The sequence below is a fragment of the Devosia chinhatensis genome, from assembly GCF_000969445.1.
GTDB lineage: Bacteria > Pseudomonadota > Alphaproteobacteria > Rhizobiales > Devosiaceae > Devosia > Devosia chinhatensis.
Genome location: NZ_JZEY01000054.1, coordinates 854,963 through 1,309,185, shown reverse-complemented (window position 1 = coordinate 1,309,185; position 454,223 = coordinate 854,963). Strand labels below are relative to the sequence as shown.

Here is a 454,223-nt window from a genome sequence, read left to right as displayed (position 1 = left end):
ACCCCCGGCTTCAAATAAGTGAGAGTGAGGCGGGTGGCGGCGCGGCCATTTGCCGTTACCGGCTGTTCGGTCACCGCGCCGAGCAGGGCGAATTCCTGAACGAGCCGCTGGGCATTGGCGGGATCGGCATAGACGCCAAGGCCGATCTCGACCTGACGGCTATCGGCATCGATCGAGGCCGCCCAGGCCGCCAGATCGGCATTGCCGGTCGCCATGGCATTGGCCGCGGCATGGGCCGAACCGATGGCGGCATCGGCCTGCTGCGCGGTGTCGGCATAAGAAAAGAGACCGGTGATGAAATTGGTGGTCATGCCGACAAGGCTGCGATCGCTCTGCCCGCCGGCGCTGGCGACGCTGGTGCGGCCGGTGTCATAGGCCGGGCCATTGTAGCTGGCGACAAGGGTGCGGGTATCGTCGCCATTGAGCGGGGCTTCGCCGACATATTCGACCGTCACATTGGCCGAACCATTGTTGACGTAGCCCAACATGGAGGCTGCGCGGTAGCTGAGATCGATGATGCGGCCCGCCACGTAAGGCCCGCGATCATTGACGCGCACGACCAGGGAGCGGCCATTGTCCTTGTTGGTCACCCGGACATAGGACGGCAGCGGCAAGGTGGGATGGGCGGCAGTGATGTGATTGGCCGAGAAGATCTCGCCATTGGCCGTCTGGCGGCCGTGAAAATCGGAGCCGTACCAAGAGGCCGTGCCGGACGCGGAATAGCTCGGATTGTGCTGGGGCACATAGGTCTTGCCGCGCACCGTATAGGGCTTGCCGACCTGGTAGCGCCCGCCGCCGCGGGGCGGATTGGGATTGGAGGTGACGCGCGGCGAGACGGCGACGCCATATTCGCTGGTGGTGAAGGCACCCCGCTTGACGGTGGCGCCGAGGCCGCCGCCGGTCGCGCAGGCAGCGATCATGGGAACGATGAGGGCCGAAAGGGCCAGGACACGGACGGCGCTGCGCCAGGAGGTCGTCACGGTACGCAATACTCTACAAAAATCAGAACTATTCGCGCGAAAGGGTAACCCAGCCATCGCACTGTTCACAGAAAGGAACAATTTTACGGTTTAGAGGAGGTTAAGGTGATCGAACCGTTACCAATGGCTTGGGCATTATCCGCATCCAGGCCGAACAGGCCCTAAGGGGACATTGTTCGGCCTTGGCGCTTGACTGATATAAAGATATCTTTATGTGATGCATGTGCGTTGCGCGTGCCTGCCCACCAATGAAAGAGAGGACGGCGATGAGCCCCTCCCCCGTATCGAACCCGGACCGTTCCAAAACCGATTGGCGCGAGGTGCGCTCGGCGCTGAGCGCGGCGATGCAGGAGCGCATCCTGGTGCTGGACGGCGCCATGGGCACGATGATCCAGCGGCTGGGGCTGGAGGAAGAGAATTTCCGCGGTGCGCGCTTCAAGGACTGGAGCCACCCGCTCAAGGGGAACAATGACCTCCTCGTCATTACCGAACCGCAGCGGATCGAGAATATCCACTTCGCCTATTTCATGGCCGGGGCGGATATCGTGGAGACCAATACATTCTCGGCCACATCGGTGGCGCAGGCCGATTACGGCTGCGAGGACGCGGTCTACGATATCAATTTCCAGGGTGTGGTCGTGGCGCGGCGGGCGGCGATCCGGGCCGAGCGTGAGGATGGAAGGCGGCGCTTCGTGGCCGGCGCGCTGGGGCCGACCAACAAGACGGCGTCGATGTCCACAGACGTCAATTCGCCCGGCCATCGCGCGATCACATTCGACGCGCTGGTCGAGGCCTATGGCGAGGCGATCCGTGGTCTGGTCGATGCCGGCGCGGACATGCTGCTGTTCGAGACCATCACCGATACGCTGAACACCAAGGCGGGCATCTTTGCCGCGCAGAAGCTGTTCGACGAGCGCGGCATCGACGTGCCGATCATGATTTCGGGGACCATCACTGATCTTTCGGGCCGTACATTGTCCGGGCAGACGCCGACGGCGTTCTGGTATTCGATCCGCCATGCCAAGCCGATCACGATCGGGCTCAATTGCGCGCTGGGCGCGGACCTGATGCGCGACCATATCGCCGAGCTGTCGGGCGTCGCCGACACGTTCGTGTGCGCCTATCCCAATGCGGGCCTGCCCAACGAAATGGGGGCCTATGACGAAACCCCAGAGCAGATGGCAAGCCAGTTGCGCGCCTTTGCCAGCGACGGCCTGCTCAACATCGTGGGCGGCTGCTGCGGCTCGACGCCGGACCATATCCGGGCCATTGCCGACATGGCAGCGCAATACCAGCCGCGCCAGGTGCCCGAGGCGGACAAGCTGCTGCGCCTGGCCGGGCTCGAGCCGTTCACGCTCACGCAGGACATTCCCTTCGTCAATATCGGCGAGCGCACCAATGTCACCGGTTCGGCTCGCTTCCGCAAGCTCATTACCGCGGGCGACTACACCGCGGCGCTCGACGTGGCACGCGACCAGGTGGCCAATGGCGCCCAGGTCATCGACATCAACATGGATGAAGGCCTGATCGACAGCCAGCAGGTGATGGTGGACTACCTCAACCTGCTCGCGGCCGAGCCGGACATCGCCAAGGTGCCGTTGATGATCGACAGTTCCAAGTGGGACGTGATCGAGGCGGGGCTCAAATGCGTGCAGGGCAAGGCCCTGGTGAACTCGATTTCGCTGAAGGAAGGTGAAGAGGCGTTCATCCATCATGCACGGCTGGTCAAGGCCTATGGTGCCGCCGTGGTGGTGATGGCGTTCGACGAGACCGGGCAGGCCGACACCAAGCAGCGCAAGGTCGAGATCTGTGCGCGGGCCTACAAGATCCTCGTCGACGACGTCGGTTTCCCGCCTGAGGACATCATCTTCGACCCCAACGTGTTCGCCGTTGCGACCGGCATCGAGGAGCACAACAATTACGGCGTCGATTTTATCGAGGCCACCAAGGAAATCACCGAAACCCTGCCGCATGTGCATATCTCGGGCGGCATTTCCAACCTTTCCTTCTCGTTCCGTGGCAACGAGCCGGTGCGCGAGGCCATGCACGCGGTGTTCCTCTACCATGCCATCCGCAACGGCATGGACATGGGCATCGTCAATGCGGGGCAATTGGCCGTCTATGAAAGCATCGACACGGAATTGCGCGATGCCTGCGAGGACGTGATCCTCAATCGGCGGGCGGATTCCACCGACCGCATGCTGGACCTGGCGGAGCGCTACAAGGGCCAGGGCGGTGGCGCGGGCAAGGCAAAGGACCTGTCCTGGCGGCAATTGCCAGTGGGCGAGCGCATCACCCATGCCCTGGTGAACGGCGTGACGGAATATATCGAGGCCGATACCGAGGAGGCGCGCCTGGCCTATGACAGGCCCTTGCACGTGATCGAAGGTCCGCTGATGACCGGCATGAACGTGGTGGGCGACCTGTTCGGCGCGGGCAAGATGTTCCTGCCGCAGGTGGTGAAATCGGCGCGGGTGATGAAGCAGGCCGTGGCCTATCTCATGCCCTTCATGGAGGCCGAGAAAGATGCCAATGGCGACGCTGCCGGTCGTCAGAGCGCGGGCAAGGTGCTGATGGCGACCGTCAAGGGCGACGTGCACGATATCGGCAAGAACATCGTGGGCGTCGTGCTGGCCTGCAACAATTACGAGATCATCGATCTCGGCGTCATGGTGCCGACCCAGAAGATCCTGGAAACGGCCAAGGCGGAACATGTCGACATCATCGGCCTTTCGGGACTGATCACGCCCTCGCTCGACGAGATGGTGCATGTGGCCTCGGAAATGGAGCGCGAAGGATTCGATATTCCGCTGCTGATCGGCGGCGCTACGACGAGCCGCGTGCACACGGCGGTCAAGATCCATCCGCGCTATGCGCGCGGCCAGGCGGTGCATGTGAACGATGCGAGCCGTGCCGTGGGCGTAGTGTCGAGCTTGCTGTCGGACGATACCAAGGTCAGCTTCATCGAGCAGGTTCGGGCCGAATATGCCAAGGCAGCGGCGGCCCACGAACGGGCCGAGCACGAAAAGAAGCGCCTGAGCCTGGAGGCGGCACGCGCCAATGCGTTCCGGCCGGACTGGATGGGCTATGCGCCCCCTGCCCCAGCATTCACCGGTACCCGAACCTTTACCGATTTCGACCTTGCGGAGCTGGCCGGTTACATCGACTGGACCCCCTTCTTCCAGACCTGGGAGCTGAAGGGACGCTATCCTGCCATTCTGGAGGACGAGAAGCAGGGCGAAGCAGCCCGGGCGCTCTGGGCAGACGCCCAGGCCATGCTGGCCCAGATCATCGCGGAGAAGTGGTTCGCGCCCAAAGCGGTGATCGGGTTCTGGCCAGCCAATGCGGCGGGCGACGATATCCGCCTGTTCACCGGTGAGGATCGCAAGGACGAGCTTGCCACCCTCTTCACCCTGCGCCAGCAATTGTCCAAGCGCGATGGCAAGCCGAATATGGCGCTCAGCGATTTCGTGGCGCCGCAGGACAGCGACAAGCCCGACTATATCGGCGGCTTTGTGGTGACGGCCGGGATCGAGGAGGTGGCAATCGCCGAGCGGTTCGAGCGGGCAAACGACGATTATTCCTCGATCCTGGTCAAGGCGCTGGCCGACCGCTTTGCCGAGGCCATGGCCGAATACATGCATAGACGCGTGCGCCGCGAGTTCTGGGCCTATGCCACGGATGAAGCGCTGTCTCCCGAAGAGCTGATCGCGGAGCGCTATCGCGGCATTCGCCCGGCACCGGGCTATCCGGCCCAGCCGGACCACACCGAAAAAACCACGCTGTTCCGCCTGCTGGACGCCGAAAAGAGCGTGGGCGTCAGCCTGACGGAAAGCTATGCCATGTGGCCAGGCTCGTCAGTGTCCGGGCTCTATTTCGCGCACCCCGATGCCTATTATTTCGGGGTTGCCAAGGTGGAGCGCGACCAGGTGATCGATTATGCGCAGCGCAAGGGCATGGCCGTGGAAGAGGTCGAGCGCTGGCTGGCACCGATCCTCAATTACATTCCAGCAAAGGTCGCGGCGGAGTAAAATCGCCTTCCGTTTGCGGCTCGACCATTACCGGCTTGTTGGGGTGGTCAGGCCGGGCAATGACGCTAAACGAGAGATTTGAGCGAACCCGCCATCAAAATCATGACCCGCATCGAAACCATTCCCGTTACCCTCATCACCCGACCCGGCCATACCGTTGGCCTTGATGCCGATACCGCGTTCATTCGGCTGCCCGCCAATTCGGGACATGGGCATGGCGACGGCGAGGTGTGCATTGCCTGTGCCGGCCGGACGGATGTGCGGGCCCTGCTGCATAACCTCCTGGAAGAGCAGAAGCGCGGCATGCGGCCGGCATTTCGGCACGTCGTGGTGGATGCGAGCGCCCTGGACGATCCTCAGCAGGTGGTGCTGGCGCTGACGGGCAGATTGCCGGCGCAGGCGTTGCGCGACCACAGCGTGGCCAGGCTGTTCCGCCTGGTGGAGACGGTCTAAAGCCAGTTGAGGCCATCTCGCTAGGCCTAGCTCTCAAGAGGACACGGACCACAGAGCGAAGGCGCCCCTGCCCTCGCCCTTGGCGGCAAGGATGGTTAGGGTCAGCGCTTCAGCAAAGGCGATTCCATGACTATTCCCTTTTTCGACGGCCATAACGACACCCTGCTTCGTCTGCTCGAAAAGCCGCGCGACCAACAGGTTGCCGCATTCGTCGACGGCACGGCCGACGGCCATATCGACCTGCCCCGCGCCCGTACCGCCGGCATGGCAGGCGGCTTTTTTGCGATGTTTCCACCACCAGTGAAAACGGACCTCGCAGGGGTTGCAGCCTCCCCCAATTATGCCAAGGGCGAATTGCCGCCGGAACTGAGCCTTGCCGACGCGCAATATTCGACCCATGGCATGGCCGCCCTGTTGCTCGACCTCGACCGGGCCGGGGCGCTCAGCATCTGCTGCAGCGCCGCAGAGCTGCGCGCTGCCATGGCAGCGGACAGGCTGGCCGCCATTTTTCATATCGAGGGCGCCGAGGCCATCGACACCGAATTCAGGTCCTTCGAAGTGCTCTATGCGGCGGGTTTGCGCTCCATCGGCATCACCTGGAGCCGCGCCAATGCCTTCGGCACCGGCGTGCCGTTTCGGTTCGACGCCGATCCCGATATCGGCCCAGGGCTGAGCGATGTCGGCAAGGAACTGGTCCGGCTGTGCGACCAGCGCGGCGTGATGATCGATCTCAGCCATCTCAACGCCGCAGGCTTCCGCGACGTGGCGGCGATTTCGAGCAAGCCGCTGGTGGCGACCCATTCCAATGTGCATGCCATCTGTGCCTCAACGCGCAATCTGGTCGACTGGCAGCTGGCCGCCATTCGCGAGAGCGGCGGCATGGTGGGTCTCAATTACGCCACAGGGTTCCTGCGTCCGGACGGCAAGTTCGAGGCCGACACACCTATCGAGCTCATGGTCCGCCATGTCGATGCGCTTGTGGAGGCGCTGGGTGAGGACGGGGTGGCGCTTGGCTCGGATTTCGACGGGGCGATGATGCCCAAGGATGTCGGCGACGTGACCGGCGTGCCGAAATTGCTCCAGGCGCTGCTGGACAAGGGCTATGGCCAGGAGCTGGTGCGCAAGATCGCGCTGGAGAACTGGGTGAATATGGTTGAGCGCGTCATGGGGTAGCGAGCCTGGCTCGCTCGACGCATGGGCCCGCGCTTTCGCGGGCCCGCCGAATAGCGAGGTCGGGCACCGCGTGCCGCGACCTCGGCTCTGATCAGAACGGCACGTCTTCGGAATCGACGATCTTCTTGGCGGCGGCCTTCTTGGGGGCAGCTTTTTTGGCGGGCGTCTTTTTGGCGGCCGGCTTCTTGGCTGCGGCCTTCTTGGGCGCCGCGGCTTTCTTCTTGCCGCCGCCGGCCTCGGCCTTGGCCGCGATCATGGCGATGGCCTGTTCGAGCGTCACCTCTTCGGGCTTCACATCCTTGGGCAGCGTGGCGTTCACCTTGCCCTGGTTGACATAGGGCCCGTAGCGGCCGGCACGCACGGTGATGGGGCCGCCATCGTGCTCAAACGTCTGGATCGCGGCGACGGCGGCACCGCGTCCGCCCCGGCCGCCACCCGCTGCCTTCTGGGCGATCAGGTCCACGGCGCGGTTGATGCCGACGGTGAACACCTCCTCCACATCGGGAAGATTGGCATATTTGCCATCGTGCAGGATGAAGGGTCCATAGCGGCCCAGGCCGGCGCTGATGGGCAGGCCGGTTTCCGGATGGAGGCCCACTTCGCGCGGCAGCGACAGCAATTGCAGCGCTTTTTCCAGCGTCAGTGCGGCCGGTTCCCAGCCCTTGGGCAGCGAGGAGCGCTTGGGCTCCTTGCCGTCGCCGAGCTGTACATAGGGGCCGAAGCGACCGGTCTTGAGGTGCACTTCCTCGCCCGATTCCGGATCGGTGCCGAGGACGCCGTCACCGGCAGCCGCATCCGAGGACTGGCCGGAGGCCGCATCGGACAGCTGCATGGTGTGCTTGCATTCGGGGTAGTTCGAGCAACCGATAAAAGCGCCGAACTTGCCCAGTTTCAGCGACAGGGTGCCGGTGCCGCAAGTGGGGCACTTGCGTGGGTCCGAGCCATCTTCCTTGGCCGGGAAGATGTGATCGGCCAACAGATCGTTGAGCGCGTCCAGCACTTCGGAGACGCGCAGGTCCTTGATCTCCTCGGTGGCGGCGGTGAAATCCTTCCAGAAGTCGCGCAGCAGCACCTTGTAGTCGAGTTCGCCGGCCGAAACATGGTCCAGTTGCTCTTCAAGGCCGGCAGTGAAGCCGTATTCGACATAGCGGGTGAAGAAGCTTTCGAGGAAGGCGGTGACGATGCGGCCGCGATCCTCGGGATGCAGAGCCTTACCCTCAAGGCGCACATAATTGCGGTCCTTGAGAGTGGTCAGCGTGGCCGCATAGGTGGACGGCCGGCCGATGCCGAGCTCTTCCATCTTCTTGATCAGGCTGGCTTCGGTATAGCGGCCGGGCGGCTGGGTGAAATGCTGTTCGATCTCGACCTTCTCAAGGCTCGGCTTGTCGCCAACCTTGAGGGGCGGCAATTCGCGGCTGTCGCTGTCATCGTCCTCGCCATCACTCCGGGCCTCGACGCCATAAAGCGTGAGGAAACCCGGGAAAGTGACGACCGAACCGGTGGCGCGCAAGGCGACGGCGCGGCCCGGGACATTGACGGCGATGTCGACGCTGGTGCGATCGATCTCGGCCGAGGCCATCTGGCTGGCCAGAGTGCGCTTCCAGATCAGCCCGTAGAGCTTTTGCTGGTCGGCATCGAGGCTGAGGCTCTCGGGCCGCTTGAACATGTCGGTGGGGCGGATGGCCTCGTGCGCTTCCTGCGCGTTCTTGGCCTTGGTCTGGTAGATGCGGGCCTTCTCGGGCAGGTATTCGGCGCCGAAATATTTGCCGATCACCGAACGGGCCATGGCGATGCCCTCGGGGGCCATCTGCACGGCGTCGGTTCGCATATAGGTGATGAGGCCGTCCTCATAGAGGCGCTGAGCGATCTGCATGGTACGGCTGGGCGAAAGGCCGAGGCGCGAGGAGGCATCCTGCTGGAGCGAGGAGGTCGTAAAGGGCGCGTAGGGGTTACGCTTTGTCGGCTTCTTCTCGACATTGGCGACGTTGAACTGGCCGCCTTCGATCAAAGCCTTGAGCGCGGCGGCGTCTTCGCCCGTCTTGACGTCGAGCTTGTCGGTCTTCTTGCCATCGACCGAGAAGAGGCGGGCGACAAAGGACTTGCCCGACTGGGCCAGCTGGGCTTCTACGGACCAGTATTCATCGGGCCGGAAGCGCTCGATCTCGCTTTCGCGCTCGGAGACGAGACGCAGGGCCACAGACTGCACGCGGCCGGCCGAGCGGGAGCCCGGCAGCTTGCGCCAGAGAATGGGCGAAAGGGTGAAGCCGACGAGATAATCGAGGGCGCGGCGGGCGAGATAGGCGTCCACCAGCGGCATGTCGATATCGCGCGGCTTGGCCATGGCTGCGGTGACCGCATCCTTGGTAATGGCGTTGAAGACCACACGCTGGACGGGCGTATCCTTCTTCAATGCCTTCTTGGCGCGCAGCACGTCGAGAATGTGCCAGGAAATAGCCTCGCCTTCGCGATCCGGGTCGGTGGCGAGGATCAGGCCATCGGCCCCCTTGAGCGCGCCGGCAATGTCGGCAATGCGCTTTTTTGATTGCGTGTCCACTTCCCAGGACATGGCAAAATCTTCATCGGGACGAACCGAACCGTCCTTGGCCGGCAGATCGCGGATATGACCGAAGCTGGCCAGGACCTCGTAGTCCTTGCCCAAATATTTGTTGATTGTCTTGGCTTTAGCCGGACTTTCAACGACGACGACCTTCATTCGGCGATCCGATCCGCAACAGTCTTTGGAGAGGGCGCAACATGGTGAAGGCCGATGCCGGTGTCAACGGGGACCCCGTGCCCGACCTCAAAGGCCGTGATCCAATGGGTTGCGCTGGCTCTTCCATACATGCCAGACTTGCAGCAGGCGCCTTCCGCGCCGCAGCCATTCGAAAATCGTCATGCCGTCCAGACCGCCCCACCGGCAGGGCCTGGCCTGACCGACTTCTGGAGGAAGAAGATGGACTATCGCAAGCTCGGCAATTCCGGCGCTGTCGTTTCCAATCTGTGCCTGGGCACGATGACGTTCGGCGACGAGGCCGATGAGGCCACGTCCTTTGTGCTGATGGACCAATATGTCGAAGCGGGTGGCAATTTCCTCGATACGGCGGACGTCTATTCGGCGGGCCTTTCGGAGGAGATCGTCGGGCGCTGGCTCAAGGGCAAGAAATTGCGGGATCTGGTGATCGCCACCAAGGGACGTTTTCCCATGGGCCAGGGCCCCAATCACCTAGGGCTGTCGCGCAAGCATCTCGGCGAGGCGCTGGACGCGTCACTGCAGCGGCTGGGCGTCGAGCAGATCGACCTCTACCAGATGCATGCCTGGGACGCGCTGACCCCGCTGGAAGAAACCCTGCGGTTTCTCGACGACGCGGTGCGCTCCGGCAAGATCGCCTATTACGGGTTCTCCAATTTTCTCGGCTGGCATATCACCAAGGCCGTCTGGATGGCTCGTGCGCAGGGCTATGCCGCGCCGGTGACGCTGCAGCCGCAATATAATCTGCTGGTGCGCGACATCGAGCACGAAGTCGTGCCGGCCTGCGAGGATGCGGGAATGGGCCTCCTGCCCTGGTCGCCGCTGGGTGGCGGCTGGCTCTCGGGCAAATACAAGCGCGACCAGATGCCCGAAGGCGCGACCCGCCTGGGCGAGAACCCCAAGCGCGGCATGGAAGCCTATGAAGGGCGCAACGCGCAGGAGCGGACCTGGGCGATCATCGGGGCCGTGGAGGACATTGCCAAGGCACAGGACGTGACCATGGCGCAGGTGGCGCTGGCCTGGACGGCGGCACGGCCGGCAGTGACCTCGGTGATCCTGGGCGCGCGAACTGCCGAGCAGCTCAAGGACAATCTCGGCGCCGCCGATCTGGTGCTGAGCGAGGCTGACATGGAGCGGCTCAACGCGGTCAGTGCGCCGCAAATGGCGGACTACCCCTATGGCACCGGTGGCATCGGGCAGCGCAATCGCAAGATCGAAGGCGGGCGCTGAGCGCTCCAATTCGGCCCCAATCGTTTGGCACTTGCCCCTGGACCTGCAACAATGGTGTCTAGGGGCAAATGACCCACCTGCCCGTATCGCTGATTCCCGATTTCGATCTTTCCGCCCGCAACACGTTGGCATTGCGGGCGCAATCGCGCTTTGCCGTCGAGATCAGCGACGCGGGCATGCTGGCCGGCCTGTTCGAGACCGCGAGCAACATGGGATTGCCTGTTCGGGTCCTCGGCGGGGGCAGCAATGTGGTGCTGGCCCCCCAGTTCGACGGCATCACGGCACTGATCTCGACCAAGGGCAAGCGCATCGTCAGCACCGATGACGAGGCGACGCTCATCGAAGCTGCGGCCGGCGAGAGCTGGCACGACCTCGTGGCCTGGACGGTGGAGAACGGTCTTGGCGGGATCGAGAACCTGGCCCTGATCCCCGGCACGGTCGGTGCTGCGCCAGTGCAGAATATCGGTGCCTACGGAGCCGAGCTGGCCGATTGTTTTGCGGAGCTGACGGCATATGATTGCCGGACCGGGGCGGACCGTCTCTTCGACGGCAAGGATTGTGCCTTTGCCTATCGCGACAGCGTCTTCAAGCATGAGCCGGATCGCTTCGTGGTCACGACCGTCCGTCTGTGCCTGCCCAAGGCGTGGAAGCCCAACCTCAATTTTGCGGGGCTATCCGACCTTGCCGGCGGTGAGCTGACACCAAAGTCCGTCATGGAGCGGGTGATTGCCTTGCGCACGAGCAAGCTGCCGGACTGGCGCGTTCATCCCAATGCCGGATCGTTCTTCCAGAACCCGATCGTGACACTGGATGCGGCGCAACGCGTACTGGCCGAAACGCCGACCGCGCCCAATTATCCGCAGGCCGACGGCCGCACGAAACTCTCTGCCGGCTGGCTGATCGAACAGAGCGGGCTCAAGGGTTTTCGTATGGGACCGGTGGGCATGTCGGATCGGCACGCTCTCGTGGTAGTCAATCATGGGGGTGGCCAGCAGGCCGACGTGGCGGCGCTGGCCGCGTATGTGAAAGACAGCGTGCGCGCCCGGTTCGGCGTCAGCCTGCACGAAGAGCCGGTCTTTCTCTAGCCGCTAGGTGTGACGCAATCCGACCAGCTGACCGCTGGACCATTCGATCTGGCCGGCAAGGTCGAGTTCGAGCAGAACGATCTGCATGGCGGTCGGGGCAATCCCGGTCTGGGCCAGGAGTTCATCGACTTCCACAGGGGTCGTGGACAGGGCTTCGAGAACCCGAGCCTTGTCGGTCTCGGCCAGGGGGGCAGCATCGGCCATCAACGCCTCGGGCGGACGCCATTCTGGATCGAACAGGGCGGTGCGCGACGGATCGGCATTGCCCAGGCCCTCGATGATGTCCTCGGCGCAGGTGATGAGGCGCGCGCCCTGCTGGATGAGCGCATTGCCTCCCTCGGCGCGCGGGTCCAAAGGCGAGCCGGGCACGGCGAAGACCTCGCGGTTCTGCTCGAGCGCCAGGCGCGCGGTGATGAGCGAACCCGACCTTTTGGCGGCCTCGACGACGACGATCCCCAGGGACAGACCTGAAACCAGCCGGTTACGCCTCGGGAAATCCCTGGCGCGCGGCTCCCAGCCGAGAGGCATTTCGGTGAGTAGCGCGCCGCCATTGTCGAGGATGTCATGGGCCAGCGGGATGTTCTCGTCGGGATAGATGCGGTCGAAGCCCCCGGCCAGAACCGCGATGGTGCCGGTTTCGAGCGCGGCGCGATGGGCGGCGGTATCGATGCCCCGCGCGAGACCCGAGACGACGACGTATCCCTTGGCGCCCAGGTCGGTGGCGAGGATGCGCGTCATCTTGACCCCGGCCGAAGAGGCGGTGCGTGCGCCCACGATGCCGATGCTGCGCTGCCAGTCGAGCCTTTCGCCACCGGCCATGGTGATCAGCGGTGGCGCCCCGGAAATGTAATTGAGATGGGAGGGGTAATCGGGCTCGCCTTGGGCCACGAGGCGCGCGCCATAGCGCGACAGGCCGGCAATCTCATCCTCGGCGCGGGCCTGACTGATGACGTTGAGCGGGCGGCCAGCGCGCTTGCTGAGATCGGGCAAGGCGGCGATCGCTTCTTCGGCCGAGCCGAAACGGTTGAGCAATTGGCGGAAGGTGACCGGGCCGACATTGTCGGTGCGGACCAGCCGCAACCAGGCGAGGCGCTGGGCGGGCGTGAGTGTCGTGGTCCCCCGCCCCGGCATCGTCACCCGGCCTTCTTGCTGCCGCCGATGGTCGGCTCGGTGCCCTTGAGCAGGCGGGCAATGTTTTCACGGTGCTGGAAAAAGAGCAGCAGAGCCAGACCCAGCACAACGATCGCGAGGCGCTCGCTGCCCAGCACATAGGCAAAGATCGGGGCCGTGGCCGCAGCGGTAAGGGCAGCCAGCGAGGACATCTTGCGGGCAAAGGCGATGAGCAGCCACACCGCGCAGAAGATGAGCCCCACGGGCCAGGCCAGGGCGAGGAGCGAACCGATCATCACTGCCACACCCTTGCCGCCCTTGAAGCCGAGCCAGACGGGGAAACAATGGCCGAGAAAAGCGCCGAGCGCCGCCAGGCGGGCCGCATCCTCGCCCCAGAAATAGCGGGCCAGAAGGATAGGCACCACGGCCTTGAGCGCATCGAGCACAAGAGTGGCGGCGGCAACCTTGCGATTGCCGGTGCGCAGGACATTGGTGGCGCCGATATTGCCCGAGCCGATCTTGCGGATATCCCCCAGGCCGGCGGCGCGGGTGAGAATAAGGCCGAACGGAATGGAGCCGGATAGGTAGCCCAGCACCAGGGCAAGCAGGAGCGACAGGAACTCGACGGGCATGGTCTACGGCCTCCCTTTTCGAGCAGGAGTAGCGTCAAGGGCGCCCATGCCACAAGGAAAAAGCGGAACGTGCACACAGGGATCGCGTTCTGGCCGGCATAAGCCAGGGCCGCGAGCCGATTTGGCAAAGACGGTCCGATCCCCTACATAGGGTGGAATTTCCCAAAGCCGCGACACATGGCCAAGACACCCAAAACAAAAAATACTTCCGGGCCCAAGCGGCCGCGCCTGCCCGTTGCCGACCGCCTGCCGACGCGCGAGCAATTGCTCGAGGCACTAGCCGAGCAGGACGACATCAAGGGTAAGCGCGACCTGGCCAAGGTCTTCGGCATTCGCGGCGATCTGCGCCGGCCGTTCAAGGCCATGCTGAACGAGCTCGAAGGCGAAGGCGTCATTACGCGGACCCGCAAGGCCCTGCGCCGCACGGCCGCCCTGCCCCACGTGACGGTGCTCGACGTTCCCGGCGATGCCGACCCCGACAACCTGCACGCCTTTCCGGCGCAATGGAACGACGAGGAAGGCGAGCGTCCCCGCGTCCGTGTGATCGTGGATAGCAAATCCCGCGTGGTGCCAGCGCCCGGCGACCGCATCCTGGCGCGGATCGATGCGGGCGAAGAGGTCGTTCCCGATTATTCGGCCAAGCCGATGAAGGTGCTGGACAAGCCGCGCCGCGCCCATATCGGCATCGTGCGGCTGGACGACGATGGCGCCCGCCTCATTCCGGTCGATCGCAAGCAAAAGGAAATGCGTATCCCGACGGGCGACCTGGGCAAGGCGAACGACGGCGATCTAGTCGAGGTGGAGGTGAAGCTTTCGGGCCGGCTGATGATTCCCCGGGCGCGGGTGACCAATGTCATCGGCAATCCGAAATCGGAAGGCGCGGTCTCGCTCATCGCCATCCATAACCTGGAAATCCCGCACGTCTTCCCCGCCAGCGTCATTCGCGAGGCGGAAGAGGCCAAGGAAGCTACGCTCAAGGGGCGCGAAGACTGGCGCGACCTTCCGCTTATCACCATCGATCCGGCCGATGCGAAGGATCATGACGACGCGGTGCATGCGACTGTAGACGACGATCCCGCCAATGCGGGGGGCTTTGTGGTCACCGTGGCGATCGCCGACGTCTCGGCTTATGTGCTGCATGGCACCGCGCTGGATCGGGAGGCGTATCTGCGCGGCAATTCGGTCTATTTCCCGGACCGCGTCGTGCCGATGCTGCCCGAGCGCATTTCGAACGAGCTGTGTTCGCTCAAGGAAGGCGTGGCGCGGGCCGCACTGGCCGTGCGCATGGTGCTGGGCGCCGATGGTCGCAAGAAGAGCCATTCGTTCCATCGCATCCTGATGCGGTCGGCAGCCAAGCTCAGCTATCAGCAGGCCCAAGCGGCCATAGACGGCAAGCCGGACGACCAGACCGGGCCGCTGTTCGAGCCGATCCTGAGGCCGCTCTGGGCCGCCTATGCCGCCATGGCCAAGGCGCGCGACCAGAGGGGGCCGCTCGACCTCGACCTGCCCGAGCGCAAGATCCTGCTCGATGACAAGGGCATGGTGCGCGACATCCACATTCCCGAACGCCTCGACGCCCATCGGCTGATCGAGGAAATGATGATTGCCGCCAATGTCGCGGCAGCAGAAACGCTGGAACAGAAGCGCAGCGAACTGCTCTATCGGGTCCATGACGAGCCGAGCTCGGAAAAACTGCAAGCGCTGCGCGATTTCCTCGGCTCGCTCGACATTGCGGTGAAAAAATCAGACAGCGTGCGGGCCTCCGATTTCAACGGCATTCTCGGGCAGGCGCGAAAGGCCGGCAATATCGAGCAGGTCAGCGAGATGGTGCTGCGCAGCCAGGCGCAGGCGGAGTATTCGGCAGAGAATTACGGACATTTCGGGCTTAACCTCGACCGCTATGCGCATTTCACCTCGCCCATCCGGCGCTATGCCGACCTGATCGTGCATCGGGCGCTGGTGCGTGCGCTGGGCCTGGGCGCGGACGGTTTGACCGAACAGGAGGCGACCAAGCTGGCCGGGATCGCCCAGCATATTTCGGCGACGGAGCGCCGGGCGATGCTGGCGGAACGCGAGACGTCGGACCGGCTTTTGGCGCAGTACCTGGCCGAGCGGATCGGCGCCAAGTTCGACGGGCGTGTTTCGGGCGTCACCAAATCGGGCCTCTTCATCCGACTGGCGGAAACCGGCGCGGACGGTTTCGTGCCCGCATCCACGCTGGGGCAGGATTTCTATCGATATGTGCCTGAGCGCCAAGCCATGATCGGCGAGCGGTCCGGAGAGACGTTCACCCTGGGCGACAAGGTGCAGGTGCGGCTCCTCGAGGCAGCACCGGTCGCGGGGGCGTTACGCTTCGAGCTTTTGTCCGAGGGGACACGCGGCAATCCGCCCTCTGGAAAACGGCTGCGCAAAGGACCATCTAGGAGCTTCGGTCCCAAGGGCCGGAGAAAGAGGTAACTGATGACCGATCAGGCCAAAACTCTCGAGGAACGCAGCGTCGGCCGCGCCATGTGGCGAGGCACGCTCTGCCGGTGTCCGCATTGTGGCCAGGGCAAGATGTTTCGCGCCTATCTCAAGGTGGCGGACCAGTGCGATGTGTGCGGCGAAGAGCTGAACCATCATCGCGCGGACGACTTTCCGCCCTATATCGCCATTACCATCGTGGGGCACATCATCGTGTTCCTGATGCTGCACATGGACATGTCCTACCGGGTGGAGCCGATCACCTATATCTGGACGATGGTGCCGCTGGCGATCGTATTGCCGCTGGCTATCCTGCCCTCGATCAAGGGTGCGATTGTCGGGCTGCAATGGGCCAACCGCATGTATGGCTTCGGCAGCGGCCAGAAGGACTGACCAGAGCCCTTTAGTCAGGCGGGGCCTTGCTCGCTTCGGTCCTCAAGGACGAAATGGTGCGCCGACCATTCCGCGTCGATGGCGACCTCGCTGACAGGCCGCCATCCGGCGCGCTCGAGCACCGACAGGTCACCCTTCGGGCCCAGCGGAGCGGCGCTTTTGCGATAGGCGATCCAGAGCAGGCCGTCGGGGGGCATTTCGGCGAGAATCCTGTCGGCCATAGAATCCATCTCGGAGGCGGACTCGAAAAAGGCCAGGACGCCGTCATAAGCGTCCTTTTCATGAACCGGCTCGACCTCGGCTCCGGCACTGATTTCCTCGGCAATGTGCTGGGGCACATTGATCAGCCAAAGCCTTGTGCCAGAGCGGACCTGCAGTTTCCGGAGCAATTCGGTTGGTGGGGTCATCAAAGCCTCCTCGGTGCCGCGCTATCGACTTGACAACGGGCCGCAAATCCGTAGGTTGCGCCCAAATTCCGGCGCTGCCCCGTAGCGGCGCCTTTCGCTTTGTGAAGGACCACTATCATGGCCAAGGCCGCCACCATCAAGATCAAGCTCGTCTCGACGGCCGATACCGGCTTTTTCTACGTGACGAAGAAGAACGCCCGTACCCAGACCGAAAAGCTGGCCTTCAAAAAGTACGACCCGGTCGTGCGCAAGCATGTTGAATTCAAGGAAGCCAAGATCAAGTAATCTGGCTGTTCCTTTCTGGAATGAAGGAAACCCCGCAAGCGATTGCGGGGTTTTCGTTTTCAGGAAAGCGCGGCCTCTCCCGACACCGTCGCTGCCAATGGACCACGGACCCGCCCGGTAGGGACAGAAAGGGGCAGTCAGACCCCATTGCCGTCGACACCGTCGCGCTTTTGGCCAAGCCGGGTGGCGCAACAACCATTCAGGTGCAAGAAGAGTGGCTGGTCCGGAGCGGCATGTTGAAGAGGCCACTCTGTCCGCGTCCGGACCAACCGCCCTACGGGAAGCTCAGGAGTTGCGGCGGACCTGAGGATTAGCCGTAGGGATTGACTGGCACCTGAGTATTTGTCCCGATGCCCATGTCCGCGAAAATACGCCTGCGGCCCGGAAACGCCAAGCATTTCCGGGCTCTCAGGACTGACAAGCCATTATTAATTATAACGAATAACCCTAATGCATCCGATTTGACGGATTGCTCAGGCGGCGTCGAAGATGACCCGATTGCGGCCTTCACGCTTGGCGCGGTAGAGCGCGACGTCCGCCCGCTTGACCAGGCTTTCAGGCGTATCAGCGCGGGTTTCGTTGAGGGAAACGCCCACCGAAACGGTGACGCTTAGCGGGCGGCCGTTGCCGACTTCGAAGCCCTTTTCAGCGATGGACTGGCGGACGCGCTCCGCCACGGCATCGGCCTGGGCAAAATCGGTATCGGGCATGAGCACCACGAATTCCTCGCCGCCGAAGCGACAGGCGAGGTCCACCCCGCGGATATTGCGGCGCAGGCGGGCGGAAAATTCGCGGATCACGGCGTCGCCGATATCGTGGCCGTGAGTGTCGTTGACGGCCTTGAAATGGTCGATGTCGAGGATCATCAGCGCCAGATCGCGTTCCTGCTCCTGGGCCTTGCCAAGCATAATATTGAGGTGGCGCTCGAAGTAGCGACGATTGTAAAGGCCGGTCAGCTCGTCTGTGACGGCCATGGCCAGCGTGTTGTTGACGCTCTGGCGCAGTTCGAGAGCATAGCGGTGGCGACGAATTTGGGTGCGCACGCGTGCCACCAGCTCGTTGCGCTCCAGCGGACGATGGATGAAATCGTTGATGCCGAGATCGAGCGCCCGCACGACGCGCGGCTTGTCGGCTGGATCGGCCATGAGAATGATGGGAAGATTGCGGGCCTGTTCGACGGTGCGAATCTGCGAGCAGACACGCAACGGATCGAATTCGTCGAGGCTCATGCTGACCAAGGCCAGCTCGTAATGGGCGCCGCTGACCTGAAATACGGCATCGGCCGGCTGGGTCAGGATATCGACGCGGTGTTCGGGCTCGAGATAGGCGCGGATGCGCTCGGCGTGGCGGGCATCGGTATCGACGATCAGGACCGAACCGCCGCTGGCCGAGATCTGGTCCATGGCGCGCAGGGCGTCTTCAATGGCGATCTGCTGGCCGGTGAGCGCGCGGGCGCGCAATTCGTCGGTGAGCGACTTGAGGCGGACGAGGCTTTTGACGCGCGCCATGAGCTGGGTGTCGTCGACTGGCTTGGTGAGGAAGTCATCGGCGCCGGCATCCAGACCCTGCACCCGGTCGGATGGCTGGTCGAGGGCGGTGATCATCAGCACCGGAATGTGGTGTGTCCTTGGGTCGGCCTTGAGCCGGCGACAGACTTCGAAGCCATCCATTTCGGGCATCATCACGTCGAGCAGGATGATGTCGACATCCTGGCTCTGGCAAATGGCCAGCGCCTCGCGGCCGGAACTGGCGCTGACGACATCATAATATTCGGCAGTCAGCCTGGCTTCGAGCAGCCGAACATTGGTCGGAATATCGTCGACAATAAGAACGCGCGCAGTCACACACACTACCCTGGAAATACTCACCGGCCCGCCGGCACGTCCCTGCCGGCGTCGAACCCGCCTCAACCGCGCCGCTGGACGCGGCGCCTATTCAGGCTGGCCCAATGTAATGGGCAATGGTTTCCAGAAAGTGAGATACAGAGATCGGCTTGGAGATATAGCCCTCGCATCCACCCTGCAAAATGCGCTCCTCGTCACCTTTCATGGCAAACGCGGTGACGGCAATGACCGGGATATGGGCGAGCTGGTCGTCGTCCTTGAGCCATTTGGTGACGACGAGGCCGGACACTTCGGGCAATTGAATGTCCATCAGGATCAGATCGGGCATGTGCGCCCGGGCCAGATCCAGTGCCTCCATGCCGTTGCGCGTCTGGATAACGGTATATCCGCGCGATTCCAGCAGATCGTTGAAGAGCTTCATGTTGAGCTCGTTGTCTTCGACGATCATAACAGTCTTGGGCATGTTCCCTCGCTTGGCGCTGACCGCCCTGTGTGCGGATCTTCGCTTTTCCGGCCATTTGGGCTAGCATTGAAACCGTTACAAAACATCAAATGAGGCCCGACTTGCCCGTTTCCGATCGCTCCGAGCCGGACGTCTCCGCGCTGGCCGATGGCTGCCTTGGCTATCTGGCGGACCATCCAGAAGAGCTTCTGGCCTTCATGCAGCATGCCGGGCTCGACCCGCAGAGCCTGCGCGCCGCCGTGGGAACGGTTCGCCTGCAGCACGGGCTCATAGACTACTTTGCCTCAAACGAAGCGATTCTGCTCGCCTTGTGCGCCAATGGTGGCTTTTCACCGGAATCGTTCATGCGCGTCTGGCATCGGCTCAACCGGGTGGAGTGAATGGCTGCGGACTGGCTGTGTCGGGATTGCCTGAACCACGGGAAGAGCGATGCGGCGCCCAGCCGCTGCCCGGCCTGTGGCTCGCCGCGCCTGCGCAGCCATGACGAATTGTTCTCGCTGTCCATCGCCCATGTGGATTGCGACGCCTTCTATGCCTCGGTGGAGAAACGGGATGATCCCAGCCTGCGCGACAAGCCGCTGATCATCGGCGGTGGGGTGCGCGGTGTGGTTTCGACCTGTTGCTATATCGCCCGGCAGTCGGGCGTGCGCTCGGCGATGCCGATGTTCAAGGCGCGGGACCTGTGCCCCGAAGCGGTGATCATCAAGCCCAACATGGCCAAATATGTCGAAGTCAGCCGGCAGATCCGCGCGCTGATGGATGGCCTGACGCCGCTGGTCGAGCCCATTTCGATCGACGAGGCCTTTCTCGACCTGACCGGCACCGAAAAGGTGCACAAGGCGCCCCCTGCCCTGACTCTGGCCCGCTTCGCGCGGCAGGTGGCGCAAGAAATCGGCGTCACCATCTCTGTGGGCCTCAGCCACAACAAATTCCTCGCCAAGGTGGCCTCCGATCTCGACAAGCCGCGTGGATTTGCGGTGATCGGGGCCGAGGAAACGCTCGCGTTTCTGGCGCCGAGGCCGATCAGCCTGATCTTCGGCGTCGGCAAGGTGTTCTCCGAAACGCTCAAGAAGGACGGCTACCTGACAATCGGACAGTTGCAGCAGGAAGATCCGGTGCGGCTGATGAAGCTCTATGGCGAATCCGGCGCCCGCCTGGCGCGCCTGGCTCAGGGGCTGGACAGCCGGCGCGTGTCGATCGACGGGGAAATGAAGACCATTTCGTCCGAGACCACGTTTAACTCGGACATCGCCAGCCTCGATGCGCTCTCGACACAATTGCTCCAGTGCTGCGAACGCCTGTCCGAACGGCTCAAGGCCAAGAATGTGGTGGGCGACACGGTGACGCTCAAGCTCAAGACCGCCGGATTTAAGTTGCGCACGCGGGCCCGACAGCTGATGATGCCCACGCAGCTTGCCAATGTTCTTTACGAAACCGGCATGAGCCTGTTGCGGCGCGAAGCCGACGGGACGCCGTTCCGCCTTATCGGCATCGGCGTGTCCGGGATCGAAGCGGCCGATGGCGCCGATCCGGTGGACCTGCTGGAGCCGCTGGTGGCCCGCAAGGCTGCTGCCGAACGGGCCATGGATCGCGTTCGCACCCGTTTCGGCCGTACCGCCCTGGTGCGTGGCAAGCTCTATACCGCCCGGTCCGACATTCCGTCGACTCCGGCATCCGAAGAAGAAGCAGAAGACCTCGAAGGCAAGACCAGATGACCGACCCGATCGAAAAGCTCCGTGAATATGGCTACGAACTGCCCGCTCCCAAGGCGCCGGTGGCCAGCTATGTCCCCGTCACCCGTTCCGGCAATCTGATCTATGTGTCGGGGCAGATTTCCAGCAACGAAGCCGGCGTGGTGCAGGGCCGGCTGGGCGATAACATGAACGTGGTGCAGGGTGGCAATGCCGCAGAATTGTGCGCGGTCAATATCATGGCGCAGGTGGTGCATATGGCCGGCGTGCCGCTGCACGAGATCAAGAAAGTGCTCAAGCTGACGGTGCTCGTGGCCTCGGCGCCCGACTTCACCGAGCAGCATCTGGTCGCCAATGGTGCGTCCAACCTGTTCGTCGGTGTTCTGGGTGACAAGGGCAAGCATGCCCGCGCCGCCTTCGGCGTCGTATCGCTGCCGCTGGGCGCAGCAGTGGAAATCGATGCGGTGATCGAGGTCTGAGCGGACACTTCATCATGGTGGCGGCGGCAAACATCTCGGTGAGGCCCCGCCCCCACGCTTACAAGTGCGCGCAAAGCGTCCTATATTGGAGAGCCCGCTGATCCGTTTCCGGTATCACCTTGCCTTCCGACACCACTTTCCGCGCCACTATCCATCCCAGTACCGCCTCGATCCCGGCCGAGGTCTGGAACGGGCTCGTGCCATCGAGCGCGGGCCAACCGGATAATCCGTTTCTCGATCATGCCTTCTTCTGGGCGCTGGAAGAAGCCGGATGCGCCACCGGCAAGACCGGCTGGCAGGCGCAGCATATCCTGCTCAGCGACGAACGCGACCGGCCCGTCGGGCTGATGCCGCTGTTCCTCAAGTCGCATTCCATGGGCGAATATGTGTTCGACCATGGTTGGGCCAATGCCCTGGAGCGAGCGGGCGGGCATTATTATCCCAAGCTACAGGGCTCTGTGCCCTTTACGCCTGCGACGGCGCCGAAGCTGCTCGTGCCGGACGGATCACTCGAGGCACAGGCGGCGCTATTGCAGACGGCCCAGGAGCTGGCAGGCCGTCTCGACGCGTCGTCCGTCCACATGACCTTCGTGCCCGAAAGCGAAGCACAGCTGGCAGAATCGGTGAATTGGCTGCGGCGGGTGGATACCCAGTTCCACTGGCGTAACCAGGGCTATTCCAGCTTCGAGGATTTTCTCGAGACGCTCTCCTCGCGCAAGCGCAAGACCATCCGCCGCGAGCGGCGCGATGCGCTGGCCGACGGGATCAGCGTCAAATGGCTCAGCGGAGCGGAGATCGAGGAGCAGCACTGGGATGCATTCTTCGATTTTTACGAGGATACCGGCGCGCGCAAGTGGGGTAGGCCCTATCTCAACCGCACCTTCTTTTCGCTGCTCGGGCAATACATGGCGGACCGCGTGGTGCTGATGCTCGCCTATGACGGTCACACCCCGATTGCCGGCGCCATCAATTTCCGCGGCAGGGACCGGCTCTACGGGCGCAATTGGGGCGCCATCCGCGACGTGCCGTTCCTGCATTTCGAGGTGTGCTATTACCAGGCCATCGACTATGCCATTGCCCACAAGCTTGAAGTGGTCGAAGCCGGCGCACAGGGCGAGCACAAGCTGGCACGGGGCTATGAACCGGTGCTGACCCATTCGGTGCACTGGATCGCCCATCCCGGGCTGCGCCGGGCGGTGGCGGATTATCTGGAGGAAGAGCGGCCGGCCATCGAACAGCAGCAGGATATGCTGGAAAGCTTCACGCCGTTCCGCAAAGGCGAGCGACAGCCGCGCTGACGGTCTTTCGCCTCGCGGCAAGCTCCGCTAGGGTTTGCGCAAAACCAGAAGGCGGCTGCCCATGAGCTACGATTCCACCAATGTGTTTGCCAAAATCCTCAAGGGCGACCTGCCCTGCCACAAGGTCTACGAGGATGAGACGGCGCTGGTGATGATGGACATCTTTCCGCAATCGCGCGGCCATGTTCTGGTTATTCCCAAGGCGGCGTCGCGTAACCTTCTCGATGCCGATCCGGCGACGCTGAGTGCGCTGATGCCGCTGGTGCAGCGCGTGGCCAAGGCGGTGCAGGCCGCAACAAGCGCCGATGGCATCCGCCTTGCCCAGTTTAACGAGGCACCAGCGGGACAGACAGTGTTCCACCTGCATCTCCACGTCATTCCGGCCTATGAGGGTCAATCGCTGGGCGCGCATGGCGGCGGCAAGGCCGATGATGCGGAACTGGCCGGGCTTGCCAAAGACATCGCCGCCAGACTCTAGGATATGCGATGACGCCGCTTCGTCATTTGACCCTGGGGATGATCCTGACCGGGGCTGCGGGTTTTCTCGACGCGATCGGCTTTATCGAGCTGGGCGGCTATTTCGTGTCGTTCATGAGCGGCAATACCACCCAGGGCGGCACGGCGCTGATCGAGGGCGCCTGGCCGGTGGCGGCCATGTCGCTGGCGCTGGTCGTGCTGTTCTTCATGGGCGGGCTCATCGCCAATTTGCTGGCCCTGGCCCATCTCCGATGGGGGCAGACACTGGTGAGCCTTGCCGTGCTCGCAGGCGTGGCGGCGACACTGAGCCTGACGCTGGCCGGGCTTCCGGCAAGCCAGACCATGCTGGTGCTGGCCGCGACGGCCGGGGCACAAAATGGCGTGCTGGCCGCGCATGGGAATGTGCGGCTGGGCGCCACCTTCGTGACCGGCACGCTCTATACCGCCGCACAGGACCTGGCCTTTGCCCTGCGCGGCAAGGCGCCACGATGGCGCTGGCTGCATCACCTGATGATTTGGCTGGGCCTTCTGGCGGGAGCCATATTGGGCGCCCTGGCCTATCGCGACCTGGGCATTGCGGCGCTCGGCGCGCCGCTCTTGGTCTATGCGGCCTTCACCATCGGGCACCTTGTCGACGGCATGCGGCAGGGCCCAGTCGGAGCCGGAACCCGGAGCAAGTGCCCCACAAGCAAGTCGGCGTCCTCGCGCTGATGCACGCCCAGATTGTCGACGATGGTGGAACTGGCAGCGTTGAGGCCGGTCAATGTGACCTCCGTGCCGGCGTTGCGGAACTTGATGACGGCCTTGTCGACGCTGGCCACGCTGGAAATATCCCAGATATGGGCGTGCGTAAGATCGATGACCACGCGTTCCACCCGCTCGGCGAAATCGAACGCCGCCAGGAAGCGCTCGGTCGAGGCGAAGAACAACTGTCCCTGCACTTGATAAGTGCGCGTCGTGCCATCAGCGCTCAGTTCACTCCGCACCGCAAAGATCTGCGCGATCTTCCAGGCAAAGAAGACGCCGGACAGCAGGACGCCCACGAGAACGCCGATCGCCAGATTGTGGGTATAGACCACGAAAGCGACGGTGGAGAGCATGACGAGCGAGGACGAGCGCGGATGGCTGCGCAGATTTGCCAGCGAGCGCCAATCGAAGGTGCCGATGGACACCATGATCATGATGGCCACAAGCGCTGGCATGGGGATGTTGCGCAGGAGATCGCCCAGCGCGACGAGCAGTACGAGCAGATAGGCACCGGCAAGGAAGGTCGAGAGCCGCCCGCGTCCGCCGGAGCGGACATTGATGCCCGACTGACCGATCATGGCGCAGCCCGCCATGCCGCCGAAAAAGCCCGACGCGATATTGGCGAGGCCCTGCCCTATGCTCTCCTGGCGCTTGTCGCTGCCGGTATCGGTAAAGTCATCGATGATCTGGGCGGTCATCAGCGATTCCAAAAGCCCCACGGCGGCCACTGCGAGCGAATAGGGCAAAATGATCAGCAAGGTATCCAGCGTCAGTGGCACATTGGGGAGGAGGAGCATGGGCAAGGCATTGGGCAATTCGCCGATGTCCCCCACGAGACGTACATCGAGGCCGCCGAAGAAGACCACAAGGCCCACGACGATGATGGCCACGAGCGGCGACGGCACGAGCGTGGTGAGGCGCGGGAAGAGGTAGATAATGGCCAGCGAGAGCGCCACCAGCGGATAGGTCAGCACTGGCACGCCGATCAACTCGGGCAGTTGCGCCATGAAGATCAGGATGGCCAGCGCGTTGACGAAGCCGGTCATTACCGATTTCGACACGAATTGCATGACCTGATGCAGCTTCAAATAGCCCGCTGCGATCTGCAGCAGACCGGCGAGTATGGTCGCGGCGAGCAGGTAATTGAGACCGTGCTCGCGGACCAGGGAGCCGAAGAGGACGGCGGTGGCGGCGGTCGCGGCCGAAATCATGGCGGGCCGCCCGCCGAAGATGGCGATGACTATGGCGATCACCACCGATGCGTAAAGGCCAACTCTGGGATCGACCCCGGCAATGATGGAAAAGGCGATGGCCTCGGGCACAAGCGCCAGAGCGACGACGAGGCCGGAGAGCAGGTCTCCCCGCACATTCCGCACCCATTCGGCGCGGTAATCAGCAATGTTGAACATGAACAAGACCTTGGGCGCAGGGGCCGTGCCGCATCTGCGCAATCTTGTGACCGGGGGATAGGCGCCCGGAGAAGCCACCCGGGGAAATACCATCCCCGAGTCCGACGAACGCGCCCTTACTGCACGTTCGGGCCGCCTGTGGCAAGCGCCGGAATGGCGCCTGCCGCGCTGCCGGTCGCCCCTAGATGTTCACGCCACCGGCAATCTCGCGCAGTTCCAGCACCACATCGGGCATGGAATTGTCGATATGAAGCTGCAGGAATTCGCCGGCGATCCGCGCCGCCGCGTCCATGTCCGGCGCTTCCAGCACGGCATAGCCGCCAATGACCTCCTTGGCCTCGGCAAATGGGCCATCGGTCACAACGACCGCTCCACTCCCGCCCTGCAGCCGCCGGCCGCTACTGGCCGGATGCAAGCCGCCCGTCGAGACCAGCGCACCCGAAGCCAGGCTCTTCTCCATCCACGGCCCCATCGCCTCCATGAGACCCGCCGGCACATCCTCGGGCTTCAGATCAGCCGGCGGAAGAATGGACATGAAATAACGCATCGAAAATCTCCGTTGGGCCCGCTCCACGGGCGCTATGGGAATACGACGAGTGAGATGGGCGAGATTCGACGATCGGAGAGCGTTTGAGTTCGGATAGGGGGTGGTAAGCTGAATGGCGGCTTTTGGAGGAAAGGCGCCGAAAGCTGACATCCTCTATCTCAATCTCTATTTTGGAAGTCGTCTTGAGCAAGCGGCCTTGGACTCTGCCCATCGATGTCCAAGATGCCATATTCCCGCGCTAATGCCGCCACCACGTGAGGTCGGCCCGACTTTTTCAGCAGGCTTCCATCTCGCCAGAGGCCGGCAATCACACGGCCAACAAACCGTGGCGATTCCGAGTTGGACAAATCCATGAATTCTGCCGCCCGCAGCACCGCTTCGGTGCGCACCAGCCCCGGATAGAGTGCAACAGCCGACACGCCGTATGGCATCAGATCATGCGCGCAATCAGCGGCAAGCTTGTTTGCCCCGGCCTTGGCGACGCCATAAATTGCGTTCCCTTCGAAAAGTTCAGCCGCCCAGAACGAGATATTGACGATAAGGCCTTTTCTTTTGGCGATCATAGCAGGAGCAACTGCCCGAGACGTCACGAAGGCCGAACGCAGCCCAACGTCAATCATAGCGTTCCACCGCCACATCGGCTGTTCCCAAAACGGCTTTGGCCAGGTGAAGGTTGTGCCCTCGACCATATGTTCGTAGCCCGGCCATGCATTATTGACCAAGAGGTCTATACCACCGTGTACCTCTTCAATTTTGGCGACTACTTCGACCGTCTGCTTGTCGTCGGCGTGATCGCACCGATGTATTATGAGCCGACCCGGTAGGCTCGATGCCTCCTCGGCAAGGCTCTCAAGCGACCCAGAACCTTGTGGGTGCGTAAGCGCATCTGCCTCTGTGAGCGTGCGGGCCGTCACGTGCACAATGGCTCCTTCCTCGAGCAGGGCCAAGGCGATGCCCCGCCCGACGCCGCGGCTTCCGCCAGTAACGAGCGCAATAGCCTGCATGTCGCCTCCCAAACCGATGCGAACATAAAAGGAACGGCTGCAAAATGCAAAGGCCAATAGGTCAACTTCTACATGTACGAAGACGGCTTTCGGTAAGCCAGCGCGTGAGCTTCAACGTCTGAAATGGGGTCGAGAACCGACACTGTGGTTGGCATAAGCCCAAGTCGACAAGCGGGCGTCCCTTTTGGGTCGGAACGAGGGCATTGTACTTGGTACTTTTGGTGCAGCGGCTCGAGCGGGTCGCCTTTCTCGCGGCATGGCATCATGGCTGGGACGAGGCGGATCGTGTGAGCCTCCAGAACAAAAAGGCCGGGATTGCTCCCGGCCTTCTTGGTTTTCCATCGACAAAGCTCAGTTCTTGTCGGCTGTCGCTTTGGGCTTTTTCGGCTTGGGCAGGGCCTTGGGCTTGGCGGGGCGCGGGGGCGTCGCCACCAGTTCCAGCTTGGCCTCGCTGCCCTCGCCGACGACGGCCACGGTGACATTGCCGCCATTGACCAGTTCGCCGAACAGGACCTGGTCGGCCAGCGGCTTCTTGACGTGCTCCTGGATCACGCGGCCCAGCGGGCGCGCGCCCATGCGTTCGTCGTAGCCGTGTTCGGCCAGCCAATCGGCCGCTTCCGGCGTGAGGTTGATCGTGACGCCGCGCTCGGCCAGCTGGCCTTCGAGCTGCAGCACGAACTTCTCGACGACGCGGCGCACCACTTCGCGCGGCAGCGGACCGAAGGAGATGATGGCATCCAGCCGGTTGCGGAATTCCGGGCTGAAGGTGCGGTTGATCGCCTCTTCGTCGTCGCCCTTTTCGCGCTTGCGGCCAAAGCCGATCGGCGCACGGGCGAGCTCGGATGCGCCCACATTGGACGTCATGATCAGGATGACATTGCGGAAATCGACCGCCTTGCCGTTGTGATCGGTCAGCTTGCCGTGGTCCATCACCTGCAACAGGATGTTGTAGAGATCGGGATGGGCCTTTTCGATTTCGTCCAGAAGCACCACGCAGTGCGGATGCTGGTCGACGCCATCTGTGAGCAGACCACCCTGGTCGAAGCCGACATAGCCCGGAGGCGCACCGATCAGGCGGCTGATCGTGTGGCGCTCCATATATTCGGACATGTCGAAGCGCAGCAGCTCGACGCCAAGCGTGTCCGCAAGCTGTTTTGCCACCTCGGTCTTGCCGACACCGGTCGGGCCGGTGAACAGGTACGAACCGATCGGCTTTTCGGGCTCACGCAGGCCGGCACGGGCGAGCTTGATGGCCGAGGAAAGAGCCGTGATCGCATCGTCCTGGCCGAACACCACGGTACGCAGGCTCTTTTCGAGCCCGGACAGCAGCTCGGCGTCGGACTTGGACACCGATTTGGGCGGGATGCGCGCGATCGAAGCGATGGTGGCCTCGATGTCCTCGACGTCGATCAGCTTCTTGCGCTGATCTTCCGGCACAAGCATCTGGCTGGCGCCGGTCTCGTCGATGACGTCGATGGCCTTGTCCGGCAGCTTGCGGTCGGTGATGTAGCGCGCGCTGAGCTCGACCGCCGCCTTGAGGGCATCATCGGTATATTTGAGCTTGTGGAAGTCTTCGAAATAGGGCCGCAGACCCTTCACGATCTCCACCGCATCGGGGACGGACGGCTCGTTGACGTCGATCTTCTGGAAGCGACGGACCAAAGCCCGGTCTTTTTCGAAGAACTGGCGATATTCCTTGTAAGTGGTCGAACCGATGCAGCGGATCGCTCCCGAAGCCAAGGCGGGCTTGAGAAGGTTGGAGGCATCGAGCGCGCCGCCGGACGTAGCCCCCGCGCCGATCATGGTGTGAATCTCGTCGATGAACAGCACGGCGTCGGGCTGCTTTTCGAGCTCCTTCATCACCTGCTTGAGCCGTTCCTCGAAGTCACCGCGATAGCGGGTTCCGGCCAGAAGTGAGCCCATGTCGAGCGAATAGATCACCGCATCCTTGAGCACTTCGGGCACGTCACCTTCGACGATCTTGCGCGCAAGGCCTTCCGCAATGGCGGTCTTGCCGACGCCGGCGTCACCCACATAAAGCGGATTGTTCTTGGAGCGGCGGCACAGCACCTGAATGGTGCGGCGCAATTCGCTGTCGCGGCCGATCAGCGGATCGACCTTGCCGGCCTTGGCCTTGTCGTTGAGGTTGACGCAGAAGTCAGCCAGCGCAGAGCTCTTCTTGCCATCCGCACCACCTTCGGAACCACCCTCCCCGTCCTCGGCGCCGCGCACCTTGCGCTCCTCGCTGGGACCGGACTTGGTGATGCCATGGGAAATGAAGTTGACCGCGTCGAGCCGGCTCATGTCCTGCTGTTCGAGGAAATAGGCGGCGTGGCTTTCCCGCTCTGCAAAGATGGCCACGAGCACATTGGCGCCCGTGACTTCCTCGCGTCCGGAGGACTGTACGTGAATGACGGCGCGCTGGATGACGCGCTGGAACGCGGCGGTGGGACGCGCATCCTGGCCATTCTGGACGATAAGGCTGTCCAGCTCTTCATTGATGAAATCTTCGAGGTCGCTCTTGAGGGCGTCGATATCCACGTCGCAGCCGGTGAGCACGGCGATCGTCTCGCGGTCGTCGGTCAGCGCCAGCAGGAGGTGCTCGAGCGTGGCGAACTCATGGTTGCGCTCACGGGCCAGGTTCATCGCCTGGTGCAGGGCCTTTTCGAGTCCGCGCGAAAATGAGGGCATATGATGTTCCTACTGTTTTTCCATCACGCATTGCAGCGGATGCTGGTTCTTGCGTGCCGTATCCATGACGCGGGTCACCTTGGTTTCAGCGACCTCGTAAGGATATACGCCGCACTCACCCACCCCCTTCTGGTGCACGTGCAGCATGATCTGCATGGCGTCTTCTCGTGACTTGTTGAAGACGTCCTGCAGGACCAGAACGACGAATTCCATCGGCGTGTAGTCGTCGTTGAGCAGCAGAACCCGGTAGAGGTTCGGCCGCTTGGTTTTGGGACGCGTCTTGGTCACCGTCCCGGTTTCGAAATTGGCATCGTCGCCGCCCTTGCGGCCGCCGTCGTCGTCCTTCGGCCCGGCCACGTGAACAAAGGGCAAGGGCTGGGTCAGCGTCGGAACGAGCGGAGCGGTCAGATCGGGAGTCTTGGTCATGGCATGGGCCGCCTGGGAGAAAACGAAGCAGCAAGGCTGGACCCATTATGTAGGCAAAATCGGGCCGGTGTTAAGGGCCATCCCATCCCGAAAGTGTGAGCGCGCAAAATGACCCTCGGCTGACGGGATTTTGACCGCATGCCGGGCGCCAGAAAGGTCAGCTGTCACATGATTGCCCCTTTGCGCCACAAATCGATGGCATTTTACGGAATGGTAACGGCGGCGCGATAGATTTTCAGAAGATGATCTTCCGGGTTCGAGGGCGCCCTGGCGGATTGCCGCGTCAAACACGTTGCGTACGGGCAGGATGCCCGAGTTAGTAATTGGAGTACCGGGTGACTTCTTTCCTGGCAAAGACCCCCTTGCGCGCTATTTTTCTACGCGCAGCAGCCGCTTTCCTGGTCGTGGTCGGCATCAGCCTTTCGGCTGCGGCGCCGGCTCATTCGATCGAAAACCTGCGCAAATATGCCGGTATCGTCGTCGACGCCAAATCCGGCAAAATCCTCTACGAGGATCAGGCGGATTCCCGTCGTTACCCGGCCTCCGTCGCCAAGGTGATGACGCTTTACGTTCTGTTCCAGGAATTGCAGGCGGGCAATCTCAGCCTTTCCACCAAGATGACGGTGTCGCGCCATGCCGCCGCAGCAGTGCCGACAAAGCTGGGCCTGCGCGCCGGGTCGACCATTTCGGTCGAGGACGCGATCAAGGCGCTGGTGACACTGTCAGCCAATGACATGGCCCGGGTGATTGCCGAACACATTTCGGGCACCGAGAGCAAGTTCGCCGAGCGCATGACCGCCACGGCCCGTGCCATGGGTATGCGCAACACCACCTATCGCAACGCCTCGGGCCTGCCCGATGGTGGCCAGGTGACCACAGTTCGCGACCAGGCGATCCTTGGCATCGCGATCTACCAGCACTTTTCCCAGTATTACGGCTACTTCCAGACAACCGCGTTCAAGTATGGTGGCAAGACCTATGGCAACCACAATCGGGTGCTGGGCTATATGGGCGCCGTGGACGGCATCAAGACCGGCTACATCAATGCGGCCGGCTCGAACCTGCTGACCGCTGCCCGCAAGGATAACCGCCACATCGTGATCGTGGCTTTCGGCTTCAACTCGGCCGCGTCGCGCGACGAGAAGGTGCGCCAGCTGGTTTCCACCTATTTGACCAAGGGCCGCCAGGGCGACTACCTGCAGACCGCCATGGTTCCAGTGCCGGGCCGCCAGGGCAATACCCAGTTCGCCCTCGCCCAGCCGCGCAAGCCGACCTTCGCCATGCCCACGCCGATGCCAGACTTCCGCCTGGCCCAGCTCGTGGCAGCCAATGGCGCGCAGCCACAAGTGGCCGTCGCTGCCGCCGCGGCAGCGCCTGTCCTGCCAACGCCGGTGCCGACCGATCTCGGCCTTGCTCCGGCCGTGCAGGCTGCCAATGTGCTGGCTGCGCCCACGCAGGCACAACCCACCTACCCCAACCAGGACGTCATCGGCGCCTGGCTGAGCGAGACCTACAATCTGGGCGCCCCGCCTTCCGCACTCGGCTCGACCGCGCCCTCCGCGCCGCTCTTGCCGCCCGGCGAGGTCAATGCCAATGCCGGCGACCAGCCGGTGGACCTGATGCATTCCGGCTCTGTGACGCAGACGGCCGAGGCCGTTCCGGCAGGTGCATGGATCGTGCAGATCGGTGCCGGCCCGTCCGAGGACAGCGCCCGCGCCATGCTCTCCGACGCCGCGGGCAAGGTGGGTTCGCTGGGTGACTTCCGCTCCTATGTCGAGCGGTTCGAAAAGAACGGCCAGACTTTCTTCCGTGCCCGGTTCGTGGGCTTCGGCGACCGCAACGCAGCGACGGCCATGTGTGACCGCCTCAAGGACCAGGACCTGGCCTGCCTGGCGATGCAGGGCTGATACGACTTCCCGGTACGGCATGGAAAATGCCGGCCGGACATAGGGACGCCACCTGCGTATTGGGCGGCGTTTCCGGGGATGCAGCGATTTGGTGCTTGTGTATGGAGTAGCCCAATGAGTGAGCGTAGTGCTCTTGTCGAACTGGCCAATTTTATCGGCCGTTCACCCCTCTCCTCTGCCGATATGAAGGTGCGCAACCGTGCACTGTCGGGCATGAGCGAGAGGATGCTGCCGCGACAGCGCCGAAGCGTCGGGGATCTGCTGGGCGTGGTGATGACGCTTTCGGCGCGCACGCGGCGCATGTCGCAGGATCCGGTGCGGGTCGAGGTCGATGTGTTCGCTCCGGGCGGGAAGCGCGCCATCAAGCTGATGTTCGGCGCCTGAAACCGAACCGAATGAACCAACCTCCGGAGCGTTGCCATGGCCGCGCTCCGGAGGTTTTTCTATGCGCAGGCGTCCACGCCCGGCCTAGACGAGCGCCACGATCCTCTTGCGCTTCCAGACAAAGTGGTACCAGGCGGCCTGCATCACCATCATGCCGGTGAAGCTGGCCGCATAGGCAATCCAGATGCCGGCAAGTCCGAGACTGGTCTGGCTGAGCCAGATGGCCAGCGGGATCTCGATCAGCAAAATACCGGCCAGGGCCAGCAGCATCGGCGCATAGACCATGCCGCTGGCGCGCATCATGCCCGAGAACACCACGCCCCAGCCGAAGGGGAGGATGGCCCAGAGCACGATGTGCAGCAGGTATTCGGTGAGGTCCACCACTTCGGGATCGGTGATGAACAGCCCAACCAGATGCTGGCTGAACAGATAGGCCAGAACGATGAGACTGCCTGTGATCAGCAGGTTCATCAACAAGGCTGTGCGCGTGATTTCCCCCAACTGCTCCTGACGCCGGGCGCCGATGGCCTGGGCGCCGAAGATCGAGGTGGCGATGCCGATCGACATGGCAGGAAACTGCACGTAGTTGAGCACCTGGTTGAGCGCGCCATAGGCGGCGGTGGCGTTGGAGCCGAAACGATTGACCAGCCCGACCACCACGATGCCGGCGACGGACGCTACGACCATCTGCAGGCCCGCAGGAATACCGAGCTTGAGGATCAGCCCAAGCAGACGGAAATCGGGCACCAGGGAGCGCACCATCGCCCGGTCGGGTGCCAAGGGCATCTTGCGCGCCCGCATGTAGACAAACAGGAAGAGCAGCACCACCACGAAGCCGGCGATAAAGGCCCAGGCGGCCGAATTGACGCCAAGCTGGGGCAGACCCCACCAGCCCTGGATCAGCGCAGGCGTGAGAATGACGCCGACGATCATCGACAAGATCAGCGAAAAGAGCGGCGTGATGGTGTCTCCGACACCGCGCAGGATCGAGGTGATGACGAGGAAGATGAAAAATCCCGGCATGCCGATGAACATGATGCGCCCGTATTCGATCGCCATCTGCCGGATATTGTCCGGGGCGCCGAGCAGGCCCATGATGTCCTCGATCCAGATGCCGCCGACGAGCGCGACAACCATGCCCAGCGCGAAGGCAGCGGTCATCGTCGTACCGCCCACCGCCTTGACGCGATCGATATTGCGCGCGCCCCAGGCCTGGCCGATGAGGATGGTGGAACCGGCAGACAGGCCGATGATGAAGCTGATCAGGAAGAACAGGATCGGGAAGAAGGTGGCGAGCGCCGCCAGGGCCTCCACCCCGATCATCTGGCCGATGAAAATCGAATTGAAGGTGCCCGACAAGGCCTGAAGAATATTCGAGGCCATAAGGGGGATGAGGAAGATGCTGAACCGCTGCCAAAGCGGGCGGGTCGAAAGGGGATTCATAAGGCGCTCCAGAGCAAGCGTTAGACGCGGGCGTCATGGCGAAAAGTCCCCAAGGGCGGCGGGCTGGTCTTAAAGCAGCGGCCGGAGGGACCTTTTCACACCCCTGGAACGAGATGCTGGCTGGACGGGCGCGGGAGGCTTGGCAATGACATGGCGCTTGTCTATCCCCCGGTTAACGAAGCGTCAATCTGCCCGATTCCGCGTGATCGCAAGTCCTTGGACCGAGCGGGCGTGCTAAGCAGCTGCCACCATGAGCCATGCCGTCGATTCTCATAAAACCCAATTCCTGGCCGGCGCCCGGGCCTGCGTTCCGGTCGCCATTTCGGTTGCGGCCTACGGCCTTGTCTGGGGCGTGCTGGCGCGCGGCACAGGGCTCAGCCTGCTCGAAGCCATAATGATGAGCGGGCTGGTCTTTGCAGGGGCGGCGCAGTTCGTGGCGCTGGATTTGTGGACAGCCAGCCCGGCCTCGCTGCCTATCGGGGCGCTTGTGCTGGCAGCGCTTATCGTCAACCTGCGATATCTGCTGCTGACAGCGACGCTGCGACCGCTCTACAGGCGCGACCAGCTCGGCCGTGGCGCGCTCAGCATGTATCTGGTCACCGACGAGAACTGGGCCATGACCGTTGCCGCGATGGCGCGCGGTGGTGGTTCCGTCGCCTTTCTCATGGGCGGCGGCGTGCTGGCCTGGGTTTCGTGGATGAGCACCAACCTGATCGGTTACGGTCTCGGCTCCACTATCGATGATCCATCGCGCTGGGGGCTCGATTTTGCCTTCACCGCAACCTTCCTGGCGCTGCTGCTGGGCATGTGGCGGGGCAAGGGCGACATCTTGCCCTGGCTTGTCGCTGCATTGGCCGCCATCGCGACGGCTCAACATGTCGAAGGCAACTGGCACATCCTGGTTGGCGGACTGGCGGGAAGCCTCGCCGGCGCCGTTCTGGAGGTGCGCAAGCATGCACACGTCTCCTGAAGCTTTGATGGCCATCATCGGCATGGCCCTGGCGACCATCGCCATCAAGGCCGGCGGATTGCTGCTCGCCGATCGCCTGCCCCGCTACGGCTTCGCTGCCGCCTGGCTCCGGCACATTCCGGGCGCCGTGCTGGCGGCGCTGGTGGCTCCGGCATTGGTAACCGGCAGCATGGCCGAAGTGTTTGCCGCCGCTGCCACCGGCCTTGTCTTCGTCCTATCGAGAAATCTCTTCGCCTCGATGGCGACGGGGGTGCTGACCGTCTATCTGATGCGGATCTGGCTCGGGTGAATGCCGGGCGTCCGACGCGGATACGGCACTGCTATGCGCTCAGGAGAGAATGGTACGGGTGGTCGGGATCGAACCGACACTCCTTACGGAACAGGATTTTGAGTCCAGCGCGTCTACCAATTCCGCCACACCCGCACTGGCGCCCCTTATACCTGCCTTGTTCCGACCCGCAAGTGGGTAGATGTGGAATATCGCAGCCAAATCAAGGCCGGACGCTGCCCATTGGCGCCGTCCGGCCCCGATCTCAGTCTGCGCCTTGCGTCATAGAGGCAATGAAGCCTTCCGGGTCGTCGACTTCCCTCAGCCTGCGGCCATCGATGAGCAGGTAGCGTGTGCCGATGGTCCTGAGAAAGGCCCGGTCGTGGGTGACGAGAATGGTCGTCGCCCCCTGCTCCCGGATATCGGCTTCCAGCTGCTCCTGGCCGGGAATATCGAGGTGGTTTGTCGGCTCGTCGAGCAGGTAGAAATTGGGCCGTGCAAGCCGCAAGGCGAGCAAAGCCACGCGCGCCCTTTGCCCCAAGGACAGCGTCCGGATGGGGCGGGACTGGCGATCCGGTGGGAAGCCGGCGCCCGCCAGAAGGGCTATGGTGCGCCGATCTCCCTCGTCGAAGCGGTGCAACAGGTAATCGAGCGGTGACGGATCGAGCGGCAGCCAGCCCAGGGACTGGTCAAGGTAGCCGGGCACGAGCTGCGGACTGATGCGCAGGCCCGCTGGCACGAGACCATCCAGCCCTTCGGTCAGAAGGCGCATGAACTGGGACTTGCCCGCCCCGTTACGCCCCAGGAGGACGATACGGTCACCCTGGAAGACATGCAGCTTGTCGATGGAAAAGAGCAGCCGATCGTCGGGCGTGGTCACCGGCACATTTTCGAACGCCAGCATGACGCGAGCCTCGGCACCGGAATTGCCCAGCCGGACAAGGCCAGTCCGGTCGCGATGGACGTCCTGGACCTCGGCCTCGATCTTTTCAGCCCGGTCTCGCAATTGCCTGGACTTGACCACCAGAAGATCGCTGCCCGAATTGATTCCGATATTGGTGAGCTTGGCGGCCTGCTTGCGCAATTGCTGGGCCTGCTTGAGGTCGCGGTCGCGCTGCGCTTCCGCGGCTGCATCAATCTGGTCCAATTCGGCGCGCGCGGCCGAATAGGGCAGCGGCAGATAGACCTGCTCGCTCGGGCGCAGGAAAAGCGTGCGATTGGTGGTTGCGTCCAGAAAGGCCCTGTCGTGGCTGGCGATGACGACCGGCATATTGCGGGCAGCATAAGCCAGCCATTGCTCAAGCGCCCCGATGCGGCCGAGGTCGAGATGGTTGGTCGGCTCGTCCATGAGCAGGACATCGGGCTGGGCAACCCATGCCCGCGCCAACAGCGCCATACGCTGCCAGCCGCCACTGAAGGCGCGCAGCGGCCTCTCGCGCAGGTCTAAAGGAATGGAAAACTCTTCCATGACCACGTCGACGCGCCAGGACTCGCTCTCGAGCAGAACCGGATCGAGGGCGGAGGCGATGAACTGCGCAGGAGTCTGGGCCAGGGCGTCGGCAGGTATGTCCTGTGGCACATAGCCAATGGTAACGCCGCGCGAGCGCGTAAGCTCGCCTTCGCTCAGCTCGACATGCCCAGCCATGGCGCGCAAAAGTGTGGACTTGCCTCGGCCATTGGGCGCCACGAGACCGACATGATCGCCGGCAGCGATGACGAGATTGAGATTGGAAAACAGGAGGTCACCAGCGCGGTGGCCGGCATTGCGAAGGCTGATCATGCCCATGAATCGAACTCACTGGATCGGCGCAGCTGTGTCATGCGCCATTGCCATCAGGATTGGCGGCCGGAAAACAGCGCGCCATGATGGGCAAACCAGGAGGGGGAAACTTATCAGAAAAGCACCCGGACCGTCTGGTCAGCCCTGCAGCGAAAACCGCAGGGCATGAACGGGTCCGCGCGTGCGATGCGTCTGGAATACAGTCATGCAAGCCTCCCCGTTCCTGTGTTGAAGAATGGCAAAGTCTTACTTGGCACCGTCAATCAAAGCAAGCCTCGTTCAGACAAGGTAGAAAAGCAGGCTGACACCAACAAGCGCAAGCAAACGGGGAACACGAAAATTGGCCAGCCGGTACGCAATACCAGATCCGGTGCCCGGCCAATATCCGAGTGTGTTCGAGGCAGAAGCCACCTTTGAATACGCAATACCAGGCGGTTCCACTCGCATACGGCAACTCCATACAAACCGTATGCCCCTGTTCTAGCAGCAGGCCTTTAAGAAAATGCTTTCAAAGAACAAACGAGACGTAAATCCGGCGGCTTATCTTGGGACGCAACTTTAGCGGAAGCGCAAATCGTCAGTTCCTAAAGCGTTCTCCTTGACGGGCGCTTCGTGCGCATGGGCTGTGGGAATTGCGCGCAGAGCCAGACCGGCAGAAAAGGCTCGGTTATGCTAGGGAAAGTCCCGCCCTGATTCGGGCAGAACAAGATGGAACGTGCATGTCTGATCTCTTCGGTAGCGCCGCGCCTCAGCCAGAACCGGAAAAGCGCGAGGACAAGGCCAAGCCTGCCTCGCGTTCGGCGTCGGCCACCCCGGAAGCCTATGGCGCAGCCGATATCGAAATCCTCGAAGGACTGGAGCCGGTTCGGCGACGTCCTGGCATGTATATCGGCGGCACCGACATCAATGCCTATCATCACCTCTTTGCCGAGGTGATCGACAATTCCATGGACGAGGCCATTGCCGGCCACGCCACGCGCATCGAGGTGCATCTGGGTGCGGACGGATACATCACGGTTACCGATAATGGCCGTGGCATTCCCGTCGAAAAGCACCCCAAGTTTCCCAATCGCTCGACGCTCGAGATCGTGCATACCGTGCTCCATGCCGGTGGCAAGTTCGACTCCAAGGCCTATGAAACCTCTGGCGGCCTGCACGGGGTGGGCGTGTCAGTGGTCAATGCCCTTTCTGACGACATGATCGTGGAAGTGGCGCGCGACCAGCAATTGCATCGCATCATCTTTTCGCGCGGCAAGGTGGTGCAGGACGTCGAGAATGTCGGTCGGGTCCAGAACCGCCGTGGCACCTCGACCCGCTTTCATCCCGATCCGGAAATCTTCGGGCCAACGGCGCATTTCTCCGCCGGGCGCATTTTCCGGATGACGCGGGCAAAAGCCTATCTGTTCGGCGGGGTGGAACTACGCTGGAGCTGTGACGAAAGTCTGGCCAGCGACGAGGTTCCGGCCAAGGCGGTGTTTCACTATCCGGACGGGCTCAAGGACTTCATGTCCGCCCGAATCGACGGCGAAACCCGGATCACGGACGAAATCTTTTCCGGCAAGAGCGGGCGACCCGGCAGCCATGGTTCGGTGGAATGGGCCATTGCCTGGACACTGGGCGACGGCGGCACGCAATCTTATTGCAATACCGTTCCGACGCCCGATGGCGGCACTCATGAAGCGGGCATGCGGCTGGCATTGCTGCGCGGGCTGAAGAATTACGCCGAGCTGACCAAGCACAAGGGCGCCGCCAACCTTACGGCCGAAGACGTGCTGACCTCCTGTTCGGTGATGCTTTCGGTCTTCGTGCGTGAACCGGAGTTTGTCGGCCAGACCAAGGACAAGCTGGCCTCGGGCGAAGCGACCCGGATCGTGGATAATGCGCTGCGCGATGCGTTCGACCACTGGCTGGCGGCCTCGCCCAACCAGGCTGGAAAGCTGCTCGACTGGGCAGTGGAGCGCGCCGAGGAGCGCCTGCGCCGCCGCAAGGAAAAGGAAATCGACCGGGCCAGCGCCACGCGCAAGCTGCGGCTGCCGGGCAAGCTCGCAGATTGTACGCAGAACGCAGCCCAAGGCGCCGAACTCTTCATCGTCGAGGGCGACTCAGCCGGCGGTTCGGCCAAGCAGGCGCGCAGCCGCGCCAACCAGGCGGTGCTGCCGCTGCGGGGCAAGATCCTCAACGTCGCCGGCGCGAGCCGCGACAAGCTGGCAGCCAACCAGCTTATTGCCGACCTGATCCAGGCGCTCGGTTGCGGGACTCGTGACCGTTATTCCGAAGATGATCTGCGCTATGACAAGATCATCATCATGACCGACGCCGACGTGGACGGCGCCCATATCGCATCGCTGCTGATAACGTTCTTTTTCCAGGAAATGCCGCGGCTGATCGAAGGCGGTCACCTCTACCTCGCCCTGCCCCCGCTTTACCGGATCAGCCAAGGCGGCAAGACGCTCTATGCCCGTGACGACGCACACAAGACCGAGTTGATGGCGAGCGAATTCACCGGCAAGGGCAAGGTGGACATCACGCGCTTCAAGGGCCTCGGCGAAATGCCCTTCGCCCACCTGCGCGAAACCACGATGTCTCCAAAGACACGCACGCTGCTTCAGGTGAAGGTGCTCGACGATCGGGAGGCGACCAAATTGACCGTGGACCGGCTTATGGGCACCAAGCCGGAGGCCCGCTTCGACTTCATCCAGGAAAACGCAGCCTTCGTCACCGATCTCGATATCTAAGCCGAAATACCGGGAATTTTCGAGGCGGTGCGGCGAATATCGCCGGTGTCGGGTGCGTCGAGAATGCGGTATCGCGCCTGGATGACGCTATAGGCACCGAAGGCGATGAGGCCACCGGCTGCAAACGCGTAAAGATAGACGCCGAAGGGCAGCGCATGGACCCAATCAAGGGCGGCCGAAATGCCACCGGCCTGATCGGGATCAAAGGTCATGGCCGCATAGGCGAAGAAGCCGCCTGTGATGGCGAGGAGCAAGCCGCGCGCCGCCAGCCCGACGACGCAGATCGGATGCAGCAGGTTTTCATGAGCCGCCGGCAGCTTGATGCGCTCCTGATACTTTCGGGAAATTCCACGCCAGGCCTGTACGGCACCGGCACAGATCAGCACCAGCCCGACAAGGCCCACCAAAAATTCGCCGAAGGGCTGGCCAAGCAACATGGCCGCAGCGCCCTGTTCGCCGCCCGAGCCGGAATCCGATCCGCCTGTGCCAAGCGCCAGGCTAGCCGCAGTCATGGCGAGAATGCCGTTGACGATGGCGCTGGAAAAACTGGCGATGCGCGCGACAATGCCCTTGATGTCATTGTCCACATGATCGGCGTTCAGGATCGACTGGGCGAGACGCCATAGAACATGACCGATCAATCCGATCGCCACCAGCCCGAGAAGAATGCGCCCGAACGGCTGGCTGAGGACCGTCGAGAGGGCGCCGTCAGTCGAGGCCTCCGCACCGGCCCCGAAGAGAGCGAGACTGCCGAGAATGGCATAAACAATGCCGCGGGCCGCATAGCCCCAGCGCGCCAGAAGTTCGAACTTGTTGTGCATATGACCCTCCGTACACGCCGCCCGACCAACGCGAAGCACTTGCGCGCGTTCCAAACTGTATCGCGTTTACGCTTTTGCGCTTCGGCAGGGCCAAGCCCGTTGACAGTCAAGGGGTTTGCGTTATGGTCCGCGCCGCTGGCCGATGCTTTGTGCCGCCAAGACTTACTTGGCCATTTTGCACCGCCGGTGGGACATCGGCACCTCGGTTCCAATGTCCGACTACGGATGCGTGGCCTACTTTTCCGTCCGTAATCTTGCAAGGGCTTCGCGCCCGCCGCGCGGAACTTGCAGCCAAAAACACCGAAGCACCGGCCACGAATAATTCGGACCGGCATGGCATCGGTATCAAAGTTGAGTGGAACGACCGACTTGACCGACGACTTTTCCGGACTGGGACTCTCCACCAAGGTCACCGATGCCGTGACCGCAGCCGGCTATTCCAAGCCGACCGAAATCCAGGCCCAAGCCATTCCGCACCTTCTGCAGAAGAAGGATCTCATCGGCATTGCCCAGACCGGCACTGGCAAGACTGCCTCGTTTGTGCTGCCGATGCTGACGCTGCTCGAAAATGGGCGCGCCCGCGCCCGCATGCCGCGCACCCTCATTCTCGAGCCGACGCGTGAACTGGCCGCTCAGGTTTCCGAGAATTTCGAAAAATATGGCAAGAACCACCGTCTTTCGATGGCGCTGATCATCGGCGGGGTTTCATTCGAAGACCAGAACAAGAAACTCGACCGCGGCGTGGACGTGTTGATCGCGACCCCGGGGCGGCTGCTCGACCAGTTCGACCGCGGCAAGATCTTGCTGACCGGCGTCGAAATTCTCGTCATCGACGAAGCCGACCGCATGCTGGACATGGGCTTTATCGACGATATCGAGAAAATCTGTTCGCGCCTGCCGCCCCGTCGCCAGACCATGCTGTTCTCTGCGACCATGGACCCGCAGATCGAGCGCCTGACGAAGCGGTTCCTCAAGGATCCCGTACATGTCCAGGTGTCCCGCACCGCCTCGACGGCCGAAACCATCGACCAGAAGCTGGTCAAGGTTTCCTCCAAGCCCGACGAGAAGCGCGCCGCCCTCAGAGCGCGGATCGATGCATCGGAAGGCCTGACCAACGCGATCATCTTCTGCAATCGCAAGCGCGACGTGGCGACGCTTGCCCGCTCCCTTCAGCGCCATGGCTATTCCGCCGGGTCGCTGCATGGCGACATGGATCAGAAGAGCCGCATGGAGACACTGGACGCTTTCAAGACCAACAAGCTGACGCTACTCGTCGCGAGCGACGTTGCCGCGCGCGGGCTCGATATTCCGGCCGTGAGCCATGTGTTCAATTTCGACGTGCCCGTGCATGCCGAAGACTATGTGCATCGCATTGGCCGGACAGGTCGAGCCGGCCGCAAGGGCGTCGCCTATACATTCGTGGCGCCTGCCGACGGCAAGCACCTCGATGCGATCCTGAACCTCATCCAGAAGCCCATCGAATGGCTCGATGTCGGCAAGACCGCCGCTGTGGACGAAGATGACGCGGCCGACGAAAAGCCGAGTGTGAAGCGCCCGACAAGACGCACGCGCGGCTCGAAACCCAAGCCCGATGTCGAGACCGAGAACGTTGCAGCGGCTGCGGAACCGGCCGAGAAAAGCCAATCGCGGCAGAGGCCGGAGCAGGACAAGCCGAAGTCCGACAATCGTCGTCGTGCAAAGCGGCGCGAAGACGAGATCGAGGACGCGCCGGGCGATGGCCCCTTCGGTTCAGCAGGGCCGGTTCCCGCGTTTCTTCTTCGTCCAACCCGGCTTTCCTAAGACGACGCACAAGTAAAACGGTCTCTGGTCTATCGAATCTCACTAAGCTGTGATTGTGTTCGATGCATCATCAGGGGCAAGATAACGTCGTTTCGAAGCGAATGTTTTGCCGGGGGCGGCGCAGAGAGCGCGGGGTGAGCAGTGTCGAACCAGGAATTCACGCGAGCGCTGGGCTATGCCAATGCTGCGTTTGACTTGCTCAAGCGCAGTGCCATTCCGCCTTACCCGCAATTTTACGAATTGCTCTACACCTATGCGACTGGCGTCAACCCTTCGCTGAACAATCGCATCAACGCGGTGTTCCGCAGTGGCGTGTCGCCTTCCACGGACCTGGCAGAAGCGCTCTATAACGAATTTCTGAGATCCGACCTCAACGAGCGCATGTCGAGCGTTTCCGAGCGCATGCATGCGCGTATCGAGTCGGTCCACGACGCGATTGATGCGGCCATGACGACGGCCAATGCCTATTCTGGTTCGCTCCAGTCAGCGACCGGCGACCTGGAGCGCGATCTGGGTGGCGATGCCATGCGTGAGCTGGCCAGCCGGCTGCTGTTCGAAACTCGTCGCATGCAGGACACCAATCGCGAACTCGAGCGCAAGCTCGAGGCATCGCGCGACGACATTTCCGCCCTGCAACGGGATCTGGATGACGTTCGGCGCGAATCCATGCTCGACCCGCTGACCAAGATCGCCAATCGCAAGAGCTTTGACGACGGACTGGCGGATGCCATCGAGGAAGCGCGCCAGAGCGGGGTGCCACTCTGCCTGATGCTGGTGGATATCGACCACTTCAAGAGCTTCAACGACAGTTATGGCCACCAGACCGGCGACCAGGTGTTGCGCCTCGTGGCGATGACGCTGAAATCGAACATCAAGGGCAAGGACCTTGCAGCGCGCTATGGCGGGGAGGAGTTCGTGGCCATCCTGCCATCGACCGACCTCAAGGGGGCGATGATCGTTGCCGAAAATATCCGCAAGGCTATCCAGGCCAAGGAATTGCTCAAGCGCTCCACGAACGAAAAACTGGGCCGCATCACTGCCTCGTTCGGCGTGGCCGGCTTCAAGCCGAGCGATAATGCCAGTTCGCTGATCGAACGCGCCGACCAGTGCATGTATGCGGCCAAGCGCGCCGGCCGGAACCGCGTGGTCAGCGAAGATGAGCTGATCGAGATTACCGAGATGCCGGCTGCCGACGTTTCGGCAGCCTGACATTCCCATTCAGTCGGTCGGGGTGAGTTCCACGCCGAGGTCAGACAGCATGTCCCAATAGTCCGGATAGGTCTTGCCCGTGCAGGCGGGATCCAGAATCACGACATTTGGGACCAGCAACCCTGCGAGCGCAAAGCTCATGGCAATGCGGTGATCGTGATACGTTTCGATCCTGATGTCGGAATCGGCATTAAAGGAATCTGAAGCCAGCAGGGGATCGGAGTGCACGACGAGGTCGTCCCCCTCCTCCACCGCCAGTCCGGGGCGAATGCGGTTGAGTTCGTTGGCCACGGCGCGAATACGGTCGGTTTCCTTCACACGCAGATTGGCGATACCTACAAAACGAACCGGCCGAGCGTTGAAGGCAGCAACGACGGCCATGGTCGGCACGGCATCCTGCATCTGCGAACCGTCGACAATCGCCGGCATGTTCGGGTACGCGGCGATAATCGTCTGTGCCGCCGCGTCCGGCTGGGTGAAGGCATCAGTTGCAACCCCGAGATCGATATCCCCGCCGGTCAGCGCCGCGATGCCCCAAAGGTAGGTTGCGGCGGAGGCGTCCGGCTCGATGTGGAAATCGGTCGCTCGATAGCCAGTCGGCTGCACCACCCAGGAACCATCGTCGCGGGCTTCCACTTCGGCGCCGAAGGCGCGCATGGCGGCCAGCGTCAGGTCGACATAGCCGCGGGCGCCGATCTCCTTGCCCGTCAGGGCGACCTCAATCGGGCCCTGCCCGAAGGGCGCGGCCATGAGCAGAGCGGAAACATATTGGCTGGACAAAGAGGCGTCGATTTCCACCTTACCCTGTCCAAAGCGCCCATTGCCGTGGACGGTGACCGGCGGGCACCCGGTCGGGCTTCTTGCATCAATGCCAAGCGACACAAGGGCATCGACAAGCGGCTTGATGGGTCGAATGCGCATATCCTCGTCGCCGTCGACGACGACCGTGCCGTCGATGGTTGCAACAGCGGCCGTAAGGAAGCGCGTGGCGGTGCCGGCATTGCCGAGAAAAAGGGGCTTCTGCGGCACGCCAAGACGCCCGGAACTGGTCACGCGGAAACTGGTGGCGTCCGGCTCCTCGATCGTGACCCCCATGTCGCGCAAGGCGCGCGCCATCAGCACCGTATCCTTGCTTTTCAGCGCCCCGGTGAGCGTGCTGGTCCCGTTCGCCAACGCGGCCAGCAGCAAGGCGCGATTGGTGATCGACTTACTGCCGGGCGGAGAAACGCGCCCAGTCAATGGGCGATTGGGCGGAGTGATGGCATAGGCGGGAGGAAGAGCGTTCGGCATGATGGGCGATCAATGCCTCAGCAAGGTCAAATCCGCAACGTCTTCTTGACTGGTCACGAACAAATGCCACGCTGTTTTCAGCCCAGAACGCGTGGCATGCCCGTGGCAGGACAAAAGTTAGGCTAAACCGCCCCTGCTCGCGCTTCTGCCAGAGCCTTCAGGTCGGCCGGGGCTAATGTGACGCTTTCGCCGCAGCCACAAGCGCCAGTCTGGTTCGGATTCTTGAAGGTGAAGCTCGAGCCCATTTTGGAGGCTTCGAAGTCCATTATCGTACCGAGCAAATACATCGTCGCCTTGGGATCGACCCACACGTTGACGCCCCTGTCCTCGACATGATCGTCACCAGCAATCGGCGCGTCGACATAGTCCATGGTGTATGAAACGCCAGCGCAGCCGGCATTCTTGATACCGACGCGCAGACCGATAACGGGCTTGTCGCTATCTTCGATGATCTCGGTGATGCGCTCGGCAGCGGCATCGGTCAGCGACATGATCTTGAACGGCATGGCTAGCGACCCTTTATCGGCGTTTCACGATATATAGGCTGAAACGCGTCAGATTACCACCAGTTCAACGCGACTTGAGCCTCTTCGCTCATGCGTGTAGCATCCCAAGGCGGATCAAAAACCATGTTCACCGTCACATCCTGGATGCCCTCGACGCTGCGCGCCGCGTTCTCCACCCAGCCGGGCATTTCCCCAGCGACAGGGCAACCCGGCGCGGTCAGGGTCATGTCGATGGTCAGATTTCGGTTGTCATCCAGGTCGACCCGGTAAATGAGGCCCAGCTCGTAGATGTCGACCGGAATTTCGGGGTCATAGACAGTCTTGAGCGCCCCGATCAGATCGGTGGTGATCCGCTCCACTTCGCCTTCCGGCAGGGTGTCTGACATCGTCGGAACGATGCGCGTATCGATTGCTTCTTCGGTCATGATGCCTTCCTCAGGCGAAAAATTTCTGTGCGCGCTCGATGCCGTCCACCAGCGCGTCCACGTCATCCTTGCCGTTATATAGGGCGAAGGAGGCCCGACAGGTAGAGGTCACACCAAAGCGTTTCAGCAAGGGTTGGGCGCAATGAGTGCCGGCACGCACGGCAATGCCGTAGCGGTCGAGAATGGTGGCGACGTCATGGGCGTGGGCCCCGGCTATCTCGAAGGAGAAAATGCCACCCTTCCCGGGCGCGGTGCCGATCATGCGCAGGGAGTTGATGCGCGAGAGGCGCTCATGGGCATATTCGGCGACCTCGTGCTCGTGAGCCGCTATGGCGTCACGGTCGAGGCTTTCCATGTAATCGAGCGCAGCCCCGAGGCCCATGGCCTGGACAATGGGGGGCGTGCCGGCCTCAAAGCGATGCGGCGGCTCGTTGTAGGTAATACCCTCGGTCGTGACGGTCTCGATCATCTCGCCGCCGCCCTGATAGGGCTGCATTTCGGCCAGCAGATCATATTTCCCGTAGAGAATGCCGATGCCGGTGGGGCCATAGAGCTTGTGGCCGGTCATGATGTAGAAATCGGCACCGAGGTCCTGGACGTCCACCTTGGTGTGCACGGCGCCCTGGCTGCCATCGACCAGCACGGGAATACCGCGCGCATGGGCCATGGCGACCATGTCCTTGATCGGATTGATGGTTCCGAGGACGTTGGACATATGCGTAACGGCGACGATACGAGTCTTGTCGGTCAGCGAGGCCTCGAAGGCGTCGAGGTCGAGCGAGCCATCATCGCGGACGTCGATCCACTTGATGACCGCGCCCTTGCGCTCGCGGTGAAAATGCCAGGGCACGATATTGGAATGGTGTTCCATGATCGTGGTGACGATCTCGTCGCCCTCGCCGATGCGCGGGCCGGCAAAGGAGGACGCCACCAGATTGATGGCTTCGGTAGCCGACTTGGTGAAAATGATTTCTTCGATCCGACCGGCATTGAGGAAGCGGCGGACGCTTTCGCGGCCGGCCTCATAGCCTTCGGTGGCGCGGTTGGCGAGGGTATGGAGGCCGCGATGCACATTGGCATATTCGTGCCGGAAGGCGTGGTCCATGCGCTCGAGAACCTGCACTGGCTTCTGTGCCGACGCGCCGCTGTCGAGATAGACCAGGCGCTTGCCATGGATCTCTTCGGACAGGATCGGGAAATCGGCGCGGATTTTTTGAAGGTCGAAGGTCATGGGCGTTCCGTTCTTCACCTCTCCCTCTGGAGGGAGAGGTCGACCGTCTTCGGTCGGGTGAGGGGGCTGTCCTCCGCACCGTGCTTGTATAAGGGCCCCTCACCCGGCGTTATGCGCCGACCTCTCCCGATAGGGAGAGATAAAGGGGCCCTGCACTCTATTGGTCCTGCAACCAGCCGTCGACGACGCCCTGAAGGGCTTCATTGAGCGCCAAATCCTCAACAGGATCAAGCAGTTCAGCGATGAAACCGCGCACCAGCATGGTTTCGGCTTCGGCCTTGGGAATGCCGCGGCTGAGCAGGTAGAAGAGACTGTCTTCGTCCAGCTTGCCGCAGGTAGAGCCGTGGCCGCAGACGACGTCGTCGGCGTAGATTTCGAGCTCGGGCTTGGAAAGAATTTCCGCTTCGTCGCTCAGCATCAGGCCCTGATGCATAAATTTTGCGTCGGTCTTCTGGGCGTCGCGGGCGACGATCAGTTTGCCCTGGATGATGGATTTCGAACGGCCACGGGCGATGGATTTGAACAGCGGCTGGGACGATGTATGCGCCACCGCATGGGTGGTTTCCATTGTAATATCAGCATGTTGGCCGTCGGAGACGAGGTTGAGCCCGGTGACGTCGGCATGCGATCCGGCGCCGCCCAGGGTCGGGTAGAGCTGGGTGCGGGCGAGGTTGGAACCGGCGTGAATCACCAGCGTCCGGAGCTTGGCGCCGTCGGCGAGATGGTATTCGTTGGTAGCAAAATGGCTGACACCAGAAGCACTTAGGTCAATGGTGATGTGGGTGAGCACAGCATCCTTTCCCAAGGCGATGTAGGAGGCGTGGTTACCGACATGGAGGGCGTCGGAACCGGAAAAGGTTTCCAGGATGGTGGCGGAAGCCCCATCGGCGACGAAAACCTTAACGGCATCAGCCACATGGGCGGCTTCGCCCTCGATGCGGCGCTCGATCTGGATGACCGGGTCGACACTGTTCTCAAGTGTTAGCGTCAGGGCCTCTGTTGTCAGACCATTGTTGACGCTGACCATGACATCGTCGCGCTTGGTGAGAACACCGCCATGAGTTTTGCCAACAATGACGCCGGCGGGCGCCGTGGAGGCATTCTGGATGACGCCATTGGCGATCATCAGGGTGAAGGCGCCGGGGACGCGCAGCGCGGGAGCGCTGGCTTCATTGGCGGGCCGGCCGAGCGCCGGGACGGCGCGCAGCAGGGTCTTGAGGTCGGTATAGTGATAGGCCTCGACGCGACGGGTCGGCAGTCCGGCCACGCTGATGCGCTCGGCAACCTGGTCGGCGCCGACGGACTTGAGCTGGGCAATGAGGGTCTCTTCGGCTGCACCGAGCCTTACGGGAAAGTTTGGACGCATCAGGCCGCCTCACCACCGTAATTGGCATAGCCTTCGGCTTCGAGCTTGAGGGCAAGATCCTTGCCGCCGCTCTCAACGATCCGCCCATCGGAGAAGACGTGAACCACGTCCGGCACGATGTGGTTGAGGAGGCGCTGGTAGTGGGTGATGACCAGCATGGAGCGCTGGCCGTCGCGAAGCGAATTGACGCCCTTGGACACAACCTGGAGCGCGTCGATGTCGAGACCGGAATCGGTTTCGTCGAGTACGGCAAGCGAGGGCTTGAGCAGCGCCATCTGCATGATCTCGGCGCGTTTCTTCTCACCGCCGGAGAAACCGACATTGAGCGGACGCTTGAGCATGTCAGAATCGACATTGAGCTGTGCGCCGGCCTCCTTGACCATGCGCATGAAGTCGGGGGTCTTGAGCTCTTCTTCGCCACGCGCCTTGCGCTGGGCGTTGAGCGCCGCCTTGAGGAAGGTCATGGTCGCAACGCCCGGGATTTCGATCGGGTATTGGAAGGCGAGGAACAGGCCGGCAGCGGCGCGCTCATCGGGCTCCATCTCAAGAATGTTTTCGCCGTTGAGCAGAATCTCGCCTGCAGTAATCTCATAGTCTTCCTTGCCGGCGAGCACGTAGCTCAGCGTCGACTTGCCCGAGCCGTTACGGCCCATGATGGCGTGAACTTCGCCAGGCGGGATGATGAGGTTCACACCCTTAAGGATTTCACGCTCCTCGATGCGGGCATGCAGATTGCGGATTTCGAGAACGGGAGTGGTCATTTTGTGTCTCCAAGGCGCCAGTCAGTCGCCGATAATTTTTAAGGCCCCTCACCCGTTCGGGTGACCTCTCCCCTGGGAGGGAGCGGTGAGGCCAGCCAAGCTCTCAGTGTCTAGCCGACGCTGCCTTCGAGGCTGATCGAGATCAGCTTCTGGGTTTCGACCATGAATTCCATGGGCAGGTGCTGAAGGACGTCGCGGACGAAACCGTTGACGATCAGCGCCACGGCTTCCTCTTCATTGAGGCCGCGCTGCATACAGTAGAACATCTGGTCGTCGGAAATTTTCGAGGTCGTGGCTTCGTGCTCGAAGACCGCCGTGCCGTTACGGCTCTCGATATAGGGAACCGTATGGGCGCCGCACTTGTCGCCGATCAACAGCGAGTCGCACTGGGTGAAGTTGCGGGCATTCCTGGCCTTGGCGTGCGCCGAAACCTGACCACGATAGGTGTTGTCCGAGAAGCCGGCAGCGATGCCCTTGGAGATGATGCGGCTGGACGTGTTCTTGCCCAGGTGGATCATCTTGGTGCCGCTATCGACCTGCTGAAAGCCGTTCGAAATGGCGATGGAATAGAATTCGCCGCGCGAACCGTCGCCGCGCAGAATGCAGCTGGGATATTTCCAGGTGATGGCCGAGCCGGTCTCAACCTGGGTCCAGGAAATGTGCGAATTGACGCCACGGCAATCGCCGCGCTTGGTGACGAAATTATAGATGCCGCCCTTGCCGTCCTTGTCGCCCGGATACCAGTTCTGGACGGTGGAATACTTGATCTCGGCATTGTCGAGCGCGACCAGTTCCACGACGGCCGCGTGAAGCTGGTTTTCGTCGCGCATGGGCGCGGTGCAGCCTTCGAGGTAGGAGACGTAGCTGTCATCGTCGGCGATGATCAACGTGCGCTCGAACTGGCCGGTGTTCTTCTCGTTGATGCGGAAATAGGTCGACAGCTCCATGGGGCAACGGACGCCCTTGGGGATATAGACGAAGGACCCATCGGTGAAGACCGCCGAGTTGAGCGTGGCGTAGTAATTGTCGGAAACCGGGACGACGGAGCCGAGATACTTCTTCACCAGCTCGGGATGCTCGCGCACAGCTTCGGAGATCGAGCAGAAGATGATGCCGACCTTGGCCAGCTCTTCGCGGAAGGTGGTGACGACGGAGACCGAGTCGAAGACGGCATCGACGGCAACATTGGCGCCGAATGGGGTGCCGACCGATTCAGCCGCGCCTTCGACACCGGCGAGGATGGCCTGTTCCTTGAGTGGGATGCCCAGCTTGGCATAGGTCTTGAGCAGCTCGGGATCGACTTCATCGAGGCTCTTGGGGCCCTTGAAGCTCTTGGGCGCAGCGTAATAGCTGATCGCCTGCAGGTCGATCTTGGGATAGTGCAGCTTGGCCCAGTTGGGTTCTTCCAGCGTCTGGAAGCGGCGGAATGCCTCGAGACGCCATTCCAGCATCCATTCGGGCTCTTCCTTCCTGGCGGAGATAAAGCGGACCGTTTCCTCGGTAAGGCCGGGTGGCAGGACATCGGATTCAATTTCGGTCTCGAAGCCGTATTTGTACTTGTCCACGTCGAGCGCAAGGACCTGCTCGACGGTTTCCCGGTCAATTTCTTCCTTGAGCGTTGGAATATCGTAGTCCGCCATCAGGCTCTCCTTCTCAGTCCCTCGCCGGTTCAAGGCCGGCGCGAACGCATAAACCGACAGCTACGCTGCCTCTCCCGACCGCCGCTGGCGGCCGAGAACCGTTCCAAATCCCGCGAGGAAGGCTTGCGCATCCTCGCCCGTCGAATTCCAGCCGAAACTCACGCGCAGCGCGCTTTCGGCAAGTGTCCTGTCGACACCCATGGCAGCCAGCACGTGACTGGGCCCAACCTTGCCGGACGAACAGGCCGACCCGGACGAGACAGAAAGGCCCATCAGATCGAGCGCCATCATCGCCGTGGCATTGCCCAGGCCGGGCACGGCAAAATCAACCACATTGCCAATACGGTGCGCACCTGCCCCGAAGATCACGACATCGGGCGCCAAAGTGCGAAGGCCCTGCTCTACACTAGTGGTCAGGCCGTTCATGGTTTCGGCATCATAGGCGCTTGCCTGGGCCGCAGCGCCGAACGCCGCGATCAGGGCCGCGGATTCGGTGCCACCGCGACGCCCCTGCTCCTGCCCGCCGCCGGGAATGAGGCGGACAGTGTCGGCATGGCCCTTGACCAGCAAGGCGCCGATACCGGCAGGCGCCCCAATCTTGTGGCCGCTTATCGCCATCATATCGGGTGCCGAGGCCGCAAAATCCAGTGGCAGCTTGCCCAGGGCCTGCACCGCGTCGATGAAAAGCGTGTGCCGCGTGGGGCCCACAAGGGCGTTGATCCGCGCCATGGGCTGGACGACGCCGGTTTCGTTATTCACCCAATGCAGCGCAAAGAGCAAAGTCAGATTCTCTGCATCAGCGCGCAAAAGGCACTCGGCCACTTGATCAAGATCAATGCGCCCCTGCCCGTCCAGGCCGATGGTCCAGACTGGCAGGCCCGTCGCTTCTGCGGCCTTGATGGCGGCAGCGTGCTCCCCCGCGCCAAGAGCTATGGCGCCTGCCTGAAACGCCCGGGAACCGCCAACGATGGCCTGCGTAATGGCTTCGGTCGCCGAACCGGTAAAGACCAGTTGACGCGGCTCGGCGCCGGCGAGATGCGCTACCTGGCGGCGACCGGTATCGATGAGGTTGCGCAGGTGCCGTCCATGGCCATGGACGGACGAAGGATTGCCCACGTGCTCGAGCGCAGCGACCAAAGCAGCGCGCGCTTCGGGCCGAAGCGGGGACGCAGCATTATGATCGAGATAAACCGCCTGTCTCGTCATCGTGCCTTCGGGCCGCTGTCGCGCCCCTCATACCTCATATGCGCCATGCAAGGAGTTCAGACCCCTCGCAAACCAAACACTTCTTGAAATTTCGCGCCCAATTTCATTACAAGGGGCGCTCCAACTGGCCGTTCACCGGCCAGAAACCCGTTTTTGAACAATTCTAAACTGGTTTTCGGACCCATGTTTTAGGGAGAGCCCGGCGCTTAGTCAAGCGGCGCGGGGCTGTTTCCATAGGGTTCGAGGCCGTTGCGACAGAGCCGGAAAGGCCGGAACAAACCTATGCCTGAAGTGATCTTCAACGGCCCGGAAGGGCGCCTCGAAGGCCGGTACCAGCCGGGCAAGGAACCCAACGCGCCCGTGGCGATCGTGCTTCATCCGCATCCGCAGTTCGGCGGGACGATGAACAACCAGATCGTCTACAACCTGTTCTACATGTTCGCCGAGCGCGGCTTTTCGGTGCTGCGGTTCAATTCGCGCGGCGTTGGCCGCAGCCAGGGCGTGTTCGACCACGGGATCGGTGAATTGTCGGACGCGGCTTCGGCGCTGGACTGGCTGCAGACCATCAACCGCGAGTCGCGCGGCTGCTGGATCGCCGGATTCTCGTTCGGCGCCTGGATCGGCATGCAGCTTTTGATGCGCCGCCCGGAAGTGGAAGGCTTCATTTCGGTGTCGCCGCCGGAAAATCTCTACGACTTCTCGTTCCTGGCCCCCTGCCCGTCCTCGGGCCTGATCATCCATGGCGACAAGGACCGCGTTGCCCCCCCGACCTCGGTGCAGAAGCTGGTGGACAAGCTCAAGACGCAGAAGGGCATCACCATCGAGCAGCAGATCGTGGAGGGCGCCAACCACTTCTATGAAGGCAAGATCGACGAACTGACCACGCGGTGTGCCGAATATCTCGACCGTCGTCGTCAGGAGATCGCGGACGGCGGCGGGCGCTAAGGGGCGCATTGAAGCGATTGTTGGAAGGGACCTCATCCTGAGCCTGTCGAGGGTTGGGGTCCTGTTTGCACCGATCTCGGGGTTCGACACGCTCACCACGAGGTCTCATAGGCTTCAGTGATTCAACATGACCGAATTCAAATCCGAGTTTCTCCGCACGCTGCATGAGCGCGGCTTCATCCATCAGCTTTCCGACGAAACCGGGCTCGACGAGCTGTTCGCCACCGAGACGGTGACGGCCTATATCGGCTTCGACCCGACGGCATCTTCGCTGCATGTAGGCAGCCTGATCCAGATCATGATGCTGCACTGGCTGGAAAAGACCGGCCACCGCGCCGTTGCCCTGATGGGCGGCGGCACCGGCATGGTCGGCGACCCCTCGTTCAAGGACGAGGCGCGCAAGCTGATGGGCACCGAAACCATCCAGGCCAATATCGAGGGCATCAAGCAGGTCTTTGCCAATTACCTCGACTTCAGCGACGGCAAGTCGCTGATGCTCAACAATGCCGAATGGCTGCTGCCGCTCAATTACCTCGAATTCCTGCGCGATGTCGGCCAGCATTTCTCGGTCAACCGCATGCTCAGCTTCGATTCGGTGAAGCAGCGGCTGGACCGCGAGCAATCGCTCTCGTTTCTCGAATTCAACTACATGATCCTGCAGGCCTATGACTTCGTGGAGCTCAACAAGCGCTACGGGGTGCGCCTGCAGATGGGCGGCTCGGACCAGTGGGGCAATATCGTCAACGGCATTGATCTCGGCCACCGCATGGGCACGCCGCAGCTTTATGCGCTGACCTCGCCGCTCCTGACCACGGCGTCGGGCCAGAAGATGGGCAAGTCGATGAATGGGGCCATCTGGCTCAATCCCGACATGCTCTCGGCCTATGATTTCTGGCAGTACTGGCGCAATACCGAGGACGCTGACGTGGAGCGCTTCCTCAAGCTCTACACGACGCTGCCGCTCGACGAGGTCGCCCGCATCGCGCAAGGCGATATCAACGAGGCCAAGAAGCGCCTTGCCACCGAAGTGACCGCCATGATCCGCGGGCGTGCGGCGGCCGAGGAAGCCGCCGAGACGGCGCGCGCGACCTTCGAGACGGGCAAGCTCGACCTGTCGCTGCCGACGGCCGAAGTGACCCATGCCGAGCTGACCGAGGGGATCGGCGTGCTCAATGCGCTGGTCAAGGCGGGGCTGGCGGCCTCGAACGGGGAAGCGCGGCGGCATGTGCAATCGGGCGCGGTGCGCATCAACGATGCGGTAATCGACGACGAGAAGCTCAGCCTGGGCGAGAATGCGCTCCTGCCCGAGGGTGTGATCAAGCTTTCGGTGGGCAAGAAGCGGCATGCGCTGATCAAGCCGATCTGAGGCGCATCGGCATAGAAGATGGTAGACAGGGGCGCTTGCGGGCGCCCCTTTTTCATTGCGCGCCGGGCACCTCGCGGGAGCGGAACTCGAAGAATTCGCGCAGGAAGCCGGGAGCGAGGACGGACAGCGGGTTGACGAGGAATTCCGGCCGGTCGAGCGCGCCGCGGACCGCGAAGGTCACGCCCACCAGCCCCTCGCCGTTGCGACCGCCCAGCAGCGGGCCGAGAATGGGGATCTGCGAGAAGGCATTGTTGAGGCCGAACAGGGGCACATATGTGCCGGTGAGATCATATTGCCGGCGATCGGTATAGATGAAGCCACGCAGCGAGCCGCCGACGGCATCGCCGGCGAGCACGGCATTGGTGACTTCCACCCGATCGCTGCGGCGGATGAAGTCGACCTGGCCGGCATCGAAATCCAGCCGGTTGCTGGCGGCGATGGCAGCGCGCGAATCGGAGTGATTGCCCAACACCTGGATGACATTGGCCTCATCGACGATGGCGAAATCGCGCAGGATGAGCTGGCCGGTCTCGAGGTCCTGATTGCGGTCGGTGGTCATCACCAGGCTGCCCGAACCGCCCGCCAGCTGGGAATAAACGCCCAGAAGCCGCAGGATGGTGCCGGCATCGTTGAAGGCCATGACCAGCGAGCGACCATTGGGAGCCGGATTGGTGGTGATGGAGACGGCATTGCCCTCGCCGAATTGCGCCGAGAGCGTCGCGCGGCTGAGCTGGGTGCCGCGCAGCAGCAGGTTGAGATCGAGATTGAAGGCTGTCGTGGCATAAAAGCCAACGGCCCGATCGAGCTCGACATCGAGCGCGATGGCGGCATTGAGCTGGGTGTTCTGCAGGCCGCCACTGCCCTGGTCGAGGCTGAAAAAGCGCCCCAGGACGGGTTTGAGGTCAAGCTGGCGGCCGCGCACACGCACGCTGTAGCCGCCCTCCATGGGCGCGAGGGTGACACTGGCGTTATCGCCGGCGCTGATGGCCACCGTGCCGAAATCGGCGGCGACGAGGCCATCTGTGGCATGGAAATCGAGCTTACCCTCGAGACGCACGTCCCCGAACGCGAGGTTGATGTCCTCGAGCCGGGTGATCTCGCCGTCGAAGCGGGCAACGGCGCTGAGCGTACCTGCGGTGCCGCGCGATTTGGTGATGCCGAGATCGCGGATGGTGAGACCGGCCTGGGCCAGGTCGATGGAGACGTCGATGGCGCCATCGGTGCGGGGCTGTGCCATGAAGCTCACGGCACCGGTGGCGAACTGGGACAGATCGAAGCCCATGTCCTTAAGAGCGGCGATCTCGATGGTGGAAGCGACGCGGAAATTGGGATCGGTGTCGGCATTGCCGTCGACCGAGAGTTCTGCTGCGACGCCGTCGATGTCGGCGGTGCCGCCCAGCTGGTAACCGAGCTGGGACGCCGAGAACGCCAATTGGCCATTGGCGATGCGCCGGCCCTCGATGGGCTGGCTGCTGGCGAAGTCGCTGACCGTGCCGTTGACGACATAATCGACCTTGGGGAGCTGTTCGGCATTGTCGGCCAGCCCGAACGAGGCCACGAGATCCATGTCGACGCTGCCCGAAAGACTATCGAGCGAGACGGGCAGATCGAGCGCCGCAAGGGCTTCGGGCTGCTGTTCCTGGACAAGGGCAACAAGCGCGGGGATGGGCGCGCCGAGCTTGCCGGACACTTCCACAAGCGATTGCTCGGGGTCGGAATTGTCCATGACGAGAGCCGGATTGGTAACGGTGACGATACCCGATGAGGTCGCGAGGCTGCCGCCGCCACCAGCGACCGAGAGCTTCTCGTCGTCAACACGCAGCCGCGTTTCGCCATCTATGACGATGGGCGCCAATGTGGCGGAGGGTTTGACGGCCACGCCCTCCCCCACGATCTCGATGCTCATGCTATCGGGCGGGATGGGCAGGTTTTCGCCGCGCCGCCCTAAAGAGCCAACCGGGAAGCGGAAGGTCATCCGTCCCTCCTTGACCCGTCCGTCCGTTACATTGGCCACAAACCAGTCCCGGCTTTCCTCGCCCATGACGTAAGGCCACAGGCGCTTGACGTCGTCGGCGCTGAGACCATTGCCCGCCATGGTGAGATCGACGCCCATGCCGGCGCGCAGCAGGTCGAAGCGGCCCCTGGCCTCGACCAGCCCATCATCCTTGCGAGCCAAGAAACGGTCGACGCCGACGGCCCCGTAGAGCGGCGCGGACCAGCCGGAAAACTCGATCAGGTCCATCGGCGCCTCAGGAGCGGCCATGTCATTGGGATGGATGGACACTTCCCGCGCCGAAAGCGAGATGGCGATGGTTGGGCCGAAGCGCTCGTCAAGGCCCATGGCAAACAGACCCGAGACCCGAGCCGAACTCTGCCCAATCTGGAGCACGCCTTCATTGAGGGTGAACTGGCCCTCGAACGGGTTCCAGTCCACATCGAGAATGGAGCTGGCGACGGGAAAGAGGTCTTCCCCGATACGCAGGTCGGTTCCGGTGAGGTCGAGCTTGAAATCGCCGCCCAGAAGCTTGCCGTCCCCGGCGCCGAAGGCGACGTTGATGGACACGGCGCCGGCGCCACGCATGGCGGCAAGGCTTTCCCCATCGTCGATGAAGGGCAGGAGCGCCGAAAAATCGAGATTGGTGATGTCAGCAAGGAGGCGGCGCGTCCCGTCCTCGTCTATGGTGCGCTCGAGCGTGCCGAAAATAGTACGCCCGCCGATCCGGGCGGAAAAGCTGCCCTCTACCCGCTCCTGCCGGGGTACCGGACCGACATCGAGCGCTACGTCGCTGAACTGGCGGAAAAGGCCGTAGACCGGGTCGGCCATGTCGATCCGTCCGTCGCGGACGACCAACCGCGAGAAGCGACCCTGTGCGGTCTGGTCGACGAGATCGACCAGTGCGGCCTCGCTGGCCTCGAGATTATAAACGAGCCAGTCATTGTCCGAACGCATGGGCACGTGGGGCCCGGACTGGAAGTCGATGCCTTCGTTGGAAATGGCGATGGCCGGAAAAGCATCGTCACCCTCGATGACGCGAAGCGTAGTGGGGCCGCCATCGACCCCTTCGTCGAGCTGAAAATTGGCTGGGCGCGGCCCATAGAGATCCTGGATCATCTGCACATGCGGCGCGACGACGGTGATGGTCGTTCCGGGCTGGCCGAACAGGGCGCGGGCCGGAGAAAAGCCGATTTCCAGCGCTTCCATGGCGATGCGAGCGCCGGATTTCCGATCGAGATATTGGACAGGTTCGAAGCGCAAGACCGGCCACACCCCGTCTTCAAGCGCCAAGGCCAGATCGCCCATGGTCAGCTCGGCCGTCTCCGGGAGAAATGACTGAACGAGGCTGCGCACGGCCGGCCCGCTGAACGGCATGCGCAGGGGCGTGACGAGCAGAACCAGATAGAGCAGCAAAAGGACGACGGACGGAATGCCGAGCAGCCAGACGCCCATCTTGGCGAAACGGCGCGCCTGCGAGCGACCCGGCGGCTTGGGCGAGGATTCCGGCTGCTGTGTGGAAATGGTCGCTTCGCTCACTTGTTGCCACGCCGGAGGCGGATTGGTCATCCTGCCGCAAGAATCGTCCGCTCACAGCGGTCCATTGTTCGATGATACCGGCTGGAATATGGCACCGACACCCTCTAAGGCATCGGCAATCGAACTTGACCAACTATCCCCAGGCAAGGAGAACCAGAACGTGACCCATCTTGCGCCCGGCGACATATCGCCAGACTTTTCGATTGAGCGCGACGACGGCACTGTGGTGACCCGCGACGGCCTTTCGGGAAAGCCGGCAGTGCTGTTTTTCTATCCCGAGGACGATTCGGGGGGCTGCACCGACGAGAACCAGGAATTTTCCGCCCTCGCCCAGGCCTTCGCAGCGCGGGGCGCTGTGCTGGTGGGGATTTCTCCCGACGACGTGGCTACGCACCGCAAGTTCAGGGCCAAGTACGGGCTGACCATTCCGCTGGGGGCCGACCCCGAGCGTCAGACGATCGAAGCCTTTGGGCTGTGGCAGCTCAAAAAACTCTATGGCCGGGAATTCATGGGCCTAGTGCGCACCAGTGTCATCATCGATGCCGAGGGGCGGATCGCCCGCATCATTCGCGCCACGCGGATCAAGGGGCATGCCGAGAAGGTCCTGACGGCGCTGGACGACGTCCTGGCGGGCAGCTGAACGCCGGTTTTCGCCTTTCTTAACCAAACTCATCCACACTCGGCTAACCATGTCAGTGATGGAGTGAGCCGTGCGTCAGTCAGCCCGTTTCGGAAGCCGGGATCATGATGACGTTCGCGCCTCGCGGCGCGGCGTGCCGGCGGGCCTGTTCTACGGCATGTTTGCCCTGTTGCTTGCAGGCAATGCGATTACCGGAACGGCCCTGCTGATGGCGCCCGACATCGCACGGCTGATGGGTGGGCAGAACGAGCTCGTCGTTGCCGCCTACGAGGATCGACTGGCGCAGATGCGCGTGGAAATCGACCGGCTGCATTCGCGCAGCTATGCGCAGGCCGGCGACATCAACCTGCAATTGCAGGAATTGTCGCAGCAACAGGATATTCTTCTGGAGCAGCATCAGCTGGTGCGGGCGCTGGTGGACAAGGCCGACGGCATGGGCCTGGCCGATCTCGACATCAGCATGAGCGCACCGCACGAACTGGCGCTGGCGCGGACGCCCGATGGCAATCCCGACATTGCGGCCACGGCGGAAAGCGTCGCGCGGATGATGGACGAAACCCAACAGGCCATGACGGGCATTTCCGTGGCGGCGACCGAGCGCACCGATACGATCGTGTCCGAACTGGGCAGGCTGGGCATTGAAACGCGCATGCCGGACACAAGTCTTACGGGCATGGGCGGCCCCCTGCTTGCCGCCAGTGGCAGCGTGGAAAGCGGCGGATTGGTGGAGGATGCCAATGCGGTGATGGACGCCCTGCTCCGCTACAAGGCCGCGCGGGACAGCCTGACCCTGGCGCCCGTGCACATGCCCATTTCCGGCAACTTTCGCACCAGCTCGGGCTTCGGCAATCGGCGCGATCCGTTTACCGGTGGACGCGCTTTCCATTCCGGGCTCGACTTTGCCGCCGTCACCGGCACCAGCGTCTATAGCGCGGGCGAAGGAGTGGTCAGTTTCGTCGGCGAGCGCTCGGGCTATGGCAAGGTGGTCGAGGTCAGCCACCAGAATGGGCTTGTGACGCGCTACGCCCATCTCAACCGGCAATTGGCCAATGTCGGCCAGAAGGTGAGCACCGGCACGCCCATCGCCCAGGTGGGATCGACGGGGCGTTCCACCGGACCGCACCTGCATTTCGAAGTGCGACGCGGCGACCAGGCGCTGGACCCCAAGCCATTTCTCGATGCCGGCAAGCGGCTCAACGCCATTCTCTAAAACGAAAAAGCCACCCGGCGTACCGGATGGCTTGATGGGGAAGCGTTAGTCTTCCGAGACGTCCGTCGCGACGCCGACGCGCTGAGCGAGCGCGGCTTCCATGAACTGATCGAGGTCGCCGTCCAGCACCACGGAGGGCTGGCCGCTTTCGACGCCGGTGCGCAGATCCTTGACCATCTGATAGGGCTGCAGCACGTAAGAACGGATCTGGTGCCCCCAGCCGATATCGGTCTTGGTCGCCGCCTGGGCGTTGGCCGCCTCTTCGCGCTTTTGCAGCTCGGCCTCGTAGAGGCGCGATTTCAGCATGGCCATGGCCGTGGCGCGGTTCTTGTGCTGGCTGCGCTCCTGCTGACAGGCCACGATGATGCCCGAAGGAATGTGGGTGATGCGGATGGCCGAGTCCGTGGTGTTCACGTGCTGGCCGCCAGCGCCCGAGGCGCGATAGGTATCGACCTTCAGATCGGCTTCGCGGATCTCGATGTCGATGCTGTCATCGACCACCGGATAGACCCAGCAGCTGGAAAAGCTGGTGTGGCGGCGCGCGGCAGAATCATAGGGCGAGATCCGCACGAGGCGATGCACGCCGCTTTCGGTCTTGAGCCAGCCATAGGCATTGTGACCGGAGACCTGGATGGTTGCGGACTTGATGCCGGCTTCTTCGCCGTCATGCATTTCCAGCACCTGAACCTTCATCTTCCGGCGTTCGGCCCAGCGGGTATACATGCGCAGCAGCATGTTGGCCCAATCCTGGCTCTCGGTGCCGCCGGCACCGGAGTGGATTTCGACGTAGCAGTCGTTGCTGTCGACTTCGCCCGAAAGCAGGGTTTCGATCTGGGTCCGGCGTGCTGTCTGCTTGAGCTCGATCAGCGCGTTCTCGGCATCGCGGACGATCTCTGCATCGCCTTCGGCTTCGCCGAGTTCGATCAGTTCCACATTGTCGCGAATGCCGGCTTCGAGCTCGTTGACCGTCCTCACGGCAACATCGAGCTCGTCGCGTTCCCGCATGGTGACGCGCGCCTTTTCCGGATCATTCCAGAATTCGGGGGATTCGGTTTGCGCGTTCAGCGCGTCGAGACGGAGTTGAGCTGTATCCCAGTCAAAGATGCCTCCTCAGCAGGGTCAGAACCTGCTCGATTTCGGCGACGGTCTTTTCGATTTCCGTGCGCATGGTCGTTCCTTGTTTCGATGCGCACCCGTTTAACGGAGGGCCGCGGGGGGATCAACCGCCCCGGGCAAATTCAATCAGCGCGACAGCTTGCGGAAACGCCGCAGCGCCGCGTCGCGCTTGAGCCGGGAGAGCCGATCGAGGAAGAAAACGCCGTTCATCTGGTCGATTTCATGCTGGGCGACGCGGGCGGGAAAGCCCTCCAGCGTCATTGCCTGGCGCGTGCCATCGGCATCGTCGAAAACGAGATCGATGCTGGTGGCGCGCTGAATATCGACCTCGATGCCGGGCATGGCGACGGAGCCCTCGGGGCCAGCGGCCAGTATAGCGCTGAACGAGACGATCTCGGGATTGAACAGGAGGCGATAATCGCGCTGGTCGAGCGGACCGACGCTGACCACGACCAGCGGCTCTATCGCCCCGATATGGGTCGCGGCCTGGCCATAGGCCTTATGGTGGCTGGCCGTGGCGAGAAGCGCCGCCCCGACGTCCTGCATCGCCGCATCAACCGGGCGCGGCTCGGCACGGCGCGAAAAGAGCGGATCGGGATAGGCGAGAATGGGCGCTGGGCGGGTCATGGATCTCGTGCTAACGCAGCCGGGCCGTGCGGCATAGCTTGAAAATCCGCGCATCCGCTGCTAGGTCGGCATTGGCTGGTCCCGTAGCTCAGCAGGATAGAGCGCAGGATTCCTAATCCTGAGGCCACGCGTTCGAATCGCGTCGGGATCACCAGCCTGCCCTCCCGCGAAATTGCTGTTGAAACGGATACCGATGTTCCCAATTTGTGGTCGAACTTCGTAATTTCCGTAACATATACATGTGCTTATAGGAATTCACGGTCACTCTCAGTGCGATGACCGAGTTTCCAGTTTTCCACTTCTCACCATCGGCGCTTTGGCGCTGCCGAATGTGAGAAGTAGAGTATGGCCACGTAGCTCAGCTGGATAGAGTGCTAAAATCCGAAGGCGGGGGATTCAAGTTCCTCCGCGACCACCATATACAGCGGACGCTCCGGGCAATGCTGTCGGTCCAAACTCAATATGTGGCAATTCCAAAGAATTCTGAGGCGAAGCATCGGCTCCCGGCTATCCGAAGGTGTAGCACGACGGCATCCTGCCCCAAAACTGCGGTTAGCGCCCTGCATGGCCGTTACCACGGGCAGGCCATCTTCGCAAAATGAGCCCGCCGTTCGAAGCCGCAACGTGGCAAGACCGTGATAGCCTGGCTCAAGGCTCGCGCCATCAAGCCCTTGCATGAGTTCAAAACAATTGTGGCGCCATCCATGACCGGCAGCAGGTGGAGCCGTGGCTAATGATGCCCGGACACTTCTGAACTCGACCTGGGGCACTTGCCGGGACACGAATCCCCGGAACTATCCAGTAGCCCAGTGGAGCGTGGTGGAAAGCAATCCATGCCTCGTTCTCTCGTCAATCCTTTGGTTGTGCTTTGCTGTCATAAGGCGATACTCAGCCATCGATAGGGGGAATCGATGCCACTAACGTTCAGCATCACCAAGGCGTATCCGCTCGATATCGCTAGCGACTGTTGGCGCGGCGTGATGATCGACGACCCGGTGGAGTTCGACATCTATCTGCGTGGGCCAGTGTGGAAGCGCGTTACCGATAGTGCCTTCGAAGACGATTTCGCCGCCGACCTGAATGCTCTGACCACTGCTGAAATGGACACCAGCGTCCTGACCGCCCTGCTCCAGGCAGCTAATCCACCCTTGGACTGGGAGGTCGGCGAGGCGATGGCTGAGTGCCTTCTTGAGGATGAGCTGAATGCGGTTTGGCCTTGGAACGAGAACCGGGACAAGAAGACCCCGAAGGCCTCGTTGCCTGGCGCCGACATAGTTGGATTTCTTGGTGACGGCGATGAGACCATCTTTCTCTTCGGTGAAGTGAAGACTTCCTCGCATGCGGATAACCCACCTGGTGTCATGAGCGGACGCAGCGGGCTTGCCCATCAGATTGACACATTGGCTGACGATCGTGAAATCCATCGAACGTTGATCCAGTGGCTGTTTGCACGCTGCAGAAGCGTTCCTCATTTCAAGGCGCGTTATGATATGGCGCTGAAACGGTACCTGCAGTCTGACGGTACCGACTTCGCAATCGTTGGTGTACTGTTGCGCGACACAGCACCGCATGCAGACGATTTGCGGACGCGCGGCACGAAGCTGGACGGGCTCCCTGTTGGTCCACGTCGTCGGCTGGATGCCTGGTACACGCCAAGGGCTATCTCAGACTGGGTCAGAATAGCCGAGGCGGCATCATGACTTCGTGGATTATTGACACGATCAGTGACGATCTGCGTGGGTCTGCCCGAAACACCATCGGGGAGCACCTCCTCGCTGATATCGGATTCGAACCAGCGCCGCGCCCCGCCGAGTTCGACTTCACATCCAATGCGTTTGCTCTGGCAGCACATAACCTGCTGGATCGATCCGAGGACGCTGACGGAGGCCATACGGGGTCGGGAAACGATCTCCGTGAGGCGGCGGAGATGGCATTTGAGGCGCTTCGCGCCAGCGCATTGCCTCGCGAATCCGAGGCCGCGACGCTCCACGTGCTTCACACCGCATGTTACGGCATCTTGGGGGATCGTACCCCCGATGTCAGGAGATATATTCGCGGCCACGGCATTCCAGCCGTCCTCGGTGAAGAAGTAGATTGGGGCGCCCGGGTCAGAAATGGAGTCTACCGGCTCTGGCTTCTGCTCATTCGAAAGGATGGGTGGTCGGATCTCGACGCCGTCCAGCACGAAGTCGTTGCACTTCGTCAAGCGCAACGTGGCGCGGAGGAGGATTTTCTCACAAGGTCTGATCGTCCTCGCGCTGACGCGTGGCACTTGATCGCGTCCTATCACCTTTCAAAGGCTGCAGAACTGCTCGCCATATACACCTCGCAAGGCGTTGTTGGCGATGTATTCGATATCCGATCGCAGCTCGAGGCTCAGTTCGATCGCAGCATCATTGCTTGCGAACGAGCTGAACTCGTTGGATTTCATGGGACCGTCAAGCTGCTGGCTGCCGCCGCTGAGCGTATGGTGGCCAACAGCATCTGGTGGGTGGGCCGTTCTGCAAGCGGCAGGGTTGTCCAGTTCGTCCAGAGCATGGCGGACCGATCCAAGGATCGACCCGTCTTCGAGATGCTTCCTCCCCAACGCATGGCGCTTCGGGATCAAGGGTTGTTGAACTCAGGCGCGCGATCGGTGGTGGTCAGCTTGCCGACTTCAGGCGGGAAGACCTTCATCGCTCAATTTCGCATCCTGCAGGCGCTTGCCGCGTTCGAAAGCGACCGCGGCTGGGTGGCATACATAGCGCCAACCAGAGCCTTGGTGAATCAGGTCTGCGCGAAACTGAGACGTGATTTTGCCCCGCTGGGCATCGTTGTAGAGCGTGTCAGCCCTGCCCTCGATATTGATGGCGTTGAGGCTGATTTGCTGGTTGATCGCGATCCGAACTCCGCGTTCCGGGTTCTCGTTGGCACGCCGGAGAAGATCGACCTGTTGCTTCGCGGCGGTTGGGAGAAAAAGATTGGCCGCCCGCTCACCCTGGTCGTCGTTGATGAGGCCCACAACCTTGGCAGCGATGCTCGAGGGCTTCGTCTCGAACTGATGCTGGCGACCATCAACCGGGAATGCAGATTTTCCCAGTTCTTGCTCTTGACGCCATTCATTGAGAATCGTGCCGAAGTCGCGAGGTGGCTCTCACCAGACAGTCATGACGACATGTCGATTGAATTCAATTGGCGGCCAAACGACCGCGCGATCGTGCTTGCCCAACCCTCCAAGGGCGGAAAGGCAGGCGACTTCGTGCTGACCTTAAACACCTTGCACACTTCTCGTTCCACCATCGAAATCAACGACACGATCCCGCTTTGCTCAGGGCGTGAGCTGGGTCTCACGTGGTCAAAGATGAATGGAAAGCTGTCGAACATTGCTGCAGTCACCGCAAGTTGCCTCAATCGGCGAGGGCCTGTGATTGTCGTCGCTCAAAAGGTCAAAGATGCTTGGGGGCTGGCAAGAACTCTCTCGAAAGATCCAGAGCTAGACCAAAAGTTGGCCGCGCGTGGATCTAGCACTACCAATGTCGATTTCGTTGCTGATTTCATTGCCGAGGAATTTGGACCGAATTTCGAGCTTAGATCGCTAATCAAGAAGCGCATAGGACTGCATCACTCTGGATTGTCGGACGACACCAAGGTGTTGATGGAGTGGCTCATGGAGAACGGCGAGCTCGATACGCTCGTTGCGACGACCACCATCGCGCAAGGGCTCAATTTTCCCGTCACAGCGGTCGTGCTGGCATCTCACCAATATCCACGCGGAATTGATATGTCTGCGTCTGACTTCTGGAATCTCGCGGGTCGGGCGGGGCGCGCAGACCAGGCTGGCACCGGCATAGTTGCGCTGGCCGCATCTGATCCTGACAGGACTCGCACACTCACTGAGTATGTCGGCCGGAACGTATCGCAGCTCAATTCGACCTTGGTCGATATGGTTCGAAAGGCGCTGAGCACTGGAACGCGGCTAGACCTGCCTGCGCTGTTTCACATCAAGGAATGGTCCTCATTCCTCCAATATCTGGCGCACTCCTACCGGCAGATAGGAGATCACGCAGAGTTCGCCACTCAGATCGAACAGGTACTCAGAGGCAGCTTTGGCTTCCAGAAACTCCGCCGTGAGGATCAGGCCTCGGCAAACCGCCTGGTTGCTGCGGTCAACGAGTACGCCGCCATCATTCGTAACAAGCCGCTTGCGCTTGTCGATACCACTGGTTTCTCGTGGGAGAGCGTCAGTATCGCATTGGCCGCAGCTCGGGACGTTGGCATCAGGGCATCCTCTTGGGACGCGTCCACCTTGTTCAGCGCCAATAATACAACTCTGAAGGACGCTTTTGGCGTGCTCCTGCAGGTACCAGAATTGCGGACAGAGCTAGCTGAAGTTATTGGCGGCGATCGAGGCAACGGCGATCTACTCGCGAGGATCGTGAAAGACTGGGTGAATGGTGCATCGCTCCTGGATTTGGCGAATGAGTATTTTCGCAGCTCTAAGGACGATGAGACCAAGGCCATGTCGAAAGCATGCAAGCTTGTCTATGGGCGCCTGACGTCCACGGCATCGTGGGGACTTTCGGCCATTCAGAGCCTGACGATTGGCAACGCCATGGACAGTATGACTGAGGAAGAGCAGCGCACGTTCAGAAATCTGCCCTCGCGCATCTATTACGGCGTGAACTCCGACGCTGCCATCGACCTCAGGCTCATGGGTGTACCCCGCAACGCCGCGCAACCCCTGTCGAATTATCTAGCCGCTAAGGCGCCATCTCGCGGTCTTGCCCCCATGCGTGCGGCTCTGTCCGGCCTGACCGCCGCAGACTGGGGAGACGCTGTGGGTCCAGCAGGTCCCACCTATCATCGGGCATGGCGCATCCTCGAGGGCCTTGAGTAAGGGTCGGTCTGGTGGCTTCCATCTATGCAGACTGGGCGAGAGCTCGCTGCAGCACCTGCAGGCTGGTGCCCACCGCTGACCAGGCTGTCGCCGAGCCGACCACATAAAGGTTCTGCTTCGCTCTTGAGACCGCGACATTGATGATGTTCGGAGGACTGGCGGCCCACTGGCGAGCTCGGTGCTGACTGGCCTTTGGCGCGCCAAGTAGAAGTATGACGGTGTCGGCCTCCCTCCCCTGGAAGGTGTGAATGGTGCCAACGCGATCTCGAGACCATTCATCGGCCTTCACGCCGAGTGTTCGGAGCAAGCCGGCCTCCCTGTCCAACCGCCGGCGCATCTCCTGCTCGATCACCTTGAAAGGGGTGATGATGAAGACATCCGGATCTTGAACGCCTGCAGAAGCAAGGGCGGCGAGCATGCCAACGACAGCCTCGCCTTCGGCCGGGCACCATTTGCTCTCGGCATCGCCGTTAACATCCACCCATCGGGATTGGCCCAGAGCAGCTCCAATGGGGCCAGGCCTGCGAGGGCCGACCGCGTGAACCATCTGGCCTGCATAGGCGATGGTATTGGACACGTCGAACATCGGGTTCTGACACCGCCTGTGCACCAGCAACGGCAGGCCGACCTCTCGATCGCCTATGTCGGTGACGAATGTGGACTTGAAGCGCGAGGCCTGATCTGCGAGCGTCTGGGTGGACGCCGCGGGGGCCGACCATTCGGCTTGGTCGATGTCGAAGAACTTGCAGATTTCGGTGTTGAGCTTCTCGGGCAGGGACACCACTGGTGGGATCTGAAGGGGGTCGCCTACGACGATGGTGCGCTTGGCGCGCATGATGGCGCCGACCGCCGCCTGCGGCACCGCCTGCCCCGCTTCGTCGACCAGTAGCCATCCAATGCTCTCTGGCGGAAGATCCCCAAACATGGTGCGGACCGATGCAAAGGTCGTAGACACCGCTGGCACTACCATGAACAGGCTCGACCACAGGTCGGGAAGCAGATCGCGGTGCGCTGGCGACTGGAATGCCCCGGCTGTCATGCCCGACATCAACAGACCGAGGTTGTGCTGCAGCCGGTTGGCCGAAGCATCGATGAAAGCCTTGTGAACTGCCAATGCGGCAGCGAACAGATCCTCGCGCATTCGATGCACGTCGTCGGGCAGCCACGGTGCCGTCAGTTGGATGGTTTCGTGATCCTTCTGGAAGAAGATGTCGTCGATGACGCGATCGCCAAGGCGGCTTCGCGCCGCAGACGAAGCAGTGTCGAGCCGCATGACATCCTGCTGCTTGCCCGCCACTGCTCGATCAAGCTGCTGGAGTTGACCTTGGGCCTTGCTCCACTCGGCGCGCGCCGCCTCGAGGGCATTGCTGGCCTCTTGGGCACGCTGCACGGACTGCCGCATCGCACCGGCCAGACGCTGCTGGCTGGCACTCCAGGCTTTCCACGACGCAGTGCCGAACAATCTGGCAAAGAATCCTGGGCGGCCGGCCAGATGGCTGTCGAACATTGTGTTGTCGCGCTCGGCCTGAGCATTCGCGGTGGCGTGCTCCTGCCGCCTTGCTTCACCCGCCTGCCGGGCATTGGCGACCGCCTGGTCGAACCGCGGACGCAATTCGTTCAGCCGCTGCAATTCGGAGATCGCTTCCTTCCGGGCGTGAATGTCGCGACGCATCCCTTCGATAGCAGCGAGCTCGGCATCGACGGCCTTCTTCTGTTTCAGGAAGGCCGAGCGAGCCTTCCGCCATTGGGCCGCCGCATCGGCCTCATTGGTTGTCGGCTTCTCATTGATCACCACGCTCGGCATCTCGCGCCTGATGACCTCGCCCGTGCGCTCGTCCTTGATCTCGCGCATGACGTTGTTGCCGCGCGCGGCCTTCAGATAGGTTAGGAAGCCGCCGTCCTCGTTCCACCAAAAGCCTTGCTGGAAAGCGCCACGATTGCGGCCATTGCCGAGAACCGCGGCGATCAGCCCCCATGTCTCCACCGTGACGGCATTCGCTTCCTCCTCGGCCTCGAAATATCCAGCCCGCTTGGGATTGGCGATGAGATCGCTGATCGATCGGAAATAGGCCATCTCGCCGTTTTGGCCATTGGCTTCCTTGAGAGGCAGTTCCTTGCTGACGTTCTCGACGGCCTTGTTGTTGGACGAAGCCACGACGATCTCATGGCCCTTGAGCGAGGCGTCGAGTCGATAGAAGTGGAGGAAGGCATTGGAACCAAACGCCAGCTTCTCTCCAGTCGTCGAGAACGCATCCTGTGGATTCTGGAATCCCGCCATGGCGGTGGCTCGGTCGAGCACGCACCCAACCACCACATCCCTGAGCAAAGTCGTCTTCCCGGTGCCGGGCGGTCCATTGACCCCCATGATGCCAGCGTCGTCGCCCAGCTCTTCGCGCGCGGCATTGACTGCCGCCTGCTGTAGCAGGACGAGCGGATGACCGCCGGCCGATGGCCAACGCGCCTGCGGCATCAGCGAAGGCGCCACGAACGGTTCCACCGCAGAGGCTGGCGACAGGACGTCCACTCGATCTTCGGGCCTGCCGATGCCGAGATAGCGCTGCAGCCCGACCCCTGCCCCGTTCGCTCCGATCATCTCCGAGGCCTTGGCAAGATCCTCGAGGTAGAAGGAGTTCAACAGCGATGGCTCGGGTGGCGTCTTCGCCTTGAAGTGGTGAAACACCTTCAATGCGAACGTTGGCGGTTCGACGAGATGCACCGGCACCTCGAACTGCGAAACCAGCCAGCTATGCGCCGAATGGACGACATCGAGGTCGATGGCGATCGGATTTCCGTCTTCGTCGTGGCGCCTGACCATGCGATCCAGGCGCTCTAGAATGCGTTGCTCGACCTTGGGCCAGGCCCCCAGGCTGCCCAGCTTCAACTCCAGTGCCGGCTTCAAGGCCCACGCGAAGCTCGAGACAGCGACGCCATTCTCCTCGAGGACGAAGCCCTCCTTGTCGATCAGGATCGAGGCGATGGCCGCGCGCTTGCCATCGGGCCGCGACCGCTCCTCGTCCTCGCCGAAGACTTTCACCAGCTCGTCTGTGGCCTTGTCGAGAGCGATCGCGCCAAGGACGACCTCGAAGTAGAGCCGGTGATTGGGCTTGCTGCGGGCGTCTGGCCCCCAAGGTATTCCGCGCTCGAGCAGCGTGACCCGAGATCTGTCTCCCGAGGCCATGTCTTCAGGGCGCTTGTAGCCCTGTGGCGAGAGCGCCTCCAAGGCGGTCCAAGCAGCCAATATGGCCTGAGGATCATTGGTCCTGCCCGTGGGCTCGAAGGTGGGCAGCGGGCCGAGATCTATGCGATTACCTGCCGGCGCAACCTGCTTTGTTTCCGCGGGTTGGGCTGGGGGCACGACCTTCAATTGTGGCGCGCTTGGCTTTGCTGATGGAGGGTTGGGAGCAGCCGGCGGTGGAGATGCGTGTTTTGCGGCAGCGCCTGAGCCGGTGATTAGCACGACCTTCTGCTTGGCAAGCACGGCCAGCGCTTCGTCAATCTTCATGGCCAAGGACCGTGCCTTCGCCGTGTTGCGGAACGCCAATTCGTTGGCAAGCCGTCCGAGTTCATTGGCATCGTTGGCCGAACGCTCGAAGATCGCTTCCAGGTCGAAGACCGACTTCTGCGAATATGGTCTTGTTGCCATATGGATGGTCGCCCCCACGACGTTCTGATCCAGAGAATTTGTCCGTTGATCCATCGAAAAGCAAGCGATCAATACCGCTGATCCGTCCGGAGCTTAGTCGGCGTTCCTGAGGTCTTGCTTTCGGAATGGATCCCCGGGATCTTCGTGGGTGGGCGATTGAGGAGTTGTATTCGGATGTCGCAACCAACGGAAATGTTTATTGAAGGCCGCCATGATTGTGAGAAACAAATTCAGAGTGCCGTTTCACTCTCTGAACAGGCGATAGGTCAACTATCGAACTGGCAGGGCATATGGGGATCAATTCTCCACGCTCGCGTGATTATGAACAGTGGCTCCATGATCAAAGTCATAGAGGCGGCAACAGATTCAGGTTCGGGAGCGCAACTTCTAGATCACTTCTCAGTAGCGTCAATCGCGCGAACTGCGGTCGAGGCAGGTGTGATGATGCTTTACGTAAGCGATCCCAACTTGAGCGAAGCTGAGTTCGATATGCGCAGGAAGGTGTTTCAGCTCCACGATACCTGTCACCGCTCTAGAATGTTCAAACACCATGAGGCTCACGCACCAGACGTCAAGGAAATGCGTGACCTTTATCGGCAAAAGATCGCCGAGCTTCGAACGGAACTCGATTCGATGCCCGCGTTCGCAGCACTAGCTACAGAGGTGCGCTCGCGCCTTCTAGAGGGCCGCGACTTCTATGTTGGTGGCGTTCGGGGAGCCTTAAAGCTTATCGGCTGGGACAAGGCGGAATACGATTTTTACGAGGCCTATTTTTCAGGGTACGTGCACTCGATGCCGATGAGCTTTCTGCGAGCCGAGATGCATGGCATCGATTTCGCGACAATTTCTGAGTTCCAATATGATCTATGCGGATTCGCGCTCAATGCTGTGGCAGAGACGTTGGAAAGAACGACGGCCCGGATGACACAACTGCTTGAAGCGCGTACTTCTCAACATGGCCAAACTTAGGCCCACCCGGATTACCGGAAATCGACAAAACCGACCTCGAATTCTTTGGATGAGACACCCAAGAAAATTTGGTGTGTTGAGCAAGATCACAGACTTGGTCGACATGGAAAAGTCATCGGTTCCGACATGTCAGACAAAACTGTCCATGAGTCAATTTCATAGAATTGGGAGGCGACCGCCAATCCGGTTATGTACTCAAACCGATGAGTCGGCGAGCTACGCCGGCGAGCCTCGATGACTGTGCGACGTGAGCATTCGCCCAAAGTCGACGCAGCATTTCCTCTGGGATAAGTTCGTCGAACTTATCCGTCCGAAGATTTTCGACAAAATCGGCGATGTCCTGGATCGGGGGTGATGCGTGCCCGATCTGCTCAAGGAAGGCCGCCACGGTATCAGGCGTGGTTTCCAGCACCGTTAACCCGATATCCAGCACCTCGCAGTCCAAGCCAGCAGCGGTTAGGGCGAACGCCAGCACCGAGTTCATCTCGGTTCCGGTCCATGTCAACACGTGCGTGTTGCGGCCATCGGCCAGGAGGCTTGCATCGCGCAGACCGAGTTGCTGAAAAGTCTCCCGAGCCGAGAACAGGTATTCTGCTGCCTGCGCATCCAAGTATGAAGGTGCATCGCCGTCGACCAAAACGCTCCGCATCATCACAGCAAGCCTGTCATGGACGGGCTCGTTGGCGAGGCTATCGAACTTTGGGATTTTTCCTGAGGCGTGTCGCGCCACCTCGAGCACTTTGGCCGGATCATCAACTGTGGTGATCTTCCAGCGCTGACCGGCGAACGAAACAATTCCGCCCACCCCCACTGGGTTCGAGATCGGAATTGTACCCAGCGTCCGGCCACCGGCAATCAGCTTCCACTCTTGGTCGGTCGCGAAAATGGCGTAGAAATCTCGGCCGGCCGTCAACCGTTCGCCCTGCTCGCCCAGCATGATAGTGCCATCCGGGGCCTGTTCGATCAGAGCAAGCTCTGGCGTCGCCATGGCGCGTAGCAGGCCGGCATAGTCGGACCTCGAGAATGCCGAGAGCGGGCCACTGCCGCATACCATCGCATAGAGTCGGTCCGCTCGCGAGCCACCGAGTTGGGTAATGACCGAAAGCGTCTGGTGTAGAACGACCGTAGCTACAGCCGTCTCGGCGACTGGCGGCTCCACGAACTTTTCGATCATCAGACGTACGGCAGCCACGGCCCGCACGACCTCAAGGCGCAAATGGTCCAGCGGAGACGAATCCAACCCCAGGTTGCGCTCCCGAACGTAGATGCGCAGGATCGCAGGAACGCCACGGCGGCGGCCGCTGCGACCAAGCCGCTGCCGAAGCGAAGCGATCGAGCGGGGCGCGCCGATCTGAGCCACGGATGTGACGGACCCTATGTCGATGCCCAGCTCCAAGGTGGTAGTGGCTACGCCGGTAGTTGGAAGTTCGGCTTTCTTGAGCCTGGCCTCAAGCTCCTCTCGCAGCTCTTTGGACAGGCTGCCATGGTGCGGAAAGAACTCGTTGGGCACGTCGGCATTCTCGGATCGAGTGCGAAGCCGGTCGGCAACCGCTTCGACCCGTCTGCGGGATCCAGCGAATACAAGGTTGTTGGAGCCACGCAGGTTCTTGAAGATGTGGTCGGCTATGTAATCGAGCGCGATCGGCTTGCCGTCGACTTCCAGGCCATCAATATCATCCGTATCGACTGGGTCGGAATATGCCCGGATCTGCAATCGCAGTTCGGGAGCATCCGATGCGGACTCCACTATGCTGACGGTGTCCGGCTGCTCCGGGTTGATCCAGGCGGCCGCCAACTTGAGGTCCCCGATGGTCGCAGACAGGCCCACCCGTCTCGCTCGCTTGCCGGTGAGCGCGTCCAACCGCCGGAGCAGGCTTGCCAGATGCAGCCCACGCGGCCCCTTCATGAAGGCATGCAGTTCGTCGATGACGACGAAGTCCAGCGTTCCGAGCATCTTGAGCGCATCGCCTGGACGCCGGATCAGCATGGCTTCGATGGATTCCGGGGTGATCAGGATAGCCCCGCGCGGGATTTTTCGAGCGCGATCTTTCGCGGACTGCGGCGCATCGCCGTGCCAGCGCACCGTCTCGATCTCAAGGCGCTCGCACAGCTGATCGAGTCGCCGAAACTGGTCGTTGATCAGTGCCTTGAGAGGGCTGACGTAAAGCACGGAGAACCCGCGTTCCTTTCGATCGGCCACGGCGGTCAGCACCGGCAGAAACGCGGCCTCGGTCTTCCCGGCTGCAGTAGCGGCGGCGATCAGGACATCGCCATCCCCACCCAGCACTGCGGAGATGGCGCGATCTTGAACGTCCCGAAGCTCCTCCCACTTCTGCTCCCATATCCAGCGACGGATTTCGGGATGCAGCCGGTCGAAGCTGGTCAGGGTATCAGAGACGGATGGAGGCGAGTTCGTCATCCCCGGCCCCCTGTTCGCCTTCATCCGCGACGTCGTTTGCGGCCTCGATGTCGGCGCCGATCTCGATGGCGTTGATCAGATCTGTCCACTGCGTCCCGGGGTTCTGCTCCAGCACCGCCAGGAACTGCACGAAGGCCTTGATGGTGTTGCGCGGCGTGCGGAAATACGCTTCGCCAACGTGACGATTGCAATGCTCCATAAACGCGGGAAGCGCCTCGTCGGGAACCAGATGCCTTTGGGCATCTCCGGAAGCGAAAACGGTTCGAATGTTGGACAAGAGGATCAACAGGTCCTCGGGTGTTAGGCTCTGCAGGCGCAGAACCGGGCCCGATAGATCGACCAGGCCGTTCCGGGCAAATGAGTTCTCAGCAAGGCGAGACTGCAACGCGGCATAGCTGTAGAGCCCCCGGCGCGTGTCCATGAGGAATTCCGGTGTCCCGCCGAACACGAACCCGATTCCACCAAAGTTGCCCTGCAGAACGTCGTTGACCATGCGCAGGATCTGTTCGTAGTTCTGGTTGCGGGCCTGGCTGCTCTGGAGCTTGTAGATGTTCACCATCTCGTCGAACACGATCAGCAGGCCGGAGTACCCGACCAGCTTCACGAACGCCGCCATGAGTTTGAGGGCATCGTAGACGTCGCCGTCGTCGATGATGTTCCGAACGCCGAGCGCCTGCCGAGCTTCGGTCTTGGTCGAGTACTCACCGCGCAACCAACGCAGAGCGGCGGCCTTCAGCACCTCGTCGCCGGCCTCGCTACCGCGCCAGTAGGCCTTGAGCACCGTGGCATAGTCGTAGCCGCCAACGTGCTCCTGAAGCCCAGCCAGGCGCTCGTCGATGACGGTTTCCACCGGCACCGAGCGTTGAGCGGAATCGTTCATGCAGTCGGTGACAAAGCGTTCGACCACGCTGCCCAAGGCACCGCCATCCGGTTTGGTCCTGGTCGCCATATTCCGTATCGCCTCGGCGTAGAGGCCGCGGGCCTGACCGGCAGACGCATGCACGCGGCGGTCGGGGGCAAGGTCCGCGTGGATAGTGACGAACTTGCGCTCGAGTGCGATCAGGCGCACCAGATTTAGGAAGAAGGTTTTGCCGGCGCCGTATTCACCGATGACGAAGCGAATGGCGGAGCCACTGTCGCCAATGCGGTCGATGTCGCGGACCATGGCGCCGATCTCGGCGGCGCGACCGACCTGGACATGTCGAAGACCCGCGCGCGGAACGACGCCAGCAGACAGCGCCTGGAGAATTACGTCGCGCTCACGCGGCTTGATAGGTGTCGAGGTGCTCATGCTGCAACTTCCGCTTCGCTGAGTTCGGACAAGATATGAGAGGCGATAGTAAGTTCTTCGTCGCCTTCGATGATCGGCTCTTCGAACTGGTCAAAGCCCCAATCATTTATTCGCTCGATGGCACCATCGGGCAGTAGGCGCAGGGTACGTGCTGCAGTGTCGAACTGATCCCTGCTCAGCTTCCCATCCCGCAGCACTTCCTCCAGGAGGCCGGCATGGGCAGCGTCAAGCCCGGTGAACCGGCTGGCCGCTGTTTGCGCTGCAGCCACGACGACGGTCGACGGTGCTGAGGCGGCTTCCTCTTCGACGAAAATGCCGGCAAGCAGTTCGGACACTGCCGAGGTCTCCGATCGCAGGCGCTCCAGCCGGAAGTGGTCGATCTGGATGGAGCTCGACGATCTTGCTGCGGAAGGCTCTTGAGGAATGGCGATGCCCGGCGTCCGCTGCTCCTGGGCCACGGTAACCGGTTCATCGAGCACAACCGCTCCACGATGCAGCATCGAGTAGACGTCGTCCACCGGAAGCCCCATGGACTTGTACAAGCGCTCGAGGAATTTGACCTCGGCGGGACTGGCGTGACCATCGGCCATGATAGCCGCGGTGGCAGATCGGACGACGGACTGTTTGGCCGCAGCGTCAAGCGTCTTGAGCTTGTTCAGAGCGAAACGGTGAGAGGAGGTATCCTTGAGCAAGGTGCTGGCGTACGCAATCAAACGTGCGCGTTCCACCTTTCCTAGACCGGGTACATTCCGGATTTCCGTAGTGATCGCTTCAATTTCGCTGCCATCGATCTTCTCGTCAGCGCTTGCTGCCAGTGCGGCGACGTCAACCATAGCCCTCGCAGATACAAAAGCTGCCGCCTCTCCGTCCACCTGCCCACCACCGGCGGCCCTGAACATGACAACCTGCCCGTCTGAACGAAGAGGACTTGACCCATACCGGCGATCTGGCTCGTATCCGATGCCCAAGTGATCTAGATACCCGCCGATCTGATTGCTGATCGTAGTGGGGATTTTGTCCAACCCCTCAATGTCCAGCGCCAGCGCGCTGGAAAGCTCCGCGACGGTCACGCTGATGACATTCCGGCCGCCAAGCATATGCTCGACGCGCCGACCCACTTCTGTCTCAGCGAAGGTAACTGCAAGCTCCTTCGGAAGGAGCAGCGCCGCATCTAATGTCCCAAGAGCATCCGGTTTTCTGCCCAACAACCTGCTGTACGGCGCCAGTTCCTCGGTCGTAGCACTTAACAAGTCGCGTAATCTGCTGATGGGTGCGGAAATGGCCGCGATGTCGGGCAAAGGCCCCGAGGTATCGGACACATCGATCTGTGCCGTGAAACCGCCGCTGGCTGCTCGGTATTCGAACTTCAAGCGGGTCTTCGGAGGATTTACCTTTAGTCCATCGGGGTATTTTTCGGCGAACCGATATTCCCAAAGCTGTACCAGTTCCGCGAAACACCTCGTCGCAGCGGTTCTGAGGTTGGTGTCCGGTAGACTAAGCACCCACATCAAAGCGTCGCCGGCGTCGAGAGGCGTCTTGGCCGCGATCTTCCTGCCCAGATGCACCCTGACCGCCATAGGGATTTCGTATCCGCTCTTCAGTTCCGGAGACAGATCCGGCTTAACGGGTGCAGCTGAAGCCCACAGTGCTGCGGCATCGAGGAATCTCGTGGCGTACAGCTTAAAGGATCCGTTGTGCCCGTGCAGGTGCAGGAGGCGCTGAACCTCCGCGATCAACTCTGGTGCCTCCGCGACAGCGCGGTCATGGAATAGTCGTTGCTCCAAACCATAGAAGAACAAGAAGACGTAGCCGATTCCGATTTCGGCTTCGTCGCGCCCGCCTGCCAACCATTCCAAGTAGGTCCGCCGTGAAGCGGGAGAGGCATTGAAGTATGAAGGCCAGTACGAAAGCGATGCGCCGGTTGGATCCCCCCCAACCGAGGCTACTTTCAAGGTTGGATCGACAACGCAATTTCCACTTCGCCCTTCAGCCTGGCCCGGAAGGACGCCGCCAACATAGAACATGCCGGCTTCAATATCGCAGTTTCCAACCTTGACCGCTTCCCCAGACTTGACCCACCGTGCCGGGGTTGGCGCTTTGCGGCGGCCACGATCGTAACCTTGTCGAGCGGCCGAAGCGACGTCCGATATGAAGATGGGTTCCCGCTTCGCCTTCTTCGACGATGCGGCCTTCTGCTTATTTTTCTTGCCGAACTTGGACAGTAGAAAAAGGACGACGCCAGCGATCAGTACCCACTCCAAACTTCGCCCTCCAAGATCATCTATCGATAACTCAAGTTCCTGCCGCCAAGGTCATCGGGAAATCGCAAGGAGCGGAGCCTGTTTGGAAAAGTCTAACATCGTCGGTTTTGTATTGCTGGACTTTTTTTGCCTTTGGATTTTCGGCTAAGAATCTAGATGATGTTGTCAGGGCTTTTCGTAAGCGACATCCAATCTGGTGGACGGGCTGCCGACACAATGGGCCATCCAGGCCTCGAGGTAGCCTACCTCGGGGTTACCCATTCTTGACGCTTGGGTAGATTTCAGTTTTTCGGCGTGTTGACACGAACCATCTCGTTCACTATCTGTTCAGCATACCAAGAGAGAACGCCTATGTCCCGCCACGCGCACATCGCCGGCATGACACCCGCCCCCATCGGGGCGGCAGATCGCGTTCGCACGAACTGCCATCTCCTATCCGGTCTCATACGCTCGAACTGAGCGACCGAACCGACATCCCTAAATCTGCCCGGAACGGGCATTGAGGACCGGCATCGAGCTGAGCGCGTTCGCGTTTGGCCGCCGGATGATAGGACATGGCTAAATCCGACGACTTCCTGGTGGGGCTGGAAGACAGCAAGCCCGCAAGAAACAGGAACAAATTCAAAAAGGCGGCCGCGCAGGCCCACGACATCCTGCCGCGAACTTTGATCGAAACCATCATCGGTGCCGAGGGGATCGCGAAGATCTCGGCCCATAAAACGTTGTGTCTGGTGGTGGAAGCGCCGGCCGCAGACTGGGTGGTGCCTCTTTGGAAATCGATCAACGAAATGGGCGAATGGGACTTCAGCATCTGCAGAAGTGTCGCCAGCCGCGGTAAGGCCCAGGACGAATCCACCGTAGAAGGCTTGGTCAAGGCGCTGGGTTCCGGTGGACGGGCCGTCGCTATTTCTCAATCGCCCAAAGCGGTACTGCCCCCGGCGCTGATTTCGGCCGCGGACATGATCGTGTCGCTCCCGGCCCCCACCGCCAACGTCATCGGTAAGACGATCGAGGCGGTGACGGGTAAACTGCCGGAGAGCTTGCCTCCTACGCTCGCCGCCGGCTTGGGCTTCGACGAGATCGCGACATGCATCCGCCAGAACTCGACGCCGGCGGAATGCGTCGAGCGTCTCCAGAGGGCGTCGGCATCGAAGCGCCGCGTCGAGCACATGGGGCAGGACGTTCCCTACGTTCATGAGCTTCACGGTTACGGAGAGGCGCAGACCTGGGCGCTGAACTTGGTTGAAGACCTCGATGCTTGGCGTCGGGGCGAAATCTCGCTGCATGACATCGACCGCAACGTGGTGCTGGCTTCAGCTCCCGGCTTGGGAAAGACCACGTTCGCCCGCTCGCTTGCACGCAGCACCGGATTGCCTTTGATCACCACGTCGGTGGGTGCCTGGTTTGCGAATTCGCCGGGATATCTCGACAGCATCATCAAGCAGATCGATGAGGTCTTCGCTTCGGCACGCGCCGTAGCTCCGGCGATCTTATTTTTAGACGAGTGCGACGGTATTCCTTCAAGAGAGACTATCTCTCCTAGAGGCGCCGATTGGTGGTTGCCGGTGATTGGCCACCTGCTCACCGTTCTGGACGGCGCCACCTCCGACACGAGCAATCTCGTCGTTGTCGGCGCTACCAACTACGCTGAAAAATTAGACCCAGCCATCGTAAGGCCTGGGCGTCTCAACCGGGTGATCACGATCCCTGCACCTGATAGCGAGGCCCTTGCGGGCATCTTCCGTCAGCATCTTGGTGACGATCTTGCGGGCGAAGATCTCTCGCAGATCGCGCGCCTGGCTGTCGGAAATTCCGGAGCGCAGGTTGCCGCCTGGGTCAAGGCTGCTCGTAGGGCAGCTCGATCCGCCAAGCGCGGCATGCTTCTCCGGGACCTGATGCAAGCCGTGGTGCCGGACGACAACCGAAATCCGGAACTGCTTCACCGCATCGCCGTACATGAAGCGGGCCATGCCGTCGTTGGCACCTCGGTCAAACTGGGCACGGTGACCAGCTTGACGGTTATTGAGAGGGGTATCACGGGCGGGCTGACGCGGATGGACAGCGAAGAATGGTCCATCACTCTTGCCTCGATCGAACGCTACGTGTGTCACGTCCTGGGCGGACGCGCGGCGGAGGAAGCCGTTCTCGGCAGCGTCGGCAGCGGATCCGGCGGAGACGCGCGCAGCGATCTCGCTCGAGCTACGCAGGTGTTGGGACTCGTCCATCTCGGCATCGGGATGGGCGCAACGCTCCGCTACCATGGCAACGCGGAAGAGGTGCCTCAACTGCTGGCGTTGAATCCTGCCGTGGCCGCAAAGGTCGAGGCCGATCTTCAGCGTCTCTACGCTCGGGCCCTGGAAATCTGCCATGGCGAGATTCCGGTCATCAAAGCGGTTGCCAAAGAGCTGGCCGAACGTAGGTACCTCGATGGCGAGCGGTATCTCGAGATCGTCGCCGAAACCCGATCAGGCGCGAAGTCGGGAGTGGCCAGCCATGGATGATCTTCTGATCCGCATTATCACTAGGCTCGTTCGCGTACACGACGAAATGGGGCAGAAGTGTTTCGAAGACGCGGCACAACGATCCCTGGTCGCCATCGCTCGGACCGTCCAGGTGGAGGCTGGAAGAAAGGCCGGGCTGGAGCAGCCGAGCCTCGGAGACGGCGTACTGCCGTTTCCTCTGCCAAACGAACGAAAGAACGCCCACCAGCTCGAAAAACTGTGACCGTTGGGTGGGTTAGGCATTTTAAGAAAAATTGCACGTGGGCTTTCAACGTTTCACAGGACCCTGAAAGCAGGATGGTGAGCATGAGCTCTTTGGAAACCATATCGCTAGGCGGCGCACGGAATGACCGTGGGGTTACGACCGTCGTACAGGCGATGTTCCTGGCGATTTAGCTCACCTCCATTCCGTGCTGCCCATGCACTCGCCGCTGGCCACAATTGGACGGCGGCCACGTCATGCCTCACTCAAGCGCACGCAGTCGGAATGGAGTTACTGATGAACGCCACGCGTAATTATCCCAAGGTCAAAATTTCGGTCCCCGTCACCAGGCTCACCGACGTTGTGGTGATCACCGCTGCCGTCAACGGACGGAGCTTGTCGATACGGGTTCGTCCGGAAGCGTTTTAAGGCATGCGGGAGCGGATCTGCGATCCGCTGCCCCGACAATCCATGACCGAGTGCCCTGCCATCCTTCAGGGAGGCGGTCATGAACGTCTACCTCCTTCCGGGAAACACCCGCGGCAGTAAGAAGGTCACGCGTTCGGGTACGACCGACACCCACGTATGGGATCCGGCACTCGGACCGGACAGATCGACCATTACGATGGCGACGCCCCCTTTGCATACCCGCACGGAAACACCAGTGTCTTATGCGCCGGCGCGTGACATCCCCATCGCGCCGGAAAAGTCAACCGGGCGGTCGACCTGTTATTACCTGGATCCGATCGATGGCCTGATCAAGGTCGCCGAGAGCCAGCTCGAATTCAATGCTTCGCTCCGCTTCATGGCGGACCGATCCGTGACCCGTCTCGAACCGCAGTTCGGGCCGGTCCACTACGTGAATGCCGAAGGTCTTCTCACTTACAAGGTGTTCGATCAGCGCGCGTCTTTCGATGATCACACGAAAAGCGTGGTCTCCGTGAAGCCGTTAGGTCGAGCCGCGAAACAAGGAACGGAAGCCCTCAATCGTTTGATCCTCGATCAGATGCCGGTCGAGGACGCCGATCGGGTCCAGCTGGTCACCGAACAGGATCTTCCCCAATGGGCAAACGCCAATAACCGCCTGATCCAGTCGGTGAGGAACGACCACCATTGGCGGTGCTACGCCGAGATGGCTGGGGCTGCGGCAGCAATGAAGGAGCCGGCATCGATCGATGAGTTCGCCAAGCCTTGGGGCGGCTCGAAGACCGTCTTCAGGACAGTGGTCATGCTCATTTTCGAGGGCGTCCTACAACAAGTCGAGCCCGGAGAAATCGACGACGCCACCATCATCGCCAATGCCCTGACAGAAGAGATCGAGAATGAAGGCCAGCAAGTTCAACCCGATCCGTTTCCGCGAGATCACCCCTTACGTCGACGTGGTCATCGATGGAGTGCCGTGGCGGGCTGCTAACCCCCTGCCCGACATTGGATGGGAGCTGCGGAGCAAGGGCAGGCCACATCAGACGCGCATCCTCACGACTGAAGAGTATGAGACGCTCAAGGACGCCAACCGCGTGGTTCTCATCGCCGAAGTCCAGTCCTTCGCGGCGCTTGCGTCGTTGACGCCCAGCCAGCGGGATACCGCCTTCATCAGGTCTTTTTGGATGGAGGTGGTCGATGAGGGTCTCGAGCAGGGCACGATCTCGAAGGTTTCCCGCGGCCAGTTTGACACGTTAATCGAAAGCAAGCACGCCAAGGTAGTCGAACGCTGGAAGCAGTACCGCGAAGAAAGCGGCTTTGACCACGGCCAAACGCGCAAGAAAAAGAAATTCGGAAGCGTGGCGCCGGGCAAGAAAGCCGAAAGCGGTGACGTTGACCCGGATCGTCTGCGCCCCTGCGCGAAAACGCTGATGAAGCTTTACGACAAGTGGGTGGCGTCAGGTCGCGACTTCTGGAAGTTGGTGCCGCACAGCAACTGCCATGCCGAAGGCGGCAAGCCTATCCACGAACGCACTTGGGCGGTGATCAAGTCGAGAGTGGAGGAGTATGCCAGCGAAAAGCAGCCGACCCTTCGGGGGATCTGCGAGCGGATCAACATCGATATCCTCGGGCTCAACTCAGCCTTGGGAGAAGAGCAGCAGATCCCGGACGCGACCGTCTACGGCGTCGCGAAGGCCATCGCTGAACTGCCGGCAGCCGTCGTCATCGGCGGTCGCCTCGGCAAGAAGCGAATGATCCAGGAACTCAAGCATGTGGGAAAAGGTCCGAGCTACAAACGCGTCGGGGAGATGACCCTGCACGATTGCTGGAGCACGCACGTCTTCACCCTGCTCAACGAGAAGGCCAAGAAGCTCTTCAACGTGAAGGAGCTTCAGGTACGTCTGACGTTGGCCGTCGTCATGGATGCGGCCAGCGGGGCGATCGTCGGCATCAAGCAAGGCCTTTCCGAAAATTCCGAGCTGACCCGCAGTGCCCTGCGCATGGCCATGTCGGACAAGTCCGCCATCGCCAAGGCTGCCGGCTGCCAGGACAACTGGGACATGCGCATCGGTGTCGAGGAGGTGAAGTCGGACTCCGGCGGCGCCTATCGGAATTCGGCCTTCATGAGCACTGCATATGCGCTCGTCGATCGCCTCACCTACACGGCGGCCGGTCGAGCGAACCTTCGCGGCCAGATCGAGCGCCTGTTACGGACCATGGACGTGGGCTTCATCACGCAGGTGACCGGCCGGACAGGCAGCAATGTACATTCCAGGGGACGCGACGAGCAGGATCCGGAACAGAGGGCGAGCCTTTTCGTCGAGCAGTTCATGAAGCTTCTGATCCGCTACATCGTCGATGTCTATCACTTCCGTGCGCGGCAGAAGGGGCAGATGTCCCCTGCCCGCAAATTCCAGGAGATCCAGAGCCGTATCCAAACCAAGGCGGCGCCGACACCTGACGAGATGCGCGTGGCTTTCGGAACGGTGCTCCTGCGCGACCTCAACCGGTCCGGCATCCGGTTCATGAACCTCATCTACCATTCCGGTTGGCTCGACATCTATATGGCGGCGAACGGTCCGCAAAAGGATCTGCCGATCAAGGTAGACGAACAGGATCTCGGCCATATCAGCGTACTGCTCGGCCAAGACTGGACCACCGTTCCCGGTCCGCGCGAGATGGCGGGCGTAACGCTCGACGAATGGGTCGAAAAGAACCATGAGCTCGCTCGCCGGCACGGCGACCAGGCCCGGCTCGATTTCCGCACCTATATCGCGCCGGCGATGCTGGACATCGAGCGCGAAGCCAAGCAGGCCGAAGAGTTCTTCAAACTCGAGGACGTCAATTGGACGGCCGACATGATCGACAAACTCGAAGTCGATCTGCGGATGTTCGTGCTTTACGACCGCGACCCCGTTGGGGATGAGGCAGCGCTGACCCGCAACTCGGCCGTGCTTGGCTCCGTCTACACCCGCTCGACAGCGGCCTCTAGCCCGACATCCGGCTTGGCCCTCAGCCCGCCCGCGGCCGATCCTCAGCCGCCGACCTCCGAGGCGGTGGAGGTGATCACCCCCCTCAAACGTAATCGCCCGAAGAAGGACCGCAAGTGATGACGCACGACCGCAATTCCGACCTCGCTGTCCTCGAAGCTATGGGCCAGCACTTCTTTCCCACACCCGAACTTACGGCGGCAGCGGACGCCGTGAGCGAAATCACGCGTAACGTAGCTGTGCGACAGGACGCGGACGAGCCTTGGGATGAAGGCAACCGGGCCAAGTGCCGAGCAGTCATGCTCACCGGGCTCACGCGCCACGGCAAGACCGAACTGGCGCAGCAAGTGGCTAACGGATTGGAAGACGTTCAAACCGTAGATGGCCAGGTCATCCGCCCGAAACCGATCTATGTCGAATGCCCTTCCGTCTTCAACAACGGCCTCCTGTTCAACTCCATTCTCAAGGCGATGATGGGTGGCCAAGGCACCAAGCGCCTTCTTCCGGTGGCTGCGGCGTACAATCGCGTGGACACCCAGCTGCCGGTGCACAGGCCGACCCTGATCATCTTGGACGAGTTCCAATACGCTTTCGCGCCCAGCGGGGTATCCGCCGCGCGAAGTTCCGAAGTGGTGATCTCGACGCTGGGGTTTGTCCGTCATCTCCTTGATCACGTTGCCTGGCCGGTACCGATCCTCCTGATGGGCTTGCCCGAGCTTGACCGACGTATGAACGAACCAGCCCACGCTTTCCTCAACGAGAAAATCACGCCCGTGCACATCGCTCCCATGGTGCAGGGAAGTCCCGGCGAGATCGAGCGGTTGAAAACTGCCGTGAATTCATACTGCGCCGACGCCGGCATCGATAACGCCATCACCGGCGACGACTTCTACAAGAGGCTGATCCATGCCACCGATCACGCGAGGGGCCTTGCCTTCGAGTTGTGCCAGGCCAGCGTCATGCGCGCTTGGTACGACGGACGCCGTCCTGTGGCAGAGGCAGACTTCGCAGCACGCTACCGATTGGCCACCAAGGCCGTCGACGACCAGAACCCATTTATCATCGGGAGTTGGCACACGACCGATCGGACACGGTTGATGCAGGAGACGCTCTCGATGGATTTGGCCAGCTGGAAGGCGGCGAACCGATGAGCATCTTTCGAAGCCATAACGCTCCGCGGTTGCGGCACATGGAGATTCCGGCCAGCTTCGTTTCGAGGCTCGCCGCATGGTTGCGGTACACCAATGCCAAACTGTTCTGCACCGATTTCGGTCTTGAATTCGAGGGTATCTCGGCGGGCCGGCCGGATCAGCTGCAGGGGCTGGCCGATCTGACCGGCCAGGTCGTCGAGGACTTAGGGCACGGGCCGGTACGCTCAGGTCGACGCTTCCTCATCGACGGACAGTTGTTGTCCACGGCCTTTCTGGACCGCGTCGACCTTTGGGTTTGCCCCGAATGCGTTGCAGAAGACATGGCGGCAGCACCGCATCTGCCACCAGAGGCGACGATCGCAGTTCGACGCGATAATGTCGTAACGGCGATCGGTAGCTGTCACATTCATGGTCGCAGCTTTGTCCATGCCGGGCGCAGCCCCTGGCGCGCCGGCAACCACGACACCTCACTGACTACCATCGATATCCCGGCCCGCTTGCCCGAGTTGACGGCGATGTCGCTGCAGACAGGCGCCTCGCCGTTCGATGCATTCGTACGCCTCCGGATGGAAGGTGGCGGCACCGATCATCCTCTGCTCGGAGCCATCCCCTTGATGCCCGCGATCCAGTTATGCGGGCGTGTCGGGAACGCCGTCCTGAACCATGGCCTCCCTAACCAGCGCAGATTGCTGCGCCCTGAACTTAATCGCCTCTATAACGCCGGCCTGACCGTGCTCGATGGCGGCGAGGATGCCTTGGCCGCGTTGATGGAGGAGCTTGGCGCGCGCATCCCGGCGGGGAGCACCGTTTCGCCCAAGGTCTTGATGCCCAAGGTATGGGGCCTTCTGGAGCGCTGCACCCATGACGACGCATACGGCCCCATCCGCGATGCGATGTCCGGGGCGGCATCGCGGAGTCTCTTTGGCCAGTATCCATGGCGCATGCTCGGTGGATCGGCCAAGTCGCGTCGCTGGCAGTCCCTCCTCACCATTCAACAGCAGCATGGCATCGGTCGGTCAACGGCGCGAACCTTTGCTCGGCTGGCTGGCGCCTTCCATCCCCAGCATGGCACGTGGGTCGACGCGGACGTCTTTGAGCGTTGGATGGCATTGGACGCCGGCTTGGTGCCGTCTTGGCAGGCCGGGCGCGATGTTGGCGCATCTCCCCAGGCGATGGCATCGTTGATCGCCGGCGGGCACCTGGTGCCTGTTGGAGAAGTGCGTCCGAGGCAAGGTGCCTTCCCCTGGCTCAGACGTCAGCAAGTTAAGGACCTGTTCTCCAGCATGCTGGCGTCGGCCCAGCCGTGCAACGCCACTGATGAGGGCAGATTGTCCATCGTTGACATTCCAAGCCGCGTCCCGGGCGCTCTCCCTGCCTTGCACGATGCCATCGTTCAAGGTCGCATCAAAGTCTGGCGCCTGATCAACGAGAAACCCTATCCCTCCATCGTGGTCGAACTCGATGCTGTCTTTGGGCTGTTGTCTCCGGGCGAGAGCAACTCGATGGAGTTCCTTTCACCTGCCCAGTTCGCACGGCGCTGCGGCATCGGATCCAGTGCTGGTCATGCGCTGGTAGAGATGGGAATGTTCCGGTCCGAAACTCGGCTCAACCGCGAAACAGGACTGAGGCGCAGGTCCATTCCCGCATCCGAGGTCGATCGCTTCGAGGCCGAATACATCACCGGAACCAAGCTGGCCCGGACCTTACGCGTACAACCGCGCGACGTCATTGCCGTACTCGCCGAACGAGGCGTCCACCCGCAGGACACCGGTGACGCGCCGATCACCCTGTTCCTCAGGTCCGATCTGGCCGCAGCGGTGTAGTCTAAAATCTAACCTTCATGAGCGATTACAGGCCACCTTTCCGGTGGTCTTTTTTTTTATGGCTAGATGCGCGAAAAAAGGGAAAAGTGATCCGCAGGATGGGAAAATCGGACATCAAACCGATCCAGATTTCTCAATGATTTCAGTGAAAACTGGAACATCGGACCTCAGTTCAACAATTGCCGGATGCTGTCGCTGGTCAGGGGCCCGCTCGTGCCGATCTTGTGGCGGGCGAGGTCAAAGGCGAAGCGCGCGGCCTCCAGCGGGTCGGGATCATCGGCCAGCAGGCGCCAGAGAAAGGCGCCGCAAAACGTATCTCCTGCACCGTTGGAATCGACGACCGTTGCCGGCAAGGCGCGATCCGGCAAGGTCCGACTGAGCTGGGCCTCGTGGATGGCAATAGTGGAATGATTGCGCGCGACGATCATTGCAGCCGAGCCATGCAGCTTTTCGGCGAGCGCCCCGATTGCCTCGGCGTCGGCGCCGCAGAGATGGGCGCTTTCCTCGGCATTGAGGTGGAGAATGTCGGCCTCGGCGAAGAGCCGCGGCAGGTCGGGGCTGCCAGAGGCGATCCAGGCCATGCCCGGATCGAGCGAGACCAGAAGCGCCGGATTGAGGCGACGGGCGCGCTGGAGCAGGTCGGCCACAAGGCCCGGCGCGGACGGATCGAGATAGGATGTGACGTGGACAAGAGTGCAGCGGGCCAGGTCCGCCGCGAGGTTGCCTGCTTCGTCGCGCAGATAATCGGCAATGTCGGCATTGGCGCCGATGGCGGTGAGGAGGGTGCGGCCGGCCGGCTCCACCATGGCAAGACAGGTTGCGGGCGAGAGCAGGCTTTGCGTGATGCCGGCGCCGGCGACGTTCCAAGCCGCGAGAGCGTCGAGATGGGGCCTGGACGCCCCCACCTGCCCGGCTATGCCAAAGAAGACGAGGTCGAGTTTGCGCTCGTCTCCATTCAGAAGGGCGGCGACGCGGGCGGCGTTGAACGCGGAACCGCCGAGGTAGTCGTGCGCGCCCAAGCCGGCGAGCAGGCGAGCGCCGGCGGCGGCGATGGCATCGGAAACGGGCGTTTCGACGAGCGGGCGCGCGTCGAGATCGAGCTTTTGCAGCACGATGTCGCCGGAAATTTCCGCGACGAGGTCACGGTTCATGGCGCCGAGAAAGGCCAGTCTTTTCATGAGGCAGTGGTAGCGGGCGGCGCAATTGGCGGCAAGCGGGGCAGCACCAGGAGGCACAGCTCGCTCGGGCTTAAAGGCCGTATTTCTCGAGCGTGGCGTAATATTCGTCGCGCAGGTCCTCAATGTCGCGGCCGGACGACCAGGAGGCGTCAAGGGCGGCCTTGATCTCGTCGGGAATTTCCGCCCAGCGCGCCTTCCAGGCTTCGCCATCCTCGGTCCAATAGCCCACAAGCTCGTAGCGTTCGGGCGGCAGGCGCAGGTCCTGGCGAACATATTTGCGGATGGCGCGAACCACCCTCTGCTCCCCGGCAACCCAGATATAGCCGGGCGTGGGCGGCAGGGGCATGGCACGGACCACGTCGGCCATGCGGCTGGGCGCAACGCCGTTGCCGCTGCGATGCAGCCAGGTCGCGGTGGCAAAATCGTGGTGGGGCAAAGCCTGTTCGTGATCGGGCGCGGCCACTTCGATAAAAATGCGCGACTGCACGTTCTGCGGGGTCTGCTCGAGAATGCGTGACAGCGCCGGCAGGCCAGTGGCATCGCAGACAAGAAGCTGCCAGGCGATGTCGGAAGGGGGCGCGTAGAGGCCGCGCGGGCGATTGATGGTGATGGTCTCGCCAGGCCTGGCATTCTGGGCCCATTCGCTGGCCCTGCCGCCTTCATGCACGACGAAATCGATGTCGATCTCGCCTGTCTCCACCCGATGCTGGCGCACGGTATAGGTGGAATAGCGAATGGCGTCCTGTCCGTCGGGATAGGTCCAGCGACCATCCTCGGTGATCACGGGCAGATGCAGGCGACCGGTCTGTTCGTTGGGGAAGAAGAGACGCAGATATTCGTCGGGCATCTGCGAGCCGACGAAGCCGGCAAGGCCTTCACCGCCGAGGGTGAGGCGGATCATGCCCGGGGTGAGGGACTGGCGATGCAGCACACTGGCTTGAAAGAACATCTGGCTCATGCCCGCGCCCCGGGACTGGCGAGGCCCCCGAACTGGGCGGCGTGAAGATGGGCGTATGCTCCCTTGCGGTCGAGCAGCTCGGCATGCGGGCCCTGCTCGACAATGCCGGTTTCGTCCACCACGACGATGCGATCGGCATGCTGGATGGTAGCGAGGCGATGGGCAATGACCAGGGTGGTGCGCCCGCGCGACAGCTCGGTTAGGGATTGCTGGATGGCCAGTTCGGTCGCGGTATCGAGGGCGGAGGTGGCCTCGTCGAGCACCAGGATCGGCGGGTTCTTGAGGAAGATGCGGGCAATGGCGACACGCTGCTTCTGTCCGCCGGAGAGCTTGACGCCGCGTTCGCCCACCATGGTGTCGAGACCATCGGGGAGCCGATCGATGACCGATTCCAGCCGTGCCTGGCGTGCGGCCGCCCAGATATCCTCTTCAGATGCATCGAGCCGGCCATAGGCGATGTTTTCGCGCAAGGTGCCGCCGAACAGAAACACGTCCTGCTGCACGATGCCGATCTGGCTGCGAAGGCTCGCCTGGGTCATGTCGCGGATGTCGATGCCATCGATGGAAATCGAGCCCGAGCCGATTTCGTAGAAGCGCGGCAGTAGTGCGCAAAGCGTGGTCTTGCCGGCGCCAGAGGGGCCGACAATGGCAATTGTCTCCCCTGCCCTGACGCTGAGGTCCAGACCGGAAAGGATCGGTCGGTCGCTGTCATAGGCGAAGCTGACGTCGCGGAACTCGATATCGCCGCGCAGGCCGGAAACGGTCCTGGAATTGGGGCGATCGGCAATATCGGGCGCGGTATCGATCAGCGTAGTGAAGCGGCGAAAGCCGGCAATGCCCTTAGGATAGCTTTCGAGCACGCTGGTGATCTTGTCGATTGGCCGCATGAACACATCGACAAGCAGCAGGAAGCTGACGAAGCCGCCATAGGTCATCTCGCCACCGACGACGAGCCAGGCTCCGGCCAGCATGACCACAAGCTGCACAAGCCTGGTGCTGAGATAGGTGATGGTGATGCTGGCGGTCATGATGGCATAGGCCTGCAACTTGGTGCGCCGATAGGCCTGGTTATTGCCCTCGAAGAGACGGGATTCATGGCCTTCATTGGCGAAGGCCTTCACCACGCGGATGCCACCGATGGAATCCTCGACGCGCGTGTTGAATTCCCCGACGCGGCCGAACAATTCCTGCCAGTTCAGCGTCATGCGCGATCCGTAGCGGCTGACCAGCCAGGTCATGATCGGCACCAGGACGACGGTGATCGCGGCCAATTGCCAATTGGTGAGGAACATGAGGATGAAGGCGCCGATAAAGGTCATCACCGCCAGGAACATGTCCTCAGGACCGTGATGGGCCACTTCCCCCACATCCTCGAGATCCTTGGTCACATGCGTGATGAGGTGCCCGGTCTTATGGTTGTCGAAGAACCGGAAGCTCAGCTTCTGCAGGTGATCGAAGACCTGTCGGCGCATGTCGGTCTCGATGGAAACGCCCAGCACATGACCGAAATAATTGACGATGGCATGCAGCACCGAATTGATGGCGTAGATGGCCAGCAAGACCAGCCCCGCCAGCACGATGATGTTGAAATTGCCCTGGGGCAGCAGGCTGTCGATGAAATAGGCGACGGCCAGCGGAAAGGCGAGTTCAAGCAGGCCTGCGACGACCGCGCTGCCGAAATCGAGGGCGAAGAGCCCTTTGTAGGGCGCGTAATATGAGAAAAACCGTCTGATCATTCGCAAAGCTGACTAGATATGTCCGCTTTACCCAATGCCCGATTGACCTTTCGGCCACAAGCCCTGTTTGCCCTCAATATGCAGAAACGGCGGTCACCCGGGCCGGCGAGTCAGCTTCGTCTGCGTCATGGCGATGCCAGGTTGGCGCCTGAGACCGCGCGCGTGACGCAGCCATGACCTGGCGCAGCCGGCGGGTTTGTCGCCCACAATACTGCCCCTTTTCGGCGCTCTCTTGCCGTCAACCGACGCAAGGGCTCTCCGGAAAACGCTACAATCACGAAGGCGGGATCGTCGGCGTCGTTAACGCGCAATAAGATGTCCGATGCTATGGAGCCGCATGGACGTCGCCCCCTGGAAGGAATGACATGACTCTTCGCCCGCTTCTGTTGACCGCCGCGCTGGCCTCGGCACTCGTTGTCGCCGGCTGTTCTTCGTTCGGCGGCGGAACGGCTTCGCCCGGCGCGCTCGCACCTGCCCTCTCGGCGCGAATGGACCAGCCGAACGCTTCGCTGGACAGCGTGCAGGCGGTGAACCTGATCAACGCCTATCGCGCGACCCGTAACATGCCGCCGCTGACCGCCGATGCGGGGCTGAACGGCACGGCGCAGGCATTGGCCAGCCAATATGCCCAGACCAATATCGCGCCCACCAAGCCGCAGGCCCTGGTGCAGATGAAGCTGTCCGCCGGCTATTCGACCTTTGCCGAAACCTTTTCGGGCTGGCGCAACAATGCGGCGGACGCGGTGGCGCTGACGGCGCAGGCGACGAAGGCCGGCGTCGCCGTGGCCTATAATCCCTCGTCGAGCTACGGCACCTATTGGGTCCTGGTGATTGGCAACTGAGCCGGACATCATCGACGCCAGGGGGCTCAAATGCCCCCTGCCCGTCCTCAAGCTCGAAAAGCAGCTGAGCCAAGCACGACCGGGCCAGGTGCTGGTCGTGCTGGCCACCGATCCTATGGCGAAGGTGGATATTCCGCTCTATTGCCGGCAGCGCGGACATGAATGCCGGATGGACGAGCTGGACGGAACGCTGCGCTTCACCGTTACAGGCGGCGCAGCCTGATCTCAGAGGTCGGCCGGTCGGGGCCGTGGCATTGGGACCGAGCCACTGGCCGCCGTGGCCAGCCCGGGCCGCAGCACATCGCCAATCGCCGCACTCTCGACGTTGACGGCCTGGGATGGGAACATCGGCACATGCGCCGGACGCGGCCGCGGCAAGGCAATGTTGTTGCGCACGCGCCCCAGATCGACAGCGGTATATTCCCGAACGGCGACCTTATCGGTCAGATAACTCGGCTGGTCCTTGAGGCCCATGGGGAACAAGGCTTCCTGCGCCTTCACATAGGCAGCGGCGTTCGGGCCGCAGATATTGGGGCGCATGTCGGTCGGCGCGCCGCCGCTATTGGCCATGGCCAGCAGGGTCTGGCCCGTGGGATTGACGCGACCGTTGAGGCCATTGAGGAAAAGCTCGGCCGCACGCTCATTGCGCTCGCGGCCCGAGGAGCCGCCCAGGACGACGGCCAGAAGCTGACGCCCGCCGCGATCCACCGTCGCCACGATGTTGAGGCCGGAGGCGCAGACATAGCCCGTCTTCATGCCGGTGGCGCCGGCAAAGCCTTCCAGCAGGCCGTTATTGGATTCCATGCGCGCCTTGCCCAGCGTCACCACGCCGGTGGAGAACATGGGCATGTATTGGGGAAAGCTCTGCTCGATATAGAGCGCAAGGACAGCCAGATCGCGGGCCGTCGTCACCTGGGCGGGATCGTGCAGGCCATGCGGATTGACGAAATGGCTGCCGGTGAGACCCATGCGGGAGGCGACGTCGTTCATCTTGGCAACGAAATTGGCCTCGGAACCGCCGACGGTTTCGGCGATGGCGACAGCGATGTCGTTGGCCGACTTGACGATGAGGATATACAGCGCGTCCTTGAGCGACACGGAGCTGTCTACGGCAAGGCCGGATTTGCTGGGCGCCTGATTGAAGGCGTTGCGCGAAATCGTCACCGGCGTGTCGAGCGTCACGGTGCCCTTGGCGAGCTCCTCGAAGACGACATAGGCGGTCATCAGCTTGGTCAGCGACGCCGGGTGCCAGGGCTTGCCGGCATCCTCCGCATAAAGGACCTGCAGGTTGGTGCGATCCACCAGCAGCAGCGGCTGCGCCCAGGCGGGCAGCAGGCTGGCAAGGGACACGAGCAAGACCAACACGACACGGCGAGCAAAGATCAAACCGAAAGACTCCGTTTGAGAACGATCTGCGCCCTCTTAACAGCGGGTTAAGGCAAGCTCAAGGAAGGGCGCGGCCGCTGACAGGCATGTGAAACCGCCAAGCCGTCGCCGGCGCGGCACCCCCTAGTCACAAGAAGTAACTGTCACTATATTTGTGCCTGAGTTACAGCCAAGGAGGTCTCCATGTCCCTGACCGACACGTCGCAGCAATCGAATTGTTCGGCCATGTCCGACGTTCTCAATCGCATCGGCGACAAGTGGAGCGTCATGGTGGTGGGTATGCTGGGCCGCAATGGAACGCTGCGCTTCAATGAACTGAAGCGGCTGATCAACGGGGTGTCGCAGCGCATGCTGACGCTGACGCTGCGCAATCTCGAGCGCGATGGTCTCGTGACCCGCACGATCTATCCCGAGGTGCCGCCGCGCGTCGAATACAGCCTGACCGAGCTGGGCAAGACCCTGCAGGAGCCGATCAGCGCACTGTGGGACTGGTCGGCGGAAAATCACCACGCCATCGTCGAGGCGCGGGCGATCTACGATAGCCGTGAAAGCGCGATGACAGCAGCCGAACCGCGCAAGATCGCCTACGCACGCGGCTGAGCCGCGTCAGGTCTCGCTGCGGGCCATGTGAGCGAAGCGGTTGACGTCCGTGGGCTGCGCGGCGAGCACGGCGCGGCGGGCTTCGGTGCGGGAATTGTCCGGCAGATTGAGTGCGGTGACGAGCGCCCGATATTCCTGGCGCGCGCTCATATGGGACATGGAGGGCACGCCCCCCAGCAGGTCTTCGTCGAGCGGATCGAACACGGTCATGCCAGACGCGAACAGCGAGCGGAAGATCACCCGCTCGGCGATGCCGTCGGCAACGCGACAGCCCAGACGCATGGCGATGCGCTCCAGCATGGACTGGACCTGGCGCATATTGCGCGAGGACAGCATCGAGATGCGGTTGCGCACCAGAACCCAATCGATGTTGCGGCCATCGATGGCGAGGCGCTCGGAACGTGCGCGCTGAACCAGCCGGGCATAATGGCTGAGGTCGCGTGGCTCGCCGGTCACCGCATCGACCTGCGCCATGACGCTGAGATCGATGAGGCTGTCATTGACCGGCGTAATCAGCGTGTCGGCCAGCGAATGGGCAAGGCGACTGAGATTGGTATCGAAGCCCGGCGTGTCGATGACGATGAAATCGACCTTGGACTCGACTTCACCAATGGCCTGGCGAAAGAGGTCGAACTCGATGCGATGATTTTCGCGCATCGAATCCCCGCGCGCCAGCGGCAGATGGAAATGCGTCGTATGCGGTACATTGAGGCCGTGGCTACGGGCCCAGTCGCGCCGGTTGCGGACATAATGCGTGAGCGTCTGCTGGCGGCTGTCCACATCGATCGAGGCGACCTTGTGTCCCTGATAAAGCAGGAAAATAGCCAAGTGGAAGGCCGTGGTCGATTTCCCCGAGCCACCCTTCTCATTGCCAACAACGATGACGTGCGCGCCTTGCCGCAAGTCGATTCCCCAAATCAGTTGGCCGGAGTTTCTTTCGTCCCGCTTCGGCACACAAGGGAAAACATCGTGAATGCAGGGGAATGCGCAAAATGCGACAGATCGATGAAACTGCCATGCAGGAGACGCATGCAAAGCCTGTCGGATCGGCCATGGCGAGCCTGGTCAAATCGGTTCATCCTCTCACTCGTTCTGCAATGAAACACAGGGGATCTGCCCATGTTCGTGCGTGCCGTCTGGCGCTTCCGGCGCCTGGTCGACATCAAGCAGACTTTGCGGGAAATGGAAGTTCCCACCTCGCGAGATGCCGACACTCTGGGGATTTCAGGCCCAGACTTTTCGAAAATGACCCGCTCGCTGTTCGACCGGTAAGCCTTAAGATGTCGCTAACCAAATTCGCGGGCCGCCGGCTTTGCCACCGGCGGCCCAAATCTTGCCCGATGCATGAATGCACAATGAACGGGCACTGCCTCAGTCTTGCACAGAATGCATAGCTTGTTTGACCAATCTCCATCTGCTCAATCCCGAGTGCCTCACCTATCTTCATCCTCGTAAGCAAAGGAGATTTCCGATGGACATTCGCAAGACTTTCAAGAAGTGGGCCGCATACCAGCAGACCGTCCGTGAGCTCGCCGCTCTCGACAATCGTCAGCTCAACGACCTGGGCATCGCACGCACCGACATCAGCCGTGTTGCTCGCGATCATGCCAACACGCTCTAAGATCGACGGCATCAATACTTCGAACCGAACGCTCGCTTCTCTCTGAGACGCGGGCGTTTTGTTTTCCGGCGGTTGTGATGAGCCCGGCCGGAACGATCATGGCCCCCTGCCGTTGCCAGCCCAAATGCAACAGCAAGGAGAAAGACCATGCAGGACCTCAATGGAAAATCGATCGCCATTCTGGCCACCAATGGGTTTGAACAATCCGAACTCGAAGTGCCGCTGAACACGCTGCGCGAGGCTGGTGCCAAAGTGCATGTGGTGTCGCTCGAAGGCGGCGCGATCAAGGGCTGGGACAAGGACGACTGGGGCAATTCAGTGCCCGTCGACAAGGTTCTTTCCAGCACCTCTGCCAATGATTACGACGCGCTGGTGCTTCCCGGCGGGCAGATCAACCCCGACCTTCTGCGCGTCGAGACCGATGCTCTCGATTTCATCAAGGCCTTCTGGGAACAGAAGAAGGTGGTCGCAGCCATCTGTCACGCGCCCTGGCTTCTGGTGGAAACCGGCATCGTCAAGGGCCGCAAGGTCACGTCCTATCCTTCGGTCAAGACCGACGTCATCAATGCCGGCGGTCTCTGGGAAGACAGCAAGGTCGTCACCGACCAGGGTTTGATCACCAGCCGCAACCCCGATGACCTCGATGCCTTCTGCGAGAAAATCGCCGAAGAAATCAATGAAGGGCGTCACGAACGCCGGGCCGCATAACAAAGCATTTGCGACGGCATGGCGGGCTTGGTATCTCGCTCGCCATGTCAAACGAAGTCATTCACATCATCGGAGGCGGCCTCGCCGGCTCCGAAGCCGCATGGCAGGCCGCCGAAGCCGGCGTCAAGGTCGTGCTGCACGAAATGCGGGGCGTCAAGGAGACCGACGCTCATCACACCACGGACTTTGCCGAACTGGTCTGTTCCAACTCGTTCCGCTCGGACGATCACGAACAGAACGCGGTCGGGTTGCTGCACGAGGAAATGCGGCGATGCAATTCCCTGATCATGCGGGCGGCCGACCAGCACAAGCTGCCCGCCGGCGGCGCGCTGGCCGTGGACCGCAATGGATTTTCCGCTGCGGTGACGGAAGCGATTTGCAATCATCCCAATATCACAGTGGTGCGCGAGGAAATCGCCGGCTGGCCACCGGGCGACTGGAAGCACGTGATCATCGCTACGGGGCCCCTGACCTCCCCAGCCCTGGCCGAGGCGGTGCTGGAAAAGACCGGCGAGGATTCGCTGGCCTTTTTCGATGCCATCGCGCCCATCGTGCATTATGACAGCATCGATCACGACATCGCCTGGAAACAGTCGCGCTACGACAAGGCGGGGCCCGGCGGCACGGGGGCCGACTACCTTAACCTGCCGATGGACCGCGACCAGTATTATGCCTTTGTCGAGGCACTGAAGACCGCACCACTGCACGAATTCAAAGACTGGGAAAAGGTCCCCTATTTCGACGGCTGCCTGCCCATCGAAGTGATGGCCGAGCGCGGCCCCGAAACGCTGCGGCATGGACCGATGAAGCCGGTGGGGCTGACAAATCCGCGCGACCCGACCGTCAAGCCCTATGCCATCGTGCAGTTGCGGCAGGACAACGCCCTGGGCACGCTGTGGAACATGGTCGGGTTCCAGACCAAGATGCGCTATGGCATCCAGACCGATATCTTCCGCATGATCCCCGGGCTGGAGAACGCCCAGTTCGCGCGCCTGGGCGGTCTGCACCGAAACACGTTCATCAACTCTCCCAAAGTGCTCACGGGCGATCTTAAACTGAAGGTCGATCCGCGCATCCGCTTTGCCGGACAGGTGACCGGGGTGGAGGGCTATGTGGAAAGCGCCGCTTGCGGGCTGATCACCGGGCGCATGACAGCTGCCGAGGCGCTCGGCGGATCGCTGGCCATTCCCCCCGCCACGACGGCCTTTGGCGCCCTGATCGGTCACATCACCGGGGGGCATCTCGAGGCCGAAAGCTATAGCGGGGCACGCAGCTTCCAGCCGATGAACGTCAATTTCGGCCTCTTCCCGGAAGTGAGCATCAGCAAGCCCGAAGGCGTCAAGCGCTGGCGTGGGCCGGAAAAGACCATTGCCAAGCGCAAGGCCATAACCAGCCGGGCGCTCGAGGACCTCAAGGCCTGGGCATGAATCCGGTGACGCTGGCAGCTTATCTGCACGAGCATATCCCGATTTCGAGGGGGATGGCCGTGTCGGTGCTGCGGGCCAGTGCCGCAGAAGTGGCGCTTGAAGCGCCGCTTGGCCCCAACATCAACGTGCATGGGACCATGTTTGGCGGCAGCGTCTCCACGCTGGGCCTCTTGGCCGCCTGGTCGGTTCTGCATCTCCGACTGGAGGCCGAGGGCATCGCCAATCGACTGGTGATCCACAAGACCGATGTGGAATACCTGCTGCCGGTGACCGGCACGGCACAGGCGCTTTCCAGCCTCGACGCGACAGATTGGGACAGTTTCCGGCACATGCTGGAGCGGCGGAGCAAGGCGCGGCTCACGGTCGTGGCCGAAATCATCTGCGACGGGCTGGTGGTCGCGCGGCTCACTGGCGAATTTGTCGCCATTGCAGAGCGGCAAAACGAGGACAAGAGCAGGCAATAGGCCTAGCGGTTTCGCCAGGTCCACATTGTGAGACGGGCAATCTTGCGCCAATCAGGATCGTCTGCCGGTGGCGTGAACGGATTGGCTGCGTGCTGCCGCCAGCCCGGCAATTGCTTTTCAAGAAGCGCGCGTGCGGCAAAGGCGGGCCGCAGCCTGACCGGCAACTGTGCGATTGCGGTGCGGGCCTTTTTCAGGTGAGCGTCCGCCAGTTCGGCAATCTGGCCCAAGGCAGACTGAAGCCCCTCGCTGTCCTGGCCGCGGAACAATTCGGTTTCGCGCACGCCATTGGCCTCAAGAATGCTCCAGGGCAGCATGATGCGCCCCTGTGCAGAGACATAGCCCAGGGCCCGCAAGTGGCCGATCATCGCCTGAGCCACCCCGAGATGACCGGCAGCGTCGCCTGGCTCGACGGGATTGCCTTCGTTCAAGATCATGGCGCTGAGCTGGAACAGCGTCGAGGCGGTTTCCCCGGCGTAGCCCTCGAAGCTTTCGAGATCGGGCATGGGGTCATCATAAAGATCGAAGCGGCGCGCACCGAGAAGGCGCAGCAGCGTGCCCGCGGGAAGCGCATAGCGCTCCAGAGTGTCGAGCAGTGCATCGGCCAGCGGGTTCTGGCGGACCTCGCCGTGGCCTTCGCCACTCAGTGCGTCATTCCACCATTGCAGACGGATTTCGCCGGGCTGCGGACCCGATACCCGCTCGCGAATGGCGGCGATGTCGGCGCCGAAGGCGAGGATGGCGGTTACGTGAGGCCGTTTATCCGCCGGGAGCACGAGCGTCGAAAGGTACCGATCCCGATCCAGCTCGCGCAATGTCGCAGCGGCGATATCGTAGCTGGAACCAGCCATCAGCGGGCGTGCTCGACCGCGATCAAGGCGGCGGCGACAGCGCGATCCTCGGCCAAGAGGACATTATAGGTACGGATGGCGCCACCGGTCTGGGTGGCTTCAACGATGACATTGCGTTCGCGAAATGCAGCGCGAATGGCGGGGTCGATCAGGACGATGTCAGACCCCAGGCCGATCAGCAGAACATCGATCTGACTGGACGCGTCGAGCACGGATTCTAGACTTGCAAGCGTCAGCTCAGCGGGGCTCGATACGGGCCAGGCCTGCATGCGTCCCGGCAGGCAGAGCAGCGAGCCGCGATGCGAGAGCTCGGCGAACCGAAACCCGCCATTGCCATAAGCATCGATGCCGACCTGTTGGGGCAGATGGCGGAATGTCTGCGGGGTTTCGGTGGGTGGAAGTTCAGCCACGGCGTCATTCCCGCAGAGCGGGAACCTCCGTATCAAGAGCAAAGGGAGAAGTCTGGGCTCCCCGCTTGCGCGGGAAACCCGGTGGCAAGGCCGATCCCCGTCAGACCGAAGCGCCGTCTATCTGCTTTTTCTTCTTGTCGCTCTCGGCCTTTTCCTCCTCGTCGGATTTCTGCTTGAGGCCAAAATTGATGAGGATGGGGCCGTTGATGATGACCGAGGAATACATGCCTACGAGCGAGCCGAAGGTCATGGCAATGGTGAAGCTGCGCAGCGCTTCGCCGCCGAAGAAGACCAGGGGCAAGAGGGCCAGAAGCAGGGTGAACTGCGTCAAGGACGTGCGCACGATGGTCTGGTTGATCGAGAGGTCGATCAGTTCGGGTAGCGGCATCTTGCGGTGTTTCCGCAGGTTTTCGCGAATACGGTCGGACACCACCACTGTTTCGTTGAGCGAAATACCCACCAGCGTCAGCACTGCGGCGATGGAACTGAGATTGAACTCCATTCCGGTGAGCGAGAACAGGCCGATGGTCATGATGATGTCGTGAGACGTCGTCGTGACCGCCGCGAGGGCGAACTGCCATTCGAAGCGGAACCAGATGTAGACCAGGATACAGAGCATCGCGATGATGACCGCGATGGTGCCCGTCAGCGCCAGTTCGCCCGACACCGTGCCGCTGACGGCCTCGACGCGCCGGACCTCGTAGCTGGCTTCGGCAAGCGCCTCCTGCACCTGCTGGACGGCCACCTGGTCGGCAGATTGACCGCCCTCCTGAGCCTGGACGCGGACCAGCACGTCCTGCGGCGTGCCGAAGCCCTGGACCTGGATTTCGCCGAGGTCGAGATCGCTCAGCAATTCGCGGACCTGGCCCACATCGGCGGGGCCGCCAACATGCTGGATTTCGATGGCGGTACCGCCGACGAAGTCGATGCCCAGATTGAAGCCCTTGGTGAAGGCCGCGCCGATAGAGACCAGCGACATGATGATCGAGAGCGCGATAACATAGCGCGAGATCTTCATGAACGGGATCTTGGTACCGTCAGGAATGAAGCGGAACTTCTGGATTTTCAGGGTCTTGGGACGGGTGCGCTTGTACCAGAGGTTCACCTGGAACGAGGTGACCGTATAGGAGGTGAAAAGCGAGGTCAGGATGCCCAGGCCCAGCGTCACGGCGAAGCCCTGGATGGGACCCGAGCCCATGAAATAGAGCACCACGGCCGCGACGAGCTGGGTCAGGTGCGAGTCGATGATGGTGCCCCAGGCGCGCTGGAAACCCGCATTGATGGCCTGGAGCGGCGATTTGCCAGAGGCCTGCTCTTCGCGCATTCGCTCGTAGATAAGCACGTTGGCGTCGACCGCCATACCGATCGTCAGCACGATGCCGGCAATGCCGGGCAAGGTCAGTGTCGCCCCGAGCGTGGAAAGCGCGGCAAAGATCAGGACGATGTTGAGGACCAGCGAGACATTGGCGAAGACACCCCAGAGGCCATAAGCGACGACCATGAAGGTCAGCACCAGCACGGCAGCAATGACACCGGCGGTGAAGCCGGCCTGGATCGAGTCGGCGCCCAGGCTCGCGTCCACCGTGCGCTCCTCGATGACGTCGAGGCTGGCCGGCAGCGCGCCGGCACGCAGGAGGACGGCGAGGTCGTTGGCGGTAGCAGTGGTGAAGGAACCGCTGATCTGCCCCGAGCCGCCGGTAATCGGCTGCTGGATGACGGGCGCGGTGATGACGGTATCGTCGAGGACGATGGCGAAGCGCTGGCCGACATTGCGCGAGGTCAGCTCGCCGAACGTGATGGCGCCGCGCGTATCGAAGCGGAAGCTGACCACCGGGATACCGCGCTGCTGGTCATAGGCCGGCTGCGCGTCGATAAGGGATTCTCCGCCGATCGAGACGTCTTCGTAAAGCAGCTCGCGGCCACCGTCCTGGCTGGGCAGGATCATGGTGCCCACGGGCAGCCCCTGGGCCTCGGCCTGGTCGGCGGTCAGGCCGGGATAGACCATGTGGAAGGTCAGGCGCGCGGTCTGGGAAATGATGTTCTTGAGGCGCTCGCTGTCGCCGAAGCCGGGGACCTGCACCATCACGCGGGTGTCGCCCTGACGCTGGATGGTCGGCTCGGTGGTGCCGAGTTCGTCGATGCGCGAACGGATGACTTCCATGGACTGAGCGACCAGCGAGCTCATGCGCTGGTTGATGCCCTCGGGCGTCAGGGTGATGGTCAGCCGGCCATCGGCAGTCTCGCCGAAGCTCAGCTCGTCAACGCCGGCACCGGCGAACATGAAGTCGCTGAGAGTGTTCTGGAGGCCGCGAATGGCGGTCTCGGCCTGCGCCTTCTGGGCCGGGTCGGTCAGCTCGATCGAAATCGAATTGCGCGCCGCATCGGTGGTGATGATGTTGCCGATGCCATTCTGCGTGGCCAGGACGTTGCGGGCATCGCGGCGGACATCGCTGAGGCGCTGGGTGACGATGCCCTCGCGATTGACCTCGAGCAGCAGATGGGAGCCGCCCTGCAAATCCAGACCCAGAACCAGCCCCGGCTGCGGCAACCAGCCAGGAAGCGCTTCCTGAACGGACCTGGGCAGGAAATTGGGAGCTGCAAGCAGGATACCCGCGATCGCGACAAAGAGAATGACGAATACGCGGAACGGCGACTGGTTCATAAAAGACGTCCTGAAAAGGCGGAAGGCCGGAGCATCGGGGCCCCGGCCAGTTCATGCCCCGCTTAGGCGGGCTTGTTGTCGTTTACGGGTTCAGACTTGGAGCGCACATCGGCAACCATGCCGCGCACGAGCTTCACCTTGACGCCCTGGGCAATCTCGACTTCGAGATCTTCGCCGTCGACGGCCTTGGTGACCTTGCCGACGATGCCACCCGTGGTCACCACGGTGTCGCCACGACGGATAGCGGACAGCATGGCCTGCTGGGCCTTGAGGCGCTTCTGCTGCGGACGGAAGATCAGCAGCCAGAAAATGAGCACCAGAAGGGCGATCGGCATGAGCTGAATGAAAATGTCAGCCATGCCGCCAGGGGCCCCAACCGCATCCTGTGCATAGGCGGGCGTTACAAACATCAAGCGATCTCCTAAGTGTTTTTGTTTTTTGTTTCTGGTGGAATGGGGCGGCCCGGCGCTGACATCTCAGGCGGTGGACGCTAATGGGCTTGCCTGCACTTGCGCCCCGGCCAAAATCGCGCGGACTATACATTTGGGTATCCATGATTGCAAAGCCAATCGGGGTGCGGCAATCGCGACCGAATACACAAGGACGAGACCGGTGAAGACCAAGGACTATCTGGGCAGGATTGCCGACGCGCTCGAAACGATCGCGCATGCACTGGGCACCAACCCGAAGGCGCACCCCTTCAGCCTGGGCTCGGAAAATGCCTATCACTGGCAAGGCGACACGGGCACCCTCCTCCCCGTGCCCAAGGTCAGCCGCGTTCCGCTGTCCATGCTTCGGGGCATCGATCATGTCCGCGACCTGCTGCTGGCCAATAGCGAACAATTCGCGCGTGGTCACGGCGCCAACAATGCCCTGCTCTGGGGCGCGCGGGGCATGGGCAAGTCGTCCCTGGTCAAGGCGATCCACGCCGATATCGAATCGCGGCCGGGTTTCAAACGCCTGGTGCTGATCGAAATTGCCCGCGAGGATCTCGAGACCCTGCCCCAGCTGATGCGCGCCATTTCCGGCCAGGATGCGCGGTTTATCGTATTCTGCGACGACCTCAGCTTCGATGCGGGGGAGACCAGCTACAAATCGCTCAAGACGATTCTCGATGGTGGCCTCGAAGGGCGGCCCGACAACGTGCTGTTCTACGCGACGTCGAACCGGCGCCACCTGATGCCGCGCGACATGATCGAAAACGAACGCTCGACCGCCATTAATCCGGGAGAGGCCGTGGAGGAAAAGGTGTCCCTGTCGGATCGCTTCGGCCTGTGGCTGGGCTTTCACAATTCGGACCAGGACACATATCTGTCGATGGTCCAGGGGTATGCCGATTTCTACGGCCTGTCGCTGGATGCCGACACCTTGCGGGCCCGAGCCATCGAATGGGCCGCCACGCGCGGGTCGCGCTCGGGCCGGGTTGCCATCCAGCTGGTGCGCTCGCTGGCGGGCGAGGAAGGCAAGACGGTCTAGGCAGGGCTTGAACGGAGACCCATCTTCGCCGGCATGACGTCGGGCTCAGCCACCCATCGCGCTATCCAAGAAACAAAAAAGGCCGGGGCACCACACCCGGCCTTTTCGATTCTGGAGGTTAGACGACCTAGCTGGCGAGCAGCGGCATCGGATCGACCGGGGTGGCACCCTTGCGCAGTTCGAAATGCAGCTGGGGACGCGAGACCGAGCCGGTCTGGCCGACCGTACCGAGCGCATCGCCGCGGCTGACCACGGCGCCCTTGGCCACGCTCATGTCCTTGAGGTGGGCATAGGCGGAAACATAGCCATTGGGGTGGCGCACCAGGATCAGGTTGCCATAGCCCTCCACGCCCGAGCCCACATAGATAACCGTGCCGTTTTCCGCCGACTTGACGGTGGAGCCTTCCGGCACATCGATATTGATGCCGGTGCCGCGCGAGGCGGCGAAGTCGGTGATGACGCGGCCCGAGACGGGCCAGCGGAACTTGTCGCTGCCAGACATCGCAGGTTCAGCGGCCGGCTGGACGGCGGCCTGCTGCACGGGGGCAGCCTGGGTCGGCTGGGCGGCGGGAGCAGGCGTTGCAGCCGGAGCCGGCGTCGCGGCAAGATTGGCGGGCGCTGGAGCGGTGGCCGCAGGAGCCGAGAGCGTTTCCGGGCGGGTTGCCGGGAGCACATTGGTGCCGGACACCGGGGCAGCGCTGGCGACGGCAACCGGCGCGGCAGTGTTGAGATCACCGCGACCCGGAATGGTGATGCGCTGACCCACCACGATCTTGTCAGGCGAGGACAGACCATTGGCCTGAACGATGGCCTGGGTGGTCACATCGTATTTGCGGGCGATGGTGTAGAGCGATTCCCCGGCGGCGATGGTATGGGCATAGCCGTTGGAATTGGCCGCTGCCTGAACCGGCACGGCGGAATTGACCGGCAGGGCGGCATTGGCGGGGGTGCCCATGGCAATTGCCGGCGGGGTAGCCGGAAGCGGGGCAAGGGTCTGCTGAGCGGGCATGGCTTGAGTGGCTCCCATGGAAGGCGACGAATTCAGCGGCGGAAGGGCCTGGGTTTGAACTGCAGGGGCAGACGCCCCCATTCCGATCGGGGATACGCCGCCGGGCTGCGCAAAGCCGTTATTGACCGGCGCAGGCGGGAGGCTGGAGCCGCCACCGGCCCAACCGCCACCGATGGGCGCGGGCGGCAGATATTGCGAGGCGGCAACCTGTGTGGGAGGCGCGCCCAGGCTGGGCGGCATTTGCTGATTCATGGTCGCCGGAGGCGACTGGGCCACCGAACCGGTGACGGTCGAGTCACCGAACGAGCGGCTACCAAGGCTATTGCAACCGGAGAGGCCGACAGCAGCCACGATAATTCCGGCAATGGCGACCGCTTTGCGGGGCCGCGGATAGACGCGAATACTCATCGGCTTACTCTTACGCAGATACTCAACAACTGATTGTGAGACTAGGCGAGTAAGGTAAAGACGAGTTTAAAGCCGATGCGATTTGCGTGAATTCGTCACGACTCGATTCAGAGACGGGTAAGGTTAAGATCGAGGCAGACGGACAGGCAGCGCAGGTGCGCGAGAGGCGCCTAGCCCAGCTTGAGACCGCTTTCGACCAGGCGCGCCAAGGCGGCACGATGGGTCTGCTGCAGGGCGAAGGGCGTGACTGTGATGGACTTGCCGCGTCGCAGAACTTCGAAATCGGCTTGAGGATCGAGCGGGAGCGGTGTTTCGGGAATCGCCATGAAAAACTCGCCCTCGTTGTCGCTGGGGTAATAGCGGATGGGCGAGCGGGAAAAGCGCTGCTGCGGAACGGCAGACAAGCCGGCGACATCGTCCGGACGGCAATAAGGGAAATTGACGTTATAAAAAACGTCTTCCTCGCCCCGTGCCGCCAGAATGGCCCGGACAACTTCGGCGCCGAAGCGGCTGGCGTTGGACCAGTCCGGGGTCCGGGTGACTTCATAATCCATGGACTGGCTCATGGCGATGCCGATGGCGCCCTGGAGGGCTCCTTCCCGCGCGCCGGCCGCCGTGCCCGAGCAATTGACGATGTCGCCCAGATTCTGGCCGGCATTGACGCCGGACAGGACGAGGTCTGCGGGCTTGCCGCCCAGAATATGAGTCATGCCGGCAACCACGCAATCGGCCGGGGAACCGCCGCGCACCGCAAAGCGGCGCGGGCCGTGCTCGACCAGCGAGAGTTCCCGGCCGAAACTGAACCGGTGCCCTGCCCCGGACTGGTTTCCGTCGGGGGCTACGATCCATACGTCGTCGGAAATTTCGTGGGCGATTTCGGCAAGCACGGCCAGGCCCGGCGCATCCACGCCATCGTCATTGGTGAGGAGGATGCGCAGGGCCATGTCAGCGCCCGCCGATCGAGGTGAGGCCACCCATATAGGGCTGGAGCGCCTCTGGAATCAGCACCGAGCCATCTTCCTGCTGGTAGTTTTCCAGCACCGCGATGAGGCAGCGACCGACGGCCGTGCCCGAACCATTGAGGGTGTGGACGTAACGCGGCGCCTGCTTTTCGCCGGCGGGACGATAGCGCGCTTCCATGCGGCGGGCCTGGAAATCGCCGCAGACCGAGACGGAGGAAATTTCGCGATAGGTGTCCTGCCCCGGCAGCCAGACTTCGATGTCATAGGTCTTGCGCGCGCCGAAGCCGAGATCGCCGGTACACAGGTTCATCACGCGGTAATGCAGGCCGAGCCTTTGCATCACGGCCTCTGCGCAGGACAGCATGCGCTCATGCTCGGTCACCGCCTCTTCGGGAGTGACGATGGACACCATCTCGACCTTATTGAACTGATGCTGGCGCAGCATGCCGCGCGTATCCCGGCCAGCCGAACCGGCTTCGGACCGGAAGCAGGGCGTGAGCGCGGTCAGGCGCAGGGGAAGTTCCTCCTCGGCGAGGATGGTCTCGCGGACGAAATTGGTCATCGGAACTTCCGCGGTGGGAATCAGCGCCAGACGGTTGTCACCATGGGCGGTGAAGAAGAAATCGCCGTCGAACTTGGGCAATTGGCCTGTGCCGAACATGGCCTCGTCCCGAACCAGATAAGGTGGCTGGACTTCGAGATAGCCGTGCTCGGTGGTGTGCAAATCGAGCATGAACTGGCCGAGGGCGCGTTCAAGGCGGGCGATCTGGCCCTTGAGGACGACGAAGCGGCTGCCCGACAGCTTGGCGGCGACTTCGAAGTCCATGTCCTTTTCGGCGACGCCGATGTCGAAATGCTCCTTAGGCGCAAAGGAAAAGCTAGGCTTGGGCGGACGGGCCCTGGCAGCCGTTTCCGGCGAACCGTTTGGACCGAAATATTCGACATTACCGCTTTCGTCTTCGCCCATCGGCACATCGTCGAAGGCCATGTTGGGGATGGACGAGAGGATGTCGCGCAATTGCTTTTCGACGGCACGCTCTTCGGCTTCGCCGCCGGGAATGAATTCCTTGAGGCGCGCGACTTCGGCCATCAGCGCGCCGGCCTTGGCCTCGTCCTTTTGCGCCTTGGCCTGACCGATCTGCTTGGACAGGGCATTGCGCTTTTCCTGCGCTTCATTGAGGCGCACGATGATCTGACGGCGGCGCTCGTCGATGGCGATGAGATCGGAGGAGCGGACGGACACGTTCTTGCGCTGCGACATGGCCTTGTCGAAGGCGTCAGGATTGTCTCTGATCCACTTGATATCGAACATCGTTGCTACGGGGCGCGCCCGCCTCTTTGAACATGCAGGCTGGACAGGTCCCGGACGCGCCTGCATGGCCCGGGCACGCTAATCGCGCCCGGAGGGAGCGCGGCTATTCGGACGATGAGCTGGAGAGGTCAGCCTGTTGGGCGGCCAGGGCGTCTTCGCGACGCTTTTGCACCATGCGCACCGAGATGATGGCGAGTTCGTAGAGAGCATACATCGGGATGGCAAGGCCGATCTGCGAGATCGGATCGGGCGGCGACACGAAGGCGGCCACGGCGAGAATGCCCACGATGGCGTAGCGGCGACCCTTCTTGAGCTGGTCGACATTGATCAGGTCGATCTGCGCCAGGAGCGTCAGCACGACCGGAAGCTGGAAGCAGATGCCGAAGGCCAGGATCAGGGTGGTGGCAAGGCCCAGATATTCCGAGACGCGCGGCAGGAGCTTGATTTCCTCGGTCTGCATGCCGCTGAAAAAGCCAAGGGCCAGAGGCAGGACGACGAAGTAGACCATACCGGCGCCGAGGAGGAAGAAGACCGGCGTCGCTACGAGATAGGGCACGAGAGCACGGCGCTCATGCTTATATAAGCCCGGCGCGACGAAACGATAGATTTGCGTCGCCAGATAGGGAAAGCCGAGGAAAATCGCGCCGAAGAAGGCGAGGTTCAGCTGAGTGAAGAAGAATTCCTGCGGCGCGGTATAGATCAGCTCCATGTCGCCCGGATTGGGGTAGAGCGTGCGATAGGGATTGAGCAGGATATCGAAGATCTGCCCCGCGAACAGGAAACAGAAGATCATCAGCACGACGATGGCGATGGCGCTGTTGATGAGCCGCTTGCGCAGCTCGATCAGGTGTTCCATCAGCGGGGCTTCGCTGCCGGCCAGCTCGTCCTCGACCTTGGTCTTATCGTCAATCTGCTTGGTATCGTCGGCCATGGATCAGCTCTCCCCGGCCGTGTCGGCGGGCTTTTTGCGGGGGGCGCGGGGCTTTTTCGGCGCTGGCTCGACAGGCGTTTCAGCGGCAGCGGGCCCGGCGGAAGCCTTCTTGCGCGGCTTTGGCGCAGGCTTGGCGGGGATTGCGCCCGTCACCTCGAGTGGGGGCGATGCCGTCTTGCGGGGCGCCCGTGGCCGCTTGGCCTTGACCGGCTCGACCGGGACCATGACGGGCGCCGCCTCTTCGAGCGTGGTCGGTGGCGTCACCGCGATCTGGCTCGACAGATCCGTGGATGCCTTGGCGGCCTTGGCGGCCGCAGTGTCCTCGAAGGTCGGAGGCGTTGTGCGTGTGCCGGCAACAGGCTTGGCGGCAGTCGGCTTGAAGCCATATTCGCCCGCCAGTTCGGTGCTGGACTTGGCGGGAGCCATGCCGGCCTGTTCCTTGATAGCGTCGGCCACGCTCTCGACCTTTGGATCGGTCGGCTTGAGAGCGCCGGTCGGGGATTGCTGACCATCCTTGCCGATGGCGTTGAATTCGCGACGAATTTCGTCGGCGGTCTTGCGCAGGGGATCGGTAATGGAGCTGCGCAGGTTGCGCACTTCATCTAGGCCGGTGGTCTTGTTGATTTCGCGCTGAAACTCGCGGCCCATGCGCTGGATCTGCCCCACGAACTTGCCGATGCGCCCCATCACCACCGGCAGGTCTTTCGGACCGATGACGATCAGCGCAACCACGCCAACCACCATTAACTCTGTCCAGCTTAGGCCGAGCATCGCATTCGTCTCCGCAGGGCGGCGTCGCCACCCTTAATTATGCAGGAAGGGTCGAGAGGGCGCGCGATCAGGCGTCCTTGCTCTTGTCGACTTCGCGCGCTTCGACTTCAGCACTGGTCTGGATGCGCTCAGCCGGCTTGTCGTCGTCCTTCATGCCTTTCTGGAAGGCTTTGATGCCGGATGCCACTTCACCCATCATACCGGAAATCTTCCCGCGGCCGAAGAGCAGGATAACGACGACGGCGACAACGAGAATGCCCCAAATAGACGGCGCGTGCATGATGGTCTCCCTACAATTCCAGATACGCTTTACGCGCTATAGATAGACCGAGAAATAGGTTTAATCGCGCCCAAACACAAGAACGTGTTCCATATTCAGCGAAACGAAGACGTCCTTTCCGGGGACAAGGCCTGCATTGGCAGATTGGCGGACGGCAAGGGGCGCCTCAAGCCCTTCGACCTTGACCTCGAACAGATCGACACCGATAGCCTCGCGACGCGCGACAATACGCCCCGGCGTCCCCTGCCCCGCGACCCGTATCTCGGCGCCGCCGACGGGCCTGATTGCTATCGTGACGGGGGCACCATCGACAAAGCCCGGCGCAGGTACTGCCCCGAACGGCGTCGACGCCGCGCCAGATCGCACTTCGGTCTCGATCTCACCCAGCGGAGACAGAAAGCGGGCTGCGGCCAGGTCGACCGGCCGGCGGTAGATTTCCGCAGCGCTGCCGATCTGGGCGATGCGGCCCTGTCGGAGCAGAGCGACACGGTCCCCCATTATCATGGCCTCTTCGGGATCGTGGGTGACGATGAGGCTCGTGGCATTGGTTTCCCGCAGGACGGCCAAAGTTTCATCTCGCACGGTCTCGCGCAGGCGCGCATCAAGGCTCGAAAACGGCTCATCGAGCAGCAGGAGACCCGGCCGCGGCGCAACGCTGCGGGCCAGGGCCAGGCGTTGCTGCTGCCCCCCCGACAATTGGTGCGGGTAGTCGTTTTCCCGTCCCGCCAGACCCACCCGGCGGAGGGCCGCACGCGCCTGCTCAAGCGCTGCGGCACGGCCAAGATTGGTCAGGCCGAACAGCACGTTCTTCAGGACCGAAAGATGGGGAAAAAGCGCGTAGTCCTGAAACATGAGGCCAATACCGCGCCGATTGGGCGGCGTGGTCAGCCCCGCGGCCGACATCAGTTCGCCATTGATGCGCAGTGCGCCTGACTGGATGGGCTGGATCCCTGCAGCAACGCGCAGGGCGGTGGATTTGCCAGACCCCGATTCGCCCAGCAGGCAGACGATCTCGCCAGGCCGCAAAGTCAGTTCAAAACGATCAAGAACCGGACGCCCGCCCAACTCGACCTCGACGCTGTCAAATTCAAGCGAGGCGGCAAAGGAAACACCCGCGGTGCCGCGGGGTCCCCAGTTCTGCGATTCGCTCGCCTTCAATGCTGCGTTCATCGGCCGTCCTCATCTTCGTCTTCGCCCTGATCGGAGGGGTGAAGGGGGTCTTCATCCTCCCGGAGAGCGCCGGAGAAGGGCAGCGGGATCTGCATGTCGGCCGGCAATTGACCGGATAACAGGCCCGCGCCTTTCAGTTCATCAAGGCCCGGCAAGTCGGTCAGCGCTTCGAGCCCAAAATGGTCGAGAAAAGCCTCGGTCGTACCATAGGTCACCGGACGACCCGGGCTCCGGCGCCGGCCGCGCATGCGGACCCAACCGGCTTCCATAAGCAAATCCAGCGTGCCCTTGCCTGTGGCAACGCCGCGCACATCCTCGATTTCTGCACGTGTGCAGGGCTGGTGATAGGCGATGATCGACAGGGTCTCAAGCGCTGCCCGGGACAGAGGCCGGGATTCCTGTTCCTCGCGGCGCAGGAGGAAGGCGAGGTCCTCTGCCGTGCGGAAGGCCCAGCCATCGCCGCGGCGCACCAGGTTGACGCCCCGGCCGGCATACTGGGCGCGCAGCTGTTCCAGAACAGCGCGCACATCCGCACCTTCGCCCAGATAGGGCGCGATATCGGTCTGTCGGAGCGGATTGGCGGAGGCAAAAAGCAGCGCCTCCACGATCCGGACGTGTCGGGCGAACACTTCTCCGGTCTGGTCGTCGCTTTGCTGGTTCATCAGGTTTCGTCCCGCTGCCTGCGGCGGACGAGCAAGGGCCCGAAGGTCTGGCCCTGGCGCATGTCGATCTCACCCTGCCGCACCAATTCCAGGCTCGAAGCGAAGGTGGAGGCCCGAACGGTGGCCCGATCGGCAGGGCTGGCCAGGTATTGCGCCAGGTAAGCATCAAGGGAAACCCAGTCAGCGCTGTCGCCGATCAGCCTTTGCAGAATGTCGCGCGCATCCTGAAGCGACCAGACCTTGCGCACGAACGGGGCGTAATCGGTAGCGATGCCGCGCTCGCGCTGGCTGGAATAGGCCTTGAGCACGTCATAGAGGCTGGCGTCCCAGATAGAGCGCCTGGCAATTTCGAGCGGTTCCGGAGCGCCGCGTCCAAATATGTGGATGCCGAGCCGGGAGCGGGCCATCAACCTCGCGGCTGCGCCGCGCATGGCCTCGAGCCGCTGCAAACGGAATTGCAGCATTGCAGCGAGCATTTCCCCGCTCGGCTCATCATCGTCAGCCGCCTGCGGCACCATGAGCCGGCTTTTGAGATAGGCCAGCCAAGCCGCCATCACCAGGTAATCGGCAGCAACCTCGATCCGGCCCTCGCGCACCCGATCTATGAAGGCGAGATATTGCCGCGCCAGCGACAGAACGGAAATTCCGGCCAGATCAACCTTCTGGCGCCGGGCCAAGTCCAAGAGAAGATCCAGTGGCCCTTCATAGCCGTCCACGTCCACATGCAGCACATCGGCGGCAAGCGCTGGCTGCGGCACGTCGAACCACTCGGTCTGGGCGCTCGTCATCTGTGATCCGGGGCAGTCGGCAACATAAGTCATCCTTGGACGCTGGCCAGCCAAGCGTCAAGCAAGACCACCCCGGGCAGGATCAGGGCAAGAGGCAGTCGCCGCCGGCAGCGCGGATATTGGTGCAAATGTTAGCGGCCGCCTCGCGGGACGGGGCACCGACGAGTACGCGATAATAGATGCCGCGCTCGCCAAGATCGACCCGCTGGATTTCGGGCGCGACGCCGGCGAAGAGCACGCCATAGCGGGTGTTCATCGCCTGAGCGGATTGACGGGCAGCATCCTCGCTGCGCTGGGAGGCCAGCTGGACATAGGCAGCAGCGCCACTCGTTGTATCACTGATGGGCGTGGCTGCGGCAGGGGTTGTCGTGGCAGCTTGAGCCGGTGGGGTTGCGGGAACGGACGAGGCCGCCAGAGCACCTGCCGCCGTCTGAGCAAAATCGGCCGGACGTGTCGATGGAATGGTGACGGTGCGGCCCGAAATGGCGGCCCCTGTGGCATCGACCACGGGCACGACGGAGCCCGGCGTTACAGGTGTGGTCGCAGGAGTGGCAGCAGGCGTCGGCGTAGCCTCGGCGGCGGGCAATGCGGCTGTTGCCGCCGCATCTTCGGTCGCTGCGATAGTATCGGCAATGAGATCGGGCGCAGTTGAAGTGGCGCCCGGAACCTCGGGAACATTGGGGCGCTCGACGGGCAGGATGGCGGAGCCTGCCATACCGCTGGTGCCGCTGATGATGGTGCCATCCGGGCGAACGGTGACGGTACGCACCTTGCGGTTGACCAAGCCTTCCTGGTTCGGGTCGACACCACCGGTATCGCCGGACGAAATCACATTGCCCGCGGACGTGCCGGAAACGGCCTCATCCAGAGCGGCCTGATCGGCCTGATCGCGCGGCACGAGCTGTTCGTCAGCGGGATTGTTGGCGCCCGAGATTTCGTTGAATACCACCGATTGCTGCGTGGTGGGCTCGGTCGGCTCCGGCACGTCCTTGACCGGAGTGGTATCGGCGACCAGAAGCGGCGCAGGGCCAGAGGGCGCACCACCCTGCCCCAGCAGCCAGTAGAGGCCGAAACCGGCAATGCCCAGAAGGCTAACGGCGACGAGCGGCCCGGCAACGGAGCGCGACAGACGGAAGCCGCGGCGGCGCGGCGCAACCGGGACCTCGGCAGTCTCAACGTCCTGCTGATCGATTTCGGGGTTCACCCATTCGACCCGCGCGCCGCTGGCAGCTGCGGCAGCCAGTATTGCATCGTCGACGGAACCCACTTCGGATGATTTGCGCGGACGCACGGGTTCGGTCTTACCGACAACCGGCAGGGTCGGGGTGGCAAGGCTGCGCAGCGCGGGGCTTGGCGCACGATTGGTTTCAGCGTCCTTTTGCGCCTTCTGAACGACAGGGGCAATCAATTGCTCGATGTCGCGCAGGGCGTCGCTGGAGGGCGGCGTGTCGCGCAATTGCGGCTCGACCGGCGTCTCGATGAGCGGTTCGGACACCGGCTGCACTTCTGCGACCGGATCGTGTTGAACCGGGACAACCGGCGCAGCGGGCTGAATGGCGACCGGCGCCGGCTGTTGCGGCAGTTCGGGCGCCGGGCTCGGCGTGGGCGGTGGCGCACCGAGGCCAAAGACCGGCGGCGTGCCAAAATTGTCTTCGGTGCGCGAAGTCGTGGGCGGCGCCGGTTCAGCGGTCAGCTCGTTTGCCAGCTCGGCGGCGATGAGGTCGGCGAGACCGTCATGGTCGAGGCCGTCATCGGCCGGTACGGGTGCGGCCGCGGAAGGCTTGGGCTCTTCGCGTGCAAAGCTTGGTTCGACCTGGGCAGGCGCGGGGCGCTTCGGCGCTACGCCGAAATCAAAATTGAACGGTCCCGGCTCGGCTGCGTTTGCGGCACCCGGGATACGGATCTTGTTGATACCAGTCGACTGGACGGAAGGCGCATCGCCGCCCGGAATACGGATCAGCGGCGCTTTTTCAGCTTCAGGCGGGCGCTGCGGGCGCGGTGCCTGATCCGAACGGGCATCGTCGGCCATGAGCCGAGCCAGTTCGGCAATGAGATCGTCCTGTGCGTCGCTCTGTGCGGCCATCGGTTGCGGTTTCGCTGACGTCAGCCGACAGCGCCCCTTTGATACGGAAAGGCCCCAGAGGCCTGCCCGCGAGTGTTCACATTATTGCGCCCGAATTATGAAAGCTCCTCGGGCGCGCTCACTCCCAGGATGCCTAGGCCGTTGCGGATGACTTGCCGTACAGCGTCCACAAGTGCGAGTCGAGCCAGCGTCAAAGTCGGGTCAGATGCGTTAACAAATCGTAAATCGACGTCATCCTTACCCTTGGCCCAGAAGCCGTGGAAGGCTGCGGCCAGGTCATGAACATAGAAGGCGATGCGATGCGGCTCGTGGGCCAGCGCCGCAGCAGCGACGGTGCGGGGCCAGGCGCCGATGAGGCGGATGAGCTCGATATCGGCGGCGCTCGACAGACGTTCGACCTCTGCTGCGCTTAATGCCGCAGGGGAAATGTCGAGGCCGGCCATGTCGCGCTCGGCTGTACGGAAGATCGAACAGGCTCGGGCATAGGCATATTGCACGTAAAAGACCGGGTTATCGCGGGTCTGTTCCTTGACCAGCGCGAAGTCGAAATCCATCGAAGCGTCGTTGCGGCGGAACAGCAGCATGAAGCGCGTTGCGTCGGAACCGACTTCCTCGACCACGTCGGAAAGCGTGACCAGGTCGCCAGAGCGCTTGGACATCTTGAACGGCTCGCCGTTCTTGAGCAGGCGCACGAGCTGGCAGATGCGCACGTCGATCTCGGCTTCGCCATGGGACACAGCCTTGACGGCAGCCTGCAGGCGCTTGACGTAGCCGGAGTGATCAGCGCCCAGCACATTGACCATGTGTTTGAAGCCGCGCAGATATTTGTTGCGGTGATAGGCGATGTCGGCGGCGAAATAGGTGTAGGAGCCATCGGACTTGATCAGCGCCCTGTCGGTGTCATCACCGTAGTCCTTGGCGCGGAACAGGGTCTGTTCGCGATCTTCCCAGTCCTCGGGGGTCTTGCCCTTGGGGGCATCGAGCCGCCCCTCATAGACCATGCCCTCCTCGCGCAGCCAGGCGAGCGTCTTTTCGATGTCGCCGCCGGCGCCATGAAGCTGGCGCTCGGAGAAGAAGACGTCGTGATGGATATTGAGCTGGGCCAGATCGGCCTTGATCAGCACCATCATGGCGCCCAGAGCAGCTTCGCGCGCAATCAGCACGGCCTCTTCCTCGGGCTTATCGAGCAGCGAGGCTCCCCACTCGGCCTTGAGCGCTTCACCGACCGGGATCAGATAATCGCCCGGGTAGAAGCCCGATGGAATTTCGATGGTTTCGCCCAGGGCCTCGCGATAACGCAAGAGGGCGGAGCGTCCGAGGATGAGTGTCTGCCCGCCAGTGTCGTTGATGTAATATTCGCGCGTGACGTCATAGCCGGACCAGGCCATGAGCGACGCCAGCGCATCGCCGAACACCGCGCCACGCGTATGGCCCACATGCATCGGACCGGTGGGATTGGCCGAAACATATTCGACATTGACCCGCTCACCCTGGCCCACATCGCTGCGGCCATAGCTTTCGCCCTGAGCGCCGACGGCCTTGAGCACCTGATGCCAGATGGCGTTGGAGAGACGGAAATTGATGAAGCCGGGGCCCGCCACTTCCACCGATTCGACGTCCGGAGCCTGGGCGAAGCGGCCAGCCAACGCGGTGGCCAGCTCACGAGGATTCTTGCCGAGAGGCTTGGCCACGACCATGGCCGCATTGGTGGAGAGATCGCCGTGGGACGCATCTCGCGGGGGCTCGACCACGACGCGCGCGAGCAGGCTGTCCTCCAGCTCCGGATGGTCGGCACGCAGGGCTTCGATGACCCGGGTGGTGAAGAGGGCGAAGATATCCATGGCAAACCTATGGGAAGAGCGCCAGTCGTCGCTGACCGACGAACGACGCTGCAAACAGTCTATGGCGGCATGTCGGGCGGCGAGAATATCGCCTTTTTTGCCCGAAACGCTCCAGTCGGGCCGGGTTAACGGAAATCCGGACGAGCGTCAAACAGGCGCTGATGCTCGTCGAGCGCGTAAGGATCGGTCATGCCGGCGATGAAATCGGCAATGATGCGGGCGCGTCGCTCCCCCTCCACCGCCCTGCCCGCTTTGCCCCAGCGTCCCGGCATGTCCGGATCGGCCATGTAACGGGCAAAGAGGCGTTCGACGACAGCCTCGCTTTCGAGCACCGGTTCCATGACCGAGCCATGGCGATAGACACGGGTGAAGAGAAAGTGCTTGAGCCCCTTTTCGGCCTCGCCGACGGGCTGGGAAAACGTCACGAGGCTCCGGCCCGCCAGCCGCACATCTTCGGCACTTTGCACGCCGGAGGCGGCGATATTGTCCGCGCTGGTGCGGATGACGTCTTCCACCGAGCGGGTGATCATGCGGCGCTGGACTTCGTGCGTCTGCCGGTTGACGGCGATCGAAGGATAGAGCGCCTGCACCTCTGCGACGATCGGCCCGACCATGGGGACGCCGAGAAAATCATCAAGTGTGACCAGTTCGGCGCGCAGTGCGTCGTCGATGTCATGGGCATTGTAGGCGATATCGTCGGCGATGGCGGCGACCTGGGCCTCAAGGCTCGCGTAAGTGGACAGCCGAAGGTCGGCCGGGATGGCGATGAGGTCGAGGCCGGCGGGCAGCCCCTCCTCCACATATCGGCCCGCCGGACGCCCCTCGGCATCGAGCAGCGGACCATTATGCTTGAGGATGCCCTCAAGTGTTTCCCAGGTGAGGTTCAGGCCATCATGCTCGGCATAGCGATTCTCGAGCAGGGTGACGACACGAAGCGCCTGCACATTGTGATCGAAGCCGCCATAGGCATGCATGGCGCGATGCAGGGCCCGCTCGCCCGCATGTCCGAAGGGCGTATGGCCGAGATCATGACTGAGCGCCAAGGCCTCGGCGAGGTCTTCGTTGAGCTGCAGTGACCGCGCGATGGACCGGGCGATCTGGCTGACTTCGAGCGTGTGGGTCAGCCGATTGCGGAAATGGCGCCCCTCATGGGCAAGAAACACCTGGGTCTTGTGCTGCAGGCGGCGAAAAGCCGTCGAATGAATAATGCGGTCGCGGTCGCGCTGGAATTCGTTGCGCGTCGGGCTCGGGCCGGTGTCGTAAAGACGCCCGAGGGACATTTCGGGCTTGCTGGCGTAGGAGGCGGTCTCGCTCATGTGTGCTTGCGGGCCTTTGCAACGGCGCTTGGAGCGCCTATCTTAGCGACAGTGTTATGACATTACGACCGTCCGGACCTTTCCATGACAGACGCTGCCCTCGCCGATCGCCCCGCCGTAACCCTTTCGGACCGCGCCGCCAAGCGTGTCGCGCGCATCATCGGCAAAGAAGCCCCCGGCACCGTGCTTCGGGTGTCAGTGGCCGGCGGCGGGTGCTCGGGGTTCCAGTACGAATATAACCTCGTGCAGGAGACGCCGAACGCGGATGACCTCGTTTTGCAAAAGGGGGAGGCAATCGTGCTGATCGATTCCCTTAGCCTCGAATTCATGGGCGGATCGGAGATCGATTTCGTCGATGACCTGATCGGCCAGTCGTTCCAGATCAAGAATCCGAACGCCGTCGCGTCCTGCGGTTGCGGCACGAGTTTCGCCGTTTAGCTTTATCCGCCTTCCCGGGAACGCTAAGGTCTTCGCTCTCAGGGAGGAATCGACATGTCGAACGTCGAGGCGGTGATGGATGCCGCAATCGAAAAGCAATCGATCGTAGGCGCGGAACTGGTAGTCGTGCGACATGGCGACATCGTCTGCCGGCGTACGGCGGGCTGGTTCGATCGAGAGGCGGGCGTGCCGATGATCGACAATGCGATCTATCGGCTGGCGTCCGTGACCAAGCCAATCGTTGCTGCGACGGCGCTGGCCATGGTCGACAAGGATTTGATCGGGCTCGACGATCCGGTGTCACGTCATCTCCCCTGGTTTGCACCACGCGGCGCCGACGGCCAGCCGGCCGAGATCACCATCCACCATTTGCTGACGCACACGGCAGGACTGGCCTATACCTATCCTGACGATCCTGAAATCACGACAGGGCTCGGCCGTACCGACAAGAGCCTTGAAGAAAACTTCTCGCGCGTGGCGCAGCAGCCCCTGCTCTATGCGCCGGGAACGGCATGGCTCTATTCGGTGGCCATCGATGTCTTGGGCGCGGTGCTGGCAGAGGTGCATGGTGGCACGCTGGAAGAGGCAGTGCGCACCCATATTACCGGGCCGCTAGGCATGAACGAGACGGGATTTTTCGTGGCCGACACCAGCCGTCTGGCCAAGCCCTATGCGGATGGTACGCCAGCCATGCCGATGGGCGATCCACAAATGGTGCCCAACGAAACGGGCACGGGCCCGACTTTTTCACCATCGCGAATCTTCAACGAGAACGCCTTTCAATCCGGCGGCGCCGGCATGGCCGGGACGCCGGGAGACATCGCACGGTTTCTCGAAGCGCTGCGGAACGGCGGCGGTGGCGCCATTCACAAGGACAGCGTGGCCCTGGCCTTTTCCAATCGCATCGGCAAAGTGCATCGCGAGGATGCGGGGCAGCGCTTCGGCTATCTCGGCGCCGTGATCGAGGATCCCGCCGCAGCCAATTCGCCATCGGCTGTGGGCACGGTGAATTGGGGCGGGGTCTATGGCCATTCCTGGCTTGTCGATCCGGCGAACGGGCTTACGATAGTGTCGATGAGCAATACGGCGCTCGAGGGGTGCACGGGACGGTATCCCAAGGACCTCATCCGTGCCGTCTATGCCGATTTCACCTGAGGAGCCGAGCATGGCCCTGCGCATTGCAACCTGGAACATCAACGGCATAAAGGCTCGCATCGAGCTGTTGCTGCGCTGGCTCGAGGAGGAAAAGCCCGACATCGTGGGCCTGCAGGAAATCAAGACCGTGGACGAAGGCTTTCCGCGCAGCGAGATCGAGGCGCTGGGCTATAATATCGAAACCCATGGCCAGAAAAGCTGGAACGGTGTGGCGCTGCTGTCAAAGCTTCCCTTCGACGAAGTGCATCGCGGATTGCCCGGCGAGGATGCGGACGAGCAGGCGCGGCTGATCGAAGGCGTCTTCTCTGTCGAAGGCGGCGTGGTGCGCGTCTGCAATATCTACTTGCCGAACGGTAACCCGGTGGATACGGAAAAATTCCCGTACAAGCTGCGCTGGATGGACCGGCTCAACCGCTTCGTGGAAGGCCGGCTGCAGTTCGAAGAACCCTTCGTGCTCATGGGCGATTTCAACCTGATCCCTGCCCCGCTCGATGCGCATGATCCCGATGCATGGTGGGGCGACGCACTTTATCGGCCCGAGAGTCTCGAGCGCTTCCGTATCCTGCGCAATATGGGGATGACCGACGCCTTGCGGGCGGTCAATTCGGAAGAGGCCTATACGTTCTGGGATTTCCAGGCGGGGGCGTGGCGGCGCAATGCGGGCATCCGCATCGACCACCTCATGTTATCGCCGCTGGCGGCAGACCGACTGGACGATGTCTCGGTGCACAAGGACGTGCGCGGGTGGGACAAGCCCAGCGATCACGTGCCGGTAGAAGGCGTGTTCAGCTTCTGATCGCTAATCAGAACTCGATGCCGATCTCGATGCTGCTGTTGGTGGCCATGGCCTGAGCGGCGGCTCGATCGTCTGGCGATGCGATGGACATGGCGCGACCCAGCATCTCGTCGGCGGCCGCCTGGTCGGAGGTGCCGAGGCAGGTGTCGTGCGCCTGTTCCAGCCACATCAGACCTTCAGCGGGACGGGGCGGATAATTGTCCATGCCATTGAACAGCAGGTCGCCGAGACCGGCCTGGGCGAGGCAATGGCCCTTGCTGGCAGCAGCCTGAAGCCAACGAGCACTGAGCGTGGGGCTCAGCCCAAGGCCGTCTTCCTGCTGATAGAGCATACCGACACGATATTGCGCCTCGGCATCGCCGAAATAACTGGCGGCATGCATGAGCATGCGATGGGACTCGCCGGGGTCCTGCTTGAGGCCGACTTCGGGCGCGCCCTCCAGAAAATAGTCGCCCAGCTTGACGAATGAACGGGCGACAATATCAGCCTCGAGCCCGCGCGGCGCGGTATCAGCATGCTGGATGGCGATCTGCGAGAAATAGCCGAAGGCCTTGACGGGGTCCTTGTCGACGCCTTCGCCATTCTCATACATCGTGCCCAGCTGCCAGAGCGCCAGCGGCCGTCCCGCCTCCGCGTCGCTTTCGAGTGCTGAAATGAAGGTGTCGTTTGGCAGGCCAACATTATCCATGGAGGTGATGCCGTCCATGGAGCGTGCAAAATCGGAGGCAGCGTCCACAGCGGTTTGGGCCTGAGCGGGCACAATGGCGCAGAAGGCCAGAATAAACGTCGTCGCTGCATGGGACAAAGTCCGCATGATACTCCTTTCGCCCATGACGAGATGGGCGGACACACCAGTCGGGCGCCAGCGTTCCGGCCCCGCATCGACGCTCGAAAAATCGTAGGCGCCGCAGAAATTTCCAAGGACATCTGCCTCAGCCCGAGGCCGGGGCAAACTCAAATCTGAACAACAGGTAAACGGGATTTGTGGCCGCATTCGGCCAAAGTTCCGGCGCAGCATCACACGCGGTGTCGTCGTGGCTCTTTTGCCACACACGCTTGCCTCCGCCCGAAGGATATCTGCGTCCATCGTCACCTCAGGCGAAGTTCTTTCGCCGTTTTTTTTCAGGGGTGCGTGAAGATAAGCTGGCTCCGCGAGCGTGCCCGCAGCCCCAATGCCCGACATCCGCCCCCGAATGTCTCGTCTCGACGCCGGCCGACCAATGGAACGCCCATTTGCCAATCATCGTCAGTCGGCGATTGTTTAGAGCGAGAATGTGGCAGGAAACATCGCCAAATCGTTGCCATGCCAAGGCATCCGCGCAAATCCGGCGCCTTGTTGCGGAATCGTCACAGACTTGCCAGAGACCCCGGCGCAAGAAAAAGCCCGACTCGCGCCGGGCTTTGTGGACTATTTCAGTCGTTCGAGCGCGTCACCGATCCGCGTTCGCCTGTCGATGGCGGCGTCGCGTCGGGATTTCTGCTCCTCGATCACCTCTTCGGGCGCCTTGGCGACGAATTGCTCGTTGCCCAGCTTCTTGTCGATCTGGACGACCTCTGCATCGAGCTTGCCGATTTCCTTTTCGAGACGGGCTTTTTCGACCGCAAGATCGATAACACCAGCCAGAGGCAGCGCGTAGGTTGCGTCACCCACCACGAATTGCGCCGATTCTCCCGGGACTTCGTTGCGCGGCGAGATTTCCTCGAGACGCGCAAGGCGCGTGATGAGGGAGGTTCCGGCCACCAGACGCGCGAGTGTCCTTTCATCGGCGCCGGATACCACCAATTGCAGCTTGGCGCTGGCCGGCACGTTCATTTCGGCCCGAACAGAGCGGACGTTGGAAATGACGTCGACAAGCCAGGCAAGCTCGGCATCCGCATCGGCGTCTTCGAGGCCGGCCAGATCCGGCCATTCGGTCAGGATCAGCAGGCTTTCGCGCTTGGGGCCGAATTCGCCGGTCTTTTCCCAGAGCTCTTCGGTGACAAAGGGCATCATCGGATGCAGCATGATCAGGATCTGGTCGAGCGCCCATGCCGCGGTGGCGCGGGTCTCGGCCTTCGCTGCTTCGTCAGCGCCCATGAAGACGGGCTTGGCGAACTCGACATACCAGTCGCAGAACGTGCCCCAGACGAAATCGTAGGCGCTGTTGGCGGCCTCGTTGAACTTATAATCCTCGATACCGGCGCGCACGGCTGCCAGAGCCCGCGCCGTCGAGCCGACGATCCAGCGGTTGAGCGGCAAGCTGTTGGCGCGCGGGTCATAGCCATCGACGCGACGCGCTTCGTTCATTTCGAGGAAGCGCGCGGCATTCCAGATCTTGGTGACGAAGTTGCGATAACCTTCGACGCGCGAAATCGCCAGCTTGAGGTCGCGGCCCTGTGCCGCCATGGCGGCAAGGGTGAAGCGCGTGGCGTCAGCGCCGTATTCGTCGATGAGCTTGAGGGGGTCGATCACGTTCCCCTTGGTCTTGCTCATCTTCTGGCCCTTTTCGTCACGGACCAGGGCGTGCATGTAGACGGTGTGGAACGGTTCCTTGTCTAGGAATTCGAGGCCCATCATCATCATGCGGGCGACCCAGAAGAAGATGATGTCGAAGCCGGTGACCAGCACCTGGGTGGGGTAGTAGCGCTTGAGCTCCGGCGTATCGTCGGGCCAGCCCAGGGTAGAGAACGGCCAGAGGGCCGACGAGAACCAGGTGTCGAGCACGTCCGGATCGCGGGTCAGCTGGGTCGGCTGCATATAATGCGCATCCGCCATTTTCTGCGCTTCGGCCTCGTCATAGGCGACGAAGGCGTGGTTGTCCGGGCCGTACCAGGCCGGGATCTGATGGCCCCACCACAGCTGGCGCGAAATGCACCAGGGCTTGATGTTTTCGAGCCAGGCGAAATAGGTGTTCTCGTATTGCTGCGGCACGAATTTGGTGCGCCCTTCGCGCACGGAGGCGAGCGCGGGCTGGGCCAGCACGTCGGCCTTGACCCACCATTGATCGGTCAGGAAGGGCTCGATGACGACGAGTTTGCTCTTCTCGTCATGCGGCACCATGATTTTCTTGTCTTCGATATGGCTGAGGCCACGGATGGGGTTTTCCTCGGCCAGGGCCGTCAGGTCCGCCACGATCGCCTTGCGCGCTTCGAACCTGTCCAGCCCACGATATTTGGCGGGGACGAAATCGTCGTCGACGATGGCGCCGCGCGTCGTAAAGACATTGATCGGCTCGACACCGGCACGGACGCCGACCTCGAAGTCGTTGAAGTCGTGGGCCGGGGTGATCTTGACCGCGCCGGTTCCCAGAGCCGGATCGGCGTATTCGTCGGCAACCACGGGAATGCGGCGGCCGACCAGCGGCAGCTCTATGAACTTGCCGACGAGGCCCGCATAGCGCTCGTCCTCCGGATGCACGGCAACGGCGACGTCGCCCAGCATGGTTTCCGGGCGGGTCGTGGCGACGATTATGTAGTCGCGCGTTTCGGTCCCGGCGACATTGCCGTCTTCGTCCAGAACCGGAAACTCGTAGGTTACGCCATCGGCCAGCGGATAGCGCAGGTGCCACATGTGGCCCTTGACCTCGATATTCTCGACCTCGAGGTCCGAGATGGCGGTTTCGAGACCCGGATGCCAGTTCACCAGCCGCTTGGCGCGGTAGATGAGCCCGCGCTTGTGCAGTTCCACAAAGACCTTGATGACGGCACGGACCATCTGGTCGTCCGGCTCACCGGCCGCGCCCATGGTGAAGCGCTCGCGGGAAAAGTCCGCCGAAGCGCCGAGGCGCTTGAGCTGGTTCATGATGGTGCCGCCACTCTCGGCCTTCCATTCCCAGACGCGCTCGATGAATGCCTCGCGGCCCATGTCGCGGCGGTTGAGCTGCTTTTCGGCCAGCTGGCGCTCGACGATCATCTGGGTGGCAATGCCGGCATGGTCGGTGCCGGGCTGCCAGAGCACGTCCTTTTTCAGCATACGGTTGAAGCGGACCAGAATATCCTGAACCGTATTGTTGAGGGCATGGCCGATATGGAGCGACCCGGTGACGTTGGGCGGCGGAATGACAATGGTGAACGGCTCGGCGCCGGGCTTGGCCCCTGCCCCCGCCGCGAATGCCTGCGCTTCCAGCCAGGCATCATAGATGCGGCTCTCGACGGCGGCGGGTTCATAGGTCTTTTCAAGCATCACGTCACTCGCAACAGCAGCGACCCGCCCGGTGAGACCGTGGCGGGTCGAAATAGGTTGGCAGACTTCAAGCAAATGCGATGGGCGGGGTCAACAGGGCTGGATGGCCCGCAGCCCCAAAAGGTCACTCGCCGCGCGAAATGCGGGAGAGCTCCTTTTCCACCATGCGCTCGACGACGGATGGCAGATTTTCATCCAGCCATTCCTTGAGCATGGGGCGCAGCATATCGCGCATCATGGCCTCGATGGTGAGGCCGGGATTGCCGATACCCAAGGCGTTGAGCTTGCCGATCGAGCCACGGACGGCAGCTCTGGTGGCGGGTTCAAGCAATTCTTCGGTCATATCGGCTGTCAATGTCGGATCAGGGAGCGGCGAGGGCCTGGCCATCACCGGCTCTGGAGCCACAGGTTCCGGCTCGGGTTTTGGCGCGGGCCGGAACTCGGCCACGGGCTCCGGCTCGACCACCGGCGCAGATGCGCGGGCCGTCGGGGCGGGGTCGAAGCTGGGCAAATCGTCGTCCATATCGAAAGCCACGTCTTCAGCTTCAACAAGGCTCGGGCCATCGTCCTTGGTTTCGGTGTCCGCGAGGATGGAATCGAAGCTCAGGCCTTCCACCACATCGTCCTCGTCCTCGACAATCTGCGAGGGCGACAGCGCCAAAGGTTCGATATCGTCCAGCATGTCGGAAAGGTCACGCTCGGCCTGATCGCTGAGCGCCTTGGCGGGCGCGGCCTGCATGGGCGGAGCAGCCTGGAAAGCCGGGCGGCGCGGAGTGGCGGCCGCATCGTCGTCGGCTATGATCTGTCGAATGGACGACAAGATTTCGTCCATGGACGGTTCTTTTGGTGCCGGCTTGTTCATCAGTGCCTCTTACTCATGCGCCCGATCGAGCCAAAGCGTCCGCAGCCGCCACGCCCTGATTCGTAAATAACAGCTTAGCGCCAAGGCTTGCGATAAGGAATCATCCCAAGGCCGATCAATCGCGTCTTCCACTAAAAGTTGTGGCCGGGAGCTACCCAGCCACAAGGGATGACACCAATCTCCGGATTATTCCGGTATCGTGCGCAATTCCTGCCAGACGTCCTCGACGGCCTGGGTATAGGGCACGGCCGTCTTGACCTGAACAGGCAGGGCCAGCTCGGCGGCGGTCAGGCGCCCGGTTGCGCTGAGCAGCGCGAAGGTCGCCAGAACCTTGTTGCTCGACGCGTTAATGAGGCTCTCGCGCGCCGTGGTCAGGTCGGCCTGGGCATTGAGCACGTCAAGCGTGGTCCGGGTGCCCAGGTCGCGCTCCTGGATGACACCTTCAAGCACGGTATTGCTGGAAGAAACGCCGGCCTGAGCGGCATTGATCTGGGCGTCAGCGCTCTGAATGCCGGTCCAGGCTGCAATGACGGCTTCACGAATCTGATCATAGGCAGAGAGCGCATCGACCTCGGAGCGAATCTGACCAAGATTGGCCTGGCGCACAGCCGAACCGGTACGCCCGCCGGAATAGATCGGAACCGAAATGCGGAACCCCACCTGCGCCGTGATACCGTCACGCGCACCACCGGCAGGGCCGGTCCAGGACGTTCCGAGCGAGCCGGAAATGCCGGCCGTGGGCCCAAAGCCAGCCGATGCCTGATCGACACCGGCCTGGGCGGCACGAATGGCGGCCTTGGCCAGCAGGATGCCCGGATGGTCGACCTCGGCTTCAGAAATTGCGACGTCAAGATTGCCCGGGATCAACCGTCCATAATTGTGGCTGGTGGACAATGCCTGCGGCCTGCGACCGACGAGCCGTTCAAAAGTTGCCTCGGCGCTCTGCACGCTGCCGCTCGATGCCTGGAATGCAGCCTGCACCTGTGCCAGACGCGCCTGGGCCTGGGCCACATCAATACGAGTGCCCTCGCCCACATCGAGCCGATCCTGTGCGGACTGCAGCTGCGCGCGGAAGAAGTTGATGTTTTCCTGGCGCAGAGCCAGTAGCTGGCGACCAGTGAGCACGTTCATATAGGCCTGAACGACCTGGTAGAGCACGCTCTGCTCCGCCGTCCGGATCTGAAGCTCGGCAACTTCGGCGCCGGCACGGGCCGCCTCAATCTGCGCAGCCGTCGCGCCGCTGTCAAAAATGTTCTGGGCGTAATCTAGGCTGGTGCTGAGCGAGGACGCGCCGGGCGTCCAGCTGCCGCCGATCAGGCTGCTGCCATAGCCGCCACTGACCGAAGCGGAAATGTTGGGCAACATGCCGGACTTGGCCTGTACGATCCGCTCGGCGGACACCTTGGCATCCAGCACTGCCGCCTGCAGGTCCGGTGAATGATCATAAGCTGCCGCAAGGGCTTCGGAGATGGACTGGGCATGGACCTGTGCCGTTCCACCCCAAGACAGGGCAACGGCAAGAACACTTGCCCCCAACAATGCGCCAAACTTCATACGCCGCCTCCAGAGCCCAAATACTAACGCCACGCCGATGGGCTGCACAATCAAACTCACCCATCCCTACCAAACTTTAATTGCTTCTTCATGTACAAGCGTCACCGCTTCGCAACAGAAGGTGGACAATGGTTCGGTTATCCTGCGCGGACAGCCTGGGAGGCGTCAGCGCAGGACGATGACGGCCGGGCCTATCGGATGCCGGCCATATGCTGGACGTGAATATGCTCCGCGACTGCCGTTGGCAATGGCGGAGCACATGAGCGCACGAATTTGTCGCGAAGAACGCTATTTGCGCTTTGTATCGTTCCGATCGTCGGGCCGCCCAGCACCGGGCTGGTCCTGCTCGCTGCCATCGGGACGTCGCCCCATATCGTCGAGATTATCGTCGCGCTGCTGACCGGGCTCGGTTTCGGTGGGCGCGGGACGGGATTCCTGCTTGCTCGGGCTCATGACGGCTCCTCTCTCGTGAGAGGGAGCAACTTGCCGGCGCCGCGGATGTTCCACGCGATGCCAGGCTTATATCGGGGAGCAATTGGAGGCCGCGTCCGGAATCGAACCGGAATACACGGATTTGCAATCCGCTGCGTAACCATTCCGCCACGCGGCCTCTGGCCCGGCTTATCTGGGGTTTCGAGTTTTCCGTCAAGACCAAGTTGCACACACCATTCGTTGTGTGTGCAAAATTGGTTCACGAGGCGTTCCGACTGACAGGATTGGCAGAACTCGAGTGCCGTCCGCTGGTTACGCTTATCCCCGCTTCTTACGAAAGCTCTGAATGGCTCGCGGCTTATGAGGCTGCACTTGGCGGCTTGGCCCTGACCGCACCAACAGCGAACGGCACATTTGCCTGGCTGGTGGAGCGCTATAAGGCGAGCGCCAAGTGGGCGTCTCTGGCGCTAGAAATCCAGAGGTGTCGCGCAGGCGAGATCCCGACGGGATCACTAGAAATGCATAAAGCGTGATGATTCTAGTGATGGGCGCCCGCACCAAGTTGTCTTTCGGGCCTTTAATTTTAGTTGTCGATTCGCGCCCTGCCCCGCACCTGTTTACGGCTTTAGCCGCTTCTGCAATGGAGATGGCTGTGGCTTGGGCGTCCGATGCGAAGCTACGTCCTATAGCCGAACCGACCTTCATCTCCGCCGCTTCGACCGCCAGGTTGCCGAGTTGGAAAGAAAGCGGGCATAAGGGCAATCTGAGCCAGCTTTAAGAAGGACGACGATGCGACCGCATGAAACGTCTGCTTTCGATTATCCTAATTACTGCCCTAATAGCCCCTGTGCCATCAATTGCAGCCGACTGGCGCCTATGCCGTGATAACGAGCGCAATGGCCCTGAAAAACGCTGCGTAGTGGATGGCGACACACTATGGGCCGGTGGGCTGGATAAGTCCGTCCGCCTTGAAACCATTGACGCGCCGGAAACGCGTGGCAACCTCTGCGGTGGTCAGGCTGAGGCCAGTCTTGGCCGGCAGGCGGCAAACCGTCTCGTTCAACTGCTGAACGAAAATGTCGCCACGCTGACGCTCAACGGTAAAGACCGCTACGGCCGGAACCTAGGCACGCTTTGGATCGCTGGCCGAGACGTAGGTGATATCCTCATTTCCGAAGGCTTAGCCCGCCGTTGGCCCAACGGCCATGAGTTTTGGTGCTAACGTTAGGACTTAATGCGATTGGCAGCTTAGCGCCCCATTGCGGTCGTCCATGTCGCTCTTTTCATTTCCCGAAAGCGGTCGTCTATCAGCCATTTCACTGGCACACATCGATGAAGGCCCGAAGAGGTGGTCCGGCGAAGCGACTGGGATAGTAAAGGCGCGGGCCGTCGAGTGTTACCCAGAAGGGCTCGAGGATAGGCACCAGGGTGCCGGCCGCGAAGTCAGCTTCGCACCAGTTGCGAAAGGCGCCGATGATCCCGGTTCCGGCGCGGGCATAGGCAAGACCGCCGCTGAAGGCGTTGACGCTGATGACGAGCGCGGACCGTGGCTCCACCGTCACTATGTCAACGTCCTGCTGCAATCGCCACGCCAGCATCGGGCCTGAGGGGAGCCGGTAGCGTATCGCAGCATGACCATAGCCGATCTGCATCAACCAGCGTGATGGCGGCCATAGGAACACGGAGCGCAGCTGATACAATTCTTATAATTCGCTCAAAGCTCTCATCGGGCTCGGTACCGAGTATGCGGTACCCCCTGAGAGTTTTGAGCCGAGCTTCCTCACCTATCTGCACAGGGTTGTCTTTCGCCGTCTAAAGTGTACAGGCGAGACCTTTCGTGGCGTGCTCCGAAATGGATCTCTGGTGCCGCTCAACGGTTGTCATCCACGAAATTGCAGTTTCTATTTAACTTGCCGACGTCACGGCCAAGCGCCCCGACAATGCTCAGCGGACTGGGGCCATCAGATGGCTGGATCGAGAAGGGGCTCTCAGTAAGGCTTTGCCGGACGATGCGCGCGACAGCATCGCCAGACCCACAGCCGCACGCAAGGATTCGATGGCACTGACTTCAGCTCAGCGCCGGGCGATCACATCAATGATTTCTACCGGCATTGCTGTTGCCATTGTTGCCGTCGGCATTGCTGTTGCCATTGTTGCCGCCAGCATTGCCGTTGCCGTTGTTGCCACCAGCATTGCCGTTGCCGTTGTTGCCACTGGCATTGCCGTTGCCGTTGTTGCCGCCGGCATTGCCGTTGCCGTTGTTGCCACTGGCATTGCCGTTGCCGTTGTTGCCGCCGGCATTGCTGTTGCCGCTGTTGCCACCGGCATTGCCGTTGCCGTTGTTGCCACCGGCATTGCCGTTGCCATTGTTGCCGCCGGCATTGCCGTTGCCGTTGTTGCCGCCGGCATTGCTTGCAGCGTCATTCCTATTGGAGGCAGTGTTTCGGGAATTGCCATTGCCCAAAGCGCCTAGCGCCTCTGCTGCGGCCAGATCTCCCTTCAGCACGGCGCTGCGCGCCGCCGCAGGGACCACATTGCCTTCGATCAGAAACACAGTCTTGTCTGATCCGGGGCCGGTCACGTCGACAGGGCGGCTTTGACTTGCCTCCGCGGACTGACCCGCACTGACATCAACGACCATTTCATGGCCACGATCCTGCACCTGAACTATTCCACGCTCGACATCAACGCGTGCTCTGCCGTTGCTGTAAGTAACGGTGAAGCTGGTCCCCTTGACCACTGCGGCCAAGACGGGTGTCTGGACCGAAAAATGTTGCACATTGCGGCGCTCTGCTTCGATGGTCACACTACCAAGGGTCTGCAGAACTGTGGTCATTTTCTGCCCGGCACTATCGCGTATTGAGATTTGCGTATTGCCGGCAAGGGAAATGCGTTCTTGTCCACGCACCAGTTCTGCACGTCCATCTGCTGCAGTCTTGATTGTCTGCCCGTCCGGAACGATCGCGCCTCGCTCCATGGACGTCCACTCGCCCCCTTCGAGTTGCAGCACCGTGCCGCGAAGGCGTTCTGCGACCCAGTCCTGGGCAAGTGTCGATGTGCTGATTGCTGCCAGCATCACCGCCAGTATCGCCGATTTGCCCATCCGCATGCTCTTTATTCCTCAATTGCCGGCCGATGCCCGCTCTACGTGGACACTAGGAGCGCAACCCCTTAACTGGGCCTTACCGGATGGCGCTTTGGCGGAGGCTGAGTGTCACAACGGTCGCAAGGGTTAATCGCTCGTGTCGAAGCTGGTACAATTGCTGAAGATACAGATGACCAACCGCTGCGCTAGCCAGATTTCAGCCGCTCTCGGGGGAGCATGAGGGCGACGAGATCGGCTCCGGAGATTGGTCGGCTGAAATGATATCCCTGGCCGAACGAACACCCAAGACTGGCCAGGCGCAAGGCCGTGGCTTCGTCCTCGATGCCCTCGGCAATCGTAAGCTTTCCCATGCGCGTCGCCAGAGAGACGATTGCAGCAAGCAACGCCTGGTCCGCAGGCGCCAACATAATTGGCTTTTTCATGAAACAGGTTCTCCGTCCGAAGGACTGGCGGCTACTCGGTGACCGTCACATTGGGCAGGTCGACATTGACCGAGCTACCGTTGCTCGAAGTGCCCCCGTTGACGAGCCAGAAGATCAGCAACACGGCGACAACAGCAACAATGATGCCGCCGATGATGCCAAAGGGGCTACCGCCCGTTACGACTGTTTCCGTTGTCGCTGGACGTTCCACGATAGTTTCACGTTCGATGGGCATTATTGCCTCCGTTGTTAACGTGAAGACATAACCGAGAGAAGCGCCTCACGTTCCAATAAGTGATTGAAAACATTGTAATATTTAAGTTACGCCGTGTGTAATGGAAATGTAAGTTTATGGATGGGAGAAGGGCGGCATAAGCCGCCCTTGAAAGCAGTTACTGGTTAGTTTCAGGGGCCAGAGGCGGACACTTGCCATCTACCCGCACTTCGATGGGACAAGGCAGTTCGTCGGCTGGGACCTCGTCTTGTGCTGTGGCAGCGTCGCCATCTGGCACATCGGGGGCGCCCGGAGTCGGCTCTGCGTCAGCCGCAGGAACAGGCTCGGGCACCGATCCTTCCGCAGGCGGCTCTTCAACCGGGGTGGCAGTTTCAGCCGGCGCTGCATCGACTGCATCAGGCTGCTTGCGGTCCGCGGGGATTATGGGGCAGACACCGTCTTGCATGGTTTCCGGCGGGCAAGGCGGCTCCGCCGCTTCGGTCGTCTGGCCTTTCGCTGCAGGTTTGTCGGAGGACGCAGAACCGCTGGGCGTAGCCTCAGCGGCCGGCGCCTCAGAGCTCTGCGCCGCCTGGCCTTCATCGACAGGGGTTTCGACTTCCGCCGCGGCGCCGGCATTGACGTGACTGTCGTCTTCGGCTGGCATAGCCCCGGCGTCTTCCTCTGGCATAGCCCCGGCGTCCACGCCAGGCGCTTCTACTCCCACCGCCTCGCCTTCCGCTGCGATTTCCGCCGTTGCGCCGGCTGTGCCGCCCTCGGCTTCGATGGTTTCGAGCGCCTGCTCCTCTTCAACCGCCTCTGACGGCATCACTTCGGCGGCAGCCTCGGCCACGTCCTGATCGAAGACGATGATCTGATTGTCTGCCGTCACTGACTGCTCGTCCGGGCTGGACGCCGTCTCCGGCTGATAGACGATCACCTCCTGATTGATGGTCTGTTCGATATAGGTGACGTCAATGACATTGTTGACCACGACGTCGCCTTCGACGACAACGGGGCCAAGGAAGCGGGTCTCGGTGTAGTATTGCGGCTGGGTATTGCCGATTACGACACTGAGGCGCAGATCTGGCTCGACGAATTGGGCGGTGGGTACATAGACCCAGTAGCCTGCGGGCAGATCGCGGTTGCTGACTTCCAGCGAGACCGCCACGCCATTTCGTTCGGGCGGGAGCGGGGCCCATCCGACAACATTGTCGCTGCGGCGCCAACTCACCCATGCCGGTGCCCATTTCGTGCCCGGGACCCAGCACCAGCCCAGCCGGCTATCGGGGAACCAGCGACCGTAATGATATGTCGCCCAGGCATGTGGTTCGTCAGAGGCGAAATACCAGCCGCGGCCTTCCATATAGAGCCACCGGCCATCGGTGTAAGGGCGCCAGTCAGCATCAATGCCGGTGGGGCAGAATACGTACTGGTAACGGGAATGGTGCACCCACACGCCATGGGGCTCCAGCTGCTCGAAAAATAGCTGAAAGCTGACATTGACAGTTTGCGCTTGTACGGGCGCCGCCCCGAAGGGGTTCACTGGTGCAAGCGCGGCAACGGGCAGGCACAGCGCGGCGAGCGCCACACCGGCCAGAAGGCGGGATCTGGACATGATCGTTCTCGATGATGAATGGAAACAAAAAGGCAGCCGCTTGAACGGCTGCCTTGAGGTATTTACTGCGCTTCGGCGGCAACGACGATGCCGGGTGAATAGACCACTGCGCGGTTGCTGAGGTCGACGAAATACACGCGGTCATTGGTGTAGAAATAGCCGTGGGTGGCATCCCCCTCGATGGGATGGATTACGATTTCTGCTGGTACGACATAACCGACTTCAATCGTACTATCGATCACGACAGGCTCCGTCGGATTCAGCCGAACATATTCCACCGAGGTGGCTTCAACGCCGCCTGCCGCACCAATGGTGGCACCGGTAAACCCGCCGATCACAGCACCGATTGGTCCAAAGACCAGGCCACCAACGACGGCGCCCGTCGCACCACCCGCAGCGCCTCCAACAGCCGCATTGGCCTCTACGTCACCTTTTATAATCTGGGCATGGGCAGCAACCGGCAAGAGCAAGGCCACTGCAGATACAGAACTTACAAAAAACTTGTTCATTTTTTCCTCGCACGTGTTGTGTTAGTGCAAAATGAACACGCGCATAATTCAATGGTTCCCGAATTTTATCGAAATAAAATTTACATTATTACTGCATTACATTGCCTGTAAGCAAAATGTAATCTTACAATTCTGGGAACCGCCGGGCTTCTCACGCGTCTTGCATGAAAGGAGAATACACATGATTGCTCTCATCGTGCTCGCCGCCGCAGCGCCAATCTGCCTTCTGGCAGGTATCTTCCTCAGTCTGGGAACTGACAATCCGCTATCGGCCAGCGAGGAGACGCCGTGCTAGGGCTCGGACAGAGCAAGGCGCATTTCCACGCGCAGGCCGCCTTGCCGGCCTTCGCTATAGGTAATGGTACCGCTGTTGAGGTCCATGATCTCGGTTGCAATTGCCAAGCCGAGCCCCGTGCCAGGCATGCTCTCATCCAACCGCATGCCGCGACTGCCGATCCTGTCGCGCAAATCCGAAGTGATTCCAGGACCGTCGTCCTCGATGGCGAGCATTCCTAGGTCACCGTGACGGGCGCTCTCGATCAACACGCGCGTATCTGCCCATTTGCAGGCATTTTCCAGCATCACGCCGACCAATTCCATAAGGTCCTGTCGATGGATGTCGACCTGCAGGTCATCGCCAAGCTGAGCGAGCCAGTTCAGGGATTCCCCCCGCTCGGTCTTGCGAAGGACTGCCATGGTGCGCAGGACGGCGGTATTGAGAGAGCTGCTCTCGCGATGCTGCTCAGCCCGTGTCCGAAGTGCGGCAAGGCGCATCTGGTAGTCTATACGCTCCGACATTTCGGTGGCCAGTTCATTAAGAGCAAAGGCTTCTGCGTCTTCCCCCCTTTCGCGAAGGCGCATGGCTATGCCCTGAAGCGCTGCAAGTGGCGTCTTTAGGCCATGAGCGAGATCGGACGCGCGCCGTCTCGCCCGCTCCGCCATCTTCTCCCGCTCGACTAGGAGCGCGTTGACCTCATCGACAAGCGGGCTGATCTCGCTGGGATAACGCCCACTTAAATGCTGGACCTCTCCACTCCGAATAGCGTCGACACCACTTCGTAACGTCATCAGCGGGCTAAGGCCGAGCCGCAGCTGCATCCAGGAGGCGATGATGATGCCAATGCCCAGAAGCCCAAAGAGCTGTGCGATCTCGCTGGCGTAGCGTTCGCCGGCGCGATGGATGGGGTCGTGATCCTGCCCGACGGTGACCTGGTAGCGGCGCTCACCGATCTCGACATCGCGGTTGATCAGAATGAGATGATGGCCCGCCGCATCTTCATAATGAAGTGTGGTTTGGCCGTCGCCCTCCACTGGATCGAGCTGCTGTTCGAACAGTGACCGGGAGCTGAGGATCGCTCCGCTGTCCAGCGAGCGGACCTGCCAATACCGACCGCCAAGTGGCGTTTCGTATCGGGGGTCGGGCAATGTGCCGAGCAGGGCGGGCTCTGGCGCCTGAGGGTCAATCAGCGCAATGATGCGCGACATGGCGCCCTCTAGATCGGCTTGAACACTTCTCTCGAGATTGGTGACAAACAGGGCATGAAGAATAATGCCCGAGCCGACCAGCGCACAGACGACAATGAGGGTCGCCAGCGCCATGAGCCGAAAGCGGATGGAATCCCGCATCAATAGGCGTCACCCAAAGTGTAACCAAAACCGCGCCGGGTTTTGACGACGTCGTGGCCAAGGCGCTTTCGCAAACGCGCGACCAGCACCTCGACTGCGTTGGAATCGCGCTCGAAATTCTCGCGGTATATGTGCTCGGTAATTTCAAGCTGGGAGACGACGCGGCCACGATTGTGCAGCAGATAAGCTATGAGCTTATATTCCTGCGGCGTCAGCTCCATTGAGATGCCGTCCTGGGTCACCTGTAGGGCGCGCATGTCAATTTCATACTTTCCAAACGCGATTTTGGAGGATGCCAGCCCCTTGGAGCGGCGAATGAGCGCGCGAATACGCGCCACCACCTCCAAAGCGTGAAAAGGCTTGGCGACATAGTCGTCGGCGCCAGCCTCGATGCCCTCGACGCGTTCCTCCCACTGGCCTCGGGCAGTGAGGATGAGCACGGGCGTATCAAGTCCCTTGCGTCGCCACCGCTTGAGCACCGTAAGCCCGTCCATCTGTGGCAGACCAAGATCGAGAACGATCGCGTCAAAGTCCTCGGTGTCGGCGCGAAACCAAGTGGTCTCGCCATCGCGCTCACGATGCACTTCAAAGCCGGACTGCCCCAGCGCCGACTTGAGCACATCAGCGATACGGTCATCGTCCTCGCCAACCAGAACCTTCATGCCTATTCACTTCCAATATAGATGCCGGACCGGGCGTAGTAGAATTCGCTGGTCACCCGTCCACTGGGTTGCAAAACTCGCACGGCATAAACCAGCATGCCTCGGACATTGAGCATTTCCGCGTCGATGATTTCCCCGGAGGTGCGCGCCTGTATGTCGGGAACAAGACTGATCAGGCTTACCGCCTGACCCGCGTTGACAGCCTTACGGGCAAAATCCTGGCCAAGGTATTCTACAGGCGTATTTTCGGCCTGCTGCTGCGCGCCTGCGGCCTGCGGCGCGCGCCCTGGAGCTGGACTGGCAGGATTAGGGGCTATTGAGGCCGTGGGCCGCGCATGGGCAGGACGCCCGGCATTTGCAGAAGGGGCGGCGCCCTGGCCGCCATTGCCGGCCGATCCGCTCCCGATTCCCGGGCCACCGGAATTGCCAGCGTTGCCGGCACTGCCATTGTTGCCGGCACTTCCGTCAGGTCCGTTGTTTACTCCGCTTCCGGCATTGCCATTTCCTGAACCGAGGCCGTTGCCTGCACTGGCGCCGGGCCGCTCAGCAGGCGGCCCGCTGCCATTGCCCTGCGCCAAGGCGGGGACGACCAGGAGGAAAAACAAGAGTGACAGGCGCAGCCGCATGAGCCCATCATAACCGCCCCAAGCTGACAAAATGCTTACAGCGCCGCTCACGGCCTGGTCATGACACTTGTGCGACACTGCATTGTGAGGCCGATTCCATGCCCACCCCAGCTTCGTCACCTAACAGCGGCTGCCGCCCTTGCCTTCCTACTTGCCCTGACCGCAGCCGCTGACATTTTCTGGCAATCACGGACGCAAGAATATTGTTGTCGACCCGATTCCTTCAGGAGTCGCCCATGACAATGGCAAACCTTCGTCCGCCGCCAATCGATGCGACACCGACCAAACGTTGGACGTTGATATCCGACCCTGGCTTCACCAACAGCGTCGCCTGCCCATTGTCCGCTATTACCACGTGGCTATCAAAAGCGGACAGGCAGCTTACGGCCCGTACTCGGTCGGTATCTGTTGGTGTTCTGAATCTTGAAACTGGTCATTCCTCTGAGAGGCCAGGCAGTTCATGCACAATCTAGCCATCCTGACTTGGGCGTTCCTGAAGCATCCGCAGCCAGGCGAACTTCATGATCAGCGCAGCGGTCGTCGGCCTCGCCCCGTCGGTCGACACAGCAGACAACAAGGTGCTCCTGTTCCGGCCTGGCTCTAAGCGCGAAGTCCAGGCTGAGTCGCTCGATTGCGCGATAAAGCCATGCTGATCCGACCGGTTAGAAATTTGGGACGAAGGAGATCCCGCCCGAAACTTAGCGCTGCAGCAACGCTGCGCTCACCGCTCTCCGCCTGGTCCGCCAGCCACCGTCATCACCTCCACACTCTGGTGAACTGCGGGTCGATACCCCGCGCATAAGGCTGCTACGGTGGGCTGCGGCGTCAGCACCTCGACTTCGGTGTGATCGAGGGGCTGGCTGTCGCCATAGCCGATGAAGCTCCAGCGATGCCTCTGCCCGCGCCAGACGAGCCAGGCCTCGGTCGCCAAAGCGATAATTGTGCCATCTGGCAGTGTGTCGCCAGGCGCGCGGTACGTCACGCGCTGGCCATTTCGGGTCACGCGATGGCAATGCAGGTCGGAATCGAGGGTTGGTGCCGCTGGGCGCGTGGCCATCCGGTTGCCTTCGACCCAGGCCATCACGAACCGCTCGTAGTCTGCGCGGCGACATTCCGCGCAGGGGCGATGGCCTGCCGCCAGCGCTGTAGCTTCGTCGAGAAAGAAGAGCTCGGTGTAGTGGCCAAGGGCCATCAGAGCACGCTTGCGCCCTTTGAAGGATAGGACGCATGTCACCCAGTTGTGGTGTTTCCAGCGGCTTGTGCCGAGCTGTTGGTTATCATCATGCAAGATGCCGCGATTGCCCATCAGGGCCCCCCGGCTAGGGTCGCTGACAATATCGCCGAAAGGCGTCACGCGGTTCTGGAGGGGCATAGGTCTTTCCGCAATTTGGCCGTGTCGCAGGGTCCAATTTTAGCCGTCCGCCATTTTATCCGATTGGTCAAAAGCCGCCATTCCCTTTCCAGCCCTTATCTGACAAACGGCAATTCAGCCCAACGCGTAGTATAGCGAGGCGACCGACGCTCGAACTTTGTGAGAAATGCGCTTTTCATGGCCACGCCAACCGCCGCTGGCACAACCGTCGCCCTGCCCCATCTGCGGTTCGCCTCATCCATTGCCGCCATTACTTTCGCGGCACGTTCGTGGTCCAGATTATCGAATAGTGCGCGTTGCGGGACTGGCGGCGGCACCAGGTCGTCTGTGATAATGCCAGCCTTGGAGTATCTGAAGCCACTGCGCCAGAGACCATCCACTGCCCGTCGAGCAACACGGATCAGTTCGAGGCTATCATTGGTCGCCTCGGGAATGTCGATCGTCATTGAGACGCTGCGCTGCGGTCCCTCTTCATCAAAAGGAGAGGTGTGCATGAAGACCGTTACATGATCAGTTGCTAAACCGTGCCGGCGCAGTTTTTCGCCGAGCCGCGTGGCATATCCAGCCACGGCCTGCTCCATGTCGATCTTGGCCGTTACACGTGTCCCGAACGATCGTGTCACCGCGCACCCCTTGCGGGTCGGCGCCACAGCTTCGAGCTCGATGCAAGCGCGGCCGTTCAGTTCATGCACAATCCGCTCGCCGACGACCGTCATGAGATGACGGGCCAGCTTTGGGTCCATGTCTCGCACTTGGGCAGCCGTGGTGATCCCAACGCTCGCTAGCTTAGCCTGGCTTGCTCGGCCGAGGCCCCAGACATCGGCTGCGGGAAACGAAGCCATGACCTCCCGCCGCACTTGCTCATCGCTCAAATCAAGCACGCCGGCCGGCAGCCGTTTGGCCGCCTTGTTGGCCAGCTTGGCAAGTGTTTTGGTCGGGCCAATGCCCACACAAGTTGGAATTCCGGTCCATTGCCTCGTTGTGGCGCGCAGGTCGGCAGCCCATTCCGTTCGTTGGGTTGCAGGCAGTGGGGACACGTCGAGGAAGCTCTCATCAATCGAATAGATTTCGATCTCGGGAGAGAACTGCTGATAAAGCTGGTTCATGCGACGGGACATGTCGCCGTAAAGGGCATAGTTGCTGGAAAAGGCAACGACGCCCTCTCGTTCGCAGAGGGCGCGGATCTTGAAGTATGGAGCACCCATGCCGATGCCCAGCGCCTTGGCCTCCGCGGTCCTGGCCACTGCGCAGCCATCATTGTTCGACAGCACGATAACGGGCCGTCTTTCAAGCCTGGGATCGAAGACGCGCTCGCAGGAACAGTAGAAGCTGTTGCCGTCGATCAGCGCTAGAGCTCGCGTCATTTCTTGAGGTCGCGGATGGTGGCGGTGACGATGCCCCAGATCGATACTTCCATACCGTCGGCAATTGTGAACGCTGGCAGCTTGGCGTTCTCGTTGTGCAGGAACATCATCCCGCCCCGCCGATTGAGGCGCTTGAGGGTTGGTTCCCCATCGATAATGGCCAAGACTATATTGCGATGCTTAGGATTAAGGCTGCGATCGACGACCACGACATCGCCCGGAAAGATTTTGATGTCGATCATGCAATCGCCGACCACGCGCCAGAGAAAAGTGGCGGTCGGATTTTGGACCAGCACCTGGTTGAGATCGATCATCTCCTCGATGAAGTCGTCAGCCGGAGACGGAAAGCCTGCATGCACGGACTGGCCGACGAGCGGCACGCGCAGGCTCGAAAAGGCGGTGACCGGCACCGGCATCTTGGAGTGCAGAAGGTCGATCATCCGAACGCTTTCCGCCGGATGGCTGATTGCTTGCTGGTAGGGTTTCGCAGGCATAATGCTGACGGCGACTTCATTTCTGGACTGCATGGCCTTTTCGACCAGCTGCCAGCGCTTCTTTCACGATCGCAGGTGCGTATCCCGTGAGGGTGATGATGTCTTTTTCACTCAGACCGGTATCGTAGAGGCGACGGATATTCACCGCCCTTGGTACCTTGATCGCTATGCCCATTTTGTCACCTCGCTGTGTGCAAGGGCTCGACTCGTACACCGAGAACAAAAAAGGAACAACGTAGGAAATTCGATTGTTGGGGATGAGCAGCCACCGTTGGCTCTAGCGGTTACTGCATCCTCATGGCACGCTGCCGTAATGCCTCGCGTGCCGAACACCGACCCAAAGCGCGACAAAGAGATCGCGCGCCTCGGCCGCCTGCTGAGGGAGCTGCAGCGCATCCCTCAGCACTTGCGCGAGGCGGAGTGCGCCGATGAAAGGGAACGTTCAATCCTGGCCATGATCGCCGATTTACGGCGGCCAATCTATCGGTGGACAACAAGCGACGACGAAGTCGCGGATGATGCCATTATGGTTGGGATTGGCGGAACTAGCGCCGACATGTTGATGTTGGGCATGGGCTATGTTGAGCCGACTGCCGCGATATATTGGTGCGCTCGGGTGACGCCTCGGGGTATCTTTGACGCCGGCGGCGAAATGCAGCCACGATCCGTGCCGGACGCTTTATGCCGAGCAGAGCAACTTAGAGAGAAGATGGGCTATGACAGGGTGGTGGTCACCTTGGCGGAGGCCGGCCTGTGGCAGCCGAAATGGGGCCGATTGGCGATTAGAGAGGGGTTCTGATGTGCGGCCGCTTCACCAATGAGATGACTTGGGCCGAGTTGCACGCCCTCTACTCGATCCACGATGCGCCACCGGCAAAAACCAATTCGCAGCCGCGGTTCAACATCGCGCCGACCCAGGATGTTGATTTCGCGCATCTGGATAAGGCCGGAAACATTGAGCTGAACAGGGGGCGTTGGTGGCTGGTGCCGTTCTTTGCGAAAGAGATCAGCAAGAACGCCATGTTCAATGCCCGGATCGAGACCGTCGACACCAGCGGAGCCTTTCGAGAGGGGTTCAAATCCAGGCGGTGCCTCGTCCCGGCCGATGGCTATTTCGAGTGGACCAAGGCCGAGGACGGCGGCAAGGATCCTTGGCTGCTGCAGCTGCCCGGCGGCAAGGGCTTTAGCTTCGCCGGGATCTGGGCGCACAATGACAATCTGGGCGTGACGAGTTGCACGATCATCACCGCTCCGGCCGTGCCCGAGATCGCGCACATTCACACACGAATGCCGGTTATCCTGCCTCAAGAGGCGTACAGCGCCTGGCTGGACACGCGCATTCAAGGATCAGACGCCAAGGCTCTTCTGCTCGACGCCCAGATCGATAGCCAGCTGGAGTTTCACCGGGTTGACCGCTCAGTGAATAACAGCCGCTACGAAGGCACTGACACCAAGAAGCCGCTCATAAACACGCTTTGATCATTCAGTGCGTTTCGACCAGATGCCCCCAACTGCAGTCCCACACTGAGCGATCTCCAGTAATGCTCAGCTGCAATGCGTTCTGACCGGCCAGCACAACCGCATAGCCCAACGCCGAGAAAATCGGGAGTTCACCGGGTTCAGGAATACTTTCGCGCGTGATGGCCTCACCGACATCCGGAGGCACTAGGATATGACCCATTCGGCGGCCACACTTCCAGAACAGCCGAATGATGACTTGATCGTTCGACGGAGAAACGTTGTATCGAAAGTCTGCAATCATAAACGTGGCCGCTCCTTCAACTGCCCCCGCAGCCAGATAAAAGCATTGTCCAGTGAAACGATTAAGCAGTGGCCTGCATGAGGCCAATCCGCTTTAGAGTTGTGTCGCGATTTTGCTAACAGCAATTTTGCTGTGCGCCAAATGAACTGTTCTCTTGTCCTGATGTTTTTCCAATTGGTAAAAACGTCACGGGTGGAGGCACGAGGGCAGCATGCAAGAGCTGGTCTACGTAGCAATGGCGTTCATTGAACGCTGTGACAACCAGGATAGCTTACGAACGCTGATCGAAGATCTCAGCCAAACTCTGGCTCGATTTGGTTTTCGATACTTCATGATGACGCGCCTTCCGAACCTTGGGGAGGATGCCGAGCCGTATATCATCGCTCACACTTGGCCGCCTGAGTGGTTAGTCCGATATCGGGAGGGTCGCTTCTTTTGGAATGACCCAGTCAGCTTAGTGTCATTGACCAGTCCGAGGCCCTTTTCTTGGAGCGAAGCGCGAAAGGCCTCACGCCGGACACGAATAGCCCAGCAGATTGCCTCGGAGGCGCGCTCAATAGGCTTGGTCGATGGCGTAGGCTTTCCAATGGGCGACCCTTCAAGTGTGCAGGCGGTCGTCTCACTAGCAGCTGATCAGCCTGTGCAGCTTGATCTCCTCGAGAGAGAAATGCTGCACCTGGTCTGCCTGCATGCTGAAATGAGAGCGGCAGAACTATATGACCGGACTCGATCCGCGATCGGCCGCATTAGTGAGCGCGAGCGAGAAGTCCTGCGCTGGATTGCTAATGGCAAGTCCGCATTCGACGTCGGAACAATCCTGACAATAAGCGAACGGACAGTGAAGGAGCATCTGCAGAAAGCTCGCGAGAAACTCAACGCCAGCACCACCACTCACGCCGTTGCCAAGGCGATTAAATCGCGGCAAATCATTCTTTGATGATCCGGTTGTAACCGCTCGGTCCGCAATCGAAATTGTCGCCGAATCTGCGGATCAACCGGCCTTTCGGCCGGTAGTTAAACCCCTGACCTGCATGAAATCTCATCCCATCACAACGGGATGGTTATCATGCAATTTCACTTCGTGACCAAGGCAAATGAACACCTGTTCCAGCTTGAGTTGGACCAGTTTTTTAGGGCGAGGCATGCGGTTTATGCCGAGGAGCTCGGTTGGGTTCCGAGGTCGCCTGACGGCCTCGAGATTGATCAATTCGACACCGCGTCGGCCGCTTACCTGATCATGATGGACGGCAATGAATTCGTGGCGGGCTCTCGTCTGATCCCAACCCACCTCCCGCACATGCTTAGCGAGGTTTTTCCTGCAAGCTGCGATCTACTACCGATGCCCCGCAACCCGCGTGTTATGGAGTGGACCCGTGGATTCATTGTACCGCACCGGAGAGACAAATCCTCGGTGCGGATATTGGCGCAGGCTTGCGCGGCGGTCATGGAATACTGTCTGCACCATGGCTACACACAAGTGGGTGGCATCCAAGATCAGAAGTGGGTGCCGCTTTGGACGAAAATGGGCTGGTCCATCCATAAACATGGGAGCCCAATCGATATCGACGGCAGTCCGTGGCTGCCGATCTATTTCGATGTCAGCGAGCAAGCAATGCTTGCTGCCAGGAAGTTGGGCCGGATTGAGGGGGCGGTGTTTAGTACGCTTCCGGATCAGCAGGCCGCTTAATCATGAGAACTCGCGCCGGATTTGACGAGGCTTCTGCATCATTTGCAGATGGTGCGACAGTGCAAAAGTGGCCGCTGGAGCGACAAAGCCAGTTGTTGGCGCAGCTGCTGCTCCAATCTTTAGGCGCGAAGCGAGCGAAAGAAGTTTCGCTTGCCTTGATCGCTCGCTTTGGTTCCCTTCCCGCCGCAATCGCCGCGCCGGTAAACCTACTTGTGGAAACACCAGGTGTCGGTCGCGCGTCCGCGGAACTGTTTGGCGCGATACGCGAGGTCGCCATTGGAATGGCACGCCTGAGCATTGACGATTGCCGCCCCATAATTGCCTCGTGGTCGCAGCTAGTCGACTATTGTCGCATCACCATGGCATTCGAACAGCGCGAACAGACGCGATTGATCTTTCTCGATAAAAAAAATCGCCTCATCGCCGACGAAGTTCAACAGATGGGGACGGTAGACCAATCACCTGTCTATCCGCGCGAGGTTATCGGACGAACGCTGGAGCTTTCGGCCAGCGCCCTGATTTTGGTCCACAATCATCCCTCCGGAGACCCTAGCCCATCGGCGCAAGATGTACGGACAACCAAAGAAATTGCCGAAATCGCGAGCCTTATAGGTATCACGGTGCACGATCACATCATTATCGGGAAGGCCGGATACAAGTCGCTGCGCCAGTTGAAACTTATCTGAGTGACAAATGGATCTGCTGTCTCATTCGCACGGGCACCAATAACCCGCTGACCAACTCCCTTTCGGTCCGCATCCGACCACACAGCGGACACAGCATCCTGACGACATCGGACTGGCCGATCTCGTCAGGCGGTGCGGGGGGGGGGGACTAAGGGGCGGAACGGCGCGCTTTGACCGCACTTTGGAAACGAGGATAGACGTTGAGCCTCTCAAGCGCCCAGTGCTGTTGGAGCCATTCTCCCTTGCCCGTCCACCCGCGCTGCACGAGGCGCTCGACGGCGATCACGGCCTTGCAGGGCTCGTCAGCCAAAGTCCATGCAACCGCCGCGTGAAAATCGAGCCACACGATTTCTGAGGCGCCGGTTTCGAAATATTCAGCCAGTTCGCGACAATATGAGATTTCGAGGTCACCGTCATTTTCGGCAGGGATACTAGCGCTAAATGCCTGGTAGCGATCCGCAACGTCGAAGCCCAAAGCTGCAGCGACTTTCTGGGAACGAGTGTTTGAAGCATGACAATGCCAAGCAAAGGCAGTGACGCCCTGCTCGCCAGCTTGGTGAATGCTGGCGCTGGCTGCAATCTTCGCCAAGCCGCGCCCTCGATAGGCCGGGTGTGTCCAAACGCCGAACTCTGCGTACCCATCGACGTTCATGTCAACGGAACAGCGAGAGACTATCTCATCCGCATGACTGATTGACACATCCATAGACTGGCCACTGACGATAAGTTCGAAGCTGCTGGGTACGGCAAAGGAACGAGCATGGTTTGCCTTTCGGGTGAACCTCACTCGGTCGTGCGCAATCATAAAGCGGTTGGGCAGAGCGTCGCGGATGACCGGAAACCAAGATTCATCGGGATAGACATAGTCCCAATCTGCAATCGCTCCCGCCAAGCTGCCGAGGTCTTGGATGGGTTGACCAGCGAGATACACTCCCTCTGGTCCACGCAGAATGGCTTGGCTAGGTGACGCTAGATCATCCACAAAAATCTGGCCAAGAGAAGGATCACGGAGAACCGCCCTAACGCTGCCGTGTCGAAGATAAAGTTTGCTAAAAAGGGGTTCGATGGCTGCAAAGCCAGGTGGTTTGAGTTCGAACATGAAAGGAAGTCCTGAGCTCAGCCCCAAAAGGAGCCGTAAGTAATGGAAGTTGCGACGGCACCGTCGCGCGAGACACGCCAGATGAACGGCGGATTGCACCTGTGTTGTGCATGCGTGCCTCCTTCTACTCAGAATTTCTGATGACCCTAGCTGAGTGCGACTTCTCAGGTCAACGAGGACAGCGCAGTCCTCCCAATCCATCCAGACACGGATGGTGCAATCCTGCTCCCGCCCCATTGAGCGAACTAGCTTGCTTCACTTCCAGATCAGCAGCGTCGGCTTTCGAGGCTTATAGTCAGAAAGCGGACAGTCTCACTCGCGCCACCAATATGCCGTTGGTTGGCGCCAAGATCGTTCAGGCTGTTGCCGACCCCCTTTCGGCCGTGCAAGTCGCGATGGCGCTTCCCCGAAAGCTGCCGTCCGTTGCAGTTGAGCGTTGTCAGCGTTATCGTTGGAACCGTTCGGGCAGTCATTCATGAGCGTCGGTCTGCTCGTGAGAAAAAAGGGCGGTGGGCCGGAAAAGTGCTTGACGGGTTTAGGCGACGGGCCCCGACTCGCGTATATTGACTTGATCATGGCCAACAACGCGTCGCACGATCACCACTTCACGCCGGTCTTCTACTTGAAGAACTGGATAGTCGCGCCCGAGCAGAAGCTCATCGAATATCGCCGGCGCGGTGATGGCATCATTCGCCCGCGGTGGACCGGTCCGAAGGGGACCGGCTACGACAAAGACATCTATGCGGCGGCCGATGCCTCGGTTGCGAGCCTCGAAGAGAGCTTCATGGCGCCCGCCGATACCCATGCTGCGGCCGCCATGGCCGTGTTCTTCTCGCCTGGCAAGGAATTGAAGTGGACGCGGAAAGAGCGCAGTTCGTGGTCGCGCTTCATCATGAGCATGCTGATGCGCCATCCGGACGACATTGCCGAACTGCGGAAATTGGTCGACGACGACTGGACGAACCTGACCGACGAGATGCGGGAACAATATCACCAGCGCTGGCAGGAGGGCATGCCCGAGAAGCCGGAGGACTGGTGGGAGCAGAACCGCGAGACGTATCGCGAGGCGGCTCGGCTGCAGTGGCTGCAGGGTATGATCGACAACGAGGGCATCGGCAGCAGGCTCAACGCCATGAGCTGGAACGTCGCCAATGTCGGCAAGGGCAAGCACAAGCTGCTGACGTCCGATCGGCCGATCTGCATGACCAAATCCCTCGACGAGCTCGATGCGTTCGTCATGATGCCGCTGTCGCCGTCGAAGGTTTTCATCGGTGTGCGCCGCATGGAGACGCTGGCCAAGATCCAAGAGCTGACGACCGACGAGCTGGTCGCCGAGGTCAATCTCGAAGTCGTTCAGAACGCGCGCCGCTTCGTGTTCGCCGCCGATACCTCGCAGGACCGGTTTGTGCTCAACCATTTCGGCCGCAGCAATCAGCCGACGTGGATGATGCGACTTGCCGAGAAGCGAGCACGCGATCGAGCCAGGCGGTCGGTGGCGTAGTTGAACCTCGCATATTGGGTCCGGCAGCGCACCGACATCATCAGGCTGTTCTACGACAAGGGCCGAGTGCCATTCGAGCAGATTAAGCGCGACATCGAAGAAGAGGTGAAGCCCTGGGAGCCACCTCCCTTCAACCCCGATACCGATTCTCCGGAACCGGCATTCCTCGACGAATGGCTGCAGGCCGAACAGACCCGCGAGCTAGTCGGCATGTTGGCTGTCTCGCTCCTCGCCGATACCCTCGGCGTCTACTTCGCCGAGCTGGAGCGCAAGATCGGAATCGTCCTGTCGCAAGCCGATCGCAAGGCAGTTTTCAGGGACGGCAAGGTCGAAGGCTATCGCCAGATACTCGAGTACGTCATGGGCGGGAAGTTTGCCGACTGCCCCGTGCGTTTCGACGTGATCGAGCAAGTGATCCTGGCGCGGAACGACTTCGCCCATGGCGACAACATCCTGTCGTTCCAGACGGACCACAACAAGAAGACGCTGGAGAAGCACCCCAATCCGTTTTTCGCCGCTGATCCAACCGAAGAGGACGACGGTTCTTGGCGTCTTCGTACAATCGAAGTCAGCCGAGAGAAGCTCATGGCCGCCATCAACGAGGTGGAACGCCTTGCTGACTGGGTGCAAGAGAACGAGAACGCAATATGGGAATGGCGGGCGCGTACGCCCGTCGCAACCTAGCGCTTTCTGTCGGCCCGCCGATCCGATCGCGGGATCGGCTGCGTCGGAGCACGGAGGCCAGCAGCATGCGCCGGTCGCGAGCGCAGCCTTACCCCGTATTACTGAGGAAGGTGAGGGTGTCCGACGTAGTCATTTGTCGGGTTCATTGGTGGAACTGTGCCCCCAATGACTGCTTTCCATGATGCGGTGGTAAATAGTTGCCAGTCTGCATTCCACCCCAAACCAGTCACTTATTGTACAACGGGCAGCTTCCCTGCCTCCTCAATGATGACCTCGACCGAGAGACGGCTGTCTATGCTGTGCATTAGCTCGGGCCTGCGCTTGCCGATCCCACTGAGCAGTTCGGTAATTTCGGCCAGGGTCATCGATCACGCATCTTGTCAGTGAGTGCTCGCACTTCTCGGCGAAGCTCCTCAATTTCCCGAACAAGTCCCCTCACCACGATGGTCATGTCTTCCCCAACCTTGTTCTGCTTAATCAGAGTAATGTTCAGCGCCTCGATGGCGGCTGCCACCTGCTTGACCGAACTGGCGTCAATGGTCAGCGCAGCGATCTCGGCCTTGCCGCCACCGGCCTTAAGATTGTTGACGATGGCCACGGCCACGCCGGCAAGGGCAGCGATCAAGGCCGTGACGACGCCGATGATGGCAACCTGTGTGGGCGCCTCTAATGAAGTGAACCAATCCACGCCCGGCTCCTGATGGCTTGATAGGTATCCATCCCGGCTCGGCCGGAGTTGAACAGATCGCTGGCCATGAAAGTGAGGGCGAAGAGCATGGCCATGGGCGGGCCGTGCTCATTCGTGGCCATGGAATATCCCGCAGCGATCGAGGAAAAGAGCCCGACGCCCATTACAGCGACAAAGCAGCGGATCGGCGCGGAGACCTCCGGCTTGTGGCCATTGAGTACCAAGGCCCCTACCCTTGCCGCGCCAAGGATCAGGCTTGCGCCAACCCAAATGCCGACCGGAGCGATAGCGGAGAACCCGGCCAGACCCGCCCTCGAGAACGCGTCCGGCCAGATGACTAGGTAGAGGCCGATTCCCACCATCATGATGGCGCCGAGCCATTCGGCTATGCGCAGCGGGATCTTTTCTCGAAAACGAAGAATGATCACGGCGTCACTGGCCCAGCGGCTTCTTTGCGACCCATCGGCCATAGATGGTGCCGACACCGCCGGCCACGCTGCCCAACGCAGCCACCCAAAGGTTGGGCGTCCAGTCCCCAGCCGCCACCAGCCCAGCCATGGTGCCAAGGCCGCTCAAAATGGCAGCAATGGCGCCCCAGGTGACGCGGGACTGATACCAGGGCTCATTGTTGGTCTGGTTGACGATGACCTTCGCCGCTTCAGTAACGGCGGCCGGCGTGCCGGGCTGGGCAGTGAATTTGCCCGTGACGTCGCGGACCGCATCAATAATGAGACCTTCGACAATACGACTGCGGTTCATGGCTATGCCTTTCGATTGCGCATGAAAAAGCCGCCCTCAGGCGGCGGATCACGAGTGGAGATGAACGACAGATTAGATAGCTGCGGCTTCGCGGGCGTAGGCTTCGGCCTGCTGCTGGTTGATACGAGACCGAGAGGCGAGAATGAACATGACCACGACGGCCAGCACCACCAGCCCGACAACGATCCAGCCATTGGCAAACAGTGACGGGTCGACCTGATCGGCGCCGACCGCGCCAGCCCCGCCCGCGCCAGCAGTGCCAGCGACACCGGTCTGCGTTTTCGCAGTAGCCTTGGACTTGTCCGCCTCATCCTCGAGCTGCTGCTTGACCACATGCGGGTCATTATGGGCAGCCAGCGCCCACGCAACGCCCTTGGCCTGAATATCAGCAATGCGGTTGCCCCAGCCCTTCCCGAAGACCTTCCACGTGTTGAGGGACTGGACAAAGCCGAGCCGCTGCCGGCAGATGTTCTTGACGGTCTGAGCGTGGTTATTTTTGGGGTCGAGCCCGGCCAGCAGCCACTTGCGGCCACGAGAGACGCCAGAATTGACACCAGCGTCATAAGCCGCGAGATCGACGCCCACGGCCAGTGTGGGGCCACCTACGGCCTTCCAGTAGCGCTCGAAGTAGATTTCCTCGGCCTCGGCGCGGCTTATGTTGCGAACCGGCTTTGCGCCCTGCCCCTTGCTCTTGAGCCAGGAGTGATAGACGGCCTCGGTGATACCGTACATTGTCTTTCCGCCGGGATCGGCAGCATGATTCGACCAGCCGCCCTCCCAATTCGCGGTGACGGCATGGCACCGCGCGAACTTTGCATCGGCCATGACAGCCTCCTATCGATGATGGAAAAGAAAAGCCCCGCAGAAGCGGGGCCAATAAATTCAGAATTTCATATCGGGCCTGTACCAAGGGATCGGCTCCAGCCGCCAAACAGCCCTTTCGGAAAGGGGGCCGCCCAGCATGTAGATGGACCCCTTATGCTCCACGACTGATGCAGCGTGACGCGGGGGCCAAGGAACATCGCGAACGCTGCACCAACCCTCTGGACAGGTGTACCAAGTGTCGGCGTACTCTTTTTCGTCGTCAATGCCTCCCAGCACCCATAGACGCCCATCGTAGACGAATGTGTTGTGATATTGACGATCCCCCCAAGGCAGGTGGTCACCGTCCGCCTCGCGGTTCCATTTGATACCATCAGTCGATGACCAATGGTCAGAATGGTAGCTTCGGTCAAAGCCGCCAGTATCGTATGTGCCGCCGCCGAGAATGTGCATCTTGCCATCAAGGACAGCAGAGCCAATGCCCATGCCTCGCGGGGCCCAAGGATTGCCGTCTGAAACTTTCTCCCAGACCTTCCCATCTTTGGTGCGCCACACGTCCGAATAAAATATCGGCTCTCGCGAACCTGCTTGACCAGCCATTTCATCAAGGGTTTGGCCACCAAGTAACCAGATATAGCCGTCAAAGACATAGGTCTGGAAAAGCACGCGATCGAGGCCATCAGGGAGATCGCCGACACGCTGCCAGTTGATCCCGTCTCCGGAAACCCACACGCCAAGCTGATAACGACCCTGGAGCGCATCACCGCCGATGACCCACATGTATTCGTTGAAAACGACGTAGCCGGAAGAGTGCCGGCCTTGCCATGGCGCTATTGCATGCTGCTCCCAGTCACGACCGTCAAGCGAACGCCAGACGCCGCTGATCGTGTGAGGCGGCGGAGACCCGCCCGGGGCCCATCCGCCCAGCAAATACATATAGTCGCCATAAGAGAGGAGCCCTGCCCCATCACGGGGCAGCCACGGTGCCTTTTCCGTAACGGCCACCCAACGATACTGCGAACTGCTGAAGAGCGTCGATGCTAGACCAGCGTTGCATATTAGCAGAATGGCCGTCGCCAAAACGCTGGCAACTGCGATAACGAAGCCCTTGAACATTGCCGGTTGATACACCCCGCAAGGATTTCGTGTCCAGTCAGGGATTTAGCTCAGTGCCCAGACTGTCGTTTCATCCAGAGGTCCGCCGAGCATTACTATCTCGCCGTTGTAAGAGCACACAGATGCGGCGTGACGCGCGACCCAAGGAACTGTCGCCAGTTGCCGCCAAGCAATACCATCTCCGGAACACCAAGCGTCGGCAATGTTCTCATCATCGTAGCCCGCGATGAGCACCAAATCGCCGTTGAGCACAGCTACGCTGTTGTACTGACGCGCAAGGAAGCCGCCGTCAGGCGTCACCTGCGCCCAACTCACGCCGTCGGCCGACCTCCAGACATCATGATGATAAACCCGAGTGTTGCCATCTGTGTCGTACGCGCCGCCGCCCACCAGCCACATGTATCCATCCTTTACCGCATTGCCGATAATGGAACCTCTAGGTGACCACCCATGCCCGTCCGAAACGAAAGTCCAGGTTGAGCCATCCTCGGAAGACCAGACGTCATCGTAATAGGGGCCGTCTGCCCGGCCGGCAGGATCAGAGACGGCGAACTCGTCGAGCGTTTGCCCTCCGACGATCCACATTTTACCTGCGTGAGAGAATACCTGATGCAGAACACGGCCAACTGTCAGGGGCTCAGCTTCAGAGACTACCTCCGCCCACGTCGTTCCGTCGAACGACCACACGTCCCGCTGATAGACGCCAGAATTGGCGTCGCCGCCGATGACCCAGATCTTATTATCATGCACCAGCCATCCAGCGGAGTGACGAGGCGTCCACGGCGCGTTTGCCAAGCGAGACCAACCGGCACCGCCGTCTGTGGATTTCCAAACTTGGTTGGAGGTGTGCGGAGCGGGTATTGTGCCCGGAGACCACCCGCCAAGCAGATAGAGATCTCCATTGAGTTCGAGCAGCCCAGCACCGTCGAGTGGCGCCCACGGTGAAGTAACGCTAATCTGCCGCCAGAGGCCAACTAAGCTAAGGGGAGCTCCCGGTCGGCCAGAGGAAATGCACCCCATACAGTTCGATATTCTTGTTGTTCAGAGTGCTGAATCGCCACCGCGGGTTGTTGGCGGAAGGCTGGGCCGTCACGTCTAACGCCGCGGCTTCAACAACTGTGATCCCATTCTGGAGGGTGAATTTTTCTGTCAGGGTTGCTTCATTGAAGGTGGCGCCGCCATCGCGAGAGAGCTCCAATTTGTAGTCAGTGCCAGCCACCGACGACCCTCCCACCTGCTTGACCATCAGGACCGCTCGAAGGGTTTGCGGGATAACCGGCGCAGTGAAACTGTTTGAGCGAACCGTCATGTTGTTGGCGGCAGCCGCTGCAGTCCGCACCTCAATCAAATCAAGAACTGCCAAGAAGTCAGCATTAGGCGTGTATCCGGAAACAACAGTAGATCCGCCGTCCCCAGATGTCACAGCCTTCTGATAGGAATTATACCCTGACGCCGCAGAATTCCGGCGAACGTCGGCTGTTGCACCGAAATCAAAGGACACGACTAGGTCCTTGGTTTCATCGAGGGCGTAGTCTATTGCGTCTGAAACTACCGATGCGCCACCCGCCACCAACGTTACACCCGTAGCGCCGCCGGCGAAAGTTACCCGAACTTGGGTGCCGTCGAAGTTCGGCGCAGTGCCGCCCACGTGCCCGATCCAGACATCATCAATCGGTGTATTGGCACCAGAGGTCGGAGGGGTCAAAGTGAGGCGCACCTTATCGCCGCTGACCGTGAGTGCAGATGCAGGCACTAACTCACGGGTTGAATACCCGCCATAGCCGGTAGAGTTCGCCGTAAGGGCGGGGTTTGCCGACGTGGCATAGGTGTCAGTCCCCGTAGTCGGCTTAAGAACCCCGGTGGTGGCCGAATTCAGGTTGCTGGCGCCCGCGACATCCACATAAGTCAGGGTGTCGAACGCATCCGCAACGCCATCGCCCATAAACAGCGCAGCATTGCTGTTGTCTGCGATCTGGATGGCCATGATAGAAAGTGTGGTATTCTCCTGCACCGCAGAGACAACTGGTGCCGCTGGGTCACTGCTGTCGACCGAAATGCCAGTGCCAGCCACAATGCTAGAGACTGTTCCGGCACCATCCGTTCCCGCTCGAGCGATAAGCGACCAATAGGTGTTGCTCGTCGTCGGCAGCGTCGGCGGTGCATTGCCAGTCGTGCTGCCAAGGGCACGCCAGGACGAGCCATTGTGGAGCACACCGTCGTTGAGAACATACGCCGTCGCTCCGCTATAAGTGCCCTTCCAAGCTACGCCGATAGGGCCGGTAGGGCCCGGCACGGTGCTCGCAGCACCCTGTGGGCCGGTATAAATGGCCACAAGCTCCCAATCGGGGCCTGCGATGAGCCGCACGACGCCCGAGCGCCCGGCATAGGCTCCGAAGTCTGTTTCAAGATCAGTGACGAAGACGAGGAAGCCCGCCGTTTCGCTTTCGTAGGCTGTCAGCTCGGATGGATCGGCCACAGTCGCATCGGTGACGTAGGAATCGCCCCGGTCTCCTGTCGGGGCAAAGGCCACCATGATTTCTTCGCTTGCCGAGAAGCTGCCAGAGCCGCCGATGTGCTCGACAGTCAGCTTCCGGTATCCAGTGCCATCCACCACGCTGCCGGTGACGACAAAGGCGTGGAAGGCAGAGGGATCTGCAATAGAGCGAAGCCAGAGCCGCCCCTTGGTCAGCGAGGTGCTGTCGTCCCAGCTGTCGATCTCTCCCGCTGCCGAGGCCCCATTGGCGTCCAGAACGTCGATGAACACCACCGTTACCGACGCAATCGTGGCATTGTTCAGCCGGATGAAGCCGGCACCAGGATCACCATCAGTCGTCGTGTCGCTGAAGCGGTAGAATAGCCCCCGACCGTTCGCCTCGATCACAGACATATCGGCAAGCAGTTCGCGCAACCGAGCCGTGTTGCTGGTGGAGTCCCCGGCCGGGATGATCTTGTATTCGCCGTCGACAATGTCGACGCCAGGCCAGGCATCGATGGTCAGTTCGTTATTGTCTGTGGCGTCAGCCGTGATCAAGGCGATAAGGCCTTGGGCCGGATCGAGCAGCATGTCGTTCTTGCGCACTGAACCGATCCAGAACGTGTTCGTTCCAACCACGACGGTATCGCCGTTCGAGACCGTTATGGTCCCGACACTGTAGGGCTCTGCCATTGATGCCTCTGAGTTAGCTGCGGCGCCCGAAGGAGCCGGTCAGAACCGCCTGATAGGTCGATCCGTAATTGTATGATGCCGGGTTGGGGATGGTGCAGACATTGGCACCCACGCCCGTGTAGCCTCGCCGGCTCCGCTCACTATATTGGTCAGCAAAAAGCCCGGCCGTTTCCTGATAGGGCGCGCTGACCCGGCTATCGATCTGCAGCACCGGCATGCCTGGCGTCCCGCCATTGACGTTCTCGCCGCCGCTTCCGCTTGCCGCCGCAGTGTAGATGAACTCCGTCCCGTAGATGCCCCAGCCGCTTGGTGGTTCGCTGACCGATTGCTGCCGGTGAAGTTTGAGCGCCCCGCCCGACACATAGATCGAGCAGGCCCGGGCCATTCCGAACTTGGCCTCCATCAGCAGCGACCCGCTGATGAAAGGGATGCTGACCCCCATCGGCTGAAGTGGGTCGATGTTCTCGCCGTTCCATTGGTTCGACGGGGCTGACGTCCTGGTGAGCTGAATGCGCCCGACGAAAATGTCGGCATCAGCCGGCGCTGCGACGATCGTGGTTTCCTGAGCAAAATCCTGCTTGGGGATGGTCAACGCCGTGGCGCAACCACTCTGATAGCCCACGGCGTTTGCCAGCGAGCTGTAGCTGAAGACGTGCCGCCAGTTGTAAACGTAATCCTTGCTGAAGTCTGGAAAGACCACGTTGAAGGTCTCTGAGATGTCCATCGACTGCGGCAACAGATTGATCAGCGTACCGTCTGTGGTGAACACGGTGCGGGCGCCATAGGTGATCCGTATCTTGGTATCGCCGTCGAACAGCTCGAGCCCGCTCATGGCGCCTGCACCTGGATCTGCCCGGGCCCGGTGAATGAACCGGTATAGTTCATCCCGCTGCCATAGATGAAACCCCAATCCGTCCCGGTATAGCCAAGCCTAGACAGTGCCGCCCCAAGGCTGGCTGGGATTGGATCAAAGGCCGTACCATCAGCCCTGACAGCCCTTGGCGCACCATTGGCGAGATCAATCGTCCTGCCTCCATAGGAGATGCCGAAGGGCGATCCACCCGGAACCACTTGTAAATACCGGCGATCCGATTTGAACTTCCGCCGACCCATCTCCACGATGCCTGTCACCGGGTCGAAGTCGAATAGCACGTTCCCGGTCGGACTAGGCTGGTTTGCGAAGATCAGCAGCGTGTAAGTCAGGCTTGCTGCCGCCAAAGTGCTCGGCCCAGTCGTCCCGAACTCTTTCATCCGCACTTCGGTGCTCGTGGCGTAGATCGTGGCGAAGCGAACGCCACCGTCTCCTTGGGACTGCACCGGCATCCCTGGCCAGACCATGTTATTTCCCAAGACGGCCATGACCAGCGGCACGTAGCCCAGACTGTGGGTGAACAGCAGGCGATCCACCGAGGCGCCGCCGTTCCAGCCGAATTGCACCGTCGCACCGATCGGCGGGGACACCACCGATACGGCACTGTGGTTGACGGTGACATTGGTCGGCCCGAACGCGACCTCGAGATAGTTGAAGTCAGAATGGAAGTAGATATTCGCCAGCCAGTTCAGCGGATCGTTCAGCGGACGGTTGCGGAGCGAGTTCGGATTATCGACGGCACCGCCCCCAGGCGCCTCATCGAAAAGTGCAAAGCGCCCGGTTGCCGGGTCATTCATGAAGACTGTTGCCATCAGCTTGTCGAAATCCTGAATCCGCCAGTCGAGAGGTTCCAGAAGCTGCTGCCAGACGCGCTTTGAATAAGCGCGGCCGTGATGTCGCGAACCATGAGACCGTCCTCATCGAACAGGGCAAAGACCGAAGAACCATCCCCAGAGCTCACCACCGTCTGATCGGCAGCCAACACAATTCGTGTCGATCCATCCGGCAACAGGTCCAGATACATGCCGGCCGAAGCGAAGGTTGATCCATCACTTGACACCTGCACCGCCCAGCGCGCCTCCACACCGGCCGGAGTTGCCTGCGCCGCAAACCGCACCAGCACTTGAGCGCTATCGCCGCCCATTGCCGCGTATAGCGTTGTGAGGGACTGCGCGATTGCGCCGCCTGGCCCCAATGCGACTTCGATGAACTCCACAAAGCCTGCTTCGAGATCACCCACCTTCTTGCGCAGGTCGCGCTTGATGCTTTCCTGCTCGTTGAAGTTGGCCAGATCCTGCTCGGAAAGAAGGGAGCCCAGCTGCTCGATCTGCTGCGCCGCCTTACGGGCGTCGATGCTGATCGAATTGATCTTCGCAGTGATCTCAGCGGCCAGAGCCTCGAAGGTGACATCGATATCGTCGGCACCGAGCTTGACGTTCGGCGTGGTGACGGTGCCCCATAGCCCATCTGTCCCGTCAACATCCTGGTTTGACCAGCGCGTGATCCGACCCGAAAAGGGGATATAGATGCCGCGCCACTCATAGGTTGCATTGGGCAAGATGGCAGGATTGTCCGCCACATGCGAAGGCGCCGGATCATCGATGTCGTAATCGCGGGTGACGTCCGAAATGACCTTCTTGGCGTTCCAGCTTTCGCGCACCTGAATGCGGACATGGCTAGTGTCGGCGAGGCCGTTGTCCCAGAAGACCTCGATTGCTGGACGTCGCGACTTGCCAGCGGCGTCTGTCACCGTGAAGGGCGCAGCACTCCACCCGGTGCTGACCTGCGGTGCCGGCCGCTGAATGACCAACGGAACAACGTCCCAGGGCAGCTCGTAATCGCTGATCCAATCATAGTCAGCCGGGTCGACTTCTTGACCGGCGACGAACTGATTGCCGTTCGGCAGGTCTTCCATCGCAGTGATGATGAACTGCTTGTTCGCAAACCCGTCGCGCGTGCTGGTGACGAGATACGAATCCAGCGGCTCATATTCCCACCATTCAGGCGGTCGGGTCTTCGTTTCGCGGCGGAAGCGCCTGATTTCCTCGATCGCGGCACGCATCAGCTCCTGAACCTGCAGGGGATACGGAACTGCCTTGTACGATGTCGTGAACGGCAGCCGGCGATTATCGTCCAGCACCTCGAGGTCGCTGCGATAGCGCGGCGGTGCCTCTTTGTTTTCCCAAGCCTCTGCGGGCTCGGGGTAGGTCGCACCGATGCCGTTGAACAGGCTCTCAAAGCCTGGGAACGGCTCGTAAGTCTGGCCCTCGGTAATGACGACGTCTTCGTCGGTCACCGAAACGACAGGCGCATCAGGCTCTCCGACCAGGAACTTGTAGGTGCCGCCGATTTCAGCGATGCGGCCCTCACAGGCCTTTAGCAGCTCGCCAATGATGGCATGGGGCTCTGCGTCGACATTGATCTCGATCCCGAACCGGAAACGCCGTTCACTGGTGCCGTCGCGCAGCGTGTCGCACTTGTCCATCTGCGCTTCGAGGTTCGCATAGGAGAAGTTTGCATCGGTGATGTTCTGCGGGCCATAGACCCACTTCCCATCGTAGTAGATGCCCTTCGTCAGAGTGTAGGCGCCGACAATAGGGTTGTCATGCCGGCCGTCACCGCGCGGGTCATCCAGCGCGAGGCCATTCACCTCTGCCAGATATTCCGGAAAGCTCGTGAAGAGCTCCCGGTTGACCAGCGCAGTCGCAACGAAATAGGCGACGCCGCGACCGATCATGTCGGCTGTATAAGGGCGATCCGGATCACTGCCGAACTGCGCCCGCATCAGCGGGTCAGCAGCGGCCTGGCTGCCGTCGTAAAACTTGACCCATAGGTGGTCTTTGCCGCCCACACGATATTCGAGGACCGGGTAGCCAAGATCGCCAGCCACCGAGCCGGCCAGTGTTACCTTCTCGCCGTTGACGAAAAAGCCAGAGAACCCGCGCACCGGCAGATCTGAGACAGAGACGACCTTCGAATAATAGGCATTCGGCGCATCGCCATCATTGCCCCAGGTGCCAGCATATTTCAGGTGCCCGGCCGTGGCGTACCATCCCATGATGAACGACATGGGAGCATCGCCGCCGGTCTGGATAGACCCGCGAACGCCGGGAACCTTGGGCTTCTGATCTTGCTGGAAGATCGACTTGATGAGTGTCGAGGCAAGGCTGAGAACCAGACCGACAACGATCTGAATGATTATGCTGAAAGGGTCGAACATCAGGAAGTCGCGCCTTTCACTTCACCCCACCACAATTCCCACTTGCCAGCTGTGCCGCTGTACTGGCCGAAGCGGTCGCCAGAGCGCAGCTTGTAGGTTTCGTCGCTCTTTTTGGCAGGGCTGGTGCGGGTCATTTCATGCGTATGCGATCGCACATTGATGGTCCTCACACTCTGCCCGCCCACCGCCGCCACACGCTCGGGCGCCGTGTTGACCTGGCCGAGAAACCGGCTGCGAGGGTTGGCCACCAGCAGCATCGAGGCCGGATCGAGGTAGCCGCGGAAGATCTGGACGCGCGCCGTGCGAAGCGCCTGCTCATTGCCGCGCGCCATGATCTGGACGATTGGGTGAAGGGGGTTCATCACCACCTGAATAGTGTCGACCTCCAGACCGATCTTCAGCGGGATGGCATCGATCGACTGGAGCGGCGCATTGTCCCCGTAGAAGGCGTAATTTCCGACGTCGCCGGCCCCATTGAGCACCACATTGACCGAGACATCTTCCCCAAAATTGGTGAAGCCATAGCTCGTGAATGTCTCGTCATCTGTCAGTGAGAACAGCACGAAATCGCGCGGGATGATGCGCGAGCGGTCGCGCACCGCCCCTTGCGTGGCGGCGTCGAGAAGTCGGACCATTTGGAATGAGCCTTAGGTTAGTACCACCGGATCGGGCTGCTCGACCTGGCCAGCGCCGCCAGCGGCAAGCGTCTGCAGGGCTGAGAAGCGAAGGCGCGATGTCAGCGCGCCTGTCGTCTCCACACGCATCGAGTTCGCCTTGAGCTTCACCTTGGCAGCTGGCTTGACCAGCGCAGCGCCCAAGCCGGTCGTAATGCCTGGCCGAAGGTGCGGCCTCATCTCAATGCCCAATGCCCGCCCTTCCCCGTTTGCCGTGGCGCCAGTTACCACTTTGAGCAGGGCCCGGCGGCTTGGGCTGCCATAGTCGACGGCAATATAGGCATCATCTGGCACCACAAAGCCCGCAGGGAGCCCTGCCAGAGCGATGACTTTCCGGTCGCCGTCTATGGCGAACAGATACGCCACAAAGCCGTCCAGCGCCTCGCCCCGAGGATCTGTCGATGGGTATTCTGCAGCAGGATTATAGAGCATGAACGTTTCATTCGATCCGTTTAGCGCCATGAACTTTCCGCGCCAGCCCTCGACCTCGGCATGATAGCCTTGAATGGTCTGGCATTCGGCTTCCCAGAGCATCGGCCCGAGATCGTGAGACAGCCCCTCGCCAGAACCAAGACCGGAATATTCCTGCTGATAGACCGGGTTCCATGATACGGACTCGATCTTGAGCAGATCGACCAGATCGGCCAATGGTAAGGGGAAAGTCAGTGCCATCAGCCGTTCACCACCATTGAGTTGCCCTTCATGTCGTTGATCATTCGGGGCATGACCTTGCGGTTGTTATAGTCGACGCGCATGTCGGCCACTTGCCCGGCGACCTGGCGCATCAGCGGCACGATGTTCCCGCTTTCGTCGACAGACAGTGACACCTCCAGCTGCACGCGCTGCGGGCCAGGGTTCTGGTTTGCGGCCATGCTCAGCGACGGGCCATTGGGGATGACTTCCGCGCCTCGTGGAAGGCGGAGAAGCTCCGGCCCGTTCTCGCCTACCCAAGACAGCCCTGCCCGGCCTACAGTGCCTCCTGTGGCCATTCCAGGGATGCCGAAGATGCCCGGCTTACCGAAGCCGCCAGCAACACCCCATCCGCCGCCCAGCGAGTTACCTCCGATACCACCCATTGCGGCTCCGAAGATCATGTCAAAGATGCCGTTAGCGGCCATGGACAGAGCGCGATCAGCGATCTTGTCGAGAGCGTTGGCGCCGGCATTGCCAAGAGCCTCCCAGAAGGACTGGCCCTCCTTCAGACCACGCTTGAGATCACCGGAGAAGCCAGAGAAAGTGGCGCGATAAAACTCCCACTCCTGAGATGCCGAGCGAGCAGCATCGGTCAGCGTGGTTCCGAGCGTCTTGACGTTGTCGTTTGCGGCGGCGGCGGCCGTACCGACGCCCTCAAGCATCGGGACAATCGGGCTGTCGATTATGTTCGCGTCAATAGTGGCCAGCTGACTCTGTAGCTTTGCAAGCGCCTCATCCATGACGCGGATATTCATGCTCTTCACGTTCGCATCAAAATCCAGTGGCTCGAAGCCGAACCCAAAGAACTTGCGGAAAGCCTGCGCGCGGGAGGCTGCGGCGGCCCACTCTGCCTCCGCCAACGTGATGGCCGATTTGGCAGCTTCTACCTGCATAGCAACCTGGTTGCGCAGCGCGGCCGTATAGCCGCCACTGGCGTTCATCGAGGCTTCCATTGCTGTAGCATTGGACGCATAGGCGTCGTTGGCGCTCCGGATCGCACCCTCTGCCTCGCGTACTGCGGAGGTCAGGAAGAGATAGGCAGCGACAGCGCCACCGGCAGCCAGCGCGACCCATATAAAGGGGTTCGCGAGCAGAGCCGCAGTAAGCGCCGCTACGGCCATCGTCGTGGAGCCCAGCGCAGGCAAGAGTGAGACGGCTATGACGGTAGCCAAACCGGCGACAACAGGAACGGCATTCTCGATATTTCCAGCGAGAAACATGATCGCTTCTGAGACACGGGCAGAGACGCCATAAGTCTTGTCCATCGTGCCGATAAAGGCCGTCAAGTTCGTCTGCAGCCGAGTGAATGCGTCTCCAATCGTGGCGGGCATCTCTGCAGCTTCAGCACGCAGTTCACCCAACCGGTCGATCATCGCCGATGAAATTACATCGCCAGTGATCTTCCCCTGTGAGGCCAGGCTGCGAAGTCCTGAAACAGTCGTGTTGAGCTCGGCCGCCAGCGCTTCTGCGACCCGTCCACCATTCGCCAAAACAGTTTCCAGGCCGTCGGCCTGCAGCTTCCCGACAGCCATAGCCTTTGAAAGCGCATTCTGCACCGACGCGGCGCGTTCCCCGCGCGTTGCTGTAACGACCAGGGCGTGATTGAGCGCTTCAGTGAAGTCGGCAGCCTCTGCTGCGTTCCGCCCTAAGTCGCGCAGCACACCGACGTTGCGGGAATAGACCGCGACTGTCTGATCGAGGGGTGAATAGGACGCGTTGGCCAGGTCGACCATGCGCTGCATCATGGCGGGAGCTGCGTCCATATCCTTGATGGCGGCGCCAACTCGGGACTGCATGTCGGACCAGGCATCGGCATACCCCGCCAGTTCGCGTACGCTCAGCGCAGCACCAATAACCCCGAGGGCCCGGCCAACGACAGCGCCCATTGCAGCCGCGCGCTTTTCGGTCCGATCCGCCTGACCTTCGAATTCCTTCAAGCGAGTGGTGGCGCGAGGAACGTCATCACTGACAATCCGCAAACCCAGCGTGGCGATCTCAGTCATGTTGCGGTGTTCCTCGGTAGGCGATAGCTTCGAGCCGTTTGGAGGGGCCGATGGGCTACGTCTTCTACGTATTTGGTGTGCTTGGACTGCTTTTGGCGCTGTACATGGGCACTATCGGTGCTCCGGTTGATCCGATGGCGCGGGCTTTCGCATGGACCTACACAGCGTCTCTAGTAGGTGCATCGATCGGCCTTTTTGCCATTGGCCGCGTCCTGGACCTTCTTGCTCAGATAGCGCGCAACACCGAAAGCCTGCGGTCGTTTGGAAAGAGCAGACGCGAAGGCCGTGACGACCGAGTTGAGCCGAAGCCCTAAAACAGCGCGTCGAACAGTTCCGGACTCAGCGGGCGCCCCTTAGGGGCGTTTGGGCTTTTCCGGCGCCATTCCTCGTCCAGAACGCTCAATGCCGCTAGAAGGCCCGCAAAGTCGTCCTGCGAGGCCAGCCCATTGCGCTCCGCCCATCTCTCGATTGACAGGAACATGATAGGCCCGCCCATTTGACGATCTCCAGAGAGCTCGTTGAAGGCCCGCAGATATTCTTCATGGCCGGGAAGAATTTCCGGCGGCCATTCCGCAGGGGGATCTTCGCTCTCCCCCGCGATCCACGCGCGATAAGCAGCGCCGTGCGCTATTTGCCAGCGGACGGCGCTTCGGAGTTTCCCCCAGTCGCCTCTGCATCCTCAGCGCGGCCCTTGTCCACGATCTGAGCGGCCCACACCACAGCATCGCCAAAGAATGCAAAATCCGGGTCGGTCAGCCACTGGTGCGCAAGAGCCTTGTCATATGGCACAGCCTTGCCGCCGTCCGTCAGGCCATCCCAGTCGAGCAAGACGACTTCGTGCAGGACCTGGCCGAAGACGTCCAGTGCCACGTCGGCCTTCAGCGAGCCGTCCCGCTCCCGCTGATCGCGCGGGACCTTCCGCTCCAGACGGCTGCGGGTCTGGACGACGATGGGACTGGAGAGGCCGCGGACGCGCAGACGCACATCGCCCATGCCGGGAATATCTCCCACCCATTGGCCGGCGGTGATCGATGCGCTGTCACGCTTCAGAGCGCTGATATCCATGGATTATGCGCCTCCCACGGGGCCGCCAGTCGCCGCAGCGGCAACGCGAACCGTGTTCTTGAACTTGACCAGTTCGACGGTCATCATGCCCATCGTGTTGGCTTCGCCGCCTTGCTCTACCGGCTCTTTTACATAGGCTGCGAAGAGGCGGATGGTGCCATGCGCGGATGCACCGGTCGGGGCGTCTGGGAACTCGACCAGGAAGGCGCGCAGGGCCTTGTCGCCAGCTGCCGCATAAAGGGCGATCTGGCCGGCATCGGCTGGCACGACGCCAAAGGTATTCGACATGACGCCGGGGTTCTTGGTCCCCATCTGAACGTCGTCGTATTCCTCGTTGAGGTAGCTTGAGGTGATGGTGGCTTGGTCGCCGCCGAGGTTGCCCATGGTCTGCCACTTGCCGATCCCGCCCCAATCGGCATCATCAATGTCTGGGAAGTCAGCTGCATCGAGAAGCCCGGAAACCGGTGGCACGAGCACTACGGCGTGCATGTAGATTTTCCGGCCAGCGACCGGGAACGACTGGGACATAATGGTCTCCATGAAAAAGCCCGCCGATCAGGGCGGGCGGTCAACCGGGAAGTCCGGAATGGCTAGGCGTAGGCTTCCAGCTCGATGACGACTGGCACCTGGATATGGGTGTCGATGAATGGCGCAAGGGCAGACGGTGCCTTCGTGACGCGCGTCTCGATGCCTTGGAAGGCCATGCGAAGATCGGCCGGGAAATGCAGAGCCACCTGCCCCGCCACTTCTCGAGCAACTGGGCTGGCCTGTGTCTTGAGGCCCATCACATCGATCTGGAGCATGCTGGGGCGACGATGCGGATCCTTGCTGCCGATGAACTGGCGCTGTGTCTGGTTCGGCGTCCATGTGCAGCGAAGATACCTTTGTGCCGGGCTGGGTGTGTAGGTATTCTGCCCGGCGGGCAGCGGACCATCGGTCCAGACGATGGTGTACTGCTCGACCATGGGCAGTGTTGCCACACGCGCTTTGATCGCCTCGGCGATCTTCGTTTCGATGCTCGGGACTGACATGCAATCTCCGTGAATTATAGTTCACACTTGTATTGATACTGGCGCAACAGTGAACTATAGATTACACATAATCGAAGTTCGCCAAACCGCTGTCTTCGCCAAATGGCACAAGTCCCTCAAGGACAAGAAGGCTGCGGAAATTATTGCCCGCCGCATCGTTCGAGTTCAGTCCGGCCTTATGGGCGACGTGAAGGTGTTCGATGGGATTGGTGAGCTTCGGGTGGATTACGGTCCCGGCTATCGGGTTTATTTCGTTCAGCGGGGCAACGTTCTTATCGTCCTGCTCTGTGGTGGCGACAAGGGTTCTCAGGACCGGGACATCGCCAAGGCCAAACAGATGGCAAAGGAGATTTGATATGGCCCTCGAAACCGTTCCCTTCGACGCTGCCGAATTCATTGACAGCGCTGAAGGACAAGCCGAATTCTTGGCGGAAGCCTTTGAAACCGGCGATGCGACCTTCATTGCTAATGCTCTTGGAGTGGTTGCCCGCGCCCGAGGTATGACGAGCATTGCCAGGGATGCTGGCGTGACCCGCGAAGCGCTTTACAAGGCCCTCAGCGAGAAGGGCGATCCAAGGCTTTCTACCCTGCTTGGGGTGATGAAGGCGCTCGGGGTGCGATTGACCACTACGCCAGTTGTTCCCGCCGAATAGGTTACAGTCCGAACCGCTGTTTGACCTTCGCCGCCTCCTCGCGGACGATTTGAGGCCAGCGCTGCGCTGCCAGTGTCACCCAAGGGCGCGGCGCAGCACCTCCAGCACCGAAGTGGACATATGCGCCATACTTGGCCGTGTAGCCGAGATAGAGCGTTCCGCCGCCGTCCCAGCCATTGATGACCAGCACAATCGGCCCCACGGCATCGGCATTGATCTCTGCCCCGGGATTGTCCCGAATGAGTTGCGGCATTGCCGAGGTCGATGCCACGAAGGATGCGCGCAGGAAGCCGGTGCGCTTATAGCCAGAGGGCGAAGGCGGCGCCTGATAGACTTGGCGATCCAGTTCAGCGTCTATTTCCTTAGCCAAGCGCTGCGCGCTGTTCTTCAGTACCGCGTCGATGGCTTCTGGCACCCTGCGGCACCAGTCGCCAATGGTCGCCGCAAAGTTACTCACCGACGCGAGCCTGATACCGGCGCAACGCCTGGGCCGTGAAATCGATCGTTACGTCGGGCGGAGGGCATTTGCAGCCCACGAGATGATGCGCCGGCAGGTTTGGATCATGGGGCCCGGTGCACTGCGTCCCATCCGGCAGCGTGAAGAGCTGGTTGAACGGTACGGTCTGCCCGACCATCGCGAGGTGATCGGCGCGGTTTTCCTTTGAGATGGAGCGGCCCCAGGTCTTCACCACATAGCCTGCTTCAAGCTTGCCTGCATCGATCTGCTGCTGGAACGCATCGTTCTTGGCCTGCGTCAGCGCTATGTTGGTTTCAGTCAAAGCCAGATTGTCGGCTCGGTATTTCAGCGCCCGGTTGCTGTAGGCGGTGACGATCCGGTCGACGGCATCGGCCGGCACTGAACCGCCCTGCTCCAGCGCGCGGCGGACATGGCCATCGAAGCGCTTGTCGCGCAGGGCGTAGCCCAGATAGTCCCGCATGGCCTGAGCAGCACCAGCCCGCAGCCCTGCATAAATCTTGTCGAGCGTCTGTGCCTGGGACGGAGTGAGCCCGATCAGTCCGCCCTCACGGAAGCCGGTGCGGCGGTTAATCTTGCCCACTAGGTCCAAGGCCGTCTGGCGCGGGTTCTGGCCGCGTGCCAGCCCTTCCGCCATCACATTTCGCACCGAGGCAAGCTGTTCATCCACAATCCCGTCTACGAGGCCCACAGCGTGTTGCCGCATCACCGCTTCGGCGGGCAGGTTGCGAACGCCCCAAGAGAACGTCACGCGGTTGCCTGAGGGGTCGCGCAACGCGGGCATGCCATTGACCGTCGCCACGCCACCGCTGTGATAGGCTTGAACGATCCCGGCCTCAAAGCGCGCGAAGCGTTCGGGGCTAATGTCGAGCATCCGCGTTGCCGCTTCGAGATTGCCGCGCTCAAGCTCAGCGATCAGATCCTTGAGCACGACTGCCGAAGTGATCGATCGGATCGCTTCCAACCACTCCCGGGCAAGAGTAGTTTCCCACTCATTGGAGAGGTTCTCGAGGACCTGGCGCTGTGAAAGCCTTCTGAGCATCAGCGCCTCGCCACAACGTCATACATGACCATGATCCCAGCCGGGGCCAGCATGTCGAGCTTGGCAATGGTCCATTCCTCGCCGGCATAGACACCAGCCGAGAAAGCACCGTTGAACATGATCACGTCGCCGACCGCAGGGCCGACAGGGAGCCCATTAAGGGCGATCAGCACCTGGCGGTCGCCGGTCAATATCAGCGTGCCATCGATGCGCTTTTCGTCCATCGGCAGCACGACCAGCGTGACCGCGTGATAGACCGTTGTTTCTGTGCCCTCTTCCCATGGATGGGCAGGAGGCGTGACAACGGTGCGACGGATTGCGCCGTTCTGCCCAAACTCGGCGATGAGTTCGTTGGCGTCTTGCCGGCTTTCTTCGTAATCGAACGATTCAGCCATCGTTTGCCGCTCCGTTCTGAAGGAAGTCGGCCGCATCGCGCAGGTGCTCAGCGATAAAAATGCGGCCCTGACGCCCACCGACATCCGGCGCTTTGACCCCAACTACGCCACCCTTGGCGTCAAGCTCAATTGTGATCTCGTATTTTGCCGCCGGCTCTTCGGCTTTGCAGGGAAAGTCGATGACCGGCATCAGAACCTCGCCAAGGTCGTCACTGTTGTGCCGCCCGGCGCTGCAATGATCAGTTCGGCCAGAATGCCATCAATCAGCGAGAACACAGGTCGAGCCGCCGCGGCAGTCAATGGCACGGCATATTCGGTTTCTTTCTGGAGCGGCCCGACGCCCTTTTTCAGGCGCTTGATCGAACCCGCCGGCACATAGTCTGGTGATGTCGAGCCGGGCGCAGCCAGTTCGCGTAAAGCCAATTCATAAGCTGCGCGGATGATCGGCAGGGGGACAACATCATCATTGAAAACCTGTCCGCGGAAGATAACGCCTTGCCGCGGCCAGAGCAGCGATTGTGCCGCGTCGGTGATAGTGCCGGGGTATCGGGCGCCATAGAGGCCGTCGAGGCTCTGGGAGCCACGCACAAGGGCGGCGTCACGAGCTCCCGTTGTTGCAGCAGCCCAAGACGCGTTGCCGCGCGCCGCGTGATAAGTGTTGGCGTCTTCGCGCGTTCCGTAGTGATCGGACATGAATGCCTCGCATTTTAACTATTTGGAACGCGGCAGTTCGGGCGGCGTTATTGAGGCGCAGTAGTCTCCCAACTGCACCCTCCAAAGTCAGTCCCCGGCTCATGCACACAGGCCGGGGACTGTTATTTTGCCTTAGCCCCGTCGCTTCAGCTCGGCCTCGATGGCTGTATTTGCTTCTTCGCCATTGGCAATTGGAGTGTCCGAAACCTTGGAGGCGATAGAGCGTCGCTCCTGCCAAGACAGGTCTTTCCAGCCTTCGGGGATGACGACCGCAGCGCGGGTTTCATCGGTTTCAGCAGTGCGGCTAGTGGCGGCGCCGCCGACCGGCTGATCACCGATGATCTTCTGGGCGTCAGAGGTCACCGCTTCACCGGCCTGTTCTGCTGTCTGCGCAGGCTGACCGGAGGTCACAGCGGTGTTGCTTGCTTTGATGCCGATGCCACCCGTTGCAGCAACCTCGGCATTGGAAGCAAAATTGCCCTCGCTGTCGGCAAGTTGGCGCTCGGTGCCTTCCGGATCGAGCGGAGCGGGTTCAATGAGGTCGAGGGCAGTGGCCGACTGGCGCGAAGCCTTCTCTGCCTGGTCAGCCAACTTCTCAAAAGCATTCGCCAGACGGTCGGTAGAGCTGCCGCCGGCAGCATTGGCCTTGGAGCGCAGAATCTGAGCGCGGCTTTCGTCCCGGCGAGCGATTGCTTCGGCCAGGGCGGGATCGTCATGGTGCTTATCCATGTCGTTACCTCGTAATTATGATGAAGGGGTGTGGACGGGGCCTTGGCCCCCTGCCCTTAGCCGTTGGTGGTGACAGCGACCATGCGGACGAGCTTGGGGTCGTAAACGCGCGACCAGTTGGTGCCGGTGGCGAGCTCTGTATCGGTCACGCCCGAAGCCGACGCCGGGGTGCCGCTGAAAGCCACGCCGCGCGGATGCATGACCCAATGGCGGCGATACCAGACGGTTTCGACGCCCTCACCGTTACCGGCCGACGCCACACTAGCGAGCTCGACGGGCTTCTTGGGGCCGCCGTCACCGGTAGCCTCGGCGTAACCGATTGCACCGTTGCCGAAGAGGTAGCTGGTGTACTTGAACCCGCTGTCTTCGCCGGCCACGCGCGGGCACTGATCGGACACATAGACGATCTTGTCGTCCCACATATTGAAGTCGAGGCCAGTGGCGGGATCCTTGAACTTGTCGATCGCACGGGCAGCGCGCAGGTTATAAAACACGCGGGAGTGCATCAGCACTGCCGACAGCGTGGTGCCGTATTCACCCAACAGGGCGTAAGCATTGGCGGCAATCTCGGCATCGAGATTGATGGGCGTCACCGCGCCATCTTCGGACGCCACATCGAGCACATTGCCCGCCATGCCAGCTGACGCGAAGACGCCGGCCATCTGCTGGCCCATGATGCGCTGCTCTTCACGCACCCAATACTCAGCAATGAGCTGTGCGACGGCGTCGAGCGGGTCTTCGGCCAGCATCGAGGCAACCAGGTTGGCGCTCTGCCAGCCATTGTTGCGCCGGATCTTACGAGCCATGTCCTGACCTTGGGTCAGCTTGTTCGGCGTGGCGTTCTGGCCCGGATCGTCGGTCGAGACGTTAGAATTGCCGGTCAGGTCATTCCAGAACGGCATCTGGACGAGATCACCCGGGCCATTGGCAAAGTTCTGCAGTTCGGCATCGGTGGAAACGATTGGGGAATTGCGGATACGCGAAAGCTGCGCAATGCGCTGGATCGTGGTGGGGAGAAAGAGCGGGCCATAGATGACGTCGCTCAGGCGAGTGGTAGCCATGAGGTCAATCCTTCAATGAGGGGATGGTGATGTCGGGAGTGGATCAGCCATCCCATCGGGCCCGGCTGCTTGGGATGCGCCATCGGCGCGGTAGTCGAGGTAGGCTTTACGCCTACCAGGTCACGGTTGCGCCGGCAGCCTGCGCCATCAGGCGCGCCTTGGCCGGGTTTTCCGAAATGAGTTGCTGCTGCTTGGTCAGGTTGGGGCGCTTGCCGTTGCCGCTGTCCCAGGGATTGTCGGCGAACTGCTGACCCTTGCCGCCGCCGGCGTCGCCACCGCTGGGTTTGGCGATAAAGACGCGACCTTCATCGGACTGAGCCCAGTTGGTCACGTACTTGCCGATCTCTTCTTCGCCCAGGTCGGTCTCGACAATGGCGCGGCGGGCGCCGTCATCATCACGAACGACCTTTACCGAGGGTTTGAGCATGGCACGGGCTGCCTTGAGAAAGTCCTTGGACACGCCGGCATCAACAAGGGCCTTGGTGAGGCCGTCTTCGACCAGCACCGAGGCAATCACATCGTCGCGCTCGGCGATTTCGGTTTCCTTGGACTTCAGTTCGTTGGCGTGCTTGGTCTCGAGATTTGCAATGCGTTGCTCGAAGACTTTCTTCTGGCTTTGAAGGTGCTCATCCTTCTTAGCCTTGTTCTCGGGGTCATTGGGATCGCCAGCTTCCGCCTTGAGCCGCACCCATTCTTCGGCATCGAAGTCTTCGGGCAGCTCGGCCAACTTGGCGTTCGCGCCGTCAAGATCAGTCGTGAGCTTCTTCTTGTCGCCCTTCACCCGCTCGAAAGCAGTCTTGAGATTGACCACGGTAGGGTGAGCGTCAATGCCGTCGAGCTGAAGGACGAACTTGCCGTCGATCTCCTTGTATTCGGCCTTCAGAGCCTCTGGCACATCGTCCAGGTTTTCGAGGATCGTCTTGAGTGCCATCGGCCATCTCCTTGTTGAGCCACGGCCTCGCCGGGCATGAAAAAGCCGCCTGGAGGCGGCTCAAATTGGAATTCAGGAACGTCACATTTACCGGGGCGCGCCATGATCGCCGCTGACTAGAGGGGCGATCATGAAAACAAAGATTATGCTTGGAGCACTCATCACGCTCATAGCGCCATCGGCAATGGCGCAGCAGTACACCTACGAACAGTGGCCTATTCAGCAGTCAGAATGGCTCTATTTCGACCCACCGGTAAATGTGGAGAACATCTGGCGGGCCGAGTTCGATGAAGCCGATATGACCTTCAAAACTGGCTTGAAAATGACTGATGCCCAAGACACCTATTTCATCACCTGCAGAGAATGGGACGAAGCTGGCAATCGCCTCAGTGGGACCATCCTGTACTGGAGTGACGAGACGCTCGAGGAAACAAAGTTCGCGGCAGCTTGGTACTTGGTGAACGAAAGGGGCTCGCCTTATAGCATGCTTCAATGGGCGGAGGCCTGTGCGCGTCACGACATGACCGACTAAACCCTAAGTGGCGCCGGCAGCACGTCCCGGCGATCCTCCTCACTGCCAAATCGTTCCTCGTCCACCAATGCAAGCTCATCCTCGGCAGACCGCTCTGCGCTCGCGATCTCGCCGCGTTGCAACCGCTCATAAAGCGTCTCGTAGCTGATAGCGCCTTCCTGCCAGACACGGACCAGCGACTCCGCTTCTGCGGGCGAAAGCGAGGTATCGATGAAGCTCAGGTTTGGCTTGACCGTAACCTCTTCCGGATCGTGGCCGATCATCACGGCTATGTGCCGCAATGCCCGCTCAAGGCCCTGGGCGCTTGATTGAGCAATGGTCGTGAGCGTTGCCGTCTCTGCGGCAAACCGAATGCGCAGCGCGTCGCCGCTCTCTGCTGACTTCTGCTCGCTGCTGAATAGCCTGGCGCCAGCCTGGGCTGCTGCGGCACGCTCGTCCTGGATAGCGGTACGGTGTGCGCCAATGCCGGTGCCTGCCGGTCCCACATACTTCACATCAGGCGTTCCGACATTGTCGCCTTGCTGAATGGCAATGACGGCCCCTGCCCCAACGGCGGTCGGCGCATCGCCATTGATGACCACCAGTGTCTCTTGGCCAGTCATGAAGAGCTGCCAGCGATAGTCTGCGCTGAGCTGGTAGAGCGCGATAGCGGATCGCCCCACACCCATCAGCGGCGGCAGTTCGGGCGGCAAAGACAAGTCGCGAGCGCCGATTACCACGAATGGGATTTCGGTAAGCCGTGCGTTACCCTTGCCAGTAGGTTCGATTATCTCGCCTGCCGTCCGCTCAGTGCCAGTATAGGTCTGGACCTGATAACGACCATCGCGCAACTCCAGCACGCGGAAGCGCTGCTCTTGTTCCCAACGGAAGCCTTCGCGCTTGAGGCCGCTTTCATCGAGCACAAACAGGGAGCGGTCATGGGCCCAATTAATCAATGCCTCGCCTGAATAGCCGGCCAACCATGGCAAGTCGCTGCCCTCGGTGGCCGCGTCAGCCAGCAAGGCATAACGGCCAGTGGTCAGCAGCTCGGCGGTGATCCTTCGATGCAGGGCTTCGAGAGGCAGACCATCCTTGGTTGCTCGCTCCCAAAGAGGCATCATCGCCTCGGGCATTTCAATCTGGGCTTCGGTCCGATGAATGACGCCAACCATACCGTGGATCGTCGGGTGGACGATCTCGGGGAACTGTGCTCGCTTCTGATAGGCAGCATAAAGGGCCCGGCCGCCATCTGCCTGGGCTTTGAATCCCGAAGGCTGGGGCAGATACTCTTCGCCCGCCGCTTTCACTTCGCCTTCACCGCCCGAAGTGTTGCGCATAAGCTGCCACTGGTCAGCTCGCGCGATATAATCAGGATGCTTTGTCGAGACGTCATCGGCCATCAAATCAGTCCCGTAACCGTAGTGGATTTCGTCTCGCTCGAACGTGGCTTCACGATCGGGAACTTGTAGGCAATGAAATAGCCAGCTGCGTCGATGACGTGATCCAGGCCCGCCGTTTTGTCCGGCTCGCCGTTCTTGTCGTAAGCCTGCTTTTCGAGGCCCTCTACCAATGCCGGGCACATATCGACATTGATGCCGATGCCCTCGACCTTCAGCAGCTTGTTGACCGAGAGCACTCTGTCTTTGACTGCTGGGTTTGCCGGGTTCACGCAAACGGTGAAACCCGCCTGTTTGAGCAATGCAATGTCGCTCTGGCTGGCGCCGTTGGACCTGCGATTATTGCCCGAGGCGTCGGGGTAGACAAAAATCTTGTATCCAGGATGGCGCGACTTGAGTAGCGCGACCATTGCCGGCGTGTCGAGCACGTCCGTGTATTCCAGCACGGCATGCGGCGCACCGTCTCGCATGACAAAGACCACGGCCGCCATGTGCTGGACGTTGAAGTCCATGCCAATGTGAAGCGCGTCGTCGGCCCCAATGGCTTCTGTGGTGTGGTGCCGGCGCCGATCATAGGCCGGATAGACAGAGCCGCTCGTCAGGTTGACGAACTCACCGTCGAGGTAGGCCGAGAGGAGGTTCGACGGGTAGCTGTCCCTCAGGCTTTCGATATAACCGACTGGCAAATTCTTGGCGTTCGAGTAGGTGGACGCCTTTATGATGCGATAACCGTTGGCAGGGCTGCGCTGCCAGCGCTCGTAGACGAACCGGAAGCCCTCGGGCGTCGTCGCGACAGCAACTGTATTCAATGACCCGTCCGGCTTCTTCTGCCGGTTTCGGCCAAGGATTTTGTTCCAGACTTCCCGGGCCTTTTCAGTCGGCAGCGTGTCGAGCTCGTCGACGATGCTATCCGCAACCTCATACGCGATGATGCGCTCCGGCGTGTCCATCGTTCGGAAGATGATGTTGCCGTAGGTGCCAACCTCAATCACTGCATCGGTCTTGTTGAGCGTGAAGCTCAGACGCATGGTGCCCAGCATTTCCTCAAAGCGGGGAAAGGCCATGCGCCGGACCAGGTCATACGTCGGCAGGTAGTATGCAACGTCCTGGCCAGGGTACTGCAGCTTGCGCGCTAGGGCACGGTTGATGCCGGCGTGGGTCTTTCCAGATCCGAAGCCCGCCACGAATGCGGGAAACTGCTCCTCTGCCGTTACAAATTCAAACTGTGGTCGGCTCAGAGCTATCTTCATCGACCACGAACTGGATTACGGGGGGCTGCAATGGTGCGCCGCCCTTCCCTGTCAGCTCCCTCCGGTTCGTGTAACTGTCGCCCACTTCCTTGGCGGCCTGTTCCATGAAATTAGCGGCCAAGACCATGTTGCCTTGCGTCTCGGCCTTCTCTGCCATGCGCTGCAATGCCCGGAGGCGAACCGCGCGGTGGCTGATAGCTATCTGGGAAGTGTCCTCGAGGAAGGCTTTGCGGGTTTCCTCGAACAGGGCCTTCCACTTCGCGCCGAGCTTAGAGCCAGCCTTCTTTGTCGGGTCGTGACTTTCGGCCAGCTGGCGGCTGATCTCGACGCCATGATCCTTCTTGACTGCCGCGACGACGACAGCGAGACCATCGAAGCAGGCGAGGCTTTGAACGATGAAGGCTTTCACCTCATCAGTGAGCTTGGGAGATGCCATTGCTGTGTCAAATCTCGTCTAGAACTTCACGCCACCCGTAACCGGCATGTTCCGCATGCCTGGGCGATCTTCACGTCTGCAATCTCTGGCTTCGCGTTTGCCGCATCGACCATAGCCTGAATGCCCGCCGCGCCCGCGCCATACCGGCGCACGACACCCACGAACTCTTCCACGTCATGTCCGCGAATGGCGAATGCAGGCGTCCCGTTCTTTCGGAACTTCGGTGCGCCGAATGGATCGCGTTCTTGGCCGGCGTGGTAAAGCTCGTGCTCGACCAGCGCCATGAACTCCGCATCGCCACAGTCACGGGCGTACTCTGCATCGAATGTCAGCAGGAAGATTGGCAGATCACCGAACCAGTCGAGTAGTTGGCGCTCCGCCCTTGCCCTGCCCCACTTGTTCATTGGTGGCAGGCCCATTTCACATTGACCTATGACACGGCGACCAGCGCGGCCATTTGGAACATTTGTCCACAGCGCGCCAAGTGATGCCCAAGCTAGGTGCTTGTGGTCCTCGTTCTGCAGCGGAGCGCCATCGGCAATGAACGTCTGCTGCAACCACTCGATTAGATCAGGCGCAGGGATAAATACCGGGGCTGCGGGATTATCGAAGATCTCCGCTGGCGGCATTGGCCTGTTCATGCCACGCTCACATGTCTTTGGGTGGGAAGAATAGGCATGGTGGAAAAACACTTCTTAACGGGACAAGCTTGCCTCAATGGCCATATCGTCACTGGAAACATCAACGATAGGGACAGCACTCCGTTCTGCGCCGAATGCGGCGAAGCGACCATCAATGCGTGTCTGTCATGCACTAAGCCACTGAGGGGCGCCTACGAGACAGAGTACGGTTACTATCCAATGAAACTGCCGGCATTCTGTTATGCATGCGGCAGGCCTTTTCCGTGGACCGAGCGCCGTGTTCAGACAGCAAAGGATCTAGCGGACGAAGTCGAAGGGCTAGATGGCGCCGAACTCACCAAGGCAAAGGACAGCTTTATCGTCCTCGTGTCGGACACGCCTCAAACACCTGTTGCCGCTGCACGAGTGACAAAATTGCTTCAGAAGGCCGGCCCAGTAATCGGCGGAGGCATACGGGATATAGTTGTTTCCATCGCCACTGACGCCGCGAAGAGGATGATGGGTCTCTGAGTGTACCGGCGCGATACCTGCTCATCGAGCAATCAGCAGATCATGCAATTTGCCGGAAGAATAGGCCAAGCGCCGGAGCGCCCGACCGAAACTATGGATTAGACTAGACATCGGCCAGGGTCTTCGTGCTGGCGATAACCGGCAAGGTCGAGCGCATTCATCTGGGTGATCGAACACAGGGCCGGATCGGCTTCGCCCTGAGCGCCGCCGGTACTGGCGGGATCAAGGCGGACATCTGCGATATTGACGGCAGCACAGCTTGCCTTGTCGGTGAACAGCGCATGTTCCAGCGCAACAGGCTCAGAGAGATTCAGGACACAGATTTCCGGCGGCGGATCGTCCAGAGCCATTACCGCCGGCGCCATGGCCAGAGAGCAAAGAGCGAGGACAGCCGCCCCAATGAACGCAGTGATGCGCATGGGCAGTCCTTTCGATGGAAGGGATTGGGCAATAAAAAAGCCCGCACTTGGCGGGCCTTGATTTGGGGGCGTTACGCTCCCGAGCGTAAAAACTCATCCCTGATTTGCTGATTTGTGTCAAGCGGCTTTGCGCTTGTCCCCAATCTTGAAGTGCCTCGCCAGTGCATTGAGCCCTTCGCGGAGCCAGCCCAGCATGTGCATGTGCTCACCGTCGCGGATCACACAATAGTCGAGTGCCGCATAGATTGCCCCCTGCCCGCGCAATTCGTTCTGGCGGTATTGGATGGCCTTTTCAGCCGCCCGCCAGTCTGCCAGCGCTTTTGCGGATCGTTCGACGTTCTCTGGCCCCGGCAGGCCCTTCGTGGCATTGAGGTTGACCGCTCCGGATGGCTTAGGGCCGCCGACCGCGATCTGCATCTCGTGATAGACGTCAAGATACAGCACCGCTGCCTGATACTGCTGATCGGTGATTTCGCCGCCCATGCGCAGCCGACCGACGAATGACCCGGCCATCTGGTCCTTGGCGGTCTTGGCGTCATAGCCGTAGTGACGGTGACGCGCTTCGATTGCTGGCCGCATTGTTTCTCGCTCCTCTTTGTCGTGTTCGCCAATCAGCCGGTTCATGATGTCCGGCTTTTTCCGAGAGAGGCGTCCATTCGGAAGCCGCGCGCCGCTCTTTGGTTTTGGACCGCGTTTGCCCATTGTGTTCTGCCTCTTGGGTTAGGATGCGAGTGAAATTGGAGCGTCAGCCTCGACGCATTCACGCCGGCGAAGCGCGGCGCAAATGCCCTTGGTCAGCTCTCGGCCGTTACAGTGCCAGCGAAGCGTGGCGACCATTTCGGGCATGGTAGAGCGTCGGCCTGCGGCTATCCCAAGCGAACCGCAGAGCCACGCCAACTCGTCGCGCCAAAGCAAGTCGATTGCTCCGGCCGGCAAAGCTGCCTCGAATTGCTGAGATGGCAGTTGCCACTTTTCAAGAGAATCGTGGCTGGCAGAGCCCAGGGCTCGGCGCACTTCGGGAAACACCCAATAGCTCAGGCGCGAGCTGTAGAGGCTCATGCCGTCCGGCAATGTCTTGAGGTAGAATTTGCCGTCGCGCTCGAAATGCGCAGCGTGGGGGCCAGTCTCTTTCTCGACTAGGAACTTGTCGTGCAGCGCCGCGATAACGTGATGAGCGCAGCCTTTCATGCTCTCGATCTGCTTCGGGAGGCGGTCGAGCTTGTCCTTCGCGGACTTGATCTCAACCGCGATAATCTCAACAGGAGACACAGCCAGGACATCAATGCGGTTCGGGCCATAAGTGCTGACGTTGATTTCGTGGATGATCCTGGCTTCGGGGCGGCGCTGACGGAGGCGGTCAACAACCGCGCCACGAACATCGGCCTCTGCGCTGCTACGATATGCGGGCATTACCCTTCCCTCTTCTTCGGCTGGTCCCCTGCCCTTGCCTGTTCTGTGGGTACGTGGTCACGGCACCAGTAGAGCCGCTTGCCCTGTTCATCGGCGGTGCCGTGGGGCGCATGCTCGAAGCCACAGACCTCGCATTGGCCTATGACGGCGCGCGGGGTAAACACAGCGCCGTTGCGCATGTATTTCGGACCAGACTGGCGGAGGACGGCGGGCATCATGCGGCTGCCCTTGCTTGCTCAATTTCTTCAATGCGAAATGTGGATGTGCCGGCCCTACCAACGATGACAGGACGACCACGCATCTTCTGAACTGCGATGAAGTCCGGATGATCTGGCGGAAGGACGACCAAGCCATTGGCAGCCGGCGGAACAGGGTCGGATTTCAGAGTGATATGAAGTGCATCGACCCAGGCGCCGGTTCGGATCCACTTGCCCATACCGGGTCGGAACTGCAGCTGCGCGTCGGGATCAATCTTCCTAGCCTCGGCATCCTCGAGATGCCACTGGGCAAAGCGCTTGGCCGCGATGTGGCAGCGAACGGTCTCTCCGTCGCTAAGCCGGGCGAATTCTCGCTTGGCCTCTGTCCGGTTCGCACCAGGCCGCTGAGGGAATTCGTCCCAAACTTCATCAAACGATACGCGCTCGGCATCCGAGCGAAGCGAAGGATGGTCGTTGGAAGAAAGGTCGTTATGTTGTGACGTAGCTTCGTCACAGGGGTTGTGATCTTCAGGCGTCACAGCCCCTTGTGAAGTTTGCGTCACAGGGGGGGCTGAATGTGGTGCAGGGTCGGGACGATCCATCAAGACACGGTACTGGCTGATGGTGCGTCCGCCGGCTTTGGTGGCCTGTTCACGTTTCATTACGTAGCCCATCTCACAGAGGTCACGAATGGCGCGATTGACCGTTTCTCGGGTCTTGCCAATGGCCTCGCCAAGCTTCTTCTGGTTGACCTCGCACCACCCGCGATTGTTGGTGTGACTGCCGAGCTTGAGCAGGACGCGCAAGTGCACATCCTTGAAGCGTGGGTCTTCCAGGCAATCTGCAGGTACGATGGCATAGCGGGGACCACTCATCGATCCTTGCCTTCAGGCAGCGCCGCCAGAGTCTGGCGATGCACCGCCACCCCATGCCGGATGGTTGACCTGTCCTGCCCTAAAATCAGGCCGGCGGCGATGAGGCTGAAGCCGAGCAATTCGCAGGCGATGTAGCTGAATTCCTGCCGGGCTTTGACGACCGATGGACGTCTACCGCGAGCCAGGATTGCTTTGACCGAGACCTTATGCCGTTCCGCGACCTCGAGCAGCACAGGACGCAGCTTAAGGCTCTCTTCGACGCGCTGCTCCGCAGCCCTCAGCTCCTTAGCGTTGGGCGGCCAATTTGGCATGAGGCCGGCATGCCGGCGACGGGTGCTGAGCCATTTGTCCGCACCCGTCGCATAAAGGTCAATGAAACTCCTTTTGCGAGGTGACTTTACCTGCGCAGGAGGCTTGGCGATCGGCACCACGCTGACGATGCGCACGTTCGCACGCACTGATGGCGGCTCCTTGCCTGACATCAATCGGCGGCGGGCGATGACAGCGCGCTTTATCATCTCTGAACGGCTATTCGGCAGGCTGCCGGTCTTGGCATCCAGCATTGTTGGCCTCCGCTGGGCCTTCATGAGGTTTATGTAGGAGACAGTCATGCTGGCTCCATCTGCTTTGCCCCGGCGACAAGGTCATTGGCCTTGGCACGGGAATAGCCCATGGCCTTTCGGCGAAAGGCGCGTTGGCGTTTCATGCGGTTGAATGCCGGGCGGTCTGGATGGCCGTATGGCGGATCGACCGGGAAGCGGCGATCTTCGGCGGTTCGAAGGTCCAATTCGGCTAGTGCCCATTCTTGGCGGGTCATTGCTTGTCACCCCAGAGCATGCGGGCATGGGTGTATTCCCTTGGGCCCCAGACATACCAAGCATGGTCCTCGGTGCCGGTCTCGCCGTTCCCAGCCCAGCTGATGCGGTTGAGGAGCGCGATCTTCGCCATGAAGCGGCGATTGTCCTGGAAGAGGTGCCGGCGGGTCTTGCCAAAGTCGAATTTGGCGGTGAGCAGCAAAGCCACCATGCCATCGCAGCGCTCGATAGCCAGCTCGGCGAAGCGGACAGCGTCACGGTTGCCCTTGCCGTATGGCGGATTGGTTATGATCGCGTCGCACCGGTATTGCCAGATGTTTGAAGCGTTCAGAAAGTCGAAGTCGACATCATGCTCACGGTCATAGGTGGCTATGTCCGAGGTGTAGACCCTGGCACCAGCCGCGCTAAGTACGTCGGCCATGAGATGGTTGCCAGCTGCGGGCTCCCAGACGAGCAGCCCAGCCACAGGGAAGTGCCGTAGCAGCACTTCCGTCGCCCATGGCTCGGTCTGGTAAAGTTCGTTCTCGGCCCTCGCGTAGTTTGATGCTCTGATGGTCATGCGACTGCTCCAAACATGCCGACATCGTCTTGGATGCGGTTTCGCGCCAGGTCGGCATAGGCTGGGTTCAACTCGATGAGTGTGGCGTTGCGGCCAAGCCTGTCAGCGACAAGACCAGTTGTGCCGGCGCCTCCGAATGGATCGAGCACAGTGCCGCCTACCGGGCAGCCTGCAAGGATGCACGGCTCCACAAGAGCGGGCGGAAACGTAGCGAAATGGGCCTCTTTGAAAGGCTGCGTAGCTATCGACCAAACTGAACGCTTGTTCCGCGTGCCGCGCTCGTTCGGTTCATTGCCAACGCTGTCATTGCAGGCCGCGGCCCCATTGTCGAAGCTGCGACCCTGAGTGTAGACGCCACCACCCCGAAAGGTTTTGCGGTTGCCCTTGGCGACAGCCTTCATGCGTCCGTTGGTTTTGCCAGGAACGCGGTCGCTGCCCGCCTGCCCTTCGACATCCTGAGCCAAGCGCGCAATGCTGGCGTCCGCAAGCGGCTCCGCAATTGCCTCAGCGTCAAAATGATAGCGCTCCGACTTGCTGAGCAGAAACAGATACTCGTGCGACTTCGTGCAACGATCGGTGACGCTTTCCGGCATAGGGTTGGGCTTGGCCCAGATGATGTCCTGGCGCAGATACCAACCGTCTGCCTGGAGCGCCAACGCAACGCGCCACGGTATACCGATCAGGTCTTTCGGCTTCAGGCCGGAGCCTTCGGGAATCGCACCGGTGCGACTTGCCTTCTGGGGGTGAGCATCGATGCTGCGAGCCTGCACTACACAGCGCTCAGCCATTTGGCCGTTGCGTCCTTGCGCTCCCCAGCTGCCGGCGTAGCTGTCTCCAAGGTTAAGCCACAGGGTGCCGTTGTTACAAAGCACGCGGCGAACATCGCGGAACAAGTCAACTATGCCTTGCACAAACTCGGCAGGCGTGGGCTCAAGGCCCATCTGCCCGTCGACCCCATAGTCGCGCAATCCGAAATATGGCGGACTCGTCACGACGCAATGCACGGATTGGTCGGGCAGCGTCTTAAGCACCTCGCGGCAATCACCAATCAGGATCGAGACGGTCATGCCAGCCCCGCAATGCTGTCTATGGCGTTCTGGCGGAACTTGGCCGGGACATAGAGGCCAGCTGCCGACATGTCTTTCACAAGCTTGTCCGTGATATCGGGCTTATCTTGATTGCAAAATCGCCCGCACTCGCATCGTGGCTGAGACGTGAGCGTTGGCTTGCTGGTGATCAGTCGATTGAGCCAGTTTGGAAGCGTCGGTGCGTAATGTGAATTCATGGCGTCAGTCCTCCACACGTGAGGTTTGCTTACCGGCCCCAATGGGACTGGTCTGATTGTTCGTCGGCGTCGGTGAAGCCAGTTCCGGGCAAATCCAGTCCGCCAGGTCGCCCGCTATCGAGCTCACCTTCTTCGCCAGCCAAGCTCTCCGTTTGAGAGGCAAGAAACGCCTCCAACCGGAGCTCGCGGGCCCTAAGCCGTTGTCTTTCAATCCGGGCCTCCTCCACGGCAATCGCCGTCAGGTCTTGAATTTCGTAGTGATCGACGCGCCGCGCTTCCCGATGCCAAAGGGCGCGAACGCGCCGCTCCGTCCATTGCCGGGGCCGCTCGCGCAGCACGTCTCGAGGTAATTGTCGTTCGCGCTTCTTCAGCGCCTCGAACGCCTCTCCGATTGCTGCCTTGGCATTTCGGCCAGGGCGAATGGGATAGGTTTCGTGAATGAGTTCGGCGGCGTGGTGGGCATCAGTCACAGCGCCCTCCGGCTTGGACGATTTGTCCAAGTCCTTGGATGATCTTTCCAAGCTCTTGTCTCCACTTGCTGGCAAACATTGAACCAGCAGTTGAGGCACGAATGGAAAGGACGCTGACGAGATGGAATACCCACCGACCACACAGGAGCTTCAGGACCGGGTGCGTCGGCAAATGTTGGACGAGGCCCGCCGGCAAGCGGACCGCGTGAATGAAAATGCCGGGCGCGTCTGCGAAGGCGCGACCCGGCAGGTTACCGCTGCGACCCCGGGAGTTCAGGGCGCCCCTAAATGCAGCGGAGTGCGATTGGCCTGGGTAAATCCCGCGGCCATTGAGAAGCGCGCCAACAAGCGGACGCCCTTTCCAATGATCAAGGGCGGCAAGCGATGACTGAGATACGCAGAGCGATGCCGTGGACCAAAATCCGCCAGTCACAGCCCGCCTGGTTGAGGGGGATACGGGTGCCATCACGCAAACCCGCCACTCGCGTTCAACACCGCTGCGGTGCAAAGGACCAGCGCAAGCGCGCAGACCAATGACCAGAGGGTTGGTGCTGGGTTTATACGGCCGGGGCGCATCAGAATGCACCGTCGGCTGGATTGTTTGGCGGCAAGGGTCTAGCCGCCTCTCCCTCTCGGGTCGCTTGTTGCTGCAAACCTTTAGCCAAGCCGCCAGGGACCGATACGCAGCTCCGGTCGTCGTTCGCCGTTTCCGGCTGAATAGGATTGGACGGCGACGGTTCAACGCCAACGGCGTTCTCCAGTCGGGCCTTGGCCCCCGTGGCTGCAGAGAATGCGCCGCCGTCCTGCTTGCGGGGGCTCTCGCCTGCCACCTCCGCCGCCTTGCGCGGGGATTCCTGAATGGATGCGACCTGACCTTTAGGGATCTTGGGGGAAGCAGTCAGGTCGCTGGCAAGCTGGGGGGCAGCCTGCTGTTCGGTTATTGGTTCGGAAATGCTCTCATTGCAGTCAGTCGCAAGCGGGGCGGAACGCCCAGAAACACCACGGCGCAGAGCGCGGTCCATGTCCGCTTCATGCGCCTGCTGCATGCCCAGAGCATTCATATAGAGCTCAAGCAGGGCTTCCTGCTCCATGCGCTCATTGGCGTCCTGCTTGCGGATCGTTACGACCTTACGCAGGATCTTGGTGTCGAAGCCTGTGCCCTTTGCCTCCGCGTAGATTTCCTTGATGTCGGCTGCGATTGCCGCCTTTTCTTCCTCCATCCGCTCGATGCGTTCGATGAAAGCGCGGAGCTGGTCCTGTGCGACGGAGTCTTCAACGGCCATATCTCAAGCCTCCTCGGCAAGCACTGTGGGAATGATGGAATTTACGGGAACAGCCCGGCAGCCTGCGGCGGCGTCGAAGGACCGGCGGCAGGAACGGGCCTGCTCAATCGAGCCTTTCCATGCCTCTCTGCGCTTGTCCGTCAGCTTAGTGCCAGACCAGTGCAGCCACCGGGCGCCGGAGCGCAGGTAGTATTTGCGCTCGGTCTTGGATTGATGCTCGGAGAAGGAAGAGCGGACAGGACCGGTGATGGCCATTACGCTACCTCTTCGGAAGAAGGTGTGGCCGGGGTGCGGGCTCGCAGCTTTTCGAGCGCCATTGCAACAAGCCCCTTCTGCGGTGGGCCTTCAGTCTCCCAGCGCGAAACAGCGGTTTGTGTCAGGCCAAACCGCGAAGCGAACTTCTGCTGGCTTTCGTTGAGGTCGCCGCGCAGGGCGAGAATGTCGTCTTTTGTGAGCATGCCGACAGTCTATGACTTACTCATAATATCAAGTCAATGAGTTTCTCATAATGTTTTCTGGCAAACTCATAGTCATGAGCGAAATGTCAGATCGATTGATGAAGGCCCGTATTCATGCGGGCTACCGAAACGCCCAAGAGGCTGCCGACGCCATGGAAGGGCTCGGCGTTAAATACCCGACATATGCAGGACACGAGAACGGGTCATCCGGCTTCAGAGCACCGACTGGCGAGATTTATGCTAAGAAGTTCAAGGTCTCATTTGAGTGGCTCATGCGAGGCAAAGGGCCGATGCTGCCGGACGGGGAGCGGACGGTTCCCATTGTCGGCTATGCTGGCGCGGGTCCGGACGGGTCGGTATTGTTTGCTCAGGGTGATGGCAACTACGGTGAGGCCACCGCGCCCATCGACGCTGCGGAAACAGCCGAGGCGCTTGAAGTTCGGGGGGACTCCATGCACGGCCTGGCTAACGACGGTTGGCTTATTTTCTACGAGGACAAAGCCGTGCCGGGGCCGGAGCACATGGGCGAACCTTGCGTGTGCTGGCTGGCGTCTGGCCGAGTACTGATCAAGGAACCGCAGCCGGGGAGCGCTCCCGGCCTATTCCATCTTACCAGCGTCAATGCCCGCACCATGGCCGATGTGTCCGTGGAAGCCATGGCACTGGTGACTGACATAAAAACGCGTGCGGCGGCAAAGAAGTACATTAGGCGCCATCCAAATGTGCCCATCACTGATCTGGTGGTTGAAAAGGCATGACGGATAAAGCGCCCACGCCAACAAAACTGATCGTCTATCTGGCATTCATCAGCGGCGAAGATGGTGAGATCCAACCAGCTTTCGAAGCTCGCGAAGCTCAGTCGGAGGATCAGGCAAAGCAGCAGGCAAGAATACTGTGGTCATCCGGCAAGTATGCCGGCGCTATCGCCTGGTGGCGTTCTGCCGATCTGATCAATGGAGAATTTGGCGATCCCGTCGTGCTGTTTTCAGAGGGTGAGGTCCCGGAGATGGAATGAGAAAACCTTTCCTGACGAGCTCTGGGAAGAATTTGGACGACTTACAAACTGGCAGGGTTCGCTGATCGCTCGACCGAAGTATTGGGGCAAGCTGGTCATTGAGCTTTTTTAAGACACCCTGGATGCTGATGTCGCCAAGTACCTACGCGACAACCGTCCACCCCCCGGAGTCCGCTGGCACAGGCAGCTTACGGAAGACACCGGCGTACGCGCTTTGGTTTCGAGGTGCTATGAAATTGTCGGCCTTGCTAAATCCTGCACCAGCATGAAAGAGCTTCGAAAGAAGGTTGCCCATCACTACGGCAAGCAGGAGATGCTCTGCAACGTTTACGACGACAAGAGCGCCTGATCGTTTACTACGCACGCGGAGAAACCCCGGCAACCGCCGGGGCTTTTTCTTTGCCCTCACCAACTGACTTGCAAACATTTGCAAGCACCCTGCCCTAGCCCGCTCCGGCGGGCTTTTTTGTGCCTGCGATTCTGGCGCGACCTTATCAGGCTCGCTCGCATTATGATTTTGTCATAATTTTACTTGCGTTTGCATTATGAGTTTGTCATAACTCAATCCATGTCGAGGACGAACAAGCTCCCCCTGAGGGCAGGGCCGATCTCCTCAAGGAATGGAGAGACAGATGGACAAGTTCTGGACCCAGGCGCGCAAGCAGATCAATGACCTGATCGACGTGACCAGCACCTTTGGCGTTGAAGACAGCGCGATTGAGAACCTGTCGAATGGCAAGCCTGCCTTCTGGTCTTTCTGCGGCAACAGCAATGGCTCTGCCGGCACCTTCTTCCTCACCATCAACAGCATGGGCGGCATTGAGGCTGGCAAGGAAGACATTCGCGCTCACTTTGCCCGCAATGGCCGTGATGTCGATGCCGAGGAATGGTTGCACCATCTGATCCCGCTCAATCGCGCTGCCGTCACTGATCTAATGCGCGCTTATCAGGACTGCGGATCGTGGCGGACGCCGGAAGAGCTGGCCAAGCGCGCTGCTGCTCGCGGCTGGCCGCAGTATCGGGTTCGCGGCGCGCTCTCGGCCCCCGTCGAAACCATCTATCCGGTGGCGGCAGAATGACCGCCCCCACACCCCACGACATAGCGCAGCTTGCTTGGACCCGTCGCCAAGACCCTATCCTTGCCCTGCGCATAGCAACTGCCTCTGGCCAGCAATCAGACGCTGAGAAGGCCGAAAGTCCCCAAACACTCGACCAGGCGGGCAGGAGATAGATGATGGAAAACATCCTCCCCTACCCCATCCGCCGCCAGATAGCAGACGCTCTAGGGCTGCTGCTTCTGATGGTCCTGATCTTTCCACCCATTTTTATTGTGGCCGATTGGGCCAGGTATGGAGCCTAGCATGTCCGCGCTTGCAGAACGTCTTGAAGTCCCGAAGGATGTCGCCGAGGCGATGCAACCCGCCAGCCAGCTCACCCCGATCCAGATGGCCTATCAGCTGCTGTCTAACGGGCACGACCTGGGGGCGGTCAAGGAAATGATTGCCTTTGGCAAAGAGCTTGAAGCAGACGCTGCTGAGAAAGCCTTCAACGAGGCAATGGCTGCGGCGCAGAAGGAAATGGGCGTCGTGGCCACCAATATGGCCAATACCCAGACCAAAAGCCGCTATGCCGACTATGCGCAGCTGGATAAGGCGTTGCGCCCGATCTACACGAAGCACGGCTTTGCGCTCAGCTTCAACGATGGTGTTGGCGCACCGGCGGATTGGGTCCGCATCGTTTGCCACGTTACCAACTCTGGCCACACCCGCACCTATCACAAGGACATGCCGGCAGACGGCAAAGGTGCTCGTGGCAATGATGTGATGACGAAAACACACGCGGTTGGTGCGGCTCAGTCTTATGCCATGCGCTACCTCCTGCGGATGATTTTCAACGTGGCTGTGGGTGAAGGCGACACCGACGGCAACATGCCTGCCGAGCTGATCACAGAACAACAGGTTCTCGATCTCAATGACCTGATCGACACGGTTGTTGAGCGCCTTGGCGCCAAGCGACCCGGCTATGTCACCACCTTCCTCAAGTTCATGAAGGTTGATTGCATCGAGGACATTGCCGCCCGCGATTATCAGAAGGCCGTAACTGCCATCAATTCGACGGGGGCAGCACGATGATCCAAGTGTTCGATTGCGATCAGGGCACGCCCGAATGGTTTGAAGCCCGCAAGGGTATCCCGACCGCATCCGAGTTCTCGACCGTCTTGGCCGAGGGCAGAGAAGGGCTGCTTCCCGCGACGATCATGGATGCCATGGTCAAGAACGGTTGCACTGCAGAGCAACTTGCCGCCGCGGTGAAAGCTGCACGCGCTCGTGGCGCAAGCCCTTCGCAGGCGCGCCTCAAGTACCTGCGCACCCTTGCTGGGGAGATTATCCGCGGCACGCCAGAAGATGAAGGCTACAGCAGTCCAGCCATGGAGCGCGGTAGGGTAATGGAGGCCGAGGCCCGCGACCTCTACGCCTTCGCACGCGGGGTCGAACCGCTGCAGATTGGTTTCGTCCGCCGCCGCGATGCCGGTGCCAGTCCTGACAGTTTGATCGCTGATGATGGCGGCCTAGAAATCAAAACCGCTCTGGCTCATATCCAGATCGAGCGGCTTCAGAAAAACGAACTTCCGACCGAGCATAAAGCGCAGGTTCACGGCAACCTTTGGATCACCGAGCGGGCATGGTGGGACTTTGTCTCCTATTCCCCCGGCCTTCCGCCGCTGATCGTCCGTGTCGAGCGCGATGAAGGCTATATCGCCAAACTCGCCACCGCGATCGACGCCTTCAATTCCGAACTGGCGGAAGTGGTCGAGAAGGTCCGCAAGTACGGGCTTCCCGACGCCATGGCCGTTTAACCCCTTCCCATGCAGGGCGGGCGCGTCAGCTTAACAAGCGGCGCCCGGAAATTCTGATGACCCTAGAAGCCCAAGCCTGCTTGATTACCGATGTGCAGGCGATCTTGCGTCAGGCCCGCGATGAACGTGACACTGATAAGCTTAGAAAAGGTAATGAGCTGATGCTGTCAGCAGCGTTCATGCGCTTGCCGTTGGATGCACAGACCGATTGCCGGGCGCTTTATCGCGATGCATTTGTGGCTTGCAGTGGGGCTCTCGTTCCATGAGCCGCGCAACCGTCATCATCAATGGCAAAGCCGACCGCGAGAAGGTCCAGCGTTGGGCGCAAGGCGTTCCCTTTGGAACTCGCGTCGAGTTCAAGGAGGTCAAACGCTCCCTACCTCAGAATGACCGCATGTGGGCAATGCTCACTGATGTTTCGCAGCAGGCAGCGCTTGGGGGGAAGAAGTTCACTCCCGACCAGTGGAAGGTGATCTTCCTCCACGCGCTTGGTCAGGAAATCCAGTTGCTTCCCAGCCTCGATGGCCACGGCTTTGTGCCTTGGGGCCAGTCGTCATCTGACCTCTCGAAGGACGAGATGACCGGACTTATAGAACTCATCTTCAAGTTCGGCGCGGAACACGGCGTTCAGTTTCAAGACGAAGGGAACGCGGCATGACCAGGTGCAATGAGCAGATCCAATTCAAGCATGAGTGGCGGAAGAGCTTCGAGCTTTCTGACGGGGCTGTTGAATCGAGAAAGGCAGCGTGATGGCCCTCTATCTATCGCTTCTTTTCCAGGCCAGGCATGCGAGCAAGCAGTGTCGCGTTGTACTCGGTGCCGTCCACGCCAGCGTGAACGCGTCGGTGGCAATTCGGGCAAAGCCCTATTACGAACGCGGGATGATCCGGCCCGCCATCGCTGACGCGTCTGATATGATGGGGCTCCAGATAGTGGCTGCCGTCACGACGCACAAATGGGGCCGGAGCGCTACAACCCTCGCAGACGCCCCGGGCGCGGGCCAACACATAATTTCGAACGTCGGCGCTTCGCTCGTAAATCGTTCGAGGTTTGCCGCCCACCTTTGCATCGCGAATACCTGCGGCTGCGTAAGCCAGGTCTCGGAGACCGTCCAGGTCATCAACGATCGGCGCTGTCGCTTCCATCTGCTCGACAACTTTTTCGATGTGTCGGAGGCGGAACACGATGACCTGTCGCGTATTGCCGTCGGCATCTCGGCCTTGTCGCCACTCGAAGCTCTCGCAAACCATCTCTCCAACGAAGAGGATATCCCGCTGTGGATAGCGTTTGTGGAACAGCAACAGCGACCGACCATCGGCCGCATGATCTCCGATGGCCCTATTCCCACGGACGTACAGCTGATCGCCGCGCTGCCCTTCGCCGAAGTAGAGCACGGTCCCGTCTTCGAGCACTTCGTCGTCGTAGCCATACTCAGGTCCACGGGCACCGGACATTATGAAGATGACGTTATGAGCTGGGACCGGAATGATCCCCGACTGCTGGCTTCCCCCAAAACGAGCGTGAATATCCTGGCGTCGGTTATACGATCGCCCTTTCTCGAAGCCGTAGCTCATCAAAGCTCCCCCAAGCTTGTGCCCGTAAACGATACCGGCGGCATAGGGGATTCGCCACCCACGAGGGCAGCAGTATGAGCTTTCAGCCTACCCTGTTTGGCGGCACCCAGCGCCTTAGCTACGATGATGCCATGGAGATGACGCTCACCTCGATGCGTGCCTATGGTTCGTCGCACGACCATTGGGCTATCGCATACTCTGGTGGTAAAGACAGCTCTGCCACGCTAACTGTCATCGCGCATTTGCTTGATGTTGGCCTGCTTGAACGGCCAAAAACGTTGTCTGTGTTCTACGCTGACACCCGGCAGGAGCTCCCGCCGCTCGCGATAGCAGCCGAGCGGGTAATGCAGCAGCTCCGAGACCGCGGGATCCATGTTGAAGTCGTGCGGGCGCCCCTCGATAAGCGTTTCATGGTCTACATTCTTGGCCGCGGTGTACCGCCCCCCAATAACAATACTCTCCGCTGGTGTACTCGGCAGATCAAGGTCGACCCCATGACGGAGGCGCTCGCCGCCCGCATTGACGCGCTCGACGGCAATGTTCTGATGATCACCGGCGTCCGCCAGGGCGAAAGCGCGATCCGCGATCAGCGCATAGTCATGAGCTGCTCGAAAGACGGCGCCGAGTGCGGCCAAGGCTGGTATCAGCAAGTCTTGCCGAACTCGAAAGGCATTCGCGGCAGAGTTGCCACGTTGGCGCCGCTCCTACATTGGCGGGTTTGCAACGTATGGGATTGGCTTCGCATCTTTGCGCCCACCGAGGCCTATGGCGCCTGGGCCACTGCGGACGTCGCAGATGCATATGGTGGTGAAGAAGCGGCTGAGATCAACACCCGCACCGGATGCATCGGCTGTCCACTGACCGATCAGGACAAAGCTCTGGATACAGTTATCGCCACTCCGGCCTGGGCATACCTTGCGCCGTTGAAAGGGCTCAAGCCGCTCTATCGTGAACTTCGCGAGCCGCGGCATCGCATCCGCAAGGAGGGCGCTGAGCGCCTTAAGGACGGTTCGATCGCAGCGAACCCGCAGCGCATGGGCCCACTGACCTTCAAAGCCCGCCTGATGGGATTAAGCCGCGTTCTTTCGATCCAAGCGGAATGTAACGCATCCGCACATCGTCTCGGCCGACCGCCGATCGACCTTATTAACGAACAGGAAGAAGCGCGTATCCGAGAGCTTATTACCAACCATACCTGGCCAAAAGGGTGGGACGGAAATGAGCCATCTGCAGAAGAATGGCTAGACACTGTATTTCAGGATGGATCGATCCAGCCGCTGCTTTTTGGAGGTGCAGCATGAGAAAGCTCACCGGCCAAGAGCGCCAGTTATTGCAGCTCATCTCCAGCGCCGGCGGCAGCGTGTGCCCTGGCGTCGACGTCCAGATACCGCGCGAGGGGCATAGGTCGCTTCGCAGGATGGAGCGGGCTGGGCTGCTGCGCGTCGAAGAAACCGATGACGGGCCACGCTTCCACCTTTCTGACCTTGGAAATCAGGAGGCTGAACATGGCTGACAAATCGATACTATTCAGCGGCCCGATGGTCAGGGCGCTCCTCGCCGGGACCAAGACCCAAACGCGGCGCATTCTAAAGCCGCAGCCTGAGTTGCAGGGCAACGGCCTCTACCATGTCAGCGGCGCAGGCGGCGGGATAGTGAACGTCGCTGAGAGCGATATCGGCGCGACAGCCGTCGACTACCTCCGCATAGGGGTTGGCGACTGGCTGTGGGTCCGAGAGACGTGGTCCGCTCGCATGGTTCATGGCTGGACCATCGCCGATGCGCGATCGGGCATGTATCAGACCGAGCTTATCTATCAGGCTGATGGCGACAAAAGCATCGACGGCTGGTGGCCCTCGATCCACATGCCTCGTGAGTTCTCGCGCCTGACACTCACCGTCACTGAAGTGCGGGTTGAAGGGCTCAACGAATGCACGGCCGATGACGCATTGGGTGAAGGCGTTTCTTCCACCAGCCACTGGCGCCCCAAAGACGTAGAGGGCAAGCGGTTCGAAGACAAATGGTGGGACGACTTTACCTTCTGGTCTGAATACCCGCAGATCGCCTATCGCGAGCTTTGGGACACCATTAATGGCCCCGGCTCATGGGACGCTAACCCTTGGGTTGCCGCTTACACCTTCACCGTTGAGCGCCGGAACATTGATCAGTTAGCGAGCGAGTCCAATGGCTAGATCCCGACGCTACGAGTTCAACAAACAGACTAAGCGCGAGGCCCTACAGCGGTCGGGGAAGCTCTGCGAGGCCGAAGGGTCTGTCTATGGCCTCCAGGCCGGCCAGCGCTGCAATGCGCCGCTGGATAGTGGCGTCGAGTTCGATCACTACCCCGCCCCGGCAACGGACAAGGGCAGCGACACGCTGGAGAACTGTGTTGCTGCCTGCAAGACCTGCCACGGGTTCAAGACCCGGACCTATGACACGCCAATGCAGGCGAAGGGAAAGCGGGTTTCGGACAAGCACCAGGGCATCAGCCGTCCCAAGTATAAATGGTTTTCCCAGCGCCTGGGCAAAGGAAACCAGCAGCGTTCTGCCACCCGCCCGATCCAGAAGTGGAGCCTACTTCCATGAGCTCAGTGCAGCTTGCCTCGCACAGCATCAGCCAGCGCGCCCCAGGATTCTGCCAACCGATAGATCTTCTCCGCTTTGACCGGATGCACTACGGCTATCTGCTCGAGCAGCGCAATTTCGTCGGCAATGATCTGGATATCAGCCATAGGCCACTGCCCTGCCCGCGTCATATCGGCATATCGGTGCAGGGTCTGGCGGGACAGGATGATGCGCTGGTCGGCTTCGGCTGGGGTCATGGGGGCAATGTGCCATGACGAAAGGCCTTGCACCATCCCAGATGCCGGGCTGGCCGGCCGCAATGAACCAGCAGATGGCGGCAGCTTATTGCGGTGTGTCTGTCGACACATTCACTGCCACCTGCCCGGTCTTACCCGTATCGATCACAAGCTCGAAGACCGGCCGCCGCTATTTGAAAACCCGGCTGGACGAATGGCTAACTTCCCTCGACAATCCACGCCCGCAGCGTCGACTAGGCGTGGGAGAAAGACTGCGTGCCAAAGGTGAAGCTCAAAGGGCTTAATATCCGCAAGAACAGCGCTGGCACCTGGTATGTGTCCCTGCGCTCGACTGGCAAACTCCTGGCCAAGGCGAAAAGCCGCGACGAGCTGGACGCCATCCTCGAAGGTCCTGACTTTCTTCATGCCTATTCAACGGCAGAGAGAAAGCGCCGCAAGGTTTACTCCGCCGGGACGCTCGGTGCGCTTGTGGAGCGGTACAAGGCTGGGCGCCGGTGGGCGAAGCTGGCAACCCGCACCAAGGCCGACTACGACAAGGTGCTGCTCTATCTTGACCCACTGTTCGAGGACAATGCCGCCGAATATGAGACGGTCGATATCGTAGAGGCGCGCGATAGCGCTGCCGCAGATAAGGGCGACAAGTTCTCCGACTTCGTGCTGGCAGTTCTCTCCGCCGTTTTCAGCGATGCGCTGGAAGCCGGCCTCATCAAAGCCAACCCCGTCCTTGGCGTGGCGAGGCTCTACAAGGCCAATAAGGATGCCAACCGACGTTGGAGCGCTGATGAGTGGGAAAAGGCTTTCATGGCTTCACCTGACCATCTGCGCCCGGTCCTAGCTATAGCCAAGCACTGCGGGCTGCGCGGCCAAGACATAGCACGACTGAGGTGGGAGAATTATCGCACTGACCCCGACATGGGGAAGGTGCTGGCGTTCATTCCGAGGAAGAACGGCGACAAGGTGGGGGAGATTACCATCGGGGTGCCAGCCGAATTGCGGAAATTGCTCGACGCGATGAAGGCCGGCGATGGCGTGGTGCAGCCGGCAAGCAATGCGCCGATCTGCCGGAACAGCCTCGGGAAGGCATACCCATCTGAGAACGCGATGCGCCAGGTGTGGCAACAGGTGAAGCTATCGGACGCTTTCAGGAAGGCATTGCCTAATAGCCATGACCTGACGCTGCACGGCCTTCGGGTCACGTTCAGCAGCGAGCTGCGGGAATCGGGCTTCACCGACCGAGAAGTGGCCGACATGCTTGGCGATCTATCGGAGGGTATGGGCAAGCGCTACAGCCGCGGCGCCGAGATGCGGAAGACCAGCATACGGGTTCACAAAAAGCGTGTGCAAAACGGCTCGTAAAGGGCCGTTTTCAACCGTGCAATTCTCGTGGTGTGTGCAGGAAAGTTCAGCGATTCCGCGGGTATAAGCAGATTTGCAATCCGCTGCGTAACCATTCCGCCACGCGGCCTCTGGGCGCCGTTCCTATTTGAGCCACATCGCTTATGCAATAGGCTGATTGCCAAGTCGTGAACAATCCACGGACCCAATGCAGTTCAAGGTCATCTCAGCCTATTATGTCGAGGCCAGCCGCTATCTGGTTTACACCGCAAGCGGCGAGCGGGACGGTGCGCGCTACACGGTTTCCTCGCGGGTAAAGTGCCTCAAGGAACCCACGACGCCCGAGCGGGTGCATATGGTGGTGCTGCTGGCTTTGACCGATCAGTTCAAGCGCCCGAGCCCGTCCGGCAGAGCCCGGTAGCCTTGCCGATGGCAAAGCATTAGCTTCCCGCAACCGACGCAGCGGGAATCGTGCAATGACCGAGCTTTCCAAGAATCGCGATCTGGCGCAGCCGATCATTGCGGGCGTGCTGGCCGCCATTGTCGGCTATGCCAGTACCTTCACCCTGATGCTGGCGGCGCTCGCGGCGGCGGGCGCCTCGCCGCAGCAGGCGGGCTCGGGCCTCTTCTCCACCTGCATTGCCATCGGCATTCTCAATATCGCGGTGGCCTGGCGGGTTCGCACCCCGACGAGCTTTGCCTGGACGACGCCGGGGCTCGCCTTCCTGCTCACTGTGGGCGAGCCGGCGGGAGGGTTTGGGGCGGTGATCGGCGCATTTCTGGTTTGTGCGGCGCTGATCGTGCTCACCGGCATCATCCGGCCGCTGGCACAGCTAATTGCAGCTATTCCTGCGGCCATCGCCAATGCCATGCTGGCCGGGATGCTGCTCGTTCTGTGCCTGGCACCCATCAACGCAGTCGCAGAGATGCCCTGGCAGGCGCTGCCGATCCTGGCGGCATGGGCGCTGGGCCTGCGTTTCGCCCGGCGCTATGCCGTCCCCATCGCAGTCGCCACCACCGGCATCGTGCTGGGGATGACAACGCATTTGCCGCCCGGTACCCTGGATGGCACCTGGCCGGCGCTGGTGCCGACCATGCCCGAATTCACTCTCGACGCCACGATCCGTATCGCTCTGCCGCTCTATATCGTGACCATGGCCTCACAAAACCTGCCCGGTGTGGCCGTGATGAAGGCCAATGGCTTCACGCTCAAGCCGGCACCGATCTTTGTCCTGACGGGCATTTTCAGTGGCATCGCGGCCTTTTTCGGGGGCGTGACCAACAATCTCGCAGCGATCACTGCGGCCATCTGCGCAGGCCCAGAGGCCCATGCCGACCCGAACCGGCGCTGGCCGGCCCCGGTCGCGGCAGGGTTTACCTATTTGGCGCTCGGCCTGCTCGCCAGCCTGGCAGCCGCATTCATTGCAGCCTCGCCGCCCCTGCTGATCCAGGCCGTGGCCGGACTGGCGCTGTTTTCCAGCCTTGCCTCGTCGCTCTCGGCGGCGTTGGCCGACGAGAATTCCCGCCTGCCTGCGATCCTGACTTTTGCGACCACAGCCTCGGGCATCACCATTGTCGGTGTCGGAGCACCGTTCTGGGGCCTGGTGGGGGGCATTCTGATGCTGCTCCTGCTGCGCAAGGAAAAAAGCGCGTGACGCTCTACACCCTGATTCTGGCTGGCGGCCGCGGCAGCCGGCTCGGCGGTGTGCGCAAGGCCGCGCTTCGCATCAATGGCCGAACGGTGTTCGACCGCGTCGCGAGTGTCCTGCCGGCCGAAGGCCTTCTGGTCTCGACAGGTCCGTCCGGCATGCAGCACCTTCCCCGAGGCATGGCAATCGCCGATGAGGATGATTCCTACAAAGGCCCGATTGCCGGAATCAGAGCCGCGACGCGCTACCTGGCGACAATGGGAAAGCTCGAAGCCAGGCTCCTGACCGTTGCCGTCGATACACCCTTGCTGCCAGCCGACTTCGTATCGCGGATGGAGGCCGCAATGGGTGCGGCAGACCAAGCAGTCTTTGCTGCCTGGAGGGACCAAGCCTATCCAACCCATGCCATCTATGAGCTGCCGAGCCTCATCGCAGCGCTCGCGGACCCTGGACTGCAAAGCCCCAAGGCCTTGTTGCAGGCTCTATCTGCAACGCCCCTGGACTGGAGCCACTTTCTGCCAGACGATCCGTTCGCGGGCCTCAACACGTTGAACGATCTCCTGAGCCTCGGCAGCCGTGCCCGCGCGACGGACAAATGACAAGTTATTCACAAGCGATTGCATTCTGGGCTTGGCAAACCGGATCAGTTTGGTTACACGGACCTCGCTCTCGGAATGAGGGCGCAAGAAGTGTTCCGCGATAGCTCAGTTGGTAGAGCGTTCGACTGTTAATCGAATGGTCGCTGGTTCGAGTCCAGCTCGCGGAGCCATCTTCTTTTTCCCCTCAAATTGCTAAGCTTGCGCAATTGAGATTGCTCTTGTCCCTCGCCGGGGATAGGAGCGGCTGAACCTTTCGCAAGTTTTTTCCTATGACCAGCATGTCCTCAGTTTCAGCGCCCAGTGCGCCGCGCACGACCCTGACCATTATCCTGGCAGTGAGCGGCGCACATCTGCTGAACGACCTGCTTCAATTCCTGCTGCCAGCGCTCTATCCGCTGCTCAAGGACACTTATAACCTGTCCTATCTGCAGATCGGGCTGCTGACCCTGGGGCAACAGATTACTGCCTGCCTGCTGCAACCCATATTCGGGCTTTCCGGTGATCTGCGGCCCAAGCCTTACTGGCTCGCGCTTTCCATGGGCATCATTGCCGCAGGCGTGGCGCTGCTTGCAGCTGCAAATGGATTCTGGCTGCTGTTTTTCGCGTCGGTCATCCTGGGGACGGGGTCGGCTATCTTTCACCCCGAAGCCTCCCGCGTCGCCCGCATGGCATCGGGCGGGCGCCTGGGCTTTGCCCAGTCGCTGTTCCAGGTCGGCGGCAATGCCGGCACCGCGCTCGGTCCGCTGGCGGCTGCGCTGATCCTGCTGCCGCTCGGACAGCACAGCGTCGCTTATTTTCTCGGCGTGGCAGCCATAGGCCTGGCCCTTCTGACCTATGTCGGTCGCTGGTTCGTGGAACACGAACGGCAGGCCGCCACGCGTCCCCGGCCCGTGGTGCAGAAGCCAGCCCTCAGCCGGCAGCGACTCATCCTCGCCTTCGCGATCATCGGCGCTCTGCTGTTCAGCAAATTCATCTATATCGAAGGGCTGAAGAGCTATTACGCCTTCTTCCTGATCGAAAAATTCGCGCTGACGGCTCAGGAGGCCCAGTTCTACCTGTTCGCCTTCCTGGGTGCAGTTGCGGCGGGCACTTTTTTCGGCGGCCCCATCGGCGACCGCTATGGACGCCTCGCGGTGATATGGGTGTCCATTCTGGGTGCTCTGCCGTTCACGCTGGCCCTGCCCTATCTGGATCTCTTCTGGACAGCTGTGATGAGCATCATGGTGGGGCTGATCCTGTCGTCCGCCTTCTCGGCCATGGTCGTCTACGCACAGGAACTGGTGCCCGGCAAGGTCGGCATGATCGCGGGCTTCATCTTCGGCTTCGCGTTCGGCATCGGCGCTCTGGGCGCTGCCGCCATGGGGGCGCTGGCTGACTGGATCGGAATGATCACCGTGTTCCAGATCTGCGCGTTCCTGCCCGTCCTGGGCATTCTCACAATCCTCCTGCCGAGAACGGCCGAACTGCATCCGGAAAGGGCGTCAGCATGAGCACAGGTATCGAAATCGAAGGTGAAGGCGAAATCACCCTCACCCGTACGATCGCGGCCAATGTGAGCGACGTCTTTGCGGCCTGGACCGACCCGGCGCTGATCGAACAATGGCAGACCGACGAAGCCGAGTTCGACGCTTTCGAAGGCGGGCACTACCACTTCGTCACCTATGCCGATGAAGACGAGGACGCCGATCACGAGGTTTCCGGCGATGTTCTGCAGTTCGTTGAGGATGAACGCCTCGTTCTTTCCTGGGTCTACAAGGACGAGGAAGACGAACTGATCTTCGTGCTCGATATCGTCTTCAAAGCCATCGGGGAGGACGCGACCACGATCACCCTGACCGAGCGTGGCCTTGCCCATGCCGATGCGCAGACGCGCATTTTTTCCATGGAGGCATGGAGCGGGGCGCTCGAAGAATTGGCCGAACTGATGGAATAGATTGAACCATCGTGCCGCGTCATGCGTAAGCGATAGGATCAATCTGGAGCCCGTCTTGTCAAAAGCTCTCGTATGGCTGCGCAACGATCTGCGCCTGTCGGACAACCCCGCTCTCGTCGAAGGCTGCAAGTTGGACGAGACTATCGCGATCTACATCCACGCGACGGACAAGGGATTACGCCCGGAAGGCGGTGCAGCGCGGTGGTGGCTGAACCGAAGCCTTAATTCGGTGGCTGCCGACCTTGCCAAGATCGGGGTGAAACTGAAGGTAGAGTGCGGTTTGTCGCTGGACGTCCTCAAACGTGTGGCTGGCGAAACGGGGGCGGATAGCGTCCATTGGAACCGACGCTACGGGCCAGATGCACGCGAGCTCGACAAGACCATAAAGGCCAGTTTGCGCGAGGACGGCTTAGATGTCAGCTCGCATGAGGGAAATGTGCTGGCAGAGCCCTGGACCGTCGAAACCGGACAGGGCAAGCCCTATTCGGTCTTCACGCCGTTCTGGAAGACCCTCAAGGCCAAGGACATTGCGCGCCCCCTGCCCGCGCCCAGGGGCAAGTCCATCAAGTCCGACGCTGTGGACACCGACTATGTCGAGCCGGCCTGGGCCGAGAAGCTGCAACACTATTGGCATCACGGTGAAAAGGCCGCGCTTTCGGCACTTGATGATTTTCTAGAGGATAAGGTCGAGGATTATCCTGAAGGACGGAACGTGCCCGCCAAGGATGTTACGTCCCGTTTGTCGCCCCACCTGCGCTTCGGCGAGATCAGCGCGCGCGAAATCTGGCATCGGGCCCTGGCCTATGCCCATGCCAAACCGTCAAAGGCTGGCGCAATCGACAAGTTCCTCTCTGAGCTGGCCTGGCGCGACTTCAGCTACCATCAGCTCTATCATCGTGACGACATTTCCAAAGTATCGATGCAGCCGAAATACGAGGGGCTTGAATGGCGCAATGCGCCTAAACAACTGACGGCCTGGAGCAAGGGGGCGACGGGCTTTCCCATTATCGATGCGGGTATGCGCGAGCTATGGGAAACCGGCTATATGCACAACCGGGTACGCATGCTCGTGGCCTCCCTGCTCACCAAGAACATGCTTATCGACTGGCGCCGCGGCGAAGACTGGTTCTGGGATTGCCTCGTGGATGCCGACGAGGCAAACAATCCGGCGAGCTGGCAATGGGTGGCAGGCAGCGGGCTCGATGCCGCCCCCTATTTCCGCATCTTCAATCCCGTAACCCAAGGCGAACGCTTTGACGGCGCGGGCGACTACGTGCGCCGCTGGGTGCCCGAGCTCGGCAAAATGCCGGACAAATGGGTGCATAAGCCCTTTGAAGCCCCCGAAGAGGTGCTCAAGTCCGCCGGCGTGGTGCTTGGCCGGACTTATCCCAATCCCGTGGTGGATCTGAAATCCACGCGGGCGCGCGCATTGGAAGCTGTCAGCGACCTTTAGGGGTAAAAAACTATTTCGCGCAGGGTTCCACAGGGAGACGGGGCTTCCATCTCGGGCCACGGCTGGAAAAAGCCCTGCCGCAGAGCGGGTTTGCGCCTTGCGGTTGCAGCCGTGGGCACCTACCATAAGTGACTGATCTTCATGGCTTTGCTCACGCGAAGCAGAGCAAATCCGTCATATCCGGGACGATAAGAGCATTATGGCCAAGCACCAAGACCTCATCTCCGCCATCGGCAACACGCCGCTCATTCGTCTCAACCGGGTCTCGACGCTGACGGGATGCGATATCTGGGGCAAGGCGGAGTTCCTCAATCCCGGACAATCCGTCAAGGACCGGGCCGCCCTGTTCATGATTCACGATGCGGTCAAATCCGGTGCGCTCAAGCCCGGCGGCACCATTGTCGAGGGCACGGCCGGAAATACCGGCATTGGGCTGACGCTGGTCGCCAACTCGCTCGGCTTCAAATCGGTGATCGTCATTCCCGAAACGCAAAGCCAGGAAAAGAAGGACGCCTTGCGTCTTTATGGTGCTGAGCTGATCGAGGTCCCAGCCAAGCCATACAAGAACCCGAACAATTACATCAAGGTTTCCGGGCGCCTGGCGGAAAAACTCAACCGCGAGCGTCCCGAGGGGGCCGTTTGGGCCAACCAGTTCGACAATATTTCCAATCGCCGTGCACATGTTGAGACGACCGGCCCCGAAATCTGGCAGCAGACGGGTGGACGCATCGACGGGTTTATCTGCGCCGTTGGCTCGGGCGGTACGCTGGCCGGCGTTGCCGAGGCGCTGCGAGCACGAAACCCCGACGTCAAGATTGGCCTCGCCGATCCAGAAGGTGCGGCGCTCTACGAATATTATGCCAACGGTGCGCTCAAATCCTCGGGCAATTCCATCACCGAAGGCATCGGACAGGGCCGCATCACGGCCAATCTCGAAGGGCTCGATGTCGACATGCCCTACCAGATCTCCGATGCGGAAGCCCTGCCCTTCATCTACGATCTGCTACAACATGAAGGTCTCTGCCTGGGGGGATCGAGCGCGATCAATATAGCCGGCGCCGTGCGCATGGCGCGCGATCTCGGGCCCGGCAAGACCATCGTGACGATCCTCTGTGACTATGGCAACCGCTATGCCAGCAAGATTTTCAATCCGGAGTTTCTCCGCTCCAAGGACTTGCCGGTGCCGCCGTGGATGGACGAACCGGGGACGATCGACATCAGCGAGGTGATGGAACCCGAAACGCTCTGATCGTCAGGCATTGCCGCACCGGCTTTCGCTGCTAGAGTGACCGTCCACCGTTTCGAAAGATCACCGTGTTCGGCATCGACGACATTCTCCGCGCGGTCATCGCGGACCTGCACATCGTGGCGCTCATCATGGGCGCCATTTATTTGCTCGCCTTCGTGTGCGCGGTCCGGGAAATTCTCAATTCCCGGACTTCTCAGGGCTCCATTGCCTGGCTTTTGTCCCTCCTCCTCCTGCCCATTCCCTCGGTCCTGCTCTACCTTATCTTCGGGTGGAAACTCTTTGACGACTACGCCACTGACCGGATGAAGAACGGCCGGGCCGACCGACCATTGCGGGCCAAGGATCTGGCGCTGGTCGATCGGGAAACCGATGCCCTTTGGCCGGTTCAGGTTCATGTCTCCGAGCTTCCCTTTCTCAAGGGAAATGATGTCGAACTGCTGATCGACGGCAAGGCGACGTTCGATTCGATCTTCGAGGGCATAGAGGCTGCGCGAGAATACCTGCTTGTGCAGTTCTATATCGTCCGCGACGACAAGCTGGGACAGGAGCTTGCTGAGCGTCTGATTGCCAAGGCCAAGGAAGGGGTTGCAGTTTATCTGCTTTACGACGACATCGGCAGCACCGGCATGCCCAAGCGCTATCGCCGGGAACTGCGCGAGGCCGGGGTCAAGGTGGCAGGGTTCAATTACCGCCACAAGCTGCTGCGCTTCTATGGACCGGCCCGTATCAACTATCGCAATCATCGCAAGATCGTGGTGGTTGACGGCAAGCATGCCTGGGTCGGCGGGCACAATGTGGGTGTCGAATATCTCGGAGAGGATCCCAAATTCGGGCATTGGCGCGATACTCATGTTCGAGTGTCCGGCCCGGCGGCGCTGGGCTGTGCGCTGCTGTTCCGCGAGGATTGGGAATGGGCGACGGGCGAGCTTCTGCCCAATCGCCCACCGGCGGAGCTCGAGTCCTTCGGTGAGGAATCGGTGCTGGTCATGGGCAGCGGGCCGGCCGACAAGCTCGAGGAATGCGCCATTGCCTATACCGACCTGATCGGGAGGGCGCGGGAGCGCTTATGGATCGTCAGCCCTTATTTCGTGCCGGATACCGACATCCGGACGGCGCTGTTCGCGGCGCGGTTGCGCGGGGTGGACGTGCGGATCATGCTGCCGGACAATCCGGACCACAAGATCGTCTGGCTGGCGAGCCTGGCGCATGCCGATTCCATGGTCGAACACGACATCGGGGTCTACCGCTACACCGATGGATTCCTTCATCAAAAAGTGGTTTTGATGGATGACCAGATTGCGACGGTGGGCAGTGTGAATTTCGACAATCGCTCGTTTGCGATCAATTTCGAGATCACCTTGTGGTTCACCGATCCGGCGACGCTCTCGGCCATCGAGGACATGCTGCTCAAGGACTTCGAGTCCTGCCGCCAGGTGGGCATGTCGGAGGTGCAGACCCGGCCCTGGCCGCTTTATGTATTGATGCAGGCGGCGCGCCTATTATCCCCAGTTCTCTAGGCATTTTCAGATGACCCAATTCCTGTTTCGCGACGATTCTTACCTGCGCACGACCGATGCCGTGGTTACCGAAATTACGCCCGAAGGCGGGATCGTGCTGGATAGGACCATCTTCTACGCGGCCTCTGGCGGGCAGCCCGGCGACACTGGCACTTTGGCGCTTGACGCTAGCAGACTGTTGACGTTGACCACCGCACTTCATCCCGAAGGTGACAAAACGGCCATCGTTCACGTTCCCGAGCCCGGACAAACGCTGCCGGCAGTGGGAGAGCGCGTGACATTGTCGCTCGACTGGGAGCGGCGCTACAAATTGATGCGGATGCATACGGCGCTGCACCTGCTGTCCGTGGTCATGCCCTATCCGGTCACCGGCGGGCAGATCGGCGAGGACAAGGGGCGTCTCGATTTCGATATGCCGGAGGTCCCCGACGACTTGCCAGCGCTGGAGACGCAGCTCAACGATATGGTCACCGCCAACCATGCGGTCAGTTACGAGTGGATCAGCGACGAGGAGATGGCGGCCAAGGCCGACCTGATCAAGACCATGAAGGTGAAGCCGCCGATGGGCCAGGGTCGCGTGCGGCTGGTGCGGATCGGCGATGTGGACCTGCAACCCTGTGGCGGCACCCATGTGGCGCGCACCGGAGAAATCGGCCCCCTCGCCTTCGGCAAGATCGAAAAGAAGGGCAAGCAGAACCGCCGGGTCAGTCTGCACTTCGCATAAGGCGGATACCTACATGATTGGCGGCGCGTAAAGCAGGCCGCCATTGCTCCAGAGAGCATTCTGCCCGCGCAGCATGGCGGCGCCGGTCTGGGCGCCGAAATTGCGATCGTAAAGTTCGGAATAATTGCCCACGGCACGAATGGCGTCGCTCATGAAGGTGGGGCGCAGACCCAAGGCGCTGCCGAAATCCCCCTCGAGGCCCAGAATGCGCCGGACCGATGGCGACCGGGCGGCCGACAGGGAGTCGATATTGAGGCTGGTGACGCCCACTTCCTCGGCGGTGATCAGAGCGAAGATGGTCCAGCGGACGATTTCGAACCACGTATCGTCATCCATGCGCACGACCGGCCCGATCACTTCCTTGGAAATGCGTTCGGGCAAGATCCGATGCTGGGCGGGCTCCTGCAATTCGCGGCGAATGGCCTGCAATTGGCGACCGGAGGCCGAGACCACCTGGCAGAGACCGGCGCGATAAGCGGTCAGGAGGTCGGCAGTCTCCTCGTAGAGGACCTCGCGATAGGTGGTCTGATTGGAAAAGAAAAATTCGTCGAGCGCGGCAATCTCGCCGAAGGCGTCAACGACGCAGATGCTGACGTCATCGAGTTCGTAGGCCGATACGACGCCCAAGGATTGGGGAACGAGAAAGGCCTGGCCATCGAAAAAGCTGGGCGTGACATAGCGGGCGCCGAAACGGGTGTCGCGCCCTGCCGTCCAGGCACCGTTGCGCATGAGCACATCGACGCTGCCGGTCTGGAGCGGGGCAAAACGCGCTTCGCCACGATAGGAGCGAAACTCGATCTGATCGGGATTGCCGAAGATGGCGGCGGCAAGCGCGCGGCAGAGATCGACATCGAAACCCGACCAGCGGCTGTCATTATCCTGCTGGGCGAACCCGGCCAGAGGATTGCTGGAGCCACAGACGAGAAAGCCGCGCTCGCGCACCGCTTCGAGCGTCTGGGCCGCGACAGGCGGCACTGCCAACCCGAACAGCAGGGTTGCCAGAAGCAGGACTGGCTTGAAAAAGTGGCGCACGATTGCAGGCTTTCGTTTCTTGCGTCCACTATCGGCAGGCAGGCAAAGGGGGTCAAGCCGACCACCGGCTCGACCCCCTGATAATTTGTTCAACTCGCCGTTGATCGCGCCGCAGCGTCCTAGTGCAGAATCTGACTCAGGAAGAGCTTGGTGCGCTCATGCTGCGGGTTCGAGAAGAAGGCCTCGGGCTCGTTCTGCTCGATGATCTGGCCCTGATCCATGAAGATCACGCGATTGGCCACCTGGCGGGCAAAGCCCATTTCGTGGGTCACGCAGATCATGGTCATGCCTTCCTCGGCAAGGCTGATCATCACCTCGAGCACTTCCTTGACCATTTCCGGGTCGAGCGCCGAAGTGGGTTCGTCGAACAGCATGATCCGGGGCTGCATGCAGAGCGAGCGGGCAATGGCGACGCGCTGCTGCTGACCGCCGGAAAGCTGGCCGGGATATTTGTTCGCCTGCTCGGGAATCTTGACCCGCTCCAGATAATGCATCGCCGTCTCTTCCGCCTCGGCCTTGGGCGTGCCGCGCACCCAGATGGGCGCGAGGGTGAGGTTCTGAAGGATGGTCAGGTGCGGGAAGAGATTGAAGTGCTGGAACACCATGCCGACTTCGCGGCGCACTTCATCGATGCGCTTGAGATCGGCCGTCAACTCGGTGCCGTTGACGATGATCTGGCCTTCCTGATGCTCTTCCAGCCGATTGATGCAGCGGATCAGCGTCGACTTGCCCGAGCCCGAGGGGCCGGCGATGACGATGCGCTCGCCCTTCATCACCTTGAGGTTGATATCGCGCAGCACATGGAAGTCGCCATACCACTTGTGCATGTCGACCACTTCGATGGCCACCTCGGTCTGGGAGACCTGCATATGGCTGGTGTCGATCTGACGGTCGAGCGTTGTTTCTGAAACCTGAGACATAGGCGCTACCTCTTGTAGCCAGTGTTGAGACGGCGCTCCATGAAGATGGAGTAGCGGGACATGCCGAAACAGAAGACCCAGAAGACCATGGCTGCAAAGATGTAGCCGGTGGTCGCGGTGTTGGCCGATTGCCATTCGATGGCGGAATCGTTCTTGGTCTTGACCGCTTCGAGCAGGTCACGCATGCCGACGATGTAGACGAGCGACGTGTCCTTAAAGAGCGAGATGAAGTTGTTCACGATGCCCGGGATCACGTGCTTGAGGGCCTGGGGCAAGATGATGAACCACATCCGGCGCCAATAGCCGAGCCCGAGCGCCGCCGCGGCTTCGTACTGCCCCCGCGGAATGGCCTGCAGACCGCCGCGTACCACCTCGGCCATATAGGCGGAGGTGAAGAGCGTGACGCCGACCAGGGCGCGGAGGAATTTATCCACCGTCGTCCCCTGCGGCATGAAGAGCGGCAGCATGACCGAGGCCATGAACAGGATGGTGATCAGCGGGACGGCGCGGATCAACTCGATGAACATGACGCAGGCGGTCTTGATGATCGGCAGGCTCGATTGCCGGCCGAGCGCCAGGACGATGCCGAGCGGGAAGGACAGCGTGATGCCCACGACCGAAATGATGAGCGTGACCAGAAGGCCACCCCATTGTTCGGTGGGAACGACACGCAGGCCGAACAGACCGCCAGCCAGAAGGATGTAGCTGACGATCGGATAGACGACGAGCAGCAGGACGGCATTGACCCGCTTATAGGGCACCTTGGGGATCAGGAGCGGCGTCAGCAGCAGCGCCCCCAAGGCGAAGACGAGATTGGGACGCCAGAATTCCTGGGCCGGATAGAAGCCGTAGATGAAAAACTCCATCTCGGCCGCGATATAAGCCCAGCAGGCGCCGGCATTTTCCATGCGGCACTGTTCGACCGTGCCCCCGGGGGGCACGGCATTGCCGAAGAAGAAGCCATAGAGCGGCGGGACGACCCAAAGCAAAAAGGCTGCACCCAGAACGGTGAGCACGCCGTCGAGCGGGGTGGCGAAGAGGTTCTTCTTGATCCACACCATGGGGCCGCTGGTCCGCATGGGCGCGGGGCGGGCCTCAACGATGTCGGAGCGGACGAAACCAATGTCTGTCATGGCAACCTCCTACCGTTCCACCAGCTTCACGCGGCCATTGTACCAATTCATGATAGCCGAGGTGAGCAGGGAGAAGCAGAGATAGACCGTCATCACGATGGCGATGCATTCGATGGCGCGACCGGTCTGGTTCAGAGAGGTTCCCGCGAAGACGTTGACCAGTTCGGGATAGCCGATGGCTGCACCGAGCGAGGAGTTCTTCGTCAGGTTGAGATATTGGCTGGTGAGGGGCGGCACGATCACCCGCATGGCCTGCGGCACGACCACGAGGCGCAGGCGATCACCATCCTGCAGGCCGAGCGAAGAGGCCGCTTCGGTCTGGCCATGATTGACCGACTGAATGCCGCCGCGCACGGTCTCGGCGATGAAGGCCGCCGTATAGATGATGAGGCCGAAGGCCAGAGCGATGAACTCGGGCGGCAATTGCAGGCCGCCGCGGAAATTGAAGCGCTCGAGCACCGGCAGTTCGAAAGCGACGCTGGCGCCGCTGACCCAGAACACGAGGCTGGTGACGCCGAAGAGGATGACCAGGGAGGTGAGGAAGACCGGGAAACGCTTGCCGGTGGCTTCCAGACGCTTCTTGGCCCAGTGTCGCAGCACAATCACGCCAATGACGGCCAGAGCCAGGCCCAGCCAGACGAAGTTGAACTGCTCGTCCGGAATGGGCCGCGGGATCATGATGCCGCGCTGGTTGATGAAGCTGTCGAACGGCAATTCGAAGGAATTGCGCACGGCCGGCATGGATTTGAGAACCGCAAAATACCAGAAGAACAGCTGCAGCAGCAGCGGGATGTTGCGGATGACCTCGATATAGATCGTGGCCAGGCTTGAGATGATGAAATTGGTGCTGAGGCGCGCAATGCCGATGGTGAAGCCCAGGACAGTGGCAAAGAAGATGCCAACCACGGCGACAAGCAGCGTATTGAGCAGGCCCACCATGAAGGCTTCATAATAGTACGAGGCGCGGGACCATGGAATGAGCGAGAACGAGATATCAAAACCGGCCGTGCGCCACAGGAAATCGAAGCCCGTGGTCTTGTTCTGCGCCGCCAGATTGGCCGCAGTATTGCCGATTATCCAGAGAATGAAGCTGACTATCAGCGCGGCGACAACGACCTGGTAGATGATACCCCGGATAACCGGATCGTTGAAAAAGTTCGCCCTTGGGGCTGTCTGGGGCCCCGTATCGAGTGTCGTCATGTGAGCTGTCCCTTGGCCGCAAAGAGCCGCTGCACGCCATTGCCGGCGCGGCATACGACGGAACAAAAAGTCCGGCGCTCCTGGAGGGAGCGCCGGCTCAATTCGTTCGGCTTAGCGGATCGGCGGAGCGTACTGGATGCCGCCGTCGCTCCACAGAGCGTTCAGGCCGCGTTCCAGCCCGATCGGGGTATCCGGGCCGACATTGCGCTCATAGGTCTCGGCATAATTGCCGACGAGCTTGATGATCTGGTAGGCCCAGGCGTTGTCGAGGCCGAGCGGGGCACCGAATTCGCCTTCGACGCCGAGCAGGCGCTTGATGGCCGGGTTGTCAGAACCGAGCTGCTCATCGACATTGGCCGAGCTGACGCCCAGCTCTTCGGCTTCGAGCAGCGCGAAGTAGGTCCAGCGGGCAATGTTGAACCACTGGGTATCACCCGAGCGCACGGAGGGGCCAAGCGGCTCCTTGGAAATGATTTCCGGCAGGATGATGTGGGCATCGGGATCGGCGAACTTGGATCGTTCGGATGCCAGAGCCGAGGAGTCGGTGGTGTAGACGTCGCAACGGCCGTCTTCGTAGGCCTTCACCACTTCGTCCTGGTCCACGAACACGACGGTGTTGAATTCCATGCCATTGGTGGCGAAGTAGTCGGCGGCGTTGAGCTCGGTGGTGGTGCCGGATTCGATACAGATCGCGGCGCCGGAAAGGTCCAGAGCCGATTCGATGCCGTCTTCCTCGCGGACCATGAAGCCCTGGCCATCATAGAACATGGTGCCCACGAAGCTGATGCCCAGCTGGGTATCGCGGCTCATGGTCCAGGTGGTGGTGCGGGACAGCACATCGACTTCGCCGGCGGACAGGGCGGTGAACCGCTCCTGGCTGGTGAGCGAGGTGAAGCGGACCGCGTCAGCATCGTTGAAGATCGCCGCAGCCAGAGCACGGCAATAGTCGACTTCGATGCCGGTCCAGACATTGCTGGAATCGGGTGCCGAGAAGCCGGCGACGCCGCCGGTGACACCGCACTGGACGTATCCCTTGGCCTTCACGTCATCGAGAATGGCCGCCTGGGCGGCCGTCGCGCCGAGGCCCAGCGAGGCCGCGACTGCGATCGATACGAGCGCTTTTTGCATTTATTTGCCTTTTTGTTTCCTGACCCAGTGTTCGGAGCCTATCCTGTTTGCCGAGGCCCCGATCGCACCACCGCTTTATCTTGCGGTCTGGATGCTGCTAAGCATGCAAGCCTCAATTGACCGTAACGTCAAGTGTGGTTGGTGTGTTGGGACAGGAAAGCTGTCGCTTATTTAGACAAATCCCCCCAGATGATTTCTTTTTGAGCATCGAGCCTAGTATGAACGATTATAATTCCGGCAAGTCGCAGGCCTATTCTGTGGAAACGCTGCTCACCCATGGAGGACGCATTCCGGACGAGCAGTTCGGATTCGTGAACACGCCGGTCTATCGCGGCTCGACGATCCTGTTCAAAACGCTCGCCGACCTCGACGCGCAGAGCCAGCGTTATCTTTATGGCCGCGCCGGCAACCCCACCACCGAAGCGGTGGAAAGCGTGGTCACCGCGCTCGAGGGCGCCTATCGCACCAAGCTCGTGCCCTCGGGCCTTGCGGCGATCACCATTGCGCTGATGGCCTGCGTCAAGGCAGGCGACGACATTCTCATCACCGACAGCGCCTATGAGCCGGGTCGCAAATTCGCCGACGGCTATCTCGAGCGGATGGGAGTGAGCGTGCGCTATTTCGATCCGCGCATCGGGTCGGGACTGGGCGCGCTGATGCAGCCCAATACAAAGGCGGTGCTCGCGGAGAGCCCGGGATCGCTGACCTTCGAGGTGCAGGATATCGCCGTACTGGCAGAGGCAGCGCATGCGGGCGGGGCACGGCTCATCGTGGACAATAGCTGGGCCACCCCGCTCTATCACAAGCCGCTGGCGCTGGGCGCCGATATCGTGGTGCACGCGGCGACCAAGATGTTCGTGGGCCATTCCGACGTGATGGCGGGCACGATCTCGACCACCGAAGCGGCGTGGGACGATGTGGAGCGGATACGGACACTGCTGGGCTTTTTCAGCTCCGGCGACGACGCCTATCTCGTGGCGCGGGGCCTGAGGACGCTGGCCCTGCGCATGAAGGAACACCAGGAGCGGGCGCTCGCTATCGCGGGCTGGCTCGAGAAGCAGGATGGCGTCGCGCAGGTGCTGCACCCTGCCCTGCCCAGCCATCCCGACCACGACATCTGGAAGAAGAATTTCACCGGATCGGGCAGCCTTTTCGGGCTGGTGCTGGAGCCGGCGGGACGACAGGCCGTCGCCGCCTTTGTCGATCACCTCGAACTCTTCAGCATGGGCTATTCCTGGGGCGGCTATGAAAGCCTGTGTCTTCCGGTGCGGATGGGCAAGGCCCGCAGCGTGCGGCCCTGGGCGCAGGAGGGCAATCTCTTCCGCCTGCATATCGGCTTTGAAGCGCCCGACGACCTCAAGGCCGACCTGGCGGCCGCGCTCGTCCGTTATTCCGCGGCGCGATGAGCCAGCTGGCGCAGGCCCGTGAACGGCTTGCGCACGATGCGGCCATCGGGGCGCTGCTCGAACAGCCAGCCGCGACGGGCAAAGAGGTTGCGCACCAGATAGGCGCCCAGCATGCCGATGACGGAGCCGGCAAAGACGTCGGTGGGGTAATGCGCCCCAACCGGCACGCGCGAGATCGCCACGGCGACGCCGATGGCCATGAAGAGCGGGAAAAGGCGCGGAAACAAAAAGCCGATGACGAAGGCCGTGCCGACAGCGGTGGCGGAATGACCGCTGGGAAAGCTCTGGAAGGTCCAGTCGTTGAAAAGGTTCTGGAACGAGAAGGCGCCGGCGGCATCGAACTCGGTCGGCCGACCGCGGCCTATAATGCGCTTGAGAATGGCCGTGAAGAGCCCGGGAATGCCCACACCGGCAAAGACGAACGCCGAAATGAGCGCCATCTCGCTCACGGCACGTCGCCAGACGCCTTCGGGCATGGGGAACATGGCGAGCCGCAAGAGAATCGCCAGAGCAAGGCTGGGGATAAGGATCCAGTCCGATAGCCCATAATCGGTGATGAAGAAGAACGGGGCGCGCCACAGATCCGGCCAGCCGATCGATCCGCGCGAGGCGGCGGTGTCGATCAGGGCCAATATGGCGAGAATGGCCACGATGCCGAGGAGGAAAAATGGCCAAGACTTGCGATTGAGGCCCAGCGGCCAAGGCTTTTGCAGATCGATCATGTCCGGTCTTGTCCCCTGATGGGCAGCCATCGTCAAGACCGAACAGAGGAGCAGGCAAGCCGCTTGCCCTTTGGCGCCGAACAGGCTAACGGAAGAGCGCGACGTCGGAGTGTAGCTCAGCCTGGTAGAGCACCGGTTTTGGGAACCGGGGGTCCAAAGTTCGAATCTTTGTACTCCGACCATTCGCACTGGTTTGTTGGCGCATCGGATAGACCGAAACCCGCGTCGCCCGTTTCGGTCCGATGCTGTGCATCGTGTTGAGGACTTTGCATGACCGCCCGTATCTATCGCCCTGCCCGCAATGCCATGCAGTCCGGCAAGGGCAAGTCCAAGAGCTGGTTGCTGGTGTTCGAACCCGAAGTGCCGCGCAGTATCGACCCGCTGATGGGCTATACGAGCAGCTCGGACATGAACCAGCAGGTCAAGCTGTCGTTCGAGACGCAGGAAGACGCCGAAGCCTATGCCCAGCGCAACGGCATTCCCTACGTCGTCCAGCCCGCCCATGATGCGACACCCAAGCGCGTCAGCTATCCCGACAATTTCCGCTCCGACCGCAAAACACCCTGGACACACTAGGCCTTTGCTAACGAAGTGATCGCGTTGGCGCCGCAAGAGATTGCGGCGCTTTGCTTTTCTGCACTAGGCTCCTGGGCGATATTTCCCACCAAGAGGACCTTGATGCAGATCCGTCCATGGCATGCCGCACTGGCCAGTCTTGTTTTCGGCGTCGGCTCCGCCCAAGCCGCACCGGCGCTTTGGAAAGTGAGCGATGGCGACAGCGCAGTCTGGCTGTTCGGGTCCGTGCACCTCCTGCCCCCTGACCTCGACTGGCGCAGCCCGCGACTGGACAAGATCATGTCCAAGGTCGACCGCGTCTACTTCGAGGCTGATATCAGCATCGAGGCCCAGATGGAGGTGGCGCCGCTGAGCTTCCAGCTGGGCTTTAGCCAAGACGGACGGCTGCTCAGCGAAAAAATCGGCCCCGACCTGACCGACCGCTTGCGCAGCGCAGCCGAGACCTATGGGTTGGAAATGCCGCTGCTGCTGACCATGGAGCCGTGGATGGCGGCAACGACGCTCTCTTTCGGGCCCTTGCAGGAACTGGGCTACGATCCCTTGCTGGGGGTCGAGCAGATACTGGCCCAGGATGTCCCCAAGGAACGGCAGGGCTATCTTGAAACCACGGAGCAACAGCTCAGCTTTCTGGCCGGCGGCTCGATGGACGAACAGATATCCATGCTGGAGGCGACGCTCAAAACCCTCGACGCCACGCAGGGCGATATCGACGTGATGGTCAACGCCTGGATGGACGGTGATCCCGAAGCGCTGGGCGAAGTCTTCATTGGCCAGATGGGCGAATTCGACGACGGCATGGTGACGCGGCTGATCGATGAGCGGAACCATCACTGGACCGATCAGATCGCGACCATGCTGGAGACCAATGAAAGCGCCCTGCTGGTGGTTGGCGCCGCGCATCTTGTGGGTGACATCAGCGTGGTGAGGCTGCTGGAAGGGCGCGGGTTCACCAGCGAGCGCGTGCAGTAAGGCGCGTGTAAAACAAAAGCCACCGGGCGAACCCGGTGGCTGAGATGGCGGTGGGAAAGCGCCGGCAATACCGACGCAGACCAGGGCTCAGACGTCGCTGAGTTTCGTCCACTTGCTGTCGTTCTGGCTCGACTGCACAGAAGCCACGATGAACTGCATGCCTTCCACACCATCGGCCATGGAAGGTAGCAAGCTCTCGAACTCGGCCCCATCGCCCCGGATGACGGCGGCGAACTGGCTGTAGATGGTGGCAAACGCTTCCAAATAGCCTTCCGGATGGCCCGAGGGAATGCGGACATTCATGGAGGCAGCCGGCGGCACCGAGATCGAACCGCCACGGGTGAGCAATTGCTTGGGCTTACCGAATTCAGTGAACCACATGTAGTTCGGATTGTCCTGACGCCACTCGATGCCACCCTTGTCGCCATAGACGCGCAATTGCAGGCCATTTTCGCAGCCGACGGCCACCTGGCTGGCCCAGAGCATGCCCTTGGCGCCGCCTTCGAAGCGCAGCATGATATGGACATTGTCGTCGAGCTGGCGGCCCGGCACGAAGGCGGTGAGGTCCGCCGAGACGGCCTCGGTCTTGAGATTGGTGACGAAGCGGGCAAGGTTATAGGCGTGGGTGCCGATGTCGCCGATGCAACCGCCGGCGCCCGAACGGGCAGGATCGGTGCGCCATGCGGCCTGCTTGTTGTCGTCGCCGGTTGCTTCGGTCAGCCAATCCTGCGGATATTCGACCTGGATGACGCGGATCTTGCCCAAGGCCCCGGACGCCACCAGCTCGCGCGCCTGGCGGATGAGCGGATAGCCGGTGTAATTGTGGGTGAGCAGGAATTTCGCGCCGTTCTTGGGCTTGATTTCGGTCAGCTTGCGGGCGTCCTCGAGCGTCGCGGTGATCGGCTTGTCGCAGATGACGTGGATGCCGGCCTCGAGAAAGGCCTTGGCCGGACCGTAATGCATATGGTTCGGCGTCACGATGGAAACGGCCTCGATGCCGTCGGGACGGGCGGCCTCGGCCTTGGCCATTTCTTCGTAGGACGTATAGATGCGATCTTCGGCGAGGCCGAGATTCTTGCCCGATTCCAAGGCCACTTCCGGACGCGACGAGAGCGCGCCGGCGACGAGGTCGTAATCGCCATCGAGACGTGCGGCAATGCGGTGAACATAGCCGATAAAGGCCCCCGTGCCGCCGCCAACCATGCCGAGGCGAATGCGCTTTGCGCCGTTTTCAGCCATTTCTTTCTCCCTGATTATCTGGGTACCAAATCTGATCCTGATGCCGATGTCATCCCGGCGCGAGGCCGGGATGACATGTGGACATCGCAGGATGGATCCCGGCCACTGCCGGGGCGACGTTTCTCTTAGGTTGCCTAGCTCAGGCCGAGCATCTTGCGATTGGCTGCCTGATCGGTACCGCCGCTGGCGAAATCGTCAAAGGCCTTTTCGGTGACGCGGATGATGTAGTTCTCGATCAGCTGGGCGCCTTCGCGCGCGCCATCTTCGGGGTGCTTGAGCGCACATTCCCATTCGAGCACGGCCCAGCCCTTGAAGTCGTTGGCCGCCATCTTGGCAAAGATCGCCGGAAAATCGACCTGTCCGTCGCCGATGGAACGGAAGCGCCCTGCCCGATCAACCCAGGACTGGAACCCGCCATAAACACCCTGGCGACCGGTGGGGTTGAACTCGGCATCCTTGACGTGGAAAGCCTTGATGCGATCCTTGTAGATGTCGATGAAGTCGAGATAGTCGAGCTGCTGCAGCACGAAATGGCTCGGATCATAGAGCAGGTTGGCGCGCGGGTGGTTCTTCACGCGATCGAGGAACATTTCGTAGGAAATGCCGTCGTGCAGGTCCTCGCCGGGATGGATTTCATAGCAGACGTCGACGCCGGCCTCATCGAAGGCATTGAGGATCGGCGTCCAGCGGCGCGCCAGCTCGTCGAAGGCTTCCTCGACGAGGCCGGCCGGGCGCTGCGGCCAGGGATAGATATACGGCCAAGCGAGCGCGCCCGAGAAGGTGGCATGGGCATTGAGGCCCAGGTTCTGAGAGGCCTTGGCAGCATTTTTCAGGGTCTGGACCGCCCATTCCTGTCGCGCCTTGGGATCGTTGTGCACCGAGGCGGGGGCAAAGCCGTCAAAGGCCGTATCATAAGCCGGATGCACGGCAACAAGCTGCCCCTGCAGATGGGTCGACAACTCGGTGATCTCGAGGCCGTGGCTGTTGACGATGCCCTTGATCTCGTCGGCATAGGTCTTGGAGGTGGCGGCTTTTTCGAGGTCGATGAAGCTCGACACCCAGGTGGGGATCTGCACGCCCTTGTAACCGAGGCCGGCAGCCCAGCGGCAGATATTGTCGAGATTGTCGAACGGCGCCGCATCGCCCGCGAACTGGGCGAGGAAAATGGCTGGGCCCTTGAGAGTGGTGGCCATGGGGGTCTCCTCTTTTGGCCCCGCACACCGCTTTGCCGGGGCTTGTTCTTATCGTGGCAGACTGTGGCGTCCGCATGAATATGGGGCGGCGATCGCTCGCCGCCCGCAAATTTCAGGCACCAATGTTGACCGGCGCAGGGCACCTGTCAATGAGGTACGTCCATCAGGCCTTGAGCAGGGCCCGGGCCTCCGCTATGCCCAGGGCACGCGGACGCTCGCAGGTGGTCTTGAGGGTCAGCACCTGGCCGGTTTCACCGGCTTCGAGCAGGCCCGTCATCACTTCCACCACATGCAGTGCCACATCGAGGCCGCAACGGGCGGTCTGGCCGCTCTCATGCGACAGCATCATGTCGGCAAGGCCGGCGCAGCGATAATTGGCACGCGGATTGTCCTGGTCGAGACCCTGGTTCGGCTTGCCGAAGGGGTGGTCCCAAGGCGTGACCGGCGTGCGGGTGCCGTCCAGCGCGGCGGTGACGAGATCGCCGCCGAAGAAGTTCGGATCGGGCACGAAGATCGACCCCTCGGTGCCGTAGAGCTCGATATTATGGTGGCCATGGGCCGCCACGTCCCAGCTGGCGCCGATGGTGACGATGGCGCCGTTATGGAATTCGAGGATGCCGTGGATCGTGGTGGGGGTGCCGACCTTGATCACGCTGCCCTTGTTGGGACCCTCAGCGCTCACGACACGCTCCTTGCGCGCCATGTTGGTGAAGGCCGAGAGCTTCTTCACCGGGCCGAGCAGATGCACGAGGTCCGTGATGTAATAGGGACCGAGATCGAGGATCGGGCCGCCGCCGGGCTGGAAGAAGAAATCGGGATTGGGATGCCAATGCTCCATACCGCGGCTCATGACGTGCGTGGTGCCGCTCATGATGCTGCCCAGCTTGCCTGAGTCGATGATCTCGCGGGCCTGCTGATGGGCGCCGCCCAGGAAGGTATCGGGAGCCGATCCCACCTTGAGGCCGCGCTCGTCGGCAGCTTTCTTAAGCGAGAGGCCTTCCTCGACGGAAAGCACGAAGGGCTTTTCCGAATAGGAGTGCTTGCCCGAGGAGATGATGTCCATCGAGACGCGGTAATGGGCGGCCGGGACGGTGAGATTGACGATCACGTCGATCTCGCTGTTCTTGAGCAGCTCTTCGGGCGTCTGCGCGGCGACATTGAATTCCTCGGCGCGGCGCCTGGCGGCCTCGGGCACGATGTCGGCCACGGCACGAACCTCGAGCCCCTTGAACAGGGGCGCGAGACCGAGATAGGCGGCGGAGATGTTGCCGGCACCCATGATGCCGACGCCATAAGTCTTTGCCATTTGGATTACTTCCAGTTCTTGGCGGTTGCGATCGAGCGCGTGGCGAAGCGCACGGCATCGGTCGGATTGTCGTGTTCAGCGACGAAATACTGCGCCTTGGTCTTGGCCTCGACCTTCTTGATCAGCTCGTCCCAGCCGACCACGCCATGGCCCACATCGGCCCAGCCGCTCTCCTCGGGGTTTTCGCCTTCGGCCGCCAGATCCTTGACGTGAACAGCGGTGATGCGATCACCATACCGGTCGAACCAGGCGATCGGATCGGCCTTGCCGCGGATCACCCAGGCGACGTCGCATTCCCATTCGATGGCGGGAGCGGTTTCGAGGATGATTTCCATGGGCGTGCGGCCAGAGGTGGTCGGCACGAATTCGAAATCGTGGTTGTGCCAGCCGAAGCCGTAGCCTTCCTTGGTGAAGGTTTCGCCCAGCGAGGCCAGCGTCTCGGCCAGTTCGAGCCACTTGGACTCGTCCTCGCTGCGCTGGTCGGGCATGATGAAGGGGCAATAGAGCCGCTTCATGCCGATGGTTTCGGCGATCTTGAGGGCGCCGGACGTGTCCTTGAGCTGGTCAAGGCCAAAATGGCCGGTGGGCATGGCCAGATTGTTCTTCTTGAGATCGGCGGCGAGGCCGGCGGCGTCGGCATAAAGCCCGCCAAAGCCTTCGACCTGGGTATAGCCGAGGGAGGAGAGCGTGCCGAAGAACTCGGACATCGAGGGGACGTTACGGGCGCTGTAAAGCTGGAAAGACAGCTCGGTCATTGATGGCCTCTTGTGCTTGCGATTTGGATGCGGGTGTCGCGTCGGACCGGAGGGATAGCCGTCGATGAAGCTGGCGTCGCCGCGCCGGGGCAGATCGGATGCCGCAATAGTAATATGAAGCGGCGCCCCTTGGGGCACCGCCGGTGTCGTGGCCCTATTACAGGCGGCTCTCGGTCTGTGCGCTGAACAGCGACCCGCGAGCGATGTCGAAGCCGATGGTCACCTTCTGACCGGCAGCCAGCGGAATGTCGCTGGAGCAGCGGAAGGTGACGGGAATGCCGGCAACCTTGGTCCAGGCCAGGGTTTCCGAACCCATCGGCTCGACGATTTCGATTTCCGCTTCGGTGGTGAACGGCATGCCCTGGGCAGCATCACCGATGAAGATGTGCTCGGGGCGAACGCCCAGAACCGCCTTGGCGGAACCGGTCGGCGGCACCGCAAATTCATAGGCGCCCACGGGAATACGTGTGCCATCATCGGCGGTGAACAGCTGGCCTTCGAGCGTGCCGTTGATGAAGTTCATCGATGGCGAGCCGATGAAGCCAGCAACGTAGAGATTGACCGGCTTGTTGTAGATGGTGTGCGGATCGGCCAGCTGCTGGATCACGCCATTCTTCATGATGGCAATGCGATCCGCCAGCGTCAGCGCCTCGATCTGGTCGTGGGTCACGTAGATCATGGTGTTCTTCAGGCGGGCATGCAGGCGCTTGATCTCGACGCGCAGGTCCGAGCGGAGCTTGGCGTCAAGGTTGGACAGCGGCTCGTCGAAGAGGAAGACGTCCACATCGCGCACCAGGGCACGGCCGATGGCCACGCGCTGACGCTGGCCACCAGACAGGTTGGCCGGCTTGCGCTGCAGGAGCGGCTCGATCTGGAGGATTTCCGCCGCACGCTTGACGCGCTGGTTGATCTCTTCCTTCTTCATGCCCGCAACGCGCAGGCCGAAGCTGAGGTTCTTCTCGACCGACATCTGCGGATAGAGCGCATAGGACTGGAACACCATGCCGATGCCGCGGTCCTTGGGCTCTTCCCAGGTGACGTTCTTGCCGTTGATGAAGATCTGCCCGTCCGAGACTTCGAGAAGGCCGGCAATGCAGTTGAGCAAGGTGGACTTGCCGCAGCCCGAGGGCCCGAGCAGCACGATGAACTCGCCCTGTGCGATGTCGAGATTGAGATTCTCGAGCACCTTCACATTACCGAAGTTGAGCGAGAGGTCCTTGATGGAAACGCTAGGTTGCATGGTCGATTATCCCTTCACGGCGCCGGCGGCGACGCCGCGTACGAACAGTTTGCCGGAGACAAAGTAGATGATCAGGGGCACGAGGCCGGTCAGCACGGTCGCAGCCATGTTGACGTTGTATTCGGGCGTACCCTGAGCCGAGTTGACGATGTTGTTGAGCTGAACGGTCATGGGCAGGTTCTGCGTGCCGGCGAACACCACGCCGAACAGGAAGTCATTCCAGATACCGGTCACCTGCAGGATCAGTGCCACCACGAAGATCGGCAGCGACATGGGCAGCATGATCTCGAAGAAGATGCGCCAGAACCCTGCCCCATCGACACGAGCGGCCTTGAACAATTCCTGCGGCAGCGACGCAAAGTAATTGCGGAACAGCAGGGTCAGGATCGGCATGCCGAAGATAGTATGGATGAGGATGACGCCCTGCAGCGAGCCGAAAATGCCCATTTCGCGCGTGATGATCACCAGCGGATAGAGCATCACCTGATAGGGGATGAAGGAGCCGAAGATCAGGATCGAGAAGAAGATTTCCGAGCCCTTGAAGCGCCAGTTGACCAGTGCATAGCCGTTCACGGCCGCGATGAAGATCGAGACGATGGTGGACGGAATGGTGATGCGCACCGAGTTCCAGAAGCCCGGGGACAGACCGTTACAGGTCAGACCGGTACAGGCCGAGGTCCAGGCCTTCACCCAGGCATCGAAATTGGGTGCGGCCGGAAGGGCGAAGATGTTGCCGAACCGGATTTCCGGCATCGACTTGAGCGAGGTCACCACCATCACATAGAGGGGGAACAGGAAGTAGAGGCTGAAGAAGAACAGCGTCGTGTAGATGATGATCTTCTTGGGCGTGAAGAACGGCTTTGGCCGGGGGCCGCGCGGTTCCGTGCCGGAAGTGGATGGCGTGGTCGGCGCAGCGCCCGACATGGTTGCGGTCTGGCTCATCAGCGGCGACCCTTTCCACCGAATTCGAGATAGGCCCACGGGATCATGATGATCAGCACGGTGAGCAGCATCATGCTGGCCGCAGCCAGGCCCTGGCCGATATTGCCGCCGCCGAACATGTAGTCGTACACATATTTGGCCGGCACTTCGGACGAGATACCAGGACCGCCATTGGTCAAGGCCACCACAAGATCGTAGAGACGCACGATACCCGAGCCGATGATCACCACGGCCGTAACCAGCACGCCGCGCATCATGGGCAGGACAACGGACACATAGGTGCGCCAGGTGGGAATGCCGTCGACGCGCGCGGCCTTCCAGATTTCCTCATCCACGCCGCGCAGCCCGGCCAGCATGAGGATCATGCAAAAGCCCACACCCTGCCAGAGACCGGCAATGAGCAGCGCAAACAACACCATGCGCGGATTGGAAATCCAGTCGAAGGTGAACCCGGTCCAGCCGAGATTGCGGAATGTGCCCTGCAGGCCCAGCGTGGGGTTCATGATCCACTGCCAGACCAGACCCGTCACGATGAAGGACAGGGCGAACGGATAAAGCATGATGGTGCGGAAGGCGCTTTCAAAGCGCACTTTCTGGTCCATCAGCACGGCAAGAAGAAAGCCGAGGGTGAGGGTGAGCACCAGCGACATCGAACCGTACATGATCAGGTTCGTGATCGACACATTCCAGCGCGAGGTGCCGAACAGGCGCGCATACTGGTCGAAGCCGACAAATTCGTTACGCGGCAGAAGACGCGAATTGGTGAACGAGTAATAGACCGTCCAGATGGTGCAGCCGACGAAAATCACGAGCACGGTCGCGATCATCGGCAGCGCAGCTATCTTGGCCGACAGATTGTGCAGAAACAGCTTGCTGAAGAAGTTGCGGCGATGCGGCGCCGTTTTCGTCCTCGACTGCTGAGTGGCGACGTCCGCCATGTACATCTCCATGTGAAAGTAGCCGGCCTTGGCGACCAAGACCGGCCATCTCATTGTTCCAGCGCGCCGGAAAACCGGCGCCTTGCCAGATTAGTCAGCCTGCTCGATGATCGAAGCGTAACGCTCGACATAGTCGTCGACGGTGATGTTGTCGTCGGCGATGAATTCGAGGTTGAGATCTTCGAGCTGCTTCTGGGTGTCGCTCGAGAGCGAGAAGTCACCCGAGGGCAGCAGACCGTTGTCCAGCAGAGCCAGAGCCTTGGTCATGCACGCATTGGCACCCGACAGGTCGATGTCGGTGCGGATCGGCATGGAGCCCTTGACCAGGTTGAACTTCAGCTGCGCTTCCGGCGAGATCAGGATGCGAGCCAGCTGCTCCTGGGCTTCGATCACAGCCGGATCGGTACCTTCGGGCAGAACGGGGAAGTAGAAGCTGTCGCCACCACCGGTGAGCTGGGTGCCCAGGCCGAGTGCGGGGAGACATTCATAGTCTTCACCGGGAACGCCGCCTGCGATCTGCAGGTCGCCCTGGAGCCAGTCGCCGTGGATGTTGCCAGCGGCATCGCCGGTCAGCAGCTGATTGCCAGCGTCGCCGAACGAGGGAACCATGGTCTCGGGAGACACGACACTGCGCAGCATGTCCATGGCTTCCGCGACCTTGCGGAAATCAGGACCGCGAACGGCGTCGGCGCTCTTGTCACGGTTGACCTGCATAACGAGGTCGGTACCACCGATACCGGCCATCAGCACGCCCGGAATGCCGTTGATCGGCCAACCGGTGCCCAGTGCGAACGGCAGAATGCCGGCTTCCTGCAGAGCGGGCCAGGAGGCCACGTACTCGTCCCAGTTGGTCGGAACCGGCTGACCGATCTTTTCGTAAGCAGCGGTGGAGAGCCACAGCCAATCCCACGAATGGATGTTGATCGGCAGACAGTAGAGACCACCTTCATAGCGGCACGGCTCGAGCAGCGATTGGTCGACATAGAAGCTGTCGATGTCGAGATCGGCGACGATGTCGGTCAGGTCGCGCATCAGGCCAGCCTGGATGAGCTCCTCGGCGTCACGGCCGGTGTTCATCTGGGTGGCGCCCATCGGGTCACCGCCGATGATGCGGCTGATGATGACCGGGTTGGCACCGGTGCCCGAACCGGCCAGAGCCGAGTCGACCCAGGTGTTGCCGGTTTCTTCTTCGAAGACCTTGGCGAACTCGGCGATAGCGGCAGCTTCACCGGCAGACGTCCACCAGTGGGTCACTTCCAGCTCGGCAGCATAGGCCGTGGAGCCGAGGAAAGCGGTTGCCATTGCGGCGACCACTGCAAACTTTTTCATAGGTTGTCCTCCCAACGAACATGAAGGAGCCAGAGGCCCCAGCAATGCACCAGATGCATACATGCCTTTACCTGAAGGCAAATCGCAACTGCGTGTAATCGATTGCACTACACGTTCCAAAGTGCCTCTGCAATCGATTTCAGGAGTTTCATACAAGGCTTGCGGACCTGTCAAGATCGATTTAGATCGTTTGCGTTACTGACAGCGAAAGGGGGCGCTGCCAGCGATGCGCCAGCTGCAGAAAACGCCTACCATTCAAGATGTTGCGCGCGCCGCCATGGTGTCCACCGCAACCGTGAGTCGTGCCCTCTCCACCCCTGAACGGGTAAGCGAGAGCACCCGCGCCCGCATCTCGGCCGCGATCCATGAAACCGGTTACACACTCAATCAGGCGGCCCGCTCATTGCGCCAGCGCGTGGCCAAAACCATCCTCGTGGCGCTCCCCGATATCCGAAACACGTTCTTTTCCTCCATTCTCGACGCCATCGAGCGGGAGGCGACCAGCCGGGGCTATGACGTGATCGTGGCCAATCTCTATTTCGGCCAGGATACGGCGCGGCGGCTGCAGAACTACATGCTGTCCAACCGCGCCGACGGGCTCATCCTCTTCGACGGCTCGCTCCGGGCGGAGACGCTGACCGCTTTTGCCCTGCCGCCCTATTCGGTGCCGGTGGTGATGGCCTGCGAGGAAGTGTCCAACAACAACTTCCCCACCGTCGTGACCGACAACGAGGTCGCTGCGATCCGGGCAACGCGGCACCTGCTCGATCTCGGTCACAGGCGCATAGGCCACATCATGGGCCCGGACAGCAATGTCGTCGCGCAGGACCGGCTTTCGGGATTTCGCAAGGCCATGGACAAGGCGGGCATCGCGGTTCGCCCGGACTGGATCTTTCGCGGCAATTTCGAAATGGCGAGCGGCTTTGCGGCGGCCTCGCGCTACATGGCGCTCGCGGAAAAGCCCTCGGCGATGTTCGCGGCAAACGACGAATCGGCGATCGGCTTTTTGTCAGGGCTGCGCCGGCACGGGTTGGAATGTCCGCGCGACATCTCGATGGTAGGGTTCGACGATCTCGACGTTGCGGCTCATTACCTGCCGCCCCTGACCACCATGCGCCAGCCGCGCGAAACGCTGGGTCGCATCGCCGCCGAAACGTTGATCGACATGCTCGAAGAAGCCGAGCTCGCCCGGGGGCCGACGCGAATCGTGCTGACGTCCGAACTCGTGGTCCGTGACAGCACCGCACAGGCGAAAGACGCGGGATAGGCTGGCGATCCCGACAGGATTCGAACCTGTGACCAACAGCTTAGAAGGCTGCTGCTCTATCCAGCTGAGCTACGGGACCGCGACGGCCTTTCCTTTACAACATTTTGCAGCCAAGGCCACACCCGGCGCGCGGAATTGGATGGTGCCGAGGTGCTCCGCTTCACGGTCTCCTGACCCGGGCAAGGCCATTTTGGCTTGCCCGACCCGGCGAATTAGGCCACGTTGTTGCCACAAACGAGGGCTGATCCACTGGCTGATAACGCGAACCGACCCACCATCGTGCTGTTCGATCTCGATGGGACATTGGTGCATCACGTCAATCCGCGCGTGTTGCAGATGCTGGAATTCCTGGACGATTGCTCGCACAAGGGCGCCCGTCTGGCGGCACGCTTCCGGCTGATGCGCCGGCAATGCTCCGCAGAGCGCCAGCCGCGCCTGATCGTTCATCGCGCCATCCACAAGGTTCGCCGCAAGTCGGTGGAAGACATGCTGGTGCCCTGCGAGTCGATGCGCACTGTGCTGGCGCGGCTGCGCTCGGAAGGCGTCACGCTGGGCGTGGTGAGCAACGGCCTGGGACGCGGCTATGGCCATGACGTGCTCAAGGCCTTCGACCTGCAGAAATATTTCAGCACGGCTGTGTTTCGCGAAGATGTGGCGCGGGGCAAGCCCTGGCCCGATTCCATCACGCTGGCGCTGACCCGGATCGGCCGTGAGCTGCGCAGCTCGGACGTGATCTGGTATATCGGGGACCAGCGCAAGGACATCATGGCCGCTCAGGCGGCTTCCGCCCTGGTGGGCCGGCAGATCAGGCCGTTTGCGCTCGGTGCGCGGGCGGCACTGGCGGCTGTCGAGGCGCGGCTGTCGCCATCGCAGATCGTCTGGAGCGCCAGCGACTTCGAACGCCATGTCGCCTCCGCTTTCGACATGGATGAGCGGCGGCTATCGCTGATCGACCCCCTGCCCGCACCCCTGCTTTAGAAATCAAAGCCCATCTGGTTGAGGGCGACGGCCGCCGGCTCGGGCGGGCGCACGGGCTTGCGTGTCGGCTTTTGAGGGGCGGGCTCGACGCCGGCCGCGGTGATCTCGATGACTGGGCTGACGTTGGGTCGTCCAGCGTCTGCGGCGACAGGTGTTTCCACTTGCGCCGAAACGTCCCGCGGCGCGGCCATGACGGCAATCCAGGCCTGAGCCTTGTCGAGCTTTTTGGAGCGGAAGGCATAGAGGTTTTCGCGGCCCTTCTTCACCTCGGCAACAAGGCCAGCCTCCTTGAGCACCCGCAGGTGACGGGAGATGGCGGGGCGGCTGATGGCAAAGGCGTCGGCGAGGCGATGCACCGGAATGGGTCCATCGGCCAGGATCTCGAGGATCCGGCAGCGGGTCGCGTCGGCAAGCGCGGAATATAGGGCGATCGGGGCTTTGGTCTTACGGCTCATGGAGCCGTTAGAGTAACAGCAGCGTTACCCGTCAAGATCGCACGCGGGCGGCAAGCACTTGTTCACCAGGAAAGTTCAGCCCGGCTTTACGAGACCGCACGAAAGTGGCCCGCCGGCAAGGTTCTGGTCACATCACCGCCACACGATGACGGCAAGGAGGGGCATGATGACCAGCGCGACCGAGACGAGCATTCCCATTATACATGACAGCCGCCGCGCCTATTCGGTCGCCGAGAAAGTGGCCGACGCTGCGGTGCATATCCTGGGTCTCGTGGGTGCCATCGCCGCCGGTTCGATCCTCCTGACGCTGGCGTTGACGCATACGGCGCCCGAGGCGTTTCCATCGCTACTGATTTACGTCGCCACGCTGATCGTGGTGCTGGGCGTGTCCCTGGCCTACAATCTCTACCCGGCGTCACGCATGAAGCATTACCTGGCGCGGCTGGACCAGGCGGCGATCTTTCTGTTCATTGCCGGCTCCTATACGCCGTTCCTGGCCATCCTGGGCGGCACGCCGACCGGCACGGTGATGATGAGCCTGGTCTGGGGAGCGTCGCTGGTCGGGGTGGCGCTCAAGCTGATCGTGCCGCAGCGATTCGGTCGGATCGCGATTGCGCTCTATCTGGCGATCGGCTGGAGCGGGGTGTTGGTTTTCCAATCGCTGGGACAGGCCCTGCCCGCTTCCACGCTATGGCTGCTGCTGGCCGGCGGCATGACTTATTCCGCCGGCATCGTGTTTCATCTCTGGGAAAAGCTACGCTTCCAGAACGCCCTGTGGCATGTTTTCGTCGTGGCAGGGGCGAGCCTGCATCTGTGGGCCGTGATCGACTGCATGGTGATCGCACGGCTCTAGGCGATCCGCCTAGTCGATGCGCGGGTGGGTTACCGTGTCGCCCGCTTCGATGCCCAGCTCGACAGACCGGCCGCCTGGAATTTCCAGCACATATTGCACCGGTCCCTCCGAGGGGATGGACGTCTCGTCGTGCGGGACGGCATTGACGTGAATATTGCTGATCGTGCCGTCGGCAGTGATGAAGAGCATGTCGAGCGGAATGAGCGTGTTCTTCATCCAGAAGGACACCAGCCGCTCCGCCTCGAAGTCGAACAGCATGCCCGCGTCAGGGGCCAGGTCCTCGACGAACATCAGGCCGCGGGCGCGACTCTCGGGCGTGTCGACCACTTCGACAGTGAAGGCATGATCGCCATTGGCCGACTGGATGACCAGTTGTGTCTCGTCGGCGAGCGCGGAAAGCGGGATGCTGAGCGCGAGAGCGCCAACGAGGCCAGCCAAGGCAGGTGACAGACGGCGGGCGGATGGCAGGAACGAAAGGTTGAGCACGGCCAAGGGGCCTTTCACTGGAGAATCAATGCGACGACGGCGCGTCGCCCCAACCATCCGGACGAATTTCGGCCACCATAAGGCCCTTGGGGCCATTGCCGTAGCGCACCAGAACAAACTGGCCGGGGCGCAATTCGGTGATGCCGAAGCGGCGCAGCGTTTCCATATGCACGAAGATATCGGGCGTGCCCTCGCCGGCCGACAGGAAGCCGAATCCGCGGATGCGGTTGAACCACTTCACTTCGAGGCGAACCATACCCGAGGTCGGCTCGACCACGACATGGGTGCGCGGCGCGGGCATCTGCGAAGGATGCAACGCCGTCGATTCGTCCATGGAAACGATGCGGAAGGCCTGCAGCCCGCCCGGGCGGTTCAGCGCCTCAACGACGATGCGCGCGCCTTCATAGGCTGTCTGGTAACCGTCGCGGCGCAGGCAGGTCACGTGCAGCAGAACATCGGCCATGCCATTGTCAGGCACAATGAAGCCGAAGCCCTTGCCTGCGTCGAACCATTTGATGCTGCCGCTGATCTGGATGACGTCGACCTGGGAATTGTGGTCAACAGGAGTAGCGCTGTCGTGCGTGCTCTCGCCTGTCCTGGACAGGCCGACGGCATTACCGTCCTCGCCGTTGACCTTGGCCCCCATATTCCCAACGCCCTCTTACACGCCCGTCATTCACGGGTACTCAACACATGATCAAAACAGTCTGTCCGATTCAATGGTAAAAGTTAAGAAGGTATTGCAATTTTGTCAGCAGGCCTTTCGAGCCGCCATTGCAGCAACTGGCCGGGATTGTTAGGGCAAAGGCCCAATAGCGCTAAAGGAGGAATGCCTTGAAATATCTGCATACGATGGTGCGCGTCACCAATGTCGAGGAAAGCCTCCGGTTTTACTGCGAAGGGCTGGGCCTCGAAGAGGTGCGGCGCACCGAAAACGAGAAGGGTCGCTTTACCCTTATTTTCCTGCGCGCCCCCGGCGATGCCGGCGGGGAAGTCGAGCTGACCTATAACTGGGACCCAGAGACCTATACGGGCGGCCGCAATTTCGGCCACCTCGCCTATCGGGTTAAGGACATCTACGCCCTTTGCCAGCACCTGTCCGACATGGGCGTTGTCATCAACCGTCCGCCACGCGATGGCCACATGGCTTTCGTCAAATCCCCGGACGGCATCTCGATCGAGCTGATTCAGGACGGCCATCTCGATCCGCAGGAACCCTGGGCCTCGATGGCCAATACCGGCAGCTGGTAAGCCAAGCCTCCGGCGCAAGGCATGCGCCGACAGCATTAACCCCGCGCTAACTGTCCCGGTTAGCGCGGGGTTAGCGAAACCGATCTAATTTTAGCGACCGAACCCATATGCCCATTGCCTGTTGCCAGTTTGCGACAGCGGCCACGGGAAGGTCCCCATGTCTCGCTTCTTTCGCGCCATCGCCCTTGTCTTCATCAGCGCCGCGGTCATCGCAGGCTGTGTGCCCATGGCCATGTTCGCCAGCAGCAGCGGGGCTGGATATTCCGGCGTCCGGCAGGACTGGGGCACATTCGTGAGCTCGAACACTGTGAACGCGCTCTGCATCTCACCCAAGCTGCGTTTCGTCATCTGGGAGTTCGAGGGACATTTCGGCAAGAAGATCGTGATGAATTCCGGCTATCGCAATGCGTTCCACAATGCCTCGGCGGGCGGCGCGGAAAATTCCTATCATACCAAGTGCATGGCAGCCGACTTCTACATTCCAGGCGTTCCCAAGGCCGAGCTGATCGCCTTTGCCATGAGAACCGACAGCGTCGGCGGGCTGGGCTGCTACCCCGGACGCAACTTCATCCATGTCGATGTGCGCGATCGTCCGCGCGGCCGACGCAGCCCCGTGACGTTCTCAGGCTGTTGAAAACTCCGCCCCGATAAATTTCCTCACAGGATCAATGCAAAATGGGGTTGCGCAATCAAATCGACCCCACTATACGACAGCCATCGCGCAGATGCGCCCTTCGTCTATCGGTTAGGACGGCACCCTTTCACGGTGCAGAGAGGGGTTCGATTCCCCTAGGGCGTACCACCCTCCCCCTTGCTTTCCAGCATGTGGGCGGTGTTTAAAAGCGGCGGTTACGCGCCCATCGTCTAGCGGTCAGGACGACGCCCTCTCACGGCGTAAACAGGGGTTCGATTCCCCTTGGGCGTACCAAATCAACGACATTGCCAGACTGCATCGCGACAGGTGCACGATTGCCTAGGACCGGTTCCGGGCGAGCCTTTTCAGGAAAGCGGTAGTTTCCACTTCGTCTTCATCAAGGCCATCAATGGGCTTGAGGCGGCCGGAGCGGGTGAGTGCGCCGGCCTGCCATGATTCGAGAATGGCGGGGTGGATGTAGCATGAGCGACAGACGGCCCTGGTATTGCCCAGCCTGCCGGCGACCTGATCGATGATGGCATTGAGGGTGCTGGCTTGCCCGGTCTTGGTCTCCGGCACGTCGTTGTCGGCCAAGAGGCCGAATGCACGGACGGTGCCGGCCCAGGTGCGGAAGTGCTTGGCGGTGATTCCCGGCCCAGCAAAGGCGGCGATATAGTCATTTACGTCGCGCGAAGAGATGGCGCAGCGGCCATTGTCACTTTCATACTGAAAAAGATGCTGGCCCGGCATGTCCTGCAGGGATTTGAGAATGCCGGCAATGCGGCGATCCGCCAGCTGAAGCTTCCATTCCTTGCCCGACTTGCCCTTGAAATGGAAATGCAGCTTCGCACCGGTGATCTCCACATGGCGGTGGCGCAAGGTGGTGAGGCCGAAGCTTTTGTTATCGCGCGCATAAGCGGGATTGCCGACACGGATCAGGCTGTTGTCGAGCAGCCAGACCACCGAGGCAACGACGCGCTCATAGCCCAACGTGCGACGGCGCAGGTCGCTTTGCACCTGTTCGCGCAGCCCGGGCAGCACCTTGGCGAAATCGCGCAAGGTATGAAACTTGGTCGTGCTGCGATGTTCGGTCCAGCCCGCGTGGTAACGATATTGCTTGCGCCCCTTCTCATCGCGCCCAGTCGCCTGGATATGACCGCACGCGTCCTTGCAAATCCAGACATTCTGCCAGGCGGGGGGAATGGCAAGAGCACGGATACGCGCCAGATCGCTTTCCAAGGGCCGATTGCCGTCAGCGTCCAGATAGGTGAAACCGGTGCCGCGCTTCTGGCGCTTCCATCCCGCCTCTTCGTCGGATGAAAAGGCCAGACTTGGCGCCGGCCCCATTTCGTCGGCGCGCATGCGATCCAGAACCTGTTGTGCCAGCCTCATCCCGGGATGCTCCTTTGGTCGCTGGAATGAAATGACGGGGCAAAGTGTTCCGCGCGCGCGCAAAGGTGAACGGCCGGAACGCGTCTGCCCAAGCAGCGTTGAGTCGGCGACTTTCATTACAGGATGTTGCCATGCCCGCTTCCCGCCCGATCTGGAAAGGCCAGCTCCGTCTCTCGCTGGTCGCAATCCCCGTCGAATTGTTCAGCGCCGCCAAGACCAGCGCGAAGCCCAGCTTCCGGCAGATCCACGAGCCGACGGGCAAGCCTATTCACTACGAGAAGGTGGTGGCAGGCGTCGGGCCGGTGGACAAGGACGAGATCATCAAGGGCTTCGAATACGAGAAGGGCGATTATGTCCTGCTCACCGACGACGAGATAGATGCGGTCAAGCTCGAGACCCGCAAGACGCTGGAGCTGACGCAGTTCGTGGGCGCCTGCGAGATCGACCCCATCTATTACGACAAGTCCTATTTCGTGGTGCCGACGGACGAGCTGGCGGAAGACGCGTTCCGGGTGATCCGCGACGCGTTGCGCAAGACGCAGAAAGTCGGACTGGGGCAGCTTTCGATGCGCGGCAAGGAATATCTGGCGGCGATCAAGCCGAGCGGCACCGGGCTCATGCTCGAGACGCTGCATTACGAGGACGAGATCCGCAAATCAGACCCCTTCTTCAGTCAGATTTCGGGCAAGAAGGCGGAGGCCGAGCTGCTGGACGTGGCGACAGCGCTGATCGAAAAGAAGACAGCGCCCTTCGATGCCGCGGCCTTCAAGGATCATTATGGCACGGCCCTGCGCGAGTTGATCGGTCGCAAAATGAAGGCCAAGGGGCGCAAGATCAGCACAGACAAGGACGATGCCCCTGCCCGGCCGAGCGGCGAGAATGTCGTTGACCTGATGGCGGCGCTCAAGGAAAGCCTCGAAGGCGGCGGCAAGGCCAAGAGCACGGCGCGGCGCAAGCCCGCCAGCAGCGCCAAAGCGCCGGCCAAGAGCACCGCAAGCAAGTCGGGTAGCGGCACGAGCAGTCGCAAGAAGGCGAGCTGACCATGGCCAGCAAGGCAGAGGACCTGCTCCAGGACTACAAGGCCAAGCGCAATTTCGCCAAGACGCAGGAGCCGGCCGGGGATGCGGTCAAGGCCGGCAAATCGGGGCGCGGCAGCTTCGTGGTGCAGAAGCATGATGCCACGCGGCTGCATTACGATTTCCGCATCGAGCTCGATGGCGTGCTCAAGAGCTGGGCGGTGACCAAGGGGCCGTCCAATAATCCGGCGGACAAGCGCCTCGCCGTGCGGGTGGAAGACCATCCGCTTGAATATGGCGGGTTCGAGGGCACGATACCCGAGGACGAATATGGCGGTGGGACCGTGATGCTCTGGGACCAGGGCACCTGGGAGGCTATCGGCGATCCGCATGAGGGGCTGGAGAAAGGCGACCTCAAGGTTCGTCTCTTCGGCGAGCGGATGAAGGGCGAATATGTGCTGGTGCACATGAAGGGCCGAGACACCAAGCGCAAGAGCGGGCCGGACCGCGAGAACTGGCTGCTGATCAAGCATCGCGATGGCTATGCGCGGGACAAGAATACGCTGACCACGCGGTTTACGCGCTCCGTGGCGACGGGACGTGATTTCAAGGGCATCGCCAGTGGTGCGGCGCCCACCAAGTCATCCCGGATCGAGGCGGACGCGGTGTGGCATTCCGACCCGGAGGAAGCGGAAAAGGCCGACCAGAAGACGCGAGTGACGCAGAAGGCAAAAGGCGGAGCCACACCTGATTTTCGCCCCGTGCAGCTGGCGACGCTGGTGGACGCGGTTCCGGCCGGAGATGGCTGGCTGTTCGAGATGAAGTATGACGGCTATCGCTGTGTCGCCGCCGTGGAAGGCAAAAGCGTGCGGCTATTTACCCGTAACGGGCTAGACTGGACCGAGCAGTTCGGGGCGCTGGTGGAGCCGCTGCAAAAGCTCGGGATCGGATCGGCCCTGATCGATGGCGAGGTCTGCGCCTTCGATGACAAGGGGCGGACTGATTTTACCACGCTGAAGAATGTGCTGTCGGGCGGCGGGCGACTGGAATATTTCGCTTTCGACCTGCTCGAACTCGACGGCAAGGACCTGACCAAGAAGCCGCTGGTGGAGCGCAAGGCAGCGCTCGAGGGACTTTTGGGCAAGGCGACGCGCAGGGACCCGATCCAGTATTCCTCCCATGTCACGGGGCATGGGCAGAAGGTGTTCGATGCGCTGTGCCGAGACGGGCACGAGGGCGTCATCGCCAAGCGGGCCCAGGACCCCTACCGCGGCGATCGGACCAAGAGCTGGCTCAAGATCAAATGCCTCAAGCGGCAGGAATTCGTCATCGGCGGCTGGTCTCCCTCAAGCAAGCGGAAGGGTTTCGCCTCGCTGCTGGTGGGCACATGGGACAAAGGCAAGCTGCTCTATCGCGGGCGCGTGGGAACCGGATTTTCGCAGGATCTGCTGGGGGAGCTCGACGGCAAGCTCAAGGCGCTCGAAAGCAAGGACAGTCCGTTCGATGCCGTGCCGCGCGAGCGGGCGCGTGGCGCCCATTGGGTGCGACCGGAGCTGGTGGCGGAGATTGCCTATACCGAGCTGACAGGCGACGACATTCTTCGCCATCCCAGCTTCGTAGGCCTGCGCGGCGACAAGCCGGCCAAGGAGGTCAGCATGGAAAATCCAATCCGATTGGACGATGGCGAGGAGGTTGCCGAGCGCCTTGGCGTGCGCCTGACATCGCCGGAAAGGGTAGTCTATCCAGGCCAGGGCATCACCAAGGCGCAGATCGTCGCCTACTACGAGGATGTCGCCGAGGCGATGCTGCCGCATATCGAGAACCGGCCGCTGAGCCTCGTTCGATGCCCGCAGGGCCGGGCCAAGCAATGCTTCTTCCAGAAGCACGACACGGGCGGCTTTCCCGAACAGCTCCTGTCCAAGGCAATTGCCGAAAAGGACGGGGAGAAGAAGGACTATTTCTACATCAAGGAGCTGGCCGGGCTTGTGGCGGGTACGCAGATGAACGTGCTTGAATGGCATATCTGGGGATCGCGCTTCCTGGCGGTTGAGAAGCCGGACCGCATGGTCTTCGATATCGACCCTGACGAGGACCTGCCGTTCTCGGCCATTACCGAGGCTGCGACCGATATTCGGGATCGGCTGACGGACCTTGGTCTCAATAGCTATCCGCTGGTTTCGGGCGGCAAGGGCATCCATGTGATCGTGCCGCTCAAGCCGACCAAGCCCTGGCCGGAGATCAAAGCATTCTGCCGTGCGCTGGCGCAGAGCATGGCGACGGACGAACCGGATCGTTTTACCGCCAATCTGTCGAAGGCCCGCCGCAAAGGGCGGCTGTTCATCGATTATCTGCGCAATGAACGCGGGTCGACCGCTATCTCACCTTGGTCGGTGCGCTCGCGCGAAGGCGCGCCGGTAGCCGCACCGGTGGAATGGGACGAGGTGAAGGGGCTGACCAAAGCCAATGGCTTCTCGCTGGCTGCAGCGGCCGGGCGTGCACGGGACGCGGGTGCCTGGAGTGGCTATTTCGAGGAGAAGCAGCAGCTAACCGTGAAGATGCTGAAGGCGCTCAATGCCGAGGTAGAGAGTTGAGGCTGACAGAAGAACCGGGGCGTTGGAGCCCCGGTATCTTTCAGTGGAACGTCGTTGGTGGAACAGTCGCGCCCAGCGCGCTGACGCAGAAAATCTGGCTGCCAGCACGTTCGGCAAGTCCAAGATTGATAAGCTGTTCGCCCAGTTCAGCGGGAAGAGCGCAAGGCCCGTCCTGACAAAGAATGGCAAGCGCTTTCTGCTGGGGGGAAGTCAGTGTCGTCCAATACAGATTCATGGCGGCCTCCTTGCTGCGTTCCGGAAACGCCGAGGGGGTGCCGTGGTTCCGACTTTGTGAAGAATTGATGAAGGTTAAAACGGCAATGGAAAGCGACGTCACAAAGCTCATCTGACCCGTAAGAATTTCACGCTAAGCAGCTGTTCGCTCTACGTGATGCCGGCCGATTGGAATGATCATCGGTGTGTCGGAGACCGGATCGACCACGATACGCGAGATCATGCCGAAGACATCGTGCACGACACTTTCCGTAATGACATCAACGGGCCGGCCTTCAGCGACGATGCGGCCGGATTTCATGGCGACGATCCGGTCGGCATAGCGACAGGCCAGGTTCAGGTCGTGGAGGACCACGACGACGGTACGCCCCCGCTGCCGCACGAGATCGGTGAGCAGGTCAAGCACCTCGACCTGATGATTGATGTCGAGGAACGTTGTGGGCTCGTCGAGGAGCAGGAGATCGGTCTGCTGGGCGAGCGCCATGGCAATCCAGACGCGCTGCCGCTGGCCGCCTGAAAGCTCATCCACCGGTCGGTCGGCCAGTTCGAGCGTGTCGGTAGCCCGCAAGGCCTCGGCAACGGCTGCATCGTCCTCTGGCGTCCAGCGGCGAAACCAGCCCTGATGGGGATAGCGGCCGCGCCCCACGAGATCTGTGACGGTGATCGCGTCCGGCGCGATCGGGCTCTGGGGCAGCACGCCAAGGATCGTCGCAACGTCGCGGGTCGGTAGTTGATGAATGGGCTTGCCATCCAGATAGACCGAACCGCGCGTCGGCGTCAGCAACCTTGCGAGACCCCGCAGAAGCGTGGACTTGCCGCAGGCATTGGCGCCGACAATGACAGTGAGCTTGCCGGACGCGACACTGAGATCGAGAGCCTTGACGATCTGGCGATCGCCATAACCGAGGTCCAGACCGGCTGCGAGCAATTGGTGATTGGCGGACATGTCTTTTTCGCTCCGATCAATTGACGCGGCCCGACCGCCCGGTGGTCGTCAGCAGCCATAGCAGGAAAAGGGCACCGCAGGCACCAGTGACGACGCCGACAGGCAATTGGGTGGTGGGCAGGGCATGCTGGGCGACAAGGTCCGACACCAGCATCACCAGCGCCCCAACCAGGGCGGCCTGCGGGAAGCCCCGCCCTGCCCCCTTGAGCAAGGTGCGCGCGAGGGGGCCCGAGACGAAGGCGACAAAACCCACCGGTCCGACGGCAGCGGTGGCAAAGGCCGCAAAGCCGACGCCGACAAGCATCAGCCCCAAGCGCGTGCGCTCGACACTGGCGCCCAAGGCGCGCGCGGTGTCGTCGCCCAGTTCCATGGCATCGAGGCCGCGCAGCAAGGCCGCCATCGCCGGAACGAGAACCAGCAGGGCGGAAGCGAGAACAATGATGTCACCGGGCCGGGCGGCATTGAGACTGCCGACCAGCCAGGCCATGGCCTGCTGCACCTCGGTGAGCCGTGCGCGTGTGAACAGGTATGAAATGATGGCCGCGAGCATGGCGGCCATGCCGATGCCGATCAGTACGACGCGATAGGCGGTGACCCCGTCGCGCCAGGCCAGAAGATAGATAGCGAGAGCTGTGAGAATGGCACCGGCAAAGGCGCCCAGCGACACTGCCAGTCCCGACCAGCCGAGAACGATGATGCAGAACACCGCAGCGGCGCTGGCGCCATGAGAGATGCCGATAATATCGGGGCTGGCCAAGGGATTGCGCAGAAGTGTTTGGAAAATGATTCCGGCAAGCGCGAAGGACGCTCCCGACAGCAGAGCAAGGACGGCGCGGGGCAGACGAACCTGAAGAACGATGAAATCGACCCCCCGGTCCGCAAGTCCGGTCAAAGGCGAAAAGAGCGAGCGCACTACCCCTTCGACCGGTACCGGGAAGTCGCCCAGATAGAGCGAGAGGGAGAAGGCCAGCGCCAGCGCAATCAGGAGACCACAAGCCACGATGCGGCGGCGGCGCGCCGCCCGTGCACGGGTGCGGACGATTGGTGCGGTATCGAGCAGCAGGGTCATAGGGCAGCCAGCTTCCGACGGCGCACGAGAGCGATGAAGAACGGCGCGCCGACAAAGGCGGTGACGATGCCCACCTGCACTTCGCCCGGCGGCGCGATCACACGGCCGATGACGTCCGCTCCCAGAAGCAGGATCGGTGCCATGACCATGGAATAGGGCAATATCCAGCGATAGCCGGGCCCGGTAATGGCCCGGGCGACGTGGGGAATGGTCAGGCCGACAAAGGCGATGGGGCCCGCAGCCGCCGTTCCCGCCCCAGCCAGGATGACCGCAGACAAGCCGGCAAGCCCGCGGGACAGGCGGATGCGCTGGCCCAAGGCGCGGGCGACATCATCTCCCATGGAGAGCCCATCGAGAAGGCGCGCGGTCGCCAAAGCCAGAACTGTGCCTGTGGCCAGAAATGGCGCGACCTGAAGGACGACATCGATAGACCGGCCGGCGAGCGACCCCACCTGCCAGAACCGCACTTCGTCGAGCGTTCGCGGACTGGTGAGGAGGATGGCATTGATGACCGATTGCAGCACCGCCGTAATGGCAGCCCCTGCCAAAGCCAGCTTGACCGGTGTTGCTCCCTCGCGGCCTAACGAGGCGACGGAATACACCACAAGCATGGCGGCCCCTGCCCCGATAAAGGCCAGCCAGACATAGGTCGAGAGCTGGCTCATGCCCAGGAAGGCGACGCCGAGCACGACCGCAAGCGCCGCCCCGGCATTGACACCCAGAATGGAGGGATCGGCGAGAGGGTTGCGCGTCGCGCCCTGAAGCACCGCCCCGGCCAAGCCAAGGGCCGAGCCGACGAGCAGCCCGACTATGGTTCGCGGCAAGCGCAGGTCCCAGACGATGCGATGCTCCGTACTGGTCGGATCGAAGGCGATCAAAGCTTGCCAGACTGTTTCGGCCGTTATGGCCCGCGCGCCGGTGGTGAGCGAAAAGAGCCCGACGGCCGCCAGCAGCGCCAGCAGCAGGACGAGGCCGAGTGTCAGCCGGGCCGCCTTACCTTGCCGCGCGGACATTCCCGCCCTCCGAAACGATCAGGGCACCAGATCGGGATCGGCGGCATCGATAGCCGCAGTCAGCTTGGCGAGTTCGTTGGCATAAGCGGCATAGTTGCGCAGCCAGAAAGCCGGCCAGTCGGTCACCTGTCCGGCTTCGGCCGCCTTCATCAGCGTCCAGGTCGGCTGTGCCTCAGCGGCGGCCATGGTCGCGTCCGACCGATTGTCCACAAGGATCAGGTCAGGCTGATACTTGTCCGCAACTTCCCAGGACAAGGTTTCCCAATAGCCGCGATCATCGGCGACTTCGGGATCGATGATGTCGAGCCCCCAGTTGGCGAAATCCATGAGTTCGGATGCGCCTTCCACCGCAGCAACATAAAGCGCATCCGGGCCCGCCCAGACGGCTAATGCGTTAAGGCCAGGCTTGGCGGCGATCGCCGCCTTGAAGGCCTCGAGAGATTTTTCGAAAGCGGTCTTGTCGGCGGCGATTTCCGGCTGCTGCAAATCAGCGCCGAGGCTCACTGCCAGTTCCTCATAGTCCTCGATCAGCGTGAGGATGGAAGCGCCCTGCTCCGGTCCGGTGATCGGGGCGAGAGGTGAAAGCGCGGTGACCACATTGTCGCCGCCGGACCAGGTGGTCTCGAGCGGCCAATATTCGGCGACGATCAGGTCCGGGTTGAGCGCGGCCGCCTTTTCGATGTCGACCTCGCCCCAGGTCTGGCCGATGATCTCGATGCCGGTGAGGTCAAGGCCCTGCAGAGCCTTGGCGTCGGCAACGGCACTGTCGGCATAGATGGCGACAGGTCGGATGCCAAGCGGGATCAGACCGGCCGCAGCATCCTGGCTGGCGATGATGCGGGCCGGGATTTCATCCAGGGTGACCACCTGCCCATCGCCGCCCGTGAACGTCCAGGCGAAGGCGGGCATGGCCGTGCCGGTGAGCAGTGTTGCGGCGAGGATTGCAGAGCGAAACATGGCAATGACCATCAGGTTTGTGCGATGGCCGTTCCCTAGCCCTGCTAAGATGAGCGGTCAAGTCATGTTATGGGGAATTGACTGACGTTTTCCGTTCGGTATGGCGCACATAGCCCGAGCGACGAGAATGCAACAAAACCTCCCGCTCGATTGCGGGAGGCCCGGAATGAGATCGCCGACGCCTAGAGCGGGCGACGATATTGATAGATGCCGACGTCGATGGCGCCCTCGGCGAAACCGGCTTCGCAATAGGAAAGGTAATAGACCCATTTGCGCTTGAAGTGCTCGTCATAGCCCAGCGGCGCAATCATCGGCCAGCGTTCCAGGAACCGCTCGCGCCAGAGGCGCAGGGTGCGGGCATAGGAGAGGCCGAAGGTTTCGACATTTTCGAGCACGAGGCCGTAGCGCTCGCCGAATTCCTTCATCACCGACTTGGTCAGCAACATGCCGCCGGGGAAGATGTAGCGCTGGATGAAATCGGGACCGGCGCGGTAATTGTCGAAATCTTCCTCCCGGATGGTAATGGCCTGGATAGCCGCGGTGCCGCCCGGCTTGAGACGGTCATGCAGGGTCTGAAAGTAGCTTGGCCAATTGTCCTCGCCCACGGCCTCGATCATCTCGATCGAGCCGATATGATCGAACTGGCCTTCGGTATGCCGGTAGTCCTCAAAGACAAGATTGGCATATTTGTCGAGACCCTGGCGCTGCAGGCGCTCCTGGCCGAACTTGAGCTGCTCGCGCGAGAGGGTGATGCCACGCAGATTAGCCTTGTAATCGCGGGCCACGGTCTCGGCGAAACCGCCCCAGCCGCAGCCGATTTCCAGCACCGAAGAGCCCTCGGTAATCCCGGCCATGTCGGCGACACGCTTGTATTTGACGTGCTGGGCTTCTTCCAGGCTCTGATCGCCGGAGGTGAATACAGCCGAGGAATAGGTCATCGAGGGATCGAGCCACTGGCCGTAGAAATCGTTGCCGAGGTCATAGTGCTCGGCAATGTTCTGCTTGGAGCCCTCGAGCGTGTTGCGGCGCGAGATGTGGTAGTGCAGGTCCGAGGCGGCGCGGTGAATGAAACCGCGATTGGCATTGTCGAACATGGCGCGGTTTTGCAGGAAGAACCGGAACAAGGCGGTGAGATCGTCGATCTCGATATCCCCGTTCATGTAGGAGGCCGCGAAGCCAACCGTGGCGCGCTTGCTGGATTCTGTCAGGACCTTGAAATTGTTCAGCCGCAAGGTGGCGTGTTCGCCGGTGTTCGGCTGGCCGATGGTGCGGGTGTGTCCGTTGGGAAAGATCACGGTCACCGATCCATGAGCAGGATTGCCGATCAGCCGCTTGCCGATGGCATCCACCAGCCAAGAGGTAAAGTGCGTCCACGGGGAAATGCCCGTACCGGAATGTTCTACGGCAGTTTTAGTCATGTGAGCCGCCAGGTCCAAAAATCGCATAAAGCGGGCGCGATCGATGCGCCCAAATCCAGCGTCATAAGCGTCAGAATATCAAGGCGAATGCGCTCCGCCGTTGACGCTATCGTGATAGTTTAGCCGCCATGCACCGATATGCAAGCGGCAGTTGCCGACCTCGATGGCCGAAGGCCAAGCGGGATCTAACCTATTACGGACAAAGGAGCCTTTTGGATCCCTGCCCTCGTCACCGCGCCGGACGAGCGATATCCGACAGGCGGAATTGTACCTGCTCTCGCCCCTGGTAATGATCGAGCGACAGGGCCCCGGCAAAGTGCAGCGGTTGGTCGCCATCGCGCATCAAAACGTCACCCAGAGCGGTGCCCGCAGCGCGGAAAGCGATGGCCTTGAGCTTGGCGCCATCGTCGGAGGAGAGCGTGAAGCTGATGTGACCGCCCTTGCCCACGACCTGCGGAAACCGGGCGCGATGGGCGGGAAACACGAAAAGCGGCGAAGGATTGCCCGAACCGAACGGCCCAGCTTTTTCCACTGCATGCAGCAGGTCGAGACTGGCGCCACGAGCGGTGAGGGCTGCGTCGACCTTGAGCGCCGATGCCGAGCGCGCTGCCGATACCGACGCGGCGAGCTTTTCAGCCATGAAGGCGCGGAAGGGACCCAGTTCGCCCGGCCGCAGGGAAATACCGGCGGCCATGGCGTGCCCACCGCCCTTGGGGATGAGCCCGGTCTCGACCGCCTCGATGACGGCCGAGCCGAGGTCAACCCCGGGCATGGAGCGGCCTGAACCGGTGCCAGTGCCGTCTGGATGGAGGGCAATGGCGAAGCTGGGCCGCTCGAAGCGTTCGCGCAGCCGTGCCGCAACGAGGCCGACCACGCCGGGATGCCAGTTCTCCGAGGCCAGGACGAGGATGGGTGGTCCCTCACCGGAGCCGATCTCCGCCTCGGCGGTGGCGCAGGCTTCTTCGACGGCCTCGACCTCAATGCGCTGGCGTTCGGAGTTCAGCTCATCGAGCTGGGCCGCGATGACCATGGCCTGATGCTCGTCCTCCATGGCCAGCAGCCGCGTGCCCAGCGCCGCGTCGCCGATGCGGCCGCCTGCATTGATGCGCGGGCCGATGAGAAAGCCCAGATGATAGGGGTTGAGCGGCCCGTTGATGCGCGCGGCGAGGCCAAGTGCCGAGAGCCCGGGCTTTTCACCACGGCGCGCCACTTCGAGCCCGCGCAGGACAAAGGCCCGGTTGAGGCCGACAAGCGGAACCACGTCGCACACGGTGGCGAGCGCCACGAGATCGAGAAGATTGAGCAGATCGGGCAGACCCGTATCGCCGCGATTGCGCAAAAGCCGGTTGACCGCCACGAGCACCATGAAGGTGACACCGGCGGCGCAGAGGTAGTTCAGACCGGAAATATCGTCGGGCCGATTGGGATTGACCAATGCCGTGGCCGGCGGCAGCGCGTGATCGGACAGATGGTGGTCGATAACCAGCACATCCGCGGCGCGCTGGCGGGCATGGGCAATGGGAGCCTCGCTGGTCGTGCCGCAGTCCAGGGTGATGATGAGACCGGCACCGGCGTCGATGAGTTTGTCCATTGCCGCAATATTTGGGCCATAGCCCTCGAAGATGCGGTCGGGAATATGCACCTGAGGCTCCAGGCCGAAATGGCGGAGATAGCGCAGCATCAGCGCGCAGGAGCAGGCACCGTCGACGTCGTAATCCCCGAAAAGCGCGATGGCTTCATTGTCGGTGATCGCTTTGGCAAGCCTGTCCGCCAGAGCATCCATTGCAGTCAGCGTCGAAGGGTCGGGCATCAGAGCCCTTATGGTCGGCTCAAGCCAGGTTTCGGCATCGTCGAGGCCTACACCGCGCCCGGCAAGAATTCGAGCGACGATGTCAGGAATGCCCGAACGCTGGCTGATCGCCGCGGCGTTGCGAGCGGCAGCCATGTCCAGACGGTCAACCCAGGGCCGGCCGGTGACGGAGCTGGATATGTCGAGGAATGGGCGCGGCGCTTCGGGCATGCGCGAGGGTTATGGGATTTTGTCGAGCGTGAAAAGGGCCTTGCAGGCCCGATCAGTCCTGGCCGCCGCGCCAGACAGTTTCCTGCACCATGTCAGCATCCTGCACGATAACTTCCATGTCTGGGTCGCTGAGCTGGCGCGCCTCGGCAATGGCAGCCTCAATCGCGTCCTCCCGGGTCACGAAGGGCGCTGTAACGGTACCCCTAAACGTAAACTGCCAGGCATTGTCGCGACGGTAGACGATCAGGTGACGTTCACTCATGAGAGGTCCTCCGACGCGATAACGGGGGGATGGGCCCAGACGTTCCTCACAACACGGTCAGCGGGCATGCCGGGCCCGGATCCAGCGGGTCGTCTGGCTCCAGGAGCGCATGACGACGGTGCTGGTTTCTACCGTCGAACGGCGCAGCTTGACCCCCTCGACGAGCGAGCCGTCGGTTATGCCGGTGGCCGAAAACAGCACGTCGCCGGAGGCCAGATCGGTCACCTGATAAATGCGGTTGGGATCATCAATGCCCATTTCCCTGGCGCGCAGGCGCTTGTCGGGAGTGTCGAGAATCAGTTTGCCCTGCATCTGACCGCCGATGCAGCGCAGTGCGGCAGCTGCCAGCACGCCTTCGGGAGCGCCGCCGGAGCCGAGATAAATGTCGACGCCCGTATCCTCGGTGTTGACCGCATGGATGACGCCGGCAATGTCACCGTCGCTGAGCAGCTTCACCGAAACGCCGGCACTGCGCAGTTCTTCAATGAGCCCGGCGTGACGGGGACGATCAAGCACGATGGCGGTGATCTCGGAAACAGGCACGCCCTTGGCCTTGGCGAGGGAGCGAACATTCTCGCTGGCCGACCATTCGACGTGAACGACATCCGGGGCATATTCGGCGCCGATGGCAATCTTGTGCATGTAAACGTTGCGGGCAACATTGAGCAGCCCGCCGCGCTCGGCCATGGCTAGGACGACCAGGCTATCCGGCTGGTTCTTGGCGCAGAGGGTCACCCCTTCGAGCGGATCGACGGCGATGTCCACCTCTGGACCCTGCCCTGCGCCCACTGGCTGGCCGATGAACAGATCGTCGCATTCGAACTGCTCGCCCTCGCCGATCACGATCCGCCCCGAGATGGACACGCGATCCAGCTCGGTCCTCATGGCGGCGACGGCCGCGTCATCGGCAGCCTTTTCGTTACCCTTGCCGCGCCATTCGGCAGCGGCGATGGCTGCGCGCTCGGTGACCCGCACCATTTCGAGGGTCAGGGTGCGGTGCAGGTTTGCGGCGCTGCGGGCGTCGTCAACTTTGCTGAGCTTCATGTTTCTAGTCCTCGAAGCCAGCGCCCGGAGGCTCAGAGCTTTTCGATGCGGATCAACTGGGGCACACCCACAATGAACCCGTCGGCAGCGATTTCAGCAAGGGCGTCCCGCACCGATGATTCCAAAGTCTGCTGGGTGATCATCACAACGGTGCGTGCCGGAGATCCGTCGGGCGCTATGGCCTTAGCACTGAGGTCCGACCGCTGAATGACGGAATCGATGGAGATCGACTTTTCCCCCATCCGCGTCGCAATGGCCGCGAGCGCGCCGGGCACGTCCTTGGCGCTGAGCCGGATATAGAAGCCGCCCAGATGAGCGCGCATCGGGGCTTCCACATAGGGCATCAGCTCGGCGCTGGGCACGCCAAGAGGCGGCACCCGGGTGCCACGGGCGATATCGAGAATGTCGGACAGGACGGACGACGCCGTGGGCGGACCACCAGCGCCAGGTCCTGCCAAGAGAAGCTCGTGCACGTGGTCGGTTTCCAGGGCCACCGCATTCATGACGCCATCGACACCGGCAATGGCGCTGCCCTTGGGCACGAAGGTTGGATGTACGCGCTGCTCGATGCCGTTATCGGTGCGCTCGGCAATGCCCAGTAGCTTGATTTTGTAGCCCAGATCGGCGGCAACCTGGATGTCATGCTGGGTAATAGACGAGATGCCCTCGATCCGCATGCGGTCCGGCGCGATCTCGTAGCCGAAGCACAGGGTGGCCAAAATGGACAGCTTGTGGGCGGTGTCGAAGCCTTCGACATCGAAGGTGGGATCGGCCTCGGCATAGCCGAGAGCCTGTGCATCCTTGAGGCAATCGGCAAAGGAAATGCCTTCATTGCCCATGCGGGTGAGAATGTAGTTGCAGGTGCCGTTCATGATGCCGAAGACCTTGGCGATGCGGGCGGAGCCGAGGCCTTCGCGCAGGGTCTTGATGACGGGGATACCTCCGGCAACGGCCGCTTCGAAGCCGAGCTGTGCGCCCGCCTCCTCGGCCATCCTGGCCAGGGTGACGCCATGCTTGGCCAGCAGAGCCTTGTTGGCTGTGACGACCGGCCGGCCGATCTCGAGCGCCGCCTTGACCGCTGCCAGAGCCGGGCCGTCCTCGCCGCCGATCAGTTCCACGAAGAGATCGATGCCGTCCCACTTGGCCAAGGCCACAGGATCGTCGAACCATTCGAGCCCCGAAATATCGATGCCGCGATCGCGCGAGCGCGAGCGCGCGGCGACAGCGACAACTTCCAGCTGGCGACCCAGCTTCCGGGTCAGCTCGGCACCGTCCTTTTGCAGGATGCGCACCAGTGTCGCCCCGACATTGCCCAAGCCGGCCACGCCGACGCGCAAGGGCGCCTGACGATCGGTTTCACCGAAATCGGACATGGCCTTGAGAATGCGGACCCGGGTTTCCGTGCGCGGTTCGCGTCCATCCCGGAGATCGAAAACGAAGAGCGGATCGCCAGCCACGATGCGTCCGAAACGGGTGGGTGTCCAACCCCGTGCGGAGATGAAGGATTCGACGGCTTGGCGGAAAGATTGAATGTCGCTCATGGTGGCGACATGTGCATAGGAAATCGCCTAGAGGTCAATAGGAGTATTGATAGGAAAAGGGGGCTGCCAAAGGACAGCCCCCGGTTTTTCAGTCCGAGCTGGCGGCCTTGACGGCCCGACCCAGTTCTGTTGCGACCTCGGGAAAGCCCCAACGTAGAGAAAGCGGTGTGACAGCGCCGCTGACGGACATGGTCAGTTCCTCGCCGACGAGACGGGTATAGGCCCCTTTCGCCACGAGCGGCGACAGTTGGATGAGGTCCATGGCGAAGAAGTCTGCTGCGGCCTGCTCGTTGTCGAAGAAACTGACCAGGACCTCGGCGGGAATACGATCGAAGTTTTCGTAGCTGAGGTAGTAGTAGAAGGCGTCGGGCTCGCCGGTCGCCACGTCAGGCTTTCCTGCCGGCACCATACCCAGATCGGCGAAGAGCTCGACGCGCGGATCGCCGGCATTGCGGACCGACACCTGGCCGTCATTGCGGTTGATAAAATTGGCGAAGACCATGCCCTGCATTTCTGGATAGGGCGCGGTTTCTACGGCCAGCCAGGCCTGGGTGTCGGCGACGAGCTGCTCGGCTTTTTCCGTTTCACCCAGGGCAGTGCCGGTGAGACGCACGACGTCCTGCCAGGAGATGAACCAAGGCTTTTCGGGATAGGCAACGACCGGGGCGATATTGCTCAGCGTGGCGTATTCATCGGGCGTGAGACCCGAATACGGCGCGAGGATAAGGTCTGGACGCAGGGCGGCGATGGCCTCGATCGGCGGTTCGGTGCCATTGGGCAGAACCACGGGCATATCCATGCCGTGCTCGGCCAAGGCCGCCTCGGTCCAGGGCAGAATGCCATCGTCTCCACCGCCATAGGCGAAGAAGGGCATGCCGACAGGGGTGACGCCCAGATCGATAACAACATCCTGAGCAGACCAGCCCCAAGTGACGACGCGCTGGGGCTTGGCTTCGATAGTGGTCGACCCAAGAGCGTGCTCAATGGTGACGGGAAAGGCATCCTGGGCCTGTGCAGGCGCGAGCAGGAGGGTGGCGGCGAGGGCCGCTGAGGCAAAGCGTATCATCGTGTCAGACCTTATGGTGCCGCTGCGCGAACCGCGTCGGCAATGCTCTTGATGTATTGCGGATAGCCCCATTTCAGCGACACGGCGCTGGGCGGGGAAATGGAACTGATCAGTTCCGGCCCCACGATATGGGCGACGGCTCCGGCCTGAACCTGGGGCGCAAGCGCAACGACGGGGTTACCGAAGAAAGCCGCATCGGCCTCTGCGGTGTCGAAATAGGAAATGAGGATGTCGCTGGAAAGCTGGTCGAGCCGCTCGAAGCTGAGGGAGAAATAGAATTCCTGCCCCTGGGCCAGGCCTGCCACGCTGGGCGCAGAGACGAGTCCGGCATCGACCAGGAATTTCACGCGTGAATCGAGATCGGCATAGACGGCGACTTCGCCATTGTATTCAGCGATGGCGGCGAAGCTCTTGCCGGCGACTTCGGGATATGTGGCGGTCTCGTCGACGATGAACTGCTCGAGGTCCGCCACCAGCGCTGCGGCCTCGTCAGGCTTGCCAAGCGCCTGGCCCGTCAAGGTGATCGTTTCCTGCCAGGGCGTGCTCCAGGGCGCCTCGGGAAAGGTGACGACCGGGGCGATGCCGCTCAGGACCTCATATTGCTCCTCGGACAAGCCGGAGTAGACCGCAATGATGACGTCGGGCTCAAGCGCGGCAATGGCTTCGATGGGGGGATCGACGGCATCGGGCAGAATGGTGGGGAACTCGGCACCGAGAGCCGCAACGGCATCCTTGGTCCAGGGCAGTGCGCCATTCTCGTCGCCGCCATAGCTGAAATGCGGAATGCCCACCGGCACTTCGCCCAGAGCAATGACGGCATCCTGCGCGGCCCAGCCCCAGGTGACGATGCGCTGCGGCTTGGCCGGAATGGTCGTTTCGCCGTAGGCATGTTCGCTAAGAACCGGAAAGGACTGCGCCTGGGCGGAGGCACTGGCGCCAAGACCGATCGCGGCGGCGATGAACAGAAGACGAAGCGACATGGCTCACCTCTTGATGGAGATATGTCTCCATACAAAAGGTGATATTGAATGTCATGTATTATTTGTCGCCCTGCCCCGATCTCAGCGGCGCGTGAGCAGCACCATGATCTCGTAGTGCTCGGTCTGGGGGAACATGTCGAAGAGGCGAACGCGCTTGAGCGCATAGGCCGGCAGGGCAGCGATGTCGCGCGCCAGGGTCAGTGCGTTGCAGCTGGAATAGACGATAGTGGACACGCCGGACGCGTCGAGCGTTGCGCATAGCCTGTCACCGAGGCCGCGACGGGGCGGATTGACGATCACGGCGTCCGGGCTGTCGGCGGCATCCAATCGGGTGGCATCGCCGGTTGAAAAGGTGACGTCGGGCAGACCCGCCTCCGCCGCACTCAGACGGGCGGACTGGACGGCCGGGTCGCTGACCTCGACGCCATGGACGCTTCTGCCGGGCGCAGCAGCATGGAGCGCAAAGCCGCCGACACCGCAATAAAGATCCCAAACCGAACGGGCGTCGACCTCGTCGATCCAGTCCCTGGCCTGCCGGTAGAGGCCTGGGGCAATGTCGCTATTGGTCTGGAAGAAGCTCGCCGGGCGCAGATGCAGCACGATGCCATCAAGGCGCATGCGCAACGTCTCCCCAACCAGCATGATCTCCTCCTCGCCCTCGAGGACTGCCTTGTGTTCGGGCAGGAGGTTGACCGTCACGACCGCGAGCGCCGGCAGGTCGGCCAGGAGCGTGGGGAGGTGCTTCCGGATGCGCCCGAGCGGCTCGGTGGAGCGCAGCACGAAGCGCAGCATCAGTGCACCGTCAGGCGCTTCGGTCAGGAGGACGTTCTTGAGCTCGCCGCGCCTCGTGGGCACGTGGTAGGGGGTGATGCGGGCGCGGGCAATGAAAGCCGCAATGGGCGCGAAGGCTGCCCGCAGTCCGGGCGCGAGAATGCCGCAGCCGGTGAGGTCGACGCCTTCGCGCGCAGCATCGAGAATGCCCAATGTCGGGTTCCCGGCGGTGCCGCCGACCACCATCTTGGCGCGGTTGCGGAATTGACTGGGGCGGCTCAGCATGGGCGCCAGCCAGTCCGCGTCGGGCCAGGGCGACAGCAGTTCCCGGGCATGCGCCAGCTTGCCGGCAACCTGAACGTCATAGGGCGTACCCATTAGCGTGCAGGAGCGGCAGATACCGTTATCGAAGTAGCCGCAGTGCATGGCGGCGCCTGAGGCTGCATCCATTCCCATCGCCAGAACGTCGAGGGGCGGACTGGCCGCCCCCGTCGCGTTCGTCATTTGGATGCGGTGGCCAGAGGCACGACATTGCCCTGCCCCGTCTTGCCGCCGAGCAGCTTTTTGACGTTGCGGGCAGCCTGACGGATGCGCTGCTCGTTTTCGACAAAGGCGAGGCGGATATACTGATCTCCATATTCGCCGAAGCCGACACCGGGCGCGACGCCCACACCGGTTTCGCGGATGAGCAGCTTGGCAAATTCCAGCGAACCGAGCTCGGCGAACTGCGCCGGAATGGGGGCCCAGGCAAACATGGTCGCCTTGGGAACGGGAATGTCCCAACCGGCACGCCCGAAGCTTTCCACCATGACGTCGCGACGGTGCTTATAGACCTTGCGGACTTCCTCGATGACTTCGTCCGAACCGTTGAGCGCGGCGACGGCGGCGACCTGGATCGGGGTGAACGCACCGTAGTCGAGATAGGATTTCACGCGCGCCAGCGCGGCGATCAGGCGTTCATTGCCCACGGCGAAGCCAACGCGCCAGCCAGGCATCGAATACGTCTTGGACATGGAGGTGAATTCGACGGTGATGTCGATGGCGCCGGGAACCTGCAACACGGACGGAGGCGGCTGATCCTCGTCGAAATAGATCTCCGAATAGGCAAGATCAGACAGGATGAAGATGTCGTTGGCCTTACAATACTTGACCACCTCGGTGTAAAAATCGAGGTCGGCGGTATAGGCAGTGGGGTTGGCGGGGTAGTTGAGAACCAGCGCGATCGGCTTGGGAATCGAGTGGCGGACGGCACGGTCGAGCGAGCGCATGAAGTCCTCGTTCGGATCGGCCGGCATGGACCGCACGACGCCACCGGACATGATAAAGCCGAAGGAATGGATCGGATAGGTCGGGTTGGGCACCAGTACGACGTCACCGGGCGCGGTGATGGCCGAGGCCATGTTGGCAAAGCCTTCCTTAGAGCCCAGGGTGGCCACGACCTGGGTATCGGGATTGAGCTTCACTCCGAAACGGCGGCCATAATAGCTGGCCTGGGCCTTGCGCAAGCCGGGAATGCCGCGCGAGGTGGAATAGCGATGGGTGCGCCCGTCCTTCACCGTTTCCTGGAGCTTGGCCACGATATGCTCGGGGGTCGGCATATCGGGATTGCCCATGCCCAGATCGATGATGTCGACACCTTCTGCGCGCGCTTTGGCCTTGAGCGGATCGATATGGGCGAACACGTATGGCGGTAAACGGCGGATGCGGTGGAAATCAGTGCTCATTTAATCCTCGACGGCCCAGAGGCCTGAACTGGCCGCGACGCGCCCCAAAATGCGCCGTGCCTCCATGAAGGAAGCGGATTATCGCGGAATTATGGTTGTAGACGGGTTAAACGCCCGCAAGATCGGGCGGAGACAGCGATATTCGGCTCTTCCCAGCCACCGAGTGGCACGCGGGAAGAGCTATCGGGCGTTCGCTGCTGCGGCCGCCACGAAGGCTGCCGCCGGATTGCCGGCGAGCAATGCTCCAAACCCTGCAATTGCGAACGGAGACGCCATGTCTCTTGCCCTTCAGAAATGACTTCTGGTACCACGTCCCGGCGCGGCTATAGCCTTAATATGTTCTCCTGCGGACCTTGTAAATGCCAACGCGCCTTTACATGTTGAGGTCCGGCAGACGCCGCAAAAACAATGTCGAGTAGGTGCATGAAGAAACGCGTAGCGATCGCCACTATCGGGACCGCCGGTGATGTCAGGCCCTACCTTGCGCTCGCCATGGCCCTGCAGCAGCAGGGCCACGACGTGGTTCTGGGCGCCAATGCCGATTTCGAAGACCTGATCGTTTCGCACGGCGTGGAGTTTCACAGCCTCGGCACCAATATCCAGGATTGGCTGCAGCAGTCGCGCTTCGACACGGCCGTCAGCAAGATGAAGCTGCACCATTACCCGCAGATCCTGCGCCAGGGACAGGCGTTGGTGGAGCGGGCCGCCCGCAATTCCTGGGCCATGTCGCAGGGCGCCGACGCCATCGTGGTCAATATCAACACCAGTTTCGGCATAGATATCGCCGAAGCCCTCAACATTCCTGTCATCATGACAGCGATGCAGCCGCTGAATCCAACGCGGGAATTTCCGGTCTGTGCCTATGAGGTGCCCGACCTCGGCCCCACCTTCAACAAGCTCAGCTATATCGCGATGAATATCCAGCAGGGCTATTACGACCTGCCGCGAGACCGCGTACGTAAGGAGCTGATGGGATTGGGCCCGCGCAAGCGCGGCGGCATTTTCCGCGACAGCTACGGGAACAACCTGCCCACGCTCTATAACTTCTCCTCCATCGTCTCGCCGCGCCCGCGGGATTGGCCGCAGACCGCGGTGGTCACCGGTTTCTGGTTCTTCGACGACAATTCCGATTGGGCGCCGCCACCGGACCTGCAACGGTTCCTCGATTCCGGTCCGCCGCCGGTCTATATCGGCTTCGGCTCGATGCCGTTCGGTGCCGAGCGCAATACGCAATTGCTCAAGCTGGCGCTCGACAAATGGGGTGGCCGGGCGATCGTGTCGCGCGGCTGGGGTGGCATCAATGCCGACGATCTGCCCGAAAATGTCTTTGCGGTATCAGAAGCGCCGCATGACAAGCTGTTTCCGCTCATGGGCGCCGTGGTGCATCATGGCGGTGCGGGCACGACGGCAGCGGGCCTGCGGGCCGGCAAGCCGACCTTCACCCTGCCCCAAGCCTACGACCAGCGCTATTGGGGCCGCCGCGTGCGCGCGCTGGGCTGCGGCCCGGCGCCAGTGCGGCTGCGCACGCTTACGCCAGAAATCCTGGCCAGCGCGCTGCATGAACTGACCACGAACGAAAATATGAAGGCCAATGCCAAATCCATCGGCAAGGCGCTGTCGGAAGAGGATGGCCTCACCACCGCGGTCAATTTCATCGAGGCCACAATCAATGCGGCAAAGGCCGGGTCGCGCCGCTTCTCGGCTGGTTCTTAAAGAGCCGGGCAACACGGTCCGATGACAGTATTGGATCGGGACAAGACCAAGGGGGATTGCCGTAGTGAAGATATGCCTGATGGGCGCAGGGGGCGGCATCGGCCGGCAATTGCTCGCGAGCTTTGCTGCCAACCATGCTGTCAGCGCGGTGTACCGCACCCTGCCGCAGCGCCCTTCCGCACAGGCGACTTCCATCCGATTCGATGACGCCGATGGGCTTGCTGCGGCCGTCAGTGAGGCCGAAGTGGTGGTGCACGCGGCGCTCAACACCAAGGCCAAGGGCAAGGATTTCCTCCCTGCCAATCGCGCCGTCACCGAGCGCCTACTCAGCCTGGTCGATGCCAGCACCTGCAGGCTCTTCGTCTATTTCAGCTCACAGGTTGTCTATTCGGCATTGGACCCGGTCGAGCACCCCTTGCAGGGAGAAAACGCCGAGCTCAAGGACCGGCCCGGGCTTGATGCCTATACGCGGCTGAAGCTGGTCGAAGAGCAGCGCATCATCGCGGCCTGCAGGGAAAAAGGCATAGGCTATCTCATCGTCCGTCCCACGGTGGTCATGGGGCCCAACATGCAATGGTCGAGCGGCATCGTGGCGGCAATGCGCATTGCGCCTGTGGGGCTCAAGGCGCGCACCATCAACCTGATCCATGTTCAGGACCTGAGCGCCCAATTGCTGGCGCTCATCGAACGCGGTGTCAGCGACGAGATCGTCAATCTCGCCGATCTGGATGTGCAGTCTGACGATTATTTCCGGCACGCGGCGGCGCTTGCCAAAAGACCGATCCTGCTGGCGCCGAACTGGCTCGCAGGCCTCCTAGGCAAGGCTATACCCTCTACCCTCTGGTTTCTCTCCCATGACGTTCGGGTGGACACGCAAAAAGTACGGCGCCTCAGCGGTGTCGTCACACGCCGTCAATTGGCGGATTTTTTCGAGCCGCCCGCCCGCATCGTGGACGTGCGCTCGCTCGACATGGTGCAGGACGTGGTGCGCAGCGGCCGGCCCTATCACGCCATCGGGCTGGGCTATTTTCTCTGGTTCAACGACCGGCTCGGCAGCGACCAATTGGTGATGGAGCATTATGCTGGAATTGTCGGCATGGACGGCGACGCGCTGACGGTCAAATCCGGCACGACCCTGAGGGTCATCCTCGACTATCTGGGCCCCAAGGCGATGACCCTGGGCACACTGCCCGAGTTCATCGACATTTCCGCCGGCGCCTGTTTTTTCGCCGAAGTGCATGGCAGCAGCGCCGACTGCATCTCGATATACGACCTGATCACCGCCATCCGCTATGTCGACCGGGACGGCAATGAACAGCGTTCCGAGCGAGATGACGCCGCCTGGGACCGATTGCGCGAGGGCAATGGCATCGTGGTCACGGAGGTGACCTTTAGGTGCCAGCCCAATTACCGGCTGGCCAATGTCATCGAATGGCACCCCGATTCCGATCTTGAGCGCTACGTCGAAGGCGGCTATCGCGCCAATCTCAGCACGACGGTGCACTGGTATCCGCGCAGCCGCGAAATGATGGTCTATAACGTCAATCCGGTGGCCGATGGCGGACGCAAGGATCGGACGCCGTTTGCGCCGATGCGCGGCTCGCCCGCCGCGATCCAGAAATTGCTGCTGGTGCTGCGGCTGCGCGGCAGGCTGCGCATAGTGGGCTGGTCGGAGCAGGTGCTGGCACCCTGGACCGGCATGCCGGCCAAGCGGCTGGTGGGCAAGTTCTTCCGTGACACCCGGCGTCGGGTGCGTAATATGGAACTATGCGTGCCCGATGATTGCGCGGTGAGCTTCATTGCCCGCCTGCGCGAAAAGCTGCCCGAAATGGGACTGACCCCAGGCCAGGGCGTGGGGGTGCGGTTCACCAGGCAACCGTCCACTGGCAAGGGCTATGTCTGGGTCGAGATGACGTCGCGCAATGTCGAGCAGATGCATGCCCTGATCGGCATGGCGGAAGCCAGTTGCGGCGGACGCTTCTGGCTGCATCGCGGCAAATACGTGCCCTCCTGGATCGGGGTGGAGCACCTGTTCATCCCACGCAGTGTCGGTGCCGGTGCGGACCCACAAACCGTCGCTCTTTAGTGCAGAATGAAAAATGGCGGCCCGAAGGCCGCCATTTTGTTTTCGTCAGTGCGTGATGCTGGCCGCATTGTCATCGACCGGATCGACGGCGGCCGCCACGGCTGGCTGTTCGTCGAAATTCCACTCGATCGGCTCCGGTTTGCGCACCAAGGCGCGCTCGATAACCTGGTCCATGCGCGACACCGGCACGATCTCCATGCCTTCCTTGACGATGTCCGGGATCTCCTGGAGATCGCGAACATTTTCCTCGGGGATCAGCACCGTCTTGATGCCGCCTCGCAGGGCCGCCAGCAGCTTCTCCTTTAGGCCGCCAATCGGCAGGACGCGACCACGCAGGGTGATCTCGCCAGTCATGGCGACATCGTTGCGCACCGGAATGCCGGTCATCACCGAAACGATGGCCGTTGCCAGGCCGATGCCGGCCGAAGGACCGTCCTTCGGGGTCGCGCCCTCGGGCAGGTGGACGTGGATGTCGCGTGTATCGAACATGGGTGGCTTGATGCCGTAATCGATGCTGCGCGACTTCACGTAGGCAGTCGCGGCCGTCAGCGATTCCTTCATCACTTCCTTGATGTTGCCGGTGACCGACATGCGGCCCTTGCCCGGCGTCATCACGCCTTCGATGGTGAGGATCTCGCCGCCGACCGAGGTCCAGGCCAGGCCGGTCACGAGACCGACCTGCGATTCGGCTTCGATCTCGCCATGCTTGAAGATCAGCGGGCCGAGATACTTGGCCAGCTTTTCGTCATCGATCTCGATCGACTTCACCTTGGTGCGCACGATATCGGTGATCGCCTTGCGCATCAGCTTGGAAATCTCGCGCTTGAGATTGCGGACGCCGGCTTCGCGCGTATAGCCGCGAATGACCTTCATCAGCATCTCGTCAGACATCACGAACTCGCCGTGCGCCACGCCGTTTTCCTTGGCCGCCTCGGGGATGAGGTGCTGCTTGGCGATCGCGTGCTTCTCCTCCTCGGTGTAACCGGAGAGACGAATGATTTCCATGCGGTCCATGAGCGGACCAGGGATATTGAGCGTGTTCGATGTCGTCACGAACATCACGTCACTGAGATCGTAGTCCACTTCGAGATAGTGGTCTGCGAAGGTGTTGTTCTGTTCCGGATCGAGCACTTCGAGCAGGGCCGAAGATGGATCGCCACGGAAGTCCTGGCCCATCTTGTCGATCTCGTCGAGCAGGAAGAGCGGGTTGGACTTGCCGACCTTCTTGAGCGACTGGATGATCTTGCCCGGCATCGAGCCGATATAGGTGCGGCGGTGACCACGGATTTCGGCTTCGTCACGCACGCCACCAAGGGCCATGCGCACGAATTCCCGGCCCGTCGCCTTGGCGATGGACTTGCCCAGCGAGGTCTTGCCGACGCCCGGAGGACCTACAAGACAGAGGATCGGCCCCTTAAGCGTGCCGGTACGGGCCTGCACAGCCAAATATTCGAGGATGCGTTCCTTGACCTTTTCGAGGCCATGGTGATCGGCATCGAGCACCTTCTCGGCCAAGATGAGGTCGCGCTTGACCTTGCTCTTCTTGCCCCAGGGCAGGCCGAGAAGCGTATCGAGATAGTTGCGCACCACCGTTGCCTCAGCCGACATCGGGCTCATGGACTTGAGCTTCTTGATCTCGGCATCAGCCTTGGCGCGCGCTTCCTTTGAGAGCTTGGTCTTGGCAACACGCTCTTCGAGTTCGGTGATTTCGTTCGCACCTTCCTCGCCATCGCCCAGCTCGCGCTGGATCGCCTTCATCTGCTCGTTGAGGTAGTACTCGCGCTGCGTCTTCTCCATCTGCCGCTTGACGCGGGAGCGGATACGCTTTTCCACCTGCAATACACCGATCTCGCCTTCCATCAGGCCAATGACCTTCTGCAGGCGCTCGATCACCGAAATGGTGGTCAGCAGCTCTTCCTTCTCAGGGATTTTGATGACGAGGTGGCTGGCAATCGTGTCGGCCAGCTTGCTCGAATTGTCGATCTGCCCGACGGCCGCCACGACCTCGGAGGAGATTTTCTTATTGAGCTTGACGTAGTTCTCGAACTCGGACTGGGCAGAGCGGGCAAGGGCCTCAATCTCGGTCGCGTCTTCTTCGGGCTCAGGAAGCACGGAGGCTTCGGCTTCGAAATATTCGTCCGTCTGCAGGTAGCGATCGATGGTGGCGCGATTGAGCCCTTCCACGAGAACCTTAACGGTCCCGTCGGGGAGCTTGAGCAATTGCAGCACGGTGGCGATCGTCCCGGTCGGGTAGATCTGGTCAGGCGCCGGATCATCGTCCTGCGCGTTCTTTTGCGTAACGACGAGGATGTGCTTGTCATCGCGCATGACTTCCTCGAGCGCCTTGACGGACTTCTCGCGGCCGACAAACAGCGGCACGATCATGCCGGGGAAGACGACGATGTCGCGCAAGGGGAGAACCGGGTAGACCCGGTCCCGGCTGGTTTCGCCGGTGGGAGTAACTTCCGACATCACATATCCTTTCCGGGGCGCGCCGGAGGGAGGAACTGGTAGCGCGCCCGTATTGCGACTGCCCAATGCCAAAAGGCTGGGCGATTCAGGTTAATAAATAGGGTGGACTGCCCTGCCCGCAAGTCAACCTTTGCGCTTTTGTGACCGTTACCGTTACTACGCACAGGAGATATGTGCGGATCGATGGAAACATCGATGTGCCTAGGATGCAGTCCGGATGCGCACGTGTCCGCGCCATAGACGGAGAAGACATGCCCGCCCCATCACGCCCCGTGCGAATTGACCTTGTCGGCGTTGCGACAGCCTCGGGCGCCTCTGTCAGAGGCTGCGGCATGGGACCGGAGGCCCTGCGCGTCGCTGGGCTTGCCGAGGCCCTAATGGACCTCGATCACGCCGTCGCCGATCACGGCGACTTGCGCCGGGCCCAGACGAGCCCCTCTACCCATCCCTCCAGTGCCCGCATGCCGGAGGAGCGCAAGGCCGACGTGCTGGAGATGGCAGCACGCATCAGCGATGCCGGTCATGCCATCCTGCAATCCGGACACGTTCCGGTGTTCCTGGGCGGCGACCACTCCATTGCCATGGGCACGGTATCGGCTGTGGCCCGATATTGCCTGCCGCGGCAGAAGCCGGTGCATGTGCTCTGGATCGACGCACATGCCGATTACAATACGCCCCAGACGTCGCCGTCAGGGAACCTGCATGGCATGCCACTGGCCCTGCTTTGCGGCGAACCGGGCTTCGACGAGGCTTTCCAGGGCGACTGGCTGGGGCGGATCGACGCGCACAATGTGACGATCCTCGGGGCCCGCTCCGTCGACCGGGAGGAACGCAGGCTGGTGCAGGCGCGTGGTATCGAAGTCATCGACATGCGCAAGATCGACCAGATCGGCGTGGTAGCCGCCGTGCAGAAGGTGATCGACAAGGCAAAGGCGGCGGAGGCGCACCTGCATGTGAGCCTTGACGTCGATAGCCTCGACCCCGCGATTGCGCCCGGCGGCGGTACGTTGGTGCCCGGCGGTCTCAGCTATCGCGAGGCGCACCTGGTCATGGAGATGCTGCACGATTGCGGCTTGGTAGGCTCACTGGACGTGGTCGAGCTCAACCCTTTCCTAGACCATGGCGGCAAGAGTGCCACCCTGCTGGTCGATCTGGTCGCCAGCCTTTTCGGCCGGTCGATCATGGGCGAAGAACCGGGGCCGATGGAATTCGTCACCGAATAAGGATCAGCCGCCTTCGCTGTTGCGCAGGTCATTGAGGATGCGCACAAGCCCGGTCTGTCGCCCCGCGCCCGTCTTTCGCAGGCTGGCCTTGATCTGATCGCGGACCGTATGCACGGAGACGTCGCGGCGGTGAGCGATCTGCTCTGCCGGCATGCCATCGCCCACCAGTATCGAGACCTCTATCTCGCTTTCGGTCAGTCCAAAGCGGTCGCGTAGTGCCTTGCGCAGGCTTGGCATGGCCCGGTCGGGCTGGATCGAGACGATCAGCAAGGGCTCCCCGGAACTGGTCTCGAAGCCGACCGGGATATAGCCGAGGCGGTCACTATCGATGCGGGCGAAGCGCACGATCCGCGCATTGCCGCCGGAATCCATTGCCCGGGCCGAACCCGAGGCCGCGGCCCTGCCCCAACGGAGATTGGCCAAAGCCAGGCTCAGCGCGTCGTCGGCATTGGGATCGACGAAACGTGCATGGCCTGCATGATCGTAGGCCAGCACGTCGCCACTTTCTGCGAGCGCCAGGGCGGCGGCATTGGCGTAGCGAAGCTGCCGCCGCAGTGTCATCGCCATGACGGCACCGCCCTGCCCCGGCGGCGTAGTGACGCCCAGGGCGGCGTTCGCCGCGCCATCGAACATGTTGCGCCCGATTTCAAGCGCCAGGCCCATATGGGGCGCCAATAGCCGCAGGACGTGCAACCAGTCGTCCTCGAATTGGGCATGACGCTGGGTCATGTTGCCCCCGAACACGAAAAACCGGCTGCTGTCGCGCGCCAGGACCACACCGGCCCCACTGCGGTAATCGCCTTGCGGACGCAGCCAGTCATTGTAGAATTCGGTCTTGAGCAATTCGTCTTCAGGCAGGCATTCCGCCGACCTCACCGGCTGACCGATCGGCGATCGCCCCAGTCCGGGTGCCCATGCATTGAGGGCTCCATAACGCTCTGCATAGGACTGCATGAAGTCCGGATCATAGCCGTGATGCAATGCCGGCAGTGCGAAGTTGACGCGCGTGTCGTAGCCGTAAAGGTGGGTCTTGACCATGCCGGTATGGGTAGACAGGCGTGTGAGGAAATCCTGCCAGCGCGAGGGATCCATGGCAGCAGCAAAAAGCACCGAAGAGACTTCGGCCAGCTGCTCGGTCGTCAAGGATGCCACGTAAATTCCTCCTGCGGCACAATAAAATGCAGCAGAAGGTCGGAAGTCAAGCAGAGGAAGAGTTTGCGCAAAAGAAAACGCCGGGCTTATGGCCCGGCGTCTTTGAAAATGCTTGAAGCATTACGCCGTTGCGGGCGCTTCTTCTTTCTTGCGTTCCGAATAGATGTAGAGCGGACGGACGTCCTTGCCCTTTACCACATCCTCGGAAATCACCACTTCCTCGACGCCTTCGAGCGAAGGCAGGTCGTACATTGTGTCGAGCAGGATAGCTTCCATGATCGACCGCAGGCCGCGGGCGCCGGTCTTGCGCTCGATCGCCTTTTCGGCGATCGCCTTGAGGGCATTTTCCTGGAAGGTCAGCTCGACCTCTTCCATCTGGAACAGGCGCTGATACTGGCGCACCAGGGCGTTCTTCGGGGCGGTCAGGATCTCGATAAGCGCCGGCACGTCCAGATCTTCGAGGGTCGCCAGATTTGGCAGGCGACCGATGAATTCCGGGATCAGGCCGAAACGGACCAGATCTTCAGGCTCGACTTCGGCCAGGATTTGACCGACGCGACGATCATTGGGGTCCTTGACGGTCGCCGAGAAGCCGATGCCCGAGCCTTCGCCACGCGCCGAGATGATGCGTTCGAGGCCAGCAAAGGCACCGCCACAGATGAACAGGATATTGGTGGTGTCCACCTGCAGGAATTCCTGCTGCGGATGCTTGCGGCCGCCCTGCGGGGGTACGGAGGCCACAGTGCCTTCCATGATCTTCAGAAGAGCCTGCTGCACGCCTTCGCCCGAAACGTCGCGGGTGATGGAGGGATTGTCCGACTTGCGGGAAATCTTGTCCACTTCGTCGATATAAACGATGCCGCGCTGGGCCTTTTCGACATTGTAGTCGGCGGCCTGGAGCAGCTTGAGGATGATGTTCTCGACGTCTTCACCCACATAGCCCGCCTCGGTCAGCGTGGTGGCATCGGCCATGGTGAAGGGCACGTCGATGATGCGCGCCAGGGTCTGGGCGAGAAGCGTCTTGCCCGAACCGGTGGGGCCGATGAGCAGGATATTGGACTTGGCCAGTTCCACGTCCTGGTTCTTGGCCGCGTGGTGCAGGCGCTTGTAGTGGTTATGGACGGCGACCGAGAGCACCTTCTTGGCGCGGGCCTGGCCGATGACATAGTCATCCAGCACCTTGCAGATTTCCGCAGGGGTGGGCACGCCTTCGGAGGACTTGACCATGGAGGTCTTGTTCTCTTCGCGGATGATGTCCATGCAAAGTTCTACGCATTCATCGCAGATGAACACGGTCGGCCCGGCGATCAGCTTACGGACTTCGTGCTGGGACTTGCCGCAGAACGAGCAGTAGAGCGTGTTCTTGGAGGTTTCGCCGTTCGTTGTCTCTTTGGACATCCAGTCACTCCCGGGGGCTGGGGGCCCCCAAATTCAAGCGTTAACGAGGACCGTAACGCTCAAGACATAAAGAAAGTCTAAGCCGAAACGACCTTAAAGGCCGTTCCGGCTGGGTGCAATTGCGCACGGATCACAGTCCACGGCGCATCAGCAATGTGCTTAACGCGTGCCAAGGTCAGGAAGCAGCCTCGGGAACAACACGCTTTTCCATCACGGAATCGATGAGACCAAAGGCCTTGGCCTCTTCCGGCGAGAGGAAGCGATCACGCTCGAGGGCGTTCTCGATTTCCTCGTAGGTGCGGCCGGTGTGCTTCTCATAAATCTGATTAAGACGGCGCTTCAAGCCCTCGACTTCCTTGGCGTGAATCAGGATGTCGGTAACCTGACCCTGGAACCCGCCGGAAGGCTGGTGCACCATAACGCGGGAGTTCGGCAGCGAGGTCCGCATGCCGGCCTCACCCGCCGCTAGCAGCAGCGAGCCCATCGAAGCCGCCTGCCCCATGACCATGGTGGCCACGGCAGGACGGATGAACTGCATGGTGTCGTAGATCGACAGGCCAGCGGTCACCACGCCGCCAGGCGAGTTGATGTAGAGCGCGATTTCCTTTTTCGGATTTTCCGATTCGAGGAACAGCAATTGTGCGACGATCAGCGAGGCCATGTTGTCCTCGACGACGCCGGTCACGAAAATGATGCGTTCGCGCAGCAGGCGCGAATAGATGTCGAAGGCGCGCTCGCCACGGTTGGACTGCTCGACCACCATGGGAACGAGCGTATTCATGTAAAGATCGTGCGGATCCCGCATATTTTGCCCCTTGGCCTTGCCGTCGTGTCGCGGACCGACGGCTGGCTGGTTTGTTTGGATCACGCCCCTCGCCCAAATGCGTAATCGCTCGGGCGCATGGACATGCCGGAAAATCGAATCGGCGCGACGGGCCGATTGCAGGCGATACCGCCTTAACGGGCGGTAAAGGCACAGATAGGCGGCAATGTGACGAGCTTCAATAGCTGGCCAACGCTAAGGTGAATGCCTGCCGCCAAACGATCAGGCAAAGCTGATCGCGATGCCCTTTTTCTTGAAGTAGGCCTGCATGAGCTTGCGGCCCTGGCGATTGGGCTGGGCGAGCTTGCTGGTTTCGAAAACAGCTTCCTTGGCGCCTTCGCGCGCCATTGCGGCCTTGAGCGCGGCAATATGCTCATCGAGATCCGCATTGTCGTTGCGCAGGGATTCATAGATGGCGTCAATGGCGGCGGAGACGGTCAGGTCGCTCACGAATTCTGCTCCTCGAAAAACTTGCCTCTTCCCTAGCGATTTTTTCGACCGGAGCAAGGTAGGAGGTCATTTCCAGCCACGGAAAGAGCCCTTACGGTCGCGCAATCGATAAAAAGCGTTTGCAGAGTCCGCGCTCCATGGCCGCCATCATCCAAGTCAAGCCGATCACCGGGATACCCGAGCCCCTGCGCGCCAGCGCGCAGCCACAGGACCCGGCCTTCTTCCAGAACCCCTACCCGTTCTATTCGGACATAAATCGCTCGAACCCTGCCTTCTTCTGGGAGGAATATGGGCATTGGTGCTTTGCGGACTTCAAATCGGTCAGCGCCCTGTTACGCGACAAGCGCTTTGGACGCGACATTCTGCATGTGGCCAGCCGCGCCGAAATCGGCCTGCCCGAGCCCAAGCCGCATGTCGCCGATTTCGACCTGACCGAGCGCCACTCGCTGCTGAACCTGGAAGCGCCGGCCCATACGCGGCTGAGAACGCTCGTCAATCGCGCCTTCGTTTCGCGACAGGTGGAGCAGTTGCGTCCCCGGATAAGGCAATTGGCACATGAGCTTATCGACGGCTTTGAAGAAAATGAATCCGTTGATCTGATCAAGGCGTTCGCTGCGCCGATCCCGGCCATCGTCATCGCCGAGATGATCGGACTGCCCGCAGAGATGGCGCCGCAATTGCTCAACTGGTCCAACCGTATGGTGACCATGTACATGTACAATGTCACCCACGAAACCGAGCTCGACGCAAACCAGGCTGCCGCCGATTTCACCGCCTATTTACGGACCGTCATCGCCGAGCGGCGCCAGGCGCCGCGGGAGGACCTGCTCAGCCATATGCTGACCGCCGACCGCGACGGAGACGTGCTGAGCGACGAAGAGGTGCTCTCCACGGCGATCCTGCTGCTCAATGCCGGGCACGAGGCAACCGTTCATACGACCGGAAATGGCGTCAAATCCATCCTCGAGAGCGGCCTTGACCCCAAGACGCTGTTTGCCAGCCCCGAGCAGGCCGAGGCGACCGTGGAAGAGTGCCTGCGCTTCGACGCGCCACTGCATCTGTTTACACGCTATGCGCTGATGGACACCGAAGTGGACGGGGTTTCCCTGCGCAAGGGCGATGTCATCGGGCTGATGCTGGGTGCCGCTAATCGCGATCCAAACCGGTTCGCCGATGCCGAAAGGTTCGACCCCTTCCGCAAGGATGGCGCCAATGTCAGTTTCGGTGCCGGCATCCATTTCTGTATCGGCGCGCCCCTGGCCCGCATTGAGCTGCAGGAAGCCATGAGTGTGCTGTTCGACCGCCTGCCCACACTGCGCATCGTCGAGCCGCCGCGCTACGGAAATGTCTATCATTTTCACGGGCTGGAAAAGCTCATGGTGGCCTGGCGGTAGCACCAGTCTGGACCATTCAATGATGGCCGGAAATGAAAAGGGGAGGCAGACGCCTCCCCTTTTGTCTGATTTGCTTTTCCAGGCTTACTCAGCCGGAACGGCGTCGGCATCAAGGTCCTCGATGGACTTGCCGTTGTCATAGACCGCCTGGTTGAGGATCCCCTGGCGCTTGGCCACGATGGTCGGGACCAGAGCCTGGCCGGCGACGTTGACCGCTGTGCGGCCCATGTCGAGGATAGGGTCGATGGCCAAGAGCAGGCCAACACCTTCGAGCGGCAGACCAAGGGTGGATAGTGTCAGCGTCAGCATGACGGTTGCGCCTGTCAGACCGGCCGTGGCAGCCGAACCGATGACCGACACGAAGACGATCAGCAGGTAGTGCTCGATGCCCAGGCTGATGCCAAAGAACTGCGCCACGAAGATCGCGGAAATCGCCGGATAGATCGCCGCACAGCCGTCCATCTTTGTGGTTGCGCCCAGCGGCACGGCGAAGGACGCGTATTCGCGCGGCACGCCGAGGTTCTTTTCGGTGATGCGTTCGGTGACCGGCAGCGTGCCGATGGAAGACCGCGACACGAAAGCGAGCTGGATGGCTGGCCAGGCGCTCTGGAAATAGCGGATAGGGTTCAGCCCGTTGACCTGTAGCAGTGTAGGATAAACCACGAAGAGGACGAGGAAGAGGCCGATATAGATGGCGGCGGCGTACCAACCCAGCTGTGCCAGAGCGTCCCAGCCATAGACCGCGACGGCATTGCCGAGCAGACCGATGGTGCCGATGGGCGTGAGACGGATCACCCACCAGAGCACCTTATGGATGATCTTGAGGAAGGAGCGGTTGAAGGCGAGGAACGGGTCCGCAGCAGGGCCGACGCGCAGTGCAGCAACCCCGACAACGATCGAGACGATCAGGATCTGCAGCACATTGAAATTGAGGCTGGTGGTCGCCGAACCATCGGTCACGCGGGTCGATGCCTGCAGGCCGATGAAGTTGGACGGAATGAGGCCCTTGAGGAAGTCGAGCCACGAGCCGGTCGAGGACAGGGCGCGGGCGGCCTCAGCAGCCACTTCGGTATTGAGGCCAGGCTGGATGATAAGGCCCAGCGCAATGCCGATGGCCACGGCGATCAGCGCTGTGATGGCGAACCAGAGCAATGTTTGCCAGACCAGTTTTGCCGCGTTGTTGAGTTCACGCAGATTGGCAATCGAGGCGACGATGGCGGTAAAGACGAGGACCGGCACCAGCGCGCGCAGCAGCGAGACGAAGGACGACCCCACTGTCGAGAGCGTCTGGGTCAGCCAATTGGCATTGCCGGCAGCATCCGGGCCCATGGACCGCGCGACAAAACCCAGGACCAGGCCGATGACCATGGCGGCGAGTACCTGGACGCCGAAATTGAGGTAGAGCGGCTTGGGCGCCCGAGGCGCGCTGCCAGACGACAGGGATGTAGGCATGGAAGAGACCTTTCGGGGAAGAAGGTGGCCTGCTCAATACTTGGGCGGCCTGCCTCCCAATTGATCGCACCATACGCCTGCCGTGCTGCGAATGCAGCGCATGGCGTTTTATTTCCCCAGCTGGGCGAAGATTAATCTACCGCGGGGCTGCATCGTGCCGAAACGGTTTCTCAAACGCGGCGCAGCAAAAGGGTGAAAACGGCTGCCAGAATCGGCAGACCGATCAACCCCGAGACCATTGCGATGACCAGGATACCAGGACCCGGATCGGTCCAGGCGAGGAAGGCCAACAGCGCCGCGACCTGCCCGCACGCCACGCCACTCAGGCGGTGAACCCAGAGCCAGGCCCTGTCGGAGGCAATGGGCCAAGGCATGCGCAAGCCGCCATAGGAATGGCGCTCGGCCTCGAAAATCACCACTGCGAGGACCGCAAGCAGAGCCGCCAGACCGCCCGCCGTGATGCGGAAAAGGTCGAAATCCGATCCGATCCCCATGAGCAGCAAGCCCAACTGGCAGGATGCGGCAACGAAAAGCAGCAGCGTCAGTGCCGGGTCGAGAATATGCTGTGTCTTGGACAAGTGCGTCTTGGAAAGTCTCCTGCCCAGCATGAAAAAGCCGGCGATCAGCACCAGCTGGACTGCGGGCGCGACGGCTAGTGCCAGATCGCGCGGCCAGAGCCAATCGGCCGTGCTGCCCTGCCAGTGTGCTGGAAAGGCATAGCCTTCGGGCACATGAACCACGACGACCCCGGCAATGGCCAGGGTGACGCCGAAGACAAACAAGTGAAAGCGGGAAACGAGGCTGGACATAACTTCTGGAGACATCGGCGGAGATGTGGACCTCCACGCTCCGACGGGCAGAAACAAAGAAAAGGGCCGGTTTCCCGGCCCTTTGAAATTGGTCGATCCAGCGATTAGCGCTTGGAGAACTGGAAGGAGCGGCGGGCCTTGGCCTTACCGTACTTCTTACGCTCGACGACGCGGCTGTCGCGGGTCAGGAAGCCACCCTTCTTCAGGGTCGGCCGCAGGGCCGGCTCGAAGTAGGTGAGAGCCTTGGAGATGCCGTGACGCACAGCACCGGCCTGACCGGACAGACCACCACCGGCGACGGTGACGTTGACGTCATACTGGTCGAGACGCTCGGAAGCGACGATCGGCTGCTTGACGATCAGCTGCAGCACCGGACGGGCGAAGTACTTGGAGAATTCGCGACCGTTGACGGTAACAGTGCCCTTGCCCGGCTTGATCCAGACGCGAGCGACGGCGTTCTTGCGCTTGCCGGTGGCATAGGCGCGGCCGAGGCTGTCGAGCTTCTGGGTGTGGACCGGTGCGGTGTTGGCAGCCGGAGCGGCGGCGGAGGTGCCGAGATCTTCGAGGGAGTTGATGGTTTCGGCCATATTACTTCACCCGGACGTTCTTGGAGTTCATCGCAGCAACGTCGAGCTTTGCCGGGCTCTGCGCTTCATGGGGATGCTCGGAACCGGCATAGACGCGCAGATTCTTGAGCTGGGCGCGGGTCAGCGGACCGCCCGGCATCATGCGGCGCACGGCGTTCTCGAGAACGCGGTTCGGGAAGCGGCCTTCCAGCAGCTCGCGAGCGGTACGGTCCTTGATGCCGCCGGGGTAACCGGTGTGCCAGTAGAAGCGGTGCTGATCGAGCTTGCGGCCGGTCAGCTTCACCTTGTCGGCATTGATGACGATGATGTTGTCACCCATGTCCATGTGGGGGGTGAAAGTCGGCTTGTGCTTGCCGCGCAGGCGAGAAGCAATGATCGAAGCGAGACGACCCACGACCAGCCCTTCGGCGTCGATCAGGATCCACTTCTTCTCGATCTCGCTCGGTTTTGCCGAGTACGTGCTCATATTGAAGTTCCCTAAATTCGGTAGCCGGCCCACTGAGGGACCGGCCAGTTCGGGGGCGTCTGTAAGGGAGATTCCACTACCCGTCAAGCACCCAAAAAAAGACGTTATAAAACAGACACTTACGAATACGGTATCATACTACCGCACTCGACGCATATCGGCGGCATAGGCGATGACCAAGCCGGCCAGCATGAAGGCCAGCGCCTGGTGACCAACGGCGAGCGAAATCGGCACCCCGGCTAGAAGCGTCGCAATGCCCAGGCACACCTGCAACAGGACAATGATGCCGATGCGCGGCAACCAGCCATGAACGCCTCCGAAACCACCATCCTTGTGGCGGCGCCAGATCATCCAGGCCACGTAGGCCACCAGGAGATAAGCGGTACCGCGGTGGATGAACTGCACGGTCAGGGCATTCTCGAACAGATTGCGCCAGGCCGGGTCCATGATGAAGAGGCCATTGGGAATGATGGCGCCGTCCATCAGGGGCCAGGTCTGGTAGCCCATGCCCGCGTCAAGGCCGGCGACGAAGGCCCCTGCCCCGATCTGCATCACCACGCCGATCAAGAGCAGCCAGGTGCTGAACCGATGGAACGGGGTGACGTGGCCCAGCACGCGGCCCGGTGTCAGTGACCGCGCCACATAAATCAGCGCGATGAAGAGAAAGGACGCGGCGGTGAGGTGCGCGGCAAGGCGATATTGGGACACCGAGGTGAGCTCGGTGAGGCCGGAACTGACCATCCACCAGCCCAGGGCACCCTGGAAACCGCCCAGCACGAACAGCCCGAATAGCGGCCAGGCCAGGTCGCGGGACAGACGCTTTTGCGCCAGGAACACCACGAAGGGCACGAGGAACACCAGTCCGAGCGCGCGCGCCAGCAGGCGGTGAAACCATTCCCAGAAGAAGATATACTTGAAGTCGTCCAGCTCCATCCACGAGTTGAGGACAGAATATTGCGGGATTTGCTGGTAGGCCTCGAACTCCGCCTGCCATTCCGCGTCGTTCAGTGGTGGGATAACTCCAGAGATCGGCTTCCAGGAAGTGATGGACAGCCCGGACTCGGTCAGCCGGGTGATGCCTCCCACGACGACAATCAAAAGGACGAAAGCGGCAAGGCAATAGAGCCAGATGCGGACGGGCCGCAAACGATCGCTGGCGAAGCTGACTTGGCCCGGTGCGGCATCTTGCATGACGGTCACGGCGCTGTTTCCAGTATCAGTGGAGCTGTCGGAGTGGTATGCCGCCCTCATCCAGACCGCAACAGACCAGATGCCGCACATGACCCAGCGCAATCGGAAATTGATCGGAGCCTTCCTGCTCGTGGGGTCGATCATTGCTTGGTCGGTGCTAGCGACTGCGCTCTATCTCGCCCTGCCCGAAGGCCTGCCCGGGCTCGTGCTGATCGTCTTCTTCATCATCGCCGGCATGGGCTGGTTGCTGCCGGCCATGGCGATCATCCGCTGGATGGCGAAGCCGGATGTCACGGGCGGCCGCCCGTAAACCGCGAATCCTTCCAGGCTCTTAGCTCATCACCTTGCCGATCTGGGTGAAGAGGCCGCCGCTCGAGAACACATCGACGTAACGCCGCTGCTGGAAATACCCGTTCAGTGAAATGCGTGGCAGCGCCGTCGGCGTTTGCAGGTGATGCGGATAAAGACCGCCTGGCCGCGTGGTCACGGCCGAACGGAAACCCAGCTCCCGGGCAATTTGGAACTCGCGCGGCCCGCACGACAATGGACCGCCCAGCGGATAGGAAAAATGCTCCGGCCGGAGGCCGAACTGGGCTTCGATGACCTCGACCGATTGGCGCATTTCGTTGCGCGCCTGTTCTTCAGGCAGCTTGGCGAGTTCGAAATGGTGCACTGTATGCGCCCCAAGGGTGCACAATGGCTCGCCGGCAAAGAGACGCAATTGCTGCCAGTCCATGATCAGTTCGCGGCATTGGCGTTCCAGATCATAGCCATAATTGGATGTGAACTCGGCAAGCAACTTCAGCCGTTCCGGCTCGGGCAGCGTCCTCAGGCGCCAATAGAGACGGTCGAAGGCCTCCTGCTTTTGCGGCAGCGTCCTTGTGTCGACATATTCGGTATCGCCGTCCTCGGTAAAGGCGACAGCCTCCTGGCGGGCGATGATGTCCTCGATTGCCTGCCACCAGAGCTGGCCCACGCCATCGACGAAGGCCGTGGGAACATAGAGCGTGAACGGCGCCTCGTGCCGCTGCAGGATCGGCAGGGCATGCGTGAGATTGTCCCTATAGGCGTCGTCGAAGGTAAGAACGACGAACGGCCGTCCCTTCCTGGGCTCCGCCAGGCGCAGGAGGGCTTCGTCCAGGGACACGATGTCGGCACCCTGTGCCCGCACGCGCTCGATGACGTAGTCGAGAAAGTCCGGCGTGATCTGGAGTATCGCATTGGGCGAAAAATCGGCCGGCTCGCCGGGCAGCACCCGGTGCAGCGTGAAGATCACACCGCGCGATTGCGAGAAGAGATTGAAGAGGTGCGGCGCACGCGCCAGCCAGAGCGCCTCGAACGCAGCCCGTATAGCGGCATATTTGAGCGACATCAGGCCGCAACCGTTTCCGCGAACGGCGTGATTTCGACGCGCGGCAGACCGGCTTCCTCGAGACGCCTGCGGGTCTCCTCTGCCGTTTCGACGTCATCACCCTCTCCTGTCACGAGAATCACTCTCCCGCCCAGCTCAGAAAAGGCGCCGAGCATCGACTTACGATCGACGCGCCCGGTGAGCACCACCACAACCTCGTAGATATCGCCGAGCGCCTCGGCGAGCACGAGTGGACGATTGGAATTGCGGGCGATCGCGTCGCCCTGCCCCCAGGTTACTTCGGCAAAGCTGTTGTCGGCCGATTTCTGAACGACGTCGCCAAAACTTGCGGCGCCGGTGCTAAGGTCTGTGAGGCCGGGATTGTCGGTCATCCGGCCGGTGCCCGCATCGATGAGCGCGACGCTCAGTCCCTTGCCAAGGGCGTCGGCGATCAGGTCCTCGGCCATGAAGCGACTGGCCTGGGTGTCGCCGTGGTCGGCGAGCAGCAACAGATGGGTGCGCCCGAGCACCAGGTCGGAAACAAGCTCGGTGTAGCTCAGGACCCGGGCTGGGTGGACCGGCGGCTTATGTGCAGGCGTAGTTTCTTCAAAGCGCTCGACGTCTTCATCCGGGTCGGTGAGTGACGCAGCCATGGCCGGCGCCAACGGAGCGTCTGCCATCAGGGAGCGGATAAAGGCACTTGCGGCGTCCGGAACCTTGTCGGCTGCCGGCTCTTCGATGGATTCGATCCGCAGCTCTTCCATGCGCTCGGCGACGGCCTCCAGCGTGCGAGGCTCCGGGGTCTCCTCGTCGTGGAAGTCCTCTTCAGGAGCACCTTCGGTCTCCGCAGGCGCTTCCGGCTCGTCCCAGGCATGACCAAGATCATCGACATCCGTGGCCATGTCCCCTTGCGAGATTTCGACAGGGTCCGCCGGCGGAGCTGCCACCGGATCCGCCGCAACCTCGGCTTCCGACCCCAAATGGGCTTCCGGCTGGGGCTCGGGTTCTTCCCAACGCTGGTCCGGCTGCAATTCGGCCTCGTCGAACGGCACTTCATCAAGTTCGTCCTGGGCACGCGCTGGCACCGCACGAGCGACGGGCACGAGGGCACGCCCGGACATCAGCTCCGCAAAGGCGATGGCCCCAACCTGCACGGCCACCGAGACCAGAGCAATCGCCACCATGATCAGCGAGGTCTTCGGAGAAGCCGGCGTCACCGATGGCGCGGCGACAGAAACGACGCGCACGTCCGGCAGGGCCGAATTGGAGTCGACGCGCGAGGAGGCTTCGTTGTAGCGAGCGAGATAAGCCTCGAGCAGATCGCGCTGCGCCTTGGCTTCGCGCTGCAATCCGTCGAGGGTTACGGTGTCGCGCGTGGCGGTCGACGCACTGGCCTTGGCGCGATCGAGGTCAGCCTGCAGGGACGCTTCGAGGTCTGCTTCGATCTCGGCCTCTGCCTGCAATGCGGACGCAACACGGCGCCCCTCCTGGCGGATCTGATTATCAAGTTCGGCAACCTGGGCGTTGAGGGCCCGAATGGTCGGATGGCTGGACAGGAGCGTTGCCGAGCGCTGCGCGAGTTCGCCCTGCAGGCGGGCCTTCTCCTGGCTCAATTGCTGAATGACGAGAGAATTGCGCACATCGGCGACACCCTCGATCGGCTGGCCCTGGTCGATCAGGCCACTGATCAAGGAGGCGCGGGACAAGGCGGTGTTCTTGCGTTCCTGGGCAGCCGTGATCTGGGTGGCCACAGTCGACAATTGCTGGTCGAGCAGGCTTGTATTGTTCTGACCGGTGAAGAGATCGTTATCGACGCGGAATTCGGCGACAGCCGATTCTGCCTCCTGCACCGACACGCGGAGACGGTTGATCTCGTCGAGCAGCCAGCCCGACGCCTCGGCGGTGTCAGAAATGGACAGATCGGCGCGGCGGGCGACGTGCGCGCTTGCCACCGCATTGGCGATGTCGGCCGCCAGTTGCGGATCGGTCGAGCGCACCAGAACCGAGATGATGGCCGAGTCGCGCTCCTGGACCACTGTCAGCCGCTCGTAGAGATTGTTCAGCACGGTCTCGTCGACGCTGTTGGGTGGAGACGAGCGCCTCCCGATCAGCTGGGCAATCATGCCCATGGGCGAAAAACCCGCATTGCCGCCGTTGAACTCGGCCACAGAGCGCAGGTCAAGCTGGTCGATGACTCGCAAGAGGGTATCCCGCGACTTGAGCAGCTCGATCTGGCTGGAGACCACGCCGGGGGTTCCGGCCGGAACGCTGATCGACTGTTCGCCGGAGGTGCGCAGATAGATGTTGGACCGCGGCTCGACCAAGATCGAAGACGCTGATTCATAGAGCCGGGGCTGGAACATTAAGATCACGAAGCCCAGCACTAGGAACGCGATTGTCACCAGCGCGATGCGCGGCAATTTCCGGATGACGGCCGACAGCAAGGCGGCAACATCAATCCGGGCGTCGTCGGATGCTGGTGAGTCTGGCGACATGGCGATACCCTCGAAATTCTTGCGCAGATAACGCCATGTGTAGTCAAAATTCGGTTAACCACCCTCGCAATCCGCATTTCGACGAATGGGCGTTAAGCGAAATCTTAACCATGAAAGGACATGGTAAGACGAACTCGAAGAAGCGGGACGCCGATGCGCCGGATACTTGCCCTTGCCCTCGTGGCAGCCCTGGCCCTTGCAGGATGCACCACGACCCGACCGGCCACCTATCCGGTCGAAACCAAAGGCCCCTATCAACTTGATAGTGGCGATGTGGTGCGCGTCACCGTCTATGGCGATGCGGAACTGAGCAAGACCTATCGCGTGGACGACAAGGGCGCGATCGCGTTTCCGCTCGTGGGCGCGGTGCCCGTGCGCGGCGGCACGACCGAGGAAGCTGGCAAGCGGCTCGCCCGGGCGCTGGCCAATGGCTATATGCGCAGCCCCGACGTTGCCGTCGAAGTGGAACAATATCGTCCCTTCTACATCCAGGGCGAAGTCCGCACTGCCGGGCAGTTCCCATACGTCTATGGCATGACCGTGCGGGCCGCGGTCAGCACTGCCGGAGGCTTTACGGAAGTCGCCGATCGCGACAAGGTCGTGGTTTATCGACGGCAGGGCAACCAGATGGCGCGTTCCGCCGTCGATCTTGACTTCCCCATCTTTCCGGGGGACACGGTCGTCATCTCCGAACGGTGGTTCTAGCTCAGTGACGGATCGACCTCTCCGCATCCTGCAAATCCTGCGAGCGCCGGTGGGCGGCCTGTTCCGCCACGTTGCGGACCTCACCAGGGCCCTTGCGGCGCGGGGACATTCGGCGGGGGTCGTGGTCGATACTCTTGCCAATGACGCGCAGACCGAAGGGCTCCTCGCCGCCCTTCTGCCTCACGCTGCTCTCGGCATCCACCGCTTCCCGATGCCTCGTCTCTTTGGCAAGGGCGATCTTACCACGCCGCTTGCCGTAGCCAGGCTCGCCCGCGAGCTCGACGTCGACATCCTGCATGGGCACGGCGCCAAGGGCGGCTTCTACGCGCGCCTGGCTCTCTACGGACGCGCGCGCGCCAAGGCTCTCTACACGCCGCATGGTGGCGTACTCCATTATCCTGCGGACTCCCGGTCCGGCCGGCTCTTCCACCGGATTGAGCGGCACCTCATGGGCAAGACTTCGGCGATCATCTTCGAAAGCCGCTATGCGCAGACGGTTTATTCGGCGCTGATCGGAGCGCCGAAGACCCGCACCGAGGTCATCCATAACGGTCTGCGGCCCGAGGAATTTATCCCGATCCGCCCTGCGCCAGAGGCCGCCGATTTTGTCTTTGTTGGCGAATTGCGCGCGCTCAAGGGCGTTTTTCCATTGATCGAGGCCCTGGCAAAAGTCCCGGGCGCGACCCTGACGATGGCCGGCGATGGTCCCGACAGGGTCGCCCTCGAAAGCCGGATCGCCGAATTGGGCCTGACGGGCCGGGTCACCCTGCCCGGCTCGCGCCCGGCCCGCGACATCTTTCCGCTCGGACGCTGCGCCGTGGTACCGTCTCTTGCGGAATCCCTGCCCTATGTGGTGTTGGAGGCAGCGGCGGCCGAACTGCCGGTCATTGCGACGCGCGTCGGCGGCATTCCCGAAATCTTCGGTCCCACGGCAAATGACCTGATCGAGGCGGGCAACGCGGATGCCCTTGCCGGCGCCATGCGCGACTTTCTCGACCAGCCCGAACGTGCCCGGGTCGCCATGGTCACTCGGCTCGCCCACATTCGCGCCGGCTTTTCGGTGGAGGCCATGACCGAATCCATCGAGGCGCTCTACCGAGCCGCGCGCCCAAATTAGTCTTGCGACTTCACTGAGTTTAAAGGTCTGTGGCAAATATTGGTCGGCGCAGAATTCTCGTGCCGGTAGCGTCGCCATGTATCGCGTAGACCCCAAGAAGGCCATTGAAGATCACGCCACGAGGCCTGTTGCAGGGCCCGGCCAGTTGTCACCACAGGCCGAAGCCGTGATTGCCCAGCCTGCACAAAAGCCGCTTTCAGCCGCCGTCATCGCCGGCATTGCGCAAATTGTCGAAGCGGGATTGCTTTCCGGATTAGGACTTGTGGTGCATGCGCTCTTTGCAGGACCAGTCCAGAACGAATTTTCCATTCCCGTTATTCTGGCCACGGCGCTTCTTGCCAATATCGCCTTCAATGCGGTCAGATCGCATCGCGTCTCGTCCTATCGCACCGCCTTGCCCCAGATCGGCAGAGTGCTCGGTGCCTGGTCGGTGGTGATGATCGCGCTGGCCGTGGGGCTATACTTCCTGGCCTCGGGCGATCTTGCGTCGCGCGCCTGGCTCGTCATCTGGTTCGGGTCCGGCGCTGTTGTGCTTGTAGCTTATCGGCTCGGCCTGCGGGCGCTGGTGCAGCACTGGACCAATATGGGCCGGCTGAAGCGCCGGGCGGTCATCGTGGGCGGCGGCACCGATGCGGCCACCCTGATCGAACAGGTCAAGGCGGGCGCCAGCAATGATGTGGAGCTCCTGGGGCTGTTCGACGACCGCGTCGGCGAGCGTTCACCGGAGATGGTCAGTGGCTACCCCAAGTTGGGCATGGTGGCCGATATCGTGGAATTTGCGCGGCGTACCCCCATCGATCTCGTCATCGTTTCGATGCCGCTCTCTGCCGAAAAGCGCGTGCTCGACATGCTTACCCAGCTCTGGGTCCTGCCGGTCGACATCCGCCTCTCCGCGCATATGAGCAAGCTCAAGTTCACCAACAAGGCCTATTCCTATGTTGGTGACGTTGCCGTTCTCGACATGGCTGACCGGCCGATCTCCGACTGGAACTTGGTGTTCAAGTGGGTTTTCGACAAGATCGTGGCGCTCACCGCTCTCGTGCTTCTCTCACCCGTCATGGTCGTGACGGCCATTGCGATCAAGCTCGAGAGCAAGGGGCCGGTTTTCTTCATGCAGAACCGGCATGGCTTCAACAATGAAACCATTCGCATCTTCAAGTTCCGCTCGATGCGCACCGACATGCTCGACGCAACGGCCTCCAAGCTGGTGACCAAGGACGATCCGCGCGTCACCCGCGTCGGAAAGTTCATCCGCCGCACCTCAATCGATGAATTGCCGCAGCTATTCAACGTGCTCAAGGGCGAGCTTTCGATTGTCGGCCCTCGACCCCATGCGCCCCAGGCCAAGGCCGAAAACCAGCTCTATTATGAAGCCGTCGAGGGTTATTTCGCCCGCCATCGGGTCAAGCCCGGCATGACCGGGTGGGCACAGGTCAATGGCTGGCGCGGGGAAACCGACACGATCGACAAGATCATGCAGCGGGTGAACCACGACCTCTATTATATCGAGCACTGGTCGATCCTTTTCGATCTCTACATCGTGCTGATGACGCCAGTCTCGCTGGTTTCCAAGAACGAGAACGCCTATTGACCAGCATAGGCGCCTTTGACGGACGCCTGTCTCGGGAACCGCGCAAGCCGCAGGTGGCGGCCCTTCGGGCGCGTGCGACGCGGGTGCTCGACCTGTTCGTGGCCCTCTGGGTCTTTTCGGGCAGCATCGTGCTCTTCGAGCCCTCGCCCTATGAGCTGACTTTCCTGCTGGTTCTGCCGCTCGCCATTTTTGCTGGCATTGGTCTTTATCGGTCCACCCTGGGCCTCTTGGGGATCATGATCGCGTTCACGCCCTTTGCGCTGATCGCTGTCTTCCAGGTCCGGTTCAATACGATCACCAGCGCGCTGATCTTTTCCCTGGTGACCGTCTTTCTCATGTTCACGTCGTACTTCGCCGCCAATTACGTGGCGGAGGCGACGACGAAGCGCATGCGGATCATCGTTGCGGCCTATACCGCAGCGGCTGTGCTGGCGGCTGTGATCGGCACCCTGGCCTATCTCGGGCTCATGCCCGGAGCTGACCTCTTCTTGCGCTACGGTCGTGCCAAGGCGACCTTCAAGGACCCCAATGTCTATGGGCCGTTCCTCGTCCTGCCCGCCATGTTCGCCCTCCAGCGCATCGTTCTGGCGCAAAATTTCAGGCAGGTGCTGTTCTCCGGCGCGATCTACATGATCCTGTTCGTGGGGGTCTTCGTCAGCTTCTCACGCGCAGCGTGGGGGCATTTTGCCGTGTCCTCGCTGATCGTGCTGGTCCTGGTCTTCCTGCTCGAGGCCAATGCGCGCGACAAGGTGCGCATCATCCTGATGTCCATGGTCGGGGCACTGATGCTTGTAGTCGCGCTTGCCGGTCTCTTGTCCATTCCTGCCGTGTCGAACCTGTTCGAGGCGCGCGCCAGTTCGCAGAACTATGACAGCGGCGAAACCGGCCGCTTTGGACGGCAGGGCTATGCCTATGAGCTCGCTCTCAACAATCCCTGGGGCCTGGGGCCCGGCGAATTCCGCAACCTGCGCATTATCGAGGAGCCGCACAATGTCTATGTGTCGGTGCTCCACGTCTATGGATGGGGCGGCGGGCTGCTCTTCTACCTGCTGATCGGCCTCACTCTCTGGAAAAGCATCCAGATCGTGGCACGACCCTCCCCGTACCGGCTCATGGCCATTCCAGTCACGGCGACCTTCGTGATCGTCATGGCGGAATCGGTCATCATCGATTCCGACCATTGGCGGCACATCTACCTTCTGATCGGGCTGGTCTGGGGTCTGGCCACGGCCATCGGCAACGACAAAAGACGGCGAGCGCCGCGCAGCGAGATGCTGCTCTAGGGCCAGATGGCGCCAGCCAGGTAGCGCTCGGCAAGGTCGGCTGTGCCTTCGGCGAAGCCAGCCTGATGCGTCTGCGCCAGATCCGTCTCGGCGTGTGAGCCGATCCAGGCAAGGAGCGCCATCCGCCGCAGCAGAATCATCGAATCGATTTCCGCGATGTCCTGGGGATCGAGCGCCCTGTGAGCGCAATATTGGTCCAGCCAGGCCGCCTTGAGTTCCGGCACGGTCTTGCTCGTCTCGTAGAACGAAATCGCGGCCGCAAAATCGTAGGTGAACCAGCACAGGCCACAATCATCGAAATCGATCAGGCTCACTCGGCTTCCATCGACCAGGATATTGCCCAGGCGCATGTCGGCGTGGATCAGCCCGTAGCGGTTCGGGGCCATACCATACCGGCCCAACCTTGCCTGCAATTGGTCGCTTGAGCGATCAAGGATGATGCGGATGGCGGGCGTGACACCGGGTGCGACCCGCCAGTCGCCCCACAGACCGTTGGCATCGAGAATGCTCTTTGCATTCCAGGCCTGGCGCATAAAGCCTGAGGGACGTGTCCAGTCCGCGGCATGGGCGTGCAGACGCGCCGCATATTCCCCCAACACCCCGAAGAGACCGACAAGATCGTCCGATGGGCTGGGCTCGGCGCCCTCGATGAACCGGAAGAGCACGGCATGGCGGCTCAGCCCATCGTGGGTAGTGACCTGCTGGATGAGCCTGCCGTCACGGCCGGGTACAGCCAAGGGAACCGGAAGGTCCGTGTCGCGATGCAGCGCACCAAGCCAAGCCAGCTCGCTGTCGATGCTGGCACTATCCTGATAATCGGGCCGGTGAACGCGCAGCGTATAGGCAGCGCCCCCTGGCGCGGCCAACAGGAAGGTGTGATTTTCCGAGTAATTGATCAGCCGCGGGACGGCACCCGTCAGTTCCGGCCAGAGCAGCGAAGCGGCTTGAGCGACGCCTGCCTGAATATCCATGATGGGTCCCGACCCTGTAGCGGAGGGCCCGGCCTCGATCCGCACATATATGGAGTGAATGGTCGGAGCGGCCGGATTTGAACCGACGACCCTTTGTCCCCCAGACAAATGCGCTACCAGGCTGCGCTACGCCCCGACTGCCGGGACACATAAGGAAGCTGCGCTTTTGAGGCAAGCCCCAAAATTAGCCTCAGGAGAACAAAAGGAAAATTCAGCGCCGCTTTGCACAGATAGGCGGGAACGGGCCGGCCGGAAACGCCGCTAAATGACAGAGCGTTTCCAGGCGGCCTGCGTTGATTGCTTCGCGGAAAAATCGCTCGGCCACCAGAAGCGCGTCTTGCGCTTACGATTAGTCAGGAGAGCACCTGTTCATTCCCTCAATTCCAGCCTTGCGCTTCAATGTATGTAATGTAATAACGTCACAACTGTTCGCCCACCTTCATCGAGTCGGAGGCTGGTGACGAACATTTCTTCACCCCGTGTGCCCACTTCTCGCCTAACCGCTTGAAGAGTCATCCATGTAATGAACCAGCCGTACCGAGACTCACGTCGTTATGTTATATCATTTTGTTGGAACCGCCGTTTCAAGGCGCAGCGGTCCAATGATTCCGTGATCACGACGGCCATTGGTGCCGCGTGACCTCCGCGTTCCGCTCCGGACCGCTTCCTTCAACCAATCCTGGGAGACTTCCTTGAAGCATTTTGCTCTTGGCGCCTCAACAATCGCACTCCTCACCAGCCTTGTCGGTGCGGCGCAGGCCGAAGATGTCACCGCATGGCGCGTGTTCGTCTCCGACCATAAAGAGTCGGTCGTGCATGTCCTCGATGCCCTAACCAACGAAGAAATTACCCACTTTGACGTCTCAGGTCCCGCCACCCTCTATCGCAGCTTGAGCGGCGCCACGGTTTATGCAGTCCAAGGTGCTGCGGGAACCGTTACCGCCATCGATAGCGGCATCCGCTTCGACGATCATGGTGATCACGCCGATATCGACGTTTCCGAACCCCGCCTGACAGGGTTTTCCGTCCATGGTGAAAGCCCGTCGCATTTCGTCGAGCATAACGCACACTTTGCCGCCTTCTTCGATGGCGAGGGTATTGCGCGCGTGTTCAGTGAAAGTGCGGCACTCGAGGGCGAAGCCGAATTTTCCGAAGTCAAGGCCAATGCGCCGCACCATGGCGTGGTGGTGCCCTTTGGTGAGCACTCCATCGTTTCGGTCTATAACACCGAAGGCGAAGGCTCGGTGGCTGGCGTACAGATCATCGACGGAAACGGCAATCCGGTTGGCAACGTCGTTGAATGCGCGGGTCTTCACGGCGAAGCGTTGTCTGGCAATCTCGGCGCAATCGGCGGTTGCCAGAGCGGCATTCTGCTGATCAGCTCGGCAGGCGGCCAGCCCAAGGTGGAGGTGCTGGAATTCACCGCAGGGCTGGGCGAGGGTCGCGTTTCGACGCTGCTTGGTGGCCGGGGCCTGCAGTATTTCCTGGGCAACTGGGATGCGGACACTGTTTCGATCATCGAGCCCGGTGCCGAGACACCCTACCGCCTGGTCGATCTGCCGACCCGACGCGTCCACTTCGCCGTCGACCCCGTGCGTCCTCGCTTTGCCTATCTGTTCACCGAAGACGGGACGCTACACAAGCTTGACGTGATAGCCGGTGCGGTGACCGCTTCCATCAAGCTCACCGATCTCTATTCGATGGATGGCCATTGGAGCGATCCGCGACCGCGCATTGCCGTGGCCGGCGACAATGTCTTCGTCACCGATCCGCTTGCGGGCAAGATCCACAGCGTCGATGCCGAAACCTTCGAGGAGAACGGCGAGATCGCCGTGAAAGGAAAGCCCTTCACCATCGTTGCCATCGGGGGCAGCGGCGTCCTGCACGGAGGTGAAGCGCACGATCACGCCGATGATCACGATCACGATGACAAAATTTATCAGGGCTATTTCGACGACAGCCAGATCAGCGAGCGCACCCTTGCCGATTGGGAAGGGGACTGGCAGTCGGTCTATCCGCTGCTGCAGGACGGAACACTCGACCCGGTGATGGAGCACAAGGCCAAAGCCGGCACCATGACCGCCGGTGAATATCGCGCATATTACGATGTCGGCTACCAGACCGATGTCGATCGCATCACCATCGCAGGCGACACCTTCACCTTTCATGCCAATGGCCAGCCGATGGAGGCCCGCTATGAAGGGGACGGCTACGAAATCCTGACTTACGAGAAGGGCAATCGCGGCGTGCGCTTCATCTTCGAGAAGGTCGAGGGCGACGCGGCTGCACCGCAATTCGTTCAGTTCAGCGACCACGCCATTGCGCCGCAGGATGCGCATCATTTCCATCTGTATTGGGGTGATGATCGCGCCGCCCTGCTCGAAGAGCTGACCAACTGGCCGACCTATTATCCGTCAGAGTTGAGCGGTGATGAGGTGGCCGCGGAAATGCTCGCTCACTAATCCTCGGCTCGAGAGCCAATGCCGCCCGGTCTCACGGGGCTGGGCGGCCCAATCTGATGGACGAGAGTGAACTTCAACGCGAACTCAACGCCTGCCCTGCGGCAAACGAGCCGATCGGCACATCGAGGGCAACTGGCCGCTCGAGAGTTCAGTGTTCGGCACGGCGCCTCATCCAGCCGCGGATCAGGAACCGTGGACGTGCCCGTGTTTTGAAGGCGACACCGTTGCAGGCGTTCCTGGAGCGGGGATGAGTTCCAGATTGCCGTGGCGGACAGAACGCTCGGCGATAACGTGGTCCGCGAAATGCTGCAGGTCCTTCATTGGACCCTTGAGGATTGCCACTTCCAGGCAATTGTCGTGATCGAGGTGGACATGCATGCTCGCCACGGTCAGGTCGTGGTGGCTATGGAAGGCGCTGGTCAGCCGCCGCGCCAGGTCGCGGGCCTCATGGTCATAGACGTAGCTCAGCACGCCGACATTGTCCTCTTGGGAGCCTTCCTGTTGTGCCGCCTGTCGCAGGCCTGCGCGGGCCAGATCACGGATGGCTTCGGAGCGGTTCTGATAGCCGCGCACCGCGATCAGCTTGTCGATCTCCGTCATCAGGTCATCGTCCAGGGTCACTGTCACGCGCTGCATAGATCCTCCGCGGTATGATGTTTCGGGGTCGACATCATACTCTTTCGTGCTATCGTCACCAGTGGGTCAGCGGTGCTGACCCATGCCTTGAGGGCTCGGTGCGATATAGGGGCAGATCAATGACCAAGGCAATTCAACGCCTCATGCTTGCGGGTCTGGCAACCGCTCTCCTGGCCAGTACAGCCTTGGCCGCGCCGAAGACGGAACTCTTTCTGGCCATTGGCGGAGAGCCCGATGGCGGCTACGACCCCCTCCTGGGATGGGGGCGATACGGTCATCCTCTATTCCAGTCCACGCTGCTCACGCGCGATGCTGATCTGGCCACGCAACCTGATCTTGCCACCAAATGGACCTTGTCGGACGATCGCCTGACCTGGACCATCACCCTGCGCGACGATGTCACGTTTTCCGATGGCAGTGCCCTGACTGCCGAGGACGTGGCCTTTACTTTCAACGAGGGTGCAAAGGCCGGCGGGGCTCTCGACCTCACGATGCTCGACAGGGCCGCGGCATTGGACGACGTGACGGTCGAGATCCGGCTCAAGCAGCCATGGATTACCTTCACAGAGAATTTCTACACCCTGGGGATCGTCCCGGCGGCGCGCTACAGCGAGGGCTACGCTCGCAATCCCATCGGGTCCGGTCCCTTCAAGCTGGTCTCCTGGACGCAGGGCGAGCAGCTTATCGTCGAGGCAAATCCGGACTATTATGGCGCCCAGTCGCCCTTCACGCGCATCACCTTTGTCTTTACGAACGAGGATACCAGCCTGGCCGCAGCGCAGGCGGGCCAGGTCGATATGGTTTCCGTGCCGGCTGCCATGGCTGACATTGCGCCCGCCGGCTTCACACAGGTCGTCGTAGCCTCCGTCGATAATCGCGGTATTACCTTGCCTGTCCCGATTCCGGGCATCAACGACGCCGGCAACGCCATCGGCAATGCCGTCACCTCGGACCCAGTGGTCCGCCGTGCGATCAATCTTGGCATTGATCGGGAGACGCTGGTGGAGGTTGCCCTGCTTGGGCATGGCACGCCCGCTTATGGCCCGGCAGACGGCTTGCCATGGTCCAATCCCGAAGCTTCAGTGACATTCGATCCCGAGGCCGCCAACGCCCTGCTCGAGGCGGCCGGCTGGGTTGTCGGCGCGGATGGGGTGCGCGCCAAGAATGGGGTTCGAGCGGCCTTCGCTATCACCTATCCGGCTTCGGACTCGACCCGTCAGGCTCTGGCTGCGACGCTGGCCGAGCTGCTCAAGCCGCTCGGTATCGAGGCGACGGCAACGGGCATGAGCTGGGACCAGATCGAGAGGGTTATGCATTCCGAACCCGTTATGTTCGGCTGGGGCAGCCACACCCCACTTGAGGTCTACAGCCTCTATCAAACCGGCCTGGCCGGCGTCGACTATTACAATGTCGGCTATTTCTCCAACGAAACGGTCGACGCACATTTTGCGGCAGCCCAGGCAGCCGAGAGCCTCGAAGCCTCTTATGAACACTGGCAGAAGGCCGAGTGGGACGGCACCACCGGCTTCGGTCCCAAGGGTGATGCGGGCTGGGCCTGGCTCGTCAATCTCGATCACATCTATTACGTCAGCGATTGCCTCGATATCGGGCCGACCCAGACTGAACCCCATGGCCATGGCTGGCCCATCACGGCGCTGATCCAGCAATGGACATGGACCTGCGATTAGGCCAGCCATGTTGAGTTGGTCTTTCGTCATTGCGATGCGGTTGATGCGGTTGGCGCTTCTGCTGGTCACCGTGGCTGTCGTCGCCTTTGCCTTGGCCAAAATGTCCCCGGTCGATCCGGTCAACGCCTATCTGGGCGCCGAGATTGCCCGGGTGGGGCCGGAACAGCGCGCCCACATCGCCTCAAAATGGGGGCTCGACCAGCCGGCCCAGGTGCAGTTCAGCCGCTGGGCCAGCAATCTGCTGGCCGGCGACCTGGGCTATTCCATGACCTATAATGCGCCGGTGCAAGAGGTGCTTGCGACCCGCTTCAAGACCTCCCTGCCACTGCTGGGCCTTGCCTGGCTGCTATCTGGCATTCTCGGCTTCGCACTCGGCGTCACGGCCGGCGCCAGGCCGGGAACGTGGATAGACCGTATCATCCGCCTCTATTCCTATGTGCTCGCTTCCGCGCCGACGTTCTGGCTGGCCATCCTGTTGCTCATCGTGTTTTCCGTGGGCCTTCGCTGGACGCCCGTCTGCTGCGCCGGGCCGATCGGCGTGCCGCCGCAGGACGTGACCCTGCTGCAATCGGTGCACCACCTTGTCTTGCCGTTAATTGCCCTCACCGTTTTAGGGGTGGCGCAGATCGCGCTCCATACGCGCGCCAAGATGGTGGAGATCATGCAGTCCGATTACGCGCTTTATGCGAGGGCGCAGGGCGCCTCGCAGATGGAGATCGCGTTGCGTCACGGGGCCCGCAATGCCGCCCTGCCCGCGCTAACGGTGCTTTTCGCATCGCTGGGCGAATTGTTCGGCGGTTCGGTGCTGGCCGAACAGGTTTTCGCCTATCCAGGGCTCGGCAGCGCGACCGTGGAGGCCGGCATTCGGGGCGATGTGCCATTGCTGCTGGCGCTGGCGCTGTTCCTGACCTGCTTCGTGTTTATCGGCAATTCGATTGCCGACCTGCTCTATCGGGTCGTGGACCCGCGCCTCCATGGGAAGACCGTGCGATGAGCGAAGCCATCGATGTCATCCCCGTCCAAACACGAGCCCCGTGGCTCAACAATCGCCTTATGACGCTGGCCGCTGCCATGGTTGGCGGTCTCATCATCCTTGGTGTCGTGAGCGGCTCGTGGTTGTTCGGCACGGTTGGCATAGATGCGGATTTCTCCACGCGCCTCGCCATACCATCCTGGACCCACTGGTTCGGCACAGACCAGCTGGGCCACGACATGTTCGCGCGTACCGTGCATGGCCTGACCATTTCCTTGTGGGTCGGGCTCATTGCTTCGGCGATCTCGGTCGTCATCGCGGCAGCTCTTGCCATCTTTGCAACCACCTGCGGGCGCTGGGCAGACGCGCTGGTGGCATTTTTGGTGGATGCCGCCATGGGCCTGCCACATCTGGTGCTGCTGATCCTGATTTCATTTGCCCTCGGTGGCGGCACGACTGCGGTCATCGTCGCCGTGGCGATCACGCACTGGCCGCGACTGACCCGCATCCTGCGCGCTGAGATCCTGCAATTGCGCCATGCCGATTACATCATTGCGGCCAGGCGCATGGGCAAGTCGTGGACCTTCATCGGCTTCCAGCATTTCCTGCCGCACCTTTGGCCGCAATTGCTTGTGGGCCTCGTCCTGCTCTTTCCCCATGCTATCCTGCATGAAGCAGGTCTGACCTTCATCGGTTTCGGCCTTGAACCATCAAAGCCGGCCATCGGTATCTTGCTGTCCGATGCCATGCGCTATCTCATGGCGGGCAAATGGTGGCTTGGCTTGTTCCCTGGCCTTTGCCTGCTGGCCATCGTTCTGTGCTTCGATGCCATCGGCAATGGCCTGCGCCTGCTTGCTGATCCCCGGCAGGAGCAACTTTGATGCTGCTCGAGGTCGACACGTTCTCCCTCTCGTTCCGACGTTACGAGGGCCTGCTCCGACAAAAGCGCATCTTTGCACTCCACGACATTAGCTTTTCTCTTCGACACGGCCAGATCCTCGCGCTGGTGGGTGCCTCCGGGGCCGGCAAAAGCCTCCTGGCTCATGCCCTCTTCGGCATCCTGCCACCCAATGCAAGCACCACAGGAACGCTACGCTTCGAAGGGGAGACGCTCGACGAAACGACGCTGCGAACCATCCGTGGACGTCGCATAGGTCTGGTGCCGCAATCGATCAGCCATCTCGATCCTCTGGTACGGTGCGGGCATCAATTGGCATGGGCGGCCAAACGCGCCGGAACGCGCCTCGACAGGGCCGCCATCACCGAACGCCTGGCGCGTTTTGCCCTTCCTGCCGAGGTGGCACGCGCTTTCCCGCACCAATTGTCCGGTGGCATGGCGCGGCGTCTGCTGCTGGCCATGGCCACAGTCGGTCATCCCGCGCTGGTCGTCGCCGACGAACCGACCAGCGGCCTCGATGCCGAAAATGCCAGTATGGTCATGGCTCAGCTGCGCGGGCTTGCCGACCAGGGACACGGGGTGCTGCTGATCACCCATGACCTGACGCAGGCAGCGCCATATTCAGACAGTGTCGCAGTGCTCGATGGCGGGCGTCTGGTGGCCATCGAACAGTCATTGCGGTTCCGCGGCACGGGCGAGACGCTCAATAGCGCATATGCGAGGGCGTTGTGGCGCGCCCTACCACAAAATGCATTTTACGCCTCGGATGATTGCCATGCTTGAGGCGCGCGACATCCAATTCTCCTATCACGGAGGCCGGCGCATTCTCGAGCGGGTGTCGCTGATCCTTGAGCCGGGCCAGGTCCTTGGGCTCGCCGGTCCGTCGGGCTGTGGGAAATCCACATTGGGCATGCTCATCGCCGGCCACCTTGAACCCGACGCGGGAAAAATATGTGTAGACGGTCAGCATCATGGGCGAGGTTGGTGCCCGGTCCAGTATGTGCATCAATCGCCCATTGCCACAGTCGATCCGCGATGGCGGATCGGACGCATCGTTGAAGAAGGCTGGGAGCCTGACGAGGAGACAAGATCCGCCATTGGCGTTTCAAAGTCCTGGTACGATCGCTTTCCGCACGAAATTTCCGGCGGAGAATTGCAGCGGGTGGTCCTGCTGCGCGCCATGGCACCATCCACCAGGTATCTCGTCGCCGATGAACTCACGGCGATGCTCGATCCAATCACGCAAGCCAATATCTGGAGATACCTGCTGGCTCAGTGTCGCAAGGGACTTGGCGTCATTGCGATCAGTCACGACCGGCAATTAATCGACCGTGTGGCCACAAGACGCTATACCTTGACCGATCGCGGACTGACCGACGTGGTTTGAGGGCAAAGCGGCTCAAATGTCGATGTGGATCGTCTTGGGCCTGCCAGCAGGCGTCCGCCTCAGGTTCTCGAAAATCGCAATGAATGGGAAGTGCGGCAGACCTGAATTTCCGACTTCGCGACGAGGTAATTGGTCATGGCAGCGGTGAGATAGGGCAGCCGCGCCCTAAGTCGCCTCGATGGGTTGGCGAATACGAGGTCCGCTATTTCGGCAGAGGTCAGCGTGCCGCTCATGCGCTCGCGCAACAGCTTGAGGCGTTGCCGATGACCTGAGCGAATGCGCTCCACCTGGCGCTTGAAGTCGCGGATCGGTTCTCCATGTCCAGGCAAGACAGTGAGATCGTCTGGCAAGCCGTCCAGACGGTCAAGGAAGCTGAAATAGTCGCCGAGAGGATTATCATCCGGCCGCTCGGCCTGGACAGGCACCTGCGGGCCGGAGCCCATCAGCAGCTGGTCGCCGGCGAGAAGAATCTTGCGCTCCAAAGACAATAGGCAAATCGGTGCGCGGGAATGTCCACCGCCGAGCAGCACAGTCCACGCAATGCCGCCCAGCGTGATGGTGTTACCGTCTTCCAAGAGGCGGGCGGGTCGAGGAAAAGGTGCAAGGACCGAATAATCGGTGGGCAGCGCCCTGCCCTCCAACGGAAAGCCGCCACGGTCCTGGAACGCAGTTGCAAGGGCCTGGCGCTCCTCAAGGCTCAGGCTGACGAGATGCGCGAGGTTATCATGTTCCGCCTTTGACATGATGAGCGGCGCGCCGGTCTGCCGTGTCAGAAAACCGACCTGCCCGATATGATCGATATGAGCATGCGTCGCGACCAGACCGTTGACGGGCCCGAAGGCTGTATCGCTGAGCACGGACTGCCAGATCGTAGCCGTTTCGGCGCCCGGCATGCCCGTATCGACAATGGCGCGGTTGCCCGGCGGACCAAGGATCAGGGCATTGACGCCGCCAAAGGCAGGCATGGGCAGGCGGAGGCAGGCAATGTCCTCCGCCCAGCGTTCGACCAGCGGCTCAAGCACCCATCAGGCCTGCGCGAAGTGGCACGCAGATTCGTGGCCCGGCTGGCCATGATCAACGAGCGGCGGTTCTTGTTCGGCGCACAAGGGCTGCGCCATGGGACAGCGCGTGCGGAAAGCGCATCCGGATGGCGGGTTCATCGGATTGGGAAGGTCGCCTTTGGCGATCAACCCCTCGCTGTCGGACTTGCCGCCGATCTGCGGAATGGCTGCCAGGAGAGCACGCGTATAGGGATGGGCCGGGCGGTCGAAGACGTCTGCCGTGCTACCCTGCTCGATGACGCGGCCCAGATACATGACCATGACTTCATCGGAAATGTGCCGCACCACCGAAAGGTCGTGCGAGATGAAAACATAGGTGAGTCCAAGATCCTTTTGCAGCTGCATCAGGAGGTTGATGACCTGCGCCTGGATGGAAACGTCGAGCGCCGACACCGCCTCGTCGAGGATCAGGACGTCCGGATTAAGCGCAAGGGAGCGGGCGATGGCGATGCGCTGCCGCTGCCCGCCGGAAAATTCCGGCGAGCGGCGTTGCCCGGCTTCCGGCGGCAGGCCGACATGTTCGAGCAGCTGATTGACGCGCTCGGGCGTATAAGAGCCCGAAATCCGCAACGGCTCGGCAATCACATCATGGATCTTCATCCGCGGATCAAGCGAGGAATAGGGATCCTGGAAGACGACCTGCAGGTCCCGACGGCGCTGCCGCAAGGCATTGCCCCGCAGCTTGAAGAGCGGGGCACCGTTGAGATAGACGTCGCCACCGCTGGCTTCGGACAGACGCAGGAGCACGCGCGCCAGGGTGGATTTGCCGCAGCCGGACTCCCCGACGATGCCGAGTGTCCTGCCTGACCGCAGATCAAAATTGATGTCGCGCAGCGCGCGCAGCTTGTGACTTTTGAAGGCGGCGCCGCCGATATTGAACACCTTGTCCAGGTGGGAAACCTTGAGCACCACCTTGCTGGCATCGTCATTGGCGGCCTCGGGCGCATCCGCCACCATGGCGCTGATCTGGCGCTGCTCGACGAGCCAGGCGGGCGTTTCATCGGAAAAGTGGCAAGCGACATCGCGCTGGACCGAGATCTCGCGCAAGGCAGGGTCCGACGACGAACATTCGGGCCGGTCGCGGCCGATGGCGCAGCGTGGATGGAACGGGCAGCCCGATGGCCGCTTGCGCGGATCGGGCACGAAGCCGGGAATTGAATAGAGCGAGGCGACCTTATGGTCGATCTGCGGCAGGCTGGCGATCAGTCCGGCGGTATAGGGATGCCTGGGATCGGCAAAGAGCTGCTCGCCTGGCGCCTGCTCGACGATACGGCCCGAATACATCACGGCAAGCCGATCGGCATATTCGGAGACGAGGCCGAGATCGTGCGTGATGAGCACCATGGCCGCGCCGGTCCGGGCCCGCACTTCGGCCAGAACTTGCATGACCTGGGCTTGAATGGTGACGTCGAGCGCCGTCGTGGGCTCGTCAGCGATCAACAGATCCGGCTCGTTGGCCATCGCCATGGCGATGACGACGCGCTGCCGCATGCCACCGGAAAATTCATTGGGGAACTGGCTGAAGCGCCGCTCAGGGTTAGGGATGCCCACCAGCGACAGGAGCTCGATGACGCGTGCCTTGACCTCGGCTTTGCTTTTTCCTGGATTGTGCAGCCGGATGGCTTCACCGATCTGGTCGCCGATGCGCAGGACAGGGTTGAGCGTCGTCAATGGGTCCTGGAAGATGATCGACACCGCCTTGCCACGAACCTTCTGCAGGTCCGTGAACGGCATCGTGGTCAGTTCCTGACCGCGCAGGACAATGCTGCCAGACACGATCTTGAGACCGGGACCGAGCAGGCCGAGTACAGCAAGCATGGTGAGGCTCTTGCCCGAACCGGACTCGCCGACCAGGCCCAGGACTTCCTCCTCAAAGACGTCAAAGGAAACATCTTGCACCAGGTGAATGGGATTGCCGTCGGCACCCTTGGCATCGATCGAGAGATTGCGGACACTGAGAACAGCCTCGGCGGGCACGGCGGCCGGTACCACTTGCGGCATCATGCGACCATCTCCAGATCGTTTTCCTTGGTGAGGGTCTGGGACAGGAACTGGAACCCGGCGACGAGGATAAAGAGCGCTATGCTGGGCAGGATTGCCAGTTGCGGGGCCAGCGCCAGATAGTTCTGTCCCTCCGAGACCATCATGCCCCAGCTTGGCAATGGCGGTTGCACGCCCAGGCCCAGATAGCTCAGCGACGCCTCGAGCACGATGATCATGCCGAATTCATAGGAACCCACGATCAACATCTGCGGCAATACATTGGGCAGCAGATGATGGCGGATATTCCAGGTGGCCGACGCCCCCTGCGTACGGGCGGAGAGGATGAATTCGCGTTCGCGAAGGCTGAGCGCCATGCCGCGTGCGACGCGGCCATAGGCCACCCAGCTCGACAGGCCCAGAATAATGGCGAGGTTGACGACGCTGGGCCCGATGATGGCGGTGACGGCGATCAGCAGCAGCACGCGCGGAATGGAGAGCTGGAGATCGGCAAGACCCATGATCACGACCTCCACCGGGCCTCGGAAATAGCCGGCGATAAGGCCAAGCGTCACCCCCACCAGAAGGCTTACCGCGACAGCGCCAAGCCCGATCAGGGCCGAAACCTGTCCGGCCAACGCCAGGCGGGAAAGCATGTCGCGCCCCAGCGTATCGGTTCCAAGGAGATAGAAGCGGCCATCAAACGAAGACCCGCCGGGCGGCAGCAGAGCGCCTCCCAGGTTCTGGCTGTAGGGATCATAGAACGGCAGAAGCGGGATGACGATCACCAGCACCGCCACGATCGCGAGCAGGCCAATGGCCACGGCTTGCGAAATGGAAATCTTGCCCATCATGCGAGCCTCACGCGGGGATCGAGGAAGCCGTAAAGAATATCCACGATCAGATTGATGACGACGAAGACCAGCGAGATCAGGAAGACCCCTGCGATGATCACCGGGAAGTCGCGCTGGCTGACAGATTGCACGATCAGGCGGCCGACGCCGGGCCAGCTGAACACGGTTTCCGTGACCACGGTGCCTCCCAGCAGCATGCCAAGATTGATGCCTGCGACCGTAACGAGCGGGAGAAGCGCATTGGGCAACATGTGCTTGAGGAGAACCTGGATGCGACCCTGCCCCTTGGCAAAAGCGGTGCGCACATAGTCGTTGCGCTGCTCGGCAGCAAGCGAGGCGTTGAACAGACGCAGATAAAGCGCCAGCTCATAGGTGCCCAATGTCACGGCCGGCAGGATCAGGTGACTGAAGGTCCCCCGACCGTAGGACGGAAGCCATTTGAGCTGGATCGAGAAGATAAGGATGAGAACGAGGCCGAAGGAAAAGATCGGAATTGCCTGCCGGCCCAGGGCGATCCAGGTGATGAGGTCGCGCACCCAGTTCAAGCGGGTCATGCGCATCAGGATACCCAGGATAAAGGCAAGGCCGATGCCGACCACGAACGACGAGAGCGCGAGTTCCAATGTCGCTGGGACGCGTTCGAGCACGAGATCCATGGCAGGGATCGCCTGGCGTAAGGACATGCCGAAATCGCCCATGAACGCCTTGCCCATAAAGACGAAGTACTGAACGATAAGCGGCTGATCCAGTCCGAGCGCAGCACGCAGACGCGCAGCATCTTCGGGTGTTGCTTCAGGAGGCAGCAGGAGAATGGACGGGTCACCCGCCAGGCGCGTCAGGAAGAACGCCGCGGTGATGACGCCGGCTATGGTCAGGACCGACTGCAGCAGCCGTTTTAAAATGAAGCCTGCCATTCCGCCTCCTGGACTTTCACAAGGACCCTTTTCCGGGCGAGCCGGACGAGGATGCGACAATCTTTTCAGACAACCGCATATCTAAAAGCTAGAAGGCTGCACCCAAACTGTCAACAGTAGACAAAACCAACTGGTGTGGGTAGCGTGACAGCAGGGAAGAGCAGTGACCACTATCTTGGACCACTCCAGCCTCTGGCCCTGCTCTAATGAATGCAAGGATGTGAGAGATGAAAGCTGCCGTTGTCTGGAAAGCCGGCGAACCGATGACGATCGAGAACGTCACCATTGAAAAGCCCAAGAGCCGCGAAGTTCTGGTTCGCACTGCCTATGCCGGCATTTGTCACTCCGATCTGCATTTTGCTGACGGCACCTATCCGCACCCGATGCCCTATATTCCTGGCCACGAAGCATCCGGCATCGTCGAAGCTGTCGGTGACGAGGTGACCCATGTTAAGCCCGGAGACCATGTCGTCGGATGTCTCTCGGTATTCTGCGGCCACTGCTCGCAATGCGTCACCGGCCATCCGAGCCTTTGCGAATCGCCCGATCCCAAGTTGCCGGCGGGCGTTGCGCGACGCATGTCGCTCAATGGCGAAGTCATTCACCAATCGTCCAACCTGTCGGCCTTTGCCGAGCAGATGCTGATTCATGAGCATGCTCTGGTCAAGATCGACAAGGACCTGCCGCTCGACCGTGCGGCGCTGGTCGGCTGTGGTGTTCTGACCGGCGTTGGCGCCGTCATCCATGCCGCCAAGGTCGTCCCAGGCTCGACCGTCGCCGTGATCGGCTGTGGTGGCGTAGGACTCTCGGTGATCTCCGGCGCCGTGCTGGCCGGCGCCGGGCGCATCATTGCCATCGATCGCCTCGACAGCAAGCTTGAACTTGCCAAGCAATTGGGTGCGACCGACGTCTTTAACGCCACCGATGTTGATCCCGTGAACGACATCATCGAGCTTACGAAGGGCGGCGTGCACTATTCCTTTGAGGCTCTCGGTCTCAAGCAGACCGCCGACCAGGCCTTCCGCATGCTCCGCATGGGCGGCACGGCAACCCTTCTCGGCATGTTCAAGCCCGGCAACAAGCTGGAATTTGAGGGCTCGCTGTTTATCAAGGATCGCAAGATCCAGGGCTCGTCCATGGGCTCGAACCAGTTCCGCGTCGACATTCCGAACCTTCTCAATTTCTACCGTCAGGGTCGTCTCAAGCTCGATCACCTGATCAGCGACCGGATCGAGCTCGAGCAGGTCAATGAAGGCTTCAAGAACCTTTATGGCGGCGCTCCGGTGCGTCAGATCATCGACTTCCACACAGGGGTCTGATCGATGAACTCAGTTGTTCCCGAACTCCACCCAGCAACGCGCGCCTTTTTGGCGCGCAAGCTCGGCCATTACGTCAATGGCCAGGTGCTCGCCGAGATCACCGGAAACACCAGCCCCGTCTTTGATCCGGGCCGCGGCATCAAGCTCATGGATGTGCCGCAGGGCACGTCAGGCGATGTTGACAAGGCCGTCGCTGCGGCTCGCGCTGCGTTCGACAAAGGTCCTTGGCGCACTATGAAGCCCAATTTGCGCTCCAAGGTGATCTGGAAGTTTGCCGATCTCATCGAAGAGCACACCCAGGTTCTGGCCGAACTGGAATCGCTCAATTGCGGCCTGCCGATCAATGCGGCCAGGATGGGCCATATCGGCACCTCCGTGGATCTCCTCCGCTACACGGCGGGCTGGCCCACGAAGCTGATGGGCCGCACGATTCCGGTGTCTTCGCCGGGCGAGTGGCATGCCTATACGCTGCGCGATCCGGTAGGCGTAGTCGCCCAGATCGTGCCTTGGAATGGCCCGCTGATGATGGCAGCCTGGAAGTTGGCTCCGGCCTTGGCTGCCGGCTGCACCATCGTGCTCAAGCCTGCCGAACAGACCCCGCTGACCGCGATCTATATGGCGGAACTGGCCATCGAGGCCGGTATACCTGAAGGCGTTTTCAACGTTGTTCTGGGCGGTGCAGAAGTCGGTTCGACCCTGTCCACTCATCCCGATGTCGACAAGATCGCCTTCACCGGATCGACCTCGGTCGGGCGTGCCATCGCGGTGGCCGCGGCACAGTCCAATCTCAAGCGTGTCACGCTGGAACTGGGCGGCAAGAGCCCGGTCATCGTGTTCCCCGATGCCGACCTGTCGAGCGCTATTCCAGCAATTGCCGCCGGCATCTTCTCGGGCGCAGGCCAGATCTGCACGGCAGGGTCGCGGCTTTACGTGCATGAGAAAGCCTTTGACCGCGTCCTTGAGGGCGTAGCCGAAGCGGCCAATGGCCTCAAGGTCGGCTATGGCCTCGATCCCGCAACCCAGATGGGCCCGCTGATTTCTGAAGCGCATCTGGCACGCGTGGCGGGTATGACCGAAATGGCCGTGCGTGAAGGCGCCTCGGTCGTCACCGGTGCCGAAGCTATCGAAGGCGGCGGCTATTTCTACAAGCCGACGATCCTTGCAAGCCTCACTCCCAGCTCGACCATTGTTCGCGAGGAAGTGTTTGGTCCGGTGCTGTCGGCACTGCGCTTCAGCGACGATGACCTCGACTCGATCGCCGCAGAGGCCAATTCGAGCCCCTATGGCCTCGCGGCCAGTATCTTCACCAAGGACTTCTCGCTGGCCCACAAGATGGCTGCGCGGGTGCGCGCCGGTACCATCGGCATCAATCGACATTTCGTGGGTGACAGCGCCCTGCCCTTTGGCGGCTTCCGTCAATCCGGCTGGGGTCGGGAAAAGGGCGAAGACATGTTCAACGCCTATCTCGAAACCAAGACGGTCGCCGCCCCGCTTTAAGGGGCGTCAAGAGAAGGGATCAAGGCCCGGCAGACCCTCTGCCGGGCCATTCGTTTTGGGTCAGGCAGCAGCGGCGGGAACCGCGTCGAGGATCGTCACCGCCTCGTCGGTCGATACGACGTCGGCATATTTGGCGTTCATGTCGAAGAGATTGACCAGGTGAGAGGTGTGCGAGCGGTCGTAGACCGCGTCATGGGGCACCAGCACACGGTAATTATAGGCGAAGGCATCCACAACGCTACCGCGCACGCAGCCACTCGTGGTGCAACCGGTCACGACCAGCGTATCGATGCCGCGTTCGACCAGATAGCTCACGAGCGGCGTGCCAAAAAAGGCGCTGGGATGCCGCTTGGGCAACAAGACGTCGCCAGGCTGGGGGGCCACCGGGGGTACGAATTCATAGCCCTTGGCAGCAACGCCCATAAGTGCAGGCACCTTGGCGGCAAGGCGTCCGGTATCGAAATTTTCCTTCGGGGCCACATAGGGATAGATGATGGGCCAGCCCTTTTCCCGAAACTGCTTCACCAGCTTTTCGATTTGCGCCACGGCTTCCCAGCCGACGTCGCCGCAGGATGTGGGGAATTCCTTGATCGACTCGAAGAACGGCTTGGGCTCGGTGCCCACGGTCCGGTACTGCACGTCGATGATCAGAAGTGCGGGTTTGCTGCCGATGCCCGAAGCGCCACCAAAACCGGCAGCTTCATAGGCCCGGACTTCTTCTTCGGGGATGACATCATCCCAAATTTGCTTGCTCACCGCTTGCTCCATAATGCCGCGGCACCAGCGCCGCAGCCGGATTCAAGAACTTCGGAGCCAAACTGTCAACAGTTTTCAGCTACTCGGTGACGGCGGCCATTGCGCTGAGGCGGGCGTTGCGGAGATGGGTCCGCATCGCCTTTTCCGCCTGATCAGGATCGCGTGCTTCGAGCGCGATGACGATATTCTCGTGCTCGATCAGGGCGGCGCGCGCCCGTCCCGGCAGCGTGCTGGATTTGCGGCGATGGATGCGCAACTGATAGTAAATCTGGTCCATCAGCAGGCGCTCGATCTGCTCGCAATGAGCGGCCTTGACGATGGAAAGATGGAAGTCGTCATCGGTGGAACGTGGCGCATAAGCTTCGCCGGCCTGAACTTCGGGCTGGCTGCGATCGGTGTTGAGGAGGTCCCGCAGTCGCGCCACTTCCTGCGAGGAGATGCGTTCGCAGGCCAGGCGGGCCCCCATGCCCTCGAGCGCCTCACGCGTATAGAACAGATCCTCGATATTGCGCTTGGACAGTTCGATCACCCGAACGCCAATACGTGGCGTGCGTGTGACGAGGCGCCCTTCAAGGCGCCCCAATGCTTCGCGGAGAGGGCCGCGGCTGATGCCCAGGCGGCGGGCAAGCTCAGCCTCCGATAGCCGCTCACCGGGCTGGAACTCTCCCGACGTGATCGCTGCAACGACCATGTCGAGCGCCTCAGAACTCAGCGAGGCGCCGACGATTGGCTGAATGGTGCTCATGAATCCTCCCAGGAAGGCAGCATGTTGGGTCAACTGTTTACCGACATTTGCTGCAGCTACCAAGAACAGATGTTAAGCGCTAAGTCGGAAGATTGAAAACGCGTAGGGCATTGTCCCGCATGATTTTCTTTTTAGAGTGCGGACGGAAATCGAGATCATCGACCTCCTTGACGGCTCGTTCCGGATCAATCACCCACCAATCGGTGCCGAACATGAACTTGTCCTGCCCGAAGGTGTTGGCGAAGTGGACCGCCGACTGGCCCCAGTGCTTGGGCGCATAGGCGTCGCCCGCCATATAGACATTCTTATGCTTGGTCGCGACCGAGATCATCTCTTCGGTCCAGGGATAGCCAAGGTGGATGCCGATGATGGTGAGTTCGGGAAAGTCGATAGCGATCCGATCCAGCAGCATCGGCTTGGCAACTGTCGCCAAGCGGTTGTCGTCGCGATAGACGAGGCAATGCCCGACCTGCATCATGATTGGAATGCCGAGCTCGGCACAGCGCGCATAATAGGGATAATAGATGGCGGCGTCCGGCGCCTGACCAAACCAGTGCGGGTAAAGATGGGCGGCAACAAAACCCAGATCCTTGACCGCATGGTCAAGCTCCTTGAGGCCGGCAATGCCCAGTAACGGATTGATACCGGCAACGCCTGAATAGCGGTGCGGATACTTCTGGCACGCCTCATGAATATAGGAATAAGGAATCTCGGTGGAGGTGCTCATGCGGCGATCGCCGCAGCGGGCGGCGATCAGCAGCGAGCGCTCGATCCCGGCGCGATCCATCTTCTCGATATATTGTTCCGGCGTCAGGCCGCGGCGATGGTCGTCGGCCATGCGCACCTGATCGCGAAAGTTCTCGTCGGTCGGAACGCGCTTTTCGGCAATGACCTGCGGCGTGTAGAAATTGACCACGATGTCGATGCCACCGTACCCGTCGCGCGTTTTGGTGGGATCAAACTGGTAATCTGTGCTCGGCGTCATGAGAGGGCTCCTGTTGGATGAAGGTTAGAAAACCGACCCCAAACTGTCAACTGTTGACTATTATGATGGTTTGCAGGCGTGCGGCATGATCGGCCGCGTCTAGACGCTTGTGAAACATGCTCAAATCCGCCCCTTTGCGGCGGATGAAGCGAGCCGGAATTTGTCCAGCAGCTATAGTCGAAAGAGCGCTGGCGACCGCAACGTCGAGACTGGCGCGATCGACCACCATGTCGACAAGATCGGCATCGAGGGCGGCAGAGGCGTCGATCAGTGCCCCGGTATCAGCCAACCGGCTCAGAACGCCGGGCGCACCACGATGGTGAAGACCCGCCAGAGCGACATGAGGATAGAGGCCGTGTTTGATTTCCGGCAATCCGAAGCGCGCCGTGTTGACGGCTATAACCAGATCGGCCGCGCCCATCAGCCCCAAGCCGCCGGCTACACAAGCCCCGTTGATGCGGGCAATCAGCGGCACCGGCAAGAGTGTGGCCGCCCGCAGGGCCGCGCTGAGCCCGGTCGGCCCGGTCGAGGCCAGATCCTGGGCGATGGCGGGCGCATTGCGCAGATTGAGACCGGCACAGAATGCCCGCTCGCCCTGCCCTGTCACGATGACGGCGCGCAGATCGGTCGCTGAGGCGAGCGCGCCGAACATCTCGGCCAGTTCATGAAACTCGGCCGGATCGAGTGCATTGGCACGCTCGGGATGATTGAGAGTGATGGTGACAACGCCGTCTTGGCGCGTCACCAGCACTCCATGGACATCCCCGCGCATCAGCGCTGACGCAGGTCGACGATCCGCTTGGGCTTGGCCATCGCCACCGGATCGAAAATCTCGTCACGCCTGGCGATTTCAATTTCCGGGCGAAGATTGGTGAGCGTCGTGACAAGCGCTGCAATCTCGCCGCCGATCCCGTCTTCCTTGCCCGAAACGGGCGCAAGGCGGACCTTGAGCACGTCAGGCGAGAATGGATCGGTCGCAGACTCCGAGGTGACCACGATCTGGTATTCTTCCAGCTCTGAAATTTTGTCGAGCTCGGCCTTGAGATTACCCAGGTTCACGAGCGCGCCCTTGATCTTGATAATGTCGCCCGTGCGTACGGGTTTGGAGGAAAGACGCACGGTGGTGCGTCCACAATGGGGGCACGGCGTATGGTCAAGCGCGCCCATGTCCCCCATCTTGTAGCGCAGGAATACGGTGCCGCGCCGGTTGAGATGGGTAATGGCGAGCATGCCGGTTTCGCCATCGGCCAGGCGCATGCCGGTGTCGGCGTCGACCACCTCATGGAAAACCTGGTCTGGCATGGAGCTGTGGAAGCCTGAACCGTCACAGCATTCGATCATCGTGCCGCCCTGCTCGGTCGAGCCATAGCGATTGACGATCGTGGTATCCGCACAATTGAGGTTGCGCATCCGCAGCCGCAGATCCTCGCGCATGGCGGGAGACGCGGCTTCGCCCGTTGTCATCACCATGCGGACAGAGGTAAAATCGGCACTGAGCTCCGCTGCGCGCAGCAGAACGCGGCGGACGAACCCTGCGACACCCCACAGCACAGTTGCCTTGTGGCGGGCGATCGAAGCGACGGCATCGTCGACGCTGCGATTGACCGGGTAATAGCTGTCCACACGCCCGGTATTTGCGATCAACATGGCCGCGCCGACGGCTGCCGCCTCGTCGGGCCCGCGGGAATAGGCGCCCATGGGAAACGACGTCAGCGGAAAGAGGTTGGCGATCAAGTCGGTGTTGCGCAGTCCGATAAGGTCCTGCCGGGTGCGGAAAAGATCCTGGTAGGCGAAGTGGTCGTGCGATGTGACAAAGATCGGCGCTGGCTTACCGGTCGTCGTTCCGGTCGTGTAGATAATTTTCCAGAGCGTACCCTCGGCCAGCGGCAACCCCTCGGGGCGCAGCCGGAAGGCTTCCGGGTCGGCCAGAAAATCAGTCTTCGAGGACGGCGGGATTTTCTGCAGATCGTCGATATTCTGGATATCGGCCGGCGTCAGGCCACGCTCCCGCATAAGCTTGGAATAGAACGGATGATGGTCATAGCAAATCTCGACCATGCGACGAAGCAGCTGGTTCTGCAGGGACCGCACTGCCTCAAGAGGCTGCCGTTGAACGTCCGGCAAAGTATAGGTTGGGGCATGGGTCGACATCACGTTCTCCAGTCAAAGTCTTGTATTGGGGGTGGCGTCCCGATGCTCAGCCTGATGGCGCTGAACGCTGGGCGCAAAGATATCTTGGGGTGACCAAACGATCCTCACCGGTACAGGAGGGGATCTCAGCATCTCGCCAAGGTCGTCTGACAGGACTTCCCGCCATATCCGGGCGTAGGTGTGGGGCTGCTTTAAAAGTGCTACGGCATACCGTGTGAGCCGGACCGGATCGATCCTCGGCTCCGTGCTGCGGCGTGCCGAATGGTCCCGATTGAACCAGGGATACCAGAGCTCCTGATCGCGAAGATGATGCCAAAGTCGCAAGAGGTAGCCGCCATCTTCTGTTGGATCGATGTCCGGCACGCGCTCCGACCAGGCCAGACGCTCGTCTTCGCTCAGCAGGGGCGGCGTCGACAGCACCACTTCGGAGACACGTTCCGGATACTGGCGCGCAAAGGCCAGAGCCAAAGCCGCCGAGGTGCCCTTTGCGACCAGCGACACGGTGTTCCAGCCCAAGGCTTCCAGGACGTCTTCGATTTGCTCGACCCACAGCGAGATACTCGGTGCATCGCTGGGCGACTCGGCATTGCCACCAAGGTCAAATGCCAAGACGGGTCCATTGCCGAAGAAATCACCGATCTCCGCGCGGTCGAGATCGAAGCTGCCTGGCAGGTCATGAAGGAAGAGAAGCGGGTCGCCTTGCTTCGACAGCCCTGCCCCATAGGCCCGCACCGGTCCATGACGGGTATCGATATAGTCTTCGATCTCGTCGGCATGCGGCTTTTCGCTGAAGGCGGAGACGTGTACCGGCACGGCACCGGTTGCCGGGTGGCGGCGCAGGAGATCGAGCTCCTCGGCCAGCGCCTGTTCCGGATTGCGCGACATGATCTCGACCGGCGCCCCATCGGGATAGCGCGGGACAGTCTTATATTGGCTGTCGCCCGGTCGATTGCCCCAATAGGCTGGCACCGTGACATCGCCGATGCGCGGCAGCGCCTGATGCAGAAAGGCGGCACGGTAGGTGCGCGCATAGGTCCCGGCGGCTTCGAGCAGTTCCACCGTGCCGCGATGGAGGAATGCAATATCGGGCAGGTCCGCATCCGCCCGGCGCTCCAGATCGACTGCATCCCAGGGCCAGAACAAGTGCTGCTCACGGTAGCGAAAAAAGGCCCAGGTAAGGTGGCCGCCATGCCATTGCGGAACTATTGGCGGCAGGTATTGCTTGAGGCGCTCTTCGGTATAGGGCGCCGCAAAGATGGGCAGACCATCGGTGAGGATCATCGATGCAAGTTCGGGATGGCGCAGCGCCAGCTCAAGCGCCACGCTGGCGCCCGTGTGCCGACCATAAAGGGCGGCCTGCTCGATCCCGATTGAACGCATGCCGCCCGCGATGAGGTCGGCGAGCCGCGGGATGGTGATATCTCCATCTCGCGGCGCCTCGGACAGGCCGAAACCCGGCAGATCGAAGGCAAAGCAGGTAAATTCGTGCCCCCAGGCCGCCTGCAGCTCGGCCATGACCTTGGCTGAACAGGGACTGGCATGCAGGAGCGCGACAGCAGGCCCGCTTCCCTGTCGTGTATAATGCAGTCGACAGCCCGGGGCGCTGGCGAAACCCTTGTGAAGCGGCAGTTGGGCGCTGGGAGCTGTCGGCACCGACATGGTCATCAGCAGGTGTTCCTAACCGAATTCAGAGCCGATTGCCCTGCTATCAACTGTTGACAGTTTACATCATACAGCGGAGATTGTGTCTAGTAGCTAGTTCGGCTCGGGCGTGGGAACCGAGCTCGTCGCAAGGAGATTAAGCGTGACTTCACCTGCCGCCCGGCTCAAGAGCATTTTGGCCCGCCGCGAGGCGGTCATCATGCCAGGGGCCCCAAACGCTCTCTTTGCCAATGTCATCAATGAGCTGGGCTATGAATGCGCCTATATAACCGGCGCGGGCGTCACCAACATGTATTTGGGCATGCCCGATGTCGGCCTGATCACCATGACTGAAATGGTGCAGCATATCGCCATGATCGCGGACGCGGTGGATATTCCCCTTCTGGTCGACGGCGATACGGGCTTTGGGAATCCGGTCAATACCTATCGTACGGTCCGTGCCTATGAGCGCGCCGGCGCCGCCGGCATTCAGATCGAAGACCAGGACTTTCCCAAGAAATGCGGCCACTTCAATGGCAAGGCCGTCATTCCCACCGGGGAGATGGTACAAAAGATCAAGGCGGCGGCTGATAGCCGTCGCGATGGCGACTTCCAGATCGTCGCCCGTACCGACGCCATTGCCGTCAACGGCATCGAGGATGCCCTTGATCGTGCGCATCGCTACATCGAGGCCGGTGCCGACGTGACGTTCGTCGAAGCGCCCATCAATCTGGACGATATCGCCCGCATTTCACGCGAGCTGCCGGTACCGCAGATCTTCAACTATGTCTTTGGCGGCAAGACCCCGCCTGTGGACCACGCCAAGCTCAAAGAAATGGGCTATGGGGCAAGCCTGTTTGCAAACGCGGCGCTCCAGGCATCCCTGATGTCGGTCTATAATGTCCTGGGCGAACTTCAGCGCACGGGCTCGCTGGAAGGCGTCAAGGATGCTCTGGCGAGCTTCGAGATGCGTCAGAACGCCGTCCGAAAGCAGGACTATGACGCCATGGAGAAGCGCTACACCTGATCGCCCGCCTACCCTTGCCTGAGGATAATCCCATGTTTGATCTCGTCATCCACGGCGGCCTTGTCGCCCTTCCCGGCCAAGCACCGGCGCCTTTCGACATTGCCGTCAGCGGAGGACGCGTGGCAGCGATCCTGGAAGTAGGCACGGCGGCTGTGTCCGCGAGGCGGCTGGATGCCTCGGGCAAGCTCGTCATGCCCGGCGCCCTGGACGTTCATGTGCATCTTGGACATGGTGCGGACATTTCCTATCCCCGCGCGGCATCGGATGCCCGGAGCGAAACATCCGCTGCCGCCAGCGGCGGGGTCACAACGATCGTTCCGTTCATCCTTTCGGCCGCCGAACACTCGACAATCTTCGATGAAATCCGCGCGGTAACCGAGGCGGGAAGCCACATCGATTTCGGCTATCATCTGATCATCTCGACCGAAGAGCAGCTCGCCCAGGTGCCGCGCTACATTGCTGATTACGGCATTGTCAGCTTCAAGATCTTCATGAACAACCGCGGCGGCGAGGGCAAGCGGCTGGGCCTGCCAGACATCGACGACGCATTCCTCTTCCGCCTGGCCGAAGCCTGCGCCCGCAATGGTGGCGTGCTTTGTCCGCATCCGGAAAATATCGAGGTTGTGCACTATCTGCGCCAGCAGGTCATGGCCAAGGACCCCGAGGGCCTGAACGGCCTCTCGTCGTGGAATGAGTCGCGCCCCCCATTCGTCGAAGCAGACGCCATCCAGCGGGCCGCTCGCCTCTGTCAGGCAGCGGGTTCTCCCATCTATGTGGTCCACACCTCATCCGGCGAAGCGCTCGACGCTGCTATAGCGGCGCGTCAGTCGGGGGTCTCGATCACCATTGAAACCTGCCCGCACTATCTCACCCATGACGTGACCTGGGAACGTGGCACGGTGGGCAAGATCAATCCGCCGCTGCGCGAACCCGCCGACCGCGAGGCGCTTTGGGCGGGGATCGCCTCGGGCGCGATCGACACGGTCGCTTCCGACCATGTGCATCGCACACTGGCCGGCAAGGAAGGCGGGATCTGGAAAGCGTCGCCCGGGTGCCCGGGCCTTGAAACCATTCTGCCTGTCATGTTGACCGAAGGTTACCATCGCCGTGGCATCGGCATTGAGCGCCTTGTCGCTCTGTTGTGCGAAAATCCTGCCAAAGCCATGGGCATGTGGGGGCAAAAGGGTGCGCTGACGCCGGGCTTCGATGCCGACATCGTTCTGGTCGACCTCGACACGGAATGGACGCTGACCACTGACGACGTGCGCAGCGATGCCGGCTACAGCATTTACGAAGACCAGACGTTCAAGGGCCGTGTGACCAATACGCTCGTTCGCGGTGTCGAGGTCTATCGCGACGGTGCAATGGTTGCAGAAACTGCCGGCCATGGCCGGTATCTGCGTCGCTCGCTGCAAGCCTAGGAGGCCAGCTTGGACCCCCACATCGACCCGGCCGCTTGGCTTGCCAAGCAGCTGCCGGGGCTCAATATCGAAACCGGCGACCTCGACCTCTATGCCACCGATGTCTTTTATGAAGCATCGCACAAGCCGATCGCCGTTCTGCACCCGACCAGTGAAGACGACGTCGTCCGCATCATTCGAGAGGCCAAGGATCTCAATATCGGCGTCTATACCCGTGGTGGCGGTCTCTCCTACAGCGCCGGCTATCTACCGGCCCGACCCAATTGCGCCCTCATCGATCTCTCTGCGCTCGACAAGATCATCGAAATCAATGCCCAAGATCGCTATGTGACGGTCGAGGCCGGTGTCACCTGGGCCGCGCTCCGCGACGCCCTGCGTCCGCTTGGATTAACGACGCCATTTTGGGGCACTTTCTCCGGCCTTCATGCGACCGTCGGCGGGGCGGTGTCCCAGGGCGCCAAGTTCTTCGGTTCGGCCTCGCGCGGCAGCTCCGCCGAATCCGTGCTGGCCCTGCGCGTCGTGATCGGTACGGGCGAGCTGATCCAGACCGGATCTGCAGGCGGCGACAATACGTCCCCGTTCTTCCGCAATTACGGCCCCGATCTCACCGGCATTTTTCTCGGCGATTGCGGTGCATTCGGCATCAAGACGCAGATTACGCTGCAATTGATTCCGGCGGCTAAAGGGGAGGCCTTTGTCTCGTTCTCCTTCGACGATCCGGCAGCCCAGATGCGCGCCATGGCCCAGATCGGGGCTGAACTGCTCGCCTCCGAGTGCTTGGGGATGGACCCTTTTTCCGCACAGTCCCGCATGCAAAGCGATGGGCTTGTGGCCGATCTCAAGACCGTCGGGCAGATCATCAAAGGGGCGTCGAGCCTGACATCGGGCTTGCGTGACGCAACGCTGATCGCGCTCCATGGTCGCCGCTTTGCCAAGAAAGTCGGCTATCTGATGAACGCCGTCGTCGAAGGTGGTGACCAGCATGAAGCCGATCGCAAGGCGCGACGTGTCTGCGCCATCGCGCGCGATGCCGGCGGCCGCGAAATTCCCGCTTCCATTCCGCGCGTCATGCGCGCCCTGCCGTTCCCGCCGATGTCGGGCCTGCTGACGCCGTCCGGCAAGCGCATGGCCTGGCTCCATACGGTGGTGCCCAATTCGCTGGGTGCGGAGTGCTTCACACGGACAGAGGCAGTCTTTGAACGCGATGCCGAGGCGCTCAAGGCGGCTGGCATCTCCCATGGCTACCTGCTTTCGACGCATGGCCCGTCCGGCGTGGGGGTCGAGACGCTGATCCGCTGGTCCGATGCACCCCTGCCGATCCATCTCGACTTCATGAGCGAGGCCCAGCGCGCAGCACTCAAGCGTCGTGCCGACAATCCTGCCTCGCGCGAAACGCTCAAGGCTCTGACCCAGTCGATCCTCGGCGAATGGCGCGCGCTCGGCGGCGTCCACATGCAGATCGGGCGCAAATATCCTTACATGGAAACCCGCCAGCCGGCGGTGCGGGCGCTTCTCGACCAGCTCAAGGCCCAATTTGATCCATCGGACATCATGAGCCCGGGGAACCTCTTCTCCCTCGACTGACACAAACCCGGTTTACAAAAAGGCCCGGCAGTGATGCCGGGCCTTTTTGTTTCGACTGCTTACGGACCAAAGAAAATGGGCCGGCAAGCCGGCCCATTCAACGTCTCCGGGAGGAGATTACTCGAAGGTATAGAGACGCACGATTTCGTCGGGATACGGTACGTAGTCGATGTCCGCCTTGACGCCATAGACCTGCAGCATGTCGTAAAGCGGCAGGAACTGGCGATCCTCATTGCTGATGCGGAAGGCCTGGCTGATCATTTCCTGCTTCTTGGCTTCATCGCGTTCCTGGCGCTGCGACTTGACCAGAGCGTCGATCTCCGGGTTGTTGTGACGGAGATGCCCGCCAGCTTCATAAAGCGTGGCAAGGATCGTCTCGGCGTGGAACTGGGAAGACCCAAAGGCGAAGTAGTACATGGGGCTCAGCTTGTTCTGGACCCAGGCCGGGAAGAAGGCCGTGAACTCCATCGGATTGAGCTGAACGTTGAGGCCGGCAGTCGTCAGGTAGCCAGCGATCGCCTGGGCGACTTCGTTGGCCATCGGATAGTTGTTGTTCGGGTAGTCGATGACGATCGGCGTGCCGTCATAGCCAGCTTCCTGCACCAGCTGCTTGGCCAGTTCGGGGTCATACTCGGTCGGCGTGAAGGACGCGTCGTATCCGCCATTGGAGGGCGGGATCATCATGCCGGTGGCCTTGCCCGTACCCCGCATCAGCTGGTCTGCGATGGCCGCACGATCGATGGCAACATCGACTGCCTGGCGGATTTCCGGCTTGTCGAAGGGTGCCTGGTCAGGATTGAGCTCGAGGAATGCCACGCGATAGCCTGGCGCGACTTCAACCTTCAGGTCGGCACTGCCGGAGAGCATGTCCATGAGGCTGGGCGGCAGGCTCGGTACGAGATCGATTTCCCCGGACAGCAGCGCATTGGCGCGCGCTGCATCAGACGGAATCGGACGGAAAATGCCGGTCTTGACCTCCGGTTCGCCACCCCAATAGTCCGGGAAAGCCTGAAGCACCAGGCGGTCATCCTTGACCCATTCAGCGACGGTATAGGGGCCGGTGCCGATCGGAGCGGTGGCGTAGCCCGTATCGCCATTGGCGTCATAATAGGCCCGCGACATCACATAGAGATATTTGCTCTGGCGATCGAACATCGAATAGGGCTGGGTCAAGGTGAACTTGACCGTATTGTCGTCAATTGCCTCGGCGGTCTGGACCAGGCGGAGGAAGGCGCGTACCGGCGAGGTTTCATCGGCCAGGACATGCTCGACGGTGAAGACCACGTCATCGGCGGTCATGGTCGAGCCGTCGTGGAACTTGACGCCTTCGCGCAGCTTGAAGGTCCACTCGGTAAGGTCGTCGCTCGTCGTCCAGCTTTCCGCCAATTGGGGAATGACTTCACCATCGCGACCCAGTTCGGTCAACGCGTTGTAGACGTTGAGACGCAGGTTTAGCCCGATCGGAGAGGTGTCCTTGCTCGGATCGAGCGTGGGGACATCGCCTGAAAGAGCAATGGTAAGCTGTTCCGGGGCAGCCCAGACGGCGGTGGACAGGGCAAAGAGTGAGGTGGCGCTGACCAGGGCCGCAGCAGCAAAGCCCTTCATCGTTCTGAAGTAAGACATGGAAACTCCCTTCCTTGTGGTGGGGTTCTGTTCCAGCGCGGGCTGGCAGACCCTTCCCTCGGAAAGAGACTATTCACGACGACTGATAACTGTCAACAGTTTACCGATTACGCTGGAGGCTGTTTCATCGGCGCACAGCCCAGGCGCGTCAAAGTCGACGCTTCGTGCTATTGAACCAAAGCCACGCCATTTCATTTAGGCACATCAAAACCGGTCCGGATGACCGCGTGAGGTCCTGATGGTTGAGTCCCGTAGCGTGTCGTCATTGGGTCGCAAGGGCCCGCCATTCGAGGCGATCGCGACATTCGCCCTGGTCGCTGCGCTGCTCTATTTCGGCGCCGGCATCATCGTGCCTCTGGTCCTTTCGGTGCTTCTTGCCTTTGCTTTGACGCCATTGGTCACCTGGCTCAATCGCCGCCTCCACATTCCCGATGCAGTCGCCGTTATCGTCACCGTGCTTGCGGCTTTTCTCTTGCTGGTGAGCTTTGCCACCTTGGCTGGTCTGCAATTGACCCGTCTGGCGTCAGATTTGCCGGGCTACCAGCAGACCGTCTCTACTAAGCTTAGCGGGCTGCAGGATCAGTTCGGCGGCGGGTTCTTCGAGCAGATCAACGGGACGATCAGCGATGTTACGGCTCAATTGTCCGACCTGACCGAAGCCAATCCGCCTATCGAAGGGCGGCCGGTCCCCGTTGCCATTACCAATGATGTGGGCCCGCTGGGCCTCCTGACTTCGGTTCTTGGATCCATCGTCGGGCCAGTGGCCACGGTCGCCATCGTCACGATTATCGTGATCTTTCTGCTGCTTGGCAGGGCCGACATGCTGGAGCGCTTCATTCGGCTCGTCGGTTCGGGCGATTACGCCAAGACAAACCTTGCCATGGCGGACGCCAGCCGGCGCGTCGGACGCTATCTGCTGGTGCAATTGGCCGTCAATTGCACATACGGAACTCTGTTTGGCCTGGGGTTGTGGTTCATCGGCGTGCCCAGCGCCTTCCTCTGGGGCCTGCTGATCGTGGTCTTCCGCTACATTCCGTTCATCGGCGCGCTCATCATCGCCACCATTCCCCTGTCCCTCGCCTTCGCTGTCGATCCGGGCTGGGACATGCTGCTGATGACCCTGGCGCTTTTCCTGGTGCTCGATCTGACGACGGCCAACGTTATCGAGCCGCGCCTTTATGGATCGAGCACTGGCGTCTCGCCGCTCGCCATCCTCATCTCCGCCATGTTCTGGGCAACGCTGTGGGGACCGATCGGGTTGATCCTGGCAACGCCGATGACCGTCTGCCTTGTCGTCATTGGGCGACACATTCCCGAATTGCGGTTTCTCGATACGCTTTTGGGCAGCGAGCCCGTTCTTACCCCGCCAGAACAGCTCTATCAGCGCCTGCTCAAGGGCGACGACGTTTCGGTATTGGAGAATTTCGAGGAGTATGCCGCCGAAGAGAGCCAGCTGGCCTTTGTCAACGAAGTCGCCATGCCTGCCCTCCTGCTGGCCAGCGGCGAACTTGCCGACCAGCCCGCAGCGCTCGAACAGCGCCGCCAGCTGAGCACGTCCTTCGACATGCTGCTGGACGATTTCGACCTGGGCGATGTCGAGCCCGGCGCCCCGGTTCTTCTGGTTGCAGGCCGGACGGAGATCGATGAGGCAGCGGCCAAGCTTCTGATGGTGCAGCTGGCGGAAAAAGGCGTGCCGACCCGCGTACTCCCGGCCTTTGCCATCAAGCCCGAGGCCATCGAGCGTTTGGATATCGACGATGTCGGGACCGTGGTTATGGTCTTTCTGTCCGGAGACATCCGGTCGCAGGCCCGTTATGTGTCGCGTCGATTGCGGCGCCGTCGGCCAGATCTGCCGCTTGTGGCTTGCGCCTTCGGCCCGCCGGCAGATGGCGAAACAACCGAACGACTGCACCTGGACGCAATCTATCGCGATTATGAAACTGCCTGGCATGAAATCGAGACGATCTGGCGGAGTGCGGTTGGCGAGCCGGAATTGCAAGCTCTCCCCCGGCAAAATATCGATCTTGGGGCGCCCGGCATAAAGGCAATTCTCAACGACATCGCGAACGAATTCGATGTTGCTGTCGCCCGCATCGACTTGCAGGCCGATGGCCTACCCAACACGGAAGCTGATCTTTCCGCACTGACGACGCTTGTCTCAACCCATGAGGGCCCCTACCGCGTCACCGTGGACGAACATGCCGCGGTCTTTGCCGCGAATGAGTTTCTGCAGGCAAACGGCATCCGGCTTTATCTTGGAATACGGCTGAAGCTGCCAGATGGCTCCATTCCTGGCGCGCTGGTTCTGCTCGACTATAACGAGCGGGAATTTTCCGATGCCGACCTGGCCAGACTGGAAGCGCGCGCCGCGGAAATTCTCTCATTGGCAACAGCCGGGTGAACCGCATTGGCGACGATGGCTCACGCGGCATGCGCGCAACGGAAAATGCCGCTGCCAGGCTAAGCCCTATTCTGCCGGAGCAGGTTTGCCATTGGCTGCGTCGAGTTCGCGCTCGAGACGAGCTTCTTCTTCCACCTTGGGCTTGGAGAACCTTGCGAGGAGCAGATAGGCGACCGGCGTGAGGTAGAGCGTGGAAATGGCCGCGAAGGACAATCCCCCCACCATGACCCAGCCCAGGGCTGCCCGCGCTTCTGAGCCCGCGCCGGATGCCAGAACCAGTGGCACGCCGCCGATGATGGTGGCGATCACCGTCATCATCACCGGCCGCAACCGGATGTTGGAGGCCTCTTCGATGGCTTCGCGCAGCCCTAACCCCCTGTCGCGCAGCTGGTTGGCGAACTCGACGATCAGGATGCCGTTCTTGGCCATGATGCCGACCACGAGGACCAGCCCGATCTGGCTGAAGATGTTCAGCGATCCGCCAGTGAGCAGGATGGCGTAGAGCCCGGCAGCCAGGCCAAACGGCACCGTGGTCATGACGATGATGGCGCTCCAGAAGCTCTCGAACTGCGCAGCCAGTACCAGCAGGATGATCACGAGCGCAAAGCCGAAGGTCAGCAGCAGCGCATTGTTGGCCTCGCCCAGCGTCTTGGCTTCCGCCAACGGCAGGATTGAGGTGCCCTCGGGCAGGAGTGGCGCGGCAATGGTCTGGAGCTGCGCATAGGCATCGCCCAGCGCCAGGCCGTCTTCGAGGCTGGCCGAGACCGTTACGGCGCGGCGCTGCTGTTCCCGGCGAAGGGACGGCGGCACGGCCGATTCTTCCAGCGTGGCGATGGTGGCCATGGGCACGTAACGCCCGTCGCCGGTCCGGACGAACAGAGTTTCGAGATCGCGTGGATCGTTGACCGGATGGCTGGTCGACACCAGCCGCACCGAATAGGACGTGTCGTTGATGAAGACATTGCCCACATCTGCTCCGTCGATCATCGCCTGCATGGTGGTGGCCAGGCCATTGATGTCGATGCCAAGCGCGTCGGCGGCGGCGCGATCGACCGTGAGGGTCAGCTGCGGCTGGTTGGTGTCGAACGATACGCTGACCCGGCCGAACCGGCCATCCTCGTCCAGCGCGTCGGCAATGGTCTGGGCGGTGTCGGCCAGCTGGTTGTAATCGGAACCGGCAACGGCAAATTGCAGACCCGAGCCCCCGCCCCTGATGCCCAGGCTATTGCCCTGGCGCACGAAGGCCCGCACGCCGGGAATCTGCGTCATCAGTGCCGTCACCTCTGTCGCGATGTCCTGTTGGCTGCGTGCCCGCTCGTCCCAGGGCGCCAGCGTCAGGGTCATATTGCCGCCATTGCCCCAACCCGACAGCACGAACAAAGACGTAGCTTCCCCGCTATCGAGATAGGGTTGGAGCAGCGTTTCGACCTGACCCAGCCGGGTGCGCACAAAGTCGAGGCTTGCCGTATTGGGTGCCGAAACGCTGACATTGATCACCGAGCGATCCTCGGGCGGCGTGATTTCCTGACGGATATTGCCGAAGACGAAAAAGGCCGAGCCGGCAAAAAGAGCGGCGACAAGGATGATCACGATGGGATTGTTCAGTGCCAGCTTGAGGCTGCTGCGATAGAGCCCGCCGGCGCTGCGTCCGATGAGTCCGAGAATGCCCCCGTGGCTGACCGTGCCGGCATCCTGCTTGAGCAGGCGCGAGGCGATCATCGGCCCCATCGAGAGGGCAACGATCGAGGACAGCAGCACGGCAATGGCGAGCGTGAAGCCGAATTCGCGGAACAATTGGCCCGTCTGGCCATCGAGAAAGGACAGCGGCACGAAGACGGCGGCCAAGGTGAGCGTGGTGGCCACCACCGCGAAGAACACTTCCTGGGTGCCGAGCACTGCGGCTGCGCGTGGGCCGGCGCCCATATGCTTGCGCCGCACGATATTTTCCAGCACCACGATGGCGTCGTCGACCACCAGGCCCGTGGCCAGGACGAGAGCCAGCATGGTGATGATATTGAGCGAAAATCCGGCCAGATACATGCCGGCGACGGCACCGAGCAGCGCAACGGGCATGGCGATGGCCGGCACGATCACCGCGCGCCAGTCAAGCAGGAACACATAGATAATGCCCACCACCGCGACGAGCGCAACCAGAAGTGCGATCTGAACCTCGTGCAGCGCGCCTTCGATGAAGACGGCATCGTCGCTCGAAATCTGCACGCGGACGCCGGCGGGCAAGGTCTGGTTCAGCGTGTCGACGGCGGCGTGGACGGCTTGCGAAATGGCGATGGTGTTGGATTGCGCCTGCCGGACGATCCCAAGGCCGATGCCGGGCCTGCCATCGGCGCGGATGGCGGAGGTGCTGGCAGCCGCATCGAACACCACCGTGGCGACGTCGCCCAGCGAGGTGCGGCTATTGCCCAGCGGCAGCCGTTCGAAATCGGCCGGCTCGGTGACTTCGGAAACGGCGCGCACCGAAATGTTCTGGTTGGGACCGTTGATCGAGCCGCCCGGCGCATCGAAGGCGATGGTCGATACCGCATTGCGCACATCGGCGACCGTCAGTCCCCTGGCAGCGAGCTTGACCGGGTCGATATCGATCTCGAAACTGGTCTGGCGCGTGCCATAGACCTGCACTTCCGCGACACCGTCGATCGCCCCCAACCGTTCGGCGACGATGGTTTCGACCACTTCGCTGAGCTCGGCGACACTCATACTGTCCGAGGTCACCGCCAGCTGCATCACGGCCTGGGCATCGCTGTCGGACTTGAAGATCATTGGCGCGTCGGCCCCGCTGGGCAGGCTCCGCGTGATCCGGCTGAGCGCATCGCGCACGTCCGAAGTCGCGATATCGAGATTGGTGCTTTCGGAAAATTCCAGCGTCACCCGGCTGCTGCCGACCGACGAGCTCGAGGAGATGGCCGAAACGCCCTGCACGCGCGCGACGGCGCCTTCGACTGCAGCGGTGATTTCCCGGTCTACGGTTTCGGCCGCTGCGCCAGAAAAGCTGGTTGAAATGGAGAGCACAGGCCGCTCGACGCTGGGCAGTTCCCGCACTTCGATGCCGAGCAGCGCGGCCAGTCCTGCCACCACGATCAGCGCATTGATGACCACCGCCATGACCGGCCGGCGCACGAAAAGCGTGGCGAGGGCGCCGCCGCGTTCATTCTTGTCGGCAATGGACATGGCGGGCCTCCTCAGCTTTCCGGTGCAGCTTGCGCGGCCTGCGCGGCATCATCGCCGCCGGGCCCTTCAAGGATGGTCACCGGCATGCCTTCGCTCAATTGCAGGATGCCTTCGGTGATGATCGCATCGCCCGGCGCCAGATCGGCGCGGACGAGCACGCCATCGCTGTTGCGCTGGACGATTTCGGCCATCACCTTTGCGGCGGCGCCGTCCTGGTATTTCCACACATAGGAGCCTTCCGCCGACCACAGGATCGCGAGCGGATTGACGGCCGGATAGTCCTCTCCGGGAAAGCCCAGCGACACCGAAAAACTCATGCCGGCGCGCAGCATATTGTCTTCGTTGGGAATTTCCGCCTGCACCTGCAGGGTGCGGCTGGCTGGATCGATCCGGTTGTCGATGACCGAGATATTGCCGGTGAAGGCCCGGCCGGGCTGGGCAACTGCGGTCACCTCGACCGGCATGTCGGTTGCAATCTGGGTGGCGTAGCGCTCGGGCACCCAGAAATCGATGAGGATGGACGAGGTGTCGTCGATCGTGGTCACCGCGGTTTGGGCGGCGACATAATTGCCCGGCGATACTTGGATCAGGCCCACGGTTCCGGCAATGGGGCTCGTCACTGTCCGACGCTCCAGGGCCAACTCGGCACTGCGCAGCGCCAGCTGGGCATTGGAATTGGCCAGTTCGGCAGCGGCAAGGGCGGTTCCGGCCACGACATTGGAACTGGCAAGGCCCGAGGTTCGCGTCAGGGCAGCGGCAGCATCGTCGGCGGCAAGGCGGGCGCGGTCATATTCGATCTGCTCGGCCTCAGCCTCGAAGCGGGCGATGACGTCACCCGCCGCGACCGTCTGGCCGGGGCGCACCAGCACTTCGGAAAGGGTGCCGGTGCTGGGCGTGGTCACGGTCACCGATCGGGCGGGGCTGCCTTCGCCGATGGCGTTCAACGTGTGGTTTATGGTCACTAGATTGACCCCGGAGGTCACCACATTGGTGGCACGGCTGGCAAAGCCCCCGCCCCCAGGACCGCGTGCGCCGCCGGGTCCGCCCGCCCCGCCCGTCGCTCGTGGGCCGGCACCGGCTTCGGCCTGCGCGGTTGGCCCGAACGGCAGCACGATGCCGACGCGGGCCAGCGTTTCCGGGGCGCTGGGTACCAGGAAGAGCCAGGCGAGTCCGGCAATCGCCAGAACAACGAGAGAGGCCAGGAGCTGTCGGATCAAGCCGAACCTCGAAAATCGGTGGAACAAAACGGGCGAAGCATGGGCTGCAAGCTACCAGCGCCGCCCCGCTTGCCAAATTACAATGCAGTAATGTCGCAAAAAAATGAGCACGCTCAATCGCTCCCGCCCGATGATCGTCCAGCCGTTACGGGCCTTCCACACTCTTGCGATGCACCGCCAGGGCGGTTTTCCGGACCGATTTCCGCATCGCAGAAAAGCTGAGATCACCTGATGAAACTGCGCGCTTGTCACTGCTAGCTGTCCAACAGCAATGAACAGGTGAGCTGTGATGACATACCGACATTTTGGGACCCTTCGTGTTGCCGAGCCGCTGGCCGACTTGGTGGAGAGCGAAATCGCACCCGGCACCGGCATCGATCCGACCCGTTTCTGGGCCGAATATCAGCGGATCCTCGAGGATCTGGGGCCGCTCAACCGGTCATTGCTGACGCGTCGCGACGACTTTCAGGTGCAGATAGACGCCTGGCACCTGCAGCGTCGCGGACAGGCCCATGACCCGGCCGCCTATCGCGCCTTTCTCGAGGATATCGGCTACATCGTTCCGACGGGCACCGATTTCGCCGTATCGCCGCAGCATGTCGATGACGAAATCGCAATTCTGGCGGGCCCGCAACTGGTCGTGCCCGTCTCCAATGCGCGCTTTGCACTCAATGCTGCCAATGCCCGCTGGGGCAGCCTCTACGACGCGCTTTACGGCACGGACGCCATTCCGACCCAGGGCGGGTTGAGCCCGGCCGGCACCTACAATCCCGAGCGTGGCGCGGCCGTGATTGCCAAGGCGGCCGCCGCTCTCGACGCGGTAATTCCGCTGGCAGGGGCCTCCCATGCTGCCGCCAAGGCTTACGGGTTCGGCCCCGATGGGTTTACCGCACATGTCGATGGCCGCTCCGTGCCTCTCGTCAACCCGGCGCAGTTTCGCGGACAGGCGCGGGACGGCGTGCGCAGCACCTATCTCTTCGCTCACAACGATCTGCACCTCGAACTGGTGTTCGACACAACCCATCCCGTCGGCAAGACGGTGCCGTCCGGCCTTTGCGATGTGGTTCTCGAGGCGGCGCTGACCACAATCCAGGATTGCGAAGATTCCGTCGCCGCTGTGGATGCCGAAGATAAGGTCGGGGTCTATCGCAACTGGCTCGGCCTCATGAAGGGCGATCTGACAGCGCATCTCAGCAAAGGCGGCAGAACCATCGAACGGCGCCTCGCGGCCGACCGGCATTACGAGACGCCCGATGGAGGGCAGCTGACCCTGCCTGGCCGCAGCCTCATGCTGGTCCGCCATGTCGGTCACCTGATGACGACCGACGCGGTGCTCGATGCCCAGGGCAATGAAACGCCCGAAGGCATCATGGACGCGATGGTCGCGACTTTTGCCGCCCTGCACGACCTGGGCAAGACAGAAGGTCCGCGCAACAGTCGGGCCGGCTCGATCTATGTGGTCAAGCCCAAGATGCACGGTCCCGAGGAAGTGGCCTTTGCCAATACGCTGTTCGACCGGGTCGAGGATGCGCTGGGTCTCGCCCGGCACACGATCAAGATCGGCGTGATGGACGAGGAGCGGCGCACGAGTGTCAATCTCAAGGAAGCCATCCGCGCCGTGCGCGAGCGCATCGTCTTCATCAATACCGGCTTTCTCGACCGGACCGGGGATGAAATCCACACCTCCATGCGGGCCGGCCCGGTCATTCCCAAGGACGAGATCAAGTCGGCCACCTGGCTGGGCGCCTACGAGGCCAACAATGTCGATGTCGGCCTTGCGGCCCGGCTCGACGGCAAGGCGCAGATCGGCAAGGGCATGTGGGCCAAGCCCGATGCCATGGCGGAAATGCTGGCGACGAAGGCCGGACAGATGCGCGCCGGCGCCAGCACCGCCTGGGTTCCCTCCCCGACTGCCGCAGTCCTTCATGCCCTCCATTATCACGAGGTGGACGTACGGGCGCAGCAGGCCGATATTCGCAAGCGCATACCGGCCAGCCTCGACGCTATCCTCGCCCCGCCCCTGCTCGACGGCAGGAACCTCTCGGAGGCCGATATCCGGCGCGAGGTGGACAATAATTGCCAGTCGATCCTGGGCTATGTGGTGCGCTGGATCGACCAGGGGATCGGCTGTTCGAAAGTGCCCGACATCAACGATGTCGCGCTGATGGAGGACCGGGCGACGCTGCGGATATCCTCGCAACACCTGGCCAATTGGCTCCTCCACGGCATTGTCGAGCGTCATCAGGTGGAGGACAGTCTTGCCCGCATGGCCGAGGCTGTCGATCGCCAGAATGCCGGCGACCCTGTCTATCGCCCGATGGCCCCCAACCTTGCCGAGAACGTCGCCTTCGCGACGGCCTCTGCCCTTATCTTCGAGGGCCTGACCCAGCCCAATGGCTATACCGAGCCCTTGCTGCATGCAGGGCGGCGGCGCCTGAAGCGGCAGCAGACAGCTTCCGCCTGATCCTCAGAGCCGGCCCGGGGATCACCGGGCCGGCGCTGACGTCTCAGCCCTTGAAACCGTCGACACCGGCCTGGGCCACTTCGAGATCTTGTGCCGGAGTGCCCGAGCTGATGCCGATCGCACCGACTACGGCGCCATTGACCAGGATCGGCAGGCCCCCGCCTACCACCATCAGACGACCGCCAATGGCGGAATTGATGCCATAGGCCGGGGCGCCCGGCTGGCTGGCAGTGCCGTATTCATGCGTCGCCTTCTTGGCGGCGGCGGCGGTATAGGCCTTGTCGATGGCAATGGTGATGCTGGTGACCTTGCCGCCATCCATGCGCTCGAAGGCAACAAGATTGCCGCTGTCATCGGCGATGGCGATGCACATGGGCACGCCGATCTCCTGGGCCTTGGCAGTGGCGGCAGCGATGATGGTGCGGGCATCCGCGATGTCGAGGCGGCTGGTGGTGAGCATGGGGCATCCTTTGCGTTAGAGGCCCGCCTTGGCTACCGCATCGATCCGCGATCAGGGCAGCGCGATCGCGGCTTTTCCACAATGCGGAAGCCCCTGCTATCGACGCGACAGGATGATGACCGCGCCGCCCATGGCGATCAAGCCTGCGCCCAGCACCACTCCGGCCGACGGAATTTCTTCGAAGAACAGCCAGCCGATCAACGCGGCGAACAGCAAAGATGCATAGCTCAGCGGTGCCAGCACGCTGACTTTCGCCAGCGAATAGGCGCAGATGTTGAAATACTGGCCCAGGATGGCCATCGGCCCGAGCAGCAGCAGCACCAGATTGGTCACGCCCCAGGATTGCCAGGTCAACAGGGCCGGAATGGCCAGCAGCAGCATGCCGAAGAAATTGGCATGGGCAAGCGTCACCATCGGCCGGTCGGCGGTCGTCAGCACCTTGATGAAGATGCTCTCGACGCCCATCAGCACCGCGCCGAGCACCACGACAAAAGCCGGGATCAGATAGCCCGCATCGAATGCGCTGAACGCGCCGCGCGACGCCATCACCGCAGCGGCGCCCATGAGGCAGATCAGGCCCCCTGCAATCTGGCGGCCGCTGAGGCGATCGCCCAGGATGAGCGCGCCGAAACTTACCGCGAAGACGACATTGAGAAGGCTGATCGCATTGGCATCGACAATGGGCATATGCATGTTGCCGAAGATCAGCGCCGCACCGCCCAGCCCGCCGGCCAGCACGCGAAAGACCTGCTTGGTCCGGTGCCGGCTCTGCAGCGAGCGCCAGCTTTCCTTGCGCAGCGCGGCGATGACCAGGATGGTCACAAAGCCACCGGCAAAGCGCAGGAACATTACCTGCAGCGGGGACACCGGCTCTGTGGCGAGCCTGCCGGAGGTGAAGACCAGGACGAAGATCAGCGTGGTCAGCAGCGAGAAGGCGCCGGCGGCCAGATTGCGCTGGCCTTCCTCCGGAAGGTCACGACCCGTCACGATATGGACAATCCTAGCTGGCTGCGCCTGCGGCAAGGCCGCCGATGGATCGCGTCATTTCCGCAGCCGCACTGGCGACCAGCTGTCCCAGGACCGGCAAGCGATCTTCGGGAAGCCGGCTGGGCAGTCCCGAGATTGACAGCGCACAGACCACGTCGGAATGCCGGTCATAAACCGGCGCGGCGACGCAGCGCAGGCCCGGCAGGTATTCCTCGTCGTCGATGGCATAGCCATCGGTGCGGATACGTTCGAGCTGGATCTTGAGCGCATCCCGGCAGGTCAGCGTCTTGCCGGTGACGCGGCGCATGCCGTAGCGCGTCAGAAAGCTTGACACTTCGCCGCCCGAATAGGTCGCCAACACGGATTTGCCCATGCCCGATGCCGTCATGGGCGTGCGACCGCCGATGCGCGAGAGCGAGCGGGTGATTTCCCGGCTCTTGAGCTGGTCCACCAGCACCATTTCACCATTGTCGACGACGCCCAGATTGGCCGTTTCCCGCGTCTGGTCCCGCAGCCGGCGCAGAAAGGGCTGGGCCGGCGCAAGGAAATTGCGGTCGCGGACAAAGGCATTGCCGATGGCAAAGGTATGCAGCCCGATATGCCAGAGGTTGTCGCTGGGCAGGAATTGCACGAACTGCCGCTGTTCCAGCGTCGTCAGCAGGCGATGCACCGTGGTCAGCGACAGCTTTGTCTGCCGTGCCAGATCGGTCAGCCTCAGTCCGCCTTCCGCATCGCTCAGGGTTTCCATGATAAGCATGGCCCTGTCCACCGATTGCACGCGCCCGTCTAGTTGCTTGCTCACGACGCCCCTCCTCCAAGGATCGCAGATCACCGCCGGCCGGGAGCACCTCAACCCCGAACAGGCCAAAAAATATGAAAGGATGGTAGCGCTACCATAACACTTGGTCAACCGCGTTGATTTGGCTATGGTGGTGAAAATGCAGCGTCAGATTTCGAAAGCAAAAGGGTGACGAAACGCCATGGTCCGCACGTCCCGGGGTCGCCCGACAATTGCTGATGTGGCCGCCAAGGCGGGTGTCGGCGCGATCACCGTCTCGCGCTATCTGCGCAGCCCCGAGCGCGTCTCGGAAGCCCGCGGCGCCGTGATCGCCGAAGCCATCAGGGCGCTCAACTACGTTCCGGACCTCAATGCCCGCGCCCTCGCCTCGCATCGCACGGACGTCGTCAATGTACTGGTCCCCTCGCTCACCCAGAATATCTTTTCCGATGTGCTGCGCGGCATTTATGACGGGGTGGAGGACAGCGGCCTGCGCATCGAATTGGCCAATACGCGCTACAATAGCCAGATCGAAGAGCAACAGGTGTTCGCGGCTCTGAGGCATGGCCCGGCCGCCATCATCGTTTCAGGCACCGAACAGACGCCCGCCACGCGCAAGATGCTTGAAAATGCGGGCTGCCCGGTCATCCAGATCATGGATCTCACCGACGACCCGATCAGCAAGATCATCGGCTTTTCCCATTATCGGGCAGGCCAGGAAATGACCCGTCACCTGATCGAGGCAGGCTATCGCCGCATTGCTTTCTTCGCCGGCTGGATGAACGCGCGCTCCAAGCAGCGCCTGCAGGGCTATCGCGATGCCCTGGAGGAGGCCAACCTTTTCGATCCCGATCTTATCGGCGAAACCGGTAATGACGATCCGGCGACAAACGGGGAAATCGCGGCGGTCAGCCGGCCGTTTTCCTCTGCCACGATGGGCCGCGAGCTGATGCTGGACATGCTCGAACGCCGCCCGGATGTCGATGCGGTCTTCTGCAATAACGACGTGCTGTCGCTGGGCGCCCTCTTTGCTCTCAATGCGCGCCAAATCAACGTGCCCGAGCAGGTCGGCATCGCCGGCTTCAACGATTTCGACTACATGGAAGCTGCCCATCCCGGCCTCAGCAGCGTGCGCATCCACCGCTGGAAGTGCGGCTATGACGCCATGCAGGCGGTCCGTCATCAGCTCGAGGGCGGCGATGTCGGCGAGCCGATCGTCGATCTGGGCTTCGACATCATGAAGCGGGCCAGCACCGACCGGCAAAAGCTGTTGCGGTCCGTGGAGCAACCCGAACTCGCCCTCAGTCTCGGCTGACGCGCGGTGCCTTCTCCCCGTCGGGAGAGAAGGCGATCTTCAAAGTCCCTAGACCTTCCAGTTCTCGTCCCAGTCCTGCACTACATGGCCCGGTGACACCGTCGTATAGGTCCGTTCGGGCGGCACGAAGTCGGCGGGCCGTATGGGGCTCTTGATCTCGTCGGCGACCACCTGCCGCAGCTGGTTGCGGCGCGACGGATCGGGGATCGGCACGGCGGCGATCAATCGCTTGGTATAGGGATGCTGCGGGTTCTTGAAGACGGCTGCCGCCGGTCCCATCTCGACGATTTCCCCCAGATACATTACCGCGACCTTATGGCTCATTCGCTCCACGACGGCCATGTCATGCGAGATGAAAAGGTAGGAGAGCCCGTACTTCTGCTGCAGGTCGAGCAGCAGATTGACAACCTGCGCCTTGATCGAGACATCGAGGCCGGACACGGATTCGTCGGCGACGATGACCTTGGGTTCGAGCGAAAGCGCCCGGGCGACGCAGATGCGCTGCCGCTGCCCGCCCGAGAATTGCGCCGGATAGCGATTGGCCACGTCGGGGTCGAGACCCACCTGCTCGAGCAATTCGGCCACCTTGGCCCGCGCTTGCTGCCGCGTGCCCAGCTTGTGGGTCAGGTAGGGCTCGGCAACGGCCTCACCCACGCGAATGCGCGGATTGAGGCTGGCAAAAGGGTCCTGGAAGATCATCTGGATATTGCGGCGCATGTCGCGCATGCGATCGCGATCCATCGCCATGATATCCTGGCCGTCGATGCTGATCTGTCCGCTCTGCGGCTCGGTCAGCCGCATGATCGCCCGCCCGGTGGTCGACTTGCCACAACCGGACTCGCCCACCAGCGACAGCGTCTCGCCGGCCATGAGGTCGAAGGACACGTTTTCCACCGCATGCACCCGACCATGGACTTTGCCGAAAAAGCTGGCGCCTAGGTCGAAGCGCTTGACGAGGTTTTTCACCGAAAGCACTGGTGGGCTTTGGTGATCCACCGTATCCGGTCGCGGCTCGGACACGCGCAACACGCCCGTCTTGCGGTCGACCACCGAGAAGTGCTCAGGCTGGCCATTGCCCTTCATCGACCCCAGGCGCGGCACCGCTGCGATAAGGGTCTTGGTGTAGCTGCTCTGGGCCGCATTGAAGATCTGGTCGGTAGACCCCTGCTCCACCACCTGCCCGCCCAGCATCACCACGGTGCGGTCGGCAATCTCGGCCACCACGCCCATGTCGTGGGTGATGAAGAGCACGCCCATGCCCTCTTCCTGCTGCAACTGTTTGATCAGCTGCAGGATCTGGGCCTGAATGGTCACGTCCAGCGCCGTCGTCGGCTCGTCGGCGATCAGCAATTGCGGCTTGCAGGCGAGCGCCATGGCGATCATCACGCGCTGGCGCATGCCGCCCGAGAGGTTATGCGGCAATTCGTTGGCGCGGGCCTTGGCGGCGGGAATACGCACCTTCTCGAGCATGCGGACGGCCTCGGCCTGGGCGGCCGCCCCTTCCATCTGGCCGTGGATCACCAGCGTCTCGGCGATCTGGTTGCCGACGGTCGCCAGCGGATTGAGGCTGGTGAGGGCCTCCTGGAAGATCATGCCGATCTGCCGCCCGCGCACTTCGCGCATCTGCGGCTCGGGCAGCGTCAGCAATTCCCGCCCGCTCAGCTTCACCGAGCCGCGCAGGCGGCTGGATGTGGGGTCGAGAAGGCGCATGATCGACAGGGCCGTTACGCTCTTGCCCGAACCGGACTCGCCCACAACGCAGAGGGTTTCGCGCGCACCGATCTCGAAGGATATGCCTTTGACGATCTCGATCCAGCCCGTCTTGGTCTGGAACGAGGTCTTGAGGTCGCTCACGGCCAGGACCGGCTCGGTCGTCGGCGGGGTTGGAACAGAGGCTTTATCGAAGCCGAGGTCACTCATCTATGGGCTCCTTGGCTTGGATTACTGCGAGGTGGAGGGATCGAGCGCATCGCGCACGGCATCGCCCACCAGGTTGAACGCCAGGACCACGAGGGTGATGGCGGCACCGGCGCCGATGATCGGCCAGGGAGAGCCGAAAATGTTATTGAGGCCGTCCTTGATGATATTGCCCCAGCTCGGGTTGGGCGCCTGGGTGCCGATGCCCAGAAAGCTCAGCGACGCCTCGAGGCGGATGGCCGAGGCCACCCACAGCATCATCAGCACCACGATGGGCGCCATGATGTTGGGAATGATGTGCCGGAAGATGATCACCGGCGTCCGCACACCCATCGAAATGGCGGCCTCCACATAGGGCTCGTGCTTGACCGACAGGGTCTGGGCGCGCGCCACGCGGGCAAAGCCGGGCACGAAGGCGATGGTGATGACGATGATGACGTTCCAGAAGCCGCCGCCGAGAACAGCCGCGATCATGATGGCGAGCAGCAGTTCGGGGAAGGCCAGCAACAGGTCGACGACCCGGGAGATCACGCGGTCGACGATACCGCCGAAATATCCCGCGACCACGCCCAGCGTACCCCCGATTATGGCGGCGCAGAATGGAGAGATAAGGCCGAAGATCAATGAATTGCGCGAGCCGTAGATCATGCGGGAGAGCACGTCGCGGCCGAACTGGTCTGTGCCCAGCCAGTTTTCCCAGCTTGGCGTCCGGTTGATCTTGAGCATGGACTGGGTCAGCGGATCATAGGGCGCCAGCAGTGGCGCGAAGACCGCCACGAACACCAGCGCCAGGATGATGAAGACCGCAACGATGGTGCCGGGGCGGCCCAGGATGACGTCGCGGATGCTGCGGAAAATGCTGGGTTCGGGCGCCAGCTGATGGGGTGACGGTTCAGAGATTACGGTCATCACTTCATCCTAATACGAGGATCTACGACGATGTAGAGGAGGTCCATCAGCAGGTTGATGACCACGACGAACATGGCGAACACGACGACACCGCCCTGGATGACGGCATAGTCGCGCTCGGCGATGGCGCTGATCAGCAGCTTGCCGATACCGGGCCGGTTGAAGACCATTTCGATAGCCACCGAGCCCGACAGCGTCGCCAGCGTACTGAGGCCAAGGCCGGTGGTCAGCGGCAGGAGCGCATTGCGCAGCCCGTGCCGGTAGATGACCCGGCTTTCCTTGGCGCCCTTGGCGCGGGCGGTCCGCACATAGTCGCGGCTCAGCACTTCGAGCAGTGACGTTCGGGTCAACCGGCCGATAAAGGCCGCCTTGACGAAGGCTAGGGTCAGCGCCGGCAGGAACACGTGATACATGCGGCTGGCAAAATCGGTGCCCCCGCCATTGATCGGGAACCAGCCCAGATTGAGGGCGAAGGTGATGAGCAGCAGCGCCCCGAGATAGAAGTCGGGGATGGCGTAGCCGATCAGCGAGAACACCCGCACGCCGCTATCGGGCAGCTTGTTGCGGTTGGTGGCCGCCAGCACGCCCAGCGGCACGCCCGCCAGGATGCCCATCAGCATCGCCACCACGGTCAGCTCGATTGTGAAGGGCAGGTTGTAGAGGATGAGGCCAACCACGTTCTGGTTGCTCATCATCGAATTGCCCAGGTCGAGCGTGAACACGCCTTTGACGAAGTTGATGAATTGCAGCCACAACGGGTCGTTGAGGCCCATCCGGTCGCGGAACAGGGCCAATTGCTCGGGAGTGGCCATGTCGCCGAGCGCGGCGATGGCCGGGTCGCCCGGCAGAATGCGCATGGCAATGAAGACCAGCAGCAAGACAAGGAACACGGTGGGCACCGCGTCTGCCAGCCTGAGTAACAAATATCTCGCCAATCTCACCTCCCACCGATTGTCGGCGCAGGCCGCCGCAGGATGCGCGGCGACCCTTCATTGTTCATCGTTGCATCACTGTGAAGTACGGCTCATTGGCCAGGTCCGGCGCCAGGCCGGGGATGAGCGTGGATTGCCCATTCTGGCGCAGGCTGACGAAGTACTGCAGGTGAAAGTCCGATTTTGTATATTCGGCCGGGATCGTGGCGGTGTAGCCGCCCCTTTCGGCCTGCATGGGCATGGATTGCCAGCGCTCCGCCTGATTGATGTGGCGGTAATGCAGCACGGGCGCGTCCTCGGCCTCGACCTCGATGCGGATAGGCAGAGGCTCGCCACCGGCAAAGACTGCCGTCGGCGCCGAGGCGTCCGGCTGCGCGCGGGTCGGTCGATGGCCCTTGAGCGCGGCGATCGCCTTGGCCAGAGCCGGCGTCCCCGCCACCGATTCCGTACCTCCAAAACCGCGCAGCGCTTCAAGATCGAGCAGTTCGGCCTGCATTTCGGGCAACCGGCTGTGCCAGGAGCCGCGCAGCCAGGATTGCGGTCCGTAGGTGAGGTCGTCGTGATAGAGCTCGCGTGACACCGCCGCCAACCGCTCCCAGGCCAGCACGGCGTTGCGGGCGTGGCCGAGCATTGGCTCGATCAGTTCCGACGCCTTGGTGGCGATGAAAAGTTCGGCCCAGCAGGCAGCCCTGAATTTCTGGGCAAAATGGCGCGCCATGCCACCCAGGATCTCCACATCGGCCAGGATGCGCTGCGGCTCGGCCCGGTTGTAATCGGGTGACGAGCGCGCCGTGCTCAGCGCGGTCTCGCAACCTGCGGCCATGTCGTCGAGCCAGTCGGCCACGTCGAGCGGCGTGTAGCGGTGACTGGACTTGCCGGCCAGAAGCAGCTCGGCAAATTCGCGGGGCGACGCGAACAGCGCCGAGTCGAAGGTCGGCGCATTGCCGAACCGGGTGGGACCGTCCATGTCGAAGCCATAGGCGCGCTTGCCCGAGCCTTCGATGAGGCCGAGATTGGTGTAGATTTCGGGCCAGTAATGGTTGTTGGATGCCGACGGACCGTGTGCGAGCGTCACGAGCGGCAGCACGCGGCTGGCCCAGGAAAGCCCTTTTTCGCAGGCCTCGGCCAGATCGCCGCATTCGCGCTCCAGCCAGCGCATCCAGCTCTGCCGCGGCGCTTCGGGATTATAGAGCAGCCGCCCCCAGACACGGTATTGATAATCGTATTTCCGCCAGTCCTGGCGCGTCGCATAGCCATGCCGCTTGTAGTTGAAACGCTGGCCCGGCATGCCCGTGCCCATGCGACCCTTGAAGCTCTGCGGCTCGCACCATTCCACCCCGTCGGACCCGGCGAACATCGAGCTTCTGCCATAGCCTGCGGCAAAGACCGGATCGCCCCAGAGCAGCACGCGCTGCGTGCCGGCCCAGATGCGGTAGATGACCTTGTAATCCTTGTCGCGCGTCAGCAGGTCGCCATAGGAATAGCGCAGGAACTTGCGCGATCCTTCGCTCAGCTGCTCACGTTCGCTCTTGGCGCTTTCAGGCGGGTATTCCTTGTCGCGGATCGCCGACTGGTGATAGGGCGGGCCCATATGCTCGGCCAGATATTTCGGCGAGGCAGCCACCGGCATGCCTGAGCGACGGGCAATGTCGATCATCTTGTGATCGAGCCCCTTGCCGTGCATGTCGATCTCGACAGGCCGGCCGGCTGCGGCGACCCCGGCAAAGGCTTCTTCCCAAAAGCCGTATTCGCCCTCGGCAATGCCGCCCTCGACATGCACCCGGAAGGTGAGGCCGGTAATTTCGGGCACGTGGCGCAACAGCGCGGTGATCGCGTCGCGGCAATAGGGCGCCAGATTCTCTTCTGTGACGCCGCGCACGGTGTAATTGGCGCGGGGTACGTCGTCGAAATCATAGCGTTGCGTCCACAGCGCCAGCTGGAACTCCAGCCCTCGGCGCGCGCATTCGCGGCCGATGAAAGCCAGCATGTCCAGGTTATGATCGCGCTCTTCCGCGCTCAGTTCCTTGACGTCGATGCCATAGCCATCCATCGCGAGGAGGAACGGATAGGGGAAATAGAAGTAGACGTCGCTGATCCAAGGATTGTGGTAAGGGTAGTTGTAGCCCATGCCCAGGGTCAGCGCGAAGCGGTTGAACCGGTTGGAGGCCAGCATGGTCAGGTAATCCCGCCATTGCTGCTTGTCGTAATACCAGAGCTTGTCTTCTTCCTCGGCGCAGAACAGTCGCGCCATTGAGCGAATGCGGGCCGTGGGCTGTTCCACCAGCGGAAATGTCCCTTCGAACAGGTCCTCGCCCTGCCCGGTACGCACCCGGTCGGCCAGTTCGGTCAGCGCATAGACCAGACCGCGCGTGTCAAAACCCCAGGCCAGAATATGATCGCCGGAGCGCTCCAGCGCCATGGCCTCGGCCCGTGGCGGAAACGCCGCCCCTGCCCCCGGCTGGGCCTTCATGCCTGCGCCGGCTACCTCGACAACAATGCCGCCCAATGGCTCGGCACCGATCTGGACGGTCACGTCGCGCTGCCGCAAGGCCTGCGCCAGTTCCTGGGCGGCCCAGGCCACGGACCCCTCCACATCGCCCAGCTGGGGCGGGATTACGATTGAAACATGCTTCGGCGCAGTCATTTCCTAAGTGCCTTCCGGTCCTGTATTCTGAAGGTCCCGGGGCATGCCCCCCGGGACCAGGCTCCTTGAAATGCCTAGACGAAAGCGGCTTGCGACAGCGGCCAGTTCACGTAGCCGGATTCAACCTCGAACCCGAGATCGACCTTGTTGGACCGCACCATCATGAAGCCGTTATTGGAGACCGGCAGGATGACCGCGTCGGTCAGCGCCTTGACCTCGATCTCCTGAACGATGGCGATGCGCTTCTCGAGGTCCGGCTCGGCCAGGGCCTGGTTCAGCAGGTCGTCGATGCCCGGAATGGTCACGCCATAATGGCTCATGTTCGAGCCGCCGCTGCCATCGGCCTTCACTTCTGCCTCGGCAGCCAGATAGGTCAGGATGACCTGGGTCGGTACGGGAGGCATGGCCGAGGATTGCTGGCTGAGAATGTTGGTGCCCACGTTCTGGTCGGCGTGGAAGGCGGTGTGGTCCTTGATGTTGAGTTCCATATTGACGTTGATGCGCCGCAACTGGTCCTGGATCATCAGCATGATGGCCGAGAAATCCTCGCGCTGGGACGTGTCGTTGGTGAAGCTCAGGCCATTGGGGAAACCAGCCTCCGCCAGCAGGGCCTTGGCTTTTTCGGGGTCGTAATTGTAGGCGATTTCGGCCGGAATGGTTTCGGCGGTAAAGCCACCCGGGAACGAGGGCGGATTGAGCCCATAGGTGCGCTTGGAGATCGGCGCGATGGCCGAGGTGATCTCGTCGCGGTCGATGCCGTAGAACAGGGCCTGGCGCACGCGAATATCGTCGAATGGCGGCTTGGTCAGGTTGAACTGGATGGTGAAGAAGCTGCCCGGGCTCACGACGTCGAAGATGAGGTTGGGGTCGCGCTGCGCCATGGAATCGGCCCAGCCGGGGGCCCGGACGCCCTCGATGATCTGCACGTCGCCTGAAAGCAGGGCCAGCGTGCGCGCCGTGGTGTCGGCAATATACATCAGCTGCAGTCGCGGCGTGGCGGCCGGAGTATCCCAGTAATCGGGATTGGCCGTCAGGATCAGACCTTGCGAGGGGTCCGTTGCCACCGAATCGAGCATATAGACTCCCGTACCGATCGGATCGGTGCCGATGGCCTCGTCGCCTTTCTCCTCGATCGCCTTCTTGCTCATGATGCCGGCGTCATAGTCGCTGAGCGCGCCGAGCAGGAACAGCGGGTCGGGCTGATCGAGATTGAAGATCACCGTGTAAGGGCCGTCCGTTTCGACGCTGGCGATATTGGTGAACTTGGCCCGGACACCGCCGACCCGTGGAGCGTCGGTCGCCCGGTCGAACGTGTACTTGACGTCTTCGGACGTCATTTCCCCATAGCCCTTGTGGAACTGCACGCCCTCCCGCAGCTGGATGGTCCAGGTCTTGGAATCTTCCGAACCCTGCCAGCTGGTGGCCAAGCGCGGCACCAGATCGTCCTGCGTGTCGGGGAAGCGCCAGCGCGGCAGATCGACCAGCTTGTCGTAGAGGGCGATGATCGCCCAATTGTCGACGCCCTGGATGGACTGGTGCGGATCGATGGTCCGCAGGCCGCGCGCCGCGAAGCCGACACGAAGAGTGTCGCTGCCCTGCGCGAACGCCTTGCCCGTCATGACCGATGTCAGGCTCAGACCAGCCATGGTCGCGGCAGCACCAGCCAAGAAATGTCTTCTAGAAACCTGCATGTTCAACCTCCCGTTGCGAGCCGTTGCTCCTGCCGTCCTTCACCCTTGCGATGCGATGCTCGAACATGCAGATGCCACGTATCCGGCGACGGTAGCGCCCGTGAAAAAAATGGGTCAAGGCAAGCCACTTGGCGTTTTCCGCATGGTGGAAGTCTCCCCCGAAACGGCGTCTCGAACTTCCGCATCGCGGAAAGCAGCGGCGCTGGGGGATTGGCTGCGGAGAAGTTTGCGCTAGGCCTCCGTGCTGAACGCCAGCATCAAGTGGAGGACATCGATGAGCGCCGAACCGTGGTATAGAACGACACTGCGCTGGGGGCAGACCAATCTGGTTGAATGCGACCCCGAGCGCTATGACGCCCAGTTCTGGCGCGAGCATTGGCGCAGGACGCGCGTCCAGGGCATCATCGTCAATGCTGGCGGCATCGTCGCCTATTATCCGTCCAAGTTTCCGCTGCACCATCGCGCCGAAAAGCTGGGCGACCGCGATCTTTATGGCGACATCGTCAAGTTGGCGCGGGAAGATGGCATCCGTGTCGTGGCCCGCATGGATTCCAATCGAGTGGCTCAGGATTTCTACGAAGAGCATCCCGACTGGATCTGCCGCAATGCCGATGGCAGCCCGCATAAGGAAGCCGAAAAATACATCACCTGCATAGGCTCGGCCTATTACAGCGAATACCTGCCCTCGGTGATGGAGGAGATCATCGAACGCAGCCAGCCCGATGGTTTCTCGGACAATTCCTGGGCCGGCCTGCCACGCACGCACATCTGCTATTGCGACAATTGCAAGACCCAGTTCCAGGACTATGCCGGCAAGGCGCTGCCCGAGGCCCATGACTGGGACAAGGAAAACTACCGCGACTGGGTGCGCTGGAATTTCACCCGCCGCACCGAATTGTGGAAGCTGAACAATCGCGTCACCCGCAAGGCCGGTGGCGAGGATTGCGTCTGGTCGGGCATGATCGGCGGCGAGACGCTCTACAATTCGGCACGCTTCATCGATCTGCAGCAGATCATGCCCGAAGCGGCCATCGTCATGCTCGACCACCAGCGGCGCAATCCGCATGACGGGTTTGAACAGAATACCGAGGCGGGCAAGCGCCTGCACGAGCTGGCCGGATGGGACAAGCTGATCCCCGAATCCACGCCGCAATACCAGCTTGGCGGGCCGGCATTCCGCCTGGCCTCCATGCCGGCCTCCGAAGTACGCCTCTGGGCGACATCTGGTTTTGCCGGGGGCATCCAGCCCTGGTGGCACCATATCGGCTCGTCGCACGAAGACCGTCGCCAATATCAGACCGCCGAGCCGCTCTTCACCTGGCACGAGGCCAATCAGGACATTCTGGTCAACCGCACCCTCACGCCGGATGTCGGCATTGTCTGGTCGCAGCAGAACCAGGATTATTTCGGACGCGATTTCGGTCGGTTCGCCGCCGGCACCAAGACCATGGCGCCCTATCGCGGCGCGGTCAAAGCCATGGATCGCCACGGCATTCCCTATGTGCCGCTGCATGCCGACGACATCGCCAAGTCCATTGACCGTTTCTCGGTCATCATCCTGCCCAATGTCGGCGGGCTGAGCGACGAGCAGGTCAAGGGCATCGAAAGCTTCGTGGCTGCAGGCGGTTCGGTGATCGCCACGGGCGAGACCTCGATCGCAACCCAATATGGCGATCCGCGCGGCGACTTCGCGCTGGCCGACCTGTTCGGCGTCCATCGCGCGGAGGGCGATACCGGTGGCGAAGGCCCGCCGGACCACAATATCGAAACCCACGCCCGGCACAGCTATCTGCGCCTCACGCCTGAGAACCGCGCCGGCGTCTATGGGCCGTCCGACAAGACCGCGCCGGAAGCGGGCGGCGAACGCCATGCGCTTCTCGCAGGCCTCGAGGGTACCGACACCCTGCCCTTCGGCGGCTACCTGCCCTTCGTTCGGGCCGACGCGGGCACCGAGGTGCTGGCCACTTTCATTCCGGATTTTCCGATCTATCCGCCGGAAACCTCGTGGATGCGCGAGCCCTATTCGGACCACCCTGCCATCACGGCACGCATATCGGCTCAGGGTGGCAAGCTCGTCTGGTTCGCGGCCGACCTCGATCGCTGCTTTGCCCGCGACGAGCAGTTCGAGCATGCGCTGCTGCTGGCCAATGCGGTGCGCTGGGCGCTCGATGACAAGGCAAAGGTCACGCTCGAGGGCACGCATGGCATCATCACGGCCGAGCTCTACGAACAGGGCGAACGTCAGGTGCTGCATCTCAACAATCGCCTCCTTCTGTCTCGTGTGCCGGGCCGCCAATACGACCTGGTGCCGATCGGGCCCATCACGGTGCGCCTGCGCACGAAGGGCTCGTCGGTCGATCTGCGCGTCGCCGGCAAGAGCGTCGCCGCCAGCCGCGAGGGCGACAATCTCGTCTTCATCATCGAGGACATCCTCGATCACGAAGTCGTCGTCGTCAGCTAATGGATATGGGAAGCAGGAGCCGGCGCACCCGAGGGTGCGCCGGCTTTTCTCATGCCGTGCGCCTGGCCTTGTTGAGCGGCCAATAGGCATAGCCACCCTCGACGGGAAAGCCGAGATCGACGCGCGGATTGCGGGCGATCACATAGCTCAGCGTGATGATCCCCATGATCGGCAGATCGGTCAGGAGCTTCTTCTCGATCTCCTTGACCAGCGCCGTGCGCTTTTCGAAATCGGGTTCGTCCTGCGCCTCGCTCAGCAGATCGTCGATGCCGGGCATGGCCACGCCGTAATGGCTGAAATTGCCCTGCCCCGTTCCATCGGCCTTGACCTCGGCGCCGGCCGAAACCTGCTGCAGGAACACGTTGAGCGGCACGGGCCCATAGCTCGAGGAATTGAGCGGCATGCCGTTCTTGTCGACGCGGTTTTCGGCGTGGAAGGCCGTGTGGTCGATGATATCGAGCGCCAGCGTGATCCCTGCCGTGCGCAGCTGTTCCTGGATCATCAGCATGATCGCGGCATAGTCTTCCCGCTGGCTGGTATAGCAGGGGATTTCGACGCCGTTGGGGAAGCCCGCCTCGGCCAACAGCGCCTTGGCCTTTTCCGGATCGTAATTGTACTGCAGTTCTGGCGGCAGTTCTTCCTTGGTCACCGATCCCTGGAACTCGGACGCGATGATGCCCACCATCGGCTTGGCCAATGGCCCATAGGCGGAGGCCAGCGCCTCGTTGTCGATGGCATAGCGGATGGCCTGGCGCACGCGGATATCGTCGAGCGGCGCCCGCGTCAGGTTGAGATGCAGCATGTTGAAGCTGCCCGGCACCGTCGCATCGAAGATCGTATCGGCCGAACGCTGCTGCATGGACGGAATCCAGCCCGGCGAGCGCACGCCCTCGATCATGTCCACCTGGCCCGAGGCAAAGGCCAGGGTGCGGGCCGTCGTGTCGGCGATGAACGATACGATGAGCTTGGGCGTGGCCGGCTGCTCGCCGAAATGCTCGGGGAAGGCCACGAGCGTGATGCCCGTCGTCTCGTTGACGCTCTCGACTTGGTAGGACCCAGTGCCGATCGGATCGCGATTGAAGTCCTCGCCCTTTTCCTCGAAGGCCTTCTTGCTCAGGATCGAGGCCGGCAGCGTGGAAATGGCCGAGCCGTTGAACAGCGGATCGGGGCGCTTGAGCGTGAACACCACCGTATAGGCGTCGGGCGCCTCGACCGAGGCGATATTGTTGAAGGTGACCTTGCCGCCGGTGACGATTTCGGGGTCGAGATGCCGGCCGAAGGTGAACAGCACGTCTTCCGACGTCATCTCGCCATAGCCTTTGTGGAATTGCACGCCCTGGCGGAGCGTATAGGTCCAGGTCTTGGCGTCTTCCGAACTTTCCCAGCTTTCGGCAAGGCTGGGTTCGAACTCCTCGGGGCGCGTGGCGAACTTGCCGTCCGGATTGCGCGCCAGGGTGTTGAACACCTGGTAGATCGCCCAATTGTCACCGCCGGTGAGGCCGGTCTGCTGGGGGTTGACCCCGGTGGGGGCGCGGGCGGCCAGCGCGATGGTCAGCACGTCCTCCTGCGCTAAGGCTGCGGGTATGTGCAGGCCAATGCCTGCGGCGGCGCTGGCGGCACCGGCATTGATCAGGAATTGTCGTCTCGACAGGGCCATAAGGTTCTCCTCCCTTGTGTGGCGTCATGCGGAAATCGGTATGCTTCTCCGCTTCAATTGTTCGGCGTCGAACTGCGCTCCCAGGCCGGGGCCGGTGGGCAGGTGGAACAAGCCGTCCCTGGGTTCGGACGGATTGGTGAAGATGGAGCCCGCACGCTCCCAGCCATCGGCAAGCTCTACCGGCTTGTTCAGGTGCATGATGGTGGAGAGGACGTGCAGATTGGCCAGGTGCCCCAGCGACGGCTGGGTCTGGTGAGGCACGAGGTCGACACCATGGGCATAGGCAATGGCCGCGCATTGCATGATGCCGGTAATGCCGCCCATCTTGACGATATCGGGCTGCACCATGCGCACGCCGGCATTGATCAGGTCCTTGAGGCCCTGGAGCGTATAGGTCTGCTCGCCTGCCGAGACCGTGATGTCGAGCCGCTGAGCCACCTCGCCCATCGCCGACACATGATAATGCTGCACCGGCTCCTCGAACCAGGCGAAACCGAGGTCTTCGAGCGCCCGGCCGACGCGGATGGCGCCGCCGACCGAATAGCCGTTATTGGCGTCGAACCCGAGCACGAAGTCGTCGCCCAAAGCCTTGCGCACGGCCTTGGCCTTGGCAATATCGCCGGGAATATCGACGTCGAGCTTGGTGCGGTCGCCGTCCCAGCGGATCTTGACCGCCGCCGGCTTTTCCTTGGCCACACGGCGCTCGACCACCTCGACCACCTGGTCGACACTGCGCCAGGCATTGCCGCCCACCGAGGCGTAGCAGGTCAGGCTCTCGCGCCAGGCCCCGCCCAGCAGCTTGTGGACCGGCTGGCCGAACAGCTTGCCCTTGAGGTCCCACAGAGCAATGTCGAGCGCGGCCAGCGCGGCGGTCGTTGCCCCCTCCGGGCCGAGCTTGACGCATTTGTGGTAGAGCGTGTCGAGCAGCACCGCATGATCGAGCGCATCCTTGCCGATCAGGAATGGCGCCATGTCATGGGCGATGATGATCAGCGAGGCCAGGCCCCCCTGCATCGGCGACGCCTCGCCCATCCCGAATTGTCCGTCCTCGGTTTCGATGCGGACGAAAGCCGACCGATTGTTCGGCTTGCTTTCATCGAACGTCACCTGAAACGTCTCGACCTTGGTAATCTTCACTGCACGCTCCTCCTTCGTGCCGTGAAAGCTGGGGTCACCAGCTCACGGCGATATATTTGGTTTCACAGAACTCCATGATGCCGTGGTGCGCGCCTTCCCGGCCGAGACCACTTTGCTTGACGCCGCCGAACGGCGCCGCGGGGTCTGACACAAGCCCCCGGTTGAGACCGACCATGCCGCTTTCGAGACGCTCGGAAACCCGCATGCCGCGACCGATATCGCGGGTGAACACATAGGCGATCAGCCCATATTCGGTGTCGTTGGCCGCTGCGACGACCTCGTCCTCGGTGTCGAAGCCGGTAATGGCGGCAACGGGGCCGAAGATTTCCTCGTTCATGATCCTGGCATGAGCCGGCACGCCCGTCATAACGGTTGGCAGGAAATAGAAGCCCTCCCCGCCCGAGGCCTTGCCCCCGGCCAGCACTTCTGCTCCGTTCGAGACCGCGTCTTCGACCAGACCGCCGATGCGCTCCACAGCATCCTGGTTGATCAGCGGACCGCACTGGGTCTTGGGATCGTAGCCCGCACCCACCTTGAGAGCCGCCATGCGTTCGGTCAGACCCTTGGCAAAGGCGTCGCGGATGCCGTTCTGGACATAGAACCGATTGGCAGCGGTACACGCCTCGCCGCCATTACGCATCTTGGCGACCATGGCGCCGTCCAGGGCAGCCTCGAGATCGGCGTCGTCGAAAACGATGAAAGGGGCATTGCCGCCCAGTTCCATCGAACTGGAGATCACGGTGTCGGCGGCTTCGCGCAGCAGCTTGCGCCCCACCTCGGTCGAGCCGGTGAAGGAGAGCTTGCGCACACGGCTGTCGTGCAGCATGGCGCTGACGGTCGCCCCGGCGCGCGAGGTGGTCACCACGTTCACCACCCCTGCGGGCACGCCGGCCTCACGGTAGATGTCGGCCAGTACATAGGCGGTCAGCGGCGTTTCCGTCGCCGGCTTGAGAATGACGGTACAGCCCGCGGCCAGCGCCGGCGCAATCTTGCGGGTCGCCATCGCAGCCGGGAAATTCCACGGCGTCACCAGGACCGCGATCCCGATGGGCTGGTGCTCGACGACGATCTTGTTGGCGCCGCTTGGCGCGGTATAGATGTCGCCATTGAGACGAACGGCTTCTTCGGAAAACCAGCGGAAGAATTCGGCCGCATAGGTGACCTCGCCCTTGGCGTCGGTCAGTGACTTGCCGTTTTCGAGGCTGATCAGCTCGGCCAGCATGTCGCGCTTTTCGATCATCAGCTCGAAACAGCGCCGGAGAATTTCTCCGCGCTGGCGCGGTGCCGTCATCTTCCAGCCCTCGGCGGCCTTCCCTGCGGCTGCCACGGCCTGCATCGCGTCCTCGATGCTTGCATCGGCCACGCTGGTAATGACCTTGCCGGTCGAGGGGTCGAGCACGTCGATCCGCTTGCCGCCATCGGCAGGCCGCCAGGTGCCGTCGATCCAGAGATCGGCGGGAAGCCCTGCCGGGTCGAAACTCAATCCTTCAAAAGGGGCTGTCTTGTTCATCTTCTATCCTATGCAGAGCGCCCGAGCGCGGTGCGATCGCCGACAAAGGCGGCGTTGACGAGCATGGCCATGCTTGCCGGGTCGAGGGGACGTGGATTGTTCTTGACGAGGCGCGTCGCCCCCATGGCTGCTTGCGCGATCCAGTCCAGCTGGTTTTCGGTGATGCCCAGGTCACGCAGCGAACCGGGAATGCCGATGGCGGCGAAGAGATCGGTCACTGCGTCGATAGCCGCGTCCGCGCTGGCCGCTTGGCTCAGTCCGCCGCCAACGCCCATGGCGTCGGCGATCTGGGCCATTTGCGGCTCGGCATGCGACTTGTTGAACGCCATCACGAAGGGCAGCATGACCGCCACCCCCATGCCATGCGGGGTGTGAGTGAGCGCCCCCACAGGATATTGCACGGCGTGAGCGGCAGCCGTGCCGGCCGTGCCGAAGGCCAAGCCCGCCAGGGTCGATCCCATCATCAGATTGTTGCGCGCCAGCACGTCGCTGCCATCCCGGCAGGCTGTTTCAAGGCTGCCCGAAACCAGACGGATGGCCTCGAGCGCATGCTGGTCGGAGAAGGTATTCTTGCCTACAAAAACATGCTCATGGACGGTGTTCGCGTCCACGGACCGGCGCAGATTGGTGAACGCCTCGATGGCGTGGGTCAGCGCATCGGCGCCCGAGAAGGCCGTGAGGCCACTGGGGCACGAGTAGGTTAGTTCGGGGTCGCAGATGGCGGTATGCGGGATCAGATGCGGGCTAGCAATGCCGACCTTCACCGCGCGATCTGGATCGGAAACGACGGCTACCGGCGTGACTTCAGAGCCGGTGCCCGACGTCGTGGGGATGGCGATCAGCGGCAGGATGGGCCCGGGGACCTTGAATTCCCCGTAATAGTCCGATGGCGTTCCACCATGGCTGAGCAGCAGTGCGATGATCTTGGCGGCGTCGAGACAGCTGCCGCCGCCGATGCCGATAACGAGGTCGGCGCCGAGTGCCTTCCCCGCCTCCAGGCCTTCGAGGATGCACGAGGCCGGCAGTTCTGCAATCGTGCCCGAAAAGACCGCAACGTCGACATGGGCCGCTTCGAGAGCTTGCATCAGGTCGAGGAATTGCGCATCGGCGGCCAGCCGCTCATCGGTCACGATCAGGGCCTTGCGGCCCAATGCTGCAGCGTAGCCGGGGAGCGCGGCGCGCTGACCGGCGCCGAACACCAGGTTTCTCGGCAATCGGGACACGGCAAAAATAGGGGTCATGACGTCACCTGTTCGGCAGTCGGCGCGCCTTGCGCCAGGTGCTGAATGCGCTGCCAGACCGCGTCGGCGATCGGGACGCCGCTCGCCATGCGCTCGGCCCTCTTGGCCCTGCCGCGCTCGCCCGGCACAAGCACACGATCGAACCCCGATGCGGGCACGGCTGCGCGGATCAGCTCCAGATAGGCCGACAAGCCTGCGGTCTTCGGACCATCGATGACAATGAACACATCGCCCTTGTTGCAGGGATGGACGGCGTCCAGCGTCCCATGCACATCCGTTCCCAGTGCCGCGCCGGACAAGGCGCTGACGAGCAGTTCGAAGGCCAGTCCCAGTGCATAGCCCTTGGCATCGCCGAACGGGGCGATAGCGCCCGCCTTGGCGGCCTGCGGGTCCGTTGTCGGATCGCCCCGGGCGTCGAGCGCCCAATCGGGCGGGATGGCTTCGCCACGATTGGCATAGTCGTGGATCTCGCCCATCGACACCCGGCTGGTCGCGGTATCCATGACGAAGGGATCCGCCTCGCCGGTCGGCACTGCTATCGAAATGGGATTGGTGCCCAGCATGGCATGGCGTCCGCCCCAGGGATGGACCAGCGCCTCGCTGGTGGACAGCACAATGGCCGCCTGCCCGTCTCGAGCGATGCGCTCGGTATACCAGGCCAGCATCCCCAGATGCTGCGAATTTCTGATCGCTGCCAGTGCAATGCCTGTCTCGCGTGCCCGCGCCGTCACCGCGTCCAGTGCCGCATTGGCGACCACCGGCCCCAGCCCGTTTTCGCCATCGACCAAGAGGTAGCTGCTGCCGCGCCATTCCTGTGTGCCGGTCGCCTTCGGATCTATGAGGCCCGCTGCCAGGCGTTCGGCAAGCCGGTCCAGCCGCAACAGCCCATGGGACGGTACGCCTCGCAGGTCAGCGTCCAGCCAGAGGTCGACTTGTAGCCTTGCGTTTTCCGCAGGCACGCCCGCCCGAACGAGCGCTCGTTCGGCAGTCTGGCGGGCTTCACTTTCGGCAACAATCGGCACGATATAAAATCCGATCGGATATATGATTGAACGAGCCGGACTATGGTGCTATCGAATGGACACGTCAATAGACAACATGGATTGGGACCCGATGGTCTTCGGCGAGAAGCGACCCGGACATTCACTGCCCCTCAAGCGCCCGACGCGCCTGGGCGAGGAAGTCTACAACGCTATCTATGCCCAGCTGATGTCGCGCGAAATCGCCCCTGGCGGCCGCATCTCGGTTGACCGGCTGGTGCGCGAACTCGGCGTGTCGCAGACCCCGATCCGCGAAGCCCTGTCGCGACTGGAAGCGGAGGGGCTGGTGGTCAAGACCCATCTCATTGGCTACAGCGCCGCCAACCAGATGGACAGCTCCCGCCTTGAACAGCTCTACGAACTGCGCCTGCTGCTCGAGCCGCACGCCGCTGCCCGCGCCGCGCTCACCATGACGGATGACGCGCGCGCCACCCTCTCCAAACTGGCCGCGGAAATGGAGGCTGGCGGTGATGAACCCGTCGCAGAGGCTTACGGCCGGTTCGCGCAGCTTGACGGGCAGTTCCACGATCTCATCGCCCATGCCGGCGGCAATGAACTCATCCAGGAGACACTGGCGAGCCTGCACACCCATGTGCATCTCTTCCGCCTGTTCTACCACGCCCGGGTCACCAGCGACGCCATCTCGGAACATCGGGCGATCATCGCGGCGATGCAGGCGCGCGATGCCGACGCGGCCCGCCAGTCCATGCGTATTCACATCGAACGCTCGCGGGATCGCTTTATGAAGGCTTTCGCACCCTGAACGCTAACAGTCTGCTAGCGCCAGGGGTCGAGATGCTAGCCGAAAGTCACGCCTTGGCCGCGTCCAGCCGCACGCCCGTCGCCGTGTCGAAGAGATGCGCCGACCCGGCTTCGACCGCCAGCCGGATGGCGTCACCTGGGCCCGCCATCAGCCTCTGGCGCAGCAGCACCGACACCCGATCCTGCCCCAGCTGAACCACAACGAACGTCTCCGATCCGGTCGGCTCGATACTGGCGATAACGCCCTCGAGCCCGCCTTCTCCGGCTGCAAGTGTCAGATGTTCCGGGCGAATTCCCAGCGTTACGGCGCGGCCATCGAAGACGGCATTGCCCCGGCCGACCGGTAGCTTCGTGCCGCTCTCTGTCTCGAGAAACACCGCGTCCCCCGCCACCCTGATCGTGCCTTCGAGGAAGTTCATGGCGGGTGAACCGATGAAGCTGCCGACGAACATATTTGCAGGAAAATCATAGAGATCGAGCGGTGTTCCAATCTGTTCCACCACCCCGCCGCGCATCACCACGATCAGATCCGCCATGGTCATGGCCTCGATCTGATCATGCGTCACATAGATGGTCGTCGTCTTGAACCGGGCATGCATGTCCTTGAGCTCTGCCCGCATCTGCACCCGCAGCTTGGCATCGAGGTTGGACAAAGGCTCGTCGAACAGAAAGACCTGCGGCTGGCGAACGATGGCGCGCCCCATGGCCACGCGCTGCCGCTGGCCGCCCGAGAGCTGCTTGGGAAAGCGGTGCAGATAGTCGCTGAGGCCCAGGATCCGAGCGGCTTCGGCAACCCGCTGGTCGATCTCCGCCTTGGGCTGGCGGGCCAGACGCAGCGAAAAACCCATGTTCTCCGCGATGGTCATATGCGGATAGAGCGCATAATTCTGGAACACCATGGCAATGTCGCGGTGCTTGGGTTCCACGTCGTTGATGACCCGATCTCCGATGGAAATCTCGCCCCGATCAATGTCTTCCAGCCCGGCGATCATGCGCAGCAGCGTCGACTTCCCGCATCCCGAAGGCCCCACGAGCACCACGAAGGCGCCGTCGGGAACCTCGATGTTGACGTCGCGGATGATGTCTGTAGGCCCGAAGGACTTGGCCACATTGCGGATATCTACAGCAGCCATTCAAGCACCTGTTTTCGAAAGCAGAAACCGGCCTGCGTCGAGACGCTGGGCCACGTTGATGGCCGCCAGCAGGCTGAGGCCGGTGTGATAGCCCGGATCGAGATCGGGCGTTGCGGGGACGTAATCGACGGGGCCGTCCTCGGTCATGGTCTGGTAGGCCAGTGGCGGCTTGTCGCGCCAGAACGTGCCGAAGAAAGCCTGATGCGCCTTGCGCCACACATCGAGCACACGCTCGTCGCCCGTGCGCTCGTAGCAGAGCGCCGCCGCACGGATGGTCTCGGGCAAGGACCACCAGGGGCAATAGGGGCTCAACGGTTCGCGCGTGGCCGTCGAAACAGTCAGCCTGATGCCGGGACCTGTGAACCCTGCATTGAAAGAGGCGATCAAAACAGCCTGTAATTGCTCGACCAGTGCTGCAGGCGCATCGGGCGGGAGATAATCGAAGGCGAAACCGACAAGCTCTATCCCGTGCCCGACATTGCACTCATCCCCGCCGGGCACGTTGCGCAAAAGCCTGGATGCGGGATCGAAATGTCTGTCGAGAACATGCGAGACAAGTCGATCGGCAAAGCCCGCCGCCTCGGGTTTGCCGATGCGGTGCAACAAGCCGGCGGCGCCGATCATGATCATGCGCGGCCCGATGTCGTCGGGTTCGGCTGCCACGCTATCGGCCGATAGCAGCCGCCGCTCATCCATCTGGAATCGCTTGCCCTCGATGGCAGCGACCAGATGCTCGATCTGAGCGAGGTAGGCCGGGAGGCGCTGGGCATCGTAGCGCGCCGCCGCCGCGATCAGTCCCTTGAGGAAGAAGATATCGCTATAGGTGTAAATGTCACCCGGAGCTGCTTGGAGGGTAACGCCTTCGCCCGACGCAATCACCGGCCGAAGATCTGCGTCGTAGCAGAAGTAGCCGTGCCCGTCTCGCGCCCACAATCTGCGCAGCACACCGAACAACGCCCTACCTGCTTCGTCGAGGCGACGTGCCAGATCTGGATCGGTATCGGCAAAGAAGGCGGCATGGGTCACAAGGGCTTCAAGGCCTCTGCCCTGTATCCAACCATAGGTGTAGTTGGGTCCGCGTAAGCCATCCGCTGGCGTGTAATCGGCGAGCGTGATGCTGTTCTGCTTGCTGTTGAGGAAACCTTCGCCCAGCCTGCCTCGGTCCAGCAGCCAGTGCAGACTGGCAGCATTGGCCCGACCGTACAGCTTGCCAGCATCGGCGATGAAGGAATTGTCGCTCATTCCTTGAGACCTGTGCTGGCGACGCCCTGCACGAAATTACGCCGCAGGATGACGAAAAGGGTGATTGAGGGGATCAGCACAAGTGCTGAAGCCGCACTGAGCCTTCCAAGATCGACCGTGAAGCCGGTCTGGAACAGCGCCAGGCCTACTTCGATCGTGTACGCTTCGCGGTTCGTGGCGACGATCATAGGCCAGGCAAAGGCCGTCCAAGCCTGGAAGAATGCCAGAACACCCAGCGCACCCAGTGCGCCCCGAAGAAGCGGCAGGACGATGCGGAAGAAAATCCAGAGCTCACCCGCGCCATCGATGCGGGCCGCCTCGATCAGCTCATCGGGAATGGAATGAATGACGTTCTGCCGGATCAAGAAGATGCCGAAGCTCATGACCAGATAGCCCAGCAATAGCCCCCAGAGGCTATTGAGGATACCCAGGCTTTGCGCCTGAAAGTAGAGGGGGATCATGTAAACCTCGAACGGCACGATGGCCGTAGCAAGGATCAGGGCGAACACGACGTTCAGCGAGCGATAGCGGAACTTGGCAAGGATATATCCGGCGATCGATGACGTCGCCAGGATGGCCAGCGTTGAAAGTACCGCGAACAGGATGCTGTTGAGAATCCAGCGCAGGAGCGGGGTGTCCTGAAGAACGGCCGCAAAATTGTCGACCGTGGGATTTGCAGGAATGATCGTGGGAGGCCAGGCCAGCATTTCCTGCGGTGTCTTAAACCCGTTGGACACGAGAAAGACCAGAGGCAGCAGCATCAGGAGGCTGAACGTCATCAGCACCACGTCAATGCCGCGGTCGACGATCATGCGCCGCATCTTGCGGCTCTTGCCGCTTTGCGAAACGTTGCGTGTCATGCCCGACCCCTTTCGCGCAGCAGGGAGAACTGGATGAGTGTCAGCACAAGAACGATCAGCAACAGCACCACGGCTTCGGAGGCCGCATAGCCTACCCGATAATTGCGGAAGCTGTTTTCGAGCATGTCGAGCACAAGCACCCGCACCTGACGGCCCGGCGCGCCCTGCGCATCGGAAGCCAGGACAAAAGCTTGAGCGTAGACATTAAAGCCAGACACGAGCGTGACCACCGACACGTAGAGCGTGATCGGCTTCAGCATCGGGATGGACAGGAACCAGAACGATTGAGTACCCGATGCGCCATCCAGTTTTGCAGCCTCATAGAGCGAAACAGGCAGGCTTTTGAATCCGACGAGATAAATAAGAACGGCATAGCCAAGTGCCTGCCACGAACACAGCACGATGACGCTGATGATCGACAAGGTGGGATCGAAGAGCCAGGCCTGAGGTTGGATGCCGAAAAAGCTCAGAAGGGCGTTGAGCGGCCCGAGCCGGGCATCGAAGATCCACTTCCACGCCATGGCGGCCGGCACCAGCGACACCACATGCGGCAAAAAGATCGCCGTCTCGTAAAAGCCCGAGGCCCGCGAGCGCGTTCGGTAGTGAATGAGCGCGGCGAGAACCATGGCCGTCGGGATGGTAATGGCGAGGACGCCGAACGCGATAATCGTCGTGTTGAGCAGGGCCTCGTGGAACAGGCGATCACCCATCAGTTCCTGGAAATTAGCCAGGCCGATAAAGGGCTTGTTCTTCGAAAGTATGTCCCATTTGTGCAGGCTGAGACGCAATGTTTCGACGATTGGAAACATGCGCAGCCAGGCGAAGATCGCCAGCGTGGGCAGGATGGCGAGCATGGCAAAGAGCCATCTCTTGCGCCGCAGCATTGTATTCTCCGCTAGTGGGATCCGGGAAGATCATAACCTTCCCGGATCGTTGTACCCGGGCTTGATGCCAGCTTATTCGGCCAGCAGACCTTCACGCTGCAGCAGGCCGTTGATTTCGTCCTGCATGCCGACAAGAACGGCATCGATGGCTGCGTCGTCGGCCGCAAGGGCGGGATTTGCAAAGGCTTCCGTCAAACGTGCAGCCGTGCGCGTCAGGATTTCCTCGACCGGGCCAATATTGGGCAACGAGAAGAACTCGTAGGTGTCCGGATAATCGACGAAGGCGGCCAATGCCGGCTTGGCTTCGAGGATGGCGCTGTAGTCGAGACCGGACCGGTTCGGCAGCCAGCCCACATTGTCCAGGAGCCAGAGCAGGTTTTCAGGATCATTGGCAGCCTGCGCAAAGGCCCACGCCGCATCGGCCTTCTCGCCTTCGCCGCTGATCCAGAGCGACACAGGGGCCACGATGGAGCCCCGCGGCAGAGTTGCGGTGGCGTAGGAGAGGTCCGGAGCCTTGGCGGCGATATCTCCAATGACCCAGGATTCACGGATAAACATGGCCGTCTGTTCGCGCTCGAAAGCCTCGGCGTCGGCAGGCATTTCGACCGTCACGGTTTTGAGCGTGTGGACGTTCTCAAGGTATTGCTTGAGCGCTGCCCGGCCCTGCTCGTTGGCGAAGTCGGCTCTCCAGAGGCCCGCCTCATTCTGCTCGACGAGATTTTCGCCGTACTGGAACATGTTGATCCAGAATTTTTCGGCAATACCCTGGCCGCCACCGGACAGACGCAGGCTCCACCCGGAAACCGTCGGGGCACCGGCGGCGTCGCGCTGGGTCAATTGCTCGGCATAGCTGGTATAGTCGGCCATGTCGGCAGGCGGCTCTGTCAGCCCGGCGGCCTCGAACATTTCCGTGTTGTAATAGAGGGCGCTTTGTCCGCGGAAGAGCGGCAAGCCATAGACCGTTCCCTCGTAACTGGCAGAATCGCGGAAGAAGTCGTTGAAATTGGCCGGATCCTGCACGAACGCTGCCACATCATCGGGCGCGACGTTGAACAGCTCGTTCTCCAGGTAGCGGGTGGCGGTCGAGGTGCCGAGCTCGATCACTTCGGCAGCTTCGCCGGAGGTGAGGCCCAGTGCCAGACGCTTTTCGTGCTCGCGCAGCGCGATCGCTTCGACGCGCACGCTGAGATCGGGATACTCGGCCTTCATCCCTTCCGCGACATGCTCGTAGAACGGGGCCAGTTCCGGATAGCCGCTCCATACTCGGATTTCCTGGGCAGACGCTGCGCCCGCCATGGCGAGCGCAGCACCACCCAAAAGGGCTACCCTGAGGGTCTTCAGACGTGCGCCGCGACTTGGCTCAAATACGCTATTCATGTTCATTCCCCTTGTTTCGCTCGTTCCCTACAGGCGATGCGCAAGTTTGTTATGCAACCGGTTGCGCTGTCAAGTGGCGTTGTTTGATCAGGCCACAGGCAGCCTCGGCCAGAGCCTCTGCCGAACCGGGCGCAAAGGCGCCGGGCATGCCGATAAAGCGATGCGCCTCGGTGACCTCGTAGCCACCAAACTGATATTCGCTGCTCGGGGGAATGTAGCCGGGATTGCCCTCTGCATAAGCAAGCACAAAAGCCGGCAGGCCATTGCAGCACGCCCTGACAAAGAGCCCGGTTTCGCTGAAGATTTCCCCTGGCATGGCGACAATTGGAATACCGCACCAGTCTAGAAGACTTACCCTGCCCCGCCACGAGCCGGGCACGACGGCTTCGAAACGCTCGGCCCATTCGATCCAGTGACCCAACAAGGTTGCGCGCACCAGCTCGGCAGATGCCGCCTCCAGGCGCCATTGTTCTGCGAGCTGGCTGAGCGACTCCGTCTCAAGGCGAAGCATTTCCAGATCAAGGTCCCGATGTCCTGCGTCCACGGGGCCAGCGAAGTCGCCCTCGGGGGCAACGAGCGCCGCCTCTGCAATCCGCACGCCGAGGCGCTCCGCAGTAGCAAAGGTACGCTGCGCATTGGCCGCCAGCGTCCAGGAGGCCTGCGCCGTGTGGCCGGTATTGGCATCGCCGGCGCAGCCGGTCAGAAACAAAGCGACTGCACCGGGATAAGCCTCTTCCAAACAGCGTCGGACATAATACGGATAGTCGGCAGTCATCAGGAGATTGTCGGCGGCTAGCACGACGGGGTGGCAGGCATAGGATGTCATGACCGCAAAGCAGGAGCCTTCGGCGTCGCGGATGCGAATGACGGGCACTGCATGGTCAAGTGGTCCATCGGCGTGGCGCCTGTTCCAGGCCACACCGGGATCACTGCCCATGCCGGCGGAAAGCGAGGCGGGCCGACGCCCCTCCCAGGCACGCCGGATCGCCTTCACAGCACCATCCTCCATCTGCTGAAGAAAGCCAGGATCAGCGTCCCGACCTAGCCGACCCTGCATGGAAACAGGTGCGCCATGCGTATGGGTAGCGGCGACAATGATGCGGTTTTCGTCGAGGCCGCTGCGTTTGCGAATGCGCGCCGCCATATCCTCGTGCAACCCAATGACATCAAGCACGACGATCGCCGTATCCTCGACGACGATTGCGCGGGCCGTGAGCGCATCATGCACACCTTGCGCGGACTGGGTGCGGGCAGCGAACCCGGCCAGGGAAAGTCCGGCAGGCGGGGTAATGTCAACGGAAGCGACGCCGGCCATGATCATGGCGCGACCCTTTCGCCGGCTACGAAAACATCTTCGATGGCCAACCGAAAATCGCCCGATTTCCAAGTGAACCGCACCAGGTCTGCTCGTCGACCCGGCGCGAGGATGCCGCGATCTCCGGCAAAGATGCCGGGGTTTCGGGTGGCCAGCCGGAGGGCCTCGGCAAGGGTTAACGCGCCGGCCTCGATAGCATGAGCAACATTACGATCGAGAAGATGGCCCGCTCCGGCCAGATAGGGCGTACCGGCCACGCTCAGCCGCCCTTCAGGCGAAACCTCGACCTCGCCACCAATCGGAGTTTGATAGATGCCGGGCCTTTGTCCGCCCAAGGCAGCGGCGTCCGACACTAAAATAGCGCGCTCGAGCGTCTTGGCTCTCAACATAGCCTTCAACGCTGCTGGCGGCAGATGGTGTCCGTCCGCAATGAAACTGGCGGTCAGTCGGTCGTCGGCGAGTTGCGACCACATGAAGTTGGGGTGACGTGGCAGTGTGCTGGCAGCGCCATTTCCGAGATGGGTGGAGAGCCGGGCGCCGGCATCGACGGCGGCGGAGATCTGTTCCGGGCTGGCGCCGGTATGGCCGATGGAAACGTGGATCCCTTGCGCCGCAAGCGCTGAAATGTAGGCTGGTGCCTCAGGGTAGTGCGGCGAGAGTGTCACCATTCCCACAAGGCCCTGCGCAGCCTCCTGCCAAGCTGCGAATTCTTCCAATGATGGCGGCCTGACATACTCCAGAGGATGCGCACCCCTCGGCCCATCCGCAGGATCGAGGGAAGGCCCTTCCACATGAATGAACGGGATCATGGCTGTGAGCCGAGAATTGTCCTGCCGCGCTTTGGCTATGGCATGCAGGGCGCCGCAAAGATCCGCCCGGCTGGCCGTAATCAAGGTGGGCACAAAGGTTGTTGTGCCAGCACCAAGGAGGAGACGGGCCAGGTGCTGCAGGGTGGACGGGCTGGGCGGGCCGGCATTCAGATCGTGCCCGCCATAGCCGTTGACCTGCAGATCGACGAAACCCGCAGACAGAAAGGGTTCGTGCCGGCCCGCGTTGACCGGCTCAACCGCAGTGATATGTCCATCCTGATACTCGACCGCGATCCCTTTGCCGTTCGCTGGATCTCGGCCAATTACCCGCCCCGAATGGGTCATAGCCAGCGCACGCGATCGCGGAAGCGTGCAAGGAACTTGCCGTTGGCCTCATCGCCGCCCGGAGCGTTGCCGCTGCGCCAGATCGGCGGCTCGACACCGCGTTCAGCGAGCTTGGCCACGGTACGGATCACCAGGCAATTGAGCGCGAAGGCGTTGGCAAAAGTCGACACGGCAGCGATGTTCTCGGCAACACCTTCCACGGAGACCAGCGCGTCTCCAATCGGCACCTTGGTATCGACGGCGATATCGACGATATCGTGCAGATTTTGCTTGCTCGGATGCCGCGCCGGATGGCTGGATGCACTTTGGTTTGCGTGGCCATGTGAGCTGAACCCGATGAGGAATGCACCCCGCTGACGTGCCGCGAGTGCAGCGTCGATCAGGGCTGCATTGATACCATAGGCATTGGTCAGGATCAGGAGGTCGCCCTCGCCCAGCCGCTCGTCGTCGATGACGATCTTGCCATAACCAGGCGTTCGCTCGACAGCCATGGAGCGAAGAGCGCCGTTGGACAGAAGCGTGCCTTCATCCAGAATGGCGCTGACATGCATCAAACCGCCAGCGCGGAAGAAGATTTCCTGCGCTGCAAGATTAGAATGACCGCCAGGCCCATAGACGTGAACGAGGCGATCGGCAGCAACTTGATCGGCCACGCGGCTAGCCGCACGGTCGAGCACATCCCGCTCTTCGACGAGAATGGACTGCATCAGTGCTGTGACGTCGGAAAGGTAGCCAGCGCACAACGCATCGGCATCAGTGATCTCAGGCATCTGGATTGGACTCCTGGTCGAGATAAAGCGTGCAGTCCGCATGTTCCCGCAAAATGGATGCCGGACATCTGGTGCTGATTGGCCCATGAAGCGTAGCGCGCACGGCGTCGCGCTTGAGGCGACCGGGCACAACGCAGAAGAGCTTATTTGCCCGCAACAGTCGAGGCACGGTCAAGGTAATAGCCTGTTCAGGCACATCTTCGAACCGGGCAAAGCAGTCGTCGTCCACCTGCTGCTGACGACAGGCATCGTCCAGCGTCACCACCTTCACGTCGAGCGGATCGGAAAAGTCGGCGACCGGTGGGTCATTAAATGCGATGTGGCCATTTACGCCGATACCCAGGCAAACGATATCAATGGGTGCTTCCGACAAAAGCGCTGCGTAGCGCGAAGCCGCCGCTATTGCATCTGGCTCCGGTACGATTCGATGCACCTCTTTAAAGGGCAAGCGCAGGAAGAGATGCTCATCCAGCCAGTGGGCAAAGCGTTCAGGTGCCTTCGCATTGAGCCCAATATATTCATCCATATGGAAGGCGACGACACGGCTCCAATCCAGGCCCGGCGCGACGCATAGAGCCGCCAGAACATCGGACTGACTGGGCGCGGCTGCGAACACCATACGCACTTGATCCTGCGAGCTCAGCGCCGTTCGCAAGGCATCGGCAGTGTCGTTGGCCGCCGCCGCCCCCATCTGCTCGCGGGTCTGAAATACGCGCACGGCCATCTGCCCGGCGGCGAAAGCGGGACGTGCGGGCGAAGCAGCTTTAATCGACACGGATATCCTCCAGTTTTTCGGGTCGGCACCGGGTGCAAACCCGAATGTGGCAAGTATCTGATGCAACCGGTTGCACGTCAAGCGGCTATGATTTGCTCGCGCGTCGTGGCATTAGAAAAGGGAGAAGCCAGAGACGGATAGAAATGACGTCGAAACGGGCCAGACCCACCATCAACCAGGTTGCCGAGGCTGCGGGCGTTACCAAGTCCAGTGTGTCTCGAGCCTTCACACGCCCGGAAATGCTGAGCGAAGAAACGGTGCGCAAGATTTTTGCGGCCGCAGAGCAGCTTGGTTACGTCCCCAACCATACGGCTCGCGCACTCAGCACCGGCCGGCACGGCAATATCGCGCTCATCGTACCCGACGTTGCCAACCCGTTCTTCCCGCCTCTTATCCGCGCGGCGCAGGCGGAAGCGGATCGGTCCGATTATTGCGTTTTCCTGGGCAATTCCGATGAAAGTCCGCAGCAAGAGGACAAGCTTATCGGCCGTTTCGGTGGCCAGGTCGAAGGCCTGGTGCTGGTATCGTCGCGCATGAGCGACGCGCAGATCGTCGAACATGCCAGCCGCCGGCCGGTGGTTCTGGTGAACCGGGATGTGGAGGGCATACCCAGAGTTCTGATCGACAGCGCTACGGGGGTCGCGGAAGCGGTGGAGCACCTCGCGGAATTGGGGCACAAGAAGCTCGTTTATGTCGGCGGGCCGCATGGCTCCTGGTCCAACAAGCAGCGTCGCAATGCCGTACGGCGTTCGGCTCGCGCCCTGGGTCTTGACGTCAGTGTCATATCCAACGAGTTCGCAGCATTCGAGTCCGGTCGCAAAATTACCGCCAGCGTGCTGGCGACCGGGGCAAGCGCTGCTATTGCCTTCGACGATCTTACAGCGCAGGGCATGCTTGCCGAACTGGCCGATCAAGGGGTTTCGGTGCCAGGTCAGTTCTCGGTCGTCGGGTGCGATGACGTTTTAGGGGCCGCCACTTACCCATCGCTCACCACGGTCTCCAATCGCTCGGTCGAAGCCGGAAAAACTGCGTTGACGCTCTTGATCGACATCCTTGAAAATCATGCGATCCGGGATGTCCGATATGTCCTCAACACCAATCTCGTGGTTCGAAACACAACCGGCCCGAGGGCCGGCTGACGCGGTTTCTGCTGATTTTTACCTCATTCGGCTTGAATGATGTGAGCGTCCATCGCCCAAGGCCCGAGCGAGTCACCCGCAACCTCACCTTCTATCCAGACAGTTTGCCCAAGCGCGTTGGGTGGACAAGCAAGCAGTTCAGCACTGAGATTGGCGCGGATTTGCAAACGGGAGCCGTCTCCCAAACGCCACGTCACCTTAATCCCGCGATTGTCGAGGATCATGTACTGTCCCGAAAAGCCCTGCATCCCATGCAGGCGTGGCACAATGGCCTTGGTTCTCGATGAGATAAGCGCACGGTAATGTGCGAGCATTTCCCTATGCTCGCCTCGTTCGGTCTCGCTCCAATCCAGCTTGGACCTCAAAAAGCTGTCCTTGCTCATCGGGTCGGGAAGTTCACCTTCCTCGGCTTCATGATAGTTCTTCAGTTCCTCTCGACGGCTGGTGCGGATCGCGTCCGCAAGATCTTGTCCGACATCTGAGAAAAACAGGAATGGTGTGCTTGCCGACCATTCCTCGCCCATGAACAGCAAGGGAATCTGCGGCGACAGCAGCACGATGGCGCTCCACATGCGCAGCGCATCGCGCGAGACCTGATGAGAGACGCGGCGACCGAACGGCCTGTTGCCGACCTGGTCGTGATTCTGCATGAAATGGACAAAAGCTGTGGGCGGGAGAAATGCACTGGGCTCACCCTTGTGGTGGCCTTGGTGCTGCATGAATTCGCCTTGCCAACCGACGCCCTCCGCCAGTGACCGTCCGACCAGATCGATCCGACCGATGAAGTCCTCATAATAGGAGCCTGGATCATTGGTCAGAACGGCATGGATGGCGTGGTGAATGTCGTCGCTCCATTGCGCGTCGTAGAGCCAGGGCGCTCCGGTTTCCCTGCGCTTGAGCCAGTTCACCTGGTTCAGCGAGTTTTCCAGAACCAAATGCACATGACGGCCATCGGTGGCGGCGCGCGCCTGTTCGGCGAGCTCCATCAGAATATGCCTTGGCCCGTCGTCATGAATTTCGTGCACCGCATCGAACCGCAGGCCGTCCAGATGAAACTCCGTCAGCCAATAGCGGGCATTGGCCATGATCAGGTCCCGGATCATCCCGGCTTCGTCACCGTCGAAGTTGACGGCCTCTCCCCAAGGCGTGGGCACGTCGCTGTTGGTCAACGGCGCATAGGTCCCCAGGTGGTTCCCCTTGGGACCGAAGTGGTTGTAGATAACATCCAAGACAACGCTCAATCCCTTGCTGTGAGCGGCGTCCACAAAGGCTTTCATATCTTCGGGTCGACCATAGGTGGCGTCGGGAGCGAAGAGACTGGCGCCATCATAGCCCCAATTCCAACGGCCATTGAAGTCCGCCACTGGCATCAACTCGATTGTGTTGACCCCGAGCGCACAGAGGTGGTCCAGCTTGTCGATGGCCGCACGAAAGGTGCCTTCCTCAGTGAAGGTCCCGATGTGCAATTCATAAAGGATTGTCTCTTCCCAAGGGCGCCCCACCCAGCCGCGATCACTCCACTCAAAGGCCAAAGGATCGATAATCTCGCTGGGCCCTTCAACGTCTTGCGGCAGAAAGCGTGATGCCGGATCAGGTACGTGTTGACCATTCGGGAGCGCGAAAGTGTAGAGCATTCCGGGTTTGGCATTCGGCACGGTAACTTCGTGCCAGCCTCTCGGCCGCGCAGCCATTTCAAAGGCCTCGGAGAGATCGTGCAGGTACACCCTGATCTGCTGCTGGTCCGGGGCCCAGAGCCGGAAGCGAACGCCCTGCCCCGTTATCTGAGTACCGAATTTCATAGGATATTCGCGTCGAAGGGATGTCTGAGGTTCTGAAGACATAGGGCACACCAGTTACAAGGTCGCGGATGGACTGCCCGCCCATAATTGCCGGCTCCCCAAACTCGTTGCCAAAATAGTGCGTGATAAAGGTTCGGGCCTCTTTCGCCTCCATTGGCGTGATGATGCATCCCTTTCATGCCTGCAGAGTTTTCAAGGGAATGACGGGGGAACGACCAAAATGACATTGTTGGGCAGGCGTATTCTTGTGGTCGAGGACGACATGACCTTCGGCAATGCTTTGTGCGATGCATTGAGGGCGGCAGGCTGTGCGGTCATCGGACCTGCGCCAACTGCATTTTATGCGTCTCAACTGATTGGCCGGCGCCATGTTGACGCCGCTCTGCTCGACACGGAACTCTATGGGGCTCCGGTATTTTCCTTCGCGGATAACCTTACCCTGCAGCGGACGCCAATTATCTTTCTATCCGCTTCTAGCGCCTCAGCGTTGCCCCTACGCTTTCAGAGGCAGCCAAATCTCTGCAAACCCATCGAGCCAGCGAACGTCCTCAGGCATGTGGAGCAACTCTTTAGGGAGTCACCCGTCAATGAAGATGCCCGGCAAAGACAAGCCGATCGGCAGCCCACGGAAGCCACCAGCGACCCGCACGCGCGGATGCTGAAAACCATTTGTAATGTGATGCGTGCAAACACCGAGGCGACCCGTCTAGTGGTGCGCTAAGTAAGCAGAGGAAAATCCTGACAATTTCCGGAGCTTGTCAGGCTGAAGCAGACAATAGTTGGCACCCTTGTTTTCCACCAATCCGCTGTGACGAAGCGTTTGCATCGTTCGGTTCACGTGAACAGCGGAAAGTGCAAGATAATCGCCCATGTCGGCCTGAGTGAGAGGCAGCGAAAAACTCGAGTTACTGCTCAAGCCTATGCGATCGAAGCGAAATTCCAACTCACATAGAAAATAGGCCATTCTTTCAAGCGCCGTTCGCCGACCAATGGACACCACCAGTTCCTCCGCCGCCTCGCAGTCGACTGCGAAGTTCAACAGAAGGGCGGCGAGAAGGTTTGGATGCTGTTCCCAGACCGGGAGAACATCCTCGATCGATAGGCGGACGACTGTACAGGACGTTGCCGCAACGGCATTTGCGAGCGGTCGGCGTCCGGTCAGAAATGCGTGGGAGCACATGTCTCCGGGCAACAAGATCGACAAAAGTTGGCGGCCGCCCGATGGCGTGCACCTCTGGCGGAATGACAAGCCGCCAGTCAGAAAACAGATGTCAAAATCAGCGTTAAGGGCTTGGCCGACGGAATATGCCTCCCGTTTCCACGCCAAGTGCGCAAAAACCTCCATGTCCTCAGGAGACGTCACGCCGGTATCCCAAATCCGGCCAAATATGGCTGGGCCCGCATTGTCCGTGCCGCCGATGGGCGCTCGTTCGCTGCGCATGATTTTTCCAATCAACGTGTTGGCCTCTCCGCGTCTGGAGACCGGACAATACTCACGACAGGGGACGTCAACGTCGTTCAGCTATTCCCCTCGCTCTCAACATTGCGAGGCTTGGGCTTTGCCTTGCCGTCATGAGCATAGTCGTTGACGACAACGGTCTTCTTTGAGACGGCACCACCGGGACGGCGATGGTCCCGGTAATGCTCTTCGTTGTCAGGGTGCGGATCTTCAGGTCTGCTGGTCATGGCTCACTCCATCCCGCGGTCGCACTTCAGGCAACGCCCTTGCCGCCTGTCACTCCAAAGACTTCGCCGGTTATGTAGCTGCCTTCCTGAGAAGCGAGCAGCACGTAGATCGGAGCAAGTTCGACAGGCTGGCCAGGGCGACCGAAGGCGCTATTCTGCCCGAATATCTCGACCTTTTCCGGAAACTGCCCGCCGCTGGGTTGGAGCACTGTCCAGAACGGCCCTGGGGCCACGGCGTTGACGCGGATGCCCTTCTCGATCAGTTGCTCGGCCAGTGCCTTGGTATAAGCGACGATACCAGCCTTGGTTGTGGCATAGTCAAGCAGGTGGGACGAAGGCTCATAGGCCTGAATTGATGCCGTTGTAATGATCGAGGCACCCGGCGGCAGATGCTGCACAGCCGCTCGCGTCAGCCAATGCAAGGCATAGAGATTGGTCTTCATGGTCTTGTCGAAGTCGTCGCTGCTCAGATCGTCGACCGACTTGCGCGCCTGCTGGCGGGCAGCATTGATGACGAGAATGTCGAGGCCACCAAGCTGTTCGACGGCGTCCTTGATCATGCGCTGACAGGTTTCCTCATCTGAGACATCACCAGGTAAGGCGACTGCCTTTGTCCCGGCGCGTTCGATATATCCGACGACCTCGTTGGCATCGTCGAGTTCTGAGGGCAGAAACCCTATGGCAACGTCCGCTCCTTCGCGCGCAAAAGCAATCGCAGCGGCACGCCCGATACCGGAATCGCCGCCCGTTATCAGCGCCTTACGGCCGAGAAGCCGTCCATAGCCGGAATAGCTCTCCTCACCATGATCTGGCGTCGGCTTCATTTTGCCGGCGATGCCCGGCGGCTCCTGTTCCTGCCTCGGAAAGGGTGGGACGGGATATTGGTGGCGCGGATCCTGCATGGTGAACCGATCGGGCATTGGAGTCTCCTTGTTTCAGAGGGCCAATGCAGTGTGCGGGCGTCGGTTCCGCACCTAATGATGCGACACGTGCGGGTCTAGACAACGCAGTGTCGCTTAACGCGCGTTGATCGGGCCTACCGCTTCAATCCCAAGATAGGCTGGGTCAAAGCCTGAAAGCGATATCAGTCGCGCCGGGTTCTGGAGGGTGACGCGGCCTCCGCGCAAGGTAATTGCGCCATCCCGTCTGAGGGCCTGGATGGTACGGTTTACATGCACAGTAGATAGTCCAAGGGCCTCGCCTATGTCCGATTGCGTCATCGGCAATTCGAAGCTGTGGTCCGCATTGACCAGACCCACGACATCGAGACGGCGCCATATCTCGCATAGAAAATGAGACAACCGCTCCATCGCCGTTCGGACGCCCAAGCTCATTACGCGCTCTTCTCGGATGGCCGTCTCTATCGCGAGGGCACGTAAGGCAGACTTCATGAGCGCGGGAAATTCTTCGGCAGCTGCAGCAAATTGAGCCGCACCAATGTGCCCAAATTGACTCGTGGTTGTGGTTCGGAACTGCAGATTGGATGTCCGGCTGGTGAGGAAACTGAAATCGACCAGGTCTCCCGGCAGGATCACGGACGTAATTTGCCTTCTGCCATTTCCAAGAAGTTTGAAGTGACAGACCCATCCTGTCAGCAAAATGCACAGCTCTGCGCCATGTTCACGCTGCATCTCGCAGGCGGGCACGGGCGCAAGAGTTTTGACCGCACGATAGAGTGCGTCGCGGGCGCCACTATCAAGTGCCTCATAAGCAGACATGCGAAGGATAAAGCGGTCCACCAGATCTGTCCGGCGCCCGCTTGTTGTATTTTCACTAATTATGGTCAGTCCTCCGCGCATCGAGCGCCGAAAGGAGGGTCGTAGCGATCTTGTGTGGCGGATCGAGCTTGTCTCGCCAAGGAATGTGAGCGAACTCGACGGGACAATCGCTCGGCTGATGGGCACTGTAGAACAGGAGCGCCAAACCCATTTGTTCGAGGGTGGGCACCACGTCGTAGATCTCGCCATCGGCGAGAACGACGTCAAGAATGGCGGCATTCACATCAGAGTGCTGGTCCAGAACCTCGCCGAGTTCTTTCAGGCTTGCAGCACTTGCTACAACGGTTGCCCCCAAGGCGAGCAGATGCTCCGCCAGTTCAACGGCAAGCAGGAATTCGTCTTCGCAGATAATGAGGCGCAAGTCGGCAAACGCTGTAGACATAAGAAGCGAGGTACCCCCGCTTCCACTCTAGAGCGACGCTTCGCGGCCCCCACTCACATAGGTTAAGCTCTACGGAATATTATGCTGATCTTCCCGAACCTTAGCGGAAATGCAGGGCTGCGCGCCCTAGCGGGGCTCTCGGACAAGGTGCAGATAGCGATCGCTGAACTGGCCGGTCGCAACGAGCCGGGACCAATCCAGAATCCTAACTGTACCTCGCTCCCAGGTGATGAGATCCTGTTGTCGCAACTCCTGCACCACCCGGTTGACATGCACAGCAGAAATTCCGAGTGCATCGCCCATTGCCACTTGGGTAACCGGAAAGCGAAACTCGTGATCTCGGGCAAGGCCGACAATTTCAAGCCGCTTGTAGATTTCGCAGAAGAGACGCGCCGTTCGCTGTGGCGCGGACAAAAGGCCGAGCCCGATCAGCCATTCTCTGTGACCGGCGGCATCGATCAAAGTCATCAGCCACAGCATGCGCGTCAGATGCGGAAAACGCTCTGTCACCTGGAGCAAGCTCTCATGGGGAAAACCAACCGCCGTACATTCGGTGAGGGCGCCCACCGAATGGTCCATTTCCTTGAGTAGGAAGCTGTGAAGGTCGACAAAATCCCCAGGGAGATGAATTGCCATGATCTGGCGCTCTCCGCTCGGTAGGAGTCGGTACCGACACGCAAATCCCGACGTGACGAGAACGCACCGCATTGGCCGGTCACCCTCCACGACCAGATCTTCACCGGACGAAAAATGCAAGCGGTCGCGAGCTGACTGGATGATTGCGCGCTTCTCATCCAGTCCGAGCGTGTCGCGCAATTGCAGCCTGGCAAAAAAAGGGTCGAGCTGCTTTTCTAGCCCAAAGATTTGTTCGGCTATCACTGCTCCGCCTTTCAACGAAAAGCCGTATATCAGCCACAAGTAGCGGCAGAGATCACTTTAGGGCCTTCGCAGCCAATAACAAGCGGTGAGATCGGTGTGGACGACGACGTCTCAGATCGTTCCGCCTGCCAAGCTGGCAAAGCCCAGAATCGCGAGCACCGGCAACCAGCACGTCAATGCAAGCAGGGTGACAATCCATGAGCGCGGAACAGCCGGTACTTCGAGCTCTCGAAAGCGCAAAATGAAGTTCAATCGATCCTCCACTTCTTCGCCCTTATTTTTCGGGCTTTTGTCCAGAAACGCCGGATCACTACAGATGGTTCGGGCATTCCCGCACTCGTGACTACTGGCTGTATAACTGGGTGAAAAACGCGGCGCTTTCCGCCGCGCTCTCTGCCGCATCTTCCTCAGGCACTGTCTTGAAAAGGCCAGTGAATGACATGTTTGCAGGGGAAAATCGCGACGGTAGCGGCGGTTCGGCCTGCGCCACAGGCGGTGTCACGTCCTGGCCATTCATCTGCTGAGTAGTGAAGCTCGCGCGGGTCGCCCCTTCATGCTTGGCCACAAGCACCTGATAGACCTGCCGGATGGTGCGAGGCTGCCCATTCTGGTCGTAGAAGATAGATCGATTTGCGGCGGCGGGCCGGGGGAAAAGATTGACCGCGATCTGGTCAGGATTCTGCAGCCCCGCCGTAAACATTTTCTCGGCGCCCTGCGCACCCAGAAAATGGGCGATGTACAATTCACCGGGACTGGGGACGCGTCCGAATGCTGACTTGAGATATTCTCCGTTCGAACGCGTAAATGCTGCCGCAAGGTCGGCTGCGACTTGCGGATCCTCTCGCAACTTCAAGATCTCCGCACGGCGAGACGGATCCGAGACAACGTAATCTCCCGAAGCGGTGACAGATATCTGGTCGGCGTACGACTGATAACCGAGACGCGGCCCCTGCTGCTTCATCACTTGGAGCCAAGTGCTCTCCAAAAACTGGAACAGCCCGACTGCGCTGGATGTGGAGGCGCGTGCCGCCGGATTGAGCCCACTTTCCCGCTGAGCGGTTTGCAGCAGGTAGCCGAAATCCACGCCACTCTTGCTGCCGGCATTTTGCAGCGCCTGAGCAAGTCGCTGGGGGATGGAAACCGGCTGTACGCCCATGGCGGCATTCCACGGAGAATCACAAGCCTCATTGTATCAGCTCGGGCCGTTAACACTTGATTAACTACAAGCTATCCTTGCCAGTATCGCACGATGTCGCCGAGGATCGGCCGCGGACGGTCTTCCATCGCCGCTGTCGGCGTCCCAATGTGGACAAAGCCGACAAATCGCTCGCCATCCTGAGCGCCCAAAGCACGGGCCGCTTCCTCGTCGAAAGCATACCAGCGCGTGACCCAAGACGCGCCGAACCCGAGTGCTGCCGCCCCATGCAGGAGATTGAATGCCACATTGCCAGCCGAGAGAACCTGTTCGAGTTCAGGAACCTTCGGGTGGGCCTGCGGGACGGACAAGACGCCGATCGTCAAGGGCGCCGGCAAGAACCGGTGCCGCTCAATCTCAATGCTCGCCTCGTCCGCTGGGTTGCGCCGTGCAACGATGTCCGCCAACCTCTCCCCGGCCTGCGCCCGCGCCTCGCCTGCGTAGATGATTAGTCGCCAAGGCGCGAGTTTGCCGTGGTCCGGAACCCGTGTCGCTATTGTGAGCAGCGTTTCCAGTTCCTGAGAAGATGGTCCTGGATCTCGAAGAAATCCAATTCCGGTCGAACGGCGGGTCAGCAGGTGGTCGCGCAGGGCATCATTGGCGGGCATTGGTCACTCCTAACTCTGCGCCTACATACCTTCGGACACGGCCGGGACCAAGGGCGAATGGAATAATGGCGTGAAGGGGTCTTGCCTGGTTTTCATCGGGCCGCGAGTGTGACACAGCTTCTCCGCAATCGCGGATTATCGCATGCGCATAGTGCGCCGCATCAAACGCCATGCACGCCTGGGAGACCTTATGCGTTCGGCCCTTCTTCTCGCCCTGCTCATTGCCTTCACGGCCGGCTTTACTTCGATAATCCCGAGCCACGCTGTCTATGCCCAGGAAGAAGCGGACATTCCGCCCCTGCCGAGACCGCGTCCCGATCGCAGCGCTACCCCGCAGGATGCAGGAACGCCAGCCGCTTCGACAGCTGCGACCGAGGCCATCTCCGCTTTCGCTGATATTCCGCAGCCCGTGACGCTCTCCGCTGTGATTACAGAAGGCGGAGCGCCGATCCAGGATGGCCTGATCTGGCGGGTGTTTGAAAGCGAACCAACTCCAGAGGGCGAAATGGCCCTCGTCACCAAGGCCGAGACTGGTCCGGCGAATATCGAGTTGAGGCCAGGTGAATATGTGCTGCATGTCTCCTACGGACGCGCTCAGCTCAGTGAGCCGCTATCGGTGGTACCCGGGCAAAACCGCAAGGATGTCATCCTTGATGCCGGCGCGTTGCGCCTTAATTCGGAGGTGACCGGCGAAGTCCCCATCTCGCCTGCCATGCTGAGCTTCGATATCTTCACCGAGGGCAGCGAAGCCAACCGGTCGCTGATCGCCGAGAATGTATCGGCGAATGAGATCGTGACGCTCAATGCGGGGACGTATCACATCGTATCGCATTTCGGCTCGATCAACGCCGTTGTACGCGCGGATCTGCGGGTCGAAGCCGGCCAGCTAACCGACGCCACACTCTACCACCATGCCAGCGAAGTCGCCCTGAAGCTCGTGTCCGAGGAGGGCGGCGAAGCCATCGCCGACGTGGAGTGGACCATCAAGACTGCCGATGGCACGACGGTGTTCACAGAGCGCAGTGCTTTCCCGTCCACTGTTCTGGCGGAAGGCGAGTACCTTGTCCTGGCTAAGATGGGTGACCAGGTCTACAATCGTGATCTCGAGGTAAAGCCCGGTCCCCTGCGTCAGGTCGAAGTCCTGACCGCAGCCTTCTAGATCGCGCTGCATTCTGGCAGCCCCCTTCCCTAATCCACCTTCAAAGATCTGCGTGAAATTCCAGACCAAGGCCTAAGAGGAGGCACCCATGATCCGGACCCCAAATCGTTTGCAGGTTTTTGCCTGTGTCTGCCTTGTGAGTGTGGCACTACCCGCCCAGCAGGTGAGTGCCAAGGACAAGACCAAAGCCGGCCCAGCGGAAACGGCTGCGGCGGACATTTCCTACACCGTCTCCATTCCCACAATCGAAACGGAACAGTCCTCCCTTTCCGACGCCGTTCTCACTGAAATTCTGAGCGGCGAAATCACCGAGCATGCCGATGGGCTGGCAACACTGACTGCGGACAGCATTCTCGTTCCAGAAATCCACGTGAGCATCCGCTCCGTTCGCGGTGAGGAAGAATATGTTGCTGAGCTGACTTTTTCCGATCTGGTTCTGGAGGATGTCACGGCCGGAATTGCCGGGTCGGTCAGCTTGGGCGGCGTCAGCCTTGCGACCGATGAGGCCAGCTCCGAATTTGGCGCTATGTCGGCTTCTCAATTCAACATTGCCGCTATGCTGGGCTTTTATGGGCTTACCCCGACGATCAGCAGCGAATTTCAGACTCTCTACACCGACCTGTCTCTTGAAGGCGGGGCAATCCGAGCGGATGACATCGCATGCGAGATAGGCGCGGTCAGTGGCGCCGAGTTTAGAGCGCGTCCGCTCATGACCTCCCCAATGGATCTCCTAGCTATGGCCCGCGCTCTGGAAGATGAGCCAGGGGAGACGGATGCTGATCTGACTGGTCAGTTCATGCGGGTCTACGCCGATTTCCTGACCGCTTTCGAAACGTCGGACATCGTGGTCGAGGGACTGTCCTGTACGGGTGACGAGGATGGGCGACCGATGACGTTCGAGATCGCCGGCATGACGATGGGCGGCATGTCGCCGGGTATCTACCCCTCGGTTACAATGCGGGGTCTGAACATCCAGGTGGAGGGTGACGGCGAGATGTCGCTCGACGCTGCAACGTTCAAGCCAATGGATATGTCGGCTGTCATCTCGCTCCTCGAGAACGCCCCCGAGGCCATCGATGACGCGTGGTTGGAAGAAAATAGCCGTCTGATGATCCCTGCCATGGAAGGTTTCGCGTTCAGCGGATTTGAGATGGACATTCCGGATCCTGAAGACGACGCAGCGCGCATCGCCGCGAGTATCGCGGCTTTCGATCTGACGCTTGCCAATTACGTCAACGGCATTCCCACGCGAATGGATATGTCGGCCGAAGGGATAAAGACGACGCTTCCAGAGGACAGCGAAGACGAAACAATCGTTCAATTGCGCGCCATGGGCCTGACCGAAATCGATGCGGCGTTCCGCATAGCCGGGGCGTGGGATGAGCCAAGCAACACCATCGACTTCGAGGAAGTCTCCATCAGCGGCGTCGATCTGGGCACCGTCGCCATTTCCGGACTGATTGCAAATGCCAGCGAGGACCTCTTCTCGCTCAACTCAAACCTTGCCTTGGCGGCAGGCATGGGGCTGGCGCTTAAGTCGCTCGACCTCAATATCAATGACGCCGGACTTTCTGACATTATCCTCACCGTCGCCTCCGGCGAGGTCGGCCAAGATCCGGAAGCCATGCGCCCCATCATGGCCGGCATCGCTCAAGGTACGGTCATTTCCATGATGGCTGGTGTCGCCAATGCTGCGCAGCTGGGTGAAGTGGTGAACAGCTTTGTCAGCGGAAAGACGAAATCCTTGCAGATTGGCATTCTTGCCAAGGACGATCCGGGATTGAGCATGCTTGACCTGATGCAGGCCGAGGAAGACCCCGCTAGCCTTATCGGGAAGGTCGATGTCGAGGCGACCACCGAATAAATGCGCCGATGAGGCAGAAGGGCCCGCATGAAAGTCTTTGTCACCGGCGCCGCGGGCTTTATCGGGTCGCACCTTTCCAGGCGGTTGGTAGCCGAGGGCCATGAGGTTCTCGGCTATGATGGCGTTACCCCCTACTACGATGTAAAGTTGAAACGTGCGCGCCTCGCGCTGCTCCATGATGAACCACGTTTTTCGTTCGTCGAGGCAATGCTGGAGGATAGGGCGGCTCTGGAACGCGTGGTGTTCGGCTTCGAGCCGGACGTCATCGTTCACCTTGCTGCGCAGGCAGGGGTTAGGTACAGCCTCGAAAATCCGGCCTCCTATATCAGTACCAATGTCGTAGGCACGTTCAATTTGCTTGAAGTGTGTCGCGCCCTCAAGCCGAGCCACGTGCTGCTCGCTTCAACGTCCTCGGTCTATGGGGCCAATGAAAGCCTGCCTTTTGCGGAAACGGATCGTACCGATTTTCCGGTCTCGATCTATGCCGCCACCAAGAAGGCCGGCGAAGCGCTGAGCCATTCCTACTCCCACCTCTTCGACATCCCCACGACCAATTTCCGGTTCTTTACGGTCTTTGGCCCGTGGGGCCGGCCAGACATGGCTCTGTTCAAATTCGTCTCGTCCATGCGCAGGGGCGAGGCCATAGAGGTATACGGCGAAGGCAGGATGAAGCGCGACTTCACCTATATCGACGATCTGGTCACAAGCATCGTCGCCCTGATGGGGGCCGTCCCTCAGCGCGGCCATCCCGTGGCGGTGCCGGGAGTCGTTGATTCTTTGTCGCCCGTTGCCCCTTGGCGGGTCGTCAACATTGCCGGAGGCGGGTCGGTGGGGCTGCTAGACTTCATCGAAGCAATCGAGGCGGCCACAGGCCTCACCGCCCGCAAGACCATGCTGCCCATCCAGCCTGGGGAAATGGTGGACACGTTTGCGGATGCGCGGCTGCTTGAAGCCCTGACGGGATTTTTGCCGCGAACGCCCGTTGCAGAGGGCGTTCGTCGCTTTGTCGATTGGCATGATGAGTGGACGCAGACCCGGTCCGAATAAACCATTATCGCAATCGCATTTGGACCTCGGCGACACAATGCGTTAGCAATTTGCTAACCATTGCGAGGCCGTCATGCGCGTACCAGACACAGGGCAACCGCTTTATGAACGCCGGATCGTGCGTGAGGGCATGCGTCTCGCCGAACGTATGCTTGAGGGCTATGAAGTAAAGGCAAATGGTCGTTTTGTCCGTCGCTCGAACGGAAAATACGGCGACGCATTTGCGATGGCGCATGCCCAATCCTGGGTAAACGAGCTTCTCCAGCGCGCAGTCCGCTCGATTCGCTAAAACCCGGCAGCAGGAGACGGCGCCTGCGCCGTGATCATGCTGCGGCCGAATATGCCGCTTTTGCCTGGAACAAGGCGCACCACCTTATAGCCCCCCGCTGCCAGCTCATCGAGGAAGGCAGGCAAGAGGTCGACGGTGCGTTGGTGGATATCGTGGAAGAGAATGATGCCGCTGCCGCGCTGCTCCAGCTGCGCAAGGGTTCGCTCTGCTACGACCCAAGCAGGATCCTTGTAGTAATCCTTGCTGTCGATATCGACGTCGAGAACAACCATGTCGCTTTGCGACAGCGACGTGCGCAGATAGCTGGTCTGCGAAAGGTAGGGAAAGCGGAAGAAGGGGGACAGACCCTGCCCTGCTCCCGCCAGTGCATCGGACACCGCAATTTCGCCCCGTACGATCTCGTCCATGGCCTGCTGCCGTGTCAGCGTCGTGAGATCGACATGGTTATAGGTGTGGCTGCCGATTGTGTGGCCGCGGTCAGCTACGGAACGCGCGAGCTGTGGATTTGCCTTTGCCGCCGAGCCCAGCATCAGGAACGTGGCCTTGACGCCGTGTTTGTCCAAGGTGTCCAGGATTGCGGACGTCTTTCCTTCACGCGGTCCGTCATCGAATGTGAGGATCACCTCACCCGGTCGCAGCATGATATCGGCCGCGGAGGCAATTTCCAACGTTCGTCCGCTGAGGTTGGCTTGCCCGCCGATACGACCGGGCATGCTTTGTGGCCAAATCCTCAAAGCTGCCTGGCGAACGCTACCGGTAATGGTTTCGTCGTATGTCGATGAGGCACCGGTAAATGTCGGCCGCGTTTCACTCACGGGACGGGCGCAACCGGCCAGACTTGCGGCAACAAGGATTGACGCAACAAAAGTAGAGAACCACCGCACCGCGACACCACGAAAACTAACTGACGTGGTGCCAACAATTTGCGATTATGGTTAATAATCCACTCGCGAAAGCTTAACGAAGACTTGCCGCCAACATCTTAGCCTTACGCCCCAGTGTGTCGAGGGCACCGAGAAACGCGGATCGGTCGGCAGGCCGAAAGCCCGGATTATAACCCTTGATCTCCCCTGTCTCCCGCAGATGCTGCTTAAGATTGCGCATGGCGAGCGCCATGCCGATGGACGCCGAAGTAAAGGGCTTTCCGGTAAAGCCAAGCACATGGCATCCCTTGTCGATAACCCGGCTCGCCAAAGGAATATCTGCGGTCAGGACGATGTCGTTTGCCTGGGCATGTTCGACGATCCAGTTGTCGGCCGCGTCCGCACCAGAGGGAACAACGACGACCCGCACCATGGGGTCGCGAGACGGCCTTATGCCGCCATTGCTGACATAGGTGATAACCAGACCCAGCCGCTCGGCGACACGCAATGCCTCGTCCTTGACGGGGCAGGCATCAGCGTCGACGTAGATGTGCGGTTCAGGCATGGACAATTGTATTCCCTCGCAAGCGCCTCGCGCACAGAAGCGGAAAGTGACAGCGATGTGCCGATACCTCATTTTGGCAAAAGCGTCACGCGCGGGGCCGAAGGGCGTGCGTCGCTTCCGGTCAAAAGGCATGCGCGAAGTGGGCTCACTCCTTCCGTTTGATCTATGCCAAAGCGTCCGGTCGGCAAGCTGCTATGAAGGCCACAATTATTCCAGAGCCTGGCCATGACCGAGTCAACTGACGACCTCATCGAGCGCTATTCTTATCCTGTGCCGCGATACACCAGCTACCCGACTGCTCCGCATTTTCATGCAGGCATCAATGCCAAGACCTACGCGCGCTGGCTGTCGCATCTGCCGGCTGACGCCAGCATTTCACTTTATCTGCACGTGCCCTATTGCGATCGGCTGTGCTGGTTCTGCGGCTGCAACACAAAACATACGCTGCGATACGAGCCGGTCGCGGAATATCTAAAAGCTCTTCACCTCGAGATAGACTGGGTCTCGCGCCAGCTCGGCGGTCGCGGTCAGGTCACCGCTATCCATCTGGGCGGCGGATCGCCAACGCTGCTGACTCCGGTCGACCTCCTGGCGCTGAAGACGAAGCTTACCGCATCATTCAAGATCGCAACGGACGCGGAAATCAGCATCGAAATCGACCCTAACGATCTCGATGGTGGGCGCTACGACGCCATGGCCCAATTTGGGCTGACGCGAGCCAGTCTGGGCGTACAGGATTTCGACCCACAAGTGCAGCGCGCCATCAATCGCCAGCAGACTTTGGAACAGACCTACGCCGTGGTGGAGGCCATGCGACGGCGTGGGGTGCGCTCGATCAATCTCGACCTGCTCTATGGGCTGCCTTTCCAGTCTGAGACAAGACTTGCCCGAACCATAGACGCCGGACTGGGCCTGGACCCGGACCGGATAGCCCTGTTCGGCTATGCCCACGTGCCCTGGATGAAGCCGCACCAGAAGATGATTCCTGACAGCGCGCTGCCCGATCGCCATGAAAGGCTGGTGCAATCGCAGATGGCAGCCCAACAATTGAAGGCAGGTGGGCTCACCCCCATAGGGTTCGATCATTTTGCAAAGCCGTCCGATAGCCTCGCCGAAGCAGCGCGCAACGGCAGGCTGCGCCGCAACTTTCAGGGCTATACCGATGATGCCGCAGACGCGCTGATTGGACTGGGCGCCTCTTCGATCGGCTCCCTACCCCAAGGCTATGTTCAGAACATCTCCGGAAGCGGAGACTATAGCAAAGCCGTTCTTGCGTCAGGCGTCGCCATTGCAAAAGGGTTCGCCCTTTCGTCCTCCGATAAACTCCGACGCCATGCAATCGAGACGCTGTTGTGCACATTCCGACTGACGGCAAGAGACGTCGCGGGATACGGCGCTGCGGGCCGGGCTCTGCTGCGCGAAGCGGAAGCCATTGCCATGACGGATCAAGATGGCGTGACGACGATGCAAGACGGCAGCTTCGTTATCACCGAACGCGGTCGTCCCTTCGTACGCGCCATTGCGGCGCGGTTCGACACTTATTTGGGGTCTAGTACCACAAGGCATTCACTTGCGGTCTAAGCCAATTCCAGCCCCGAAAACACTGATGCCAGACCTACCTCCCCGGCCCTTCCTTCACTGGAGAGGGCCGGAGCCAGTTCCACATTGCTTCTAGTATACGACGACCGAGCGAATGCTTTCGCCCGAATGCATCATGTCAAAGCCCTTGTTGATGTCCTCCAGGCGCAGTGTGTGCGTGATCATCGGATCGATCTCGATCTTGCCATCGAGGTACCAGTCGACGATCTTGGGCACATCGGTGCGCCCCTTGGCACCGCCAAACGCCGTACCCATCCAGGTGCGGCCAGTGACGAGCTGGAACGGGCGGGTTGAGATTTCCTGCCCTGCCCCGGCTACGCCGATCACCACCGACTTGCCCCAGCCACGGTGGGCACATTCGAGCGCTTGACGCATAACCTTGGTGTTACCGGTGCAGTCAAAGGTGTAATCAGCGCCACCGATCAGATCGCCCCTACGCTTGGTCATATTGACGATGTGAGGGACTATATCGCCTTCGATCTCCGTTGGATTGACGAAATGGGTCATGCCGAAGCGCTCGCCCCACTCCTTCTTGGCATTGTTGAGATCCACACCGACGATCATGTCCGCACCGGCCAGCCGGAGGCCCTGGATGACGTTGAGGCCAATGCCGCCAAGGCCGAACACAACGGCCGTCGAGCCAATCTCCGCCTTTGCGGTATTGATCACGGCGCCAATACCCGTGGTGACGCCACAGCCGACATAGCAGACCTTGTCGAACGCTGCTGCGGGATCGATCTTGGCCACAGCGATTTCGGGCATGACCGTGTGATTGGCGAATGTGGAACAGCCCATATAGTGAAAGATGGGCTTACCTTCGAAGGAGAAGCGCGTCGTGCCATCCGGCATGAGCCCTTGGCCCTGGGTGGCGCGAATGGCGGTGCAGAGGTTTGTCTTGCCCGAGCGGCACGAATAGCACTCGCGGCACTCCGGCGTGTAGAGCGGAATTACATGGTCGCCTTTTTTGAGCGAGGTGACGCCTGGGCCAACATCAACGACCACGCCCGCGCCTTCATGACCGAGAATGGAGGGAAAAAGCCCCTCAGGATCGGCGCCGCTCAAGGTGAAATCGTCGGTGTGGCAAATGCCCGTGGCCTTGATCTCGATCACAACTTCACCCGCCTTGGGGCCCTCGAGATCAACCTCCACGACCTGCAAGGGTTTGCCGGCTTCGAAAGCGACAGCGGCGCGAGTTTTCATGGAGGGCATCCTTCTGATTTTTCAGCAAGATGCCACGCACCACCCGAATCCCGCAACCTCTAGCCGCCGCCTCCCAAGCTTAACATGACATTGACCGCGGCGGCCAGGATGATGGTGTTGTATAGATGGGAAAAGACCAGATGAAACGTTACCCTGCGGCGCATGTCATTTGACGTGATCTTGGTATCGGAGGTCGCCACTGACGTGCCAATCGTGTACGAAAAGTACAAGAACGCGACGCCATCCGGTTCCTCAGCTCCTGGAAAGTCCAAACCGCCTTCGACGGAGCCTTCGCCCTTGTCGGACACTTGGTAATACTCATAGGCATAATGCAGCGCCCCGAGGGCCTGAACCGTGAACCAGCCCAGCAAGACCGACGCGACCCCAAGGGTTACCTCTACTGCGTCAGGAGTGTCTCCAGAGCCTAATGCAAGCGCCAGTGAGATAACGGAGGCAATCACAACGATCAGGACGATGAGAAATATGCCCGGTGCTGGCGTATCTTCCTCGCGTGCGTGCTGCTTAAGATAGGGCGCGCTTAAGCGCGGCAGCTTTATTGCTGTAAGCGCGAGGAAGGTGATGAAGAGTGTGTTGGCGCCAAGGCCGATCGCATGTTTCGGCACGATCCAGAGCGAGAGCAGGAAGATGGCAACGCCCAAGGCCAAGCCAAAGTAGGCCGGGGCGTGGCGGGGCATTAGCCGGTCAATTGCCTTGGCGCCTACCCCACCCATCATATCGTTTCCCTCCCTGCGAGCAGACGATCGCTGAACGCAGCATGAGAACGTCAATCAGCTCGAAATCGCTCCAGGCCCCGCCGTGGCACCGGGGGGCACCTTACCCATGATAATCATGCCAAGTACTTCATCCTTGGTGACATCGGTGGTCCTTGCCTGCCCGACGACCTGGCCGTTTTTCATCACAACGACGCGGTCGGCAAGATCGAAGACATCGTGGATATCATGGCTGATCAGGAAGATGCCGATGCCGTCGGCCTTAAGCTGCTTGATGAGCTCGCCAACCTGGGCCGTTTCCTGCGGACCCAGCGCCGCGGTTGGCTCGTCCATGATCAGGATGCGGGCGTTGAACAGGATGGCGCGCGCGATAGCCACCGATTGTCGCTGACCCCCGGACAGCGCCTTTACCGGTTCCTTGAAGCGGCGGAAGTTCGGGTTAAGTCTTCCCATGACTTCACGCGCCTTAGACTCCATCGCAGCATCGTCGAGTGTGCCCAGCGCGGTCACCATTTCGCGGCCCAGAAACAGGTTGGCGGCGGCATCGACATTATCGGCGACAGCAAGCTGCTGGTAGATCGTTTCGATCCCGTAGGCCTTGGCGTCACGCGGGTTATTGATCGTTGCCGCCTCGCCGTTGATGCGAATGTCGCCTGTATCCCGTCGATATGCACCAGAGAGAATCTTGATCAGCGTCGACTTGCCGGCCCCATTATGGCCGAGCAGCCCCACGACCTCGCCGCGATGCAGGCTGATCGAGGCGTGATCGACGGCCCGGATTCCTCCGAAGGAGATCGAGATATCGGTCATCTCGACCAGTGGAGTAGTAGTGTCCAGCATGATCGGAACTCCTAATGCTTGTTCCGGCGATACAGCGTGTCGAGCCATACCGCGAAGACGAGAACGATACCGACGACGATCGATTGCAGAGGGCTGTCTATACCCATGAGCACCATGCCCGATTGCAGCGACTGCATCACCAAAGCGCCCAGCAATGCGCCGGCCACTGTACCGACGCCGCCGGCCAGCGAAGTGCCGCCGATCACAGCTGCCGCAATCACATACAGCTCGTCCAGCGTGCCCAAGGCGTTGGTTGCCGCATTGAGACGTGCTGTGGAGATGGCCGCTGCGATGGCGCAGAGACCACCCATCAGCATGAAAATCTTGACGGTCACCCAGCGCGTGTTGATGCCGGCCAGCTCGGCGGCTTCCGGATTGCCGCCCATGGCGTAGACATAGCGGCCGAAGCGGGTGCGCGTGGTGAGAAAGGTCATTGCGACGCCGACGCCAACCGCGATCAAAACCGGAATGGCAATACCGTGGGAGACAAAAAGCCCGTTTTCGGGCACCGTCATGCCATTGGCATTGGCGAAGTTCTCCGCGATCCGGGTTGGCCAAGGATAAGCATTGGCGACAGCGACTGCGCCGACTGTGGCGCCGCAACCGATCACTGCGAGCGCGACCTCCGCCCAGACGGGGCGTTGCGGAAAATTGAACCGGCGGCGTTGGCGGCGGCCAAAATAAAGACCGATGACGATAGCGGCGCAGGCAATGACGGCGACGACCCAGCTCCAGAGGGCGCCGATCGAGCCAAACGGCCCACCACCCATGAGCTGAAAGGTCGAGTCCATCGGGGCAACTGTCCGACCAGCAGTGACCCACCAGGCGGCACCGCGCCAGACCAGATACCCGCCGAGAGTCACGATGAAGGCCGGAACCTTGAGGTAGGCGATGATCGATCCCTGAAGGGCCCCGATGCCGACACCCACAGCGATGCCTATGCCCAGCGAAAGCACCCAGATCAGCGGATGGCCAAGACCGAGACCCAGCTGCACCGGAAGGATCTGCGTCTGCATGACGCCCATCACCATGCCCACCAGGCCCAGGATTGAACCGACTGAGAGGTCGATGTTGCGCGTGACAATTACGAGCACCATGCCGGTCACCATAACGGCGACGGACGCCGTCTGGACCGACAGGTTCCACAGATTGCGCGGCGTCAGAAACAAGCCACCGGAGAAGATATTGAAGCCAACCCAGATGATGGCCAGGGCGCCGATCATGCCGAGCAGGCGAGTGTCGACTTCGGTGGCGGTGAGGAAACGCTGCAGGGGACCCTGCGCGAAGCTGCTGGGATGCGCTGGGGTCGTCATGGCGTGCTGCTCTGCCATCAAATTCTCCCGTGGAAACGACGCTCCGCCAATGGAGGAACGTTGGCCGATTACAGAAGTGCCGCAGCGCGAAACGCCGCGGCACCCTGCTTCAGTCTATCTGGATTCAGCCTCAGTTACAGGCGGCGACCGAGCCTGCGGTCACGCCTTGGCAGACGACATCCTTGGACACCCAGCCGGCATCGATGACGACGTTGAGATTGTCCTGGGTGATCGGCACGGGCGGCAGCAGCACGGCATTCATTTCCACGCCGTTGGGACCATCGGAGAACTTGACGGCGTCGGTCACGCCATCCAGCGCGGTGCCGCCGGCGAGTTCAAGGGCGATTTCAGCGGCCTTCTTGCCAAGCTCGCGAGCGTCTTTCCAGACCGAAACAGTCTGCGTGCCAAGCGCAATGCGATTTAGTGCGGCATGGTCGCCATCCTGGCCCGAAACGGGAACAGAACCAGCCAGGCCCTGGGCCGTCAGTGCAGCGATCGCGCCGCCTGCTGTGCCGTCGTTCGAGGCCACCACGGCATCAACATTGTTGTCGTTGGCTGTAAGGAATTGTTCCATATTGCCTTGGGCAACTTCGGGATTCCAGTTGTCGGTATAGGCTTCGCCGACATTAACAATAGCGCCGGAATCGATGGCCTCCTGCAGGACTTCCATCTGGCCTTCGAAGAGGAAATCGGCATTGGGATCGGCCGAATTGCCTTTGATGAAGACGTAATTGCCCTCAGGCTGCACTTCGAATACGCCGCGTGCCTGCATGCGCCCCACCTCCTTGTTGTCGAAGGTAAGGTAGAAGGCGTCCGGATTTTCGATCAGGCGGTCATAGCCGACCACCGGAATACCCTCGGCAACGGCCGCAGCTACAGCCGGCTCGATGGCGTCGCTATCCTGCGCCAGGACGATGATGGCGTCGGCACCCTGGCTGATCAGACTTTCGATGTCGGTGAGTTGCTTGGACGCAGACGACTGAGCGTCGGCAGAGATGTATTGCGCGCCGGCAGCTTCTAGGGCTGCCTTGATGGCGCCTTCGTCGGTCTTCCAGCGTTCTTCCTGAAAGTTGTTCCAGCTGACGCCGACAGTGATCTGATCCTGAGCGATCGCCGAACCGAACAACACGGTCGAGGCAAGCAGGACCGCTGCAAACTTATTCATATCTGTCCTCCCGTGGGCAGCATTGCCACCCGAATTGCAAGCTGGCGGATATTCCTCCAGGAGGGCACCCTCCACTTGCGCCCTGAGCATTATTTTATTGCTCGAAAAAAGATCTCGCACGCCCCCGAATGACGTGTCAACATCAATTTCGGAGCCCGAATTAAATCAGATGTTGCGATTTGGTTGGAAGCGATGTTGAGGTAAATCACGAGGGTGATGGAGTAGAGCTTGACGCGTTCGGTCGGCGATAGTGACAGCGTCCGGCGCCAGAACCGGGGCCTGCTGCTGAGCGCGTTGCGCGCCTCGGGGCCGCAATCGCGTACGGCCCTGGCCAGCAACACAGGGCTCAGCCACGCCAGCGTGACAGCGATCATGCAGGACCTCATTGCCCAAGGCCTTGTTGAAGACCTTGTCGGCAGCGAGCGCAACGACTTGCGGAGCCGCGGTCGGCCGGCCACGATGGTGGGGTTTCGTCGTAACGCAGCCTTTGTCGTTCTGATCGAGCTGGACGTGAACAAGCTGCGGCTGTCACTGGTCGATTATGCCGGTGTCTTGGTTGATCGCGTCGAAAGCGAAATTTCGCCTCATACCTTCCGCGATCGTAGTGCGCAGAGCGTGCTGGGCGAAAAGCTACACTTCCTGCTTTCCCGCACCCCGGGAGCGACAAGCGTCTTGCGACGCATCGCCATTTCGGTGCAGGGCATTCTCGACCGCGACGGTAGTGGGTTGAAGTGGTCGCCGATCGCAGCGCTGGCAGGCCAGAACTTCGCTGATAGCCTGGCCGAAGAATGGGCGCTGCCCGTCACGCTATACAAGCGTGGCCGCCTCCTTGCCGAGGGCGCTCGATGGCTTGATCCGACGTTGCTTGAGGCCAGTGTCGCCACCGTCTTCGTAGGCTCGACCGTGGCCATGGGCCTGAGCCTGCATGGCCAAATCATGGGGCGCGGGGACGATGGCGCTACGGAGTTTGGTCACATGAACCACATTCCAAACGGAGCGCTTTGCCGCTGCGGCATGCGTGGTTGCATCGAGGCCTATGCTGCCGATTATGGCGTGTTGCGAACGTCCTTCTCTGTGCCGGAAACGGCAGCCCCAGCCCCTGCTGTGCCGTCTCAGCAATATGAATCGCTGATCCAGCGCGCCGAAATCGGTGACCGGACGGTGACGCATGGTTTCAACCTGGCGGGACGAGCCATCGGTTATGGCCTGTCCCGTATGCTGGCCATGTTTGATCCCAGCCATGTCCTCATCGTCGGCCCAGGCGCTCGCGCGCTTGCCCTGATGCTGCCGGAGATCGAAAGCGCGCTGACCTCGTCGCTGGTTTGCAAGATCAACGGCATGCCCCGCATCATGGGTCATCTCGACGAGAAAGAGCCCATCTTCCGCGGCCTGATGATGAAGACGCTCAACGATATTGACCAAAACGCCTTTGCGGGGCTCGCCTCGGCGCAACGTGCGACAAACTAGAGCTTTAGCCAGTCGCGCAGTTGATCGGCCAATTCGGCAGGCTCGCGGTCGGCGCCATGTAGAACCAGTTCTGGATTGCCCGGCACCTCGAAGGGAGAATCGATGCCGGTAAAATTCTTGATCTCTCCTGCCCTGGCCTTGCGATAGAGACCCTTCGGATCACGCGCTTCGCACACTGCAAGCGGCGTATCGACGTAAACTTCAGTAAAGTCGATATCCCCGGCAATCTCACGGGCCAGTCGGCGTTCCTTTTCGAATGGGGAGATGAATGACACGAGCACGATCAGACCGGCATCAGCCATCAGCCGCGCCACTTCCGCCACGCGACGAATGTTCTCGACGCGCGCTGCTTCGGTAAAGCCGAGGTCTTTGTTCAGCCCGTGGCGAACGTTGTCGCCATCAAGGATATAGGCGTGGCGCCCTTCGGCCGTAAGCCGTTTTTCCAGAAGGTTGGCGATGGAGGACTTGCCCGAACCGGAAAGCCCCGTGAACCAGACGATGCCTGGTGTCTGCCCCTTCTGGCGAGCCCGCACGTCGCGGTTCACGTCGAAGCTCTGATAGGTCAGGTTCTGCGCCCGGCGAAGACCATATTCAATTGTGCCGGCGGCCAATGTCGCATTGGTCAAACGGTCGATCATAATGAAGCCGCCCGTCAACGGATTGGCGGCGTAGGGGTCGAAGGCGATCGGCTTGTCCGTCGCCAGGGCAACCGTGGCGACCTCGTTGAGATCGATCTTTGTCGCCGCGCTCTGTTCGAGCGTGTTCACATTGGTGCGATATTTGAGATCGGTGATCGTGGCCGGCACCAATTGCGCGCCAATCTTGAGCAGGTAGGAGCGGCCCGGGAAAGCCGGTTCGTCGTTCATCCAGATTAGCCGCGCCTGGAACTGGTTGGAAAACTCCGGTGTCTGGCCAGGATGGGAGAGCAAGTCTCCCCGTGAAATATCCACTTCCCTGTCGAGAACCAATGTCACCGCTTGTCCGGCAATGGCCCCTGGAAGATCGCCGTCCATGGTGACGATCTGTTTTACCACAGCAGGCTTGCGTGAAGAGGCAATCAGGATGTCGTCACCGACTTTGACCGCGCCGGATGCGATGGTGCCCGAGAAGCCACGGAAGTCGAGATTGGGCCGATTGACCCATTGCACGGGAAAACGGAACTGTCGCTCCGAGTGATCCTCGGCAACCTCGATGGTTTCGAGATATGGCACGAGGGCCGCGCCATCATACCAAGGTGTCCGCGCGCTGGGCGCAAGGATGTTGTCACCGCGCAGGGCCGACACCGGTATTGCGGCCAGGGTCTTGAAGCCAAGAGGCTCGGCAAAGGCCCTATATTCTGCCACGATCGTATCGAAAACCGTCTTGTCGTAGTCGACGAGGTCAATCTTGTTGATGACGAGCACGACATGCTTCACCCCGATCAGAGACAGAATGAAGGAATGACGTCGGGTCTGGGTCAGCACGCCCTTGCGCGCATCAATCAGCACCAGAGCCAGATCGGCGTTGGATGCGCCGGTCGCCATATTGCGGGTATATTGTTCATGACCCGGGGTATCGGCGACGATGAACTTGCGCTTGTCGGTCGAAAAGAAGCGATAGGCGACATCGATAGTGATGCCCTGCTCGCGCTCGGCAACGAGACCATCGACCAACAGGGAGAAATCGATGCCTTCGTCGCCGACGCTGCGATTATGGCTTTCCTTCTTCAGGCTCGCCAATTGGTCGTCCAGAATAAGCTGGCTGTCGTATAGTAGGCGGCCGATCAGGGTTGATTTGCCGTCATCGACCGAGCCGCAGGTTAGAAAACGCAGAAGCGATTTCTCCGTCTGCTGGGCAAGCCAAAGATCGAGGTCGGTATTTGCGGTGGCGATGGCGACGCTCATGCTCAGAAATACCCTTCCTGCTTCTTCTTCTCCATCGACCCGACGGAGTCACTGTCGATCAGGCGCCCTTCGCGTTCGGACGTCCGGCTGGCCTGCATTTCCATGATGATCGATGGCAGGTCGGACGCTGTCGAGCGAATGGCGCCTGTAAGCGGGTAGCACCCAAGGGTGCGGAACCGTACGATCTCCTCGCGCGGCGTTTCGCCGGGCAGAAGCGGCAGACGCTCGTCATCGACCATGATCAGTGTGCCAGACCGCTCGACGACGGGCCGTGGCTTGGCGAAATAAAGCGGCACGATGGGGATGTTTTCCGAATAGATGTAGGTCCAGACGTCGAGCTCGGTCCAATTCGAGATCGGGAACACCCGCATGCTCTCGCCAGGGTTCAGGCGCGTATTGAACGTGTGCCAAAGCTCGGGTCTTTGGTTCTTGGGGTCCCATGCATGGCTGGCATTGCGATGGGAGAAAACGCGCTCCTTGGCGCGGCTTTTCTCTTCATCCCGCCGCGCTCCACCGATTGCCGCATCATATCGGCCTGCCGTAAGCGCCTGGCGCAGGGCAGCGGTCTTCATAATGTCGGTATAGCGGGACGATCCGTGATCAAATGGATTGATCCCGTCCCGAACGCCGTCCTGATTGGTGTGGCGAATGAGGTCGAAGCCATATTCCTCGGCAGTCCGTTCGCGAAAAGCGATCATCTCGCGGAACTTGAAGGTGGTGTCGACATGCAGAAGCGGAAAGGGAATCTTGCTCGGATAAAAGGCCTTGCGCGCCAGATGCAGCAGAACGCTGGAGTCCTTGCCGATCGAATACATCATCACCGGCCGCTCAAAGCTGGCAGCCACTTCGCGCAGGATATCGATGCTTTCGGCTTCAAGAGCCTGCAGATGGGTCAGGCGGGTCTGGGTCACGGCAATCAGGCCTCGTCACTGCCGGTGCCAACGCGCCGGCCTTATGAGGGCCTAAGTAAAGCCGCCGCCCCCTGCCCTTCAAGCCGGAAAGTGCTGGAAATGCTGGGGTTACAGACCGATTGGGCAAATTTGTGCGGCAAACTCGCCGTGCTTGTGAAAGGGGTCCAAAGCCGACGCCATCAGGCAATCGGCAGTGCGTGAGGACGCATCCAGGCAGAATAAAAATTTCCACGCTTTTTGTCGCTTCAGGCGCGTCCGTCGTGCAATCCCTGTTGCCGCTCGGCTCCCACCGGTGCTAAACGCCTAGCCAATGCCGGTATAGCTCAGTTGGTAGAGCACCTGATTTGTAATCAGGGGGTCGCGGGTTCGAACCCTGCTGCCGGCACCACAACTCGCGATTGCCCAAACTGATCCAAGGCCCAAACGTGAAGCCCGGTTCTCTGAGGTTTGGTCGTTGCGAATGCAATTTTGCCTTGAGGACTATGGCGGGCGCACCCGCCAAACACAATCCACTCAGAACTCGCTCCAGTCACCGCCAACCACCTTGGCCAGCTTGGGCGCACCAGCAGACGATGCGACTGCTTTTGGCCGGGCCTTGACCACGGAGCGGTCGGGCACATCTTCGAGACGGAACTGATCGACGATCTCATCAAGTTGACGGGCCTGAGCCTCTGTCTGCTCGATGGCGGCATTGGTCTCTTCCACCAGCGCTGCGTTGTGCTGAGTCATCTCGTCCATCTGCACCATAGCATCGGAAATCTCATGGATCGAGTTGGCCTGGTCGCGACTGGCGATCGATATGGCCGACATGGCGTTGGTGCTTTCGCGGACCACATTGAGCAATTCGGCCAGCTTTGCCGAGGCGTTGTTCACCAGTGATTCCCCGGCCATCACTTCCGACACGCTCGTTTCAACCAGCGCCTTGACCTCACCGGAGGCTGTGGCAGCGGACTGGGCCAGGCGCCGCACTTCGATGGCGACAACGGCAAAGCCCTTCCCGGCCTCGCCAGCACGGGCGGCCTCGACCGAGGCGTTCAACGCCAGCAGGTTGGTCTGAAAGGCAATGTCGTCGATGATGCCGATGATGTTGGAAATCTTGTTGGACGAAGAGGTGATGCGCACCATGGCTTCGGTGACGCGGGACATGACCTCGCCGCCCGCCTCGGCCGTAGCGGCGGCGGTTTTGGCCTTGCCCGATGTTTGTTCTGCCAGCGCAGCATTATCGGACACCATGCGTGCCAGCCGTTCCATGCTGGCCGTGGTTTCTTCGATCGTGGCGGCCTGGCGTGTGGTCCGGTCGGACAGATCGTTCGCTCCGGCCAGGATTTCGCCTGTTGCCGTACGCAACAACCCGGATGTGTCGCGCAGCTGACGCATGATGTCGCGCAGGCGATCGACAAGGGCGTTTGTGTCATCCTTTATCTTGGCAAAGCCGCCTTCGAATTCGGCGTCGATCTGTTCGGTCAGGTCGCCACTGGCGAGGCTCTGCAATACCGAACCTGTCAGTTCGGCGGCCCATGCGATCTTGTCTGCCGTTTCGCGGTCGCGCGCCTGGGACGCTGCAAGGGTCTGTTCGAAGTACACGCTGACAGCCATGTCGATGTCCACCAGAACAGACTTCATCATTGCCGAAAGGATTTCAGATAGGTGCTCGATAGTGTCGTCGGCATGCGGCTTGGGCGTTTTGCCCCCGAACAAGCCCTTCTTGGGCTTGGGTGCATGCAGGGCCATATAGTCTGCAACCACGCCCTTGATCAGCGCCTCGACGATCACGCCATAGCCGCCAATATACCAGCGCGGTTCGAGCCCGATCTGGGCATGGCGCAAGCCGATGCGGCGGCTCGACTGCACATAATTTTCGTCGAACTTGCCTGTGGCGATCGCTTTCCAGTGGTTGACCTGGCTGGACTGGGCGCGATCCATTTGCGCCGATCCCGAAAAGAAGTTCGCAAGGACGGGCACGGTAACCAGCTTTTTGTAGAACCCACCGAGCGCACCGGGCAAATGCGCGCCGATGATGTCCTCCACACCGGCCAGTGCAGAACGCTGCGATTCGTCAAGACCGATGAATTCGAGCCGGCTCGACATCGTCTGGGTGGAATTGGTGTCCATCTGGCACTCCGCACGAACACGGTCATTGATTTAACGTCAAAGTCCAGGAGCAGAATGCCGACGCCTTGCGGGGGGTAAGGCGAAAGCACCCTGCCCTGGACGACCTGACAATGATGCGGAACGCTGCTACTTGCGCCTGCGCGGTCAATCAGTTGTTAAATTCCAGGCTGGTATATATTGTGCGCGCCAGACTATTGCTTGGCTGCTACGCGGGTGATTCGCATGTCCAATGCCATGACGCTGTCTTCACAGTTCTCGGTCATTGTGCCCCAGCTTGGTGCCATAAACGCGGCGCAGGATCAGTTATCGCTGGAACTGGCTGTCGAGCGGGCAACAACCGCTCTCGGCATGGATATGTACCTCTTTGCAGCAGAGGTGCCCGTCGATGACGGAACGCCGTTCCTGCCATTGTTTGGCACGATCCCCCCAGCGGTGCTTTCGGCATTCGTTCAGCATGGCCTTTATGCGAACAATCCTGTCCTGACCCATATCCGGAGCCACCAAGAGGGGACGATTTTTCCATCGGAAAGGTTTCAGAACCATCCAAACTTTCCCTTGCTGACAAAAGCGCTTGCCAGCTTCGGCGCGGTGGGTGCCGCGTACACACCCGTCATCTCTGGAACCGACGGCCTGGCAGTCTTTGCTACCTATTCGCGCACCGCCGTGCCGCAGGAGAGCCAGTTGGCGGCACAGCGGCTCATCGGCACAGCAATATCGCTTCGGGTGATCGGCTTCAGCGCCAGCAAAACGCCAGGCACCAACGACCTGAGCGAGACGCAACAGACCATTCTGCAATGGATGGAACGAGGAAAGTCTAATGGCGACATCGCCACGATTATGGGCATCAGCAAGCGCGCCTGCGACTACCACGTGGGTGAAATCCTGCGAAAGCTTGATGTCTGCTCGCGGACCCAGGCCGTGCTCGCCTGGCGCCGCGCATGACTGACGTCGACTTTTTCGCTGCCGGGGCAAGGCGTTTCGCGTCCGAGGGACTACGAGAAAACAATGCGCGCGCCGTACTCATGGCAGCGGCGCTGAATGTTGGCGCCTCAGGCGCGCAGCTGGCGCGCATCACCGGGCTCGGCCCCCAGAGTGTGTCACGTATTCTCGCGGCCCTCGAAGCCAGCAAGCTTATCGTCAAAGGCAAGGTGCTGCGTGGCCAGCGGGGCAAGCCCGCAACACCTATCCTGCTCAACCCCAATGGCGCTTATGCCATCGGGTGCGAAATCAGTTGGCGCCACTACACACTGGTATTGCGCAACCTCACCGGCGACATATTAGGTGAACATCGCCGGGACTATTCCTTTCCAATCGCTGAGGAAATTCTCGACGAGGTTTCGTCACTCATCAAGCTCTTGATCCAGATCGTCCCGCCCGACGAGAAAGAGCGGATCGTGGGAATCGGCCTGGCCATGCCATCGAGCATGGGCCGCAATGTCGACCTGCTGGGCGCCGATCTTGCCGTTGCCCGCGGCTGGAGCGAGATCGATGTCGCCGCCGCGATCGAGAAAGAGACTGGCTTGGAGGTGCAAAGGCTCAACGATGGCAGCGCAGGCTGCTGGAGCGAGCTGATCGCATACCCCTCGCCTCGACCGCAGAACCTGGCCTATCTGTTTGTCGGCACTTTTGTCGGAGCTGGCCTCGTCGCAGAGGGACGACTTTGGCAGGGGCCTACCGGCAATTCAGCCAATCTGGGTTCCATGCTGGTCACGGACGAGCATGGACAAAACCAGTTCGTCCACCTCATCGCTTCCCTTTATGCCTTGGAAAATCGACTGAGCGACGCTGAAATGCGATTGCCGGCAGGCGATCCCATGAAATGGCGCTATGATACGCTGGAGCCAGTCTTGTCAGACTGGATCGAGCAGAGCGCCAAGGCTCTCGCAAAGGTCATCGCCAACAGCAGCGCCGTGTGCGAACTCTCAACGGCAATAATTGACAGTGCCATGCCGGTCGAAATCACCGCCCGCATCGTCCAGCGTACGCGCGATAGACTGGCAATGCTCCCCGTGCTGACTTTTGACCATCCCGATATCGTACAAGGCAAATTGGGCGCTCGCGCCGCTGCAGAAGGCGCTGCCGTCAAGCCCATCTATCGGCGGCTGTTCTCACGCGATCTCGATGACGTCATGCACAATTTCTAGCAACATAACTTACCCTGATAACTCGGCCTTAACGGAGCTTGCAGACGTAGCTCGCCAGACTTTGCGCGGTGGATTATTTATCCCAACACGGAACAAAACAGGCAGGAGCCTGTCATGCGCGTTGTCATCGTCGAAGACAATTCAACCAGCCTAGCGATACTCACGCGCTTGATTGCAGCTCTGCCCGGCTGCGAAGCCAAAGGCTTTGTAAATCCACGAGAGGCGCTTGGGGAGCTGAAAGCGAGCGGCGCGGATCTGGTCGTCGCGGACTATCAGATGCCCGATATCAACGGTGTGGCCTTCACACAAATGCTGCGGGCTAATGCGGACACCGCCTCGATCCCGGTCATCATGGTCACCGCCGACCTCGATCAGTCTTTGCGCCTGGAAGCTGTTGCTGCCGGCGCGACCGACTTTCTGACCAAGCCTGTCAATCCGGTAGAATTGCGGGCGCGCGTGGGCAACCTTCTCGCCCTGCGCCGCGCGCAGAACGATCTTGCCGACCGCGCCAAATGGCTGGAGCGCGAGGTTCAGGCGGCGACACAGTATTTGCTTGACCGGGAAGAAGAGGTGATCGGACGTCTGGCCCGGGCCATAGAGTATCGTGACGGAGAGACCGGCGACCACGTTGGCCGAGTGGCAGAAATTGCACGCCTGATCGCAGTGGAAATCGGACTGGAGCCAAAGGACATACGAAATATCTGGCTGGCCGCCCCCCTTCACGATGTCGGCAAAATCGGCGTCCCCGACGCCATCCTCAACAAGCCAGGGCAGCTCGACCCCGACGAGCTGCAGATCATGCGCAGCCATGTGACGATCGGCAAAGCCATCCTCGACGGCAGCCCAATCGATCTGGTTCAAACCGCAGCCGAGATTGCAGGTAGCCACCACGAGCGCTGGGACGGCACGGGTTATCCGCGGGGCCTCCGGGGCGCTGACATCCCGCTATCGGCCCGGATCACTGCTATAGCAGACGTGTTCGACGCACTGTGCACCGCGCGGCCCTACAAAAATGCCTGGGCTCCCATAGATGCGCACAACGAAATCTTGCGCGGCTCGGGATCACACTTCGATCCAGCCTGCGTAGCGGCATTCGATCGCGCCTGGCCTCGGGTCCAAGCCATCATCAATCACAACGGCGTCCATGTCGCCGCGTAGAGGAGCAACCAGAATGTTCAGGATGATTGCAGCCCTTGCTTTGCCCGTTCTCATTATGGGCAGCGTGCAGGCCGGGGAAATGGCCAAGCCCGCCGGGCCAGTGGTTCTCACCGTCATGGGGACGCTCGCCCAGAGCAATGCCGACGGCGCCGCCGAGTTCGACATGGCTATGCTCGACGCCCTGCCCTCCCGGGAAACCACGACTAAAACACCGTGGTACGATGGCGAGCGGACCTTTTCCGGCCCCATCCTTTCCGCCATTCTTGAAGCAGTTGGCGCACAAGGCGAACAGGTGACCGTCACTGCCTTGAACGATTATTCGGCCGTCATCCCTATGGATGATCTCAAAGACAACGACGTGATCCTTGCCTCTCGGCTGGATGGTGAAACCATGTCGGTGCGGGAAAAAGGGCCGCTCTTCGTAATCTACCCATTCGACGCGAACCCGGATCTCTACAACGAGGTCTATTTCGGGCGCTCTGTATGGCAGGTGAAGTCGATTACGGTCGAGTGAGATGCCAGGCGTAATCATCAAGGCGAGACGACAGGTGTCCCGAAGAGTCGGCTTCGGGATCATTGCCCTAAGCGTCGTTGGCGTCGTGCTGGTGGTCACGATTGTCTCGATGTTCGCCGCCTTGAGCGAAAGCCAGGCCAGTGCCGTCCAGAGTGCCCGGGAGGATGCACTCTGGGCGGCCTATCAAACCGACCGAGAGGCATCACGGCTGGTAGAGGCGCTACAATCAGGCGATGACGCCGAGATCGCACTGCGCCTCGACCTACTGTATAGCCGCGTGGCGCTGATCGGATCCGGACATTACGCAATCACCTTCGGCACGTCGGATGTCGGTTCTAAAGCCGGCAAGGTCGCCAAGGCGGTGGAACAGTTGGAGATCGCCATAAAAGGCCGGTCCGAGGCTGTATCAGTGCTCTCGCGCGATGTTCGCGTGTCTACTGGCGATCTTATAGTGGCGGTCAATGCCGCCCTCAATGCGCTGCGGGTAGAAGAAAGGGCTGCTGCGGAGCGGACTTATAGCAATCTGGGCCTGGCGGTTTTTCTACTGGCAGGTGTGCTCATTGCCATGGTGCTGCTTTTGGCACTTCAACTCATCCATATCTCGCGCACGGGCCGCGAATTGATGGCGATGAGCGACCGCAATGCCCGCATCGCCGAGAAGGCCGAAGCGGCCAATCACGCCAAGTCCGCCTTCCTGGCAACGATGAGCCATGAAATCCGCACGCCTCTCAATGGCATTATCGGCATGACTGAAATCCTGTGCGACACACCCTTGTCCGATGAGCAGCGCCAGGCCCTCGGCACGATCCGGCGGTCGGGCGATGTGCTGCTCGATGTCATCACCGACGTCCTCGACTATTCGAAACTTGAAGCGGGAGCGGCGACAATCGACCTTGCGCCCTATGACCTGCCGCAGCTGCAGATCGCTCTAGATGCGATACTCGGACCCAGGGCGCGGCTTACAGGGCTCGAGCTGTCCATTGCGCTACCGGAGGTGAACGTCACCATCGACAGCGGCCGTCTACGTCAGGTTCTGATCAACCTTGTCGGCAATGCGATCAAGTTCACATCTTCCGGCAGCGTTCGCGTTCACGGCGAGATCAACGGTGACAGGCTTTTTGTCGACGTTGTCGATACCGGCATCGGCATCAGCGCCGGTTCAAGGGAATTGCTGTTCCGCGACTTCAGCCAAGTGGATAGTTCCAACACACGCATTCATGGCGGTACAGGGCTAGGCCTGGCGATCTGCAAGCGGTTGATCGAAGCCATGGGCGGCACAATCGGCGTTGAAAGCACCCCCGGCAAAGGCAGCCGCTTCTGGATCAACATTCCTGCGGGCCCAATCGTCCCGATTGATTTGGAGACTGAACCGGCAGCTGGTCGTACGACCACTCCAAAATTGTCAGGCCGAATTCTCATTGTGGAGGACAACGCCGTCAATCAGCAGGTCGCCGGAGGGCTCGTCCGGAGATTCGGTCTCGACATCGATTTTGCCGGCAACGGTCTCATTGCTCTCGAAAAGGTCGCCATCTGCTCTCCGGACTTAATTCTCATGGATATGCAGATGCCCGTCATGGACGGGCTTGAAGCCACGCGTCGCTTACGGGCGAACCAGTACGCCGGCCGGATCATCGGATTGACAGCCAATGCGTTTGAGACTGATCGACAAGCCTGCCTAGAGGCAGGAATGGACGATTTCCTGGCTAAGCCTCTTACCAGGGAAAAGCTAGCGAACGCGTTCGCAGCATCCAGCCTGATCACGGTGGATGTGGAATTGGCTAAGCCAGGGTCAGAACCCGAACGTCATGATGAGCTTGTCGACCGAACCTATCAGGACATGCTGGTGAGCGAGTTGGGAGCAGATGTGTTCGCCGATCTGCTCGCGCAATTCCTGCACGATTTGCCAGGCATGCTCGATGCCGCAGAGGACGCTGGCCGAGACGGACGCGACGAGGAGCTTCGTCATATTCTGCACACCCTAAAGGGAGCGGCGGCATCCGTTGGCTTTGCCGGTCTTGCCGGAGCCATAAGTAGACTGCGGGACCAGCCCAGCGTAACCGCCACAGATTTTCAATTGTTGCGAAAACTTTGCGATCTTGCTGACTACCGAGCTGCAGCTTGAGCCGTGTCCCGGCCTCAAGAAGCAAACTGCAGAATTGCGTCTTTACGACGTCGATTAAGACTAACGATGATTGCATATTGCTCTTTTCAAGAGCTCCGGTACCCATGTAGCTCATGGGCAACGATTTTTGGACATGGACGAACATCTCTATCGCCGCAATTGTTGCGGCGATATTGCTCTTTATCGGCTTCTGGGTGGTGAAGAAGCGTCGTGCGCCCCGGTCCAGTCTCCTGGACGCAGATGCTGCCGTGCAAGATGGCGAGCAATTCGGCTATGTGCGACCAGTCCGCTCATATAGCGAGAATGTCGAACGTTTTACCGCCGCGTGGCGGTCGATAGACAATCGCGACAAGTGAGCATGCAGCCGGATACGGCAGATGGACGGCCACAAGACGGGCGTGATAGTCAGGCGCAGCGATAATGGGGGTGGCGCCGTGGCAGAACCGAAAATGTGCTTTGTCACCAACAACACGCCAGCCGCCAGTGCAGCGGCCGCCCGCCTGCGTGGCCGCTATGGCGACTACGCCATCGAGGCAGCCGATATCGTTGTTGCGTTAGGCGGCGATGGCCTCATGTTGCAGACCCTGCATCGGGTTATGGGCAGCGACATCCCGACCTACGGCATGAATTTCGGCTCAGTCGGTTTCATGATGAACGAATTCAGCGAGGACAGCCTCGGCGAACGCCTTGCAGCTGCGCAGCGCACCCATATCTATCCGCTCGCGATGACGGTTGTGGAAGCATCCGGCGAGACCAAGTCGGCCTTGGCCATCAACGAAGTTTCGCTTTTCCGATCCACCTATCAGGCAGCGAAGTTGCAAATCCTTGTGGACGGTGAAGTTCGGCTGGACGAGCTTATCTGCGACGGCGCCCTGCTCTCCACCCCAGCCGGGTCCACTGCGTATAATCTTTCAGCACACGGCCCGATCCTGCCGATCGAAGCGCCGCTTCTCGCACTGACGCCAATTTCACCCTTTAGGCCGCGCCGTTGGCGCGGAGCGATCCTATCTAATCGGGCGGTGGTCAAGTTCATCACCAGAGAAGCCGAAAAGCGGCCGGTCAGCGCGGTGGCGGACAATGTGGAGTTTCAAAACGTGCAGGAAGTTACTGTCCGCGAGGATCGCAGCCGCCGCGTGACCCTGATGTTTGATCCGGGCACGAGCCTTGAGGAGCGTGTGCTGACCGAGCAATTCCGCTTCTAGTCGGACCTGATCAGGCTGCCGGCAAATGCAGGCGTGCGTCTCGCCGTTCGACAAATGCCAGCATCACGCCTCTTGCCGCCTGCCGAGCCAGAGCCACATTCTGCTCGCTCAGATAGGCGAAGATTTCCTCGAGTTCTGAGGGGATAGCGCCATCGAACTCTGCCAGTAATTCTTCGGTGAGCGCTGTCACGACGTAATGCCGCGCCGCCAGGTCATCGGAAAGGTCTGCGGTTCGAGCATGAACAACCATGCGCACAAAGAGCCGGGCAATCGAGGGTTCGATTCCGCAGCGTATGAACAAGGCATTTAGCGCGGCCTTGCTGCCGTTCTCGAGCAGGGAGAACACCTTGTCGCTGCTGACCCTTGCGAGTGCGCCGAGACACGCTGAAAAGAACATCACATGCCCGCTGACCATGGCATGCAACAGAAGTCGTGTGTTGAGCTGATCGGTATCCACCAATGTTTCAACAAAGCCCCGGTCGCTACTGGCGGCTTCGCCGATGGTGGACAAGGCTTGGTCGGTGCCGTCGCGTAGCAGGCGCTCAAGCCGTTCGGGAGCCACAGCGCCCTTGACCATACGGCACTCGCGCAAACTAGCGGCTGCGCTGCGTACCAAGATCAGACGAGCTGGCGCTGGCAGGTCTGGGCGTGACAGGAGAGCGCCCCGCAGGCTGGCATCCGTACCCTTTTCGCTTGCAAGCTGAGTGAGACACTCCGGACCGAGCGGCACATCGTGCCGGCTCAGCACGCGCAAGGTCAGATCGCCGTCGTTGCGTCCGATAATGGCCGAGGCGACACGCGTGCTGATCTTGGCCCGCTGGACAATGGCCAGAAGCGCGTCGATATCGCCCTTGCGAACTATGGGCATCAGGTCGGCATCAACCAGAAGCGGAGAATATTGGAGGACCGCCCGGGAAATGATCGGACTGTCCTGCAGCAGCGACAGGATTATTGGTCTCGGCGCTTCGGCAGAATGCAGCAAACCATAAGCGAGAGCCGCCCGAACCTTTACCGAGGGATCGTCAAGAAATCCGATCAGGCCGGCGTAAAGGGCGGCGTGTTCCTCCAGTGATCCGCGGTGATCGAGATAGGTGATGGCAGCCAGATGGGCGGCATGACCACGCTCATTGCTGTCGCTGGACTGCGAGAGGTCCGCAAAGGCCTGGTACCCGATCATCACGCTGCTCCGTTCCTGTGACCACACCTAACCCGGCAGTGCTTAAGGAACGGTTCACCATGTTTCGGCACTTCTGCGCTGGAGCCATTAACCACGCAAACGAGGTTTTTCTGCATAGCGCGACAGCGCCCCGAGCCTGATGTATAAACGGTAGTCGGCGTGACCACCGGAACTGGCTTTACGATGAGCACCGTTGTCATCCCGGTGGCTCAACGCGAGCGCCGGAGAACAAAGCTGAGGCGCGTATCCTGCGGGATACGAAGTCTCATGGACCGCAAACCTGCTGTAGGGTTTTGCCGTTTTCGCTGACCGATCCGCCCTCCCCAGCCCAACAATTGAGAGCACGAATGTCCAGACGCGTCCGCACCGCCGTTTTTCCTGTTGCGGGTCTTGGCACCCGGTTCCTGCCGGCCACCAAGGCCATGCCCAAGGAAATGCTGACAGTGGTGGATCGGCCACTGATCCAGTATGCCGTCGATGAGGCGCGCGAGGCCGGCATTGAGCATTTCGTCTTCGTCACCGGCCGCAACAAGGGCGTCATCGAAGATCACTTCGACCGCCAGTTCGAATTGGAAACAACTCTGGAAGAGCGCGGCAAGACTGCAGCTCTCAAGGAATTGCGCCGCGACCTTCCCTCGGCAGGACGTACCAGCTTCACTCGGCAGCAGGAACCCTTGGGCCTCGGCCATGCGGTATGGTGCGCCCGAGACATCGTGGGAGACAATCCGTTCGCGCTGCTCCTGCCCGACATGCTGTTCAAGGGCGAGCCGGGCGTACTCAAACAGATGATGGAAGCTTACGAGGAAACCGCCGGCAATGTCATCGCCGTGGAGGAAGTGCCCGAAAAAGAGGTTTCCTCATATGGCGTGGTTGCACGGGGTGACGGCCCCGACAGTGGCTTCAGCCTAACCGGCATGGTGGAAAAGCCCAAGCGCGAGGAAGCACCGTCCAACCTCATCATTTCCGGACGCTATATTCTGCAGCCTGAAATCTTTTCGCTACTTGCCGACCAGCCGCGCGGCGCAGGCGGCGAAATTCAGCTGACCGACGCCATGCAGACGCTCATGACGCAGCAGCGATTCACAGGCGTCAAATATCGCGGTCAGAGTTTCGACTGCGGCTCCAAGATCGGTTTTCTCACAGCCAATGTCGTTTACGCCCTCGATCGCGACGACATTCGGGACGGCTTCCTCCAGGAGTTGAACAAGCATGGCCTGGAAGCGCCCAAGCAGGTCTAATCCATAGTGCTGAGGGAAATTGTCGCCCTACACCTCACGCAAATTGCACCCCGCTCCATCGCCTGCTAGGTGATGCCTTGATTGACATCAGCAATGGGAGACGACGATGGCCAACGCAAATGACAAGGAACTCGATTTCATCGGCGTTTTCAGCCTGTTGGCTGCGAGCCTGTGGGTTCTGGGTGCAGCTGTGCTGCTGACCATGGTGTTTCTCGGCCAGAGCCGCGTCTGACACGCCTGCGGGCGCCCGTGTCAACGGGCGCCGGCTTGTTACCGCCTCGCCCAATCAGCCGGCGGGTGGAACACTGCCCGTTCCGGTTTGGGGCTGCACGGCCGGCCGGCAACGGACGTCACGCCGAAAATCGCTGGGGGACATCCCCGCAACCTTGCGGAATGACTTGTTGAAGGCACTTAGCGAGCCAAAGCCGCTTTCCATCGCTATGGTGAGAACGCTAGTCTCCTCACGCATCAACATGGCCTGGGCGTAAGACAGGCGCATGAGGTTGATGTAGTCATTGAGCGTCATGCCGGTCGATTTCTTGAAGACGGTCATGGCGTACTTTGGGTGAATATCGGCGGCCACCGCGATATCGACTGAATCGATATCCTCCCGGAAATTGTCGGCGATATATTCGCAGATGCGCACCACAATGGGTGAAGCGTGGTGATCGAGCCCGCCGGCATCGGCCACCGGCTTACTGTCGGGCAGCAAGCTATAAGGCGAGAAGCGGATGCGCTCGATACGAAGGAGCAACTCATCCACCGCAAGGCTTGCCTTCATCGGATCACCCGACCGAGCATAGAGGTTCCAGCGCGCGAAACTGATCGGGTCGGACTCGTCGGTGGCCTGGGTCACCAGTGTTGCGCCCTGCATCAGCCGCGCCTGCACGTCGGCAGGTAGGCGCAGGCGAAAAAAGTGCACCAGCGGTAGGTGCCCCCCTGCATAGACCAAGTCTTCTGAAGCATCGTCGAGCCAATGCGGCTGGCCGCCCCAGAACAGGGCAAGGTGGCCGGCTGAAAAGGTCGCCTCGTGACCGCTCATCTTGTAGTGGGCCCAGCCCTTGATGATGAAATTCACTTCCACCTGAGCGTGCCAATGGGGGGCGCGCATGACGAGGGGGGAGGCATGAAAGAGCTGCAATTCGGTGGGCAGGCGCTCCACGCCATCCGCAAGCGGCTCGTAATAAGTACGACTAATCTTACTTTCCGCCAAATCCACATACCCAATGAGAGCGACGGCACCAACCTGACGATTAGCTTAGGTATCGCTCAGAGGAAGAGCAAACAAAAAGGGAGGAACTATGATGACCCGCATCACTTCGCGGTGGACGCGCACCTTTGCCATCGTCATGACTGGCGCCAGCTTGCTCAGTGTCTCGGCTGCAGCTGCCCAGCAGCTTACGGTCTGGTGTTGGGACCCCAATTTCAATGGGGCGACAATGGAAGAAGCGTTCTCGCGCTATCAGGCCGAACACCCCGACGCCACGATCGACATCCAGGTATTCGACAAGGCAGCCATGGAGCAGAAGCTGCAGGCCCAGCTTGCCTCGGGCTCTACCGATGGCCTCCCGGATATCGTTCTGGTCGAAGATTATCGCGCGCAGAAATACCTCCTGTCGTTCCCCGGCGCCTTCGAGCCACTGACCGACAAGATCGACTATTCTGCTTTTGCACCCTACAAGGTGGAAGTGTCGACGGTCGATGGCCAGACCTATTCCATGCCGTTCGACTCCGGCGTGACCGGGCTGTTCTATCGCTCCGACGCGCTCGAGGAAGCAGGCTACACCGCCGCAGACCTCGAGAACATCACCTGGGATCAGCTGATTGAAATCGGCCAGGCCGTAAAGGAAAAGACCGGCAAGATCCTGCTTCCGATCGATCCCAATGCCTCGGACCTGTTCCGCATCATGATGCAGTCGGCAGGCACCTGGTATTTCGACGGAAGCGGCAACCCGACGATTGCCGAAAACCCTGCCTTCAAAAGCACGCTCGAAACCTATCAGCGCCTGCTGACCGCCGGGATCACCAAGCCCGTCGCAGGCTGGACCGAATATACCGGCAGCTTTACATCCGGGGACACCCTGGCGACGCCGACCGGCGTCTGGATGACTGCAACCATCAAGGCAAATCCGGACCAATCCGGGATGTGGGGCGTGGCGCCAATCCCCCGCCTGGGCGATATCGAATCCTCGGTCAATGCATCCAACCTGGGCGGTTCGAGCTGGTACGTGCTCGCCTCTGCTCCTGAAAAGGACACGGCCATCGACTTCCTGGCCACGGTCTGGGGGCAGGACGTAGACTTCTACCAGAAAATCCTGGTCAACCAGGGTGCTCTGGGCTCTCTGCTTGCCGCGCGCGAAGGCGAGGCTTATCAGGCCACCGACGACTTCTTCGGCGGAGCGCCCGTTTGGCAGAATTTCTCCAACTGGCTCGCTGCCATTCCGCCGGTCAATTACGGCATCTTCACTGAAGAGGCAGACTCGGCTGTCGTGGCGCAGATTCCGGCAATAACCGGCGGCGGCAATATCGACGAGATTATCTCCCAGATCGACGCTCAGGTTCGCCAGCAAACCCAGTAAAAACGGCATCCGGTGGCGGTTCGCCGCCACCGGCCTCCCCGAGGCCCTCGCTCCGATGAGCGGGGGTCATCGTGATCGCGGCTAAGGAGCACGGTTGCGGCGGGGCCAAGGAAACATGGGAGGGAGGATCGCGTGGCGCAATCGCAATTGGCGCGGAGCGAACGCATCAACGGCTGGGCTTTTGTCTTACCGGCGTTGATACTGCTCGGCATATTCATGATCTATCCGATCATCTGGTCGCTCTGGATGAGCTTCCAGGTCGGCCGGGGGATGCAATTCAGTTTTGGCGGGCTGACCAATATCATCCGCCTTACCCAGGACCCTATTTTCATCCGGGCCCTGACCAACACCCTCATCTTTCTGGCCGTGCAGGTCCCGATCATGCTCGTGCTGGCGCTGCTGTTCGCATCGGCTCTCAACGACCCCAAGCTCTGGGGACGGGGCATTTTCCGCACGGCGATCTTTCTGCCCTGTGTAACCTCGCTGGTCGCCTATTCAGTGACCTTCAAGTCCATGTTTGCCGCCGATGGCATCATCAACCAGATGCTGATGGGCCTGCACATCATTGCTTCGCCTATTCCGTGGCTGGCCGATCCATTCTGGGCGAAGGTCGTGATCATCTCCGCCATTACCTGGCGGTGGACGGGCTACAATATGATCTTTTACCTGGCGGCGATGCAGAACATTGATCGCTCGATCTATGAAGCCGCAAAGATCGATGGCGTTCCCGCCTGGGCACGCTTTTGGTACCTCACCGTGCCCATGCTCAAGCCGGTGATCCTGTTTACGGCTGTGATTTCGACTATCGGCACGCTGCAATTGTTCGACGAACCAAATCTGCTGACGATGGGTGGCCCTTCGGATTCAACGCTGACGCTGTCGATGTACATTTACAACCTCAGCTTCAAGTTCATGCCCAGCTTCGGTTATGCGGCCACGGTGTCCTATGTCATCGTCATTCTTGTCGCGATCCTGAGCTTTCTGCAATTCCTGGCCGCAAGGGATCGCAAGGCATGAGCAATCCCCTCTCCCTTTTTGGCCGGGGCGCCACCTACCTGGCGCTCAGCATCGCTGCATTCGTATCGGTCTTCCCGTTCTTCTGGATGGTCATTGGCGCCACCAATACCAACGCCGATCTCATCCGCGGCAAGTCCACGCCCGGCGATGCGCTCTGGCGAAACATCGAGGTATTCTTCACCTCCGCGGACATGCCTCGCGTCGTGTTCAACTCGTTCTTCATTGCCGGGGTGGGTACTGCCCTGACATTGCTGGTTTCGTCGCTGGCAGGCTACGGGTTTGAAATCTTCCGCTCCCGCACTCGCGAGCGAGTGTTTGGCGTAATGCTGCTGATGCTGTCCGTGCCGTTTGCGGCACTGATGATCCCGCTCTTCATCCTGATGGCCAACCTCAAGATGATGAATTCCTATCAGGCGATCATCCTGCCTTCGGTCGCTTCGATCTTCATCATCTTTTACTTTCGCCAAGCCACAAAGGCCTTCCCCCACGAATTACGCGATGCCGCCCGCATCGACGGGCTCAAGGAATGGCAGATCTTCCTGTTCGTCTACATGCCGGTCATGCGCTCGACCTATGCAGCGGCGACCATCATCGTGTTCATGACGCACTGGAACAATTATCTCTGGCCGCTGATCGTGCTGCAGACCAACGAGATGAAGACCCTGCCCCTTGTGGTGGCGACACTCAGCCAAGGCTACAGCCCAGACTTCGCCGTCGTCATGGTCGGGTCCATCTTTGCCACCCTACCCACCCTCATCATCTTCTTCCTGCTCCAGCGCCGCTTCGTCGAAGGCATGCTGGGCGCGGTCAAATAAGGTTCATAACCCATGAGCAGTGTTACACTAAGGGGTGTCCGCAAGTCCTTCGGTTCGCTTGAGGTCATAAAGGGTGTCGATCTCGAGGTCGGCAAGAAAGAGTTTGTCGTCTTCGTGGGTCCATCCGGTTGCGGCAAGTCAACCTTGCTGCGCATGATCGCTGGGCTCGAAACCATCAGCGCCGGGGATCTGGAGATCGGCGGCCAGCGCATGAACGACGTCGATCCGTCCCGGCGGGGTATCGCCATGGTCTTCCAGACCTACGCCCTCTACCCGCATATGACTGTGCGAGAAAACATGGGGTTTGCGCTGCGCTTCGCCAAAGTGGCCAAGCCAGAGATCGACCGCCAGGTCAACGCGGCCGCCAAGATCCTGGCGCTGGAGCCCCTGCTCGACCGCCTGCCGAAGCAACTTTCAGGTGGGCAGCGCCAGCGCGTCGCAATTGGTCGCGCTATCGTGCGCAATCCCGAAGTGTTCCTCTTTGACGAGCCGCTCTCCAATCTCGATGCGGAATTGCGTGTTCACATGCGCATCGAGATCGCCAGGCTGCACAAGGAATTGCAGACTACAATCATCTATGTCACCCACGACCAAGTGGAGGCGATGACCCTGGCCGACAAGATCGTGGTGCTGCGAGACGGTTTGGTCGAGCAGATTGGCAGGCCGCTCGAGCTTTACGACGACCCGGCCAATCAGTTCGTGGCCGGCTTTATCGGCTCACCGAAGATGAACTTCATACCGGCTAAGGTCGTGGCAAAATCTCCCACTGGCGTGACGTTATCATTGCCGCAGCAGGGCAATGTGCAACTGGTGCTGCCTTCGGCGTCGGCTGAAATGGGCGAGGATGTGACCTTGGGCGTGCGGCCAGAGCATTTCGGTGCTGCGGGTGCCGGGGGCGCGGATATCACCGTCAATGTCGACGTAGCCGAGCATTTGGGCACCACCTCATACGTTTACGCCCGCACTGAAGGCGATCCGCTGATCATCGAACGCGAGGAATCGCGCAATGAAAACATCTCAGACCGCATCACCGTCTCCATTGACCCGGCCAAGGCCTATCTCTTCGACCAGCAGGGCCGGCGGCTCCGCTAGATTTCTCTCCTGACAGGACTATAAAATGACTTCGAAAATCCGCTGGGGCATTATTGGACCGGGCAGCATCGCCAAGGCCTTCCGCGACGGCCTCAAGGGCAGCGAACATGGCGTTCTCGCCGCCATAGCAACGCGCAACCCGGACCGACCGGGCCTTGCCGACGACTTCCCCGGTGCGCGCATCGTGAAGGGCTATGATGCCCTGCTCGCCGATAGGGATATCGACGCGGTCTATATTGCCGTGCCCCATACCGGCCACGCCGAATGGGCAATCAAGGCCGCCGAGGCTGGTAAGCATGTGCTGGTCGAAAAGCCGCTGGCGCTTTCCGCGCATGAGGCCGACGCGGTTTTCCACGCCCACCGCAAGGCCGGCACCTTTGCCGGCGAAGCCTTCATGTACCGCCTTCATCCGCAGACGGCGAAACTGCTCGAACTGGTGCGGTCAGGGGCAATCGGCGAAGTGCGCATGATCCAGTCGAGCTTTGGCTTCAACATGGGCAAATTCCAGCCGCAGCATCGCCTTTTCGCTTCCGAGCTCGCCGGTGGCGGGATCATGGATGTGGGTTGCTATCCGGTTTCGATGGCGCGCCTCCTGGCCGGCGCCGTCAGCGGCAAGCCCTTCGCCGACCCGGTCAAGGTTGCCGGCACGGCGCATCTGAACGAAGAGGGTACGGACGACTTCGCTGCAGCGGTTTTGACATTCGAAACTGGAATTGTCGCGCAGGTTTCCTGCGCAGTCATGGCCAATCTTGACAATGTGCTGCGCATTCACGGCGCTGAAGGCCGGATAGATGTACCTGATTTCTGGTTCGCCGGCGGCAATCGCGATCAGGGTCTTGGACGGATCGACATCATCAAGGGCGGCAAAACGGAAAGCGTCAGCGTCAACGAAAGCGCCCATGTCTACTCCTTCGAAGCAGAAGCGGCTTCGCTTGCCATCATCGCCGGCAAGCAGGAATTCGACGCGCCAGGCATGAGCTGGAGCGACACGCTGGGCAATCTGCGCGTGCTCGACAAATGGCGCGCCGATGCCGGTATCGAGTTTTCCATCGAGAAGTCTTCGACGCGCTCCAAAACTCTCGACAATCGTGCACTCGGCGGCAACCAGGGCGTCATTCCAAAGCGCTCAATTCCGGGCCTTTCCAAGCAAGCCTCGGCAGTCGCCCTGGGCTTTGAGGACTTCCGTACCTTTTCTTCCGGCGCGATCTTGCTGGACGCGTTCTGGGAGAAGGGCGGCAATGTCTTTGACACCGCCTATATCTATGCTGGCGGATATACCGAGAAGCTCTTCGGCGAGTGGCACAAGAGCCGCGGCGTGCGTGAAGAGGCCGTCCTTATCGGCAAAGGCGCCCATTCCCCTCTCGTCTATCCCGACGTCATTGCCAAACAGCTGACGCAGTCCCTCGATCGCCTGCAGACCGATCATGTCGATGTGTATTTCATGCACCGCGACAATCTCGACGTGCCGGTCGGCGAATTCGTCGATGCCATGGATGCAGAGGTGAAGGCTGGTCGCATTCGGGGACCCTATGGTGGGTCGAACTGGACCAAGGAACGCATGGACGAAGCCATGGCCTATGCGAAGGCCAACGGAAAGACGCCGCCGCAGGCGCTCTCGAACAACTTTGCCCTGGCCGAAATGCTCGACCCGATTTGGGCCGGCTGCGTCACCGCGTCCACACCAGACTTCAAGCAGTGGCTGATCGACCGCCAGGTCACCAACTTCTCCTGGTCCAGCCAGGCACGCGGCTTCTTCACCGACCTCGCCGGACGGGACAAGCGCGACAATGAGGAACTGGTCCGCGTCTGGTACAATGAGCAGAATTTCGGCCGCCGCGATCGGGCAATCGAACTGGCTCAACAGATGGGCAAATCTCCGATCCATATCGCTCTGGCCTATGTGCTGGCTCAGTCCTTTCCAAGCGTTCCGCTGATTGGGCCGCGACGTCTTGTGGAATTGGAAGACAGCCTCAAAGCCTTCGAAATCCAGCTGACACCAGAACAAGTCGCCTGGCTCGAACGAGGCTGATTTCAGCTTGGTTACATCAGCGCCGCTCGAAAGGGCGGCGCATTTTATTAGGCGTCAGGGGCCAGTCGGTTCGCTCAGCACCACGCGATTGCGGCCGCCAGCCTTGGCTGAATAGAGAGCGGCATCGGCGGCGGCGACTGTTTCCGCGGCACCCAGATTCTCGACGAACCGGGCGATACCGACGCTGACGGTAATCCTGATCGTTTGCTCTCTGTAGATTATCGGCTGCGCTGCCACGGCGGCTCGAATTCTCTCTGCCAGCTCGACCGCGGTCTCGGCACTCGTCTGCGCCAATATAATGGCGAACTCCTCGCCGCCGGTGCGGTAGAGCTGATCGGCCACGCGGATGGATTTGCGCACTATCTCGGCGAAGGCACGCAGCACAGCATCGCCTGCAGCATGCCCATATGTGTCGTTGATTGATTTGAAATGATCGATATCGAGGGTGATTAGTGCCCCGGCGCCCGCTCCGCGGGTGAAACCGGCGTGAACGCGGATGAGAGCCTCTTCGAAGGCGCGTCGATTGTACAGCTGAGTCAGTTCGTCAATCCGCGCCAGATCGGCCAGGGCGGTCTCCGACACCTCGATGCGGGAGATCATTCGGTTGAATTCCTGGGCGACCCGACTGAGCTCGGGCGGTACGCTGATGTTTATACGATGATTGCGGTCCCCGTCGGCAAAGCGGGCGGCGCCGTCAACCAATCTGTCCACGCTACGGGACATAATGAGCCCGACAATGGCAACCCCTGCGACCATGGCAATAAACGACGACGCCATTGCTCCGCCAAACAGCAGTCCGGCGCTATTGGACCACGCGACGGCGTCGTCATGAGCCGACTCGATCTTGATTGCGATAGAATCATACGCTTGGCCAAGGCGATCAGAGGCAGACTGAATGTAGCTATGGAACAGACGGGCCTGTCTCTCGGCAGCCGGATCATCGGGAATGAGAAGTTCCGATGCCAGCTCCGTTGCGTGGGTGTCGGCGACTTGCCAACTTTGAAAGGCACTATCGAGATGTTGCAGTGCCTCGGGGTCATCGGAAAACTGGGCGCGTACATCGGCAAAACCAGTCTCTATGCGGCTGCGCAGTTCGCGATAGTACAGCGGCCGCTGCGCACCGCCCTCGTTGATATACTCATCGATTGGGATGAGCGTGTCCCAGACCAAAATCCGCAGGTCCTGCAGCGGACCAAATTCTCTTCGCTGGCGCTCAGCGACGTCGTGGAAAGCCTCAATGACACCCCGGTTCAGCACCAGTTGACCAAGTATGGCGGACAGGGTCAGCGGGGTCAGCGCCACAATCATGCCCAAAGCGACCCAGAACCGCAGCGACCGGGCCTTGAAAAGTTTCAGCATCGCAGGATTGCCTCGCGAGATTCGGCCCGCCTAGTGACGATTGCCCTGTTTCGGAGCCGAAATGGACATAAAGCCGTTTGCGAGCGGTTAAAGCTCGAGCAGGCTGTGATCACTCTTTTCAAGGTAAGGGTTTTACTCTTCCGCAAAGGTCGACAGCGGTGTTTCCCTGGCGAGTTGCACCATTCGAAGTGCAGCAAGGAATGCCAGCAATGCAAAGCCCATCGCCATGACGAAAAGAGGAACAATCGACGCAAGGACTGCGCCGCTATCCATTGCGAGCGGGTATCCCGCAGCATTGGCAGCAACCCCTGCCAGTGCTGCGCCGAGGGCGTTGCCCGCCGATTGTGTGGTAGGCAGTAGCGCTGAGGTGCGGTCACGCTCCGTATCCGTGCTGGCCTCCATGATGGTGAGCATGATGTAGCCGTTGGAAATGCCAAAGCCCATGCCGATCGCGACTTGCCCGATCAGCAGAATAGGCAATTGCGTCAGCTCAAGGCCCATGAGGACGAGGCCTAGTCCGGCGGCGAGCAATAAAGGGCCGCAGCGGATCAGAATGCGTCTCGTGGACCTTTGGCGCACATTTGCAACGGTGACCGAGGACAGGCTCCAGGCGACGCCCATAAAGGCGCCCGTAATGGCCGCTTGTGTCGGCCCATAGTTCCAGAGCTGTTGCAGCAGCATGATGAGATAGACCGCCGTGGCCGCCCCAGCGACCGGCATCAGCAGGAAAACCCAAAGTCCCGACCCGACCGCGCTGTGCAAGGAAAAAGCGTCAGGTGGCATTAGGCGCTGTGTGGCTCGACGGTCCAACCAGACCGCTGTCGCCAGTAACGCTGCGGCCGAAATAAGCAACCCAGCCGCAACGACCGGCTCTGTCACGGCAGACAGTGCGACCATCATGGTTCCTATGCCAATCGTCAGCAAGCGCAGCCCCGGAAAGCCATAAGCGCCATCGGCGCGTTTGCCCCTAGGCACAACGGCTAGCACCATGATGACGAACACCAGTACAAAAGGCACGTTGATGAGGAAGGCGGCACGCCAAGAGATCAGTTCGGTCAACGCCCCTGCCCCTGCTGGCCCGCCAAACGCCGCCATGGCCCAGACCACGGCCTGCATCCCGAACACTTTCGGCACGAGGCGGCTCGGGAAGAGTTCTGGGATCAACGCAAAACAGAGCGCCGCCACGACGCCCTCGCCAAGCCCCTGAATAGCGCGACCGACCAGGACCTGCGACATGTCGCCAGCGGTCGCTGCGATGAGCGTTCCTGCGAGAAAGATCAGCGCCAGGCCGATCAGAGACCGGCGGGACCCCATCCGTTGCTTGAGCAAGGCTGCGGCAGCTCCGCCGACAATGGCAAACACCAGATAAAGCGTCGTTGCCCATGAGATAATCTCTACCCCGCCCAGCTCGCGCACTGCCGAAGGCAGAGCAGCGGCAGACAAAAAGGCGTTGAAGGCAAAGAGTGTGACGCCCAAGGCGAGAATGGTCGTGACCGGAAGGTAGCGCGGGCCGAAGATCTCGGCCCAGCGGCCCTCGACAGTTTCTGACATGGCTAATCTCATTTAACAAGAAAGATCTTGTTTAATCCAATTGTGGTCGAAGGCAAGCTGATTGTTGCAAGAGCATCGGTGTGCTGCGCGACGAGTCCCGAGAAAACAGTTTTCTGCATGCCTCGCAGATCAAGCACAGTTACACCCCTGTGCGCACTTGCCCCCCGTCGAACGGCCTCCTACATTCGATTTCGCAGGTTCGCCTGCATTGTTCTCAGGGCGGGGCGAAATTCCCCACCGGCGGTAAAGGCAGCAATGCCAAGCCCGCGAGCGCTCCCATTGGGAGGTCAGCAGATCCGGTGCAAATCCGGGGCCGACGGTATAGTCCGGATGAAAGAGAACGGGAAAAAGCGCCTTGCCGGGCGCGCGTTGCCACATTGCGGGGCCGCGTCATTCCGGCCTGTCGTCTCCCGTAACCCTGAGGAAACTGGTTACGGAAAGGACGACGAATGAACCAGATTTCCTCTTCCCCCATTGTTGCCACCACTGGCGCATTGTTCATGTTAGCTGCCAGCCTGGTGTTTGCTGGCTCCAATACGTTGCAATCCATCCTGCCAACGCCGGTCGAATATGGCGGTGTCGGCATGAGTTCAACCGGTATGGCCTTCTGGCAATACCTCATTGCTTCCATTCTGGCGCTTCCCCTTATCCTGCGCATCGGCCTCGGTAATCTACGCACAGCCCATCCACTGGCGCATGAGCTCCGCGCGCTGGTCTCTGCCATCGGCGTGCATGTGTTCGTTTATGGTTACGCGTCCGGTGTGCCGATCTGGCAGATGGTGACATTGCTTGCGACGGGGCCGCTCTTCATCATTGTCGGGTCGGTGCTGTTTTTGGGCGAAAAGGTTTCCCCGGCGCGACTGGCCGCAGCGCTCTTGGGCTTCATGGGTGCCATCATCATTTCCGGCGTCGGCACTGAAGGCCTGGGCCTGCAGGCGCTCATACCAATCAGCGCCGCTGCCCTCTGGGCAGCCACGGACGTTTTGACCAAGCATCTGACGCGCAGTGGTGAAAGCCCGGAAACGCTTACCATTTCGCTCTTGGTGCTCATGACGCCGAACCATCTTGCGATTCTGCTGTTGGCAAACGCCCTTGGCGGCGTGCTTCCTGCTGGCCTAGCTCCCGGTTTTCCCTTTGCCCTCCCCGAGGGGAACGGCCTTGTATTGCTGCTGTTGCTGGGGGCGCTTACCGCAGGTGCACAATATCTTCTGGCCTTTGCCTATCGCAATGCCGATGCCACCTATCTTCAGCCCTTCGCCGATGTGAAGGTTTTGCTCGGCGGGCTGATTGGCTGGATCGCCTTGGGTCAAGAACCATCCGTCTGGTTCTGGCCGGGCGCCCTGCTCATCATCGGCGCATCCGCTTTCATCTTCTGGGCCGAGAAGAACAATCCTCCCGCCCATCTCGCCACGGCCTGATGTTCTCGCGAGCGGTGGGCCTCCTGCCGCTCGCATCCATGGGGCCGGGGAGTTCGCCTTTTTGTTGCGCTCGACATCAATCTGTTCCATCTGTGGAATATTCATTCCGTGGAGCTTGATGTGTCCGATACGACCATTGTTGCCGCCGAGGATTTCGACAGCCTGCGGACAGCCATTCTGGAGCGGCGGTCGACCCTTCCCAAGCGCCTGGTGCAGGTTGCGGCCTATGCACTAGATCACCCGGACGAAATCGCATTCGGCACGGCGGCAAGCATTGCCCATTCGGCAGGCGTGCAGCCCTCGACGCTGGTGCGCTTTGCCCAGTCCTTTGGCTTCGAAGGCTTTTCGGGCTTACAGCAGATTTTCCGGGCGCGCCTCAGGGAACGGACATCTTCCTACGAGGATCGCCTGCGCAAGCTGGCCGCCGAGGGGGTAGAGGCCGAGGAGAGCCTCGCCATCTTCAACAGTTTCGTTGCCGCCGCCCATGCCAGCCTCGATGCGCTGTCCTCCGCAATCGACCCGGATGCCTTCGACCGCGCCGCCGATCTGCTGGCCCAGGCGGACACGATCTATCTGATCGCCAAGCGCCGCTCGTTTCCCATTGCTGCATACATGGCCTACGCGTTTGGAAAGTTGAAAATCCGATGCCAGATGGTTGGCACGCAGGCGGGTATCGATGACGAAGTTCTCGCCATGGCTGGCAAAGCCGATGCCGGCTTTGCCGTAAGCTTTTCGCCCTACGCCTCGGAAAGCGCGACCCAGGCGCGCCGCCTCGCCAGTCTGGGCATTCCGCTCGTCGCGTTGACGGATTCGGCGCTTTCCCCTTTGGCCGAAAGTGCTGACATCTGGTTCGAATTGGTCGAAGCCGATCATGCCGGTTTCCGTTCGCTCTCTGCCAGCATGGCTTTTGCGATGGCGCTCACGGTGTCGGTGGCTGAAAAGCGTAGTCATCACAACACGCATAAATAGAACATTCATTCCACATTGAATGGTTCTAGAATTTGTGTTTCACTATCTCCGAAATGTGCTCAAGGAGATGGCCGTGCCGCCCAGCGCAAACGATATCGTCGCCAAAACGCTGGATGTCATCACCATCGGCCGCGCCTCGGTGGACCTTTACGGGCAGCAAATCGGCACCCGCCTTGAAGACGTGGGAAGCTTCGCCAAGTCCGTTGGCGGGTGTCCTACGAATATTGCGGTCGGCACCTCCCGCCTCGGCCTGAAATCAGCGCTGGTGACCCGCGTGGGCAACGAGCAAATGGGCCGCTTCGTCCGCGAGCAGCTGAACCGTGAGGGGGTAGAAACCAAAGGTATCGTCACCGATCCCGAGCGGCTGACCGCCCTCGTCCTGCTCTCGGTCGAAAATGACAAGTCATTCCCGCTCATCTTCTACCGCGATAATTGCGCGGATTCAGCGCTGGACGAAGACGATATCGACGAGGATTTCATCCGTTCCGCCAAAGCCGTGCTCGTCACCGGCACCCACTTCGCCAAGCCGCACACCGACAAAGCCCAACGCAAGGCAATGCGGATTGCCCGTGCGCATGGCGGCAAGATCGTATTTGATATCGATTATCGGCCCAATTTGTGGGGGCTCGCCGGCCACGACGCTGGTGATAGCCGCTACATCGCTTCCGATGCCGTTTCGGCACATCTCAAGACCGTCCTTCCGGAATGCGATCTGATCGTGGGCACCGAAGAGGAGGTACTGATCGCCTCGGGTGCTGCGGATCTCCACTCTGCGCTCAGGACGATCCGATCCCTGTCCCCCGCCGTGATCGTCCTGAAGCGCGGACCCATGGGTTGCATCGTCTATGACAGCGATATCCCCGATGATCTCGAGGCCGGAATTGTCGGCAAGGGCTTTCCAATCGAGGTCTATAATGTGCTCGGTGCGGGTGACGCCTTCATGAGCGGTTTCCTGCGTGGCTGGTTGCGTGGCGAACCGCATGCGACCAGCGCTACCTGGGCAAATGCCTGTGGAGCCTTCGCCGTCAGTCGTCTGCTCTGCGCGCCGGAAATTCCAACCTGGATGGAACTGCAATACTTTCTCGAGCACGGCAGCGCCGAGCGGGCTTTGCGCAAGGATGCCGACATCAATCACATGCACTGGGCCACCACGCGTCGGCGCGATATCCCGAAGCTGATGGCACTGGCGATCGATCATCGCGTGCAGCTGGAAGACATGGCCGATGGCGACGCCGGAAAGCTTGCCCGCGTTCCCGAGTTCAAGGTCCTTGCTGTCAAAGCCGCAGCGCAGATCGCCAATGGTCGCGAGGGCTTCGGCATGCTGATCGACGACAAATACGGCCGCGATGCCTTGTATGCCGCAGGTGTGTTCAAAAATTTCTGGGTTGCCAAGCCTATCGAGCTGCCTGGCTCGAGGCCCCTGCAGTTTGAGTTCACGCAGGACCTCGGTTCGCGCCTGGTCGAGTGGCCGGTGGACCATTGCATCAAGGTTCTCTGCTTTTTTCACCCAGATGATCCGGACGACCTACGCCAGCAGCAGATCGAGAAGCTGCGAGCCGCATTCGATGCGGCTCGCAAGATCGGTCGCGAAATTCTCATCGAGATCATTGCTGGAAAAAACGGTCCGCTGCTGAACGATAGTGTGGCGCGGGCGCTCACCGAGATTTACGATGCCGGCATCAGGCCGGACTGGTGGAAGCTCGAACCACAGCCCAATCTGGCAGCCTGGAGTGAAACCGACGCCGTCATCGAGGCACGCGACCCGCTGTGTCGTGGGGTGGTGCTCCTGGGCCTGGATTCACCGCAGGACGAACTCGAAGCCGGCTTCAAGGCTGCCAAGTCTGCCCGGACAGTAAAGGGCTTTGCCGTGGGCAGGACCATTTTTGCCGAGGCTGCGCGGGCGTGGCTGGATGGAAAAATGAGCGATGACGAAGCCGTGGCCGACATGGCAAAACGGTTCGGCGCGCTTGTCGATATTTGGGAGCGGCAATGAGCCAGCATACTATTCGTCTAACCATGGCACAGGCCGTCGCGCGCTTCATGACGGCACAGAAGACTGTCGTCGACGGGGAAATCGTGCCGATTTTCGGAGGCGTCTGGGCCATTTTCGGACATGGCAATGTCGCCGGGATCGGCGAGGCGCTTCACGGCGTCAAAGACCAGTTGCCGACATATCGCGGGCAAAACGAGCAGAGCATGGCTCACGCCGCCATCTCCTATGCCAAGGCCAATTTCCGCCGTCGCTTCATGGCCGCCACCACATCTATCGGCCCGGGTGCCCTCAACATGGTGACCGCAGCCGGACTTGCCTATGTGAACCGCATCCCGGTGCTGCTGCTTCCCGGTGACGTGTTCGCTAACCGCCTGCCCGACCCGGTCCTGCAGCAGGGTGAAGATTTCGGTGACGGCACGGTCACGGTGAACGACTGCTTCAAGCCAGTCAGCCGGTATTTCGACCGCATAACCCGCCCTGAGCAGATCATCCCCGCTTTGCGCCGTGCCATGCAGGTGCTGACCGACCCGGCCGAGTGCGGCCCGGTGACGCTCAGCCTGTGTCAAGATGTTCAGGCGGAAGCCTATGAATATCCCGAGAGCCTGTTTACGGAGAAAGTGTGGGTGCCGCGTCGTCTCATGCCCGATGCCGATGAGTTCGCCACGGCTGCGGCAGCGCTCAAGCTCAGCAAGAATCCGGTAATCATCGCCGGTGGCGGCGTTCTCTATTCCCAGGCATCTGAAAGTCTTGCGGCCTTTGCCGAGGAGCATGGCATTCCGGTCATGGAAACCCAGGCTGGAAAATCCTCACTGCCGCATGGCCATGACCTCAATATGGGCTCGGTCGGTGTCACTGGAACTTCGGCCTCCAATGCGCTTGCCGAGGAGGCCGATCTCGTGCTGGCCGTCGGCTCGCGCCTACAGGATTTCACCACCGGCTCCTGGGCGCTCTTCAAGAACCCAGACCTCAAGATCGTCGGCCTCAATATCCAGCCATTCGACGCGCACAAGCATAATGGCTTGCCTTTGGTGGCCGATGCTCGGGTCGGCATCGAGGCACTCGACGCTGCGCTTATGGGTTGGCAGGTAGATTCCGCGTGGACACGCAAGGCTCTGGACCTGAAGCAAGAATGGCTTGTCGACGCTGACGCGGCGCGCGCCGCGTCCAATGTCGAGCTGCCGTCCGACGCGCAGGTCATTGGCGCTGTTCAGCGTGGCCGGACCAAAGCCACCCTGGTTTGCGCATCTGGTGGGCTGCCCGGCGAATTGCACAAGCTCTGGCGCGCAGATGGTCCCGGTTCCTACCACCTCGACTATGGCTTTTCGACCATGGGTTACGAAATTGCGGGCGGCTTAGGGGTCGCGATTGCCAAGCCCGCCGAAGATGTAGTCGTCATGGTCGGCGACGGCTCGTACCTGATGATGAATTCAGAGATCGTCTCAGCAGTGATGATGGGTATACGACTGACTATCGTGGTTCTCGACAATGCCGGCTTCGGGTGCATAAACCGGCTGCAAATGGCCACTGGCGGCGCCAATTTCAACAACCTTTTCCGCGACACCTATCATATGGAACTGCCAAACGTGGATTTCGCGGCCCATGCCGCATCCATGGGCGCAAAGGCAAAGAAGGTGGCGTCCGTAGCCGAGCTGGAGACGGCCTTAGCAGCAAGCCAGGGCGCACCGGGCGTCCATGTCTTCGTCATCGATACCGATCCGCTGATCACCACCGAGGCAGGTGGCCATTGGTGGGATGTCGCCGTGCCTGAAGTCAGCGACCGCCCCAGCGTCAATGCAGCGCGCGAGGCCTATGTGAAAGCGCTCAAGGCGCAGCGGGCCGGCTGAAATATCGCGCGTCTGCGCAGGAGAATGTTATGAAGGCCAAACTTGGAATGTCGCCCATCGCATGGTGGAACGACGATCTGGTGGAACTGAGCGATGACGTTTCGCTGGAAGAATGCCTGCGTCAGTCGCGCTCGGCGGGCTTTACCGGCATGGAAAAGGGTCGACGCTTTCCCGACGACCCGGCTACTATGCTGCCCATCCTCAAGGCGGCCGACGTCACGCTCTGCGGTGGATGGTTCTCGGGCACGCTGGTCGATGAGGACCTGTCTGCCAACAAGGACCGCATCGCGCCGATGATCGAGCTCTTCAAAGCCGTCGACGCACCTTGCATCGTCTATGGCGAAGTGGGTCAATCGATACAGGGCAAGCGCGACGTGCCTTTGTCGCGAAAGCCCAAGCTGTCCGAAGACGAGATGAAGGCCTATGCCCGCAAGGTGACCCAATTCGGAGAATGGTGTGCCGAACAGGGCATGCCCTTGTCGTACCATCACCACATGGCCGCAGTGGTGGAGACCGAGCCTGAGCTCGACGCCTTCATGGCCGCTTCTGGCGAAGGCATTCCCCTGCTGCTCGATGCCGGCCACCTGGCCTTTGCCGGTGGTGACGTGCTCCGGGCCATCGACAGACACCATGCGCGCATCAACCATGTTCACGTCAAGGATATCCGGCGTTCGGTGGTCGATGGTCTCGATCGCAACAAACAGAGCTTTCTCGATGCGGTGGCCCTTGGAGCCTTCACAGTCCCCGGCGATGGTTCATTGGATTTTGCCGCCATCGTGCAGCGTTTTGCCGATCACGGCTACGAGGGATGGTTCGTTGTGGAGGCCGAACAGGACCCGGTCGCAAACCCTCCGCTCAAAATGGCCCAAGTCGGCCACGCCGAACTCATGCGGGTCATGACGGCGGCGGGATATAGCGTTGAGACCAAGGGGTTTCCGAAAGACTGAATCTTTTGAGGTGCTTGTGCTAAAGCCCTAGCGAACTGAATCAAGCGGGAGCTTTTGGGATGGCGCTCAAGGAAAATGACGTAAACTGGTTTCGTCCGCTTTGGCGACGGGTCGCTGTCGCCATTTTTCTGGCCGCCTGGCTGGCCTGGGAACTGATTTACACCGGTGACCAGTTCTGGGCAGTCCTTGTTGGGCTGGCTCTCGCTTATGTGGCCTGGAATTTCTTTTACAAGTTCCCCAAGGAGGAGCCCCAGAATGAGCAAGTCCCCCCTCCTCGTCCAGCCGACGAACAGGACCGGCAGGATCCATGATGTCACGCCCGCTTCGGCGGGATGGACGCATGTTGGTTTCGGCCTCCACGCTCTCAGCGTCGGTGAGGCTTATGGTGAGAAGACAGGCGAGCGGGAGGTCTGTCTCGTCCTGGTTTCAGGGAAGGGCCGGTTCGCTGTTGATGGCGAGGATTTCGGCGAACTGGGCGAGCGCATGAGCCCGTTCGAGGGCGCACCCTGGGCCCTCTACGTCCCGGCGGGTCGCACCTGGGCGGTCGACGCGACCACGGACCTTGAACTGGCCATATGTTCTGCTCCTGGTGGGGGAGACTATCAGGCTAAGGCGATTGCGCCAGGCACCCATCCGCGAATCAGCCGCGGCAAGGGCTCAAATGTGCGGCATGTCCACAACATCATGCCAGAGGACGACGGCTCAGCGAATGCGTTGCTCGTGGTCGAGGTCATCACCCCAGAGGGCAATACCTCATCTTACCCACCGCACAAGCACGACCATGACAATCTTCCGCACGAAAGCCAGCTCGAAGAGACCTATTATCATCGTCTGAATCCGCCTCAGGGCTTCGCATTCCAGCGTGTCTATACCGATGACCGCAGCCTTGATGAGGCTATGGCCGTGGAGGACGGCGATGTCACCCTGGTGCCGCGCGGATATCATCCTGTGGCGACTACGGCGGGCTACGACCTCTACTATCTCAATGTGATGGCTGGCCCTAAACGCGTGTGGAAATTCCACAATGCGCCCGAGCACGAGTGGATGCTGAAATGAAAGGGGCGCCTCACGGCGCCCCACCTTTACCGGCCTTGGAACACCGAACGGTCGGCGAGCGGCCCCGTGATTTCACTGACCTTAACTGCCCTGCCCTCTGCCACGGACTTTAGAGCCGCATCCGCCAGCGCTAGGGCGATGAGACCGTCAGCGCCGCTGGGTTGGGCCGGAGATTTCGATTCCACACAATCGATGAAGGCGCTGATCTCGCGAGCATACGCCTCCGTGTAACGGGTCATGAAGAAGTCATGCAACGGCGGGCGGGTATAGCCATTGCCATTGGCAATCTCAATCGAGACGGGACGCTGGTTCTCCGCAGAGACGGCACCCTTTGCACCATGGACCTCGATGCGCTGATCATAACCATAGGTGGCGCGGCGGGAATTGGAGATGGTGGCATGCTTGCCAGAGGCGGTGAACAGAATGACGGAGGCGCTGTCAAAGTCACCTGCCTCACCAATGGCCTTGTCGACCAACACTGAGGCCTGGGCGGAAACGGTGTCGATCTCTTCCCCCAGCAAGTACCGAGCCATATCGAAATCATGGATAGTCATGTCGCGGAAAATTCCGCCCGAACGCTTGACGTAGTCGGCCGGTGGCGCCCCGGGATCACGAGAAACGATAGTGACCATTTCAACGTCACCAATCTGCCCATCGACGACAGCGGCCTTAACCGCCTGGAAATGCGGGTCGAAGCGGCGGTTGAAGCCGACCATGAGGGTTGCCCCTTCGGCATCGACCACCTTGAGGCACTGCTTGACCCGCTCGACGTTCAGATCAATCGGCTTCTCGCAGAAAATCGCCTTGCCGGCGCGTGCGAAACGCTCGATCAGATTCGCATGTGTATCCGTAGGAGTGCAGATGATCACGGCGTCGATGTCGGCGGCAGCTTCGATGGCGTCGATAGTGCGCACATCGGCGCCATATTGCCTGGCCAGGTCGACTGCCGCCGGTTCCACGGCATCAGCAACTGCAACAAGTCGGGCCTTGGAATTGGAGGTCACCGCCTTGGCGTGAACCTTGCCGATACGACCGGCACCAAGAAGGCCGAAACGGACTGTCATTTGCGAAAAACTCCACAAGAAATTGCCGGCGCGCGACGGCCGACCTGCTGGCGGAATAAATAGATCATCTCAGGCAGTTTTGGAACAATAATTCCAGCAACACGCCGAGCTTGGCCACAATCAGTGCTCTCGCGCCCGCTCAAGAAGCCGCTTGCACTCAAGCAGCTCACGCAAAACCTCGGAGAGTTTGTCGCGGGACTCCTTGTCCAGCGCCGGGCTGGCGAGCATGACAGCTTCCTCCAATTCCGCCTCGTCGCTGGCGGCCTCGGCTTCTTCGATCATGGGCAAGATCTCATCGAGCCCTTTGCCCTCGCCCACGGCGATGACGTAGCGCGGCCCTTGGTCCTTGAGGATGCGCTGCACGCCCTTGATCGTGAAACCCTGATCGTAAAGGAGGTGACGAATACCGCGGAGCAACAGCACGTCTTCGGGACGATAATACCGGCGGCCGCCGCCGCGCTTCAAAGGCTTGATAGTGGCGAAGCGGGTTTCCCAGAATCGCAGCACGTGCTGGGGAAGATCAAGCTCCTCAGCGGCCTCGGATATGGTGCGGAACGCGTCTGGCGACTTGTCCAAACCGCGACTCTCCCTCGCTAGAAAGCCTTACTTTCCAGCGGAGACCATAGACTTGTTAATCTTGGACTTCAACACATTGGACGGTTTGAACACAAGAACCTGTCGGGGAAGGATCGGCACTTCCTCCCCGGTCTTGGGATTGCGGCCGATACGCTCATTCTTGGACCGCACCTGGAATGATCCGAACGAAGATAACTTTACGTTGGCCCCCGTCACAAGCGCGTCCGCCACCAGCTCGAGCACCCGCTCGACCAACTCGGCCGATTCCGTACGGGACAGGCCAACCGAACCATAAACCGCTTCGGCGAGATCTGCCCGCGTTACCGTTTTCTGCGTCATTCGCACCCCCTTGTTGATTGGGCTGCACAGCTGCCGCCCCTGCAGGACTGCATCCGCGCGGGGAACCGCTCTTCCCGCCCGACGCCGCGACGCGCACAGAAGTGCACTGCGGTATCGTTTTCCTCCACCGTTCCAGAGACTAACGCCTTGAAACGCCTAAGGTCAATGCGCGCCGGACGCTTACCAGCGAATGAGCGAAGCGCCCCAGGTGAAGCCACCACCCATGGCTTCGAGCATGACCAGATCGCCCTGCTTGATACGCCCGTCCCTGACGGCAACACTGAGGGCCAGAGGCACCGAGGCAGCCGATGTGTTGGCATGCATATCGACCGTCATAACCACCTTCTCGGGTGGCAGTCCCAGCTTGGCCCCTGCACCTTCGATAATGCGCTTGTTGGCTTGGTGGGGAACGAACCAGTCGAGGTCGTCGACACCATAGTCGGCCAATTCGAGGCTTTGATACACAACATCCGTGATCTTGCCGACCGCGTGCCTGAAGACTTCAGGCCCCTGCATATGGACGTGTCCGGTCGTGCCGGTCGTGGACGGCCCGCCGTCAACATAGAGCTTGTCCCAATGTCTTCCGTCCGAACGCAGGGCGGACGAGAGAACGCCCCTATCGGGTTCATCGTCCCCGATATCCATTCGCTCCATGACAATGGCGCCAGCGCCATCACCGAAGAGCACGCAGGTCGTACGATCTGACCAGTCTAGCAGCCGGGAGAACGTCTCTGCTCCAATTACCAGGACACGCCGGGCCAGACCATTCTTGATGTAGCTATCGGCCGTGGTGACGGCATAGACGAAACCCGAGCACACTGCCTGGATGTCGAAGGCGAAGCCGTGATGCATGCCAAGCTTCATCTGCACCAGGGTCGCAGCGGAAGGAAAAGTATAGTCAGGCGTCGTGGTCGCGACGACGATAAGGTCTATATCCTCGATCGAGAGGCCGGCATCGGCCAGCGCCGATCGTGCTGCAGCGGCTGCCAGATCGGAGGTGAACTCCCCTTCGGCCGCAATATGTCTCTGCTTGATACCGACGCGTTGCTGAATCCACTCGTCGGACGTCTCGACGGTCTTGGCCAGTTCATCGTTTGTCACTGTTCGTGCGGGCAGGTAGCTGCCGACACCTCGAACTACGGATCGAATTTTGGTCACGCCGAATTGGCCTCGGTCTCGCTAGGCAGCTCGGAGGCCGCGCTGTGAACAGGAAAACGCTGCATTGTGTCGCCAACCTTATCGATCAGGCGGCTGCGCGCCATTTCATAGGCAAGTCCCAGCGCGCTCTTGTAGCCCACCTCGTCGGTACCGCCATGAGACTTGATCACGATGCCATTCAGGCCCATGAAGACGCCGCCATTGACCGTCCGCGGGTCCATTTTACGTCGGAGTGCATTGAGCGCGGATGAGGCGAACAGCGCGCCGATCTTGCTCATCAGGTTGGCTTTCAGCGCGCTGCGCAGATACGATCCGACCTGACGCGCTGTCCCCTCGGCTGTCTTGAGAGCGATATTGCCGACGAAGCCTTCCGTGACCACAACGTCAACCGTGCCCTTACCGATATCGTCGCCCTCGACGAAGCCGTGATAGGTGAACCCCGCGCCGCTAGCCTCCGTGAGGACTTTGCCGGCCTCCTTAATCGATTCCAGGCCCTTAACCTCTTCGGTACCCACATTGAGCAGCCCGACGGTGGGAGATTCGGAATCGAACAAGGCCCGCGCAAGAGCCGACCCCAGGATAGCGTAGTCAACGAGTTGCTGGGCGTCGGCCCCAATAGTGGCGCCCATGTCGAGTACGATTATGTCAGAGCGCAGTGTTGGCCAGATGGCGGCAATACCGGGCCTTGAAATGCCGTCCATGGGCCGCAGACAAAAGGTCGACATGGCCATCAGAGCGCCGGTATTGCCACCAGATATGGCGACATCGGCCTCCTTGTTCTTTACTGCCTCTATCGTCATCCACATGGAGGACGTGCCTTTACCCTTGCGTAGGGCCTGGCTGGGCTTTTCGTCCATCGCGATCACCGTTTCGCAATGGCGAACCTGGGAAACCGGCTTGAGCGCCGGGAATTCTTCGAGGAGCGGATCGATCTGATCCTTGATACCATGAAAGATAAAGCGCGTATTCTTGCGCTCCCTGAGGGCCAGATGGGCCCCATGGATCACAGCACGGGGTGCATGATCGCCCCCCATGGCGTCCACGGAAATTGTTATGTGATCGGTCATTTCAGCCCGTTTTACGGCCCCTATGGGCGAGCCAGCAAACATATAACATCAACGAGTCGGTGCAAGCCCTGGCACATCAATCGTCACTGTCGCGCGTCTTGTTGAGGGCCGCCAGCTTTGCGAAAGGCCCTTCGGCAGGTGCATCGAGCTTGGCGTCGATGGTTTCGAGCGTCTCGCCCTCACGCTTGGGATAAGGGTCAAGCGCCAGTGCCAGCGTCTCGAGCATCAAGGCGCTGAGATCGACTTCCGCCCCGTCAATATGGTCCGGAAAATCCTCGTCCTCCAGATCGATGAATGTCTCCGATCCCGGCGCAGGACTATTCCCATCGCGCGGCGCAGGCAGAAACACCCGATCGATCGGCTCGGAAATGGCTTCCGACACTGGCTCGAAGGACACCACTGAAGCCTGACTAACCACGGCATCAAGGCTGCCAAGCGCACGCAATCCGCCGCGAAAGGGCGTAACCGCAAGACGTGACACGAAACTCTCGACGGACAGGATATTCATGGCAGCGGCGATGGCAGCGCGTTCTACATCGTTTGCTTCTACGACCACGGATCGCCCGCCCGTGGGCAATTTGTCGATACGGACGATTGCATCGAAAATCGGTCCTGGAGAATGGCTCACGCGACAGCCTCGAAACTCATATTTCCACGAATAATCTGGTCCGCAGACTGGGCCGCCAGGGCGGCGTCCTGCGCGGTGACATAGGCGGCCAGCGCTCGCACATGGGGGCCATCCTCGCCATCGAAAACGTTGCGCGCGATGACGCCAGCGAGTGCTTCAGGGTCGTTTCGATCCATCGCCTCATTAAGGGCTGCCAGCAGGCCGAAGAAGATATTGCCCATCTTCTGAATTTTCTTGGGCACGCCAAGATCCCCCGCTCCCATCTCCCGCAAGGACCGATCCATGTCCTTGAAGAAGAGGTCGAACACCGCCTGACTGAAAGCTTTTGCTTCGGGCGTGCCATGGCGCAGTCGGCGAAACAGCAGCGCCATATTAAGGCTGATCATGTCAAAACGGCCGGTGACGGTGTCGGGAACCATCCACTGTGCGTAGAAAACCGGCTGCCGGGATTGCGCCACAATGGAATTATACACGGCATAAACCGGCTCTGTGGCAGAGTTCTTGCGAAACAAAGACAATATCATGGGATTGCGCTCAGCGTCGGTATCGGTCAAACACGGTCGAAAATGGTCACCGGTCTCATGCCAGCTTGCCAGATCAGCCGGTTGACAGCTACACATTCCAGCGGCCAATGGGCACGCGCCTTGTTGTCACGCCTATAGTCGAGAGCCATCGGGAAAGTCAAATTCATGCCCCTGCGTCTTGCCAAAGCTTCTGTCGCCGCTGCCGTGCTTGCGGTCGCACTCGCCGGCTGCACCAGCAGTACTTCGCTCGTTACCAAGCGCACACAGGGCTATGAAATTCCGGATTCCGCCTTGCAGCAAATCCGGCCGGGCCAGAGCCAGCAACTTGTGCAGACGGTACTCGGTTCGCCGCAGTCGACCAACACCTTCGGCGACCAATCTGCCTGGTACTACATTGAAACCAAGGTCAATCAGACCTCGTTCGGGCTGACCATGGTGCAGGAACGCACGGTTCTGGCAGTCTATTTCGACCGTAACAAGAAGGTGACCGAGCGCGCGGTCTATTCGCTACAGGACGGTCGCGCCATCAACGTCGAAACCCGCCGCACCCCATCCTTTGGGCAGGACAAGACGTTTATCGAGTCGATCCTCGAATCGTTCTGACAAATTCCGCATTCAAAACGAAAGCCCCGGACGCAAACCGGGGCTTTTCTTATTTCTGAGGGCTCGATGCTGTCGCTCAGACCAACTCGGAGCCCGAGGATCGGGCAATCGCGTCAAGCGCGGCATTGACCAAACCAGAAGCATCGTCTTCGTAGAAGGCTCTGGCGACATCAACATATTCGGAAATGACCACCTTGGCCGGAATGTCCTTGCGCCGCAGAAGCTCAAAGGCCGCGGCGCGCAGAATTGCACGCAACGTTGCGTCTACGCGCTCGATAGGCCAGCCTTCGGCAAGCGCTTTGTCAACCGATGGGTCGATCTGCAGCTGATGCTTGGCAACGCCGCTGACGATCTGCCGAAAAAAGTCAGCATCGGCCGGCAGATATTGTTCGCCCTCGATCTCGCGGCCGAGGTGAAAGCTACCGAATTGCGCCAAGGTATCTTCAAGCGAGGCGCGACCTACATCCATCTGATAGAGCGCTTGGACAGCAGCCAGTCGCGCTGCCCCCCGCTGGTTGGCAGTCCGAGGATTGATGACGTCGCGTTTGGGATATTCAGCCATTCAGTTTCGCTTTTATGCCGGAGAGGACAAGGGCGGCCCGAGCGGCATCCCCTCCCCGATCCTGATCTTTCACGTTAGCCCTGATCCAGGCTTGTGCTTCGGTTTCCACAGTGAGGATGCCGATGCCCAAAGGGAGTGCATCGACGACGGCAAGCTCGGCCAGAGCACGAACACTTTCTCCGGCCACCGCAGCATAGTGGTTGGTTTGCCCGCGAATAACGCAGCCCAAGGCGACATAGCCGTCAAATCGTCCGGTTTCAATGGCCATCGCGAGTGCCACCGGCACCTCCATGGCACTGGGAACGGCGATAACCTCGTGACTAGCGCCGGCTACCTCGAGCGCAGCCAGGGCGCCGCGCTTCATTTCATCGGCTATCTCAGGGTAAGCGCGCCCCTCGACGACCAGGAAGTGCTGACCCCGCCCGGAGCCCTCCGGCACCGGAAAACGTACGCCATAGGAATCCATGTTGCTACCTCATCCGGTCCAGCCGATACGGCCAGATTAGCCCAATTCGGCATCAAGAGGCAGTGCCACCTCGCGGCACGATGAAGGAATGATTTCGGCTTGCCCGCAGCTTATTCCTGCGCTTCGCCTCGCCCAGGCTTGTCCTGCGCCAGCTCCTGTAAAAAAGAGCGGAAATCGTCAGCGGCGGAGAAGTTCTTGTAAACGCTGGCAAATCTGACGAACGCGACGTCGTCGAGGTTCTTGAGGCCCTCCATGACATATTCGCCAATCTGGTCGGAAGTAATTTCGACATCCCCCAGGCTTTCCAGCTGCCGAACGATTCCGGAAATCATGCGCTCAACGCGCTCCGGATCAACCGAACGTTTTCGCAGCGCCGTGTTGATCGAGCGAGCTAGTTTTTCCCGGTCGAAGGGCACCTTTCGGCCCGTTTTCTTGACCACGGTGAGATCGCGCAATTGCACGCGTTCGAACGTGGTGAAGCGCCCGCCGCATGCATTGCACACACGGCGGCGTCGGATAGCGCCCGAGTCTTCCGTCGGGCGGCTATCCTTCACCTGGGTATCGTCATTGCCGCAATATGGGCAGCGCATTGTTACCCTTCACCTTCACATTCAGCTGTAAATGGGAAAACGCGCGGTCAGCGCCTTCACCTTTTCGCGCACCGCAGCTTCCACCTGGGCGTTGCCCTCGTCGGAATTGGCTTCGCGCAGACCATCGAGCACTTCAACGATCAGGCTACCGATTTCCTGGAACTCGGCAATTCCAAATCCGCGTGTCGTGCCAGCCGGCGTGCCCAGGCGAATGCCGGAGGTCACAAAAGGCTTTTCGGGATCGAACGGAATGCCGTTCTTGTTGCAGGTGATATAGGCACGGCCCAAACCGGCTTCGGCACGCTTGCCGGTGGCGTTCTTGGGGCGCAGATCAACCAGCATGAGGTGGTTGTCAGTACCGCCGGAGACGACGTCCAGGCCATGGCCCTTGAGCGTGTCCGAAAGGGCGCGCGCATTGTCGACGACCTGCTTGGCATAGGTCTTGAACTCAGGCTGCAGCGCTTCCTTGAACGCCACGGCCTTGGCGGCGATGACATGCATCAGGGGCCCGCCCTGAAGTCCAGGGAAAACAGCCGAATTGACCTTCTTGGCGATATCCTCGTCATTGGTGAGGATCATGCCACCACGCGGTCCGCGCAAGGACTTGTGGGTGGTGGTGGTGACGACATGGGCGTGGGGCACCGGCGAGGGATGGGCACCGCCCGCGACCAGACCGGCGATGTGGGCCATGTCCACCATAAGATAGGCACCGATCGAATCGGCGATCTCGCGGAACCGCTTCCAGTCCCAGATGCGGGAATAAGCCGTGCCGCCTGCCAGGATGAGCTTGGGCTTGTGCTCGTGTGCCAGGCGTTCGACCTCGTCCATGTCGAGCAGATGGTCGTCCTTGCGCACGCCATAAGAAACGACGTTGAACCACTTGCCCGACATGTTCACCGGTGAGCCGTGGGTAAGATGACCGCCCGAATTGAGATCGAGACCCATGAAGGTATCACCAGGCTGGAGCAGAGCCAGGAAGACCGCCTGGTTCATCTGCGAGCCGGAATTTGGCTGAACATTGGCAAAGGCAGCGCCGAACAATTCCTTGGCGCGCTCGATGGCCAGGGTCTCGGCAACGTCGACATACTGACAGCCGCCGTAATAGCGCTTGCCCGGATAGCCCTCGGCATACTTGTTGGTCATGATCGAACCCTGTGCCTCGAGCACAGCGCGCGACACGATGTTTTCCGACGCAATCAGTTCGATTTCATGCTGCTGACGGCCGAGTTCGTTCTTGATGGCTTCGGCGATCTCTGGATCGGCTTCGGCCAATGTGCTGGAGAAAAACTGCGGATACAGCGAGGAGGATGCGGCGTTCATGAGAATATGACCTCGCAGGATGCGAAACAAACGGACGTGGCGGCGCTCTTATCACGGTCAAACACGCGATTCCAAGGCCGGGCAAAATAAGGTGACAGCATAGGGCTCCCCTGCTTAGCGGATGGATGCCCAGGCGAGCGGCTCTACAAGGTTCGCGTTCCCCGATGGTTGCCCATCTTTTCTCGCCAGTCGCGCGAACGGCTCGTTTATGCCGCAGAACGAAGCGGAGGGAAAGTGTAAAAGCTGCCGCACCCCAGGCACGACAGCCATCAGGGCGACCAGGACGTCAGAATTCGTCCCAGTCCTGCCCGACAGCGACAGCAGGCCTACGCGACATTTGGGAAGTCTTGGCAGGCCCAGACCTGGCTGGTGCCGGTGGATTGGGACGGCGCTGCGTGTCCCCTCTTTGCAGAGCAAAGACGTCGATGACGGTGTCGAGTTCGCGCGCCTGACCCTCGGTCTGCGCCGATGCAGCATTGATTTCGGCGACCAGGGTCGCATTCTGACGTGTCATATCGTCGAGCTGTCGTACCGTATTGCCGATCTCGGTCACGGATGTTGCCTGCTCCTGGGTCGCTTGGGCGATTTCGGCAATCAGAGCTCGATTTTCCCTGACGTTCTCGACCATTGAGCCAAGCTTGGTCGCCGCGCCCGACACCAGTTTTGAGCCGGCCGCGACTTCGCCCGCAGATTGCTCGACCAGTGCTTTCACATCGGCCGACGCGGACGCGGCTGATTGCGCCAAACGACGAACCTCGACGGCAACAACGGCGAAGCCTTTTCCGGCCTCACCGGCGCGCGCCGCTTCGACCGATGCGTTCAGGGCCAAGAGATTGGTCTGGAACGCGATGTCATCGATCATGCCGATAATATTAGAAATCTTGGCCGAGGATTGAGAAATCCGGTCCATCGCCTGGTTCGCTTCAGACATGGCCTTGCCCGTGTCGTCTGCCACCTTGAAGACGATATCAGAATTGTCGCTGGCGGATTTGCTGCGTTCGGCATTTTCCTTGATGGTGCGGACCAGTTGCCCAACGGCGGTGTTCGTTTCCAGGATTGCGCCATTCTGCCGGGCGCTTCGTTCATCGAGCTGCTTGGCCCCCGACAGAAGCTCGCCCGTCGCCTCCCTCAGCACGGTTGAGGAATCGCGGATTTGACGGACGATGCCACTGAAGGTCTGCGCAGCCTGATTGAAGGCGCAGCGGACCGCCTCCAACTCGCCATGAAGGGCGTCATCAATCCTGACGGTGAGATCGCCTTGCGCCAAAGTGGTCAAAGCGGAACCTACTGATTCGACGCCCTGCTTGCGTGCCGTGATGTCGGTTGCGTATTTGACGATCTTGTAGGGACGCTGATTGAGGTCGAGAATCGGATTGTAGGTCGCTTGAATCCAGATTTCCCTGCCGCCTTTGGCAAAACGGCGGAATTCCTGTGCGTGGTACTCGCCACGCCCAAGGCTGCGCCAGAATTCCTGATATTCTCGGCTTTGCGCGTAGGCTTGATCCACAAACATGCTGTGGTGGCGCCCCCGGATTTCATCGAGGCCGTAGCCCATGGTGCTACAGAAGTTCTCGTTGGCCTTGAGGATGTTTCCCGAGAGGTCGAATTCAATGACCGCCTGGGACTTCGAGATCGCGGCAAGCTGGCCATTCCAGTCGGCGTTCTCGAGCTTTCGAGCCGTGATATCGCTGGCCAGCTTCACCACCCGACGCACCTTGCCATCCTGGCCGAGCACCGGATTGTAGGATGCCTGTATCCAGACATCCTTGCCCCCCTTGGCCAGACGATGAAACTCTTCGTTCTTGAACTCGCCACTCCGAAGAGAGGCCCAGAAATCCAGATAGGCCCGAGACGATGCCTGATCTGGATCAACGAACATGCTGTGATGTCGGCCTTTTATTTCCTCGAGCGTATAGCCCATCAGGCCAAGGAAATTGGCATTGGCATCAATAATTGTGCCGTCGGGCTCAAACTCGATAATGGCCTGCGATTTGGAGATTGCGGCGAACGTCTCCGTCTGCTCCCGCTGTACGCGGCGCTCCGCGCGTGTCGAAAACTTAAGCACGGTGACTACCCTATAGATGACGCTTGGGTAGATTACGTATCAAACAACACTTACTAAATGATGCATTCTGGGCCTAGAGCGCTGAAATTCTAAGCAAACTTCCCGACTGATGGGGGGCTGGGCCGCTCCTGCTCTAGGCGGCGACGGAGCTTGGCAAGTGCAAGACGCTCCATGTGCCCGCGCGCGGCATTGAGCGGTGTGATGACGACCACTTCTATGCCGGTCGCTTCGTCAATCGCGGCAACACGCATCTGCTGACCAAGCTGGACGAATTCGAACAGGACTGTGCCGTTTGCCATGACGCCTCCGATTGGCCAAGTCTAGCGACCTGTCCGGCCGAGGACCAGCCAAGAAAAAGGGCCCTCGTCCCACACGAGAGCCCCCCAGAAAAACCATTACGACAACCGATCAGCCCTCGAAAGTGATCTTGCCCTGCTCGTCGAAGTCATAGACGTCGTCGCGGAAGCTAACCGTGCCCTGCTTGTTCGCCCAGGCGGTGATATAGGTGGTGTGGATCGGCACCTGGCTATTGAGCGCCACGTCCAGCCGCTGCAGCGAATCGAAAGTCTGGTCGACCCGACCGCGATCCCAGTCGCCATTGTCACGCAGCAACCACGTCACGAGCTCGTTGACGCCCTCGACGCGCACGCAGCCGGAAGAGTGGAAGCGCGCGTTCTCTCCAAAGAGAGCCTTGGACGGGGTATCGTGCAGATAAACGTCATGCTTGTTGTAGAAGTTGATCTTGCAATGGCCCATGGAATTGGCCGCACCAGGCTCCTGCCGATACATGTAGTTCACCTGGGCATCGGTGATATTGGCCCAGTTGATCGTCGAAGGATCGATGGTGTTACCGCTGCCGTCGTAGATGAAGATATTCTGCTCTGCGAGGTAATTGGGGTTCTCGAGCATGTACTTGGTAAGGTCCCGGCGCACGAGAGACTTGGGCACATGCCAATAGGGATTGAAGTTTATCTGGTGAATCTTGCTGGCCAGGATCGGCGTGGCCCGGTCGACGCGGCCGACAACGGCAGTATGACGCTGCTCGACCATACTGCCGCCAACAGCCTCAATGGTGGCCGCCGGGATGTTCACCACCACGTATCGGTCCGTCAGTTGGGGAGCCATCTGCTGGACGCGGGTATAGTTCAGATAGAGCTGCTGCAGGCGCGTCTGCGCCGACACATTCATGGCGTACCAGGTTGGCTCGTCGATCTGACCGTTGACGATGAGACCGTGGCGGGCCTGGAACGAGCGGACACCACGATCGGCATCGGCATCGAAAATATCGCTGGCATATTCGACCAGCGGCATGTCGCCGGAGGAAATCAGGCGGCGCTTGACCTGCACGACGGCAGGAGAGGAGACTCCAAGCTGCAACTTGTAGGCCTGCTGGGGAATCTCTTCCCAGCCGCCGGCTGCCACGAAGGGCTCGTACTGAGCGATCGCCAGCTGCAGATTATGGAGCGTGTCGTAGGACAAGATCGGCTCGTTGGTGGCGATCAGCGCCTGCGCCGCTGCCGTGTTGCCGTCCCTGTCGGTCTCGCGCAGCACCCTGCCCGTGCCCGAGAACATGTCGAAAAGGGAGCCGCCATCCTGCGCTCGGGCTGCCGGAAGAACGGCAGATACGCCAAGGAAAGCAACAGAACCCAGGAAATTGCGTCTGTTCAACCGCATTCAGTCACCCATCAGACCAACCGCATCACTGCGGGCGATACCATCGCCGGGCCTAGCTTCACAATCATGGTCAACGCGTTGTGACTATTCCGGCCTTACCCACATCCTTTGTCAGGAAATGGTTTCCAACAGGTAATGCCGCTGCGCCCCTTTTGCGGCACAAATAAGAAACGCCGACCCGAAGGCCGGCGTCTTGGCAGCAATTGTGGCATGGAGGCAACACGCCATCACTTGCCGAAAGCCAGTCGCGCGCTGCGATCAGAGCTTGTAGAGGATCTGATCGACCCAGAACCGCTCGAGGCGCGCCAGGGCCTTGTTCAGGCCGTCAAACTCTTCGTCGCCCAGGCCGCCGACCTTATCGATGGACTTGAGGTGACGGTCATAGAGTTCGTCGATCACCTCCGCCACTTCCTCACCCTTGGGTGTCAGCTTGATGCGTACAGAGCGGCGGTCGGTGCGCGAGCGCTCCTGGAAGATGTAGCCGGTCTCGACGAGCTTCTTGAGATTGTACGAGACGTTCGAGCCCAGATAATAGCCACGCGAGCGCAGTTCGCCGGCGGTCAGCTCGGCATCGCCGATGTTGAACATGAGCAGCGCCTGAACGGGGTTGATATCGTCCCAGCCCATACGGTCGAACTCGTCCTTGATCAGGTCGAGAAGGCGACGGTGCAGCCGCTCCACGCGAGAGACTGCTTCGAGATAGAGGGGCTTCAGGCTTTCGGTCCGTTCTGGAGCAAGGGCCTCTGCCGCGTTCGATTTCATTGCCATTTGTGCCTCACTGTCAAAAGTCGTGTGCGATTTTTCGCATCTCATGAGGCCAAACTACGGCCGGCGGACTAAGATCGCCCTAAAGGACACGCTTAAAACTATCTTACTGGAACGCAATGAGAATTTGGCTTAACAGGGGCTTACACCGGGTCAGAAAATTGTAACCTTTCCGGGGTGTAAACGCGTTATTCGCTGCTTTCAGATGCGATGCCGCCTGATGCTCAATCGGCCTGGGCGCGGCTGAAGCGCAGGCTGAGCCCAAGGATAACCAGGATGGCGGCCAGGAGCACGAGACGCAGGCCAAAGCCCACCGTGCTCATGCGAATATCAGGATTGCCCGCTAGGTAAAGCGCGATCTCGACCACGGTTGCCGAGAGCATCAGGACGGCACCCCACGAAGCCTTGATCCAGAGCCCAACCGCGGCAAACAGCCGGGCGAGGCAGAAGATCGCGAGATAGGTAAAGCCGCCGACGCCCATCATGGCCATCGGGCTGGCGGCGCCATTGCCCACGCCAAGCAGCCGCGCCGCATCGCTCAGCCCCAGGAACAAGGCCAAGACCGCGATGATCCGGATATAGAGGGCAAGACTGGGCGCCTGAAACAGCATAGTGGCTTGATAATACGACGGACCGGCTGCGACAAGCTTTGCCTTGGACGAGGCGAACTGGCCTGTTAATCAGCACAGGACAAGGAGAAGCCCGATGAGCGAGAACTGGCCCAAGCACGACATGTCATTCCTCAACGGCCAACGCCTGCGACGGACGCGCGCACATGAGTGGAGCCGGGCAATGGTGCGGGAGACCCAGCTGCTGCCGCGCGACCTCATCTGGCCGCTCTTCGTGATCGAAGGGCAGAACGAGCGCACTACGATCCGCACCATGCCGGGCGTAGAGCGGCTCTCGATCGACCTGATGGTCAAGGCTGCCCAGGACGCCCGGGATGCCGGCATTCCGGCACTGGCGATCTTCCCCAATACCCCCGACCACCTGCGCAGCGAAGATGGCGCGGAGGCCTATAATCCGGACAATCTGATGTGCAGGGCCCTGAGCGCGATCAAGAGCGCAGTGCCGGAAATCGGGCTCATAGCCGACGTGGCGCTGGACGAATATTCGGCGAACGGCCAGGACGGATTGGTGCGGGATGGCACGATTCTCAATGATGAAACCGTGGCAGCCATGGTGCGGTCAGCGCTGGTGCAGGCAGGGGCTGGCGCCGACATCATCGCCCCCTCGGACATGATGGACGGACGTGTGGCCGCGATCCGCGCGGCGCTGGACGCCGAGGGATTCGAGAATGTCCAGATCATGTCCTATGCGGCCAAATACGCGTCCTGCTTCTATGGTCCGTTCCGCGAGGCCGTGGGATCGGGCAGCCGCCTCAAGGGCGACAAGCGCACCTATCAAATGGACTATGCCAATAGCGACGAAGCCCTGCGCGAGATCGAGCAGGATATCGCCGAAGGCGCAGACAGCATCATGATCAAGCCGGGCCTGCCCTATCTGGACATCGTGCGCCGCGCGCGGGACGCGTTCAACGTGCCGATCTATGCCTACCAGGTGAGCGGCGAATACGCGATGATCGAACTGGCAGGCGCAGCCGGCGCCATCAACCGTGACGCGGCGGTGCTCGAAAGCCTTTGGGCCTTCAAGCGCGCTGGTGCCAATGGGATCCTGACCTATTACGCCCTGGAAATGGCACGCAAACTCGACGCCTAGCCGGCGCGCTCGGTGGTACCATCCTCGGCGGCGAGTTGTGCAGGACGCTCGCCGCGACGTGGACGAACGGCACTGATGATGCCGGCACAGGCCACACAGACCATTCCGACCATCGCAATCGGGTCGGGCATGTGCCCGAAGACCAGCAAGCCCAAAATGCCGGCCCAGACCAGGTGCATATAGGTCATGGGCGCGACCAGCGCCGCGGGCGCGTATCGATAGGACTGAGTGAAGAGGTAGTGGCCGAGCCATGCGGAAACGCCAAGGCCGGCAAAGAGCACCAATTGCACCGGTGTCGGTGCAGCGCCATGCAGGGTCCACGGCAAGAAAATGCCGAAACCGATGGCGCCCACAAGGGCAGAATAGAACAGCATGGCCATGGTGCGCTCGGTGCGGGCGAGCACGCGGGACAAAAGGTTGTAGGATAAAGCCAGGCAGACATTGCCTAGAGCAAAGACCACGCCCAACGGATCGAGCCCCCCACCCGGACGGGCGATCAGCAAGACGCCGGTAAAGCCGACGAAGGCCGCCACCCAGGCGGCGGGGCCCACTTTTTCCTTCAGCAGGGGCCCGGAAAGCAGCACGACGAGCACGGGGCACAGATAGATGATTGCCGTCGCCTCGGCGACCGGCATGCGCTGGAGCGCAAGGCTCATCAGGAATGACCCGAGCGCCAGGCTACCGGCGCGAATGACGACAAGGCCGGTCCGTTGCGTGCGCACCATTTCGCGGCCATGCAGGGGCGCCACGATTGCCAGCATCAGCAGGCAATGCGTGATGTAGCGGATGGCCGTGACCATGGGCACGTTATAGTCGGTAATAAGCAGCTTATTGGTGGTGTCGTTGTAGGCGAAAAGCAGCGTGGCGCCCAGAATGAGCACAAGACCGCGCAAGGGCTGATGCGTCAGCGGCGCGGATGAAACGGGCGGGGACATGAAAAATTCCGGAAGGGCGCTGAGACGGTCCAGCGACTCGAAGAAAATGAAGAATATGGCTCCACTCTAGCCTGCCCTCTCCACCGAGAACAGGCATACGCGCGTTTCTGATGGCCGGGCCCTTGCAATGGGCGGGCTTCATGACAATTTGTGCGGCATGAGCCATGACTTCGCCGCCCGCCCTGCCCTGCCCGATCCATCAAGTGCCCCCGAACTATTCGAAGGCCTGCTGACCCGTCGCGTCACCGCGTATCTCATCGACTTGGCGCTGATTGGCGTCATCACGATCGGCTTGAGTCTCGGCGCGATCGTTTTGGGCCTGTTCACGTTTGGTCTCAGCCTTCTGTCTCTTGCCTTCGTGGTGCCCGCTTCCGTCGTGATCTACTACGCCCTGACGCTCGGCTCCGCCAAACGCGCCACAATCGGCATGCAAGCCATGGACATCGTCCTGACACCGACACGTGGGCAACCACTCGACGGCTGGATGGCTGCCCTGCACGCCCTCCTGTTTTGGCTGACCTTCTGGATTTCCTGGCCGGTGACGCTCGCCTTCGCGCTTTTCATGCCGCGCCGGCAAATGATCCATGATCTGATCATGGGAACTCTGATGGTGCGGCACTCGCCCATGTTGCGTCACTGGAACAGAACACGCGCTGCGGGCGGCTATCACGAGGGCGCGTGACGCGTTGCTTCGCAGCGGCGGGAGCGCTAGATTGACCTCCAGCCGCTTCATTCCAGGTCATCGATGACCGATCAGACGCCTGAAACCACTCAGCTCTTCCTGACCGCCGCCATGCCGTGTCCGTACCTGCCGGACCGCATGGAGCGCAAATTGTTCACGCACCTTTCGGGTCGCCGGGCGTCGGCGTTGCATCATCTGCTGAGCGACAACGGTTTCCGGCGCAGCCAGAACCTAATTTACCGGCCGGCCTGCGAGGGGTGCAATGCCTGCCAGTCCGTGCGGATCGTGTCGCGCGAATTCGAAGCGTCCAAGCGATTTCGACGGGTCATGCGCCACAACCTGGATCTGACCGTCTCGGTACAGCCGACTGTTGCCACGCATGAACAATACGCGCTGTTCAAGCGCTACCTGGCGGCCCGCCATGACGGCGGCGGCATGACGCAGATGAGCTATCAGGACTATGAGTACATGGTCGAGGATACGCCCGTGCAATCGGTACTGGTGGAATATCGCTTCCGGGACCTGCCCGACCAGCCTTTGGTGGCTGTGGCGCTGACCGATGTCATGCCTGATGGCCTGTCGATGGTCTACTCGTTCTACGATCCGGACTTGGCCCAAAGAAGCCTCGGCACATTCCTCATTCTCGACCACATCGCCCAGGTGCGCTCGGCGGGGCTGAGCTATGTCTATCTGGGCTATTGGGTGCCTGACTCCCCCAAGATGGCCTATAAGGGCGACTATCGCCCCCTGGAAGTGCAATGCGGTCCGCAAGGCTGGAAACGGCTCGACGACGAGCCCAAAGCCTAAACCACTATATCGAACACGATCAGGCCATCGCGCCCACCGTCCAATGCTGCAACAAGTCTGCCGCCGGCAGACTTGTGGTCGGGATGAACGAGATAGGCATCCCGTGCGGCGTCATCCACGAAATCGATGGTAAAGCCGTCCTTGAAGCCTTGGTGGAGGCCTTCCGGGGAAACGTTGGCGCCGTAGCTGATCGCGAGAAAGCCTGGTACGACCTGCCGCAGCGCCGCCAGGTCCGCATAAATGGCACTGCGCTCCGTCTCGGGCACATCGGAACGGAAGCGGACGAAAACGCAATGGCGGATCATTTCTACGAGTCTCCTGATGGGTTTAGCCGCGAAGCTTCAGAGATTGACTCATAGCCGATGGGATGCGCTTGCCTAGCTCTACCACCTTAAAACGTCTCTCTTTGAAGCGACGACCCGCCCTGCGAGCGTAGCACTTCGGGCGTTCGCCCCTAAGATCGCTCCACTGGAGCGATCTTCCGCAAGCGCACCACCGGCCCTGCGAGCGTAGCTCTCCGGGCGTTCGCCCCTAAGATCGCTCCACTGGAGCGATCTTCCGCAAGCGGACAACCGGCCCTGCGAGCGTAGCTCTTCGGGCGTTCGCCCCTAAGATCGCTCCACTGGAGCGATCTTCCGCAAGCGGACAACCGGCCCTGCGAGCGTAGCTCTTTGGGCGTTCGCCCCTAAGATCGCTCCACTGGAGCGATCTTCCGCAAGCGGACGGGGCTCACCCTACAAACTTGTTGTTTTTGGGGAAACCTGTTGGCGGCTGGCGGCCGGCGGTGGCACGGTCGCCGAGCCAGTCGGTCAGTTCCTCGGTCGGCTTGCTGTAGGTTCGCCCAGACGAGTCGGTCCAGGTCAGTCCATCAGCTGCGTAAAAAGTCTTGATGTCGGAAATGCCGCCGTCTTTGTAGCGCTGGAGGCGCACGCCCTTGCCGCGCGCCATCACCGCCAGCTGCGCCATGGGGAACACCAGAAGCTTGCGGTTCTGGCCGATCACCGCCACCCTATCGCCTTCGCAGGGAACGATCAGCTTAGCCTCCTCGGCCGCACCGACATTGAGGATTTGCTTGCCCTTGCGGGTATTGGCGATGAGGTCGTCCTCGGCGACGATGAAGCCGTAGCCCGCTGAAGACGCGATGATGCGCTTCTTGCCCGGCCGGTAAACGAAGAGCTCGACGATGTCCTGCCCTTCCTCGATATCGACCATGATACGCACCGGTTCGCCCTGGCCGCGACCGCCGGGGAGCTTGTCGGCCCCGATTGTGTAGACCTTGCCACCCGTTGTCAGCATCAAGAGTTTGTCGGTGGTCTCGCAATTCATCGACAGCTTCAGCCGGTCGCCAGTCTTGAAGCCCTTTTCGTCGATGGTCGCATTGTGACCCTTAGGCGCGCGGATCCAGCCTTTTTCCGACAGAATGACCGTGATCGGCTCGCGCTCGATGAAGGCCTCCGTGATTTCAGCGGCGTCGGCGGACGGCGCAGCGCCAAAAATGGTGCGTCGCGCGCCCAGCGCATGAGGCGATGTGCCATCGCCGTCGAACAGCGGATAGGCCTTTTTGAGCGCTTCCACCTGCTTGGCGATCTCGCCCCATTGGCGCTTGTCGGAGGCCAGCAGCGATTCGAGCCTGCCCTTTTCCTCCGTCAGGCTCTTGTGTTCCTGGCGCAGTTCGATTTCCTCAAGCTTACGCAGGGACCGCAGGCGCATGTTGAGGATGGCTTCGGCCTGATTATCAGTCAGGTTGAACGCGGCAATCAGGCTGGCCTTGGCGTCGTCTTCCTCGCGGATGATGCGGATCACCTCATCGAGGTTGAGGTAGGCAATGATGTAGCCTTCGAGTACTTCGAGGCGATTGGCAATTTGCTCGAGCCGGTGCTGGGACCGACGGACCAGAACGACCTTGCGGTGATCGAGCCAGGCGCGCAGCGCATCCGCCAGGCTCATGACTCGCGGCACCGTGCCATGGTCCAGCACGTTGAGATTAAGGCTGAAACGCACTTCGAGCTCGGTCAGCTTGAAGAGCTGTTCCATAAGAATGACGGCATCGACCGTGCCGGCGCGCGGCTCGAGCACGAGGCGAATGTCGTCGGCGCTTTCGTCGCGCACGTCCTTGAGCAGCGGCAGCTTCTTGGCCAGCAATAGTTCGGCGATCTTTTCCACGAGGCGCGACTTCTGTACCCCGTAGGGGATTTCCGTCACGACGATCTGATAGACACCCCTGCCCTTTTCTTCCTTCTCCCAGATCGAGCGCAGGCGGAAGGCGCCGCGTCCCGTTTCGTAGGAATTGACGATGGAGGCGCGGCTTTCAACCAATTGGCCGCCGGTGGGGAAATCGGGACCGCGCACCAGATCGTCCATGCTCGGCGGCGCCGAGGGATCGGGATGGACCAGTTCCTCAGTGGTCGCCTCGGGATGATGAATGAGCTTCAGGGCGGCATTGCAGAGCTCGACCAGATTGTGCGGCGGCACCGACGTTGCCATGCCCACGGCAATGCCGGTGGAGCCGTTGGCGAGCAGATTGGGGAAGTTCGACGGCAGCACGACCGGCTCTTCGTCCTCGCCGTCATAGGTCGGCTTGAAGTCGATGGCGTTTTCGGTGATGCCTTCGAGCAGACGTGTCGCGACATCGGTCATGCGGCTTTCGGTATAGCGCATGGCCGCCGGACTATCGCCGTCGATATTGCCGAAATTGCCCTGGCCGTCGACCAGCGGATAGCGGAGCGCAAAATCCTGTGCCAGGCGCACCAGCGCGTCATAGATCGACTGATCGCCATGGGGATGGAACTTACCGATGACGTCGCCGACGATGCGGGCACTTTTCTTGTAGCCCTGGTTCGGATCGAGACGCAGGAGACGCATGGCGTGCAGGATACGGCGATGCACGGGTTTCAGGCCGTCGCGCGCGTCCGGAAGGGCACGCTGGGTGATGGTGGACAGCGCATAGCTCAGATACCGCTCTTCGAGCGCCTGCTTGAGATCGACGATGCGCTGGTCGTCGGCGGGCGGAAGTGTATCTGCGTCGGACATGCGTGGCTCTGCTCAGGAGAACGAATCAGGAGCAGAGTATAGCCTGACTGGATCCAAAAGCGCCGAAACTCGCGGTTTTACACGGCTTATGGCCAGTCAGCCGGGGCAGCACCGTGAAGATGATGTCGGCTAGTCGTGCGTCAGCAAGTCGACGAGCGGCTCGCGCGTTGGGGGCCGCTCCGCCTTGTGGGCAGTCCAGAAATGCATGTCGAGAAAATGCGCCGTGAGCCGCAGCGCGTCGCGGATGTCGTCGGGACTGGCATTGCCGCGTCCCGCAAGAAAGCTTGGCAGGCGCAGGAGCCTATCCTTGTAGGGCTCGGCGGCGGATCGGGACACCGCGCGGCCTGACCGGGGCGAGACATGGGTGAGGTCTTCAACGACCCCGGTGGCGGCGCAGCTGGTGAGATCGAGCCCGAAGCCCAGCTCATCCAGAAGAGCCAGTTCGAACCGCGCCAGTTCGACGCCATCGGGGGGATGATCGATCAGTCCCAGCGCCATGCCGAGCAAACGGTCCTGCGGCTCCCTTTCTGGCAGGAGGCGCAGATGCTCGCACACGAGCTGGGAAAGGTAGAGGCGCGTCCGGTCAGCAATAAGGTCCGCCGCGCGGGCCTCAAGCAGCTCGATTGTGAAAACGCCCAAATGACCTTCGAGCCGGGCTCGCCAGGTCAGCTGAACCGAGTTTCCGGGTTGCAGGGTTGCGGCAAGGCGCGAGGAACGTCCGCCTCGCACGAGCCCAAGGCAGCGACCGCGCCCGACCACCATCGCCTCGGCAATGACACCGGCTTCGCCGTGGCGACGGACGCCGATCAGCAGGGCTTCACCGGTCCATTCCATCTCCGCTGGCCTTAAGCCTCACTTCTTTTCGTGCGGAAATTCCAACCCCATCTCGCGATAGCGCTCGGGGTCATCGGCCCATTTCTCGCGCACCTTGACGAAAAGGAAAAGATGGATCGGAACCTCGTACATCTCCATCAACTCGCGCCGGGCCTCGGCACCAATGGCCTTTATGGTCTGCCCGCCGGCACCGAGCACGATCTTCTTGTGACTGTCGCGGCTCACATAGACGACCTGGTCGATCTTGTAGGACCCGTCCTTCTGGATCTTGAAGCTCTCTGTCTCGACAGTCGCATTGTAAGGAATCTCGTCATGGACGCGCAGGAAGAGCTTTTCGCGCGTGATCTCCGCGGCGGTGATCGCCATGGTGAGGTCGGTGAGGTGATCCTCCGGGAAATGCCAGGGTCCGGGCGGGATGTGCTTGACGCACCAATCGATGAAGTCCTGGACACCATGGCCTTTGAGCGCGGACAGCATGAAGGTGGCCTCGAACCGCTGCCGTTCGTTGAGCGCCTGCGAGAGCGCCAGGAGGCTCTCATGCTTGACGGTGTCGATCTTATTGAGGATCAGCACCTTGGGCTGGCGAATGTTTTCGAGACCTTCGAGCAGAGCCTCGATTTCAGGCGTGACGCCGCGATCAGCGTCGAGGATGAAGGCGACGATGTCGCTATCTCCCGCGCCGCCCCAGGCGTTGTCGACCATGGCACGTTCAAGCCGCTTCTTGGGCGCGAAGATACCGGGCGTATCGACGAAGACCAGCTGCGCCTGGTCCAGCGTCAGCACGCCGCGCACTTGGCTGCGAGTGGTCTGTGCCTTGTGCGTGACGATCGATACCTTGGTGCCGACCAGAGAATTCAGCAGCGTCGACTTGCCGGCATTGGGCGCGCCGACAAGGGCGATGAACCCGCAGGATGTTTCGGCTAGTTCTTCAGGCGTGTTCATGGCTTTTCCTTCCAGACCTGCTGGCGGACAAGAAAGAGTTCGGCGGCCTTGTGCTCGGCGAACTTCTTGGAGTGACCGACCGCCTGAAGCGGCTCGAAGCCTTCCAGATTGACGGCAATGGTGAATTCGGGAGCATGATCAGGACCGGTGCGCTCGACCAGAAGGTAGGCGGGCGGCTCCAGTCCACGGGCCTGGGCCCATTCCTGTAGCGTGGTCTTGGCGTCGGCCCGGTTGGCCTGGCCACCCGCAAGCACATCCTCAAAGTTGCGCTCGATGAAGCTACGGGCCGGCTCGAGGCCACCATCCAGGTAGATGGCGCCGATGATGGCTTCGGTGACGTCCCCAAGGATGGCGTCCTTCTCGGCCCCACCCGATCGGGCCTCGCTGTCGCCCAGGATCATTTCCTTGCCGAGGTCGAGCTGCCGGGCAATTTCAGCGCAGGTTTCCTTGCGCACCAGCGTATTGAGGGTGCGGCTGAGATCACCCTCGTTGGATTTCGGATAGCGCCGATAGAGCATGTCGGCCACCACGAGGCCGAGCACGCGGTCGCCCAGAAATTCGAGACGCTGATAGGAGCGCTCGATGCGCTTGGCGGGCGAAATCGCGCTGGAATGCGTCAGCGCCCGCTCCAGATTGTCGAGATCGGCGAAGCGATATCCGAGACGAAACTGGAGCTTTTCGTGGGTCTTGTCGCGACGGCTCACGGCGCTTCCGTCGTGTCATACGGCGTATCGCCATAGACGGACTGGAACATGCGGTCCCAACGCACATTGGCTGGCCATTGCCAGATCTGCCACGGAGGCAGGTTATCGCGGATGGAGAAGAAGCGCGCCTCGGCCTTGGCGATCAGATTCACGGCCGGCACATAGCCGACCTGGCTCAGCACGCGGCTGTCCGCCGAGCGGTCGCGATTGTCGCCCATCATGAAGTAATGCCCCGCCGGCACCACATATTCCGGAGTGTTGTCGAGCGAGAGGTTATCGCCGATTTCCTGGATGATGTGGGTGCTGCCTTCGGGAAAGGTTTCCCGATAGACGGACACTTCACGGGTATCGCCATTGCTGTCGGTGTCGAGCGTGGTGCCGACCAGTTCGCGTTCGACCATTACGTCGTTGATATAAAGACGGCCCTCGCGCATCTGGATGCGGTCGCCGGGCATACCGACGATGCGCTTGATGTATTCCATGTTCTGTGGAACCGGACGGAACACGGCGATGTCGCCCCTATTGGGATCGCGGCCGAAAATTCGATTATTGATGGGCAGTTCGAAGTCGAGAAGCGCGAAGTCTCCATAGCGACCCAGCGAGAACGAATGCTTGCCATAGCCCCAGACATATTTGTTGGCAACGAAATAATCGCCGATCATCAGGGTCTGTTGCATCGAAGCCGTTGGAATTGAGAACGGCTGATAGAGAAAAAACCGGATGACGATGGCGATCAGCAACGCCTCGACAATGACCACGAAGGTCTCGACCCATTCATTGGTCGCTGATTTCTTGGCGCTCTTGTCGGCAGGCTGGCTCATGGTCGTCCCAGGTTAGGCGGTGCGCAAGGGTTAGGCGTTTGTCCCAGCCGGGTCAACGGACTTGATGGGCAGCGCCTCGATGATCACAAAGGCCTGCGCAAGCCCGGCGTCGTCAGTTATCGTAAGATGGATATGGGCTTCGTGTCCTGGCGGAACAAGACGGGCCAGCGCCTTTGCCGCACCATTTGTCAGGTTCATCGTCGGCTTGCCGGATGGCAGGTTGACCACGCCCATGTCGCGCCAGTAGACGCCCCAGGAAATGCCTGTGCCCAAAGCCTTGGAACAGGCCTCCTTGGCAGCGAAACGCTTGGCATAAGACGCAGCGCGCTGGGCCCGACGATCGGACTTCCTGCGCTCGGTTTCAGTGAAGCAGCGATGGGTGAAGCGATCTCCGAAGCGATCAAGGGAGCTCTGCACGCGATCGATCTGGATGAGGTCAGAGCCCAGGCCGACGATCATTTGACACCCTGAATACCGCGACTGCCCGGCTTGACCGCGGGAATGGCCGCAAGTTCGGCCGGCAATTGATCGGCAGGGTAAGCCGGCACCTTGAATTCAATCAGGCTGACTAGCGGGACGCCGACATCGGCCTCACCGCCCGACCGGTCGATCAAGCAGGCAGCGGCCACCACGTCTGCTCCGATCTTGCGCAGGGCGGCGACACATTCACGGATGGAAAGGCCGGTCGAGACGATGTCTTCGACAATTACGACCTTATCCTGCGGACCGATCTCAAAGCCGCGGCGAAGCTCGAACTCGCCGTCGACGCGCTCGGTGTAAAGCGAAGGCAGGCCCAGGTGCTTTGCCGTCTCGTAGCCCGGGATTATGCCGCCGATTGCCGGCGAGACAACCTTGGTGACGCCAGGGACCTCTGCCTTTATGCGGTCGGCCAGCGCCTTGCAGAGCTTTTCGGTCTGGTGGGCATATTGAAAGACGCGAGCCTTTTGCAGAAAGACCGGCGAGCGCAGGCCGGATGAGAGAATGAAATGCCCTTCCAGCATGGCTCCGCATTGGCGGAAGATATCCAGCACTTCATCCCTAGTCATCGCGCAAACTCCTGTCGACCTTGCCGTCCCATTCGAGCGTCGAAATCATGCCCGCTTCCCTGATGCCCGCCCGCTGAACCGCAGAAAGGCCGGGGCTGCGCTTGAGCGTTTGCAGGACATCGGTCAGTTGCGCAAGGTCGCGCACTTCAATTTCGAAGATCATCTGGTGGAAGTCCGGCGAAATCATGCGCATGACGAGATTGTTGATATTGGCGTCGCAGGCTGCGATGGCCGACGAAATCTGCGCCAGAGAGCCAGGCCGATTCACCGATTCCATCGAGACGATGGTGGTGTAGAGCCGGTCGTCCTTGCCGCCCAGATTCCAGCGCACGTCGACCCAGGCCACGTCACGGTCGTGGTTTTCGACCAGCGCATCGGAATGGATGGGATAGATGGTGAGCGGCGAGCCAGGCTCGAGAATGCCCACCAACCGATCTCCGGGCACCACGCCCTCCCCCGACAGATGGACGGGCGTATGGAAATCAAGCTGTGCCAAGGCCAGCTTGGCCTGGGAGCCGGAGCGCTGTCCGCCAGGGACACGAAAGCGGAACTGATCGGTGGCGCGCAGGGCGAACCAGCCATCGGCCGTATCAGCAACGGGCAGATCTAGCTTGCGTTGGCGGCGCTTGCGAATGCCCTTGATCTGGGCCAGCGCATTGCCGAGCGGCTCGGAGCCGATCTTGCCCTCGCCCACTGCAATCAGCAGATCGCGCTTTGATGGCTGCTCGAGCGCCTCGGCAAGCGACTTGCTCTCTGCATCGTCGAGCATCACCCCTTCCCGTTCGAGCATCATGCTCAGCACGTGCTCGCCAAGAGCATGGGCGCGCTGCGCCGCGGCCTGACGCACGGCCCGGCGGATCGCGGCGCGTGCCTTGCCGGTGGCGGCAATGCCAATCCAGTTACTGGGCGGACGATGATTGTGATCGCGCAGGATTTCAACCTCGTCCCCACTGCGCAATTGCGTAACAAGGGGGAGGATCAGTCCGTTGATCTTGGCGCCGACGCAGGTATCACCGATATCGGTGTGCAGCGCATAGGCGAAATCGATCGGCGTGGCTCCGCGCGGCAGGGCGATAAGTCGTCCGCGCGGCGTGAAGCAGAAAACCTGATCCTGGAAGAGCTCGAGCTTGGTGTATTCGAGGAAGTCTTCGGAGGCGATGCCGGAAGTCAGGTGGGAAATGGTCTGCCGCAGTGACCCATAGGCATGGGATTCAAGTTCGATGCGGCCCAGATTGGCCGAGGCTCCGTCCTTGTACAGAGCATGGGCGGCAATACCGAACTCCGCGACGCGGTCCATATCCTCGGTGCGAATCTGCAGCTCCACACGCTGCCGGCCGGGGCCGACAATGGTGGTGTGGATAGATTGGTAATCGTTGTGCTTGGGGACCGAAATATAGTCTTTGAAGCGGCCGGGCACGACCTTCCACTGGGTATGGATGAGCCCTACCGTCCGGTAGCATTGCTCAACGGAGCCCACAATGACGCGGAAGCCGATCATGTCGGAGAGCTGTTCCAGCGCGATCGACTTGCGTTCGATCTTGGAGAAGATGGAATAGGGTGACTTTACCCGCGCCTTGACCCGCGCCGTGATGCCGGCATCGGCGAGCCGCTCTGTCAGCTCGCGCGTAATGGTGCCGATCGTTTCCTGATTATCGGCCTGCATCTGGTCGAGGCGGGCGATGATGGCGTTGTAATGATCTGGCTGGAGAATGCGGAAGCTGAGGTCTTCCAGCTCATTGCGCATGTCCTGCATGCCCATGCGCCCAGCAAGCGGCGCATAGATGTCCATGGTTTCCTGAGCGATGCGCTGCTGCTTGTCAGCCCGCATATATTGCAGCGTGCGCATATTGTGCAGGCGATCCGCCAGCTTGACCAGCAGCACGCGCACGTCCTGGCTGATGGCCAGCAGTAGCTTGCGCAGGTTTTCCGCCTGGGCTTCCTCCCGGGAAACCAGGTTCAGACGCTCGATCTTGGTCAGGCCATCGACGATGGTCCCGATTTCCGGCCCGAAAAGCTGATCGATCTCGGACCGTGTAGCGTCCGTGTCCTCGATAGTGTCATGCAATAGGCCAACGGCGATGGACGCATCATCGAGCTTGAGCTCGGTCAGAATGGCCGCAACTTCAAGCGGGTGATTGAAGTAGGGGTCGCCCGAGGCACGCTTTTGCGAGCCATGCTTTTGCATGGCGTACACATAGGCCTTGTTCAACAAATTCTCGTCGGCGTTCGGGTTGTAGGCCTGAACGCGTTCGACGAGTTCGTACTGACGCATCATGGATTAGTCGCTCGCTCGCAGAAAACGAGCTTAGCGCCTGTATTGAAAATGAAAAGAGCGCCCGGCACATGCCGGACGCTCCTGATATAATCGCATTGTGCGACAGCGCAAATTAATCGTCACGCCGTTCCGGCGGAGCCAGGCTTTCGATGCCGCGCAGCAGTTCTTCTTCGCTGATCGTGTCAAAGTTGATCGAATCATCGTCGCCAGCACTCTCGATGAGCGGAGCGGCGCTGGATTCGGGCTCGTCGACTTCGACATATTTCTGCAGCGAATGGATCAGATCCTCGTGCAAATCTTCGGGAGAGATGGTGCCATCGCCGATTTCACGCAGAGCCACGACGGGATTTTTGTCGTTGTCGCGCGGAACGGTGATCTGGGCGCCAGAGGAAATCATGCGCGCGCGATGAGCGGCCATGAGGACGAGGTCGAAGCGGTTTTCGACCTTTTCAATGCAGTCTTCAACGGTGACGCGTGCCACGAACGTCTCCACAATAAGGGGGATGAAGGGTCGCAATACACGATAGATCCGCCCATGGCAAGGTTTGCTGGCCTCCCCCGAGACGCCGCTTCGCCTTGTTCGACCGGGGGAAATGTGCGAACACCGAATTTAAGTCGGGCATCGGGACGGGTTTTTCGCCCCCATGCTACCTTGCGGTGTACATCAAAAGCGGAGCCCCGCTTTTTTCCGGAGAGCTTTTCATGGCTATCGACCCGCGCGAAAAAATTGCTCTCTTTATCGATGGTGCCAATCTCTACGCCACGTCGAAGGCCATCGGGATCGACATTGATTACCGCAAGCTCTTGGCCGAATTCAGCGCCAAGGCCTATCTGTTACGGGCCAACTACTACACCGCCCTGATCGAGGACCAGGAATATTCATCGATCAGGCCACTGATCGACTGGCTGGATTATAATGGCTTCACAGTGGTGACCAAGCCGGCCAAGGAATTCACCGATGCGGCCGGCCGGCGCAAGGTGAAGGGCAACATGGATATCGAGCTGACCGTGGACGCCCTCGAGCTGGCCCCTTATTACGATCACCTGGTGCTGTTTTCGGGCGATGGCGACTTTACAGCCCTGGTTGCCGCGCTGCAGCGACGCGGGAAACGCGTTACCGTGGTTTCAACCCTGACCACGCCCACCCCGATGATCTCGGACGATCTGCGCCGACAGGCCGACTTTTTTCTCGATGTCGCGGAACTTGCCAAGACGGTGGGGCGGCCGCAGGTGCAGCGTCCGACCGAAGCCTAGGCGCCTACCCTACCCGCGCCCGCCTTCCTTCATGATCCGCGCCTTGTCGCGGTTCCAGTCGCGATCACGGCTGGTGGCGCGCTTGTCGAAATTCTTCTTGCCCTTGCCCACGCCGATCAGCAGCTTGGCCTTGCCATGATCGTTGAAAAAGAGCTTGAGCGGTACGATCGTATTGCCTGCGCGGGCCACTTCCTGGTCAAGCTTGGACAATTGCTTCTTGGACACCAGGAGCTTGCGTGGCCGGCGCTCCTGATGGTTGAAGCGATTGGCCTGAAGATATTCTGGGATATGAGCGTTGATGAGCCAGAGCTCACCACTTTCCGGGGACGCATAGGACTCGGTGATCTGGGCCTTGCCCAGCCGCAGTGACTTCACCTCGGTGCCGGTCAGGACAATGCCGGCCTCGAGCGTATCGCCAATTTCATAATCGAAACGCGCTCGGCGGTTCTCCGCCACGAGCCCGTGGCTGATCCATCCATTCTTGTTCTTGTCGTTCTTGCTGGACATGGCGGTATCACGGTTCAAAAAAGAGAATGTCCGGTCCTGGTGTCAGACCGGACAATCGAATTGGTCGTCTTGAGGTTGCGTCTAGCGCTTACATAAGACCGGCATGGTGCATTGCAAAGTCCATGGCCTCCTGCGTGGGCTTGGCGACAGGGACCAATGGCAGCCGCACTTCGTTTGCGCACAGGTTAAGACGGTTCGCGACATACTTTGCCGGTGCCGGATTGGGCTCCATGAAGAGATCGCGGTGCAGATAGACGAGCTTATCGTTGATTTCGCGCGCGGTGTTGAAGTCGCCGACCGTACAGGCATCCTGCATCTGCGAACACAGGCGCGGCGCGACATTTGCCGTCACCGAGATACAGCCGTGGCCGCCGTGGGCATTGAAGCCGAGCGCGGTGCTGTCGTCGCCCGAGAGCAGGATGAAATCCTTGCCCAGCTTGCTGCGCTGCATGCTGGCGCGCTCGAGGCTTCCCGTCGCATCCTTCACACCGATGATGTTGGGATGGGCATCACGCAGCCGGACGATGGTATCGACCGCCAAATCCACCACCGTGCGGCCCGGGACCGAATAGAGGATTATGGGGATGCCGACCGATCGGGCGACGGCCGAGAAGTGCTGGAACAGCCCTTCCTGGTTTGGCTTGTTGTAATAGGGCACAACCGAGAGAACGGCATCGGCGCCGGACTTTTCGGCATGTTGGGCGAGGGACACGGCCTCGGCAGTGGCATTAGAGCCTGCGCCGGCAATGACCGGCACGCGCTTGTTGGCCACTTCGATGCAGATCTGGACAATGCGGTGATGTTCTTCATGGCTGACCGTGGGGCTTTCGCCAGTGGTTCCCACCGGCACCAGGCCGTGGGTACCCTCGGAAATCTGCCAGTCGACAAAGCTGGCGAAGGCTTTCTCATCCACGACCCCATCGCGCATGGGGGTGATGAGCGCCGTAATCGAACCTCGCAGCATTTGTCGGTATTCCTCGAATTGGATGCCGGCGCGAACGGCCGGTCCTTCCTTGATGTTGATTTGGCCCGATACCCGCCGGTATCGAACAGGCCGCACCATACTTTTATCGGCGGCGCGCCACAAGGCGCGTGAAACGGCTTGTGACTCGGGCGAGTGCGCCGGTAAATGGCGGCATGATATCCCTCCTGCAGCGCCCCCGCACCGTGCCGGCCAATCACCCGCCCTTTGCCGGCCTGCCCGTGCATCACATCGTCACGCAGGACGGCAGAACACGCGCAGCCGTTCACGTTCGCGGCGCTTTCATCCAAGCCCGAATGCCGCTTGTGTGTCTTGCAGGCTATCAGCGCAACATGAGCGACTTTGCCGCCTTCGCGGACTATTTCCGCCGACTGGGTCCATCGGATTGGCCACTGGTGCTCATCGATCTTCCCGGAAGGGGTAGAGCGGATGATCGCCGCAAAGTCGACGATTATGGATCGCTTTCCGATGCGCGGGACGTTGCCGACATCCTGGCAGCGCTTGGGATCGGACGCGCCATCCTGCTCGGACAGGGGCATGGTGGGCAGGTTGCCATGGCCCTTGCCGCGGCGCATCCGCTGTTAATTGGTGGCACCGTGCTGCTCGATGCCGGACCCGTCACCGATCCAAGAGGCATCGTGCGTCTGCGCAATAATGCCGAGCATCTGGCCAACCTGCGCGGAAAGTCAGTCTTAGCAGGCTTTCGGCGCATGCTTGCGGGCAATCATCCCGGCCTTTCGGACAGCCAATTGGATGCGCTGGCCTTGCGCACGCATTCTTTCGACAAAAGAGGCCGCGCGCATCCTCTCTACGATTCCAGACTGATCGGCCTTCTGAAGGATATCAGCTTCAGCGACGTTCTGATGGCTCAATGGCCGCTTTTCGATGCGTTGAAATGCGCCCCGCTTATGGTGCTGCGCACGCAGCTGACCGATCAGTTGCGTCGGGAAACATTCGACGAAATGGTGCGCCGGCGCCCTGACGCGGAAGCGCTGACCCTTGCAGGACAGGGCTCGCCTGCCCTTTTCGACCAAAGCGAGGAAATCGCTGCAGTGGCGCGTTTCGTCTTTGCCGCAGGCACGCGGGGAAAGTGGGCGGCCTAAGGGCTCGAGGCCTCAGGCTTGCTGACTGCGCTTAAGGCCATATCCTTTCGGCAACCGCCCGCGATTAATTCTCCGGATTTTGGACCGTCACGACGATCCGCCGGTTCTGGCGCTTCCCTTCGGCGCTACCATTGTCCGCAATGGGCTGGGATTCGCCGTAACCGATGGCATAGAGGCGACCCATATCGATACCGCGCTCGATCAGCGCGTTCACCACCGCTTCGGCTCGAGCCACGGACAGCGCCAGATTGCGCTGATTGTCGCCATCGCTGTCGGTGTGTCCCTCCACGAAGACGCTCGCCTGCGGACAGCTCGCCAGAGCCTGGGCGAAGAGGTCGAGTTCAGCAAAAGCGCTATCAGCGATGACCGCATTTCCTGATTGGAAGAGAATGGCGTTGTGTCCGGACAATTCGGTGAGCCGGGCACTGCAGGACGCCAATTGCGCCGTCTGCGTTGCCTCATCTTCGGACTGCGCAGCTTGGGCCGCCTGCACAGGATCTTCGACCAAGTCTGACTTCACTGCAACCGGTTCCCGCTGCTCTGCAACGGCGGGCTCAGGTGTCGGCTCCGCCTGCTCAGCCACGGAAGCGGGCGTTTGAGCTGGCGCAGTGTCGCTATTGAACGGCCCCTCGGCTTCGACCGGCGTCTTCAGCGGCTCCAGTCCAGGGGCTAAATCGGCCGTGTTACCGACATTGTCCGTGACATTTTCGGGCGGCGCGACTTCGGCGGTGGCCAATACGATGTCCTGTGGCAGACCGACTTCCAGCAAGGCGCGAATGGCGCGGTAGTCGCTGGCGCTCAAGGCCGTACCCGATAAAGTGAGCCTGTCCTGCGTCAAGACAAACCGACCCTCGCTCATCCGGTCGAGTACCTCCAAGCCGAAGTCGACCCCAGCCTGATAATGCACGGAAGCGCCCCGCCCGAGCTTTAGAAAGTTGACATCGGCATCGTCGCGGGAGGCAAAGGCGTCTCGGGTAGCCGCATCCGGAGCGTAGCCATCGAAGACGAGAATGCCGCCTGCCTGACGTGTAACGCTGATCCAGTAGTCACTGACCGAGGGCGGCGCCACTTGTATGATGGAGTTGGACAGGGTTTCCGTCGTCATCTGAGCGACCTGCCTGCTGGGCGGCACATGCATATGCCTGCTGGCGCCATCGATGATGGCGTCGCCCTGTCCAAGGTGCGTCTTCGGCAAGACCGAAAGATCGCGGGCAAGAACGCCCCTAGCATTTCGTGAGCTCTCAGAAAGGCTTGCCACGCCATCTTCAATTTTGACTTCATATCGCGGGAGGGAAATGTGCGGCGGGACGTCACTAGCGTCGGAAACATAGGACGTGTCCAGCATGCCAGTCCCAGCGGCAAACGCGACGACACTCTCGGCGCCAGAGCCTGCGGTTCCCGTCAGTTCCGGACGCCGCGCGGTGACGGCATCGCTCGCCCACGTATAACCGACGCGAGCATGGCTGGCCTCCCCTCGCCCACTGACGTCAGAGGTCAATGACGGTCCGGTCATGGCCATAGCCGCAATCGTGCCACCAAGTATGGTCGCCACGCCCGGCGCCACCCACTTAAGGAGGTCCCTGATCATCCCGAATCCATTGGAAAACCGCAACTTTCGGCACGGTAGACGATTTGGTTGGCGCAACAAAGAAAATTGACCGCGCGGTATGTCTGCACATCGCGAAGCTCGGCTTTCATGACCTTCACGCCCATTGCGAACAGCGCTTCTTTGCAGCAGACAAAAAGAAAGGCCCGGCAGAGCCGGGCCTTTCCCAATTCAGGAGTAATCCAAGGATTACTTGAATTCCTTGGAGGCCTTGAAGGTGACCTTGTAAGCGCCGTTCTGGTGAACTTCAGCACCGAGCGACGATTCAAACTGACCACCGGGCTTCCAGCCGAGTTCGGCCTTGCCGTAGAAGTCGGTCTGCGAAGCAGGAGCGACAACAGCGCGGGTCGAACCATAGACACCGATTTCACCGGTGAGGGTGATGGTTTCGGTGACGGCTGCGACGACCTGGGCAGCGACCTGGTAGCCTTCAGTGTTGGCAACGTCGGTGTTTTCATCAAACCAACGACCGCCGAGGTTGATACGGACGCCTTCAGTGACGGTTGCACCGACGGAAGCGCCGAAGCCAGCCTGGTTGGCGAGAGCAACACCGTTGTTGGTGCCGCCATTGGCTTCACCCGACAGAGCGATGGTGAACATGTCGAAGTTGCCTTCGGCCGAACCCAGAACGTTCCAGTAGGTGTCGTTCACGTTGTTGGCGCTGTAAGCACCGGCAGCGCGGATCTTGAAGGCATCGAAGGTGCCGGTCACGCCAGCATGGACAGCCCAATCTTCGACAACGCCGTCGAGGATGCCACCGGCAAGACCGGTAACGTGAGCGGCAATGCCTTCACCGGCATATTCGACAACACCGACCAGGGTGCCAGCCGACTGAGCAGCGGTGACGCCGTCATAGAAGCCGCCGAAAGCGCCGACTGCAGAGTCACGGTCGAGGTTTTCAAGGCCGGCCTTGACGGTTACGCCATTGCCGAGGCTCGAGACGACCTGGATCACGTGACCACCGGTACGCGGATGATCCTTGGCGAACATGACGCCCTTATCAACGGCGTCGGAGTTGAACAGGCCGAGCCAGTTGAACGGTTCGTCATCGCCGAAGTTGGCGACGGAGCCCTTCTTACCAGCCATCAGGGTGGTGGTGTCACCGACCTGAACGAAGGCTTCGTCGACGATCCAAGCGCCGTTCGAACCAGCACCGTTGGTGGTGGCGTCGCCGCCGACCGTCGGAGCACCTTCGTTGGTGAAGACGGTCTGGGTGATCGACTTCAGCTTGATGGTGGCGGAAGCGGGACCGAAGTCGCTCGAAGCGGTACCAACGAACTTCAGCCAGGTCTCAACCTTGGTTTCCCAGTCGTTGTTCAGGTCGGCAGTGGCGCCGGCATCGTTGTCGATGACGTTGCGGGTACCAGCACGAGCGGCCAGAGCGAAGGGAGCCCAGTTGCCCTTGTAGTCGCCCCAGTTGAATTCGTAGGCAACCTTGCCGGAGATAGCGAGGCAGTTGTCAGCGGACGAAATGGTCAGGCCGGAGATGCCCAGCGAGTCGCAGACGTCCAGCGAGGTGAGCACGCCCAGATCGGCGGCGAAGCCAGCGGTCGAGAGACCGGCAGCAGCAACAGAACCGAGGATAAGGCTCTTGAGTTTCATTGGTTGACCTCCAAAGTCAGTCATTTGGTGCCGGTTACCCAGCGGTTTGTCGAAACGCGACCACACAATTCGTGGTGCTGTGTGTTGCCGTCGCGTTGCGACCGACAAACGATCCCATGCATGGATTCGCAAGACCCACTCTACGCACAGAAAAACCGGACGCAATCTCGGCGAGCAGGTTTCCGGGCCGACACAATGTGGTTGCATTGCGGTTGTTGCAGATTCAGCACACAACTGGAAACCAGATGTTAATCCAGCTTAACAAGGCGTTAAAAATGCCGGAAATCCGGGCCATAGACGACTTGTATGTGCAAATCAGAGGGCTCAAACCCTATGCCACATCAGTGGCATTGGCATGCCGCAATTATGGAGATCGAGGATGAGTGAGACCAGGATTGCGCTTGTTACCGGGGCCACCTCGGGGATAGGCCGCGCGGTAGCGCTGGGCCTCGGCCAAGCCGGCTGGCAGATCGTGGCATGCGGCCGCCGCGCCGACCGGATCGAGACGCTGAAGCGCGACGACGGGCTTGATGCGATGATTTGCGACATCACCGATCCCGACGCCGTGAGGTCGATGTTCGAGGCTATTGCCACCCGGTATGGCCGGATCGATCTTGTCTTCAACAATGCGGGTCGCTTCGCGCCGGCGACCTCGTTTGGAGATCTGGCCATCGATACCTGGAAAGAGATGGTCGATACCAATCTCAACGGCGCCTTCTATGTTGCGCGCGAGGCGTTCCGACTGATGCGCGCCCAGAAGCCGATGGGCGGCAGGATCATCAATAACGGTTCGATTTCCGCTTATGCTCCCCGACCGCAGGCGGCGTCCTATACCACCACCAAACATGCCATTACTGGACTGACCAAAGCGATTTCGCTGGACGGACGAGCATTCGACATTGCCTGCGGCCAGATCGACATCGGCAATGCGCAGACCGACATGACCAGCACCATGAATGCGGGTTCGTTGCAGGCCAATGGCGATGTGGTCCCCGAACCCACTTTCGAATTGCAGCACGTCGTTGACGCCGTGCTTTACATGGCCGGACTTCCTCTAGCCGCCAACGTTCAGTTCATGACGGTCATGGCGACAAAGATGCCCTATATCGGCCGTGGCTAGGCCGCCCAGACCCGTTGCCCGCCGATCCATGTCGACTGCACTTTACGCCCATTGGTCAGGTGTACGAAATCTGCCCGAGCGGCACGGCGAAGATGGCCATAGGCCGCCTCAATGCCCATGGCCTCCGCAGGATAGAGGGAAGCCATGCGGAAGGCTTCGTCCGGAGCCAGCCCGATAGTGTCGATGACAAAATTGACGGCGTCGATCATGTCCAGATCAGCGCCCGCCAAGGTGCCGTCGGCCAGGCGCAGGGCGCCGTCGGCCCGTGTAATCGTGCGGCCGTTCAGCTTAAACTCGGTCAGGTCGGTCCCTGTCTGCGACATGGCATCGGTGACAAGGAAGATGCGTCCCGGTCCTCTCTTGGCCCGAAGGGCAACGCCCATGCTGGCAGGATGCACGTGAATGCCATCGGCAATCAGGCCGGCGAAGACGCCGGGCGTGTCCAGCGCTGCACCGACCAGCCCCGGCTCCCTGTTCCCCATCTGGCTCATGGCATTGAACAGGTGGGTTACCATAGTAGCGCCGGCAGCAAACGCGACACCGGCCTCCGCCGTCGATGCTTCACTATGCCCAAGGCTTACGATTGCGCCGGCTTCGGCCAAGGCCAGGATTTGCGCTGGCGACACCGATTCCACCCCAATTGTGCAGAGCAAGTTCGGAAGCTCTCGTGCGGCAGCCACGAGGCGAGTGAGGTCACTGTCCTCCATGGGTCGGATCAGGTCTGGATCGTGAGTGCCCTTTCGCGCCAGGGAGAGGTGAGGGCCCTCAAGATGCAGCCCGAGAAAACCGGGAACGCGATGGCTGGCAGCAGCCAGCCCCGCGGCGATCGCGGCGACATTGACCGCAACGCCATCGGTAATCAGCGTGGGCAACAGGGCAGTCGTGCCAAAGCGAGCATGCGCCGCGCAAATGGTCTGGATGCCTGCAAGGTCCGGCTGATTGTTGAAGAGAACACCGCCTCCGCCATTGACCTGCAGATCGATGAAACCGGGCACGAGCATGCCATCGTCCATCATGACGCGTTCGGCGTGTACCGGAATATCGGACGCACTGACAATGCCGCTTACGAAGCCGAACTCAATCATCAGGGCCGCATTCTGGTGCCAGTTCTCACCGTCGAATATGCGGGCGCCACAAATGGCGAGAAGATCGCTCATATCGTCTCGGTGACCTTGCGTAGCATTGGCGGCTCATCTGGGTTGAGGCCGCGGTGGCGGGCGAGCGCCTCCACGAAACCATAGAAAGATACGATCAGAGACAGCGGATCGGTGATTGGATGTCCCGTAGCCGAAAAGGGCAGACGCGACGCCGCACCAGGCCGATCGCTGGTGAGAAACGCTCGCGCCCCCTGCCCCGCCAATTTGTGCGCCATGTCGGCGACCGAGGCTTCGGCAGCGTCACGGGCGGCCAGCCCGAGGACGGGATATCCAGGGGTAACGATGGAAACCGGACCATGCATGACTTCAGCAGCACTGTAGGATTCGCCCTGGATGCCGCACGTCTCCTTGAACTTCAATGCCGCCTCGTTGGCGATGGCAAATCCGGGGCCCCGGCCGAGCACATAAAGGGCGGAGTGGCCGTCGAGCGCGGGGATCATGTCCGACCAGTCGCAGGCAACCGCGCGGGCAAGGCTGTCCGGCAGAGATTGTACGGCCTTGTTCAGGTCGCTGTCCCCACTCCAGCGCGCCAGCAGGGCCAGGCCTGCCACCACCGACGTCACGAAGGTCTTGGTGGCCGCGACGCTCTTTTCCACTCCGGCATGAAGATCGATGGTGAAGTCAGAGGTCTGTGCCAAGGGGGAATTCATCGTATTGGTCACGGCTATCGTGGTCGCGCCACTGCGCCGGGCAGACTGTGCCATGCCGACGATATCCGGGCTCTTTCCCGACTGGGAGATGGCCAGCGCCGCAGCACGGTCGAGCTTGAGATCCTTGCCATAGATCGATGCGATGGATGGACCGACAGAAGCCACTGGCAGCCCCAAGGTGAGCTCGATGGCGTATTTGAGGTAAGCCGAGGCATGGTCCGAAGAGCCGCGTGCGACGGTGATTACCAAGGCCGGATCGACCTCGCGCAACCGGGCCGCTGCGGCATTGAGAACAGGGGTCGCCGTGTCGAGGAAACCGGCCACGACGGCAGGGATCTGATCCACTTCCTGACGCATGTGAGTTTGAGCGGTCATGATTTTGCTCCGGCACTGGGGTCGCCGAGCCGAAGTTCGGCGACGAAGTCGTAGGTATCGCCCCGATAGATGGAGCGGGTGAATTCGATCACCCGGCCGGTGGCCAGGTAAGAGATGCGCTCGATATGCAACCCGGCCGAGCCGACCGGAACCTGGAGACGCGATGCATCGTCCTCGGCGATATTGGCCGCCCGTATGCGCTGAATAGCGCGGACCGGACGAACGCCGAAACGGTCGAGATGTTCGTAGAGCGAATCCCCCAGCGCCGCCGGGTCGGGCAGAATGGTTGACGAGAGGCTGGCGCGCTCGATAGCCAGCGGCATGTCGCCCGTCAAACGAAGGCGCGAAATCCGTGCCGCTCTTTCGTCAGATCCGAGCCCCAGCACCATGGTTTCTTCGGGGGACGCTGCGTAAAGTCCCCGATCAAGCCATTGCGAGCGCACCGACATGCCACGGCGCGCCATGTCCTCGGTGAACGAGGTCAGCTGCGACAGCGATTGTTCGACGCGCGGGGTTTCCGGGGCAACGAACGTGCCCGACCCATGCCGCTGCACCAGCACACCGTCCTGGACCAATTGCTGGACGGCCTTGCGCACTGTGACGCGGGACACGTCCGCTCGCAGGGCCAGATCGCGTTCGGAGGGCAAGGCGTCGCCGGGATTGATCGTGCCGCGCCTTATGGCATCTTCGATCCAGCGCTTAAGTTGAAGATAGAGCGGGCCGCCGACCGGCAGCACCACGGGACCATCTCCAAACATGCCTTGGGATTCGTCAGTCACGTTTTCCTCCACCAAGGTCTCGACGTCGTAGCCACGCCAGGAGATCAGCGCAACATATTAAATACCAATAAGATACCATTGACAGCCGAGTTTGGCTCCTTCCTTCTGCGGGTGACCAGCTATTCATTGAGCGATCTGCGTTTTTTGTTCTCATCTTTATGCCCACCCCATGCAAACTGGACAAGTGGTATTTTTTTGGCATTATCGCGTCACGGAGGGATTATGGCTCAGAAACTGACCGAGATACACCATAGCGCGGCACACGGGCTGGAGTTGCGGGAGGACACGGACGTCCTCACGCTACTCGCCGACGGCCAAAGCGAAGCTGCCCAGGCAGTGGGGTCCGCTATATCCGCCATGGCCAAGGCATCTGCTCTCGCGGCCGCGAGTCTGCGCAGCGGCGGCCGGTTGATCTATGCCGCAGCCGGTAGTTCCGGCCTCATGGCACTGGCCGATGCTCTTGAATTACCCGGGACTTATGGCATTCCACGTCACCGGATCGTGGTGTTGCTGGCAGGCGGCATGGACGCGCTGGTGGATATGACGGGAAGCCCGGAAGACGACGGCAGTGCGGCGGAAACGGCCTTGGGGTCGCATGACCCCAACCCCTCGGACTGCCTGATCGCAGTGACGGCGAGCGGCCAGACGCCCTATCCGGTTGCGGCAGCCCGGATGGCCCGGAAAATGGGCACCCGCACGATCGGGATTGCCAATAATGCCGACGCGGCGCTGTTCGGGACGGTAGACGTGCCGATCCTGCTGCCGACCCCACCGGAGGTTATTGCCGGCTCGACGCGGATGGGCGCGGGGACGGCGCAGAAGATTGCGCTCAACATGCTGTCGACGCTGATGGCGATACGGCTTGGTCACGTGCATGACGGGATGATGGTCAACCTCTTGGCGGATAACGCGAAATTGCGTGAACGGGCCAAGGGCATCGTCATGTCCATTGCCGGGGTCGACGCCGAAAAAGCCAGCGCCGCCCTGGACTTAACGGGTGGCGCCGTCAAGCCGGCAGTGCTGATCGCGGCGGGGGCGGCGGCGGATCGGGCGGCGCTATTGCTCGACCGGCACGAGGGCCACTTGCGGCCGGCGCTGGCCGAACTAGGTCACTAGATCGTTGGCGCAACGCACGACGGGTGCGCCAGCCAATCCCGCTGCGTCGATTTCATCAATATTTTCAACGATGAAGCGGTGCACCTCGCCGGGCAGAAGCGTAACCAGCATGTCACTGATTTCAGCATCGGAGGCCAGCCGGTCGGGGAAAATGCAGAGGTCCTTGAGCAGGGTCCGGGCAGTTACGGCGATTTCCCAGCGCGAATCCCCTAGGTTTTTCAATGCGATATCGTATTCCGGCTTTGGCAAGGCGAGGTCGATGTCCTCGGTGAACCAATGGAAGGCAGTGCGGTCGTGCATCTTGGCGACGAGCACTTCGCGTTTCGGATCGACCGGCGCCGAAAGCTCTTTTGGAACAAGGAGTTCGGCGGCGGAGAAGCGGTCGGCACAAAGCCGCCAATGGGTCCATTCGGCCAGGATATTGCCGTCGAAATCGAGCCGCCTGAGCGTCACCGCGCCGCGCCAAAACAGGGTGCGCTCATTGACCGCGACGACGGTCAAACCTGTCGTTCGGGGCTGTATTGTGAGCAGACTGTTAGCGCTGACCGTGCGCAAGGCGTACCAAAGCGGTTTTTTGCGACCATAGCCGTCAATCGCTGCCCATGAGGTCACCGGCCAGCAATCATTGAGCTGCCAGACGATGGTGCCCATGTTGCGCGGACGGTGGCTGCGCATGTGGGCAATGCCGAAGGAGATTGCGCGGGCCTGGTTGAGCTGGGTAGCGAAATGCCAGTCGTCCATGCCCTGCGGCTCGGGCAGATGACCAGCCAGACCGCGCAGCAATTTGTCGTTGCCGATGGTGGCCTTCTGGTGATGCCAGACGCCGGGGGAGACGGGCGTCAAAGGCTCGTCGTGAACGGACTGGGTGAGGGTCGCCCAGGTGGGGGGCGCCTGCCAGCCGAATTCGGAGCAGAAGCGGGGAATGGACGCGGCATAATGCTCGTAGCCGATCTCGTTCCAGACGTCCCAGAGATGGGTGCAACCATGGTCGGGATCGTTGGGGTGAATATCCATGGTGCCCGAATAGGGCGAGCCGGCCCAATAGGGACGCGTGGGGTCGAGCGTAGCGACCAGGCGCGGCAGGAGATCGAGATAATAATGGGCGCCCCAGGTGCGGCCCTCGAGGGCGGGCTGCCAGCCCCAGTCGAAATAGCCCCAGATATTCTCGTTATTGCCATTCCAGAGCACGAGGGACGGATGGGGCATGAGACGGACGATATTGTCGCGCGCCTCGGCCTCGATCTCGGCGGGCAGATCGCCCTCCTCGGGATAGGCGGCGCAGGCAAAGAGAAAATCCTGCCAGACCAGCATGCCGGCGCGGTCGCAGGCCTCGTAGAAAGCCTCGGTTTCGTAGATGCCGCCGCCCCAGACGCGCAGCATGTTGATATTGGCGCCCCGGGCCTGATCGATGCGGGCGGCGTAGCGCTCGGGGGTGACGCGCGGCAGAAAGCAATCGTCCGGAATCCAGTTGGCGCCGAAGATATAGACCGGCACGTCGTTGACCACGACGGTGAAGGCGGTGCCGTGTTCGTCGGGCGTGGTGTCGAGCCGGATGGAGCGGAAGCCGATGGCGCGGCGATAGCTATCGATGACCCGATCGCCCGCAACGAGCTCGACCACGAGATCGTAAAGCGGCTGGCTGCCCAGATTGTGCGGCCACCAGAGCCGGGGCGCGGGCACGACCAGATCGAGAGCGGCCGCGCCGTCCGCGACCGGGGCCGCGGCGCTCTGCCCGGCGATGCTGACGCGCAGGGCGAGCCCCGAAGCGTCGCCAGCGGCGATATCGGCGTGAACACGGACATGGCCATCGGCGCCGGACAGGGTGATTTCGGGGCGGACGCTGGCCAGCCGCGCGGCCGGGCCGCTGTCGAGCGTCACGGCCTGCCAGATACCGGCCGTGACCAGGGTCGGGCCCCAATCCCAACCGAAATTGCAGGCCATCTTGCGCATGAGATTGGCGGGGCCCGGATAATTGTTGGGGCGCGGCTCGTATTGGGCGGCCAGGGCCTCGCCGCGTGTCCAGGCGGACTGGAACGTGATGGAAAGATGGTTCTCCCCTGCCCGCAGATGCTCGTGCACCGGGAAGCGATAGGCGCGGTTCATATTGGCGGTGTCGCCGATGGCGACGCCGTTGAGGCGGATGGCGGCAAAGGTATCGAGCCCGGCAAAGACCAGATCGGTGATTTCGGCGCCTTCGTCCCGCCAATCGAAGACAAGGTCATAGCGCCAGTCGCAGCGGCCGACCCAATCGACGGCGATCTCGTTGAGATCGAGATAGGGATCGGGGATCAGCCCCGCGGCGAGAAGATCGGTATGCACCGTGCCGGGCACCTGGGCCGGGATCGCCTCGGGCAGGCCGGGCCGCGCGCCGGGGCCGCCCAGGCAGGTCAGGGTCCAGCCGGAATGAAGGGGGCGGCTCTGGCGCATGGAAACCTCGAAAAATCGCGTGCGCGGCTTCCATACATGAGGCAGGCTCCCCTGTCAGGGCCGGCGCATGCACAAAGAGGATCGGCGCTGTCGAAATGACGCCGGCCGGCTCGTCGCAGCAGGCACGCCCAAGGGGCAGAGTGGAGACACAAGATGAGTGAGACCGAAACCAAGGATGCCAGCCGCGACCTGGTGCTGACGCGGCTGATCGATGCGCCGCCCGAGGCGGTCTATCGCTGCTGGACCGATGAAACGCTTTTGCCCAGATGGTTTGCGCCGAAGCCCTGGACGGTGCCGCGTGCAACGCTGGACCTGCGGCCGGGCGGGCAATGCAATGTGGTGATGGCCGACGAGGCCGGCACCGAATATCCCAATCCCGGGCAATATCTGGAGATCGTGCCGAACCGTAAGCTGGTCTTTACCGATGCCTATATCGGCGACTGGGTTCCGGCCGAAAAACCCTTCTTCACCTGCGTGCTGACCTTCGTGCCCGAAAACGGCAAGACCCGCTACACAGCTGTGGCGCGCCACTGGAACGCCGAAGATCGGGAAGCGCACGAAAAGATGGGGTTTCATGAGGGCTGGGGCCTCTGCGCGGCGCAGATGGAGGAAGTGGCGCGGGGGCTTTGAGGGCCAACAAGAACCGGGCAGCCTTCGGATCCAGCAAATCACGCCGCAAACGGTTAATGTTGTGAGGAGGGACTTGGCACCTTTGTGGACCAGTTTACCTAAGCCAAACCAAGAGAGTTAAGATGCGAGCAATTGTCAACCTGACGTTGACAACGAAGCCATTTACATGCGTTTTATCGAACAGTCTTGTTGGGACACCGGAATCTCGCTAAAGTAAAGGCCGAGCCAGGAATTCTGGCTCGGCCTTCATTTCTTCCTTCGCGGCGCGCCCCGAGGTGGAGATGCGCGTCACCCAAGTAAGATCGACAGTCAGCTTGTAGGGCGCGGAGGGTTCGAATTCAACCTTTATCGGAGTTGCACTATGCACCGACACACCGTCCGCATCGTCCTATACGAGGCCACTATGCCCGACTACCTTACTTTATATGCCGAAGCTGAGCGGCTCGGCTTCACGGATGTTATCGTCGCCGACGATGGCCGTCTTTATAAGATGCCTCCCGGTGAATATGACATTGTAAGCCCGCTAAATGCCTTTGCAGTACGGGAACTTGCGCAGATGGCAGCAAGCGCTACAGGTCGCAATAACGCCGTTTTGGTAACAGAAGCTGGTATTCGCACTTGGTTCAACTTGCTGCCATTGAATTAATTTGAGCGAGGGCGGCTTTGCCGCCCTCCTTACTTATTGATGAACTCTCAAGGCCCTAATGGTCGCAATATGGCAATAACGATTGATTGCAAATTGCGGCGCAGAATCACGGACATTACATGTCGTAAGCCTAAAGGACCCACTGCAGTGGTTATATAGAATGCTAAATCCTGAGTACTGCCGTGGATCAAAGTACGGCTACAACACGTCATTGGCTACAGGAAACACGGGAACGCGCGATAGGCGCCAAGACATTGGCACGGACATATCGTCGGCACTGAACCGACGTAATATCTATAAACTTTAATCCAGATCAGTCGCCATTTTCATGATGCAGGCCCAATTATCCGAGCCCACTGAAAATTTGATCGACAAAAACAAGTGGCGGAGAGGAAGACCGCCATTCGTCTCGGCATAATTGTCTCCTCTCGTCGCAGTTGCCTATCATCTATCTGAACTTGTTGCAATTTTAGGAAAGCGGACAGTTTACAACGGTCTCTATCTGTCGCATGCATTCGCATTGCTTTTAGCGGGTAGGATGGGGGGTAAACCGTGCCGCGGATCGCGAAAGAGCTGTCTGCTCTGGAAGTCAAACGCCTCGTTCATCCCGGTGCAGATGGATTGACTACGGTCGCAGTCGGCGGCGTCTCCGGCCTCATGTTACAATTCACCCCCGCCGGTGGACGCAGTTGGGTGCTGCGCGCTTCGGTCGGGGGGCGCCGACGCGAAATGGGACTTGGCAGCTATCCTGAAGTGTCGCTGGCGCAAGCGCGCGACACGGCGCGGGAGTTCAAAGACAAAATCCGCCAGGGCATTGACCCGGTCGAAGAGCGCAGGGCGGCCCGCGCTGAGCTCGTCGTCCAACGCATGCGCAATTTGCGATTTGCCGATGCTGTCGACAAATGTCTCTCCGCAAAGCTCGATAGCTTTAAGAATTCCAAGCACCGCCAGCAGTGGGAAAACACGCTGGCGACCTACGCAACGCCTCTGCTGGGAGAAATGCAGGTCGCGGACATCACGGTTCATGACGTCTTTCGGGTGCTAGAGCCAATCTGGCAGGAGAAAACAGAGACGGCGAGCAGACTGCGCGGGCGTATTGAAACGGTGTTGGCGTGGGCCACCGTGCGCGGCCATCGGTCGGGTGAGAACCCGGCTCGCTGGGGGGGTAATCTGAAAGAGTTGCTTCCAGCACCCGGCAAAATCGCAGAGCAGGAAAATCACCCGGCTATCCAGCTTGCGGACGCGCCAAGGTGGTTTTCAGCGCTGCGCAAACGATCTGGCAATGGTAGCCGCGCGCTGGAATTTGCCGCGCTCACTGCCTCGCGCTCTGCCATGGTCCGAGGTGCCACATGGGATGAAATCGACATGGCGACTGGTCTATGGGTGATTCCGGCCGAACGAATGAAGATGAAGCGTGAGCATCGCGTCCCGTTGCCTTCAGCGGCGCAGCAACTGCTGAGAGCCTTACCGAGGACGAAAGATAACAGCTTGGTCTTCCCAGCCTCGCGTGGTGGCCAGCTCAGCGACATGACGCTTAGTGCGACGATGGCCCGTCTGCATGAAACAGATCTTGCTAAGGGCGGCGCTGGGTTCGTGGATGGCGTCAACACGCGGCCCGCGGTGCCGCACGGCTTGCGCTCGACATTCCGCGATTGGGTGGCTGACCGGACAAATTTTGCAGGTGAAATGGCTGAAGTTGCCCTCGCCCACCAAATTGCCAGTGATGTCGAGGCCGCCTACAGACGCGGCCATATGGTGGAGAAGAGGCGCGAAATGATGGACGAATGGGCGAACTTTCTGACGGAAAAGTCGAAATGAACTTCGACGGGGCAGTAGCTCTTGCGATGGAGGATTTGACCAACATCGACAATCTCTCAACCTCGGCGCATCAGGCGTCATATCACGTTGAGCAAATGGCCGACCTCTCCATTGATATAGACGGTCATCCATACGAGCCCTCTTGGATCGAGAAGAGCGCGTTCTATACGTGGTATTGGGACGCAATCTCGTTGCATTGCATCCGATTACTACAATCTGACGCTGATATTTCGCCGCCACTCCGAAAATGGCTTGCAGATGTGTTGTCAACTGAACTCGCCGGCGAGCGATCCCGCCCCAAAGCTGCGCCGAACGAAACGAAGGGCCGTAAAGAGGACAGATCTCACAAAGACATGCGGATTTGGCTTGCCGTAGAGAAATTGGTGACCAGCGGGTTAACTGCGATGCGTAACGATGAACCCCCCAACCATCATAGTGCGTGCGATGCTGTCGCTAAGGCTCTGGCCAAATTGGGGAAAAGCCCAAACAGTTATGATGGCGTCAAAACCATTTACAAGAGGGAGAAGGCATTCAACGCCGCCTCGCACGCTAGATTTTTAGCAGCCATTGACGCAGGAGAGTACCCGTTCGACTGATGTGGGTGAAATCACCGAAATGATAAAACCCATGAGCCTCGACTGAGTATGTCAATATTGGGCTGCATCGAAATGCGACGGATGCAGACAAATGTATTTAAGCGACAAACAACTTGCCGAACGATTTTCAATCAAGCGCACCAGTGTCTGGCGGTGGGTTAAAGTTGACCCAAGCTTTCCTCGACCGATCCGCTTGACCGCCAAATGCACGAGGTGGCGGGAAACAGAAATCCTAGCGTGGGAAAAATCTCGTGAAGGGGCGGCATAAATGGCCGCTACACACGATAATACCGAGAACAAGCCGCGCTTCCCGATCTCCGGCCTGGGGGAGCCGCCTCCCCAACCGAAATACGACGCCGCCGCCCCTGCTGGAAACAGGGACGGCGATGCAGAAAATGCGAAGCGTGGCGCTTCATTACGGCATAATAGCCCTAGTTGTACGCCGGCGACAATCGAATCTGACTGCGCACGCGCGGATCCCAATCCAAACTGGTTCGCGAGCCTTGTGCAGACTAGGCGGGGCGAAATCGTAGCCAACTTGCACAATGCCTCGATTCCGCTGGAGTGGGCACCAGAGTTCTTCGGGTGCCTTGGCTTTGATGTGTTTGCAAGCAAGCCAACAGTACTGTCGCCGCTCCCCTGGGACAACAAAGAGGAGTTTAGGCCTCGGGAATGGCAGGAATTCGATGAACTACAGGCCGCAAGCTGGCTGCAAGAGCGCGAGATCAACGTCAATGTGCGTGATGTAAAGCATGCGGCGACAATGGTTGCTTTCCGGCATCCTTTCCACCCGGTGCGACAATACCTTGAATCACTGAAGTGGGATGGGACCGCTCGTCTTGATAGCTGGCTCACAGAATATATGGGGGCCGAAAAAACAAGCTATACCGAGGAAATAGGCTCGCGTTATTTGGTTTCGGCGGTTGCGCGCATATTCCAGCCCGGATGCCAAGCCGACGTCACTCTCGTCCTCGAAGGGAACCAGGGGCTTCGAAAATCTTCTGCTCTCAGGGTTCTGGCCGGAGAGTGGTTTACGGACCGCATGCCACCACTCGGCACAAAGGATGCAGCGCTGCAAACTCATGGGATGTGGATTATTGAACTTGGCGAGCTCGAGTCTCTGAAGACGACGACAGTCGAAACCATGAACGGCTTCCTAACCTGCCGCGTCGACCGCTTTCGCCCGCCATATGCCACTTGCGCGGTCAATGTGCCCCGGCAATGCGTCTTCTCTGGCACCACCAATAGCGAGGACTACCTCCGCGATCCTACGGGTGCTCGTAGGATTTGGCCTGTTGCGGTGACAAAATCGGATGTCGAACGTTTGACTGCTGACCGGAATCAGATCTGGGCAGAGGCCGTGCACCTTTACCGCAGCAACTACAAGTGGTGGTTGGAGGAAGGGGAAGTGCTGAAACAGGCTGTGATCGAACAATCCGCCCGTTATGAGGGAGATCCGTGGGACGAGCCGATCTTCGAGTTCATTTCGGATCGTGCTTTCGTGACCATTCCTCAAATTCTCGGCGACTGCCTAGATATGAGCACAGCTCTTTGGAAACAATCCGACAAGAACCGAGTTTCACGCGTGCTCCGAGCCAGCGGCTGGAGGAGGGTGAAAGTGCGGGTAGGGCAGGCATTTCAGTGGCAGTATCACCCCCCGCAAGGCATCGATAGTAACTAGACCAGGAACGAACACCGGGACGAATGTTCCCGGTGTTCCCACCAAAACAACCGGTCTCGGCACTTCTCGTCAACCTCACAGCGTCCTAAACTTTTCTGGATAGAGGTCTGAAACTGGGAACAAGGAACAAAAAAGAAGCAAGAAAGCGGTGCCACAGTGCTCGCGCAGGTCAACTGCCAAGGCAGTCCTCCGCTCCGCTGCGGCCCTACGGGTGACTCTGCGCTGTGCGCTGTGGCCTTCTGGAGGTGTCGGGACGAAGGGCGTCCCCCCAAAAAGATTCGACGTGCCTGCGGCGCGTCGAACAAAGGGCTTGGGAAAGAAGCTGCCGCGGGTCTTCTCTTGTAGCCCTGTTCCCTGTTTGAAGGCCCGCGCCCGAGCGGCCTGAAAACCCGCGCGGAGCGCGGAAAACGATGTTCCCCGCCCGATACCATCAGAATCGCCATGCGAGCGCGGCGGCGTCACACAGGCCCAGCGCAGCGGCCTGTTGACGTCATAGCCGCGGCGCATGGCATTCTAAGTGTTTTCGGCAAAAAATTGGCCAGGCGGAGCCAGGCCTCCTTCTCGGCGCAGCGCGCCGGGGCTGAGCGAAGGAAGCAACGCCTCGCCTAACTCACCGGCCGAAGCGAAGCCGTTTCTGGATCATAACGATATTGGGTGATGGTCCCGTCCTTGATGCGCTCGACGGCCTCATCGACCACGAACAGCGGCACCAGGAACCACTCGCGCGGGATAACAGGGTTGCCGAAGCGATCCATTATCTCGATGTCGAGGCGGGAAACATCGAAGATGCGGTGGATCAGGTTTTCCAGCCTGGTGCGGTTGACGTTGGCAAGCTTGTAGGTAGCGACCAGCTCCACCTCGGCCAACAGGAATGTGGCATCCAATTTGGCATTGGCGATGCGCCGAACAACGTCGCCGCCGGTGACGCCAATCTTGTGCAGCACATCGCGGTTGGCAGCGACCAAGGGGTGGTCCGACTTGCTCCGCAATACATAGATTGTACCGCTGGCGAGGTCGCCGTCTTCGCTGTCTCCGGAAAACAATGGCCCGGCGTTGGGCTCCGATATACGGCGGCTGGTTTCGTCTTTGTAGAGTGCGCGCTGAAGTGAACGCAGGAGCAAGTTGCTCTCGGTGCCGTTCGAATAGATCACACGCAACCGCGCATCGGATTCGCCGTTGGGTGCGCGAATGGGTTCCCCGACCTCGGCGACATAGGTAGTTTGCCCATCGACAATAAAGAAGTCACCGACTTTGATGTTGGCCTTGAGAAAACCGGCGTCTTTGCGGATCGGCTGGGTGATCCTGGTGCCAATCTTAACGTCCCTGGCCAACTGGTCAAACATTGGCTTGAACTGGTCGAAATCTTCGGCGGGTGCGCGGTTGGCGATTTCCTCTGCGGCGCGCTTGTCGGCCGCAGTCCTCACATGGCGCAACTCGGTAATGTCTGAAGAACCTGCCGCGCCGGCAAGTTCGGCCAGCAATTCGTCATCATCCATGGATTCAACAGGTGCGACGGGGTCAAAACTGGGACCACTGAGCAATCCTTGGCGATCAAGGGGAGCAAGAAGGGTGCGACATTCGTCAAGAGCGCGCAGCCGATCAAGTCTAACCGCATATAGGCGCTCAAATATGTCATTTGCCTCGCTATGCCGAGGGGCATGACCATGCTGGTCAGTGAATCGTTGGATTTCTTCGAAGCCGGTAATGATCCGTTCGTCGCGCGGCGACAGTCCGCCCTTTTTCTCAGAAACGGCGAAGTCGGAAAGCTCGCTGCGCAGTTCGTCAAGGTCAAGGTCGCTCATATCGTCCCTCGTCCTTGTATCGCACGAAAGCGGCCGCGCCCTCGGCAAGGTGCTTTTCCCAAGGGTCTGACGAACTAATTGATGGAAGCCGGCCCCGCTCCTTTTTGAAGCGTACCGCGCGCACTGCCAGGTCCTTGGCCTCATCCACACTCAAAGTGAACCGCTTGGCAGAGATTGCTGCCGCGACCTGTTTCAAGCTCTCCTCGCTCATGGTCTTAGCCAGAATGGCGTATGCTTCCCCGAACGGGTTGATCCGGTCGATCAGGTCGATGTCCAACTCGCGCACATCCATATTGAGCTTACGCACTCCGTCGATCAGCGCAGTGTTCCGACTTGGTTCATCACCATCATCGCCCAAAGCAATTTGTTTTGCCTTTTGGGTAAGGTTGAGCGCAGCGACAGCGTGCTGGCGCACCGCTTCTTGGTCTTCGTCAGTCAGGTCGGGATACTTGTCCTTGATAATCTTTCCCATGCGGGCAACGGTCAGCTCCTCAGGGACAAGCTCCTCGTCAAACAGACCGCGCTCGATGGCGGTCTTGTCCTGCACAAACGCCGCAATCACTTCATTGAGGTCTTCGCGGACGATACGCCCAGCCTCCTTGCTGGTGGGCTCGGCCAACCCCTTAATCTCGATATGGAACTGACCAGTTTCCTCATTGAAGCCAACATTTGTCTTGTCCGACGCATAACCGCCGTCGCCATAATCGAACCCTTCAATAGGGCCGCTCTGGGGGTTCTTCGGGGTGAAGTTGAAACGCGGCGCGAGCACCTGTTCCATCAGCAGGCTGGCGGCGATGGCTTTCAGCGTGTCGTTGATGGCCTCGGTTACCGCCTCGTCGGATGCGTCAGGCTCGGCGATGAGATTGGAGAAGCGGGCGCGGGTCTTGCCTGGCGCGTCGCGGGTCGCGCGCCCGATGATTTGCACGATTTCCGTGAGGCTAGAGCGGTAGCCCACTGTCAGGGCGTGTTCGCACCAAATCCAGTCGAAGCCTTCCTTGGCCATACCGAGTGCAATGATGATATCGACATGGTCGCGGTTATTCTTCTGGCTGGGGTCTTTCAGCGCAGCAGAAACGCGGTCGCGCTTACTGGGGTCGTCATCGACAAGGTCGGCAATGCGCAACACTCTGCCGTCGGGTCGCTTGACCAGTTGGAAGCCGGTCGCAGGATCGGTTCCCTGCCAGTCGCCCAGCGCTTCGATGATGTGTTCCACTTCCCGGATTTTATCTTTCGTGCTCTCGCGCGAATTGACGGAAGGGATGTGGATGATGGTCTTTTCCCCAGGGTTGAGGACATTGAGAATGTCGTCTGCGTAGGAGCCCGAGTAGAAGAAGTAACCAATATCGAGCTGCTTAAGATACTCATAGCCGTTGAGCTGCTCGTAGTAGGTATAGGTGACAGTCCCGTCGCGAAATTTTGCCTCGTCATCCGGCATGAGCACCGGCACTGCGTCGCCCCGGAAATAGGAGCCGGTCATGGCGACGATGTGAGCGCTGCCGCGCGCGATGAGCTGGCCCAAATGCTGGCCCAGCTTGCTGTCGGTGTCGGCGGAAACATGGTGGAACTCATCCACTGCGATCAAGCGATTGTCGAAGGCTGCTGCTCCGAACCTATCCAGAGCAAAGCGGAACGTCGCGTGGGTGCAGACCAGTACCTTGTCCGTGCTTTCGAGAAACGCACCGACCGACTTGACCTTGCCGCCGTCCTCGCCGGGCGCGTTGCAAAGGTTCCATTTCGGTTCCACCGTCCAATCGGCCCAGAACCCGTATTTGGTCAGCGGTTCGTCCGCGAAACTCGCACCGATGGACTTTTCCGGCACGACGATGATGGCCTGCTTCAGGCCCTGGTTGTTGAGCTTGTCCAGCGCGATGAACATGAGCGCGCGGCTTTTGCCGGACGCGGGCGGGGACTTGATTAGCAGATATTGCTCGCCCCGCCTTTCGTATGCGCGCTCCTGCATCGTGCGCATGCCCAGCGCGTTGGCCTTGGTCGAGTTGCCGTTGCGGGCATAGGGAACCGAAATGGTTGGAACCGTAAGGAATCCCGCATTGTCGCTCCTATTGCCTGTCATCAAAATACGCCCCATTCACGGCCGCTTGTCATCTTGAAGATGCCATCAATCGCGCGGCTTCTTTTCAACCAATTGGTTTTGTCCGCCCGTGTCCCCAGCGATAAGTCAAATGCTCTTGGACCCACCTGTCTGAAAATAATGAGCCTGCCATCGTAGGCGACTGGTCCTCCTGCGCCTGGAATGGGGAGATTCAGCTTGTCCATCTTGTTGTCGCTGTAGGTTAGCGAGTATTGTTCCAGATTGCCTCCCTGGTAGCTAATTAGCACGTTTCCAATATGAGTATTTTTTGGAATGTCTGTTGGTGGAAAGCCAAAAAATACTCGTGAAAGTCGCTTCATCATAAGCTGACTTCCAGGTAAATGCGGACCTCTATTTTTTGTTATGTTGCCTGCTTCGATCCAAAAATTTCGGCAAACTCTAAGTTTCTGCAAGTTTGCGCTGGAGATTGCACCCGCGCTGGTGTCGCTGGTCGCAACATCATCTTCCGTGGGAGTGGGCTTTTTGAGATTTTCCGCGCTTTCGAAAACTCTTGTGTAGTCTGCCAACAATGCTGCGTTCAGAGGTGTTGCGGCAGCCCACGTCGCTGCGTACCAATCGCGCAGCGCCTGCACGGCGGCGACCGAAGTTGGTTCATCCGCGACCAATCGATCCACACTGATTGCAAGCCCGGCCTCAACACCCCTCGACAATCCAGACCGTGAGAGATTGCCGGACCCCGCAAGGGCATAATCTCGTTGATTACTGCGCATCAAATAGGCTTTCGGGTGAAATGGCACCCTGGGCATGCCCCCATGAGCCAAGCAGAATTGGGCGTCGTATACGCGGACAGATGAACCCGGCATTGCAAGCATGGCATCGAGCGCGACAGGCTCTGTTCGGCAATAGTCAAATGAGGTAAGCCATCTTTTGTCCAGGCCAGCCCACCGAGCCCCCAATGTCGCGGCGCTGCGAACGACCAAGTCGTTTAGTCCTCCTGACGTGACGTACGCTGCGGCTACATCCAGGTTCGCGATCCCAGCCTGCGACAGGATGCCGTCAATTGTTTCGAGCGTTGATCGAAAGGCTGGCTGCGCGATGTAGTCAACTTGAGTCATATGCGGCCTCCTTCAGTTACCATTGCCTCTCTGCGTTGACCGCCTTTCTGATCGTCCGCGTACATTGCGAAGAGCTTCTCAAGTCGCTCAGTGTCGTTCTTAAATTTTCGCCCAATGTAGATGCGCTCAATAATCTCATCGTTGCGGTCATGCGCTTGCTGCAAAGACGGGAAAGCTCGAGACATTTCGTCAGGATCGTACATTTCGCTGATTGACGCCGGATAGTAGCTTTCTCGCGCCAACAGGATGCTGGTAGCGGACTCGTTCAAATCCGCCTCATTCTTCGCGGTAAGGCGAGGCAGGGGGAATGTGTTCCAACCCAAAGTGTTCGAGTAACGATAGTCGGTCTTGAGCTTTCCGCAGACTGCTGCGATCCAGACAAGGTGGAGGCGAGAGGCGATTAGCGAGAGCGTCCACAATGGCGCGTCGTAAATTGCGAATGCGCTGTCCGCGATGATCGCGGATGCGTCCAGCAAGCCAACTGGAAGATATGATCGGCGCTCCGAACTGTGGCGAGGCACTATAATTGTGCTGACTTTGGCTGTGCCTTGTATTTGCACGAATCGGTAAGGAGCCCTTGCATAGTCACGGGTTGATCCGGCTTTGCTCGCAAGACGCACCTCCTTTACCGCATCCAACCTTTTTGCAATTTGCGCAGATCGCAAAGCGTCTTGGTGCTGGGATTTCTCGATCCAAAGACAATATCGTGATTTTCCCTGGATGAAGTCCTCCGAACCTACAAAGCGCCTTAGGTACTTTGCAAATACATCATCGCGCTGGGTTTTTGTTGCAGCAAATTCCTCCTGTGTCACAATTAAATTACCACCGTCACGCGGCATATTTCCGAACAGCATTGGCGCACGGCCTCGTCCTGCGTCGCGCTTGCTCTCAATAACGAGGTTCGGCCCATCTACGAGATAAGGATTAATGTTGTTACAAATTTTCTCTTGGGTTAATCCATCCTGATCGATTGAATAAAGCTTCCGCCTTTTTCTGTCAGAATTCGAAATTCCCACTATAATTACCGTTACACCGGCATTATAACTTGCGAGATTTGCCCATTTGAAAGACGTGTGAGCAAATATGATCTCGTGATGTTTTGCAAATATTGCAGGCCACAGGAGCGGAACTTGCTGTCCTTGGCACAGAGAGTTGGTAGTAACAAAAGCGGATGCGGCGCTGGTCTTCGTGCCGTAATCTGCCGCCCTCATAAACCATGCAGCTACGTAGTCGAGGGACTTCCACCCTTCTATCCGGCCTTCAAAGACATTGCCCAGATCAGACTTTTGCTCATCAGACTGAAGCTTGTTTCCGAGATATGGGGGGTTTCCACAAATATACGTTTCGCCACCTTCGTTGTCGAAGTCGATCTGTGCCTGGTTGATAGGAGTGTGAAAAAGATCATCTGCCTGGAACTTTACACCGGTGCCGGTCGGTGGGCAGATGCTCAGCCAATCGAGCCTTAGAGCATTGCCACAGGTGATCCAGTTCTGAGCGTCGAGCGGCAGGAACTCCGCAAGGGCTTCCTTCTGCCCACGATAGAGCACGTCACACTGAAACTCGGCAATGATGAGCGCCAGCCGAGCAATCTCGGCTGGGAAACTTCTCAGTTCGATGCCTCGGAAATTGGTCAGTGGGATTTCGCTGCGCCGGTCAGGTTCGCCGCGACGCTCATTTAGCTTTGCTTCGATAGCGCGCATTTCCTTGTAAGCGATGACAAGGAAATTTCCCGAACCGCAGGCCGGATCGAATACCCTGATTTTGGCCATGCGGTTGCGTAGGTTCAGCAACTTCCGGGAATTATCTCCGGCTTCCTGAAGCTGTTCTCGAAGGTCATCGAGGAAGAGTGGGTTGAGCACTTTCAGGATGTTCGGCACGGACGTGTAGTGCATTCCGAGCGCGCCACGCTCATCTTCATCAGCGACGGCCTGAATCATAGAACCGAAAATGTCCGGGTTGATCTGAGTCCAATCCAGAGCGCCGATATTTAAAAGATATGACCGGGCAATTCGGCTGAACCTCGGCACCTCCGTACTACCCGAGAAGAGCCCGCCGTTCACATAAGGAAACATGTCTGCCCAGCGAGGAACCTTGGCCAACTCGCGTTGGGCATTGGTCATGCTCATGGTACCAAAAAGCGTCTCAATGACCTCATGGGTATTGGCAGAATCCCGAGAGCTCATCTGCTCAATGGTGGTGGTAAAGCGCCGATTGCCGCCAAAGATGTCCGTATCCTCGGCGAAGAAGCAGAAAATCAATCGCGCCATGAAGTGGTTCATGTCCGCGCGACGCTCGCTGGTTCCCCATTCTGGGTTGTCCTTCAGCAATTCCACGTACAGTCGATTCAACCGCCCAGTGGCGCGGATATCGAAAGAGCTTTCCCGGATTTGCTTGACAGTGGTGATGCCGGCAAGTGGGAGAAAAAAGCCGAAATGATCCGGGAACTCGGCATATCGGCAGGCAACTGGCGGGTCGTCGGTGGTCAGGTCTTCTGCCTCCAGGGTATCCCCATCCGTCGCCAGGATGAACCGCGCTTTTGCGCGCGCGGTCGCAGGGCTGGCACGAAGGGCCGCCAGGGTATTGCCGACTTCGCCGGGCGCGCTGACTGCGATGTGTATGTTGCTGGTCTGGAGGACGCCGCCCAAGTCGGATTTGTTCGACTCGCCTTTGCGCAAGCGCTTGATGGTGGTCTCTTTGTTGCCGAATGCTGTCAGGAACGCGAACGGAAACTCGGACGCATCGAACGGCTGCTCAGCCAGTGCGGAAATGGCCTCTTCGATCTCAACGGCGTTCATACGTTCAGGCACCTCGGTCAGTCATGCCCTGCCCGCGGTGGCAAAGAATTCGACGATATCGCGGTTGGGCATTTCCTATGGAATGGGCAATTTTCCCGACCGGGTCAATCGGACGATTCCGGCCCTTTCGACGGACACCAAGGCTTGAGTTAATAAGCGCGTATAGGTCGATCCTTGTCGGCGCGCAAATGGTAGCGGGTCGCCGCGCCTCGCTCGGTGTTACCAGGGCTTCGATATCTTCGTTAGCGGTGCGAGCTGCCCATCTTGATGTTCAAGGGGATGGCCCTTTGCCAAGATCAAACATTGAGGGGCCCGCCGAGGCGTCAAACAAATCGCTCGTCGGGCTTTGCATTGGCATGGTGACTGGGCATTCCTTCGCCAGCTTGCGGGTGATCTGCCTAACAATGACACATGCACTTTCGGTCTTTGCACTCTTCAGTTGTGCCGCCAACTCAGCGGGTGGCGCAATTCCGAACCCATCGGCCCATGTTATCCACGCATCGCAGAGCGCTATGGCACGTTGATCCAACTCGTTTGCGGCCCCAGCGTGATGCTGGCGCAGCTGATGGGTCCAACTGTTTTCAATCATTGCCAGAGCCTCCATGCAAAGATTGCGAAAGCGGTCAACATGGACGCGATGAATCCGCTACCAAGTGCGATGACCATTTGGATCAGCCATCCGGCCACCTGGGCGCGTTCGACTTCTTCCAGCTTTACGCCCAAGGCGTGCTCGGCCTGATTGGCTGCCTGTGAAATGGATTTGACCAGTGGGGCGCAGGACTGTGCGATCCGCGATGCCGCTTCGGTATAGACGCCAGCTGACACCATATGGGCCAGTTGCTTGCGCGCTCGCAGGTTCTCTGTCGTAGCCTGCTGCAGAGCGCCAGTAACCTGCACAACTTGTTCTGCCTGCCGCTCAAGAGCAGCGCGCATGGCCGCAGCCTCAATCAGGAAATTATTGATGGTGTTTTCAATATCGTCGCTCACGCTTCACCTACAATTTCGGGAGGGGGATGACTGCGCCAATGGCGCGGGTAATGATGCTGGAAGTGCTCGGCGGCCGGACGCCAGACAGGCGTGGACTTCTGATCCGTGCATTGCGGATGGCCATTGCCAGCTTGTCTGCGCCGGTGGGCTGCGGGGTGGGCGTTGGTGACGCGTTTGCGCCAATTTTAGCGCGCTGTGCCGCTGTGCGCGGCGGCGCCGAGGCCGAAAATCGCCGCGCGAGGGCTGGGCCGGAACAATCGCGACCGCATGCACTCGCGTTGGCGCGGGCGCCTTCGGGGCCGTAGAGGATCAATCCACCAGCCTTTTGGCCGCGTCGGGGTGAAGCCGATTCAAGTTTCCAGCCCGCCGATGCCAGGCGCGCGTCCAGCTCGGCCCTGGAACGTGCCGTTTGCATTGCTTCGATCACCGCCAGAGGAGGTTGCACATAACCGCGCCGCGCCGCCCGCGGCCCTGCAAAGCGCTTTTGCCCAGGTGTTTCGGCCAACCGCCCGGGAACAGGCTGAAGCTCGCGCTCGGCCTCGATGGCGCGCAGCACCTTCTCGATCTTTCGCTTGGAGTTGCTGTCGCCAACGCAACGGCCGTCTGGATCGACGCGATTTATGACCAGATGGAAATGCTGATAGCTCTTGTCGTCGTGAATGACTGCAAACGCCTGATGGCCGCGCATACCGAGCACGTCAAGAATGCCTTGGGCATCCACCTGCATCTCCGCCGGCGTCACCTCATCGGTCGGCGCATAGCTGACAGAGATGTGCAAGATCGGTTTCTTTGCACGTCGACTCAAACCAGCCTGCGCGTCCATCAAGTCGAGGATGTCCGCTGCGTCATCCGAAGCCAGGTTCAGCGAGAATGAGCCAGCGACGCGCTCGGAAGCGGGACCGCGCAGATAGGCGTCCAGCCGCCTCAGGTCGGCACCTGTCGGCAGGTTTTTGATCTTGCCGATCATTGGTCGGCCCGTCCGGCGCCAACCAGAACTTCCGGGTTCTCGATCCTTTTCACAATCGCAGACAGTCGGCGGAACATGACCGTAAGGGCCTGCAGATGCTGCTGGTTCAGCGTCTTGGAACTGTTCCCGATTTTGGCGATCTGGTTGAGATTTGACCCAATCGCATTGAGTGCCGCTATCGCAGCCCGGTCCACTACGTGGGCCTTGGCCCGGGCGCTTACAGGCTGATCAATCATCATGGCCTGTCGCGCAAATGCGGCCATGGTCAAGCCAGTCGCCGCCGCGCTGGCGGCGACAATTTCGCGCTCAGCATCGGACAGCATCAGTTCAAAGCGGTGCGTTCGGTTGGCCATTACTGTTCCTTTCTTCGTCCGGCTCTGCGCCGGGCCCGGGCCTGCCCCGGCAAGCTGGAGCCGGAGGCGACGTTTTCAACGGCCCCGGCAGGGACCCGGAGAAAACACTGCTTGCTTATCCCGATTTAAAGAACTAACGTCTGAATTGCAAGACGCAAGTGACTTACTCCATTTGCCACGAATCGACCGCCTCTTAGGAGCAATAATGACCAAGCTGACCGCCTTTCTGATTGAACGCGACGGGGAACCAGACCTGCAATTTACCGGCGAGGTGGTTGGTTGCGGGTTTGCGCACGACCATCAGGCCGGCGGCGTTACGCGGTCAACCATGGTCCGCCTGTTCCGAACGGAAGCGGATAACTGGATCGCAGAAATCGTCGTTCGTGAAGAGTTCGCTGGAATGCGGAATACCGTGAGGTCAGCGGCCTCGGTCTCGGACACCGCTGAGGGGCTGGTTGGATTTTTTGGCAATGGCCGCGCTGCCAAGGCGCTGTACGCCTCAGTCGGATCCATTTTGCCCCGGCCCTGCCTGTTCATTGAATAGGTGAGCGGTGGACAGCCAACAGTCAACAGTGCTGAGCGCACTGCAGAGCAGCGGTGCCGAAAGTTGGTCGACGCAGCTGGCCGCCCAGATTTTCGGACCGTTGTTCGGGGCTGGCGCAACATTGCTGAGCAACACTATCGGCTATCTAAACGTAGCCATTCTGGTGGTTGGTGGTCTGCTCTTTTTCTACAACGTCACCGCTGCCCTACTGCAAACGGCGCACGAGGGGGAAGTCCTAGGAAAGCGTTGGAACTCGCTTTGGGGACCGATCCGGGTGATCGTCGCAGTGGGCCTGATGATGCCGGTGCCCAATCTTGGCGGATACAACACGATCCAGGCCGGAATTGGCTATGTGGTGCGCGGCTCCACCGCCCTGGCAACATTGATGTGGTCAAGTGCCGTTCCGGCGCTTGTCACGGGTGATGTGCAGGTTATCGCCACCAGTCCGAGCCTCCCGACCCCGATTATCGCCGAAATCTGGAAAATATCGGCCTGCACAGCACTCGCCAATCACCAGCTTGCGGCTGTTGGATCAAACTCCAATGTCTCACTGGTTGAGGCTGAGCACAGCAGCGGCGCTATTGCGCTCGTCTCTGCCATCTTAGGCCAGGAGACCAGCACGGCTGGAATTTGCGGCTCCATTGCCACCCCATCTGCGCCCATGCATCTGAGCGAAGTCGATGCAGCGCTGTTCTTGTCGGCTCACAAAAGTGCTCTGTCGACCATGATGGCCAAGACAGACCTATTGGCAGCCAAGGTCCTCGCCGCATCTTTTGGCCGGGATGGTCAAGCGGTCGATCTAGCCGGCGATCTGCGCCAGGCTGTCATTGACGCCAACTCGGCATTGTCGCCTGTGTTTGAACTGGTCAGAAGCGCTGGCGGCGGTGAGGGGCAAGAGCGGCTGCGCAGCTATCTCCAAAATCAGGAGGGAGAGGGCTGGCTCAGCGCAGGCAGCTACTATCTGGTACTTGCACGACTGAATCAGGAGGCTGCCTCTGTTCTTTCGGCTCGGCCGTCGGTCCTGACGCCCGCCCGCTATATTTACGAGCAAACCGGCTCAACGCTGGATGCTGCCGCCAGCGGGCGGCGCCCGGGCTGGTTCGGTAGCGCCAGCGCCCAAAACCTTCGCCTAAATGAGGAAGAAATCCTGCGCATAGGCGGCGACATGGAGGGCGCATTTGCGCGCGCTGCGGCGTCACTGTCATCGTTCGGCTTCGGCCTGCCAGATCCGGCCTTGGCTGCCGCCCTAACGCCGAGCCAAGGCGAAGGCGGCTCGATCTGGGATGCTCTCAGCGCTGCGGTCGATGAGGTCGGTCGAAAGCTGACGCAGCAGATTGCGCTTAATTTCTCGCCAGACGCTGCCGGGGGCGACCCGCTGGTCGGACTAGTCGAGCTGGGCCAGCTTCTGGTTGGTGCCGCTGCCAGCATTCTGGCTGCGCTTGCATTGGCGTCAGCAGTGCCAGTTGTCGGCGGGGCCGTAGGAGCGGCCATGGCAGTTGTGGGACCATTGCTGCTGACCATGACCGTGGCCGGTGGGGCCATGGCCGTCCTCCTTCCAGCAATGCCCTTCGTGCTCTGGGTTCTGGCGGTCTTTGGCTACTTCGTCACGGTTGTCATTGCCATTGTTGCGGCCCCACTCTGGACGTTGGCGCATATGCAAATGGATGGTGAAGGTATTGCCCCTGCTGCTGCGCAACAGGGCTATCGGCTTTTGCTCAGACTATTCCTAACGCCGCCCTTGATGATTGTCGGCTTTTTCGCCGCCATGGCCGTCTTCCGGGCCGTCTCCACTCTGATCGGCACCGGTATCTATTACCTGCTGTCGAGCTTTTCCGGCCATCCGGTCTTCTGGCTCGCAGCCATTGCGGTGATGACGGTTCTGACCGTCGCCATTTTTCTGATCGTGATCGAGCGTTCGTTCTCGCTCGTCACATCCCTGCCTGCGGCTGTTTCCGAGTGGATCGGCGGCGGCTCTTCGTCAAATGACTCCTGAAAGGACCCCTCATGAAAGCTTTGTACCATCGCTGGCTCGATCTGCCTCGCCCGCTGCAAATCGTGACCTTCTGCCTCGGACTGTCCGTGCTGGCGGGCGTCTTTTCAGGAGCCGCAGGCCAGTGACCCGCGCCAATGTTCTTACTCTCGCGGAAGTGGCTCTATCCCGCGCGGCGGCGCGCAGCAGCGGCGCGCTCTCGACAAGTCGACTTCGCCAAATCCTGAGGGGCGCAAGCCCTGAGGGCAATGAACGATTTGTCTTTCAGGCTGTTCTGGCCAGCGGCACGATTGGTGAGCGCAGACAGCTCGCCGCCGCTGCTGGTATCTCCTGGGGTAAGTTCGCTTCCCGCTTCCAGGCCCTGACGGGCATCCACCGGGACCGCGCTGGCAGCGCTACTTCTTCGTAGTCTCTGATGGCCTGACCGCCGCCGGAGGCGCCAAGCCAAGTCTTGTGCGAATATCTGCCGCGCGCGCCTCATTTGCACCATGCAGGACGGCACCGGCATCATAGAGAGCCAGCCAGGCCAGGTCGGTGTAATCACGCATCGCCTTGACGATGGCTGGTTTGTCCTCTTCCCGGACAAAAAAGTTCATCTGCACGACGCCTGCTTTACGGCGGCGCTCGCGCATTTCAACGGCTTTCTCAGTACTTGTGGCGGGCTTTGAAGATTCGTCGTCCATAGCAAGTTTCTAGCATCTTTGACCTAAGACGCCAGCTCAACCTGTTTCTATCTGTCGCAATGCGTTGAAAGCAAATGCCCATTTTTAGGCGGGTTTATAGGCGGGCATTGGATTGGAAGAAACAAAAAACCCAATCAAAACAACGGCCTATTGGGGTGATTGGCGGAGAGGAAGGGATTCGAACCCTCGAGACCGTTCCCGATCTGCACCCTTAGCAGGGGTGTGCCTTCGACCACTCGGCCACCTCTCCGGCGGGGTCGGGTCTAGCGGCAGGCTGGGGGGATGGCAAGCGGTTTTTGCGTGGCGCGGGTCGGTGGGGCGTCCTTGGCCGGGGATAAAGGCGCGCTTCCCCCATTCGAAGGACATTTTTAGGCATGCCGGACGATGTGAGCGCAAGGGGCTTGCCGGGGCGCGAAATGCTAAGGGCTCCTTAAGGGATAGTCCCTAGTGCTGACGGCACGTTCCGGGGGAAGCGCTCAAGGTGTTTCAGGTGATCGACTTTTTCATTGTGGGCCATGACCTGCCCTTCGTGCTGCTGGCGGCGCTGGTCTGCCTCATCGCCACCTATGCCTGTATCGGGCTGATGCATCATGCGCGCCAGGCCAGCGGGCGCATGCGCCATGTGTGGAATGGCGTTTCGGCGCTGTCGG

General features: G+C 61.0%; 426 protein-coding genes, 11 tRNA genes, 2 pseudogenes, 2 riboswitches and 1 other annotated feature (2 of these 442 running past the window's edge). Of the genes and pseudogenes, 170 read left to right on the top strand and 269 right to left on the bottom strand.

Going from position 1 to position 454,223, the window contains the following annotated elements:
• Window positions 1-980, bottom strand: partial view of a septal ring lytic transglycosylase RlpA family protein gene (locus VE26_RS17055; RefSeq protein WP_244465638.1) — the 5' portion only. It extends 64 nt beyond the left edge of the window; the window shows 980 of its 1,044 coding nt (coding positions 1-980); the start codon lies at window positions 978-980; its stop codon lies beyond the left edge, outside the window.
• A gap of 266 nt (window positions 981-1,246) precedes the next feature.
• On the opposite strand from VE26_RS17055, the gene metH reads away from it, so the two are divergent.
• The 3 genes from metH (at window position 1,247) to VE26_RS06275 (ending at window position 6,637) form a co-directional block, all read left to right on the top strand.
• Entirely contained in the window at window positions 1,247-5,011 is a 3,765-nt protein-coding gene (metH, locus tag VE26_RS06285) for a methionine synthase (RefSeq protein ID WP_046104207.1), read from the top strand.
• 102 nt (window positions 5,012-5,113) lie between these two features.
• Window positions 5,114-5,464 carry a P-loop NTPase family protein gene (locus tag VE26_RS06280; RefSeq protein WP_152658736.1) on the top strand — a complete coding sequence of 117 codons (351 nt, stop codon included), beginning with the start codon at window positions 5,114-5,116 and terminating at the stop codon, window positions 5,462-5,464.
• 126 nt (window positions 5,465-5,590) lie between these two features.
• Window positions 5,591-6,637: a dipeptidase gene (locus VE26_RS06275; protein WP_046104205.1), complete on the top strand. Its 1,047-nt coding sequence runs from the start codon at window positions 5,591-5,593 to the stop codon at window positions 6,635-6,637.
• A gap of 91 nt (window positions 6,638-6,728) precedes the next feature.
• On the opposite strand, the gene topA is transcribed toward VE26_RS06275, so the two are convergent.
• Window positions 6,729-9,350: a type I DNA topoisomerase gene (gene topA / locus VE26_RS06270; protein ID WP_046104204.1), complete on the bottom strand. Its 2,622-nt coding sequence runs from the start codon at window positions 9,348-9,350 to the stop codon at window positions 6,729-6,731.
• Between the two features lie 240 nt (window positions 9,351-9,590).
• Between topA and VE26_RS06265 the strand changes: the two genes are divergently transcribed.
• Together VE26_RS06265 and murB are read left to right on the top strand one after the other, a co-directional pair.
• The gene (locus tag VE26_RS06265) at window positions 9,591-10,616 is read left to right on the top strand and encodes an aldo/keto reductase (RefSeq protein ID WP_046105088.1); all 1,026 of its coding nucleotides are present in this window, start codon (window positions 9,591-9,593) and stop codon (window positions 10,614-10,616) included.
• A gap of 68 nt (window positions 10,617-10,684) precedes the next feature.
• Complete coding sequence (murB, locus tag VE26_RS06260) at window positions 10,685-11,701, top strand: UDP-N-acetylmuramate dehydrogenase (protein ID WP_046104203.1); 1,017 nt, start codon at window positions 10,685-10,687, stop codon at window positions 11,699-11,701.
• Window positions 11,702-11,704: 3 nt separating this feature from the next.
• Here murB and dprA read toward each other — a convergent pair whose 3' ends face one another.
• On the bottom strand, window positions 11,705-12,832 hold the full coding sequence (gene dprA / locus VE26_RS06255; protein WP_046104202.1) for a DNA-processing protein DprA: 1,128 nt from the start codon (window positions 12,830-12,832) through the stop codon (window positions 11,705-11,707).
• Window positions 12,833-12,834: 2 nt separating this feature from the next.
• Window positions 12,835-13,443 (bottom strand): glycerol-3-phosphate 1-O-acyltransferase PlsY, encoded by a 609-nt coding sequence (gene plsY, locus VE26_RS06250; protein WP_046104201.1) that lies wholly within the window; start codon window positions 13,441-13,443, stop codon window positions 12,835-12,837.
• Window positions 13,444-13,620: 177 nt separating this feature from the next.
• Between plsY and rnr the strand changes: the two genes are divergently transcribed.
• On the top strand, window positions 13,621-15,900 hold the full coding sequence (gene rnr / locus VE26_RS06245; protein WP_046104200.1) for a ribonuclease R: 2,280 nt from the start codon (window positions 13,621-13,623) through the stop codon (window positions 15,898-15,900).
• Window positions 15,901-15,999: 99 nt separating this feature from the next.
• Complete coding sequence (locus VE26_RS06240; RefSeq protein WP_425283850.1) at window positions 16,000-16,299, top strand: DUF983 domain-containing protein; 300 nt, start codon at window positions 16,000-16,002, stop codon at window positions 16,297-16,299.
• A gap of 14 nt (window positions 16,300-16,313) precedes the next feature.
• On the opposite strand, the gene VE26_RS06235 is transcribed toward VE26_RS06240, so the two are convergent.
• On the bottom strand, window positions 16,314-16,706 hold the full coding sequence (locus tag VE26_RS06235; RefSeq protein ID WP_046104198.1) for a hypothetical protein: 393 nt from the start codon (window positions 16,704-16,706) through the stop codon (window positions 16,314-16,316).
• Window positions 16,707-16,823: 117 nt separating this feature from the next.
• Here VE26_RS06235 and rpmG point away from each other — a divergent pair, with 117 nt between their 5' ends.
• Window positions 16,824-16,991, top strand: a complete 168-nt coding sequence (gene rpmG, locus VE26_RS06230; protein WP_046104197.1) for a 50S ribosomal protein L33 — start codon at window positions 16,824-16,826, stop codon at window positions 16,989-16,991.
• A 473-nt stretch (window positions 16,992-17,464) separates the two neighbouring features.
• On the opposite strand, the gene VE26_RS06225 is transcribed toward rpmG, so the two are convergent.
• A complete protein-coding gene (locus VE26_RS06225) occupies window positions 17,465-18,835 on the bottom strand; it encodes a PleD family two-component system response regulator (protein WP_046104196.1) in 1,371 nt (456 codons plus the stop codon).
• Window positions 18,836-18,926: 91 nt separating this feature from the next.
• Complete coding sequence (locus tag VE26_RS06220) at window positions 18,927-19,298, bottom strand: response regulator (RefSeq protein WP_046104195.1); 372 nt, start codon at window positions 19,296-19,298, stop codon at window positions 18,927-18,929.
• A 101-nt stretch (window positions 19,299-19,399) separates the two neighbouring features.
• Here VE26_RS06220 and VE26_RS06215 point away from each other — a divergent pair, with 101 nt between their 5' ends.
• The 6 genes from VE26_RS06215 (at window position 19,400) to VE26_RS06190 (ending at window position 23,954) form a co-directional block, all read left to right on the top strand.
• A complete protein-coding gene (locus VE26_RS06215; RefSeq protein WP_160297812.1) occupies window positions 19,400-19,678 on the top strand; it encodes a DUF3572 family protein in 279 nt (92 codons plus the stop codon).
• A complete protein-coding gene (locus VE26_RS06210; protein WP_046104193.1) occupies window positions 19,679-21,013 on the top strand; it encodes a DNA polymerase IV in 1,335 nt (444 codons plus the stop codon).
• A complete protein-coding gene (locus tag VE26_RS06205) occupies window positions 21,010-21,468 on the top strand; it encodes a RidA family protein (RefSeq protein WP_046104192.1) in 459 nt (152 codons plus the stop codon). Before VE26_RS06210 ends, VE26_RS06205 begins: the two co-directional genes overlap by 4 nt.
• Window positions 21,469-21,587: 119 nt before the next feature.
• Window positions 21,588-22,766 (top strand): GNAT family N-acetyltransferase, encoded by a 1,179-nt coding sequence (locus tag VE26_RS06200; RefSeq protein WP_152658735.1) that lies wholly within the window; start codon window positions 21,588-21,590, stop codon window positions 22,764-22,766.
• Window positions 22,767-22,827: 61 nt separating this feature from the next.
• Window positions 22,828-23,244 (top strand): HIT family protein, encoded by a 417-nt coding sequence (locus tag VE26_RS06195; RefSeq protein WP_046104191.1) that lies wholly within the window; start codon window positions 22,828-22,830, stop codon window positions 23,242-23,244.
• Between the two features lie 8 nt (window positions 23,245-23,252).
• Window positions 23,253-23,954, top strand: coding sequence for a YoaK family protein (locus VE26_RS06190; protein ID WP_046104190.1), 702 nt, complete (start codon window positions 23,253-23,255; stop codon window positions 23,952-23,954).
• Here VE26_RS06190 and VE26_RS06185 read toward each other — a convergent pair.
• From VE26_RS06185 to clpS, 5 genes and pseudogenes are all read right to left on the bottom strand, one after another.
• Window positions 23,921-25,399, bottom strand: a pseudogene (locus VE26_RS06185) (SulP family inorganic anion transporter); the annotation flags it as partial. The gene VE26_RS06190 and the pseudogene VE26_RS06185 overlap by 34 nt on opposite strands.
• Before the next feature lie 44 nt (window positions 25,400-25,443).
• Window positions 25,444-25,505 (bottom strand) — a sequence feature (sul1 is cis-regulatory element that is thought to sense ions involved in sulfur or methionine metabolism; They are found in Alphaproteobacteria).
• A gap of 75 nt (window positions 25,506-25,580) precedes the next feature.
• Window positions 25,581-25,946, bottom strand: coding sequence for a YciI family protein (locus tag VE26_RS06180; protein WP_052715715.1), 366 nt, complete (start codon window positions 25,944-25,946; stop codon window positions 25,581-25,583).
• A gap of 158 nt (window positions 25,947-26,104) precedes the next feature.
• Window positions 26,105-26,950 carry an SDR family NAD(P)-dependent oxidoreductase gene (locus tag VE26_RS06175; protein WP_152658734.1) on the bottom strand — a complete coding sequence of 282 codons (846 nt, stop codon included), beginning with the start codon at window positions 26,948-26,950 and terminating at the stop codon, window positions 26,105-26,107.
• Window positions 26,951-27,301: 351 nt separating this feature from the next.
• Window positions 27,302-29,641 carry an ATP-dependent Clp protease ATP-binding subunit ClpA gene (gene clpA / locus VE26_RS06170; RefSeq protein WP_046104189.1) on the bottom strand — a complete coding sequence of 780 codons (2,340 nt, stop codon included), beginning with the start codon at window positions 29,639-29,641 and terminating at the stop codon, window positions 27,302-27,304.
• A 9-nt stretch (window positions 29,642-29,650) separates the two neighbouring features.
• Window positions 29,651-30,067: an ATP-dependent Clp protease adapter ClpS gene (clpS, locus tag VE26_RS06165; RefSeq protein ID WP_084620038.1), complete on the bottom strand. Its 417-nt coding sequence runs from the start codon at window positions 30,065-30,067 to the stop codon at window positions 29,651-29,653.
• A gap of 335 nt (window positions 30,068-30,402) precedes the next feature.
• Here clpS and VE26_RS06160 point away from each other — a divergent pair, with 335 nt between their 5' ends.
• Both VE26_RS06160 and VE26_RS06155 read left to right on the top strand, forming a co-directional pair.
• A complete protein-coding gene (locus VE26_RS06160; protein WP_160297811.1) occupies window positions 30,403-31,974 on the top strand; it encodes a serine hydrolase in 1,572 nt (523 codons plus the stop codon).
• 114 nt (window positions 31,975-32,088) lie between these two features.
• Window positions 32,089-32,358 (top strand): hypothetical protein, encoded by a 270-nt coding sequence (locus tag VE26_RS06155; protein ID WP_046104188.1) that lies wholly within the window; start codon window positions 32,089-32,091, stop codon window positions 32,356-32,358.
• 84 nt (window positions 32,359-32,442) lie between these two features.
• Here the strand turns inward: VE26_RS06155 and VE26_RS06150 are convergent, their stop codons facing one another.
• A complete protein-coding gene (locus VE26_RS06150) occupies window positions 32,443-33,801 on the bottom strand; it encodes an MATE family efflux transporter (RefSeq protein ID WP_046104187.1) in 1,359 nt (452 codons plus the stop codon).
• Window positions 33,802-34,051: 250 nt separating this feature from the next.
• Here VE26_RS06150 and VE26_RS06145 point away from each other — a divergent pair, with 250 nt between their 5' ends.
• The gene (locus tag VE26_RS06145; protein ID WP_046104186.1) at window positions 34,052-34,771 is read left to right on the top strand and encodes an AzlC family ABC transporter permease; all 720 of its coding nucleotides are present in this window, start codon (window positions 34,052-34,054) and stop codon (window positions 34,769-34,771) included.
• Window positions 34,755-35,060 (top strand): AzlD domain-containing protein, encoded by a 306-nt coding sequence (locus VE26_RS06140; RefSeq protein ID WP_046104185.1) that lies wholly within the window; start codon window positions 34,755-34,757, stop codon window positions 35,058-35,060. The genes VE26_RS06145 and VE26_RS06140 overlap by 17 nt, the downstream gene beginning before the upstream one ends.
• A gap of 50 nt (window positions 35,061-35,110) precedes the next feature.
• Here VE26_RS06140 and VE26_RS06135 read toward each other — a convergent pair.
• Together VE26_RS06135 and VE26_RS06130 are read right to left on the bottom strand one after the other, a co-directional pair.
• A tRNA-Leu gene (locus tag VE26_RS06135) sits at window positions 35,111-35,195 on the bottom strand.
• 109 nt (window positions 35,196-35,304) lie between these two features.
• Entirely contained in the window at window positions 35,305-36,819 is a 1,515-nt protein-coding gene (locus VE26_RS06130; protein WP_425283825.1) for an ABC-F family ATP-binding cassette domain-containing protein, read from the bottom strand.
• A 719-nt stretch (window positions 36,820-37,538) separates the two neighbouring features.
• On the opposite strand from VE26_RS06130, the gene parE reads away from it, so the two are divergent.
• Window positions 37,539-39,554: a DNA topoisomerase IV subunit B gene (parE, locus tag VE26_RS06125; RefSeq protein ID WP_046104183.1), complete on the top strand. Its 2,016-nt coding sequence runs from the start codon at window positions 37,539-37,541 to the stop codon at window positions 39,552-39,554.
• Here parE and VE26_RS06120 read toward each other — a convergent pair.
• Complete coding sequence (locus VE26_RS06120; RefSeq protein WP_046104182.1) at window positions 39,551-40,375, bottom strand: DUF1206 domain-containing protein; 825 nt, start codon at window positions 40,373-40,375, stop codon at window positions 39,551-39,553. The genes parE and VE26_RS06120 overlap by 4 nt on opposite strands.
• Before the next feature lie 333 nt (window positions 40,376-40,708).
• On the opposite strand from VE26_RS06120, the gene VE26_RS06115 reads away from it, so the two are divergent.
• A complete protein-coding gene (locus tag VE26_RS06115) occupies window positions 40,709-42,175 on the top strand; it encodes a DEAD/DEAH box helicase (protein WP_046104181.1) in 1,467 nt (488 codons plus the stop codon).
• 141 nt (window positions 42,176-42,316) lie between these two features.
• The gene (locus VE26_RS06110) at window positions 42,317-43,384 is read left to right on the top strand and encodes a GGDEF domain-containing protein (RefSeq protein WP_052715712.1); all 1,068 of its coding nucleotides are present in this window, start codon (window positions 42,317-42,319) and stop codon (window positions 43,382-43,384) included.
• 9 nt (window positions 43,385-43,393) lie between these two features.
• Here VE26_RS06110 and aroA read toward each other — a convergent pair whose 3' ends face one another.
• From aroA to VE26_RS06070, 8 genes are all read right to left on the bottom strand, one after another.
• Complete coding sequence (aroA, locus tag VE26_RS06105) at window positions 43,394-44,674, bottom strand: 3-phosphoshikimate 1-carboxyvinyltransferase (RefSeq protein WP_046104180.1); 1,281 nt, start codon at window positions 44,672-44,674, stop codon at window positions 43,394-43,396.
• 122 nt (window positions 44,675-44,796) lie between these two features.
• Window positions 44,797-45,180, bottom strand: a complete 384-nt coding sequence (locus VE26_RS06100) for a HesB/IscA family protein (protein WP_046104179.1) — start codon at window positions 45,178-45,180, stop codon at window positions 44,797-44,799.
• 53 nt (window positions 45,181-45,233) lie between these two features.
• Window positions 45,234-45,605 carry an SUF system Fe-S cluster assembly protein gene (locus VE26_RS06095; RefSeq protein ID WP_046104178.1) on the bottom strand — a complete coding sequence of 124 codons (372 nt, stop codon included), beginning with the start codon at window positions 45,603-45,605 and terminating at the stop codon, window positions 45,234-45,236.
• Between the two features lie 10 nt (window positions 45,606-45,615).
• Window positions 45,616-46,836, bottom strand: coding sequence for a cysteine desulfurase (locus VE26_RS06090; protein WP_046104177.1), 1,221 nt, complete (start codon window positions 46,834-46,836; stop codon window positions 45,616-45,618).
• Window positions 46,837-46,993: 157 nt separating this feature from the next.
• Complete coding sequence (sufD, locus tag VE26_RS06085; RefSeq protein WP_046104176.1) at window positions 46,994-48,202, bottom strand: Fe-S cluster assembly protein SufD; 1,209 nt, start codon at window positions 48,200-48,202, stop codon at window positions 46,994-46,996.
• A complete protein-coding gene (gene sufC / locus VE26_RS06080) occupies window positions 48,202-48,963 on the bottom strand; it encodes a Fe-S cluster assembly ATPase SufC (protein ID WP_046104175.1) in 762 nt (253 codons plus the stop codon). Before sufC ends, sufD begins: the two co-directional genes overlap by 1 nt.
• 110 nt (window positions 48,964-49,073) lie before the next feature.
• A complete protein-coding gene (sufB, locus tag VE26_RS06075; RefSeq protein WP_152658733.1) occupies window positions 49,074-50,603 on the bottom strand; it encodes a Fe-S cluster assembly protein SufB in 1,530 nt (509 codons plus the stop codon).
• Window positions 50,604-50,663: 60 nt separating this feature from the next.
• Window positions 50,664-51,809, bottom strand: a complete 1,146-nt coding sequence (locus VE26_RS06070; protein ID WP_046104174.1) for a cysteine desulfurase family protein — start codon at window positions 51,807-51,809, stop codon at window positions 50,664-50,666.
• Window positions 51,810-52,091: 282 nt separating this feature from the next.
• Between VE26_RS06070 and VE26_RS06065 the strand changes: the two genes are divergently transcribed.
• Together VE26_RS06065 and tyrS are read left to right on the top strand one after the other, a co-directional pair.
• A complete protein-coding gene (locus VE26_RS06065; protein ID WP_046104173.1) occupies window positions 52,092-52,754 on the top strand; it encodes an alpha/beta hydrolase in 663 nt (220 codons plus the stop codon).
• A gap of 127 nt (window positions 52,755-52,881) precedes the next feature.
• A complete protein-coding gene (gene tyrS, locus VE26_RS06060; RefSeq protein ID WP_046104172.1) occupies window positions 52,882-54,120 on the top strand; it encodes a tyrosine--tRNA ligase in 1,239 nt (412 codons plus the stop codon).
• Between the two features lie 52 nt (window positions 54,121-54,172).
• On the opposite strand, the gene VE26_RS06055 is transcribed toward tyrS, so the two are convergent.
• Window positions 54,173-57,652, bottom strand: coding sequence for an AsmA-like C-terminal domain-containing protein (locus tag VE26_RS06055; RefSeq protein ID WP_160297810.1), 3,480 nt, complete (start codon window positions 57,650-57,652; stop codon window positions 54,173-54,175).
• A gap of 160 nt (window positions 57,653-57,812) precedes the next feature.
• Between VE26_RS06055 and VE26_RS06050 the strand changes: the two genes are divergently transcribed.
• Both VE26_RS06050 and VE26_RS17050 read left to right on the top strand, forming a co-directional pair.
• Complete coding sequence (locus VE26_RS06050; RefSeq protein WP_046104170.1) at window positions 57,813-58,292, top strand: peroxiredoxin; 480 nt, start codon at window positions 57,813-57,815, stop codon at window positions 58,290-58,292.
• A 70-nt stretch (window positions 58,293-58,362) separates the two neighbouring features.
• The gene (locus VE26_RS17050) at window positions 58,363-59,502 is read left to right on the top strand and encodes a M23 family metallopeptidase (protein ID WP_052715711.1); all 1,140 of its coding nucleotides are present in this window, start codon (window positions 58,363-58,365) and stop codon (window positions 59,500-59,502) included.
• Between the two features lie 45 nt (window positions 59,503-59,547).
• On the opposite strand, the gene prfB is transcribed toward VE26_RS17050, so the two are convergent.
• A protein-coding gene (gene prfB / locus VE26_RS06040) for a peptide chain release factor 2 (RefSeq protein ID WP_152658732.1) occupies window positions 59,548-60,670 on the bottom strand; the annotation gives its coding sequence in 2 pieces (ribosomal slippage) (window positions 59,548-60,600 and window positions 60,602-60,670; 1,122 coding nt in all).
• Between the two features lie 74 nt (window positions 60,671-60,744).
• A complete protein-coding gene (locus tag VE26_RS06035) occupies window positions 60,745-61,245 on the bottom strand; it encodes a peptide deformylase (protein ID WP_046104168.1) in 501 nt (166 codons plus the stop codon).
• 77 nt (window positions 61,246-61,322) lie between these two features.
• Between VE26_RS06035 and VE26_RS06030 the strand changes: the two genes are divergently transcribed.
• From VE26_RS06030 to VE26_RS06020, 3 genes are all read left to right on the top strand, one after another.
• A tRNA-Arg gene (locus VE26_RS06030) sits at window positions 61,323-61,399 on the top strand.
• 757 nt (window positions 61,400-62,156) lie between these two features.
• A complete protein-coding gene (locus VE26_RS06025) occupies window positions 62,157-62,945 on the top strand; it encodes a hypothetical protein (protein ID WP_052715710.1) in 789 nt (262 codons plus the stop codon).
• Complete coding sequence (locus VE26_RS06020) at window positions 62,942-66,121, top strand: DEAD/DEAH box helicase (RefSeq protein WP_046104167.1); 3,180 nt, start codon at window positions 62,942-62,944, stop codon at window positions 66,119-66,121. The genes VE26_RS06025 and VE26_RS06020 overlap by 4 nt, the downstream gene beginning before the upstream one ends.
• A gap of 22 nt (window positions 66,122-66,143) precedes the next feature.
• On the opposite strand, the gene VE26_RS06015 is transcribed toward VE26_RS06020, so the two are convergent.
• Window positions 66,144-69,782, bottom strand: coding sequence for a DEAD/DEAH box helicase (locus tag VE26_RS06015; RefSeq protein ID WP_200897213.1), 3,639 nt, complete (start codon window positions 69,780-69,782; stop codon window positions 66,144-66,146).
• Between the two features lie 156 nt (window positions 69,783-69,938).
• Here VE26_RS06015 and VE26_RS06010 point away from each other — a divergent pair, with 156 nt between their 5' ends.
• Window positions 69,939-70,733 (top strand): hypothetical protein, encoded by a 795-nt coding sequence (locus VE26_RS06010; protein ID WP_152658731.1) that lies wholly within the window; start codon window positions 69,939-69,941, stop codon window positions 70,731-70,733.
• A 187-nt stretch (window positions 70,734-70,920) separates the two neighbouring features.
• Here VE26_RS06010 and VE26_RS06005 read toward each other — a convergent pair whose 3' ends face one another.
• From VE26_RS06005 to VE26_RS05995, 3 genes are read right to left on the bottom strand one after another with little or no spacing between them, the layout of a single operon-like run.
• Window positions 70,921-73,152: a DEAD/DEAH box helicase gene (locus VE26_RS06005; RefSeq protein WP_046104165.1), complete on the bottom strand. Its 2,232-nt coding sequence runs from the start codon at window positions 73,150-73,152 to the stop codon at window positions 70,921-70,923.
• The gene (locus VE26_RS06000) at window positions 73,124-74,443 is read right to left on the bottom strand and encodes an ATP-binding protein (RefSeq protein WP_046104164.1); all 1,320 of its coding nucleotides are present in this window, start codon (window positions 74,441-74,443) and stop codon (window positions 73,124-73,126) included. The genes VE26_RS06005 and VE26_RS06000 overlap by 29 nt, the downstream gene beginning before the upstream one ends.
• A complete protein-coding gene (locus tag VE26_RS05995) occupies window positions 74,440-76,704 on the bottom strand; it encodes a tellurite resistance TerB family protein (RefSeq protein ID WP_052715709.1) in 2,265 nt (754 codons plus the stop codon). Before VE26_RS05995 ends, VE26_RS06000 begins: the two co-directional genes overlap by 4 nt.
• Window positions 76,705-77,258: 554 nt before the next feature.
• Here VE26_RS05995 and VE26_RS05990 point away from each other — a divergent pair.
• The 7 genes from VE26_RS05990 to VE26_RS05965 all read left to right on the top strand — a co-directional run bounded on the left by VE26_RS05990 (window position 77,259) and on the right by VE26_RS05965 (window position 85,794).
• A complete protein-coding gene (locus VE26_RS05990; RefSeq protein WP_052715708.1) occupies window positions 77,259-79,205 on the top strand; it encodes an AAA family ATPase in 1,947 nt (648 codons plus the stop codon).
• On the top strand, window positions 79,198-79,428 hold the full coding sequence (locus tag VE26_RS05985) for a hypothetical protein (protein ID WP_046104163.1): 231 nt from the start codon (window positions 79,198-79,200) through the stop codon (window positions 79,426-79,428). The genes VE26_RS05990 and VE26_RS05985 overlap by 8 nt, the downstream gene beginning before the upstream one ends.
• A gap of 276 nt (window positions 79,429-79,704) precedes the next feature.
• Window positions 79,705-79,836, top strand: coding sequence for a hypothetical protein (locus VE26_RS18700; protein ID WP_280136877.1), 132 nt, complete (start codon window positions 79,705-79,707; stop codon window positions 79,834-79,836).
• A 79-nt stretch (window positions 79,837-79,915) separates the two neighbouring features.
• A complete protein-coding gene (locus VE26_RS05980) occupies window positions 79,916-80,821 on the top strand; it encodes a hypothetical protein (protein ID WP_152658730.1) in 906 nt (301 codons plus the stop codon).
• The gene (locus tag VE26_RS05975; protein ID WP_152658729.1) at window positions 80,730-82,940 is read left to right on the top strand and encodes a hypothetical protein; all 2,211 of its coding nucleotides are present in this window, start codon (window positions 80,730-80,732) and stop codon (window positions 82,938-82,940) included. Before VE26_RS05980 ends, VE26_RS05975 begins: the two co-directional genes overlap by 92 nt.
• The gene (locus VE26_RS05970; RefSeq protein WP_046104160.1) at window positions 82,940-83,971 is read left to right on the top strand and encodes an ATP-binding protein; all 1,032 of its coding nucleotides are present in this window, start codon (window positions 82,940-82,942) and stop codon (window positions 83,969-83,971) included. The genes VE26_RS05975 and VE26_RS05970 overlap by 1 nt, the downstream gene beginning before the upstream one ends.
• Window positions 83,968-85,794: a TniQ family protein gene (locus tag VE26_RS05965; protein WP_046104159.1), complete on the top strand. Its 1,827-nt coding sequence runs from the start codon at window positions 83,968-83,970 to the stop codon at window positions 85,792-85,794. Before VE26_RS05970 ends, VE26_RS05965 begins: the two co-directional genes overlap by 4 nt.
• A gap of 167 nt (window positions 85,795-85,961) precedes the next feature.
• On the opposite strand, the gene VE26_RS05960 is transcribed toward VE26_RS05965, so the two are convergent.
• The 3 genes from VE26_RS05960 to VE26_RS05950 form a co-directional block, all read right to left on the bottom strand.
• Entirely contained in the window at window positions 85,962-86,972 is a 1,011-nt protein-coding gene (locus VE26_RS05960; RefSeq protein ID WP_046104158.1) for a carbohydrate kinase family protein, read from the bottom strand.
• Window positions 86,973-87,042: 70 nt separating this feature from the next.
• Window positions 87,043-87,930 (bottom strand): siderophore-interacting protein, encoded by an 888-nt coding sequence (locus VE26_RS05955; protein WP_046104157.1) that lies wholly within the window; start codon window positions 87,928-87,930, stop codon window positions 87,043-87,045.
• Entirely contained in the window at window positions 87,927-89,666 is a 1,740-nt protein-coding gene (locus VE26_RS05950; protein WP_046104156.1) for an ABC transporter ATP-binding protein, read from the bottom strand. The genes VE26_RS05955 and VE26_RS05950 overlap by 4 nt, the downstream gene beginning before the upstream one ends.
• A 365-nt stretch (window positions 89,667-90,031) precedes the next feature.
• On the opposite strand from VE26_RS05950, the gene VE26_RS05945 reads away from it, so the two are divergent.
• Both VE26_RS05945 and VE26_RS05940 read left to right on the top strand, forming a co-directional pair.
• Window positions 90,032-90,508: a CAP domain-containing protein gene (locus tag VE26_RS05945; protein WP_052715707.1), complete on the top strand. Its 477-nt coding sequence runs from the start codon at window positions 90,032-90,034 to the stop codon at window positions 90,506-90,508.
• Complete coding sequence (locus VE26_RS05940; protein ID WP_046104155.1) at window positions 90,498-90,731, top strand: sulfurtransferase TusA family protein; 234 nt, start codon at window positions 90,498-90,500, stop codon at window positions 90,729-90,731. The genes VE26_RS05945 and VE26_RS05940 overlap by 11 nt, the downstream gene beginning before the upstream one ends.
• 2 nt (window positions 90,732-90,733) lie before the next feature.
• On the opposite strand, the gene VE26_RS05935 is transcribed toward VE26_RS05940, so the two are convergent.
• Window positions 90,734-91,894, bottom strand: a complete 1,161-nt coding sequence (locus VE26_RS05935; protein ID WP_052715706.1) for a D-alanyl-D-alanine carboxypeptidase family protein — start codon at window positions 91,892-91,894, stop codon at window positions 90,734-90,736.
• 183 nt (window positions 91,895-92,077) lie between these two features.
• Here VE26_RS05935 and VE26_RS05930 point away from each other — a divergent pair, with 183 nt between their 5' ends.
• Window positions 92,078-92,494 (top strand): winged helix-turn-helix transcriptional regulator, encoded by a 417-nt coding sequence (locus tag VE26_RS05930; protein ID WP_046104154.1) that lies wholly within the window; start codon window positions 92,078-92,080, stop codon window positions 92,492-92,494.
• Between the two features lie 6 nt (window positions 92,495-92,500).
• Here the strand turns inward: VE26_RS05930 and VE26_RS05925 are convergent, their stop codons facing one another.
• Window positions 92,501-93,397 carry a division plane positioning ATPase MipZ gene (locus tag VE26_RS05925; protein WP_244465636.1) on the bottom strand — a complete coding sequence of 299 codons (897 nt, stop codon included), beginning with the start codon at window positions 93,395-93,397 and terminating at the stop codon, window positions 92,501-92,503.
• 216 nt (window positions 93,398-93,613) lie between these two features.
• Between VE26_RS05925 and VE26_RS18025 the strand changes: the two genes are divergently transcribed.
• The 5 genes from VE26_RS18025 to VE26_RS05910 all read left to right on the top strand — a co-directional run bounded on the left by VE26_RS18025 (window position 93,614) and on the right by VE26_RS05910 (window position 96,714).
• Window positions 93,614-93,766 (top strand): hypothetical protein, encoded by a 153-nt coding sequence (locus tag VE26_RS18025; RefSeq protein ID WP_160297809.1) that lies wholly within the window; start codon window positions 93,614-93,616, stop codon window positions 93,764-93,766.
• A gap of 199 nt (window positions 93,767-93,965) precedes the next feature.
• Complete coding sequence (locus VE26_RS17395; protein WP_084620027.1) at window positions 93,966-94,115, top strand: DUF1127 domain-containing protein; 150 nt, start codon at window positions 93,966-93,968, stop codon at window positions 94,113-94,115.
• A 147-nt stretch (window positions 94,116-94,262) separates the two neighbouring features.
• Complete coding sequence (locus VE26_RS05920; protein WP_046104153.1) at window positions 94,263-94,823, top strand: type 1 glutamine amidotransferase domain-containing protein; 561 nt, start codon at window positions 94,263-94,265, stop codon at window positions 94,821-94,823.
• Window positions 94,824-94,867: 44 nt separating this feature from the next.
• Window positions 94,868-96,250 (top strand): methylenetetrahydrofolate--tRNA-(uracil(54)-C(5))-methyltransferase (FADH(2)-oxidizing) TrmFO, encoded by a 1,383-nt coding sequence (trmFO, locus tag VE26_RS05915; protein WP_046104152.1) that lies wholly within the window; start codon window positions 94,868-94,870, stop codon window positions 96,248-96,250.
• On the top strand, window positions 96,247-96,714 hold the full coding sequence (locus VE26_RS05910) for a YiiD C-terminal domain-containing protein (protein WP_046104151.1): 468 nt from the start codon (window positions 96,247-96,249) through the stop codon (window positions 96,712-96,714). The genes trmFO and VE26_RS05910 overlap by 4 nt, the downstream gene beginning before the upstream one ends.
• Window positions 96,715-96,716: 2 nt before the next feature.
• Here VE26_RS05910 and VE26_RS05905 read toward each other — a convergent pair whose 3' ends face one another.
• The 4 genes from VE26_RS05905 to yajC all read right to left on the bottom strand — a co-directional run bounded on the left by VE26_RS05905 (window position 96,717) and on the right by yajC (window position 101,044).
• Window positions 96,717-97,562, bottom strand: a complete 846-nt coding sequence (locus VE26_RS05905; RefSeq protein ID WP_046104150.1) for a phytoene/squalene synthase family protein — start codon at window positions 97,560-97,562, stop codon at window positions 96,717-96,719.
• Entirely contained in the window at window positions 97,562-97,972 is a 411-nt protein-coding gene (locus VE26_RS05900) for an Mth938-like domain-containing protein (protein ID WP_046104149.1), read from the bottom strand. Before VE26_RS05900 ends, VE26_RS05905 begins: the two co-directional genes overlap by 1 nt.
• 100 nt (window positions 97,973-98,072) lie before the next feature.
• On the bottom strand, window positions 98,073-100,634 hold the full coding sequence (gene secD / locus VE26_RS05895; protein ID WP_046104148.1) for a protein translocase subunit SecD: 2,562 nt from the start codon (window positions 100,632-100,634) through the stop codon (window positions 98,073-98,075).
• A gap of 62 nt (window positions 100,635-100,696) precedes the next feature.
• The gene (gene yajC / locus VE26_RS05890; protein ID WP_046104147.1) at window positions 100,697-101,044 is read right to left on the bottom strand and encodes a preprotein translocase subunit YajC; all 348 of its coding nucleotides are present in this window, start codon (window positions 101,042-101,044) and stop codon (window positions 100,697-100,699) included.
• A 202-nt stretch (window positions 101,045-101,246) separates the two neighbouring features.
• Here yajC and VE26_RS05885 point away from each other — a divergent pair, with 202 nt between their 5' ends.
• A complete protein-coding gene (locus VE26_RS05885; RefSeq protein ID WP_046104146.1) occupies window positions 101,247-102,110 on the top strand; it encodes an ATP-binding protein in 864 nt (287 codons plus the stop codon).
• A gap of 127 nt (window positions 102,111-102,237) precedes the next feature.
• On the opposite strand, the gene VE26_RS05880 is transcribed toward VE26_RS05885, so the two are convergent.
• From VE26_RS05880 to VE26_RS05825, 12 genes are all read right to left on the bottom strand, one after another.
• Window positions 102,238-103,527, bottom strand: a complete 1,290-nt coding sequence (locus VE26_RS05880) for a M23 family metallopeptidase (RefSeq protein ID WP_052715705.1) — start codon at window positions 103,525-103,527, stop codon at window positions 102,238-102,240.
• 170 nt (window positions 103,528-103,697) lie between these two features.
• Complete coding sequence (gene surE / locus VE26_RS05875) at window positions 103,698-104,471, bottom strand: 5'/3'-nucleotidase SurE (protein WP_052715704.1); 774 nt, start codon at window positions 104,469-104,471, stop codon at window positions 103,698-103,700.
• 1 nt (window position 104,472) lies between these two features.
• Window positions 104,473-105,801 carry a serine--tRNA ligase gene (gene serS, locus VE26_RS05870; protein ID WP_046104145.1) on the bottom strand — a complete coding sequence of 443 codons (1,329 nt, stop codon included), beginning with the start codon at window positions 105,799-105,801 and terminating at the stop codon, window positions 104,473-104,475.
• 103 nt (window positions 105,802-105,904) lie between these two features.
• Window positions 105,905-106,732, bottom strand: a complete 828-nt coding sequence (tatC, locus tag VE26_RS05865) for a twin-arginine translocase subunit TatC (protein WP_046104144.1) — start codon at window positions 106,730-106,732, stop codon at window positions 105,905-105,907.
• A gap of 3 nt (window positions 106,733-106,735) precedes the next feature.
• Window positions 106,736-107,503: a Sec-independent protein translocase subunit TatA/TatB gene (locus VE26_RS05860; protein ID WP_046104143.1), complete on the bottom strand. Its 768-nt coding sequence runs from the start codon at window positions 107,501-107,503 to the stop codon at window positions 106,736-106,738.
• Window positions 107,504-107,570: 67 nt separating this feature from the next.
• Window positions 107,571-107,783: a twin-arginine translocase TatA/TatE family subunit gene (locus VE26_RS05855; RefSeq protein ID WP_046104142.1), complete on the bottom strand. Its 213-nt coding sequence runs from the start codon at window positions 107,781-107,783 to the stop codon at window positions 107,571-107,573.
• 60 nt (window positions 107,784-107,843) lie between these two features.
• A complete protein-coding gene (locus VE26_RS05850; protein ID WP_046104141.1) occupies window positions 107,844-108,953 on the bottom strand; it encodes an ABC transporter ATP-binding protein in 1,110 nt (369 codons plus the stop codon).
• On the bottom strand, window positions 108,950-109,615 hold the full coding sequence (scpB, locus tag VE26_RS05845) for an SMC-Scp complex subunit ScpB (RefSeq protein ID WP_046104140.1): 666 nt from the start codon (window positions 109,613-109,615) through the stop codon (window positions 108,950-108,952). The genes VE26_RS05850 and scpB overlap by 4 nt, the downstream gene beginning before the upstream one ends.
• On the bottom strand, window positions 109,615-110,403 hold the full coding sequence (locus VE26_RS05840; protein WP_046104139.1) for a segregation and condensation protein A: 789 nt from the start codon (window positions 110,401-110,403) through the stop codon (window positions 109,615-109,617). Before VE26_RS05840 ends, scpB begins: the two co-directional genes overlap by 1 nt.
• A gap of 82 nt (window positions 110,404-110,485) precedes the next feature.
• Entirely contained in the window at window positions 110,486-112,486 is a 2,001-nt protein-coding gene (locus VE26_RS05835; protein ID WP_046104138.1) for an SPOR domain-containing protein, read from the bottom strand.
• A gap of 95 nt (window positions 112,487-112,581) precedes the next feature.
• Entirely contained in the window at window positions 112,582-114,327 is a 1,746-nt protein-coding gene (gene argS / locus VE26_RS05830) for an arginine--tRNA ligase (protein WP_046104137.1), read from the bottom strand.
• A gap of 125 nt (window positions 114,328-114,452) precedes the next feature.
• Window positions 114,453-115,643: a deoxyguanosinetriphosphate triphosphohydrolase gene (locus VE26_RS05825; protein WP_046104136.1), complete on the bottom strand. Its 1,191-nt coding sequence runs from the start codon at window positions 115,641-115,643 to the stop codon at window positions 114,453-114,455.
• Between the two features lie 84 nt (window positions 115,644-115,727).
• Between VE26_RS05825 and VE26_RS05820 the strand changes: the two genes are divergently transcribed.
• Genes VE26_RS05820 through xth form a run of 3 tightly spaced genes read left to right on the top strand, consistent with a single transcriptional unit; the run spans window position 115,728 to window position 118,032 of the window.
• Complete coding sequence (locus tag VE26_RS05820) at window positions 115,728-116,081, top strand: HesB/IscA family protein (RefSeq protein WP_046104135.1); 354 nt, start codon at window positions 115,728-115,730, stop codon at window positions 116,079-116,081.
• 54 nt (window positions 116,082-116,135) lie between these two features.
• Window positions 116,136-117,236 (top strand): serine hydrolase domain-containing protein, encoded by a 1,101-nt coding sequence (locus tag VE26_RS05815; protein WP_046104134.1) that lies wholly within the window; start codon window positions 116,136-116,138, stop codon window positions 117,234-117,236.
• A gap of 16 nt (window positions 117,237-117,252) precedes the next feature.
• Window positions 117,253-118,032 carry an exodeoxyribonuclease III gene (gene xth, locus VE26_RS05810; protein ID WP_046105069.1) on the top strand — a complete coding sequence of 260 codons (780 nt, stop codon included), beginning with the start codon at window positions 117,253-117,255 and terminating at the stop codon, window positions 118,030-118,032.
• 7 nt (window positions 118,033-118,039) lie between these two features.
• On the opposite strand, the gene VE26_RS05805 is transcribed toward xth, so the two are convergent.
• From VE26_RS05805 to VE26_RS05785, 6 genes are all read right to left on the bottom strand, one after another.
• A complete protein-coding gene (locus VE26_RS05805) occupies window positions 118,040-118,846 on the bottom strand; it encodes a tetratricopeptide repeat protein (protein WP_160297808.1) in 807 nt (268 codons plus the stop codon).
• Between the two features lie 594 nt (window positions 118,847-119,440).
• A complete protein-coding gene (locus tag VE26_RS05800; RefSeq protein WP_046104133.1) occupies window positions 119,441-122,194 on the bottom strand; it encodes a valine--tRNA ligase in 2,754 nt (917 codons plus the stop codon).
• Between the two features lie 124 nt (window positions 122,195-122,318).
• Entirely contained in the window at window positions 122,319-123,056 is a 738-nt protein-coding gene (locus VE26_RS18695; protein ID WP_046104132.1) for a DUF2497 domain-containing protein, read from the bottom strand.
• A 186-nt stretch (window positions 123,057-123,242) separates the two neighbouring features.
• Window positions 123,243-124,610, bottom strand: a complete 1,368-nt coding sequence (locus VE26_RS05790; RefSeq protein WP_046104131.1) for a TolC family outer membrane protein — start codon at window positions 124,608-124,610, stop codon at window positions 123,243-123,245.
• A 288-nt stretch (window positions 124,611-124,898) separates the two neighbouring features.
• Entirely contained in the window at window positions 124,899-125,063 is a 165-nt protein-coding gene (locus VE26_RS18020) for a hypothetical protein (RefSeq protein WP_160297807.1), read from the bottom strand.
• A gap of 83 nt (window positions 125,064-125,146) precedes the next feature.
• Window positions 125,147-125,220, bottom strand: a tRNA-Cys gene (locus VE26_RS05785).
• A 621-nt stretch (window positions 125,221-125,841) separates the two neighbouring features.
• On the opposite strand from VE26_RS05785, the gene VE26_RS17385 reads away from it, so the two are divergent.
• Window positions 125,842-126,264, top strand: a complete 423-nt coding sequence (locus VE26_RS17385; RefSeq protein ID WP_084620023.1) for a thermonuclease family protein — start codon at window positions 125,842-125,844, stop codon at window positions 126,262-126,264.
• Window positions 126,265-126,358: 94 nt separating this feature from the next.
• On the opposite strand, the gene VE26_RS05770 is transcribed toward VE26_RS17385, so the two are convergent.
• From VE26_RS05770 to VE26_RS05710, 12 genes are all read right to left on the bottom strand, one after another.
• Window positions 126,359-126,625 carry a type 2 periplasmic-binding domain-containing protein gene (locus tag VE26_RS05770; protein WP_152658728.1) on the bottom strand — a complete coding sequence of 89 codons (267 nt, stop codon included), beginning with the start codon at window positions 126,623-126,625 and terminating at the stop codon, window positions 126,359-126,361.
• 509 nt (window positions 126,626-127,134) lie between these two features.
• Complete coding sequence (locus VE26_RS05765) at window positions 127,135-128,151, bottom strand: FecR domain-containing protein (RefSeq protein ID WP_084620021.1); 1,017 nt, start codon at window positions 128,149-128,151, stop codon at window positions 127,135-127,137.
• A gap of 182 nt (window positions 128,152-128,333) precedes the next feature.
• Window positions 128,334-128,570: an EAL domain-containing protein gene (locus VE26_RS05760; RefSeq protein ID WP_084620019.1), complete on the bottom strand. Its 237-nt coding sequence runs from the start codon at window positions 128,568-128,570 to the stop codon at window positions 128,334-128,336.
• Between the two features lie 31 nt (window positions 128,571-128,601).
• Window positions 128,602-128,805 (bottom strand): hypothetical protein, encoded by a 204-nt coding sequence (locus VE26_RS05755; protein ID WP_046104127.1) that lies wholly within the window; start codon window positions 128,803-128,805, stop codon window positions 128,602-128,604.
• Between the two features lie 157 nt (window positions 128,806-128,962).
• Complete coding sequence (locus VE26_RS05750; protein WP_046104126.1) at window positions 128,963-130,399, bottom strand: DUF6600 domain-containing protein; 1,437 nt, start codon at window positions 130,397-130,399, stop codon at window positions 128,963-128,965.
• A gap of 62 nt (window positions 130,400-130,461) precedes the next feature.
• Entirely contained in the window at window positions 130,462-130,908 is a 447-nt protein-coding gene (locus tag VE26_RS05745) for a DUF1236 domain-containing protein (RefSeq protein ID WP_084620017.1), read from the bottom strand.
• 291 nt (window positions 130,909-131,199) lie between these two features.
• Window positions 131,200-132,534 (bottom strand): ATP-binding protein, encoded by a 1,335-nt coding sequence (locus VE26_RS05735; RefSeq protein ID WP_046104124.1) that lies wholly within the window; start codon window positions 132,532-132,534, stop codon window positions 131,200-131,202.
• The gene (locus VE26_RS05730) at window positions 132,534-133,196 is read right to left on the bottom strand and encodes a response regulator transcription factor (protein ID WP_046104123.1); all 663 of its coding nucleotides are present in this window, start codon (window positions 133,194-133,196) and stop codon (window positions 132,534-132,536) included. The genes VE26_RS05735 and VE26_RS05730 overlap by 1 nt, the downstream gene beginning before the upstream one ends.
• Before the next feature lie 2 nt (window positions 133,197-133,198).
• Window positions 133,199-133,822: a PepSY domain-containing protein gene (locus VE26_RS17045; protein ID WP_052715699.1), complete on the bottom strand. Its 624-nt coding sequence runs from the start codon at window positions 133,820-133,822 to the stop codon at window positions 133,199-133,201.
• A gap of 721 nt (window positions 133,823-134,543) precedes the next feature.
• The gene (locus VE26_RS05720) at window positions 134,544-135,014 is read right to left on the bottom strand and encodes a hypothetical protein (RefSeq protein WP_200897212.1); all 471 of its coding nucleotides are present in this window, start codon (window positions 135,012-135,014) and stop codon (window positions 134,544-134,546) included.
• 275 nt (window positions 135,015-135,289) lie between these two features.
• Entirely contained in the window at window positions 135,290-136,558 is a 1,269-nt protein-coding gene (locus tag VE26_RS05715) for a Y-family DNA polymerase (protein WP_046104121.1), read from the bottom strand.
• On the bottom strand, window positions 136,555-136,998 hold the full coding sequence (locus VE26_RS05710) for a LexA family protein (protein ID WP_046105063.1): 444 nt from the start codon (window positions 136,996-136,998) through the stop codon (window positions 136,555-136,557). The genes VE26_RS05715 and VE26_RS05710 overlap by 4 nt, the downstream gene beginning before the upstream one ends.
• A gap of 55 nt (window positions 136,999-137,053) precedes the next feature.
• Here VE26_RS05710 and VE26_RS05705 point away from each other — a divergent pair, with 55 nt between their 5' ends.
• Window positions 137,054-137,851: a hypothetical protein gene (locus VE26_RS05705; protein ID WP_160297806.1), complete on the top strand. Its 798-nt coding sequence runs from the start codon at window positions 137,054-137,056 to the stop codon at window positions 137,849-137,851.
• Complete coding sequence (locus VE26_RS05700; protein ID WP_046104119.1) at window positions 137,851-138,531, top strand: SOS response-associated peptidase; 681 nt, start codon at window positions 137,851-137,853, stop codon at window positions 138,529-138,531. The genes VE26_RS05705 and VE26_RS05700 overlap by 1 nt, the downstream gene beginning before the upstream one ends.
• A 4-nt stretch (window positions 138,532-138,535) precedes the next feature.
• Here the strand turns inward: VE26_RS05700 and VE26_RS17745 are convergent, their stop codons facing one another.
• Complete coding sequence (locus VE26_RS17745; RefSeq protein WP_152658727.1) at window positions 138,536-138,814, bottom strand: hypothetical protein; 279 nt, start codon at window positions 138,812-138,814, stop codon at window positions 138,536-138,538.
• A 211-nt stretch (window positions 138,815-139,025) separates the two neighbouring features.
• Between VE26_RS17745 and VE26_RS05695 the strand changes: the two genes are divergently transcribed.
• The 3 genes from VE26_RS05695 (at window position 139,026) to VE26_RS05685 (ending at window position 141,187) form a co-directional block, all read left to right on the top strand.
• Window positions 139,026-139,751 (top strand): helix-turn-helix transcriptional regulator, encoded by a 726-nt coding sequence (locus VE26_RS05695; RefSeq protein WP_046104118.1) that lies wholly within the window; start codon window positions 139,026-139,028, stop codon window positions 139,749-139,751.
• Window positions 139,752-139,880: 129 nt separating this feature from the next.
• Window positions 139,881-140,501 carry an acyl-homoserine-lactone synthase gene (locus tag VE26_RS05690; RefSeq protein ID WP_160297805.1) on the top strand — a complete coding sequence of 207 codons (621 nt, stop codon included), beginning with the start codon at window positions 139,881-139,883 and terminating at the stop codon, window positions 140,499-140,501.
• 2 nt (window positions 140,502-140,503) lie between these two features.
• A complete protein-coding gene (locus VE26_RS05685) occupies window positions 140,504-141,187 on the top strand; it encodes a JAB domain-containing protein (protein ID WP_052715696.1) in 684 nt (227 codons plus the stop codon).
• 148 nt (window positions 141,188-141,335) lie between these two features.
• Here the strand turns inward: VE26_RS05685 and VE26_RS05680 are convergent, their stop codons facing one another.
• Window positions 141,336-142,286, bottom strand: a complete 951-nt coding sequence (locus VE26_RS05680) for a GNAT family N-acetyltransferase (protein WP_160297804.1) — start codon at window positions 142,284-142,286, stop codon at window positions 141,336-141,338.
• A gap of 574 nt (window positions 142,287-142,860) precedes the next feature.
• Here VE26_RS05680 and VE26_RS05675 point away from each other — a divergent pair.
• Window positions 142,861-143,787: a DUF4238 domain-containing protein gene (locus VE26_RS05675; RefSeq protein WP_046104116.1), complete on the top strand. Its 927-nt coding sequence runs from the start codon at window positions 142,861-142,863 to the stop codon at window positions 143,785-143,787.
• Window positions 143,788-144,471 (top strand): hypothetical protein, encoded by a 684-nt coding sequence (locus tag VE26_RS05670; protein WP_046104115.1) that lies wholly within the window; start codon window positions 143,788-143,790, stop codon window positions 144,469-144,471.
• Between the two features lie 230 nt (window positions 144,472-144,701).
• Here the strand turns inward: VE26_RS05670 and VE26_RS18690 are convergent, their stop codons facing one another.
• From VE26_RS18690 to VE26_RS05605, 14 genes are all read right to left on the bottom strand, one after another.
• Window positions 144,702-144,836: a hypothetical protein gene (locus VE26_RS18690; RefSeq protein ID WP_280136874.1), complete on the bottom strand. Its 135-nt coding sequence runs from the start codon at window positions 144,834-144,836 to the stop codon at window positions 144,702-144,704.
• Entirely contained in the window at window positions 144,833-145,159 is a 327-nt protein-coding gene (locus VE26_RS05665; RefSeq protein WP_046104114.1) for a hypothetical protein, read from the bottom strand. The genes VE26_RS18690 and VE26_RS05665 overlap by 4 nt, the downstream gene beginning before the upstream one ends.
• Entirely contained in the window at window positions 145,138-145,587 is a 450-nt protein-coding gene (locus VE26_RS05660; RefSeq protein ID WP_152658726.1) for a hypothetical protein, read from the bottom strand. Before VE26_RS05660 ends, VE26_RS05665 begins: the two co-directional genes overlap by 22 nt.
• Before the next feature lie 4 nt (window positions 145,588-145,591).
• Entirely contained in the window at window positions 145,592-145,918 is a 327-nt protein-coding gene (locus VE26_RS05655; RefSeq protein WP_046104112.1) for a hypothetical protein, read from the bottom strand.
• 72 nt (window positions 145,919-145,990) lie between these two features.
• Window positions 145,991-146,743 (bottom strand): glycoside hydrolase family 108 protein, encoded by a 753-nt coding sequence (locus VE26_RS05650; RefSeq protein WP_046104111.1) that lies wholly within the window; start codon window positions 146,741-146,743, stop codon window positions 145,991-145,993.
• 57 nt (window positions 146,744-146,800) lie between these two features.
• On the bottom strand, window positions 146,801-147,856 hold the full coding sequence (locus tag VE26_RS05645; RefSeq protein ID WP_046104110.1) for a Kelch repeat-containing protein: 1,056 nt from the start codon (window positions 147,854-147,856) through the stop codon (window positions 146,801-146,803).
• A 45-nt stretch (window positions 147,857-147,901) separates the two neighbouring features.
• Complete coding sequence (locus VE26_RS05640) at window positions 147,902-148,876, bottom strand: Kelch repeat-containing protein (protein ID WP_342018396.1); 975 nt, start codon at window positions 148,874-148,876, stop codon at window positions 147,902-147,904.
• Entirely contained in the window at window positions 148,836-151,022 is a 2,187-nt protein-coding gene (locus tag VE26_RS18250; protein ID WP_046104108.1) for an autotransporter outer membrane beta-barrel domain-containing protein, read from the bottom strand. The genes VE26_RS05640 and VE26_RS18250 overlap by 41 nt, the downstream gene beginning before the upstream one ends.
• 13 nt (window positions 151,023-151,035) lie before the next feature.
• On the bottom strand, window positions 151,036-151,854 hold the full coding sequence (locus VE26_RS05630) for a hypothetical protein (RefSeq protein ID WP_046104107.1): 819 nt from the start codon (window positions 151,852-151,854) through the stop codon (window positions 151,036-151,038).
• Window positions 151,851-152,705 (bottom strand): hypothetical protein, encoded by an 855-nt coding sequence (locus VE26_RS05625; protein WP_046104106.1) that lies wholly within the window; start codon window positions 152,703-152,705, stop codon window positions 151,851-151,853. Before VE26_RS05625 ends, VE26_RS05630 begins: the two co-directional genes overlap by 4 nt.
• On the bottom strand, window positions 152,705-155,113 hold the full coding sequence (locus VE26_RS05620) for a phage tail protein (protein ID WP_052715695.1): 2,409 nt from the start codon (window positions 155,111-155,113) through the stop codon (window positions 152,705-152,707). The genes VE26_RS05625 and VE26_RS05620 overlap by 1 nt, the downstream gene beginning before the upstream one ends.
• Complete coding sequence (locus tag VE26_RS05615; protein ID WP_046104105.1) at window positions 155,113-155,748, bottom strand: hypothetical protein; 636 nt, start codon at window positions 155,746-155,748, stop codon at window positions 155,113-155,115. Before VE26_RS05615 ends, VE26_RS05620 begins: the two co-directional genes overlap by 1 nt.
• Before the next feature lie 12 nt (window positions 155,749-155,760).
• On the bottom strand, window positions 155,761-156,459 hold the full coding sequence (locus VE26_RS05610; RefSeq protein ID WP_152658724.1) for a hypothetical protein: 699 nt from the start codon (window positions 156,457-156,459) through the stop codon (window positions 155,761-155,763).
• Window positions 156,459-158,483 carry a tape measure protein gene (locus tag VE26_RS05605; protein ID WP_046104103.1) on the bottom strand — a complete coding sequence of 675 codons (2,025 nt, stop codon included), beginning with the start codon at window positions 158,481-158,483 and terminating at the stop codon, window positions 156,459-156,461. Before VE26_RS05605 ends, VE26_RS05610 begins: the two co-directional genes overlap by 1 nt.
• A 50-nt stretch (window positions 158,484-158,533) precedes the next feature.
• Between VE26_RS05605 and VE26_RS05600 the strand changes: the two genes are divergently transcribed.
• The gene (locus VE26_RS05600) at window positions 158,534-158,797 is read left to right on the top strand and encodes a hypothetical protein (RefSeq protein ID WP_046104102.1); all 264 of its coding nucleotides are present in this window, start codon (window positions 158,534-158,536) and stop codon (window positions 158,795-158,797) included.
• Here VE26_RS05600 and VE26_RS18980 read toward each other — a convergent pair.
• The 4 genes from VE26_RS18980 to VE26_RS05580 form a co-directional block, all read right to left on the bottom strand.
• Window positions 158,794-159,084, bottom strand: coding sequence for a phage tail assembly chaperone (locus tag VE26_RS18980; protein ID WP_425283849.1), 291 nt, complete (start codon window positions 159,082-159,084; stop codon window positions 158,794-158,796). The two genes, VE26_RS05600 and VE26_RS18980, sit on opposite strands and share 4 nt — an antisense overlap.
• 26 nt (window positions 159,085-159,110) lie before the next feature.
• A complete protein-coding gene (locus VE26_RS05590) occupies window positions 159,111-159,548 on the bottom strand; it encodes a hypothetical protein (RefSeq protein ID WP_046104100.1) in 438 nt (145 codons plus the stop codon).
• A gap of 3 nt (window positions 159,549-159,551) precedes the next feature.
• Entirely contained in the window at window positions 159,552-160,076 is a 525-nt protein-coding gene (locus VE26_RS05585) for a hypothetical protein (protein WP_046105059.1), read from the bottom strand.
• 62 nt (window positions 160,077-160,138) lie between these two features.
• The gene (locus VE26_RS05580) at window positions 160,139-160,579 is read right to left on the bottom strand and encodes a phage tail terminator-like protein (RefSeq protein WP_046104099.1); all 441 of its coding nucleotides are present in this window, start codon (window positions 160,577-160,579) and stop codon (window positions 160,139-160,141) included.
• A 67-nt stretch (window positions 160,580-160,646) separates the two neighbouring features.
• Between VE26_RS05580 and VE26_RS05575 the strand changes: the two genes are divergently transcribed.
• On the top strand, window positions 160,647-160,934 hold the full coding sequence (locus VE26_RS05575; RefSeq protein WP_046105058.1) for a type II toxin-antitoxin system RelE/ParE family toxin: 288 nt from the start codon (window positions 160,647-160,649) through the stop codon (window positions 160,932-160,934).
• A gap of 1 nt (window position 160,935) precedes the next feature.
• The gene (locus VE26_RS05570) at window positions 160,936-161,232 is read left to right on the top strand and encodes an addiction module antidote protein (RefSeq protein WP_046104098.1); all 297 of its coding nucleotides are present in this window, start codon (window positions 160,936-160,938) and stop codon (window positions 161,230-161,232) included.
• 1 nt (window position 161,233) lies between these two features.
• Here VE26_RS05570 and VE26_RS05565 read toward each other — a convergent pair whose 3' ends face one another.
• The 8 genes from VE26_RS05565 to VE26_RS17040 all read right to left on the bottom strand — a co-directional run bounded on the left by VE26_RS05565 (window position 161,234) and on the right by VE26_RS17040 (window position 166,558).
• Window positions 161,234-161,647 carry an HK97 gp10 family phage protein gene (locus tag VE26_RS05565; protein WP_244465635.1) on the bottom strand — a complete coding sequence of 138 codons (414 nt, stop codon included), beginning with the start codon at window positions 161,645-161,647 and terminating at the stop codon, window positions 161,234-161,236.
• Between the two features lie 34 nt (window positions 161,648-161,681).
• The gene (locus VE26_RS05560) at window positions 161,682-162,749 is read right to left on the bottom strand and encodes a hypothetical protein (RefSeq protein WP_046104096.1); all 1,068 of its coding nucleotides are present in this window, start codon (window positions 162,747-162,749) and stop codon (window positions 161,682-161,684) included.
• Window positions 162,749-163,144: a hypothetical protein gene (locus VE26_RS05555; RefSeq protein ID WP_052715691.1), complete on the bottom strand. Its 396-nt coding sequence runs from the start codon at window positions 163,142-163,144 to the stop codon at window positions 162,749-162,751. The genes VE26_RS05560 and VE26_RS05555 overlap by 1 nt, the downstream gene beginning before the upstream one ends.
• Window positions 163,137-163,334, bottom strand: coding sequence for a hypothetical protein (locus tag VE26_RS05550; RefSeq protein WP_046104095.1), 198 nt, complete (start codon window positions 163,332-163,334; stop codon window positions 163,137-163,139). The genes VE26_RS05555 and VE26_RS05550 overlap by 8 nt, the downstream gene beginning before the upstream one ends.
• Window positions 163,334-163,837, bottom strand: coding sequence for a DnaT-like ssDNA-binding protein (locus tag VE26_RS05545; protein WP_046104094.1), 504 nt, complete (start codon window positions 163,835-163,837; stop codon window positions 163,334-163,336). Before VE26_RS05545 ends, VE26_RS05550 begins: the two co-directional genes overlap by 1 nt.
• A 132-nt stretch (window positions 163,838-163,969) precedes the next feature.
• Window positions 163,970-164,566, bottom strand: a complete 597-nt coding sequence (locus tag VE26_RS05540) for a hypothetical protein (RefSeq protein WP_046104093.1) — start codon at window positions 164,564-164,566, stop codon at window positions 163,970-163,972.
• A 56-nt stretch (window positions 164,567-164,622) separates the two neighbouring features.
• On the bottom strand, window positions 164,623-165,627 hold the full coding sequence (locus VE26_RS05535) for a hypothetical protein (protein WP_046104092.1): 1,005 nt from the start codon (window positions 165,625-165,627) through the stop codon (window positions 164,623-164,625).
• Between the two features lie 112 nt (window positions 165,628-165,739).
• Window positions 165,740-166,558, bottom strand: a complete 819-nt coding sequence (locus tag VE26_RS17040) for a hypothetical protein (protein WP_052715690.1) — start codon at window positions 166,556-166,558, stop codon at window positions 165,740-165,742.
• A 130-nt stretch (window positions 166,559-166,688) separates the two neighbouring features.
• On the opposite strand from VE26_RS17040, the gene VE26_RS05525 reads away from it, so the two are divergent.
• On the top strand, window positions 166,689-167,090 hold the full coding sequence (locus tag VE26_RS05525; RefSeq protein ID WP_046104090.1) for a hypothetical protein: 402 nt from the start codon (window positions 166,689-166,691) through the stop codon (window positions 167,088-167,090).
• Here the strand turns inward: VE26_RS05525 and VE26_RS05520 are convergent.
• Genes VE26_RS05520 through VE26_RS05505 form a run of 4 tightly spaced genes read right to left on the bottom strand, consistent with a single transcriptional unit; the run spans window position 167,087 to window position 170,793 of the window.
• On the bottom strand, window positions 167,087-168,469 hold the full coding sequence (locus tag VE26_RS05520) for a DUF4055 domain-containing protein (protein ID WP_046104089.1): 1,383 nt from the start codon (window positions 168,467-168,469) through the stop codon (window positions 167,087-167,089). The two genes, VE26_RS05525 and VE26_RS05520, sit on opposite strands and share 4 nt — an antisense overlap.
• Entirely contained in the window at window positions 168,469-169,716 is a 1,248-nt protein-coding gene (locus VE26_RS05515) for a phage terminase large subunit (protein WP_046104088.1), read from the bottom strand. The genes VE26_RS05520 and VE26_RS05515 overlap by 1 nt, the downstream gene beginning before the upstream one ends.
• The gene (locus tag VE26_RS05510) at window positions 169,685-170,152 is read right to left on the bottom strand and encodes a DUF2280 domain-containing protein (protein ID WP_046104087.1); all 468 of its coding nucleotides are present in this window, start codon (window positions 170,150-170,152) and stop codon (window positions 169,685-169,687) included. The genes VE26_RS05515 and VE26_RS05510 overlap by 32 nt, the downstream gene beginning before the upstream one ends.
• A 26-nt stretch (window positions 170,153-170,178) precedes the next feature.
• Window positions 170,179-170,793: a putative metallopeptidase gene (locus VE26_RS05505; protein WP_046104086.1), complete on the bottom strand. Its 615-nt coding sequence runs from the start codon at window positions 170,791-170,793 to the stop codon at window positions 170,179-170,181.
• Window positions 170,794-170,829: 36 nt separating this feature from the next.
• Between VE26_RS05505 and VE26_RS05500 the strand changes: the two genes are divergently transcribed.
• Window positions 170,830-171,303 (top strand): DUF2321 domain-containing protein, encoded by a 474-nt coding sequence (locus VE26_RS05500; RefSeq protein ID WP_046104085.1) that lies wholly within the window; start codon window positions 170,830-170,832, stop codon window positions 171,301-171,303.
• Window positions 171,304-171,401: 98 nt separating this feature from the next.
• On the opposite strand, the gene VE26_RS05495 is transcribed toward VE26_RS05500, so the two are convergent.
• The 13 genes and pseudogenes from VE26_RS05495 to VE26_RS05430 all read right to left on the bottom strand — a co-directional run bounded on the left by VE26_RS05495 (window position 171,402) and on the right by VE26_RS05430 (window position 179,074).
• Complete coding sequence (locus tag VE26_RS05495; RefSeq protein ID WP_046104084.1) at window positions 171,402-171,722, bottom strand: hypothetical protein; 321 nt, start codon at window positions 171,720-171,722, stop codon at window positions 171,402-171,404.
• Window positions 171,723-171,839: 117 nt separating this feature from the next.
• Window positions 171,840-172,424, bottom strand: coding sequence for a hypothetical protein (locus VE26_RS05490; protein WP_210165401.1), 585 nt, complete (start codon window positions 172,422-172,424; stop codon window positions 171,840-171,842).
• A gap of 18 nt (window positions 172,425-172,442) precedes the next feature.
• Window positions 172,443-173,132 carry an NERD domain-containing protein gene (locus tag VE26_RS05485; RefSeq protein WP_046104082.1) on the bottom strand — a complete coding sequence of 230 codons (690 nt, stop codon included), beginning with the start codon at window positions 173,130-173,132 and terminating at the stop codon, window positions 172,443-172,445.
• A 214-nt stretch (window positions 173,133-173,346) separates the two neighbouring features.
• Window positions 173,347-174,204 (bottom strand): helix-turn-helix domain-containing protein, encoded by an 858-nt coding sequence (locus VE26_RS05475; protein WP_046104080.1) that lies wholly within the window; start codon window positions 174,202-174,204, stop codon window positions 173,347-173,349.
• Complete coding sequence (locus VE26_RS05470; protein WP_046104079.1) at window positions 174,201-174,767, bottom strand: helix-turn-helix domain-containing protein; 567 nt, start codon at window positions 174,765-174,767, stop codon at window positions 174,201-174,203. Before VE26_RS05470 ends, VE26_RS05475 begins: the two co-directional genes overlap by 4 nt.
• A 44-nt stretch (window positions 174,768-174,811) precedes the next feature.
• A complete protein-coding gene (locus VE26_RS05465; protein ID WP_046104078.1) occupies window positions 174,812-175,021 on the bottom strand; it encodes a hypothetical protein in 210 nt (69 codons plus the stop codon).
• Complete coding sequence (locus tag VE26_RS05460; protein WP_046104077.1) at window positions 175,018-175,578, bottom strand: hypothetical protein; 561 nt, start codon at window positions 175,576-175,578, stop codon at window positions 175,018-175,020. The genes VE26_RS05465 and VE26_RS05460 overlap by 4 nt, the downstream gene beginning before the upstream one ends.
• Complete coding sequence (locus VE26_RS05455; protein ID WP_046104076.1) at window positions 175,575-176,645, bottom strand: DNA-methyltransferase; 1,071 nt, start codon at window positions 176,643-176,645, stop codon at window positions 175,575-175,577. Before VE26_RS05455 ends, VE26_RS05460 begins: the two co-directional genes overlap by 4 nt.
• Window positions 176,642-176,863, bottom strand: a complete 222-nt coding sequence (locus VE26_RS17735) for a hypothetical protein (RefSeq protein ID WP_152658723.1) — start codon at window positions 176,861-176,863, stop codon at window positions 176,642-176,644. Before VE26_RS17735 ends, VE26_RS05455 begins: the two co-directional genes overlap by 4 nt.
• Window positions 176,864-176,892: 29 nt before the next feature.
• Entirely contained in the window at window positions 176,893-177,333 is a 441-nt protein-coding gene (locus VE26_RS17035; protein WP_152658722.1) for a hypothetical protein, read from the bottom strand.
• Between the two features lie 1,022 nt (window positions 177,334-178,355).
• A pseudogene (locus VE26_RS18470) lies at window positions 178,356-178,616 on the bottom strand (DUF2312 domain-containing protein); the annotation flags it as partial.
• 3 nt (window positions 178,617-178,619) lie between these two features.
• Window positions 178,620-178,871, bottom strand: a complete 252-nt coding sequence (locus VE26_RS05435; protein ID WP_046104074.1) for a hypothetical protein — start codon at window positions 178,869-178,871, stop codon at window positions 178,620-178,622.
• On the bottom strand, window positions 178,871-179,074 hold the full coding sequence (locus VE26_RS05430; RefSeq protein WP_046104073.1) for a helix-turn-helix domain-containing protein: 204 nt from the start codon (window positions 179,072-179,074) through the stop codon (window positions 178,871-178,873). The genes VE26_RS05435 and VE26_RS05430 overlap by 1 nt, the downstream gene beginning before the upstream one ends.
• A 50-nt stretch (window positions 179,075-179,124) precedes the next feature.
• Between VE26_RS05430 and VE26_RS05425 the strand changes: the two genes are divergently transcribed.
• The 8 genes from VE26_RS05425 (at window position 179,125) to VE26_RS05395 (ending at window position 183,604) form a co-directional block, all read left to right on the top strand.
• On the top strand, window positions 179,125-179,832 hold the full coding sequence (locus VE26_RS05425; RefSeq protein WP_052715688.1) for a hypothetical protein: 708 nt from the start codon (window positions 179,125-179,127) through the stop codon (window positions 179,830-179,832).
• A complete protein-coding gene (locus tag VE26_RS05420; RefSeq protein ID WP_046104072.1) occupies window positions 179,829-180,089 on the top strand; it encodes a hypothetical protein in 261 nt (86 codons plus the stop codon). The genes VE26_RS05425 and VE26_RS05420 overlap by 4 nt, the downstream gene beginning before the upstream one ends.
• A complete protein-coding gene (locus VE26_RS18465) occupies window positions 180,028-180,201 on the top strand; it encodes a P63C domain-containing protein (RefSeq protein ID WP_244465634.1) in 174 nt (57 codons plus the stop codon). Before VE26_RS05420 ends, VE26_RS18465 begins: the two co-directional genes overlap by 62 nt.
• A 520-nt stretch (window positions 180,202-180,721) precedes the next feature.
• Window positions 180,722-181,168, top strand: a complete 447-nt coding sequence (locus tag VE26_RS05415) for a hypothetical protein (protein WP_046104071.1) — start codon at window positions 180,722-180,724, stop codon at window positions 181,166-181,168.
• Window positions 181,169-181,450: 282 nt separating this feature from the next.
• A complete protein-coding gene (locus VE26_RS17030; RefSeq protein ID WP_052715687.1) occupies window positions 181,451-182,221 on the top strand; it encodes an ERF family protein in 771 nt (256 codons plus the stop codon).
• The gene (locus VE26_RS05405) at window positions 182,218-182,946 is read left to right on the top strand and encodes a lambda exonuclease family protein (RefSeq protein ID WP_046104070.1); all 729 of its coding nucleotides are present in this window, start codon (window positions 182,218-182,220) and stop codon (window positions 182,944-182,946) included. The genes VE26_RS17030 and VE26_RS05405 overlap by 4 nt, the downstream gene beginning before the upstream one ends.
• A 56-nt stretch (window positions 182,947-183,002) precedes the next feature.
• Window positions 183,003-183,212: a hypothetical protein gene (locus VE26_RS05400; protein WP_046104069.1), complete on the top strand. Its 210-nt coding sequence runs from the start codon at window positions 183,003-183,005 to the stop codon at window positions 183,210-183,212.
• Complete coding sequence (locus VE26_RS05395) at window positions 183,209-183,604, top strand: recombination protein NinB (protein ID WP_046104068.1); 396 nt, start codon at window positions 183,209-183,211, stop codon at window positions 183,602-183,604. The genes VE26_RS05400 and VE26_RS05395 overlap by 4 nt, the downstream gene beginning before the upstream one ends.
• A 103-nt stretch (window positions 183,605-183,707) precedes the next feature.
• Here the strand turns inward: VE26_RS05395 and VE26_RS17365 are convergent, their stop codons facing one another.
• Entirely contained in the window at window positions 183,708-184,520 is an 813-nt protein-coding gene (locus VE26_RS17365; protein WP_084620005.1) for an HNH endonuclease, read from the bottom strand.
• Between the two features lie 74 nt (window positions 184,521-184,594).
• Between VE26_RS17365 and VE26_RS05385 the strand changes: the two genes are divergently transcribed.
• The 4 genes from VE26_RS05385 to VE26_RS05370 are packed head-to-tail and all read left to right on the top strand — an operon-like array spanning window position 184,595 to window position 187,103.
• On the top strand, window positions 184,595-185,821 hold the full coding sequence (locus tag VE26_RS05385) for a phosphoadenosine phosphosulfate reductase domain-containing protein (RefSeq protein ID WP_046104066.1): 1,227 nt from the start codon (window positions 184,595-184,597) through the stop codon (window positions 185,819-185,821).
• Window positions 185,818-186,033 (top strand): hypothetical protein, encoded by a 216-nt coding sequence (locus VE26_RS17725; RefSeq protein WP_152658721.1) that lies wholly within the window; start codon window positions 185,818-185,820, stop codon window positions 186,031-186,033. The genes VE26_RS05385 and VE26_RS17725 overlap by 4 nt, the downstream gene beginning before the upstream one ends.
• Window positions 186,026-186,709 carry a hypothetical protein gene (locus VE26_RS05375; RefSeq protein WP_046104064.1) on the top strand — a complete coding sequence of 228 codons (684 nt, stop codon included), beginning with the start codon at window positions 186,026-186,028 and terminating at the stop codon, window positions 186,707-186,709. Before VE26_RS17725 ends, VE26_RS05375 begins: the two co-directional genes overlap by 8 nt.
• Window positions 186,702-187,103 (top strand): HNH endonuclease, encoded by a 402-nt coding sequence (locus VE26_RS05370; RefSeq protein ID WP_046104063.1) that lies wholly within the window; start codon window positions 186,702-186,704, stop codon window positions 187,101-187,103. The genes VE26_RS05375 and VE26_RS05370 overlap by 8 nt, the downstream gene beginning before the upstream one ends.
• 2 nt (window positions 187,104-187,105) lie before the next feature.
• Here VE26_RS05370 and VE26_RS05365 read toward each other — a convergent pair whose 3' ends face one another.
• Entirely contained in the window at window positions 187,106-187,339 is a 234-nt protein-coding gene (locus VE26_RS05365) for a hypothetical protein (RefSeq protein ID WP_046104062.1), read from the bottom strand.
• Window positions 187,340-187,594: 255 nt separating this feature from the next.
• Here VE26_RS05365 and VE26_RS05360 point away from each other — a divergent pair, with 255 nt between their 5' ends.
• The 11 genes from VE26_RS05360 to VE26_RS05310 all read left to right on the top strand — a co-directional run bounded on the left by VE26_RS05360 (window position 187,595) and on the right by VE26_RS05310 (window position 197,798).
• The gene (locus VE26_RS05360) at window positions 187,595-188,695 is read left to right on the top strand and encodes a site-specific integrase (RefSeq protein WP_046104061.1); all 1,101 of its coding nucleotides are present in this window, start codon (window positions 187,595-187,597) and stop codon (window positions 188,693-188,695) included.
• 187 nt (window positions 188,696-188,882) lie between these two features.
• Complete coding sequence (locus VE26_RS05355) at window positions 188,883-189,095, top strand: hypothetical protein (protein ID WP_046104060.1); 213 nt, start codon at window positions 188,883-188,885, stop codon at window positions 189,093-189,095.
• Window positions 189,096-189,150: 55 nt separating this feature from the next.
• Window positions 189,151-190,329, top strand: a complete 1,179-nt coding sequence (locus VE26_RS05350; RefSeq protein ID WP_046104059.1) for a benzoate/H(+) symporter BenE family transporter — start codon at window positions 189,151-189,153, stop codon at window positions 190,327-190,329.
• Entirely contained in the window at window positions 190,326-190,922 is a 597-nt protein-coding gene (gene mobA, locus VE26_RS17025; RefSeq protein WP_052715686.1) for a molybdenum cofactor guanylyltransferase, read from the top strand. The genes VE26_RS05350 and mobA overlap by 4 nt, the downstream gene beginning before the upstream one ends.
• Window positions 190,923-191,016: 94 nt before the next feature.
• Window positions 191,017-191,092: transfer RNA gene (locus VE26_RS05340), tRNA-Asn, on the top strand.
• A gap of 99 nt (window positions 191,093-191,191) precedes the next feature.
• On the top strand, window positions 191,192-192,412 hold the full coding sequence (locus VE26_RS05335) for an MFS transporter (protein WP_046104058.1): 1,221 nt from the start codon (window positions 191,192-191,194) through the stop codon (window positions 192,410-192,412).
• A complete protein-coding gene (locus VE26_RS05330) occupies window positions 192,409-192,855 on the top strand; it encodes an SRPBCC family protein (protein ID WP_046104057.1) in 447 nt (148 codons plus the stop codon). Before VE26_RS05335 ends, VE26_RS05330 begins: the two co-directional genes overlap by 4 nt.
• A gap of 55 nt (window positions 192,856-192,910) precedes the next feature.
• A complete protein-coding gene (locus tag VE26_RS05325; RefSeq protein ID WP_152658720.1) occupies window positions 192,911-194,308 on the top strand; it encodes a cryptochrome/photolyase family protein in 1,398 nt (465 codons plus the stop codon).
• A 199-nt stretch (window positions 194,309-194,507) separates the two neighbouring features.
• Entirely contained in the window at window positions 194,508-195,557 is a 1,050-nt protein-coding gene (locus VE26_RS05320; protein ID WP_046104056.1) for a cysteine synthase A, read from the top strand.
• A gap of 65 nt (window positions 195,558-195,622) precedes the next feature.
• A complete protein-coding gene (cls, locus tag VE26_RS05315) occupies window positions 195,623-197,074 on the top strand; it encodes a cardiolipin synthase (RefSeq protein ID WP_244465633.1) in 1,452 nt (483 codons plus the stop codon).
• A 10-nt stretch (window positions 197,075-197,084) separates the two neighbouring features.
• Window positions 197,085-197,798, top strand: a complete 714-nt coding sequence (locus VE26_RS05310; protein ID WP_046104055.1) for an alanyl-tRNA editing protein — start codon at window positions 197,085-197,087, stop codon at window positions 197,796-197,798.
• A gap of 9 nt (window positions 197,799-197,807) precedes the next feature.
• Here the strand turns inward: VE26_RS05310 and VE26_RS05305 are convergent, their stop codons facing one another.
• From VE26_RS05305 to VE26_RS05285, 5 genes are all read right to left on the bottom strand, one after another.
• Window positions 197,808-198,830 (bottom strand): transporter substrate-binding domain-containing protein, encoded by a 1,023-nt coding sequence (locus VE26_RS05305; RefSeq protein ID WP_052715685.1) that lies wholly within the window; start codon window positions 198,828-198,830, stop codon window positions 197,808-197,810.
• Window positions 198,831-198,949: 119 nt separating this feature from the next.
• Complete coding sequence (locus VE26_RS05300) at window positions 198,950-199,750, bottom strand: amino acid ABC transporter ATP-binding protein (RefSeq protein WP_046104054.1); 801 nt, start codon at window positions 199,748-199,750, stop codon at window positions 198,950-198,952.
• Between the two features lie 5 nt (window positions 199,751-199,755).
• Window positions 199,756-200,883, bottom strand: a complete 1,128-nt coding sequence (locus VE26_RS05295; RefSeq protein ID WP_046104053.1) for an amino acid ABC transporter permease — start codon at window positions 200,881-200,883, stop codon at window positions 199,756-199,758.
• A gap of 9 nt (window positions 200,884-200,892) precedes the next feature.
• The gene (locus VE26_RS05290; protein ID WP_046104052.1) at window positions 200,893-202,083 is read right to left on the bottom strand and encodes an amino acid ABC transporter permease; all 1,191 of its coding nucleotides are present in this window, start codon (window positions 202,081-202,083) and stop codon (window positions 200,893-200,895) included.
• 111 nt (window positions 202,084-202,194) lie between these two features.
• Complete coding sequence (locus VE26_RS05285) at window positions 202,195-203,211, bottom strand: amino acid ABC transporter substrate-binding protein (protein WP_046104051.1); 1,017 nt, start codon at window positions 203,209-203,211, stop codon at window positions 202,195-202,197.
• Between the two features lie 218 nt (window positions 203,212-203,429).
• Here VE26_RS05285 and metC point away from each other — a divergent pair, with 218 nt between their 5' ends.
• Entirely contained in the window at window positions 203,430-204,617 is a 1,188-nt protein-coding gene (gene metC / locus VE26_RS05280; protein WP_046104050.1) for a cystathionine beta-lyase, read from the top strand.
• On the opposite strand, the gene VE26_RS05275 is transcribed toward metC, so the two are convergent.
• Window positions 204,599-205,339 carry a phosphatase PAP2 family protein gene (locus VE26_RS05275; RefSeq protein WP_052715684.1) on the bottom strand — a complete coding sequence of 247 codons (741 nt, stop codon included), beginning with the start codon at window positions 205,337-205,339 and terminating at the stop codon, window positions 204,599-204,601. The two genes, metC and VE26_RS05275, sit on opposite strands and share 19 nt — an antisense overlap.
• A gap of 105 nt (window positions 205,340-205,444) precedes the next feature.
• Between VE26_RS05275 and VE26_RS05270 the strand changes: the two genes are divergently transcribed.
• From VE26_RS05270 to VE26_RS05260, 3 genes are all read left to right on the top strand, one after another.
• A tRNA-Pro gene (locus VE26_RS05270) sits at window positions 205,445-205,521 on the top strand.
• An 88-nt stretch (window positions 205,522-205,609) separates the two neighbouring features.
• Window positions 205,610-205,915, top strand: coding sequence for an ETC complex I subunit (locus VE26_RS05265; protein WP_046104049.1), 306 nt, complete (start codon window positions 205,610-205,612; stop codon window positions 205,913-205,915).
• 102 nt (window positions 205,916-206,017) lie between these two features.
• Window positions 206,018-206,884: a TraB/GumN family protein gene (locus VE26_RS05260; protein ID WP_046104048.1), complete on the top strand. Its 867-nt coding sequence runs from the start codon at window positions 206,018-206,020 to the stop codon at window positions 206,882-206,884.
• A gap of 87 nt (window positions 206,885-206,971) precedes the next feature.
• Here VE26_RS05260 and VE26_RS05255 read toward each other — a convergent pair whose 3' ends face one another.
• From VE26_RS05255 to VE26_RS05220, 8 genes are all read right to left on the bottom strand, one after another.
• Entirely contained in the window at window positions 206,972-208,141 is a 1,170-nt protein-coding gene (locus VE26_RS05255; RefSeq protein WP_342018404.1) for a Gfo/Idh/MocA family protein, read from the bottom strand.
• Between the two features lie 116 nt (window positions 208,142-208,257).
• Window positions 208,258-209,316: a sugar phosphate isomerase/epimerase family protein gene (locus tag VE26_RS05250; protein ID WP_046104046.1), complete on the bottom strand. Its 1,059-nt coding sequence runs from the start codon at window positions 209,314-209,316 to the stop codon at window positions 208,258-208,260.
• Window positions 209,317-209,479: 163 nt separating this feature from the next.
• Window positions 209,480-210,622 (bottom strand): Gfo/Idh/MocA family protein, encoded by a 1,143-nt coding sequence (locus VE26_RS05245; protein WP_046104045.1) that lies wholly within the window; start codon window positions 210,620-210,622, stop codon window positions 209,480-209,482.
• A 5-nt stretch (window positions 210,623-210,627) separates the two neighbouring features.
• Entirely contained in the window at window positions 210,628-211,377 is a 750-nt protein-coding gene (locus VE26_RS05240; protein WP_046104044.1) for a sugar phosphate isomerase/epimerase family protein, read from the bottom strand.
• Window positions 211,378-211,534: 157 nt separating this feature from the next.
• The gene (locus VE26_RS05235) at window positions 211,535-212,617 is read right to left on the bottom strand and encodes an ABC transporter ATP-binding protein (protein ID WP_046104043.1); all 1,083 of its coding nucleotides are present in this window, start codon (window positions 212,615-212,617) and stop codon (window positions 211,535-211,537) included.
• Window positions 212,618-212,623: 6 nt separating this feature from the next.
• Window positions 212,624-213,541: a carbohydrate ABC transporter permease gene (locus VE26_RS05230; RefSeq protein WP_244465669.1), complete on the bottom strand. Its 918-nt coding sequence runs from the start codon at window positions 213,539-213,541 to the stop codon at window positions 212,624-212,626.
• Between the two features lie 17 nt (window positions 213,542-213,558).
• Window positions 213,559-214,497, bottom strand: a complete 939-nt coding sequence (locus VE26_RS05225; RefSeq protein WP_046105047.1) for a carbohydrate ABC transporter permease — start codon at window positions 214,495-214,497, stop codon at window positions 213,559-213,561.
• Between the two features lie 90 nt (window positions 214,498-214,587).
• A complete protein-coding gene (locus VE26_RS05220) occupies window positions 214,588-215,826 on the bottom strand; it encodes an ABC transporter substrate-binding protein (protein ID WP_046104041.1) in 1,239 nt (412 codons plus the stop codon).
• A 226-nt stretch (window positions 215,827-216,052) separates the two neighbouring features.
• Between VE26_RS05220 and VE26_RS05215 the strand changes: the two genes are divergently transcribed.
• Complete coding sequence (locus tag VE26_RS05215) at window positions 216,053-217,093, top strand: LacI family DNA-binding transcriptional regulator (RefSeq protein WP_046104040.1); 1,041 nt, start codon at window positions 216,053-216,055, stop codon at window positions 217,091-217,093.
• Between the two features lie 2 nt (window positions 217,094-217,095).
• Here VE26_RS05215 and VE26_RS05210 read toward each other — a convergent pair.
• A tRNA-Arg gene (locus tag VE26_RS05210) sits at window positions 217,096-217,172 on the bottom strand.
• A 146-nt stretch (window positions 217,173-217,318) separates the two neighbouring features.
• Here VE26_RS05210 and VE26_RS05205 point away from each other — a divergent pair.
• Window positions 217,319-218,071 (top strand): HAD family hydrolase, encoded by a 753-nt coding sequence (locus tag VE26_RS05205; protein ID WP_160297803.1) that lies wholly within the window; start codon window positions 217,319-217,321, stop codon window positions 218,069-218,071.
• Here VE26_RS05205 and VE26_RS17020 read toward each other — a convergent pair.
• Window positions 218,068-218,526: an ArsR/SmtB family transcription factor gene (locus VE26_RS17020; RefSeq protein ID WP_052715682.1), complete on the bottom strand. Its 459-nt coding sequence runs from the start codon at window positions 218,524-218,526 to the stop codon at window positions 218,068-218,070. The two genes, VE26_RS05205 and VE26_RS17020, sit on opposite strands and share 4 nt — an antisense overlap.
• A 166-nt stretch (window positions 218,527-218,692) precedes the next feature.
• On the opposite strand from VE26_RS17020, the gene trhA reads away from it, so the two are divergent.
• On the top strand, window positions 218,693-219,379 hold the full coding sequence (trhA, locus tag VE26_RS05195) for a PAQR family membrane homeostasis protein TrhA (protein ID WP_244465632.1): 687 nt from the start codon (window positions 218,693-218,695) through the stop codon (window positions 219,377-219,379).
• Between the two features lie 9 nt (window positions 219,380-219,388).
• Here trhA and VE26_RS05190 read toward each other — a convergent pair whose 3' ends face one another.
• Together VE26_RS05190 and VE26_RS05185 are read right to left on the bottom strand one after the other, a co-directional pair.
• Window positions 219,389-219,883, bottom strand: coding sequence for a DUF192 domain-containing protein (locus VE26_RS05190; RefSeq protein ID WP_244465631.1), 495 nt, complete (start codon window positions 219,881-219,883; stop codon window positions 219,389-219,391).
• Window positions 219,884-219,890: 7 nt separating this feature from the next.
• Window positions 219,891-220,511 (bottom strand): cold-shock protein, encoded by a 621-nt coding sequence (locus VE26_RS05185; protein WP_084619991.1) that lies wholly within the window; start codon window positions 220,509-220,511, stop codon window positions 219,891-219,893.
• A 188-nt stretch (window positions 220,512-220,699) separates the two neighbouring features.
• On the opposite strand from VE26_RS05185, the gene VE26_RS05180 reads away from it, so the two are divergent.
• The 4 genes from VE26_RS05180 to VE26_RS05165 all read left to right on the top strand — a co-directional run bounded on the left by VE26_RS05180 (window position 220,700) and on the right by VE26_RS05165 (window position 222,044).
• The gene (locus tag VE26_RS05180) at window positions 220,700-221,116 is read left to right on the top strand and encodes a VOC family protein (protein ID WP_046104038.1); all 417 of its coding nucleotides are present in this window, start codon (window positions 220,700-220,702) and stop codon (window positions 221,114-221,116) included.
• Between the two features lie 157 nt (window positions 221,117-221,273).
• Window positions 221,274-221,750, top strand: a complete 477-nt coding sequence (locus VE26_RS05175) for a YcbK family protein (RefSeq protein WP_046104037.1) — start codon at window positions 221,274-221,276, stop codon at window positions 221,748-221,750.
• Window positions 221,751-221,843: 93 nt separating this feature from the next.
• A tRNA-Glu gene (locus tag VE26_RS05170) sits at window positions 221,844-221,918 on the top strand.
• 51 nt (window positions 221,919-221,969) lie between these two features.
• Window positions 221,970-222,044, top strand: a tRNA-Glu gene (locus VE26_RS05165).
• A gap of 45 nt (window positions 222,045-222,089) precedes the next feature.
• Here VE26_RS05165 and VE26_RS05160 read toward each other — a convergent pair.
• Entirely contained in the window at window positions 222,090-223,142 is a 1,053-nt protein-coding gene (locus VE26_RS05160) for a DNA topoisomerase IB (RefSeq protein WP_046104036.1), read from the bottom strand.
• A gap of 131 nt (window positions 223,143-223,273) precedes the next feature.
• On the opposite strand from VE26_RS05160, the gene ku reads away from it, so the two are divergent.
• Both ku and ligD read left to right on the top strand, forming a co-directional pair.
• On the top strand, window positions 223,274-224,182 hold the full coding sequence (ku, locus tag VE26_RS05155; RefSeq protein WP_046104035.1) for a non-homologous end joining protein Ku: 909 nt from the start codon (window positions 223,274-223,276) through the stop codon (window positions 224,180-224,182).
• Window positions 224,183-224,184: 2 nt separating this feature from the next.
• Window positions 224,185-226,749 carry a DNA ligase D gene (gene ligD, locus VE26_RS05150; RefSeq protein ID WP_046104034.1) on the top strand — a complete coding sequence of 855 codons (2,565 nt, stop codon included), beginning with the start codon at window positions 224,185-224,187 and terminating at the stop codon, window positions 226,747-226,749.
• Window positions 226,750-226,789: 40 nt separating this feature from the next.
• Here ligD and VE26_RS05145 read toward each other — a convergent pair whose 3' ends face one another.
• The 14 genes from VE26_RS05145 to VE26_RS05080 all read right to left on the bottom strand — a co-directional run bounded on the left by VE26_RS05145 (window position 226,790) and on the right by VE26_RS05080 (window position 241,794).
• Window positions 226,790-227,086 carry a hypothetical protein gene (locus VE26_RS05145; RefSeq protein WP_152658718.1) on the bottom strand — a complete coding sequence of 99 codons (297 nt, stop codon included), beginning with the start codon at window positions 227,084-227,086 and terminating at the stop codon, window positions 226,790-226,792.
• A gap of 30 nt (window positions 227,087-227,116) precedes the next feature.
• Window positions 227,117-227,929, bottom strand: a complete 813-nt coding sequence (locus tag VE26_RS05140; RefSeq protein ID WP_046104032.1) for an ABC transporter ATP-binding protein — start codon at window positions 227,927-227,929, stop codon at window positions 227,117-227,119.
• Window positions 227,930-227,945: 16 nt separating this feature from the next.
• Window positions 227,946-228,998, bottom strand: coding sequence for a FecCD family ABC transporter permease (locus VE26_RS05135; protein ID WP_046104031.1), 1,053 nt, complete (start codon window positions 228,996-228,998; stop codon window positions 227,946-227,948).
• On the bottom strand, window positions 228,995-230,011 hold the full coding sequence (locus VE26_RS05130) for a FecCD family ABC transporter permease (protein ID WP_046104030.1): 1,017 nt from the start codon (window positions 230,009-230,011) through the stop codon (window positions 228,995-228,997). Before VE26_RS05130 ends, VE26_RS05135 begins: the two co-directional genes overlap by 4 nt.
• A gap of 18 nt (window positions 230,012-230,029) precedes the next feature.
• Entirely contained in the window at window positions 230,030-230,968 is a 939-nt protein-coding gene (locus VE26_RS05125) for an ABC transporter substrate-binding protein (RefSeq protein ID WP_160297802.1), read from the bottom strand.
• 182 nt (window positions 230,969-231,150) lie between these two features.
• Complete coding sequence (locus VE26_RS05120; RefSeq protein WP_084619989.1) at window positions 231,151-232,386, bottom strand: SAM-dependent methyltransferase; 1,236 nt, start codon at window positions 232,384-232,386, stop codon at window positions 231,151-231,153.
• A 229-nt stretch (window positions 232,387-232,615) separates the two neighbouring features.
• The gene (recJ, locus tag VE26_RS05115; protein WP_046104028.1) at window positions 232,616-234,406 is read right to left on the bottom strand and encodes a single-stranded-DNA-specific exonuclease RecJ; all 1,791 of its coding nucleotides are present in this window, start codon (window positions 234,404-234,406) and stop codon (window positions 232,616-232,618) included.
• A 52-nt stretch (window positions 234,407-234,458) separates the two neighbouring features.
• Complete coding sequence (locus VE26_RS05110) at window positions 234,459-234,668, bottom strand: DUF2188 domain-containing protein (RefSeq protein WP_046104027.1); 210 nt, start codon at window positions 234,666-234,668, stop codon at window positions 234,459-234,461.
• Between the two features lie 57 nt (window positions 234,669-234,725).
• On the bottom strand, window positions 234,726-235,712 hold the full coding sequence (gene glpX, locus VE26_RS05105) for a class II fructose-bisphosphatase (RefSeq protein ID WP_046104026.1): 987 nt from the start codon (window positions 235,710-235,712) through the stop codon (window positions 234,726-234,728).
• A gap of 32 nt (window positions 235,713-235,744) precedes the next feature.
• A complete protein-coding gene (locus tag VE26_RS05100) occupies window positions 235,745-237,085 on the bottom strand; it encodes a homoserine dehydrogenase (RefSeq protein ID WP_046105041.1) in 1,341 nt (446 codons plus the stop codon).
• A 256-nt stretch (window positions 237,086-237,341) separates the two neighbouring features.
• Complete coding sequence (locus VE26_RS05095; protein WP_052715681.1) at window positions 237,342-238,319, bottom strand: ABC transporter substrate-binding protein; 978 nt, start codon at window positions 238,317-238,319, stop codon at window positions 237,342-237,344.
• Window positions 238,320-238,330: 11 nt separating this feature from the next.
• On the bottom strand, window positions 238,331-239,299 hold the full coding sequence (locus tag VE26_RS05090) for an ABC transporter substrate-binding protein (protein WP_052715680.1): 969 nt from the start codon (window positions 239,297-239,299) through the stop codon (window positions 238,331-238,333).
• 81 nt (window positions 239,300-239,380) lie between these two features.
• A complete protein-coding gene (gene rlmC / locus VE26_RS05085; protein WP_200897211.1) occupies window positions 239,381-240,520 on the bottom strand; it encodes a 23S rRNA (uracil(747)-C(5))-methyltransferase RlmC in 1,140 nt (379 codons plus the stop codon).
• A 50-nt stretch (window positions 240,521-240,570) separates the two neighbouring features.
• Window positions 240,571-241,794 carry an LL-diaminopimelate aminotransferase gene (locus VE26_RS05080; protein WP_046104024.1) on the bottom strand — a complete coding sequence of 408 codons (1,224 nt, stop codon included), beginning with the start codon at window positions 241,792-241,794 and terminating at the stop codon, window positions 240,571-240,573.
• A 423-nt stretch (window positions 241,795-242,217) separates the two neighbouring features.
• Here VE26_RS05080 and VE26_RS05075 point away from each other — a divergent pair, with 423 nt between their 5' ends.
• Together VE26_RS05075 and VE26_RS05070 are read left to right on the top strand one after the other, a co-directional pair.
• Window positions 242,218-243,507 carry a glycosyltransferase gene (locus VE26_RS05075; RefSeq protein WP_046104023.1) on the top strand — a complete coding sequence of 430 codons (1,290 nt, stop codon included), beginning with the start codon at window positions 242,218-242,220 and terminating at the stop codon, window positions 243,505-243,507.
• 64 nt (window positions 243,508-243,571) lie between these two features.
• Window positions 243,572-245,593, top strand: coding sequence for an NAD-dependent epimerase/dehydratase family protein (locus VE26_RS05070; RefSeq protein WP_152658717.1), 2,022 nt, complete (start codon window positions 243,572-243,574; stop codon window positions 245,591-245,593).
• 45 nt (window positions 245,594-245,638) lie between these two features.
• Here the strand turns inward: VE26_RS05070 and lon are convergent, their stop codons facing one another.
• Window positions 245,639-248,065 carry an endopeptidase La gene (gene lon, locus VE26_RS05065; protein WP_046104021.1) on the bottom strand — a complete coding sequence of 809 codons (2,427 nt, stop codon included), beginning with the start codon at window positions 248,063-248,065 and terminating at the stop codon, window positions 245,639-245,641.
• A gap of 251 nt (window positions 248,066-248,316) precedes the next feature.
• On the opposite strand from lon, the gene rocF reads away from it, so the two are divergent.
• Entirely contained in the window at window positions 248,317-249,288 is a 972-nt protein-coding gene (gene rocF, locus VE26_RS05060) for an arginase (protein ID WP_046104020.1), read from the top strand.
• A 3-nt stretch (window positions 249,289-249,291) separates the two neighbouring features.
• Here rocF and VE26_RS05055 read toward each other — a convergent pair whose 3' ends face one another.
• The 4 genes from VE26_RS05055 to VE26_RS05040 form a co-directional block, all read right to left on the bottom strand.
• Window positions 249,292-250,440, bottom strand: a complete 1,149-nt coding sequence (locus VE26_RS05055) for a helix-turn-helix transcriptional regulator (protein WP_152658716.1) — start codon at window positions 250,438-250,440, stop codon at window positions 249,292-249,294.
• Window positions 250,441-250,560: 120 nt separating this feature from the next.
• Window positions 250,561-251,838 (bottom strand): ATP-dependent Clp protease ATP-binding subunit ClpX, encoded by a 1,278-nt coding sequence (clpX, locus tag VE26_RS05050; protein ID WP_046104018.1) that lies wholly within the window; start codon window positions 251,836-251,838, stop codon window positions 250,561-250,563.
• A 175-nt stretch (window positions 251,839-252,013) separates the two neighbouring features.
• A complete protein-coding gene (locus tag VE26_RS05045; protein ID WP_046105038.1) occupies window positions 252,014-252,643 on the bottom strand; it encodes an ATP-dependent Clp protease proteolytic subunit in 630 nt (209 codons plus the stop codon).
• 240 nt (window positions 252,644-252,883) lie between these two features.
• A complete protein-coding gene (locus tag VE26_RS05040) occupies window positions 252,884-253,111 on the bottom strand; it encodes a hypothetical protein (protein ID WP_046104017.1) in 228 nt (75 codons plus the stop codon).
• Window positions 253,112-253,248: 137 nt separating this feature from the next.
• Here VE26_RS05040 and VE26_RS05035 point away from each other — a divergent pair, with 137 nt between their 5' ends.
• Window positions 253,249-254,505 carry a cytochrome P450 gene (locus tag VE26_RS05035; protein WP_084619982.1) on the top strand — a complete coding sequence of 419 codons (1,257 nt, stop codon included), beginning with the start codon at window positions 253,249-253,251 and terminating at the stop codon, window positions 254,503-254,505.
• 84 nt (window positions 254,506-254,589) lie between these two features.
• Here VE26_RS05035 and VE26_RS05030 read toward each other — a convergent pair whose 3' ends face one another.
• The 5 genes from VE26_RS05030 to VE26_RS05010 form a co-directional block, all read right to left on the bottom strand.
• Entirely contained in the window at window positions 254,590-255,957 is a 1,368-nt protein-coding gene (locus VE26_RS05030; protein ID WP_046104016.1) for a dicarboxylate/amino acid:cation symporter, read from the bottom strand.
• Between the two features lie 170 nt (window positions 255,958-256,127).
• Entirely contained in the window at window positions 256,128-256,766 is a 639-nt protein-coding gene (locus VE26_RS05025; RefSeq protein ID WP_046104015.1) for an SdpI family protein, read from the bottom strand.
• 104 nt (window positions 256,767-256,870) lie between these two features.
• Entirely contained in the window at window positions 256,871-257,353 is a 483-nt protein-coding gene (gene rpsI / locus VE26_RS05020; RefSeq protein WP_046104014.1) for a 30S ribosomal protein S9, read from the bottom strand.
• A gap of 1 nt (window position 257,354) precedes the next feature.
• Complete coding sequence (gene rplM, locus VE26_RS05015; protein ID WP_046104013.1) at window positions 257,355-257,819, bottom strand: 50S ribosomal protein L13; 465 nt, start codon at window positions 257,817-257,819, stop codon at window positions 257,355-257,357.
• A gap of 138 nt (window positions 257,820-257,957) precedes the next feature.
• Window positions 257,958-259,010, bottom strand: coding sequence for a COX15/CtaA family protein (locus VE26_RS05010; RefSeq protein WP_046104012.1), 1,053 nt, complete (start codon window positions 259,008-259,010; stop codon window positions 257,958-257,960).
• Between VE26_RS05010 and VE26_RS05005 the strand changes: the two genes are divergently transcribed.
• The gene (locus tag VE26_RS05005) at window positions 259,009-259,320 is read left to right on the top strand and encodes a DUF2842 domain-containing protein (RefSeq protein WP_052715679.1); all 312 of its coding nucleotides are present in this window, start codon (window positions 259,009-259,011) and stop codon (window positions 259,318-259,320) included. The two genes, VE26_RS05010 and VE26_RS05005, sit on opposite strands and share 2 nt — an antisense overlap.
• 21 nt (window positions 259,321-259,341) lie before the next feature.
• Here the strand turns inward: VE26_RS05005 and VE26_RS05000 are convergent, their stop codons facing one another.
• A complete protein-coding gene (locus tag VE26_RS05000) occupies window positions 259,342-260,382 on the bottom strand; it encodes a polysaccharide deacetylase family protein (protein WP_052715678.1) in 1,041 nt (346 codons plus the stop codon).
• Window positions 260,382-262,856, bottom strand: a complete 2,475-nt coding sequence (locus VE26_RS04995) for a GumC family protein (RefSeq protein ID WP_046104011.1) — start codon at window positions 262,854-262,856, stop codon at window positions 260,382-260,384. The genes VE26_RS05000 and VE26_RS04995 overlap by 1 nt, the downstream gene beginning before the upstream one ends.
• 153 nt (window positions 262,857-263,009) lie before the next feature.
• Here VE26_RS04995 and VE26_RS04990 point away from each other — a divergent pair, with 153 nt between their 5' ends.
• From VE26_RS04990 to VE26_RS04975, 4 genes are all read left to right on the top strand, one after another.
• Window positions 263,010-263,561: a polysaccharide biosynthesis/export family protein gene (locus tag VE26_RS04990; RefSeq protein WP_046104010.1), complete on the top strand. Its 552-nt coding sequence runs from the start codon at window positions 263,010-263,012 to the stop codon at window positions 263,559-263,561.
• A gap of 4 nt (window positions 263,562-263,565) precedes the next feature.
• Window positions 263,566-264,678, top strand: coding sequence for a glycosyltransferase family 4 protein (locus VE26_RS04985; RefSeq protein ID WP_046104009.1), 1,113 nt, complete (start codon window positions 263,566-263,568; stop codon window positions 264,676-264,678).
• Window positions 264,679-264,754: 76 nt separating this feature from the next.
• Entirely contained in the window at window positions 264,755-266,269 is a 1,515-nt protein-coding gene (locus tag VE26_RS04980; protein WP_052715677.1) for an undecaprenyl-phosphate glucose phosphotransferase, read from the top strand.
• On the top strand, window positions 266,266-267,552 hold the full coding sequence (locus tag VE26_RS04975) for an O-antigen ligase family protein (RefSeq protein WP_046104008.1): 1,287 nt from the start codon (window positions 266,266-266,268) through the stop codon (window positions 267,550-267,552). The genes VE26_RS04980 and VE26_RS04975 overlap by 4 nt, the downstream gene beginning before the upstream one ends.
• Here VE26_RS04975 and VE26_RS04970 read toward each other — a convergent pair.
• Together VE26_RS04970 and VE26_RS04965 are read right to left on the bottom strand one after the other, a co-directional pair.
• The gene (locus VE26_RS04970; RefSeq protein ID WP_052715676.1) at window positions 267,549-268,523 is read right to left on the bottom strand and encodes a phosphotransferase enzyme family protein; all 975 of its coding nucleotides are present in this window, start codon (window positions 268,521-268,523) and stop codon (window positions 267,549-267,551) included. The genes VE26_RS04975 and VE26_RS04970 overlap by 4 nt on opposite strands.
• A gap of 59 nt (window positions 268,524-268,582) precedes the next feature.
• Window positions 268,583-268,659, bottom strand: a tRNA-Pro gene (locus VE26_RS04965).
• A gap of 556 nt (window positions 268,660-269,215) precedes the next feature.
• Here VE26_RS04965 and VE26_RS18975 point away from each other — a divergent pair.
• Window positions 269,216-270,985 (top strand): metal-binding protein ZinT, encoded by a 1,770-nt coding sequence (locus tag VE26_RS18975; RefSeq protein WP_200897210.1) that lies wholly within the window; start codon window positions 269,216-269,218, stop codon window positions 270,983-270,985.
• Window positions 270,986-271,168: 183 nt separating this feature from the next.
• Here the strand turns inward: VE26_RS18975 and nikR are convergent, their stop codons facing one another.
• The gene (nikR, locus tag VE26_RS04955; RefSeq protein ID WP_046104007.1) at window positions 271,169-271,621 is read right to left on the bottom strand and encodes a nickel-responsive transcriptional regulator NikR; all 453 of its coding nucleotides are present in this window, start codon (window positions 271,619-271,621) and stop codon (window positions 271,169-271,171) included.
• A gap of 119 nt (window positions 271,622-271,740) precedes the next feature.
• Here nikR and VE26_RS04950 point away from each other — a divergent pair, with 119 nt between their 5' ends.
• The 5 genes from VE26_RS04950 to VE26_RS04930 are packed head-to-tail and all read left to right on the top strand — an operon-like array spanning window position 271,741 to window position 276,567.
• Window positions 271,741-273,309, top strand: coding sequence for an ABC transporter substrate-binding protein (locus tag VE26_RS04950; protein ID WP_046104006.1), 1,569 nt, complete (start codon window positions 271,741-271,743; stop codon window positions 273,307-273,309).
• Window positions 273,310-273,352: 43 nt separating this feature from the next.
• Window positions 273,353-274,303: an ABC transporter permease gene (locus VE26_RS04945; protein ID WP_244465629.1), complete on the top strand. Its 951-nt coding sequence runs from the start codon at window positions 273,353-273,355 to the stop codon at window positions 274,301-274,303.
• A complete protein-coding gene (locus VE26_RS04940; RefSeq protein ID WP_046104004.1) occupies window positions 274,300-275,163 on the top strand; it encodes an ABC transporter permease in 864 nt (287 codons plus the stop codon). The genes VE26_RS04945 and VE26_RS04940 overlap by 4 nt, the downstream gene beginning before the upstream one ends.
• Window positions 275,163-275,963: an ATP-binding cassette domain-containing protein gene (locus VE26_RS04935; protein ID WP_052715675.1), complete on the top strand. Its 801-nt coding sequence runs from the start codon at window positions 275,163-275,165 to the stop codon at window positions 275,961-275,963. The genes VE26_RS04940 and VE26_RS04935 overlap by 1 nt, the downstream gene beginning before the upstream one ends.
• Window positions 275,956-276,567 carry an ABC transporter ATP-binding protein gene (locus VE26_RS04930; RefSeq protein WP_046105031.1) on the top strand — a complete coding sequence of 204 codons (612 nt, stop codon included), beginning with the start codon at window positions 275,956-275,958 and terminating at the stop codon, window positions 276,565-276,567. The genes VE26_RS04935 and VE26_RS04930 overlap by 8 nt, the downstream gene beginning before the upstream one ends.
• Window positions 276,568-276,626: 59 nt before the next feature.
• Here VE26_RS04930 and VE26_RS04925 read toward each other — a convergent pair whose 3' ends face one another.
• From VE26_RS04925 to VE26_RS04910, 4 genes are read right to left on the bottom strand one after another with little or no spacing between them, the layout of a single operon-like run.
• Window positions 276,627-277,589, bottom strand: a complete 963-nt coding sequence (locus tag VE26_RS04925) for an MBL fold metallo-hydrolase (protein WP_046104002.1) — start codon at window positions 277,587-277,589, stop codon at window positions 276,627-276,629.
• A gap of 3 nt (window positions 277,590-277,592) precedes the next feature.
• On the bottom strand, window positions 277,593-279,632 hold the full coding sequence (locus VE26_RS04920; RefSeq protein WP_046104001.1) for an ABC transporter ATP-binding protein: 2,040 nt from the start codon (window positions 279,630-279,632) through the stop codon (window positions 277,593-277,595).
• Window positions 279,629-280,462: an ABC transporter permease gene (locus VE26_RS04915; protein ID WP_046104000.1), complete on the bottom strand. Its 834-nt coding sequence runs from the start codon at window positions 280,460-280,462 to the stop codon at window positions 279,629-279,631. Before VE26_RS04915 ends, VE26_RS04920 begins: the two co-directional genes overlap by 4 nt.
• Window positions 280,459-281,376 carry an ABC transporter permease gene (locus VE26_RS04910; protein WP_046103999.1) on the bottom strand — a complete coding sequence of 306 codons (918 nt, stop codon included), beginning with the start codon at window positions 281,374-281,376 and terminating at the stop codon, window positions 280,459-280,461. The genes VE26_RS04915 and VE26_RS04910 overlap by 4 nt, the downstream gene beginning before the upstream one ends.
• 227 nt (window positions 281,377-281,603) lie before the next feature.
• Between VE26_RS04910 and VE26_RS04905 the strand changes: the two genes are divergently transcribed.
• Both VE26_RS04905 and VE26_RS04900 read left to right on the top strand, forming a co-directional pair.
• The gene (locus VE26_RS04905) at window positions 281,604-282,695 is read left to right on the top strand and encodes a Zn-dependent alcohol dehydrogenase (protein WP_046103998.1); all 1,092 of its coding nucleotides are present in this window, start codon (window positions 281,604-281,606) and stop codon (window positions 282,693-282,695) included.
• Window positions 282,696-282,698: 3 nt separating this feature from the next.
• Window positions 282,699-284,192, top strand: coding sequence for an aldehyde dehydrogenase family protein (locus VE26_RS04900; RefSeq protein ID WP_046103997.1), 1,494 nt, complete (start codon window positions 282,699-282,701; stop codon window positions 284,190-284,192).
• Between the two features lie 60 nt (window positions 284,193-284,252).
• Here the strand turns inward: VE26_RS04900 and VE26_RS04895 are convergent, their stop codons facing one another.
• The 6 genes from VE26_RS04895 to VE26_RS04870 all read right to left on the bottom strand — a co-directional run bounded on the left by VE26_RS04895 (window position 284,253) and on the right by VE26_RS04870 (window position 290,494).
• The gene (locus VE26_RS04895; RefSeq protein ID WP_244465628.1) at window positions 284,253-284,948 is read right to left on the bottom strand and encodes an isochorismatase family protein; all 696 of its coding nucleotides are present in this window, start codon (window positions 284,946-284,948) and stop codon (window positions 284,253-284,255) included.
• 79 nt (window positions 284,949-285,027) lie between these two features.
• Window positions 285,028-285,693, bottom strand: a complete 666-nt coding sequence (locus tag VE26_RS04890) for a GntR family transcriptional regulator (RefSeq protein ID WP_046103995.1) — start codon at window positions 285,691-285,693, stop codon at window positions 285,028-285,030.
• 79 nt (window positions 285,694-285,772) lie between these two features.
• Complete coding sequence (locus VE26_RS04885) at window positions 285,773-286,678, bottom strand: amidohydrolase family protein (RefSeq protein WP_046103994.1); 906 nt, start codon at window positions 286,676-286,678, stop codon at window positions 285,773-285,775.
• 46 nt (window positions 286,679-286,724) lie between these two features.
• Window positions 286,725-287,423, bottom strand: a complete 699-nt coding sequence (locus VE26_RS17015) for an enoyl-CoA hydratase/isomerase family protein (protein WP_160297801.1) — start codon at window positions 287,421-287,423, stop codon at window positions 286,725-286,727.
• A gap of 26 nt (window positions 287,424-287,449) precedes the next feature.
• Window positions 287,450-288,829 carry a phenylacetate--CoA ligase family protein gene (locus tag VE26_RS04875; protein WP_046103993.1) on the bottom strand — a complete coding sequence of 460 codons (1,380 nt, stop codon included), beginning with the start codon at window positions 288,827-288,829 and terminating at the stop codon, window positions 287,450-287,452.
• Between the two features lie 12 nt (window positions 288,830-288,841).
• A complete protein-coding gene (locus VE26_RS04870) occupies window positions 288,842-290,494 on the bottom strand; it encodes an alpha/beta fold hydrolase (protein ID WP_046103992.1) in 1,653 nt (550 codons plus the stop codon).
• Between the two features lie 139 nt (window positions 290,495-290,633).
• On the opposite strand from VE26_RS04870, the gene VE26_RS04865 reads away from it, so the two are divergent.
• The 3 genes from VE26_RS04865 to VE26_RS04855 are packed head-to-tail and all read left to right on the top strand — an operon-like array spanning window position 290,634 to window position 294,502.
• Window positions 290,634-291,497: an isocitrate lyase/PEP mutase family protein gene (locus VE26_RS04865; protein WP_084619980.1), complete on the top strand. Its 864-nt coding sequence runs from the start codon at window positions 290,634-290,636 to the stop codon at window positions 291,495-291,497.
• Between the two features lie 32 nt (window positions 291,498-291,529).
• Window positions 291,530-292,918: a dihydroorotase gene (locus VE26_RS04860; RefSeq protein ID WP_046103991.1), complete on the top strand. Its 1,389-nt coding sequence runs from the start codon at window positions 291,530-291,532 to the stop codon at window positions 292,916-292,918.
• 9 nt (window positions 292,919-292,927) lie between these two features.
• Window positions 292,928-294,502, top strand: a complete 1,575-nt coding sequence (locus VE26_RS04855) for an FAD-binding oxidoreductase (RefSeq protein WP_046103990.1) — start codon at window positions 292,928-292,930, stop codon at window positions 294,500-294,502.
• A 117-nt stretch (window positions 294,503-294,619) separates the two neighbouring features.
• On the opposite strand, the gene VE26_RS04850 is transcribed toward VE26_RS04855, so the two are convergent.
• Window positions 294,620-296,125 (bottom strand): ABC transporter substrate-binding protein, encoded by a 1,506-nt coding sequence (locus VE26_RS04850; RefSeq protein ID WP_084619978.1) that lies wholly within the window; start codon window positions 296,123-296,125, stop codon window positions 294,620-294,622.
• Window positions 296,126-296,363: 238 nt separating this feature from the next.
• Between VE26_RS04850 and VE26_RS04845 the strand changes: the two genes are divergently transcribed.
• On the top strand, window positions 296,364-298,526 hold the full coding sequence (locus VE26_RS04845) for an AI-2E family transporter (protein ID WP_084619976.1): 2,163 nt from the start codon (window positions 296,364-296,366) through the stop codon (window positions 298,524-298,526).
• A 66-nt stretch (window positions 298,527-298,592) separates the two neighbouring features.
• Here the strand turns inward: VE26_RS04845 and VE26_RS04840 are convergent, their stop codons facing one another.
• Window positions 298,593-301,712, bottom strand: coding sequence for an efflux RND transporter permease subunit (locus VE26_RS04840; protein WP_046103988.1), 3,120 nt, complete (start codon window positions 301,710-301,712; stop codon window positions 298,593-298,595).
• A gap of 11 nt (window positions 301,713-301,723) precedes the next feature.
• A complete protein-coding gene (locus VE26_RS04835; protein ID WP_046103987.1) occupies window positions 301,724-302,929 on the bottom strand; it encodes an efflux RND transporter periplasmic adaptor subunit in 1,206 nt (401 codons plus the stop codon).
• A gap of 289 nt (window positions 302,930-303,218) precedes the next feature.
• Here VE26_RS04835 and VE26_RS04830 point away from each other — a divergent pair, with 289 nt between their 5' ends.
• Window positions 303,219-305,393, top strand: a complete 2,175-nt coding sequence (locus VE26_RS04830) for a malate synthase G (RefSeq protein ID WP_046103986.1) — start codon at window positions 303,219-303,221, stop codon at window positions 305,391-305,393.
• Window positions 305,394-305,436: 43 nt separating this feature from the next.
• Here VE26_RS04830 and VE26_RS04825 read toward each other — a convergent pair whose 3' ends face one another.
• The 3 genes from VE26_RS04825 to VE26_RS04815 form a co-directional block, all read right to left on the bottom strand.
• The gene (locus VE26_RS04825; protein WP_046103985.1) at window positions 305,437-305,853 is read right to left on the bottom strand and encodes a GlcG/HbpS family heme-binding protein; all 417 of its coding nucleotides are present in this window, start codon (window positions 305,851-305,853) and stop codon (window positions 305,437-305,439) included.
• Window positions 305,854-305,949: 96 nt separating this feature from the next.
• Window positions 305,950-306,840: a DMT family transporter gene (locus VE26_RS04820; protein ID WP_046103984.1), complete on the bottom strand. Its 891-nt coding sequence runs from the start codon at window positions 306,838-306,840 to the stop codon at window positions 305,950-305,952.
• 13 nt (window positions 306,841-306,853) lie between these two features.
• Window positions 306,854-307,642: an IclR family transcriptional regulator gene (locus VE26_RS04815; protein ID WP_244465627.1), complete on the bottom strand. Its 789-nt coding sequence runs from the start codon at window positions 307,640-307,642 to the stop codon at window positions 306,854-306,856.
• A gap of 178 nt (window positions 307,643-307,820) precedes the next feature.
• On the opposite strand from VE26_RS04815, the gene VE26_RS04810 reads away from it, so the two are divergent.
• Window positions 307,821-308,933 carry a LacI family DNA-binding transcriptional regulator gene (locus tag VE26_RS04810; RefSeq protein ID WP_046103982.1) on the top strand — a complete coding sequence of 371 codons (1,113 nt, stop codon included), beginning with the start codon at window positions 307,821-307,823 and terminating at the stop codon, window positions 308,931-308,933.
• A gap of 48 nt (window positions 308,934-308,981) precedes the next feature.
• On the opposite strand, the gene VE26_RS04805 is transcribed toward VE26_RS04810, so the two are convergent.
• From VE26_RS04805 to VE26_RS04785, 5 genes are all read right to left on the bottom strand, one after another.
• Window positions 308,982-310,853 (bottom strand): ABC transporter ATP-binding protein, encoded by a 1,872-nt coding sequence (locus VE26_RS04805; RefSeq protein WP_046103981.1) that lies wholly within the window; start codon window positions 310,851-310,853, stop codon window positions 308,982-308,984.
• Window positions 310,854-310,874: 21 nt separating this feature from the next.
• On the bottom strand, window positions 310,875-311,759 hold the full coding sequence (locus tag VE26_RS04800; protein ID WP_084619970.1) for an ABC transporter permease: 885 nt from the start codon (window positions 311,757-311,759) through the stop codon (window positions 310,875-310,877).
• Window positions 311,759-312,694 (bottom strand): ABC transporter permease, encoded by a 936-nt coding sequence (locus VE26_RS04795; protein WP_046103980.1) that lies wholly within the window; start codon window positions 312,692-312,694, stop codon window positions 311,759-311,761. The genes VE26_RS04800 and VE26_RS04795 overlap by 1 nt, the downstream gene beginning before the upstream one ends.
• 61 nt (window positions 312,695-312,755) lie before the next feature.
• Window positions 312,756-315,272 carry a hypothetical protein gene (locus VE26_RS04790; protein ID WP_152658713.1) on the bottom strand — a complete coding sequence of 839 codons (2,517 nt, stop codon included), beginning with the start codon at window positions 315,270-315,272 and terminating at the stop codon, window positions 312,756-312,758.
• Between the two features lie 137 nt (window positions 315,273-315,409).
• On the bottom strand, window positions 315,410-317,002 hold the full coding sequence (locus VE26_RS04785; RefSeq protein ID WP_160297800.1) for an ABC transporter substrate-binding protein: 1,593 nt from the start codon (window positions 317,000-317,002) through the stop codon (window positions 315,410-315,412).
• 298 nt (window positions 317,003-317,300) lie between these two features.
• Here VE26_RS04785 and VE26_RS04780 point away from each other — a divergent pair, with 298 nt between their 5' ends.
• Window positions 317,301-319,487 (top strand): alpha-amylase family protein, encoded by a 2,187-nt coding sequence (locus tag VE26_RS04780; RefSeq protein ID WP_052715670.1) that lies wholly within the window; start codon window positions 317,301-317,303, stop codon window positions 319,485-319,487.
• Between the two features lie 49 nt (window positions 319,488-319,536).
• Here VE26_RS04780 and VE26_RS04775 read toward each other — a convergent pair whose 3' ends face one another.
• The 5 genes from VE26_RS04775 to VE26_RS04755 are packed head-to-tail and all read right to left on the bottom strand — an operon-like array spanning window position 319,537 to window position 326,054.
• Complete coding sequence (locus VE26_RS04775) at window positions 319,537-321,144, bottom strand: ABC transporter substrate-binding protein (protein ID WP_046103977.1); 1,608 nt, start codon at window positions 321,142-321,144, stop codon at window positions 319,537-319,539.
• Window positions 321,145-321,168: 24 nt separating this feature from the next.
• Complete coding sequence (locus VE26_RS04770; RefSeq protein ID WP_052715669.1) at window positions 321,169-322,281, bottom strand: mandelate racemase/muconate lactonizing enzyme family protein; 1,113 nt, start codon at window positions 322,279-322,281, stop codon at window positions 321,169-321,171.
• 34 nt (window positions 322,282-322,315) lie between these two features.
• Window positions 322,316-323,791: an NAD-dependent succinate-semialdehyde dehydrogenase gene (locus VE26_RS04765; protein WP_046103976.1), complete on the bottom strand. Its 1,476-nt coding sequence runs from the start codon at window positions 323,789-323,791 to the stop codon at window positions 322,316-322,318.
• An 8-nt stretch (window positions 323,792-323,799) separates the two neighbouring features.
• Window positions 323,800-325,032 (bottom strand): iron-containing alcohol dehydrogenase, encoded by a 1,233-nt coding sequence (locus VE26_RS04760; protein ID WP_046103975.1) that lies wholly within the window; start codon window positions 325,030-325,032, stop codon window positions 323,800-323,802.
• Window positions 325,029-326,054 (bottom strand): Ldh family oxidoreductase, encoded by a 1,026-nt coding sequence (locus VE26_RS04755; protein ID WP_046103974.1) that lies wholly within the window; start codon window positions 326,052-326,054, stop codon window positions 325,029-325,031. Before VE26_RS04755 ends, VE26_RS04760 begins: the two co-directional genes overlap by 4 nt.
• 91 nt (window positions 326,055-326,145) lie before the next feature.
• Here VE26_RS04755 and VE26_RS04750 point away from each other — a divergent pair, with 91 nt between their 5' ends.
• Entirely contained in the window at window positions 326,146-326,835 is a 690-nt protein-coding gene (locus VE26_RS04750) for a GntR family transcriptional regulator (RefSeq protein ID WP_046105024.1), read from the top strand.
• Between the two features lie 46 nt (window positions 326,836-326,881).
• Here the strand turns inward: VE26_RS04750 and VE26_RS04745 are convergent, their stop codons facing one another.
• From VE26_RS04745 to VE26_RS04705, 9 genes are all read right to left on the bottom strand, one after another.
• Entirely contained in the window at window positions 326,882-327,967 is a 1,086-nt protein-coding gene (locus tag VE26_RS04745; protein WP_046103973.1) for an ABC transporter ATP-binding protein, read from the bottom strand.
• A complete protein-coding gene (locus VE26_RS04740) occupies window positions 327,968-329,209 on the bottom strand; it encodes an AGE family epimerase/isomerase (RefSeq protein WP_046103972.1) in 1,242 nt (413 codons plus the stop codon).
• A complete protein-coding gene (locus tag VE26_RS04735) occupies window positions 329,206-330,069 on the bottom strand; it encodes a carbohydrate ABC transporter permease (RefSeq protein ID WP_052715668.1) in 864 nt (287 codons plus the stop codon). Before VE26_RS04735 ends, VE26_RS04740 begins: the two co-directional genes overlap by 4 nt.
• A complete protein-coding gene (locus VE26_RS04730) occupies window positions 330,066-330,953 on the bottom strand; it encodes a carbohydrate ABC transporter permease (RefSeq protein ID WP_046103971.1) in 888 nt (295 codons plus the stop codon). The genes VE26_RS04735 and VE26_RS04730 overlap by 4 nt, the downstream gene beginning before the upstream one ends.
• Window positions 330,954-331,025: 72 nt before the next feature.
• Entirely contained in the window at window positions 331,026-332,330 is a 1,305-nt protein-coding gene (locus tag VE26_RS04725; protein WP_200897209.1) for an ABC transporter substrate-binding protein, read from the bottom strand.
• Between the two features lie 49 nt (window positions 332,331-332,379).
• On the bottom strand, window positions 332,380-333,651 hold the full coding sequence (locus VE26_RS04720) for a neutral/alkaline non-lysosomal ceramidase N-terminal domain-containing protein (RefSeq protein WP_046103969.1): 1,272 nt from the start codon (window positions 333,649-333,651) through the stop codon (window positions 332,380-332,382).
• Entirely contained in the window at window positions 333,648-334,799 is a 1,152-nt protein-coding gene (locus VE26_RS04715) for an N-acetylglucosamine-6-phosphate deacetylase (protein WP_046103968.1), read from the bottom strand. Before VE26_RS04715 ends, VE26_RS04720 begins: the two co-directional genes overlap by 4 nt.
• Window positions 334,796-335,569, bottom strand: a complete 774-nt coding sequence (locus VE26_RS04710) for a sugar isomerase domain-containing protein (RefSeq protein WP_046103967.1) — start codon at window positions 335,567-335,569, stop codon at window positions 334,796-334,798. The genes VE26_RS04715 and VE26_RS04710 overlap by 4 nt, the downstream gene beginning before the upstream one ends.
• On the bottom strand, window positions 335,562-336,344 hold the full coding sequence (locus VE26_RS04705) for a 6-phosphogluconolactonase (protein ID WP_342018394.1): 783 nt from the start codon (window positions 336,342-336,344) through the stop codon (window positions 335,562-335,564). Before VE26_RS04705 ends, VE26_RS04710 begins: the two co-directional genes overlap by 8 nt.
• 143 nt (window positions 336,345-336,487) lie before the next feature.
• Here VE26_RS04705 and VE26_RS04700 point away from each other — a divergent pair, with 143 nt between their 5' ends.
• On the top strand, window positions 336,488-337,483 hold the full coding sequence (locus VE26_RS04700; protein WP_046103966.1) for a LacI family DNA-binding transcriptional regulator: 996 nt from the start codon (window positions 336,488-336,490) through the stop codon (window positions 337,481-337,483).
• A gap of 23 nt (window positions 337,484-337,506) precedes the next feature.
• Here VE26_RS04700 and treZ read toward each other — a convergent pair whose 3' ends face one another.
• The gene (treZ, locus tag VE26_RS04695; RefSeq protein WP_046103965.1) at window positions 337,507-339,282 is read right to left on the bottom strand and encodes a malto-oligosyltrehalose trehalohydrolase; all 1,776 of its coding nucleotides are present in this window, start codon (window positions 339,280-339,282) and stop codon (window positions 337,507-337,509) included.
• A 262-nt stretch (window positions 339,283-339,544) separates the two neighbouring features.
• Here treZ and VE26_RS17010 point away from each other — a divergent pair, with 262 nt between their 5' ends.
• Window positions 339,545-340,003, top strand: a complete 459-nt coding sequence (locus VE26_RS17010) for a response regulator (protein WP_210165400.1) — start codon at window positions 339,545-339,547, stop codon at window positions 340,001-340,003.
• Here the strand turns inward: VE26_RS17010 and VE26_RS04685 are convergent.
• The 9 genes from VE26_RS04685 to VE26_RS04655 form a co-directional block, all read right to left on the bottom strand.
• A complete protein-coding gene (locus VE26_RS04685) occupies window positions 339,989-340,723 on the bottom strand; it encodes a Crp/Fnr family transcriptional regulator (RefSeq protein WP_046103964.1) in 735 nt (244 codons plus the stop codon). The two genes, VE26_RS17010 and VE26_RS04685, sit on opposite strands and share 15 nt — an antisense overlap.
• A gap of 77 nt (window positions 340,724-340,800) precedes the next feature.
• The gene (locus VE26_RS18010; RefSeq protein ID WP_160297799.1) at window positions 340,801-340,968 is read right to left on the bottom strand and encodes a hypothetical protein; all 168 of its coding nucleotides are present in this window, start codon (window positions 340,966-340,968) and stop codon (window positions 340,801-340,803) included.
• A 26-nt stretch (window positions 340,969-340,994) separates the two neighbouring features.
• Window positions 340,995-341,888, bottom strand: a complete 894-nt coding sequence (locus VE26_RS04680) for an SDR family oxidoreductase (protein WP_046103963.1) — start codon at window positions 341,886-341,888, stop codon at window positions 340,995-340,997.
• Between the two features lie 96 nt (window positions 341,889-341,984).
• Window positions 341,985-342,707 (bottom strand): Crp/Fnr family transcriptional regulator, encoded by a 723-nt coding sequence (locus tag VE26_RS04675; RefSeq protein ID WP_160297798.1) that lies wholly within the window; start codon window positions 342,705-342,707, stop codon window positions 341,985-341,987.
• A gap of 34 nt (window positions 342,708-342,741) precedes the next feature.
• Window positions 342,742-343,107 (bottom strand): response regulator, encoded by a 366-nt coding sequence (locus tag VE26_RS18005; RefSeq protein ID WP_160297797.1) that lies wholly within the window; start codon window positions 343,105-343,107, stop codon window positions 342,742-342,744.
• 147 nt (window positions 343,108-343,254) lie between these two features.
• The gene (locus VE26_RS04665) at window positions 343,255-344,007 is read right to left on the bottom strand and encodes a Crp/Fnr family transcriptional regulator (protein WP_244465626.1); all 753 of its coding nucleotides are present in this window, start codon (window positions 344,005-344,007) and stop codon (window positions 343,255-343,257) included.
• A gap of 111 nt (window positions 344,008-344,118) precedes the next feature.
• Window positions 344,119-344,259 carry a hypothetical protein gene (locus VE26_RS18000; RefSeq protein WP_160297796.1) on the bottom strand — a complete coding sequence of 47 codons (141 nt, stop codon included), beginning with the start codon at window positions 344,257-344,259 and terminating at the stop codon, window positions 344,119-344,121.
• 91 nt (window positions 344,260-344,350) lie between these two features.
• Window positions 344,351-345,163: a transglycosylase SLT domain-containing protein gene (locus tag VE26_RS04660; protein WP_052715664.1), complete on the bottom strand. Its 813-nt coding sequence runs from the start codon at window positions 345,161-345,163 to the stop codon at window positions 344,351-344,353.
• Between the two features lie 71 nt (window positions 345,164-345,234).
• Window positions 345,235-345,810 (bottom strand): nitroreductase family protein, encoded by a 576-nt coding sequence (locus tag VE26_RS04655; RefSeq protein ID WP_046103962.1) that lies wholly within the window; start codon window positions 345,808-345,810, stop codon window positions 345,235-345,237.
• 190 nt (window positions 345,811-346,000) lie between these two features.
• On the opposite strand from VE26_RS04655, the gene VE26_RS04650 reads away from it, so the two are divergent.
• The 4 genes from VE26_RS04650 to VE26_RS17720 all read left to right on the top strand — a co-directional run bounded on the left by VE26_RS04650 (window position 346,001) and on the right by VE26_RS17720 (window position 350,169).
• Window positions 346,001-346,969 (top strand): hypothetical protein, encoded by a 969-nt coding sequence (locus VE26_RS04650; protein ID WP_152658711.1) that lies wholly within the window; start codon window positions 346,001-346,003, stop codon window positions 346,967-346,969.
• A gap of 88 nt (window positions 346,970-347,057) precedes the next feature.
• Window positions 347,058-348,833 (top strand): hypothetical protein, encoded by a 1,776-nt coding sequence (locus tag VE26_RS04645; protein WP_152658710.1) that lies wholly within the window; start codon window positions 347,058-347,060, stop codon window positions 348,831-348,833.
• 27 nt (window positions 348,834-348,860) lie between these two features.
• On the top strand, window positions 348,861-349,880 hold the full coding sequence (locus tag VE26_RS04640) for an NAD-dependent epimerase/dehydratase family protein (protein ID WP_046103960.1): 1,020 nt from the start codon (window positions 348,861-348,863) through the stop codon (window positions 349,878-349,880).
• Between the two features lie 73 nt (window positions 349,881-349,953).
• Window positions 349,954-350,169, top strand: a complete 216-nt coding sequence (locus tag VE26_RS17720; RefSeq protein ID WP_152658709.1) for a hypothetical protein — start codon at window positions 349,954-349,956, stop codon at window positions 350,167-350,169.
• On the opposite strand, the gene VE26_RS04630 is transcribed toward VE26_RS17720, so the two are convergent.
• Window positions 350,166-350,882, bottom strand: coding sequence for a polysaccharide deacetylase family protein (locus tag VE26_RS04630; RefSeq protein WP_244465625.1), 717 nt, complete (start codon window positions 350,880-350,882; stop codon window positions 350,166-350,168). The two genes, VE26_RS17720 and VE26_RS04630, sit on opposite strands and share 4 nt — an antisense overlap.
• Window positions 350,883-351,126: 244 nt before the next feature.
• On the bottom strand, window positions 351,127-351,597 hold the full coding sequence (locus tag VE26_RS04625) for a YaiI/YqxD family protein (protein WP_046103958.1): 471 nt from the start codon (window positions 351,595-351,597) through the stop codon (window positions 351,127-351,129).
• A 225-nt stretch (window positions 351,598-351,822) separates the two neighbouring features.
• Between VE26_RS04625 and hemN the strand changes: the two genes are divergently transcribed.
• Window positions 351,823-353,178: an oxygen-independent coproporphyrinogen III oxidase gene (gene hemN, locus VE26_RS04620; protein ID WP_046103957.1), complete on the top strand. Its 1,356-nt coding sequence runs from the start codon at window positions 351,823-351,825 to the stop codon at window positions 353,176-353,178.
• Between the two features lie 90 nt (window positions 353,179-353,268).
• Here the strand turns inward: hemN and VE26_RS04615 are convergent, their stop codons facing one another.
• From VE26_RS04615 to xylF, 5 genes are all read right to left on the bottom strand, one after another.
• Complete coding sequence (locus VE26_RS04615; RefSeq protein ID WP_046103956.1) at window positions 353,269-354,396, bottom strand: S-(hydroxymethyl)glutathione dehydrogenase/class III alcohol dehydrogenase; 1,128 nt, start codon at window positions 354,394-354,396, stop codon at window positions 353,269-353,271.
• Window positions 354,397-354,455: 59 nt separating this feature from the next.
• On the bottom strand, window positions 354,456-355,130 hold the full coding sequence (locus VE26_RS04610) for a DUF1345 domain-containing protein (protein ID WP_052715662.1): 675 nt from the start codon (window positions 355,128-355,130) through the stop codon (window positions 354,456-354,458).
• Between the two features lie 54 nt (window positions 355,131-355,184).
• On the bottom strand, window positions 355,185-355,967 hold the full coding sequence (locus tag VE26_RS04605) for an ATP-binding cassette domain-containing protein (RefSeq protein ID WP_046103955.1): 783 nt from the start codon (window positions 355,965-355,967) through the stop codon (window positions 355,185-355,187).
• Between the two features lie 11 nt (window positions 355,968-355,978).
• Window positions 355,979-357,280, bottom strand: coding sequence for a sugar ABC transporter permease (locus VE26_RS04600; protein WP_244465668.1), 1,302 nt, complete (start codon window positions 357,278-357,280; stop codon window positions 355,979-355,981).
• Between the two features lie 130 nt (window positions 357,281-357,410).
• On the bottom strand, window positions 357,411-358,445 hold the full coding sequence (xylF, locus tag VE26_RS04595; RefSeq protein WP_046103953.1) for a D-xylose ABC transporter substrate-binding protein: 1,035 nt from the start codon (window positions 358,443-358,445) through the stop codon (window positions 357,411-357,413).
• 228 nt (window positions 358,446-358,673) lie between these two features.
• On the opposite strand from xylF, the gene VE26_RS04590 reads away from it, so the two are divergent.
• Window positions 358,674-359,912, top strand: coding sequence for an ROK family transcriptional regulator (locus VE26_RS04590; protein WP_046103952.1), 1,239 nt, complete (start codon window positions 358,674-358,676; stop codon window positions 359,910-359,912).
• Here VE26_RS04590 and cysN read toward each other — a convergent pair.
• Together cysN and cysD are read right to left on the bottom strand one after the other, a co-directional pair.
• Window positions 359,909-361,795: a sulfate adenylyltransferase subunit CysN gene (gene cysN / locus VE26_RS04585; protein WP_046103951.1), complete on the bottom strand. Its 1,887-nt coding sequence runs from the start codon at window positions 361,793-361,795 to the stop codon at window positions 359,909-359,911. The genes VE26_RS04590 and cysN overlap by 4 nt on opposite strands.
• Window positions 361,796-361,797: 2 nt before the next feature.
• Entirely contained in the window at window positions 361,798-362,706 is a 909-nt protein-coding gene (gene cysD / locus VE26_RS04580) for a sulfate adenylyltransferase subunit CysD (protein ID WP_046103950.1), read from the bottom strand.
• A gap of 312 nt (window positions 362,707-363,018) precedes the next feature.
• On the opposite strand from cysD, the gene VE26_RS04575 reads away from it, so the two are divergent.
• Window positions 363,019-363,094 (top strand) — tRNA-Thr (locus tag VE26_RS04575).
• A 125-nt stretch (window positions 363,095-363,219) separates the two neighbouring features.
• Here the strand turns inward: VE26_RS04575 and VE26_RS04570 are convergent.
• A complete protein-coding gene (locus tag VE26_RS04570; protein ID WP_052715661.1) occupies window positions 363,220-364,818 on the bottom strand; it encodes a globin-coupled sensor protein in 1,599 nt (532 codons plus the stop codon).
• A 222-nt stretch (window positions 364,819-365,040) separates the two neighbouring features.
• Between VE26_RS04570 and VE26_RS17005 the strand changes: the two genes are divergently transcribed.
• The 7 genes from VE26_RS17005 to VE26_RS04535 all read left to right on the top strand — a co-directional run bounded on the left by VE26_RS17005 (window position 365,041) and on the right by VE26_RS04535 (window position 371,958).
• On the top strand, window positions 365,041-365,760 hold the full coding sequence (locus tag VE26_RS17005) for a helix-turn-helix transcriptional regulator (protein WP_052715660.1): 720 nt from the start codon (window positions 365,041-365,043) through the stop codon (window positions 365,758-365,760).
• On the top strand, window positions 365,757-366,962 hold the full coding sequence (locus VE26_RS04560; protein ID WP_084619962.1) for an ROK family transcriptional regulator: 1,206 nt from the start codon (window positions 365,757-365,759) through the stop codon (window positions 366,960-366,962). Before VE26_RS17005 ends, VE26_RS04560 begins: the two co-directional genes overlap by 4 nt.
• Window positions 366,963-367,076: 114 nt before the next feature.
• Window positions 367,077-368,120, top strand: a complete 1,044-nt coding sequence (locus VE26_RS04555) for an HD domain-containing phosphohydrolase (RefSeq protein ID WP_046103948.1) — start codon at window positions 367,077-367,079, stop codon at window positions 368,118-368,120.
• A 13-nt stretch (window positions 368,121-368,133) separates the two neighbouring features.
• Window positions 368,134-368,634: a putative pterin-binding protein gene (locus tag VE26_RS04550; protein ID WP_046103947.1), complete on the top strand. Its 501-nt coding sequence runs from the start codon at window positions 368,134-368,136 to the stop codon at window positions 368,632-368,634.
• Between the two features lie 34 nt (window positions 368,635-368,668).
• A complete protein-coding gene (locus VE26_RS04545; protein ID WP_160297795.1) occupies window positions 368,669-370,756 on the top strand; it encodes an ATP-binding protein in 2,088 nt (695 codons plus the stop codon).
• 113 nt (window positions 370,757-370,869) lie between these two features.
• Window positions 370,870-371,112 (top strand): hypothetical protein, encoded by a 243-nt coding sequence (locus VE26_RS04540; RefSeq protein ID WP_046103946.1) that lies wholly within the window; start codon window positions 370,870-370,872, stop codon window positions 371,110-371,112.
• 93 nt (window positions 371,113-371,205) lie between these two features.
• Window positions 371,206-371,958 carry an NAD kinase gene (locus tag VE26_RS04535; protein ID WP_046105010.1) on the top strand — a complete coding sequence of 251 codons (753 nt, stop codon included), beginning with the start codon at window positions 371,206-371,208 and terminating at the stop codon, window positions 371,956-371,958.
• A gap of 10 nt (window positions 371,959-371,968) precedes the next feature.
• On the opposite strand, the gene VE26_RS04530 is transcribed toward VE26_RS04535, so the two are convergent.
• Window positions 371,969-373,135, bottom strand: a complete 1,167-nt coding sequence (locus tag VE26_RS04530) for a DUF2336 domain-containing protein (RefSeq protein ID WP_046103945.1) — start codon at window positions 373,133-373,135, stop codon at window positions 371,969-371,971.
• Window positions 373,136-373,482: 347 nt separating this feature from the next.
• On the opposite strand from VE26_RS04530, the gene galU reads away from it, so the two are divergent.
• Both galU and VE26_RS18685 read left to right on the top strand, forming a co-directional pair.
• Window positions 373,483-374,373 (top strand): UTP--glucose-1-phosphate uridylyltransferase GalU, encoded by an 891-nt coding sequence (galU, locus tag VE26_RS04525; RefSeq protein WP_046103944.1) that lies wholly within the window; start codon window positions 373,483-373,485, stop codon window positions 374,371-374,373.
• 106 nt (window positions 374,374-374,479) lie between these two features.
• Complete coding sequence (locus VE26_RS18685) at window positions 374,480-374,605, top strand: hypothetical protein (RefSeq protein WP_280136870.1); 126 nt, start codon at window positions 374,480-374,482, stop codon at window positions 374,603-374,605.
• A 54-nt stretch (window positions 374,606-374,659) separates the two neighbouring features.
• On the opposite strand, the gene VE26_RS04520 is transcribed toward VE26_RS18685, so the two are convergent.
• Window positions 374,660-375,592, bottom strand: coding sequence for a helix-turn-helix domain-containing protein (locus VE26_RS04520; protein ID WP_084619958.1), 933 nt, complete (start codon window positions 375,590-375,592; stop codon window positions 374,660-374,662).
• A gap of 82 nt (window positions 375,593-375,674) precedes the next feature.
• On the opposite strand from VE26_RS04520, the gene VE26_RS04515 reads away from it, so the two are divergent.
• The 5 genes from VE26_RS04515 to VE26_RS04495 all read left to right on the top strand — a co-directional run bounded on the left by VE26_RS04515 (window position 375,675) and on the right by VE26_RS04495 (window position 381,905).
• Window positions 375,675-376,952 (top strand): ABC transporter substrate-binding protein, encoded by a 1,278-nt coding sequence (locus tag VE26_RS04515; protein ID WP_046103942.1) that lies wholly within the window; start codon window positions 375,675-375,677, stop codon window positions 376,950-376,952.
• 132 nt (window positions 376,953-377,084) lie between these two features.
• Window positions 377,085-377,969 (top strand): carbohydrate ABC transporter permease, encoded by an 885-nt coding sequence (locus VE26_RS04510; RefSeq protein ID WP_046103941.1) that lies wholly within the window; start codon window positions 377,085-377,087, stop codon window positions 377,967-377,969.
• Entirely contained in the window at window positions 377,966-378,784 is an 819-nt protein-coding gene (locus tag VE26_RS04505) for a carbohydrate ABC transporter permease (RefSeq protein ID WP_046103940.1), read from the top strand. Before VE26_RS04510 ends, VE26_RS04505 begins: the two co-directional genes overlap by 4 nt.
• A 12-nt stretch (window positions 378,785-378,796) precedes the next feature.
• A complete protein-coding gene (locus VE26_RS04500) occupies window positions 378,797-379,876 on the top strand; it encodes an ABC transporter ATP-binding protein (RefSeq protein WP_046103939.1) in 1,080 nt (359 codons plus the stop codon).
• 25 nt (window positions 379,877-379,901) lie between these two features.
• Window positions 379,902-381,905: an aldo/keto reductase gene (locus tag VE26_RS04495; RefSeq protein ID WP_046103938.1), complete on the top strand. Its 2,004-nt coding sequence runs from the start codon at window positions 379,902-379,904 to the stop codon at window positions 381,903-381,905.
• Between the two features lie 54 nt (window positions 381,906-381,959).
• Here VE26_RS04495 and VE26_RS17000 read toward each other — a convergent pair whose 3' ends face one another.
• Together VE26_RS17000 and VE26_RS04485 are read right to left on the bottom strand one after the other, a co-directional pair.
• Complete coding sequence (locus VE26_RS17000) at window positions 381,960-383,264, bottom strand: diguanylate cyclase (RefSeq protein ID WP_052715658.1); 1,305 nt, start codon at window positions 383,262-383,264, stop codon at window positions 381,960-381,962.
• Window positions 383,265-383,396: 132 nt separating this feature from the next.
• Entirely contained in the window at window positions 383,397-384,815 is a 1,419-nt protein-coding gene (locus VE26_RS04485) for an MFS transporter (protein ID WP_046103937.1), read from the bottom strand.
• Window positions 384,816-385,021: 206 nt separating this feature from the next.
• A riboswitch (FMN riboswitch) is annotated at window positions 385,022-385,161 on the top strand.
• Between the two features lie 103 nt (window positions 385,162-385,264).
• On the opposite strand from VE26_RS04485, the gene VE26_RS04480 reads away from it, so the two are divergent.
• From VE26_RS04480 to iolB, 7 genes are all read left to right on the top strand, one after another.
• On the top strand, window positions 385,265-386,233 hold the full coding sequence (locus VE26_RS04480) for a DMT family transporter (RefSeq protein WP_046103936.1): 969 nt from the start codon (window positions 385,265-385,267) through the stop codon (window positions 386,231-386,233).
• Window positions 386,234-386,353: 120 nt separating this feature from the next.
• Window positions 386,354-387,202 carry a MurR/RpiR family transcriptional regulator gene (locus VE26_RS04475; protein WP_046105008.1) on the top strand — a complete coding sequence of 283 codons (849 nt, stop codon included), beginning with the start codon at window positions 386,354-386,356 and terminating at the stop codon, window positions 387,200-387,202.
• A gap of 73 nt (window positions 387,203-387,275) precedes the next feature.
• The gene (locus VE26_RS04470; protein ID WP_244465623.1) at window positions 387,276-389,195 is read left to right on the top strand and encodes a bifunctional 5-dehydro-2-deoxygluconokinase/5-dehydro-2-deoxyphosphogluconate aldolase; all 1,920 of its coding nucleotides are present in this window, start codon (window positions 387,276-387,278) and stop codon (window positions 389,193-389,195) included.
• Window positions 389,192-391,039, top strand: a complete 1,848-nt coding sequence (iolD, locus tag VE26_RS04465; RefSeq protein WP_046103935.1) for a 3D-(3,5/4)-trihydroxycyclohexane-1,2-dione acylhydrolase (decyclizing) — start codon at window positions 389,192-389,194, stop codon at window positions 391,037-391,039. The genes VE26_RS04470 and iolD overlap by 4 nt, the downstream gene beginning before the upstream one ends.
• Window positions 391,040-391,068: 29 nt before the next feature.
• Entirely contained in the window at window positions 391,069-391,986 is a 918-nt protein-coding gene (gene iolE / locus VE26_RS04460; protein WP_046103934.1) for a myo-inosose-2 dehydratase, read from the top strand.
• Between the two features lie 59 nt (window positions 391,987-392,045).
• Complete coding sequence (locus VE26_RS17995) at window positions 392,046-392,297, top strand: sulfite exporter TauE/SafE family protein (protein WP_046103933.1); 252 nt, start codon at window positions 392,046-392,048, stop codon at window positions 392,295-392,297.
• On the top strand, window positions 392,242-393,042 hold the full coding sequence (gene iolB, locus VE26_RS04450) for a 5-deoxy-glucuronate isomerase (RefSeq protein WP_046103932.1): 801 nt from the start codon (window positions 392,242-392,244) through the stop codon (window positions 393,040-393,042). Before VE26_RS17995 ends, iolB begins: the two co-directional genes overlap by 56 nt.
• A gap of 26 nt (window positions 393,043-393,068) precedes the next feature.
• Here iolB and iolG read toward each other — a convergent pair whose 3' ends face one another.
• The 7 genes from iolG to VE26_RS04415 all read right to left on the bottom strand — a co-directional run bounded on the left by iolG (window position 393,069) and on the right by VE26_RS04415 (window position 398,428).
• Window positions 393,069-394,106, bottom strand: a complete 1,038-nt coding sequence (gene iolG, locus VE26_RS04445) for an inositol 2-dehydrogenase (protein ID WP_046103931.1) — start codon at window positions 394,104-394,106, stop codon at window positions 393,069-393,071.
• Window positions 394,107-394,226: 120 nt separating this feature from the next.
• On the bottom strand, window positions 394,227-394,682 hold the full coding sequence (locus tag VE26_RS04440; RefSeq protein WP_046103930.1) for a MerR family transcriptional regulator: 456 nt from the start codon (window positions 394,680-394,682) through the stop codon (window positions 394,227-394,229).
• Window positions 394,683-394,709: 27 nt separating this feature from the next.
• Window positions 394,710-395,021, bottom strand: a complete 312-nt coding sequence (locus VE26_RS04435; RefSeq protein ID WP_046103929.1) for an integration host factor subunit alpha — start codon at window positions 395,019-395,021, stop codon at window positions 394,710-394,712.
• A 180-nt stretch (window positions 395,022-395,201) separates the two neighbouring features.
• The gene (locus tag VE26_RS04430) at window positions 395,202-396,170 is read right to left on the bottom strand and encodes a beta-ketoacyl-ACP synthase III (protein WP_244465667.1); all 969 of its coding nucleotides are present in this window, start codon (window positions 396,168-396,170) and stop codon (window positions 395,202-395,204) included.
• 5 nt (window positions 396,171-396,175) lie between these two features.
• Window positions 396,176-397,246 (bottom strand): phosphate acyltransferase PlsX, encoded by a 1,071-nt coding sequence (gene plsX / locus VE26_RS04425; protein ID WP_084619952.1) that lies wholly within the window; start codon window positions 397,244-397,246, stop codon window positions 396,176-396,178.
• A gap of 76 nt (window positions 397,247-397,322) precedes the next feature.
• Window positions 397,323-397,874: a YceD family protein gene (locus tag VE26_RS04420; protein ID WP_046103926.1), complete on the bottom strand. Its 552-nt coding sequence runs from the start codon at window positions 397,872-397,874 to the stop codon at window positions 397,323-397,325.
• Window positions 397,871-398,428, bottom strand: coding sequence for a ubiquinol-cytochrome C chaperone family protein (locus tag VE26_RS04415; protein WP_160297794.1), 558 nt, complete (start codon window positions 398,426-398,428; stop codon window positions 397,871-397,873). The genes VE26_RS04420 and VE26_RS04415 overlap by 4 nt, the downstream gene beginning before the upstream one ends.
• Before the next feature lie 135 nt (window positions 398,429-398,563).
• Here VE26_RS04415 and VE26_RS04410 point away from each other — a divergent pair, with 135 nt between their 5' ends.
• Window positions 398,564-399,001: an outer membrane protein assembly factor BamE gene (locus tag VE26_RS04410; RefSeq protein ID WP_046103925.1), complete on the top strand. Its 438-nt coding sequence runs from the start codon at window positions 398,564-398,566 to the stop codon at window positions 398,999-399,001.
• Between the two features lie 76 nt (window positions 399,002-399,077).
• Here the strand turns inward: VE26_RS04410 and nusB are convergent, their stop codons facing one another.
• The 9 genes from nusB to VE26_RS04365 all read right to left on the bottom strand — a co-directional run bounded on the left by nusB (window position 399,078) and on the right by VE26_RS04365 (window position 407,054).
• Window positions 399,078-399,563: a transcription antitermination factor NusB gene (gene nusB, locus VE26_RS04405; protein ID WP_046103924.1), complete on the bottom strand. Its 486-nt coding sequence runs from the start codon at window positions 399,561-399,563 to the stop codon at window positions 399,078-399,080.
• The gene (gene ribH / locus VE26_RS04400) at window positions 399,556-400,029 is read right to left on the bottom strand and encodes a 6,7-dimethyl-8-ribityllumazine synthase (RefSeq protein WP_046103923.1); all 474 of its coding nucleotides are present in this window, start codon (window positions 400,027-400,029) and stop codon (window positions 399,556-399,558) included. Before ribH ends, nusB begins: the two co-directional genes overlap by 8 nt.
• 110 nt (window positions 400,030-400,139) lie before the next feature.
• Entirely contained in the window at window positions 400,140-400,619 is a 480-nt protein-coding gene (nrdR, locus tag VE26_RS04395) for a transcriptional regulator NrdR (protein WP_046103922.1), read from the bottom strand.
• Between the two features lie 21 nt (window positions 400,620-400,640).
• Window positions 400,641-401,939: a serine hydroxymethyltransferase gene (gene glyA, locus VE26_RS04390; protein WP_046103921.1), complete on the bottom strand. Its 1,299-nt coding sequence runs from the start codon at window positions 401,937-401,939 to the stop codon at window positions 400,641-400,643.
• A gap of 120 nt (window positions 401,940-402,059) precedes the next feature.
• A riboswitch (ZMP/ZTP riboswitch) is annotated at window positions 402,060-402,142 on the bottom strand.
• An 83-nt stretch (window positions 402,143-402,225) separates the two neighbouring features.
• Window positions 402,226-404,004, bottom strand: a complete 1,779-nt coding sequence (locus VE26_RS04385; protein ID WP_152658706.1) for a methyl-accepting chemotaxis protein — start codon at window positions 404,002-404,004, stop codon at window positions 402,226-402,228.
• An 89-nt stretch (window positions 404,005-404,093) separates the two neighbouring features.
• A complete protein-coding gene (locus tag VE26_RS04380; RefSeq protein ID WP_046103919.1) occupies window positions 404,094-404,303 on the bottom strand; it encodes a DUF6898 family protein in 210 nt (69 codons plus the stop codon).
• 109 nt (window positions 404,304-404,412) lie between these two features.
• Entirely contained in the window at window positions 404,413-405,678 is a 1,266-nt protein-coding gene (locus tag VE26_RS04375) for a L,D-transpeptidase family protein (protein WP_046103918.1), read from the bottom strand.
• 258 nt (window positions 405,679-405,936) lie between these two features.
• On the bottom strand, window positions 405,937-406,446 hold the full coding sequence (gene ldtR, locus VE26_RS04370) for a transcriptional regulator LdtR (protein ID WP_046103917.1): 510 nt from the start codon (window positions 406,444-406,446) through the stop codon (window positions 405,937-405,939).
• A 221-nt stretch (window positions 406,447-406,667) separates the two neighbouring features.
• A complete protein-coding gene (locus tag VE26_RS04365; protein WP_046103916.1) occupies window positions 406,668-407,054 on the bottom strand; it encodes a DUF6163 family protein in 387 nt (128 codons plus the stop codon).
• 94 nt (window positions 407,055-407,148) lie between these two features.
• On the opposite strand from VE26_RS04365, the gene hemB reads away from it, so the two are divergent.
• Window positions 407,149-408,162 carry a porphobilinogen synthase gene (gene hemB / locus VE26_RS04360; RefSeq protein WP_084619950.1) on the top strand — a complete coding sequence of 338 codons (1,014 nt, stop codon included), beginning with the start codon at window positions 407,149-407,151 and terminating at the stop codon, window positions 408,160-408,162.
• Here the strand turns inward: hemB and VE26_RS04355 are convergent.
• Window positions 408,159-409,097, bottom strand: a complete 939-nt coding sequence (locus VE26_RS04355; RefSeq protein WP_046103915.1) for a DMT family transporter — start codon at window positions 409,095-409,097, stop codon at window positions 408,159-408,161. The genes hemB and VE26_RS04355 overlap by 4 nt on opposite strands.
• Window positions 409,098-409,254: 157 nt before the next feature.
• Between VE26_RS04355 and VE26_RS04350 the strand changes: the two genes are divergently transcribed.
• Both VE26_RS04350 and VE26_RS04345 read left to right on the top strand, forming a co-directional pair.
• Entirely contained in the window at window positions 409,255-409,779 is a 525-nt protein-coding gene (locus VE26_RS04350; protein WP_046105004.1) for an RDD family protein, read from the top strand.
• 63 nt (window positions 409,780-409,842) lie between these two features.
• Complete coding sequence (locus VE26_RS04345) at window positions 409,843-410,586, top strand: arginyltransferase (protein ID WP_046103914.1); 744 nt, start codon at window positions 409,843-409,845, stop codon at window positions 410,584-410,586.
• On the opposite strand, the gene VE26_RS04340 is transcribed toward VE26_RS04345, so the two are convergent.
• The 10 genes from VE26_RS04340 to rpoZ all read right to left on the bottom strand — a co-directional run bounded on the left by VE26_RS04340 (window position 410,583) and on the right by rpoZ (window position 420,719).
• Window positions 410,583-410,891, bottom strand: coding sequence for a Dabb family protein (locus VE26_RS04340; RefSeq protein ID WP_046103913.1), 309 nt, complete (start codon window positions 410,889-410,891; stop codon window positions 410,583-410,585). The two genes, VE26_RS04345 and VE26_RS04340, sit on opposite strands and share 4 nt — an antisense overlap.
• A 424-nt stretch (window positions 410,892-411,315) precedes the next feature.
• A complete protein-coding gene (gene parC, locus VE26_RS04335; RefSeq protein ID WP_046103912.1) occupies window positions 411,316-413,616 on the bottom strand; it encodes a DNA topoisomerase IV subunit A in 2,301 nt (766 codons plus the stop codon).
• 129 nt (window positions 413,617-413,745) lie between these two features.
• Window positions 413,746-414,450 carry a DNA repair protein RecO gene (recO, locus tag VE26_RS04330; protein ID WP_052715654.1) on the bottom strand — a complete coding sequence of 235 codons (705 nt, stop codon included), beginning with the start codon at window positions 414,448-414,450 and terminating at the stop codon, window positions 413,746-413,748.
• Window positions 414,451-414,468: 18 nt separating this feature from the next.
• Entirely contained in the window at window positions 414,469-415,392 is a 924-nt protein-coding gene (gene era / locus VE26_RS04325) for a GTPase Era (protein WP_046103911.1), read from the bottom strand.
• Window positions 415,389-416,096: a ribonuclease III gene (rnc, locus tag VE26_RS04320; RefSeq protein ID WP_046103910.1), complete on the bottom strand. Its 708-nt coding sequence runs from the start codon at window positions 416,094-416,096 to the stop codon at window positions 415,389-415,391. The genes era and rnc overlap by 4 nt, the downstream gene beginning before the upstream one ends.
• Window positions 416,093-416,917: a signal peptidase I gene (gene lepB / locus VE26_RS04315; protein ID WP_046103909.1), complete on the bottom strand. Its 825-nt coding sequence runs from the start codon at window positions 416,915-416,917 to the stop codon at window positions 416,093-416,095. The genes rnc and lepB overlap by 4 nt, the downstream gene beginning before the upstream one ends.
• A 30-nt stretch (window positions 416,918-416,947) precedes the next feature.
• On the bottom strand, window positions 416,948-417,376 hold the full coding sequence (gene acpS / locus VE26_RS04310; protein WP_046103908.1) for a holo-ACP synthase: 429 nt from the start codon (window positions 417,374-417,376) through the stop codon (window positions 416,948-416,950).
• Window positions 417,373-417,963, bottom strand: a complete 591-nt coding sequence (gene pyrE, locus VE26_RS04305; protein WP_046103907.1) for an orotate phosphoribosyltransferase — start codon at window positions 417,961-417,963, stop codon at window positions 417,373-417,375. The genes acpS and pyrE overlap by 4 nt, the downstream gene beginning before the upstream one ends.
• Window positions 417,956-420,238, bottom strand: a complete 2,283-nt coding sequence (locus tag VE26_RS04300) for a RelA/SpoT family protein (protein WP_084619948.1) — start codon at window positions 420,236-420,238, stop codon at window positions 417,956-417,958. The genes pyrE and VE26_RS04300 overlap by 8 nt, the downstream gene beginning before the upstream one ends.
• A 112-nt stretch (window positions 420,239-420,350) precedes the next feature.
• On the bottom strand, window positions 420,351-420,719 hold the full coding sequence (rpoZ, locus tag VE26_RS04295) for a DNA-directed RNA polymerase subunit omega (protein ID WP_046105001.1): 369 nt from the start codon (window positions 420,717-420,719) through the stop codon (window positions 420,351-420,353).
• 221 nt (window positions 420,720-420,940) lie between these two features.
• On the opposite strand from rpoZ, the gene VE26_RS04290 reads away from it, so the two are divergent.
• A complete protein-coding gene (locus VE26_RS04290; RefSeq protein ID WP_046103906.1) occupies window positions 420,941-421,492 on the top strand; it encodes a LabA-like NYN domain-containing protein in 552 nt (183 codons plus the stop codon).
• A 9-nt stretch (window positions 421,493-421,501) separates the two neighbouring features.
• Here VE26_RS04290 and smpB read toward each other — a convergent pair whose 3' ends face one another.
• Window positions 421,502-421,999 (bottom strand): SsrA-binding protein SmpB, encoded by a 498-nt coding sequence (gene smpB / locus VE26_RS04285; protein ID WP_046103905.1) that lies wholly within the window; start codon window positions 421,997-421,999, stop codon window positions 421,502-421,504.
• 88 nt (window positions 422,000-422,087) lie between these two features.
• Complete coding sequence (dapA, locus tag VE26_RS04280) at window positions 422,088-422,963, bottom strand: 4-hydroxy-tetrahydrodipicolinate synthase (RefSeq protein ID WP_046105000.1); 876 nt, start codon at window positions 422,961-422,963, stop codon at window positions 422,088-422,090.
• Between the two features lie 173 nt (window positions 422,964-423,136).
• Between dapA and VE26_RS04275 the strand changes: the two genes are divergently transcribed.
• Window positions 423,137-424,084 carry an alpha/beta hydrolase gene (locus VE26_RS04275; RefSeq protein WP_046103904.1) on the top strand — a complete coding sequence of 316 codons (948 nt, stop codon included), beginning with the start codon at window positions 423,137-423,139 and terminating at the stop codon, window positions 424,082-424,084.
• 64 nt (window positions 424,085-424,148) lie between these two features.
• Here the strand turns inward: VE26_RS04275 and VE26_RS16995 are convergent, their stop codons facing one another.
• Both VE26_RS16995 and VE26_RS04265 read right to left on the bottom strand, forming a co-directional pair.
• Window positions 424,149-425,672, bottom strand: a complete 1,524-nt coding sequence (locus tag VE26_RS16995; protein ID WP_084619945.1) for an OmpA family protein — start codon at window positions 425,670-425,672, stop codon at window positions 424,149-424,151.
• A 207-nt stretch (window positions 425,673-425,879) separates the two neighbouring features.
• Entirely contained in the window at window positions 425,880-427,292 is a 1,413-nt protein-coding gene (locus VE26_RS04265) for a hypothetical protein (RefSeq protein WP_046103903.1), read from the bottom strand.
• 379 nt (window positions 427,293-427,671) lie between these two features.
• On the opposite strand from VE26_RS04265, the gene VE26_RS04260 reads away from it, so the two are divergent.
• Window positions 427,672-428,412, top strand: coding sequence for an SDR family oxidoreductase (locus tag VE26_RS04260; RefSeq protein WP_046103902.1), 741 nt, complete (start codon window positions 427,672-427,674; stop codon window positions 428,410-428,412).
• On the opposite strand, the gene nagA is transcribed toward VE26_RS04260, so the two are convergent.
• The 3 genes from nagA to VE26_RS04245 are packed head-to-tail and all read right to left on the bottom strand — an operon-like array spanning window position 428,409 to window position 431,352.
• The gene (gene nagA / locus VE26_RS04255; RefSeq protein WP_046103901.1) at window positions 428,409-429,569 is read right to left on the bottom strand and encodes an N-acetylglucosamine-6-phosphate deacetylase; all 1,161 of its coding nucleotides are present in this window, start codon (window positions 429,567-429,569) and stop codon (window positions 428,409-428,411) included. The two genes, VE26_RS04260 and nagA, sit on opposite strands and share 4 nt — an antisense overlap.
• Entirely contained in the window at window positions 429,566-430,594 is a 1,029-nt protein-coding gene (locus VE26_RS04250) for an SIS domain-containing protein (protein ID WP_244465622.1), read from the bottom strand. The genes nagA and VE26_RS04250 overlap by 4 nt, the downstream gene beginning before the upstream one ends.
• Complete coding sequence (locus tag VE26_RS04245; RefSeq protein WP_046103899.1) at window positions 430,591-431,352, bottom strand: GntR family transcriptional regulator; 762 nt, start codon at window positions 431,350-431,352, stop codon at window positions 430,591-430,593. Before VE26_RS04245 ends, VE26_RS04250 begins: the two co-directional genes overlap by 4 nt.
• A gap of 243 nt (window positions 431,353-431,595) precedes the next feature.
• Between VE26_RS04245 and VE26_RS04240 the strand changes: the two genes are divergently transcribed.
• Complete coding sequence (locus VE26_RS04240) at window positions 431,596-432,489, top strand: N-acetylmuramic acid 6-phosphate etherase (protein WP_046103898.1); 894 nt, start codon at window positions 431,596-431,598, stop codon at window positions 432,487-432,489.
• Here VE26_RS04240 and VE26_RS04235 read toward each other — a convergent pair.
• Window positions 432,478-434,916, bottom strand: coding sequence for a glycoside hydrolase family 2 protein (locus VE26_RS04235; RefSeq protein WP_046103897.1), 2,439 nt, complete (start codon window positions 434,914-434,916; stop codon window positions 432,478-432,480). The two genes, VE26_RS04240 and VE26_RS04235, sit on opposite strands and share 12 nt — an antisense overlap.
• A 153-nt stretch (window positions 434,917-435,069) precedes the next feature.
• Here VE26_RS04235 and VE26_RS04230 point away from each other — a divergent pair, with 153 nt between their 5' ends.
• The 6 genes from VE26_RS04230 (at window position 435,070) to VE26_RS04210 (ending at window position 440,287) form a co-directional block, all read left to right on the top strand.
• Window positions 435,070-435,546, top strand: coding sequence for an SRPBCC family protein (locus VE26_RS04230; RefSeq protein ID WP_046103896.1), 477 nt, complete (start codon window positions 435,070-435,072; stop codon window positions 435,544-435,546).
• A 403-nt stretch (window positions 435,547-435,949) separates the two neighbouring features.
• Window positions 435,950-436,192 carry a hypothetical protein gene (locus tag VE26_RS04225; RefSeq protein WP_152658705.1) on the top strand — a complete coding sequence of 81 codons (243 nt, stop codon included), beginning with the start codon at window positions 435,950-435,952 and terminating at the stop codon, window positions 436,190-436,192.
• A gap of 552 nt (window positions 436,193-436,744) precedes the next feature.
• Complete coding sequence (locus VE26_RS04220) at window positions 436,745-438,010, top strand: tyrosine-type recombinase/integrase (RefSeq protein ID WP_046103894.1); 1,266 nt, start codon at window positions 436,745-436,747, stop codon at window positions 438,008-438,010.
• Window positions 437,977-438,606, top strand: coding sequence for a hypothetical protein (locus tag VE26_RS04215; RefSeq protein ID WP_152658704.1), 630 nt, complete (start codon window positions 437,977-437,979; stop codon window positions 438,604-438,606). The genes VE26_RS04220 and VE26_RS04215 overlap by 34 nt, the downstream gene beginning before the upstream one ends.
• Window positions 438,607-438,697: 91 nt before the next feature.
• The gene (locus VE26_RS18970; RefSeq protein ID WP_084619943.1) at window positions 438,698-438,874 is read left to right on the top strand and encodes a helix-turn-helix transcriptional regulator; all 177 of its coding nucleotides are present in this window, start codon (window positions 438,698-438,700) and stop codon (window positions 438,872-438,874) included.
• Window positions 438,875-440,287: a virulence-associated E family protein gene (locus tag VE26_RS04210; RefSeq protein WP_084619942.1), complete on the top strand. Its 1,413-nt coding sequence runs from the start codon at window positions 438,875-438,877 to the stop codon at window positions 440,285-440,287.
• A 605-nt stretch (window positions 440,288-440,892) separates the two neighbouring features.
• Here VE26_RS04210 and VE26_RS04205 read toward each other — a convergent pair.
• From VE26_RS04205 to VE26_RS04170, 8 genes are all read right to left on the bottom strand, one after another.
• Entirely contained in the window at window positions 440,893-442,089 is a 1,197-nt protein-coding gene (locus VE26_RS04205) for a GIY-YIG nuclease family protein (RefSeq protein ID WP_046103892.1), read from the bottom strand.
• The gene (locus VE26_RS04200) at window positions 442,076-444,175 is read right to left on the bottom strand and encodes a DEAD/DEAH box helicase (RefSeq protein WP_244465621.1); all 2,100 of its coding nucleotides are present in this window, start codon (window positions 444,173-444,175) and stop codon (window positions 442,076-442,078) included. The genes VE26_RS04205 and VE26_RS04200 overlap by 14 nt, the downstream gene beginning before the upstream one ends.
• On the bottom strand, window positions 444,160-445,254 hold the full coding sequence (locus VE26_RS04195; protein WP_046103890.1) for a phospholipase D-like domain-containing protein: 1,095 nt from the start codon (window positions 445,252-445,254) through the stop codon (window positions 444,160-444,162). Before VE26_RS04195 ends, VE26_RS04200 begins: the two co-directional genes overlap by 16 nt.
• Window positions 445,251-448,049: a class I SAM-dependent DNA methyltransferase gene (locus VE26_RS04190; protein WP_046103889.1), complete on the bottom strand. Its 2,799-nt coding sequence runs from the start codon at window positions 448,047-448,049 to the stop codon at window positions 445,251-445,253. The genes VE26_RS04195 and VE26_RS04190 overlap by 4 nt, the downstream gene beginning before the upstream one ends.
• 271 nt (window positions 448,050-448,320) lie before the next feature.
• Entirely contained in the window at window positions 448,321-448,638 is a 318-nt protein-coding gene (locus VE26_RS04185; RefSeq protein ID WP_152658703.1) for a hypothetical protein, read from the bottom strand.
• Window positions 448,635-449,036 (bottom strand): hypothetical protein, encoded by a 402-nt coding sequence (locus VE26_RS04180; RefSeq protein ID WP_046103887.1) that lies wholly within the window; start codon window positions 449,034-449,036, stop codon window positions 448,635-448,637. The genes VE26_RS04185 and VE26_RS04180 overlap by 4 nt, the downstream gene beginning before the upstream one ends.
• Before the next feature lie 7 nt (window positions 449,037-449,043).
• Complete coding sequence (locus tag VE26_RS04175; RefSeq protein WP_046103886.1) at window positions 449,044-450,003, bottom strand: relaxase/mobilization nuclease domain-containing protein; 960 nt, start codon at window positions 450,001-450,003, stop codon at window positions 449,044-449,046.
• The gene (locus VE26_RS04170) at window positions 450,000-450,356 is read right to left on the bottom strand and encodes a plasmid mobilization protein (RefSeq protein WP_084619941.1); all 357 of its coding nucleotides are present in this window, start codon (window positions 450,354-450,356) and stop codon (window positions 450,000-450,002) included. The genes VE26_RS04175 and VE26_RS04170 overlap by 4 nt, the downstream gene beginning before the upstream one ends.
• Window positions 450,357-450,561: 205 nt before the next feature.
• On the opposite strand from VE26_RS04170, the gene VE26_RS04165 reads away from it, so the two are divergent.
• The 3 genes from VE26_RS04165 to VE26_RS17715 all read left to right on the top strand — a co-directional run bounded on the left by VE26_RS04165 (window position 450,562) and on the right by VE26_RS17715 (window position 453,299).
• Window positions 450,562-450,900: a hypothetical protein gene (locus VE26_RS04165; protein WP_046103884.1), complete on the top strand. Its 339-nt coding sequence runs from the start codon at window positions 450,562-450,564 to the stop codon at window positions 450,898-450,900.
• A 28-nt stretch (window positions 450,901-450,928) separates the two neighbouring features.
• Window positions 450,929-452,893, top strand: coding sequence for a DotA/TraY family protein (locus VE26_RS04160; RefSeq protein WP_046103883.1), 1,965 nt, complete (start codon window positions 450,929-450,931; stop codon window positions 452,891-452,893).
• A gap of 121 nt (window positions 452,894-453,014) precedes the next feature.
• Complete coding sequence (locus tag VE26_RS17715; RefSeq protein ID WP_152658702.1) at window positions 453,015-453,299, top strand: hypothetical protein; 285 nt, start codon at window positions 453,015-453,017, stop codon at window positions 453,297-453,299.
• Here VE26_RS17715 and VE26_RS04155 read toward each other — a convergent pair.
• Window positions 453,286-453,573, bottom strand: a complete 288-nt coding sequence (locus tag VE26_RS04155) for a hypothetical protein (protein ID WP_046103882.1) — start codon at window positions 453,571-453,573, stop codon at window positions 453,286-453,288. The two genes, VE26_RS17715 and VE26_RS04155, sit on opposite strands and share 14 nt — an antisense overlap.
• A gap of 160 nt (window positions 453,574-453,733) precedes the next feature.
• A tRNA-Ser gene (locus VE26_RS04150) sits at window positions 453,734-453,823 on the bottom strand.
• 240 nt (window positions 453,824-454,063) lie between these two features.
• Between VE26_RS04150 and VE26_RS04145 the strand changes: the two genes are divergently transcribed.
• Window positions 454,064-454,223: the start of a bifunctional diguanylate cyclase/phosphodiesterase gene (locus VE26_RS04145; RefSeq protein WP_152658701.1), read on the top strand. 2,261 nt of this gene lie beyond the right edge of the window; 160 of the gene's 2,421 nt are visible here — the first part of the coding sequence; the start codon lies at window positions 454,064-454,066; its stop codon lies off the right edge, out of view.

What these genes read in the sequence shown, in the direction of transcription:
- metH (WP_046104207.1), top strand. Translation starts at nt 1,247, where the DNA reads ATGAGCCCCTCCCCCGTATCGAACCCGGACCGTTCCAAAACCGATTGG.
- VE26_RS06280 (WP_152658736.1), top strand. Translation starts at nt 5,114, where the DNA reads ATGACCCGCATCGAAACCATTCCCGTTACCCTCATCACCCGACCCGGC.
- VE26_RS06275 (WP_046104205.1), top strand. Translation starts at nt 5,591, where the DNA reads ATGACTATTCCCTTTTTCGACGGCCATAACGACACCCTGCTTCGTCTG.
- topA (WP_046104204.1), bottom strand. Translation starts at nt 9,350, where the DNA reads ATGAAGGTCGTCGTCGTTGAAAGTCCGGCTAAAGCCAAGACAATCAAC.
- VE26_RS06265 (WP_046105088.1), top strand. Translation starts at nt 9,591, where the DNA reads ATGGACTATCGCAAGCTCGGCAATTCCGGCGCTGTCGTTTCCAATCTG.
- murB (WP_046104203.1), top strand. Translation starts at nt 10,685, where the DNA reads ATGACCCACCTGCCCGTATCGCTGATTCCCGATTTCGATCTTTCCGCC.
- dprA (WP_046104202.1), bottom strand. Translation starts at nt 12,832, where the DNA reads ATGCCGGGGCGGGGGACCACGACACTCACGCCCGCCCAGCGCCTCGCC.
- plsY (WP_046104201.1), bottom strand. Translation starts at nt 13,443, where the DNA reads ATGCCCGTCGAGTTCCTGTCGCTCCTGCTTGCCCTGGTGCTGGGCTAC.
- rnr (WP_046104200.1), top strand. Translation starts at nt 13,621, where the DNA reads ATGGCCAAGACACCCAAAACAAAAAATACTTCCGGGCCCAAGCGGCCG.
- VE26_RS06240 (WP_425283850.1), top strand. Translation starts at nt 16,000, where the DNA reads ATGTTTCGCGCCTATCTCAAGGTGGCGGACCAGTGCGATGTGTGCGGC.
- VE26_RS06235 (WP_046104198.1), bottom strand. Translation starts at nt 16,706, where the DNA reads ATGACCCCACCAACCGAATTGCTCCGGAAACTGCAGGTCCGCTCTGGC.
- rpmG (WP_046104197.1), top strand. Translation starts at nt 16,824, where the DNA reads ATGGCCAAGGCCGCCACCATCAAGATCAAGCTCGTCTCGACGGCCGAT.
- VE26_RS06220 (WP_046104195.1), bottom strand. Translation starts at nt 19,298, where the DNA reads ATGCCCAAGACTGTTATGATCGTCGAAGACAACGAGCTCAACATGAAG.
- VE26_RS06210 (WP_046104193.1), top strand. Translation starts at nt 19,679, where the DNA reads ATGGCTGCGGACTGGCTGTGTCGGGATTGCCTGAACCACGGGAAGAGC.
- VE26_RS06205 (WP_046104192.1), top strand. Translation starts at nt 21,010, where the DNA reads ATGACCGACCCGATCGAAAAGCTCCGTGAATATGGCTACGAACTGCCC.
- VE26_RS06195 (WP_046104191.1), top strand. Translation starts at nt 22,828, where the DNA reads ATGAGCTACGATTCCACCAATGTGTTTGCCAAAATCCTCAAGGGCGAC.
- VE26_RS06190 (WP_046104190.1), top strand. Translation starts at nt 23,253, where the DNA reads ATGACGCCGCTTCGTCATTTGACCCTGGGGATGATCCTGACCGGGGCT.
- VE26_RS06180 (WP_052715715.1), bottom strand. Translation starts at nt 25,946, where the DNA reads ATGCGTTATTTCATGTCCATTCTTCCGCCGGCTGATCTGAAGCCCGAG.
- VE26_RS06175 (WP_152658734.1), bottom strand. Translation starts at nt 26,950, where the DNA reads ATGCAGGCTATTGCGCTCGTTACTGGCGGAAGCCGCGGCGTCGGGCGG.
- clpA (WP_046104189.1), bottom strand. Translation starts at nt 29,641, where the DNA reads ATGCCCTCATTTTCGCGCGGACTCGAAAAGGCCCTGCACCAGGCGATG.
- clpS (WP_084620038.1), bottom strand. Translation starts at nt 30,067, where the DNA reads ATGACCAAGACTCCCGATCTGACCGCTCCGCTCGTTCCGACGCTGACC.
- VE26_RS06155 (WP_046104188.1), top strand. Translation starts at nt 32,089, where the DNA reads ATGAGTGAGCGTAGTGCTCTTGTCGAACTGGCCAATTTTATCGGCCGT.
- VE26_RS06150 (WP_046104187.1), bottom strand. Translation starts at nt 33,801, where the DNA reads ATGAATCCCCTTTCGACCCGCCCGCTTTGGCAGCGGTTCAGCATCTTC.
- VE26_RS06145 (WP_046104186.1), top strand. Translation starts at nt 34,052, where the DNA reads ATGAGCCATGCCGTCGATTCTCATAAAACCCAATTCCTGGCCGGCGCC.
- VE26_RS06140 (WP_046104185.1), top strand. Translation starts at nt 34,755, where the DNA reads ATGCACACGTCTCCTGAAGCTTTGATGGCCATCATCGGCATGGCCCTG.
- VE26_RS06130 (WP_425283825.1), bottom strand. Translation starts at nt 36,819, where the DNA reads ATGATCAGCCTTCGCAATGCCGGCCACCGCGCTGGTGACCTCCTGTTT.
- parE (WP_046104183.1), top strand. Translation starts at nt 37,539, where the DNA reads ATGTCTGATCTCTTCGGTAGCGCCGCGCCTCAGCCAGAACCGGAAAAG.
- VE26_RS06120 (WP_046104182.1), bottom strand. Translation starts at nt 40,375, where the DNA reads ATGCACAACAAGTTCGAACTTCTGGCGCGCTGGGGCTATGCGGCCCGC.
- VE26_RS06115 (WP_046104181.1), top strand. Translation starts at nt 40,709, where the DNA reads ATGGCATCGGTATCAAAGTTGAGTGGAACGACCGACTTGACCGACGAC.
- aroA (WP_046104180.1), bottom strand. Translation starts at nt 44,674, where the DNA reads ATGCCGAACGCTCTTCCTCCCGCCTATGCCATCACTCCGCCCAATCGC.
- VE26_RS06100 (WP_046104179.1), bottom strand. Translation starts at nt 45,180, where the DNA reads ATGCCGTTCAAGATCATGTCGCTGACCGATGCCGCTGCCGAGCGCATC.
- VE26_RS06095 (WP_046104178.1), bottom strand. Translation starts at nt 45,605, where the DNA reads ATGACCGAAGAAGCAATCGATACGCGCATCGTTCCGACGATGTCAGAC.
- VE26_RS06090 (WP_046104177.1), bottom strand. Translation starts at nt 46,836, where the DNA reads ATGACCTTCGACCTTCAAAAAATCCGCGCCGATTTCCCGATCCTGTCC.
- sufD (WP_046104176.1), bottom strand. Translation starts at nt 48,202, where the DNA reads ATGCGTCCAAACTTTCCCGTAAGGCTCGGTGCAGCCGAAGAGACCCTC.
- sufC (WP_046104175.1), bottom strand. Translation starts at nt 48,963, where the DNA reads ATGACCACTCCCGTTCTCGAAATCCGCAATCTGCATGCCCGCATCGAG.
- sufB (WP_152658733.1), bottom strand. Translation starts at nt 50,603, where the DNA reads ATGGCGGACTACGATATTCCAACGCTCAAGGAAGAAATTGACCGGGAA.
- VE26_RS06070 (WP_046104174.1), bottom strand. Translation starts at nt 51,809, where the DNA reads ATGACGAGACAGGCGGTTTATCTCGATCATAATGCTGCGTCCCCGCTT.
- VE26_RS06065 (WP_046104173.1), top strand. Translation starts at nt 52,092, where the DNA reads ATGCCTGAAGTGATCTTCAACGGCCCGGAAGGGCGCCTCGAAGGCCGG.
- tyrS (WP_046104172.1), top strand. Translation starts at nt 52,882, where the DNA reads ATGACCGAATTCAAATCCGAGTTTCTCCGCACGCTGCATGAGCGCGGC.
- VE26_RS06035 (WP_046104168.1), bottom strand. Translation starts at nt 61,245, where the DNA reads ATGACCCGCCCAGCGCCCATTCTCGCCTATCCCGATCCGCTCTTTTCG.
- VE26_RS06025 (WP_052715710.1), top strand. Translation starts at nt 62,157, where the DNA reads ATGCCACTAACGTTCAGCATCACCAAGGCGTATCCGCTCGATATCGCT.
- VE26_RS06020 (WP_046104167.1), top strand. Translation starts at nt 62,942, where the DNA reads ATGACTTCGTGGATTATTGACACGATCAGTGACGATCTGCGTGGGTCT.
- VE26_RS06010 (WP_152658731.1), top strand. Translation starts at nt 69,939, where the DNA reads ATGTCGCAACCAACGGAAATGTTTATTGAAGGCCGCCATGATTGTGAG.
- VE26_RS06005 (WP_046104165.1), bottom strand. Translation starts at nt 73,152, where the DNA reads ATGACGAACTCGCCTCCATCCGTCTCTGATACCCTGACCAGCTTCGAC.
- VE26_RS06000 (WP_046104164.1), bottom strand. Translation starts at nt 74,443, where the DNA reads ATGAGCACCTCGACACCTATCAAGCCGCGTGAGCGCGACGTAATTCTC.
- VE26_RS05990 (WP_052715708.1), top strand. Translation starts at nt 77,259, where the DNA reads ATGGCTAAATCCGACGACTTCCTGGTGGGGCTGGAAGACAGCAAGCCC.
- VE26_RS05985 (WP_046104163.1), top strand. Translation starts at nt 79,198, where the DNA reads ATGGATGATCTTCTGATCCGCATTATCACTAGGCTCGTTCGCGTACAC.
- VE26_RS18700 (WP_280136877.1), top strand. Translation starts at nt 79,705, where the DNA reads ATGAACGCCACGCGTAATTATCCCAAGGTCAAAATTTCGGTCCCCGTC.
- VE26_RS05980 (WP_152658730.1), top strand. Translation starts at nt 79,916, where the DNA reads ATGAACGTCTACCTCCTTCCGGGAAACACCCGCGGCAGTAAGAAGGTC.
- VE26_RS05975 (WP_152658729.1), top strand. Translation starts at nt 80,730, where the DNA reads ATGAAGGCCAGCAAGTTCAACCCGATCCGTTTCCGCGAGATCACCCCT.
- VE26_RS05970 (WP_046104160.1), top strand. Translation starts at nt 82,940, where the DNA reads ATGACGCACGACCGCAATTCCGACCTCGCTGTCCTCGAAGCTATGGGC.
- VE26_RS05965 (WP_046104159.1), top strand. Translation starts at nt 83,968, where the DNA reads ATGAGCATCTTTCGAAGCCATAACGCTCCGCGGTTGCGGCACATGGAG.
- VE26_RS05960 (WP_046104158.1), bottom strand. Translation starts at nt 86,972, where the DNA reads ATGAAAAGACTGGCCTTTCTCGGCGCCATGAACCGTGACCTCGTCGCG.
- VE26_RS05955 (WP_046104157.1), bottom strand. Translation starts at nt 87,930, where the DNA reads ATGAGCCAGATGTTCTTTCAAGCCAGTGTGCTGCATCGCCAGTCCCTC.
- VE26_RS05950 (WP_046104156.1), bottom strand. Translation starts at nt 89,666, where the DNA reads ATGATCAGACGGTTTTTCTCATATTACGCGCCCTACAAAGGGCTCTTC.
- VE26_RS05945 (WP_052715707.1), top strand. Translation starts at nt 90,032, where the DNA reads ATGACTCTTCGCCCGCTTCTGTTGACCGCCGCGCTGGCCTCGGCACTC.
- VE26_RS05930 (WP_046104154.1), top strand. Translation starts at nt 92,078, where the DNA reads ATGTCCCTGACCGACACGTCGCAGCAATCGAATTGTTCGGCCATGTCC.
- VE26_RS18025 (WP_160297809.1), top strand. Translation starts at nt 93,614, where the DNA reads ATGTTCGTGCGTGCCGTCTGGCGCTTCCGGCGCCTGGTCGACATCAAG.
- VE26_RS17395 (WP_084620027.1), top strand. Translation starts at nt 93,966, where the DNA reads ATGGACATTCGCAAGACTTTCAAGAAGTGGGCCGCATACCAGCAGACC.
- VE26_RS05920 (WP_046104153.1), top strand. Translation starts at nt 94,263, where the DNA reads ATGCAGGACCTCAATGGAAAATCGATCGCCATTCTGGCCACCAATGGG.
- trmFO (WP_046104152.1), top strand. Translation starts at nt 94,868, where the DNA reads ATGTCAAACGAAGTCATTCACATCATCGGAGGCGGCCTCGCCGGCTCC.
- VE26_RS05910 (WP_046104151.1), top strand. Translation starts at nt 96,247, where the DNA reads ATGAATCCGGTGACGCTGGCAGCTTATCTGCACGAGCATATCCCGATT.
- VE26_RS05905 (WP_046104150.1), bottom strand. Translation starts at nt 97,562, where the DNA reads ATGGCTGGTTCCAGCTACGATATCGCCGCTGCGACATTGCGCGAGCTG.
- secD (WP_046104148.1), bottom strand. Translation starts at nt 100,634, where the DNA reads ATGAACCAGTCGCCGTTCCGCGTATTCGTCATTCTCTTTGTCGCGATC.
- yajC (WP_046104147.1), bottom strand. Translation starts at nt 101,044, where the DNA reads ATGTTTGTAACGCCCGCCTATGCACAGGATGCGGTTGGGGCCCCTGGC.
- VE26_RS05880 (WP_052715705.1), bottom strand. Translation starts at nt 103,527, where the DNA reads ATGAGTATTCGCGTCTATCCGCGGCCCCGCAAAGCGGTCGCCATTGCC.
- surE (WP_052715704.1), bottom strand. Translation starts at nt 104,471, where the DNA reads ATGGCCCTGCGCATCCTCCTCACCAATGACGATGGCGTGGATGCGCCG.
- serS (WP_046104145.1), bottom strand. Translation starts at nt 105,801, where the DNA reads ATGTTCGATATCAAGTGGATCAGAGACAATCCTGACGCCTTCGACAAG.
- tatC (WP_046104144.1), bottom strand. Translation starts at nt 106,732, where the DNA reads ATGGCCGACGATACCAAGCAGATTGACGATAAGACCAAGGTCGAGGAC.
- VE26_RS05860 (WP_046104143.1), bottom strand. Translation starts at nt 107,503, where the DNA reads ATGCTCGGCCTAAGCTGGACAGAGTTAATGGTGGTTGGCGTGGTTGCG.
- VE26_RS05855 (WP_046104142.1), bottom strand. Translation starts at nt 107,783, where the DNA reads ATGCACGCGCCGTCTATTTGGGGCATTCTCGTTGTCGCCGTCGTCGTT.
- VE26_RS05850 (WP_046104141.1), bottom strand. Translation starts at nt 108,953, where the DNA reads ATGAACGCAGCATTGAAGGCGAGCGAATCGCAGAACTGGGGACCCCGC.
- scpB (WP_046104140.1), bottom strand. Translation starts at nt 109,615, where the DNA reads ATGAACCAGCAAAGCGACGACCAGACCGGAGAAGTGTTCGCCCGACAC.
- VE26_RS05840 (WP_046104139.1), bottom strand. Translation starts at nt 110,403, where the DNA reads ATGACGAGCGCCCAGACCGAGTGGTTCGACGTGCCGCAGCCAGCGCTT.
- VE26_RS05835 (WP_046104138.1), bottom strand. Translation starts at nt 112,486, where the DNA reads ATGGCCGCACAGAGCGACGCACAGGACGATCTCATTGCCGAACTGGCT.
- argS (WP_046104137.1), bottom strand. Translation starts at nt 114,327, where the DNA reads ATGGATATCTTCGCCCTCTTCACCACCCGGGTCATCGAAGCCCTGCGT.
- VE26_RS05825 (WP_046104136.1), bottom strand. Translation starts at nt 115,643, where the DNA reads ATGAGCGAGACCGCCTCCTACGCCAGCAAGCCCGAAATGTCCCTCGGG.
- VE26_RS05820 (WP_046104135.1), top strand. Translation starts at nt 115,728, where the DNA reads ATGACAGACGCTGCCCTCGCCGATCGCCCCGCCGTAACCCTTTCGGAC.
- VE26_RS05815 (WP_046104134.1), top strand. Translation starts at nt 116,136, where the DNA reads ATGTCGAACGTCGAGGCGGTGATGGATGCCGCAATCGAAAAGCAATCG.
- VE26_RS05805 (WP_160297808.1), bottom strand. Translation starts at nt 118,846, where the DNA reads ATGCGGACTTTGTCCCATGCAGCGACGACGTTTATTCTGGCCTTCTGC.
- VE26_RS05800 (WP_046104133.1), bottom strand. Translation starts at nt 122,194, where the DNA reads ATGCTTGAAAAGACCTATGAACCCGCCGCCGTCGAGAGCCGCATCTAT.
- VE26_RS18695 (WP_046104132.1), bottom strand. Translation starts at nt 123,056, where the DNA reads ATGAACAAGCCGGCACCAAAAGAACCGTCCATGGACGAAATCTTGTCG.
- VE26_RS05790 (WP_046104131.1), bottom strand. Translation starts at nt 124,610, where the DNA reads ATGAAGTTTGGCGCATTGTTGGGGGCAAGTGTTCTTGCCGTTGCCCTG.
- VE26_RS18020 (WP_160297807.1), bottom strand. Translation starts at nt 125,063, where the DNA reads ATGAGCCCGAGCAAGCAGGAATCCCGTCCCGCGCCCACCGAAACCGAG.
- VE26_RS17385 (WP_084620023.1), top strand. Translation starts at nt 125,842, where the DNA reads ATGAAACGTCTGCTTTCGATTATCCTAATTACTGCCCTAATAGCCCCT.
- VE26_RS05765 (WP_084620021.1), bottom strand. Translation starts at nt 128,151, where the DNA reads ATGCGGATGGGCAAATCGGCGATACTGGCGGTGATGCTGGCAGCAATC.
- VE26_RS05760 (WP_084620019.1), bottom strand. Translation starts at nt 128,570, where the DNA reads ATGAAAAAGCCAATTATGTTGGCGCCTGCGGACCAGGCGTTGCTTGCT.
- VE26_RS05755 (WP_046104127.1), bottom strand. Translation starts at nt 128,805, where the DNA reads ATGCCCATCGAACGTGAAACTATCGTGGAACGTCCAGCGACAACGGAA.
- VE26_RS05750 (WP_046104126.1), bottom strand. Translation starts at nt 130,399, where the DNA reads ATGTCCAGATCCCGCCTTCTGGCCGGTGTGGCGCTCGCCGCGCTGTGC.
- VE26_RS05745 (WP_084620017.1), bottom strand. Translation starts at nt 130,908, where the DNA reads ATGAACAAGTTTTTTGTAAGTTCTGTATCTGCAGTGGCCTTGCTCTTG.
- VE26_RS05735 (WP_046104124.1), bottom strand. Translation starts at nt 132,534, where the DNA reads ATGCGGGATTCCATCCGCTTTCGGCTCATGGCGCTGGCGACCCTCATT.
- VE26_RS05730 (WP_046104123.1), bottom strand. Translation starts at nt 133,196, where the DNA reads ATGAAGGTTCTGGTTGGCGAGGACGATGACCGTATCGCTGATGTGCTC.
- VE26_RS17045 (WP_052715699.1), bottom strand. Translation starts at nt 133,822, where the DNA reads ATGCGGCTGCGCCTGTCACTCTTGTTTTTCCTCCTGGTCGTCCCCGCC.
- VE26_RS05720 (WP_200897212.1), bottom strand. Translation starts at nt 135,014, where the DNA reads ATGGCCCTTGGCCACTACACCGAGCTCTTCTTTCTCGACGAAGCTACA.
- VE26_RS05715 (WP_046104121.1), bottom strand. Translation starts at nt 136,558, where the DNA reads ATGACGCGAGCTCTAGCGCTGATCGACGGCAACAGCTTCTACTGTTCC.
- VE26_RS05710 (WP_046105063.1), bottom strand. Translation starts at nt 136,998, where the DNA reads ATGATCGACCTTCTGCACTCCAAGATGCCGGTGCCGGTCACCGCCTTT.
- VE26_RS05705 (WP_160297806.1), top strand. Translation starts at nt 137,054, where the DNA reads ATGCTGACGGCGACTTCATTTCTGGACTGCATGGCCTTTTCGACCAGC.
- VE26_RS05700 (WP_046104119.1), top strand. Translation starts at nt 137,851, where the DNA reads ATGTGCGGCCGCTTCACCAATGAGATGACTTGGGCCGAGTTGCACGCC.
- VE26_RS17745 (WP_152658727.1), bottom strand. Translation starts at nt 138,814, where the DNA reads ATGATTGCAGACTTTCGATACAACGTTTCTCCGTCGAACGATCAAGTC.
- VE26_RS05695 (WP_046104118.1), top strand. Translation starts at nt 139,026, where the DNA reads ATGCAAGAGCTGGTCTACGTAGCAATGGCGTTCATTGAACGCTGTGAC.
- VE26_RS05690 (WP_160297805.1), top strand. Translation starts at nt 139,881, where the DNA reads ATGCAATTTCACTTCGTGACCAAGGCAAATGAACACCTGTTCCAGCTT.
- VE26_RS05685 (WP_052715696.1), top strand. Translation starts at nt 140,504, where the DNA reads ATGAGAACTCGCGCCGGATTTGACGAGGCTTCTGCATCATTTGCAGAT.
- VE26_RS05680 (WP_160297804.1), bottom strand. Translation starts at nt 142,286, where the DNA reads ATGTTCGAACTCAAACCACCTGGCTTTGCAGCCATCGAACCCCTTTTT.
- VE26_RS05675 (WP_046104116.1), top strand. Translation starts at nt 142,861, where the DNA reads ATGGCCAACAACGCGTCGCACGATCACCACTTCACGCCGGTCTTCTAC.
- VE26_RS18690 (WP_280136874.1), bottom strand. Translation starts at nt 144,836, where the DNA reads ATGACCCTGGCCGAAATTACCGAACTGCTCAGTGGGATCGGCAAGCGC.
- VE26_RS05655 (WP_046104112.1), bottom strand. Translation starts at nt 145,918, where the DNA reads ATGAACCGCAGTCGTATTGTCGAAGGTCTCATTATTGATGCGGTCCGC.
- VE26_RS05650 (WP_046104111.1), bottom strand. Translation starts at nt 146,743, where the DNA reads ATGGCCGATGCAAAGTTCGCGCGGTGCCATGCCGTCACCGCGAATTGG.
- VE26_RS05645 (WP_046104110.1), bottom strand. Translation starts at nt 147,856, where the DNA reads ATGTTCAAGGGCTTCGTTATCGCAGTTGCCAGCGTTTTGGCGACGGCC.
- VE26_RS05640 (WP_342018396.1), bottom strand. Translation starts at nt 148,876, where the DNA reads ATGGGGTGCATTTCCTCTGGCCGACCGGGAGCTCCCCTTAGCTTAGTT.
- VE26_RS18250 (WP_046104108.1), bottom strand. Translation starts at nt 151,022, where the DNA reads ATGGCAGAGCCCTACAGTGTCGGGACCATAACGGTCTCGAACGGCGAT.
- VE26_RS05630 (WP_046104107.1), bottom strand. Translation starts at nt 151,854, where the DNA reads ATGAGCGGGCTCGAGCTGTTCGACGGCGATACCAAGATACGGATCACC.
- VE26_RS05625 (WP_046104106.1), bottom strand. Translation starts at nt 152,705, where the DNA reads ATGGCAACAGTCTTCATGAATGACCCGGCAACCGGGCGCTTTGCACTT.
- VE26_RS05620 (WP_052715695.1), bottom strand. Translation starts at nt 155,113, where the DNA reads ATGTTCGACCCTTTCAGCATAATCATTCAGATCGTTGTCGGTCTGGTT.
- VE26_RS05615 (WP_046104105.1), bottom strand. Translation starts at nt 155,748, where the DNA reads ATGGTCCGACTTCTCGACGCCGCCACGCAAGGGGCGGTGCGCGACCGC.
- VE26_RS05610 (WP_152658724.1), bottom strand. Translation starts at nt 156,459, where the DNA reads ATGGCACTGACTTTCCCCTTACCATTGGCCGATCTGGTCGATCTGCTC.
- VE26_RS05605 (WP_046104103.1), bottom strand. Translation starts at nt 158,483, where the DNA reads ATGACTGAGATCGCCACGCTGGGTTTGCGGATTGTCAGTGATGACGTT.
- VE26_RS05600 (WP_046104102.1), top strand. Translation starts at nt 158,534, where the DNA reads ATGGGCTACGTCTTCTACGTATTTGGTGTGCTTGGACTGCTTTTGGCG.
- VE26_RS05590 (WP_046104100.1), bottom strand. Translation starts at nt 159,548, where the DNA reads ATGGATATCAGCGCTCTGAAGCGTGACAGCGCATCGATCACCGCCGGC.
- VE26_RS05585 (WP_046105059.1), bottom strand. Translation starts at nt 160,076, where the DNA reads ATGTCCCAGTCGTTCCCGGTCGCTGGCCGGAAAATCTACATGCACGCC.
- VE26_RS05580 (WP_046104099.1), bottom strand. Translation starts at nt 160,579, where the DNA reads ATGTCAGTCCCGAGCATCGAAACGAAGATCGCCGAGGCGATCAAAGCG.
- VE26_RS05570 (WP_046104098.1), top strand. Translation starts at nt 160,936, where the DNA reads ATGGCCCTCGAAACCGTTCCCTTCGACGCTGCCGAATTCATTGACAGC.
- VE26_RS05560 (WP_046104096.1), bottom strand. Translation starts at nt 162,749, where the DNA reads ATGCTCAGAAGGCTTTCACAGCGCCAGGTCCTCGAGAACCTCTCCAAT.
- VE26_RS05555 (WP_052715691.1), bottom strand. Translation starts at nt 163,144, where the DNA reads ATGGCTGAATCGTTCGATTACGAAGAAAGCCGGCAAGACGCCAACGAA.
- VE26_RS05550 (WP_046104095.1), bottom strand. Translation starts at nt 163,334, where the DNA reads ATGCCGGTCATCGACTTTCCCTGCAAAGCCGAAGAGCCGGCGGCAAAA.
- VE26_RS05545 (WP_046104094.1), bottom strand. Translation starts at nt 163,837, where the DNA reads ATGTCCGATCACTACGGAACGCGCGAAGACGCCAACACTTATCACGCG.
- VE26_RS05540 (WP_046104093.1), bottom strand. Translation starts at nt 164,566, where the DNA reads ATGGATAAGCACCATGACGATCCCGCCCTGGCCGAAGCAATCGCTCGC.
- VE26_RS05535 (WP_046104092.1), bottom strand. Translation starts at nt 165,627, where the DNA reads ATGGCTACCACTCGCCTGAGCGACGTCATCTATGGCCCGCTCTTTCTC.
- VE26_RS17040 (WP_052715690.1), bottom strand. Translation starts at nt 166,558, where the DNA reads ATGGCACTCAAGACGATCCTCGAAAACCTGGACGATGTGCCAGAGGCT.
- VE26_RS05525 (WP_046104090.1), top strand. Translation starts at nt 166,689, where the DNA reads ATGAAAACAAAGATTATGCTTGGAGCACTCATCACGCTCATAGCGCCA.
- VE26_RS05520 (WP_046104089.1), bottom strand. Translation starts at nt 168,469, where the DNA reads ATGGCCGATGACGTCTCGACAAAGCATCCTGATTATATCGCGCGAGCT.
- VE26_RS05515 (WP_046104088.1), bottom strand. Translation starts at nt 169,716, where the DNA reads ATGAAGATAGCTCTGAGCCGACCACAGTTTGAATTTGTAACGGCAGAG.
- VE26_RS05510 (WP_046104087.1), bottom strand. Translation starts at nt 170,152, where the DNA reads ATGGCATCTCCCAAGCTCACTGATGAGGTGAAAGCCTTCATCGTTCAA.
- VE26_RS05505 (WP_046104086.1), bottom strand. Translation starts at nt 170,793, where the DNA reads ATGAACAGGCCAATGCCGCCAGCGGAGATCTTCGATAATCCCGCAGCC.
- VE26_RS05500 (WP_046104085.1), top strand. Translation starts at nt 170,830, where the DNA reads ATGGTGGAAAAACACTTCTTAACGGGACAAGCTTGCCTCAATGGCCAT.
- VE26_RS05495 (WP_046104084.1), bottom strand. Translation starts at nt 171,722, where the DNA reads ATGCGCATCACTGCGTTCATTGGGGCGGCTGTCCTCGCTCTTTGCTCT.
- VE26_RS05490 (WP_210165401.1), bottom strand. Translation starts at nt 172,424, where the DNA reads ATGGGCAAACGCGGTCCAAAACCAAAGAGCGGCGCGCGGCTTCCGAAT.
- VE26_RS05485 (WP_046104082.1), bottom strand. Translation starts at nt 173,132, where the DNA reads ATGCCCGCATATCGTAGCAGCGCAGAGGCCGATGTTCGTGGCGCGGTT.
- VE26_RS05475 (WP_046104080.1), bottom strand. Translation starts at nt 174,204, where the DNA reads ATGAGTGGTCCCCGCTATGCCATCGTACCTGCAGATTGCCTGGAAGAC.
- VE26_RS05470 (WP_046104079.1), bottom strand. Translation starts at nt 174,767, where the DNA reads ATGCTGGATGCCAAGACCGGCAGCCTGCCGAATAGCCGTTCAGAGATG.
- VE26_RS05465 (WP_046104078.1), bottom strand. Translation starts at nt 175,021, where the DNA reads ATGACCCGCCAAGAATGGGCACTAGCCGAATTGGACCTTCGAACCGCC.
- VE26_RS05460 (WP_046104077.1), bottom strand. Translation starts at nt 175,578, where the DNA reads ATGACCATCAGAGCATCAAACTACGCGAGGGCCGAGAACGAACTTTAC.
- VE26_RS05455 (WP_046104076.1), bottom strand. Translation starts at nt 176,645, where the DNA reads ATGACCGTCTCGATCCTGATTGGTGATTGCCGCGAGGTGCTTAAGACG.
- VE26_RS17735 (WP_152658723.1), bottom strand. Translation starts at nt 176,863, where the DNA reads ATGAATTCACATTACGCACCGACGCTTCCAAACTGGCTCAATCGACTG.
- VE26_RS05435 (WP_046104074.1), bottom strand. Translation starts at nt 178,871, where the DNA reads ATGGCCATCACCGGTCCTGTCCGCTCTTCCTTCTCCGAGCATCAATCC.
- VE26_RS05430 (WP_046104073.1), bottom strand. Translation starts at nt 179,074, where the DNA reads ATGCTCACAAAAGACGACATTCTCGCCCTGCGCGGCGACCTCAACGAA.
- VE26_RS05425 (WP_052715688.1), top strand. Translation starts at nt 179,125, where the DNA reads ATGTTTTCTGGCAAACTCATAGTCATGAGCGAAATGTCAGATCGATTG.
- VE26_RS05420 (WP_046104072.1), top strand. Translation starts at nt 179,829, where the DNA reads ATGACGGATAAAGCGCCCACGCCAACAAAACTGATCGTCTATCTGGCA.
- VE26_RS18465 (WP_244465634.1), top strand. Translation starts at nt 180,028, where the DNA reads ATGGAGAATTTGGCGATCCCGTCGTGCTGTTTTCAGAGGGTGAGGTCC.
- VE26_RS05415 (WP_046104071.1), top strand. Translation starts at nt 180,722, where the DNA reads ATGGACAAGTTCTGGACCCAGGCGCGCAAGCAGATCAATGACCTGATC.
- VE26_RS17030 (WP_052715687.1), top strand. Translation starts at nt 181,451, where the DNA reads ATGTCCGCGCTTGCAGAACGTCTTGAAGTCCCGAAGGATGTCGCCGAG.
- VE26_RS05405 (WP_046104070.1), top strand. Translation starts at nt 182,218, where the DNA reads ATGATCCAAGTGTTCGATTGCGATCAGGGCACGCCCGAATGGTTTGAA.
- VE26_RS05400 (WP_046104069.1), top strand. Translation starts at nt 183,003, where the DNA reads ATGACCCTAGAAGCCCAAGCCTGCTTGATTACCGATGTGCAGGCGATC.
- VE26_RS05395 (WP_046104068.1), top strand. Translation starts at nt 183,209, where the DNA reads ATGAGCCGCGCAACCGTCATCATCAATGGCAAAGCCGACCGCGAGAAG.
- VE26_RS17365 (WP_084620005.1), bottom strand. Translation starts at nt 184,520, where the DNA reads ATGAGCTACGGCTTCGAGAAAGGGCGATCGTATAACCGACGCCAGGAT.
- VE26_RS05385 (WP_046104066.1), top strand. Translation starts at nt 184,595, where the DNA reads ATGAGCTTTCAGCCTACCCTGTTTGGCGGCACCCAGCGCCTTAGCTAC.
- VE26_RS17725 (WP_152658721.1), top strand. Translation starts at nt 185,818, where the DNA reads ATGAGAAAGCTCACCGGCCAAGAGCGCCAGTTATTGCAGCTCATCTCC.
- VE26_RS05375 (WP_046104064.1), top strand. Translation starts at nt 186,026, where the DNA reads ATGGCTGACAAATCGATACTATTCAGCGGCCCGATGGTCAGGGCGCTC.
- VE26_RS05370 (WP_046104063.1), top strand. Translation starts at nt 186,702, where the DNA reads ATGGCTAGATCCCGACGCTACGAGTTCAACAAACAGACTAAGCGCGAG.
- VE26_RS05365 (WP_046104062.1), bottom strand. Translation starts at nt 187,339, where the DNA reads ATGACCCCAGCCGAAGCCGACCAGCGCATCATCCTGTCCCGCCAGACC.
- VE26_RS05355 (WP_046104060.1), top strand. Translation starts at nt 188,883, where the DNA reads ATGCAGTTCAAGGTCATCTCAGCCTATTATGTCGAGGCCAGCCGCTAT.
- VE26_RS05350 (WP_046104059.1), top strand. Translation starts at nt 189,151, where the DNA reads ATGACCGAGCTTTCCAAGAATCGCGATCTGGCGCAGCCGATCATTGCG.
- VE26_RS05335 (WP_046104058.1), top strand. Translation starts at nt 191,192, where the DNA reads ATGACCAGCATGTCCTCAGTTTCAGCGCCCAGTGCGCCGCGCACGACC.
- VE26_RS05330 (WP_046104057.1), top strand. Translation starts at nt 192,409, where the DNA reads ATGAGCACAGGTATCGAAATCGAAGGTGAAGGCGAAATCACCCTCACC.
- VE26_RS05320 (WP_046104056.1), top strand. Translation starts at nt 194,508, where the DNA reads ATGGCCAAGCACCAAGACCTCATCTCCGCCATCGGCAACACGCCGCTC.
- VE26_RS05310 (WP_046104055.1), top strand. Translation starts at nt 197,085, where the DNA reads ATGACCCAATTCCTGTTTCGCGACGATTCTTACCTGCGCACGACCGAT.
- VE26_RS05300 (WP_046104054.1), bottom strand. Translation starts at nt 199,750, where the DNA reads ATGTCTCAGGTTTCAGAAACAACGCTCGACCGTCAGATCGACACCAGC.
- VE26_RS05295 (WP_046104053.1), bottom strand. Translation starts at nt 200,883, where the DNA reads ATGACAGACATTGGTTTCGTCCGCTCCGACATCGTTGAGGCCCGCCCC.
- VE26_RS05290 (WP_046104052.1), bottom strand. Translation starts at nt 202,083, where the DNA reads ATGACGACACTCGATACGGGGCCCCAGACAGCCCCAAGGGCGAACTTT.
- VE26_RS05285 (WP_046104051.1), bottom strand. Translation starts at nt 203,211, where the DNA reads ATGCAAAAAGCGCTCGTATCGATCGCAGTCGCGGCCTCGCTGGGCCTC.
- metC (WP_046104050.1), top strand. Translation starts at nt 203,430, where the DNA reads ATGAACGATTATAATTCCGGCAAGTCGCAGGCCTATTCTGTGGAAACG.
- VE26_RS05275 (WP_052715684.1), bottom strand. Translation starts at nt 205,339, where the DNA reads ATGATCGATCTGCAAAAGCCTTGGCCGCTGGGCCTCAATCGCAAGTCT.
- VE26_RS05265 (WP_046104049.1), top strand. Translation starts at nt 205,610, where the DNA reads ATGACCGCCCGTATCTATCGCCCTGCCCGCAATGCCATGCAGTCCGGC.
- VE26_RS05260 (WP_046104048.1), top strand. Translation starts at nt 206,018, where the DNA reads ATGCAGATCCGTCCATGGCATGCCGCACTGGCCAGTCTTGTTTTCGGC.
- VE26_RS05250 (WP_046104046.1), bottom strand. Translation starts at nt 209,316, where the DNA reads ATGGCCACCACTCTCAAGGGCCCAGCCATTTTCCTCGCCCAGTTCGCG.
- VE26_RS05245 (WP_046104045.1), bottom strand. Translation starts at nt 210,622, where the DNA reads ATGGCAAAGACTTATGGCGTCGGCATCATGGGTGCCGGCAACATCTCC.
- VE26_RS05240 (WP_046104044.1), bottom strand. Translation starts at nt 211,377, where the DNA reads ATGACCGAGCTGTCTTTCCAGCTTTACAGCGCCCGTAACGTCCCCTCG.
- VE26_RS05235 (WP_046104043.1), bottom strand. Translation starts at nt 212,617, where the DNA reads ATGCAACCTAGCGTTTCCATCAAGGACCTCTCGCTCAACTTCGGTAAT.
- VE26_RS05230 (WP_244465669.1), bottom strand. Translation starts at nt 213,541, where the DNA reads ATGTCGGGCGCTGCGCCGACCACGCCATCCACTTCCGGCACGGAACCG.
- VE26_RS05225 (WP_046105047.1), bottom strand. Translation starts at nt 214,497, where the DNA reads ATGGCGGACGTCGCCACTCAGCAGTCGAGGACGAAAACGGCGCCGCAT.
- VE26_RS05220 (WP_046104041.1), bottom strand. Translation starts at nt 215,826, where the DNA reads ATGAAAAAGTTTGCAGTGGTCGCCGCAATGGCAACCGCTTTCCTCGGC.
- VE26_RS05215 (WP_046104040.1), top strand. Translation starts at nt 216,053, where the DNA reads ATGCGCCAGCTGCAGAAAACGCCTACCATTCAAGATGTTGCGCGCGCC.
- VE26_RS17020 (WP_052715682.1), bottom strand. Translation starts at nt 218,526, where the DNA reads ATGAGCCGTAAGACCAAAGCCCCGATCGCCCTATATTCCGCGCTTGCC.
- trhA (WP_244465632.1), top strand. Translation starts at nt 218,693, where the DNA reads ATGACCAGCGCGACCGAGACGAGCATTCCCATTATACATGACAGCCGC.
- VE26_RS05185 (WP_084619991.1), bottom strand. Translation starts at nt 220,511, where the DNA reads ATGGGGGCCAAGGTCAACGGCGAGGACGGTAATGCCGTCGGCCTGTCC.
- VE26_RS05175 (WP_046104037.1), top strand. Translation starts at nt 221,274, where the DNA reads ATGTCTCGCTTCTTTCGCGCCATCGCCCTTGTCTTCATCAGCGCCGCG.
- VE26_RS05160 (WP_046104036.1), bottom strand. Translation starts at nt 223,142, where the DNA reads ATGAGGCTGGCACAACAGGTTCTGGATCGCATGCGCGCCGACGAAATG.
- ku (WP_046104035.1), top strand. Translation starts at nt 223,274, where the DNA reads ATGCCCGCTTCCCGCCCGATCTGGAAAGGCCAGCTCCGTCTCTCGCTG.
- ligD (WP_046104034.1), top strand. Translation starts at nt 224,185, where the DNA reads ATGGCCAGCAAGGCAGAGGACCTGCTCCAGGACTACAAGGCCAAGCGC.
- VE26_RS05140 (WP_046104032.1), bottom strand. Translation starts at nt 227,929, where the DNA reads ATGTCCGCCAATCACCAATTGCTCGCAGCCGGTCTGGACCTCGGTTAT.
- VE26_RS05135 (WP_046104031.1), bottom strand. Translation starts at nt 228,998, where the DNA reads ATGACCCTGCTGCTCGATACCGCACCAATCGTCCGCACCCGTGCACGG.
- VE26_RS05130 (WP_046104030.1), bottom strand. Translation starts at nt 230,011, where the DNA reads ATGTCCGCGCGGCAAGGTAAGGCGGCCCGGCTGACACTCGGCCTCGTC.
- VE26_RS05125 (WP_160297802.1), bottom strand. Translation starts at nt 230,968, where the DNA reads ATGTTTCGCTCTGCAATCCTCGCCGCAACACTGCTCACCGGCACGGCC.
- VE26_RS05120 (WP_084619989.1), bottom strand. Translation starts at nt 232,386, where the DNA reads ATGACTAAAACTGCCGTAGAACATTCCGGTACGGGCATTTCCCCGTGG.
- recJ (WP_046104028.1), bottom strand. Translation starts at nt 234,406, where the DNA reads ATGCCCGAAGCGCCGCGCCCATTCCTCGACATATCCAGCTCCGTCACC.
- VE26_RS05110 (WP_046104027.1), bottom strand. Translation starts at nt 234,668, where the DNA reads ATGAGTGAACGTCACCTGATCGTCTACCGTCGCGACAATGCCTGGCAG.
- glpX (WP_046104026.1), bottom strand. Translation starts at nt 235,712, where the DNA reads ATGAAGCTCAGCAAAGTTGACGACGCCCGCAGCGCCGCAAACCTGCAC.
- VE26_RS05100 (WP_046105041.1), bottom strand. Translation starts at nt 237,085, where the DNA reads ATGTCCGATTTCGGTGAAACCGATCGTCAGGCGCCCTTGCGCGTCGGC.
- VE26_RS05095 (WP_052715681.1), bottom strand. Translation starts at nt 238,319, where the DNA reads ATGATACGCTTTGCCTCAGCGGCCCTCGCCGCCACCCTCCTGCTCGCG.
- VE26_RS05090 (WP_052715680.1), bottom strand. Translation starts at nt 239,299, where the DNA reads ATGTCGCTTCGTCTTCTGTTCATCGCCGCCGCGATCGGTCTTGGCGCC.
- rlmC (WP_200897211.1), bottom strand. Translation starts at nt 240,520, where the DNA reads ATGGATGCAGCCTCAGGCGCCGCCATGCACTGCGGCTACTTCGATAAC.
- VE26_RS05080 (WP_046104024.1), bottom strand. Translation starts at nt 241,794, where the DNA reads ATGAGCACTGATTTCCACCGCATCCGCCGTTTACCGCCATACGTGTTC.
- VE26_RS05075 (WP_046104023.1), top strand. Translation starts at nt 242,218, where the DNA reads ATGAAGAAACGCGTAGCGATCGCCACTATCGGGACCGCCGGTGATGTC.
- lon (WP_046104021.1), bottom strand. Translation starts at nt 248,065, where the DNA reads ATGTCGGAAGTTACTCCCACCGGCGAAACCAGCCGGGACCGGGTCTAC.
- rocF (WP_046104020.1), top strand. Translation starts at nt 248,317, where the DNA reads ATGCCCGCCCCATCACGCCCCGTGCGAATTGACCTTGTCGGCGTTGCG.
- clpX (WP_046104018.1), bottom strand. Translation starts at nt 251,838, where the DNA reads ATGTCCAAAGAGACAACGAACGGCGAAACCTCCAAGAACACGCTCTAC.
- VE26_RS05045 (WP_046105038.1), bottom strand. Translation starts at nt 252,643, where the DNA reads ATGCGGGATCCGCACGATCTTTACATGAATACGCTCGTTCCCATGGTG.
- VE26_RS05035 (WP_084619982.1), top strand. Translation starts at nt 253,249, where the DNA reads ATGGCCGCCATCATCCAAGTCAAGCCGATCACCGGGATACCCGAGCCC.
- VE26_RS05030 (WP_046104016.1), bottom strand. Translation starts at nt 255,957, where the DNA reads ATGCCTACATCCCTGTCGTCTGGCAGCGCGCCTCGGGCGCCCAAGCCG.
- VE26_RS05025 (WP_046104015.1), bottom strand. Translation starts at nt 256,766, where the DNA reads ATGTCCAGCCTCGTTTCCCGCTTTCACTTGTTTGTCTTCGGCGTCACC.
- rpsI (WP_046104014.1), bottom strand. Translation starts at nt 257,353, where the DNA reads ATGGCCGAAACCATCAACTCCCTCGAAGATCTCGGCACCTCCGCCGCC.
- rplM (WP_046104013.1), bottom strand. Translation starts at nt 257,819, where the DNA reads ATGAGCACGTACTCGGCAAAACCGAGCGAGATCGAGAAGAAGTGGATC.
- VE26_RS05005 (WP_052715679.1), top strand. Translation starts at nt 259,009, where the DNA reads ATGACGGTCACGGCGCTGTTTCCAGTATCAGTGGAGCTGTCGGAGTGG.
- VE26_RS05010 (WP_046104012.1), bottom strand. Translation starts at nt 259,010, where the DNA reads ATGCAAGATGCCGCACCGGGCCAAGTCAGCTTCGCCAGCGATCGTTTG.
- VE26_RS05000 (WP_052715678.1), bottom strand. Translation starts at nt 260,382, where the DNA reads ATGTCGCTCAAATATGCCGCTATACGGGCTGCGTTCGAGGCGCTCTGG.
- VE26_RS04995 (WP_046104011.1), bottom strand. Translation starts at nt 262,856, where the DNA reads ATGTCGCCAGACTCACCAGCATCCGACGACGCCCGGATTGATGTTGCC.
- VE26_RS04990 (WP_046104010.1), top strand. Translation starts at nt 263,010, where the DNA reads ATGCGCCGGATACTTGCCCTTGCCCTCGTGGCAGCCCTGGCCCTTGCA.
- VE26_RS04980 (WP_052715677.1), top strand. Translation starts at nt 264,755, where the DNA reads ATGTATCGCGTAGACCCCAAGAAGGCCATTGAAGATCACGCCACGAGG.
- VE26_RS04970 (WP_052715676.1), bottom strand. Translation starts at nt 268,523, where the DNA reads ATGGATATTCAGGCAGGCGTCGCTCAAGCCGCTTCGCTGCTCTGGCCG.
- nikR (WP_046104007.1), bottom strand. Translation starts at nt 271,621, where the DNA reads ATGCAGCGCGTGACAGTGACCCTGGACGATGACCTGATGACGGAGATC.
- VE26_RS04950 (WP_046104006.1), top strand. Translation starts at nt 271,741, where the DNA reads ATGACCAAGGCAATTCAACGCCTCATGCTTGCGGGTCTGGCAACCGCT.
- VE26_RS04945 (WP_244465629.1), top strand. Translation starts at nt 273,353, where the DNA reads ATGCGGTTGGCGCTTCTGCTGGTCACCGTGGCTGTCGTCGCCTTTGCC.
- VE26_RS04940 (WP_046104004.1), top strand. Translation starts at nt 274,300, where the DNA reads ATGAGCGAAGCCATCGATGTCATCCCCGTCCAAACACGAGCCCCGTGG.
- VE26_RS04935 (WP_052715675.1), top strand. Translation starts at nt 275,163, where the DNA reads ATGCTGCTCGAGGTCGACACGTTCTCCCTCTCGTTCCGACGTTACGAG.
- VE26_RS04930 (WP_046105031.1), top strand. Translation starts at nt 275,956, where the DNA reads ATGCTTGAGGCGCGCGACATCCAATTCTCCTATCACGGAGGCCGGCGC.
- VE26_RS04920 (WP_046104001.1), bottom strand. Translation starts at nt 279,632, where the DNA reads ATGATGCCGCAAGTGGTACCGGCCGCCGTGCCCGCCGAGGCTGTTCTC.
- VE26_RS04915 (WP_046104000.1), bottom strand. Translation starts at nt 280,462, where the DNA reads ATGATGGGCAAGATTTCCATTTCGCAAGCCGTGGCCATTGGCCTGCTC.
- VE26_RS04910 (WP_046103999.1), bottom strand. Translation starts at nt 281,376, where the DNA reads ATGGCAGGCTTCATTTTAAAACGGCTGCTGCAGTCGGTCCTGACCATA.
- VE26_RS04905 (WP_046103998.1), top strand. Translation starts at nt 281,604, where the DNA reads ATGAAAGCTGCCGTTGTCTGGAAAGCCGGCGAACCGATGACGATCGAG.
- VE26_RS04900 (WP_046103997.1), top strand. Translation starts at nt 282,699, where the DNA reads ATGAACTCAGTTGTTCCCGAACTCCACCCAGCAACGCGCGCCTTTTTG.
- VE26_RS04890 (WP_046103995.1), bottom strand. Translation starts at nt 285,693, where the DNA reads ATGAGCACCATTCAGCCAATCGTCGGCGCCTCGCTGAGTTCTGAGGCG.
- VE26_RS04885 (WP_046103994.1), bottom strand. Translation starts at nt 286,678, where the DNA reads ATGACGCCGAGCACAGATTACCAGTTTGATCCCACCAAAACGCGCGAC.
- VE26_RS04875 (WP_046103993.1), bottom strand. Translation starts at nt 288,829, where the DNA reads ATGTCGACCCATGCCCCAACCTATACTTTGCCGGACGTTCAACGGCAG.
- VE26_RS04870 (WP_046103992.1), bottom strand. Translation starts at nt 290,494, where the DNA reads ATGACCATGTCGGTGCCGACAGCTCCCAGCGCCCAACTGCCGCTTCAC.
- VE26_RS04860 (WP_046103991.1), top strand. Translation starts at nt 291,530, where the DNA reads ATGTTTGATCTCGTCATCCACGGCGGCCTTGTCGCCCTTCCCGGCCAA.
- VE26_RS04850 (WP_084619978.1), bottom strand. Translation starts at nt 296,125, where the DNA reads ATGTCTTACTTCAGAACGATGAAGGGCTTTGCTGCTGCGGCCCTGGTC.
- VE26_RS04845 (WP_084619976.1), top strand. Translation starts at nt 296,364, where the DNA reads ATGGTTGAGTCCCGTAGCGTGTCGTCATTGGGTCGCAAGGGCCCGCCA.
- VE26_RS04840 (WP_046103988.1), bottom strand. Translation starts at nt 301,712, where the DNA reads ATGTCCATTGCCGACAAGAATGAACGCGGCGGCGCCCTCGCCACGCTT.
- VE26_RS04830 (WP_046103986.1), top strand. Translation starts at nt 303,219, where the DNA reads ATGACATACCGACATTTTGGGACCCTTCGTGTTGCCGAGCCGCTGGCC.
- VE26_RS04825 (WP_046103985.1), bottom strand. Translation starts at nt 305,853, where the DNA reads ATGCTCACCACCAGCCGCCTCGACATCGCGGATGCCCGCACCATCATC.
- VE26_RS04810 (WP_046103982.1), top strand. Translation starts at nt 307,821, where the DNA reads ATGGTCCGCACGTCCCGGGGTCGCCCGACAATTGCTGATGTGGCCGCC.
- VE26_RS04805 (WP_046103981.1), bottom strand. Translation starts at nt 310,853, where the DNA reads ATGAGTGACCTCGGCTTCGATAAAGCCTCTGTTCCAACCCCGCCGACG.
- VE26_RS04800 (WP_084619970.1), bottom strand. Translation starts at nt 311,759, where the DNA reads ATGACCGTAATCTCTGAACCGTCACCCCATCAGCTGGCGCCCGAACCC.
- VE26_RS04780 (WP_052715670.1), top strand. Translation starts at nt 317,301, where the DNA reads ATGAGCGCCGAACCGTGGTATAGAACGACACTGCGCTGGGGGCAGACC.
- VE26_RS04775 (WP_046103977.1), bottom strand. Translation starts at nt 321,144, where the DNA reads ATGGCCCTGTCGAGACGACAATTCCTGATCAATGCCGGTGCCGCCAGC.
- VE26_RS04765 (WP_046103976.1), bottom strand. Translation starts at nt 323,791, where the DNA reads ATGAACAAGACAGCCCCTTTTGAAGGATTGAGTTTCGACCCGGCAGGG.
- VE26_RS04760 (WP_046103975.1), bottom strand. Translation starts at nt 325,032, where the DNA reads ATGACCCCTATTTTTGCCGTGTCCCGATTGCCGAGAAACCTGGTGTTC.
- VE26_RS04750 (WP_046105024.1), top strand. Translation starts at nt 326,146, where the DNA reads ATGGTCTTCGGCGAGAAGCGACCCGGACATTCACTGCCCCTCAAGCGC.
- VE26_RS04745 (WP_046103973.1), bottom strand. Translation starts at nt 327,967, where the DNA reads ATGGCTGCTGTAGATATCCGCAATGTGGCCAAGTCCTTCGGGCCTACA.
- VE26_RS04740 (WP_046103972.1), bottom strand. Translation starts at nt 329,209, where the DNA reads ATGAGCGACAATTCCTTCATCGCCGATGCTGGCAAGCTGTACGGTCGG.
- VE26_RS04735 (WP_052715668.1), bottom strand. Translation starts at nt 330,069, where the DNA reads ATGACACGCAACGTTTCGCAAAGCGGCAAGAGCCGCAAGATGCGGCGC.
- VE26_RS04730 (WP_046103971.1), bottom strand. Translation starts at nt 330,953, where the DNA reads ATGCTGCGGCGCAAGAGATGGCTCTTTGCCATGCTCGCCATCCTGCCC.
- VE26_RS04725 (WP_200897209.1), bottom strand. Translation starts at nt 332,330, where the DNA reads ATGAATAGCGTATTTGAGCCAAGTCGCGGCGCACGTCTGAAGACCCTC.
- VE26_RS04720 (WP_046103969.1), bottom strand. Translation starts at nt 333,651, where the DNA reads ATGATCATGGCCGGCGTCGCTTCCGTTGACATTACCCCGCCTGCCGGA.
- VE26_RS04715 (WP_046103968.1), bottom strand. Translation starts at nt 334,799, where the DNA reads ATGACCCATTCGGGGCGGGTAATTGGCCGAGATCCAGCGAACGGCAAA.
- VE26_RS04710 (WP_046103967.1), bottom strand. Translation starts at nt 335,569, where the DNA reads ATGCCTGAGATCACTGATGCCGATGCGTTGTGCGCTGGCTACCTTTCC.
- VE26_RS04700 (WP_046103966.1), top strand. Translation starts at nt 336,488, where the DNA reads ATGACGTCGAAACGGGCCAGACCCACCATCAACCAGGTTGCCGAGGCT.
- treZ (WP_046103965.1), bottom strand. Translation starts at nt 339,282, where the DNA reads ATGAAATTCGGTACTCAGATAACGGGGCAGGGCGTTCGCTTCCGGCTC.
- VE26_RS17010 (WP_210165400.1), top strand. Translation starts at nt 339,545, where the DNA reads ATGACCTTCGGCAATGCTTTGTGCGATGCATTGAGGGCGGCAGGCTGT.
- VE26_RS04685 (WP_046103964.1), bottom strand. Translation starts at nt 340,723, where the DNA reads ATGCGCAGCGAACGAGCGCCCATCGGCGGCACGGACAATGCGGGCCCA.
- VE26_RS18010 (WP_160297799.1), bottom strand. Translation starts at nt 340,968, where the DNA reads ATGACCAGCAGACCTGAAGATCCGCACCCTGACAACGAAGAGCATTAC.
- VE26_RS04680 (WP_046103963.1), bottom strand. Translation starts at nt 341,888, where the DNA reads ATGCCCGATCGGTTCACCATGCAGGATCCGCGCCACCAATATCCCGTC.
- VE26_RS04660 (WP_052715664.1), bottom strand. Translation starts at nt 345,163, where the DNA reads ATGGGCGTACAGCCGGTTTCCATCCCCCAGCGACTTGCTCAGGCGCTG.
- VE26_RS04655 (WP_046103962.1), bottom strand. Translation starts at nt 345,810, where the DNA reads ATGCCCGCCAATGATGCCCTGCGCGACCACCTGCTGACCCGCCGTTCG.
- VE26_RS04650 (WP_152658711.1), top strand. Translation starts at nt 346,001, where the DNA reads ATGCGTTCGGCCCTTCTTCTCGCCCTGCTCATTGCCTTCACGGCCGGC.
- VE26_RS04645 (WP_152658710.1), top strand. Translation starts at nt 347,058, where the DNA reads ATGATCCGGACCCCAAATCGTTTGCAGGTTTTTGCCTGTGTCTGCCTT.
- VE26_RS04640 (WP_046103960.1), top strand. Translation starts at nt 348,861, where the DNA reads ATGAAAGTCTTTGTCACCGGCGCCGCGGGCTTTATCGGGTCGCACCTT.
- VE26_RS17720 (WP_152658709.1), top strand. Translation starts at nt 349,954, where the DNA reads ATGCGCGTACCAGACACAGGGCAACCGCTTTATGAACGCCGGATCGTG.
- VE26_RS04630 (WP_244465625.1), bottom strand. Translation starts at nt 350,882, where the DNA reads ATGCCCGGTCGTATCGGCGGGCAAGCCAACCTCAGCGGACGAACGTTG.
- VE26_RS04625 (WP_046103958.1), bottom strand. Translation starts at nt 351,597, where the DNA reads ATGCCTGAACCGCACATCTACGTCGACGCTGATGCCTGCCCCGTCAAG.
- hemN (WP_046103957.1), top strand. Translation starts at nt 351,823, where the DNA reads ATGACCGAGTCAACTGACGACCTCATCGAGCGCTATTCTTATCCTGTG.
- VE26_RS04615 (WP_046103956.1), bottom strand. Translation starts at nt 354,396, where the DNA reads ATGAAAACTCGCGCCGCTGTCGCTTTCGAAGCCGGCAAACCCTTGCAG.
- VE26_RS04610 (WP_052715662.1), bottom strand. Translation starts at nt 355,130, where the DNA reads ATGATGGGTGGGGTAGGCGCCAAGGCAATTGACCGGCTAATGCCCCGC.
- VE26_RS04605 (WP_046103955.1), bottom strand. Translation starts at nt 355,967, where the DNA reads ATGCTGGACACTACTACTCCACTGGTCGAGATGACCGATATCTCGATC.
- VE26_RS04600 (WP_244465668.1), bottom strand. Translation starts at nt 357,280, where the DNA reads ATGACGACCCCAGCGCATCCCAGCAGCTTCGCGCAGGGTCCCCTGCAG.
- xylF (WP_046103953.1), bottom strand. Translation starts at nt 358,445, where the DNA reads ATGAATAAGTTTGCAGCGGTCCTGCTTGCCTCGACCGTGTTGTTCGGT.
- cysN (WP_046103951.1), bottom strand. Translation starts at nt 361,795, where the DNA reads ATGAGCGTCGCCATCGCCACCGCAAATACCGACCTCGATCTTTGGCTT.
- VE26_RS04570 (WP_052715661.1), bottom strand. Translation starts at nt 364,818, where the DNA reads ATGGACACCAATTCCACCCAGACGATGTCGAGCCGGCTCGAATTCATC.
- VE26_RS17005 (WP_052715660.1), top strand. Translation starts at nt 365,041, where the DNA reads ATGTCCAATGCCATGACGCTGTCTTCACAGTTCTCGGTCATTGTGCCC.
- VE26_RS04560 (WP_084619962.1), top strand. Translation starts at nt 365,757, where the DNA reads ATGACTGACGTCGACTTTTTCGCTGCCGGGGCAAGGCGTTTCGCGTCC.
- VE26_RS04555 (WP_046103948.1), top strand. Translation starts at nt 367,077, where the DNA reads ATGCGCGTTGTCATCGTCGAAGACAATTCAACCAGCCTAGCGATACTC.
- VE26_RS04550 (WP_046103947.1), top strand. Translation starts at nt 368,134, where the DNA reads ATGTTCAGGATGATTGCAGCCCTTGCTTTGCCCGTTCTCATTATGGGC.
- VE26_RS04540 (WP_046103946.1), top strand. Translation starts at nt 370,870, where the DNA reads ATGGGCAACGATTTTTGGACATGGACGAACATCTCTATCGCCGCAATT.
- VE26_RS04535 (WP_046105010.1), top strand. Translation starts at nt 371,206, where the DNA reads ATGTGCTTTGTCACCAACAACACGCCAGCCGCCAGTGCAGCGGCCGCC.
- VE26_RS04530 (WP_046103945.1), bottom strand. Translation starts at nt 373,135, where the DNA reads ATGATCGGGTACCAGGCCTTTGCGGACCTCTCGCAGTCCAGCGACAGC.
- galU (WP_046103944.1), top strand. Translation starts at nt 373,483, where the DNA reads ATGTCCAGACGCGTCCGCACCGCCGTTTTTCCTGTTGCGGGTCTTGGC.
- VE26_RS18685 (WP_280136870.1), top strand. Translation starts at nt 374,480, where the DNA reads ATGGCCAACGCAAATGACAAGGAACTCGATTTCATCGGCGTTTTCAGC.
- VE26_RS04515 (WP_046103942.1), top strand. Translation starts at nt 375,675, where the DNA reads ATGATGACCCGCATCACTTCGCGGTGGACGCGCACCTTTGCCATCGTC.
- VE26_RS04505 (WP_046103940.1), top strand. Translation starts at nt 377,966, where the DNA reads ATGAGCAATCCCCTCTCCCTTTTTGGCCGGGGCGCCACCTACCTGGCG.
- VE26_RS04500 (WP_046103939.1), top strand. Translation starts at nt 378,797, where the DNA reads ATGAGCAGTGTTACACTAAGGGGTGTCCGCAAGTCCTTCGGTTCGCTT.
- VE26_RS04495 (WP_046103938.1), top strand. Translation starts at nt 379,902, where the DNA reads ATGACTTCGAAAATCCGCTGGGGCATTATTGGACCGGGCAGCATCGCC.
- VE26_RS17000 (WP_052715658.1), bottom strand. Translation starts at nt 383,264, where the DNA reads ATGCTGAAACTTTTCAAGGCCCGGTCGCTGCGGTTCTGGGTCGCTTTG.
- VE26_RS04485 (WP_046103937.1), bottom strand. Translation starts at nt 384,815, where the DNA reads ATGTCAGAAACTGTCGAGGGCCGCTGGGCCGAGATCTTCGGCCCGCGC.
- VE26_RS04480 (WP_046103936.1), top strand. Translation starts at nt 385,265, where the DNA reads ATGAACCAGATTTCCTCTTCCCCCATTGTTGCCACCACTGGCGCATTG.
- iolD (WP_046103935.1), top strand. Translation starts at nt 389,192, where the DNA reads ATGAGCCAGCATACTATTCGTCTAACCATGGCACAGGCCGTCGCGCGC.
- iolE (WP_046103934.1), top strand. Translation starts at nt 391,069, where the DNA reads ATGAAGGCCAAACTTGGAATGTCGCCCATCGCATGGTGGAACGACGAT.
- VE26_RS17995 (WP_046103933.1), top strand. Translation starts at nt 392,046, where the DNA reads ATGGCGCTCAAGGAAAATGACGTAAACTGGTTTCGTCCGCTTTGGCGA.
- iolB (WP_046103932.1), top strand. Translation starts at nt 392,242, where the DNA reads ATGAGCAAGTCCCCCCTCCTCGTCCAGCCGACGAACAGGACCGGCAGG.
- iolG (WP_046103931.1), bottom strand. Translation starts at nt 394,106, where the DNA reads ATGACAGTCCGTTTCGGCCTTCTTGGTGCCGGTCGTATCGGCAAGGTT.
- VE26_RS04435 (WP_046103929.1), bottom strand. Translation starts at nt 395,021, where the DNA reads ATGACGCAGAAAACGGTAACGCGGGCAGATCTCGCCGAAGCGGTTTAT.
- plsX (WP_084619952.1), bottom strand. Translation starts at nt 397,246, where the DNA reads ATGACCGATCACATAACAATTTCCGTGGACGCCATGGGGGGCGATCAT.
- VE26_RS04410 (WP_046103925.1), top strand. Translation starts at nt 398,564, where the DNA reads ATGCCCCTGCGTCTTGCCAAAGCTTCTGTCGCCGCTGCCGTGCTTGCG.
- nusB (WP_046103924.1), bottom strand. Translation starts at nt 399,563, where the DNA reads ATGGCTGAATATCCCAAACGCGACGTCATCAATCCTCGGACTGCCAAC.
- ribH (WP_046103923.1), bottom strand. Translation starts at nt 400,029, where the DNA reads ATGGATTCCTATGGCGTACGTTTTCCGGTGCCGGAGGGCTCCGGGCGG.
- nrdR (WP_046103922.1), bottom strand. Translation starts at nt 400,619, where the DNA reads ATGCGCTGCCCATATTGCGGCAATGACGATACCCAGGTGAAGGATAGC.
- glyA (WP_046103921.1), bottom strand. Translation starts at nt 401,939, where the DNA reads ATGAACGCCGCATCCTCCTCGCTGTATCCGCAGTTTTTCTCCAGCACA.
- VE26_RS04380 (WP_046103919.1), bottom strand. Translation starts at nt 404,303, where the DNA reads ATGGCAAACGGCACAGTCCTGTTCGAATTCGTCCAGCTTGGTCAGCAG.
- VE26_RS04375 (WP_046103918.1), bottom strand. Translation starts at nt 405,678, where the DNA reads ATGCGGTTGAACAGACGCAATTTCCTGGGTTCTGTTGCTTTCCTTGGC.
- ldtR (WP_046103917.1), bottom strand. Translation starts at nt 406,446, where the DNA reads ATGGCAATGAAATCGAACGCGGCAGAGGCCCTTGCTCCAGAACGGACC.
- VE26_RS04365 (WP_046103916.1), bottom strand. Translation starts at nt 407,054, where the DNA reads ATGCTGTTTCAGGCGCCCAGTCTTGCCCTCTATATCCGGATCATCGCG.
- hemB (WP_084619950.1), top strand. Translation starts at nt 407,149, where the DNA reads ATGAGCGAGAACTGGCCCAAGCACGACATGTCATTCCTCAACGGCCAA.
- VE26_RS04355 (WP_046103915.1), bottom strand. Translation starts at nt 409,097, where the DNA reads ATGTCCCCGCCCGTTTCATCCGCGCCGCTGACGCATCAGCCCTTGCGC.
- VE26_RS04350 (WP_046105004.1), top strand. Translation starts at nt 409,255, where the DNA reads ATGAGCCATGACTTCGCCGCCCGCCCTGCCCTGCCCGATCCATCAAGT.
- VE26_RS04345 (WP_046103914.1), top strand. Translation starts at nt 409,843, where the DNA reads ATGACCGATCAGACGCCTGAAACCACTCAGCTCTTCCTGACCGCCGCC.
- VE26_RS04340 (WP_046103913.1), bottom strand. Translation starts at nt 410,891, where the DNA reads ATGATCCGCCATTGCGTTTTCGTCCGCTTCCGTTCCGATGTGCCCGAG.
- parC (WP_046103912.1), bottom strand. Translation starts at nt 413,616, where the DNA reads ATGTCCGACGCAGATACACTTCCGCCCGCCGACGACCAGCGCATCGTC.
- recO (WP_052715654.1), bottom strand. Translation starts at nt 414,450, where the DNA reads ATGGAATGGACCGGTGAAGCCCTGCTGATCGGCGTCCGTCGCCACGGC.
- era (WP_046103911.1), bottom strand. Translation starts at nt 415,392, where the DNA reads ATGAACACGCCTGAAGAACTAGCCGAAACATCCTGCGGGTTCATCGCC.
- lepB (WP_046103909.1), bottom strand. Translation starts at nt 416,917, where the DNA reads ATGAGCCAGCCTGCCGACAAGAGCGCCAAGAAATCAGCGACCAATGAA.
- acpS (WP_046103908.1), bottom strand. Translation starts at nt 417,376, where the DNA reads ATGATCGTCGGCCTGGGCTCTGACCTCATCCAGATCGATCGCGTGCAG.
- pyrE (WP_046103907.1), bottom strand. Translation starts at nt 417,963, where the DNA reads ATGACTAGGGATGAAGTGCTGGATATCTTCCGCCAATGCGGAGCCATG.
- VE26_RS04300 (WP_084619948.1), bottom strand. Translation starts at nt 420,238, where the DNA reads ATGATGCGTCAGTACGAACTCGTCGAACGCGTTCAGGCCTACAACCCG.
- VE26_RS04290 (WP_046103906.1), top strand. Translation starts at nt 420,941, where the DNA reads ATGGCTATCGACCCGCGCGAAAAAATTGCTCTCTTTATCGATGGTGCC.
- smpB (WP_046103905.1), bottom strand. Translation starts at nt 421,999, where the DNA reads ATGTCCAGCAAGAACGACAAGAACAAGAATGGATGGATCAGCCACGGG.
- dapA (WP_046105000.1), bottom strand. Translation starts at nt 422,963, where the DNA reads ATGCTGCGAGGTTCGATTACGGCGCTCATCACCCCCATGCGCGATGGG.
- VE26_RS04275 (WP_046103904.1), top strand. Translation starts at nt 423,137, where the DNA reads ATGATATCCCTCCTGCAGCGCCCCCGCACCGTGCCGGCCAATCACCCG.
- VE26_RS16995 (WP_084619945.1), bottom strand. Translation starts at nt 425,672, where the DNA reads ATGATCAGGGACCTCCTTAAGTGGGTGGCGCCGGGCGTGGCGACCATA.
- VE26_RS04265 (WP_046103903.1), bottom strand. Translation starts at nt 427,292, where the DNA reads ATGAAACTCAAGAGCCTTATCCTCGGTTCTGTTGCTGCTGCCGGTCTC.
- VE26_RS04260 (WP_046103902.1), top strand. Translation starts at nt 427,672, where the DNA reads ATGAGTGAGACCAGGATTGCGCTTGTTACCGGGGCCACCTCGGGGATA.
- nagA (WP_046103901.1), bottom strand. Translation starts at nt 429,569, where the DNA reads ATGAGCGATCTTCTCGCCATTTGTGGCGCCCGCATATTCGACGGTGAG.
- VE26_RS04250 (WP_244465622.1), bottom strand. Translation starts at nt 430,594, where the DNA reads ATGACCGCTCAAACTCACATGCGTCAGGAAGTGGATCAGATCCCTGCC.
- VE26_RS04245 (WP_046103899.1), bottom strand. Translation starts at nt 431,352, where the DNA reads ATGTTTGGAGATGGTCCCGTGGTGCTGCCGGTCGGCGGCCCGCTCTAT.
- VE26_RS04240 (WP_046103898.1), top strand. Translation starts at nt 431,596, where the DNA reads ATGGCTCAGAAACTGACCGAGATACACCATAGCGCGGCACACGGGCTG.
- VE26_RS04235 (WP_046103897.1), bottom strand. Translation starts at nt 434,916, where the DNA reads ATGCGCCAGAGCCGCCCCCTTCATTCCGGCTGGACCCTGACCTGCCTG.
- VE26_RS04230 (WP_046103896.1), top strand. Translation starts at nt 435,070, where the DNA reads ATGAGTGAGACCGAAACCAAGGATGCCAGCCGCGACCTGGTGCTGACG.
- VE26_RS04225 (WP_152658705.1), top strand. Translation starts at nt 435,950, where the DNA reads ATGCCCGACTACCTTACTTTATATGCCGAAGCTGAGCGGCTCGGCTTC.
- VE26_RS04215 (WP_152658704.1), top strand. Translation starts at nt 437,977, where the DNA reads ATGGGCGAACTTTCTGACGGAAAAGTCGAAATGAACTTCGACGGGGCA.
- VE26_RS18970 (WP_084619943.1), top strand. Translation starts at nt 438,698, where the DNA reads ATGTATTTAAGCGACAAACAACTTGCCGAACGATTTTCAATCAAGCGC.
- VE26_RS04210 (WP_084619942.1), top strand. Translation starts at nt 438,875, where the DNA reads ATGGCCGCTACACACGATAATACCGAGAACAAGCCGCGCTTCCCGATC.
- VE26_RS04205 (WP_046103892.1), bottom strand. Translation starts at nt 442,089, where the DNA reads ATGAGCGACCTTGACCTTGACGAACTGCGCAGCGAGCTTTCCGACTTC.
- VE26_RS04200 (WP_244465621.1), bottom strand. Translation starts at nt 444,175, where the DNA reads ATGGGGCGTATTTTGATGACAGGCAATAGGAGCGACAATGCGGGATTC.
- VE26_RS04195 (WP_046103890.1), bottom strand. Translation starts at nt 445,254, where the DNA reads ATGACTCAAGTTGACTACATCGCGCAGCCAGCCTTTCGATCAACGCTC.
- VE26_RS04190 (WP_046103889.1), bottom strand. Translation starts at nt 448,049, where the DNA reads ATGAACGCCGTTGAGATCGAAGAGGCCATTTCCGCACTGGCTGAGCAG.
- VE26_RS04185 (WP_152658703.1), bottom strand. Translation starts at nt 448,638, where the DNA reads ATGATTGAAAACAGTTGGACCCATCAGCTGCGCCAGCATCACGCTGGG.
- VE26_RS04175 (WP_046103886.1), bottom strand. Translation starts at nt 450,003, where the DNA reads ATGATCGGCAAGATCAAAAACCTGCCGACAGGTGCCGACCTGAGGCGG.
- VE26_RS04170 (WP_084619941.1), bottom strand. Translation starts at nt 450,356, where the DNA reads ATGGCCAACCGAACGCACCGCTTTGAACTGATGCTGTCCGATGCTGAG.
- VE26_RS04165 (WP_046103884.1), top strand. Translation starts at nt 450,562, where the DNA reads ATGACCAAGCTGACCGCCTTTCTGATTGAACGCGACGGGGAACCAGAC.
- VE26_RS04155 (WP_046103882.1), bottom strand. Translation starts at nt 453,573, where the DNA reads ATGGACGACGAATCTTCAAAGCCCGCCACAAGTACTGAGAAAGCCGTT.